The organism is Roseateles sp. (assembly GCF_965229315.1).
Lineage (GTDB): Bacteria > Pseudomonadota > Gammaproteobacteria > Burkholderiales > Burkholderiaceae_C > Pelomonas.
The window spans coordinates 3,223,579-3,681,252 of sequence record NZ_CBDDJA010000002.1; the positions used below are offsets into that span (position 1 = coordinate 3,223,579).

The 457,674-nt window shown below is 70.2% G+C and carries 392 protein-coding genes, 1 other RNA gene, 3 pseudogenes, 1 CRISPR repeat array and 1 riboswitch (1 of these 398 only partly in view); of the genes and pseudogenes, 185 read left to right on the forward strand and 211 right to left on the reverse strand.

Features of this window, described 5'->3' with window-relative positions:
- Positions 1-61: 61 nt before the first annotated feature.
- The 4 genes from ACO07H_RS19825 to ACO07H_RS19840 are packed head-to-tail and all read right to left on the reverse strand — an operon-like array spanning position 62 to position 2,488.
- Positions 62-1,024 (reverse strand): aspartate carbamoyltransferase catalytic subunit, encoded by a 963-nt coding sequence (locus ACO07H_RS19825; RefSeq protein ID WP_422017319.1) that lies wholly within the window; start codon positions 1,022-1,024, stop codon positions 62-64.
- On the reverse strand, positions 1,024-1,509 hold the full coding sequence (pyrR, locus tag ACO07H_RS19830; protein ID WP_422017321.1) for a bifunctional pyr operon transcriptional regulator/uracil phosphoribosyltransferase PyrR: 486 nt from the start codon (positions 1,507-1,509) through the stop codon (positions 1,024-1,026). Before pyrR ends, ACO07H_RS19825 begins: the two co-directional genes overlap by 1 nt.
- Positions 1,506-1,913, reverse strand: a complete 408-nt coding sequence (gene ruvX, locus ACO07H_RS19835) for a Holliday junction resolvase RuvX (RefSeq protein WP_422017323.1) — start codon at positions 1,911-1,913, stop codon at positions 1,506-1,508. Before ruvX ends, pyrR begins: the two co-directional genes overlap by 4 nt.
- Entirely contained in the window at positions 1,910-2,488 is a 579-nt protein-coding gene (locus ACO07H_RS19840) for a YqgE/AlgH family protein (protein ID WP_422017325.1), read from the reverse strand. Before ACO07H_RS19840 ends, ruvX begins: the two co-directional genes overlap by 4 nt.
- A 23-nt stretch (positions 2,489-2,511) precedes the next feature.
- Between ACO07H_RS19840 and ACO07H_RS19845 the strand changes: the two genes are divergently transcribed.
- Complete coding sequence (locus tag ACO07H_RS19845) at positions 2,512-3,996, forward strand: cryptochrome/photolyase family protein (protein ID WP_422017327.1); 1,485 nt, start codon at positions 2,512-2,514, stop codon at positions 3,994-3,996.
- Here ACO07H_RS19845 and ACO07H_RS19850 read toward each other — a convergent pair.
- The 15 genes from ACO07H_RS19850 to ACO07H_RS19920 all read right to left on the reverse strand — a co-directional run bounded on the left by ACO07H_RS19850 (position 3,977) and on the right by ACO07H_RS19920 (position 23,232).
- Positions 3,977-4,507: a spore coat U domain-containing protein gene (locus tag ACO07H_RS19850; RefSeq protein ID WP_422017329.1), complete on the reverse strand. Its 531-nt coding sequence runs from the start codon at positions 4,505-4,507 to the stop codon at positions 3,977-3,979. The two genes, ACO07H_RS19845 and ACO07H_RS19850, sit on opposite strands and share 20 nt — an antisense overlap.
- A gap of 4 nt (positions 4,508-4,511) precedes the next feature.
- The gene (locus ACO07H_RS19855; RefSeq protein WP_422017331.1) at positions 4,512-6,830 is read right to left on the reverse strand and encodes a fimbria/pilus outer membrane usher protein; all 2,319 of its coding nucleotides are present in this window, start codon (positions 6,828-6,830) and stop codon (positions 4,512-4,514) included.
- On the reverse strand, positions 6,814-7,551 hold the full coding sequence (locus ACO07H_RS19860) for a molecular chaperone (protein WP_422017333.1): 738 nt from the start codon (positions 7,549-7,551) through the stop codon (positions 6,814-6,816). Before ACO07H_RS19860 ends, ACO07H_RS19855 begins: the two co-directional genes overlap by 17 nt.
- A 26-nt stretch (positions 7,552-7,577) precedes the next feature.
- Complete coding sequence (locus ACO07H_RS19865) at positions 7,578-8,087, reverse strand: spore coat U domain-containing protein (protein ID WP_422017335.1); 510 nt, start codon at positions 8,085-8,087, stop codon at positions 7,578-7,580.
- Between the two features lie 336 nt (positions 8,088-8,423).
- Positions 8,424-8,921 (reverse strand): spore coat U domain-containing protein, encoded by a 498-nt coding sequence (locus ACO07H_RS19870; RefSeq protein WP_422017337.1) that lies wholly within the window; start codon positions 8,919-8,921, stop codon positions 8,424-8,426.
- A gap of 37 nt (positions 8,922-8,958) precedes the next feature.
- Positions 8,959-9,798 (reverse strand): response regulator, encoded by an 840-nt coding sequence (locus tag ACO07H_RS19875; protein WP_422017339.1) that lies wholly within the window; start codon positions 9,796-9,798, stop codon positions 8,959-8,961.
- 114 nt (positions 9,799-9,912) lie between these two features.
- Positions 9,913-10,548 carry a response regulator gene (locus tag ACO07H_RS19880; RefSeq protein WP_422017341.1) on the reverse strand — a complete coding sequence of 212 codons (636 nt, stop codon included), beginning with the start codon at positions 10,546-10,548 and terminating at the stop codon, positions 9,913-9,915.
- Positions 10,545-11,900, reverse strand: a complete 1,356-nt coding sequence (locus tag ACO07H_RS19885; RefSeq protein WP_422017343.1) for a CHASE3 domain-containing protein — start codon at positions 11,898-11,900, stop codon at positions 10,545-10,547. The genes ACO07H_RS19880 and ACO07H_RS19885 overlap by 4 nt, the downstream gene beginning before the upstream one ends.
- A 326-nt stretch (positions 11,901-12,226) precedes the next feature.
- Positions 12,227-13,267 (reverse strand): GGDEF domain-containing protein, encoded by a 1,041-nt coding sequence (locus ACO07H_RS19890; RefSeq protein WP_422017345.1) that lies wholly within the window; start codon positions 13,265-13,267, stop codon positions 12,227-12,229.
- A 9-nt stretch (positions 13,268-13,276) separates the two neighbouring features.
- Positions 13,277-19,183, reverse strand: a complete 5,907-nt coding sequence (locus ACO07H_RS19895; RefSeq protein WP_422017347.1) for an Hpt domain-containing protein — start codon at positions 19,181-19,183, stop codon at positions 13,277-13,279.
- Between the two features lie 32 nt (positions 19,184-19,215).
- Positions 19,216-21,561, reverse strand: a complete 2,346-nt coding sequence (locus ACO07H_RS19900) for a methyl-accepting chemotaxis protein (RefSeq protein ID WP_422017349.1) — start codon at positions 21,559-21,561, stop codon at positions 19,216-19,218.
- A 69-nt stretch (positions 21,562-21,630) separates the two neighbouring features.
- The gene (locus ACO07H_RS19905) at positions 21,631-22,161 is read right to left on the reverse strand and encodes a chemotaxis protein CheW (protein WP_422017351.1); all 531 of its coding nucleotides are present in this window, start codon (positions 22,159-22,161) and stop codon (positions 21,631-21,633) included.
- A gap of 85 nt (positions 22,162-22,246) precedes the next feature.
- Complete coding sequence (locus tag ACO07H_RS19910; RefSeq protein ID WP_422017353.1) at positions 22,247-22,612, reverse strand: response regulator; 366 nt, start codon at positions 22,610-22,612, stop codon at positions 22,247-22,249.
- Positions 22,613-22,623: 11 nt separating this feature from the next.
- On the reverse strand, positions 22,624-23,028 hold the full coding sequence (locus ACO07H_RS19915; RefSeq protein WP_422017355.1) for a response regulator: 405 nt from the start codon (positions 23,026-23,028) through the stop codon (positions 22,624-22,626).
- A 51-nt stretch (positions 23,029-23,079) separates the two neighbouring features.
- Entirely contained in the window at positions 23,080-23,232 is a 153-nt protein-coding gene (locus tag ACO07H_RS19920; protein ID WP_422018666.1) for a rubredoxin, read from the reverse strand.
- Positions 23,233-23,411: 179 nt separating this feature from the next.
- Here ACO07H_RS19920 and thiD point away from each other — a divergent pair, with 179 nt between their 5' ends.
- The 3 genes from thiD to mpl are packed head-to-tail and all read left to right on the forward strand — an operon-like array spanning position 23,412 to position 27,093.
- Complete coding sequence (gene thiD / locus ACO07H_RS19925) at positions 23,412-24,356, forward strand: bifunctional hydroxymethylpyrimidine kinase/phosphomethylpyrimidine kinase (protein ID WP_422017357.1); 945 nt, start codon at positions 23,412-23,414, stop codon at positions 24,354-24,356.
- A 41-nt stretch (positions 24,357-24,397) separates the two neighbouring features.
- Entirely contained in the window at positions 24,398-25,684 is a 1,287-nt protein-coding gene (gene hemL / locus ACO07H_RS19930) for a glutamate-1-semialdehyde 2,1-aminomutase (RefSeq protein ID WP_422017359.1), read from the forward strand.
- 29 nt (positions 25,685-25,713) lie between these two features.
- The gene (mpl, locus tag ACO07H_RS19935) at positions 25,714-27,093 is read left to right on the forward strand and encodes a UDP-N-acetylmuramate:L-alanyl-gamma-D-glutamyl-meso-diaminopimelate ligase (protein WP_422017361.1); all 1,380 of its coding nucleotides are present in this window, start codon (positions 25,714-25,716) and stop codon (positions 27,091-27,093) included.
- Positions 27,094-27,196: 103 nt separating this feature from the next.
- On the opposite strand, the gene ACO07H_RS19940 is transcribed toward mpl, so the two are convergent.
- Positions 27,197-28,378 (reverse strand): MFS transporter, encoded by a 1,182-nt coding sequence (locus tag ACO07H_RS19940; RefSeq protein ID WP_422017363.1) that lies wholly within the window; start codon positions 28,376-28,378, stop codon positions 27,197-27,199.
- Positions 28,379-28,450: 72 nt separating this feature from the next.
- On the opposite strand from ACO07H_RS19940, the gene ACO07H_RS19945 reads away from it, so the two are divergent.
- The 14 genes and pseudogenes from ACO07H_RS19945 to ACO07H_RS20010 form a co-directional block, all read left to right on the forward strand.
- Complete coding sequence (locus ACO07H_RS19945; protein ID WP_422017365.1) at positions 28,451-29,374, forward strand: LysR family transcriptional regulator; 924 nt, start codon at positions 28,451-28,453, stop codon at positions 29,372-29,374.
- On the forward strand, positions 29,371-30,117 hold the full coding sequence (locus ACO07H_RS19950; protein WP_422017367.1) for a HesA/MoeB/ThiF family protein: 747 nt from the start codon (positions 29,371-29,373) through the stop codon (positions 30,115-30,117). The genes ACO07H_RS19945 and ACO07H_RS19950 overlap by 4 nt, the downstream gene beginning before the upstream one ends.
- Positions 30,118-30,184: 67 nt before the next feature.
- Positions 30,185-31,057 carry an LOG family protein gene (locus ACO07H_RS19955; protein WP_422017369.1) on the forward strand — a complete coding sequence of 291 codons (873 nt, stop codon included), beginning with the start codon at positions 30,185-30,187 and terminating at the stop codon, positions 31,055-31,057.
- Positions 31,058-31,061: 4 nt separating this feature from the next.
- On the forward strand, positions 31,062-31,982 hold the full coding sequence (gene rocF / locus ACO07H_RS19960; protein ID WP_422017371.1) for an arginase: 921 nt from the start codon (positions 31,062-31,064) through the stop codon (positions 31,980-31,982).
- A 101-nt stretch (positions 31,983-32,083) separates the two neighbouring features.
- A complete protein-coding gene (locus ACO07H_RS19965) occupies positions 32,084-32,920 on the forward strand; it encodes a metallophosphoesterase (RefSeq protein WP_422017373.1) in 837 nt (278 codons plus the stop codon).
- A 93-nt stretch (positions 32,921-33,013) separates the two neighbouring features.
- Positions 33,014-33,388: a c-type cytochrome gene (locus tag ACO07H_RS19970; protein ID WP_422017375.1), complete on the forward strand. Its 375-nt coding sequence runs from the start codon at positions 33,014-33,016 to the stop codon at positions 33,386-33,388.
- A 55-nt stretch (positions 33,389-33,443) separates the two neighbouring features.
- On the forward strand, positions 33,444-34,316 hold the full coding sequence (locus tag ACO07H_RS19975) for a metallophosphoesterase family protein (protein ID WP_422017377.1): 873 nt from the start codon (positions 33,444-33,446) through the stop codon (positions 34,314-34,316).
- Positions 34,313-34,657, forward strand: a complete 345-nt coding sequence (locus tag ACO07H_RS19980) for a cupredoxin domain-containing protein (RefSeq protein ID WP_422017379.1) — start codon at positions 34,313-34,315, stop codon at positions 34,655-34,657. The genes ACO07H_RS19975 and ACO07H_RS19980 overlap by 4 nt, the downstream gene beginning before the upstream one ends.
- Positions 34,658-34,730: 73 nt before the next feature.
- Positions 34,731-35,261 carry a sigma-70 family RNA polymerase sigma factor gene (locus ACO07H_RS19985; protein ID WP_422017381.1) on the forward strand — a complete coding sequence of 177 codons (531 nt, stop codon included), beginning with the start codon at positions 34,731-34,733 and terminating at the stop codon, positions 35,259-35,261.
- 8 nt (positions 35,262-35,269) lie between these two features.
- The gene (locus ACO07H_RS19990) at positions 35,270-35,938 is read left to right on the forward strand and encodes an anti-sigma factor family protein (protein WP_422017383.1); all 669 of its coding nucleotides are present in this window, start codon (positions 35,270-35,272) and stop codon (positions 35,936-35,938) included.
- A gap of 102 nt (positions 35,939-36,040) precedes the next feature.
- Positions 36,041-37,240 carry a M23 family metallopeptidase gene (locus tag ACO07H_RS19995; protein WP_422017385.1) on the forward strand — a complete coding sequence of 400 codons (1,200 nt, stop codon included), beginning with the start codon at positions 36,041-36,043 and terminating at the stop codon, positions 37,238-37,240.
- Between the two features lie 254 nt (positions 37,241-37,494).
- Complete coding sequence (locus tag ACO07H_RS20000; protein WP_422017387.1) at positions 37,495-39,543, forward strand: helix-turn-helix domain-containing protein; 2,049 nt, start codon at positions 37,495-37,497, stop codon at positions 39,541-39,543.
- A gap of 359 nt (positions 39,544-39,902) precedes the next feature.
- Positions 39,903-41,576, forward strand: a complete 1,674-nt coding sequence (locus tag ACO07H_RS20005; RefSeq protein ID WP_422017389.1) for a hypothetical protein — start codon at positions 39,903-39,905, stop codon at positions 41,574-41,576.
- Positions 41,577-41,627: 51 nt separating this feature from the next.
- Positions 41,628-41,792 (forward strand): annotated as a pseudogene (locus ACO07H_RS20010) (LysR family transcriptional regulator); the annotation flags it as partial.
- A 31-nt stretch (positions 41,793-41,823) separates the two neighbouring features.
- On the opposite strand, the gene ACO07H_RS20015 reads toward ACO07H_RS20010, so the two are convergent.
- The 5 genes from ACO07H_RS20015 to ACO07H_RS20035 all read right to left on the reverse strand — a co-directional run bounded on the left by ACO07H_RS20015 (position 41,824) and on the right by ACO07H_RS20035 (position 46,447).
- Positions 41,824-42,549, reverse strand: a complete 726-nt coding sequence (locus tag ACO07H_RS20015) for a general secretion pathway protein GspB (RefSeq protein ID WP_422017391.1) — start codon at positions 42,547-42,549, stop codon at positions 41,824-41,826.
- A 1-nt stretch (position 42,550) separates the two neighbouring features.
- Positions 42,551-44,290, reverse strand: a complete 1,740-nt coding sequence (locus tag ACO07H_RS20020) for an ExeA family protein (protein ID WP_422017393.1) — start codon at positions 44,288-44,290, stop codon at positions 42,551-42,553.
- 127 nt (positions 44,291-44,417) lie between these two features.
- A complete protein-coding gene (locus ACO07H_RS20025) occupies positions 44,418-44,600 on the reverse strand; it encodes a CsbD family protein (protein WP_422017395.1) in 183 nt (60 codons plus the stop codon).
- 187 nt (positions 44,601-44,787) lie between these two features.
- Positions 44,788-45,447: a PEP-CTERM sorting domain-containing protein gene (locus ACO07H_RS20030; protein WP_422017397.1), complete on the reverse strand. Its 660-nt coding sequence runs from the start codon at positions 45,445-45,447 to the stop codon at positions 44,788-44,790.
- A 187-nt stretch (positions 45,448-45,634) separates the two neighbouring features.
- Positions 45,635-46,447 (reverse strand): DUF429 domain-containing protein, encoded by an 813-nt coding sequence (locus tag ACO07H_RS20035; RefSeq protein WP_422017399.1) that lies wholly within the window; start codon positions 46,445-46,447, stop codon positions 45,635-45,637.
- Between the two features lie 37 nt (positions 46,448-46,484).
- On the opposite strand from ACO07H_RS20035, the gene ACO07H_RS20040 reads away from it, so the two are divergent.
- From ACO07H_RS20040 to ACO07H_RS20055, 4 genes are all read left to right on the forward strand, one after another.
- Positions 46,485-48,188, forward strand: a complete 1,704-nt coding sequence (locus tag ACO07H_RS20040) for a diguanylate cyclase (protein ID WP_422017401.1) — start codon at positions 46,485-46,487, stop codon at positions 48,186-48,188.
- A gap of 85 nt (positions 48,189-48,273) precedes the next feature.
- Positions 48,274-49,476, forward strand: a complete 1,203-nt coding sequence (locus tag ACO07H_RS20045; protein WP_422017403.1) for an MFS transporter — start codon at positions 48,274-48,276, stop codon at positions 49,474-49,476.
- 157 nt (positions 49,477-49,633) lie between these two features.
- A complete protein-coding gene (locus ACO07H_RS20050; protein ID WP_422017405.1) occupies positions 49,634-49,804 on the forward strand; it encodes a hypothetical protein in 171 nt (56 codons plus the stop codon).
- 112 nt (positions 49,805-49,916) lie between these two features.
- Positions 49,917-50,954, forward strand: a complete 1,038-nt coding sequence (locus ACO07H_RS20055) for an asparaginase (RefSeq protein ID WP_422017407.1) — start codon at positions 49,917-49,919, stop codon at positions 50,952-50,954.
- Between the two features lie 95 nt (positions 50,955-51,049).
- Here ACO07H_RS20055 and hutF read toward each other — a convergent pair whose 3' ends face one another.
- The 5 genes from hutF to hutC form a co-directional block, all read right to left on the reverse strand.
- On the reverse strand, positions 51,050-52,408 hold the full coding sequence (hutF, locus tag ACO07H_RS20060; protein WP_422017409.1) for a formimidoylglutamate deiminase: 1,359 nt from the start codon (positions 52,406-52,408) through the stop codon (positions 51,050-51,052).
- 157 nt (positions 52,409-52,565) lie between these two features.
- Positions 52,566-53,366 (reverse strand): N-formylglutamate deformylase, encoded by an 801-nt coding sequence (gene hutG / locus ACO07H_RS20065; protein ID WP_422017411.1) that lies wholly within the window; start codon positions 53,364-53,366, stop codon positions 52,566-52,568.
- On the reverse strand, positions 53,363-54,550 hold the full coding sequence (gene hutI / locus ACO07H_RS20070; protein WP_422017413.1) for an imidazolonepropionase: 1,188 nt from the start codon (positions 54,548-54,550) through the stop codon (positions 53,363-53,365). The genes hutG and hutI overlap by 4 nt, the downstream gene beginning before the upstream one ends.
- 4 nt (positions 54,551-54,554) lie before the next feature.
- Positions 54,555-55,094 (reverse strand): HutD family protein, encoded by a 540-nt coding sequence (locus tag ACO07H_RS20075; protein ID WP_422017415.1) that lies wholly within the window; start codon positions 55,092-55,094, stop codon positions 54,555-54,557.
- Positions 55,095-55,164: 70 nt separating this feature from the next.
- Positions 55,165-55,884 carry a histidine utilization repressor gene (gene hutC / locus ACO07H_RS20080; protein WP_422017417.1) on the reverse strand — a complete coding sequence of 240 codons (720 nt, stop codon included), beginning with the start codon at positions 55,882-55,884 and terminating at the stop codon, positions 55,165-55,167.
- A 67-nt stretch (positions 55,885-55,951) separates the two neighbouring features.
- On the opposite strand from hutC, the gene hutU reads away from it, so the two are divergent.
- A complete protein-coding gene (gene hutU, locus ACO07H_RS20085) occupies positions 55,952-57,613 on the forward strand; it encodes a urocanate hydratase (RefSeq protein ID WP_422017419.1) in 1,662 nt (553 codons plus the stop codon).
- 8 nt (positions 57,614-57,621) lie between these two features.
- On the forward strand, positions 57,622-59,124 hold the full coding sequence (gene hutH, locus ACO07H_RS20090; protein ID WP_422017421.1) for a histidine ammonia-lyase: 1,503 nt from the start codon (positions 57,622-57,624) through the stop codon (positions 59,122-59,124).
- 43 nt (positions 59,125-59,167) lie between these two features.
- Here the strand turns inward: hutH and clsB are convergent, their stop codons facing one another.
- From clsB to nudB, 3 genes are read right to left on the reverse strand one after another with little or no spacing between them, the layout of a single operon-like run.
- Positions 59,168-60,436 carry a cardiolipin synthase ClsB gene (gene clsB, locus ACO07H_RS20095; RefSeq protein ID WP_422017423.1) on the reverse strand — a complete coding sequence of 423 codons (1,269 nt, stop codon included), beginning with the start codon at positions 60,434-60,436 and terminating at the stop codon, positions 59,168-59,170.
- Positions 60,433-61,233, reverse strand: a complete 801-nt coding sequence (locus ACO07H_RS20100; RefSeq protein WP_422017425.1) for an endonuclease/exonuclease/phosphatase family protein — start codon at positions 61,231-61,233, stop codon at positions 60,433-60,435. The genes clsB and ACO07H_RS20100 overlap by 4 nt, the downstream gene beginning before the upstream one ends.
- The gene (nudB, locus tag ACO07H_RS20105; protein WP_422017427.1) at positions 61,230-61,706 is read right to left on the reverse strand and encodes a dihydroneopterin triphosphate diphosphatase; all 477 of its coding nucleotides are present in this window, start codon (positions 61,704-61,706) and stop codon (positions 61,230-61,232) included. The genes ACO07H_RS20100 and nudB overlap by 4 nt, the downstream gene beginning before the upstream one ends.
- A 246-nt stretch (positions 61,707-61,952) precedes the next feature.
- On the opposite strand from nudB, the gene ACO07H_RS20110 reads away from it, so the two are divergent.
- A complete protein-coding gene (locus ACO07H_RS20110; protein WP_422017429.1) occupies positions 61,953-63,665 on the forward strand; it encodes a cyanophycinase in 1,713 nt (570 codons plus the stop codon).
- A 24-nt stretch (positions 63,666-63,689) separates the two neighbouring features.
- On the forward strand, positions 63,690-64,538 hold the full coding sequence (locus tag ACO07H_RS20115) for a PEP-CTERM sorting domain-containing protein (protein WP_422017431.1): 849 nt from the start codon (positions 63,690-63,692) through the stop codon (positions 64,536-64,538).
- A gap of 15 nt (positions 64,539-64,553) precedes the next feature.
- Here the strand turns inward: ACO07H_RS20115 and ACO07H_RS20120 are convergent, their stop codons facing one another.
- From ACO07H_RS20120 to ACO07H_RS20150, 7 genes are all read right to left on the reverse strand, one after another.
- Positions 64,554-65,360: a CsgG/HfaB family protein gene (locus ACO07H_RS20120; protein WP_422017433.1), complete on the reverse strand. Its 807-nt coding sequence runs from the start codon at positions 65,358-65,360 to the stop codon at positions 64,554-64,556.
- 140 nt (positions 65,361-65,500) lie between these two features.
- Positions 65,501-67,294 (reverse strand): aspartate--tRNA ligase, encoded by a 1,794-nt coding sequence (aspS, locus tag ACO07H_RS20125; RefSeq protein ID WP_422017435.1) that lies wholly within the window; start codon positions 67,292-67,294, stop codon positions 65,501-65,503.
- 90 nt (positions 67,295-67,384) lie between these two features.
- Positions 67,385-68,080: a DUF502 domain-containing protein gene (locus ACO07H_RS20130; RefSeq protein WP_422017437.1), complete on the reverse strand. Its 696-nt coding sequence runs from the start codon at positions 68,078-68,080 to the stop codon at positions 67,385-67,387.
- 11 nt (positions 68,081-68,091) lie between these two features.
- Positions 68,092-68,400, reverse strand: coding sequence for an FmdB family zinc ribbon protein (locus ACO07H_RS20135; RefSeq protein WP_422017439.1), 309 nt, complete (start codon positions 68,398-68,400; stop codon positions 68,092-68,094).
- Between the two features lie 60 nt (positions 68,401-68,460).
- The gene (locus ACO07H_RS20140; RefSeq protein ID WP_422017441.1) at positions 68,461-69,924 is read right to left on the reverse strand and encodes a sodium:solute symporter family protein; all 1,464 of its coding nucleotides are present in this window, start codon (positions 69,922-69,924) and stop codon (positions 68,461-68,463) included.
- A 66-nt stretch (positions 69,925-69,990) separates the two neighbouring features.
- Positions 69,991-71,553, reverse strand: coding sequence for a ubiquinone biosynthesis regulatory protein kinase UbiB (ubiB, locus tag ACO07H_RS20145; RefSeq protein WP_422017443.1), 1,563 nt, complete (start codon positions 71,551-71,553; stop codon positions 69,991-69,993).
- Positions 71,550-72,080 (reverse strand): hypothetical protein, encoded by a 531-nt coding sequence (locus ACO07H_RS20150; RefSeq protein WP_422017445.1) that lies wholly within the window; start codon positions 72,078-72,080, stop codon positions 71,550-71,552. The genes ubiB and ACO07H_RS20150 overlap by 4 nt, the downstream gene beginning before the upstream one ends.
- Before the next feature lie 132 nt (positions 72,081-72,212).
- Between ACO07H_RS20150 and ACO07H_RS20155 the strand changes: the two genes are divergently transcribed.
- The 8 genes from ACO07H_RS20155 to rfbC all read left to right on the forward strand — a co-directional run bounded on the left by ACO07H_RS20155 (position 72,213) and on the right by rfbC (position 80,809).
- On the forward strand, positions 72,213-73,601 hold the full coding sequence (locus tag ACO07H_RS20155; protein ID WP_422017447.1) for an undecaprenyl-phosphate glucose phosphotransferase: 1,389 nt from the start codon (positions 72,213-72,215) through the stop codon (positions 73,599-73,601).
- A 22-nt stretch (positions 73,602-73,623) separates the two neighbouring features.
- The gene (locus ACO07H_RS20160; protein ID WP_422017449.1) at positions 73,624-74,835 is read left to right on the forward strand and encodes a hypothetical protein; all 1,212 of its coding nucleotides are present in this window, start codon (positions 73,624-73,626) and stop codon (positions 74,833-74,835) included.
- Complete coding sequence (galE, locus tag ACO07H_RS20165) at positions 74,835-75,857, forward strand: UDP-glucose 4-epimerase GalE (RefSeq protein WP_422017451.1); 1,023 nt, start codon at positions 74,835-74,837, stop codon at positions 75,855-75,857. Before ACO07H_RS20160 ends, galE begins: the two co-directional genes overlap by 1 nt.
- Before the next feature lie 14 nt (positions 75,858-75,871).
- Positions 75,872-77,305, forward strand: a complete 1,434-nt coding sequence (locus tag ACO07H_RS20170; RefSeq protein ID WP_422017453.1) for a mannose-1-phosphate guanylyltransferase/mannose-6-phosphate isomerase — start codon at positions 75,872-75,874, stop codon at positions 77,303-77,305.
- A 3-nt stretch (positions 77,306-77,308) separates the two neighbouring features.
- Positions 77,309-78,367 carry a dTDP-glucose 4,6-dehydratase gene (rfbB, locus tag ACO07H_RS20175; RefSeq protein ID WP_422017455.1) on the forward strand — a complete coding sequence of 353 codons (1,059 nt, stop codon included), beginning with the start codon at positions 77,309-77,311 and terminating at the stop codon, positions 78,365-78,367.
- Between the two features lie 85 nt (positions 78,368-78,452).
- Positions 78,453-79,334, forward strand: coding sequence for a dTDP-4-dehydrorhamnose reductase (gene rfbD, locus ACO07H_RS20180; protein WP_422017457.1), 882 nt, complete (start codon positions 78,453-78,455; stop codon positions 79,332-79,334).
- Between the two features lie 25 nt (positions 79,335-79,359).
- Complete coding sequence (gene rfbA, locus ACO07H_RS20185) at positions 79,360-80,253, forward strand: glucose-1-phosphate thymidylyltransferase RfbA (protein ID WP_422017459.1); 894 nt, start codon at positions 79,360-79,362, stop codon at positions 80,251-80,253.
- Between the two features lie 4 nt (positions 80,254-80,257).
- A complete protein-coding gene (gene rfbC, locus ACO07H_RS20190) occupies positions 80,258-80,809 on the forward strand; it encodes a dTDP-4-dehydrorhamnose 3,5-epimerase (RefSeq protein WP_422017461.1) in 552 nt (183 codons plus the stop codon).
- A gap of 12 nt (positions 80,810-80,821) precedes the next feature.
- Here the strand turns inward: rfbC and ACO07H_RS20195 are convergent.
- Positions 80,822-81,441 (reverse strand): annotated as a pseudogene (locus ACO07H_RS20195) (IS5 family transposase).
- 160 nt (positions 81,442-81,601) lie between these two features.
- Between ACO07H_RS20195 and imuA the strand changes: the two are divergent.
- The 18 genes and pseudogenes from imuA to ACO07H_RS20285 all read left to right on the forward strand — a co-directional run bounded on the left by imuA (position 81,602) and on the right by ACO07H_RS20285 (position 107,280).
- Positions 81,602-82,429, forward strand: a complete 828-nt coding sequence (gene imuA, locus ACO07H_RS20200; RefSeq protein ID WP_422017463.1) for a translesion DNA synthesis-associated protein ImuA — start codon at positions 81,602-81,604, stop codon at positions 82,427-82,429.
- Positions 82,398-83,693 (forward strand): Y-family DNA polymerase, encoded by a 1,296-nt coding sequence (locus ACO07H_RS20205; RefSeq protein ID WP_422017465.1) that lies wholly within the window; start codon positions 82,398-82,400, stop codon positions 83,691-83,693. Before imuA ends, ACO07H_RS20205 begins: the two co-directional genes overlap by 32 nt.
- A gap of 8 nt (positions 83,694-83,701) precedes the next feature.
- Positions 83,702-87,025 (forward strand): error-prone DNA polymerase, encoded by a 3,324-nt coding sequence (locus ACO07H_RS20210; protein WP_422017467.1) that lies wholly within the window; start codon positions 83,702-83,704, stop codon positions 87,023-87,025.
- A 99-nt stretch (positions 87,026-87,124) separates the two neighbouring features.
- Complete coding sequence (locus ACO07H_RS20215; RefSeq protein WP_422017469.1) at positions 87,125-89,422, forward strand: CRISPR-associated endonuclease Cas3''; 2,298 nt, start codon at positions 87,125-87,127, stop codon at positions 89,420-89,422.
- Positions 89,423-89,466: 44 nt separating this feature from the next.
- Positions 89,467-90,117 carry a type I-C CRISPR-associated protein Cas5c gene (cas5c, locus tag ACO07H_RS20220; protein WP_422017471.1) on the forward strand — a complete coding sequence of 217 codons (651 nt, stop codon included), beginning with the start codon at positions 89,467-89,469 and terminating at the stop codon, positions 90,115-90,117.
- Positions 90,114-91,919 (forward strand): type I-C CRISPR-associated protein Cas8c/Csd1, encoded by a 1,806-nt coding sequence (cas8c, locus tag ACO07H_RS20225; protein ID WP_422017473.1) that lies wholly within the window; start codon positions 90,114-90,116, stop codon positions 91,917-91,919. The genes cas5c and cas8c overlap by 4 nt, the downstream gene beginning before the upstream one ends.
- The gene (gene cas7c / locus ACO07H_RS20230; RefSeq protein ID WP_422017475.1) at positions 91,916-92,824 is read left to right on the forward strand and encodes a type I-C CRISPR-associated protein Cas7/Csd2; all 909 of its coding nucleotides are present in this window, start codon (positions 91,916-91,918) and stop codon (positions 92,822-92,824) included. Before cas8c ends, cas7c begins: the two co-directional genes overlap by 4 nt.
- 12 nt (positions 92,825-92,836) lie before the next feature.
- Positions 92,837-93,484, forward strand: a complete 648-nt coding sequence (gene cas4 / locus ACO07H_RS20235) for a CRISPR-associated protein Cas4 (RefSeq protein WP_422017477.1) — start codon at positions 92,837-92,839, stop codon at positions 93,482-93,484.
- An 8-nt stretch (positions 93,485-93,492) separates the two neighbouring features.
- Positions 93,493-94,542, forward strand: a complete 1,050-nt coding sequence (cas1c, locus tag ACO07H_RS20240; protein ID WP_422017479.1) for a type I-C CRISPR-associated endonuclease Cas1c — start codon at positions 93,493-93,495, stop codon at positions 94,540-94,542.
- A gap of 7 nt (positions 94,543-94,549) precedes the next feature.
- Positions 94,550-94,840, forward strand: coding sequence for a CRISPR-associated endonuclease Cas2 (cas2, locus tag ACO07H_RS20245; protein WP_422017481.1), 291 nt, complete (start codon positions 94,550-94,552; stop codon positions 94,838-94,840).
- A gap of 195 nt (positions 94,841-95,035) precedes the next feature.
- Positions 95,036-100,562: a CRISPR direct-repeat array (repeat unit 37 nt; unit sequence GCACCGCCCGCCTTCAACGGCGGGCGCGGATTGAAAC).
- Positions 100,563-100,742: 180 nt separating this feature from the next.
- Positions 100,743-101,714, forward strand: a complete 972-nt coding sequence (gene msrP, locus ACO07H_RS20250) for a protein-methionine-sulfoxide reductase catalytic subunit MsrP (protein ID WP_422017483.1) — start codon at positions 100,743-100,745, stop codon at positions 101,712-101,714.
- Positions 101,715-101,717: 3 nt separating this feature from the next.
- A complete protein-coding gene (locus ACO07H_RS20255) occupies positions 101,718-102,344 on the forward strand; it encodes a sulfite oxidase heme-binding subunit YedZ (protein WP_422017485.1) in 627 nt (208 codons plus the stop codon).
- A 23-nt stretch (positions 102,345-102,367) separates the two neighbouring features.
- Positions 102,368-102,904: pseudogene (locus ACO07H_RS20260) on the forward strand (FAD-dependent oxidoreductase); the annotation flags it as partial.
- Positions 102,905-103,219: 315 nt separating this feature from the next.
- The gene (locus ACO07H_RS20265; protein WP_422018667.1) at positions 103,220-103,615 is read left to right on the forward strand and encodes a dihydroneopterin aldolase; all 396 of its coding nucleotides are present in this window, start codon (positions 103,220-103,222) and stop codon (positions 103,613-103,615) included.
- A 5-nt stretch (positions 103,616-103,620) separates the two neighbouring features.
- On the forward strand, positions 103,621-104,547 hold the full coding sequence (gene ttcA, locus ACO07H_RS20270; protein WP_422017487.1) for a tRNA 2-thiocytidine(32) synthetase TtcA: 927 nt from the start codon (positions 103,621-103,623) through the stop codon (positions 104,545-104,547).
- 60 nt (positions 104,548-104,607) lie between these two features.
- Positions 104,608-105,222, forward strand: a complete 615-nt coding sequence (locus ACO07H_RS20275; RefSeq protein ID WP_422017489.1) for a DUF4136 domain-containing protein — start codon at positions 104,608-104,610, stop codon at positions 105,220-105,222.
- Positions 105,223-105,330: 108 nt separating this feature from the next.
- The gene (gene glmU, locus ACO07H_RS20280; protein ID WP_422017491.1) at positions 105,331-106,737 is read left to right on the forward strand and encodes a bifunctional UDP-N-acetylglucosamine diphosphorylase/glucosamine-1-phosphate N-acetyltransferase GlmU; all 1,407 of its coding nucleotides are present in this window, start codon (positions 105,331-105,333) and stop codon (positions 106,735-106,737) included.
- 114 nt (positions 106,738-106,851) lie between these two features.
- On the forward strand, positions 106,852-107,280 hold the full coding sequence (locus tag ACO07H_RS20285) for a hypothetical protein (protein WP_422017493.1): 429 nt from the start codon (positions 106,852-106,854) through the stop codon (positions 107,278-107,280).
- Positions 107,281-107,343: 63 nt separating this feature from the next.
- On the opposite strand, the gene ACO07H_RS20290 is transcribed toward ACO07H_RS20285, so the two are convergent.
- The 7 genes from ACO07H_RS20290 to ACO07H_RS20320 all read right to left on the reverse strand — a co-directional run bounded on the left by ACO07H_RS20290 (position 107,344) and on the right by ACO07H_RS20320 (position 115,605).
- Positions 107,344-107,985 (reverse strand): PEP-CTERM sorting domain-containing protein, encoded by a 642-nt coding sequence (locus ACO07H_RS20290; RefSeq protein ID WP_422017495.1) that lies wholly within the window; start codon positions 107,983-107,985, stop codon positions 107,344-107,346.
- A gap of 172 nt (positions 107,986-108,157) precedes the next feature.
- Entirely contained in the window at positions 108,158-109,312 is a 1,155-nt protein-coding gene (locus tag ACO07H_RS20295; RefSeq protein ID WP_422017497.1) for a BON domain-containing protein, read from the reverse strand.
- A gap of 135 nt (positions 109,313-109,447) precedes the next feature.
- Complete coding sequence (locus ACO07H_RS20300) at positions 109,448-110,293, reverse strand: phytanoyl-CoA dioxygenase family protein (RefSeq protein WP_422017499.1); 846 nt, start codon at positions 110,291-110,293, stop codon at positions 109,448-109,450.
- 79 nt (positions 110,294-110,372) lie between these two features.
- Positions 110,373-111,734, reverse strand: coding sequence for an acyl-CoA thioester hydrolase/BAAT C-terminal domain-containing protein (locus ACO07H_RS20305; protein WP_422017501.1), 1,362 nt, complete (start codon positions 111,732-111,734; stop codon positions 110,373-110,375).
- Positions 111,735-111,873: 139 nt separating this feature from the next.
- Positions 111,874-112,590 (reverse strand): hypothetical protein, encoded by a 717-nt coding sequence (locus ACO07H_RS20310; protein ID WP_422017503.1) that lies wholly within the window; start codon positions 112,588-112,590, stop codon positions 111,874-111,876.
- Positions 112,591-112,689: 99 nt separating this feature from the next.
- A complete protein-coding gene (locus tag ACO07H_RS20315) occupies positions 112,690-113,355 on the reverse strand; it encodes a hypothetical protein (RefSeq protein WP_422017505.1) in 666 nt (221 codons plus the stop codon).
- Between the two features lie 30 nt (positions 113,356-113,385).
- Positions 113,386-115,605 (reverse strand): penicillin-binding protein 1A, encoded by a 2,220-nt coding sequence (locus ACO07H_RS20320; RefSeq protein WP_422017507.1) that lies wholly within the window; start codon positions 115,603-115,605, stop codon positions 113,386-113,388.
- Between the two features lie 261 nt (positions 115,606-115,866).
- On the opposite strand from ACO07H_RS20320, the gene ACO07H_RS20325 reads away from it, so the two are divergent.
- Genes ACO07H_RS20325 through ACO07H_RS20340 form a run of 4 tightly spaced genes read left to right on the forward strand, consistent with a single transcriptional unit; the run spans position 115,867 to position 119,147 of the window.
- Entirely contained in the window at positions 115,867-116,247 is a 381-nt protein-coding gene (locus ACO07H_RS20325; protein ID WP_422017509.1) for a hypothetical protein, read from the forward strand.
- A gap of 23 nt (positions 116,248-116,270) precedes the next feature.
- The gene (locus ACO07H_RS20330; protein ID WP_422017511.1) at positions 116,271-117,389 is read left to right on the forward strand and encodes a sensor histidine kinase; all 1,119 of its coding nucleotides are present in this window, start codon (positions 116,271-116,273) and stop codon (positions 117,387-117,389) included.
- A 1-nt stretch (position 117,390) separates the two neighbouring features.
- A complete protein-coding gene (locus ACO07H_RS20335; protein WP_422017513.1) occupies positions 117,391-118,410 on the forward strand; it encodes a hypothetical protein in 1,020 nt (339 codons plus the stop codon).
- A complete protein-coding gene (locus tag ACO07H_RS20340; RefSeq protein WP_422017515.1) occupies positions 118,407-119,147 on the forward strand; it encodes a LytR/AlgR family response regulator transcription factor in 741 nt (246 codons plus the stop codon). The genes ACO07H_RS20335 and ACO07H_RS20340 overlap by 4 nt, the downstream gene beginning before the upstream one ends.
- Positions 119,148-119,172: 25 nt before the next feature.
- Here the strand turns inward: ACO07H_RS20340 and ACO07H_RS20345 are convergent, their stop codons facing one another.
- The gene (locus ACO07H_RS20345) at positions 119,173-120,018 is read right to left on the reverse strand and encodes a transposase (protein ID WP_422017517.1); all 846 of its coding nucleotides are present in this window, start codon (positions 120,016-120,018) and stop codon (positions 119,173-119,175) included.
- Positions 120,019-120,083: 65 nt separating this feature from the next.
- On the opposite strand from ACO07H_RS20345, the gene ACO07H_RS20350 reads away from it, so the two are divergent.
- The 3 genes from ACO07H_RS20350 to ACO07H_RS20360 are packed head-to-tail and all read left to right on the forward strand — an operon-like array spanning position 120,084 to position 121,324.
- On the forward strand, positions 120,084-120,323 hold the full coding sequence (locus tag ACO07H_RS20350) for a hypothetical protein (RefSeq protein ID WP_422017519.1): 240 nt from the start codon (positions 120,084-120,086) through the stop codon (positions 120,321-120,323).
- 16 nt (positions 120,324-120,339) lie between these two features.
- Positions 120,340-120,951: a UPF0149 family protein gene (locus ACO07H_RS20355; protein WP_422017521.1), complete on the forward strand. Its 612-nt coding sequence runs from the start codon at positions 120,340-120,342 to the stop codon at positions 120,949-120,951.
- Positions 120,952-121,003: 52 nt separating this feature from the next.
- Positions 121,004-121,324: a hypothetical protein gene (locus ACO07H_RS20360; RefSeq protein WP_422017523.1), complete on the forward strand. Its 321-nt coding sequence runs from the start codon at positions 121,004-121,006 to the stop codon at positions 121,322-121,324.
- Between the two features lie 161 nt (positions 121,325-121,485).
- On the opposite strand, the gene ACO07H_RS20365 is transcribed toward ACO07H_RS20360, so the two are convergent.
- Positions 121,486-123,270: an ABCB family ABC transporter ATP-binding protein/permease gene (locus ACO07H_RS20365; RefSeq protein WP_422017525.1), complete on the reverse strand. Its 1,785-nt coding sequence runs from the start codon at positions 123,268-123,270 to the stop codon at positions 121,486-121,488.
- A gap of 41 nt (positions 123,271-123,311) precedes the next feature.
- On the opposite strand from ACO07H_RS20365, the gene ACO07H_RS20370 reads away from it, so the two are divergent.
- Positions 123,312-123,743, forward strand: coding sequence for an acyl-CoA thioesterase (locus ACO07H_RS20370; RefSeq protein ID WP_422017527.1), 432 nt, complete (start codon positions 123,312-123,314; stop codon positions 123,741-123,743).
- A 214-nt stretch (positions 123,744-123,957) separates the two neighbouring features.
- Positions 123,958-125,499, forward strand: a complete 1,542-nt coding sequence (locus tag ACO07H_RS20375; protein WP_422017529.1) for a methyl-accepting chemotaxis protein — start codon at positions 123,958-123,960, stop codon at positions 125,497-125,499.
- Here the strand turns inward: ACO07H_RS20375 and ACO07H_RS20380 are convergent.
- Entirely contained in the window at positions 125,492-126,220 is a 729-nt protein-coding gene (locus tag ACO07H_RS20380) for an SGNH/GDSL hydrolase family protein (RefSeq protein WP_422017531.1), read from the reverse strand. The genes ACO07H_RS20375 and ACO07H_RS20380 overlap by 8 nt on opposite strands.
- A 126-nt stretch (positions 126,221-126,346) precedes the next feature.
- Here ACO07H_RS20380 and ACO07H_RS20385 point away from each other — a divergent pair, with 126 nt between their 5' ends.
- A complete protein-coding gene (locus ACO07H_RS20385) occupies positions 126,347-126,508 on the forward strand; it encodes a DUF1328 domain-containing protein (protein ID WP_422017533.1) in 162 nt (53 codons plus the stop codon).
- A 38-nt stretch (positions 126,509-126,546) separates the two neighbouring features.
- Here ACO07H_RS20385 and ACO07H_RS20390 read toward each other — a convergent pair whose 3' ends face one another.
- From ACO07H_RS20390 to ACO07H_RS20420, 7 genes are all read right to left on the reverse strand, one after another.
- Complete coding sequence (locus ACO07H_RS20390; RefSeq protein WP_422017535.1) at positions 126,547-127,311, reverse strand: enoyl-CoA hydratase; 765 nt, start codon at positions 127,309-127,311, stop codon at positions 126,547-126,549.
- Between the two features lie 15 nt (positions 127,312-127,326).
- On the reverse strand, positions 127,327-127,872 hold the full coding sequence (locus tag ACO07H_RS20395) for a DUF1569 domain-containing protein (protein WP_422017537.1): 546 nt from the start codon (positions 127,870-127,872) through the stop codon (positions 127,327-127,329).
- Positions 127,873-127,875: 3 nt separating this feature from the next.
- Positions 127,876-129,090, reverse strand: coding sequence for an acetyl-CoA C-acyltransferase (locus ACO07H_RS20400; protein WP_422017539.1), 1,215 nt, complete (start codon positions 129,088-129,090; stop codon positions 127,876-127,878).
- A 21-nt stretch (positions 129,091-129,111) separates the two neighbouring features.
- Positions 129,112-131,508, reverse strand: coding sequence for a 3-hydroxyacyl-CoA dehydrogenase/enoyl-CoA hydratase family protein (locus ACO07H_RS20405; protein ID WP_422017541.1), 2,397 nt, complete (start codon positions 131,506-131,508; stop codon positions 129,112-129,114).
- Positions 131,509-131,588: 80 nt separating this feature from the next.
- Positions 131,589-132,032 carry a DUF2147 domain-containing protein gene (locus tag ACO07H_RS20410; protein ID WP_422017543.1) on the reverse strand — a complete coding sequence of 148 codons (444 nt, stop codon included), beginning with the start codon at positions 132,030-132,032 and terminating at the stop codon, positions 131,589-131,591.
- 29 nt (positions 132,033-132,061) lie between these two features.
- Positions 132,062-133,852 carry an acyl-CoA dehydrogenase C-terminal domain-containing protein gene (locus tag ACO07H_RS20415; protein ID WP_422017545.1) on the reverse strand — a complete coding sequence of 597 codons (1,791 nt, stop codon included), beginning with the start codon at positions 133,850-133,852 and terminating at the stop codon, positions 132,062-132,064.
- Between the two features lie 38 nt (positions 133,853-133,890).
- A complete protein-coding gene (locus tag ACO07H_RS20420; protein WP_422018668.1) occupies positions 133,891-134,604 on the reverse strand; it encodes a TetR/AcrR family transcriptional regulator in 714 nt (237 codons plus the stop codon).
- Positions 134,605-134,819: 215 nt separating this feature from the next.
- Between ACO07H_RS20420 and ACO07H_RS20425 the strand changes: the two genes are divergently transcribed.
- The 4 genes from ACO07H_RS20425 to ACO07H_RS20440 all read left to right on the forward strand — a co-directional run bounded on the left by ACO07H_RS20425 (position 134,820) and on the right by ACO07H_RS20440 (position 136,774).
- A complete protein-coding gene (locus ACO07H_RS20425) occupies positions 134,820-135,377 on the forward strand; it encodes an HNH endonuclease (RefSeq protein ID WP_422017547.1) in 558 nt (185 codons plus the stop codon).
- 110 nt (positions 135,378-135,487) lie between these two features.
- Positions 135,488-135,967 (forward strand): glycine zipper domain-containing protein, encoded by a 480-nt coding sequence (locus tag ACO07H_RS20430; protein WP_422017549.1) that lies wholly within the window; start codon positions 135,488-135,490, stop codon positions 135,965-135,967.
- 49 nt (positions 135,968-136,016) lie between these two features.
- Positions 136,017-136,292: a hypothetical protein gene (locus ACO07H_RS20435; protein ID WP_422017551.1), complete on the forward strand. Its 276-nt coding sequence runs from the start codon at positions 136,017-136,019 to the stop codon at positions 136,290-136,292.
- Complete coding sequence (locus ACO07H_RS20440; RefSeq protein ID WP_422017553.1) at positions 136,289-136,774, forward strand: hypothetical protein; 486 nt, start codon at positions 136,289-136,291, stop codon at positions 136,772-136,774. The genes ACO07H_RS20435 and ACO07H_RS20440 overlap by 4 nt, the downstream gene beginning before the upstream one ends.
- A gap of 5 nt (positions 136,775-136,779) precedes the next feature.
- On the opposite strand, the gene ACO07H_RS20445 is transcribed toward ACO07H_RS20440, so the two are convergent.
- The 3 genes from ACO07H_RS20445 to ACO07H_RS20455 are packed head-to-tail and all read right to left on the reverse strand — an operon-like array spanning position 136,780 to position 140,603.
- A complete protein-coding gene (locus ACO07H_RS20445; RefSeq protein ID WP_422017555.1) occupies positions 136,780-138,006 on the reverse strand; it encodes a saccharopine dehydrogenase family protein in 1,227 nt (408 codons plus the stop codon).
- A complete protein-coding gene (locus tag ACO07H_RS20450; RefSeq protein WP_422017557.1) occupies positions 138,003-138,548 on the reverse strand; it encodes a GNAT family N-acetyltransferase in 546 nt (181 codons plus the stop codon). The genes ACO07H_RS20445 and ACO07H_RS20450 overlap by 4 nt, the downstream gene beginning before the upstream one ends.
- A gap of 60 nt (positions 138,549-138,608) precedes the next feature.
- A complete protein-coding gene (locus ACO07H_RS20455) occupies positions 138,609-140,603 on the reverse strand; it encodes an SDR family oxidoreductase (RefSeq protein ID WP_422017559.1) in 1,995 nt (664 codons plus the stop codon).
- 198 nt (positions 140,604-140,801) lie between these two features.
- Between ACO07H_RS20455 and ACO07H_RS20460 the strand changes: the two genes are divergently transcribed.
- Entirely contained in the window at positions 140,802-141,545 is a 744-nt protein-coding gene (locus ACO07H_RS20460) for a phasin family protein (protein WP_422017561.1), read from the forward strand.
- A 309-nt stretch (positions 141,546-141,854) separates the two neighbouring features.
- Entirely contained in the window at positions 141,855-143,345 is a 1,491-nt protein-coding gene (locus ACO07H_RS20465; protein ID WP_422017563.1) for a serine hydrolase domain-containing protein, read from the forward strand.
- Positions 143,346-143,368: 23 nt separating this feature from the next.
- On the opposite strand, the gene ACO07H_RS20470 is transcribed toward ACO07H_RS20465, so the two are convergent.
- Positions 143,369-145,156, reverse strand: coding sequence for an ABC transporter ATP-binding protein (locus ACO07H_RS20470; RefSeq protein ID WP_422017565.1), 1,788 nt, complete (start codon positions 145,154-145,156; stop codon positions 143,369-143,371).
- A 188-nt stretch (positions 145,157-145,344) separates the two neighbouring features.
- Positions 145,345-147,207 carry an ABC transporter ATP-binding protein gene (locus tag ACO07H_RS20475; RefSeq protein ID WP_422017567.1) on the reverse strand — a complete coding sequence of 621 codons (1,863 nt, stop codon included), beginning with the start codon at positions 147,205-147,207 and terminating at the stop codon, positions 145,345-145,347.
- 394 nt (positions 147,208-147,601) lie between these two features.
- On the opposite strand from ACO07H_RS20475, the gene ACO07H_RS20480 reads away from it, so the two are divergent.
- From ACO07H_RS20480 to sugE, 3 genes are all read left to right on the forward strand, one after another.
- Positions 147,602-150,673, forward strand: a complete 3,072-nt coding sequence (locus ACO07H_RS20480) for an ExeM/NucH family extracellular endonuclease (RefSeq protein ID WP_422017569.1) — start codon at positions 147,602-147,604, stop codon at positions 150,671-150,673.
- 20 nt (positions 150,674-150,693) lie between these two features.
- Positions 150,694-151,176: an FxDxF family PEP-CTERM protein gene (locus ACO07H_RS20485; RefSeq protein WP_422017571.1), complete on the forward strand. Its 483-nt coding sequence runs from the start codon at positions 150,694-150,696 to the stop codon at positions 151,174-151,176.
- A 227-nt stretch (positions 151,177-151,403) separates the two neighbouring features.
- On the forward strand, positions 151,404-151,721 hold the full coding sequence (sugE, locus tag ACO07H_RS20490; RefSeq protein WP_422017573.1) for a quaternary ammonium compound efflux SMR transporter SugE: 318 nt from the start codon (positions 151,404-151,406) through the stop codon (positions 151,719-151,721).
- 6 nt (positions 151,722-151,727) lie between these two features.
- Here sugE and ruvC read toward each other — a convergent pair whose 3' ends face one another.
- The 10 genes from ruvC to dusB all read right to left on the reverse strand — a co-directional run bounded on the left by ruvC (position 151,728) and on the right by dusB (position 161,791).
- Positions 151,728-152,276, reverse strand: a complete 549-nt coding sequence (ruvC, locus tag ACO07H_RS20495; RefSeq protein WP_422017575.1) for a crossover junction endodeoxyribonuclease RuvC — start codon at positions 152,274-152,276, stop codon at positions 151,728-151,730.
- A 79-nt stretch (positions 152,277-152,355) separates the two neighbouring features.
- The gene (locus ACO07H_RS20500) at positions 152,356-153,348 is read right to left on the reverse strand and encodes a phosphatidate cytidylyltransferase (RefSeq protein WP_422017577.1); all 993 of its coding nucleotides are present in this window, start codon (positions 153,346-153,348) and stop codon (positions 152,356-152,358) included.
- Positions 153,348-153,998, reverse strand: coding sequence for a lysophospholipid acyltransferase family protein (locus ACO07H_RS20505; RefSeq protein WP_422017579.1), 651 nt, complete (start codon positions 153,996-153,998; stop codon positions 153,348-153,350). The genes ACO07H_RS20500 and ACO07H_RS20505 overlap by 1 nt, the downstream gene beginning before the upstream one ends.
- A 44-nt stretch (positions 153,999-154,042) precedes the next feature.
- Positions 154,043-154,948 carry a tetratricopeptide repeat protein gene (locus ACO07H_RS20510; RefSeq protein WP_422017581.1) on the reverse strand — a complete coding sequence of 302 codons (906 nt, stop codon included), beginning with the start codon at positions 154,946-154,948 and terminating at the stop codon, positions 154,043-154,045.
- Positions 154,949-155,113: 165 nt separating this feature from the next.
- Positions 155,114-155,425 carry an antibiotic biosynthesis monooxygenase family protein gene (locus ACO07H_RS20515; RefSeq protein WP_422017583.1) on the reverse strand — a complete coding sequence of 104 codons (312 nt, stop codon included), beginning with the start codon at positions 155,423-155,425 and terminating at the stop codon, positions 155,114-155,116.
- A 2-nt stretch (positions 155,426-155,427) separates the two neighbouring features.
- Positions 155,428-157,065 (reverse strand): GMC family oxidoreductase, encoded by a 1,638-nt coding sequence (locus ACO07H_RS20520; protein ID WP_422017585.1) that lies wholly within the window; start codon positions 157,063-157,065, stop codon positions 155,428-155,430.
- Between the two features lie 3 nt (positions 157,066-157,068).
- Positions 157,069-158,478 carry a coniferyl aldehyde dehydrogenase gene (locus tag ACO07H_RS20525; protein WP_422017587.1) on the reverse strand — a complete coding sequence of 470 codons (1,410 nt, stop codon included), beginning with the start codon at positions 158,476-158,478 and terminating at the stop codon, positions 157,069-157,071.
- 266 nt (positions 158,479-158,744) lie between these two features.
- Positions 158,745-160,352: a bifunctional phosphoribosylaminoimidazolecarboxamide formyltransferase/IMP cyclohydrolase gene (purH, locus tag ACO07H_RS20530; RefSeq protein WP_422017589.1), complete on the reverse strand. Its 1,608-nt coding sequence runs from the start codon at positions 160,350-160,352 to the stop codon at positions 158,745-158,747.
- A gap of 117 nt (positions 160,353-160,469) precedes the next feature.
- Complete coding sequence (locus tag ACO07H_RS20535) at positions 160,470-160,718, reverse strand: helix-turn-helix domain-containing protein (protein WP_422017591.1); 249 nt, start codon at positions 160,716-160,718, stop codon at positions 160,470-160,472.
- Positions 160,719-160,738: 20 nt separating this feature from the next.
- Complete coding sequence (gene dusB / locus ACO07H_RS20540; protein WP_422017593.1) at positions 160,739-161,791, reverse strand: tRNA dihydrouridine synthase DusB; 1,053 nt, start codon at positions 161,789-161,791, stop codon at positions 160,739-160,741.
- Positions 161,792-161,892: 101 nt separating this feature from the next.
- Here dusB and ACO07H_RS20545 point away from each other — a divergent pair, with 101 nt between their 5' ends.
- The 3 genes from ACO07H_RS20545 (at position 161,893) to ACO07H_RS20555 (ending at position 165,236) form a co-directional block, all read left to right on the forward strand.
- Entirely contained in the window at positions 161,893-162,390 is a 498-nt protein-coding gene (locus tag ACO07H_RS20545; protein ID WP_422017595.1) for a YqaA family protein, read from the forward strand.
- A gap of 174 nt (positions 162,391-162,564) precedes the next feature.
- Positions 162,565-164,049: a carboxypeptidase M32 gene (locus tag ACO07H_RS20550; protein ID WP_422017597.1), complete on the forward strand. Its 1,485-nt coding sequence runs from the start codon at positions 162,565-162,567 to the stop codon at positions 164,047-164,049.
- Between the two features lie 125 nt (positions 164,050-164,174).
- Positions 164,175-165,236 carry a DUF5694 domain-containing protein gene (locus ACO07H_RS20555; RefSeq protein WP_422017599.1) on the forward strand — a complete coding sequence of 354 codons (1,062 nt, stop codon included), beginning with the start codon at positions 164,175-164,177 and terminating at the stop codon, positions 165,234-165,236.
- Between the two features lie 69 nt (positions 165,237-165,305).
- Here ACO07H_RS20555 and ACO07H_RS20560 read toward each other — a convergent pair whose 3' ends face one another.
- The 5 genes from ACO07H_RS20560 to ACO07H_RS20580 all read right to left on the reverse strand — a co-directional run bounded on the left by ACO07H_RS20560 (position 165,306) and on the right by ACO07H_RS20580 (position 170,067).
- Positions 165,306-165,914 carry a hypothetical protein gene (locus tag ACO07H_RS20560; protein ID WP_422017601.1) on the reverse strand — a complete coding sequence of 203 codons (609 nt, stop codon included), beginning with the start codon at positions 165,912-165,914 and terminating at the stop codon, positions 165,306-165,308.
- A 379-nt stretch (positions 165,915-166,293) separates the two neighbouring features.
- Positions 166,294-166,479, reverse strand: coding sequence for a hypothetical protein (locus tag ACO07H_RS20565; RefSeq protein WP_422017603.1), 186 nt, complete (start codon positions 166,477-166,479; stop codon positions 166,294-166,296).
- A 6-nt stretch (positions 166,480-166,485) separates the two neighbouring features.
- A complete protein-coding gene (lpxC, locus tag ACO07H_RS20570) occupies positions 166,486-167,421 on the reverse strand; it encodes a UDP-3-O-acyl-N-acetylglucosamine deacetylase (RefSeq protein ID WP_422017605.1) in 936 nt (311 codons plus the stop codon).
- Positions 167,422-167,440: 19 nt separating this feature from the next.
- Complete coding sequence (locus tag ACO07H_RS20575; protein ID WP_422017607.1) at positions 167,441-169,405, reverse strand: ATP-binding protein; 1,965 nt, start codon at positions 169,403-169,405, stop codon at positions 167,441-167,443.
- 98 nt (positions 169,406-169,503) lie between these two features.
- Positions 169,504-170,067 (reverse strand): TetR family transcriptional regulator, encoded by a 564-nt coding sequence (locus ACO07H_RS20580; protein WP_422017609.1) that lies wholly within the window; start codon positions 170,065-170,067, stop codon positions 169,504-169,506.
- Positions 170,068-170,191: 124 nt separating this feature from the next.
- On the opposite strand from ACO07H_RS20580, the gene ACO07H_RS20585 reads away from it, so the two are divergent.
- Genes ACO07H_RS20585 through ACO07H_RS20595 form a run of 3 tightly spaced genes read left to right on the forward strand, consistent with a single transcriptional unit; the run spans position 170,192 to position 172,911 of the window.
- Entirely contained in the window at positions 170,192-170,887 is a 696-nt protein-coding gene (locus tag ACO07H_RS20585) for an SDR family oxidoreductase (RefSeq protein ID WP_422017611.1), read from the forward strand.
- Between the two features lie 15 nt (positions 170,888-170,902).
- Complete coding sequence (locus tag ACO07H_RS20590) at positions 170,903-171,709, forward strand: alpha/beta fold hydrolase (protein ID WP_422017613.1); 807 nt, start codon at positions 170,903-170,905, stop codon at positions 171,707-171,709.
- Positions 171,706-172,911 carry a Bcr/CflA family efflux MFS transporter gene (locus ACO07H_RS20595; RefSeq protein ID WP_422017615.1) on the forward strand — a complete coding sequence of 402 codons (1,206 nt, stop codon included), beginning with the start codon at positions 171,706-171,708 and terminating at the stop codon, positions 172,909-172,911. The genes ACO07H_RS20590 and ACO07H_RS20595 overlap by 4 nt, the downstream gene beginning before the upstream one ends.
- Before the next feature lie 94 nt (positions 172,912-173,005).
- On the opposite strand, the gene ftsZ is transcribed toward ACO07H_RS20595, so the two are convergent.
- The 20 genes from ftsZ to ACO07H_RS20695 all read right to left on the reverse strand — a co-directional run bounded on the left by ftsZ (position 173,006) and on the right by ACO07H_RS20695 (position 198,598).
- Positions 173,006-174,244 carry a cell division protein FtsZ gene (ftsZ, locus tag ACO07H_RS20600; protein ID WP_422017617.1) on the reverse strand — a complete coding sequence of 413 codons (1,239 nt, stop codon included), beginning with the start codon at positions 174,242-174,244 and terminating at the stop codon, positions 173,006-173,008.
- A gap of 93 nt (positions 174,245-174,337) precedes the next feature.
- Positions 174,338-175,567 (reverse strand): cell division protein FtsA, encoded by a 1,230-nt coding sequence (gene ftsA / locus ACO07H_RS20605; RefSeq protein WP_422017619.1) that lies wholly within the window; start codon positions 175,565-175,567, stop codon positions 174,338-174,340.
- Between the two features lie 8 nt (positions 175,568-175,575).
- The gene (locus tag ACO07H_RS20610; RefSeq protein WP_422017621.1) at positions 175,576-176,397 is read right to left on the reverse strand and encodes a cell division protein FtsQ/DivIB; all 822 of its coding nucleotides are present in this window, start codon (positions 176,395-176,397) and stop codon (positions 175,576-175,578) included.
- A gap of 150 nt (positions 176,398-176,547) precedes the next feature.
- The gene (locus ACO07H_RS20615) at positions 176,548-177,522 is read right to left on the reverse strand and encodes a D-alanine--D-alanine ligase (RefSeq protein ID WP_422017623.1); all 975 of its coding nucleotides are present in this window, start codon (positions 177,520-177,522) and stop codon (positions 176,548-176,550) included.
- Positions 177,519-178,910, reverse strand: coding sequence for a UDP-N-acetylmuramate--L-alanine ligase (gene murC / locus ACO07H_RS20620; protein WP_422017625.1), 1,392 nt, complete (start codon positions 178,908-178,910; stop codon positions 177,519-177,521). The genes ACO07H_RS20615 and murC overlap by 4 nt, the downstream gene beginning before the upstream one ends.
- 106 nt (positions 178,911-179,016) lie before the next feature.
- On the reverse strand, positions 179,017-180,090 hold the full coding sequence (gene murG / locus ACO07H_RS20625; RefSeq protein ID WP_422017627.1) for an undecaprenyldiphospho-muramoylpentapeptide beta-N-acetylglucosaminyltransferase: 1,074 nt from the start codon (positions 180,088-180,090) through the stop codon (positions 179,017-179,019).
- 324 nt (positions 180,091-180,414) lie between these two features.
- Positions 180,415-181,656 (reverse strand): putative lipid II flippase FtsW, encoded by a 1,242-nt coding sequence (ftsW, locus tag ACO07H_RS20630; protein ID WP_422017629.1) that lies wholly within the window; start codon positions 181,654-181,656, stop codon positions 180,415-180,417.
- Positions 181,657-181,664: 8 nt separating this feature from the next.
- On the reverse strand, positions 181,665-183,365 hold the full coding sequence (gene murD, locus ACO07H_RS20635) for a UDP-N-acetylmuramoyl-L-alanine--D-glutamate ligase (RefSeq protein WP_422017631.1): 1,701 nt from the start codon (positions 183,363-183,365) through the stop codon (positions 181,665-181,667).
- Between the two features lie 4 nt (positions 183,366-183,369).
- On the reverse strand, positions 183,370-184,548 hold the full coding sequence (mraY, locus tag ACO07H_RS20640) for a phospho-N-acetylmuramoyl-pentapeptide-transferase (protein WP_422017633.1): 1,179 nt from the start codon (positions 184,546-184,548) through the stop codon (positions 183,370-183,372).
- On the reverse strand, positions 184,538-185,914 hold the full coding sequence (locus ACO07H_RS20645) for a UDP-N-acetylmuramoyl-tripeptide--D-alanyl-D-alanine ligase (protein ID WP_422017635.1): 1,377 nt from the start codon (positions 185,912-185,914) through the stop codon (positions 184,538-184,540). Before ACO07H_RS20645 ends, mraY begins: the two co-directional genes overlap by 11 nt.
- Positions 185,915-185,922: 8 nt before the next feature.
- Positions 185,923-187,389, reverse strand: a complete 1,467-nt coding sequence (locus ACO07H_RS20650) for a UDP-N-acetylmuramoyl-L-alanyl-D-glutamate--2,6-diaminopimelate ligase (protein ID WP_422017637.1) — start codon at positions 187,387-187,389, stop codon at positions 185,923-185,925.
- Entirely contained in the window at positions 187,389-189,176 is a 1,788-nt protein-coding gene (locus tag ACO07H_RS20655) for a peptidoglycan D,D-transpeptidase FtsI family protein (RefSeq protein ID WP_422017639.1), read from the reverse strand. Before ACO07H_RS20655 ends, ACO07H_RS20650 begins: the two co-directional genes overlap by 1 nt.
- Complete coding sequence (gene ftsL, locus ACO07H_RS20660) at positions 189,173-189,436, reverse strand: cell division protein FtsL (protein ID WP_422017641.1); 264 nt, start codon at positions 189,434-189,436, stop codon at positions 189,173-189,175. Before ftsL ends, ACO07H_RS20655 begins: the two co-directional genes overlap by 4 nt.
- Positions 189,437-189,443: 7 nt before the next feature.
- Complete coding sequence (gene rsmH, locus ACO07H_RS20665; protein ID WP_422017643.1) at positions 189,444-190,403, reverse strand: 16S rRNA (cytosine(1402)-N(4))-methyltransferase RsmH; 960 nt, start codon at positions 190,401-190,403, stop codon at positions 189,444-189,446.
- Positions 190,404-190,414: 11 nt separating this feature from the next.
- Positions 190,415-190,855, reverse strand: coding sequence for a division/cell wall cluster transcriptional repressor MraZ (gene mraZ / locus ACO07H_RS20670; protein WP_422017645.1), 441 nt, complete (start codon positions 190,853-190,855; stop codon positions 190,415-190,417).
- 278 nt (positions 190,856-191,133) lie between these two features.
- The gene (locus ACO07H_RS20675; protein WP_422017647.1) at positions 191,134-192,672 is read right to left on the reverse strand and encodes a sodium:solute symporter; all 1,539 of its coding nucleotides are present in this window, start codon (positions 192,670-192,672) and stop codon (positions 191,134-191,136) included.
- Positions 192,669-193,556, reverse strand: coding sequence for an N-acetylmuramic acid 6-phosphate etherase (locus tag ACO07H_RS20680; protein WP_422017649.1), 888 nt, complete (start codon positions 193,554-193,556; stop codon positions 192,669-192,671). The genes ACO07H_RS20675 and ACO07H_RS20680 overlap by 4 nt, the downstream gene beginning before the upstream one ends.
- A gap of 17 nt (positions 193,557-193,573) precedes the next feature.
- The gene (locus ACO07H_RS20685; RefSeq protein WP_422017651.1) at positions 193,574-196,417 is read right to left on the reverse strand and encodes a TonB-dependent receptor; all 2,844 of its coding nucleotides are present in this window, start codon (positions 196,415-196,417) and stop codon (positions 193,574-193,576) included.
- A gap of 36 nt (positions 196,418-196,453) precedes the next feature.
- Complete coding sequence (locus tag ACO07H_RS20690) at positions 196,454-197,230, reverse strand: GntR family transcriptional regulator (RefSeq protein WP_422017653.1); 777 nt, start codon at positions 197,228-197,230, stop codon at positions 196,454-196,456.
- A 162-nt stretch (positions 197,231-197,392) separates the two neighbouring features.
- Positions 197,393-198,598, reverse strand: coding sequence for a serine hydrolase domain-containing protein (locus ACO07H_RS20695; RefSeq protein ID WP_422017655.1), 1,206 nt, complete (start codon positions 198,596-198,598; stop codon positions 197,393-197,395).
- 295 nt (positions 198,599-198,893) lie between these two features.
- Between ACO07H_RS20695 and ACO07H_RS20700 the strand changes: the two genes are divergently transcribed.
- The 3 genes from ACO07H_RS20700 (at position 198,894) to ACO07H_RS20710 (ending at position 203,487) form a co-directional block, all read left to right on the forward strand.
- Positions 198,894-200,450 (forward strand): methyl-accepting chemotaxis protein, encoded by a 1,557-nt coding sequence (locus ACO07H_RS20700; RefSeq protein ID WP_422017657.1) that lies wholly within the window; start codon positions 198,894-198,896, stop codon positions 200,448-200,450.
- 24 nt (positions 200,451-200,474) lie between these two features.
- Complete coding sequence (locus tag ACO07H_RS20705; RefSeq protein ID WP_422017659.1) at positions 200,475-201,059, forward strand: chalcone isomerase family protein; 585 nt, start codon at positions 200,475-200,477, stop codon at positions 201,057-201,059.
- 91 nt (positions 201,060-201,150) lie between these two features.
- Positions 201,151-203,487, forward strand: coding sequence for an ATP-binding protein (locus ACO07H_RS20710; RefSeq protein WP_422017661.1), 2,337 nt, complete (start codon positions 201,151-201,153; stop codon positions 203,485-203,487).
- On the opposite strand, the gene ACO07H_RS20715 is transcribed toward ACO07H_RS20710, so the two are convergent.
- From ACO07H_RS20715 to rnpB, 3 genes are all read right to left on the reverse strand, one after another.
- On the reverse strand, positions 203,459-204,361 hold the full coding sequence (locus ACO07H_RS20715; RefSeq protein ID WP_422017663.1) for a carbonic anhydrase: 903 nt from the start codon (positions 204,359-204,361) through the stop codon (positions 203,459-203,461). The two genes, ACO07H_RS20710 and ACO07H_RS20715, sit on opposite strands and share 29 nt — an antisense overlap.
- Before the next feature lie 24 nt (positions 204,362-204,385).
- Positions 204,386-205,600 carry a multidrug effflux MFS transporter gene (locus ACO07H_RS20720; RefSeq protein ID WP_422017665.1) on the reverse strand — a complete coding sequence of 405 codons (1,215 nt, stop codon included), beginning with the start codon at positions 205,598-205,600 and terminating at the stop codon, positions 204,386-204,388.
- Between the two features lie 67 nt (positions 205,601-205,667).
- Positions 205,668-206,116: RNase P RNA component class A (gene rnpB, locus ACO07H_RS20725), an RNA gene on the reverse strand.
- Positions 206,117-206,153: 37 nt separating this feature from the next.
- Between rnpB and cysK the strand changes: the two genes are divergently transcribed.
- Positions 206,154-207,071, forward strand: a complete 918-nt coding sequence (cysK, locus tag ACO07H_RS20730; RefSeq protein ID WP_422017667.1) for a cysteine synthase A — start codon at positions 206,154-206,156, stop codon at positions 207,069-207,071.
- A 17-nt stretch (positions 207,072-207,088) separates the two neighbouring features.
- On the opposite strand, the gene ACO07H_RS20735 is transcribed toward cysK, so the two are convergent.
- From ACO07H_RS20735 to pyrC, 4 genes are all read right to left on the reverse strand, one after another.
- The gene (locus ACO07H_RS20735) at positions 207,089-208,117 is read right to left on the reverse strand and encodes an FHA domain-containing protein (RefSeq protein ID WP_422017669.1); all 1,029 of its coding nucleotides are present in this window, start codon (positions 208,115-208,117) and stop codon (positions 207,089-207,091) included.
- Positions 208,090-209,460 carry a S1 family peptidase gene (locus ACO07H_RS20740; protein ID WP_422017671.1) on the reverse strand — a complete coding sequence of 457 codons (1,371 nt, stop codon included), beginning with the start codon at positions 209,458-209,460 and terminating at the stop codon, positions 208,090-208,092. The genes ACO07H_RS20735 and ACO07H_RS20740 overlap by 28 nt, the downstream gene beginning before the upstream one ends.
- A 214-nt stretch (positions 209,461-209,674) precedes the next feature.
- Positions 209,675-210,571, reverse strand: coding sequence for an NYN domain-containing protein (locus tag ACO07H_RS20745; RefSeq protein ID WP_422017673.1), 897 nt, complete (start codon positions 210,569-210,571; stop codon positions 209,675-209,677).
- The gene (gene pyrC / locus ACO07H_RS20750; RefSeq protein WP_422017675.1) at positions 210,568-211,602 is read right to left on the reverse strand and encodes a dihydroorotase; all 1,035 of its coding nucleotides are present in this window, start codon (positions 211,600-211,602) and stop codon (positions 210,568-210,570) included. Before pyrC ends, ACO07H_RS20745 begins: the two co-directional genes overlap by 4 nt.
- Positions 211,603-211,676: 74 nt before the next feature.
- On the opposite strand from pyrC, the gene ACO07H_RS20755 reads away from it, so the two are divergent.
- Genes ACO07H_RS20755 through ACO07H_RS20770 form a run of 4 tightly spaced genes read left to right on the forward strand, consistent with a single transcriptional unit; the run spans position 211,677 to position 216,308 of the window.
- A complete protein-coding gene (locus ACO07H_RS20755; protein WP_422017677.1) occupies positions 211,677-212,801 on the forward strand; it encodes a hypothetical protein in 1,125 nt (374 codons plus the stop codon).
- Entirely contained in the window at positions 212,801-214,459 is a 1,659-nt protein-coding gene (locus tag ACO07H_RS20760) for a substrate-binding domain-containing protein (protein WP_422017679.1), read from the forward strand. Before ACO07H_RS20755 ends, ACO07H_RS20760 begins: the two co-directional genes overlap by 1 nt.
- Complete coding sequence (locus ACO07H_RS20765; protein WP_422017681.1) at positions 214,456-215,109, forward strand: hypothetical protein; 654 nt, start codon at positions 214,456-214,458, stop codon at positions 215,107-215,109. Before ACO07H_RS20760 ends, ACO07H_RS20765 begins: the two co-directional genes overlap by 4 nt.
- The gene (locus ACO07H_RS20770) at positions 215,106-216,308 is read left to right on the forward strand and encodes a toxic anion resistance protein (RefSeq protein ID WP_422017683.1); all 1,203 of its coding nucleotides are present in this window, start codon (positions 215,106-215,108) and stop codon (positions 216,306-216,308) included. The genes ACO07H_RS20765 and ACO07H_RS20770 overlap by 4 nt, the downstream gene beginning before the upstream one ends.
- On the opposite strand, the gene ACO07H_RS20775 is transcribed toward ACO07H_RS20770, so the two are convergent.
- Positions 216,305-217,237, reverse strand: a complete 933-nt coding sequence (locus ACO07H_RS20775) for a LysR substrate-binding domain-containing protein (protein WP_422017685.1) — start codon at positions 217,235-217,237, stop codon at positions 216,305-216,307. The two genes, ACO07H_RS20770 and ACO07H_RS20775, sit on opposite strands and share 4 nt — an antisense overlap.
- A 78-nt stretch (positions 217,238-217,315) precedes the next feature.
- On the opposite strand from ACO07H_RS20775, the gene ACO07H_RS20780 reads away from it, so the two are divergent.
- Positions 217,316-218,080 carry an SDR family NAD(P)-dependent oxidoreductase gene (locus ACO07H_RS20780; protein WP_422017687.1) on the forward strand — a complete coding sequence of 255 codons (765 nt, stop codon included), beginning with the start codon at positions 217,316-217,318 and terminating at the stop codon, positions 218,078-218,080.
- Positions 218,081-218,145: 65 nt separating this feature from the next.
- A complete protein-coding gene (locus ACO07H_RS20785) occupies positions 218,146-219,018 on the forward strand; it encodes a DUF4394 domain-containing protein (protein WP_422017689.1) in 873 nt (290 codons plus the stop codon).
- A 120-nt stretch (positions 219,019-219,138) separates the two neighbouring features.
- On the opposite strand, the gene ACO07H_RS20790 is transcribed toward ACO07H_RS20785, so the two are convergent.
- From ACO07H_RS20790 to ACO07H_RS20810, 5 genes are all read right to left on the reverse strand, one after another.
- Positions 219,139-219,873: an amino acid ABC transporter ATP-binding protein gene (locus ACO07H_RS20790; RefSeq protein ID WP_422017691.1), complete on the reverse strand. Its 735-nt coding sequence runs from the start codon at positions 219,871-219,873 to the stop codon at positions 219,139-219,141.
- A gap of 88 nt (positions 219,874-219,961) precedes the next feature.
- The gene (locus ACO07H_RS20795) at positions 219,962-220,624 is read right to left on the reverse strand and encodes an amino acid ABC transporter permease (protein WP_422017693.1); all 663 of its coding nucleotides are present in this window, start codon (positions 220,622-220,624) and stop codon (positions 219,962-219,964) included.
- Positions 220,624-221,364, reverse strand: a complete 741-nt coding sequence (locus ACO07H_RS20800; protein ID WP_422017695.1) for an amino acid ABC transporter permease — start codon at positions 221,362-221,364, stop codon at positions 220,624-220,626. The genes ACO07H_RS20795 and ACO07H_RS20800 overlap by 1 nt, the downstream gene beginning before the upstream one ends.
- A 79-nt stretch (positions 221,365-221,443) precedes the next feature.
- Positions 221,444-222,331, reverse strand: coding sequence for an amino acid ABC transporter substrate-binding protein (locus ACO07H_RS20805; protein WP_422017697.1), 888 nt, complete (start codon positions 222,329-222,331; stop codon positions 221,444-221,446).
- Between the two features lie 112 nt (positions 222,332-222,443).
- Positions 222,444-223,361, reverse strand: coding sequence for a LysR substrate-binding domain-containing protein (locus ACO07H_RS20810; RefSeq protein WP_422017699.1), 918 nt, complete (start codon positions 223,359-223,361; stop codon positions 222,444-222,446).
- A gap of 136 nt (positions 223,362-223,497) precedes the next feature.
- On the opposite strand from ACO07H_RS20810, the gene ACO07H_RS20815 reads away from it, so the two are divergent.
- From ACO07H_RS20815 to ACO07H_RS20830, 4 genes are all read left to right on the forward strand, one after another.
- Positions 223,498-224,220 carry a PEP-CTERM sorting domain-containing protein gene (locus ACO07H_RS20815; protein WP_422017700.1) on the forward strand — a complete coding sequence of 241 codons (723 nt, stop codon included), beginning with the start codon at positions 223,498-223,500 and terminating at the stop codon, positions 224,218-224,220.
- Between the two features lie 211 nt (positions 224,221-224,431).
- Positions 224,432-224,722, forward strand: a complete 291-nt coding sequence (locus ACO07H_RS20820; protein WP_056202831.1) for a co-chaperone GroES — start codon at positions 224,432-224,434, stop codon at positions 224,720-224,722.
- A 99-nt stretch (positions 224,723-224,821) separates the two neighbouring features.
- Positions 224,822-226,471 carry a chaperonin GroEL gene (gene groL, locus ACO07H_RS20825; protein WP_422017703.1) on the forward strand — a complete coding sequence of 550 codons (1,650 nt, stop codon included), beginning with the start codon at positions 224,822-224,824 and terminating at the stop codon, positions 226,469-226,471.
- Positions 226,472-226,734: 263 nt separating this feature from the next.
- Positions 226,735-228,768 (forward strand): DUF1631 family protein, encoded by a 2,034-nt coding sequence (locus tag ACO07H_RS20830; RefSeq protein WP_422017705.1) that lies wholly within the window; start codon positions 226,735-226,737, stop codon positions 228,766-228,768.
- Between the two features lie 37 nt (positions 228,769-228,805).
- Here the strand turns inward: ACO07H_RS20830 and yihA are convergent, their stop codons facing one another.
- Positions 228,806-229,483, reverse strand: a complete 678-nt coding sequence (gene yihA / locus ACO07H_RS20835; protein WP_422017707.1) for a ribosome biogenesis GTP-binding protein YihA/YsxC — start codon at positions 229,481-229,483, stop codon at positions 228,806-228,808.
- Between the two features lie 71 nt (positions 229,484-229,554).
- On the opposite strand from yihA, the gene ACO07H_RS20840 reads away from it, so the two are divergent.
- From ACO07H_RS20840 to ACO07H_RS20855, 4 genes are all read left to right on the forward strand, one after another.
- A complete protein-coding gene (locus ACO07H_RS20840; RefSeq protein ID WP_422017709.1) occupies positions 229,555-230,175 on the forward strand; it encodes a c-type cytochrome in 621 nt (206 codons plus the stop codon).
- A 176-nt stretch (positions 230,176-230,351) separates the two neighbouring features.
- Positions 230,352-232,424, forward strand: a complete 2,073-nt coding sequence (locus ACO07H_RS20845) for a cytochrome c biogenesis protein ResB (protein ID WP_422017711.1) — start codon at positions 230,352-230,354, stop codon at positions 232,422-232,424.
- The gene (gene ccsB, locus ACO07H_RS20850) at positions 232,421-233,770 is read left to right on the forward strand and encodes a c-type cytochrome biogenesis protein CcsB (RefSeq protein ID WP_422017713.1); all 1,350 of its coding nucleotides are present in this window, start codon (positions 232,421-232,423) and stop codon (positions 233,768-233,770) included. The genes ACO07H_RS20845 and ccsB overlap by 4 nt, the downstream gene beginning before the upstream one ends.
- Positions 233,771-233,781: 11 nt before the next feature.
- Positions 233,782-234,429 carry a response regulator gene (locus tag ACO07H_RS20855; protein WP_422017715.1) on the forward strand — a complete coding sequence of 216 codons (648 nt, stop codon included), beginning with the start codon at positions 233,782-233,784 and terminating at the stop codon, positions 234,427-234,429.
- Between the two features lie 21 nt (positions 234,430-234,450).
- On the opposite strand, the gene ACO07H_RS20860 is transcribed toward ACO07H_RS20855, so the two are convergent.
- Positions 234,451-235,467 carry a GGDEF domain-containing protein gene (locus ACO07H_RS20860; RefSeq protein ID WP_422017717.1) on the reverse strand — a complete coding sequence of 339 codons (1,017 nt, stop codon included), beginning with the start codon at positions 235,465-235,467 and terminating at the stop codon, positions 234,451-234,453.
- An 83-nt stretch (positions 235,468-235,550) separates the two neighbouring features.
- Positions 235,551-236,021 (reverse strand): Lrp/AsnC family transcriptional regulator, encoded by a 471-nt coding sequence (locus ACO07H_RS20865; protein WP_422017719.1) that lies wholly within the window; start codon positions 236,019-236,021, stop codon positions 235,551-235,553.
- Positions 236,022-236,132: 111 nt separating this feature from the next.
- Between ACO07H_RS20865 and ACO07H_RS20870 the strand changes: the two genes are divergently transcribed.
- A complete protein-coding gene (locus ACO07H_RS20870; RefSeq protein ID WP_422017721.1) occupies positions 236,133-239,687 on the forward strand; it encodes an indolepyruvate ferredoxin oxidoreductase family protein in 3,555 nt (1,184 codons plus the stop codon).
- On the opposite strand, the gene ACO07H_RS20875 is transcribed toward ACO07H_RS20870, so the two are convergent.
- Positions 239,665-240,306, reverse strand: coding sequence for a DUF998 domain-containing protein (locus ACO07H_RS20875; protein WP_422017723.1), 642 nt, complete (start codon positions 240,304-240,306; stop codon positions 239,665-239,667). The two genes, ACO07H_RS20870 and ACO07H_RS20875, sit on opposite strands and share 23 nt — an antisense overlap.
- On the reverse strand, positions 240,303-240,848 hold the full coding sequence (locus ACO07H_RS20880) for a DinB family protein (protein ID WP_422017725.1): 546 nt from the start codon (positions 240,846-240,848) through the stop codon (positions 240,303-240,305). The genes ACO07H_RS20875 and ACO07H_RS20880 overlap by 4 nt, the downstream gene beginning before the upstream one ends.
- Before the next feature lie 82 nt (positions 240,849-240,930).
- Between ACO07H_RS20880 and ACO07H_RS20885 the strand changes: the two genes are divergently transcribed.
- From ACO07H_RS20885 to ACO07H_RS20905, 5 genes are all read left to right on the forward strand, one after another.
- Positions 240,931-241,104, forward strand: a complete 174-nt coding sequence (locus ACO07H_RS20885) for a DUF2256 domain-containing protein (protein ID WP_422017727.1) — start codon at positions 240,931-240,933, stop codon at positions 241,102-241,104.
- Positions 241,097-242,632, forward strand: a complete 1,536-nt coding sequence (locus ACO07H_RS20890) for a cryptochrome/photolyase family protein (protein ID WP_422017729.1) — start codon at positions 241,097-241,099, stop codon at positions 242,630-242,632. The genes ACO07H_RS20885 and ACO07H_RS20890 overlap by 8 nt, the downstream gene beginning before the upstream one ends.
- Before the next feature lie 90 nt (positions 242,633-242,722).
- On the forward strand, positions 242,723-243,280 hold the full coding sequence (locus ACO07H_RS20895) for a pyridoxamine 5'-phosphate oxidase family protein (RefSeq protein WP_422017731.1): 558 nt from the start codon (positions 242,723-242,725) through the stop codon (positions 243,278-243,280).
- A 104-nt stretch (positions 243,281-243,384) separates the two neighbouring features.
- Positions 243,385-244,512 carry an ABC transporter substrate-binding protein gene (locus ACO07H_RS20900; RefSeq protein WP_422017733.1) on the forward strand — a complete coding sequence of 376 codons (1,128 nt, stop codon included), beginning with the start codon at positions 243,385-243,387 and terminating at the stop codon, positions 244,510-244,512.
- A 175-nt stretch (positions 244,513-244,687) separates the two neighbouring features.
- Entirely contained in the window at positions 244,688-247,285 is a 2,598-nt protein-coding gene (locus tag ACO07H_RS20905; protein ID WP_422017735.1) for an ATP-binding protein, read from the forward strand.
- A gap of 3 nt (positions 247,286-247,288) precedes the next feature.
- Here the strand turns inward: ACO07H_RS20905 and ACO07H_RS20910 are convergent, their stop codons facing one another.
- The 8 genes from ACO07H_RS20910 to ACO07H_RS20945 form a co-directional block, all read right to left on the reverse strand.
- The gene (locus ACO07H_RS20910) at positions 247,289-248,215 is read right to left on the reverse strand and encodes a transglutaminase family protein (RefSeq protein WP_422017737.1); all 927 of its coding nucleotides are present in this window, start codon (positions 248,213-248,215) and stop codon (positions 247,289-247,291) included.
- Positions 248,212-250,869 carry a circularly permuted type 2 ATP-grasp protein gene (locus ACO07H_RS20915; protein WP_422017739.1) on the reverse strand — a complete coding sequence of 886 codons (2,658 nt, stop codon included), beginning with the start codon at positions 250,867-250,869 and terminating at the stop codon, positions 248,212-248,214. The genes ACO07H_RS20910 and ACO07H_RS20915 overlap by 4 nt, the downstream gene beginning before the upstream one ends.
- Before the next feature lie 99 nt (positions 250,870-250,968).
- Positions 250,969-251,817, reverse strand: a complete 849-nt coding sequence (locus tag ACO07H_RS20920; protein WP_422017741.1) for an alpha/beta fold hydrolase — start codon at positions 251,815-251,817, stop codon at positions 250,969-250,971.
- 4 nt (positions 251,818-251,821) lie between these two features.
- On the reverse strand, positions 251,822-255,250 hold the full coding sequence (locus ACO07H_RS20925; protein ID WP_422017743.1) for a DUF2126 domain-containing protein: 3,429 nt from the start codon (positions 255,248-255,250) through the stop codon (positions 251,822-251,824).
- A gap of 96 nt (positions 255,251-255,346) precedes the next feature.
- A complete protein-coding gene (locus tag ACO07H_RS20930; RefSeq protein ID WP_422017744.1) occupies positions 255,347-256,306 on the reverse strand; it encodes an alpha-E domain-containing protein in 960 nt (319 codons plus the stop codon).
- Positions 256,307-256,320: 14 nt separating this feature from the next.
- Entirely contained in the window at positions 256,321-257,802 is a 1,482-nt protein-coding gene (locus ACO07H_RS20935; protein WP_422017746.1) for a circularly permuted type 2 ATP-grasp protein, read from the reverse strand.
- Positions 257,803-257,925: 123 nt separating this feature from the next.
- Positions 257,926-259,935 carry a TonB-dependent receptor gene (locus ACO07H_RS20940; RefSeq protein WP_422017748.1) on the reverse strand — a complete coding sequence of 670 codons (2,010 nt, stop codon included), beginning with the start codon at positions 259,933-259,935 and terminating at the stop codon, positions 257,926-257,928.
- A gap of 66 nt (positions 259,936-260,001) precedes the next feature.
- The gene (locus ACO07H_RS20945) at positions 260,002-260,316 is read right to left on the reverse strand and encodes a hypothetical protein (RefSeq protein WP_422017750.1); all 315 of its coding nucleotides are present in this window, start codon (positions 260,314-260,316) and stop codon (positions 260,002-260,004) included.
- Positions 260,317-260,364: 48 nt separating this feature from the next.
- On the opposite strand from ACO07H_RS20945, the gene ACO07H_RS20950 reads away from it, so the two are divergent.
- Positions 260,365-261,570 (forward strand): M20 aminoacylase family protein, encoded by a 1,206-nt coding sequence (locus ACO07H_RS20950; protein WP_422017752.1) that lies wholly within the window; start codon positions 260,365-260,367, stop codon positions 261,568-261,570.
- A 196-nt stretch (positions 261,571-261,766) separates the two neighbouring features.
- Entirely contained in the window at positions 261,767-262,309 is a 543-nt protein-coding gene (locus tag ACO07H_RS20955; RefSeq protein ID WP_422017754.1) for a DUF1415 domain-containing protein, read from the forward strand.
- Between the two features lie 3 nt (positions 262,310-262,312).
- On the opposite strand, the gene ACO07H_RS20960 is transcribed toward ACO07H_RS20955, so the two are convergent.
- Positions 262,313-262,675 (reverse strand): hypothetical protein, encoded by a 363-nt coding sequence (locus ACO07H_RS20960; RefSeq protein ID WP_422017756.1) that lies wholly within the window; start codon positions 262,673-262,675, stop codon positions 262,313-262,315.
- A gap of 180 nt (positions 262,676-262,855) precedes the next feature.
- On the opposite strand from ACO07H_RS20960, the gene ACO07H_RS20965 reads away from it, so the two are divergent.
- On the forward strand, positions 262,856-263,545 hold the full coding sequence (locus ACO07H_RS20965) for a response regulator transcription factor (protein WP_422017758.1): 690 nt from the start codon (positions 262,856-262,858) through the stop codon (positions 263,543-263,545).
- On the opposite strand, the gene ACO07H_RS20970 is transcribed toward ACO07H_RS20965, so the two are convergent.
- The 3 genes from ACO07H_RS20970 to ACO07H_RS20980 all read right to left on the reverse strand — a co-directional run bounded on the left by ACO07H_RS20970 (position 263,542) and on the right by ACO07H_RS20980 (position 268,677).
- A complete protein-coding gene (locus ACO07H_RS20970; protein WP_422017760.1) occupies positions 263,542-264,360 on the reverse strand; it encodes a CheR family methyltransferase in 819 nt (272 codons plus the stop codon). The genes ACO07H_RS20965 and ACO07H_RS20970 overlap by 4 nt on opposite strands.
- A gap of 95 nt (positions 264,361-264,455) precedes the next feature.
- Positions 264,456-266,162 carry a diguanylate cyclase gene (locus ACO07H_RS20975; protein WP_422017762.1) on the reverse strand — a complete coding sequence of 569 codons (1,707 nt, stop codon included), beginning with the start codon at positions 266,160-266,162 and terminating at the stop codon, positions 264,456-264,458.
- Positions 266,163-266,301: 139 nt separating this feature from the next.
- The gene (locus ACO07H_RS20980; RefSeq protein WP_422017764.1) at positions 266,302-268,677 is read right to left on the reverse strand and encodes a PAS domain S-box protein; all 2,376 of its coding nucleotides are present in this window, start codon (positions 268,675-268,677) and stop codon (positions 266,302-266,304) included.
- 48 nt (positions 268,678-268,725) lie between these two features.
- Here ACO07H_RS20980 and ACO07H_RS20985 point away from each other — a divergent pair, with 48 nt between their 5' ends.
- Both ACO07H_RS20985 and ACO07H_RS20990 read left to right on the forward strand, forming a co-directional pair.
- Entirely contained in the window at positions 268,726-269,277 is a 552-nt protein-coding gene (locus ACO07H_RS20985; protein WP_422017766.1) for an ECF-type sigma factor, read from the forward strand.
- A 237-nt stretch (positions 269,278-269,514) separates the two neighbouring features.
- A complete protein-coding gene (locus ACO07H_RS20990; protein WP_422017768.1) occupies positions 269,515-272,349 on the forward strand; it encodes a protein kinase domain-containing protein in 2,835 nt (944 codons plus the stop codon).
- Positions 272,350-272,380: 31 nt separating this feature from the next.
- Here the strand turns inward: ACO07H_RS20990 and ACO07H_RS20995 are convergent, their stop codons facing one another.
- From ACO07H_RS20995 to uvrA, 3 genes are all read right to left on the reverse strand, one after another.
- Positions 272,381-275,062: a S9 family peptidase gene (locus tag ACO07H_RS20995; RefSeq protein ID WP_422017770.1), complete on the reverse strand. Its 2,682-nt coding sequence runs from the start codon at positions 275,060-275,062 to the stop codon at positions 272,381-272,383.
- A 749-nt stretch (positions 275,063-275,811) separates the two neighbouring features.
- The gene (locus ACO07H_RS21000; RefSeq protein WP_422017772.1) at positions 275,812-276,087 is read right to left on the reverse strand and encodes a hypothetical protein; all 276 of its coding nucleotides are present in this window, start codon (positions 276,085-276,087) and stop codon (positions 275,812-275,814) included.
- Positions 276,088-276,153: 66 nt separating this feature from the next.
- Positions 276,154-281,772, reverse strand: a complete 5,619-nt coding sequence (gene uvrA / locus ACO07H_RS21005) for an excinuclease ABC subunit UvrA (RefSeq protein WP_422017774.1) — start codon at positions 281,770-281,772, stop codon at positions 276,154-276,156.
- Between the two features lie 196 nt (positions 281,773-281,968).
- Here uvrA and ACO07H_RS21010 point away from each other — a divergent pair, with 196 nt between their 5' ends.
- The 3 genes from ACO07H_RS21010 to ACO07H_RS21020 all read left to right on the forward strand — a co-directional run bounded on the left by ACO07H_RS21010 (position 281,969) and on the right by ACO07H_RS21020 (position 287,045).
- Positions 281,969-282,481, forward strand: coding sequence for a response regulator (locus ACO07H_RS21010; protein WP_422017776.1), 513 nt, complete (start codon positions 281,969-281,971; stop codon positions 282,479-282,481).
- 277 nt (positions 282,482-282,758) lie between these two features.
- On the forward strand, positions 282,759-284,360 hold the full coding sequence (locus ACO07H_RS21015) for a malonate--CoA ligase (RefSeq protein ID WP_422017778.1): 1,602 nt from the start codon (positions 282,759-282,761) through the stop codon (positions 284,358-284,360).
- A gap of 51 nt (positions 284,361-284,411) precedes the next feature.
- The gene (locus ACO07H_RS21020) at positions 284,412-287,045 is read left to right on the forward strand and encodes a diguanylate cyclase domain-containing protein (protein WP_422017780.1); all 2,634 of its coding nucleotides are present in this window, start codon (positions 284,412-284,414) and stop codon (positions 287,043-287,045) included.
- A gap of 38 nt (positions 287,046-287,083) precedes the next feature.
- On the opposite strand, the gene ACO07H_RS21025 is transcribed toward ACO07H_RS21020, so the two are convergent.
- Together ACO07H_RS21025 and ACO07H_RS21030 are read right to left on the reverse strand one after the other, a co-directional pair.
- A complete protein-coding gene (locus ACO07H_RS21025) occupies positions 287,084-287,578 on the reverse strand; it encodes a hypothetical protein (RefSeq protein WP_422017782.1) in 495 nt (164 codons plus the stop codon).
- Positions 287,579-287,610: 32 nt separating this feature from the next.
- A complete protein-coding gene (locus ACO07H_RS21030) occupies positions 287,611-288,186 on the reverse strand; it encodes a hypothetical protein (protein ID WP_422017784.1) in 576 nt (191 codons plus the stop codon).
- 109 nt (positions 288,187-288,295) lie between these two features.
- Between ACO07H_RS21030 and ACO07H_RS21035 the strand changes: the two genes are divergently transcribed.
- The 4 genes from ACO07H_RS21035 (at position 288,296) to cfa (ending at position 293,137) form a co-directional block, all read left to right on the forward strand.
- Positions 288,296-289,978, forward strand: coding sequence for a methyl-accepting chemotaxis protein (locus tag ACO07H_RS21035; RefSeq protein ID WP_422017786.1), 1,683 nt, complete (start codon positions 288,296-288,298; stop codon positions 289,976-289,978).
- 47 nt (positions 289,979-290,025) lie between these two features.
- Complete coding sequence (locus ACO07H_RS21040) at positions 290,026-290,940, forward strand: dihydrodipicolinate synthase family protein (protein ID WP_422017788.1); 915 nt, start codon at positions 290,026-290,028, stop codon at positions 290,938-290,940.
- Positions 290,941-290,948: 8 nt separating this feature from the next.
- Positions 290,949-291,893 carry a 4-hydroxyproline epimerase gene (locus ACO07H_RS21045; RefSeq protein WP_422017790.1) on the forward strand — a complete coding sequence of 315 codons (945 nt, stop codon included), beginning with the start codon at positions 290,949-290,951 and terminating at the stop codon, positions 291,891-291,893.
- A gap of 95 nt (positions 291,894-291,988) precedes the next feature.
- A complete protein-coding gene (gene cfa / locus ACO07H_RS21050) occupies positions 291,989-293,137 on the forward strand; it encodes a cyclopropane fatty acyl phospholipid synthase (protein ID WP_422017792.1) in 1,149 nt (382 codons plus the stop codon).
- A 3-nt stretch (positions 293,138-293,140) separates the two neighbouring features.
- Here cfa and ACO07H_RS21055 read toward each other — a convergent pair whose 3' ends face one another.
- From ACO07H_RS21055 to ACO07H_RS21070, 4 genes are all read right to left on the reverse strand, one after another.
- The gene (locus tag ACO07H_RS21055; protein ID WP_422017794.1) at positions 293,141-293,860 is read right to left on the reverse strand and encodes an anti-sigma factor; all 720 of its coding nucleotides are present in this window, start codon (positions 293,858-293,860) and stop codon (positions 293,141-293,143) included.
- A complete protein-coding gene (locus tag ACO07H_RS21060; protein ID WP_422018669.1) occupies positions 293,857-294,417 on the reverse strand; it encodes a sigma-70 family RNA polymerase sigma factor in 561 nt (186 codons plus the stop codon). Before ACO07H_RS21060 ends, ACO07H_RS21055 begins: the two co-directional genes overlap by 4 nt.
- Positions 294,418-294,465: 48 nt before the next feature.
- Positions 294,466-295,017 carry a DUF3455 domain-containing protein gene (locus ACO07H_RS21065; protein ID WP_422017796.1) on the reverse strand — a complete coding sequence of 184 codons (552 nt, stop codon included), beginning with the start codon at positions 295,015-295,017 and terminating at the stop codon, positions 294,466-294,468.
- Between the two features lie 136 nt (positions 295,018-295,153).
- Positions 295,154-298,381: a carboxyl transferase domain-containing protein gene (locus ACO07H_RS21070; RefSeq protein WP_422017798.1), complete on the reverse strand. Its 3,228-nt coding sequence runs from the start codon at positions 298,379-298,381 to the stop codon at positions 295,154-295,156.
- A gap of 88 nt (positions 298,382-298,469) precedes the next feature.
- Here ACO07H_RS21070 and ACO07H_RS21075 point away from each other — a divergent pair, with 88 nt between their 5' ends.
- A complete protein-coding gene (locus tag ACO07H_RS21075) occupies positions 298,470-299,924 on the forward strand; it encodes a peptide MFS transporter (protein WP_422017800.1) in 1,455 nt (484 codons plus the stop codon).
- Positions 299,925-300,020: 96 nt separating this feature from the next.
- Here ACO07H_RS21075 and ACO07H_RS21080 read toward each other — a convergent pair whose 3' ends face one another.
- The 3 genes from ACO07H_RS21080 to ACO07H_RS21090 all read right to left on the reverse strand — a co-directional run bounded on the left by ACO07H_RS21080 (position 300,021) and on the right by ACO07H_RS21090 (position 304,563).
- The gene (locus ACO07H_RS21080; RefSeq protein WP_422017802.1) at positions 300,021-300,491 is read right to left on the reverse strand and encodes a hypothetical protein; all 471 of its coding nucleotides are present in this window, start codon (positions 300,489-300,491) and stop codon (positions 300,021-300,023) included.
- A gap of 482 nt (positions 300,492-300,973) precedes the next feature.
- Positions 300,974-303,907, reverse strand: a complete 2,934-nt coding sequence (locus ACO07H_RS21085) for an adenosylcobalamin-dependent ribonucleoside-diphosphate reductase (RefSeq protein WP_422017804.1) — start codon at positions 303,905-303,907, stop codon at positions 300,974-300,976.
- An 86-nt stretch (positions 303,908-303,993) separates the two neighbouring features.
- Positions 303,994-304,563, reverse strand: coding sequence for a DUF1134 domain-containing protein (locus ACO07H_RS21090; RefSeq protein ID WP_422017806.1), 570 nt, complete (start codon positions 304,561-304,563; stop codon positions 303,994-303,996).
- 92 nt (positions 304,564-304,655) lie between these two features.
- On the opposite strand from ACO07H_RS21090, the gene ACO07H_RS21095 reads away from it, so the two are divergent.
- The 11 genes from ACO07H_RS21095 (at position 304,656) to ACO07H_RS21145 (ending at position 318,718) form a co-directional block, all read left to right on the forward strand.
- Positions 304,656-305,087: a hypothetical protein gene (locus ACO07H_RS21095; RefSeq protein WP_422017808.1), complete on the forward strand. Its 432-nt coding sequence runs from the start codon at positions 304,656-304,658 to the stop codon at positions 305,085-305,087.
- 39 nt (positions 305,088-305,126) lie between these two features.
- Entirely contained in the window at positions 305,127-305,510 is a 384-nt protein-coding gene (locus ACO07H_RS21100; protein ID WP_422018670.1) for a PilZ domain-containing protein, read from the forward strand.
- A 54-nt stretch (positions 305,511-305,564) separates the two neighbouring features.
- Entirely contained in the window at positions 305,565-306,662 is a 1,098-nt protein-coding gene (locus ACO07H_RS21105; protein ID WP_422017810.1) for a sensor histidine kinase, read from the forward strand.
- Entirely contained in the window at positions 306,659-307,807 is a 1,149-nt protein-coding gene (locus tag ACO07H_RS21110) for a histidine kinase (protein WP_422017812.1), read from the forward strand. Before ACO07H_RS21105 ends, ACO07H_RS21110 begins: the two co-directional genes overlap by 4 nt.
- On the forward strand, positions 307,804-308,577 hold the full coding sequence (locus tag ACO07H_RS21115; protein WP_422017814.1) for a LytR/AlgR family response regulator transcription factor: 774 nt from the start codon (positions 307,804-307,806) through the stop codon (positions 308,575-308,577). The genes ACO07H_RS21110 and ACO07H_RS21115 overlap by 4 nt, the downstream gene beginning before the upstream one ends.
- A 662-nt stretch (positions 308,578-309,239) precedes the next feature.
- The gene (locus ACO07H_RS21120; RefSeq protein WP_422017816.1) at positions 309,240-310,337 is read left to right on the forward strand and encodes an esterase/lipase family protein; all 1,098 of its coding nucleotides are present in this window, start codon (positions 309,240-309,242) and stop codon (positions 310,335-310,337) included.
- Positions 310,319-311,218: an alpha/beta hydrolase gene (locus tag ACO07H_RS21125; protein WP_422017818.1), complete on the forward strand. Its 900-nt coding sequence runs from the start codon at positions 310,319-310,321 to the stop codon at positions 311,216-311,218. The genes ACO07H_RS21120 and ACO07H_RS21125 overlap by 19 nt, the downstream gene beginning before the upstream one ends.
- A 47-nt stretch (positions 311,219-311,265) precedes the next feature.
- Positions 311,266-312,327: a cupin-like domain-containing protein gene (locus tag ACO07H_RS21130; RefSeq protein ID WP_422017820.1), complete on the forward strand. Its 1,062-nt coding sequence runs from the start codon at positions 311,266-311,268 to the stop codon at positions 312,325-312,327.
- Between the two features lie 91 nt (positions 312,328-312,418).
- Positions 312,419-314,635 (forward strand): molybdopterin-dependent oxidoreductase, encoded by a 2,217-nt coding sequence (locus ACO07H_RS21135; protein ID WP_422017822.1) that lies wholly within the window; start codon positions 312,419-312,421, stop codon positions 314,633-314,635.
- A 142-nt stretch (positions 314,636-314,777) separates the two neighbouring features.
- A riboswitch (cyclic di-GMP riboswitch) is annotated at positions 314,778-314,882 on the forward strand.
- A 60-nt stretch (positions 314,883-314,942) separates the two neighbouring features.
- Positions 314,943-316,739, forward strand: a complete 1,797-nt coding sequence (locus tag ACO07H_RS21140; protein ID WP_422017824.1) for a S53 family peptidase — start codon at positions 314,943-314,945, stop codon at positions 316,737-316,739.
- 38 nt (positions 316,740-316,777) lie between these two features.
- Positions 316,778-318,718: a serine hydrolase domain-containing protein gene (locus tag ACO07H_RS21145; protein WP_422017826.1), complete on the forward strand. Its 1,941-nt coding sequence runs from the start codon at positions 316,778-316,780 to the stop codon at positions 318,716-318,718.
- A 42-nt stretch (positions 318,719-318,760) separates the two neighbouring features.
- On the opposite strand, the gene ACO07H_RS21150 is transcribed toward ACO07H_RS21145, so the two are convergent.
- Positions 318,761-319,105, reverse strand: coding sequence for a hypothetical protein (locus ACO07H_RS21150; protein ID WP_422017828.1), 345 nt, complete (start codon positions 319,103-319,105; stop codon positions 318,761-318,763).
- Positions 319,106-319,371: 266 nt separating this feature from the next.
- Here ACO07H_RS21150 and ACO07H_RS21155 point away from each other — a divergent pair, with 266 nt between their 5' ends.
- A complete protein-coding gene (locus ACO07H_RS21155) occupies positions 319,372-320,127 on the forward strand; it encodes a MerR family transcriptional regulator (protein WP_422017830.1) in 756 nt (251 codons plus the stop codon).
- Positions 320,124-321,404 (forward strand): MFS transporter, encoded by a 1,281-nt coding sequence (locus ACO07H_RS21160; protein WP_422017832.1) that lies wholly within the window; start codon positions 320,124-320,126, stop codon positions 321,402-321,404. Before ACO07H_RS21155 ends, ACO07H_RS21160 begins: the two co-directional genes overlap by 4 nt.
- Here the strand turns inward: ACO07H_RS21160 and ACO07H_RS21165 are convergent, their stop codons facing one another.
- The 5 genes from ACO07H_RS21165 to ACO07H_RS21185 form a co-directional block, all read right to left on the reverse strand.
- Complete coding sequence (locus tag ACO07H_RS21165) at positions 321,405-322,004, reverse strand: NUDIX hydrolase (protein ID WP_422017834.1); 600 nt, start codon at positions 322,002-322,004, stop codon at positions 321,405-321,407.
- Positions 322,005-322,103: 99 nt separating this feature from the next.
- Complete coding sequence (locus tag ACO07H_RS21170; RefSeq protein WP_422017836.1) at positions 322,104-322,655, reverse strand: chemotaxis protein CheW; 552 nt, start codon at positions 322,653-322,655, stop codon at positions 322,104-322,106.
- Positions 322,656-322,702: 47 nt separating this feature from the next.
- The gene (locus ACO07H_RS21175) at positions 322,703-324,409 is read right to left on the reverse strand and encodes a methyl-accepting chemotaxis protein (RefSeq protein WP_422017838.1); all 1,707 of its coding nucleotides are present in this window, start codon (positions 324,407-324,409) and stop codon (positions 322,703-322,705) included.
- A 367-nt stretch (positions 324,410-324,776) separates the two neighbouring features.
- A complete protein-coding gene (locus ACO07H_RS21180; RefSeq protein ID WP_422017840.1) occupies positions 324,777-325,412 on the reverse strand; it encodes a response regulator transcription factor in 636 nt (211 codons plus the stop codon).
- A complete protein-coding gene (locus ACO07H_RS21185) occupies positions 325,396-327,318 on the reverse strand; it encodes a sensor histidine kinase (RefSeq protein WP_422017841.1) in 1,923 nt (640 codons plus the stop codon). The genes ACO07H_RS21180 and ACO07H_RS21185 overlap by 17 nt, the downstream gene beginning before the upstream one ends.
- A gap of 111 nt (positions 327,319-327,429) precedes the next feature.
- On the opposite strand from ACO07H_RS21185, the gene ACO07H_RS21190 reads away from it, so the two are divergent.
- From ACO07H_RS21190 to ACO07H_RS21220, 7 genes are all read left to right on the forward strand, one after another.
- Entirely contained in the window at positions 327,430-328,449 is a 1,020-nt protein-coding gene (locus ACO07H_RS21190) for a TRAP transporter substrate-binding protein (protein WP_422017843.1), read from the forward strand.
- A gap of 138 nt (positions 328,450-328,587) precedes the next feature.
- Positions 328,588-329,142 (forward strand): TRAP transporter small permease, encoded by a 555-nt coding sequence (locus tag ACO07H_RS21195; protein WP_422017845.1) that lies wholly within the window; start codon positions 328,588-328,590, stop codon positions 329,140-329,142.
- Complete coding sequence (locus ACO07H_RS21200) at positions 329,139-330,419, forward strand: TRAP transporter large permease (protein WP_422017847.1); 1,281 nt, start codon at positions 329,139-329,141, stop codon at positions 330,417-330,419. Before ACO07H_RS21195 ends, ACO07H_RS21200 begins: the two co-directional genes overlap by 4 nt.
- Positions 330,420-330,552: 133 nt before the next feature.
- A complete protein-coding gene (locus tag ACO07H_RS21205) occupies positions 330,553-331,092 on the forward strand; it encodes a c-type cytochrome (protein WP_422017849.1) in 540 nt (179 codons plus the stop codon).
- A 31-nt stretch (positions 331,093-331,123) separates the two neighbouring features.
- Complete coding sequence (locus tag ACO07H_RS21210) at positions 331,124-331,735, forward strand: ANTAR domain-containing response regulator (protein ID WP_422017851.1); 612 nt, start codon at positions 331,124-331,126, stop codon at positions 331,733-331,735.
- A 408-nt stretch (positions 331,736-332,143) separates the two neighbouring features.
- Positions 332,144-332,986, forward strand: coding sequence for a nitrate ABC transporter permease (gene ntrB / locus ACO07H_RS21215; RefSeq protein WP_422017853.1), 843 nt, complete (start codon positions 332,144-332,146; stop codon positions 332,984-332,986).
- A 1-nt stretch (position 332,987) separates the two neighbouring features.
- Positions 332,988-333,785 (forward strand): ABC transporter ATP-binding protein, encoded by a 798-nt coding sequence (locus ACO07H_RS21220; protein ID WP_422017855.1) that lies wholly within the window; start codon positions 332,988-332,990, stop codon positions 333,783-333,785.
- Between the two features lie 99 nt (positions 333,786-333,884).
- Here ACO07H_RS21220 and ACO07H_RS21225 read toward each other — a convergent pair whose 3' ends face one another.
- From ACO07H_RS21225 to ACO07H_RS21235, 3 genes are all read right to left on the reverse strand, one after another.
- Complete coding sequence (locus ACO07H_RS21225) at positions 333,885-335,072, reverse strand: ATP-binding protein (RefSeq protein WP_422017857.1); 1,188 nt, start codon at positions 335,070-335,072, stop codon at positions 333,885-333,887.
- Entirely contained in the window at positions 335,066-335,773 is a 708-nt protein-coding gene (locus tag ACO07H_RS21230) for a response regulator (protein WP_422017859.1), read from the reverse strand. The genes ACO07H_RS21225 and ACO07H_RS21230 overlap by 7 nt, the downstream gene beginning before the upstream one ends.
- 84 nt (positions 335,774-335,857) lie before the next feature.
- Entirely contained in the window at positions 335,858-336,766 is a 909-nt protein-coding gene (locus tag ACO07H_RS21235; RefSeq protein WP_422017861.1) for an intradiol ring-cleavage dioxygenase, read from the reverse strand.
- A 250-nt stretch (positions 336,767-337,016) separates the two neighbouring features.
- Between ACO07H_RS21235 and ACO07H_RS21240 the strand changes: the two genes are divergently transcribed.
- On the forward strand, positions 337,017-337,730 hold the full coding sequence (locus ACO07H_RS21240) for a hypothetical protein (RefSeq protein ID WP_422017863.1): 714 nt from the start codon (positions 337,017-337,019) through the stop codon (positions 337,728-337,730).
- 140 nt (positions 337,731-337,870) lie between these two features.
- Positions 337,871-338,446, forward strand: coding sequence for a hypothetical protein (locus tag ACO07H_RS21245; protein ID WP_422017865.1), 576 nt, complete (start codon positions 337,871-337,873; stop codon positions 338,444-338,446).
- Positions 338,447-338,449: 3 nt separating this feature from the next.
- On the opposite strand, the gene ACO07H_RS21250 is transcribed toward ACO07H_RS21245, so the two are convergent.
- A complete protein-coding gene (locus tag ACO07H_RS21250; protein WP_422017867.1) occupies positions 338,450-340,000 on the reverse strand; it encodes a methyl-accepting chemotaxis protein in 1,551 nt (516 codons plus the stop codon).
- 102 nt (positions 340,001-340,102) lie between these two features.
- Here ACO07H_RS21250 and ACO07H_RS21255 point away from each other — a divergent pair, with 102 nt between their 5' ends.
- Positions 340,103-340,867: a type III pantothenate kinase gene (locus ACO07H_RS21255; RefSeq protein WP_422017869.1), complete on the forward strand. Its 765-nt coding sequence runs from the start codon at positions 340,103-340,105 to the stop codon at positions 340,865-340,867.
- A gap of 27 nt (positions 340,868-340,894) precedes the next feature.
- Here ACO07H_RS21255 and ACO07H_RS21260 read toward each other — a convergent pair whose 3' ends face one another.
- Entirely contained in the window at positions 340,895-341,308 is a 414-nt protein-coding gene (locus ACO07H_RS21260; RefSeq protein ID WP_422017871.1) for a hypothetical protein, read from the reverse strand.
- Positions 341,309-341,380: 72 nt separating this feature from the next.
- On the opposite strand from ACO07H_RS21260, the gene ACO07H_RS21265 reads away from it, so the two are divergent.
- Both ACO07H_RS21265 and ACO07H_RS21270 read left to right on the forward strand, forming a co-directional pair.
- The gene (locus tag ACO07H_RS21265) at positions 341,381-342,370 is read left to right on the forward strand and encodes an ABC transporter substrate binding protein (RefSeq protein ID WP_422017873.1); all 990 of its coding nucleotides are present in this window, start codon (positions 341,381-341,383) and stop codon (positions 342,368-342,370) included.
- Positions 342,367-344,640, forward strand: coding sequence for an ATP-binding protein (locus ACO07H_RS21270; protein ID WP_422017875.1), 2,274 nt, complete (start codon positions 342,367-342,369; stop codon positions 344,638-344,640). Before ACO07H_RS21265 ends, ACO07H_RS21270 begins: the two co-directional genes overlap by 4 nt.
- Here the strand turns inward: ACO07H_RS21270 and ACO07H_RS21275 are convergent.
- Positions 344,592-345,407, reverse strand: a complete 816-nt coding sequence (locus ACO07H_RS21275) for a response regulator (RefSeq protein WP_422017877.1) — start codon at positions 345,405-345,407, stop codon at positions 344,592-344,594. The two genes, ACO07H_RS21270 and ACO07H_RS21275, sit on opposite strands and share 49 nt — an antisense overlap.
- 101 nt (positions 345,408-345,508) lie before the next feature.
- On the opposite strand from ACO07H_RS21275, the gene ACO07H_RS21280 reads away from it, so the two are divergent.
- Positions 345,509-346,153 carry a helix-turn-helix transcriptional regulator gene (locus ACO07H_RS21280; RefSeq protein WP_422017879.1) on the forward strand — a complete coding sequence of 215 codons (645 nt, stop codon included), beginning with the start codon at positions 345,509-345,511 and terminating at the stop codon, positions 346,151-346,153.
- Positions 346,154-346,166: 13 nt separating this feature from the next.
- On the opposite strand, the gene hslU is transcribed toward ACO07H_RS21280, so the two are convergent.
- The 5 genes from hslU to ACO07H_RS21305 all read right to left on the reverse strand — a co-directional run bounded on the left by hslU (position 346,167) and on the right by ACO07H_RS21305 (position 352,088).
- Positions 346,167-347,492, reverse strand: coding sequence for an ATP-dependent protease ATPase subunit HslU (gene hslU / locus ACO07H_RS21285; RefSeq protein WP_422017881.1), 1,326 nt, complete (start codon positions 347,490-347,492; stop codon positions 346,167-346,169).
- Between the two features lie 196 nt (positions 347,493-347,688).
- Positions 347,689-348,267: an ATP-dependent protease subunit HslV gene (hslV, locus tag ACO07H_RS21290; protein ID WP_422017883.1), complete on the reverse strand. Its 579-nt coding sequence runs from the start codon at positions 348,265-348,267 to the stop codon at positions 347,689-347,691.
- Positions 348,268-348,311: 44 nt separating this feature from the next.
- Positions 348,312-350,072, reverse strand: a complete 1,761-nt coding sequence (locus ACO07H_RS21295) for a hypothetical protein (RefSeq protein ID WP_422017885.1) — start codon at positions 350,070-350,072, stop codon at positions 348,312-348,314.
- Positions 350,073-350,237: 165 nt separating this feature from the next.
- Entirely contained in the window at positions 350,238-350,903 is a 666-nt protein-coding gene (dksA, locus tag ACO07H_RS21300; RefSeq protein WP_422017887.1) for an RNA polymerase-binding protein DksA, read from the reverse strand.
- 132 nt (positions 350,904-351,035) lie between these two features.
- Positions 351,036-352,088, reverse strand: coding sequence for a CobW family GTP-binding protein (locus tag ACO07H_RS21305; RefSeq protein WP_422017889.1), 1,053 nt, complete (start codon positions 352,086-352,088; stop codon positions 351,036-351,038).
- A 114-nt stretch (positions 352,089-352,202) separates the two neighbouring features.
- Between ACO07H_RS21305 and ACO07H_RS21310 the strand changes: the two genes are divergently transcribed.
- The 7 genes from ACO07H_RS21310 to ACO07H_RS21340 all read left to right on the forward strand — a co-directional run bounded on the left by ACO07H_RS21310 (position 352,203) and on the right by ACO07H_RS21340 (position 360,063).
- On the forward strand, positions 352,203-353,084 hold the full coding sequence (locus ACO07H_RS21310) for an HlyC/CorC family transporter (protein ID WP_422017891.1): 882 nt from the start codon (positions 352,203-352,205) through the stop codon (positions 353,082-353,084).
- Entirely contained in the window at positions 353,081-354,532 is a 1,452-nt protein-coding gene (lnt, locus tag ACO07H_RS21315) for an apolipoprotein N-acyltransferase (RefSeq protein WP_422017893.1), read from the forward strand. Before ACO07H_RS21310 ends, lnt begins: the two co-directional genes overlap by 4 nt.
- A gap of 29 nt (positions 354,533-354,561) precedes the next feature.
- Positions 354,562-355,488: a glycine--tRNA ligase subunit alpha gene (gene glyQ, locus ACO07H_RS21320; RefSeq protein WP_422017895.1), complete on the forward strand. Its 927-nt coding sequence runs from the start codon at positions 354,562-354,564 to the stop codon at positions 355,486-355,488.
- Positions 355,488-357,644, forward strand: coding sequence for a glycine--tRNA ligase subunit beta (gene glyS / locus ACO07H_RS21325; protein ID WP_422017897.1), 2,157 nt, complete (start codon positions 355,488-355,490; stop codon positions 357,642-357,644). The genes glyQ and glyS overlap by 1 nt, the downstream gene beginning before the upstream one ends.
- Positions 357,645-357,809: 165 nt before the next feature.
- Positions 357,810-358,454: a D-glycero-beta-D-manno-heptose 1,7-bisphosphate 7-phosphatase gene (gmhB, locus tag ACO07H_RS21330; RefSeq protein WP_422017899.1), complete on the forward strand. Its 645-nt coding sequence runs from the start codon at positions 357,810-357,812 to the stop codon at positions 358,452-358,454.
- Positions 358,454-359,251 (forward strand): lysophospholipid acyltransferase family protein, encoded by a 798-nt coding sequence (locus ACO07H_RS21335; protein WP_422017901.1) that lies wholly within the window; start codon positions 358,454-358,456, stop codon positions 359,249-359,251. Before gmhB ends, ACO07H_RS21335 begins: the two co-directional genes overlap by 1 nt.
- A gap of 2 nt (positions 359,252-359,253) precedes the next feature.
- Positions 359,254-360,063 (forward strand): M48 family metallopeptidase, encoded by an 810-nt coding sequence (locus ACO07H_RS21340; protein ID WP_422017903.1) that lies wholly within the window; start codon positions 359,254-359,256, stop codon positions 360,061-360,063.
- A 215-nt stretch (positions 360,064-360,278) separates the two neighbouring features.
- On the opposite strand, the gene ACO07H_RS21345 is transcribed toward ACO07H_RS21340, so the two are convergent.
- Positions 360,279-361,346, reverse strand: coding sequence for an MBL fold metallo-hydrolase (locus ACO07H_RS21345; RefSeq protein ID WP_422017905.1), 1,068 nt, complete (start codon positions 361,344-361,346; stop codon positions 360,279-360,281).
- Between the two features lie 51 nt (positions 361,347-361,397).
- Here ACO07H_RS21345 and ACO07H_RS21350 point away from each other — a divergent pair, with 51 nt between their 5' ends.
- The 3 genes from ACO07H_RS21350 (at position 361,398) to ACO07H_RS21360 (ending at position 363,808) form a co-directional block, all read left to right on the forward strand.
- Complete coding sequence (locus ACO07H_RS21350; RefSeq protein ID WP_422017907.1) at positions 361,398-361,805, forward strand: MerR family transcriptional regulator; 408 nt, start codon at positions 361,398-361,400, stop codon at positions 361,803-361,805.
- A gap of 135 nt (positions 361,806-361,940) precedes the next feature.
- The gene (locus ACO07H_RS21355) at positions 361,941-362,693 is read left to right on the forward strand and encodes a TonB family protein (RefSeq protein ID WP_422017909.1); all 753 of its coding nucleotides are present in this window, start codon (positions 361,941-361,943) and stop codon (positions 362,691-362,693) included.
- A 95-nt stretch (positions 362,694-362,788) separates the two neighbouring features.
- Complete coding sequence (locus ACO07H_RS21360) at positions 362,789-363,808, forward strand: SGNH/GDSL hydrolase family protein (protein WP_422017911.1); 1,020 nt, start codon at positions 362,789-362,791, stop codon at positions 363,806-363,808.
- On the opposite strand, the gene ACO07H_RS21365 is transcribed toward ACO07H_RS21360, so the two are convergent.
- Positions 363,770-364,684 carry a LysR family transcriptional regulator gene (locus ACO07H_RS21365; RefSeq protein ID WP_422017913.1) on the reverse strand — a complete coding sequence of 305 codons (915 nt, stop codon included), beginning with the start codon at positions 364,682-364,684 and terminating at the stop codon, positions 363,770-363,772. The two genes, ACO07H_RS21360 and ACO07H_RS21365, sit on opposite strands and share 39 nt — an antisense overlap.
- 112 nt (positions 364,685-364,796) lie before the next feature.
- Between ACO07H_RS21365 and ACO07H_RS21370 the strand changes: the two genes are divergently transcribed.
- The 7 genes from ACO07H_RS21370 to ACO07H_RS21400 all read left to right on the forward strand — a co-directional run bounded on the left by ACO07H_RS21370 (position 364,797) and on the right by ACO07H_RS21400 (position 371,273).
- Complete coding sequence (locus tag ACO07H_RS21370; protein ID WP_422018671.1) at positions 364,797-365,405, forward strand: FMN-dependent NADH-azoreductase; 609 nt, start codon at positions 364,797-364,799, stop codon at positions 365,403-365,405.
- 9 nt (positions 365,406-365,414) lie between these two features.
- Positions 365,415-366,287: a pirin family protein gene (locus ACO07H_RS21375; protein WP_422017915.1), complete on the forward strand. Its 873-nt coding sequence runs from the start codon at positions 365,415-365,417 to the stop codon at positions 366,285-366,287.
- Between the two features lie 139 nt (positions 366,288-366,426).
- Positions 366,427-367,794, forward strand: coding sequence for a hypothetical protein (locus ACO07H_RS21380; RefSeq protein ID WP_422017917.1), 1,368 nt, complete (start codon positions 366,427-366,429; stop codon positions 367,792-367,794).
- A gap of 26 nt (positions 367,795-367,820) precedes the next feature.
- The gene (locus ACO07H_RS21385; protein WP_422017919.1) at positions 367,821-368,435 is read left to right on the forward strand and encodes a DUF938 domain-containing protein; all 615 of its coding nucleotides are present in this window, start codon (positions 367,821-367,823) and stop codon (positions 368,433-368,435) included.
- A gap of 86 nt (positions 368,436-368,521) precedes the next feature.
- Positions 368,522-369,730: a DUF3734 domain-containing protein gene (locus ACO07H_RS21390; RefSeq protein ID WP_422017921.1), complete on the forward strand. Its 1,209-nt coding sequence runs from the start codon at positions 368,522-368,524 to the stop codon at positions 369,728-369,730.
- Entirely contained in the window at positions 369,717-370,454 is a 738-nt protein-coding gene (locus ACO07H_RS21395; RefSeq protein ID WP_422017923.1) for an acetoacetate decarboxylase, read from the forward strand. Before ACO07H_RS21390 ends, ACO07H_RS21395 begins: the two co-directional genes overlap by 14 nt.
- 36 nt (positions 370,455-370,490) lie before the next feature.
- Positions 370,491-371,273 carry a 3-hydroxybutyrate dehydrogenase gene (locus ACO07H_RS21400; protein ID WP_422017925.1) on the forward strand — a complete coding sequence of 261 codons (783 nt, stop codon included), beginning with the start codon at positions 370,491-370,493 and terminating at the stop codon, positions 371,271-371,273.
- 84 nt (positions 371,274-371,357) lie between these two features.
- Here the strand turns inward: ACO07H_RS21400 and ACO07H_RS21405 are convergent, their stop codons facing one another.
- The 4 genes from ACO07H_RS21405 to ACO07H_RS21420 form a co-directional block, all read right to left on the reverse strand.
- Complete coding sequence (locus tag ACO07H_RS21405) at positions 371,358-372,089, reverse strand: ABC transporter ATP-binding protein (RefSeq protein ID WP_422017927.1); 732 nt, start codon at positions 372,087-372,089, stop codon at positions 371,358-371,360.
- Positions 372,086-373,873, reverse strand: coding sequence for an ABC transporter permease subunit (locus ACO07H_RS21410; protein WP_422017929.1), 1,788 nt, complete (start codon positions 373,871-373,873; stop codon positions 372,086-372,088). Before ACO07H_RS21410 ends, ACO07H_RS21405 begins: the two co-directional genes overlap by 4 nt.
- Position 373,874: 1 nt before the next feature.
- Positions 373,875-374,912 carry a branched-chain amino acid ABC transporter permease gene (locus ACO07H_RS21415; RefSeq protein WP_422017931.1) on the reverse strand — a complete coding sequence of 346 codons (1,038 nt, stop codon included), beginning with the start codon at positions 374,910-374,912 and terminating at the stop codon, positions 373,875-373,877.
- A 122-nt stretch (positions 374,913-375,034) separates the two neighbouring features.
- Positions 375,035-375,466, reverse strand: a complete 432-nt coding sequence (locus tag ACO07H_RS21420; RefSeq protein ID WP_422017933.1) for a BON domain-containing protein — start codon at positions 375,464-375,466, stop codon at positions 375,035-375,037.
- 205 nt (positions 375,467-375,671) lie between these two features.
- Between ACO07H_RS21420 and ACO07H_RS21425 the strand changes: the two genes are divergently transcribed.
- A complete protein-coding gene (locus ACO07H_RS21425; protein WP_422017935.1) occupies positions 375,672-377,606 on the forward strand; it encodes an AsmA family protein in 1,935 nt (644 codons plus the stop codon).
- Between the two features lie 74 nt (positions 377,607-377,680).
- Here the strand turns inward: ACO07H_RS21425 and ACO07H_RS21430 are convergent, their stop codons facing one another.
- The gene (locus ACO07H_RS21430) at positions 377,681-378,139 is read right to left on the reverse strand and encodes a hypothetical protein (RefSeq protein WP_422017937.1); all 459 of its coding nucleotides are present in this window, start codon (positions 378,137-378,139) and stop codon (positions 377,681-377,683) included.
- 176 nt (positions 378,140-378,315) lie between these two features.
- On the opposite strand from ACO07H_RS21430, the gene ACO07H_RS21435 reads away from it, so the two are divergent.
- The gene (locus tag ACO07H_RS21435; protein ID WP_422017939.1) at positions 378,316-379,563 is read left to right on the forward strand and encodes an MFS transporter; all 1,248 of its coding nucleotides are present in this window, start codon (positions 378,316-378,318) and stop codon (positions 379,561-379,563) included.
- 24 nt (positions 379,564-379,587) lie between these two features.
- Here the strand turns inward: ACO07H_RS21435 and ACO07H_RS21440 are convergent, their stop codons facing one another.
- Both ACO07H_RS21440 and ACO07H_RS21445 read right to left on the reverse strand, forming a co-directional pair.
- Positions 379,588-380,388, reverse strand: coding sequence for a class II glutamine amidotransferase (locus tag ACO07H_RS21440; RefSeq protein WP_422017941.1), 801 nt, complete (start codon positions 380,386-380,388; stop codon positions 379,588-379,590).
- Between the two features lie 110 nt (positions 380,389-380,498).
- Entirely contained in the window at positions 380,499-381,746 is a 1,248-nt protein-coding gene (locus ACO07H_RS21445; RefSeq protein WP_422017943.1) for an MFS transporter, read from the reverse strand.
- 113 nt (positions 381,747-381,859) lie between these two features.
- Here ACO07H_RS21445 and ACO07H_RS21450 point away from each other — a divergent pair, with 113 nt between their 5' ends.
- The 4 genes from ACO07H_RS21450 (at position 381,860) to ACO07H_RS21465 (ending at position 387,167) form a co-directional block, all read left to right on the forward strand.
- Positions 381,860-382,819 carry a LysR family transcriptional regulator gene (locus tag ACO07H_RS21450; protein ID WP_422017945.1) on the forward strand — a complete coding sequence of 320 codons (960 nt, stop codon included), beginning with the start codon at positions 381,860-381,862 and terminating at the stop codon, positions 382,817-382,819.
- A 153-nt stretch (positions 382,820-382,972) separates the two neighbouring features.
- Positions 382,973-385,270 carry an ATP-binding protein gene (locus ACO07H_RS21455; RefSeq protein ID WP_422017947.1) on the forward strand — a complete coding sequence of 766 codons (2,298 nt, stop codon included), beginning with the start codon at positions 382,973-382,975 and terminating at the stop codon, positions 385,268-385,270.
- Positions 385,271-385,287: 17 nt separating this feature from the next.
- Complete coding sequence (locus ACO07H_RS21460) at positions 385,288-386,538, forward strand: cation:proton antiporter (protein WP_422017949.1); 1,251 nt, start codon at positions 385,288-385,290, stop codon at positions 386,536-386,538.
- A gap of 71 nt (positions 386,539-386,609) precedes the next feature.
- Positions 386,610-387,167 (forward strand): hypothetical protein, encoded by a 558-nt coding sequence (locus ACO07H_RS21465; protein ID WP_422017951.1) that lies wholly within the window; start codon positions 386,610-386,612, stop codon positions 387,165-387,167.
- Between the two features lie 79 nt (positions 387,168-387,246).
- Here ACO07H_RS21465 and ACO07H_RS21470 read toward each other — a convergent pair whose 3' ends face one another.
- Complete coding sequence (locus ACO07H_RS21470) at positions 387,247-387,906, reverse strand: OmpA family protein (protein ID WP_422017953.1); 660 nt, start codon at positions 387,904-387,906, stop codon at positions 387,247-387,249.
- A gap of 170 nt (positions 387,907-388,076) precedes the next feature.
- Between ACO07H_RS21470 and ACO07H_RS21475 the strand changes: the two genes are divergently transcribed.
- Together ACO07H_RS21475 and ACO07H_RS21480 are read left to right on the forward strand one after the other, a co-directional pair.
- Positions 388,077-388,511 carry a hypothetical protein gene (locus ACO07H_RS21475; protein WP_422017955.1) on the forward strand — a complete coding sequence of 145 codons (435 nt, stop codon included), beginning with the start codon at positions 388,077-388,079 and terminating at the stop codon, positions 388,509-388,511.
- Between the two features lie 21 nt (positions 388,512-388,532).
- Complete coding sequence (locus ACO07H_RS21480) at positions 388,533-388,859, forward strand: plasmid stabilization protein (RefSeq protein WP_422017957.1); 327 nt, start codon at positions 388,533-388,535, stop codon at positions 388,857-388,859.
- A 26-nt stretch (positions 388,860-388,885) separates the two neighbouring features.
- Here ACO07H_RS21480 and ACO07H_RS21485 read toward each other — a convergent pair whose 3' ends face one another.
- Entirely contained in the window at positions 388,886-389,242 is a 357-nt protein-coding gene (locus ACO07H_RS21485; protein ID WP_422017959.1) for a response regulator, read from the reverse strand.
- Positions 389,243-389,323: 81 nt separating this feature from the next.
- Positions 389,324-390,394 carry a flavodoxin family protein gene (locus ACO07H_RS21490; RefSeq protein ID WP_422017961.1) on the reverse strand — a complete coding sequence of 357 codons (1,071 nt, stop codon included), beginning with the start codon at positions 390,392-390,394 and terminating at the stop codon, positions 389,324-389,326.
- Between the two features lie 262 nt (positions 390,395-390,656).
- Here ACO07H_RS21490 and ACO07H_RS21495 point away from each other — a divergent pair, with 262 nt between their 5' ends.
- The gene (locus ACO07H_RS21495; protein WP_422017963.1) at positions 390,657-392,063 is read left to right on the forward strand and encodes a sigma-54-dependent transcriptional regulator; all 1,407 of its coding nucleotides are present in this window, start codon (positions 390,657-390,659) and stop codon (positions 392,061-392,063) included.
- A gap of 38 nt (positions 392,064-392,101) precedes the next feature.
- On the opposite strand, the gene ACO07H_RS21500 is transcribed toward ACO07H_RS21495, so the two are convergent.
- Positions 392,102-393,472: a cation:proton antiporter gene (locus ACO07H_RS21500; RefSeq protein ID WP_422017965.1), complete on the reverse strand. Its 1,371-nt coding sequence runs from the start codon at positions 393,470-393,472 to the stop codon at positions 392,102-392,104.
- Between the two features lie 213 nt (positions 393,473-393,685).
- On the opposite strand from ACO07H_RS21500, the gene ACO07H_RS21505 reads away from it, so the two are divergent.
- From ACO07H_RS21505 to ACO07H_RS21525, 5 genes are all read left to right on the forward strand, one after another.
- Positions 393,686-393,931 carry a type II toxin-antitoxin system Phd/YefM family antitoxin gene (locus tag ACO07H_RS21505; RefSeq protein ID WP_422017967.1) on the forward strand — a complete coding sequence of 82 codons (246 nt, stop codon included), beginning with the start codon at positions 393,686-393,688 and terminating at the stop codon, positions 393,929-393,931.
- On the forward strand, positions 393,931-394,431 hold the full coding sequence (locus ACO07H_RS21510) for a PIN domain-containing protein (RefSeq protein WP_422017969.1): 501 nt from the start codon (positions 393,931-393,933) through the stop codon (positions 394,429-394,431). The genes ACO07H_RS21505 and ACO07H_RS21510 overlap by 1 nt, the downstream gene beginning before the upstream one ends.
- 7 nt (positions 394,432-394,438) lie before the next feature.
- A complete protein-coding gene (locus ACO07H_RS21515; RefSeq protein ID WP_422017971.1) occupies positions 394,439-395,974 on the forward strand; it encodes a tryptophan halogenase family protein in 1,536 nt (511 codons plus the stop codon).
- Positions 395,975-396,139: 165 nt separating this feature from the next.
- Positions 396,140-396,487 carry a hypothetical protein gene (locus ACO07H_RS21520; RefSeq protein WP_422017973.1) on the forward strand — a complete coding sequence of 116 codons (348 nt, stop codon included), beginning with the start codon at positions 396,140-396,142 and terminating at the stop codon, positions 396,485-396,487.
- Between the two features lie 80 nt (positions 396,488-396,567).
- On the forward strand, positions 396,568-396,939 hold the full coding sequence (locus tag ACO07H_RS21525) for a hypothetical protein (RefSeq protein WP_422017975.1): 372 nt from the start codon (positions 396,568-396,570) through the stop codon (positions 396,937-396,939).
- A gap of 57 nt (positions 396,940-396,996) precedes the next feature.
- On the opposite strand, the gene ACO07H_RS21530 is transcribed toward ACO07H_RS21525, so the two are convergent.
- Genes ACO07H_RS21530 through ACO07H_RS21540 form a run of 3 tightly spaced genes read right to left on the reverse strand, consistent with a single transcriptional unit; the run spans position 396,997 to position 399,735 of the window.
- Positions 396,997-397,254, reverse strand: coding sequence for a hypothetical protein (locus ACO07H_RS21530; protein ID WP_422017977.1), 258 nt, complete (start codon positions 397,252-397,254; stop codon positions 396,997-396,999).
- A 23-nt stretch (positions 397,255-397,277) separates the two neighbouring features.
- Positions 397,278-398,522, reverse strand: a complete 1,245-nt coding sequence (locus ACO07H_RS21535) for a phospholipase D-like domain-containing protein (RefSeq protein ID WP_422017979.1) — start codon at positions 398,520-398,522, stop codon at positions 397,278-397,280.
- Entirely contained in the window at positions 398,515-399,735 is a 1,221-nt protein-coding gene (locus tag ACO07H_RS21540; protein ID WP_422017981.1) for a glycosyltransferase, read from the reverse strand. Before ACO07H_RS21540 ends, ACO07H_RS21535 begins: the two co-directional genes overlap by 8 nt.
- Positions 399,736-400,096: 361 nt before the next feature.
- Between ACO07H_RS21540 and rpoN the strand changes: the two genes are divergently transcribed.
- Positions 400,097-401,548 (forward strand): RNA polymerase factor sigma-54, encoded by a 1,452-nt coding sequence (gene rpoN / locus ACO07H_RS21545; protein ID WP_422017983.1) that lies wholly within the window; start codon positions 400,097-400,099, stop codon positions 401,546-401,548.
- Here the strand turns inward: rpoN and ACO07H_RS21550 are convergent, their stop codons facing one another.
- The 4 genes from ACO07H_RS21550 to ACO07H_RS21565 form a co-directional block, all read right to left on the reverse strand.
- On the reverse strand, positions 401,549-402,163 hold the full coding sequence (locus ACO07H_RS21550; RefSeq protein ID WP_422017985.1) for a glutathione S-transferase family protein: 615 nt from the start codon (positions 402,161-402,163) through the stop codon (positions 401,549-401,551).
- The gene (locus ACO07H_RS21555) at positions 402,160-402,405 is read right to left on the reverse strand and encodes a hypothetical protein (protein ID WP_422017987.1); all 246 of its coding nucleotides are present in this window, start codon (positions 402,403-402,405) and stop codon (positions 402,160-402,162) included. The genes ACO07H_RS21550 and ACO07H_RS21555 overlap by 4 nt, the downstream gene beginning before the upstream one ends.
- Positions 402,374-404,719, reverse strand: a complete 2,346-nt coding sequence (locus ACO07H_RS21560) for an FdhF/YdeP family oxidoreductase (RefSeq protein WP_422017989.1) — start codon at positions 404,717-404,719, stop codon at positions 402,374-402,376. Before ACO07H_RS21560 ends, ACO07H_RS21555 begins: the two co-directional genes overlap by 32 nt.
- 73 nt (positions 404,720-404,792) lie before the next feature.
- The gene (locus ACO07H_RS21565; protein ID WP_422017991.1) at positions 404,793-406,466 is read right to left on the reverse strand and encodes an OFA family MFS transporter; all 1,674 of its coding nucleotides are present in this window, start codon (positions 406,464-406,466) and stop codon (positions 404,793-404,795) included.
- 186 nt (positions 406,467-406,652) lie between these two features.
- Here ACO07H_RS21565 and ACO07H_RS21570 point away from each other — a divergent pair, with 186 nt between their 5' ends.
- Positions 406,653-407,990 carry a sigma-54-dependent transcriptional regulator gene (locus ACO07H_RS21570; RefSeq protein WP_422017993.1) on the forward strand — a complete coding sequence of 446 codons (1,338 nt, stop codon included), beginning with the start codon at positions 406,653-406,655 and terminating at the stop codon, positions 407,988-407,990.
- A 157-nt stretch (positions 407,991-408,147) separates the two neighbouring features.
- The gene (locus ACO07H_RS21575) at positions 408,148-409,482 is read left to right on the forward strand and encodes a sensor histidine kinase (RefSeq protein WP_422017995.1); all 1,335 of its coding nucleotides are present in this window, start codon (positions 408,148-408,150) and stop codon (positions 409,480-409,482) included.
- On the opposite strand, the gene ACO07H_RS21580 is transcribed toward ACO07H_RS21575, so the two are convergent.
- Complete coding sequence (locus ACO07H_RS21580) at positions 409,460-410,434, reverse strand: AEC family transporter (protein ID WP_422017997.1); 975 nt, start codon at positions 410,432-410,434, stop codon at positions 409,460-409,462. The genes ACO07H_RS21575 and ACO07H_RS21580 overlap by 23 nt on opposite strands.
- 125 nt (positions 410,435-410,559) lie before the next feature.
- On the opposite strand from ACO07H_RS21580, the gene ACO07H_RS21585 reads away from it, so the two are divergent.
- The 4 genes from ACO07H_RS21585 (at position 410,560) to ACO07H_RS21600 (ending at position 416,953) form a co-directional block, all read left to right on the forward strand.
- Positions 410,560-411,609, forward strand: coding sequence for a hypothetical protein (locus tag ACO07H_RS21585; RefSeq protein WP_422017999.1), 1,050 nt, complete (start codon positions 410,560-410,562; stop codon positions 411,607-411,609).
- Between the two features lie 153 nt (positions 411,610-411,762).
- A complete protein-coding gene (locus ACO07H_RS21590) occupies positions 411,763-414,357 on the forward strand; it encodes a hypothetical protein (protein ID WP_422018001.1) in 2,595 nt (864 codons plus the stop codon).
- Between the two features lie 10 nt (positions 414,358-414,367).
- Entirely contained in the window at positions 414,368-416,437 is a 2,070-nt protein-coding gene (locus ACO07H_RS21595; protein WP_422018003.1) for a UvrD-helicase domain-containing protein, read from the forward strand.
- A 135-nt stretch (positions 416,438-416,572) separates the two neighbouring features.
- Complete coding sequence (locus ACO07H_RS21600) at positions 416,573-416,953, forward strand: hypothetical protein (protein WP_422018005.1); 381 nt, start codon at positions 416,573-416,575, stop codon at positions 416,951-416,953.
- A gap of 16 nt (positions 416,954-416,969) precedes the next feature.
- Here the strand turns inward: ACO07H_RS21600 and ACO07H_RS21605 are convergent, their stop codons facing one another.
- The 26 genes from ACO07H_RS21605 to ACO07H_RS21730 all read right to left on the reverse strand — a co-directional run bounded on the left by ACO07H_RS21605 (position 416,970) and on the right by ACO07H_RS21730 (position 443,098).
- The gene (locus tag ACO07H_RS21605; protein ID WP_422018007.1) at positions 416,970-419,057 is read right to left on the reverse strand and encodes a primosomal protein N'; all 2,088 of its coding nucleotides are present in this window, start codon (positions 419,055-419,057) and stop codon (positions 416,970-416,972) included.
- A 299-nt stretch (positions 419,058-419,356) separates the two neighbouring features.
- Positions 419,357-420,436 carry a uroporphyrinogen decarboxylase gene (gene hemE, locus ACO07H_RS21610; RefSeq protein ID WP_422018009.1) on the reverse strand — a complete coding sequence of 360 codons (1,080 nt, stop codon included), beginning with the start codon at positions 420,434-420,436 and terminating at the stop codon, positions 419,357-419,359.
- 32 nt (positions 420,437-420,468) lie between these two features.
- Positions 420,469-421,302, reverse strand: coding sequence for a D-hexose-6-phosphate mutarotase (locus ACO07H_RS21615; RefSeq protein ID WP_422018011.1), 834 nt, complete (start codon positions 421,300-421,302; stop codon positions 420,469-420,471).
- 173 nt (positions 421,303-421,475) lie between these two features.
- Positions 421,476-422,438, reverse strand: a complete 963-nt coding sequence (locus ACO07H_RS21620; RefSeq protein WP_422018013.1) for a CsgG/HfaB family protein — start codon at positions 422,436-422,438, stop codon at positions 421,476-421,478.
- Between the two features lie 79 nt (positions 422,439-422,517).
- Positions 422,518-422,904: a hypothetical protein gene (locus ACO07H_RS21625; protein ID WP_422018015.1), complete on the reverse strand. Its 387-nt coding sequence runs from the start codon at positions 422,902-422,904 to the stop codon at positions 422,518-422,520.
- A 247-nt stretch (positions 422,905-423,151) separates the two neighbouring features.
- Complete coding sequence (locus ACO07H_RS21630) at positions 423,152-423,565, reverse strand: F0F1 ATP synthase subunit epsilon (protein WP_422018017.1); 414 nt, start codon at positions 423,563-423,565, stop codon at positions 423,152-423,154.
- Positions 423,566-423,640: 75 nt separating this feature from the next.
- Positions 423,641-425,053: a F0F1 ATP synthase subunit beta gene (atpD, locus tag ACO07H_RS21635; RefSeq protein ID WP_422018019.1), complete on the reverse strand. Its 1,413-nt coding sequence runs from the start codon at positions 425,051-425,053 to the stop codon at positions 423,641-423,643.
- A gap of 42 nt (positions 425,054-425,095) precedes the next feature.
- Positions 425,096-425,980, reverse strand: coding sequence for a F0F1 ATP synthase subunit gamma (gene atpG, locus ACO07H_RS21640; RefSeq protein WP_422018021.1), 885 nt, complete (start codon positions 425,978-425,980; stop codon positions 425,096-425,098).
- 61 nt (positions 425,981-426,041) lie between these two features.
- Positions 426,042-427,595, reverse strand: coding sequence for a F0F1 ATP synthase subunit alpha (atpA, locus tag ACO07H_RS21645; protein WP_422018023.1), 1,554 nt, complete (start codon positions 427,593-427,595; stop codon positions 426,042-426,044).
- Positions 427,596-427,693: 98 nt separating this feature from the next.
- A complete protein-coding gene (locus ACO07H_RS21650; RefSeq protein WP_422018025.1) occupies positions 427,694-428,227 on the reverse strand; it encodes a F0F1 ATP synthase subunit delta in 534 nt (177 codons plus the stop codon).
- On the reverse strand, positions 428,228-428,698 hold the full coding sequence (locus ACO07H_RS21655) for a F0F1 ATP synthase subunit B (RefSeq protein WP_422018027.1): 471 nt from the start codon (positions 428,696-428,698) through the stop codon (positions 428,228-428,230).
- 74 nt (positions 428,699-428,772) lie between these two features.
- On the reverse strand, positions 428,773-429,048 hold the full coding sequence (gene atpE, locus ACO07H_RS21660; protein WP_422018029.1) for a F0F1 ATP synthase subunit C: 276 nt from the start codon (positions 429,046-429,048) through the stop codon (positions 428,773-428,775).
- 79 nt (positions 429,049-429,127) lie between these two features.
- The gene (gene atpB, locus ACO07H_RS21665) at positions 429,128-429,994 is read right to left on the reverse strand and encodes a F0F1 ATP synthase subunit A (protein ID WP_422018031.1); all 867 of its coding nucleotides are present in this window, start codon (positions 429,992-429,994) and stop codon (positions 429,128-429,130) included.
- Positions 429,995-430,016: 22 nt separating this feature from the next.
- Positions 430,017-430,508, reverse strand: a complete 492-nt coding sequence (locus tag ACO07H_RS21670) for an ATP synthase subunit I (protein WP_422018033.1) — start codon at positions 430,506-430,508, stop codon at positions 430,017-430,019.
- A 145-nt stretch (positions 430,509-430,653) separates the two neighbouring features.
- Entirely contained in the window at positions 430,654-431,544 is an 891-nt protein-coding gene (locus ACO07H_RS21675; RefSeq protein ID WP_422018035.1) for an SMP-30/gluconolactonase/LRE family protein, read from the reverse strand.
- A 17-nt stretch (positions 431,545-431,561) separates the two neighbouring features.
- Positions 431,562-432,077, reverse strand: a complete 516-nt coding sequence (locus ACO07H_RS21680) for a GNAT family N-acetyltransferase (protein ID WP_422018037.1) — start codon at positions 432,075-432,077, stop codon at positions 431,562-431,564.
- A 173-nt stretch (positions 432,078-432,250) separates the two neighbouring features.
- A complete protein-coding gene (locus tag ACO07H_RS21685; protein ID WP_422018039.1) occupies positions 432,251-432,967 on the reverse strand; it encodes an alanyl-tRNA editing protein in 717 nt (238 codons plus the stop codon).
- The gene (locus ACO07H_RS21690; protein WP_422018041.1) at positions 432,964-433,815 is read right to left on the reverse strand and encodes a PhzF family phenazine biosynthesis protein; all 852 of its coding nucleotides are present in this window, start codon (positions 433,813-433,815) and stop codon (positions 432,964-432,966) included. Before ACO07H_RS21690 ends, ACO07H_RS21685 begins: the two co-directional genes overlap by 4 nt.
- On the reverse strand, positions 433,808-434,284 hold the full coding sequence (locus ACO07H_RS21695; protein WP_422018043.1) for a GNAT family N-acetyltransferase: 477 nt from the start codon (positions 434,282-434,284) through the stop codon (positions 433,808-433,810). The genes ACO07H_RS21690 and ACO07H_RS21695 overlap by 8 nt, the downstream gene beginning before the upstream one ends.
- Complete coding sequence (locus tag ACO07H_RS21700) at positions 434,274-434,996, reverse strand: ABC transporter ATP-binding protein (protein ID WP_422018045.1); 723 nt, start codon at positions 434,994-434,996, stop codon at positions 434,274-434,276. Before ACO07H_RS21700 ends, ACO07H_RS21695 begins: the two co-directional genes overlap by 11 nt.
- A gap of 66 nt (positions 434,997-435,062) precedes the next feature.
- Positions 435,063-436,988 (reverse strand): ABC transporter permease subunit, encoded by a 1,926-nt coding sequence (locus ACO07H_RS21705; RefSeq protein WP_422018047.1) that lies wholly within the window; start codon positions 436,986-436,988, stop codon positions 435,063-435,065.
- A 61-nt stretch (positions 436,989-437,049) separates the two neighbouring features.
- Positions 437,050-437,925 carry a branched-chain amino acid ABC transporter permease gene (locus ACO07H_RS21710; protein ID WP_422018049.1) on the reverse strand — a complete coding sequence of 292 codons (876 nt, stop codon included), beginning with the start codon at positions 437,923-437,925 and terminating at the stop codon, positions 437,050-437,052.
- A 73-nt stretch (positions 437,926-437,998) separates the two neighbouring features.
- Positions 437,999-439,228, reverse strand: a complete 1,230-nt coding sequence (locus ACO07H_RS21715) for an ABC transporter substrate-binding protein (RefSeq protein ID WP_422018051.1) — start codon at positions 439,226-439,228, stop codon at positions 437,999-438,001.
- A gap of 149 nt (positions 439,229-439,377) precedes the next feature.
- Complete coding sequence (locus tag ACO07H_RS21720; RefSeq protein ID WP_422018053.1) at positions 439,378-440,586, reverse strand: PLP-dependent aminotransferase family protein; 1,209 nt, start codon at positions 440,584-440,586, stop codon at positions 439,378-439,380.
- A gap of 28 nt (positions 440,587-440,614) precedes the next feature.
- Positions 440,615-441,577, reverse strand: a complete 963-nt coding sequence (locus ACO07H_RS21725) for an aspartate/glutamate racemase family protein (RefSeq protein WP_422018055.1) — start codon at positions 441,575-441,577, stop codon at positions 440,615-440,617.
- Positions 441,578-441,670: 93 nt separating this feature from the next.
- Entirely contained in the window at positions 441,671-443,098 is a 1,428-nt protein-coding gene (locus ACO07H_RS21730; RefSeq protein ID WP_422018057.1) for a PLP-dependent aminotransferase family protein, read from the reverse strand.
- Positions 443,099-443,171: 73 nt separating this feature from the next.
- Between ACO07H_RS21730 and ACO07H_RS21735 the strand changes: the two genes are divergently transcribed.
- The 3 genes from ACO07H_RS21735 to ACO07H_RS21745 all read left to right on the forward strand — a co-directional run bounded on the left by ACO07H_RS21735 (position 443,172) and on the right by ACO07H_RS21745 (position 444,748).
- On the forward strand, positions 443,172-444,107 hold the full coding sequence (locus ACO07H_RS21735) for a DMT family transporter (protein ID WP_422018059.1): 936 nt from the start codon (positions 443,172-443,174) through the stop codon (positions 444,105-444,107).
- Complete coding sequence (locus ACO07H_RS21740; protein WP_422018061.1) at positions 444,104-444,400, forward strand: DUF2917 domain-containing protein; 297 nt, start codon at positions 444,104-444,106, stop codon at positions 444,398-444,400. The genes ACO07H_RS21735 and ACO07H_RS21740 overlap by 4 nt, the downstream gene beginning before the upstream one ends.
- 180 nt (positions 444,401-444,580) lie before the next feature.
- Entirely contained in the window at positions 444,581-444,748 is a 168-nt protein-coding gene (locus tag ACO07H_RS21745) for a hypothetical protein (protein WP_422018063.1), read from the forward strand.
- A 32-nt stretch (positions 444,749-444,780) separates the two neighbouring features.
- Here ACO07H_RS21745 and ACO07H_RS21750 read toward each other — a convergent pair whose 3' ends face one another.
- Together ACO07H_RS21750 and ACO07H_RS21755 are read right to left on the reverse strand one after the other, a co-directional pair.
- Complete coding sequence (locus tag ACO07H_RS21750; RefSeq protein ID WP_422018065.1) at positions 444,781-445,161, reverse strand: hypothetical protein; 381 nt, start codon at positions 445,159-445,161, stop codon at positions 444,781-444,783.
- Positions 445,158-447,041, reverse strand: a complete 1,884-nt coding sequence (locus ACO07H_RS21755; RefSeq protein WP_422018067.1) for an ATP-binding cassette domain-containing protein — start codon at positions 447,039-447,041, stop codon at positions 445,158-445,160. The genes ACO07H_RS21750 and ACO07H_RS21755 overlap by 4 nt, the downstream gene beginning before the upstream one ends.
- A 192-nt stretch (positions 447,042-447,233) precedes the next feature.
- Between ACO07H_RS21755 and ACO07H_RS21760 the strand changes: the two genes are divergently transcribed.
- From ACO07H_RS21760 to ACO07H_RS21770, 3 genes are all read left to right on the forward strand, one after another.
- On the forward strand, positions 447,234-447,983 hold the full coding sequence (locus ACO07H_RS21760) for an SDR family oxidoreductase (RefSeq protein WP_422018069.1): 750 nt from the start codon (positions 447,234-447,236) through the stop codon (positions 447,981-447,983).
- A gap of 54 nt (positions 447,984-448,037) precedes the next feature.
- Positions 448,038-449,042 carry a patatin-like phospholipase family protein gene (locus ACO07H_RS21765; RefSeq protein WP_422018071.1) on the forward strand — a complete coding sequence of 335 codons (1,005 nt, stop codon included), beginning with the start codon at positions 448,038-448,040 and terminating at the stop codon, positions 449,040-449,042.
- Positions 449,043-449,121: 79 nt separating this feature from the next.
- Positions 449,122-450,033 carry an AraC family transcriptional regulator gene (locus tag ACO07H_RS21770; RefSeq protein ID WP_422018672.1) on the forward strand — a complete coding sequence of 304 codons (912 nt, stop codon included), beginning with the start codon at positions 449,122-449,124 and terminating at the stop codon, positions 450,031-450,033.
- Here ACO07H_RS21770 and ACO07H_RS21775 read toward each other — a convergent pair.
- Positions 450,015-451,361, reverse strand: a complete 1,347-nt coding sequence (locus ACO07H_RS21775) for a dicarboxylate/amino acid:cation symporter (protein WP_422018073.1) — start codon at positions 451,359-451,361, stop codon at positions 450,015-450,017. The genes ACO07H_RS21770 and ACO07H_RS21775 overlap by 19 nt on opposite strands.
- A gap of 150 nt (positions 451,362-451,511) precedes the next feature.
- Between ACO07H_RS21775 and ACO07H_RS21780 the strand changes: the two genes are divergently transcribed.
- Entirely contained in the window at positions 451,512-452,633 is a 1,122-nt protein-coding gene (locus ACO07H_RS21780) for an HDOD domain-containing protein (RefSeq protein WP_422018075.1), read from the forward strand.
- Positions 452,634-452,635: 2 nt separating this feature from the next.
- On the opposite strand, the gene fghA is transcribed toward ACO07H_RS21780, so the two are convergent.
- The 4 genes from fghA to ACO07H_RS21800 all read right to left on the reverse strand — a co-directional run.
- Positions 452,636-453,463 (reverse strand): S-formylglutathione hydrolase, encoded by an 828-nt coding sequence (gene fghA / locus ACO07H_RS21785; protein WP_422018673.1) that lies wholly within the window; start codon positions 453,461-453,463, stop codon positions 452,636-452,638.
- Positions 453,464-453,563: 100 nt separating this feature from the next.
- Entirely contained in the window at positions 453,564-454,664 is a 1,101-nt protein-coding gene (locus ACO07H_RS21790) for an S-(hydroxymethyl)glutathione dehydrogenase/class III alcohol dehydrogenase (RefSeq protein ID WP_422018674.1), read from the reverse strand.
- Positions 454,665-454,666: 2 nt separating this feature from the next.
- Positions 454,667-456,799, reverse strand: a complete 2,133-nt coding sequence (locus ACO07H_RS21795; protein WP_422018077.1) for an FUSC family protein — start codon at positions 456,797-456,799, stop codon at positions 454,667-454,669.
- Positions 456,796-457,674: the 3' portion of a tetratricopeptide repeat protein gene (locus tag ACO07H_RS21800; protein ID WP_422018079.1), read on the reverse strand. 1,491 nt of this gene lie beyond the right edge of the window; only the last 879 of its 2,370 coding nucleotides appear in the window; its start codon lies beyond the right edge, outside the window; the stop codon is at positions 456,796-456,798. The genes ACO07H_RS21795 and ACO07H_RS21800 overlap by 4 nt, the downstream gene beginning before the upstream one ends.

The window sequence follows — 457,674 nt, forward strand, 5'->3', positions numbered from 1 at the left end:
CGGGCGGCCGGGAGTGCCCCCTTGAGGGGGTGGCGCGAAGCGCCGCGGGGGTGGGTCGTCCTCATGCTTCGTTCCCGGCGAGGATGGCCATGACCGCCATTCGGACAGCGATGCCGAATGTCACTTGAGGCAGGATCACGCTGCTCTTGCCGTCGGCCACTTCGGACGCGATCTCCACGCCGCGGTTGATGGGGCCGGGGTGCATGACGATGGCATCGGGCTTGGCGAGTGCCAGCTTGTCCGGCGTCAGGCCGAAGTGCTTGAAGAACTCGCCGCTGCTGGGCAGCATGCCGCCGTTCATGCGCTCGTTCTGCAGGCGCAGCATGATGACGACGTCGGCGTCGCGCACGCCCTCCGCCATGTCGTGGCAGACGCGCACGCCCATGTCGCGCAGGTCGCCGGGCACCAGCGTCTTGGGGCCCACCGCACGGATCTCGGGCACGCCCAGGATGCTGAGCGCGTGGATGTCCGAGCGGGCCACGCGCGAATGCACGATGTCGCCGACGATGGCGACCGTCAGGTTGCGGAAGTCCTTCTTGAAGTGCCGGATCGTGTACATGTCCAGCAGGCCCTGCGTCGGGTGCGCGTGGCGGCCGTCGCCGGCATTCACGACGTGCACGTGCGGCGCGCAGTGCTGGGCGATCAGGTGCGGCGCGCCGCTCTCGCTGTGGCGCACGACGAACATGTCGGCGTGCATGGCGCTGAGGTTGGCCACCGTGTCCAAGAGCGTTTCGCCCTTGGCGGTGGAGCTGCGCGCGATGTCCAGGTTGATGACGTCGGCCGACAGGCGCTTGGCGGCGATCTCGAAGGTGGTGCGGGTGCGCGTGCTGTTCTCGAAGAACAGGTTGAACACCGACTTGCCGCGCAGCAGCGGCACCTTCTTGACGTCCCGGTCGTTGACGGACAGGAAGCTGCCGGCCGTGTCCAGGATCTGCTCCATGACCGCGCGCGGCAGTCCTTCGGTAGACAGCAGGTGGATCAGCTCGCCGTGCTTGTTGAGTTGAGGGTTGCGTTTGCTGAGCATCACTTCACCTCGAAGCTGAAGCGGCCATCTTCGCCACGGACCAGGCGCAGGCTCTGGTCGGCTTTGAGCGTCACGCGCGCGGCCGAGAACGCCGGCTCGATGGGCAATTGCCGCCCGCCGCGGTCCACCAGCACCGCCAGCCGCACGCTGGCCGGACGGCCGAAGTCGAACAGCTCGTTGATGACGGCGCGCGTGGTGCGGCCGGTGAAGAGCACGTCGTCGATCAACAGGATGTCGCGGCCGTTGACGTCGAAGGGCAGCTTGGTGTGGTCCGCCTTGGCCATGCCGCGCGAACCGAAGTCGTCGCGGTGCATGGCGCTGGAGATGGTGCCGGCGGCCACGGCCAGATCGGCCGCCAGCCGCTCGGCCAGCCAGGCGCCGCCGCTCCAGATGCCCACCAGGGCGGTCTCGGGCGTCAGCAGCCGCTGCACACCGCGTTGGAGTTCGAGGTACAGGCCCTCGGCATCAAGCAGCAGTTCACTCATGGGTGTTCTCGAAAAAACTGTTCCAGGATCAGCGCAGCCGCCGCCGCGTCCACGTCGCGCGCGCCAGCGGCTTCAGCGTCGACGCTGGTGTAGCGCTCGTCCACCTCGAAGACCGGCAGGTGGTGGCGGCCGGCCAGCCGCCGGCCGAAGTTCTGCGCCTTGGCCGTCATCTCATGCGGCGCGCCGTCCGGGTACCGAGGCACGCCCACGACCAGGGCGTCGGGCTGCCAGGTCTTCACGAGTGCGGCGACCGCGTCGAAGTCGCCGCTCTTGATCGTGCCGCGCGGTTCGGCCGAGCCGAGCAGGCGCGTGCCGCTGGCCACGCCGATGCGGCGCAGGCCGAAGTCGAAGGCAAGAAAGGACTGGAGACGGGCAGGATCGGCGGAGGCCACGGTCGGCCTCATGCGTGGCCGGCATCCGCGCTCAACATGCGCGGGTCGATGCCCAGCAGGCCCAGCGCCTTCTCGTAGCGCTGCTCGACCGGCGTGTCGAAGATGATGGCCGGCGAGGCGTCCACCGTCAGCCAGCCGTTGCGGCCGATCTCTTCTTCGAGCTGGCCGGCGGCCCAGCCGCTGTAGCCCAGCGTGACGAGGATCTTGCGCGGGCCGGCGCCGTTGGACAGCGCCTCCAGCACGTCACGGCTGGTGGTCATCTCCAGGCCGCCCGGCACCGCCAGCGTGGCGCTGTAGTGCCCACCGGCCTCGTCCAGCGGCTCGTGCAGCACGAAACCGCGGTCGGTCTGCACCGGGCCACCGTAGTAGACGGGCGTCTCGGCCAGCAGGTCCGCGGGCGGGCTGAGCTCGACTTTCTCGAACAGGTTGCCCAGCGTCAGCGAGATGGGTTTGTTGATGACCAGGCCCAGCGCGCCGTTGTCGTTGTGCTCGCACAGGTAGACGACCGTGCCCGCGAAGGCCTCGTCGGCCATGCCGGGCATGGCGATGAGGAATTGGTTGGTCAGGACGATCCGGTCGGCGGGCATGGGCGGCATTTTATTCTGCGGGTATGAAGCCCCTCCTTGACCGAGCCCTGGTCTGGTTCCGCCGCGACCTGCGCGCCGACGACCAGGCCGCCCTTTACCAGGCGTTGAGAAGCGCGAAACAGGTGTACTGCGCCTTCGTGCTGGACCGCGACATCCTGGATGCGCTGCCCCGCGCGGACCGGCGCGTGGAGTTCATCCTGGGCGCGCTGAAGGTGCTGGACGAGGACCTGCGCGAGCGGGGCGGCGCGCTGATCGTGCGTCACGGCACGGCAGCGGACGAGATCCCGCGGCTGGCGGCCGAGCTGGGCGTGCAGGCCGTGTTCGCCAACCACGACGACGAACCGCAGGCGCTGGCGCGCGACACGCGGGTGGCCGAGCTGCTGAAAGCCTTCAGCGCCGAGCTGCGCACGTTCAAGGATCACGTCGTCTTCGAGCGCCGCGAGGTGATGACGGCCAGCGGCGGGCCTTACGGCGTGTTCACGCCCTACAAGAACGCCTGGCTGAAGAAGGTCGACGCGTTCTACCTGAGCAGCTATCCGGTCGAGCGCCATGCGGCGGCACTCGCCGACACCCCGCTGGCCCAAGGCGTGCCAACGCTGCAGGACATCGGCTTCGAGCCCGCCGGGCTGATCGCGCATGTCGGCCAGGGCAGCCGAGGCGCGCAGGCGCTGCTGGACGACTTCCTGGACCGCATCGACAGCTACGACAAAAAGCGCGACTTCCCGGCGCTCAAGGGGCCCAGCTACCTCAGCGTGCACCTGCGCTTCGGCACCGTGTCGATCCGGCGGCTGGCACGCCTCGCGCACGACCGCATGCAGGGCGGCGACCACGGCGCGGAGGTCTGGCTGTCGGAGCTGATCTGGCGCGACTTCTATCACCAGGTCATGCACCACCACCCCCATGCGATGACGGCATCGTTCCGGCCGGAATACGACCACATCCAGTGGGACACCGGCCCCGAGGCGGACGCCGCGTTCGCCGCCTGGTGCGAGGGCCGCACCGGCTTCCCGTTGGTGGACGCCGCGATGCGCCAGCTCAACCAGACCGGCTACATGCACAACCGGCTGCGCATGGTCGCCGCCAGCTTCCTGTGCAAGGACCTGGGGCTGCACTGGCAGCGCGGCGAAGCCTATTTCGCCGAGAAGCTGCTGGACTTCGACCTCGCCGCCAACAACGGCGGCTGGCAATGGGCCAGCAGCAGCGGCTGCGACGCGCAGCCCTACTTCCGCATCTTCAACCCGACCAGCCAGAGCGAGAAGTTCGACGCGCACGGCGCCTTCATCCGCCGCTACTGCCCGGAGCTGGCCGACCTGGACGACCGCGCCATCCATGCGCCGTGGCAGGCGGCGCCGCTGCAGATGCAGGGCCGTGGCTACCCGCGCCCCCTCGTCGATCACGCCGCCGCCCGCGAACGCACGCTGGCGCGCTATGCCGTCGTGAAGACCCGGGCGCTGCCCGAGCCGCAGGCCGGCCCCACGACCGGCCGCATCAGAAATAGGTCAGCGTGACGCTGATGGTGTCGTTGTAGACCCCGGGCACGGCCGTGATCTGCCGCCCCGGTATTCGACCGTACACATAGAAGGTCTGCGCCGGCGCCAGCCCCAGCAGGTCCAGCGTCACGCCGGAGCTGATGATCTGCGTCGAGCTGCTGCCGTCCCCCCAGACGGTGGCGTACGACGCGTCGGTGTAGAGGTTGTACGACAGCGTGTTGCTGCCGCTCTTCATCTGCCGGTTGGTGAAGCTGGCGCTGCCGCCGGCGCTGATGGCGAGATTGAACGGGATCAGCAGGCCCGCCACGCCGCCGCAGGTGACCTTGAGCGAGCCCGTCGTGTCGGTGTTGCCGAACGCCAGCGGCGCGTAGTTGCCGAATGCCACGTTGGTGGTTGCCAGCGTGCAGGTGCACACCGCCGGCAGGCACAGCGCCTGCGCCGGTTTCACGCACGCGAAGCACAGGCACAGCAGCACGGCGAGGGTGCGCAGCAGAGGGGCCAGGCGCAGGGACGGGGAAGGTCGGGTCATGGCATCACCTGCAGGTCAGCACGCCCAGGTCGGGCAAGTCGTCGCCACTGGCGGTGGACGGCATCTGGAATTCGAACTGGCATCGGCCATCGGGCCATGTTGCCACCACACGGTTCAAGCCCTCGGCCAGCCCGGCCAGGTAGGCCCGGCCTTCCAGGCCCACGGGGAAGTGGCGCGCCACGCCGTCGATCGCCAGCTGGGCGCCTGGCATCACCGGCCGGCCCAGCGCGTCCACCAGGCGCAGGCTGGCGGAGCGGCCGCGCTGCACGGGGAAGTCGATGCGCGCCGCGCTTCGGGCGGCGGGCATGAGCTGGATCTCCAGCGCCTGCAGTTCCACGTCCATCGGCAGGTCGGCCGCATCGATGCCCACGCGGTTGGGCTGGTAGCCGCGCAGCCCGGTGACGAAGGCGCGGCCGCGCGCGTCGGTGCGCGCGACGATCTGGTTGTCCTGCAGGACGCGCACGCCCTCGTGCCCACCCACGTCGACGACGGCGATGCCGCCCTCGATGCGCCGGCCGGCGAAGAAGCTGCCGTCCACCCAGGTGAAGCCGCCGGCGGCACCCGCGCGGGTTTCGACGTCGCTGCCGCGGCGCGCGACGCCGCCCGTCAGCACCGCGTACTCGCCCTGCAGCTGCGCCTGCGCCATCTGGCGGCCGCCGCTCTCGGTCGTCAGCTGGTAGCCCAGACCGGAACCGAAGGACGGGTTGCGCTGCACCTGCGCCTGGAACAGCGTGCTGTCGGCACCGCTGCCGGCCTGGCGCTGCACGCTCATGCCGGCGCTGTGGCGCGAATCCAGCGCGCGGCTCCAGCTCAGCGCCAGGGTGTTGGCGCCGCTGGCGATGTCCTTGAACGCCACCACGCCGACATAGCCCCAGTACCCCAGGTCGCGGCTGTAGTTGACCTGCGCGAGGTTGCTGTCGAAGGGGCCGCCGCGCTGGCGCGTGTAGCTCGCGCCGAGGGAGTTGCCGCCCCAGGAGGTGCCGAGTGCTGCCGTCAGCACCAGGCGCGGCGCGCCGCCCTCGGGCTGGCCGAGCTGGCTGAAGCGCGCGCTGGCGCGGCGCACCTGCACGCTGGCGCTCCAGTCGCGCGCCTGGCGGTCCAGGCTGGCGCCGATCAGCCAGCCGGCGCCCTGGTCGCGCGAATGGCTGCCGACCAGCGAAGCGCTGGCCGTGCCCAGCGCCGGCCACAGCACCCAGCCGGTGGCGCCCACGGCCTGCTGGCGGCCGGACAGCTCGGCGCGCAGCTCACGCGTGAAGCGGTCCGTCACGCCCAGGCGTTCGGTGACGCTGGCCATGGGCTGGCGGTAGCGGCTGCTGGCCAGGCCATAGTCTTCGCGCAGCGCGCCGATCTCGGCGCTGATGGCGCTCAGCCCCGGCTTGAGCAGCGCGGGGCTGACGTAGTAGGGCGTCACGACGATCTGCTCGCGGCCCAGCAGGTCGCGCACGACGGTGCGGATCTCGCCCTGGCCGGTGACGACCGGCAGCTCGGACAGGTCGAACGGCCCGGGTTGCAGCCGGCTCTGCAGCCGCTGGCTGTTGTTGACATAGACGTCCAGCGTGGACGGCAGCGCGGCCTCGCCGCGCAGTGCCGGCAGCGGGAAGCTCAGGAAGCCGGGCTGCAGCGAGAAATCGGTGCCCCACTGCACGCCACCGAAGCGCAGCGCGCGGCCCCAGGCACCGGCCTGGCTGATGGTGTCGCCCACGCGCAAGCGCGCCAGCCGTTCGGGGTCGTCGCGCTGCCAACGCGTCTCCAGCCGCACGTTGCCGCCGCCCGTGCGCGCCAGGCTGGTGGTGCTGAAGTCGCCCACCGGGCTGAAGAAGCCGGCCTCCCACAGCGTGTCGAACGAGCTGCTGGCGCGGGTGCGGCGGTCCCACTGCGCGTCGTAGTTGACGAACGGCGCCCAGACCGATGGCTGTGTCACGCGAGGCTGGCCCGAGCCCAGGTCCAGCCGCTGCCCGACGAAGGCCGATGCCGGGGCCTCGATCTCCAGCGTCTGCGTGGCCTCCTCGATGCGCCAGCGCAGCGGGCCGGCGCTGGCCAGCAGCACGTGCTGCTCGCCGTCGATGACCCGCGGCGGGCCGCCGGTGGGCAGGCGCAGGTTGAGCTCGTCCCAGTTGGACTGCGGGATGGCCAGGCCGTCCGCCAACCGCACGGCGCGCAACATGGCATCCTGCGGCACGTTGTTGATCTTCAGCGCAAGCAGCAACGTCTCACCCCACTGGGGGCGAGACGTTTGGGCGGTGGCCACGGCGGCGGCGAACAGCAACGACAGCAGCGCGATCAGCGCCGCCAGGCCACGGCAACGGTCAGGGGCGCGCCCCACGAATGTCATTCAATGCAACGACTTGCACGCCTTGGTCGGTCTGGACTTGCATGGTGGCGGCAGCCACCGCGGTGGTGGGCGCCGGCAGGCGGAACACCCGCTGCTCACCGGGGAAGATGACGGAGGCACTGCCCTTCTGGGCCACGCTGGCCAGGGCTTCGCCTCCCTCGCCCTGCAGGCGCAGCTCGCCCACCTTCAGGTGAACGTTGCCGGTGTTGGCCACTTCGGCCAGCAGGTCGCCGTTGGGCGCACGGGTGACTTGCCACTGCTCGCTGCGCTTGACCTGGGCAGGCGCCACGTAGACCGGCACGCGCATCGTGACCAGCACGCGCACGCTGCCGGCCACATTGAGCAGGTCGCTCGGGCGCGGCATCGGCACTTCGCGCAGCACGACGCGGTAGGTGCCTTCCTGCGCCAGTTCCTGCGTGCGGCGCAGGCCCACGCGCAGCACCTGCGTCTGGCCGGGCTGCACGGTGAACACCGGCGGGTTGACGATGAGGTCGGACGTCGGGCCGTCCTGGTCCTGGCCGTTCACGCGGGTCCAGGAGATCGCCTCGGCCTGCATCAGCACCGGCTCCTGGCCGTTGTTCATCACCTGCACCGTGGTGCGGTCATTGGTGCGGTCCAGGCGCACATTGACCGGCATCAGCGTGACGTCAGAGGCTTGCGCCGCGAACGGCAGCATCAGGCACAGGGCGAGCAGTCGGAACATGCGGTTCATGGCGAAGTCTCCTTGGAGCTGGGCGATCAGTAGCTGACGGTAACAGTGACGGTGTCGGTGTAGGCGCCCGGCACGACGTTGGCCAGCGACGGCAGGCGGCCGTAGATGGTCAGCGTCTGCGTGCTGCCCGTGCCGGTGCCGGCGGAGGTGCTGCTGCTGGCGGTGCCGTCGCCCCAGACGGTGGAGCGGCCGGTGTCCAGGTAGAGCTGGTAGCCCAGCGTGCGGGTGCCGCTCTTCATCGTGCGGGAGCCGAAGTTGGAGGCACCGCCGGCATTGGCGCCGGCGTTCAGCGCCACCGTGTAGGGCGTGGTGTTGGTGCACACGACGCTCAGCGTGGACGTCGCGTCCAGCGGCGTGGCGGTGGCCAGCGGGTCGATGCTGTTGCCGAAGTTCAGCGACGTGCCCGACACCTGGCAGGAGCTGATGACGGTGGCCTGCACCTGGAAGGTGTTGCTGGCCGTGCCGGCCTGCGCCAGCATGGGCACCAGCAGGGCGAGCAGCAGGGGCAGGGACTTGGCGGTCGTCAGGGTCTTCATGGTCGGGCTCCGTGTGGATTTGAAGTGCTATCGCGAGGACCGTTGGGGCGAACTGTGGGGTGCGCTGCAGGTTTCTCGATGGACGTATCTTCGAATCGCACCGGTTTTCCCGGCAGCGGGTGATGCCGCTATCGCGGCAGCGGGATAGCCGTCAGCTGGCGTAGGTGGATTGCCTACACGCCCCGGAATCCGTGGCGTAGTTGGCAACCCGTGCCGCGCCGCGTCGTTGCGGCGCGCATCCTTGCTCGCGCCGACGCCGCCAACGGCTCGCCGCGAGCATCCCGCGCGGCCGGCCGGTTAGTCAACCGGTGACGAACCCGACCCGGTCATGGATCATCAGTAGCTGACCGTCACCGTGACGGTATCGGTGTAGGCGCCCGGCACGACGTTGGCCAGCGACGGCAGGCGGCCGTAGAGGGTCAGCGTCTGCGTGCTGCCCGTGCCGGTGCCGGCGGAGGTGCTGCTGCTGGCGGTGCCGTCGCCCCAGACGGTGGAGCGGCCGCTGTCCAGGTAGAGCTGGTAGCCCAGCGTCTGCGTGCCGCTCTTCATGGTGCGGGCGCCGAAGTTGGAAGCGCCCCCGGCATTGGCGCCGGCGTTCAGCGCCACCGTGTAGGGGGTGGTGTTGGTGCACACCACGCTCAGCGTGGACGTCGCGTCCAGCGGCGTGGCGGTGGCCAGCGGGTCGATGCTGTTGCCGAAGTTCAGCGACGTGCCCGCCACCTGGCAGGAGCTGATGACGGTGGCCTGCACCTGCAAGGTGTTGCTGGCCGTACCGGCCTGGGCCAGCACGGGCATCAGCAGCGCCAGCAGCGCAGCGGTGTGGAGGGTTTTCATGGGCGTTCCGAGCAAATTCGAAAAAGGGTGATGGCGTTCAGAGCGCGCCGAAGGCCGTGGCCTCGGCCAGCGTCAGCAATGCGCGCGGCGAAACGGCATCGGCCGGAAAGAGCGCCATGCCGAGTTCGATGCCGAGGTGGTGGTCACGGCCGCCGGCGTGGAAAGGCTGGGCCAGCAGCGCCGTCAGGCGCTGGGCGTGTGCGGCGGCCTGCCGGGCATCGTCGACGCGCGTCAGCACGAACGCGAACCGGTCGGCGGCGCTGCGCGCGACGATGTCGCTCTCGGCACAGGCCTCGCGCAGCCGGCAGGCCATCTGCACGGCCAGCGCGTCTGCAACCTCGGCAGGCAGGTCGGCCAGGCCGGTCAGGCGCAGCACGTAGACGGCGAGGTGGACACCGTCACGGGTCGCGGCGCGGGCGGCCTGGTCCAGGCGTGCCCACAGCGCCAGCTCGCTGCACAGGCCGGTGAGCCCGTCGCGCAGCAGCGCGGCGGGTTGGTCGTCTGCATCGCTGCCCTGGGCGGGCAACATCTGCACGAGGTCGTCGAACAGCGACTCCAGGCCGCTGGCCTTGTCGTAGAAGGCATCGGCGCCGGCGTCCATGCAGGCGCGGCGGTAGGCGTCGAGATCCTGGGCCGTCAGCACGGCGATGCGGCCGGTGTAGCCACCGCGGCGCAGTTCGCCCAGCAGACCCAGGCCGGAGCCGTTGGCCAGGGACAGGTCCATCAGCACGACGTCGGGGCAGGTCCAGTGGATCAGCGCCAGCGCCTGGCTTTGACCGCTGGCCTCGCCGACGATGCGCATGCCGGGCAGCGCATCCAGGCGGCGAACCAGCAGCCGGCGGATGGAGACGGAGTCTTCGACGAGGAAAATGTTCATGGACGCATCGTCGACGCGGCGCCGTCCGGGCGGCAGCGGGCGATGCTGGCAGCGCGGCAGCGGGATTGCCGCGACCTCGCGTAGGGGGATTGCCTACACGGGTGCCACGGTGCGTCAGAGCTCGGTCAGGCCGTGCTGCACGCAGTACTTGGTCAGCTCGGTGTTGTTGGCCCAGCCGGCCTTTTCGAGGATGCGCGCGCGGTAGCTGCCGACGGTCTTGACCGACAGGTGCATGGTGTCGGCGATCTGTGCGGGCGTCTTGCCGGCGGCGATCAGCAGCATGACGCGATGCTCCTGGGATGACAGCTGCTCGTGCGGCAGCGTCGCGGGTGCCTTGCCGCTGAGCAGGCCCAGCAGCATGTCGGCCATCGCAGACGTGACATAGCGCCCGCCCTCGGACAGCCGCCGCAGCGCCGTGCGCAGCTCTTCAGGCGCCTTGTCCTTGGGCAGATAGCCCGACACGCCCATCTGCATCAGCCGCGCCGCATAGGCGGCCTCGGCGTTCAGGCTCAGCACCAGCAGCGGCACGCCCGGCAGCACGCGCAGCAACCGGCTCGCGCCCTCCGTGCCCTGGGCATCGGGCAGGGACAGATCCAGCGTGACGAGCTTGGGCTTGGCCGCGGCGATGCGGGTCAACGCATCGGCGATGGTCGGCGCCTCGTCGATCTGCGCATCAGGCCACTCCTGCAGCACGAGCTGGCTGATGCCCATGCGCATCAGCGGGTGGTCGTCGACGATGAGCACTCTCATAACCAGGTCTCCTCTTCGCCTGACTCGCGTTCCGGCGGCTGCAATGGCAGCCAGATCCGCACCTTCGTGCCGCGGCCAGGGGCCGGGCCGAATTCGAAGCCACCGCCCGCCAGCGCGGCACGCTCGCGCATGCCACGCAGGCCGGACGCATCGGCGCGTGTGTCGCCGGGGCCACGGCCATCGTCGACGATTTCCAGCTCGTAGCCGTCGTCGCCCTGGTTCATCACGCGCCCGGTGATGCGCAGCGACTTGGCCTGCGCATGCCTGAGCACGTTCGTGCAGGCCTCCTGCACGATGCGGAACAACGGGCTGGCCTGATCGGGACCCAGCAGGCCGGCATCGGCCAGCGCGAGCGAGGTTTCCAGGCCGGATTGCAGCTGCAGCGTCTGCAGGTAGTGGCCCAGGGCCGCCTCCAGGCCGAGCTCGTCGAGCAGCGGCGGACGCAGGGCGGCCGAGATCTGGCGCGCAGCACGCACGCACTCCTCGGCCATGGTCTGCAACTCGTCCAGCAGCGGCTCCGGCTTCGGCGCGAGCTTGCTGCGCAGCGAGATCGTCAGCATCTTGATCGCGGTGCCGACCTGGCCCACCTGGTCATGCACCTCGCGCGCGAGCCGGCGCCGCTCGGACTCCACGCCCCGGTCCAGTTCGACGGCGAAGTAGCGGATGCGCGCCAGCGCCCGCTGCAGCGCCTGGGTCCGCTGGCCCACCTGCCGCTCCAGGCTCGCGTTGGCTTCGAGCAGCGCCGCTTCGGCGCGGTCGCGCAGCCGGCGCTGGCGCAGCGTCAACGCGAGCGCGAGTGCCAGCGTCACCAGGCCCACGCCGGGCAGCAGCCGCATCAGGCGCGTCGTGCGTTGCTGGACTTCCCGGGTCGAATAGTCGGCCACGGCGACGACGCGCTGCTGTTCGGCCGACAGTTGCTCGATCTCGAAGCGCAGGTCGTCCATCACCCGCTTGCCGTCGACGTAGGCACTGAGGTCCCGCATGACGGCGTCGCCATCGCGCAGGCGCCGCTTGACGGTCTGCTGGCTCTGGTCCAGGCGCAGGGTGATCAGATCATCCAGCCGCTGCAACGTCTGCGCCCTCGTCCCTGCGGCCCGCAGGCGTTCGCGCAGCGCGGTCCTCAGGCCCTCGAGCTCGGCCAGCGCATCCTCGTAGGGACGCAGGAACGGCTGCTGGCCGGTGATGATGAAGCCGCGCTGGCCGGTCTCGACATCGACGAGCAGCGTCATCAGGCGCTGCAGATCGGTCTGCACGCGCAACGCCTGGCTGCGCTCGCCGTCACGCACCAGCAGCTCAGACAGGCTGAGCGATGCCCCCGCCGCCGTGCCGACAAAAGCCACGAAGGCCGCCATCAGAAGGCTTGGAGGAAGCCATGAATACCGCATTCTGATCCTGCAGCCACACCACATACCGTGGACTCGCCACGGGCGCCATCACCTGCGCCCGGTGGCAACGACGGACGCCGTCCACGCCTACCCCGCACCGGTACCCAACCAGCCTCTGCGGGCCTGGGCTGGGTGCCACGGGCGAAGGCTATACCCGACGTGACAAAAAGCAAACTGGTGGCGGCCGCACCCCGTCGTAACGTTAGGGTTCAAGCACTTGAAAACGCCAAACTGCGGCGGCAGCGCAACACTGCACCGCCCCCCACCGCATGACGCAGGCGCCGACGCGCCGTCTAGAACAGCTCGACGTCGTAGAGCTGCGCGGCTTCCTGGATCACGCCGCTGGCCACCAGAGCCGCATAGTTGTGCACCTGGTTCCGCCCATGCGCCTTGGCGTGATAGACCGCCTTGTCGGCGCGCTCGAAGGCGGTCGCCGGCGAATCACCGGCGCGCACCTCGGTGAAGCCGATGCTGACCGTGATGCGGCCGACCTGCGGGAAGGCATAACGCTCCGTGTTCACGCGCAGGCGCTCGAAGGCCTCGCCGGCATGGATTTCCTCGTCGCAGCGCATCAGCACGACGAACTCCTCGCCGCCGAAACGGTAGAGCAGGTCATGGAAGCGGAACGAGCCGCGCATCAGGCGGGACAGCAGCAGCAGCACCTCGTCGCCGATGAGGTGGCCGAAGCGGTCGTTGACCGTCTTGAAATGGTCGATGTCGATGACACCGATCACGTAGTGGGGCACAGCCGGGTCATGGCGCCGGTCCTCGCCGACGTTGTCCGCCGCAGGCCGCACGACGGGGATGTCGGAGAGCACCTTCAGGAAACTCTCGTCGAAGGTCTTGCGGTTGAGCAGACCGGTCAGCGTGTCGCGCTCGGAGTAGTCGAGCAGCCCCTGGAAGTTGTGATAGATCCGCAGCACGCTGCTGACCATGCGCTGCGCGGCCGTGCCCAGGCGGCGCGTGGAGAGGATCTCGATGACGCCGACGACGTCGCGGTCGGTCGCGATGGGGAACAGGTAGAGCCATTGCCCGCCCTGGGCCACCTGCGTGACCGCACGGCTGCGCATCGCTTCCAGCCGCAGTGGATGCTCGCTCGCCAGCGGCAGCGCCTCCGGCTTGGCCCACAACGGGTCGGCCTGCGCGACGGCGTCGCCGACGCGCAGCTTGGCACGCGTCAGCCAGCGCTCCTGGCCGGGCTCGCCGACGCAGCGGTAGATGGCCGCCGATTCAGGCTCGAACAGGTCACGCAAGGCCATGACCAGCGTGACGTCCATGACGTCGCGGTCACGAAAACCGGTCAATTCGGCGAGATGGTCGACAACCTGGGACATGGATGCGCCCTAGGCCGCGAGGGCCCGGTGTTGGGTGTATTGCTGGATCAGGCCCAGCAGATGCTCCTCGTCGTACGGCTTGCCGAGGTAATGGTCGACGCCCAGCTGGGCGGCGTAGTCGCGGTGCTTCTGGGCAATGCGCGAGGTGATCATGATGACGGGCAAGCGGGCCAGGCGCGGATCGGCGTGCATGTTGCGCACCAGATCGAACCCGTCCATGCGCGGCATCTCGATGTCCGACAACACCACGGCGGGCAGTTCGTCGCCCGACAGGCGCTCCATCGCATCCAGGCCATCCTTGGCCAGCATCACGCGCAAGCCCACGCGCTCCAGCAGGCGCTGGGTCACGCGGCGCACGGTCAGCGAGTCGTCGACGACCAGCACCAGCGGCGCCAGCGTGGACGGCTCGGCCACCGGCGCCGCCTGCTCGGGCGCCCGCGCGGCCGCCAGCCGCGCCTGGGCATCGACGCCGTACCAGTCGGCCAGCGCAACGACGTTGTAGATCAGCGCGACATCGCCCGACGCCAGCAGGCTGATGCCGGCAAGGCCCGGCACGCGGTTGAGCTGCGCTCCGAGGTTCTTGACGACGACTTCCTGGTTGCCGACGACCTCGTCCACATGCAGCGCCAGCGCCGACTGGGCGCTGCGCACCAGCACGACGGCCGCGTGGCGGCCCTGCGTGTGGCCCCGGCCGGCATGGCCCAGCAGGCCGCCGAGCCAGTAGAACGGCAGCTCCACGCCGGCATGCTGCAGCTTGCCGGTCGCATAGGCGGCCTCCACCGCCTCCACGGGCACGCGCTGCACCGATTCCATCAGCGCCGCCGGCACCGCGACGATCTGCTCGGCGCTCTTGAGCAGCACCACCTGCGTCAGCGCGGTCGTCAGCGGCAGGTGCAGCAGGAAGCTGGTGCCAGCGCCCCCCGTGGACGTGATCTCGATGCTGCCGCCCAGCGTTCCCACCTCGGCGCGCACGACGTCCATGCCGATGCCGCGACCGCTGAGCTCGGTGACCTGGCTGGCCGTCGAGAAACCCGGGGCGAAGATCAGGCGCTTGAGTTGCGCCTCGTCCAGCTCGGCGTCGGCCGCGATCAGGCCCAGTTGCAGGCCGCGCTCGCGGATGCGCGCGAGGTTGAGCCCGGCGCCGTCGTCGCTGAAGTTCAGCAGCACCTCGTTGCCCTGCTGGTGCACCTCGATGCGCAGCTGCCCCGTGGCGGCCTTGCCGGCCGCGACGCGCGCCTCGGGCGACTCGATGCCATGGCTGACGCTGTTGCGCAGCAGGTGCTCGAAGGCACCCGCCATGCGTTCCAGCACCGAGCGGTCCAGCTCGGTCTGGCCGCCGCCGATGTCCAGCTTGACCTGCTTGCCGGCATCGCGTGCCGCCTGGCGCACGACGCGGTGCATGCGCTCGCCGATGGAATCGAACTCGACGAGACGGGTGCGCAGCAGGTCGTCCTGCAGCTCGCGTGTCAGCCGCGACTGCGCGGCCAGTTCGTCTTCGCCCGTCTGCACGTTGCGCGACAGCGTGCGCTGCAGCGTCGCCACGTCGCCGACCGACTCGGCCAGCATGCGCGTCAGTTCCTGGAAGCGGGTGTAGCGGTCGAACTCCAGCGGATCGAACTCGCGGCCGCCCTGCTGCGCCAGCTCCTGCTGCGTGTGCATCTGGGCTTCGGCCTGCAGTTCCAGCTCGCGCAGCTGGGCGCGCAGGCGCTCCAGGTTGTCGTCCAGGTCCAGCAGCGCGCCCTTCATCTGCGCCAGCTCGGACTCCATGCGCGCGCGGCGAATGCTGACCTCACCGGCCTGCGTGGCCATGCGCTCCAGCAGGCTGCCGCGCACGCGCACCAGCGACAGGCCGATGGCCAGGTTGTCGCTGACAGCCTCGGCCTCGGGGGCATCGGCGAAACGGCTCCAGTCGATCTCGCGCGCGGGCTCGGCGGGCTTGTCGGCATCACCGGTCGGCGTCAACGCGTCGGCGACTTCGGGCGCCGGGCCGGCCGGCACGGGGTCAACCGGCACTTCTTCAAACGGCACGGCAACCGGCTCAGGCACCGGCTGCGGTGCGACCTCGGCGCTCATGGCAGCCGCCGTCAGGCTGCGGCCCAATGCTTCGAAGGCGTGCTCGAGCGCATCCGCGTCGTGCTGCAGGGCCTGGATCTGGCCGGCGTCGGCGCTGCCGGCGTGCAGCCGCGCCTCGATGGCCGATTCCAGCCGGTGCGCCTGCTCGCCCAGCCGCATGGCCCCGGCCAGCCGCGCGCCACCCTTGAAGGTGTGCAGCGCCCGCATGCTGGCGTCGGAGCGGCCCAGCTCGCCCGGGTGGGCCAGCCAGTCGCGCAATGCGGCATGCAGCTGCTGCAGCAGGTCGCGCCCCTCTTCCTCGAAGATCGGGTAGAGCTCGGGCTCGATGTCGTCGGGCAGGCCAGGTTCGGGTTCGGGCTCCGGCAAGGCCGCCTGCGCCGGTGCGGCAGCCACGGGCTGCTCAGCCGGTGCCGGGGGCGCCTCCGGCGCCAAGTCGGCGTCGTCCTCGACGGCGGCGGGCAGCTCCGCTGCGACCGATGTCTCCTCCTGCGGCTCGTAGGCATGCAGCCGCTCGATCACGTCGGGATCGTGCGCCTTCAGGAAACCGGCAGCGAACTGGTGCAGCAGCCGGCGGATGTCATCGGCGGCGCGCACGAAGAGCTCGGCATCGGCAGCCTCGAAGCGAGTGGCGCGCTGGGCGCGGCCCAGCGTGTGCTCCAGCTCGCGCGCCAGGCTGGACAGGTCGTCATAGCCGACGGTGGCCGCATTGCCGGCCAACTGGTGGGCCAGCGCCTCGCAGGCGGCGGGCACCGGCTGGCTCAGCTCGGCGGCCCATTCGGCCAGGCCCATGGACAGCTTGCGCGACAGCTCGTCGGCTTCGTTCAGGAAGATGTTGAACAGCGCGATGCTGATGCGCAGCGGGCCGATGAGCTTGAAGCCCTCGTCCGCGTCGACCGCGGCAGGCTCGGGCTCGGGCGGCGCCATGGGCTGGACGAGGCTGAGGAAGGGCACGGGTTCGGGAGCGACAGCCTCGGCAGGCTCGACGGGACTGTCGAACGCCAGCACCTCGTCGATGGCGCTGTCCTCGTGCAGCGCCGGGATGGCGAGCGTGCGCTCTTCAGGGCGGGATGGCGCCTCGCCCGCCGGCTCGGGCAGCGGCTGCAAGTCGAGGATCGGCTCGTCGTCCTGAGCCAGTTGCAGCCTGAAGTTGGCCAGCGTCGTCTCGTCGTGCCGCAACACCGGCGTGGCCGGCTCGGCGGCCAGTTCGCCGAGGTCCAGCGTGAGCTCCTCGATCTGCACACCGGCCAGGGAAGGCGCAGGGGTGTCGAGGTCCAGCAGCAGGTCGGGCAAGGCTGGCTGGTCCTCTGCCTGGACCGGTTCGGGCGTGGCGTTCTCAGCCGGGGCGTCGGGCGCCAGCGGCAGGTCGATGTCGCCGACCGCGTCGGCCGCAGGCGCGTCCAGCGGCAGCGACTCGCGATGCAGGCGCAGCGCATCCGCACTGCGGCGCAGCGGCTCCGCCGTGCTATCGCCGGGCTCGGTGCCGGCGATCTGCGCGCGCCAGCGGGCGAAGTAGTCCAGCGCCTCGGTCGTGAAGCCCAGCAGGGCCGCGTCGGCGTGCGGCGAGGGGTCACTCAACCGGGCGTTGTAGAGCTGCTCGCAGGCCCAGGCGCCCTCGCCGAAGTCGCTCAGGCCCACCATGCGGGCGCTGCCCTTGAGCGTGTGGAAGGCACGGCGCACGACGGTGAGCTGGCCCTGCTCGGCCGGGCGGGCACGCAGTTCGGACACGGCGGCGCGCGCGTTGGCGATGACCTCGTCGGCCTCCTCCAGGAAGATCTCGCGCATCTCCGGGTCGTCGGCGATGCTGGGCTCGGACACGGCGACAGGCTTCGGCGCCGGCGTGTGCGCGGGTTCAGGTGCTGCCACTGCCACAGGAGCCGGTGCCTCGGCGGGCAGGCTGAGGTCGATGTCGGGCAACGACAGGTCGAGATCGGGCAGCTCCAGGTCGGCGAAGTCGATGTGCAGCGGCTGCGTCGCCTCCATGGCGGGCGAGAGGTGCAGCGGCTGCGTGGCGTCCATCGCCCGGTCGACCTCGGGCGCCAGGTCCTGCTCGACGTGGAAGCCGCTGGCCTCGAAGTCCGGCAGCTCCACGGCGCCTTCGCGGCGGCCCATGACGGCGTCGAGCCGGCCGCTGGCCTCGTCGAACTGGAACATGCGCTTGGCCAGGGCCGGCTGCACGCTCAGCATGTCGATGAGGAAGCCCAAGGCGCCCAGGTTGTTGGCCAGGCGCTCGAAGACGCCGCGCGCCGCGGCGCGCTCGAAGTCGATCTCGGTGTTGGCCAGGCCATCCACCTCGTCGCGCATGCGCACGGTGGCCTGCGCCGCCTGATCCAGGCCCAGCACACTGAGCACGCCGCGCATCGCCTGCAACTGGCCGGGCACGGGGATCAGCAGTTCGCGCTGGGCGGGGTCGCGGAAATACTCGTCGCACTGCCGCTCGATCTCCGAGAGGCTGGCGCGCAGCTCATGCACGACGCTGCCCAGCGTCTGGCGGTCGGAGACCCGGCGGTACAGGTCCTCCATCCAGTCTTCCAGCGGCTCGGCGGCAGCACCGTGGCCGACGGCCTCGACGCGGCGCGCCAGGCGGCGCACGCGGTCGGCCTGCTCGGGGCGGTCGAAGGCGGCATCCTCCAGCGCCGCTTCGACGTACAGCAGGCTGGTGGCCACCTCCATCGCCAGCGCCGGTGGCGGGGTCTGGCCCGAGCGCAGCGTCGCGACGACGGCACGCTGCAGCGTCTGCGCCAGCACCTCACCGCTCGGGAACAGGCGCGTCAGGGACTCGGCGAATGCGGCGAACTGCTCGTCCAGCCCGGCCAGGCGATGCTGGTCGCCCTCGGCGGCGCTGGACCAGCTTTCCTTGGCCGCCATGACGCGACGCTTGGCCTGCGCGACCCAGGCCGGGTCGATGCGGCCGAGGCTCGCGTCCTCGTAGTCGCCGGCGTGGTCGTCGCTGAGGCGGTAGGCCTCATGCACCGCGGCGAGGCGCGGGCCGGCGCCCTGGGACACACGGCACTGGGCACAGAAGAAAAGCAGGTCCTGCGCCAACCGCTCGGACACCTCGCCACGACCGATCACGCGCAGCTCGTGCAGGAGCTTGGAACCCAGCCTCTTGGTGTATGCATCGCTGCCGATCAGCTTCAGCGCCTGGCCTTCGAAGACGGCCGCGGCGAGCTGCCAGAGCGTGCGCGAATTGCCGGACGGCAGCGCAGCGGCCAGGCCGGCGCACAGGCTGGACAGGTTGGCCGCATGCGTCGGGCTGGGCTCGCGCATCTGGCGCAGCAGCGCCGTCTCGAACGGCGCGCGCACGGCCGCCGGTGAGCGCGGCAACACGCCGGCCTCCAGCGGGATCTGCCGCCACGACCAGTCGAACTGCCACAGGTCCGCCGGATGGATGCGCTCCACGCCGTTGAGTTGCTGCAGCTCGCGAAAGCTCGGGTACAGCGCCAGCGTGGACGCCTTGTTGCCTGCCAGCAGCCGTGCCACGAAGGCGAGCAGCGCGAAGTCGGCGCGCTCGATGGTGTCGACGGTGCTGGGCTCCACCTCCAACGGATGCAGGGCCAGCCGGGTCACCGCGGCTTCGGCGGCGCGCAGCACGACCGCACCCGCCGGCAGGCCGACGAGGGACAGCACGCCGCTGACCTGATGCAACTGCGCCGCCGCCTGCTGCAGCGGCGCGCTGGGCTGGGCCTCGGTGCCGAAGGCCGACATGCGGTTGTCGGTGCCGTCGCGCACCTGCCGGCGCAGGGTCTTGTGCACCGACTCCAGGGAGCGGCGCAATTCCTCCTGGACCCAAGCCAGCGGGCTGAGGTCGGCCGGGAATTCGGAGTCTCGCAAGGCGCTGTCCATGCCTGGGCTTTCCTGCTCGGTGCGGGTCGGTGTCAGACGACCTTGAATCGGGACACGGACGCGCGCAGCGCCTCGGCGGAGCGCGACAGCTCATGCACCATCTGCGCCGTGGAGCGTGTGCCCTCCGACGTCTGCTCGGTCACCGCGAAGATGTGCTGGATGTTGGAGGCCACGTTGTTGGCGTGCTCGGCTTCCTGGCGCGCCTGCGTGGAGATGCGCCCGATCAGGCCGTCCAGCTGGCGGGACACGCTGTCGATGTCTTCCAGCGCCTTGCCGGCCGCGTCGGACAGCTGCGTGCCCTCCACCACGCCACGCGTGGAACGCTCCATGGCGGCCACGGCGTCGTGGGTGTCGGTCTGGATGGTCTTGACCAGCGCGGCAATCCGGCGCGTCGCGTCGCCGGAGCGTTCCGCCAGGCGCTGCACTTCTTCCGCCACGACGGAGAAGCCGCGGCCGGCCTCACCGGCGGACGCCGCCTGGATGGCCGCGTTCAGCGCCAGCACGTTGGTCTGCTCGGTGATGTCGGAGATCAGCTCGGTGATCTCGCCGATCTCCTGCGACGACTCGCCCAGCCGCTTGATGCGCTTGGAGGTCTCCTGGATGGAGTCGCGGATGGTGTTCATGCCGGCGATGTTGTTCTGCATCGCCGAGAGGCCTTGCTCGGCCGCCTGCCGGCTCTGGCGCGCCACCTCGGCGGTCGTCTGCGCCTGCGCGGACACGTCGTTGATGCGGCTCGCCATGCCCAGCACCGCCTCGCCGGTGGCGCGGATCTCGTGCAACTGCTCTTTCGATGCGGCCAGCAGGTCGGTGGAGGTCTGGTCCACCGCGCCGGTCGTGTCCGTCACGCGCGCGGCCGTGGTCTGCACCTGGCCCACGAGGTTGCGCAGCTCCTCCACCGTGTAGTTCACCGAGTCGGCGATGGCGCCGGTGATGTCCTCCGTCACGGTGGCCTGCTGCGTCAGGTCGCCTTCGGCGACCGTCGCCAGTTCGTTCATCAAGCGCAGGATGGCAGCCTGGTTGGCGTCGTTGACGCGCTTGGCCTCCTGCTCCTGCGCTTCGGCCTCGCGGCGCGACGCCTCGGCCAGCGCGGCGCGCTCGGACTGGTCGGCCACGAACAGCCGCAGGAAGCCCACCGCGCCACCCACCAGGGCGGCCAGCGAGGCCAGCATGAACAGGATCAGGCCCCAGCCCGCGCCGCCGGCCTGCTCCAGCTCGCCAGCCGCCTGCTCCAGCCCTTTGCGCAACGGCTCGGAGTCGTTGAGGATGGCCGTCTGCGCCTCGCGCGCCGACACCAGGCCCTGCAGGTTGCCCAGGATGGCGGACGCCTGCGTGCGCGTCTGCTCGTACTGCTTGAGCAGCGTCTGCAGGCGTTCCTTCAACTGGGGGTCGCGCGCGGCGCTCAGGCGCAGCTCGGGGCTGCCGCTGATGAGAGCCTCTGTGATGAGCTTGAAGGAGTTCAGGTCCTTGCCCAGCAGGAACACCGCCTCGGGGCTGACGCCTTCCTGCGTCAGGAACTCGTTGGCGCTCTTGCCGATGCGCTGCGTCAGCATGACGAGCTGGCCCACCGCGGAGACCTCGCCGGCCGAGGAGCCGATCTGCAAGGCCTGCGACGACACGGCCTCGGCGGACTCCAGCAGGTCGCTGGACTGGCGGTTGATGGCGCGCAGCGCGGAGCCGACCTGGGTCAGGATCTTTTCCTGCGATTGCACGATCTTGCCGTTCTTCTCGGCGCGTTCGACCAGCGGGTTGATGGCGTCCAGCGTCGGGCGCACGGCCGCAGGCGCGATGGCCAGCTCGCCCTCGCCGGTGCGCAGGTTGGTGACGACCGCGCTCAGCGTGCCGACCGATTCACGCAGTTCAGCGAAGGCCGCCGGGTTGCCGACCAGCGCGGCGGACACCGACTTGGCCATGCGCTGCGAGTGCATCAACGCCTGGCCGGCCGCGCGCACCTGCGCCGAGCTGCGGTTGGAGTTGACCAGCACCAGGCTGACCGAGACCGCGGTGCCGATCAGGCCGAAGAGGACGAGGCCGGTCAGCAGGCGCTGGCGGTTGCGGCCGAGGAAGCCCGCCGTTTCGGCGCCGGCGGCCGCAGGCACGCCCAGCGTGGTGGGGTCTGCGGCCTGCGTCGTCTGGGCAAAGGTGCTGGACGGGAACTCGCTGTTCGGGCCGGGCTCGGTGGGCACGGCCTGGGAGATGATGGACGTCGCCTCCGGGCGCGGGAAGGCTTGGGTGGGGGCCTCGCTGGCCAGGGTGGCGTCGGTCGAGCGGGTGGCATCGAAGCCGCCGCGCGAATCGATGGTCGTGTCGGCCCCTTGCTGCGGCGAAGGCGACGCCTCGTCGGCTTCGGACTTTCCCCTGATCTTGTCCAGCAGGCTCATCTCACCCTCGTCCTTCAATGTTTGTGATGCCCGCGCTCGCGCGGGTGGGGGATCTGAATCGGATGCGCATCACGCGACGATGTGCAGGAACTCGTCCTGCCTCGACAGCGCTTCGAGATTGATCTCTTGCCAGTGGCGGCCCGCTTCGTCGCGCCGCAACGCGCCGGCAAAGCGCGGCCGCTTGCCCTGGGGCTGCGGCGCCACCAGCGGCAGTTGTTCGTCGCTGCGCAGGCCGGCCAGCCGGTCCACCAGCAGCGCGCAGTTCAGGTTGAGGTCGGCGCCCAGCGACACCAGGCGGCTTTGTGCGGACACGGCGCGCCCGGGCGTGGGTTCTCGCAGGCCGAGGTAGACGGCCAGGTCCACGACCGTGAACAGCCCGCCGCGCAGGTTGGCGACGCCCGCCAGCCAGGGCTTGGCGTAGGGCACCGGCTTGATGGGCACGGGGGCGAAGATTTCGCTGGCCTGCTTCAGCGAGAACAGCAGGCCCACGCCGGCGCATTCAACCGCCAGCCAGCTCGCGATGAGCGTCTGCTCACGCGAGGCCTGCATGCGCTCGGCCAGACGCTGCTGGAGCTCGCGCAGAGCCGCCTTGTTGGACATGGCTCAGCGCCGCCCGGTCGCCCGAAGGCGCTGAGGCGCGCCCTCGGGGCGCGGCGAACGAAGTGGACGTGCGGGCTGCATGGCGTCAGCCCAGCGCCTTGATCTTGGCCAGCAGCTCTTCGGCCTTGACGGGCTTGACGACATAGTCGCTCGCCCCCTGACGCAGGCCCCAGACCTTGTCGGTCTCCTGCCCCTTGCTCGTGCACATGATGACGGGCAGGCCGGCGTAGCGCTCGTCGCGCGTGATCGCACGGGTGAGCTGGAAGCCGTTCTGGCCGGGCATCACGACGTCCATCAGGATCAGGTCGGGCCGGCCCTCGGCGAGGCGCTTCATGGCCTCTTCGCCGTTCTCCGCGGTGCGCACGTTGAAACCGCGCTTGACCAGCATCTCCGACAGCGCGTGCAGCTCGGTCTTGGAGTCGTCAACCAGCAGGATGTTGTGGATGCTCATGGCAGTTCTTTCTAGGTGCGGGCTTCCTGGCGCCGGTGCTGCAGCACCGCCTGGAGCAGCTGGTCCTTGGTGAAAGGCTTGGTCAGGTAGTCCTGCGAACCCACCATGCGCCCACGGGCCTTGTCGAACAGCCCGTCTTTTGACGACAGCATGATCACCGGCACGCCCGCGAACTGCGGGTTGCGCTTGATGATGGCGCAGGTCTGGTAGCCATCGAGCCTGGGCATCAGGATGTCGCAGAACACGACGTCGGGATGAAAGTCGCCCAGTTTGGCAAGCGCATCGAAGCCGTCCTCGGCCAGCGCGACCTCATGGCCGCCCTGCTTCAGGAAGATCTCCGCGCTGCGACGGATGGTGTTGCTGTCGTCGATGACCAGGATGCGGGTCGGACCCGCGCTGGAAGCTTGCTCGTTCAAACCTCGTCTCCTCTGGACTTCAGCTTGCGGCCGGACCGGCCGCCGGCGGACTCAGATGCTGACCATCTCGAAATCCTCCTTGCGCGCGCCGCAGTCCGGGCAGGTCCAATTCATGTCGACATCCGCCCAGGCCGTCCCGGGGGCAATGCCATGCTCGGGATCGCCCGCGGCCTCGTCGTAGATCCATCCACAGATCAGGCACATCCAGGTACTGGGTTCGCTCACGGTGCTCAGAGTTGCTCACTACAATCGAGTCATTCTAGCCAGGGCCCATGGCGCCATGCTGAGGGCAAACGCCTGTGCCCCGGGCCTCAGGCACGCCCTTTTAGCGGCAGACTCCACGCTTTGCGGGCCTCGTTGGCCGCATGCGGCATGATCCCCTCATGAGCCCAACATCCCAACCCGATCCCGAGGTCGAACAGACCGCAGACGAGCAGGAAAGCCCGCCGCCGGCCTGCGTGCTGAGTTTCAACGCCAGCGACGCCTCCGGTGCCGGCGGCCTGGCCGGTGACATCGCGACGATTGCCGCCATGGGCGCGCACTGCCTGCCCGTCGTCACCGCCATCGTGCTGCGCGACACGGCCGAGATCTTCGAGCACGAGAACCTCGACCCCGACACCGTCGCCGAGCAGGCCCGCCACATCCTGGAGGACGTGCCCATCACGGCCTGGAAGGTCGGCTTCCTGGGCAACGCCGAGTCGGTCAGCGCCGTGGCCGAGGTGCTGAGCGACTACCCCGACGTGCCGCTCGTGACCTACCTGCCGTCGGTCGCCTGGATCGACGAGGACGAGCAGCAGAGCTACCTGGACGCGCTGCGCGAGCTGGTGCTGCCGCAGACCGCCGTGCTGGTGGGCAATCACAAGACGCTGACCGATTTCCTGCTGCCCGACTGGGACAACGAGCGCACCCCGTCGGCCCGCGAGCTGGCCGTGGCTGCCGCTCAGGCCGGCGCCCAGCACGTGCTGGTGACCGGCATCCAGCTGCCCAACCAGTTCGTGGACAACGTGCTGGCGAATTCGCAAGGCCCCATCACCGGCGAGAAGTTCGAACGCTTCGAGACCTCCTTCGTCGGCGCGGGCGACACGCTGGCGGCGGCGCTGGCGGCGCTGCTGTCGGTCGGTGCGGAGCTGCACTCGGCCGTCAGCGAGGCGCTGTCCTTCCTCGACCAGTCGCTGGACGCGGGCTTCCGCCCCGGCATGGGCAACGTCATCCCCGATCGCTTCTTCTGGGCCTTGCCCGGCGCGGAAGAGGATGGCAGCGAGCCGGAAGGGTTCGAACCCGAGCCCGAACCGGAACAAGCGCCGAAGACCCCGCGGCGCATGCACTGACTGAAGCCCGGCCGGCCGAACAGGCCGCGGGCCACCTGAACATGGCTACCAACACTGAACTGTTCGACCGTGCCTCCCGGGTCATCCCTGGCGGCGTCAATTCTCCGGTGCGCGCGTTTCGCGCCGTCGGCGGCACGCCGCGCTTCATCGCGCGCGGCGAGGGCGCCTACATCTGGGACGCCGAAGGCCAGCGCTACATCGACTACATCGGCTCCTGGGGCCCGATGATCCTGGGCCACGGCCACCCGGCCGTGCTGGAGGCGGTGCGCAGCGCCGCCGCTGAAGGCTTCTCGTTCGGCGCCCCCACCGAGCGCGAGATCGAGCTGGCCGAAGAGATCCTCAAGCTGGTACCCAGCATGGACCAGGTGCGCCTGGTCAGCTCCGGCACCGAGGCGACGATGAGCGCCATCCGCCTGGCGCGCGGCGCCACCGGCCGGCCGAAGTTCATCAAGTTCGAAGGCTGCTACCACGGCCATACGGACGCGTTGCTCGTGAAGGCCGGCTCGGGCCTGGCCACCTTCGGCCACCCGACCAGCGCGGGCGTCACGCCCGGTGCGGCGGCCGACACCGTCGTCCTCGAATACAACAACGTCGAGCAGCTCGAAGCGGCCTTCGCCGAACACGGCGCCCAGCTGGCCTGCGCCATCGTCGAGCCCATCGCCGGCAACATGAACTTCGTGCGCGCCTCGGTGCCGTTCATGACGGCCCTGCGCCGCCTGTGCACGCAGCACGGCGCACTGCTGGTGCTGGACGAGGTGATGACGGGCTTTCGCGTCGGTCTCGGCTCCGCGCAGGCCCACTACGCGACATTGATCCCCGGCTTCGCACCCGACATCTCGGTGTTCGGCAAGGTCATCGGCGGCGGCATGCCGCTGGCCGCCTTTGGTGCCCGGCGCGCGGTCATGCAACACCTGGCACCCCTGGGTGGCGTCTACCAGGCCGGCACGCTGTCGGGCAACCCGGTGGCCACGGCCTGCGGCCTGGCGACGCTGCGCGAGATCCAGAAGCCCGGCTTCTTCGACGCGCTCGGCGCCAGGACGCGCCAGCTCGTGGACGGCCTCATCGCCATCGCCGCAGAGAACGGCGTGCCGTTCAGCGCCGACAGCGAAGGCGGCATGTTCGGCTTCTTCCTGCTGCCCGAACTGCCGCAGAACTACACGACCGTCATGACGACCGACAAGGAGCGCTTCAACCGCTTCTTCCACGCGATGCTGGATGCGGGCATCTATCTTGCTCCTGCGCTGTACGAAGCGGGCTTCGTGTCGGCGGCGCACAGCGCGGCTGACCTCGACGCCACGCTGTCGGCCGCGCGCACGGCCCTGCGCTGATCTCTCGCGCCCGTGCGGGCGCCACTGCCATGCATCTCCACATCCTCGGCATCTGCGGCACCTTCATGGGTGGCCTGGCGGCGCTCGCGCGCGAGGCCGGCCACAGGGTCACGGGTTGCGACGCCAACGTCTACCCGCCCATGAGCACGCAGCTCGAAGCCCTCGGCATCGAGCTCATCACCGGCTTCGGCGCCGAGCAGCTGGAACTCAAGCCCGACGTGTTCGTCATCGGCAACGTCGTCACGCGCGGCGAGCGCTTCCCGCTGATGGAAGCCATCCTCGACGCCGGCCTGCCTTATGTCTCCGGCCCGCAATGGCTGGCCGAGCATGTACTGCAAGGCCGCCACGTGCTGGCCGTGGCCGGCACGCATGGCAAGACGAGCACGACCTCCATGCTCGCGTGGATCCTGGAGCACGCGGGCCTCAAGCCAGGCTTTCTGGTGGGCGGCGTGCCGCAGAACTTCGGCGTGTCGGCACGCCTGGGAGAGGGCAAGGCGTTTGTGATCGAGGCCGACGAGTACGACACCGCCTTCTTCGACAAGCGCAGCAAATTCGTCCACTACCGCCCGCGCACGGCGATCCTGAACAACCTCGAGCACGACCACGCGGACATCTTCCCGGACCTGGCCGCCATCGAGACGCAGTTCCACCACCTGGTGCGCACCGTGCCGCCCAGCGGACGGCTCGTCGTCAATGCGCGCGAAGAGGCGCTGCAGCGCGTCATCGCCCGCGGCTGCTGGAGCGAACTGCAGCGCTTCGGCGCCAAGAAGGAAGAGCCCGGCATGCTGCGCGCCCGCGGCGAGCCGCAGTCCTTCGACGTGCTGCGCGGCGGGCTGAAGGTCGCCCGCGTCGAATGGGGGCTGATGGGCGAGCACAACCAGCTCAACGCGCTCGCCGCCATCGCGGCGGCCGAACATGTGGGCGTGGCAGCTGAACAAGCCGCTGTCGCGCTGGCCGGCTTCCAGAACGTGCGCCGCCGCATGGAGCTGCGCGGCGAAGTGCAACGTGAAGGCGGCGTCATCAAGGTCTACGACGACTTCGCCCACCACCCGACCGCCATCCGCACCACCATCAACGGCCTGCGCCGCCGCATCGCGCCGGCGGAGCGCATCCTGGCCATCTTCGAGCCGCGCTCCAACACGATGAAGCTGGGCACCATGAAAGCCCAGTTGCCGTGGGCGCTGGAGGAAGCCGACCTGGTGTTCTGCAATCAGCAGGGGCTCACCTGGGATGCCAAGGATGCGCTGGCGCCGATGGGTGCGAACGCGGTGGTCGGCGCGGACGTGGAGGCGCTGGTGGCTGCCGTCGTGAAGCTGGCCCGGCCTGGGGACCATCTGCTGTGCATGAGCAATGGTGGTTTTGGCGGCATTCACGACAAGCTGTTGCAAAGCTTGGCCGCCCGGGCCTGAGGCCCGAAGGCGGCATTCACGACAAGCTGCTGCAAAGCTTGGCCGCCCGGGCCTGAGGCCCGAGGGCGGCATTCACGACAAGCTGTTGCAAGGCTTGGCTGCCCTAAGCCCGGCGCCTGGCGACCAACATTGCCCCGAGCGCCGCCACGACACCCAGCACTGGCACCGCCCGCCAGCCGAACCCGGCCAGCAACGCCGACCCCAGCGCCGCGCCGCTGGCCATGCCCACGAACATGCAGCTCACCAGCACGGCGTTCAGCCGGCTGCGCGACGCCGGGTCCAGGCTGTAGATGACGCTCTGGTGCGACACCAGCGCCGCCTGCACGCCCAGGTCGAAGACCACCGCCACGCCCACCAGCAGCCACAGCGACGCCGGCGCCACCGCCTGCACGGCGAACGCGAGGAACACCAGCAGCGCACTGATGCGGATGACCGCCTGCGGCCCGCGCTTGTCGGCGATGCCGCCGGCCAGCGGCGCGGCCAGCGCACCCGCCGCGCCGGCCAGCCCGAAGGCCCCCGCCACGGCGCTGCCCTGCCCGAACTCCGGCCCCGCCAGCACCAGCGCCAGCGTCGACCAGAACGCGCTGAACGCGACGGACAGCAGGCCCTGCGCCAGCGCCGCACGGCGCAGCGGCGCATGCCGGGTCCACAGCCCCACCATGGACATCAGCAGCGAGCCGTAGCCCGCCGACGTGGCCGGCACGAAGCGCGGCAGGCTGCGCCACAGCAACGGGATCAGCAGCGCCACGGCCACGGCCGCGATGCCATACACGGCGCGCCAGCCGGCCACCGCCGCGACCGAGCCCGCCGCCACGCGCGACAGCAGGATGCCCAGCAGCAAGCCGGTCATGACCTGGCCCACGCGCTTGCCGCGCTGCGCCTCGGGGGCCAGCGTGGCGGCAGCGGGCACCAGGTCCTGCGCCAGCGTCGCCATCAGGCCGATGCCCACGCTCGCCACGCACAGCGCCGCGAAGCCGGGCGCAAGCGCGGCGAAGGCCAGCGCGGCCACCAGCGCCGCCGCCTTCACGACGATGATGCGGCGCCGGTCGAAGCGGTCGCCCAGCGGCGACAGCAGCAGGATGGCGGCCGCGTAGCCCAGCTGCGTCAGCGTGGGCAGCAGGCCGATGGTGGCGCTGCCCACGCCGAACTGCTCGGCCAGCAGGCCCAGCAGCGGTTGCACGTAATAGATGGACGCGACCGCCAGGCCGGTCGCGGTGGCGAGCAGCAGCGTCAGCGCGGTGCCCAGCACGGGCGGCACGGTTTGAGGAGCGGGTGTGGACTTCATGGACGGCAGTGTCGCGAGACGCCTTCAACCCCGCTAGACGCATGACATGATTGACTGTCATACGCTACACGCATGAGCACGACCTCCGACCGCCTGCAGCTGATGCAGACCTTCATCCGCATCGTCGAGGCCGGCAGCCTGTCCGCCGCGGCGCGCCAGCTGGGCACGACGCAACCCACCGTCAGCCGCCGGCTGCAGGCGCTGGAGCAGCAGTTCGGCCAGCCGCTGATCCAGCGCTCCACGCACGCGCTGCGACTGACCGAGACCGGCGAGCGGGCGCTGCAGCGCGCCAAGGCCCTGGCCGCCGACTGGGAGGACTTCGAGCACTCGCTGCGCGCCGAGCCCGCACGGCCCGAGGGGCTGCTGCGCGTGCAGGTGCCGCATGCGTTCGGCCAGGAGCACCTGGTCGCGCCGCTGGTGCGCGCACTGCAGGAGGCCCCCGGGCTGCGCGTGGAGTGGCTGCTCAACGATGCCGCACCCAATTTCATCGAGCAGGGGCTGGACTGCGCGATCCGCGTCGGCGGCCGCGCCGAGGGCGCGGTCGTGGCCATCCCGCTGGCGCAGGTGCCGCGCGTGCTGGTGGCCTCGCCCGCGTTGCTGGCCGGGCGCACGCCGAGCGAGCCCGACGAGATCGCCGGGCTGCCGTGGCTGGCCGTCTCCACGTTCTACCGCCAGGAGCTGCAGCTCGAACGCGACGACGGCGTGCGCCAGCGGCTGCCCATCCGCCCGGTGCTGTCCACCGACAGCCTCTACGCCACGCGCGCCGCCGCGCGGCTCGGCCTGGGCGCGGCGCTGGTGTCGGGCTGGACGGTGCAGGACGACATCGCCGAAGGTCGCCTCGTGCACCTGCTGCCGCGCTGGCGCGGCCCGGCGCTGCCGGTGCAGTTGCTCTACCCCAACCCGCCTGCGCCGACCGCCCGGCTGCGCTACTTCATCGAGGCCATGCGGCGCAGCATGAGCGAGCCCCTGTGGCCGGATTTATCCTCCCCGCCATGACCGACGACGACCTGCTGCGCTACTCCCGCCACCTGCTGCTGGACGAGATCGGCATCGAGGGCCAGCAGCGCCTGCTCGACGCCAGCGCCCTGGTCATCGGCGCGGGCGGCCTGGGCTCACCGGTGGCGCTGTACCTGGCCGCCAGCGGCGTGGGCCGCATCACGCTGGTGGACCACGACACCGTGTCGCTGACCAACCTGCAGCGCCAGATCGCCCACGACATGGCGGGCCTGCAGCGGCCCAAGGTGGCCTCCGCCGCCGAACGCATGCGGGCGCTGAACCCGGGCGTGGATGTGCGCGCGCTGCCCGAGAAGGCCGATGCGGCGCTGCTGGACGCCGAGGTGCCCCGGTCGGACGTCGTCATCGACTGCACCGACAACTTCGCGGCCCGCCACCTCGTCAACGCCGCCTGCGTGCGGCACGGCAGGCCCCTGGTCTCGGGCGCGGCCCTCACGCTGGACGGCCAGGTCAGCGTCTACGACAGCCGAGGCCGCGAACACCCCTGCTACGCCTGCCTGTTCCCACCCGACGCCCATGTCGAGGACGTGGCCTGCGCCACCATGGGCGTGTTCGCGCCGCTGGTGGGCATCATCGGCAGCATGCAGGCGGCCGAAGCCTTGAAGCTGCTGGCCGGCTTCGGCGAACCGCTGGCCGGGCGGCTGCTGATGCTGGATGGCCGGCGCATGCAGTGCAGCGAGATCGCCGTGCAGCGCGACCCGTCGTGCCCGGTCTGCGGCGGATGAAATCCCGTGCCCGCCCCGGATTGGGGCACAAAATCCGGCCCCGACCTCCCCACAATCCCGCTCGCCGATGAAGCCCCACGACGCCCCGACGCGCAACTTCCCGACCGCCAAGGAAGAGTGCCGCACGCTGCAACCCCATGCCTACGACGGCCCTGGCAGCGCCTATGAACTCGCCTTCAAGGACGAGAGCTTCCTGCTGCGCCAGGACATGCGCGCCGTGCGCATGCAGCTGGAGCTGATGAAGCCGGAGCTGATCCAGAACGAGCAGGGCGTGAAGTCCACCATCGTCATCTTCGGCAGCGCGCGCATCCTGCCGGCCGAGGCAGCCCAGGCGCTGCTGACCGTGGCCGAGGACCGCGGCGACGAGGCCGGCGCGGCCAAGGCCCGCCGGCAACTGGCGATGAGCCGCTATTACGAAGAAGCGCGCCGCTTCGCGCAGATCGCCACCGCCGCCTGCACCGAGCGTGGCAACCGTGTCGTCGTGGCCACCGGGGGCGGCCCCGGCATCATGGAAGCGGGCAACCGCGGCGCCTACGACGTGGGGGGCAAAAGCGTGGGCCTGAACATCGTGCTGCCGCACGAGCAGGTGCCCAACCCCTACATCACGCCGGAGCTGTGCTTTCGCTTCCACTACTTCGGCCTGCGCAAGATGCACTTCCTGATGCGCGCCATCGCGCTGGTGTGCTTCCCCGGCGGCTTCGGCACGCTGGACGAACTCTTCGAGACGCTGACGCTGATCCAGACCAAGAAGAGCCGGCCGCGCCCCATCCTGCTGTTCGGCCGCGATTTCTGGACGCGGCTGATCAACATCGACCTGCTGATCGAGACCGGCATGATCAACCCCGCCGACGCCGCCCTCTTCCACTACGTCGAGACCGCCGAAGAGGCCTGGGACGTGCTGGCCCAAGAACCCGAACTTGCCGCGCCCGCGAGCGCCTGATGCCATGACCCAACTCAGACACGTGTCCCTCATCGGCGCGCCCACCGACATCGGCGCCGGCGCCCGCGGCGCCAGCATGGGCCCCGAGGCCATGCGCGTGGCGGGCCTCGCCGAAGCGCTGCGCGCGCGCGGCGTGGACGTCGTCGACCGCGGCAACCTGCAAGGCCCGTCCAACCCCTGGCTGCCGCCCACCGGCGGCTACCGCCACCTGCAGGAAGTGGTGGCCTGGAACGAGGCCGTGCACGAGGCTGTCTACGCGGAGCTGAAGACCGGCCGCATGCCCATGCTGCTGGGCGGCGACCACTGCCTGGGCCTGGGCTCCATCAGCGCCGTGGCCCGCCACTGCCGGGACACCGGCAAGAAGCTGCGCGTGCTGTGGCTGGACGCGCACACGGACTTCAACACCAGCGAGCTGACGCCCAGCGGCAACATCCACGGCATGCCGGTGGCCTGCCTGTGCGGCTTCGGGCCGCAGGAGCTGGTGCGGATCGGCGGCCATGTGCCGGCCATCAGCCCGAAGTGGGTGCGCCAGATCGGCATCCGCAGCGTCGACGAGGGCGAACGCCGTTTCGTGCACGAGCACGGCCTGGAGGTGTTCGACATGCGCTTCATCGACGAGATGGGCATGCGCCACACGATGGAGCTGGCGCTGGCCACGCTGGACGACAACACCCACCTGCACGTCAGCTTCGACGTGGACTTCCTCGACCCCGTGATGGCCCCCGGCGTGGGCACCACCGTCGGTGGCGGCCCGACCTACCGCGAGGCGCACCTGTGCATGGAGATGATCTCCGACACCGGCCGCATGGCGTCCATGGACCTGATGGAGCTGAACCCCGCGCTCGACGAGAAGAACCGCACGGCGCTGGTAGCGGTGGACCTCATCGAGAGCTTGTTTGGCAAGAGCACCTTGATGAGGAAATGAGCTTGCCCAGCTTCGCTGACGTCAAGAGCACCTTGATGAGGAAATGAGCTTGCCATTCGCAGACTGCAAGAGCGCACCGATGCGCACATAAGGGCCGCCACGTGGACGCCACGCCCTACCTGCTCGTCCAGCTCAGCGACCCGCACGTCACGCACCCGGGCCGGCGGGTCTGCGGCCGCGTCGACACGGCCGCCGCGCTGCGCCACGCCGTCGAGCGCGTGCTGCAGATGCAGCGCCCGCGACCGGTGGCCGTGCTCATCAGCGGCGACCTGGTGGACGCGGGCCACCCGGCCGAGTACGCGCAGCTGCGCGAGTTGCTGCAGCCGCTGCTGGACGCCGGCCTGCCGCTGGCGCTGCTGCCCGGCAACCACGACGCGCGCGGCCCGCTGCAGGCCGCGTTCGCGGGCCGGCACGGCGTGTACTGCGGCGAAGCGGGCGCGGCGGCCATCCAGTACGCGCTGGACCTGCCCGGCCCGCTGCGGCTCGTGGTGCTGGACAGCCTCGTGCCCGGCCGCCCCGAAGGCGGTTTCGACGAGGCACGGCTGGCGCAGGCGCGCACGCTGCTGGCCGAGCGCCCGAGCGTGCCCACCCTCGTCGCGCTGCACCACCCGCCGCACGCCACGGGCCTGGCCGCGATGGACGCAATGGCCTTGCAGCACGGCCTGGCCGGCTTCGACGCGCTGATCGCCGACCACCCGCAGGTGCAGCGCGTCGTCTGCGGCCACCTGCACCGCATGACGCTGGGCCGCGTGGCTCACGCCGCCGCCATCAGCGCGCCGTCCACCGCCCACCAGGTCGCGCTGGATCTGGCACCCGACGCGCCACTGGCCATCGTGCTGGAGCCCGCCGGCTGGCTCATCCATGCCTGGGGGCCGGGCCTGCCGCTGGTGAGCCACTTGGCGCATGCCGGCGTGGCGGAAATCGTCCCGGACCTCTGAGTCCGTGATCGAAGGCCGCCCTGGCCTGGGCACCGCTGATGGAATAAGGCGCGACCCGCCCGGGTCGTTGAAGGCTCCACCTTTGGAGCTTTCATGCGGTGCCTCCCACTCATCTTCCTCGGCCTGGTCGCCAGCACGGCGGCCTGGGCTGCGCCCGCCGATGCCACCCGCGGCCAGGCTGTCTACCAGGCCCGCTGCGCCGCCTGCCACTCGCCCGATTTCAATGGCGTGGGCCCCGCGCACCGCGGCGTGTTCGGCCGGCTGGCCGGCACCGCCAAGGGGTTCACGAACTACTCTGCCGCGCTGAAGCGTTCCGGCATCACCTGGACCGAGGCCAGCCTGGACCGCTGGCTGGCCGACCCGCAAGTGCTCGTCCCCGGCCAGGCCATGGGCGTCAACCTGCCGGATGCCGGCGAGCGGGCCGACGTGATCGCCTTCTTGCGCACGCTGGCCAAGGCGGAGGAATAAAACGCCGCCCCGGCCGGTATCGCATCAAGTCATCACTTCATGCGAGCCAAACACCATGCAGCGAAGAGACTTCCTTCAGCTGGCCGGCCTCGGCGGCGGCGCGATCTTCTCGGCCTCCCTGGCCGGCTGCGCCAGCGCCGGCAAGCCCCAGGACGAGTTCTATTTCGTGCAACTCTCCGACACCCACTGGGGATTCCAGGGCGCACCCAACCCGGACGCCCGCGGCACGCTGCCCAAGGCCATCGCGGCCGTCAACGCCCTGCCCAAGCCGCCGGACTTCATCGTCTTCACCGGCGACCTGACGCACACCACCGACGACCCCGCCGAGCGCCGCCGCCGCATGGCGGAGTTCAAGCAGGTCGTGGGCGAGCTCAAGGTCAAGACCGTGCGCTTCATGCCCGGCGAGCACGACGCCTCGCTGGACCGCGGCGCGGCCTTCAGGGAGATGTTCGGCGACACCTATTTCCGCTTCGACCACAAAGGCGTGCACTTCATTGCGCTGGACAACGTCTCCGACCGCGGCACGACGCTCGGGCCCGAGCAACTGGCCTGGATGCAGGCCGAGCTGGCCAAGCTCAATCCCGAGGCGCCGCTGGTCGTGCTGGCCCACCGGCCCCTCTTCCCGCTGGTGCCCAAATGGGACTGGCACACCCGCGACGGCGACCAGGCCCTGGCCCTGCTGATGCCGCACAAGAACGTGACCGTGTTCTACGGCCACATCCACCAGGAGCACCACCAGATGACGGGCCACATCGCCCACCACTCGGCGCGCTCGCTGATGTTCCCGCTGCCGGCCCCTGGCACGGCAGACAAGCCGACGGCGCTGCCCTGGGACCCGGCCGCGCCCTACCGCGGCCTGGGCTGGCGCGAGGTGGCCGTCGAAGGTGCCAAGGCCGGGCGCATCGAGCATGGGGTATCCAACGCATGAAACGCCGCGATCTGCTGTTGATGGGCGCCGCGGCGGGTGCAGCCCTGACGGCCGCCCGCGCCCAGGTACCGCGCGAGATCGAAATCACCGCCCAGCGCTTCAAGTTCACACCGGCCGAGATCCCGCTGAAGGCGGGCGAGCCGGTCGTGCTGCTGATACGCTCCCTGGACTTCGCGCACGGCTTCTTCGTGCCCGAGCTGGATATGCGCACCGACCTCATGCCCGGCCGCGTCACCCGCCTCGCCCTCACGCCCAAGGCGCGCGGGCAACTCGCCTTCCTGTGCGACAACTTCTGTGGCGACGGGCACGAGGGCATGGACGGGCATTTCGACGTGTCATGAGCGCAGCGCCCAGCCGTCCCCGGCAAGCGTGCCCCCGCCTGGCGGCACAAGCCGAAGGCCGAAGGGTGCTCCGGTGACCGACGCGCGCCGTTTCGAGGCCACGGTGCTGCCGTTGCTCGATGCTGCGCACAACCTCGCGCGCTGGCTGTTGCGCGACGCCGCCGCCGCGGAAGACGCGGTGCAGGAGGCGGCGCTGCGCGCCTTTCGCCATTTCGACTCGCTGCGTGCACACGAGAGCGCCAAGCCCTGGTTCCTGGGCATCGTGCGCAACACCTGCTTCACGGCGCTGGCGCGCGAGCGCGGCCGGGCGGACGTGACACTGCTGGACGAGGATGCGTGGGACCGGCTCGAGGCCCAGTCGCCCAGCCCCGTGCCCGACCCGCTCGCGGCGCTGGGCACGCGGCGCGAGCAGGTGCTGGTCGACGCCGCGCTGCGGGCGCTGAGCCCGCCGATGCGCGAGGTCATCGTGCTGCGCGAACTCGAAGGCCTGGACTACCGCGACATCGCGCGTATCGCCGGCATCCCGATCGGCACGGTGATGTCGCGGCTGTCGCGCGCCCGCGCCCAACTCAAGCGCCAGCTCAGCCTGGCCGGCCTACCCTGAACGCCCCCATGGAAGACGACGACCTCTCCGCCCTGCTGCGCCAGCACGCCAGCCGCCACGCCGCCGGTGACGGGCTGCGCACCAGGGTACGCACGCAGTTCACGCTGCAGGCCGCCGCGCAAGCGCCGCATGCGCGACTGCGCTGGCGCGAACGGCTGGCGCGCATCCACCCCGCGCTCGCCGGCGTGGGCGGCCTCGCACTGGGCGTCGCGCTGACGCTGTCCGCGCTGCTCATCGTGCCGCGCCTGCACCCCGACGGCACGCTGCCCGACCAGCTCGTCGCCGCGCACGTGCGCGCGCTGCAGGTCGGCCCGCTGTACGAGGTGGCGTCCAGCGACCGCCACACCGTCAAGCCCTGGTTCCAGGGCCGACTGGACTACGCGCCCACCGTGCTCGACGCGCCGCTGCGCGAGCAGGGCTACCTGCTGCTGGGCGGCCGCGTGCAGGCCGTGCACGGCCGGCCCACCGCCGCTCTGGCCTACCAGCTGCGGCTGCACAAGATCGACCTGTACCAATGGCCTGCCACGCCAGGCGCCGCACCCGAAACACTGCAGCGTCGCGGCTTCAACCTCGCAGGCTGGAGCGACGGCGCCATGCAGTACTGGGCCGTATCGGACGTGGATGCCACCGAGCTGGCGCACTTTGCATCGGCATGGCGCGCAGCCAGCGCGCGCTAGGAGGCCGTCGGGCTTCACCGGCGCATGCTGAAATCCAGCCGCAATGACGTGAATCAGGAGACACGGGATGAGGTCGCGGCTTGAAAAAATGATGGGGGCGGCATGACGATGGCCCGAATGGTCAGCGCTGCGGCCCTGGCCCTCACCTGCCTGAACGGCGCCTGGGCGCAGGCGGGCGATGTGCCCACCCTGGCGACACCTCTTCAGGCGCAGGTCGAAGCGAGGATTGCGTTTGCACCGCAGGCCGTCGCCGGAAGCGATGGGCACAAGCATCTCGCCTACGAGATGCGGATCACCAGCTTTCAGGCCGACGACAACCCGCTGACGTTGACGCGGCTCGCCGTCTTCGCGGGTGCCGGCGCCACGCCGCTGGCCGTCATCGAAGGCGCCGGGCTCAACGGGCTGCTCAACCAGCCGGCACCGGACGGGGCGCCTGACCAGGGCATCAAGATCGCATCGGGTCGCGCCCGGACGCTCTTCATGTGGCTCACGCTGCCCCCTGGCACCCGGCCGGACAGCCTGCGGCATCAGCTCACGTTCTCGACCGCCAAGGGCGAAGTGCAGCGCGCCGACGACGTGCGCACGACCGTCGTGGCCCGCGCACCGATCAGCATCGGCGCTCCGCTGCGCGCAGGACGATGGCTGACCGTCGAAGGGCCTGGCAATGCCTTGTCGCATCACTGGGGCAGCCCGGTTGCCATCAACGGCACGCTCTCGATTCCGCAGCGGTTCGCCGTCGACTGGTTCGGGCTGGACGAAGGCAACCATTCGCTGCGCAGCCGGCATGAGGACCTGGCGTCCAGCGTCGATGAGGACTGGGTGGGCTACGGCAAGGACGTCCTGGCCGCGGCCGACGGTGTCGTCGTCGATGCGCGAGACGGGGTTGCCAATGGCAAGCCGATGACGCCGCTGGAGACGCCGCAGGACCTGACGGCCCGGTCCCTCTACGGCAACTTCGTTGTGCTGAGGATTGCGCCCGGGGTGTATGCCCACTACGCCCATCTCCAGGCAGGCAGCGTGCAGGTGCGGGTCGGCCAGCACGTTCGACGCGGCACCGTCATGGCGCGCCTGGGTCAGACAGGCAGCGCAGGGGCGCCGCATCTTCATTTCCACATCAGCAACCGGCCGACCTTTGAACACTCGGAGGGTCTGCCCTTCGTCATCGACACCTTTGCCCTCCATGGGCAAGGCCTCATTGAAGAGAGTTTCGACCCGACGAAGCCGGCAGGCCCATCCCCGACGACAGCGAGGCCGCGCAGGCATGAACTGCCGCTTGACGGCAGCGTCGTGTCATTTCCCTAGGCGTCTGCGCGGGAGGTTTGACGCGGGCTGGGTTCGGTCGCCGACGACTGCGGGCTGAGGGCTGCACGTCTTGAGGTTGTTCACGCGACCTCTGGCCCGGCTCTCAAACAATGAACCACCCGTCGCTCGCGAAGACCGCGGATTCCTCTGCCAACAGTGCCAAACGGATCTGAAACTCATTCAAAATAGGGATGCGCCGGGCCTGATCGTCGACAACTGAAGGGGATCGCAGACCAAAATCCGCGGCTTCGTCCGTGCTGTTCGACGCCATGCCCGCCACCTCGACCGACAAGCCCTCGCTGCAGCGCCGCCTGCTGCAACCGTGCGACTTCGACGAGGCACTGGGATTCATGCCGCGCTGGCTGGCCATGGACTCGACGATGCGCGCGCAGTTGCCCGAGCTGTGGCGCGAGTTGCTGCAGCATCCCGGCTTCAATGCCGACGTGATCGAGGACGTGGGCGCGCCGCAAGGCGAGCGCATCCAGGCGATCGGCATGGCGATCGCGCTCGACGAGCCGTGGCAGCGGCGCCTGCGCGCGGCACCGCCGCCATGGATCACGCACCAGCTCTACGCCGATCTGATCGCCGGGCGCACGCGGCCGCCGACGGAGCGCGAGATGGCAGTCGCGAACGCATCGACCGGCGACGACGAAGGCGTGACCTTCATGGTGCTGCACTACCAGCAGCGCAACGCCGACCTCGCCGACCCGCGCGCCGTGGCCGTGCTCTCGGCCGGCCTGACCGCGATGCGCGTGGCGCACGCCGGCCACCGGGTGCGCGAGATCTTCCAGGAGGCGTGGCAATCGGAGCAGGCCTACATGCGCAGCATCGGCCTGGTACAGCGCAGCGCCCACAACGCGCGCGAGTGCGCCGAGCACCAGCAGCGGCTGCCCGAACTGTTCAGCCTGACCCGCGCCGAGGCGCTGCAGAAACTGCCGGGCTTCCAGCTGCGGGAGACCTTCGAGCACTCAGCGCCGATCTTCCACTTTCGCGGTGCCGAGCAGCGCCTGTTGCGGCGTGCGCTGTTCGACGAGCCCGACGAGGCGATCGCCGCACTGCTCGCGATCTCGCCGCACACGCTCAAGAAGCTCTGGCGCTCGATCTACGAGCGCGTGGAGGACCGCTTTCCGCGGCTGCTGGCGGACGCGGCGGTCGCCAGCTCGGAAGGCGTCCGCGGCCCCGAAAAGCGTCGCACGCTGATGCGCTACCTGCGACAGCACCCGGAGGAGTTGCGCCCCCACGCGATGCCCGGCGTCGCAGCGCGTGCGCAGCAGGAGGTTCCACACGCCGATTCATTCGTGCCCTTGCCTTCGCAGGACGATGCGACGACGACCGACCTGAAACCCGCCATCAGCGACGCGGCCGCCGCAGACCTTGCGGCCGTGGTCGACACGTTGCGCTTCGACCCCGCCCTGCACTTCCAGGCGCGGCTCGACGCCTCGGGGGGCTTCTCGATCGACAGCCGCTCGCGAGCGGCGCTCTACATGGTGCTCGGCGAACCCGTGCTGGGTCGACATCCGGGCAGCGGCTGGCAGGGCGAGTTGCGCGACGGCGACCTGCTGTTCCTGCCGCGCGGCGGCCGGCACGAGGTGGCAGGCTCGGCCAATACCCGGCTGACGACGATCACCGAACTCGTCGGCCGCGCCAGCGGCAATGGCCGCCGTTGCTTCCAGATCGATCACTCCGCCGCGGTGACCCTGCTGGTGGGCAGTTTCTTCTGGACCCGCGATCTGCTCGCGCAGCCGCTGCTCGCGCGCCTGCCCGATGTCGTGCCGATCCGCGGCAACCGCTGCGCCAGCGCCCGCTGGCTCGGCCCGATGGGCGAGCTGATGCGCTGGATGACCGACCTGAAGGGCGGCGGTGGCGGTGTCGGCATGGACGAGTCGGCCAACGCGCTGCTGCGGCATGTGCTGCTGGCCTGGCTGCGCGACGAGGTCGAGCCGGTCACGAACGCCGAACCGACGCGGCTGGCCGAGCGCGACGACGCGCTCGGCCCGGCCTTGCGCGCGATCCACACCGCGCCGGAGCAAGACTGGTCGATCGAGCGGCTCGCGACCATCTGCCACATGAGCCGCACCGCCTTCGCGCTGCGCTTCAGCCGTGCGCTCGGCGAAGCGCCGCTGCGCTACCTCACGCGCTGGCGCATGACGATGGCCCGGCAGTTGCTCGCAAACCGGCAGCTGTCGCTCGATCAGGTGGCGCAGCGCGTCGGCTATTCGAGCGGCTTCGCGTTCTCCAAGGCCTACAAGCGCGAGACGAACGCGTCACCGCGCGGTGGCGCAGAGCAGCGCGAAGCGGCGTAGGCCAAGGGCTCCTCGGCATGGCGTCCGGCACGGGCAACGCTCCCGACGCAGCCACTTGAGGCGCATTTGCTGCATGGCTCCGGTCGCCTTCAGCTGGCTGCACGCCTGCTCGACATTCGCACCGTCACGTCGTTAGGCCTGCCGCGGACGGCGGACGGGTCCATGGCGTCGCAGGCCGCGTTCGCCATGTCCAGGGAGCCGCGACCCACGTCTCATCGTTCAGGCGCGCATCGCATGCCGGCGACGTGAACGCGCAGACATCGATTCGGGCGTCCGGGCCATTCACGCGCCGACCGGTGTTTCCCAGAATCGGCCCTCGCCTCTTCGTTCAACGTCTCTTCAAACGAGTGCCCACGCTCATGATTCGCAAACACCTCGGCAGACTCGCGCTGCTCACCTCCCTCGCCTTCCTGTGCGCCTGCGGCGGCTCGGACGGTGGCGTCCAAGGCGGCGACAACAATCCGCCGCCGCCCCCGCCACCACCACCGCCGGTCGCCGCGTTCTCGCTGGCGCTGTCGATCGACAAGGCCGTCATCACACAAGGCGGCAGCGTGCCGGTCACCGTCACCGTCACGCGCGAAGCCGGGTTCACCGGCGCCGTCACGCTGGCAGCCAGCGCACTGCCCAATGGCGTGACGACGCCGGCCGTGGTCGTCGCGGCCGACGCCACCTCGGTCGTCATGCCGCTCGCCGCCGCACCCGAGGCGCCGCACTCGCTGCCGACGGTGACCGAGATCAAGGGCACCGCCGGCGAACTCGCAAAGACGGCCAGCCTCACCGTCACGGTGCGCGGCAAGCCGGGCGCCGTCGACACCAGCTTCGCCGCCGGCAAGCTGATCGACGCGTTCAGCGATCGCGACGACTACGTCGAGGCGATGGCACTGCAGGCCGACGGCCGGCTGGTCGTGGCCGGCCACACCACGGTGACCGGCAGCGGCACCGATTTCGCGGTCGTGCGCTACCTGCGCGACGGCGGCCTCGACACGAGCTTCGGCACCGGGGGCAGGCTCACCACGGCGATTGCCGCCGGCACCCGGACCGACGACGCACGCGCGGTCGCCCTCGATGCGCAGGGCAAGATCCTCGTCGCCGGCACGAGCGACGGCGGCGCCACGGGCCAGGACTTCGCGCTGGTGCGCTACAACGCCGATGGCAGCCTCGATGCGGGCTTTGGCGATGACGGCAAGGTCGTCACCTCGTTCGGCAACGACGCCGACCGCGCGCTCGCGATCCTCGTGCAGCTCGACGGCAAGATCGTGCTCGGCGGCGAGAGCTACCAGGGCACGGCCACGGGCCAGGACTTCGCACTCGTGCGCTACAACAACGATGGCAGCCTCGACACCAGCTTCGGCAACGGCGGCAAGGTGTTGACCGCGATCAGCGGCTTCGGCGGCAAGGACTCGGTCCACGCGCTGGCGCGCCAGGTCGTCAACGGCCAGGAGCGCATCGTCGCGGTCGGCGGCGAGAGCGGCTTCGTGATGGCGCGCTACCACGCCGACGGCACGCTCGACGCGGGCTTCGGCAACGGCGGCACCATCGCCAACCTGCTCGGCAGCACCGTCGGCGCCGCCAACGCGGTGGTGGTCGACGACGCCGACAAGCTGGTCATCGCCGGCCACAGCCAGCAGAACTTCGCGCTGGTGCGGCTGAACGTCGATGGCTCGTTCGACACCACCTTCGGCACCGGCGGCAGGGTCGTGCACCAGGTCAGCGTGAACGACTGGGACCAGGCGACCAGCGTGGCGCTGCAGAACGACGGCAAGGTCGTCGTCGGCGGCTGGGCCTTCCTGCCCGAAACCGGCCCGCGATTCAGCAACTTCGTGCTGCAGCGCTACGACGCCAACGGCGCGCTCGACGACAGCTTCGGCCATGCCGGCACGGTCATCACGAACGCGTCGCCCAGGGGCCGCAACAACGCCGGCCGCGCGATGCTGCTGCAGGCCGACACGCGCGTGGCGACGGTGCGGGCGATCCAGGCTGGTGAAGCGGTGGACGCGGCCAACGACTTCGCGGTCGTGCGTTACTGGCTCTGAAAATGCCATCGCGCTGTGAGAGCCTGGCAGCAACGGTTGCGCCTCGCGCCACCGTCACCAGGGCAGTTGGTGCACCGGCACGTGTCGCCCACGCTGTCGACCAACGACACCGAACTTGAATTGCAGGCGGTGCTGGCCGGCCAGGTCGTCGGCCAGGTGGCCAACCTGGCCGCGGCAGCCCACATCCGGGAAGGGCGCCTCGTGCCCATCCTGCTGCCGCGGCGCGCAACCCGGGTTCCGCGTCGCACTACACCGGTTGCCGGTAGCGCTGGCCCTTGAAGCGCAGCACCAGCTCGTGCGAGCGGATCTCCTCCAGCACGAGGTCGGCGCCCAGAGTGGCGCCTTCGCGTGCCACCTCGCCGTTGATGATGACGAAGCGGCTGGCCGGCTGCTCCGAATAGACCGAGCCGCTGATCGCCAGCCTGGGCAACTCGCGGCGCGTGCTCTCGGGCAGCTCGGAGAGCCGCGGGATGCGGGCGTCGGCCGCTGACGCGGAGGCGGGCGGTGCTGCGGGGATGGTTGCCACCTGCTTGGCAGCGACTGCAGGCGCGGCCACCGGGGCAGTGGCCACCGCAACCGGCGGTGGCGCGGGCGGCAGAAAGGGGGAAGCTGGCGCCGCAGGCGGCGGCATGGGCCCGCTGACTGCCGTTTGCGTGCCGGGTGGCGCGATGGCCGCAGGCGAGGTCAGCGGCGCTGTCGCGACTGCGGCACGCGGGGCCGTGGCGGCCGGCGGCGTACCCGGCACGGCAACCGACGAGGCCGATTCTTGCGGCCCGCTCGCCCACCAGCTGCCGGCGCCCACGCCGGCCAGCAGCAGCAGGCCGCCGCCGGCCCAGGGCAGCCAGCCGCGTCGGCCGCCAGCCGGCGCGGCCTCGTTGCCGGACGGGGGCTGCGTGTGCAGGCCCGGCACCTGGCCGCGCTCGCGTTCGCGGTCGGCTTCGGCGCGGCGCAGGGCGTCGAGGATGTAGGACATGTCAGTGGGTCGACTCAGGGGTTCTGCGGGGCGCGTCCAGGCGCGGCTCCGCCAGGCCGACGGCCCGGTTGAGCTGCATCAGCGTGATCGGCCCGACGCGGCCGTCCGGCTGCAGGCCCTGGCTGGCCTGGAAGGCCTGGACCTGGCGGGTCAGTTCGGACCCGCTGGGCGGCGGCGCGGCAGCCGGCGCACTGGCGGGTGCGGAGGCGCCCGTGCCGGTCGGTGCGGAGGCGCCCGTGCCGGCCGGTGCGGCGATGCCTGGCACCAGCGCCAGCTGCGCGCCCAGCCAGTCGCGCAGCGGCGCGCCGTTGTCCGCGCGGATGACATAGCCGGGCGGCACGCGCCACAAGGTGGTGAACTCGCCGCGCCAGGCGCCGGCCAGCTCGGGCAGCGAGACGCGGCGCGGCGCGCCGTCCACCAGCAGCGTGGCCTGCTGCCCGTCCAGCCCCACCAGCGCGGCCAGGGCCGGCGGCTGGCCGGGGCGCTGCAGCGTCAGCAGCACCGGGCGGTCGATCAGCCGGATCAGCGACAGGCTGCCGGTGGTGCTGCGGTGGCACTGCAGGCCGCGCTGCGCCGCGGCGGTGCAGGGGTCGGTCTGCGCGGACAGCGGCAAGCCCCAGCGCTGCGCCAGCGCGGCCCAGGCGTCGCCGTCGCGCGGCGTCCAGTCGGCCAGGCTCAGCGGCTCGGGGGCCGGGCTGGCCGAGCGGGCCGGCGGCTCGGCGCTGCCGGCGACCGACGCGGGCGCTGACGCGGCGCTGGCGGCTTTGGCGACGGCGTCCCCGGTGGCCGCGGCGCTGCCAGCGGGCCGGAGCGACGGCTGCCACGCCCAGGTCAGCGCGGCGCCGGCCACGCCCGCGGCCACAAGCGCCAGGCCCAGGCCCAGGCCCAGGCCCGGCAGCGGCGCGCGCCTGGGCACCGGCGATGGCGCCGGGGCGCCGAACACCTCGGCCGCGGCCTGGCGCACGATGGTTCGCGTGACCTGTGCCTGGCCGCTCGCATAGCCGCCCAGCAGGGCGCGGTCGCAGAGCAGGTTGATGCGGCGCGGCACGCCGCGGGTGAGCTGGTGGATCAGCCGCAGCGCCTTGCCGTCGAAGGGCAGCGCACCGGCGAGGCCGGCCACGGTCATGCGGTGGCGGATGTATTGCGCCGTCTCGGCCTCGGACAGCGCACCGAGGTGAAAGCGCGCGATGACGCGCTGCGCCAGCTGCTCCAGCTCCGGCCGTGCCAGCATGCCGCGCAGTTCGGGCTGGCCGATCAGCACCACCTGCAACAGCTTGCGCTCGCTGGTTTCGAGGTTGGTGAGCAGGCGCAGTTGCTCCAGCACGTCGGCCGAGAGGTTCTGCGCCTCGTCGATGATGAGCACGTTGTTGCGCCCGGCCGCGTGCTGCGCCAGCAGGAAGGCGTTCAGCGGGTCGACGTAGTCCTTCACCGTCTGCGCGCCCGGCGGCACCGGGACGTGGAACTCGTCGCAGATCGACAGCAACAGCTCGGCGACGGTGAGCTTGGGGTTGAAGATGTAGGCGACGTTGCAGTTCGCCGGAATCTGCTCCAGGAAGCAGCGGCAGACGGTGGTCTTGCCGGCCCCGATCTCGCCGGTCAGCAGCACGAAGCCGCCACCGCCGTCCAGCCCGTACAGCAGGTGGGCCAGCGCCTCGCGGTGGCGCTCGCTCATGAACAGGTAGTGCGGGTCCGGCGCGATGGAGAACGGCGCTTGTTTCAGGCCGAAGAAGGACGCGTACATGGGTCGGCAGGATAACCACCCCACCGAAGCGGCAGCGCAGCCTGCCGCTGGGGCGCGCCGGCTGCCGGGCCGCTCGCCCCAAAGAAAACGCGGCCATCGGCCGCGTTGTTCATGGGCTTGAAGCCGCTCAGCGCTTGGTTGCGTCCTTGACGGCTTCCTTGGCGTCGCCGTAACCCTTCTGGGTCTTGCCTTCGACTTGCTTGGCAAGGCCCTTGGCCTGCTGCTCGGTGCTGCCGACGATCTCGCCAGCCTTTTGCTGCACCTTGCCTGCGGCGTCCTTGAGGGAGCCCTTCACTTGGTCCTTGTTCATGGCAATTCCTTTCAACGTGGATGGGTCGACTGGATGAAGACCGCTGAACGCAGCTTAGGAATTTCGCGCCATGCACGCAGGCAGACAAGCACGCAAGACCGGGTCGGCGAAGGACTACAGCCCGGCAACGCGCGACCGGCTTCAGCGGCATCCGAGCCCCCATCGGGCGGCCGGGATGCCGCGGCGATCAGGAGGTCCTGGCGCGGCGCACGGCAGCGCCGAGCACGGCCAGGCCGCCGATCAGCAGCGCATAGGTCGACGGCTCCGGCACGGCGGCGACACCCATCGTCAGGTCGTTGACGGTCGGCCAGACACCCACCGTGCCGACACCCTGGGTGCCGACGAACACGCTGAGGCTGGTGATGGGGCCGTTGGACACGAAGCCCAGGAAGGTCGTCACGCCCGGGTTGACCAGCGTCTGCGACACGGTGCCCGACGCGTCGGTCGCGGTGACGGTCAGCGTGGCCGCGGTGGTGGTGGACAGGCCGTTGGTGTCCGCACGGAAGAAGAAGCCGCCCACGCCGGTCACCGTTGACGTGAAGTTGCTGAAGGTGATGGTGTCGGTGCGGTTGTTGGTGGCCAGCCAGACGTCGGCCGCGTTGCCGGCCGGAAAGAAGTTGCTGATCGGCCCGGCCGACGCGGCGTAGCTGTAAGCGCCCGCCGTACGGTTCTGCGGCGAGGCCAGCGGCGCCGTGAAGTCCAGGTCGTTGAACGTGTCCACGCCGGGCGCGCTGATGGCAGCCAGGAAGCTGGCCTGCGTCGTGTAGACCGTGAACGTGGCATGCGCGGAAGAACTCATCGCCAGGGCGGCCAGGGCCACCGGAGCGAGCATCAGGCGAAAGGACATGGATAACTCTCTGATTGGTTTGGAACGACGCAATCGCCAGGGTACTTGCCGTCAAGATCTGTGGCGCCAGCAACCGCCGGCCCTCCCCCGCGAATGAGGGGCGCGGCCATCACCGATGGCACACCGCCCAAAAGCCCGCCCGCACGGCCTCAGCCGGGCGGCGCAGCGCCAACGTGCACGGCTGCGGTTACGCGCTGACGATCCAGCCCTCCAGCGGGTCCACGCCCTGCGGCCAGCCGTGGCGCGGGCGGTCCGATGCCCATGCGGCCTGCAGCAGGGCCAGCACGGCGTCCAGGCTGTCGCCGCTCGCATCGGCCACCAGGTCGTCGCGCTGGGCATGGCTGAGCTTGAGGCGCGAGCCGAGCCGCGTGCGGCCCTGCTCCAGCGCCTCGACGATGTCCTTGCGTGCGATCAGCCGCTCCGGCGTCTGCGCGGCCTTGGCGTCGCTCTTGTACGAGCGCCGGCCGATCAGCTCGCGCGCCAGCAGGCCCGGGTAGGCCTCCAGCGCGACGCGCGACTTGTCGCCGGCCAGCAGCCCCGGCAGATGCACACCGGCTGCGATCAGCCGCGGCACGCCGGCATGCAGCATCCAGGCCACCGGCGGGTTGACCCATTTCATGCTGGGGCTGGCGCCGGCCGGGCCGTCGCAGCCGCGGTGGGCGAACTTGGCGCCGGCCGGCCGCGCGTCGCAGAACGCGGCGAAGCGGTCACGAATCTCCTCGCGGCTCAGCGAGGCGTAGTGCGCCATCAACGCCGCATAGTCCGTCGGCCAGCCGAGCTGCTCGACCAGTTCGCGCGGCAGGCCGAAGGGCAGGTCCAGGCCCGCCACCCAGGGGCCGGGCTGCGCCAGCCAACCGGAAAACGCGTCCAGGCTTGAAAGCGCCGTCAGGCCGACCAGGCGCACCACGGCGCCCTGGCGATGCCCCTCGGCGACGCGGATCGGCTTCGCCCGGCGGGGTGCACTCGTGAAGTCGATCCCGAAAACGCGTGGCTCTGTCATGGCCGGCATTCTGGGGCTGGGCAAAATCGGCCCAGCCATGTCAGACCTGCTCGACCTGCCCGAGTTGCCTGCCGACCACCCCGGATTTGACGCCGAGGCGTTCGACCGGGCCTGCGCGGCGCAGCGCCGGCAGGCGGCGGCCGGCGCCTACGAGGCGTCGTGCATGGCGCTGGAAGCGCTGCTGGCCGCGTGCCCGCCCGCGGAGCAGCGCCGCCGGGCCGATCTGCTGGCGCTGCTGGCGCACCAGTACCCGCGCATCGGCAAGCTGACGGCAAGCACGCGCTACGCCACCGAGGCGCTGACGCTGGCGGAGCGCCTGGGCGACGACGTGCTGCTGGCCGACGCGCTGACCTCGCAGTCCTATGTCTACGGCCAGTTGCTGATGGGCCGCGAGGCGCTGGAGTACGGCATGAAGGCGCTGTCCGCCGCGCGCCGGGCCGACGACCCGGTGCGCGAGGCCTGGGCGCTGAACCGCGTGGGCGTGGCCTATTCCAGCCTGGAGAACCCGGTGCAGGCCTGCGCCTCCACCGAGCAGGCGCTGGAGATCGCCACACGCGCCGAGGCGGCCGAGGTGCGGTTCTCCTGCCAGAACAACCTCGCCTACTTCTGGCTGCGCCGCGTGGAGGACGCCAAGCACCTGGGCGACGCCGCGACGCTGGCGCAGGCCGTGGCCAGCGCGCGGGCGACGGCCGAGCAGGCCACGGCGCTGGCACGCCACTCCGGCAGCCCGTTCCAGGTGACGGTGGCGGTGTCCAACCTCGTCAACGCGCTGCTGGCCGGCGGGCTGCTGGACGAGGCGCTGCCGCTGCTCAACGAGTTCGGCCACCTGGCGCATGACCATGGCTACCGCACGCTGGCCGTCGAGGCCGACGTGCAGCGCGCGGTGTTCCTGCGCCTGAAGGGCGAGCCGCTGCAGGCGGCCCGCATCCTGCAGGCGTTGCTGCAGGCCGCCGTCGAGCCGCCGCCCAAGCTGCGCCGCCTGCTGGTGCGCTCGCTGTACGAAACCCAGAAAGCCTGCGGCCAGCACCGCGAGGCGCTGGGCTGGCTGGAGGAGCTGGTGGGCCTGGAGCGCCAGATCCGCCGCGACAACCTGGTGCTGCAGACCGAAGTCATCCTGATCCGCGACCAGGTCGCGCAGGCGCAGGCCCGCGCCGACAGCGCCACCGCCGACGCCCGCCGCGAGCGCGCCCGCGCCGCGCACCTGGAGAACGAGCAGCAACGCCTGCGCGAGCATGCCAACGCACTGGACCGCGCCGCGCACGAGGACGTGCTGACCGGCCTGCACAACCGCCGCCACGCCGAGTTCGCGCTGCCGCTGCTGGTGGAAGGCGCGCGCGTGGCCGGCCAGGTCATCAGCATCGCGGCGCTGGACGTGGACCACTTCAAGAAGATCAACGACACCCACGGCCACGCGGTGGGCGACGCCGTGCTGCAGCAACTCGCGCAACTGCTGCGCCACCGGCTGCGCAGCGCCGACCTGATGGCCCGCGTGGGCGGCGAGGAGTTCCTGGCCGTGCTGGTGGGCATCGCGCCGCAGCAGGCGGCCGAGATCTGCGAGCGGCTGCGGCTGGCCGTGGCGGAGCACGACTGGGCCGCGATCACGCCGGGGCTGGTCGTGCGCGTGAGCATCGGCATCGCCGGCGGCCCGCCGCCGCAGCCCGCCGACGTGCTGCTCGGCCGCGCCGACCGCGCGCTCTACGCCGCCAAGCGTGGCGGCCGCAACCGCGTGCACGTGGACTGATATCCGCATCCGTGAAGCCCGGCTTCACGCCGCATGCATGCCCGGCCGGCGGATCGGGCCATCGCCCAGCACGTATGGTGCGGGCATGTCTGCTTCCCCTGCTTCCCTCCATTCGACCCGCGCGCTGCTGGCGCTGGGCATCGGCGGCTTCGCCATCGGCACCGGCGAGTTCGTCATCATGGGCCTGCTGCCCGAAGTGGCCCACGACGTGGGCATCGGCGTGCCCACGGCCGGCGGCCTCATCAGCGCCTACGCGCTGGGCGTCGCGGTCGGCGCGCCGCTGCTGGCCGTGCTCACCGCCCACTGGGCGCGCCGCACGCTGCTGGTCGCGCTGATGGCGTTCTACGCCGTGGCCAACGTCGCCACGGCCCTGATGCCCGGCGCGCTGGCCGTGGGCCTGACGCGGCTGGCGGCCGGCCTGCCCCACGGCACCTACTTCGGCGTGGCGGCGCTGGTGGCCGCGGCGCTGTCGCCACCGGACCGGCGTGCGCGCGCCGTGGGCCTGGTCATGATGGGCCTGGCCACGGCGACGCTGATCGGCGTGCCCATCGCCGCGTGGATCGGCCAGCAGCTCGGCTGGCGCGCGGCGTTCGGCTTCGTCGGCGCCATCGCGCTGCTCGCGGCGCTGCTCATCCGCGGCGCGCTGCCGCCGCTGCCCGCCGAGGCCGGCGCCGGGCCGTGGCGCGAACTGGGCGCGCTGGCAAGGCCGCAGGTGTGGCTGACGCTGGGCATCGCGGGCATCGGCTTCGGCGGCATGTTCTGCGTGTTCAGCTACATCAAGCCCACGCTGGTGGACGTGACGGGGCTGACGCTGGCCCAGGTGCCACCCGCGCTGTCGCTGTTCGGCCTGGGCGCCATCGCCGGCAACCTGGTGGGCGCGCGCCTGGCGGACCGCGCGCTGCTGCCCACCATCGGCGGCACGCTGGTGTACGCGGCGCTGCTGCTGGCCGGCTTCGGCCTGCTGGCGCACCACGTGCCCACGGCGCTGCTGGCCTTGTTCGGCCTCGGCGGCATCGTCGCCCTCGGGCCGGCGCTGCAAATCCGGCTGATGGACGTGGCCGGCGACGCGCAGACGCTGGCGGCAGCACTCAACCATTCGGCCTTCAACATCGCCAACGCGCTGGGCGCCTGGCTGGGCGCGGCGGCCATCACGGCAGGATGGGGCTGGACGTCGCTGGGCCCGGTGGGCGCCGTGCTGGCCGTGGGCGGGCTGGCGGTGTTCGGGATGTCGATGCTGCTGCAGCGCTCGGTGGCGGCGCGCAGGTCGAGCGCGGGCGCACGCGCCTGAACACCGCCGAGCGGTGCATCTGATACGCAAGAGTTTGTGGTGATCTGATGCTGGGTTTTCACGGGCGAATTGGGCACAGTCCGGTTCGAAGCGAGGCAGATGCAGCGCTGCTCACGACAGCTGTCGTCAATCACCCGCGTGGAATTATTCAGAAAAAATGGAATGGGTCCCTATCGTCCTTGGCACGTTCAAGGCGCTCGTGTTCGGCACGGGCATGTTCTTCGCCATCAAGTGGCACCACGACCAAGCGAAGAAGAAAAAGCAGGCGGACGCAGCGAACCGTCCAGGCCCTGACACGGCTCACGAGACGGATGCGCAGACACGCTGAGCGTTCGGCGCTTCGCCCCTCGATCCCTGGAGTGCAGCGAAGCCCCGGTGGAAGGCCCGCCGCGTCGACAGGGCCGTCGCTCGACATCGCGGCCCGCTCTTAGACTCGCCGCATGAACCCCGTCCTCATCGAAGTCCTGCGCGGCACGACCGTCGAATCGCAACATGCCGGCGCGCTGGCCATCGTCGACGCGTCGGGCGCCGTGCACACGGCGCTGGGCGACGTCGACCGTCCCATCTTCCCGCGCTCGGCCGTCAAGCTGCTGCAGGCGCTGCCGCTGGTGGCCGGCGGCGCGGCCGAGGCCTATGAGCTGAGCGACGCCGAGCTGGCGATCGCCTGCGCGTCCCACAGCGGCGAGCCCGAGCATGTGGCGACGGCCGCCGGCGTGCTCGCCAGGCTGGGCCTGACGGCCGACGCGCTGGAATGCGGCACGCAATGGCCCAGCCGCGAGCCGGTGCTGCGGGCCATGGCGGCGCACGGCGAGACCGCCACGCCGCTGCACAACAACTGCTCGGGCAAGCACAGCGGCTTCGTCTGCGTGGCCTGCCTGATGGCGCGCAACGCCGGTGCCGAACCCGCCGAGTTCGCGCGCGGCTATGTGGCGGTGGAGCACCCCGTCATGCGCGAGGTGTCGGCCGCGCTGTCGGCCACGACGGGCGTGGACGTCGAGCGCGCACCGCGCGGCATCGACGGCTGCTCCATCCCGACCTTTGCGCTGCCGCTGCGCGCGCTGGCGCTGGCATTCGCGCGCTGCGGCACGGGCCAGGGCCTGACCGACGGCCACGCCCGCGCGGCGCGGCGGCTGCGCCAGGCCGTGGCCGCGGCGCCCTTCATGGTGGGCGGCACGGACCGCTTCGACACGCGCGTCATGCAGGCCTGGGGCGAACGCCTGTTCTGCAAGATCGGCGCGGAGGGCGTGTACTGCGCGGCGCTGCCGGAGCTGGGCCTGGGGCTGGCGCTGAAGATCGACGATGGCGCCGCACGTGCCGCCGAAGCCGCCATGGCTGCCGTGGCCGCGGCGCTGCTGCAGACCGACGACCCGCTGCTGCACGACTACAGCCACTTCACGCTGCGCAACTGGCGTGGCGTGGAGGTCGGCTCGCTGCGGCCGGCGGCCGGACTGGGCGCGAGCCTGGGCGCGCGCCGATGACGGCAGCCAGGCCGGCTGACGCAAAAGCCGGGACCGTCAGCCCAGCCTGAACGCCGCGACCGACCGCGCGCGATCCTGCGGCTGCGCCCGTGGGGTCAGCCTGTACCCCACAGCTCGCGCATGGCGGCGTCGAACGCCTCGCCCACCCGCTGCGGCGCCCGCCAGGGCCGCGCCCGGCCGGCCACCCACACGGATTGCCACGGCGAGCCGTTGCTGCCGAAGACGACGGCGTCCAGCAGCGCCTCGTCGGGCAGGCCGCGCAAGCCGTCGGCCTCGCGGTTCAGCACCAGCGCATCGGCCCGCGCGCCGGGCACCAGGCCCCAGAGCCCGAGGCCGGCCGCGCGGCCGCCGCCTGCCACCGCCGCGTCGAACAGCCGCGCGGCGCTGGACGGCTGCGTGCCGGGGTCAGCCGCCACATTGCGCTGACGAAGCACCAGGCGCTGGCCGTACTCCAGCCAGCGCAGCTCCTCCACCCAGCCGCGTGTGACCTGGCTGTCCGAGCCCACCGTCAGCGGCACGCCGTGATGCAGCCAGCGCGGCAGGTCCGCCAGGCCGTCGCCCAGGTTGGCCTCGGTGCCGGGGCAGATGACGATGCCGGCGCCGCTGGCCGCCACGGCCTCGATCTCGGCGGCCGTCGCATGCGTGGCATGCACGAGCTGCCAGCGCGCATCCAGCAGGCCTTCTTCCGCCAGCCACTGGATGGGGCGGCGACCCGTGGCGGCGAGGCAGTCGGCCACCTCGGCGGTCTGCTCGGCGACGTGGATGTGGATGGGCAGATCGTCGCTGCCCACCAGCTGGCGCAGCCGCGCGATGTCCGCGGGCGATGCGCCGCGCAGCGAATGCAGCGCGACACCCGCCGTCACGCGAGGCAGCCCCGCCGCCTGGATGCGCTGGCAGGCGCGCCAGGCCCAGTCGGCGTCGGCGGCGAAGCGGTGCTGGTCGGGCCTCAGTCCCTGCGCGCCAAAGCCGCTGCGCGTGTAGACGACCGGCATCAGCGTGAGGCCGATGCCCGCCTCCTCAGCGGCGGACGCCAGCGCCCAGGCCATGTCCAAGTCGTCGTCGAAAGCCTCGCCCTGGGCCGGGTGGTGCAGGTAGTGGAACTCGCAGACCTGCGTGTAGCCGCCGCGCAGCAGCTCGGCGTACAGCTGTGCCGCGACGGCGCGCAACTGCTGCGGCGAGATGCGCAGCGCCAGCGCATACATGCGGTCGCGCCAGCTCCAGAAATCGTCCTGGCCCGCCTCGCGCCGCTCGGCCAGCCCCACGAACGCACGCTGGAACGCGTGGCTGTGCGCATTGACGAGGCTGGGGATCAACGGGCCGGCCAGCAGCTCGGCGTCGGGCGGCGCGAGCTGGCCGGGCACGATGGCCGTCCAATGGCCGTTCTCCACCGTCAGCAGCACGTCGCGCTGCCAGCGGCCTTCGACCCAGGCCAGGGGGGCATGCAGCTGCTTCATGCCAGCACCGCCCGGCCGCCCGAAGGCCTTGGCGCGCGCCCTCGGGGGGCAGCGAGCGCAACGAACGTGGGGGTCGTCGCCAGCGCTGCCCGGCCGCCCGAAGGCGCTGGGACGCCCCCCCGGGGGGCAGTGAGCGAAGCGAGCGTGGGGGTCGTGTTCAGACCGGGCATGCCAGCAACCTCCCGAGCAGCGCCTCCAGCAGCGGTGAGACCTCGGCGGCGCGAGCGTCGTCCCAGGCCTGGCGCGGGTCGGCGTCTTCGTCCATGTAGCAGCGCTGGCACATCTCCAGTTGCACCGCGTGCCAGCCTTCGGCCGGGCGGCCGAAATGGCGCGTGATGTAGCCGCCCTTGAAGCGGCCGTTGACGACATGGTCATGCGCCGTGTGGCCGGCCAGCACTGCCGCCAGCGCGCTGGTGATGCCGGGCGCGCTGGAGGCGCCGTCGGCCGTGCCGAGGTTCAGCGCCGGCAGCCTGCCCTCGAACAGCCACGGCAGCTCCGAGCGGATGCTGTGGCCCTCGAAGATCAGCGCGCGGCCGTGCACGGCACGCAGGCGCGTCATCTCGGCGGCCAGGGCCTCGTGGTACGGCCGCCAGTAGGCCTCGCGGCGAGCGGCGATGGCGGCGGCATCGGGCTCGTGGCCGTCGCGGTACAGCGGCTCGTTGGTGAAGAAGCGCGTCGGCACCAGGCCCGTGCCGCCGGACGCGCCGGGGTACAGCGGCGCGTCGTCGGGCGGGCGGTTCAGGTCGATGACATAACGGCTGTAGCGCGGCACGATGAGGCTGGCGCCCAGCGTCTCGGCGAGGGGCCGGTACAGCCGCTCCAGGTGCCAGTCGGTGTCTTCGCTGGCCAGCGCGCGCGGCACGAAGTGGTCTTGCAGCTCGGGCGGGATCTCGGTGCCGACATGCGGCAGGCTGATCAGCAGCGGCACGCGGCCCTGCTGCAGGCTGAATACGCTCATGACTCTCCCTGGTGGATGCGCTGTTGCAACGGGTTGTGCCCGAAGCATGCTGCCAGCTCGCGTGGATGGCTGGTATCCCAGATGCAGAAGTCGGCGCGCTGGCCGGCCACGAGCTGGCCGCGGTCCGACAGGCCCAGCGCGCGGGCGCCGTTGACGGTCAGGCCGCGCAGCGCCTCCTCGGGCGTCAGGCGGAACAGCACGCAGGCCATGTTCAGCATCAGCAGCGGCGACAGCGTGGGCGAGCTGCCGGGGTTGTGGTCGGTCGCAATGGCGATGGGCACGCCGGCCTCGCGCAGCGCGGCAACAGGCGGCAGCTGCGTCTCGCGCAACGCGTAGTAGGCGCCGGGCAGCAGCACGGCCACGGTGCCGGCCTCGGCCATGGCCTGCACGCCGGCCGGGCTCAGGAATTCGAGATGGTCGCAAGACAGCGCGCGGTACGAAGCAGCCAGCCCGGCACCGCCCTGGTCACTGAGCTGCTCGGCGTGCAGCTTCACGGGCAGGCCCAGGCGCCGGGCGGTGTCGAACACGCGGGCGACCTGCGCCGGGCTGAAGGCGATGTGCTCGCAGAAGGCATCCACCGCGTCGACCAGACCCGCCTCGGCCAGCTCGGGCAGCCAGCGGCAGACGGCGGCGATGTAGTCGTCGGCATCGGGGCACTCGGGCGGCAGCGCGTGCGCCGCCAGGTACGTCGTGCGCACGGTCACGCCCAGGCCCGTGAGGCGGCGCGCGACGCGCAACATGCGCGCCTCGGTGGCGGCGTCCAGCCCGTAGCCGCTCTTGACCTCCAGCGTCGTCACGCCCTCGGCGATCAGGGCTCGGGCGCGCTTCGTCGCGGTGGCGAGCAGCTCGGCCTCGGTCGCGACGCGCGTGGCGGCGACGGTGGCGCGAATGCCGCCGCCGGCCTTGGCGATGTCGGCGTAGCTGGCACCGTGCAGGCGCTGCTCGAACTCAAGGGCCCGGCTGCCGCCGTAGACGAGGTGGGTGTGACAGTCCACCAGGCCCGGCGTGACGAGGGCGCCACCGAGGTCGATGACTTCGGCCTCCGCCGCTTCGGGCGGCAGTTCGGCGGCCGGGCCGACCCAGCGCAGCCGGTCGCCGTCCACCAGCAGCGCGCCGTCGTCGATGAGGCCCCAGCCCCGCTCGCCGGCCAACGTGGCGAGCCGCGCACCGCGCCAGAGCTTCATGCCGTCAGCCTTCCTCGCGCCAGGTCAGCCACCAGGCATGGCCCTCGCCGGTGAAGACGCAGCTCTGCGCCACCGGCTGCTCGCACCAGGCCAGCGTCATCGGCGCCATGGGCATGGCGCGGTGGCCGTGCTCCAGCAGGCCGCCCTTGACCGTGAACAGCCCCACCCACGGGGCCGTGGGCAACAGCACGCCGGTCGCGGCCTGCATCTCCAGGTTGCCGCGCCGCTCCATCACGTTGAGGACCTGGCACTCGCCCTTGACCAGCTCCGCGGCCGGCGCCAGCCCACCCTCGAAGCGCAGCGGCTCGTCACCCACCGTCTGCGGCCAGTCGAACAGGCGCAACCCGGCGCCCTCCAGGACGGCCAGCCAGCGGTGCACGCCGGGAAAGGCCGAAAACGGCCCGTCCTGCTGCACGCGCGCGACGCTGATGCGCAGCGCCCAGTCGTGCGCGTGGGGCCAGGCGAGCAACTCGCGCGTGGTGCCGCCGCCGTTCTTCCAGGCCTGCGGCTCGACGTCGACGGCACTGATCCTGCTCCAGCTCATGGGTCTACCCTCATGCTCGCCCGACTCCGCGGGGCGCGGCGCATTGTCGGCAGCTCGGGGCAGGCCGTGCTCATGCCGAGAAGCTCCCTTGCAATTGGTAACGAGTGCCCGGGTGCGTCAGCTTCACGCTGGTGACGGCCACGCCGCGGCTGTAGGTGATGCGCTTGACGATCAGGCAGGGGTCGCGCCGGTTGATGCCCAGCAGCTTGGCCTCGACCTCACCGGGCAGCGCCGCCTCGATCATGTAGCGCGCCTCGGACAGCGGTGCCACCTCCAGCAGGTAGTGCGTGGGGGTGATGTGGGTGAAGTCCTGCGCCAGGTAGTCCGGCGCGCAGACCGGGTTGACGGCGCGCTCCTCGCACTGGATGGCATGGCCGTTCTCCAGGTGCACGATGAGGCTCAGGAACACGGGCGCGCCGCGCTTCAGGCCCAGCTCGGCCGCCTGCTGCGGCGAGGCCTTGCCCTTGAGCAGCGCATGCACGCGCGCCTCGTGCTGGCCGCCACGCTCGATGATCTCCTCGTGCACGTCGCGCACGTTCAGCGTGGACGAGATGCGGTGCAGCTGCGCGACGAAGCTGCCCACGCCCTGCACGCGCTCGATCAGCCCTTCCTGCACCAGCTCGCGCAGCGCGCGGTTCACCGTCATGCGGCTGACGCCGAACAGGCCCACCAGTGCGCCCTCGCTGGGCAGCAGGTCGCCGGCCACCCAGTGGCTGCTGGCGATGCCTTCGCGCAGATGGTTCTTGACCTTGAGGTACTGCGGCTCGGGGCTGGTGGCTGATCGCGGCATGGCCGGCATCCTAGTTGACTTGACTTGTATAGACAACTAGAGTTCGCGGCGATTGCCAGGAGACCCCATGACCGCCCTTCCCCGCCCCGTCAAGTCGCCCACCGGCACCCAGCTGCACTGCAAGAGCTGGCAGACCGAGGCCGCGTACCGCATGCTGCAGAACAACCTGGACCCGGCCGTGGCCGAGAACCCGGACGCGCTGGTCGTCTACGGCGGCATCGGCAAGGCCGCGCGCAACTGGGACGCGTTCGACGCCATCTGCCGGTCGCTGCGCGAACTGAACGACGACGAGACGCTGCTCATCCAGTCGGGCAAGCCGGTGGGCGTGTTCAAGACCCACCCGGATGCGCCGCGCGTGCTGCTGGCCAACTCCAACCTCGTGCCGGCCTGGGCCACGTGGGAGCATTTCCACGAGCTGGACCGCAAGGGCCTGATGATGTACGGCCAGATGACGGCCGGCAGCTGGATCTACATCGGCAGCCAGGGCATCGTGCAGGGCACCTACGAGACGTTTGTGGAGGCGGGGCGGCAGCACTACGGCGGCTCGCTCAAGGGCCGCTGGATCCTGACGGCCGGCCTGGGCGGCATGGGCGGCGCGCAGCCGCTGGCGGCGACGTTCGCGGGCGCCTGCTCATTGAACATCGAATGCCAGCAGTCGCGCATCGACTTCCGGCTGAAGACGCGCTACGTGGACGAACAGGCCGCGGACCTGAACGACGCGCTGGCCCGCATCGCCAACTACACGGCAGCCGGCGAGGCCAGGTCCATCGCGCTGCTGGGCAATGCCGCCGACCTCCTGCCGGAACTCGTCAGGCGCGGCGTGACACCGGACCTCGTCACCGACCAGACGAGCGCCCACGACCTCATCAACGGCTACTGCCCGCCGGGCTGGACGGTCGAGCAATGGAAGGCCGCGTCCGCCGACCCGGCCCGCCATGCCGAACTGAAGGCCGCTGCCGCCGCAGGCTGCGCCACGCACGTGCGGGCGATGCTGGCCTTCAAGGCGCAAGGCATCCCGACGGTGGACTACGGGAACAACATCCGCCAGGTCGCGCTGGACCAGGGCGTGAAGAACGCCTTCGACTTCCCCGGCTTCGTGCCCGCCTACGTGCGCCCGCTGTTCTGCGAGGGCAAGGGCCCGTTCCGCTGGGTGGCGCTGTCGGGTGACCCGGAGGACATTCGCAAGACAGACGCCAAGCTGAAGCAACTCTTTCCGAAGCACGAGGCGCTGCACCGCTGGCTGGACATGGCCGCCGAGCGCATCGCCTTCCAGGGCCTGCCCGCGCGCATCTGCTGGCTGGGCCTGGGCGAGCGCCACCTCGCCGGCCTGGCCTTCAACGAGATGGTCAAGAGCGGCGAGCTGAAGGCGCCCATCGTCATCGGCCGCGACCACCTGGACAGCGGCTCGGTCGCCAGCCCCAACCGCGAGACCGAGGGCATGCAGGACGGCTCGGACGCCGTGTCCGACTGGCCGCTGCTGAACGCGCTGTTGAACACCGCCGGCGGCGCGACGTGGGTGAGCCTGCACCACGGCGGCGGCGTGGGCATGGGCTACTCGCAACACTCGGGTGTCGTCATCGTGTGCGACGGCACCGAGGCTGCCGCCAAGCGCCTCTCGCGCGTGCTGTGGAACGACCCGGCCACCGGCGTCATGCGCCACGCCGATGCCGGCTATGAATCGGCCATCGCCTGCGCCCAGAAGAACGAACTGAACCTGCCTTCCCTGTGAAGTCATCTATGAAACTCATCCCCGGACAACTCACCCTCGCCCAGCTCGCCGACATCGCTGCCGGCAGCGGCGATCTGCAACTCGACGACTGGGCGCCGGTCGACAAGAGCGCCGCGCTCGTGGCCGCAGCGGCTGCTGGCGACGCGCCGGTCTATGGCGTCAACACCGGCTTCGGCAAGCTCGCCAGCACCCGCATCGCCAAGGACCAGCTGGCCGCGCTGCAGCTCAACCTGATCCGCAGCCACGCGGTGGGCGTGGGCGCGCCGATGTCGCCCGAGGTCGTGCGGCTGATGCTGGCGACGAAGGCGGGCAGCCTGGCGCGCGGCTTCTCGGGTGTGCGCCGGGACGTGGTGCAGTCACTGCTGGACGCGTTCAATGCCGGCTTCGTGCCCTACGTGCCCTGCCAGGGCTCGGTGGGCGCCAGTGGCGACCTGGCACCGCTGGCCCACCTGACGCTGGCGCTGATGGGCGAAGGCGAGGCCTTGGTCGATGGCCAGCGCATGCCGGCCCGTGATGAACTGGCGCGGTTGAACCTGCAGCCGCTGACGCTGGCCGCCAAGGAAGGCCTGGCGCTCATCAACGGCACGCAGGCCAGCACGGCGCTGGCGCTGCACGCGCTGCTGCGCTTCGAGGGCCTGTTCGCGACGGCGCTGGCCAGCGGCGCGATGACGCTGGACGCCGCGCGCGGCAGCGACGGCCCGTTCGACGCCCGCATCCATGCCGTGCGCGGCCAGCTGGGGCAGATCGAGGTCGCCGACATCTACCGCGGGTTGCTCGCCGGCAGCGCCATCCGCGCGTCGCACCGCGAAGGCGACGAGCGCGTGCAGGACCCGTACTGCCTGCGCTGCCAGCCGCAGGTCATGGGCGCCTGCCTGGACCAGGCGCGGCACGCGGCCCAGGTGCTGGTGCGCGAGGCCAACGCGGTGACGGACAACCCGCTGGTCTTCGACGACACCATGGTTTCGGGCGGCAACTTCCACGCCGAGCCGGTGGCCTTCGCGGCCGACAACCTGGCGCTGGCGATTGCCGAGGTCGGCGCCATCGCCGAGCGCCGCATCGCCATGCTGATCGACCCGGGCATCTCGCGGCTGCCGCCGTTCCTGACGGCCGACGCCGGCCTGCACAGCGGCTTCATGATCGCCCACGTGACCGCCGCCGCCTTGGCCAGCGAGAACAAGAGCCTGGCCCACCCGGCCAGCGTGGACAGCCTGCCGACCAGCGCCAACCAGGAAGACCATGTGTCCATGGCCACCTTCGCCGCGCGCCGCCTGCACGCGATGCTGGACAACACGGCCCACATCGTCGCCATCGAGATGCTGGCGGCGGCGCAGGGCATCGACTTCCTGCGCCCGCTGACCAGCTCGGCGCCGGTCGAAGCGCTGTATGCGCGGCTGCGCCAGGACTGCGCGAGCAGCCCGGCGGACCACTATCTCGCGCCGGACATCGAACGCGCGGCCACGCTGGTGCAGGACGGCCTGCTGAAGGCACCGCACGCGCCGCTGTTCGCCTGACGGCCGGCGGGCCGGACGCAGGCCCGGCCCCCGCCCCGTGTCCTCAGTACCGACCCGCGGCGCCCGCGATGCGCAGGAAGACGTAGGCCACCCACGCCACGGCCGCGCGGTGGACCATGGCGCGCAGGCCGGTGCCGCCGCGTGCGCCGACACGCGTCGACACGGCCAGCGCCGTCTCGATCTGCGCGTCCAGCTGTCGCGTGAAGTCGCCGTCATGCACGACCACGTTGGCCTCCAGGTTGACCAGCAGCGACAGCGGGTCGATGTTGGAGCTGCCGACCGTGGCCCAGCGGCCATCGACGACGGCGACCTTGGCATGCAGGAAGGCCGGCGTGTACTCGTAGATCTCCACGCCGTGGGCGATCAGCTCGGCGTACAGCGCCTCCGCCGCCCAGCCGGCCAGCCGATAGTCCACCATGCCCTGCAGCAGCAGCCGCACGCGCACGCCACGGTCCGCCGCCTGGCGCAGCGCGAGGCGGATGCGCTGGCCGGGGTAGAAGTAGGGGCAGACGACGTCCACCCGCGAGGACGCGCCGCGGATGGCGTCCACGTAGGCGTGCTCGATGGTGCGGCGGCGGCGCAGGTTGTCGCGCATGACGAAGGCCGCGCTGACCGGCGGCAGCGGCGGCGTGGCCTTGGGCAGCCGCTGCGGGCCACGCCAGATCTGCGTCAGCCAGCGGCGCAGGCGCCGGCGCCAGGGGATGTAGTCGATCAGCGCGTCGTCGAAGTCCCGCCCCAGCCAGGCCCGCGACCAGATGGAGCGCAGGCCCTGCGCGACGGCATCGACCAGCGGCCCGCGCAGTTGCACGGCGAAGTCCAGCCGCGGCTGCTCGGTGACGCCGTGGTGAATGTCCAGCCGGTCGTCGATGATGTTGATGCCGCCCACGAAGGCCGTCTGGCCGTCGACGACGCACAGCTTCTGGTGCAGGCGGCGCAGCTGGCTGGGCTGCAGCCAGTGCCACCAGCGGTCGATGGGCCGGAACACGGCGAGCGCCACGCCGCTGCCCGCCAGGCGATGCCGAAGCACGTCCAGGCTGCCCTTGCTGCCGAAGCCGTCGACGACGACGCGAACGCGCACGCCGCGGCGGTCGGCAGCCACCAGCGCATCGGCCAGCCTCAACGAGGCGGTGTCGTGATGAAAGATGTAGGTGGCCAGCCAGACCTCGCTGCCGGCGCGGTGGATGGCGTCCAGCATGTGCGGGAAGAGCTCGTCGCCGCCGCGCAGCAGCGCCAGCTCGTTGCCGCCGACGAAGCCGGGGTCGGTGCCAAAGACACCCCGGCCTCGCCAGCGCCGCGAGCGCAGGCGCCTCATTCCAGCGCCAGCTCCACCAGCAGCGGCAGGTGGTCGGACATGCGCGCCCAGCTCGGGCCGCGCGGCACCTGCACGCCGGTGCATGTCAGGCCGCGCAGGTAGACGCGGTCCAGCGCGAACACCGGCAGCCGCGACGGGAAGGTGGCGGCGCGTGCACGGCCTTGCGGCGAGGCGGCGCGGCGCAGCCCGTGGGCACGCATGGCCGGGTCCAGCCGCTCGCCCCAGTCGTTGAAGTCGCCCGCCACCAGCACCGGCGCGCCTTCGGGCACGTGGTCGCGCACGAAGACGGCGAGGCGCTCGACCTGGCGCACGCGGCTGGCATGGATCAGGCCGAAGTGGGCCACGACGACATGCACCTCGGTGCCCTGCCACAGCACGGGCACGTGCAGCAGGCCGCGTTGTTCGAAGGAATGGTCGGACACGTCGTGATGGCCGATGTCGCCAATGGGCCAGCGCGACAGCAGCGCGTTGCCATGCTCGCCGAACTTGGTGACGGCGTTCGTGCGGTAGGCCACCTCATACCCCTCGGGCGCCAGGAACTCGGCCTGGCTTTTCTCGGGCCAGCCGAACGACGTCTGGTCGAAAAAGGTCGCCTCGCGGTGGTGGAACAGCCGCACCTCCTGCATGCAGACCACATCGGCGTCCAGCGCCTCCACGCCCATCTGCAGGTTGTGGATCTCCAGCCGGCGCGCGGGGCCGAGGCCGCGCACGCCCTTGTGGATGTTGTAGGTCGCGACGCGGAACACGTCGCCGGGCGGATGGGGCGTGGGGCGGGCGGAGGATCTCATCGCATTCATGGCGTCGTCGCGGCGCTGCCGAAGCGGCGCAGTTGCAGCACCGCCTCGGCATTGGACGGCGAGAAGCAGCGGTCAGCCGCTTCCCGCCAGGGCAACCAGAGCCACGATAGATGCTCCCGCGGCGACAGCCGGGGCGTCAACGCCTCGGGGAGCTGTAGGCCGAAGACGTGTTCCGTGTTGCGCGTCACGCCCGGCGCATAGCGATGCCGCCACTGCGGATAGATCTCGTAGACGTTCGCGAGCTGCCAGTCGCGCAGTTCGCCGCCCACGGCGTCGATGTCGAAACCCGTCTCCTCCAGCACCTCGCGCCGCGCGGTCTCGGCGGGCGCCTCCTGCGGCGTGTCCTTGGAGCCCGTGACGCTCTGCCAGAAGCCGGGGTGGTCGGCCCGCTCGATCAGCAGCACCTGCAGATCGGGCGTGTGGATGACGACCAGCACGGACTCGGGAATCTTGAAACGCGTCGACAACGGCATCAGCAAAGCATAGCGGCCCCGCCCTGCCCCTGGCCCCCGGAGGACGCGCCTGCCCGCGGCGACCGTGGCTTGCGCGAATGCGACCAAAACTTTCAGCGCTTGGCCGTGCCCCTGGTTTGCATGGGTGCGGCCGCGCAGGCCGCCGACCACCATGCGACCCGTCGTCATTGCCCGAACTCCAAGAAAGGTGGCTCCCACATGAAATTCCTCCGTGATTTCTGCAGGCCCCGTGACCCTGCCGCGCTCATGCTCGCGGGCTGTCTGTTCGCCGCCCAGGCAGGCGCACAGCCCATCCTGGCCCAGCAGTGGGACTTCAACGACCCCGCCGGTACCGCGCTCACGGCCGTCGCCAACGGCGTGCCCCTGGGCTCGCAATGGACGGCCGGCATCGCCAACACGGCCACCACCGGCAGCGGCGCGCTGCGTATCGGCTACAACAGCACCAGCGTGGCGTCCAGCTATGCGCCGCTGAACATCGCCGAGGGCGGCGTCTACGCGGCCACCATCGTCTTCCAGGGTTGGGACATCAGGAACGGCGCCGCGAGCGGCTCGACCCGGCCGATCCTGAATTTCGGCTTCCGCAGCGCGGCCTCCACGTCCAGCTCGCTGGTGGCCGATGTGCAGTTCACCGCCACCACCACCGGTGTGACGCTGCTCGCGCGTGACGCCCAGACCGACTTCACCGCCAATGCGGTCAGCCTGCCGCTGGCGCTGCCCGGGCCGCTGACCGTCACGCTCAAGCTGGACAAGACCGCCAGCCCCGCCACCTACACCGTGAGCTATGCCGTGGCGGGCGGCGTCAGCGGCACCGTCACCGGCCCGCTGGGCGCCACGGCCGTGTCGCGCACCGTCTCGCATGTCAACCTGGCGGCCAGCGGCAACTTCCCCGGCACCAACAACGTCGCGCCGCTGGTCGACAGCATCTCGGTGGCCTATGGCGAACTGCCCGTGACGATCCTGCCGCCGGCCAACGGCCGCCCCGGCAAACCGTCCAACCTCGTCACCTTCCTGAGCGGCAACCCGGTGCAGGCCAACAAGGCGCCCGTGGGCGGCCCGGCCCTGCTGCTGATGGGCGGCGGCGCCGAGGTCGACGCGGCCTTCACCGCGCGGGCCTACCCCATCGTCAACGGCGGCGACATCGTGGTGCTGCGCGCGGCCGGCGGCAATGGCTACCAGAGCTATCTGTACAGCGATCTGGTAGCCCAGTTGCCGCCCGAGCTGCAGGCCGGCCTGCAGCCCAACTCGGTCGAGACGCTGATCGTCGACAGCCGCGCCAAGGCCAACAGCGACTACGTGGCCGACGCGGTCGCCAAGGCCAACCTGGTCTGGATGGCCGGCGGCGACCAGTCCCAGTACCTCGACTTCTGGCGGGGTACCGCGCTGGCGCAGGCGGTGCGTTCGGCCTACAAGCGCGGCGCCGTCGTCGGCGGCACCTCCGCCGGCATGGTGGTGACCGGTGAATGGATGTACGACCCGGGCGCCAACCTGGCAGTCACCAGCGCCGAGGCCGTGGCCAACCCCTACCGCGCCAGCGTCGTCCTGAACAACACCGACCTGTTCGGCCTCGCCCAGGGCTTCAACCTCATCCCCGAGCCCCACTTCGCCAACCGCGACCGCATGGGCCGGCTGCTGACCTTCATGGCGCGCCTGCGCCAGGACGCGCGCAGCTCGCTGATCTTCGGCGTCGGGCTGGACGAAGGCACGTCGCTCTTCATCAACGCCAACAACGTCGGCAGCTTCCAGCGCCAGACCGGCACCACCGGCAGCGGCTACATCCTGGCCGAGGACCGGCGCGCCACGCAGCGCGTGCAGGTCAGCCCGGGCCTGCCGCTGGTCTACCGCAAGGTGCAGCGCGTGAAGCTGGCCCCGGGAGGCAGCTATGACTTCGCCCGTGGCCTGGCCACCCAGCCCGGCAGCGTCATCGACGTCGAAGGCGTCGTGCCCGCCAACCCCTACTGATCCGACCTGCCGAGGACGAACACCATGAGCAAGAACCTCAACCTGATTGCTGCGCGCGCCGCGGGCGCCGCGCTGCTGGCCCTGGCGCTCAGCGGCGCCGCCGCGGCCCAGACCACGATCGCCGACTGGACCTTCTCCGAGGCCGCCGCCACCGCGCTGAACACCACCGCCAACAGCGGCAGCGGCGTGGACGGCGCGGGCGGCCGCTGGGACGTGGCGATCAGCGGCCTGGCCACCGACGGTGCCGGCCTGCTGGACATCCGCAACGCCGGCCTGGGCGGCAGCGGTACGCGCAGCGCCTATGCCGATTTCGGACCCTACCCGGGCGGCACCGTGAGCACCGGCGTGCTCAGCCTGTACACGACGTTCGCGAGCTGGAACTTCACCGCACCGGGCAGCCACACGCCGACCTTCACGCTCGCCTTCATCGAGGGCAACGACTTCAGCACCGCCGAGTTCAGCTTCGGCGTGAGCGGCTCGGGTCTGAGCCTCGGCGCCGGCGTGGACCCCTATGGAGACGGCACCGCCCTGGCGGGCGGCGCCAGCTTCGGCCTGCTCAGCAGCGGCCCGCTGACGGTGCGCCTGGACGTCAACCTGCAAAGCCTGAGCTACGGCCTGTTCTACGACGCGGGCGCCGGCTTCCAGGGCCTGGGCTACGCCGCGGTGGATTCGCTGACCGCGGGCGTGAACTCGCTGCGCCTGTCGGTCAGCGGCGACTACACGCTGGGCGGCCGGACCGACACCGGCCTGCAGATCGACCGCATCTGGGTCACGGCGGCGCCGGTCGCTGCCGTGCCCGAGCCGGCCAGCGCTGCCCTGCTGCTGGGAGGCCTGGGCCTGGCCGCCTGGCTGCGCCGCCGCGCCGCCCGCTGAGCCCCGGCATCTGCCCTAGCCGCCCTGCCCGCGCCGGGTCGCCACCCGAGGCGGCAGGTCGCGGGCCTGCAGTTCGCGCACCTGGGCGACGAGCTGGTTGTGCGCGTCGAGAAACGCCGCCGCGATGACCTTGCCCTCGTTGGAGTTGCTCCATCCCGCGCCGGCCGCGCCGCCCAGCTTGCCGATCAGCGCACCGCTCACGCCCAGGTCGGCCACCTCGACGGAACCGGTGGCCGCGGCGACCTGCTCGGTCGTCTCGTTGTCGGTCAGCAGCAGCGCGGCCTGCGCCTGCTTGAGCTTGACCTGCTCGGCTGCGCCGACGAGCTTGTTCAGGTAGGGAATGGCCTGCAGGATGCCGCCGATCTGGCGGCCGGCGTCACGCTCGCTGAAGGTCAGGCTGGGCGTCAGGCTGAACTGGGCTTCGTAGCCGCGGCCCTTGTGCACCGTGTTGCCTTGCTGGCGCAGGATGCCGGCGTCCTTGAGCTCCTGCTCGCGGAGGGTGGCCTTGAGACCTGCCGCGCGGTCCACGACGCGAAAGCACCCGCTCTGCTGCGCCATCAGCCGCACCAGCGGCACCGGGCTGGACGGCAGCTGATAGCTGCTGGCATAGGCGTAGCCGTTGGGATTCTCGACCAGCGCCAGCGTCGCGACCGGGGCGTCGCATTTGACGAGCTCGCGGCTGGCGTTGTGTGCGCCGGAGGGGCCGGCCGAGCCGCTGACGACCGAACCGCCCTCGCCCAGCGAGGTGGAAGACTTGCCGCAGCCGGCGAGCAGTAGACAGGAGATGGCGGCAGACAGTGCAGCAACGGCGCGGAATTTCATTCGGGACACCTCAACGACAGGAGCCGCAGTCTCGCCCGGCTGCGCTGCGGCGATGCCCTAGGAATCGGGGACAGCCAACGCCGCAACGGACGTAAAAAAGCCCCGCCGAAACGGGGCCGGTTCGCCAAAGGCAATGCCGCTTACTGTGCTGCAACGGCGGCGTTGCGCAGCCGGATGTGCAGCTCGCGCAGTTGCTTCTCGTCGACCAGCGACGGCGCGCCGGTCAGCAGGCACTGGGCGCGCTGGGTCTTGGGGAAGGCGATCACGTCGCGGATGGAGTCGGCCTTGGTCATCATCGTGACGATGCGGTCCAGGCCGAAGGCCAGCCCGCCGTGCGGGGGCGCGCCGTATTGCAGCGCATCCAGCAGGAAGCCGAACTTGATGCGCTGGTCTTCCGCACTGATGTTCAGTGCCTCGAAGACCTTGGCCTGCACCTCGGCGCGGTGGATACGCACCGAGCCACCGCCCAGCTCCCAGCCGTTGAGCACCATGTCGTAGGCCTTGGCGATGCACTTGCCCGGGTCCGACGTCATCAGGTCCTCGTGGCCATCCTTCGGTGCCGTGAACGGGTGGTGCACGGCCGCCCAGCGGTTGTTCTCCTCGTCGTGCTCGAACATCGGGAAGTCCACCACCCACAGCGGTGCCCAGACGTCGTCGAACAGGCCGTTGGCCTTGCCGAACTCGCTGTGGCCCACCTTCAGGCGCAGTGCGCCGATGGCGTCGTTGACGACCTTGGCCTTGTCCGCGCCGAAGAACAGCAGGTCGCCGTCCTGCGCGCCGGTGCGCTTGAGGATCTCGGCCACCGCCTCGTCGTGCAGGTTCTTGACGATGGGCGACTGCAGGCCCTCGCGGCCCTTGGCCACTTCGTTGACCTTGACCCAGGCCAGACCCTTGGCGCCGTAGATCTTGACGAACTCGGTGTAGGCGTCGATCTCGCCACGGCTCATGGATGCGCCCTTGGGCACGCGCAGCGCGACGACGCGCCCGCCCGGCGTGGTGGCCGGGCCGGAGAAGACCTTGAAGTCCACCGTGGTCATCGCGTCAGTCAGCTCGGTGAATTCGAGCTTGACGCGCAGGTCCGGCTTGTCGGAGCCGAAGCGGTGCATGGCCTCGGCGTACTTCATCGTCGGGTAGTCGCCCAGCTCGACGTTCAGCGCCTTGCGGAACACGTGGCGGATCATGCCCTCGAACATCGAGCGGATCTCTTCCTCGGTCAGGAACGAGGTCTCGATATCGATCTGCGTGAATTCGGGCTGGCGGTCGGCGCGCAGGTCCTCGTCACGGAAGCACTTGGTGATCTGGTAGTAACGGTCGAAGCCCGACACCATCAGCAGCTGCTTGAACAGCTGCGGCGACTGCGGCAGCGCGAAGAAATGGCCGTCGTGCACGCGGCTGGGCACCAGGTAGTCGCGCGCGCCTTCGGGCGTGCTCTTGGTGAGCATGGGCGTCTCGATGTCCACGAAGCCGTGCTCGTCCAGGAACTTGCGCACTTCCATCGCCACGCGGTAGCGCAGCATCAGGTTGTTCTGCATGTAGGGGCGGCGCAGGTCCAGCACGCGGTGGGTCAGGCGCGTGGTTTCGCTGAGGTTCTCCTCATCGATCTGGAACGGGATGGGCACCGACGGGTTCAGCACCTCGATCTCGTGGCACAGCACCTCGATCTTGCCGCTGACGAGGTTGGCGTTCTCGGTGCCGGCCGGGCGCGCGCGCACCTTGCCGACGATCTTGAGGCAGTATTCGCTGCGCACGTCCTCGGCGATCTTGAAGCTGTCGGCGCGGTCGGGATCGCAGACGATCTGCACGAGGCCTTCACGGTCGCGCAGGTCGATGAAGATGACGCCACCGTGGTCGCGGCGGCGGTGGGCCCAGCCCATCAGGGTCACGGTCTGGTCGAGCAGCTTTTCGCTGACTTGGCCGGCATAGCAGGTACGCATGAGGTTTCTCCGGAATCTTTGCTTGAGTGTTGGGGGCGCTGATGAGCTCGCTCGGCTCTCAGGATTGAACGCCTGCCGGGGCGCCCAACCCTACAGATTTCGCGGTGCGTTCTGCGAATCCGGCGCCAGCTCGCCGGCTGCCGCGCAGGGGTCGGTGGCATGCGCCATCGGCGCGACCGTGCCCATGGAAATGATGTACTTCAGTGCCTCGTCCACGGTCATCTGCAGCGGCCGGACGTCGGCGCGCGGCACGATGAGGAAGAAGCCCGACGTGGGGTTGGGCGTCGTCGGCAAGTAGAGGCTGACGTGCTCCTGCGCCAGGTGGCAGGCCACCTCGCCGCTGGGCGTGCCGGTGACGAAGGCAATCGTCCAGCTGCCCTCGCGCGGGTACTGCACCAGCACCGCCTCGCGGAACGCATTGCCGCTGCTGGAGAACAGCGTGTCCGACACCTGCTTGACCGAGCTGTAGATGCTCTTGACGATGGGGATGTGGGACATCAGCCGGTCCCACTGGCGCAGCAGCCACTGGCCGAAGATGTTGGCGACGAACACGCCCGTGGCCAGCAGGCCGCTGGCCAGGATGATCAGGCCCAGCCCCGGCACGTGCTGCAGCTCCAGCAGCCCCTCGCGCAGCGACGCCGGCACGATCAGCGCCAACGCGGCCAGCAGCGAGCCGAACACGCCGTTGACGACGTCCAGCACCTGGGACAGCACCCAGATGGTGATGGCCAGCGGCAGCCAGACCAGCAGGCCGGCGACCAGGTATTTGCGGAGTGATGCGCCCACGGGGACCTTTTTCAATGGCAGGCGCAGGAGCCGCCGCAGGCCGTGGACGACGCCCCGCCCGAGGCCTCGGCCTTGGGTGCTTCGGCGGGAGCGGCCGCCGAATCGGCAGCGGCAGCGGCGGCGGGTGCGGCGGCGCTGCCGCCCTTGAAGTCCGTCGCGTACCAGCCCGAGCCCTTCAGCTGGAAGCCGGCCGCGGTCACCTGCTTGGAAAAACTCTCTGCCGAGCAGGCCGGGCAGGTGGTCAGTGGCGCGTCGGAAAGCTTTTGCAGCACATCCTTGGCGTGGCCACAGGCGCTGCAGCGGTAGGCATAAATCGGCATGGTGTCGGGCTCGCGATTGCGGTGAAGAGGCGCAAAGCCCGCGATTTTAAGCGGACCGGCTCAACCGTGAGGCGGCAGATGGTGGCTGACGTGCTCGCGACGGTCCGTCAGCACCTGGGGCGCGAGCGAGCCCGCGACCATGCCGACCAGCGCGGCCAGCAGGCCGGCGAGCTGCCCCGGGAAGAACTCGCCCCAGGTGGAGATCTGCGGGAAAAAGCTCACCCAGACCACCACGCCGGCAAAGATGGACGCCACCGCGCCCTGGGTCGTTGCGCGGTGCCAGTACAGGCCGAACACGAGCGGCACGAAGGCGGCCACGAGCGTCACCTGGTAGGCGGCGCTGACGAGTTCGTAGATGGGCGTGCCCTGCAGCGCGATGGAATAGGCGAGCACGGCCAGCGCGAAGATGACCAGGGTGACGCGCATCGCGACGAGTTGCTGCCTGTCGCTCATCCCGGGGCGGATCTGCTTGAGGATGTTCTCGACGAAGCTCGTCGTCGGCGCCAGCAGCGTGGCGGACGACGTGCTCTTGATGGCCGACAGCAGCGCCCCGAAGAACAGGATCTGCATCAGCAGCGGCATGTGGCCCATGATGAAGGTGGGCAGCACGCGCTGGTAGTCGTTCTGGGCCAGGTCCAGCGCCTTGTCGCCCATGACGGCCACCGCCGCCAGCACGATGAACATGGGCACGAAGGCAAACGCGATGTAGCTGAAGCCGCCGATCATGGCGCCGCGCTGGGCGGTCTGCGCGTCCTTGGCGGACATGACGCGCTGGAACACGTCCTGCTGGGGGATGGAGCCCAGCATCATGGTCAGCGCCGCACCCAGGAACATGGCGATCTGCGTGAACGTGGGCTCCGGGAAGAACTTGCCGAGGTCCTTCTGCACGGCCAGGTCCAGCACGACGCCGGCCCCGCCGGCCAGGTCGGCCGAGAACACGGCGATGACCGACAGGCCGACGACCAGCACGATCATCTGGATGAAGTCCGTCCAGGCCACGGCCAGGAAGCCGCCGATGACGACGTAGACCAGCACGGCCGCCAGGCCGACGATCATGCCCATCTCGGCGCTCATCGCGCCGTTGGTCAGGATGTTGAAGACCAGCCCCAGCGCCGTGACCTGCGCGGCCACCCAGCCGAGGTAGCTGAGGATGATGGCCAGCGAGCAGAAGATCTCGACGCCCTTGCCGTAGCGCTGGCGGTAGAAGTCGCCGATCGTCAGCAGGTTCTTCTTGTACAGCTTGGCCGCGAAGAACAGGCCCACGAACACCAGGCACAGGCCGGCGCCGAACGGGTCCTCGACGATGGCGCCCAGGCCGCCCTGCACGAACTTGGCCGGGATGCCCATGACGGTCTCGGCACCGAACCAGGTCGCGAAGGTGGTGGTGATGACCATGACCAGCGGCAGGCTGCGGCCGGCGACGGCGAAGTCGGCCGTGTTCTTGACCCGCGTGCCCGCCCAGACGCCGATGCCCAGCGTGCCGAGCAGGTAGAGCACGACGAAAACGATCAGCGTGGTGTTCATGGAGTTCCGGGGCCGGACGACGGGAAAAATTGGCGCGGATTATGAAGGCGCCGGGTCGGCGACGGACTAGGGACTGATGCCCAGAAAGCGCGCCGTCAACCAGGCGATCAGCACGCCCAAGGCAAAGCCGGCCGCACCCCACAGCAGGCCCGACAGCAGCCGGTTGGTGCTGCGCAACTCCTGCACCAGGGCCTTCAGCTGGGCATCGCCGCCCCGGGCGGCCTGCGCCTTCAGCGCGTCGTGCAGCAGCCGCGGCAGCGCCGGGATGAGCTGCGCGAAGCGTGGCGCTTCTTTCTGCAATTGCTTGTTCAGCGCCGGCCAGCCGACCTGCTCGTTCATCCAGCGCTCCAGGAAGGGCTTGGCCGTGGCCCACAGGTCCAGTTCGGGGTCGAGCTGGCGGCCCAGGCCCTCGACGTTGAGCAGGGTCTTCTGCAGCAGCACGAGCTGCGGCTGGATCTCGACGTTGAAGCGGCGCGAGGTCTGGAACAGGCGCATCAGCACCTGGCCCAGCGAGATGTCCTTCAGCGGCCGGTCGAAGTGGGGTTCGCAGACGGCGCGCACGGCGCTCTCCAGCGCGTCCACGCGGGTCTCGGCCGGCACCCAGCCCGAGGCGATGTGCAGCTCGGCGACGCGCTTGTAGTCGCGCTGGAAGAAGGCGATGAAGTTCTGCGCGAGGTAGTCCTTGTCCACCTCGGTCAGCGTGCCGATGATGCCGAAGTCCAGCGCCACATAGCGGCCGAAGGTCTCGGGCGCCAGGCTGACCTGGATGTTGCCCGGGTGCATGTCGGCGTGGAAGAAGCCGTCGCGAAAGACCTGCGTGAAGAAGATGGTCACGCCGTCGCGCGCCAGCTTCTTGATGTCGATGCCGGCGTCCAGCAGCGTCTGCAGCTGCGAGATGGGCACGCCCTTCATGCGCTCCATGACGATGACCTCGGGCGTGCACAGGTCCCAGTGCATCTCCGGCACCAGCACCAGGTCCAGGCCCTGCATGTTGCGGCGCAGCTGGGCGGCGTTGGCGGCCTCGCGGACCAGGTCCAGCTCGTCATGCAGGTACATGTCGAACTCGGCGACGACCTCGCGCGGCTTCAGGCGCCGGCCGTCGGCCGAGAAGCGCTCGATCCACACGGCCAACCGGCGCATCAGCGACAGGTCGTCGTCGATGATGTCCAGCATGCCGGGGCGCAACACCTTGACGGCGACCTCGCGGCCGTCCTTCAAGGTCGCGAAATGCACCTGCGCGATGCTGGCGCTCGCCACAGGCTCGGCGTCGAACGTGGCAAACAGCTCCTGCAACGGCCGGCCGAAGGCGCGTTCGACCATCTCGCGCGACAGCGCCGCGGGGAACGGCGGCACGCGGTCCTGCAGCCGGGCCAGTTCCTCGGCCACGTCGGCGGGGAGCAGGTCGCGCCGTGTCGACAGCACTTGGCCGAACTTCACGAAGATGGGCCCCAGCCGCTCCAGCGCCAGGCGCAGCCGCACGCCGCGCGGCTCCTGCCAGCGACGCCCCAGCCGCGTGGCGCGCCTCAGGACCTGAAAGCGCCGCCGGCGCAGCCCGGACAAGGCCAGGTCATCGAGACCGAAACGCCAGACCGTCCACAGAATGACCAGCAGCCGCGAGACAAACCTCATGCGCTGCCCGCGGGCGCCATGCGCGCGGCCATGCCCGACAGTGTGCGGCGCAGCGCGCGGCCGAACTGGCCGAACTGGCGCGCCGCCAGCGGGCCGACGATGCCGGCCAGGTCGTCCTCGATGTCCCAGCGCAGGTTGTCCATCAGCCAGTGCATCTCACCGGCAAAGGCGGCGTCACCCTGCACGCTGACCGTCGGCGCCTCGCCGCTGAGCGCGCCCAGCGCCAGCTTGGCAGGGTTGGACGCGTCGATCTCGATGCGCAGGCCACCAGCGCCGGGCGGCGGCGCGTCCAGGCGCTCAAACAGGCCGGCCGGCGTCACGCCCAGCACCAGATCGGGTGCCGCCGGCAGCAACGCCGGCCAGCGCGCCAGGTGCACGACCAGGCCGCGGCCCGCCAGCGGCTGCAGCCGCTGCGCGGCGACGGGCTCCCGCGACACGACGTGGTTGATCAGCAGCACGAGGCGGTCCTGCAGGGCCGGTATCAGCAGCGGCGACAGGGACGGGAAAGGGGGCCAGGAGGCGGACATGTGCAAGATTGTAGGCAGCGGACCCTGAACAGGGGACGGTCCGGGGGTGATCATCAAATTTGTTGGTGGAGAATCCCGGACCGACTTTCAGCCAACCGCCGGCCATGCCGGCGGGCCAGAGACCCCGCCACGATGTTCGAGGACCGAAGCTACAAGAGGACGTTCTACAGCGCGCCGCAGTCGGTCGAGTCCCTGATTGCCGCGTTTCTCGAGCCCGGCATCATCGTCGCAACGTTTCTCGCCGTCAGCGCGTATTTCGACGAGCCGGTGCTGCGCCCGACGCTGACGCTGTGCCTGCTGGTCTTCGCGCTGACCTTCCCGGGCCGCAACCGCTTCAACGACCACCCGGCCAGCGCGCTGGTGGACGTGCTGTCGTCCTGGCTGGTGCTGCTGGGCATCCTGATGCTGTGCGGCTACGCGACGAACAGCCTGCACTACTTCGAGAACAACGTGCTGATGTGGTGGGCGGGTATCACCCCCCTCGTGCAGATCGCCGCGGTCAATGCGGGTCGCCGCGTCCAGCAATGGCGCGGCCGGGACCCGAGCGCCCGCCGCACGGCCGTCGTCGTCGGCGCCGGGCCATTGGGCAACAAGCTCGGGCGGGCGCTGCGCGAGTCGCAGGGCGTCATCTGCCTGGGCTATTTCGACGACCGCAGCGCGAATCGCTTGCACCCCGACGCAGGCACCGAACTGCTCGGTCCGCTGTCCGGCCTCAGCGATTTCGTGCGCGAGAAGAGCGTCCGCGAGGTCTACATCACGCTGCCGCTGGGCTCGCAGCCGCGCATCGTGGAATTGCTGGAGCAGGTGCAGGGCACGACGGCGTCGCTGTTCTTCGTGCCGGACGTGTTCGGCATCAGCATCATCCAGGGCCGGTTGCAAGACATCTCCGGTGTGCCGGTCGTGGGCATCTGCGAAACGCCTTTCACCGGCACCAACCAGCTCATCAAGCGCGTCAGCGACGTCGTGCTGGCCTCGCTGATCCTGGTGGTGATCTCGCCAGTGCTGCTGGCCGTCGCGCTCGGCGTGAAGCTCAGCTCGCCGGGGCCCATCATCTTCAAGCAGCGCCGCAACGGGCTGGACGGCGAAGAGATCATCGTCTACAAGTTCCGCTCGATGCGCACGCAGGACGATGGCCACATCGTCAAGCAGGCCACCAAGGGTGACCCGCGCATCACGCCCTTCGGCGCCTTCATCCGCCGCACGTCGCTGGACGAACTGCCGCAGTTCGTGAACGTGCTGCAGGGCCGCATGAGCATCGTCGGCCCGCGCCCGCATGCGGTCGCGCACAACGAGGAGTACCGCAAGCTCATCAAGGCCTACATGGTGCGGCACAAGGTCAAGCCCGGCATCACCGGCTGGGCCCAGGTCAACGGCATGCGTGGCGAGACCGACACCATCGACAAGATGAAGGCGCGCGTCGAATACGATCTGGAATACCTGCGCAACTGGTCGCTGGGCCTCGACCTGCAGATCATCCTGCGCACCGTGAGGCTGGTGATCTTCGACCGCTATGCCTACTGACCCCTCGGAGACCTGCACCGACATGCGCCATCCCCTGCGTGCTGCCGCCCTGGCCGTGGCCGCCCTGCTGGCGCTGCCGGCTGCGGCCCAGACCAACGACACGGCACCCTTCTATGCGGGCGCCTCGCTGGGCGTGACACAGGTGTCCAACGTCTACCGCCTGTCGACCGGCTCCAACAGCGACCGCGTCACCAGCGCCGGCCTGCTGGCCGGCGTGGACACGCGGCTGGGCCGCCAGCATCTGACGTTCGACGGCTCGCTGCAGGACAACCGCTATGCCGACAACAGGGCGTTGAACAACCGCTCCTATTCACTGAAGGGGGCGCTGGAATGGCAGACCGTGGGGAATCTCTCCGGCACGCTCAGCGCGCTGTCAACCCAGTCGCTGGCACAGTTCAACCTCGGTAGCGGTACGCAGCCCTACTTCGAAAAGAACACCGAACGCAACGAAGACTACACCGCTGTCGTGCGGTTGGGCATGGGTACGAGGTACTCGCTCGAAGCCAGCGCAAGCCGGCGCGAACGCAACTTCAGCAACGCCGTCTACGACCAGTTCACCTACCGTCAGAACGCCGGCAGTTTCGGCATCTACGCCATGCCGGGCGGCAATGTGCGCCTCGGGCTGGTGGCACGACGCACCGATGGCACCTACCCGCGCTACCCGGTCTATCTGTTCGGCTTCCGCGTTGGCAGCCTGGCGCTTGATTACAAGCGCGACGATCTCGACTTCACGACAGCCTGGAACGCTGGCGGCAGCAGCACGCTCAACACGCGCATCAGCACCAGCCGTACGAATTACGACCCGGCATCGGCCGGTCAGCGCAATTTCCGTGGCACGACCGGGGCCATCGGCTGGAACTGGCAGGCGACGTCCAAGGTGCTGCTGAACCTTCAGTACACCCGCGACAGCGGCCAGGAAACCCTGGCTCAGACGGCAGACGTGAACCGGGTCTACACCACTTGGCAGTTGAACAGCCGATATGCGCTGACTGGAAAGGTCTCACTGAACGCGGGTGCCATTCGGAGCCGAAGTCATGGCACCAGCGACTCGGCAGCCAGTGCTGTCGAGAGCTTCGACAACAACAACACGTACAACGTCGGTGTGCAGTGGGCGTTCTCGCGCAGCGTGAGCCTGGGCTGCCAATACAACCGTGCCAACCGGGAAAGCAACATCACGCAGTACGCGTTCAGCGCCAGCAGCTACGGCTGCACCGGCCAGATGCTGGTGTATTGATGGCCACCACCATCCTGCTCACCGGCGCAGCCGGCTACATCGCGTCCCATACCTGGCTGGCGCTGCAGCAGGCGGGCTACCGCGTGGTCGGCGTCGACAACTTCGCCAACAGCTCACCGGTGGTGCTGGAGCGGCTGGCCGAGCTGGCCGGCGCGCCCATCGAATTCGAACGCGCCGACGTGTGCGACGCGGCGGCCATGGATGAAATCTTCAGCCGCCACAAGCCCGGGGCTGTCGTGCATTTCGCCGCCTACAAGGCGGTGGGCGAATCCGTCAGCCAACCGCTGGCCTACTACCGCAACAACCTGGGTGGTCTGGTCAACACCTGCGAGGTCATGAAGCGCCATGGCTGCACGCGCATCGTGTTCAGCTCCAGTGCCACCGTCTACGGTGCCCCCGAGGCGCTGCCGCTGCGAGAGGACGCCCCCACGTCGTCGACCAACCCCTACGGCGCCACCAAGCTGATGGGCGAGCAGATCCTGCGCGACGTGGGTGTCGCCGATCCGTCCTGGCAGACCGCCTGCCTGCGCTACTTCAACCCGGTCGGCGCCCATGAAAGCGGCCGCATCGGCGAAGACCCGCGCGGCCTGCCCAACAACCTGATGCCGTATGTGGCCCAGGTCGCCGTGGGCCGGCGCACCAAGCTCTCCGTCTTCGGCGGCGACTACCCCACGCCCGACGGCACCGGTGTGCGCGACTACATCCACGTGACCGACCTGGCCGAAGGCCACGTCGCCGCACTGCGCCGGCTGCTGTCCAACCCGGGCTCGCTGACCGTCAACCTCGGCACCGGCCGCGGCTACAGCGTGCTGGATCTCGTGCGCGCCTACGAGGCCGCCAGCGGCCGCAGCGTGCCCTACGAGATCGTCCCGCGCCGCTCCGGCGACGTGGCCGCCTGCTGGGCCGACCCGGCGCTCGCACGCGAGGTGCTCGGCTGGGAGGCCTCGCTCGACCTCGCCCGCATGTGCGAGGACAGCTGGCGCTGGCAGCACCTCAACCCCCACGGATTCCACCCGGCCTGAGCCGGAGACACGCAATGATCCAGGTCCAACCCGTCATCATGGCTGGCGGCTCCGGCACACGGCTGTGGCCGCTGTCCCGCGCCGGCTACCCCAAGCAGTTCCTCGTGCTGTCCGGCAACGAAAGCCTGTTCCAGCTCGCCGCCCGCCGTCTGGCCGCGCTGGCCTCGCCGGAGTTCGAGCTGGCAGGTCCCTGCATCGTCGGCAACGAGGAGCATCGCTTCCTCGTGCTGGACCAGTTGCGCGAATCCGGCATCGAGCCCAGCAGCGTGCTGCTGGAACCTCTGGGGCGCAATACGGCGCCAGCGCTGACTCTGGCAGCGCTGGCCGCATTGGAAGATGGCAACGACCCCGTGCTGGTCGTGACGCCGGCAGACCATACCGTCACACAGCCTGAGACCTTCACAGCCGCACTGCAACAAGCGGTGCGCATCGCCGCCGAGGGCGCGATCAGCATCCTCGGCATCACGCCGGACAGGCCCGAGACGGGCTACGGCTACATCCGGACCTCCGGCGACTCGGCAGGTCTGGCCGTGGCCCAGTTCGTCGAGAAGCCCGACCTTGAAACGGCCGAGCGCTACCTGGCCGCAGGCGACTACTACTGGAACAGCGGCATGTTCGTGCTGCGTGCCAGCGTCTGGATGAAGGCGCTGGAGCGTTTCCGCCCCGACATCGCCACCGCCACACGCGCCGCCTGGGCAGCCCGCAAGACCGACGCCAAGTTCGTGCGCCCCGGCAAGCCCGAGTTCGCGGCCGTGCCCAGCGAATCGGTGGACTACGCCGTCATGGAGCGCTGCCCCGGCACCGACCTGGCGCTGCGCATGGTGGCGCTGGACGCCGGCTGGAACGACCTCGGCGCCTGGGAAGCCGTCTGGCAGGTGGCCGACAAGGACGCCCACGGCAACGCCAGCGTCGGCGATGCGCTGTTCGCCGACAGCCGCAACACGCTGGTGCATGCCACCAGCCGCCTGGTGGGCGTGGTGGGCCTGGACGACATCGTGGTCGTCGAAACGGCCGATGCGGTGCTGGTCAGCGACCGCTCGCGCAGCCAGGAGGTCAAGCAGATCGTCAACCGCCTGGGCGCGGAGCAGCGTGGCGAGCATGCGCTGCACCGCAAGGTGCACCGCCCCTGGGGCTGGTACGACAGCATCGACTCGGGGGAGCGCTTCCAGGTCAAGCGCATCATGGTCAAGCCGGGCGCGTCCTTGAGCCTGCAGATGCACCACCACCGCGCCGAACACTGGATCGTCGTCAGCGGTACGGCTGAGATCGTCAACGGCGACAAGACCATCCTGCTGACCGAGAACCAGTCCACCTACATCCCGCTGGGCCAGACCCACCGTCTGGCCAACCCGGGCAAGGTGCCGCTGGAGATCATCGAGGTGCAGTCCGGCTCCTACCTGGGTGAGGACGACATCGTGAGGTTTGAAGACACGTACGGGCGGACCTGAGCCATGACGATCCTGGTCACCGGCGGCGCCGGCTTCATCGGCAGCAACTTCGTGCTGGACTGGCTGCGCCAATCCGACGAGCCCGTGGTCAACCTGGACGTGCTGACCTACGCAGGCAACCTCGAGAACCTGAAGGCGCTCGACGGTGACGCGCGCCACAGCTTCGTCCAGGGCGACATTTGCGACCGCGCGCTGGTCGACTCGCTGCTGGCCACGCACCAGCCGCGCGCCATCGTGCACTTCGCGGCCGAGAGCCATGTGGACCGCTCCATCAGCGGCCCCGGCGCCTTCATGCGCACCAATGTCGACGGCACCTTCACGCTGCTCGAAGCGGCGCGGGCCTACTGGACGGCGCTGGCGGATGGCGACCGGCAGGCCTTCCGCTTCCACCACGTGTCGACCGACGAGGTCTACGGCTCGCTCAAGCCCAGCGACCCGCCCTTCGCCGAAACCAATCCCTACGAGCCCAACAGCCCCTACTCGGCCAGCAAGGCCGCCAGCGACCACCTCGTGCGCGCCTGGCACCACACCTACGGCCTGCCGGTGGTCACGACCAACTGCTCGAACAACTACGGGCCTTATCACTTCCCCGAGAAGCTGATCCCGCTGATGATCGTCAACGCCCTCGCGGGCAAGCCGCTGCCCGTCTACGGCGACGGCCAGCAGATCCGCGACTGGCTGTACGTGACGGACCATTGCAGCGGCATCCGCGCCGTGCTGGCCGGCGGGCGGCTCGGCGAAACCTACAACATCGGCGGCTGGAACGAGATGGCCAACATCGACATCGTCAAGACGGTGTGCGGCCTGCTCGACGAACTGCGCCCCGACGCCGCCGGCAAGTACGAACGCCTCATCACCTACGTGAAGGACCGCCCCGGCCACGACCGCCGCTACGCGATCGACGCCCGCAAGATCGAGCGCGAGCTTGGCTGGCGCCCGGCCGAGACCTTCCAGAGCGGCATCCGCAAGACGGTGCAGTGGTATCTCGACCATCCCGACTGGGTTGCCCGCGTGCAGAGCGGCGCCTACAAGGACTGGGTCGCCAAGCAGTACACGGCATGAGCATGACCGGGCGCCGGGCCGCGCCGGGCCGGCCACGCATCACATCCGGGGATGACCCGATGCACGCATCGCGCGAGAGGTCGACATGAAAATCCTGTTGCTGGGCAAGGGCGGCCAGGTCGGCTGGGAGCTGCAGCGCTCGCTGGCCGTGGCCGGCGAGGTCGTGGCGATGGACCATGACGACGGCGGCGACTTCACGCAGCCCGATGCGCTGCTCGCCAAGGTGCAGGCCATCGCACCGCAGGTCATCGTCAATGCCGCGGCCCACACGGCCGTCGACAAGGCCGAGAGCGAGCCTGAACTCGCGCGCCAGATCAACGCCAGGACCCCGGCGCTGCTGGCCATCGAGGCCCGACGCACCGGCGCCCTCCTCGTCCACTATTCGACCGACTACGTCTTCGACGGCAGCGGCAGCCACGCCCGCGACGAGGAGGCCCCCATCGCGCCGCTGAGCGTCTATGGCCGCACCAAGGCCGAGGCCGAGGACGCCATCCGCAGCAGCGGCTGCCAGCACCTCATCCTGCGCACCAGCTGGGTCTACGCGGCACGCGGCGGCAACTTCGCCAAGACCATGCTGCGCCTGGCCGCCGAGCGCGAGCAGCTCAAGGTGATCGCCGACCAGATCGGCGCGCCCACCGGCGCCGAGTTGCTGGCCGACCTGACCGTGCCGATGCTGCGTGCCGCGCGCGTCAACCCGGCGCTCACCGGCACGTACCACGCCGTCGCCGGCGGTGCGACGAGCTGGCATGACTACGCCCGCTTCGTCATCGAATTCGCGCGTGCGCGCGGCGTCAACATCCGGGTCGCGCCGGAGCAGATCTTTGCCATCCCGACAAGCGACTACCCGACACCCGCACAGCGCCCGCTGAACTCGCGCCTGGCTTGCGCCAAGCTGGAGCACGCCTTCGGCCTGCACCTGCCCCCCTGGCAGCTGGGCGTGCAACGCATGCTGGCCGAGATCCTTTGAGCGACACCCTCCCGGAGACCCGCGCATGAGCAGCACCAAGACCCGCAAGGGCATCATCCTGGCCGGTGGCTCCGGCACGCGGCTGCACCCGGCCACGCTGGCCGTCAGCAAGCAACTGCTGCCGGTCTACGACAAGCCCATGGTCTATTACCCGCTGAGCACGCTGATGCTCGCGGGCATCCGCGACATCCTGCTGATCAGCACGCCGCAGGACACGCCGCGCTTCGAGGCCCTGCTGGGTGACGGCTCACGGTGGGGCCTGAACATCAGCTACTGCGTGCAGCCCAGCCCCGATGGCCTGGCGCAGGCCTTCATCCTCGGCCGCGATTTCGTCGGCGGCGCGCCCAGCGCGCTGGTGCTGGGCGACAACATCTTTTATGGCCACGACTTCGCCGGCCTGCTCGGCAGCGCCACGGCGCGCGACAGCGGCGCGAGCGTCTTCGCCTATCACGTGACCGACCCCGAGCGCTATGGCGTCGTCGAGTTCGACAAGGCACAGCAGGCGCTGTCCATCGAGGAGAAGCCCAAGGCGCCGAAGAGCAACTACGCCGTCACGGGCCTGTACTTCTACGACGAGCAGGTCTGCGACATTGCGGCCGCCATCAAGCCCAGCGCGCGCGGCGAGCTGGAGATCACCGACGTCAACGCCCAGTACCTGCGCCAGGGCCAGCTCAGCGTCGAGATCATGGGCCGCGGCTATGCGTGGCTGGACACCGGCACGCACGACAGCCTGCTGGAAGCCGGCCAGTTCATCGCCACGCTGGAAAAGCGCCAGGGCCTGAAGGTCGCCTGCCCCGAGGAGATCGCGTTTCGCGCCGGCTGGATCGACGCGGCGCAGCTCGAAGCCCTGGCCAAGCCGCTGGCCAAGAACGGCTATGGCCAATACCTGCTCAAGTTGCTGACCGAACGCGTCTTCTGATCCCATGCAAGCCACGCCCACCGCCCTGCCCGAAGTCCTGCTGATCGAACCCAAGGTGTTCGGAGACGCCCGAGGCTTCTTCCTGGAGAGCTGGAACGAGGCGCGCTTCAACGCTGCGGTCGGCCATGCCGTGCACTTCGTGCAGGACAACCATTCGCGCTCGACGCGCGGCGTGCTGCGCGGGCTGCACTATCAGCTCGATCCGCACGCGCAAGGCAAGCTGGTGCGCTGCGTGAGCGGCGCCGTGTTCGACGTGGCGGTGGACATGCGCAAGTCCAGCCCGAACTTCGGCCGCTGGGTTGGCTACGAGTTGTCGGCAGAGAACCAGCGCCAGCTGTGGATCCCGCCGGGCTTCGCGCATGGATTCCTGGTGCTCAGCGAGAGCGCCGACTTCCTCTACAAGACCAGCGGCGCCTACGCACCGGACTTCGAGGGCGCCGTGCGCTGGGACGACCCCACGGTCGCCATCGCCTGGCCGCTGCACGGCATCACACCGCAGCTTTCAGCCAAGGATGTCGCGGCGCCCTTGCTGGGCGCTGCCAGGGCCTTCGACTAGGGCCTGTCAACACTATCGAAGGCCATCTGCGATGAGTGCGAAGCAGATGAAGGCGATGAACATGACGTCGAGCGGCGGCACGACGGCAATGAAGCCCAAGTCCAACGCCAGTTGGCGGGTCGCGTCGCCTTCGTAGGCGCGGTCCATGAGCAAGTGCGAGGGCCGCTTGAGCAACTCGCGGCCTTCTGGCGCGTCCTGCGCTTGTCCGGGCGACAGCGAGAAGGTCATGGCCGTGCGCGCGTCCGCAGCGAGGAGGTGGCTCTTGGTGTTCCACCCACCACGGGATTTGCCGATAGCTTGAGGACCGTTTTTTTTGGCGCCCCAGTGCCGTCCAGATGCCCCTTCACACTGGTGCTGTCCAGCGACACGGCCTCGATCTTGATTTGCACCACCTGTGCTTGCTGGAGTTGCTTGAAGGCTCGATCCAGCACGCCCGATTTCGCCCATCGGCTCATGCGTGTGTAGATCGTGTGCCAGTTCCCGAAGCGCTTGGGCAGGCCACGCCATTTGCAGCCGTGCTCGGCGACGTACAGGATGGCATTGAGCACCTGCAGATTCGTCAGGCTGACGTTGCCGCGCTGCCTGGGCAGACAGTGTTCAATCAACTCGAATTGGGCTGCCGTGATCTCCATGCACTCGCTATCCCAGCGAACCGCTTCGGCGCAATTGGTGTTAACAGATCCTAGGACGTGTTTGCCCCGAGACGGCCTGCGGCAGCGCGTTGGAGAGTGCGGCAGCTTGCCATCAATACTGTATAAACATACAGTCATTGCCCCGCCTCATCTTCAGCCCATGCCCTCCATCGCCCCGGCCACTGCCGCTCGTCCACCCCTGGCGCTGCCGCTGCTGCATCGCCAGCTGTGGCGAGGCAGCGCCATGGGCACCCCTGCAACGCCCACGCTGCCCAGCGGCTTTGCCGCGCTGGACGCGGAACTGCCCGGTGGCGGATGGCCCACGGGCGCTGCTGTCGAGTTGCTGGTGGCCCAGCCCGGCGTGCTGGAGTGGCGGCTGCTGGCGCCCGGCCTGCGCGCGTGGTGGGCCGCGCAGGCGCTGCCCGCGCCCAGCGCGGGGCGGCGCGCCGCGCCAGCGCCAGCGGCGCGCACGCTGCTGCTGATCAACCCGCCCCACACCCCCCACCTGCCCGGCCTGCAGGCACTGGGCCTGCCGCCATCGGCCTTCATCTGGGTGGCGGCCCAGACGCCGGCCGAACAGCTGTGGGCCGCCGAACAGGCCATCAAGTCGCGCGTCGCCGTGCTGGCCTGGCTGCCCGAGGCCCGGCCCGAGCAGATCCGGCGGCTGCAGGTCGCTGCGCTGAGCTCGGACGCGCCCGTCTTCCTGATGCGGCCGGAGCGCGTGGGCCAGCAGTCCTCCGCGGCGCCGCTTCGGCTGGTCGCCAAGCCCGGCGAGGACTGGACGCTGGCCGTGCACGTGCTCAAGCGCCGCGGGCCCGCGCACGAGGGCTGGCTGGCGCTGCCGGCCGTGCCCGGCGCCATCGACCCCTTGCTGACGGCCGCGCGGCGGCAGCGCCCGCCGCCGCCGGCCCCTGCACCCCTGCCCCTGCCGGCTGGCTCACCGACGGAGCGCCCACATGCGCTGGCTCTGCCTGTGCTGCCCGCCTGAGGCGCCGGCGAGCGACCGCGACGCGCTGGCCTGGCTGGCGCTGGGCTTCACGCCGCGCGTGGCGCGGCTGGAGGACGCGGTCGTCGCCGAGGTGTCGGCCAGCCTGCGCCTGTTCGGCGGCGCGCGCGCCTTGCGCCAACGGCTGCAGGCCCAGGCCGCGCTGACCGGCCTGGCCCTGGGCGCGCTGGCCTGGGCGCCCACTGCGCTGGCCTCGCTCGCACTGGCACGCTGCCCGCCCGCGTCGGCGCAGGGCCGGCTCAGCGAGCGGCTGGACGCGCTGCCGCTGCGCGCGCTGAGCGCCGCCCACGCCCACCACGCCATGCTGGCGCGCCTGGGCTGCCAGCGCCTGGGCGAGCTGCGCCGGCTGCCGCGCCCGGCGCTGGCCCGGCGCTTCGGCCCCGCGCTGCTGACCGCGCTCGACCAGGCCTATGGCGACCTGCCCGAGGTGCACACCTGGCTGGTGCTGCCCGAGCGCTTCGACGCGCGGCTGGAGCTGCCCTACCGGGTCGAGCACGCGCCGGTGCTGCTGCACTTCGCCGAGACGCTGCTGCGCCAGCTCTGCACCTTCCTCGCTGCGCGCCATGCCGGCGTGCGCACGCTGCGCCTGGGCTGGCAGCACGACGCGATGCGCGCCCGCGACGTGGCCGGCAGCGGCGAGCTGACCCTGGCCACCGCCGACACCACGCGCGACATGCGGCGGCTCACACGGCTGCTGGCCGAGCACCTGTCGCGCACCACGCTGGCCGCGCCGGCCGGCGAGATCAGCCTCAGTGCCGACACCGTGCTGCCGCTGCAGGACAGCAGTGCCAGCCTGCTGCCCGGCCCCAGCGACCCGCTGGAACGCACGACGACCCACGCGCTGCTGGAGCGGCTGTCCGTGCGCCTGGGCGCCGGCCGCGTGTGCGAAGGCCGGCTGCACGAGGACCATCGGCTGGATCACATGCAAAGCTGGCAGCCCTGGCCTGCGCCGCCGGCCATCGCCCGGCGCCGCCCCTGCGGCCCTCAGCCCACCTGGCTCGTCCAGCCGCCCCAGCCGCTGCGCGCCGACACCCGCGAGCAGCCCACCTGCTGCGGCCCCTTGACGCTGATCAGCGGGCCACACCGCGTCGAGGCCGGCTGGTGGGAGGGGCAGGGCGGCATGCAGGCACGCGACTACTTCGTCTACCGCAGCGCCGCGCGCGGGCTGCTGTGGGTCTATCACGAGCGGCCTTCGTCGACCGCGCCGGCCTCCACGGGCTGGTTCCTGCACGGTGTGTTCGCATGACGCCGCCCATGTCAGACCGCGACGAGCGGCGGGCGCTGCTGCGCCAGCAAGGCATTGACTCGGAGGCCGAGCTGCGGCGCGTGGCGGATGGCTGGGCCCCCTCATCACCGCGCCCCGGCACGGGGGGCGAGCTGCCGCGCTACGCCGAGCTGCACTGCCTGTCGGCCTTCAGCTTCCTGCGCGGTGCGTCGGAGCCGGCCGAACTGGTGGCGCGCGCCTGCGAGCTGGGCTACGAGGCCCTGGCCCTCACCGACGAATGCTCGCTGGCCGGCGTCGTGCGCGCGCACAAGCAGCTGCGTGAGATGCGCGAGGCGGCGCACCACGCGCTCAGGGAAGAGGCCCGGCAAGCCGGCCTGCCGGCCGACGACATCGCCCAGCCCCCGCTGATGAAGCTGCTGATCGGCAGCGAGTTCCTGGTTCGCGACGACGCCGGCGCGCCGCGCTTCAAGCTCGTGCTGATCGCGCAGAACCTCAACGGCTACGGCAACCTCAGCCAGTTCATCACCCGGCTGCGCCGCGCCAGCCCGGTCAAGGGCGAGTACACGCTGACCTGGCGCCAGCTCGCGCCCGAGCACCTCAGCGATTGCCTGGCCCTGCTGGTGCTGCCGCGAGAAGCCTCCGATGCCGAACTGGCGCCGGCGGCGCATTGGGTGCTGCGTCATTTCGCCGGCCGCGCCTGGATCGCCGTGGAACTGCTGCGCGAGGCCAGCGACGCGCTGTGGCTGCAGCGGCTGCAGGCGCTGTCCGACGAAACCGCCCTGCCGCTGGTGGCGGCCGGCGACGTGCACTTCCATGTGCGTTCGCGCAAGGCCCTGCAGGACGTGATGACGGCCACCCGCCTGGGCCGCACCGTGGCCGACTGCGGCTTCGACCTGCAGCCCAATGCGGAGCGGCATCTGCGCAGCAGCTACCGCATCTCGCGCATCTACCCGCAGGCCCTGATGCGGGAGACGGTGCAGGTGGCGGCGCGCTGCACGTTCAGCCTCCACGAGATCAGTTACCGCTATCCCAGCGAAGTCATCCCGCCGGGCCTCACAGCCATGCAGCATCTGCGCACGCTGACCTACGAAGGCGCGGCCAAGCGCTGGCCCGATGGCCTGACGGACGAGTGGCGGGGCCGCATCGAGCACGAACTCGAACTCATCGAAGACCTGCGCTACGAGCACTACTTCCTGACCGTCGCCGATACCGTGCGGTTCGCGCGCAGCCAGGGCATCCTCTGCCAGGGGCGCGGCTCGGCGGCCAACAGCGTCGTCTGCTACTGCCTCGAAATCACCTCGGTCGACCCGGCGCAAAGCACGCTGCTGTTCGAACGCTTCATCAGCCGCGAGCGCAACGAGCCGCCCGACATCGACGTGGACTTCGAGCATGAGCGCCGAGAGCTGGTCATCCAGTACCTCTACGACAAGTACGGCCGCGACCGCGCCGCGCTGACCGCCGTCGTCATCTGCTACCGGCCCAAGAGCGCCATCCGCGACGTGGGCAAGGCGCTGGGCTTCAGCGAAGCGCAGCTGGACCTGATGAGCCAGCACCACAGCGGCTGGTCCACCCAGGTGCTGCCCGAGGACCACCGCGCCGAGTTGCTGCGCAAGCTGGGCCTGCCGGACGATGACCCGCGCCTGCAGCAGCTCATCACGCTGGGCCGCCAGCTCAACGGCCTGCCGCGCCACCTGTCCCAGCACGTCGGCGGCTTCGTGCTGACGCAAGGGTCGCTGGAGCGGCTCGTGCCCATCGAGAACGCGACGATGAAGGGCCGCAGCGTCATCGAGTGGGACAAGGACGACATCGACGAGCTGCGCATGATGAAGGTCGACGTGCTGGCGCTGGGCATGCTCACCGCCATCAAGCGCTGCTTCAACCTCCTCGCGCCCTGGCGCGGCCGGACCTACGAACTGGCCAGCATCCCGCAGGACGACACGGCCACCTACGACATGATCTGCGCGGCCGACACCATCGGTGTGTTCCAGATCGAGTCGCGCGCGCAGATGTCCATGCTGCCGCGGCTGCGGCCGCGCGACTACTACGACCTCGTCATCGAGGTCGCCATCGTGCGGCCCGGCCCCATCGAGGGCGGCATGGTGCACCCCTACCTCCAGAACCGCGCCAAGGCGGAAGGCGAGATCGAGTATCCAAAAGGCCTGGAGGCCGCCCTCAAGCGCACCCGCGGCGTGCCGATCTTCCAGGAGCAGGTCATGCAGGTGGCCATGATCGCGGCCGGCTTCTCCGCCGGCGAGGCCGACGAACTGCGACGCGCGATGGCCTCATGGAAGCGCCCCGGCGTGCTGGAGAAGTACTACGAGAAAGTCATCGCCGGCATGCGCAGGAACGGCTACGAAGACGATTTCGCCGAGCGCATCTTCAAGCAGATCAAAGGCTTCCAGTCCTACGGCTTCCCCGAGTCCCACGCCGCCAGCTTCGCGCTGCTCACCTACGTCAGCTCCTGGCTCAAGTGCCACGAGCCCGCGGCCTTCCTGTGCGCGCTGCTGAACTCCCAGCCGCTGGGCTTCTACACGCCCGGCCAGCTCATCCAGGATGCGCGCCGGCACGACGTGGAGGTGCGCGCCATCGACGTCAACCACAGCGACCGGGACTGCACGCTGCAGCCCCGCCCCGGCCAGCACCAGCCCGCCGTGCGCCTGGGCCTGCGCCTGGTCAGCGGGCTGGGCGACGAAGCGGCCAACCGCATCGAGCAGGCACGGCAGCAAGGCGAATTCACCCACCCGCAAGACCTGGCCCTGCGCGCCCGCCTCACCCAGCAGGACATGCAGCACCTGGCCGCCGCCGACGCCCTCACGTCGCTGGCCGGCCACCGCCGCCAGCAGGTCTGGCAGGCCTCGGCGCTGCACGCCATGCCCGCGCTGCTGCAAGGCAGCCTGCTGCCCGAAGACGAACTGGAACTGCCCGCCGCCGCCGAAGGCGAGGAGGTGCTGTGGGACTACGCCGCCACCGGCCTCACGCTGCGCCGCCACCCGCTCGCACTGCTGCGCCCGCGCCTGGCCAGGCAGGGTCTGCTAAGCGCCCGGCAGCTCGACGCCGTCAAGAACGGCCGCCGCGCCAAGGCCTGCGGCATCGTCACCGGCCGGCAAAAGCCGCAGACGGCCAAGGGCACCCTCTTCGTCACGCTGGAAGACGAGACCGGCAACGTGCAGGTCATCGTCTGGCCGAAGGTGTACGAGGAGCACCGCGGCACCATCCTCGGCGCACGGCTGCTGGCCGTGGAAGGCGTGTGGCAGCGCGGCGATGGCGATGTGCGGCACCTGCTGGCGCGGGGGTTCGAGAACCTCAATCCGCTGCTGGGGAGGCTGCCGACGGAGAGTCGGGATTTCAGGTAAGACAACGGGAAAACCCGTTCATCAAATCTCTCAGTCAGCTCATCTGGTGAGCCAGTTGCCCGCCTAAGCTGGCCACACAAGAGCCACAAAGGATGAGGGATGTTGATTGCGCACAGCCAGAACGACGGCGGTGACTGGCACGGACTGACGGCACACCTCGGCAAGGTGGACACCCTCGCCGCTGTGTTTTCTTCCGCCTGGGGTGACACCCTCTGGGCCGGGCTGGCGGGCGCCTGGCATGACCTTGGCAAGGCGCGACCCGGCTTCCAGCGCCACCTGCGCCACAACCCAGATGCCCATATCGAAGGCCGCGTACCTGGCGCTGAAAAGACACACTCCGCCGCCGGCGCCCTGCATGCCCGGGCCGAGTTCGGGCGCCTGCTCGACGCACGAAGCGCGGACGGCCTGGCGCGCGTCCTTCAATACCTGATTGCCGGCCACCATGCGGGACTCGCCGACTGGCAACCTCAAGACGGCCACAGCGGCCTGGCCCCTCGCCTGGCCAGTGCAGCGGCGGCAGCCGAGTACCAGGAGGCGCTGCACGGCTTGGCCGAAGCGGGCGAAACGCTACGCCCCACACCCGACGCTGCCACCCTCGCAGCAGCAGCCCGCGCACTGCTGAATCAGCCTGAGCCCCTGGCACGCGCTATGGCACTGCGCATGCTGTTCTCGGCCCTGGTGGATGCCGATTTTCTCGACACCGAAGCCCACTTCGACACCGACAAGGCCAAGCGCCGCGCCAGCTTCCCGCCCATCACCCGCTATGCCGAGCAGTTGCAAACCCACCTCGCCAGCCTGGCCGCCCGGGTACAGGCCAGCGGCCAGGCCGAGACTGCCGTCATGCGCGCACGAGCCCAGGTGCAGCAGGCCTGCCTCGCGCAAGCGGCCCAGCCGCCAGGCGTCTTCACCCTCACCGTGCCCACCGGGGGCGGCAAGACGCTGTCGTCCCTGGCCTTCGCGCTGGAACACGCCCGCCGGCATGGCCTGCGCCGCGTCGTCTATGCCATCCCTTACACCAGCATCATTGAACAGACGGCCGGTGTCTTCGCGAGCATCTTCGGGCCCGAGCAGGTGATCGAACACCACAGTCAGGCCGACAGCGCGCCCAGCGGCGACACCACCGCCTCGCGGTTGGCCTGCGAGAACTGGGACGCGCCGCTCATCGTCACCACCAATGTCCAGCTCTTCGAATCGCTCTTCGCCGCCAGCACCTCGCGCTGCCGCAAGCTGCACCGGCTGGCCGGCAGCGTCATCGTGCTCGACGAGGCGCAGATGCTGCCGCCCGAGTTCCTGCAGCCCATCCTCGACACGCTGAACGTCCTGTTGGCCCGCTACCGCATCAGCCTCGTGCTGTGCACCGCCACCCAGCCCGTGCTGACCAGCCGCAGTGCCTTCGACCCCCGCCAGGCCCGGCGCGGCCTGCCCGCGCCCCGGCCCATCGTCGAACCCGGCCCGCTGTTCAGTGCCCTGCGCCGCACCGAGATCCACTGGCCAGCCGACCTGCACACCGTCGCCGAACTGCCCGCCATGGCCGAGCGCCTGCTGCTGGAGCCCTGCGCGTTGGCCATCCTCAACACCCGTGCGGATGCCATGGAACTGGCCAAGCTGCTACCGCGCGACAGCACACGCCACCTCAGTGCCGCCATGTGCGGCGCGCATCGCGCGCAGGTGATTGCTGAAGTCCGCAACATGCTCAAGGCCCAGGTGCCGCTGCACGTCGTCAGCACCCAGTTGATCGAAGCCGGCGTCGACGTGGACTTTCCCGTGGTCTGGCGCGCGCTGGCCGGGCTGGACTCCATCGCCCAGGCCGCTGGCCGCTGCAACCGCGAGGGACGCCGCGCGCAGGGTGATGTGCATGTGATCGTGCGCCCGATACCCAAGCTGCTGGCGCAGTTGCGCACGGCGGCCGACACCACGCGCAGCCTGCATGCCGAAGGGCTGCCCGATGCCCTCGCACCAGCCGCCTTCGAGCGCTACTTTCAGGCCTTTTATGCCCGTCAAAACCTGGACCAGCACCAGATCGTCGAACTGCTCAGCGAGCGCAGCGGCCCCATGGAATTCAACTTCCGCAGCGCCGCCGACAAGTTCCGCCTCATCGACGACGAGGGCCAGTCCTCGCTGCTCATCCCCCTGCACCGGCTGATGGACGGCCACGACCAGCTCGCCCCGCTCGTCTCAAAACTCGAAGCCGGCGAGGCCGACCGCTGGCTGCTGCGCAGCGTGCAGCGCTATGTGCTCAACATCCGTCAACGCCAGTTGGACGAACTGCTGCGCAACGGCACCGTCAAGGCCCTGGCCTGCGGTCTTTACCTGCTTGAAGACGACACCCGCTACGACCGGCGTTTTGGGCTGCTGCCTCGCGATAACCCGCTGGATGCGGTGACCATGGTGCAGTAGCGTCCCACTCAAACGACCCAGAGCGTTTCACCGAGGGAGATTCAATGCCACAGAGCTTTTGCCTGCACGTCGCGGGCGACTACGCCTGCTTCACCCGCCCCGAGATGAAGGTCGAGCGCGTCAGCTACGACGTCATCACGCCATCAGCCGCCCGAGCCATCTTCGAGGCCATCCTGTGGAAGCCTGCCATCCGATGGCGAGTCACGCGCATCGAGGTGCTAAGCCCCATCCGCTGGATGAACCTGCGTCGCAACGAGGTGGGCGCTGTCATCTCAACCAGCAATGTCCAGCAGGCAATGAATGCCGGCCAGGTTGACCTGGCGCTGTACGTCGAGGACGAACGCCAGCAGCGGGCCGGCCTTTTCCTGCGCGACGTGGCCTACCGGCTGCATGCCGAACTGGACGTGCGCAACGGCGAGCCGCGCCAGAAGTACGAAGAGATGTTCCTGCGCCGAGCGGCCAAGGGCCAGTGGGTCAACCAGCCCTACCTCGGCTGCCGCGAGTTCGCCGCAGACGTGCGCCTGGTCGAAGCCGGCACCGAACAAGCTCCAGCCATCGCCGAGACCCGCGACCTCGGCTGGATGCTGCACGACCTGGACTTCACCGACCTCGCCTCGCCACAGCCGCGCTTCTTCCGCGCGCAGATGCAGGCCGGTGCCATCGCGGTGCCCGCCTTCGAGGAGGCCGCCGCATGATCCTGCAAGCCCTCGCCCAGCTCTACCAGCGCCGCGCCAGCGACCCCGACCCCTCGCGGCGCCTGCCATCGCCGGGGCTGGAAGACAAGGACATTCCCTTCATCGTCGAGCTGCGTGCCGACGGCAGCCCGGTGCTGTTGCGCGACACCCGCCGTCTGGAAGGCAAGAAGCTGCGCGCGCAGACCTTCCTCGTGCCCCAGGGCGTCAAGAAGACCTCGGGCGTGGCCGCCAACCTGCTGTGGGACACGGCGGAGTACACGCTGGGCGTCAGCGCCAAGGCGGAGGCCCCCCGCCTGCCCGAGCAAACCGCCGCCTTCCTGGCGCGCGTCCAGGCGCTGGCGCCCCACGCCGAGGGCGACGCCGGCCTGCAGGCATTGCTGGCCTTCTTGCAAGCCCCGCAGCCTGACATGCTGCGCGCCGCGCCGCACTGGGACGAGCTGATGCAGAGCAATGCGCTGGTGAGCTTCGAGCTGCAGGGCGATGCGGGCGTGCTGATCTGCCAACGCCCCGCCGTGCAGGCCGCCATTCGCGCGCTGGCCTCGACGCAGACGCCGGGCATGCTCAGCAACTGTTTGGTGGACGGTGCCCCACGGCCGGTGGCGCGACTGCATGGCGCCATCAAGGGTGTTTGGGGCGCACAGACGTCGGGCGCCAACATCGTGTCCTTCAACCTCGGGGCCTTCAATTCCTACGGCAAGGAGCAAGGCCTCAACGCGCCAGTGGGCGAGGCGGCCGTGTTCGCCTACACGACGGCGCTGAACGCGCTGCTCGACCGCGACTCGCGCAACCGCATTCAGGTGGGCGATGCGTCCACCGTGTTCTGGGCAGACGCGCCCCACCCTTTCGACGGCACACGTGACGGCGAGTTCACGCTGGCTGACCTGTTCGCGGAGGCCGACAACCCCGACAAGCACCGCGACGCGGTGCGCGCGCTGTTCAACACCGTGCGCTCGGGCCAGATGCCGCAAGCCCTGGGCGACACGCGCTTCTTCGTACTGGGCCTCTCACCGAATGCAGCGCGCATCAGCATCCGCTTCTGGCTGCCGGCCATGCCTTTTGCCGAACTGGCCCCGCGCCTGGTGCAGCACTTCGAGGACATCCACGTGGCCCGACGCTACGACAGCGACCCCGAGATGCCCTCGATGTTTCGCCTGCTCACCAGCCTGGCCCTGCAAGGCAAGGCCGACAACATTCCGCCGCGCCTGGCAGGTGAATGGATGCGCGCGATCCTGGAAGGGCGGCCGCTGCCGGCAGGCCTGCTCAATATCGCCGTGCAGCGTTGCAAGGCCGAACAGGACGTGACTTATCTGCGGGCCTGCGTGCTCAAAGCCTGGCTCAACCGACACGCACGCGCTGCGTCTGACACCCCCCGTCCACCACACACATTCAAGGAGGCCCTGGACATGGACAACTCCGCACCCGCCTACCGGCTGGGCCGGCTCTTCGCCACGCTTGAGCGAATCCAGGAGCAGGCTCAACCCGGCATCAACGCCACCATCCGCGACCGCTACTACGGCGCGGCATCCACCACACCGGTGGCCGTGTTCACCACGTTGCTGCGGCTCAAGAACGCCCACCTGAAGAAGCTGACCGAAGGCCTCACCGGCTACTTCGAGAAGCTGATTGGCGACATCCTGGCACCGCTCGATCCCGGCAGCGGCTTCCCGCGCCAGCTCAGTCTTCCCGAGCAGGGCCAGTTTGCGCTTGGCTACTACCACCAGCGCCAAGCCTTTTTCGCCAAGAAGGCAATCCCAGATTCCAACGACGCCAGCAACGACCAACCCCAGGGAGAACAACCATGAGCACCCCCATCACCGGCCGCCTCGACTTCGTCCTGCTTTTTGACGTGAAGGACGGCAACCCCAACGGCGACCCGGACGCCGGCAACATGCCCCGCATCGACGCCGAGACCGGCCACGGCCTGATGACTGACGTGGCCTTGAAGCGCAAGCTGCGCAACTTCGTGCAGCTCGTCAAAAGCGCCCTGCCGCCCTACGACATCTACATCAAAGAGAAGGCGGTGCTGGAGCAGACGCACCGCAAGGCCTACGAGGCCATCGGCGCGACGGAAGAACTCGGTGGCGACGATGACCCCAAGGCCAAGAAGAAACGCAAGGGCAGCGCCGACAGCGTTGAAAAGGCACGCGCCTGGATCTGTCAGAACTTCTTCGACGTGCGCACCTTTGGCGCCGTCATGTCCACCGGTGTCAACTGCGGCCAGGTGCGCGGCCCGGTGCAACTGACCTTCGCCCGCTCGGCTGACCCCATCGTCGCCAGCGAGCACAGCATCACCCGCATGGCCGTGGCCACGGAGGCGGAGGCCGAGAAGCAAGGCGGCGACAACCGCACCATGGGCCGAAAGCACACCGTGCCCTATGGCCTCTACCGCTCGCACGGCTTCGTCTCTGCCTTTCTCGCCAAGCAGACCGGCTTCACGGCGGAAGACCTGGAACTGCTGATGCAAGGCCTGGAGCACATGTTCGAGCACGACCGCTCGGCGGCCCGCGGCGAGATGTCCACCCGCGGGCTCTACGTGTTTCAGCACGACAGCGAGTTGGGCAACGCCCACGCCCACAGCCTGTTCGACCGCGTCAGCATCAAGCTCAAGGACGGTGTCACCGCGCCACGCAGCTTTGCGGACTACGAGGTGAGCGTGGACGAGACCGGCCTGCCTGGTGGTGTGAAGCTGCTGCGCCGTATCGGCTGACGAGTCACGGCGATGGACGCCGACGACCCCATCCCCCTCTCCGCCCTGCAGCACTGGGCCTACTGCCCGCGCCAGTGCGCGCTGATCCACGTCGAGCAGGCCTTTGACGACAACCTGCACACGCTGCGCGGCAACGCGCTGCATGCGCGGGTGGACCAGCCGGGCCTGCAGACGGAGCGCGGCCGCCGCGTCGAGCGGGCGCTGCCGCTGTGGCACGAGGGGCTGGGGCTGATCGGCAAGGCCGATGCGGTCGAGTTCCTGCCCGACGGCTCGCCTTACCCGGTGGAATACAAGCAGGGCTCGCGCCACAAGGCAGCCGACATCGCCGCGTGCGACGAACTCCAGCTCGCCGCCCAGGCTCTGTGCCTGGAGGCCATGACCGGCCAGGCGGTGAACGAGGGCGCCATCTTCTACGCCAGCAGCAAGCGCCGGCTCGTGGTGCCCATCGTGCCTGCGCTGCGCGAGCGCGTGGCCGAGGCCAGTGCGGCGGTTCGCACCCTGCTGGCAGCGCAGAAACTGCCGGCGCCGCTGCAGGGCGCCATCGCGCAGCAGCGCTGCAAAGGCTGCTCGCTGCACGAGCGTTGCCAGCCCGAGGCCGCCTCCTCCGCCGCGCTGGGCCAGGCCCGCGCCGCCCTCTTCGACCCTGACGCCGAGCTCTGAGACCCGCCATGCAGCTGCTCAACACCCTCTACGTCACCACACCCGACAGCTATCTGCGCCTGGAGAACCAGACGCTGGCTATCGAGCAGGACCGCGAGCTGAAGCTGCGCGTGCCGCTGCACCACCTGCACGCGGTGGTCTGCTTCGGGCACATCCAGCTGTCCACACCGCTGATGCACACCCTCGCGCAGCAGGGCATCGCGCTGGTGCTGCTGGACGACCATGGCCGCTTCCAGGCGCGGCTGGAAGGCCCCACGGCCGGCAACGTGCTGCTGCGCCGCGCCCAGCATGAGGCCAGCGCCAACGCCGAGCGCAGCCTCGCGCTTGCGCGCGCCTTCGTCGCCGGCAAGATCCGCAATGCGCGCAGCCTGCTGATGCGCGGCGCGCGCGAGGCCAAGTCGGAGGAAGACGCCTCCCAGCTCACCCGCCAGGCACAGAACCTCGCCGCCAGCCTGCGCGCCCTGCCCGGCAGCGCCACGCTGGACGCGCTGCGCGGCGTGGAGGGCGAGGCCGCACGCGAGCACTTCGTGGGCCTCAGCCTGCTCGTGCGCCCCGACGCCCGGCACCACTTCAGCATGCAGGACGGCCGCAGCCGCCGCCCGCCGCGCGACCGGCTCAACGCCTTGCTGTCCTTTTTCTACAGCCTGTGGATGAACGACTGCCGCAGCGCGCTGGAGGCCGTGGGGCTGGACCCGCAAGTCGGCTTCCTGCACGCGTTGCGCCCCGGGCGGGCAGCGCTGGCGCTGGACTTGATGGAAGAGTTCCGGCCGCTGGCCGACCGGCTCGCGCTCACGCTGATCAACCGACAGCAACTGCGCGCTGATGACTTCGTCGAGCGCGAGGGTGGCGCCGTCAGCTTGCGCCCCGACGCCCGCAAAAGCGTGCTCGTGGCGTTCCAGGAGCGCAAGCAGGAACTGCTGCAACACCCCCTGCTCGCCCAGCCCATCCCGCTGGGCCTGGCGCCACTGGTGCAGGCGCGGCTGCTGGCTCGCGCGGTGCGCGGCGAGCCCGATGTTGAGGGTCAGCCCAGCGCCTACCTGCCCTTCCTTATCAAGTGATTCCGCCGTGCTCGTCATCGTCTGCTACGACGTCAACACCGAAACCCGCGAGGGCCGCCGCCGCCTGCGCCGTGTCGCCAAGCTCTGCGAGTCCACGGGGCAGCGCGTCCAGAAGTCCGTCTTCGAGTGCCAGATCAACCTGGCGCAGATGGAAGAACTCGAGCGTAAGCTGCGCGCCGAGATCAACGAGCAGCAAGACTGCCTGCGCATCTACCGCCTGCCTGAGACGCGTGGCGCAGAGGTGCGGGAATACGGCCAGTTCAAGGCGGTGGACTTCGACGGGCCGCTGGTGCTCTGAGCCCCGTGCGGCGCTCGGCCGCGAACCCCAAGCGCCCGCAGCGCTCGTCGAGGGTTCGCGCGGGCAGAAAGTGCTGAGCTGGCAACGACTTGGGCCAGGGCTGCGACGTTTGAACGCACCCGGCAGGCCGTGCCTCGCGGGTTTCGCGAAAGGCAGCACAATTTCCATGTGTTTCTCGGCAGTTGCCCGCGAAGCGCACCGCCCGCCTTCAACGGCGGGCGCGGATTGAAACACGGCCGCTGCGATCAAGCTGGAGCGCTCCGGCGCACCGCCCGCCTTCAACGGCGGGCGCGGATTGAAACGCGCTGGACGTGACGTCCGCCGCCGCCGTGTCGGAGCACCGCCCGCCTTCAACGGCGGGCGCGGATTGAAACGAGCCGCTGCCGCTGCTGTTCGGCACGCTGCGCGTGCACCGCCCGCCTTCAACGGCGGGCGCGGATTGAAACTCGCGCATTGCGTTGAGCCACGACCTGACGAAGTGCACCGCCCGCCTTCAACGGCGGGCGCGGATTGAAACAACATCGGTCCGGCCGTTGCCTGCAGCCAGGCCAGCACCGCCCGCCTTCAACGGCGGGCGCGGATTGAAACACGATGGCGCCGAAGATCAGCCGGTGATGGCTGGGCACCGCCCGCCTTCAACGGCGGGCGCGGATTGAAACAGCGTGATGGAGTCGCCCAGCGCGGCCGTGGCGTGGCACCGCCCGCCTTCAACGGCGGGCGCGGATTGAAACTTGACCTTGTCGGCGTTGGCTGCGGCCTTGGCCTGCACCGCCCGCCTTCAACGGCGGGCGCGGATTGAAACAATGAGCGCCATCTGCTTCTCCCGGCCCGCCGCGGCACCGCCCGCCTTCAACGGCGGGCGCGGATTGAAACAGGCGGTGGGGCAACTGCCCAAGTTCGACCCGGCGGCACCGCCCGCCTTCAACGGCGGGCGCGGATTGAAACCCGGTGATCGTGTACTCATAGGCCCCCACATCCGGCACCGCCCGCCTTCAACGGCGGGCGCGGATTGAAACATGAGCAGCGGCGACGTCATCGCGCAGACCAACAAGCACCGCCCGCCTTCAACGGCGGGCGCGGATTGAAACTACGGCGAGTGGCTGCTGAGCCAGTACAAGGCTGGCACCGCCCGCCTTCAACGGCGGGCGCGGATTGAAACGTTCCAAGGCCACGCTCAACATGCGGGCCGCCAGGCACCGCCCGCCTTCAACGGCGGGCGCGGATTGAAACAACTGGGCCGCCTCTGGCATCACGGCGCGCGGTTGCACCGCCCGCCTTCAACGGCGGGCGCGGATTGAAACTACCTGGCCGTGATCGCGCTGCGGCGGGGGCGGGCGCACCGCCCGCCTTCAACGGCGGGCGCGGATTGAAACAAGCTGTCGCTGACCGAAGATGCCCTGCTGCCGAGCACCGCCCGCCTTCAACGGCGGGCGCGGATTGAAACGCTGAGCGTCACCGAGAACGTCGAGGCCGACCCGGCACCGCCCGCCTTCAACGGCGGGCGCGGATTGAAACACCCTGTCGGCCACCTCGGGCGGCTCGGTCATCAGCACCGCCCGCCTTCAACGGCGGGCGCGGATTGAAACAAGCCCCGCCAGACCCCGTGCACGGCCCGCGAAGGCACCGCCCGCCTTCAACGGCGGGCGCGGATTGAAACTATTGCGTCTGCCCTGCGTTCTCGCGCGCCGTCTTGCACCGCCCGCCTTCAACGGCGGGCGCGGATTGAAACTGGTGGTGGCCGGGATCGCACAGGCAGATCGTGTGCACCGCCCGCCTTCAACGGCGGGCGCGGATTGAAACAAGCCCCAGACCGACCTGACACGCGGCTACGCCGGCACCGCCCGCCTTCAACGGCGGGCGCGGATTGAAACATCGCCAGCCTGCGCGATCAAGTCGCACTGCAAGGCACCGCCCGCCTTCAACGGCGGGCGCGGATTGAAACATGATGTCCGGGTGCAGGGGATGGGGTTCAGGCGGCACCGCCCGCCTTCAACGGCGGGCGCGGATTGAAACGTGGCCCCAGACCATCGCAGTGTGCCGTTTGCGCTGCACCGCCCGCCTTCAACGGCGGGCGCGGATTGAAACATGGCGCGCGCCTGGTCGTACAGCGCGCGCTTCTCGCACCGCCCGCCTTCAACGGCGGGCGCGGATTGAAACGAGCAGTAGGCCGGCAGCTTGCCAATCTCGCCGCTGCACCGCCCGCCTTCAACGGCGGGCGCGGATTGAAACGAGAAGGCTCTCGCTCGCATTGAGCTGGGCGTCTGCACCGCCCGCCTTCAACGGCGGGCGCGGATTGAAACGAGCAGAGACAAGGCGCTCTCCAGCAAGCCCAGGCACCGCCCGCCTTCAACGGCGGGCGCGGATTGAAACAAGACGGGCGAAACACCCGCGCGCTGCGGCGTCTGCACCGCCCGCCTTCAACGGCGGGCGCGGATTGAAACATGGACGGCGCAACCACCGTGCGCAACTGGGCGACGCACCGCCCGCCTTCAACGGCGGGCGCGGATTGAAACAGGTTGCTGGTGGCCTGCTGCGTGATCGCGTTGGGCACCGCCCGCCTTCAACGGCGGGCGCGGATTGAAACTTCGACGAGGTGCAGGCCGCCCCGCTTGTCGAGGCACCGCCCGCCTTCAACGGCGGGCGCGGATTGAAACACGTCCACCTTTTGACTCAGCCGCGTGAGCGCTTGCACCGCCCGCCTTCAACGGCGGGCGCGGATTGAAACTCGCGGCATCCCCGTAACGTTCAGCCTGATTACTGCACCGCCCGCCTTCAACGGCGGGCGCGGATTGAAACCCTGCGAAGCCTGACGGCTACGCGTTCTGCGCGGCACCGCCCGCCTTCAACGGCGGGCGCGGATTGAAACCCCACCACGTACGAGCTGGTGTTCGGCCACCGCCGCACCGCCCGCCTTCAACGGCGGGCGCGGATTGAAACTTGCCGTCCGGCGCAGACGCCCGGCGAATGGCGGGCACCGCCCGCCTTCAACGGCGGGCGCGGATTGAAACGCCCGGCGGTGCCAGTACAGCCGCACAGCCCAGAGCACCGCCCGCCTTCAACGGCGGGCGCGGATTGAAACGGCCTACGCCGAGTCCATGGGGGCGCCGCGCTGGGCACCGCCCGCCTTCAACGGCGGGCGCGGATTGAAACGAAGACGACGCCAATCCCTTCTATGGCGCCGACCGCACCGCCCGCCTTCAACGGCGGGCGCGGATTGAAACAGCTGCCGGCGCACGGGCAAGACGGCGCTGAAGGGCACCGCCCGCCTTCAACGGCGGGCGCGGATTGAAACTCAACGACCGAGGCAGGAGATGGCCATGCAACTGAGCACCGCCCGCCTTCAACGGCGGGCGCGGATTGAAACGCCAAACGCGGCTGGCTGAAGCACCGCAGGCATGGGCACCGCCCGCCTTCAACGGCGGGCGCGGATTGAAACGCAGTCGGCAGCGGTTGGCCAGCTCTGCACGACCGCACCGCCCGCCTTCAACGGCGGGCGCGGATTGAAACGTGTCCATCACGCCCATCCCGATGCCGCACCGCTGCACCGCCCGCCTTCAACGGCGGGCGCGGATTGAAACAACCCGACCCTGCCCAGCGACGCGGCTGCGGCCAGCACCGCCCGCCTTCAACGGCGGGCGCGGATTGAAACAGTCGAGGCAGCATCCCCTGCATCAGCCGAGCGACGCACCGCCCGCCTTCAACGGCGGGCGCGGATTGAAACCACATCACTGTCAACGTGGGCCTGGGCACCGGCAAGCACCGCCCGCCTTCAACGGCGGGCGCGGATTGAAACGCGCCACCACCGCCACCGCCACCGCCGCCTGGGCGGCACCGCCCGCCTTCAACGGCGGGCGCGGATTGAAACTTCACCGACCCGGGCTCGAACCCGCCGCCGCCGCCGGCACCGCCCGCCTTCAACGGCGGGCGCGGATTGAAACGACGTGACGAAGGCGCGCCGGTATGCGTCGGAGTCGCACCGCCCGCCTTCAACGGCGGGCGCGGATTGAAACTGCCCGGAGATGCTGCTTGAGTACGGCCCGGTGCTCGCACCGCCCGCCTTCAACGGCGGGCGCGGATTGAAACAGCGCATGCTGCTGGGCTTCGACCTGCTGGCGGTTGCACCGCCCGCCTTCAACGGCGGGCGCGGATTGAAACATGGTCACGTCGTGCAGGCTCGGCGCCGGCGCGGGCACCGCCCGCCTTCAACGGCGGGCGCGGATTGAAACGACAGATAGCCGAACACCGCCTCGCCCGTGGCCATGCACCGCCCGCCTTCAGCGGCGGGCGCGGATTGAAACAACCTCAACGCGCTCGGCATCCCCGTGATGCGTTGCACCGCCCGCCTTCAACGGCGGGCGCGGATTGAAACTCGATGCTGGCGCCCGTCGCATCGGCCACGTCGTGCACCGCCCGCCTTCAACGGCGGGCGCGGATTGAAACTGCGGGATGGCAACGCCCATCGCCATGGCCTGCGCACCGCCCGCCTTCAACGGCGGGCGCGGATTGAAACGCGCAGCTCGGAGATGGTGCGCTGCACACGGTGAGCACCGCCCGCCTTCAACGGCGGGCGCGGATTGAAACGACATGACCAGGTGGGACAGCTGCGGCAAGAAGTGCACCGCCCGCCTTCAACGGCGGGCGCGGATTGAAACCAGCCCAAGGACGGCAGCCCGAGCGACGAGCTGGCGCACCGCCCGCCTTCAACGGCGGGCGCGGATTGAAACAGCGTGGACTCTGTGCCTTGCTCTAACCAACCCTGCACCGCCCGCCTTCAACGGCGGGCGCGGATTGAAACTTCGCCAACGGCACGGGCGACCGCGCCGCCGCGATGCACCGCCCGCCTTCAACGGCGGGCGCGGATTGAAACGCCTGGTAGTCGTACACATAGCGCACGTGGCCCGCGCACCGCCCGCCTTCAACGGCGGGCGCGGATTGAAACATCTTCTTTGGGCGGCATCGATGGCGGCCGGCTGGCACCGCCCGCCTTCAACGGCGGGCGCGGATTGAAACAGCCAGTCGGGCCGCGTGCGCAGGATGGCGCCGCCGGCACCGCCCGCCTTCAACGGCGGGCGCGGATTGAAACAGTTCTGCGGAAGTCCGCAAGGTCATCACGCCCTGGCACCGCCCGCCTTCAACGGCGGGCGCGGATTGAAACGCCTTGCCTTGCGGGGGGTGGCGGCTGCCTTGTTGCACCGCCCGCCTTCAACGGCGGGCGCGGATTGAAACAGGTCGAGAAACGTGGCGTCACGTTCTGCGGCCGCGCACCGCCCGCCTTCAACGGCGGGCGCGGATTGAAACTGGCGGCAGCTTGAGCGACCATGTGCGCGACGCGCACCGCCCGCCTTCAACGGCGGGCGCGGATTGAAACCTGCTTCGTGAAGGCCGTGACGCCCAGCACCAGGCACCGCCCGCCTTCAACGGCGGGCGCGGATTGAAACCTCCGCGCCCGGCAGTGCGCTCTACACCTACTCCGCACCGCCCGCCTTCAACGGCGGGCGCGGATTGAAACCTGTGGCCGCTGGACGAGTCCGAGGATGGCAGTGGCACCGCCCGCCTTCAACGGCGGGCGCGGATTGAAACAAGCTGTCCCAGGGCGGTGAGCTGATCTGGGCGCGCACCGCCCGCCTTCAACGGCGGGCGCGGATTGAAACACGATGGAGACATTGCGCGCGACCATCAGCAGGTGCATCGCCCGCCTTCAACGGCGGGCGCGGATTGAAATGCAGACTACGGCTTCCCTGAGTAGCACGCAGCCAGATTCCGACATCAGCACACCACCGCAGGGCGTTTACCGTGCGTCATGACATTTTTAGATTGCATCTGACACCTACCCCGAACCGCCTCGTGTAAGTTACGCCCAAGTTGCCGCGACGCACCTACACATCGCAAGCGAAAGTCCCCCATGCTGATCCGAACCCCCACTCCCCACGACCCGCTGCCCAGCGAGATCACGCCTCGCTCGGCCTACCTGAACCGGCGCCAGGCGCTGGCCGGGCTGGGCGTCGCGGCCGCATCGCCGCTGGCCCTCGCCCAAGGCGCGGCCCCCGGCGGCGGCAAGCTGCCGAAGTTGCCGGGCGCGCGCTCGGCGGTGGCAGGTGCGTTCGCGACGGACAAGCCCACCAGCTACGCCGATGCCACCTCGTACAACAACTTCTACGAGTTCGGCACCGACAAGTCCGACCCCGCGGCCAACGCCCACACGCTGAAGACGCGGCCGTGGACGGTCAGCGTCGAGGGCGAGTGCGCCAAGCCCGGGCGCTTTGACCTGGACGCGCTGCTCAAGCTCGCGCCCATGGAGGAGCGCCTGTACCGGCTGCGCTGCGTGGAGGGCTGGAGCATGGTGATCCCGTGGACGGGCTATTCGCTGGCGGAGCTGATCAAGCAGGCGCAGCCCACATCCAAGGCCAAGTACGTGGAGTTCACAAGCCTGGCCGACAAGGCGCAGATGCCCGGCGTGCGCTCGGGCGTGCTGGACTGGCCCTACATCGAGGGCCTGCGCATCGACGAGGCCATGCACCCGCTGGCGATGCTGGTGTTCGGCATGTACGGCGAGGTGCTGCCCAACCAGAACGGCGCGCCGCTGCGGCTGGCGGTGCCGTGGAAGTACGGCTTCAAGTCGGCCAAGAGCATCGTGAAGATCCGCTTCGTCGAGAAGGAGCCGCTGTCCAGCTGGACGAAGGCCGCGCAGCAGGAATACGGCTTCTATTCGAACGTGAACCCGAACGTCAGCCACCCGCGCTGGAGCCAGGCGAGCGAGCGCCGCATCGGCGAGGACGGCCTGTTCGCCAAGAAGCGCCCGACGCTGCTGTTCAACGGCTACGAGCCGCAGGTGGGGCAGCTGTACGCCGGCATGGACCTGAAGAAGAACTACTGACCGATGAAGCGCGCGCTGTCGGCGGCCCTGCTGCACCCGGCCGCCAAGCCGGTCCTGTTCGTGCTGTGCTCGCTGCCGCTGGCCTGGCTGGTCTACGGCGCCGTGGCCAACCAGCTGGGCGCAAACCCGGCCGAGGCGCTGATCCGCCGGCTGGGCGACTGGACGATGCGCGGCCTGTGGCTGACGCTGGCCATCACGCCGCTGCGCGAGCTGACCGGGCTGGCGGCGCTGGCGCGCATGCGGCGCATGCTGGGCGTGTTCAGCTTCGTCTACGCCAGCCTGCACCTGCTGGCCTACGGCTGGCTGGACATGGGGCTGGCGCTGGACGACATCGCCCGCGACATTGCCAAGCGGCCCTTCATCTTGATGGGTTTCACGGCCTGGGCGCTGATGGTGCCGCTGGCGCTGACGAGCTTCAACAAGGCCATCAAGGCGCTGGGCGGCAAGCGCTGGCAGGCGCTGCACAAGCTGGTCTATGCGGTCGGCGTCATCGGGCTGCTGCACTTCATCTGGATGCGCGCGGGCAAGCACAACTTCGCCGAGCCGGCGATCTACGGCGCCATCCTGGCGGTGTTGCTGGGGTGGCGGCTCTGGAAACGCCTGGGTGCCAGGCGGGCCTCGCTGGGATAATTCGCGGTTCTTCCCGGACCGCCATGCCCCACCCCACCTCCATCGACGTCGCCATCCTCGGCGGCGGCCCCGCCGGCTGCAGCGCCGCCTCCTGGCTGGGCCAGCTCGGCCTGACGACGCTGCTCGTCGAGCGCGAGCCCCGGCTGTGCGCCGCGCTGGCGGCGCTGGACTTCACGCAGGACTGGGTGCTGGGCGAGCCCGCCGCGCGCCTGGCCGACCTGGCCGAGCACTACGCCGCCCAGGCGCGCGCCACGCCGGGCCTGGCGCTGCGGTTGGGCGCGCAGGTCGAGTCTGCGCGGCTGGCGTCAGACGGCTGGGCGCTGCAGCTCGCCGGTGGCGAACGCATCCAGGCCCGCGCGCTGCTGGTGGCCACCGGCCTGCGGCTGCTGCGCCCGTCGCGCTATTTCGCGTCGCCCCACGCCCGCGTGATGGACGCGGCCGAGCTGACCGCGCAGCGCGCCACGCTGGCCCCGGGCCGCGTGCTGCTGCTGGGCGCGGGCGACAACGCGGCCGAGAACGCCCTCTTCCTGGCGGACCGCGGCTTGGACGTGACCGTCTGGGCACGCGGCGGCTGGCGCGCGCAGACGCACCTGGTCGAGCGCGTTGAACGCCACGCCCGCGTCACCGTGCGCCTGTCCACGCCGCTGCCCGAGGCGCTGCTGCCGGACGCCGATGGCGTGACGGTGGGCGCCGAGCGCTTCGGCCACGCCGCCGTGCTGCTGGGCTTCGAGCCCGAGCCGTCGGCCTTCGCGCTGCTGGACGCGCACGCCCGCCAGCACGCCTTCGTGGCCGGTGACGCCAGCGGCCGCTGGCACCCCTGCGTGCAGACCGCGCTGGCCGACGGCGTGCAGGCGGCCAAGCAGATCGAGCAGGCGCTGCGCCCGCAGGCCGCGGCTGCGCCGCAGCGGCACAACAACCGCCAGGTCATCCACCTGCAAGGCCTGCGCTTTCGCGCGAACCTGGGTGTGCTGGACTTCGAGCGCACCGGGCCGCAGCCCATCCAGGTCGATGCCGAAGTGAACCTGGGCGCGCTGCCGGTTGTCGCGCGCGATGCCGACATCGGCCACGTGCTGGACTACCGCCGCGTGCGCACGGCCATCATCGACGAGTGCACCGCCGAGCACACCGACCTCGTCGAGGCGCTGCTGGGCAAACTCTGCAACCGGCTGATGAGCCTGCCCGGCGTCGTCGGCGTGCGCCTGAAGCTGACCAAGCTCGAAATCTTTCCCGACTGCGAAGTCGCAATCAGCACCGAACTGGGTGCATGGTGAGTCCAATGCCCGAAGTCATCGATATCGACACCCAACTCGACGCAGGCGCCGCCGACAAGAAGGCCGCGCACGAGATCAACAAGCTGTCCAAGCGCCTGCACCGCCAGGTGGGCCAGGCCATCACCGACTTCAACATGATCGAAGACGGCGACAAGGTCATGGTGTGCCTGTCCGGCGGCAAGGACAGCTACGCGATGCTGGACATCCTGATCAACCTGCAGCAGCGCGCGCCCGTCAAGTTCAGCCTGGTGGCGGTCAACCTCGACCAGAAGCAGCCCGGCTTCCCCGAGGAGGTGCTGCCCAACTACCTGCGTTCGCGCGGTGTGGACTTCCACATCGAGAACCAGGACACCTATTCCATCGTCAAGCGCCTCATCCCCGAAGGCAAGACGACGTGCAGCCTGTGCTCGCGCCTGCGCCGCGGCATCCTGTACCGCGTGGCGGGCGAGCTGGGTGCCACCAAGATCGCGCTGGGCCACCACCGCGACGACATGGTCACGACGCTGTTCCTGAACATGTTCTTCGGCAGCCGCATGAAGGGCATGCCGGCCAAGCTGGTCAGCGACGACGGCAGGAACGTCGTCATCCGCCCGCTGGCCTATGTGAAGGAGCCCGACCTCGTGCGCTGGGCCGAGCACCGCGAGTTCCCGATCATTCCGTGCAACCTGTGCGGCAGCCAGGAGAACCTGCAGCGCGTGCAGGTCAAGGCCATGATCAACGACTGGGAGAAGCGCTACCCCGGCCGCATCGACAACATCTTCACGGCGATGGGCAACATCGTGCCGTCGCACATGATGGACAAGAAGCTGTTCCCGTTCGAGACCATGCGCGCCACCGGCCAGGCCGAGCCCAATGGCGACATCGCGTTCGACGACGATGAATCTTGCGCGGCGCCGTCCGACAAGGCGTCGGTTATCTCTCTGATAAGGTGATTCACACGCGGGCAAACTCGCGGGTCCAGAATTCCTTCATCGCATCCCCGGAGGTGTTCCATGAACCGCCGCCTGATCCTCACCGCCCTGGCCGCAGCGTCCTTCGTCGCCGTCACCGGCTGCGCCGGCCCTTACACCGTGTCGGCTGATGTCTCCAGCTACGGCAACTGGCCGGCCGGCCGCAACACCGGCACCTACGCCTTCGACCGCCTGCCTTCGCAGCAGCAAAGCGACGAAGCCTCCAAGCGCCAGGACGCGCTGGAGAAAGCCGCCGCCACCGGGTTGGAGAGGGCCGGCTTCAAGCCCGCCGCCGACCCCAAAACGGCCGACGTGCTCGTCACGCTGGGTGCACGCATCACCGCCTACGACCCCGTGCCCTGGGACGACCCGCTCTGGTGGCGCTGGCGCGGCCGGCTGATCTCCCCCCGCTACGGCTACGCCGCTGGCTGGGGCTGGCGCCAGGACCCCTTCTTCGACCGCCGCTACGACCGCGCCGTGGCCGTGCTGCTGCGGGACCGCGCCAGCGGCGAGGCGCTGTTCGAGACGCACGCCAGCAACGAGGGCATGACGGTGGGCGGCGAGACGATGATCGGCGCCCTCTTCGACGCCGCGATGGCCGACTTCCCCAAGATCGAGCCCAAGCCGCACCGCGTCAGCGTGCAGGTGGTGCGCTGACGGCGCACCGAGCGCGCGCCCAAGCGCGCTGACCGCCCCGCCAGGCCGGCGGTGCCCGCCAGCCTGCCCATAATCGCGGCTTCGTTCAAACGCAGTCGCAAGGCAGGCATGGCGCTCAACATCGTGATCATGGCGGCGGGCAAGGGCACCCGCATGAAGTCCGCAACGCCCAAGGTGTTGCACAAGCTCGCCGGCCGCTCACTGCTGGCCCATGTGCTGAAAAGCGGCGAGCCGCTGGCCGCCGCGACGCGCATCGTCATCACGGGCCATGGCGCGGACCAGGTCGAGGCAGCAGTCGCCGAAGACATCGGCACTGCAGCGCAAGCCGCAGGTGGCATCAGCTTCGTGCGCCAGATGCCGCAGCTCGGCACGGGCCACGCCATCCAGCAGGTCGTGCCGGTGCTGCAGGGCGAAGGCACGACGCTGATCCTCAACGGCGACGTGCCCCTGATCGAGACGGCCACGGCCAAGGCCCTCATCGACGCCTGCGCCGGCCACGCGCTGGTGCTGCTGACCGTGGACCTGGCCGACCCCACCGGCTACGGCCGCATCATCCGCAACGCCGACGATGGCGGCGTGCTGGCCATCGTCGAGCACAAGGACGCCACGCCCGCGCAGCGCCTCATCCGCGAGGGCTACAGCGGCATGATGGCCGCGCCCACGGCGGCGCTCAAGCGCTGGGTCGGCCAGCTCACCAACGACAACGCCCAGGGCGAGTACTACCTGACCGACATCGTCGCGATGGCTGTCGCCGAAGGGCTGCCGGTGCTGGGCATCCATGCGCACAGCGAGACCGAGGTGCTGGGCGTCAACGACCCCGTGCAGCTCGCCCAGCTCGAACGCGCCTTCCAGGCCCAGCAGGCCACTGCGCTGATGCGTGCCGGCGTGCGCCTGGCCGACCCTGCCCGCTTCGACCTGCGCGGCACGCTGACGCACGGGCAGGACGTGGAGATCGACGTGAACTGCGTCTTCGAAGGCCGGGTGCAGCTCGGCGATGGCGTGCGCGTCGGTGCCAACTGCGTGATCCGCAACGCGACCATCGCCGCGGGCGCGCGCATCCACGAGTTCACGCACATCGATGGCGAAGCCGCAGGCGCCAGTGTCGGCGAAGGCGCGCTGATCGGCCCCTTCGCCCGCCTGCGCCCCGGCGCGCAGCTGGGCGCCGAGGTGCACATCGGCAACTTCGTCGAGGTGAAGAACTCCACGCTCGCCAAGGGCGCCAAGGCCAACCACCTGGCCTACCTGGGCGACGCCACCGTGGGCGAGCGCGTCAACTACGGCGCCGGCGCCATCACGGCCAACTACGACGGCGCCAACAAGCACCGCACCACCATCGGCGACGACGTGCATGTGGGCTCCAACTGCGTGCTGGTGGCACCGGTCACGCTGGGCGCGGGCGCCACCATCGGCGGCGGCTCGACCATCACCAAGGACGTCAAGCCCGGCGAGCTGGCCGTGGCCCGCGGCAAGCAGGTGGCGCTGGCCGGCTGGAGCCGGCCCGCGAAGAAGCGCTGAATTGCGGGGTCGGCGTGACTTTGTTCCGGCGATTGCGCCACGAAGCCCAGTCTGCGGGGCCAGCCTGCCACCCGGCGCGCCGTTAGGATCACGCCACCACGAACCGCTGTCCCCATGGCCAAAGATCTCGACCTCGCCGCGTTCTCGCTAGACGATGCCGTCCCGGCCGACCTGGGCGCCTGTGTGGTCGTCGAGGCCCGGCAGCTGGAGGACGAGCAGCAGGCCCGCAACCGCGCGCTGGAGCTCAAGGCGCAGGCCTGCGACAACGCGGCCGAAGCCTGCTGGTACCTGGCCCGCAGCCTGGGCGCCGCGCGCGACCTGCCGCAGGACGGCGAAGCCAGCCTGGAGCTGCTGTTCCAGCTGATCGGCGCGCTGGCCGACCTGCCCACCGACATCGCCACCGCGCCGCTGCCCGACGTGGTGGGTGGCCGCGACGACGGCATCACCGAACTCTGCCTGCAGCTCGAAGCTGCCCGTGACGTCACCGAGGAGGTGCTCATCACTGCGGAACTGGCGCCGGCCCGCGCGCAGCTTTGCCACTGAGGCCGGTGCTGCTCCCAAAACAAATGGCGCCATCGGCGCCATTTGCGTTTGCGGGGTCGATGTTCAGCGGGCGCGACGGCGGCTCGCGGCGCCAACACCCAGCAGGGCCACGCCCACCAGTGCAAAGCTGGCCGGCTCGGGCAGTGGGGCGGCGTCGGCCAGATGCATGGTCGGGCCGAAGATGGGGATGGTGAATGAAGACGTCGGGTCGCGGAAGCCGGTGCCGTTGGCGGCCACTCCGCCCGTCACCGTCACGTCGGAGATCGTCGTGTACGGGCTGCTGGTCTGGGCGATCGGCGTGGTCTGGTTGAAAAGAGCGCCGATGCGGTAGCTGCCCGAGGCCAGCGTGAGGGTGGCGATGGACTCGAACAGCCAGTCGCCGGCCGAGTTGGCCGAAGCCACACGCGTGCTGGCGTCGGTCACCGTGGTCGAGGCCAGCAGCGTGCCGGCGCTGGACCAAACGCCGATCTGCACGGCGGGCTGGCCCAGCCCGTCGGCGCCGAAGTCCCACATGCCCAGGCCATCGATCGTGATCGCATTGCGGACCGTAAACGCCCAGCCGTAGGTCACACCCCCCGAGCAACTGCCACACGCGTTGGGCGTGCCGCCGGACGTGAGGTCCAGCACCAGATCGGCGTGTGCCGGCGCCACCAGGGCTGCCGCCATCACGGCGGCACCGAACGTTGATTTGAGCCAGGCTTGCATGTCGAGCACCCTCGTCAGTTTGAAATGGGCTCGTCTACGCAAGATCAATGCCAATCCCCGCCCTTCATGGGAGACGATTCCGGCTCCGCAGGAACGCCGTCGTGTGGATGTCAATGACGCCGACACCCGCAGCTGCGGGTGTCGGCGTCGGTGCTGCAGAGCGATGCGGGCGTCAGTTGCCCGGCGCGCGCGCGATCTGCTGGGGCTCCAACTGCTGTTGCAGCAGGGCCACCGGCGGCAGCGTCAGGCGGTTGTCCACCGCCTTCACGCCCTGGGTCGCGGCGGCCACCACGGTGGCACGTTCACGGGCCTGGGTGTCGGGCGCCTGGCCTTCCAGCTTCACGACGCCATGATCCGTGCTGACGGCGATGGGCACGGCGGCCAGCGTCGCATCGGTGGCCAGGGCAGTCCTGACCTTCACGGTGATGCCGGCGTCGTCGGCTGCAGCGGGCTGCGGCTGAGGTTGCGGCTGGGCCTGGGCGAGCGGCGGCGTGACCGGCACCGGCGTCACGTCGGGCATGGTGCTGGGCGGCGCCACCGGGTCGGGCGCCGTCGTGACCGGGGGCGCGGTCAGCGGCTGGGCCTGGGGCGGTGTGACTGCCATCGGCGCAGTCGGCACCGGCGTCACTGGGTCACGCAACGCCACCGGCGGCGCGGCCTGCGCCAGCACCTCGGGGGCCGGGCTCAGCGTCTTCGTGACCGGCTGCAGCGGCTGCAGCGCCGGGCTGGGTGCGGGGGCCTGCATCCTGGGTGCAGGCGGCGTCGTGGGCGCCGCGGCAACGACGCGGGGCGCCTCCGCGACCGGTGCGGGTGTGGGTGCCGGCTTGGCAGCCGCCACGACCGGCTCGGCCGGGGCCGGCGAGGTGTCAGGTGTTGCCGTCACCGGGCCGGCGGCGGTGGGCTCGGCGGCGAGCTGCGCATCCTCGGGCGACGGCTTGACCTCGCCCACCACCGTGGCGGGCGGTGTGGCCATCGGCTCGACGGACGGCGCGAAGCCGCGCGACATCATCACGGCTACCGCGATCAGCACCGCGCCAGCGCCTGCACCGATCACCCAAGGCGTGACCGCGTACTGGCGCGGCTCGATCACCGTGGGCGACGGTGGCACCGTGAACCCGCTGGCGGCCGCGACCGGCGTGGGCGTGGCGATTCGCTCGCGCTGGACGTCATCAACGCGGTACGCCGCGGCGGGCGACGCCAGCGGTGTCACCGGCCGCCTCAACGGCGCAGCCGCGTGGGCGGACAGCGCTTCGGGCATGTGTTCGGGTTTGGTCGTCTCGATGTGATCGAGCCAGCCTTCGGCATGTACGGACTTGGGAAACTTCATCACGGCCTCCTGTTTCGATGGGTGCGATGAAGTCATTGTTGGGACGCCGCCGCCCCGCCCGTGCAGTCCCAGGGTGCCTCCCCCCGTAGGACAACCCGCCCCGCCCGTGAGCAGATGTGTCCGCTGTGAGCAGGTTTAGAAGCCTGCCACGGGCAATGCCGCCGTGCGTTGCAACCAGTTGCGTGTCGAGTAGCGGCTGGCGGCGTCGGTCACGTGCAGCGTGTACGCATGCCGCGACTTGTCCGAGCGGTTGGCGGCCGAGTAGTGCGGCAGCAGGCCGTGGAAGACGACCAGCGAGCCGGCCTCGACCTCCAGCGGCACGGCCTCCGTCGAGTCGGCCGCGGGCCAGGGCGTCGCGTCGACCGGCTCCATCCAGGCCTTGCGGCCCTCGCGCACGAAGCGCTCGCGCAGCACGCCGCGCCGGCCCCGGTGGCCCCCCGGCTCGGTCCACAGGCAGCCGTTCTGCAGCGTCGCGTCTTCCAGCGCGAACCAGAAGGTCGTCACCGTGACGGGGTCGCTCTCGAAGAAGCTGGCGTCCTGGTGCCAGCGCACCTCGCCGCCGATGCCGGGCTGCTTGAAGATGAACATCGACTGCCAGACCTGCGGCCGGGCCAGCCCCAGCGCACCGGCCACGCCGCGCAGCGCCTCGCCCTTGGAGAAGGCCGAGAACACCGGGTCCAGGTCGTGCATCGCGTGGCCGATCTTGTTGATGGCCAGTTCCTTGGGCACGCGCAGCCGGCCGGCGGCGTCGAAGGCCTCTTCCTCGAAAAAGCAGCGCACCTGGTCGCCGCTGTCGAGGAAGTAGTCGTCCACGTGGCGCTGCTGCTCCTCGGTCGTGAAGACGGGCCGCTGCTCGCCGGGGTCGAAGGCCTCGACGATCTGCAGCGCGCGGGCGCGCAGCGCGGCGATGTCGGCCGCGGACTTGAAGCGCGGGATGACGAGGAAACCTTGGTCGGCGTAGCGGTCGGCGTCGATGTTCATGGGCTGCGGCAGGGATGTGTGCGGATTGTGGCCCGCACGCGGCGCCGGCCGTGCGCGCCCTGCTCGCTGACCGACAAGGCTAGCGGCCGAGCGATTCGCGCAGGAAGGCCAGCAGCCGCGGCCAGGCCTCGCCTTGCGCCCGGGCGTCGGCCTCGGGCTGGCCGCCGAACTTCATCAGGCCCTCGTTGTACGTGGTCGTGGGACTCCAGCCGTGGCCCGACAGCGCGTGGCCGGCCTGCGGGTAGACGAGCGCCACCGTCGCCAGCCCGGCGTCGGCGCGCCGGGCCGCGATGGCCCGGGCCATGCCGGCCGAGTCCCAGACCTGGTCGTCACCGCCGCCGACGAGGAAGACCGGCGCGGCGATCTTCTCCACCTCGATGCGCGCAGCCGCCACGCGCTGCGGGTGCGCGGCGCGGCCCTTGTCCAGCGGCCGCCGGATGCGGATGGGCTGGCCTTGCGCGGCACCGGCGAACTCCTCGGCAAAGCCTTCGTACGGCACCCAGGGCAAGGCCTGGCCCTGCCAGGCGAAGGAGGAGCGTTTGTCGGCCTCGGGCGCCTGGCTGCCCCAGCCTTCCCAGATCACGTCGCTGGGCACGATGGCGGCCACGGCCTTGATCCACGGCATGCGGCTGGCCGCCGCGAGCGCGAACTCGGCCCCCTTGGACACGCCGTAGACGCCGATGCGGCTCGCGTCCACGCCGGGCTGGCGGGCCAGCCAGTCCCGCGCCTGCGCCAGCCGCGCGAGTTCGATGTCGACGAACGAGCCCGGCAGGGCCGGCAGCTCCGGCGGCGTCGGGCCCTGCGGGCTCCAGCCGGGCGGCGAGTAGTACGGCAGGCCCAGCACCGCGTAGCCCTGCGAGGCCAGCAACGGCGCCGACGTGCGCGCGGCCAGGCTGCCCCCCTCGGAGCCGCCCAACACGATCAGCGCCGGCCGCCGGGCCGCGCCGCCGGGCGTCGCAAAGCGTGCGCCGGGGAACTCGGCCGGCTCGGTGACCACCACGTCGGCGGCCTGCGGCAGCAGCCGCACGCGCCGCTCGGCCAGCGGCCGGTCGCCGTCCAGCAGTTGCAGCACCACCTCGCCCGCGCGCGACGCGTCCGGCGCAGCGCCGCCGGCCACCGGCGCCATCGACCAGAACAGCCCGCGCGCATCGGCATGCCGGTAGCTGCCCTCGACGGGCGCCTGCGCGTCCACGTCGACGCGGCCCGCCGCATCGGCCACGAAGACCGCCTGCGACTGGAAGGCGCGGGCACCGCCCTCGGCGGCGATGCTGCGGCTCGCGCGCAGCGTCAGCCGCGCGCCGGGCCGGGCGCCTTCGACGGCGAGGTGCAGCGGCTCACCGGCCACCACCTCGGGGCCGGGACGGACAGTCAAGGTCTGCGCGGCGAGCGGCAGGCTCAGCGAAGCAACGGCGCAGGCGGCGATCAGGCGGCAAAACGGCATGGAGGCGCTCCGGGGTTGGGATGGGCTTCATGCTGCCCACGCCCACCCGCCGCCTCCAGCCGGCGGCGACGAATCGCCGAAGGGCGCGACGGGTGGCGAGACGGAGGGCGAGACGAATGTCGCGACGAAAGGCGCCCGGTCAGCCCGGCTCGGAGGCCAGCGCCAGCACCAGCGCCGCCTCGGTGACCGCACGGCCCAGCGGCGTGGCCGGGTCGGGCCGGCGCAGCCTGGGCACGCCGCGGCTCAGCTCCACGCTGCCGACCACCACGCCCTCGTGCAGCAGCTCGTAGCCCACGGCCGTCGTGTGCGGCGTGGCGTCGCCTTCCAGCACATGCGCCGAGCGCAGGCCGAGGGTCAGCTCGCCGCGCCGGTAGCTGCCCTCGCGGCTCAGCCGGCCCTCGCGCAACTGGCCCTCGCCGATCTGCAGCATGGCGCTGGACGCGCCGGTCCAGGTGCAGTGCAAGGCCCAGGGCCGGGGTGACACGAGGCGGCTGTTGGTGGTCGACGCCGCAGGCTGCCCGACGCAGTCCGCGCGCGTCGCGCCCGCCGGGCCGGCCCAGGTGTAACTCAGCCAGCCGGTGGGCGCCGCCAAGTCCTCGAACAGCGACAGCCGCGCGGCGCTGCGTTCATAGGTCACCGTCTGCCCGGTCAGCAGGAACTCGCCACGGCGCTCCCAGGCCGGCTTGCCGAAGGACTCCTCCGCCACCTCGGCCACCGACGCCGGCAACGCCATGCGCGCCATGGGCGCCATCTGCGCCTCTCGCGCGGTCGGCACCGTGCTGGCCGCGCAGCCGGCCAGCAGCAACGGCAGGCACAGGCACAGGGACAAGGCAGCGGGCGAGCGGCAACGGCGCATGGGCGGTCCTCCTGGGGCACTGAGACCGACTCTAGGGCGGCACAGGCCGCCCAACTGTTACCCAGCGTAGCGGGTCGTTAACGCGACGGCGCCGTGGTGTCAGCTCGGTTCCCAGACCAGCGCCAGTGCCAAGGCCGCCTCGGTGACGGCCTGGCCCAGCGGCGTGCGCGGGTCGGGCCGGCGCAGGTGCGGCACGCCGCGGCTGAGGTCCACGCTGCCGATGACCTGCCCCTCGCGCACGATCTCGTAGCCCACGGCCTCCTGCAGCGCCAGGCCGCTGCCTTCGAGCCTGTGCACGGAGCGCAGGCCCAGCGTCAGTTCGCCGCGCTGGTAGCTGCCTTCGCGGGACTGGCGCACCGCCTGGCCACGCGCCTGGCCGATGGTCAGCGTGGCGTTGGAGGCACCGCTCCAGCGGCAGGTCAGCGTCCACGGCTTGATGGCGCCGCTGAGCACGCCCAGGCTCAGTTCCGCCTGCTGGGCCTTGCAATCGGCGTTGCTGTCGCCAGCGGCCGTCACCCACGTGAAGCGCAGCGGCGCGCGGCGGTAGCTGAGGCTGTCGAACAGCGAGACGCGGTCCGCGCCGCGCTCATAGCGCACGGTCTGGCCGCCCAGCAGGAACTCGCCCTTGCGGCCCCAGCCGACCTGGCCGAAGGATTCCTCCGGCACGCCGGACAACGAAGGCGGCACGGCCATGCGCGCCTCGCGGATGCCGGCACAGCCGGCGAGCAGGCCGGCGAGGAGCAAAACGGACAGGGGGCGAAACATGGCAGGTCTTTCGTGGGACGGCCGAGGCGGCTACTGGTTGATCGGCGGCGCGGACACGGGCTCCGACGCGGCTGCGTCGGGCGCGGGCAGGCCGATGCGCGAGATGGCCAGGTCGCCGGCGAACTCCTGGTAGAACCAGTCGTCGCCGATCTTCACGAGGCCGTCGGCGGGCGGCGCGATCTGCGTGTTGGGCTGGCCCTTGAGCGCCACGGCCATCGTCGCCGCCCACACGGGCAGCGCCAGGCCGCCACCGCTCTCGCGGTCGCCCAGCGATTTGGGCTGCGGATAGCCGATCCACACCGCGCCCACGCGCGACGCCTGGAAGCCGCAGAACCACGCGTCCACCGCGTCGTTGGTGGTGCCGGTCTTGCCGTACAGGTCCCAGCGGCCCAGCAGCGAGCTGGCGCGCGCGGCAGTGCCCTCGCGGGCCACGGCGGCCAGCAGCTGCGAGGTCATGAAGGCATTGCGCGCGCTGATGACCTGGCGCGACTTGGGCGGGTCGGCCTTCCACAGCACGATGCCCTGCGAGTCCTGCACGCGGTCGATCATCCAGGCCGTGGGCAGCTGACCGGCGTTGGCGAAGGCGGCATAGCCCTGCGCCATCTGCAGCGGCGTGGCCGCCCCCGTGCCCAGCGCAATGGTGAGGTTCAGCGGCTGCTTGTCCTCGTCGACGCCGAAGCGCGACGCCCACGCGCGGGCGCGCTGCGGCCCCATGGCCTGCACGAGCCGGATGGTGACCATGTTCTTGGACTTGGCCAGCGCCTGGCGCAGCGTCAGCTCATCCTCGTACTGGCCGTCTGCATTGCGCGGCGCCCAGTCGCCCTGCACGAACGGCTGGTCGCTGACCAGCGTGCCGGCCCAGGCGCCTTGTTCGATCATCGCGGAGTAGATGAACGGCTTGAAGGCCGAGCCCGGCTGGCGGAAGGCCTGCGTGGCCGAGTTGAACTGGTTGCGCGTGAAGTCGAAGCCGCCCACCAGCGAGCGGATCGCGCCGCTCACCGGGTCCAGCGTGACGACGGCGCCCTCGGCCTGCGGCACCTGGCTGAGCTGCCAGTTGTTCTTGCCCGACTCCAGCACGTGCAGCACCGCGCCGCGCCTGGCGTTCTGCAGCGTGCGCACGGCACTGCCCTTGAGCGTGACCTTGTCGCCGTCCGCCAGCACCAGCTCGGCGGCGCCCTTGTCCAGCTTGAGCAGCACGGCGGTGCGCAGCTCGCCGAGGTCGGGGTAGGCATCGAACGCCGCGTCCAGCGCCTCGTCGAAGTTCTCGGCCTTGTCGTCGGGCAGCTCCACCGTCGTCTCGGGGCCGCGGAAGGGCTGGCGCCGCTCCAGCTCGAACAGTGCATGGCGCAGCGCTTCCTGCGCGGCCGATTGCTCGGCATACAGCAGCGTCGTCGTCACCGTCAGGCCGCGCGTGTAGGCGTCCTCGCCGAAGCGCGTGACCATCTCGGCGCGCACCTGCTCCGCGGCGTGGTCGGCGATGCCGGAGAGGCGGCGCGGGCGCTGGATGACCAGCGTCTCGGCGCGCGCGGCCTTGCCCTGCTCGGGCGTGATCAGGCCCACGGCCTCCAGCCGGCCCAGCACGACATGCTGGCGCCGCTTGGCGCGCTCCAGGTGCACGACCGGGTTCAGGCGCACGGGGTCCTTGGGCAGCCCGATCAGCAGCGCCGTCTCGCCCCAGCTCAACTGGTCCAGGCCCTTGCCGAAGTAGCGCTCGGCCGCCGCCGCGAAGCCGTAGGCGCGGTTGCCGAGGAAGATCTGGTTCATGTAGATCTCGAGGATCTGGTCCTTGGTCAGCGCCCCTTCGATCTTGATCGCCAGCAGCGCCTCGACGATCTTGCGCGACCAGCGCTGCTCCTTGGTCAGGTACATGTCGCGCGCGAGCTGCTGCGTGATGGTGGAGGCACCATGCAGCGGGCCGCGGTGCGTCAGGTTGCGGAAGAACGCGCGCACGATGCCGCCGTAGTCCAGCCCCGAGTGCTCGTAGAAGTCGGCGTCTTCCAGCGCCAGCAGCGCCTGCTTCATGGGCTTGGGGATGTCGGCCAGCGGCACGAAGCGGCGCCGCTCGGCACCGAACTCGCCCAGCAGCTGCCCGTCGGCGCTCATGACGCGCAGCGGCTGGTGGGGCTGGTAGTCGGTCAGCGCGTCCAGCGCGGGCAACTGCTGCCAGACGAACAGCGCGACGACCGCGCCGATGAGGGCGAGGGCCAGGGGGATGCCCAGCAGGGCCAGGACGAGGGGACGGCGCAGCACGGGAGGTGGGGGCGCCGGACGGCGCGGAACTCGCGGGCCGCCAGCTTAGCGCCCTCGCGCGCTGCCGAAAGTCATGGGCGCCAGGCCTGCGCGCGCGACGCCAGGCCGTGGCCCTGGCCCGCGGCGGCCCCGGGCCGCCGCGCGTCCGTCGGCTGCGCTGCGGCCTTCGTCGGCGGGTTTGCGGGCTTCGTCCGGCGGGCGCTGACCCGGCGCGCGGCGATCCCTAAGGTGCCGCCATCGCAACACCCCGAGACCCCCGCCATGACCCGCACCCTTGCGCTGCTGCTGTTCGCCACCGCGCCCGCCTTCACCCTTGCCTTCACTCCCGCCTTCGCCGCGCCGGCCGACTGCCCGCAGGCCGCCGACCAGCTGTCCGAGCTGCTGGCCAGCGCCAAGCAGCGCGTCGGCCGCGACGGCGAGGTGCGCGTCGAGTTCGATGTCGATGCCCGCGGCCGCACGCAAGTCGTCGCCCTGGCGGGCACGCGCAGCTACCACGTGCCCGTGCGGCTGGCGCTGGCCTCGCTGGACTGCCGCGCCGGCGAACCGCAGCGCTACGTCCTTAACATCCGCTTCGCCGACCCGGTGGCCGTGCTGGCCGCCGCGCCCGCCGCCTCCGTGGCCCAGGCCGCCACGCCTCGCTGACCGCCCCGCCCTCCCCGCCCCGCATGCCTTTTTCCCTGCCGAGCCACCCGCTGCTGCGCCGCCGGACCCTCGCCGTGGCGGCGCTCCTGTGCGTGGCGCTGGCGGGGGCGCTGCTGCTGCCCGAGGTGGTGAACTGCAGGTTCGCCAGCGAGGACAACATCTGCCGCGCCGGCCTGATGCCCAGCCGCCGCGCCTGGCTGGCCATCGCGGTCATGCTGTACGCGATCTGGCTGGGCGCGGCGCTCAGCCACCCCTGGCTGCCGACACCGCAGCGCTCGCCGCGCGGGCACCGCTGGGGGCTGGCGGTGCAGATAGTCGTGCTGACGGTGCTCAGCACCTTCGTCGGCATGGCGCTGCGCCGCGTCGGCGGGCCGGACATCTTCTTCTCGCCCTACAACCTGCAGGTGCAGGGCACGCTGTCCACCTGCATCTGCCTGGCGCTGGACTACCACCAGCGCGGCCGGCGCCAGCACGCCGACGCGCAGGCGCTGCACCAGGGTGAACAGGCGCAGGCCCGCCAGCTCGATGCGGCCCGCGCCGCGCTCCTGCAGGCCCAGGTGGAGCCGCATTTCCTGTTCAACACGCTGGCCCACCTGCGCCGCCTGGCGCACACCGACACCGACGCCGCGCGCGCGATGCTGGCCGACCTGCGGCTGTACCTGGCCGCCGCGCTGCCCGAGCTGCGCCAGTCGGAGGTGCCGCTGGCGCGCGAACTGGCGCTGGTGTCCGCCTTCCTGGCGCTGCACCAGCGCCGCATCGGCCCGGCGCGGCTGGCGCTGCGCTGCGAGATCGCGCCCGGCCTGGACGACGCCATCGTGCCGTCCACCTGCCTGCTGACGCTGGCCGAGAACGCGATCAAGCACGGCATCGGCCCGCAGGTGGCGGGCGGCGAGATCGTCGTGCGCGCCGGCCTGGAGGACGGGCCGCCGGGCGAACCCCGCCTGCTGCGGCTGGAGGTGGCCGACACCGGTGCGGGCATGGGCAGCGGCAGCGGCAGCGGCACCGGCCTGGCCACGCTGCGCGCGCGGCTGGCCGCCTGCGGCAGCGCCGCGCGGCTGAGCCTGCACCTGAACCAGCCGTGCGGCCTGATGGCCCGCATCCACCTGCCCCTCGTCCAGGGCACAGACGCATCACGGACGTGACATGACCTCGCTGCTCAAACCCGGCGACCCCGGCTGGATGCTGCTGGTGGGCGCGGCCACGCTGGTGGCCAACGGCACACCGCTGAACAACCCCATCTCGCTGCAGGACACGGTCGAGGCGCTGACGTACAACGTGCTGCAGTTCGGCGTGCCGGCCGTGCTGCTGCTGCGGCTGGCCGACACCCTCGTCGACGCGCGCCGGCTGCCGGCGTGGCTCGCCTACCCGGCGGTCGTGGCCGTAACCGTCATCGGCGGCGTCTGGCTGATCGCGCCGGCGCTGTACCCGCTGCTGGGCAAGGCGGACTGGTGGACACGGGCCAACGACTACGCGCTGGCCAGCACCACCGTGGTCTGGCACGCGCTGGGCGTGGGCGTGTACGCGCAGCTGCGCTTCTCGCGGCGCGCGCAGGCGCGGCTGCAGGCGCTGCAGGACGCCGCGGCGCTGCGCGAGCGCCAGCTCGCCGCGACGCAGCTGCTGGCCTTGCAGGCGCGCGTGGACCCGGCACTGCTGTCCGACCGGCTGGCCGTCATCGACACCGAGTTGGCGCAGGCGCCGCAGCGCGGCCAGGCGCGGCTGGCGGCGCTCATCGAGCTGCTGCGCGCGCTGCAGCCGCATGTGCAGGCGCAGCTGTCCACGCTGGGCCGCGAGGTCGCCGCGCTGCGAGCCTACGCGCGGCTCGTCAGCGCCGACGGGCAGCACACCGAGCGACTGCACCTCGCCAGCCTGGCCGATCCCCCCGACTGGCCGCTGGCACCGATGGTGCTGCTGCCGCTGGTGCGCCCGCTGCTGGATGACGGCGCGACGCTGTGGAGCCTGTCGCTGCACGCGGGCGACGGCGTGGCCGAGCTGCGGCTGCGCGCGCTGGGGCCGGACCTTGCGCAGACACGCCTGGCCGCCGGGCACGCGCCGCTGCACGAGCTGGCCCAGCGGCTGCACGCGGTGCACGGCCAGGGCGCTTCGCTGGTGCTGCTCATCGAAGATATGCCCGTGTTCAAGCTCACCTGGCCGCTTCCCACATGACCCGCGTGCTGATCGCCGAAGACGAAGCCCTGCTCGCCGCCGAGATCCGCGAGGAGCTGTTGCGGCAGTGGCCCGAGGCGCAGGTCGTCGGGCTGGCGCGCGACGGCCACGAGGCGCTGCGCCTGGTGGAGCAGCTGGCGCCCGAGGTGTGCTTCCTGGACGTGCAGATGCCGGGGCTGTCGGGCCTGCAGGTCGCGCAGCTGGTCGGCCGCCGCGCGCACATCGTCTTCATCACGGCGCATGAGCGCTACGCCGTGCAGGCCTTCGACGAGGGCGCCGTGGGCTACCTGCTCAAGCCGCTGGACCCGGTGCGCATGGCCAAGACGTTGCTGCGGCTGAAGGAGCGCCTGAGCCAGCCGCCGGCCGACCTCGCCGGCCTCGCGGCCCGCACCACGGGCGGGGCCGCCGTGGAGCCGCTGCGCTGGATCACCGTGCAGCGCGGGCGCGAGCTGCAGCTCATCACGGTGGACGACGTGGCCTATTTCCGCGCCGACCACAAGTACGTCGCGGTCGTCACGGCCGACACCGAGGCGCTGATCTCGGTGCCGCTCAAGGAGCTGGTGCAGCGCCTGGACGGCGAGCACTTCTGGCAGGTGCACCGCTCCACCATCGTCAATGCGCATGCGATCCGCTCGGTCAGCCGCAGCCTGAGCGGCAAGCTCGGCATCACGCTGAAGAACCGGCCGGAAACGCTGGAGGTCTCGCCGGCCTACGCCTACCGCTTCAAGCAGCTGTAGCCACGGCGATGGGGCGCCCGTCCCATCAAACGGCCCGCTCCGCCGCCGCGATCAGGCGGCTGATGCGCGACACCGACAGGCCGAGCTGCGCCGCCAGCGCCGTCATGGCGACGCCGCCCTCGGCATGCGCCAGCCACAGCGCCTGCTCTCGGATGCCGCCGGCACGCTTGAGCCACTCGTTGAAGCTGGTGCGCGCGACCCGCTTGGGCGCGATGGCGGCGGCGCGCATGCGGGCGGCGAACGCCGCGTCACCCAGGAAGATCTGCTCGCGCAGCCGGCCGGGCCACAGCTCCATCGCCGGCTCGGCAGCCACCAGCCGGGCGTAGCGCTCGCCCGCGCGCGCATGCTGGGCGGCGGTGGTCGCCGGGCGGCCCAGCAGGTGGCTGTGCAGCCCGCTCACCTCCAGCCATGCCGGCGCAGGCTCCAGGCCGCTGAGCGCACGAAAGCTCGACCCCGGCCAGTCGGCCGCGCCGCGCACCAGGCCCTGGCGCACCGGGGTCAGGTCCACATAGCGGCAGGCATCGAGCAGGTAGCGGTCGCGGTCCACCAGCACGGCGCGAAAGCGCCCCTGGAACAACGGACCGGTGAAGCCGTGGCGGCGCTGCTGGTGCTGGGTGTAGATGCCGTTCACCTGCCGCATCAGCTGCGACAGGTTGGCCCGGCGGGTGAACAGCAGCAGCTGGTAATGGTCGGGCAGCAGCGCGTAGGCCAGCGCCTGGGCGTCGAAACGGTGCAGCGCCTGGGCCAGCAGCGCGCGCATCTTGGCGCGGTCGCCATCGTCGGCAAAAGCGGGCTGGCTGCTCTCGAACGGGCAGTGGGCGCCGATCAGGTAGACCGCGCCGGCAACCTCGAGGCGAATGGGCCGAGCCATGCGCCACCTTAAGGCGCGCCGCCTGGAATGGCAAGATGTCGGCCTGCCGGCCATTCCAACGCCCCATGAAGACGCACCAGATCGAAGTCCAGAAATTCAAGGCCGCCTCTGCCAACCAGCACGGCCAGATCGTGTTCAAGGTGGACGCCATCGTGGCACCCAGGACACCCATCGAGGGCATCGAGCCCAGCAGCATCGTCCTGATGACCGAGCAGAACGCCCGCGTGCTGATGGCCTTGCTGAAGTCGCAGTTCGCCGAACTCGACGGCAAGAAACCCAAGAGCCGCCACGGCCGCCACGGCTGAACCCAGGACGACACCCATGCAGTATCCGCACTACAACCCCGCCTCCGACAACCGCCCGCTCACCGACGAGGAGCTGAACGACCTGGACGAGCTGCTGGCCGACCTGCCGGCCGACAGCTCGATGAACATCGAGGCGCTGGACGGCTACCTGGCCGGCCTGCTGCTGACGCCCGGCCGCAAGCTCGCCGACCTGCCGGGCGAGTCTTGGCTGCCGGTCATCTGGGGCGGCGACCGTGAGCCCGATCCAGCGCCCTTCACCAGTGGCAAGCAGCGCAAGAAGGCCACGCTGCTGGTGCTGCGCCACCTGCACTCCATCGCCGTGGCCTGGGCGGAGCGCCCGCAGGCGTGGGAGCCCATCTTCAGCTTCGCGGACGGCGAGGACGAGGACACCGAATATGCCGACGCCGAAGACTGGGCCGCGGGCTTCCTGATCGCCGTGAACCTGGCGCCCGAGGCGTGGGAGCCGTGGTTCGACGCTGGCGAGACGGCCGCGCTGCTGGCGCCCATCGCAGCGCTGGGCAGCGCGGACGGCGAGTTGGCCGAAGGCTCGGCCGAGCAGCGCGACGAAGCCAGCCGCCGGATTCCGGACGCCATGCTGGCGCTGTGGGCGATCCGCCAGAAATCGTAAAGCCCGCTTCACGGGGCTGACATCCACCTCAGGTTTGGTTCACACTCGGCCCATGCTGCACACCGTGCTCGCCGTCCTCGGCCTGGTCACCTGCATCGCCCTCGCGGTGCACATGGCCCTGCCCTGGCGGGCGCGCAACCGGGTCGATGCCGGCCTGGCCCGCCTGTCGGCCTGGGCGCAACGGCAGATGGACCGCGCCACCGGCTGGCGCCGCCGCCAGCGCCAGACACGCGCGGCGGCACTGGAGGCTGAGCGCGTCATCCGCCGCGCCCGCGAGGCGACGCTGCACGAGCAGGGCCGGCGGGCGGGTGGCGAGTGGGACGGCAACGTCTACCGGCCCAAGCGCTTCGAGAAGCCCAAGAAACCGCACTGACCTCCCGCGTTGCAGCAACGGCGGGCCGAGCGCCGGGCCGCTCCCAAGCCGGCCCGGTTGGCGATGTGCTTGCAGCTCAATGCCGCAAGCACATCGCCGTCCCCTCGGGGGACCGATCAGCTTCGCCCGCGTTCAGCAGGGCGAACTGAGCGAGGGGCTCATCAGTCCCCGCCCGACTGCTGCAGCCGCCACATCTGCGCGTAGCGCCCGCCACGGGCCAGCAGCTCGTCGTGCCGGCCGCGCTCGATGATGTGGCCGTGTTCGAGCACGAGGATTTCGTGCGCATCCACCACCGTGGACAGCCGGTGCGCGATGACCAGCACGGTCTTGTTCTGGGCGGCGGACTCCAGTTCGGCCTGGATGGCGCGCTCGTTGGTCGAGTCCAGTGCCGACGTCGCCTCGTCGAAGATCAGGATGGGCGGGTTCTTCAGCAGCGTGCGGGCGATGGCCACGCGCTGCTTCTCGCCGCCTGACAGCTTCAGGCCGCGCTCGCCTACCATGGTGTCGTAGCCCAGCGGCGTGGCGGCGATGAAGGCGTGGATGTGTGCCGCACGCGCCGCGGCCTCGACCGCCGCAGCGCCGGCGCCGGGCTGGCCGTAGGCGATGTTGTAGGCCACGGTGTCGTTGAACAGCACCGTGTCCTGCGGCACGATGCCGATGGCACGGCGCACGCTGGCCTGCGTGACGGTGCGGATGTCCTGCCCGTCGATGCGGATGGCGCCGCTGTCGATGTCGTAGAAGCGGTACAGCAGCCGCGCCAGCGTGCTCTTGCCCGAGCCGCTGGGGCCGACGACGGCGACCTTCTTTCCCGCCGGGATCTCGAAGCTGACGCCGTGCAGGATGGGTCGCGCCGGGTCGTACGCGAAACGCACGTCGTCGAACACCACGCGGCCGCCCTGCACCACCAGTTCGGTCGCCTCGGGCGAGTCCGCCACTTCACGATCGCGGTCCAGCAGGCGGAACAGCTTCTCGATGTCGGTCAGCGCCTGCTTGATCTCGCGGTAGATGACGCCCAGGAAATTCAGCGGGATGTAGAGCTGGATCATGAAGGCGTTGACCATCACCAGGTCGCCCAGGCTCAGCTTGCCGTCCACGACGCCCTGCGTGGCCCGCCACAGCATCAGCACCAGTGCGGTGGCGATGATGAGCTGCTGGCCGGTATTGAGCAGCGACAGCGTCGTCTGGCTCTTCAATTGCGCGCGGCGCAGCTTCTCCAGGCTTTCGTCGTAGCGGCGGGCCTCGAAGTCCTCGTTGTTGAAGTACTTGACCGTCTCGTAGTTCAGCAGCGAGTCGATGGCCTTGGTGTGGGCGATGGAGTCCAGCTCGTTGAGCAGCTTGCGGAACTGCGTGCGCCACTCCGTCACGACGACGGTGAAGCCGATGTAGACCGCCAGCGCCGCCAGCGTGATGCCGGCGAACCAGACGTCGAACTTGACGCCCAGCAGCGTCAGTACCAGCACCACCTCGATCAGCGTCGGCACGATGCTGTAGAGCGAGTAGCTGATCAGCGAATGCACGGCCCGCGTGCCGCGCTCGATGTCGCGCGTCATGCCGCCGGTCTGGCGCTCCAGGTGAAAGCGCAGCGACAGGTCGTGCAGGTGACGGAACACCTGCAGCGAGATGCTGCGCGCCGTGCCTTCGGTGGCCTTGGCGAAGATCAGCTCGCGCAGTTCCGTGAACAGCGACGTCAGCAGCCGCAGCGCGCCATAGGCCACCAGCAGGCCCAGCGGCACCACCAGCAGCGCCTGCGGCTGGCCCGGCTTGAGGTCCAGCGCGTCGATCATGTGCTTGAGCAGCAGCGGCACGCCCACGTTGCTGACCTTGGCACCCACCATGAAGGCCAGTGCCAGCCCGACACGCCAGCGGTAGCGCCACAGATAGGGCAGCAGCCGGCCGATGGTGCGCCAGTCGCCGGGGGTGGCGGGCGCGGTGCCTGCAGGTGGCACGGATGATGCTGAGGTAGAGGATCGCAAGCGCAGGACCGAAAATGAATGCCGAATTGTCACCACTGAATGCCATGCCCCAGGAAGCCAGCCTCACCCCCGTCCCCGGCCAACGCGAACTCGTGCTGCGCGTCATGCCGATGCCGGCGGATTCCAACGCCAACGGCGACATCTTCGGCGGCTGGATCATGGCGCAAGTGGACATCGCCGGCTCCATCCTGCCGGCGCGCATCTCGCGCGGCCGCGTCACGACGGTGGCCGTCAACGAGTTCGTCTTCAAGCAGCCGGTGTCCATCGGCGACCTGCTGAGCTTCTACGTGACCGTCACGCGCGTCGGACGCACGTCGGTCACCGTGCATGTCGAGGTACTCGCCGAGCGCGACCCGGAGAACCCGCACGTCGTCAAGGTGACGGAAGCTAACCTGACCTACGTCGCCATCGATCGCGACGGCAAGCCCAGGACGGTGGTGAGCTGATCTCATTCAGTCGGCCACCATTTGATAAAACGTGAACTTTTACTGGGAAACCAAGCTCACTCCCAGCGCCGCTTGCTTGTCATTTTGATAAATTTGATCAAAATAATTAGCAAGCGCCTCCCGCACACCGGCCCTCCCACCTTCCCCTGTGGACGCCCCTCTGCGGCTATCCTGATGGCGCCCCTGCAGTTCGGTCATCCATCCAGGAGGTTTCATGAGAGTCAACCACCCCGTCACGCAGCGCGAGTACCCGCTTCAGGACGGTGTCGTGCTGATGTCCACGACGGACGCCAACAGCCACGTCACCTATGCCAACGAAGCGTTCGTCGAGGCCAGTGGTTTTCCGCGTGACCAGATCATGGGGCAGCCGCACAACTTCGTGCGCCACCCCGACATGCCCAAGGAGGCGTTCGCCGACATGTGGGCCACGCTGAAGCAGGGCGAGCCCTGGTCGGCGCTTGTGAAGAACCGCCGCAGCGACGGCGACCACTACTGGGTGCGTGCCAATGCCGTGCCGGTGGTGCGCGGCGGCCGCCAGGTGGGCTACATGTCGGTGCGCACCAAGCCCAGCCGGGCTGAGGTGGACGCCGCCGAAACCCTGTACCGCGATTTCCGTGAAGGCACCGCCAAAGGCAAGCGCTTCCACAAGGGCCTCATCCTGCGCACCGGGCTGGCCTCGTGGCGCAACCTGGGCCAGACGCTGTCGGTGCGCGGGCGCATCCGGCTCGTGCTGGGCAGCCTGTGGGTCGGTGGCGCGGCCGTGGCGCTGGCCGCGTTGGGCGCGAGCGCGGGCCTGCAGGTGGCCGGCCTGCTGGCGGTGATGATGGGGCTTGGAACGCTGCTGCTGGAGCAGCAGATCGCCACGCCCATCGAGCAGCTGCGCGACACCGCGCTCGCCGTGGCCACCAGGGCGTCGCGCGACGCCGCGGTACTGGCGCGGGTGGACGAGATCGGCGTCACGATGCGCACCATCGGCCAGCTCGGCCTGATGTTCCGCTGGCTGGTGGACGACGTGCGTGAGCAGGTGGTGCAGGTGCAGGCCTCGGTCAGCGAGATCGCGCAGGGCAACAACGACCTGAGCTCGCGCACCGAGCAGGCGGCCGCCAGCGTCGAGGAGACCGCCTCGTCGATGGAGCAGATGACGGCTGCGGTGCAGAGCAATGCGGAGGCGGCGCACCAGGCCAACGAACTGTCGCGCAGCGCCAGCACGGCGGCCGAACGCGGCGGCGAGGCCGTGGCCCACGCGGTGACGACGATGAGCGACATCTCGACCAGTTCGCGCCGCATCGCCGACATCATCGGCACCATCGACGGCATCGCCTTCCAGACCAACATCCTCGCGCTGAACGCGGCCGTGGAAGCGGCGCGCGCCGGCGAGCAGGGGCGCGGGTTCGCAGTCGTCGCGGGCGAAGTGCGGTTGCTGGCCCAGCGCAGCGCCGAGGCGGCGCGCGAGATCAAGAGCCTGATCGGCGCCAGCGTGGAGCGGGTGGAGGCCGGCAGCAAGATCGTCGACGAGGCCGGCCGCACGATGGGCGAGATCGTCACCCAGGTGCGCCGCGTGTCCACGCTGGTGGGCGACATCAGCGCAGCGTCGGTGGAGCAGACCTCGGGCATCCGCCAGGCCAGCGAGGCCGTCAGCCACATCGACCAGATCACGCAACAGAACGCCGCCCTCGTCGAGCAGAGCACGGCGGCGTCGCTGGGGCTGAAGCAGCGCGCCGAGTCGCTGGTGGACGCGGTCAGCGTGTTCAGCTGACCGCCCCCTCGCGTTCGAGCCCCCTCTCGATCAGGTCGGCCAGCACCTCGGCCCACAGCGCGTAGCCCGGCGGGCCGGGGTGGAAGCCGTCGGCGGCCATCAGCGCCGCGGCGTCGTGCTGCATGGCCTGCGGCAGGTGCACCACGCAGCGCTGCGGCTGGCCGGCCACGCTGGCCGCCAGCACTGCATTGAAACGCGCAGCCTGCCGCCCGAAGAACCAGCGCAGCGGCTGCGGCAGCAGTGGGAAGGCCTGCATGGGCGGCGCGGCGCAGTGCAGGCTCAGCCGCACGCCGGCCCGGCGGCGCGCCAGCGCGTCGAGGGCCGCCAGCGCCGCCATGGCCCGCTGCGGCGGCACCTGGTCCACCACATCGTTGACGCCCAGCGCCGTGACGAGCACGTCGGCCGGCGCCAGCTCCGCGCTTTCGAGCTGCGTCAGCGCCTGCGCCGTGCCATGGCCGCTGGTGGCGACGAGCTGCCAACCCACCGGTTCGGCCCGGCGCTTCTCCAATGCCTGCGCCAGCCGGCCGGCGAGCGCTTCGTCCTGGTGTGCCGCGCCCACACCGGCCGCCGACGAGTCGCCGACGATGAGCAGCCGCAGGCGGCCGCCCGGGCGTGAACGCTCACCGGCCGCCTCGGGCAGACGCAGTGCCGTCGCGCGCACATGGCGCCCCTGCCAGATCAGCAAGGGCCCGAGCGCGAGCTTGGCGAGCATCAGGCGCATGGTTTGCGCGACGCAGCGTCAGCCGTGTCCGACTCCAGACGCCTGCACCGTCCGGCATGCAGGACACCCCTGCCGCCCCTACTCTGCGTCATCCGCCATCGGGGCGGCCACTGCAAGGAGTCCGACATGCTTCGCTACGCCATTACCTTTTTCGTCATCGCCCTGATTGCTGCCGTGTTCGGCTTCACGGGCATCGCCGCGAGCGCAGCGGGCATCGCCCAGTTGCTGTTCTACGGCTTCCTGATCCTGGCCGTCCTGGGCCTGATCGTCAGCCTGGTTCGTCGATAGGCAGGGCGCCGTCAGGCGCCCTCGTCAACGCCACGCGCTCACTCGAACTTGGAGAAGTCCGGGGCGCGCTTCTGGAAGAAGGCCTGGAAGGCCTCCATGGCTTCCGGGCTGCGCAGGCGCGCGCCAAAGATCGCCGCCTCTCGCGTGATCGCCGCCTTGACGGCCTCGCGCTGAGGATCGCGGATCAGCCGCTTGCTGTCGCGCACGGCACCCGGGGCGAGGTTGTTGAACCGTTCGGCAATGCGCCGCGCGTGGTTGACGACCTCGCTGCCCGGCAGCACCCGGTTGGCAATGCCGCATTCCACGGCCTGCTCACCGGTGAACGGGTCGCCCAGCAGCAGCTTTTCGGCAGCGCGCCGGTTGCCGATCAATTGCGGCAGCACGACGCTGGACGCGAACTCGGGCACCAAGCCCAGCGCCACGAAGGGCATGGCCAGGCGCGCATCGTCGGCCACGAACACCAGGTCGCAATGCAACAGCATGGTCGTGCCGATGCCGATGGCCGCTCCGGTCACGGCGGCCACCACGGGCTTGCCGCAGTCGACCAACGCATGCATGAACTGGAAGGTCGGCGCGTCTTCGCCACGCGTCGGGCCGGCCATGAAGTCTTCGAGGTCGTTGCCCGACGTGAAGATGCCCGGTTGGCCGGTGATCAGCACAGCGCGCACGGTCTTGTCCGCATCGGCCGCACGGAGTGCGTCGGCCATGCTTTGGTACATGGCTTGCGTGATCGCGTTTTTCTTCTCGGGGCGTGCGATCTCGAGGGTCGCGACGCCATTCAGTGTGTAGCTCTTGATGGTCATGACAAAGGCTCCTGCTCAGGCCGTGGCCGTTTTCGCCTGGAACTGCGTCCAGTGATTGGCCAGGTGCATCAAATGGGCTCGCTCGTACTGTGGCTTGGTCAGCTCACCGTAGGCGAAATGAGGCCGCAGCGTACCGTTGAATGGCGCGAATGCGTCCATCGCGTCGAGCAGCCGCTGCACCGAGGTCTTCAGCGCCTGTGCCGCGTCCAGCGCGGGCGCGCCGGGGATGGGTTCGTCCAGCGTGTGGCTCATCGCGCCACGCGCGTTGAACGCGGCGAATGCGGCCGAACCAAGGGTGGCGCGGAACCAGGCGCCCTTGAGTGCCGGAAAGCCCTGCATCGAGAACTCGACGCTTTGCGCCAGGTGTTGCAGCACCTGGCTGAGATTCCACGGGTTGCCTTCGACGGTCTTCGCGTCGAGCAGCAGCCCGCGCACCGCCTCCCGGGCCTGGGGCCAGGAGGTGAACGCCTTCAGTTCGCCGGTGCAGCCCGCGAGTGGCGTGGCCACGACCGGCGCCGCGAGCAACACCGTCGAGGTCTTGAGCGCGCGGCGGCGGTCCATGGCTTACAGGCGTTCGAAGATGCCGGCGGCACCCTGGCCGGCACCCACGCACATCGTCACCATGCCGTACTTGCCGCCGGTGCGGCGCAGGCCGTGGATGACCGAGGCCGCACGGATGGCGCCGGTGGCGCCCAGCGGGTGGCCCAGCGCGATGGCGCCGCCGTTCGGGTTGACCTTGGCGCGGTCCAGCTCGATGCCCTTGCTGTCGAGGTCGTTCAGCACGGCCAGCGACTGCGCGGCGAAGGCTTCGTTCAGCTCGATCCAGTCCAGGTCGGCGGCGGTGATGCCGGCGGCCTTCAGCGCGACCGGGATGGCGGCGATGGGGCCGATGCCCATGATCTCCGGCGGCACGCCGCGCACGGCGAAGGACACGAAGCGGGCCAGCGGCGTCAGGTTGTAGCGCTTGAGCGCGGCTTCGCTGACGATCAGCAGGCCGCCCGAGCCGTCGGAGGTCTGCGAGCTGTTGCCGGCCGTCACGCTGCCCTTGGCGGCGAACACGGGCTTGAGCCGGGCCAGGCCTTCCATCGACGTGTCGGGACGCGCACCTTCGTCGAGCTTGACGGTGCGGGTCCTCACGTTGACCGAACCGTCCGCCAGGTTGGGCGTGCGCTCGACGACATCGAACGGCGTCATCTCGGCATCGAAGTGGCCGGCGGCCATCGCGGCCACGGCACGGCGGTGGGATTCCACCGAGAACGCGTCCTGCGCTTCGCGGCTGATCTTCCACTGCGCGGCGACCTTCTCGGCCGTCAGGCCCATGCCGTAGGCGATGCCGATGTTCTCGTCCTTCTCGAAGATCAGCGGCGACAGGCTGGGCTTGTTGCCACCCATCGGGATCATCGACATCGACTCGACGCCGCCGGCGAACATCACGTCAGCCTCGCCGACACGGATGCGGTCCGCGGCCATCTGCACGGCAGTGATGCCGGAGGCGCAGTAGCGGTTGATCGTCACGCCGCCGATGGTCGGGCCCAGGCCCGCCAGCACCGAGGCCACGCGGGCGATGTTCATGCCCTGCTCGGCTTCGGGGAAGGAGCAGCCGACGATGGCGTCCTCGATCGCCTTGGCTTCCAGACCGGGGGCTTGCGCCAGCGCGGCCTGCATGACCTTGACGAGCATCTCGTCGGGGCGGGTGTTCCTGAAATAGCCACGGCCGCTCTTGCCGATGGGCAGACGGGTGGCGGCGACGATGTAGGCGTCCTGGACTTGCTTGCTCATGATGATCTCCTTGGCGCCTTCTCAGTTGCGAACGGGCTTGCCGGTCTGCAGCATGCCCATGATGCGTTCCTGGGTCTTGGGGTTGTCCAGCAGCGCGCAGAAGTGCTTGCGCTCCAGCGCCATCAGGTACTCCTCGGTGACGAGGGAACCGGCCTCGACCTCGCCGCCGCAGACCACGTCGGCAATCGCCGCGGCCAGGTGGTAGTCGTGGGCGCTGACGAAGCCGCCGTCGCGCATGTTGGCCACCTGGCCCTTGATGGTGGCGATGCCGCTGCGGCCGGCGACCGGGAACATGGCCTTGTGCGGCGGGCGGTAGCCGGCCTCGGCCATGCCAAGAGCAGTGGCCGTGGCCACGTGCAGCAGCTCGTCCTTGTGCGGCACGATGATGTCGCTGTCCAGCAGGAAGCCGTTCTTCCTGGCCTCATGCGCCGACGTCGCGACCTTGGCGGTGGCCGCGGTCAGGAAGCCGTCCTTCAGGAAGGCCAGGATGTCCGCGCCGGCATTGCCAGCGGCGGCCATCTCGGCGGCACGGCGGGCGATGTAGGTCAGGCCGCCGCCGCCGGGCACCAAGCCCACGCCGACTTCGACCAGGCCCACGTAGCTCTCGACGTGCGCGACACGGCGCGAGCAGTACACCGCCAGCTCGGCGCCACCACCCAGCGCCAGGCCGCGCATCGCGGCGACGACCGGCACGCTGGCATAGCGCAGGCGCAGCATCATGTCCTGCAGCTTCTTCTCTTCCGGCGCGATGCCCTTGCTGCCCATCTTCATGAAGACGGGCATCAGGCTCTCGAGGTTGGCGCCGGCGGAGAACACGTCGTCCGGGCTCCAGATGACCAGGCCCTGGTAGTCGGCCTCGGCGATTTCCACGGCCTTCAGCAGGCCCTCGGTCACGGCCGGGCTGATGAGATGCAGCTTGGCGGTGATGGAGGCGATGACGACCTTGCCGTCCAGCGTCCAGACGCGCACTTCGTCGTTCTTGAACAGCTCGGTGCCCGACTTCAGCGGATCGGCGGCGCCGGTGCCCAGCAGGCTTTCGCGGAAGGCCTGGCGGGCATAGACCGGCAGCTCGCTGCGCGGCTTGAACTTGCCCTCCGCGGCGCTCCACGAGCCTGCCGGCGTGTGCACGCCACCGGCTTCGGCGACCGGGCCTTCAGTGACCCAGGCCGGCAACGGCGCGCTGGACAGCGTCTTGCCTTCGGCGATGTCGGCCGAGATCCACTCCGCCACCTGCTTCCAGCCGGCGGCCTGCCACAGCTCGAACGGACCTTGCGTGGTGCCGAAGCCCCAGCGCATCGCGAAGTCGATTTCGCGCGCGGTGTCGGCGACGGTGTCCAGGTGCACGGCGGCGTAGTGGAAGCTGTCGCGCAGGATGGCCCACAGGAACTGGGCTTGCGGGTTGGTCGATTCGCGCAGCAGCTTGAGGCGGTCGGCCGGGGCCTTCTTGAGCATGCGGGCGACGATCTCGTCGGCCTTCTTGCCGCCGGCCACGTAGTCACCGGTCGCAAAGTCCAGGCGCTGGATGTCCTTGCCCACCTTCTTGTAGAAACCGGCGCCTGTCTTCTGGCCCAGCGCGCCCTTCTCGATCAGGCCGGCCAGCACCTTCGGGGTCGCGTAGGTCGAGTAGAACGGGTCGTCCTTGAGGTTGTCCTGCATCGTCTTGACGACGTGGGCCATGGTGTCCAGGCCCACCACGTCGGCGGTGCGGAAGGTGCCGCTCGATGCACGGCCCAGCTTCTTGCCGGTCAGGTCGTCGACGACGTCCACGGTCAGGCCGAACTTCTCGGCCTCGATCATCGTGGCCATCATGCCGGCGATGCCGACGCGGTTGGCGACGAAGTTGGGCGTGTCGTGGGCGCGCACGACGCTCTTGCCCAGCGACGTGGTGACGAAGGCTTCGAGCTGGTCGAGGATCTGGGCTTGAGTGGTCGGCGTGTTGATCAGCTCGACCAGCGCCATGTAGCGCGGCGGGTTGAAGAAGTGGATGCCGCAGAAGCGCGGCTTGATTTCTTCGGGCAGCACTTCGCTGAGCTTGGTGATGCTCAGGCCCGAGGTGTTGCTGGCCACGATCGCATGCGGCGCCACGAAGGGCGCGATCTTGGTGTACAGGTCGAGCTTCCAGTCCATGCGCTCGGCGATGGCCTCGATGATGAGGTCGCAGCCGCGGAGGACGTCGAGATGCTCTTCATAGTTGGCCTGCTGGATCAGCGCGGCCTCGGCACTGTCACCCAGCGGCGCGGGCTTGAGCTTCTTCAGCCCGTCGATGGCCTTGGTGACGATGCCGTTCTTAGGGCCTTCTTTGGCCGGCAGGTCGAACAGCACGACCGGCACCTTGCAGTTGACGAGGTGGGCGGCGATCTGCGCGCCCATCACGCCGGCGCCGAGCACGGCGACCTTGCGGACTTGGAATCGACTCATCTTTACTCCTTGCGGGACAGACCGGACGGGTACTCCCGGCAGCTCTGTCCTCAACTGGTTGAAAACTGACTTAAGAATGGTTACTCGACGCGCACCCAGCTCTGGGTGCGGCCGAACAGCGGGGCGCCGATGTAGCCGCGCACTTCCAGCCGCTTGCCACCGTCGACCGGCGTCAGCCGGGTCTTGTAGGTCTTGCCGTTGTTGGGGTCGAGGATCTCGCCGCCACCCCACACGCCGTCGCCCTCGGCCTTCACGCCGCGGATGATCTGCAGGCCCACCACCGGCTTGTCCTTGCGGTCATCGGTGCACTTGTCGCACTTGCCGTCGCCCGGGTCCTTGGGGTCCAGCAGCTTGTCGATGCTGCCGACGAGCACACCGCCCTGCTCGGTGCCCAGTTGCGTGATCCGCACCAGCGACTTCGCGGTCTTGCCGTCGTCGTCGATGGTCTTCCAAAGACCGACAGGGGTGGCTTGCGCGAAGGCCAGCACCGGGCACAGCAGGGCAGCAGCGAACAGGGGTTTCATCGTGTCTCCGTGGGTGTTGTGGCGGCGCTTCAGAACAGCGCTTCTTCCATTTCCATCAGCGGCGCCAGGCCGGCGCGCGCGGTGCGGATCAGGCTCGCCGTCTCGGGCAACAGCTTGGCGAAGTAGAAGCGCGCCGTAGCCAGCTTGGCCGTGTAGAAGGGGTCGCCGGAATCCTTCTTGGCCAGCGCGATCTTGGCGGCTTGGGCGAAGAAGTAGGCGAAGGTCATGTGGCCCACCACGCGCAGGTAATCGACGGCTGCTGCGCCCACTTCATCGGGGTTGCCGAAGGCCTTCATGCCCAGTTCCTGCGTCAGCTTGTTGACCTTGTCGCCCAGGTCGGCCAGCGGGTTGACGAACTCCTGCATGGCCTCGTTCGTGCCCTCTTCCTCGATGAAGGCGGCGATCTTCTTGCCGAACTTCTTCAGCGTGGCGCCGTTGTTGCCCAGCACCTTGCGGCCCAGCAGGTCCAGCGACTGGATGGTGTTGGTGCCCTCGTAGATCATGTTGATGCGCGCGTCGCGCACGTACTGCTCCATGCCCCACTCGTGGATGAAGCCGTGGCCGCCGAACACCTGCATGCAGTGCGACGTGGCCAGCCAGCCGTTGTCGGTGATGAAGGCCTTGATGATGGGCGTCAGCAGCGCCACTTCGGCGTCGCATTCCTTGCGCTCGTCCTCGTCGTCGCTCTTCAGCGCCTTGTCCAGCTGCAGCACGGTGTAGGCCTGCAGCATGCGGCCGCCCTCGGCGAAGGCGCGGGCGGTCAGCAGCATCTTGCGCACGTCGGGGTGCACGATGATGGGGTCGGCCGGCTTGTCCGGCGCCTTCGGGCCGCTGAGCGAACGCATCTGCAGGCGGTCCTTCGCATACGCCACGGCGTTCTGGTAGGCCACCTCGGTCAGGCCCAGCGACTGGTTGCCCACGCCCAGGCGGGCGGCGTTCATCATGACGAACATCGCGGCCAGGCCCTTGTTGGGCTGGCCCACCAGCGTGCCGACGGCGCCTTCCAGCACGATCTGCGCGGTGGCGTTGCCGTGGATGCCCATCTTGTGCTCCAGGCCGGCGCAGAAGATGCTGTTGCGGCTGCCCAGCGAGCCGTCAGCGTTGACGTTGAACTTGGGCACGATGAACAGCGAGATGCCCTTGGAGCCGGCGGGCGCATCCGGCAGGCGGGCCAGCACCAGGTGGACGATGTTGTCCGCCATGTCGTGCTCGCCGGCCGAGATGAAGATCTTGGCGCCGGTGATGCGGTAGGTGCCGTCGGGCTGCGGTTCGGCCTTGGTGCGCAGCAGCCCGAGGTCCGTGCCGCAGTGCGGCTCGGTCAGGCACATCGTGCCGGTCCACTCGCCGCTGGTCAGCTTGGGCAGGTAGGTTGCCTGCTGCTCGGGCGTGCCGTGGGCGTGCAGCGCTTCGTACGCACCGTGGCTCAGGCCCGGGTACATCGTCCAGGCCTGGTTGGCCGAATTCAGCATCTCGTAGAAGAACTGGTTCACCAGGTGCGGCAGGCCCTGGCCGCCGAACTGGGTGTCACAGCTCAACGCCGGCCAGCCGCCTTCGACGTATTGCTTGTAGGCTTCCTTGAAGCCCTTGGGCGGCGTCACCTCGTGCGTGGTCTTGTCGAGCGTGCAGCCTTCGGCATCGCCGCTGAGGTTGATCGGGAAGATCACTTCGGCAGCGAACTTGCCACCTTCTTCCAGCACCGCGTTGATCGTGTCGGCGTCGATGTCCTCGTGGCCGGGCAGCATCTTCAGCTCGTCGACGACGTTCAACAGCTCGTGCATGACGAACTGCATGTCACGCATGGGCGGGGTGTACTGGGGCATCGGGGTACTCCTGGGGCGATGGTGGGGTGGTGAATCGGTCAGCGCCGCGTGGCGCCGTTCTTGGATAGGGCGCGGCTGCGGTCCACCTCCAGTCCCAGCGGGGTCGCGTAGAACTGGATGGTCCGCTCGAAGCCGTTGCCGGCGCGTGACAGCGCGCCGGAGATGCGCATGAAGCGCGCGTCGTGGTGCAGCGACAGGATGAGGCCGTGCAGCTCGAAGACGATCTGGTCGACGTCGGCGTCGGCGCGCAGGTGGCCCTCATCCACCGACAGCACGATGGCCTTGTGCAGCGCGGCATGCCAGGCCTTGACCATCGCGACGAGCGCGTCGCGCACGGGGCCGGGCCGGTCGTCGAACTCGACGGCACCGCTGATGTAGATGCAGCCGGAGTCGACCTCGACCGACACGCGTCGCACCCAGCGCTCGAACATCGCGCGCAGGCGCGGCAGGCCGCGCGGCTCGCGGATCGCGGTGAAGAAGACTTCTTCCTCGAAGCGCGCGTGATACTCCGTCACGACCGCGATCTGCAGTTCCTCGCGCGAGCCGAAGTGGGCAAACACGCCGGACTTGCTCATCTGCGTCACGTCCGCCAGCGCGCCGATGGACAAGCCTTCCAGGCCCATGTGCGACGCCAGCCCCAGCGCAGCTTCCAGGATGGCAGCGCGCGTCTGCTGGCCTTTTTGCAGCGAGCGCACCACCCGCGCCGGCTTGGGCGAGCGCGGCGACGCGGCTTTCTTGGCGGTGACAGGCAACGAGGACACGGGGCGAGAGGCAAGAATAAAACGAACGATCGTTCTATTTTGCAGGTCACTCCCGCGACAGCGCCAGCTTGCCCCGCCGATTTCTAGGGTGATGTGCCTAATACTGCCGTGGACTTAGGGATGACCCGGACGTGATGGCTGTCATGGCGGCGCGCTTGAGCGGCGGGGCGCTTCTGAAGTAGTCTCACGGCAGGAGGTTGACTTCCGTGGATGTGCTGCAACTCGATGTCTCCGGCCGCCCCCAGTCCTGGATCACGACCCGCGAGGCGGCCGTGATCTACGCCTGCGACGGCGTCGCCTGGACGCTGGGCGACCCCTGCCAGGTGCTGCGCGGCGGCTGGCAGCGCATCAGCGGGCGGCAGTCGCGCATCGAAGTCCATCCCATCATCGCCGTGCGCGGCGCCGTGCCCAGCCGGGCTTGGCGCCAGGCGCCGGCGCTGTCCAACGGCAAGCTGTTCGCGCGGGATCGTTTCATCTGCGCCTACTGCGGCCATTGCGGCGAGCCCGACGACCTGACGCGCGAGCACATCCAGCCCACGTCGCGCGGCGGCCAGGACACCTGGATGAACTGCATCACGGCCTGCCGGTCCTGCAACGGCCGCAAGGGCAACCGGCTGCCGGAGGAGGCGAACATGAGCCTGCTCTACATGCCCTACGTGCCCAGCCTGCACGAGGACATGATCCTGCGCGGCCGGCGCATCCTGGCCGATCAGATGGAGTTCCTGCTCGCCAGCGTGCCGCGCAGTTCGCGTTTGCACGGTTGACAGCGAAACCGTAAAGAGTTGTAGCCCTTGGCCTCAGACGGTCAACGGGCGGACAATTGCACACGTTGGGCTGCTGTTTTGCCCTCTCGGAGAAATCAATGTCCAAGCTCATGACGTCCCTCACCCTGGCCGCCGCGCTCGTGCTGTCGGCCTGCTCCACCACCAGCCCCGACGTGGTGCAACGCGGTGACGCGCAGCGCATGTCGCAGATCCAGGACGCCACCGTGCTGTCCTCGCGCCCCGTCACGGTGGACGGTTCGCAGAGCGGTGTCGGCGGCGTGGCCGGCGGCGTGACCGGCGCCATCGCCGGCAGCTCGGTCGGTGGCCGCCGTGAAGGCGCCGTCGTCGGCGTCATCGGCGCGGTGGCCGGTGCCGTCATCGGCAACGCCATCGAGCGCTCGGCCACGCGCGAGGACGCGCTGGAAATCATCGTGCAGCTGCGCAACGGCGAACGCCGCTCGGTCATCCAGGCCAAGGGCAACGAAAGCTTCAACAGCGGCGACGCGGTCATCCTCGTGACCACGGGCGGCAAGACCCGCGTGCAGCGCGCCCCGGGCGTCATGCCCGCCGCACCGGCCAGCAACGGCTGATGACCGGCGGCTCAAGGGCCGGGCGTCCCGAACAGGGACAATCCAGCCCATGAGCATGAAGAAAACCGACCTGGACCGCCTCGCCGGCCTGAAGCTGGACACGGCGTTGCGCGGCCAGGCCGCCCCCGGCCGCTTCGGCCAGGCCGCCACCGCGCTGCCCGACCGCAAGGCCCGGCGCAAGCTGGACGCTGCCGCCGGACTCGTCCCCTTCGCCTGCAAGCTGCCGGCCGCGCTGACCGAGCAGTTGCGCGAGCGCGCCGCCAGCCATGAGGGCGGCATCAATGCGCTGGTCGCCGAGTTGCTCGCCCAGGGGCTGAAGGCATGAGCAGCGACCTCGACGAACCCGTCTTCGAAGCCCGCCTGTGGCGCGACAACGGCTGGACTGCCCAGGTCATCAAGAACGAGGACGACGAGGGCTGGGCCGTCGCCATGTTCAAGGCCGGCGAAAGCGAGCCGGCACTCGTCGGCCCGTGGACCATGGGCCGCGACAAGAAGAACCCCAAGCCGCTGGACGTGAACGCGTTCAACACGCTGGTCAAGACGGCGTCCGAGGTGCTGCGCCGCCACGAGCAGCAACTGCACGCGCAGCTCAACAAGGCGCTCTACGTGGCGCGTGACGGTGCGTGGACGAAGGTCACGCTGGAGATCGTGCCCGCCGAGGACGACCCCTACGCCTGGCTCAGCGCGTTCGACGCTGCGGGCGAATCACTCGCCAGGGTCAAGGTGAGCGCCGGCTTCAAGCTCAGCCAGTCGGCCGCCGAGTCCTGGGTGGACAACGGCTTCGAACGACCCGCTGGCCGGGACTGAGGGGCTCAGGCCGCCATCTCGAAGCTCAGCCCCGCACGTGCCTGCAGCCGCCTCACCAGCGCCAGGCCCATCGCGCTGCCTGGTGTCCAGACGCCGCCCGGCGTGCCCTCGCGGCTGACGTCCTGCACCAGGCACAGCGCGGCCTCGCTGATGAGCTTGCAGGTCGAGCCGTAGCCCGGGTCGCGGTCGCCCTTGACGATGGCGCGCAGCGTCTCGCCGCCGGCCGACTTGCCGGTGAACCACAACGTGTAGTGGCCAGCCTCTCGGGCGGCCTTGTCCGGGCCGTCGCCGGGCTGCGTCAGCACGAAACGCCGCAGCAGGAAGCGGGTCGGCCCGAAGGCGAGCGCCAGGTTCTGCACCTTCTTGAAGCGCGCCAGCGCGAACGCCTTCCTGCGGCCCTGGTCGCCCTGGCCGGGCTTGCCGGTCAGCAGCTTCTCGCTGTAGACGAAGCCGGTGCCCCAGGGGTGGCCGCGCAGCGCGTTGCTGCGGTGCACGTTCTTCGTGTTGATGGTGGCCATCAGGAAGGGTCCGGTCCAGGCGCCGGCCCAGTCGTCGAAGTCCGCGCCGTGGTCCGCCGGCTGGCGCGGGCCCTTGAAGCCGGGCGTCAGCGCGAACGGGTTGGCCATCAGCTTGGACAGCGCCGGCTCGCGCTTCACCGCCGCTATCGTCTCCATCATGCTGGCCAGCGTGCCGCCCGACGCCTTGCCCTTCATGCGGGCGACGCGGCCGCGCACCTCGGGCAGCGGCGCGCCGAAGCGACGCTCGGCCTCGGCCTGCAGGTAGACCACGCCGAGGTCGAACGGGATGGAGTCGAAGCCGCAGGAGAACACGAGGCGCGCGCCGCTGTGCTCGGCCAGCGGCGTGAGCTTGGGGATCATGCGCGCCATCCACAGCGGCTCGCCGCACAGGTCCACGTAGTCGGTGCCGCCTTCGGCGCAGGCGGTGGCCAGCGCCTCGCCATGGAGCTGGTACGGCCCGACCGTCGTGATGACGCACCGCGTGCGCGCCACCAGGCGTTGCAGCGACGCGGCATCGGTCGCATCCGCCTTCAGCAGCGCGACGGACGGCGGCAGGTGCAGTTCGTCGCGCACCTGGCCCAGCTTGTCCAGGCTGCGCCCGGCAATCGCCCAGCGTGCGCCGGCCGCGCCACTGAGGTGCAGGTACTCGGCGACGAGCCGGCCGGTGAAACCGGTCGCGCCGAACACGATGAGGTCGAATTCCCGGTCTCTCACGCGCCCTTGCCTTTCATCGCCAGCCAGTCACTGCGCAACAGCGACAACGAATGGCAGTCCACATACTCGCCCGCCACGAAGACGATGCCGCGCTGGATGCCTTCGTGCGTGAAGCCGCATTTCTCGGCCACGCGCCGCGACGCGTGGTTGTGCACGGACATGCCGCACGACAGCCGGTTCACGGGCCAGTTCTCGAACAGGTAGTCCACCAGCAGCGACGCCGCCTCGGTCGTCAGCCCCTGGCCGCGCATGGACAGGTCGGCCATCGTCCAGCCGATCTCGCGCGCCGTCGTGTAGCGGGCCGCGGCGAAGTGCACCACGTCGCCGATGACGCTGCCGTCGATCAGGTGGCAGATCAGCAGCCGCTCGGCGTCTTCGCTGGAGAAGCCGTTGTCCTTCCAGCGCTGCTCGACGGTGTGCGGCGTCATCATGCGCGTGCCCATGAACTGGCCGCGGATCTGTGGGTCGCCGGTGGTGCGCTTGAGCCATGGCAGGTCTTCCTCGGTCACGTGGCGCAGGCCGACGCGTTGTCCTCTCAGCATGGTCTGAATCCTTGAACGAAAAAGCCCGGCCGGAGCCGGGCCTGAGTCGAGTGTCGCGCTTTAAAAGTGAATCCCGCGCATCATCTGCTGCATCGCGATGGCCTCCGGGGACAGCCCCGACTTGCCCGACTTGTCGCCCTTGGCGGCCGAGCTGTCGGGGAACATGCGGAAGGTCGTGTTCATGACGATCTGCGCGATGCGCGGCGCCGCGGCGTGCAGCAGCTCGCCCGAGATGCCCAGCCGCGTGGCGATGCGCACCGGCTTGCTGATGCAGGCCTGCGCGATCATGTCGCCGGCCTCCTCGGGCGACAGCGTCGGCACGTTCTTGTAGATCGCCGTCGGCGCGATCATCGGCGTGCGCACCAGCGGCATGTTGATGGTCGTGAACGTGATGCCGGTGTCGGCGAACTCGCTGGACGCGCAGCGCGTCCAGGCGTCCAGCGCGGCCTTGGAGGCGACGTAGGCGCTGAACCGCGGCGCGTTCGTCAGCACGCCGATGGAGCTGATGTTGACGACGTGGCCGCGCTTCTTCGCGACCATGCCCGGCAGCAGGCCCATCGTCACGCGCAGGCAGCCGAAGTAGTTCAGGTCCATCGTGCGCTGGAAATCGTGGAAGCGGTCGTAGCTGCTCTCGATGGCGCGGCGGATGGAGCGGCCGGCGTTGTTGATGAGGAAGTCCACGCCGCCGAACTGCTCGCTGCACCACTGGATCAGGTCGGCACAGCCGCTCTCGTCGGCGATGTCGCAGGCGAAGGCGTGGATGTGGGCGCCCTTGCCTGCCTTGGCCTTGATCTCGGCCACGGCGTCGTCCAGCTTGGCTTGGTCGCGCGCGCAGATCAGCGTGATGGCGCCGGCTTCGGCGAACTTGATGGCTGCCGCCAGGCCGATGCCCGACGAGCCGCCGGTCACCAGCACCACCTTGCCGGCGGTCGCGCCCTTCAGCGAGCGGTCGATGAAGAGGTCGGGGTCCAGGTGGCGTTCCCAGTAGTCCCACAGCCGCCAGGCGTAGTCGTTCAGGTCGGGGCAGGCGATGCCCGAGCCCTTCAGCGCGGCCTCGGTGTCGCGGCAGTCGAAACGGGTCGGGTAGTTGATGAAGGTGAACATGTCCTCGGGCAGGCCGAGGTCCTTCATCACCGCGTTGCGGATGCGGCGCACCGGCGCCAGCGCCATCAGGCCCTTCTTGACGCTCTTGGGGATGAAACCCATCAGCGCCGCGTTGATGAACAGGTTCATCTTGGGCGCGTGCGCGGCCTTGCTGAAGATGTCCAGCACGTCGCCGACGCGGTAGCCCTTGGGGTCCACGAGGTGGTAGCAGCCCTGCCCCTTGCTGACCTTGTGCGAGATGTGGTCCAGCGCGTCGACGACGAAGTCCACCGGCACGATGTTGATGCGCCCGCCCTCCAGGCCCACGCTCGGCATCCACGGCGGCAGGATCTGACGCAGGCGCTGGATCAGCTTGAAGAAGTAGTACGGCCCGTCGACCTTGTCCATCTCGCCGGAGGTGGAGTCGCCGACGACCATCGCCGGTCGGTAGACCGTCCACGGCCGCTTGCACTCCTTGCGCACGATCTTCTCGCTCTCGTGCTTGGTCATGAAGTACGGGTGGTCGAGACCTTCGGCCTCCTCGAACATGTCCTCGCGGAACACGCCTTCGTACAGGCCTGCCGCCGCAATCGATGACACATGGTGCACATGGCCCGCGTCGATCGCCTGCGCGAACTCCACCATGCTGCGCGTGCCCTCGATGTTGACGGCGACCTGCGCCTCCTCATCGGCGCTCAGGTCGTAGACCGCGGCGAGGTGGTACAGGTGGTCGATCCGGCCCTTCAGGCTCTTGATGACGTCGGCCGCCACGCCGAGCTTCTTGCCCGTCAGGTCGCCGTAGACGGGGATCGCGCGCGTCTTGCTGACGCCCCAGTAGGCCAGCAGGTCGGGCAGCTTGGCGGCGCTTTCCTCGCGCATCAGGAAGTGGACCGTGCTGCCGCGGCGCGCCAGCAGCTTCTTGACGAGACGCTTGCCGATGAAGCCGGTGGCCCCGGTGACGAAATACTGCATGCGTGTCTCCTGCTTGTCGATTTGATGGTGGTCTGCGCCTGATTCTTCACCACGGGCCCGGCTGCCCCGCTGGGCACTTTCCCCAGGCACGCGGCCGGGCGCCGTCGTAGAGCGCACACACTAGGAATCGCCGTGCCGGCGCGGCATGCCGCCGCTAAAGTCCCCTCGGCAATTCGCTAACTCGCAAGGACAAGCACCATGGTCAAGAAGCTCCAGAAGATGGCTGACAAGAAGAAGGCTGCCGCATCCGCCGGCTTCCCCGCGGGCCTGCTCGACAACGCGATGGCGCAGAACGTCAAGGACAGCGCCCAGCAGATCTGGGCCGCCGGCCTCGCCTCCTTCTCCAAGGCCCAGGGCGAAGGCTCCAAGGTCTTCGAGGCCCTCGTCTCGGAAGGACTGAAATTGCAGAAGAAGACCCAATCCGCCGCTGAAGAAAAGCTCAGCGCCGTGGCCCACAAGGTCAGCGGCATGGCCGGTGACGTCGGCGCCAAGGCCGGCCAGCACTGGGACAAGCTCGAAACCATCTTCGAGCAGCGCGTCGCCAAGGCGCTGAAGAGCCTGGGCGTGCCGTCGGCCGTGGACGTGGACAGCCTCGTCAAGCGCATCGACGCGCTGGCCGTGTCCGCCGGCATCAAGAAGGCGCCTGCCAAGGCGGCCAGGAAGGCCGTCGTCAAGAAAGCGGCGGCGGTGAAAAAGGTGGTCGCGAAGAAGGCCCCCGCGGCCAAGAAGGCCGTGGCCAAGGCCGCTGCCCCGGTGAAGGCTGCGGTGAAGACCGCCGCCAAGACCGTCGCCAAGAAGGCCGCCCCGGCGAAGAAGGCTGCTGCGACGCCGGCCAAGAAGGCCGCTCCGGCCAAGAAGGCGCCCGCCGCCAGGAAAGCCCCGGCCGCCAAGAAGGCTGCTGCTGCGCCGGCACCTGCTGCCGCACCGGCCGCTCAAGGCTGAGCCCCAACGCGCATCCGTCACGCTCACTGGCCACGCGCCGGCCCGGTATCGGGTTGGCCCTGGCAGTGGCAGGCCCCCTGGGCGCCAGCTGTGAAGCCGGCGCCCTTTGTGTTTTGGCGGGCACCGTCCCTGCGCGCGGCCACATGGGCTCCCGCCGTCGGCTGGCCGGGCACGCCCACCCAGGCACGCGCGAGCGGCGCCTGTCGCCCGCACCGGGGGCGCCTGCTTTCGGCGTTAGCATGCGCCGCCCCCACGATGAACGATCAAGGCTGTGCCCCTGCTTTCCCCATTCGCCGTGACGGTTCCTCGATGAACCTCGCGCAACGACTCTCATGGGGCCTGCTGGCCTTGTCGGCCCTTGGCCTGCCGGCTCGGGCCGCGGCAGCCGCACTGCCGGACACGCCCGGTTCGAATGCCCTCCAGGCCCGCATCGCGCGCGTGGAACAAGGCCTGTCCACGCCGGTCGCGGTCAAGGATTCGCCCCACCGCAGGATGGCGCTTGCCGAACGCATGGCGTTTCACCAGGTGCCGGCCGTCAGCATTGCCGTCATCGACCACGGCCGGATCGCATGGGCCCGCGCCTATGGCGTGCTGGATGCTTCGGGTGGCCGGCCCGCCACGACGACCACGCTGTTCCAGTCCGGTTCGATCAGCAAGCCGGTCAGCGCCATCGGTGCCTTGCGCCTGGTGGACAAGGGCAGGCTGGCGCTGGACCAGCCCGCGAATCGACAGTTGGGCGCCTGGCAGATCCCGGACAACGCCTTCACCCGGGGCCAGGCCGTCACGCTGCGCATGCTGCTCAACCACAGCGCCGGACTGACGGTGCACGGCTTCAGCGGCTACGCCGCCGGGCAGAAGACGCCCACCTTGCTGCAGGTGCTGGACGGGACCGCGCCGGCCAACTCGGAACCGGTGCGGGTCGACACCGTCCCTGGCACCGCCTGGCGATACTCCGGCGGCTGCTACAGCGTCGTGCAGTTGCTGGTGACCGAGGCGAGCCGACTGCCCTTCGAGGACTACATGCACGACGCGGTATTGGCGCCGCTGGGCATGACGCGCAGCACGTTCGCGCAAACGCTGCCGCCCGCCTGGCGCGATGCCGCCGCGACGGCCCACCGGGGCGATGGCAGTGCCGTCCCAGGGCGCTGGCATGTCCATCCGGAGGCCGCCGCCGGCTTGTGGACCACGCCGACCGACCTGGCCCGGCTCGTCGTCGAGGTCCAGCAGGCGCAGGCCGGCCGGTCCGACAAGCTGCTGTCGCGCGCCACGGCCTCGGTGATGCTGACACGCGTCCTCGGCGAGTATGGGCTGGGCTTCTTCGTCGAACAGCTGGGCGCGGACAGCAGCTTCAGCCATAGCGGCGGCACCGAGGGCTTTCGGTCCAGGCTGTATGGCTACACGCGGTCCGGCAAGGGCGCCGTGGTGATGACCAACAGCGCGAACGGCGCCGCGCTGATCGAAGAAGTTCTCACCAGCATCGCCACCGAGTACGGCTGGCCCGAGTTCGCCGTGGTCGAGAAGGCCGCGGTCGCCGTGGATGCGGCTGCGTACGGCAAGCTGGCCGGCAACTACCGGCTGCTGGACCAGCCCGCCCATGTCGTTGCCGAAGGCGGGCGCCTCTATGTCCAGAGCCCGCTCTTCGGCGCCCGGCGCCTGGAACTGTTCCCGGAGTCCGAGACCGCCTATTTCATGACGGCAGAGGACATGTCGATACACTTCGATGTCAAGGACGGCGGTGTCGCATCCGGGTTCTCGCTGATCAGAGGCGCGGCGACGTACCCGGGCACAAGGCAGCAGTAATGCTGCGGCGAGGCCTGGCCAGGTCAGGCTGAGCCCGCATCCGCGTCGGCCTCTTCCAGCGTCTGCAGCTCCACGAGCCGGCGATACAGGCCGCCCTCCAGCGCCATCAGTTCATCATGGCGGCCACGCTCCTGCAGCCGGCCGTGGTTGAGCACCAGGATCTGGTCGGCCGCACGGATGGTCGACAGCCGGTGCGCGATGGCGACGACCGTCACGCGCCCATGCAACGCCGTCAGCGCCTCGCCGACGCGTTGCTCGGTGGCGCTGTCGATGTTGCTGGTGGCCTCGTCCAGGAACAGGATGCGCGGCGCGCCGGCCAGCGCCCGCGCCATCGCCAGCAACTGCTTCTGGCCGGTGGACACGCGCGCGCCGCCTTCGCCCAGCCGCGTGTCGTAGCCCTGCGGCAGCGCGGTGATGAAGTCGTGCGCGCGGGCGGCCTGGGCAGCAGCCAGGATGGCGTCGTCCGTGATGCCGGGCCGGCCCATGGCGATGTTGTCGCGCACGCTGGCCGCCATCAGGTAGGGCTCCTGCGGCACCAGGCCCACCGCGTCGCGGAAGGCGGCGTCCGGCACGCTGGCCAGCGGCTGCCCATCGACGGTGATGCGGCCCTGCTGCGCCGTGTAGAAGCGCAGCAGCAGCGACAGCAGCGTGCTCTTGCCGCTGCCGGTGTGGCCGACGATGCCGACGAAGCTGCCGGCCGGGATGTCCACGTCCAGGTCGTGCAGCACCGGCCGTGCGGCGTCGTAGCCGAAGGTCAGCCCGTCGATGCGCACGCTGCCCTGCCCGATGGCATGCCCGTCCTGCGCCGGCCCGCGGTGCTCGGCCTCCTGCAGCAGCGTGCGCACGCGCGACGCAGCCACCATGGACTGCTGCAGCTGGCCGAACTGCATCGTGATCTGGATCAGCGGCTCGACGACGCGCGCGATGTAGCTGAGGAAGGCGTACAGCAGGCCCACTTCGATCGCCCCCAGCGGCCCCGCCATCTCGCGCCGGCCGAAGCTGTAGATGACCGTGACGAGCAGCAGCACGTTCATCAGGTCCAGCGCCGGGCGCAGCAGCCAGGCGTTGGCGCGCAGCTCGGCGATGCGCGACAGCCGGTGCTCGGCGTTGGTCGCCTCGAAGCGCGCGCCGAAGCGGCCGGCTGCGCCGCTGGCCTGCAGCACCGCCATGCCGGCCATGCTCTCGGCCATCTGCGCGTTGATGTCGCTGCGCAGCTGCCGCGTGCGCTGCACCGCCGGCGCCGACAGCCGCTGATAGCCCAGGATGATGAGCACCATGGCCGGCACCAGCGTCGCGACGATGAGCATCAGCCGCCAGTCCAGGAAGGCCATCGCGATCAGCGAGCCGGCGACGACGATGGTGGAATCCAGCATCACGTACAGCACCTGGCGGTAGAGCTGGTTGACGGACTCGGTGTCGTTGGTGACGCGGCTGACGAGCTGGCCGGTGATGGCGGTGTCGAAGAACGCCATCGGCAACGCCAGCACATGCGCGTAGACCCGCTCGCGCAGCCGCAGCACCGAGCGGCGCGCCACGCCCGCCATGCGCGACAGCTGCGCGTAGCGTATCCACGTCGCGGCCCAGCCGGTCAGCAGCACCAGCACCAGCAGCGTCGCCATCTCGGCGATGTCGAACTGGCGCGGCAGCAGGTGGTGGTCGATGTAGCGCTTGCCGAGGATGGGCGCCAGCACCTCCAGGCCCGCGGCGATGACCAGCCACAGCGCGCCCCACAGCAGGTGCGGCTTCTCGGGCCGCGCTGAATCCAGCAGCAGGCCGACGCTCTGCCAGGGCTTCTCTTGGGTCTTTGTCATGTCAGCGGTCCATTGCGCACGCACGACGCAGGACGCCGCGGCATCGCGGGCCGAGCGCCGGGCCGCTCCCAAGCCGGCCCGTTGGGCGATGTGCTTGCCGGTCAATCCGGCAAGCATCGCCGTCCCCTCGGGGGATCGACCAGGCTCGCCCGAGTTCAGCGGGGCGCGACTGGGCGAGGGGCTCCATGTCAAGCGGCTTCAAGGCTGGCCTCGATCTGTTGATACCGCCACTGGGCTGCATACCAGCCGCCCAGGTCCAGCAGCTGTGGGTGCGTGCCGCGTTCGATGACGTGACCTTGCTTGAGCACGATGACTTCGTCCGCGTCCATGACCGCCGAGAGTCGGTGCGCGATGACGATGACGCTGCGGTCCGGGCGGGCGGCGCGCAGCTCGCGCAGATGGTCCAGGATGTCGGTCTCGGTGCCGGTGTCGACAGCCGACAACGCGTCGTCCAGCACCAGCAGCGGCGAGGCGGTCTGCCCCCAGTCGGGCGCTTCGCGCCCTCCGCCCCCCGCGGGGGTCAGGGAAGCTTGGGGCGGCCCGGCGCTTGCCTGGCTGAGCAACGCCCGTGCGATGGCCACACGCTGGCGCTGGCCGCCGGACAGCGTCACGCCGCGCTCGCCGACTTCGGTCGCATAGCCGTGGGGCAGCCGCGCGATGTCGGCGTGCACCGAGGCCAGCCGCGCCGCGGCTTCGATCTCGGCCGGTGTCGCGCCGGGCCGGGCCAGCGCGATGTTGTCGGCGACCGAGGCCGAGAACAGGAACGGCTCCTGCGGCACCCAGGCCACGTGCGCGCGCAGCGCGGCCAGCGGCAGTTCGGGCAGCGGCACGCCGCCCAGCGTCAGCCGCCCGGCGTCGGGCTCGGACTGGCGCAGCAGCAGGCGCACCAGCGTGGACTTGCCCGCGCCGGTGGCGCCGACGATGCCCAGCGTGCGGCCGGGGGCCAGCGTGAAATCGACCTGCGCCAGCGCCGGCCGCTTGGCGCCGGGGAAGGTGAACGTCAGGCCCTCGGCGCGCAGCGTCGTGTCGGCCGGCAGCACTGCCCTGCCCGTGTCGGCCAGCGTCAGCGGCGCGTCCAGCACCGGCGCCAGGCGCGTCCAGGCGGCACGGCCGCGCTCCAGCAGCGCCAGCACCCAACCGGCCGCGAACATCGGCCAGATCAGCTGGCCGAGGTACATCGTGAAGGCCGTCAACTGGCCGATGGTGATCTCGCCACGCGCCACCAGCCAGCCGCCCACGCCCAGCGCGATGGCCGTGGCCGCGCTCAGGCACATGCCGACGGCGGGCTCGTACGCCGCCTCCCAGCGCTGCGAGCGAAAGCTCGCCTCGGCCGCGCGGTCGGCCAGGCCGCTGAACTGCGCCTCGCTGCGCCCCACCAGCCCCAGCGCGCGCACCGTGCGCACGCCGGCCAGGCTCTCCTGCACCTGCTGGTTCAGGTCGCCGAAGCGCGTCAGCGAGTCCTGCGCGGCCTGGTGCAGGTGCTTGGAGATCCACCAGAACGCGCCCGCCATCAGCGGGAACGGCAGCAGCGCCGCCAGGCCCAGCCGCCAGTCGATGGCGAGGGTCATCATGGCCAGCACCAGGATCAGCGTCTGCGAACCGTCGAAGCCCGCCAGCATCGCCTCGCCTGCGGCCTGCTCCACCGTGTCGATGTCGTTGGTCGCCAGCGCCATCAGGTCGCCAGTGCGCTGCGTCTGGAAATAGGCCGGCCCCTGCAGCGCCAGCCGCCCGTACAGCCGCGTGCGCAGCCGCGCGCCGAGCTTGAACGACGCCTTGAACAGCGTCAGCCGCCAGCCCGCGCGCAGCAGGTAGATGACCGCGCCGGCCAGCACCAGCAGGCCGAGCTGCGTCACCAACGCCGGGCCCTGCAGGCCGCCGGCCACGAGGTCGTCGACGACATGGCCGACCTGGCGCGGAATCCAGACGGTCAGCATCGCGATGCAGCTCAGCATCGCGCCGGCGGCCGCGTAATTGCGCCAGTGCTCGCGGATGAAGGCGGCGAGCATGCGGGAGAGGCTGGACGGGGCGGAGAGCTCGGGAGTGGCGAACATCCAGGGAGTGTCGCCGCGTCAGCAGCCCATTGAGCATCGGCGACGCCAGCCCGATCTGCCCCAAGTCCAGCACCGCGCACGGCAACGGCGCTGCCACGCAGACCGCCGCCAGCGCACGACCTGACACCCGCTGCGGCGCAACCAGCGCGAACGCGACCACCGGCCAGGGACTTTCCCTCCCCCTCACGTACAAACCCTGAGCCCCGGAACCGTGCGAAACGCACCTCGCCAGCACCAGGAGCGGGCCGAAATAGGTGAGAACCCCGAACAAAAGCAGTGCAGGCGACATGGGCCGGGACGATGCCCCGAACCACCCCCACGAATGCGGTGGATCAAATCGTCACCAAGCATCCCTACCATGCGCCCCGTCCTGAGCAAATCTTACTAATCCGTCATGCAAATCAAACCCCTGGTGTCTCTGCTCGCGGCGCTGTTCGCCGCACCCGCCGTGCTGGCCTCGACCAGCGGCATCGTCATCAGCCAGGTGTACGGCGGCGGTGGCAACTCCGGCGCCACGTACAAGCAGGATTTCATCGAGCTCTTCAACGCCGGCAGCGCGGCGGTGAACATCGGCGGCTGGTCGGTGCAATACGCGGCGGCCGCGGGCACGAGCTGGCAGACGACGGCCATCCCGGCCGGCACGACGCTGCAGCCCGGCCAGTACTACCTGGTCCGTGAAGCGGCAGGCACCGGCGGCACGGTCGACGTGCCCGGCGACCTGCTGACGGGTTCGATCAACATGTCGGGCACGACCGGCAAGGTCGCGCTGGTGAAGAGCACGACGGCGCTGAGCGGTGCCGCGCCGGCAGCCGAGGACGTGATCTCCTGGGGCCCCTCGGCCACCCCCACCGAGGGCGCGGTCGCCGCCGTGCTGACCAACACGACGGCCCACCTGCGCGCCGCCAACGGCTGCACCGACACCGACAACAACGCGGCCGACTTCGCCGCCGGCACGCCCGCGCCGCGCAACGCCACCAGCCCGCTGAACGTCTGCGGTGGCGGCACGCCGGTCAACCAGCCCATCGTGCCGAGCTGCCCGGACAGCTCGGCCGCGTCGGGCGTGCCATCGAGCTTCACCGTGACGGCCGTCGACGCCGACAGCAAGGTCACGTCCGCCACCAAGATCGAGTCGCCGACCGCCTGGCCCACCGGCATCACGCTGGGCACGTTCACGCCGTCGTCCGACAAGGGCGTGGCGGCGTCGCAGGCCATCCAGGTGTCGGGCTCGCTGCCAGCCGGCAGCTACACGCTGAACCTGAAATGGGACAACGACGACGCGCAGACCGCCAGCTGCACCTTCAAGGTGTCCGTGGCCGGCACCGTGACCATCCCCGCCATCCAGGGCTCGGGCGCACGCAGCCCGATGGAAGGCCAGACCGTGACCACCAGCGGTGTCGTCACCAAGGTCACGAACGCCGGCTTCTTCATGCAGGACCCGGTCGGTGACGGCGACCCGGCGACCTCCGACGGCATCTACGTCTTCACGAGCACGGCGCCCACGGTCGTCGAAGGCCAGCTCGTGCGCCTGAGCGCCACGGTCACCGAGTACAACACCGGTGCCGCCAACAACGCCGCCAGCCTCGCCGCACCGCTGACGGAGCTGACCAACGTCACCGGCATCACCGTGCTGGGCAGCGGCTACCAGATCCAGCCCGCCGACGTGAACCTCGCCACGCTGCCCGCCGGCGGCCTGGAAGCCTACGAAGGCATGCTGGTGCGCATCCGCGGCCCGCTGACCGTGCAGCAGAACTACTTCCTGGGCCGCTACGGCCAGCTGACCGTGTCCGCCGGTGGCCGCGCCTACACGCCCACCCACGTCTACCGCCCCGGTGCCGACGCGCTCGCGCTGCAGGCCGAGAACGCCCGCCGCTCCTTCCTGCTGGACGACGGCAGCACGCTGCAGAACGTGAACCCGACGCCCTACATCGGCGCGGACAACACCGTGCGCGCCGGGGACACGCTGGACGAGGTGACCGGCGTCATCGACTTCGGCCTGGCCACGGCCACCACCACCGGCGCCGTCATGTACCGCCTGCAGCCCACCGTGGCGCCGGTCATCGCGCGCAGCAACCCGCGCGACGCGGCGCCGCCGGTCAGCGGCGGCAACGTGCGCATCGCCAGCGCCAACGTGCTGAACTTCTTCACGACGTTCACCGACGGCAGCAACTACCTGGGCCAAAGCGGCCAGGGCTGCACGCTCGGCAGCGCCACCAGTGCCAGCAACTGCCGCGGTGCGGACAGCCTGCTGGAGTTCCAGCGCCAGCGCGCCAAGATCGTCGCCAACCTCAGCGGCCTGAACGCCGACGTGGTGGGCCTGATGGAGATCCAGAACAACGGCAACGTGGCCGTGCAGCACCTGGTGGACAGCCTGAACGCGGTGATGGGCGCCAACACCTACGCCGTCGTGCCCGCACCGGCCCAGGGCACCGGCACCGACGCCATCCGCGTCGCGATGATCTACAAGCCCGGCAAGCTGACGCTGAACGGCGTGTCCATCGCCGACCCGGCCGCGATCAACAACCGCCCGCCGTTCGCGCAGAGCTTCGCCACCCCCAACGGCTCGAAGTTCGCCGTCATCGTCAACCACCTGAAGAGCAAGGGCTCCTGCCCGACCAGCGGTGCCGACACCGACGACGGCCTGCAGGGCTGCTGGAACGCCACCCGCACGCAGCAGATCGCGCAGCTGAAGACCTTCCTGGCGCAGGTGCAGGCCAGCACGTCCACGCCTGACGTCATCCTGCTGGGCGACTTCAACGCGCACCAGAAGGAAGACCCCATCGACGCGCTGCTCAGCGGCGGTGCCATCGTCGACGCGGTGTCGAGCTTCGATCCGCTGGACTGGTCCTACATCTTCGACGGCGGCTCCGGTCGCCTGGACCACGGCTTCGTCACCGCCAGCCTGGCCCCGAAGCTGGCCTTCGCGACTTCCTGGCACATCAACGCCGACGAGCCGACCATCATCGACTACAACCTGGAATTCAAGCAGCCCGCCTGCGCGACCTGCGGCCCGGACTACTACACGCCGACCGCGTTCCGTTCGTCCGACCATGACCCGATGCTGATGGGCCTGAACCTGTTCAAGTCCCTCAAGGGCACCGACGGCGCGGACACCATCGTCGGCACGCCGGGCGACGACATCATCGAAGGCGGCCTGGGCCGCGACACGCTGACCGGCAACGGCGGCCGCGACCAGTTCGTCTACCGCACCGGCGCGGACGGCCTGGACACGATCACCGACTTCAAGCCGGGCATCGACCTGCTGGTCTTCACCGACCTGCTGCGCAACGTGGGCATCACCAGCGGCGCGCCGCTGACCACCGGCCATGTCACGTGCACGCAGCAGGCCGACGGCGGCCTGATCGGCTACGACCCCGATGGCGCCGCCGGCCCGGCCGCCTCGCGCCCGGTCGTCAAGCTCAAGAACGTGAGCTGCACCGCCGTCAACGCCTCCTCCTTCAAGTTCTGACTTCCCGCAAGGACACCCTCATGAAATTCCGTCCCCACCTGATCGCTGCCGCTGCGCTGATCGCCGCCTCGGCCGCCCACGCCGACAGCTTCAACTTCAGCGGCACCGTCGATGCCGGCCCGCTGTCGGGCCAGACCTTCGCCGGCAGCTACACGTTCAACGCCGCCCAGGTGAGCGGCTCGGCGTTCGAACAACTCGCGCTGAGCGCGTTCACGCTGAACTTCAACTCGGTGACCTACACGCTGAACGGCTCGGCCACCGCCGACTACGCCGACGGCGTGTTCCTCGGCCTGAGCTACACCAGCACCAACGCCGCCGGCACGCTGTCCCTGCTGTCCGGCAGCATGGATGTCACCGACGCCTTCCTTCACTTCCAGCCGACCACCGGCCTGGAAAGCAGCGGTGGCTACACCGTCACCGCCGTGCCCGAGCCCGAGACCTGGGCGCTGATGCTGGGCGGCCTGGGCGCCATCGGCATGCTGGCCCGCCGCCGCAAGATCTGAGCGGCCCGTCGCCCATGACCAGCCCCGCCTTGGCGGGGCTTTTTGTTGCTCGTGCAACTGTGGCGGCCCAACCACCCAGGCGATGCCGGGCCATGCGCCACAGGCCACGCCGCGCTGCCTAGACTTCGCCCCACACCTCTTCAACCCCCTGGCGCGGACGACCTCGCCAGCGCTTGCACCTCCCGGGACGGCCCGGGACCTGGGCGCACCGCGCCGGGAGATACCCCATGGCTTGGCTCCTTCTCGTCATCGCCGGCTTGTTCGAAGTCGGCTGGGCCATCGGCCTGAAGTACACCGAAGGCTTCTCGCGCCCCTGGCCCACGGCCGCCACCGTGGCGGCGATGGTCGTCAGCGTCGCGCTGCTGGGCGTGGCGATGCGCACGCTGCCGGTGGGCACGGCCTACGCCGTCTGGACGGGCATCGGCGCCGTCGGCACGGTGGTGCTGGGCATGGTGCTGTTCAGCGAGCCGGCGACCGTCGCCCGGCTGGCCTGCGTGGGCCTCATCCTGGCCGGCATCGTCGGGCTCAAGCTCACGACCGCCTGACGTGCGTCAGTAGGTTCTGCCACCCTTGAACAGCGCGTGCTGGCGGCGCACCAGCGTCGTGCTGCGGCTCATGGCCTCGAAGCTGGTGTGGGCATGCGCATGCATGATGGCCAGGCCCAACGCATCGGCCGCGTCCTTGCCGGGCACGCCGGGCAGGTTCAGCAGGCGCTGCACCATCGCCTGGATCTGCTCCTTCTTGGCATGGCCGTGGCCGACGATGGCCTTCTTCATCTGCAGCGCCGTGTACTCGCTGACGGCCAGGTCGGCGGACACCAGCGCCGTCAGCGCCGCGCCGCGCGCCTGGCCCAGCAGCAGCGTGGACTGCGGGTTCACGTTGACGAAGACGATCTCCACCGCCGCGCACTGCGGCTGGTAGCGCGCCGTGACCTCGCGGATGCCGTCGAACAGAATCTTCAGCCGCGCGGGCAGGTCGCCGGTGGCGACGCTGCTGGTCTTGATGGTGCCGCTGGCGATGTAGGCCAGGCGCGGGCCGTCGGCGTCGATGACGCCAAAGCCCGTGGTCTGCAGACCGGGGTCGATGCCGAGAATCCTCATCGCTTCTCCGGAACCGCGGCATTGGGGCCGGGCGCTCGCCCGCGTTCAACCCGGCGAGATGGGGCGAGGGGCGGCATCATCATCTTGCCGCGCCGGCAAAGTACCAGCGCGCCGAGTGGAAGAACACGGGCGCGGCGAAGCACAGCACCGCGATGCGGTCCAGCAGCCCCACGGCGCCCGTGATGGAACTGCGGTTACCCCAGTAGCGCACGCCGGCATCCTTCTTCAGCGCCTTCATGACGAGGCCGCCGAAGCCTGCCGCAGCCGCGGTGAGGAAGGCCATCGCCAGCGACTGGCCGATCTTGAAGGGCGTGATCCAGAACAGCAGGCCGCCCGCGGCCGAGCCGGTCAGCGTGCCTATCCACCACGCCCGCATCGAGAAGCTGCGGCTGATGCGCCGCGCGACCGGCCGGCGGCGCAGCGTGCGGGTGGCGATCTCCTGCGCGATCTGCGAGGCCGCCACCACCATGACGAGGAAGAACAGCAGGAACGCGCCCCGGCCGGTGTAGCCGGGGAAGTCCAGCAGCAGCAGCGCCGGCGCGTGCGACAGGCCGTAGACGCAGACCATGACGCCCCACTGGATCTTGGCGTTGCGCTCCAGGAAACTGCGCGGGTCGTCGGCCAGCGCGCTGACGATGGGCAGCGCGAGGAAGCCGTAGACCGGCAGGAACACCGTGAACAGGTCGAAGAAACGCGTGCCGCAGACCATGTACTGCACCGGCAGCAGCACGAAGAAGGCGACGATGAGCGTGCGGTGGTCGCTGCGCTGGGTGTGCACCAGCGTGATGAACTCGCGCAGCGCGAGGAACGAGAACAGCGCGAACAGCAGCGTCGCGCCCAGCGGCCCCGAGATCCACGCGACCCAGAACATGCTGCCGCCTATCCAGGCCGCGCGCAGGTCGCGGCGCACGCGCTCCCAGGTCAGCTCGGACGCACGGCGAGCCTCCTCGTCCTCACGCTCGCGCAGCGAGTTCAGGAACAGGCCGACCGTCAGCAGCGTCAGCAAGCCGAACAGCACGACGAAGAGCAGGGCCACCTGCTCGCTGGCGGTCAAGGCTTGCAGCCAGCGCATCAGTCCGCCTCCGCCAGGCGGCCGACGGCTGCCGGGTCGGGGCGCTGCTCCATGACGGCCTCGCGGGCGCGGCACAGGAAATCGGCCTTGCTCTCACCGGGGCGCAGCTGGAGCGGCGCGCCGAACGTGACCGTGCACAGGATGGGCACCGGCACGACCTCGCCCTTGGGCATGACGCGCTGCACGTTGTCGATCCACGTCGGGATCAGCGGCACGTGCGGGAACTGCTCGGCGAGGTGGAAGATGCCGGACTTGAACGGCATCGGGTGCCCCTGGGCGGAGCGCGTGCCCTCCGGGAAGATCACCAGCGAGTCGCCCGCGGCCAGCGCTTCGGCCAGCGGCTCCAGCGGGTCTTCGTCGGGGCTGCTGCGCGTGCGGCTGACGTAGATGGCGTTGAAGACGGCCGTCGTCAGCCAGCGCCTGAACGCACTCTTGGTCCAGTAGTCCTTGGCCGCGATGGCGCGCGTCTGCGCGCGCAGCTCGTGCGGGAACGCCGCCCAGATCAGCACGAGATCGAAATGGCTCTGGTGGTTGGCGATGTAGATGCGCTGCTCCGCCAGGGGTGGGCAGCCCTTCCAGTGGCCTTGCGCGCCGGTGATGAGCCGGGCGATGAAGGAAAGCACCTGGCCGGTGAAGGCAGCGAGCGTCATAGGGGCCGGATTATCGCGGCCCGCCCTCGCGCGGCGCGGCCGGCCTACCAGTCGTCGCTGCCGCCGCCACCCGCGTCGCCGGCGTCGCCACCGCCCCAGCCGTCGCCGCTGCCGAAGTCGATGTCGCGGCGGCTCAGCTCATCGGCCGCGGCGTTGCTGCCGCCGCCGTCGAAGCTGCCGGGAATGAGGCCACTGCCGGTACCGGCGCCGGCCCCCTGGTCACGCGGCAGGCTGCGCTCGTCGCTGCCGCCATGCATGAGCTTCTCGGCCAGCATGCCGGCCGCCACGCCGCCCGCGGCCGCCAGGCCCACGCCCATCAGGCCGGAGCCCCCCGCGGCCGGCGGCACGCCGGGGCCCTGGGGACCATAGCCCTGAGGGCCATAGCTTTGCGGCGCATAGCCGGCGCCGCTCATGCCGTAGCCACCCGCCACCGCAGGCTGGCTCTGCGCGGCGGTGCGGCGGCGCATCCAGCTGGCGGCCAGCCAGATGAAGAGGCCGGCGCCCACGATCAACATCCACAGCGGCACGCCGCCGCCGCTGCTGCGTTCGGCGGGCGCCGCGCGTGCGGGCGGCGCCGTGCCGAGGGCCGGCGCCGGCACGGCGGACCGGGCGGCCGCAGCCTGCTCGCGCTGCAGCAACTGCTCGAAGGCGCTGAACTTGGCGGCATCGGCGAACTTGATGGCCGGGTCCAGCGCTCGCGCGCGGCGCGACTGCGCGGCGGCCTCGTCGAACTTGCGCTGGTGCGCCTGGATCTCGGCCAGCACGTAGTGCGCGCGGGCGCTGTCGGGCCGGGCCGCGACGACCTCCTGCATCATCTTCTCGGCGCCGGCATAGTCGCCGCGCTGCGTGGCGGCCTGCACTTCGTCGACCGTCGGCAGCGCCTGCGCCGCGCCCATCCACAGCGCGGACAGCAGCGCCATGCACAGCATCAGGAATCGGGGGAACTTCATCGCAACACTCCTCGAACCACTGCCCGCGCGCCGCGCGCCCAGGCTGATGGCAGTTTGCGCTGCCGATCTGACGACGGGCCGTCCGGTTTCAAGGCTTTACGTGTAGGACGCAAGCCTGCGCTCAGGAAGGCAGCCCCGCCCGGCGCAGGCCATGGTCGCGCCGCGTCAGCCGCTTGACAGGCCGGGGCCGGCGACGCCTTGGTAGTGCAGCACCGTCGGGAACGGGTCGTAGAAGTGGTGCAGCAACCGACGCCATTCCTGGTACTGCGCAGACTGGCGGAAGCCCACCTCGTGGTGCTCGACGCTGTCCCAGCGCACCAGCAGCATGTAGTGGCCGGCGCACTCCAGGCAGCGCTGCAACTCGTGGCCCTGGTAGCCGGGCATGGACGCGATGATGGCCTGCGCCTCGGCGAACGCCGCTTCGAACTCGGCACCCTGGCCGGGGCGCACCTGCAGTTGGGCGATCTCCAGGATCATGGTCAGGCCACTGCGACGGCTTCGGGTTGGCGGGCGGCGGCCTGCATCATCTGCGCGGCCTTCTCCGCGATCATCATGGCCGGCGCGTTGGTGTTGCCGCTGACCAGCGTGGGCATGATGGACGCGTCCACCACGCGCAGACCCTGCAGGCCGTGCACGCGCAGGTCGGCGTCGACGACGGCCATCGCGTCCGCGCCCATCCTGCAGGTGCCCACCGGGTGGTAGATGGTGTCGGCGCGCTGGCGAAGCAGCGCCTCGATGTCGGCGTCGCTGCGCGTCTCGGTGCTCCACATCTCGCGGCTCCACCAGGCACGCAGCGACGGCTGCTGCAGCAGCGTGCGCGTCAGCTTGAAGCCCGCCACCATCTGCGCCAGGTCGTCCGGATGCTGGAAGAACGCCGGGTCTATCAGCGGTGCGGTATTCGCGTCGCGGCCGGCCAGCCTCACGCTGCCGCGGCTGCGCGGGCGCAACAGGCAGACGTGGCAGGACAGGCCATGGCCCCAGCGCAGCTTGCGCGCATGGTCCTCGACGGCGGCGACGACGAAGTGCAGCTGGATGTCCGGCCGGTCCGGCGCGAAGGCCGTGCGCAGGAAGGCGCCGCCCTCGGCGAAGTTGCTGGTCAGCATGCCGCGCTTCTCGGCGCGGTAGCGCTGCACGGCCTGCCAGAACGCCAGCCCCCCGCGCAGCGACAGGCCGAAGCTGTGCAGCGTGCTGCTGCGCAGGCCGAACACGAAGTCCGGGTGGTCCTGCAGGTTGGCGCCGACGCCGGGCAGGTGATGCAGCACGGCGATGCCCTGGGCCTGCAGTTGAGCGGCGTCGCCGATGCCGGACAGCATCAGCAGCTGCGGCGACTGGATGGCCCCGGCCGACAGCACGACCTCGCGGCGGGCCTGCAGCCGGCGCAGCACGCCGGCCACCCTGACCTCCACGCCCACCGCGCGGCGCCCGTCGAACAGGATGCGTTGCACCTGGGCCTGCGCCGTGATGCGCAGGTTGGGCCGGGCGCGGTGCGGCCACAGGTAGGCGCGCGCGGCGCTGCAGCGTTCGCCGCGGTCCTGCGTGACCTGGTAGATGCCGACGCCTTCCTGCGTGTCGCCGTTGAAGTCGGCGTTGATCGTGTGCCCGGCCTCACGTCCGGCCGCCAGCCAGGCGTCCTGCAGCGGGTTGTCGCTGCGCAGCCGGCTCACCTTCAGCGGGCCGTCGCGGCCGTGCAGCGGCGCGCCGAGGCTGTCGTTGCCCTCGCTTTTGATGAAGAACGGCAGCACATCGCTCCAGCCCCAGCCCGGGTTGCCGAGCGCGGCCCAGTGGTCGTAGTCCTCGCGCTGGCCGCGGATGTAGACCATCGCGTTGATGCCCGACGAGCCTCCCAGCATCTTGCCGCGCGGCACATAGCCGCGTCGGCCGTTCAGGCCCGCTTGCGGCACGGTCTGGAACGCGTAGTTGTGCAGCTTGCTGGGCACCATCAGCACGGCACTGGTGGGCACCGTGGCGAGAAAGTTGGTCACGTCGGCGCCGGCCTCCAGCAGCAGCACGCTCGTGCCGGGGTCTTCGCTCAATCGCCCGGCCAGCGCCGCACCGGATGAGCCGCCACCGATGACGATGACGTCATGGGTTTCGTCGAAGCGTTGCATGTCGGTCATGTCTCAGCCCAGGCGCCGCAGCAGCGACAGCAGCTTTTCGAAGGTGCCACCGTAAGGCGGCTGGAACAGCTGGGTGCCGGCGAAGCGAGACTGGATGAACAGCGGCTTCTCCTTGCTGAAGGTGCGAAAGCCCCACTCGCCGTGGTACGAACCCATGCCGCTGGCGCCCACGCCGCCGAAAGGCTGCTCTTCCTGGCCCAGGTGCCACAGGCAGTCGTTGATGGTCACGCCGCCGGCGTGCGTCTCGCGCATGACGCGGTCACGCGCATCGGTGTCGCTGCCGAACCAATACAACGCCAGCGGTCGCTCGCCGCGGTTGACGTGGGCCAGCGCGTCGTCCACCTGGTCGTAGCCGACGATGGGCAGCAGCGGGCCGAAGATTTCCTCCTGCATGACGGTGGCCTCGGGCGGCACGTCCAGCAGCAGCGCGGGCACGAGGCGGCGGTCGTCCGGGTGCTCGTCATGGCTGCGCAGCACGCGCGCACCGCGTTGCGCGGCATCGGCGATGAGGCCTTGCAGCCGCGCCAGATGCCGCGGCGTGGCGATGCTGGTGTAGTCGGCATTGCCGGCGATGTGCGGGTACATGCGGCGCATGTCGGCCAGGATCTGCTGGCTCAGCGGCTCCACCATCTCGCGCGGCACCAGCAGGTAGTCCGGCGCGACGCAGGTCTGCCCGGCGTTGAACAGCTTGCCAAAGGCCAGCCGCGAGGCGGTCAGCTTCAGGTCGGCGCTGCGGTCCACGACGGCGGGCGACTTGCCGCCCAGTTCCAGCGTCACCGGCGTCAGGTTCTTCGCGGCGGCCTGGGCCACGTGGCGGCCTACCGCCGTGGAGCCGGTGAAGAACAAATGGTCGAACGGCAGTTGCGTGAAGGCCTTGCCAACCTCCGCGTCGCCGGTGATGACCTGCAGCTCGTCCGGCGCGAAGCGTTCGGCCACGATGCGCGCCATCAGCTCGGAGGTCGCCGGCGTCAGCTCGGACGGCTTGATGAGCACACGGTTGCCGGCGGCCAGCGCCGCGACGGCCGGCTCCATCGCCAGGTAGTAGGGGTAGTTCCAGGGCGACACGACACCGACGACGCCCAGCGGCTGGCGCATCAGCACGTTGCGGCCGGGCAGGAAGTGCAGCGGCGTGGCGACGCGCCGCGCCTTCATCCAGCGGCGCAGGTGCTTGAGCGCATGGCGCGTGCCGGACTCGACCGTGAAGATGTCGGCCAGCAGCGACTCCTGCCGCGCACGGTGGCCGAAGTCCTGCGCCATCGCCGCGGCCAGTGCCTCGCCGTGCTGGCGCGTCATCGCCAGCAGCCGCTCCAGGCGGTCGCGGCGCACCGTCTCGCTGGGCATGCGCTCGGCCTCGAAGGCGCGACGCTGCGCGAGCAGCGCCAGGTGCAGCCGCTCCTGCAATGCGGTGTCCATCGGCTTGTCTCCGGTTCTGGATCGAATCCGCAGAGGCTAACCGCAACTGACGGGCCGCCCAACGGGGGCGGCCCTGGACTAGAGGACTGCGTCTAGTCCCGCAGGTGACACGTGGGCGTGGGGTTTGCGGGCCGAGCGCCGGGCCGCCCCAAGCCGGCCCGTCAGGCGATGTGCGAGCGGCTCGATGCCGCGAGCATCGCCGTCCCCTCGAGTGACCGACCAGCATCGCCCGCGTCCAGCGAGGCGACGCTGGGCGAGGGGCATGCTCAATGCCTGAAGTGCCGCACGCCCGTCAGCACCATCGCGATGCCGCGCTCGTTGGCGGCGGCGATGACCTCGTCGTCGCGCATGGAGCCACCCGGCTGGATGACGCAGCTCGCGCCCGCATCCGCCAGCACGTCCAGCCCGTCGCGGAACGGGAAGAACGCGTCGCTGGCCACGGCCGAGCCGGTCAGGCTGAGGCCGGCGTGCTGCGCCTTGATGGACGCGATGCGGGCCGAGTCCAGCCGGCTCATCTGGCCGGCACCCACGCCCAGCGTCATGCCGCCGCCGCAGAAGACGATGGCATTGCTCTTCACGTACTGCGCCACGGTCCAGGCGAACATCAGGTCGTCGAGCTGCTGGGCCGTGGGCTGCAGCGCGGTCACGACCTTGAGGTCCTCGCGCTTCAGGAAATGGTTGTCGGCCGTCTGCAGCAGCAGGCCCGAACCGACGCGCTTGCTGTCGCCCGCGTTGCGGCCCTGGTCCCACGGGCGCGCGCCACCCGGCGGGAGCGCGATCTGCAGCAGGCGCACGTTGGCCTTGCCCTTGAAGATCTCCAGCGCCTCGGCGCTGAAGCCCGGCGCCATCAGCACCTCGACGAACTGCTTGGCGACGAGTTGGGCCGCGGCGCCGTCCACCTCGCGGTTGAAGGCAATGATGCCGCCGAACGCGCTGGTGGGGTCGGTCTTGAAGGCCTTGCCGTAGGCCTCGGCGGGCGTCGCCGCCACGGCCACGCCGCAGGGGTTGGCGTGCTTGACGATGACGCACGCGGCAGCGGAGCTGCCGCTTGACATCCCTGGCGTGTCGAACGCCTTCACGCACTCCCACGCGGCATCGGCGTCGGCGATGTTGTTGTAGCTCAGCTCCTTGCCTTGCAGTTGCTTGCCGGTGACCAACGAGCCAGGCGCGGGGAACAGGTCGCGATAGAGGGCCGCGCTCTGGTGCGAGTTCTCGCCGTAGCGCAGGTCCTGCACCTTCACGAACGTCGAGTTCATCTGCGCGGGGTACTCGGCCTTGCTGCCGTCCTCCTGCAGCGCCGACAGGTAGTTGCTGATGGCCGCGTCGTACTGCGCGATGCGGTTGAAGGCGGCGACGGATGCGGCGAAGCGCGTCTTGTCGCTGGTCTTGCCGTGGGCCTTCAGCTCGTCCAGCACCGCGGCGTACTGGGCCGCGTCGGTGAGCACCGTCACGTCACGCCAGTTCTTGGCCGCGCTGCGCACCATGGCCGGGCCGCCGATGTCGATGTTCTCGATGGCGTCCTCCAGCGTGCAGCCGGGCTTGGCCACGGTCGCCTCGAACGGGTAGAGGTTGACGGCCAGGATGTCGATGCGCGTGATGCCGTGCTGGGCCATCGCCGCGACATGCTCGGGCAGGTCGGAGCGCGCCAGCAGGCCGCCGTGGATCTTGGGGTGCAGCGTCTTCACGCGGCCGTCCATCATCTCGGGGAAGCCGGTGTGCTCGGCCACCTCGGTCACCGGCAGGCCGGCGTCGGCCAGCAGCTTGGCGGTGCCGCCGGTGGACAGCAGCCTGGCGCCCAGCGCGTGCAGCTCGCGCGCGAATTCGAGGATGCCGGTCTTGTCGGAGACCGAGAGGAGTGCGGTGAGTTGAGTCATGTTTTCAGTCAGTTGAGGCCGGAGTTTCTCGCTGCGCTCGAAGGTCCAACCCGCAAGAGTTGCAGAGTCGGTTGAGGTCGGAGCTCTCGCTGCGCTCGAAGGTCCAACCCGCAAGAGTTACAGATCGTGATCGGTCAGCTTGCGCCGCAGCGTGTTGCGGTTGATGCCCAGCCACTGCGCCGCCTTGCTCTGGTTGCCGCCGGCTTCGCGCATGACGATCTCGAACAGCGGTTTCTCGACGAGCTTGACCAGCATCTCGTGCATCGAGTGCGGCTCCTGGCCGTCGAGGTCGCGGAAGAAGGCTTCGAGGTTGTCGCGCACGCAGGCGTCGATGGGGTTGGGCGGGGTGTTCTTCTGGGCACTCATGACAGGGAGCGGAATGGGTCTCAGGCGGCGCAGGCGTCGTGGCCTTGCGCTTCTTCGTCGTCGTTGGCGGCCAGCGCAGGCGGCAGCCTCTCAAAGGTCTGACCGAGCGCGTCGAACCAGTCGCGCAGCGCCTGCACCTGCAGCTCGCTGCGCTCCAGCGTGTTCATGTGCTGGCGGAAGTCCTCGCCGCCAGGGAGGCCACGCACGGCCCAGCCGATGTGCTTGCGCGCGCTGCGCGTGCCGCTGAGTTCGCCGTACAGGCCGTAATGGTCGTGCAGGTGTTCCGTGAGCACGTCGCGCGCCTCGGTCACGGTGGGCGACGGCAGGTGCTCGCCGGTGGCGAGGAAATGCGCCACCTCGCGGAAGATCCATGGCCGGCCTTGCGCGGCGCGGCCGATCATCAGCGCGTCGGCGCCGGTGTAGGCCAGCACGTCGCGCGCCTTCTCGGGGGTGTCGATGTCGCCGTTGGCGACGACCGGAATGTCCAGCGCGGCCTTCACGGCGGCGATGGTGTCGTACTCGGCCAGGCCCTTGTAGCCCTGCTCTCGCGTGCGCCCGTGGATGGTCAGCATGGCGATGCCGGCGGCCTCGAACAGCCGCGCCAGGCGCAGCGCGTTGCGCTCCTCAAGACTCCAGCCGGTGCGCATCTTCAGCGTGACCGGCACGCCGCGCGGCGCGCAGACGGCGACGACCGCCTCGACGATCTCCAGCGCCAGCGCTTCGTTGCGCATCAGCGCCGAGCCGGCCCACTTGTTGCAGACCTTCTTGGCCGGGCAGCCCATGTTGATGTCGATGATCTGCGCGCCGCGGTCAATGTTGTGCACGGCTGCTTCGGCCAGCATGGCGGCGTCGGTGCCGGCGATCTGCACGGCGATGGGACCGGGCTCGCCGCTGTGGTCGGCGCGGCGCGAGGTCTTCAGGCTGTTCCACAGTTCCTTGCGCGACGTGACCATCTCGCTGACCGCGTAGCCCGCGCCCAGGCGGCGGCAGAGCTGGCGGAACGGCCTGTCCGTGACACCCGCCATCGGCGCGACGAAGAGCGCGTTGGAGAGTTGATGGGGGCCGATCTGCACGTGGGAGTCTGCTTAAAAAAGAGGCGAGATTGTAGCCAGGGCGGGTCGTCGAAGGTCCCGGCCTACAGCCGCACCACCGGCGGCCGGACACAATGCCGCCCATGGAAGCCTGGCTCGGCCATCTCATCCAAGACCTGCTCGCCGCGCTGGCCCTGCCCCAGGTGGGCCTGGTCGCGGTGTTCGTCATCGCCTTCATCTCGGCCACGCTGCTGCCGCTGGGCTCGGAGCCGGCGGTCTTTCTCGTCGTCAAGGCCGACCCGGGCATGTTCTGGCCCGTCATCCTCGTCGCCACGGTGGGCAACACGCTGGGCGGCATGACGAGCTGGTGGATAGGCTATGGCGCCGAGCGGGCCGTCGAGGCGGTGCAGCACCACGAGCCCAGGCATTCGCGCGCCGCGCGCTGGCTGCAGCACTTCGGCCCCAAGGCCTGCCTGCTGAGCTGGCTGCCCGTCGTGGGCGACCCGCTGTGCGCGGTGGCCGGCTGGCTGAAACTGCCGTTCTGGCCCTGCGTGGGCTACATGGCGCTGGGCAAGTTCCTGCGCTTCATCTTCTACACCGCCGCGCTGTTGTGGCTTGTTCCCGAGAGTTGGCTGTCGTGACGCTGCTCCTCGCCCAAACTGGCGGCGCTGAACGCGCGCCAGTCTGGTCGGTCCCCCGGGGGGACGGCGATTCCCGCCGGATCGACCGGCAGGCACATCGCCAGGCGGGCCGGCTTGGGAGCGGCCCGGCGCTCGGCCCCAGAATCCTGGCGCACCCATTCGCGTATGACTGACATGACCTCTGCTTATCAAGACCTCGCCTCGCGCCAGTTGCGCCAGCACCGCCTCGCCCATCTGCAATCCATCGCGCAGTGGGACCAGGCCGCCAACATGCCGGCCAACGGCAACGAGGCGCGCAGCCTGGCGCTGGCCGAGATGGACGGCCTGCTGCACCAGCTCGCCACCGACCCGGCCCTGGCCGGCCTGCTCGACGCAGCCGCCGCCGAGCCGCTGGACGACACGCAGCGCGCCAACCTGCGCGAAATCCGCCGCGCCTGGCGCGCCGCCAACGCGCTGCCGCAGGCGCTGGTGGAGGCCAAGAGCCTGGCCAACAACCGCTGCGAGCACGCCTGGCGCAGCCAGCGCCCGGCCAACGACTGGGCGGGCTTCGCGCCCAACCTGCGCGAGGTGCTGGCCATCGCCCGCCAGGAGGCCGAGTGCCTGTCGCAGAGCGCGGGGCTGTCCAGGTACGACGCGCTGCTGGACAACTACGAACCCGGCATGCGCAGTTCGGACGTGGAGCGCGCCTTCGCGCCGCTGCGCCAGTGGCTGCCGGGGCTGATCCGCGACGTCATCGCCAAGCAGGCCACCGAAACGGTCATCGAGCCCGTCGGCCCCTTCCCCATCGCGGCGCAGAAGGCCTTGGGCCTGGACGCGATGCAGCTGATGGGCTTCGACTTCGCGGCCGGGCGGCTGGACGAGAGCACGCACCCCTTCTGCGGCGGCGTGCCGGAGGACGTGCGCATGACCACGCGCTACCGCGAGGACGACTTCCTGCCCGCGCTGATGGGCGTCATCCACGAGACCGGCCACGGCCGCTACGAGCAGAACCTGCCCCGCGCGCTGCTGGGCCAGCCGATCGCCCGCGCGCGCTCCATGGGCATCCACGAAAGCCAGAGCCTGAGCTTCGAGATGCAGCTCGGCAGCCACCCGGCGTTCGCCGGCCTGCTGGCGCCGCTGCTGGTGAAGCACTTCGGCGACCAGCCCGCGTTCGAGGCCGGCAACCTGAACAAGCTGCTGACGCGCGTGCAGCCCGGCCTCATCCGCGTGGATGCCGACGAGGTGACCTACCCCGCCCACATCCTGCTGCGCTTCGACATCGAGCGCGCGCTGATCGAGGGCCAGGCGGACGTGGACGACATCCCGGCGCTGTGGGACGCCAAGATGGCCGAGTTGCTGGGCATCGACACCCGCGGCAACTTCAAGGACGGCCCGATGCAGGACGTGCACTGGCCCGCCGGGCTGTTCGGCTACTTCCCCTGCTACACGCTGGGCGCGATGTACGCCGCGCAGTGGTTCGCGACGATGCGTGCGCAGCAGCCGGCGCTGGATGCGCAGATCGCCGCGGGCGAGCTGGGTGGCGTGTTCGCCTGGCTGTCCAAGAACGTCTGGCAGGCGGCCAGCCGCTACGAGACACCGGAGCTGGTGCAACGCGCCAGCGGCGAGGCGCTGAACCCGGCGCACTTCGAGGCGCACCTGCGCAGCCGCTACCTGGGCTGACGCTACCTGGGCTGATCCGCGCGATCCGGCGGCCTGTGCCGCCGGGGCTGCAGCCCGTCGCAGCCGGCGGGACACGGCGTTCGCGGCGCTGAAGAATCCCTCGCGCATCAACGCCGAGGAGTTCCATGCACCGCCGCCATCTGGCCTTCGCCATTGCCTTCACCATCACCAGCCTGTCCGCCGCCCGGGCCGCGCCCGATCTCAGCGCGCTGGACAAGGACACGCAATTCCCCAAGGCGCAGGTGCTGGTGCTGGGCACCGTGCACCTGAAGGGGCTGTCCGGCAAGCCGCTGGACCCGGACAGCCTGGCGCCGCTGCTGCAGAAGCTGGCGGCCTTCCGGCCCGACGTGATCACGGTGGAGCAGCAGTCTGGCGAGGAATGCGACGCCGCGCGGCGCTTCAAGAGCCGCTACGACGGGGGCTACAACTGCGCGTCCACCGATGCGGCGCAGGCCGCCACCGGCCTGGACATTCCGGCCGCCAGCGAGGCCATCGACACCACCCTCAAGACCTGGCCCCGGCAACCCAGCGCGGCGCAGCGGCGCCGTCTCGCGGCGCTCTTCCTCGCCGCGGCGGAGGAGCCCTCCGCGCTCGCGCAGTGGCTGCAGCTGCCCGCCGCCGAACGCCGCGAAGGCGACGGGCTGGATGCCGCGCTGGCGCAGCGCCTGGGGCAGCTGATGCAGTCGCAGAGCGAGAGCCTGCTGATCGGTGCGCGGCTGGCGGCCCGCCTGGGCCTGCCGCGCGTCCACGCCATCGACAACCACACGGGCGACAACCTGCAGGTGCCGGACGAGAAGCGCTTCTGGGCGGCCGTGCAGGCCAGTTGGGCGGCGGGCTATCCGGACCGGAAGGCGCGTGAAGCGACCACGGCGGCACTGGCGCGCGCCGACGATCTGCTGCCGCTCTACCGCTTCCTCAACGATCCCGCGAACATGGGCATCGATGGCTGGGGTGGCGTGCAACCGTCCATGCAGCACCGCACGCCCGAGCGCTTCCCGGAGATGTGGGTGGCCGGCTGGGACATCCGCAACCTGCGCATGGTGGCCAACATCCGCGAGACCTTCCGCGAACGCCCAGGCGCCCGCGTGCTCACCATCGTCGGCGCCGCCCACAAGCCGTGGTTCGACCATTGGCTCGCGCAGCTGCAGGGCGTGTCGGTCGTGAATGCGGTCGACGCGCTGAAGTGACGCTGCAACGCGGCTGAAACGAAAAGCGCCGAGGGGGACCCCCTCGGCGCCGTTCAGCTCACTGGACGATCAACCCGCGGTCGCGGCGTTGGTCTTGGCGCGGTGGATGCGCGCGCTCTGGCGGTTCTCCGCACGCTGCACGCGCTGCTGCTCGGCGGTGCCCACGTGGCCATCGGCCGCGGCATGCGCTTCCGCATGGTCCACCTTCGCCTGGCCCTGCTCCAGGCGGCCGGCCTCGTGCTTCGTCAGCGCACCGGTCTGCAGGCCGTTCTCGACGCGCTTTTCCTGGTTCACGTTGCGCTGCACGTCGGCCTGCATGCGCTGGCTGGAGGCCGACAGCGGGTTGCCATTGACGCCGTTGTTCTCGGCCGTCTTGATGTCGCGGCTGGCCTTGTTCTGCGCGACGCGCAGCTGGCGGCGCTCGGCGGGGGTGAGCTTGCCGTCCTTCAAGTCCTTGGCCTGCAGCTTGTCGACCTTGGCCTCGTCGCGTTCGAGCAGGCCGGCTTCACGCGTGGTGATCTTGCCGCTCTGCAGGCCGTTCTCGATGCGTTGCTGCTGGTTGACGTCGCGCTGCACGGTGGCCTGTGCGGGCGTCTGCGGGGCGGCAGCGGGGGTCTGTGCGAAGGCAGCGCTGGTCAGCAGGGCCAGGGCGGCGGAGGCAATCAGGGAGGTCTTCATGTTCGGGTTCCTTTCTGGCGGTCAGCGACGGCTGGCCTGCGTGTTCAACGCCGGTCGACAAGCCCGGCCGACGTGCCGGACGGCGTGTCGGTGAGCGGACGTAACGGCTTCGCAAGCCCGCCGACAGCTTGCCGCGCAGACGAAAAAAGGGCCGCTCCACCGGGAGCGGCCCAAGGACTTCGATCAATCTCTCTTCTTTCCAACCGACTGCGCTTCCCCGGCCCCCCGGCCTTCTCCGCGCATGGCGCCCGGGCGTGTGGCGCGCCTCGGGACTGGATCGCTGCTACTCATTCAGCGACCGTGAATGCATTCTGCGCAAGGCCCGCCGCGCTGCCATCCCCGCAAGCCGAGGGGGCCCCTCAGCTGCGTGTGACGGGTGTCACAGCAGGACGGCCAACCGCTCCAGGATGAGCACGCCGAAGAAGGCCAGGCCCGCGATCAGCGTCCATTTCATGATGGCGATGCCCATGCGCCGCCAGCGCACCTGGCCGGTAGCGATGGAGAACGCAAAGCAGACGATGGCCGAGAACAGCAGCAGGCCGATGAGCAGGCGGGCGATGACCATGGGCGCTTACCAGGCCGGTGCCAGTTCGGCAAAGCCCTTGGGCGCTTCGCGTTCGTCGTCGAAGGTGACGACCTCGTAGGCCTCGGGGTCGTCCAGCAGCACGCGCAGCAGCTTGTTGTTCAGCGCGTGCCCGCCCTTGAACGACGTGTACGCCGCCAGCAGCGGCATGCCGGCGACCTGCATGTCGCCGATGGCGTCCAGGATCTTGTGCTTCACGAACTCGTCGTCGTAGCGCAGGCCCTCGGCATTGAGCACCTTGTAGTCGTCCACGACGATGGCGTTGTCCATGGAGCCGCCCAGCGTCAGGCCGCGCGAGCGCATCAGGTCGATGTCGGCCGTCATGCCGAAGGTGCGCGCGCGGGCGATCTCCTTCTTGTACTTGCCCGAGCCCATGTCGAACACGAAGCGGCTGCCGGTGGCGGCCACGGCCGGGTTGTCGAACTCGATCTCGAAGCTCAACGTGTAGCCATGGTGCGGCTCCAGCCGCGCCCACATCAGCCGCTTGCCTTCACCCTGGCGGATCTCGACGGGCTTCTTCACCTTCAGGAAACGCTTGGGCGCGTCCTGCATGACGATGCCGGCGGACTGCAGCAGGAAGACGAAGCTCGCCGCCGAGCCGTCCAGCACGGGCACCTCGTCGGCATTGATGTCGATGACCAGGTTGTCCAGCCCCAGGCCCGCGCAGGCAGACAGCAGGTGCTCGATGGTCTGCACCTTGGGCGCACCCGGGTCGCCTGCCGGGCTGATCGTCGTGGCCATGCGCGTGTCGCTGACGGACAGCACGCCGACCGGGATGTCCACCGGCGGGCACAGGTCCACGCGGCGGAACACGATGCCGGTGTCCGGCGGCGCGGGGCGCAGCGTCAACTCGACCCGCTGGCCGCTGTGGATGCCGACGCCCACGGCGCGCGTGATCGACTTCAGGGTGCGTTGCTTGACCATGCCCGGGATTGTCCCAGGATCAAGCCGGATTCTTGCGCTCCACGGGCAATCGCAGCGATAGCCGCGTGCCATGGCCGGGCGACGAGTCGATGCGCAGCTTGCCGCCCAGCCGCTGGGCGCGCTTGATCTGGCTCTTCAGGCCCCGGCCGTGCTGGATGCCCTGCAGGTCGAACCCCGCGCCGTCGTCTTCCACACGGATCTCGACGTAGCTGCCGTGGTGGCGCGTCACCAGGCGCACGCGGCCGGCGCGGGCATGCTTGAGCACGTTGTTGAGCGCCTCCTGCATCAGCCGCAGCACGTGCAGCGCATCGGGCGGCTCCAGCCAGGCCAGCGGCGGCAGGTCCTGCACGTCCCAATCGAGCTTGAGGCCGCCCATCTGCAGCCGCTTGCCCAGGCGGTAGCGCATCGTCGCCAGCAGCGACACGAGGTCGTGGCCCACCGGCTCCAGCGAGTCGATGACCAGCCGCAGGTCGTCCACGCATTCGCGCAGCACCTCCACGCACTGCTCGTGCGACATGCTGCCTTGCTCCATCGCCACCAGCGCCGACAGCAGCGAGGAGCCCAGGCCGTCATGCATGTCGGCCATGATGCGCTGGCGCTCCAGCAGCAGCGCCTGCTGCCGCTCGGCCTCGCGCAACTGCGCGTTCTGCATCTGCAGCACCGAGACCTGCTCGTCCAGGTTCTCCTGCAACTGGCTGTTCTCGGCCTGCACCTGCTCGACGGTGCCGACGTAGCGGCGCTGCACGGCGTGCAGGAAGCTGAGCATGACGATCAGCGTGCCGAACGGCATCAGGAAGATGTGCTCGACCCAGGCCCAGCCGGCCAGCACGGCGAGGTCGTGCCCGCCCAGCATGATGGCGACAGCCAGCGCCAGCGCCATCAGGCGCAGCTCGCTGCGGCGCTCGCGCCAGGCCAGCCAGGCCACCCAGGCGGCACCCACGCCGGCGACCGCCGCCGTCACCGCGTACTGCAGCACGACCATGTCCACCTGGCGCAGCCACAGCGGCACGCTGACGAGGCTGACCGCCAGCACGCTGACGATCAGCACCCGCTCCAGCCGCGGCGAGCGCCGGTGCGCGAAGCGCAGCGCGAACAGCAGCGCCGTCAGCATGACCCAGGCCATGGATGCATGCGTGGCCCACCAGAACCAGTCCTGCCCGGCCGGCGACGCCGGCATGCTGACGTAGTAATGCAGGTTGCGCACCATCCAGGCCGCGGCCGCCAGCGCGAACAGCGCGTAGATGGCCTCGCCGGGGCGGCGCAGCCACAGCGTCAGCGCGAACAGGCCCAGCACGGCCAGCGTCAGGCTGACGGCCTGCGGCAGGCCGTTCTGCAGGCGCACGCGCCACTGCCAGCGCTTCTCCAGCACGTCGCGCGGGCCGACCCAGATGCGCGACACCGCGTGGTAGCTGCCCCTGGGCACCGGCAACGCGACGACGAGCTCCATGCCGTCGGCCTGCACGCCGGGCAGCGGCAGCCAGATGGGCTGCACCCACTGCTCGCGCTCCGAACGCTGGTTGTCCAGCAGCAGCTGCCAGCCCTGCGGCGTGCGCGCCAGCACGGCAGCGGACAGCGTGACCAGGCGCGGCAGGTACAGCGCCATCGGCTCGTCGCCGCCCGACGGCACGTGCACGCGGTACCAGCGCATCTCGTAGCCGCGCGCATCGCTGACCACCGCGGCGCCGGGCCGCGAGCGCACGTCCGGCATCGCGACAGGCGCCCAGGCCGCGGCATCCGCAGGCGGCAGCAGCGCCGCTGGCAGCGCCAGGTGGTCGCCCCCCCTCACGGCATGGCGGCGCAGTTCGGCCCACCAGGCGTCCAGCTGGGCGCGTGTCAAGCCGGTGGTGGCCATCTCGGTGGGCGCGGCGGTCGGCACCTCGGCACGCGCGTTCGGCTGCGGCAGGCGCTGGGCCAGCACGGGCAGGCACAGCGCCACGGCCCACAGCAGCAGCCAGCCGCGCAGCAAGGCCCTGACTTCAGGCATTGCAGCGGCGGCGGGGCTTTGACATGGGGCGCGAGCATGCCACAGGGGGGCGGGCGCCACACCCGCGCGACGACCGCTGGTGCGCGAGCGGCGGCCGGTCACCCGGTGCCGGCCAGCACAGCGTCGATGGCCGCCTCGCGCAGCTCGCGCGACTGGCCTTCATCGGCCACCGCGCGCGCCAGCAGCAGCGCGCCCACCAGCGTCGCCACGCGCGCCAGCGCCTGCGTGCGGCGCTCGGCGTCTGTGGTGCCAGGCATCAGCGCCTGCAGCGCCGTCACGAAGTTCTCGACGCCCTCGCCGAAGACGGCCTGCATCGCCTCGCCGCCGCGCGCGGCGTCCGCGGCCAGCGCCGTCAGGCCGCAGCCGTCGCCCACGCGCAGGCAGTGCGCGTCCGACAGGTAGGTCCTGACCCAGGACGCCAGCCCCTTGTCGGCCATCCTGCGGCGCTGCGCCACGTTGCCCGCCAGCGCGCGCCGGGCGGCTTGCGCGACCAGGTCCTCCTTGGACTCGAAGTGCCCGTAGAAGCCGCCACGCGTCAGCCCGGCGGCCTGCATCAGCTCGTTCAGGCCCACGCCGTCCACGCCGCGCTCACGGAACAGCTGCGCCGCGCTGTCGAGGATGCGTTCGCGGTTCTGTTCGGCCTGGGCGCGGGTGACCTTCATGGCGGTCTCCTGAGTTCTGAGAGGGTTTTGCCGGTAAAGGCTTGACGCATTTTAGATGTTGATCGACATTTATATCAATCATGTCAACCGACATGAATAAATCCAGCCTCGACAAGGACCCGCCATGCAGCTCAAGAACGCCGTCGTCTTCATCACCGGCGCCAACCGCGGCCTCGGCCGCGCCTTCGCGCAGGCCGCGCTGGCGGCCGGCGCCGCCAAGGTCTATGCCGCGGCACGCGACGCGGCCAGCGTGGACCTGCCCGGCGTCGTGCCCGTCACGCTGGACGTGACCGACGCCGCCCAGATCGCCGCGGCCACCGCGCAGTGCGGCGACGTGACGCTGCTGATCAACAACGCCGGCATCTCCCAGTCCGCCGGCTCGCTGGCCACAGGCGCCATCGACGTGGCCCGCCGCCACCTGGAGACCAACGTGTTCGGCCTGTGGTCGCTGACCCAGGCGTTCGCGCCGGTGCTCCAGGCCAACGGCGGCGGCGCGGTGCTGAACGTGCTGTCCGTGCTCAGTTGGGTGACGCTGCCCGGCTCGGCGCCCTACAGCGTCAGCAAGGCCGCCGCCTGGGCGCTGAGCAACGGCCTGCGCGCGGAGCTGCGCAGCCAAGGCACGCAGGTGACCAGCCTGCACGTGGGCTACATGGACACCGACATGACGCGCGGCCTGGACGCGCCCAAGTCCGCCCCGGCCGACGTCGCCCGCCTGGCGCTGGCGCAGCTGGAAACCGGCGCCTTCGAGGTGCTGGCCGATGACATCAGCCGCCAGGTCAAGCAGAGCCTGTCGGGCGCCACGCCGGCCTACGCCGGCTGACACCGGGAGACCGCCATGATCGACGCCCCTGCCCTCGCTGCCCATGCCGACGGCCACATGGCCGCCGCCCGGCATGCGTTCTCCGCGCCCGAGCGCGTGCCGCTGAGCGCCGCCGAGCGCACCGCGCTGGCCGGCGCGGCCGAGCCGCCGCTGCGCCATGAAGGCCTGAAGCTCGCGCGCTGGACGCTGGGCCGCGGGCCGCGCGTGGTGCTGGTGCATGGCTGGAACAGCCGCGGCGCCCACCTGCTGGGCTTCGCGCCGGCCCTGCTCGCGGCCGGCTTCTCGGTGACGCTGTTCGACCTGCCCGGCCATGGCGATTCCACCGGCCATGCGGCCAGCGTCGTGCATGCCGGCCGCGCGCTGCGCTCCTTGGCGGCGGACATCGGCCCCGTGCACGCCGTCATCGGCCACTCGATGGGCTCGGCGGCCGCGTTGTGGGCGTTCGCGCACGGGCTGCAGGTCCAGCGCAGCGTGCACCTCGCGGGGCCGTCGTCGCTGACGCCCATGGTGCGGGGCCTGGCGCGCGCGCACGGCCTGGCGCCGGCCGAGGCCGCCGCATTCGCCGGCTGGGTGGAGGGCTTCATCGGCTCGCCCATCGGCTGCGTGGACCTGGAGCGACTGCGGCACGGCCTGCGTCACACCGGCCTCATCGTCCACGACCCCGAGGACCGCACGGTGCCGGTCGCGGCCTCCGAGGCCTTGCACGCGGCCTGGCCAGACTCGCGCTTCGAGCGCGTGGCGGGCCTGGGGCACCGCCGTGTGCTGGGCGATGCCGACGTCATCGCGCGCAGCGTCGCCTTCGTCGCCGAAGGCCGCGCGTGAGCGCCGGCGTGCCGCGCCGCTGGCTGCTGACGCTGGCCGCGCTGTCGGCGCTGGCGACGCTGTCCAGCAACATCCTGCTGCCCTCGCTGCCGGCGATGGCGAGCGAGCTGAAGGCCGGTGACGCCGGCGTGACGGCCGTGCTCAGCCTGTTCCTCGCCGTGTTCGCGGGTTCCCAGTTGATCGTCGGGCCGCTGTCGGACCGCATCGGCCGGCGGCCCGTCGTGCTGGGCGGGCTGGCCGCCTTCATCGCCGGCACGCTGCTGTGCGCCACCGCGCCCGACCTGGGCCTGCTGCTGGGCGGCCGCGCCGTGCAGGCCGCCGGCGTGGCGGCCGCCTCCGTGCTGGCCCGCGCCGCAGCGCGCGACCGGTTCGAGGGCCCGCAGCTCGCCGGGCTGCTCGGCAGCATCATGGTCGTCATGGCGGCGGCGCCCGGGTTCTCGCCGCTGCTGGGCGGCCTCGTGCAGCAGGCCTTCGGCTGGCGCGCCGTCTTCGGCGTGCTGCTCGTCGCCAGCGTGGCGGTGGGCCTGGCCTATGTGCGCATCGTCGGCGAGACGCTGCCGCCGTCGCTGCGGCGGCGGCAGCCGGTCGGCGCGGTGGCCCTGGGCTATGTGGCGCTGGCGCGGGACGGCCGCTTCGTGCGCCCGGCGCTGGCCGTGGCGGCCATCATGGGCGCGCTGTTCGCGTTCTTCGCCGCGACGCCCGTCGTGCTGAGCCGGGACTTCGGGCTCGGCGCCTTGCAGGTGGGCAGCTTCTTCGCGGCGACGGTGTTCGTCGTGTTCGCCGCAGGGCGGCTCGCGCCGCGCTGGGCCCAGCGGCTGGGTTCGGCGGCCGTGCTGCGCCGGGCCGTGTGGCTGGCCGCGCTGGGCGGGGTGCTGATGCTGGCAGCGGGCACGTTGGGCCTGCGCCTGGGCCTGGCAGGCTTCGCGGTGCCCGCCTGCGTCTTCCTGCTCGGCATGGGCCTGGCGATGCCGGTGGGCACCGCCGCCGCGCTGACGCCGTTTGCGGCCCAGGCCGGCCAGGCCTCGGCGCTGCTGGGCTTCCTGCAGATGGCCGCAGCGGCCGTGGGCACCGGCGTCGTGGCGGCGCTGCCGATGCCGCGCGCGACGGCGCTGGCGGCCGTCATGCTGGCCGCCGCGGTGGTCGCAGCGTTCAGCCTGGGGCGCGCGGCGCGGGCATCGGCCATCGCATCAGCGGCACGCTGAGCGCAAAAGGACAAGGGCTCGCCCGCCTTCGCGGTGCGAGCCCTTGCGGCTTGCATCCCTGCCGTCACGCGCCCGTCGACGCGTGCTGCGGAACTCAGTCGGCCTGCTTGCGCAGGAAGGCCGGGATCTCGATCTCGTCCATGCCGTTGGACGACAGCGCTTCCACCTTGGCGGCGGCGCTGCCCGAACGGCCGTGGCGCCACACGCTGGGCACGTTGGCATTGGCGAAATCACCCAGGCCCAGGCCCACACCGCCGGTCTGCGGCGCATTCGGCGTGGCCATGGCGACGGCATTGGTCAGCACGGGCATGCCGTCCGTGCCGTTGCGCACCACCGTCTGGGTCTGCACGACCTGCAGCGGCGCCTGCTGGCGGGCACGGCCCGCCGTCAGGCCAGTGGCGATGACGGTCACGCGCAGCGCGTCGCCCAGGCTCTCGTCGTAGGCGGTGCCGAAGATGACATGCGCCTCGTCCGACGCATAACGCTTGATGGCGTTCATCGCGTTGCGCGACTCGCTCAGCTTGAAATTGCCGCGGCCGGCGGCGATCAGCACCAGCACGCCGCGCGCGCCGGACAGGTCGATGCCCTCCAGCAGCGGGCAGGCGACGGCGGCTTCGGCGGCCTTGGCGGCGCGGTCCGGGCCGGTGGCCTGGGCCGTGCCCATCATGGCCTTGCCGGGCTCGCTCATCACGGTCTTGACGTCTTCGAAGTCGACGTTGACCAGGCCCGGGATGTGAATGATGTCCGAAATGCCGCCAACGGCGTTCTTCAGCACGTCATTGGCGTGCGCGAAGGCCTGATCCTGTGTCACGTCGTCGCCCAGCACATCGAGCAGCTTGTCGTTCAGCACGACGATCAGCGAGTCGACGTTGGCTTCCAGTTCGGCCAGGCCGGTATCGGCGGCCTTGGCGCGGCGGCCGCCTTCGAATTCGAAGGGTTTGGTGACGACGCCGACCGTCAGGATGCCCATTTCCTTGGCGACGCGGGCAATCACCGGCGCGGCACCCGTGCCGGTACCGCCGCCCATGCCGGCCGTGATGAACAACATATTGGCGCCCGCGATGGACTCGCGAATGCGGGCTTCCGCCTCTTCTGCGGCGGCCCGGCCCATTTCGGGTTTGGCGCCGGCGCCGAGGCCGGTCGAGCCGAGTTGCAGCAATTGATCGGCCTTGGAGCGATTCAGTGCCTGCGCGTCGGTATTCGCGCAGATGAATTCAACCCCTTGAACGCCCTGGGCGATCATGTGGTCCACGGCATTGCCGCCGCCACCACCGACCCCGATCACCTTGATTTGGGTGCCTTGGTCAAACTCTTCGATCATCTCGATGGGCATATCAAACCTCCTACTGCAATTGTGCCTCGGGCACATAAAGAATGACTAGTACTGAAACAACTTTTTTGCGATTTGTCGCAATCGATCTAGGGGTCAGAAACTTCCCATGAACCAATCCTTGACCCGGCCGAGCAGGGTTTGCACCGAGCCCGCCTGCTGCGCCGCCTTGAAACCCCGGGTGCGCGACAGCCGGGCTTCTTCGAGCAGGCCCATGACGGTGGCGGATCGCGGGTTGGCCACCATGTCGAAAAGGGCGCCGGAATAGGTGGGCAGGCCGCGCCGGACAGGTTTCAGAAAAATATCCTCGGCGAGTTCCACCATCCCCGGCATGACGGCCGATCCACCGGTCAACACGATGCCGGAGGACAGCAATTCCTCATACCCGCTCTCGCGGATGACCTGGTGCACGAGGGAAAAGATTTCCTCGACGCGCGGCTCGATGACGCCCGCGAGCGCCTGCTTGGACAGCATCCTGGGACTGCGGTCGCCCAGGCCCGGCACCTCCACCTGGTCGGACGGGTCGGCCAGCAGCTGCTTGGCGACGCCATATTCGACCTTGATTTCCTCGGCGTCCTTGGTCGGCGTGCGCAGCGCCATCGCGATGTCGCTGGTGATCAGGTCGCCGGCAATCGGGATGACGGCGGTATGGCGGATGGAGCCGCCGGTGAATATCGCCACGTCGGTGGTACCCGCGCCGATATCCACCAGCGCAACCCCCAGGTCACGTTCATCGGCGGTCAACGCGGCATGGCTGGACGCGCTGGGGTTCAAAACCAGCTGATCGACCTCCAAACCACAGCGGCGCACGCATTTGACGATGTTTTCCGCGGCACTCTGCGCGCCGGTGACGATATGGACCTTGACCTCCAGGCGGCCGCCGCTCATGCCGATGGGCTCTTTCACCTCGTGGCCGTCGATGACGAACTCCTGCGGCTCGACCAGCAGCAGGCGCTGATCGTTGGGAATATTGATGGCCTTGGCGGTTTCCACCACCCGGGTCACGTCCACCGGCGTGACCTCCTTGTCGCGCACGATGACCATGCCGGTGGAGTTCTGGCCGCGGATATGGCTGCCGGTGATCCCCGTGTAAACCCTGGATATTTTGCAGTCGGCCATCATTTCGGCCTCTTTCAAGGCCTGCTGGATGGACTGCACCGTCGCATCGATATTGACGACGACACCGCGCTTCAAGCCATGCGACGGCGCCACGCCCAATCCGGCGATGCGCAAATCCCCGCCCGGCAAAACCTCGGCCACGACGGCCATGATCTTGGCGGTGCCGATATCCAAACCGACGACCAAATCCTTGTATTCCTTGGCCATGTCCGTCCTCAACGTTTTCTATTTACGGGTTTACCCGGAGTTTGTATCGTCACGCCGCGCAGCCTGACGGCGTAACCATCGGCGTGGCGCAGGTCGGCCGACAGCAGCGGGCTGTGGTATTGCGCGGTGACCTGCGTGATGGAGCGCGCGAACTCCCCGAAGCGGGCACCGACCTCGGCCTCGCTGCCGCGGCCCAGCTCGATGACGGCGCCGCTGGCCAAGGTCGCGCGCCAGGAGCCGCGGCCCGACAGGTCCAGCCGTTCGATGCTTTCACCCAGGCGTTCGGCGGCCGGGGCGAGCGCGCGCCACATCTGCAGCATGACGCCGGCCGTGTGCGCCGGGCCGGCCAGCGTCGGCAGGTCTTCGTCTTCCACGTCACCCAGATTGGCCTGGAAGACTTCGCCGAAGGTGTTGACCAGCCCGCGCTCCATGGCGGATTCGGTGGCGGCATCCGCGCCATCAGCCCGCGCTTCCCAGTAGGCCGCCGCGCGGTGCTCTTCCAGGTTCACCCTGAGCGTCATCGGCCAGACGCGCTGCAGTTGCGCGTGCCGCACCCAGGGCACGGCCTCGAACGCCGCGCGGCCTTCCTTCAGGTTCAGGCTGAGGAAGGAGCCCTGCAGCCGCGGCAGCGCATTCGCCCGCAGCGACGCCGTGCCGTTGCGGGTGACATCGCCCTCGACCTGGATGGCGCGCAGGTTGAATGCCGGCAGGCGCACCACCCAGCGCATCACGCCCCACACCGCCATGGCCAGCAACGCAGCGACGAGCAGCGCCGACACCGCATTCATCAGGCGGATGTCGGCAGGCAGCGCGGCGGTGGCGGCATTCATGCGTGCCCCTCGTCCGGCGAGTACGCCGGCCGGTCCCCCGCGGGGACGGCGATGCAAGCGGCGTCGAGCCGCATGCACATCGCCTGACGGGCCGGCTTGGGAGCGGCCCGACGCTCGGCCCGCTTGAATGCGTTGGAATGACTCATCGGTTCAGCGGCGGTCCAGCCTCGCCTGACTGAGCAACCACAGGCACAGCTGCGGGTAGTCGATGCCCACCGCCTTGGCTGCCTTGGGCACCAGCGAATGCGAGGTCATGCCCGGGCTGGTGTTCATCTCCAGCAGGAAGGGCTTCATGTCGCTCTTGCGCAGCATCAGGTCGGCGCGGCCCCAGCCGCGGCAGCCCAGCAGGCGATAGGCCTTCAGCACGATCTGCGCGATCTCGGCTTCCAGTGCGGCGGGCAGCGAGCCGAAGACGTACTGCGTCGTGTCGGTCTCGTACTTGTTGGCGAAGTCGTAGTTGCCGGCCTCGGCGCGGATCTCGATCAGCGGCAGCGCGATGGCGCCCTCGCCTTCGCCCAGCACGGCGCAGGTCAGCTCGGGGCCTTCGATGCACTGCTCGAACAGCAGTTCGTCGTCGAAGCCCAGCGCCAGCTCGACCGCGCCCTGCATGTCCGAGTAGCCCATCGCCTTGGTGATGCCGATGCTGGAGCCTTCGTGCGGCGGCTTCACGACGACCGGCAGGCCCAGCTCATCGGGGATGGTGCGCACGCGTTCGCGCGTCAGCTCGGCGCGCGCCAGCGCCAGGTACTGCGGCGTCGGCAGGGCATCAACGGCCCACAGCCGCTTGGTCATGGTCTTGTCCATCGCGACGCCGGAGGCCGTCACGCCGGAGCCGGTGTAGGGCACACCCAGCCATTCCAGCGCGCCCTGCAGCGTGCCGTCCTCCCCGCCGCGGCCGTGCAGCGCGATGAAGGCGCGGTCGAAGCCGTCGTCCTTGAGCGCCTGCAGCGGCCGGTCGGCGGGGTCGAAGGCATGGGCGTCCACGCCGACGGCCCGCAGCGCATCCAGCACACCGTGGCCGCTCATCAGCGACACGGGCCGCTCGGCGCTGGTGCCGCCGAACAGCACGGCGACCTTGCCGAGGGACTGGGCGTCGATGTTCAGATCGATCGGCGACGAGCTCATGCCGATGCTCCTTGAGAGAAATGTTGAGCCACGCGGCCCGGCAGGCTGCTCATGGAGCCGGCGCCCATGCCGATGACGACGTCGCCGTCGCGCGTCAGCGCCGCCAGCGCCGCTGGCATGTCGGCCACGCTGGCGACGAAGTGGGGCGTGCCGACGGCCTCGGCCAGCACCGCGCCGGTCGCGCCGGCGATGGGCGCTTCGCCGGCCGCATACACCTCGGTCAGCAGCACGACGTCGGCGCGCTGCATGACCTGCACGAAGTCGGCGAAGCAGTCGCGCGTACGGGTGTAGCGGTGCGGCTGGAAGGCCAGCACCAGGCGGCGGCCCGGGTAGGCGCCGCGCGCCGCGGCGAGCACCGCGGCCATCTCCACCGGGTGGTGGCCGTAGTCATCGACCAGCTCGAAGCGGCCACCGTCGGCGGCCGGCCATTCGCCATGCTTCTCGAAGCGGCGGCCCACGCCGGAAAAGTTCGCGAGCGCCTTCAGGATGTCCGCGTCCGCGCAGTCCAGTTCGGTCGCGATGGCGATGGCGGCCAGCGCGTTGCGCACGTTGTGCTCGCCGGCCAGGTTGAGCAGCACGTCCAGGTCCGCCGCGCCTTCTCGCTGGCAGGTGAAGCGCATCTGCGCGCCGGCCAGTGGCTGCACGTCGACGGCACGCACGCTGACGCCGGCCGACAGGCCGTAGGTCACCACCGGGCGCTCGATGCGTCCGAGGACCGACTGCACGCCGGCATCGTCCGCGCACAGCACGGCCGCACCGTAGAACGGCATGCGATGCAGGAACTCGACGAAGGCCGCGTGCAGCTTCTCCACCGAATGGCCGTAGGTGTCCATGTGGTCTTCGTCGATGTTGGTGACGACGGCCAGCACGGGGCTGAGCTTCAGGAAGGACGCATCGCTCTCGTCGGCCTCGACGACGATGAACTCACCCTGACCCAGCCGCGAATTGGCGCCGGCCGCGTTCAGCTTGCCGCCGATGACGAAAGTCGGGTCCAGGCCTGCCTCGACCAGGATGGCCGTGACCAGCGACGTGGTCGTCGTCTTGCCGTGCGTGCCGGCGATGGCGATGCCCCGGCGCAGCCGCATCAGCTCGGCCAGCATGACGGCGCGCGGCACGATGGGGACCTGGCGCGCACGCGCGGCGACGACCTCGGGGTTGTCGGCCGCGACCGCCGTGCTGGTGACCAGCGCCTGCGCATCGCCGATGTGCGGCGCCGAATGGCCGATCTCCACGCGCAGGCCCAGCCCGCGCAGCCGCTCGGTCGTCGCACTCTCGACCGCGTCCGACCCGCTGACCGTGAAGCCCAGGTTGTGCAGGATCTCGGCGATGCCGCTCATGCCGGCGCCGCCGATGCCGACGAAGTGCAGTCGCTGTACGGCGTGCTTCATGTCAGCCCCTCGCCCGGCGAGTACGCCGGGCGATCCCCCGAGGGGATGCGAGCCGGCTCGGGAGCGGCCCAGCGCTCGGCCCGCCATGCACTACGGCCTTCGCGGTTCATTTCAGCATCCCCTCGATCTCGTCGGCCACGCGGGCTGCAGCGCGCGGCCGTGCCAGGCCGCGGGCCTTCTCGCCCATGGCCAGCAGCGCCGCGCGGTCCAGGCCGCTCAGCAGCTCGTGCAGCTTCGCGGGCGTCAGCTCGCCCTGCGGCAGGTGGATGGCCGCGCCGTGCTGGGTCATGAAGATGGCGTTGTCGCGCTGATGCGAGGTGGTGCTGACGACCAGCGGCACCAGCACCGCAGCGCAGCCGGCCGCGCACAGCTCACTCACGGTGATGGCGCCAGCACGGCAGACGACCACGTCGGCCCACGCGAACGCGGCGGCCATGTCGTCGATGAAGGGGCGCACCTCGGCGGGCAGGCCGGCATCCGTGTAGGCCTGCCAGACGGCGCCCAGGTGATCCTGGCCGGACTGGTGCAACACCTGCGGGCGCTGGTCTCCGGGCCACAGCGCCAGCGCTTCGGGCAGCGCCTGGTTCAGCGCACGCGCACCCAGCGAGCCGCCCAGCACCAGCACGCGCAGCGGACCCGTGCGGTCGGCGAAGCGCTCGGCCGGCGCCGGCAGCGCCTCGATCTCCGCGCGCACCGGGTTGCCGCTGACGACCGCGCCGCGCGTGGAGGCGGCGGCGGCGCCATCGAAGCCGAACGCGATGCGGCGCGCAAAAGGCTTGAGCGCGAGGTTGCTCTTCAGCATCGCGGCATCGGCATTGACCAGCATCAGCGGGCGGCCGCTGGCCGCCGCCGCCAGCCCGGCCGGCACGCAGACGTAGCCGCCCATGCCCAGCACCGCCGTGGCGCGGCGCGCGGCATACACGCGGCGCGCCTGGCCGAACGCCTTGAAGAAGCCGGCAATGCCGCGCAGCGTGTGCTTGAGCCCCTTGCCGCGCAGGCCGGCGAACGGCAGCGCGTCCAGCTCGATGCCACGCGCCGGCACCAGGCGGTTCTCCATGCCGTGCGGCGTGCCGATCCAGGACACCGTCCAGCCGCGACGCTGCATCTCTTCAGCGACCGCGAGGCCGGGAATGACGTGGCCGCCGGTGCCGGCGGCCATGACGACCAAGTGCCGGGTCATGTCAGCCCCTCGTCCAACGAGTACGTTGACCGATCCCCCGAGGGGATGCGGGCCGGCTTGGCGAACTGGAGTCGGACACAAGCAGTCCCTGCGGACTGCTTGTGCCTACGACAGGCCAGGGGCCTCTGGTCCCTGGCAGCCCGGCGCTCGGCCCGCCATGCACTACGGCCTTCACGAGTCATGACCTGCCTCCGCGCATCATCTGGCGGTTCTGGTGCCTGCCGGTCGCTTGCGCTCCCTTCACATGGCGATGCCATGTGAGCAGGCCCCAAACAGGCAAACCGCCCGCTGCGCGGGCTACAGCCATCGTCATGACGACGGCCTTCATGCGCGGCCTCCGCGCATGAGTTGCCTGTTTTCCAGGTCGATGCGCAGGACGACGGCCAGCGCCACGCAGTTCATCAGGATGGCCGAGCCGCCGAAGCTCATCAGCGGCAGCGTCAGCCCCTTGGTCGGCAGCGCGCCCAGGTTCACGCCCATGTTGATGAAGGCCTGACCGCCCATCCAGATGCCGATGCCCTGCGCATACAGGCCCGCGAACACGCGGTCCAGCGCGATGGCCTGGCGGCCGATCAGGAAGCAGCGGCGCGTCAGCCAGAAGAACGCGATGATGACCAAGGCGACCCCCACGAAGCCCAGCTCCTCGCCGATGACGGCGAGCAGGAAGTCGGTGTGCGCCTCGGGCAGGTAGTGCAGCTTCTCGACGCTGCTGCCCAGGCCCTGGCCGAACCACTCGCCGCGGCCGAAGGCGATCAGGCTGTGCGTGAGCTGGTAGGCCTTGCCCTGCGCGTACTTCTCGTCCCAGGGGTTGAGGTAGGCAAAGATGCGCTCGCGGCGGAAGTCGCTGAGCGTGATCATCAGCGAGAACGCGCCCACCAGCACCAGCGTGATCAGCAGGAACATGCGGCCGTTGACGCCGCCCAGGAACAGCACGCCCATCGCGATGGCGGCGATGACCATGAAGGCGCCCATGTCCGGCTCGGCCAGCAGCAGCAGGCCCACGAAGGCCAGCGAGATCGCCATCGGCGTGACGGCCTGGAAGAAGTTCTCCCGGGCATCCATCTTGCGCATCATGTAGTTGGCCGCGTACAGCGCGATGCCGAACTTGGCCAGCTCCGAGGGCTGGAAGTTCATGACGCCCAGCGGAATCCAGCGCCGCGCGCCGTAGACCACCTTGCCGATGCCGGGCACCAGCACGGCCACCAGCAGCACCAGCGACGCGACGAACAGCCACGGCGCCCAGCGCTCCCAGATGGCGACCGGGATCTGCACCGTGATGAGCCCGGCGATCAGGCCGAAGGCGATGGCCACCATGTGCCGCGTCAGGAAATGCGTGGGCAGGTACTTGGAGAAGCGCGGGTTGTCGGGCAGCGCGATGGAGGCCGAATAGACCATCAGCAGGCCCACGGCCATCAGCGACAGCACGACCCACACCATCGTGATGTCGAAGCCCTGCAGCTGCGTGGGCCGGCCGGCGGACGTGGACACCCAGTCGCGCACCGGCACGCTGGCATCTTCGGCGTCGCGCTTCCACAGCGACTGCAGCCTGGCGCGGACATCAGTCAACACGGCGGTCACAGCGCCACCCCGCGCTCATCGGCCAGCTGCTGCACCTGCGCGACGAAGACCTCGGCGCGGTGGGCGTAGTTCTTGAACATGTCCAGGCTGGCGCAGGCCGGGCTCAGCAGCACGCTGTCGCCGGATTGCGCCTGCTGCAGGCACCAGGCGGTGGCGGCCTCCAACGTGTCGTGGTGCTGCAGCGGCACGCCGGTGTTCGCCAGCGCCGCCTCGATCTGCGGTGCGTCGCGGCCGATCAGCGCGACGGCGCGGGCGTGGCGGGCGACGCCGTCCGCCAGCGACGCGAAGTCCTGGCCCTTGCCGTCGCCGCCAAGGATGAGCACCAGCTTGGCCGGCGCGCGGTCCTCCCCCAGTCCGGAGATGGCCGCGACCGTGGCGCCGACGTTGGTGCCCTTGCTGTCGTCGAAGAACTCGACGCCGGCTATGGTGCCGATGGGCTCCACGCGGTGTGGCTCGCCGCGGTAGTCTCGCAGCGCGTGCAGCATGGGCGCCAGCTCGCAGCCGGCAGCGCAGGCCAGGGCCAGCGCGGCCAGGCCGTTGGCGGCGTTGTGGCGGCCGCGCACGCGCAGCGCGTCGGCGGGCATCAGGCGCTGAATGACCAGCGGCTCGTCGTCATCGCCCTTGCGCTTTTTGATCGTCGGGTCCAGCTCACGGGCGCGCACCAGCCAGGCCAGGCCGCCTTCTTCGACCAGGCCGAAATCGCCCGGCGCTTGGGGTGCGTTCAGGCCGAAGCGCACGACGTGGCGCGACACCGTGCGACCCGGCTTGCCGCGGCTGCCTTTCACGAACACGGAGGCCGGCACGAGGCTTTCGACCTCTGGGTCATCGCGGTTCACGACGATGACCGACTCGCGGCCGAAGATGCGCGCCTTGGCGCGGCCGTAGGCGGCCATGTCGCCGTGCCAGTCGAGGTGGTCCTGCGTCAGGTTCAGCACGGCGCCGGCGGTGGGCTCGAATCCAACGACGCCATCGAGCTGGAAGCTGGACAGCTCCAGCACCCAGACCTCGGGCAGCGTCTCGAACACCTGGCCGCGCGGCAGCGGCGGGGCAATCGGCAGCGATTGCAGCGGCGCTTCTTCGTCGGGCAGCTCCGCTGCCTGGCCGTCCGCAGCAGTTGGGTCGGCCTCGACGCGCGCATCCTCTCTCTCTTCAGGCACGACCTCGGCCGGCGTTGCCACCGGCGCCGGATCGGGCTCCTTCGCGAGCGCGTCGGTCAGCGTGCCCAGCAGCGTCGGGCCGATGTTGCCGGCGATGGCCACGCGCTTGCCCGCGCGCTCGACCAGCAGGCCGGTCATGCAGGTGGTCGTCGTCTTGCCGTTGGTGCCGGTGATGGCCAGCACCGCGGGCGCATAGCCATGCTGGGCCTTCAGCGCCGCGAGCGCGTCGGCGAACAGGTCCAGCTCGCCGCGCACGGCGGGGCCCTGCGCGTAGACGACCGCGAGGCGCGCATCCAGCGGTGACAGGCCCGGGCTTTTCAGCACCGCGTTGAAGCCGGCCACCGTCTCGGCCGTCAGTTCGCCCGTGATGAAGGTGGCCGCATCGCCCAGCGCCGTCAGTTGCGGCGGCTGCGTACGCGAATCCCACACCGTGACCCGCGCACCGAAGCGCGCGCACCAGCGGGCCATCGCGAGACCGGAGTCCCCGAGGCCCAGCACGAGCACGCGCTGTTGGGCAAGTTGCGGCAGGTCCAGATTCATGCGGTCACCGGAGCTTCAAGCTCGCCAGGCCGACCAGGCACAGCAGCATCGTGATGATCCAGAAGCGGATGACGACCTGCGTCTCGTTCCAGCCGCTCTTCTCGAAGTGGTGGTGCAGCGGCGCCATCTTGAAGATGCGCCGGCCCTCGCCGAAACGCTTCTTCGTGAACTTGAACCAGCTCACCTGCAGCATCACGCTGAGCACTTCGGCCACGAAGATGCCGCCCATGATGCCCAGCACGATCTCCTGGCGCGTGATGACGGCCAGCGTCCCCAGGCCACCGCCCAGCGCCAGCGCGCCGACGTCGCCCATGAACACCTGCGCCGGGTGCGCGTTGAACCACAGGAAGGCCAGGCCCGCGCCGGCCATCGCCGCGCAGAAGATCAGCAGCTCGCCGGCACCCGGGATGTAGGGCAGCAGCAGGTAGCGCGAGAACACCGACGAGCCGGTCAGGTAGGCGAACAGGCCCAGCGCCGAGCCGACCAGCACGACGGGCATGATGGCCAGGCCGTCCAGGCCGTCGGTGAAGTTGACCGCGTTGCTGGTGCCGACGATGACGAAGTAGCTCAGGCCCACGAAACCCCACACGCCCAGCGGCATGCTGATGGTCTTGAAGAACGGGATCAGCAGGTCGGCCTTGGGCGGCAGCTCGGTCGAGAAGCCGCTGGACACCCAGCGGAAGAACAGCTGCACGACGCCCAGGAAGGACGTCTCCGACACGCTGAACGCGAGGTACAGCGCGGCCACCAGGCCGATCAGCGACTGCCAGAAGAACTTCTCACGGCTCCTCATGCCCTCGGGGTTCTTGTCGACGACCTTGCGCCAGTCGTCCACCCAGCCGACGGCGCCGAAGCCCATCGTGACCAGCATGACGACCCAGACGAAGCGGTTGCTCCAGTCGAACCACAGCAGCGTGGACACGCCGATGCCGATCAGGATCAGCACGCCGCCCATCGTCGGCGTGCCGCTCTTGGCCAGGTGCTGCTGCACGCCGTAGGCGCGGATGGGCTGGCCGATCTTCATGGCGGTCAGGCTGCGGATGACCCAGGGGCCGAAGGCCAGGCCGATCAGCAGCGCCGTCATCGCGGCCATCACGGCGCGGAAGGTGATGTACTGGAACAGGCGCAGGAAGCCCAGGTCGGGGTACAGGCCCTGCAGCCATTGGGCGAGGCTAAGCAGCATGCGCGCCTCCGGTGTTGTTCTGGAGTGCAGCGACCACTTGTTCCATCTTCATGAAGCGCGAGCCCTTGACCAGGGTCTGGGCCGCGTCGGGTTGTTCTTGCAAGGCCGCGATGAGCGCGGCCGTGTCGTCGAAGGCGCGGGCACCGGCGCCATAGGCCAGCGCCGCGTCGCGGGCGGCGTGGCCGGCCGTCCAGAGATGCGCGATGCCGCGCTCGGCGGCATAGGCCCCCACTTCGCGGTGGAAGGCCGGGCCGTCGTGGCCCACCTCGCCCATGTCGCCCAGCAGCAGCCAGCTGTCGCCGGGCATGCCGGCCAGCACGTCGATGGCGGCGCGCACGCTGTCGGGGTTGGCGTTGTAGCTGTCGTCGATGAGCAGCCGGCCGCGTGCGTCGCGCTTCAGCTCGGAGCGGCCCTTGACGGCGCGGAAGGCTTCCAGGCCCTGGCCGATGGCTGTCAGCGGCGCGCCTGCGGCCAGTGCGCAGGCCGCGGCGGCCAGCGCATTGCGCACGTTGTGCTCGCCGGCCATGTGCAGCGCCACCGGCACGCCGCCGGCCGGGGTGTGAATCTCCAGCGCCCAGTGCGAACCCATCCAGCTCGCGTCACCCGTCACGTCGGCCTCACCACGCAGCGCGAAGCTCAGGTGCGGGCGCGATCCCGCCAGCTCCAGCCAGATCGGCGCGCAAGCGTCCTCGGCGGGGAACACGGCGCAGCCGCTTGCACCCAAGGCCTCGATGACCGCGCCGTTCTCCCGGGCCACGGCCTCGACCGTCGCCATGAATTCCTGGTGCTCCCGCTGCGCGTTGTTGACCAGTGCCGCCGTGGGTTGCGTCATCGCGGCGAGCGGCGCGATCTCGCCGGGGTGGTTCATGCCCAGCTCGACGACGGCCACGCGGTGGCTGAGCTCGTCGTCGTGGCGCAGGCGCAGCAGCGTCAGCGGCACGCCGATGTCGTTGTTGTAGTTGCCTTCGGTCGCCAAGGCGCCGTCGCCGACCCAGGCGCGCAGGATGCTGGCGATCATCTGCGTCGTCGTCGTCTTGCCGTTGGAACCGGTGACGGCGATGACGGGCAGGTGCTGCTGGCGGCGCCAGGCGGCGGCGAGCTGGCCGAGCGCGGCCTTGGCGTCGGGCACGAGCAAGCCCGGCAGGCCGGCCTCCAGCAGGCCGCGCTCGGCCAGTGCGGCGACGGCACCCGAGGCCTTGGCTTCGCTGAGGAAATCGTTGGCATCGAAGCGCTCGCCGCGGATCGCCACGAACAGATCGCCGGCCTGCAGCGTGCGCGTGTCGCTGTGCACGCGGGCGAAGCGCGTCGCGGCGTCGCCGACCAGCGTCGAGCCCGGCAGCAGCGCCTGCGCTTCGGCGAGCGACATGAACAGGCTCACAGGCCGGACCTTTCCAGCAGCGCCGCGCGCGCTTCGGCCACATCGGAGAAGGGGCGGCGCACGCCCATCACCTCCTGGTAGTCCTCGTGGCCCTTGCCGGCGATCAGCACGATGTCGCGGCTGCCGGCTTCGGCGATGGCGGCGCGGATGGCTTCCTCGCGGGCCTCGATGATCCGTGCCGCGGGCGCGGCCACGGCGATGTCGGACAGGATCTGCGCGGGCGCTTCGGTGCGCGGGTTGTCGGTGGTGACGACGACGCGGCCCGCCAGCCGTGCGGCAATGGCGCCCATCTGCGGGCGCTTGCCGCGGTCGCGGTCACCGCCGCAGCCGAACACGCAGACCAGTTCGCCACCGCGCGCCGTCGCCAGTGCTTGCAGCGCGGACAAGGCCTTGTCCAGCGCGTCGGGCGTGTGCGCGTAGTCGACGACGACCTGGGGCAGCTCGCGGCCGTTGCCCACCCGCTGCATGCGGCCCGGGACGGGCGTCACGCGGCCGAGCGCGCGGGCCACATCGGCCAGCGCATGCCCCTGGGCGCGCAAGGCGCCCGCCACGCCCAGCAGGTTGGCGGCGTTGTAGTCACCGATCAGGCCGGTCTGCACCGCCACCGCCTCGCTGCTCTCGTGCAGCGTGAACGCCAGGCCCTCGCCGGTGTAGTGCAGGCCGCGGACCGTCAGGCGGGCGTCGGCATGCTCAATGCCGGTCGTCCAGACGTCCAGGCCGGTCAGTTCGGCGGCAAGCGCCGCCCCCTTGGGATCGTCCAGGTTCACGACCGCGGCGCGCAGCCCGGGGAAGCTGAACAGTGCGCGCTTGGCCGCCCAGTAGGCGTCCATCGTGCCGTGGTAGTCCAGGTGGTCCTGCGTGAAGTTGGTGAACACGGCGACGCGGACCGCGCTGCCGGCCAGGCGGCCTTCGTTGAGGCCGATGCTGGACGCCTCGATGGCGCAGGCCGAGAAGGCCTGGTCACGCATGCGGGCGAAGGCGGCCTGCAGCAGCACGGGGTCGGGCGTGGTCAGGCCGTTGTAGTCCAGCTTGGGCGGCTCGCCGATGCCCAGCGTGCCGACGACGCCACAGCGCTTGCCCAGCTGGGCCGAAGCCTGCGCGATCCACCAGGCCGACGAGGTCTTGCCGTTGGTGCCGGTGACGGCGATGACGTCCAGCGTGTCGGTGGGCCGGTCGAAGAAGGCCGCGGCGATCTCGCCGGTGCGGGCCTTCAGCCCCGGCAGCGACGCGACGCGCGCATCCTTGAGCCCGAAGCGCTCGACATCGGCCTCTTCCACCAGGCAGGTGGCAGCGCCGGCCGCCAGCGCGGCGGTGACGAACTCGCGGCCATCGCGCGCATAGCCCGGCCAAGCGATGAACGCGTCGCCGCGCTGCACCTGGCGGCTGTCGGTGCGCAGCGTGCCGGTGCACCATTCGGTGAGCCAGCGGGCGGCCGCTTCGGGGGACTTGAGGCGGGTCAACATCAGAAGCTTTCCTCGGTGGCGACGGCCTTCTGGTTGGCGACGATCTGGCTCTTCACGTCCAGGTCGGGCGGCACGCCCAGCAGGCGCAGCGTCTGCGCGGTGACCTGGCTGAACACCGGGCCGGCGACCTTGCCGCCGTAATAGACGCCCGCGGTGGGCTCGTCGACCATGACGGCCACAACGATGCGCGGCTTGCTGATGGGCGCGATGCCGACGAACCATGAGCGGTACTTGTGGCTGGCATAGCCGCGGCCTTCCTGCTTGTGCGCGGTGCCGCTCTTGCCGCCGACGCTGTAGCCGGGCACCTGCGCGTCGGGCGCGGTGCCGCCGGGGCCGGCGGCGGCCTGCAGCATCAGCCGCAGGTCTTCGGTGACCTTGGGGCTGAACACGCGGATGCCGGGCACGGGATGGTCGTGCGGCTGGCGCAGCATGCTGACGGGAATGATCTCGCCGTCGCGCGCGAACACCGTGTAGGCGCGGGCCAGCTGGAACAGCGACGCCGACAGGCCGTAGCCGTAGCTCATCGTCGCCTGCTCGATGGGCCGCCAGGTCTTGTAGGGGCGCAGCTTGCCGCTGATTGCGCCGGGGAAGCTGATCTGCGGCCGCTGGCCCAGGCCGATGGCCGTGAACATCTCGTGCATCTCGCGCGGCTGCATCTGCATTGCGAGCTTGGTGGCGCCGATGTTGCTGGAGAACTTGATGACCTCGCGCACCGGGATCACGCCGTGCGCCTTGGTGTCGCTGATGACGGCGCCCTGGAAGGCGTACTTGCCGTTGCCGGTGTCCACCAGGGATTCGGGCGTCGTGCGGCCGGTTTCCATCGACAGGCCGGCAATGAAGGGCTTCATCGTCGAGCCGGGTTCGAACACGTCGGTCAGCGCGCGGTTGCGCAGTTGCTCGCCCGAGAGGTTCTGGCGGTTGCTGGGGTCGTAGCTCGGGAAGTTGGCCAGCGCCAGCACCTCGCCGCTCTGCGCGTCCAGCACGACGACCGAGCCGGCCTTGGCCTTGTTCTCGGCCACCGCATCGCGGATGCGCTGGTAGGCGAAGAACTGCACCTTGGAGTCGACGGCCAGGTCGATGTCGTGGCCGTTGGCGGCGGGCACGATGTCGCCGATGTCCTCCACCACGCGGCCCAGCCGGTCGCGCACGACGGAGCGCGAACCGTCGCGGCCCTGCAGCTCCTTCTGGAAGGCCAGCTCGATGCCCTCCTGGCCCTTGTCCTCGACATTGGTGAAGCCGACGACATGCGCGGCGGCCTCGCCCTCCGGGTACTTGCGGCGGTACTCGCGGTCCTGGAACACGCCCTTCAGACCGATGGCCTTGACCTTGGCGGCCACGTCGTCGTCGGCCAAACGCTTGAGCCAGACGAAGCGCGCCTCGGGGTTGAGCTTGCCGTCCAGGTCCTTGCTCGACAGGCCTAGCGCCTTGGCCAGCTCGCGGCGCTTGGCCGGGTCAGCGTCCACTTCCTTCGGGATGGCCCAGATCGACGGCACGGCGACGCTGGCCGCCAGCGTCTGCCCGCTGCGGTCGTTGATGCGGCCGCGGCTGGCCGGCAACTCCAGCGTGTGCGCGTAGCGTGCCTCGCCCTGCTTCTGGAAGAAGTCGGTGTTCAGCACCTGCACGTAGACGGCCCGCCCGAGCAGGCCCGCGAAGGCCAGCCCCACCAGCGCCACTAGGAAGCGCGAACGCCATGGCGGCGTCTTGGACGCGAGCAGCGGGCTGGTGGAGTAGCTGACGCCGCGGCCGGACCCCAGCGGGCGCGCGCCGGATTTGTTGGACTTCGTCATGGGTTCACTCCCGAGGCGACGACGGCCGGCGAGATGACGCGCATGCCCAGCCGCTCGCGCGCCACCTGCTCCACACGCAGGTTGGTGGCCTGCGCATGGCGCTCGGCCTTCAGCCGCTCGGCGTCGGCTGCCAGGCGCTGGCCTTCGGCGCGGGCACGGTCCAGCTCGGTGAACAGCCGGCGCGACTCGTAGGCGCTGTGCACCAGCACCACGCCGCTGGCGAGCACGGCGAGGATGAGCAGCAGGTTGAGCTTGGCCACGGCGGTGTCAGCCCCGGCGCGAATGCAGCGGCGCCAGCGGTGCGTCGGTGCGCTCGGCCACGCGCAGCACGGCAGAGCGGGAGCGCGGGTTGGCCGCCACCTCGGCATCGCTGGGCTTCACGCGGCCCAGCGCGTGCAGCGCCAGCGCCGGCGGCGGTGCGAACGGCGCGCGTCGGTCCACCTCGGCCTTGCTGTGCGCGGCGATGAACTGCTTCACGCGCCGGTCTTCCAGCGAGTGGAAGCTGATGACGCTGAGCCGCCCGCCCGGCGCCAGCAGCCGCAGCGCCGCGCTCAGCCCTTGCTCAAGCTCCTCAAGCTCTCGATTGACATGAATCCGAAGGGCTTGAAAGGTACGCGTGGCCGGGTCCTGCCCGGGTTCGCGGGTCTTGACCGTGCGAGCCAGGAGTTCGCGCAGCTCGTCGGTGCGCGTGAGCGGCGTACCGGTTTCGCGGCGAGCAACAACCGCCTTTGCAATCTGTGAAGCAAACCGTTCTTCGCCATAGTCTTTGATGACCCGTGCAATCTCGCGCTCGTCAGCCTGCGCGAGGAAATCGGCGGCACTCTCGCCGCGCGTCGTGTCCATGCGCATGTCCAGCGGCCCCTCGAAGCGAAAGCTGAAGCCGCGCGCCGGGTTGTCGATCTGCGGGCTGGACACGCCCAGGTCCAGCAGCACACCATCCACCTGATGGACACCGAGCGCCGCCAGTTGATCCGCCATGTCGGCAAAGCCGCTGTGGACGATGGAAAAGCGCGGGTCGGCGATGGTGGCCGCCGCAGCAATGGCCTCCGGATCCCGGTCGATGGCGATGAGGCGGCCCTGCGGCCCCAGCCGCGCCAGCAGCGCGCGCGAGTGGCCGCCGCGGCCGAAGGTGCCGTCCACGTAGATGCCGTCCGGGCGCGCCAGCACGCCGTCCACCGCCTCGTCCAGCAGCACGGTGGTGTGGCGGAACGTGGCGTTGTCGTCCATCCCGGCGCCCATCAGAAGCTGAAGTCCTGCAGCGCGTCGGGCAGCGGGCCGGCCATCACCTGGGCCTCGTGGGCGGCGTGGGCCTTCTTGTCCCACAGCTCGAAGTGGCTGCCCATGCCCAGCAGCACCACCTCCTTGTCCAGCCCGGCGCTTTCGCGCAACTCGGGCGAGATCAGCACGCGCGCGGCCGAATCGATCTCCAGGTCCATCGCGTTGCCAAGGAACACGCGCTTCCAGCCGGCGGCCGACATCGGCAGCTGCGCCACCTTGTCGCGAAAGCCCACCCAGGTCGGCCGCGGAAACAGCATCAGGCAGCCTTCGGGATGCTTGGTGATGGTCAGCCGCCCTTCACAGAGCGCCTGCAGCACCTCCCGGTGGCGCGCGGGAACGGTCAGGCGGCCCTTGGCGTCAAGCGCCAAGTTGGAGGCTCCCTGAAAAACGATTTCCGACACTTTGACCCACCGAATGACACTTTGACCCACTGTAATTGCCAGACCCCCACCGGTCAAGGTTCGGTGCAGTTTCTTTCAATGAAATCAAGCACTTAGCTCACACTGCTGAAAAATACAGTGCAGCCGAAAAATGTCCTTCATAAATAAGGACTTGCTTGATATTTGCGAAGTGACGCTTGAGGTGAGCCGGTATCGCGGGCCGGCATTTGCCCCCTAAAAAGCGAGCGGGCTCACCGGCCGGAACCGGTGAGCCCGCAGCTCGATGCAGGATTGGGAGATCAGCCGGGGGCCGTCTCGCGACCTGCGGCGCGGGGCCGCGACATGAGCCACAGGCCCAGGAACGTGAATGCCGCGTTCAGCAGCAACAGCTCCAGCCCGAAGCGGTAGCTGCCGAACAGGCGGGCCTGCGACAGCTCGATGGCCCAGCACAGCGCCGGTGCGGCCAGCGCGACCCAGGGCAGCGCGCCGCCGCGCAATTCGCGCTTCGCGAAGATGGCGAACGCGAACAGCCCCAGCAGCGGGCCATAGGTGTAGCCGGCCAGCTTCAGGATCAGGTTGACCATGCTGGGATCGTCCAGCCAGCGGAACGCCAGCGTCAGCAGCAGGAACACGCCCGCGTAGCCCAGGTGCACGCAGCGGCGGATGCGCGCCTTGGCGGCTTCGTCGAGGTCGTCGCGCTTCATCAGGCCCAGCAGGTCCAGGCAGGTGGAAGACGTGAGCGCGGTGATGGCGCCGTCGGCGCTGGGGAACAGCGCCGAGATCAGCGCCAGCAGGAAGATCAGTTGCACCCAGGCCGGCAGGTACTGCAGCACGACGGTGGGGAACAACCGGTCGCCCTGCGCAGCCACGCCATGCTGCTGCGCGAACAGGCTCAGCAGCCCGCCGAGGAACAGGAACAGCGCGACGACCACCGCCGTGATGGCCGCCATCAGCATCATGTTCTTCTGCGCGTCGCCCAGGCGGCGCACCGAGATGTTCTTCTGCATCATCTCCTGGTCCAGCCCCGTCATCGCGACGGCGATGGCCGCGCCGGCCAGCAACTGCTTGCCCCAGAAGCTGGCGCTCGCCGGGTCGTGCACGACGACGCGCGTCATGCCCGCCGCGTCCAGCGCCTGCCAGCCCTGCCACAGGTCCTGGCCCAGCGCATGCAGCAGCAGGCCCACGCAGATCAGCAGTCCGCCCAGCATGCCGGCGGTCTGCAGCGTGTCGGTCCAGACGATGGTCTTGACGCCGCCCTCCATCGTGTAGAGCAGGATCATCATCAGCACCACGGCGGCGCTCAGCCAGAAGGGCATGCCCATGCGCTCCAGCACCATGTCCTGCAGCACGCGCACGACCAGATACAGCCGCGCCGTCGCGCCCAGCGTGCGCGACAGGATGAAGAAGCTGGCACCGGTGCGGTGCGCCGAGGTGCCCAGGCGCAGCGCCAGCAGCGTGTAGATGGAGCTGACGTTGAAGCGGTAGTACAGCGGCAGCAGCACGAACGCCACCAGCGCATAGCCGATCAGCTGCCCCGCGATGATCTGCAGGTAGGCGAACTGGCTGCCCGCCACCATGCCGGGCACGCTGATGAAGGTGACGCCGGACAGCGACGTGCCGATCATGCCGAACGCGACCAGCAGCCAGTGACTGCTCTTGTTGCCGACGAAGAAGCTGGCGTTGTCGGAGCGCCGCGCCGTCCACCAGGCCACGCCCAGCAGCACCGCGAAATAGGCCAGCACCACCCCCAGCAGCAGCGGCGCGGACAGCGCGCCTGCGCTGGGCATGGCCGCAGCGGTCGTGGCACCGGCGTCCTGGGCAGACAGCGGGAGGCTCACAGCGGGTCCTGTATGGCGCGGCGCAGGCTGCCGGACCGTGCGGCCAGGCGGGCGCGGGCATCGTCCGGGGCCAGGTCGCACTGCAGCGCGACGACGGCCGTCTTCACCTCCAGCGCGCAGGCCTGCAGCGTGCGCGCCGCGGTGCACTGCTCGGCGCCGGTCAGGCGCACGACCAGATCGACGGCGCGGGCCACCAGCTTCGCATTCGTGGCCTTCAGGTCCACCATCAGGTTGCCGTGCACCTTCTCCAGCAGCACCATCAGGCAACTGGACAGCGTGTTCAGCGCGATCTTCTGCGCCGTGCCGGCCTTCAGCCGCGTGCTGCCGGCGATGACCTCGGCGCCGGTGGCCAGCACGATGGCGTGCTCGGCCAGCCCGATCATGGGCGCGCCCGGGTTGTTGACGACGGCGATCGTCAGCGCGCCCAGCGGCCGCGCCGCGCGCAGCACCGCCATCGCATACGGCGTGCGGCCCGACGCGGCGATGCTGATGACGACGTCCCGCGGTGTCGGCGCCAGCGCCAGCAGATCTCGCTCGGCCAGCGCGGCGTCGTCCTCCGCGCCCTCGACGGCCTGGTGCACGGCGCCCGGCCCGCCGGCCAGCGAGGCCACGGCGCGCTCGGCCGGCCAGGAGAAGGTCGGCACCAGCTCGACGGCGTCCAGCAGCGCCAGCCGCCCCGACGTGCCGGCGCCGAAGTACAGCAGCCGGCCGCCTTCGCGCAGTCGCGGCGCGGCGGCGGCCGCGGCGGCGGCGATCTGGTCGCTGGCGCGCAGCGCAGCCGCGACGGCGCCCTGCTGCTCGGTGATGAAGCGCCGCGCCATGTCGGCCGGGCTCAGCGTGTCCAGGTCGGCGTGCGCCGTGGAGACGGTTTCGGTGGTCTGCATGGGCATCGCGGCGGGTGTCAGAACTTCATGCGCACGTTGACGTAGTACTGGCGGCCGCTCTCGTACCAGTTGGACGGCGCGTTCTCGGTCAGCATGTAGGTGTGGCGCACCGGGTTGTTGAGGTTGTTGGCGTCGAAGGTCACGCTGACCTGCTCGGTGAACTTGTAGCCCAGCGACAGCGCCAGCGAACCATAGCCCTTGAAGTAGTGCAGGCCGTTGATGAGGTAGTTGCCCTTCAGGTCCTGCTTGGTGACGCCGGAGCCGTCGCCGATGACGGTGTAGGCGTAGTCGTCGCGCCAGTTCCAGGCCAGGCGGGCGTTGAACTTGTCGTTCTCGTAGAAGCCGACGAGGTTGTACGTCCACTTGGAGCTGCCCAGCATGGGCTGGCCGTCGGCGTCACGCGAGCTGACGTAGGTCGCGTTGGTCGAGAAGCCAAAGCCCTGGCCGACCGGCATCTCCAGCGCCACCTCGGCACCGTTCAGCCGTGCGTTCAGGCCGATGCGCTTGGTCAGCGTGTACTGGCGCATCGTGCCGGGGGCCGACGGGTCTTCCAGCGTCGCGACCTCGGTGACGGGCTTGACGTAGTTGCTCAGGCGCTGCGTGAACAGGCTGCCGCTCAGCGATGCGCGCGGCGCGAAGTACCAGGCCAGCGACAGGTCGCCGTTGTTGGCCGTGATGGGCTTGAGCAGCGGGTTGCCCATGCTGGCGATCAGCGTGTTGCTGTTGATGGTCAGCGCGCCGGCCAGTTCGTTGTAGTTCGGGCGGCCCAGCGAGCGGCTCACGGAGGCGCGCGCGACCAGCTTGCTGTCGACATCCCAGCGCAGGTTCAGGCTGGGCAGCCAGGCCGTGTGCTTGGTGCTGGTGGTGGCCGGCACGAAGGTGCCGAAGCGCGAGCCGACGATGGCGCCGTTGACCGTGCAGGGCGCCAGCGCCGCGCAGATGTTGCCGGGCAGCTGCGTGTACGAGGTGGTGTCCACCTGGGTCTGCACCGCGCGCAGGCCGACGTTGCCGGACAGCTTGTCGGCGTCGAACTCGGTCATGGCGTACAGCGCGTTGCTGGTCTCCTTCAGGCCGTAGCCGCTGTTCCACTGCTTGCCGCCGACGGGGTCCCAGTACTGGTACTTGTCGGCGAACGCGGCGAGCTGGCTCTGGTCGAAGCGCAACAGGTTGCGTGGGAAGGTGCCGTCCAGGCCGCTGGCGTAGTCCGACGGCAGCGCGGTGGCCGGGTTGGGCAGCGACATCGGGTAGGCCGCCTGGTTGATCAGCGCGCCGCCGGTGATGGCGGTCGTGAACGGCGCCGTCGCGCCGGGGGCGTCCTGCAGCGTCCAGCGGCTGGTGATGACGTCCACGTCGCGCTTGTGCACGGCGCTGCGCAGGCCGAACTTCAGGCTGCTGAACAGGCCGTCGCCGAGCTTGAGTTCGCCGTCGGCATGGACGTAGTTCTCCTTGTCCAGCGACGTGATCGCCGGCAGGTTGGCGTTCATCAACTGGTAGTTGGCGATGTTGGACAGGTCGATGGCCTTGCCGCTGGCGTCGCTGATGCTCCAGTCGGTGGGGCGCGTCGTGTTCATCTGCCACGCCACGTTCGGGTTCACGACGGCCAGCACGATGTTGGGCTGGCGCGAGGTGTAGCCGCCGCCTTCGGTGGTGCCGATGCGGCCCGTCAGCGTCAGGTTCTGCGTGGGCGTGTACTTCACGTCCACGTCGTAGAACCTGGACGTGGAGCGCGCGCCGTCGCGCAGGAAGTGGTCGTACTCCAGGCCCAGCGCGTTGGTCGTCGAGCCGGTGGGGCGCGTCAGCTTGCCGCCGGTGATGACGTCGCCGTCGATGACGGCGTTGCTGAGCTGCCAGCCGCCGGCCATCAGGTTGTTCAGCGTCAGGAAGCCGGAGCTGTTGTAGTTGATGGCCTTCAGCTCGGAGCTGAAGCCGCTCAGCGACAGGTCCAGCTGGTCGGTCGGGCGCCACTGCAACGCCAGGAAGCCGCCGGTGCGCTTGCGCTCACCCTCGAACATCGTCGTGTTGAACTGGTTGGGCAGGCGCTTGCCGACCAGGCCGGCGGCCGTGGTGGCATTGCCACCGGCCAGCGACAGCGCCTGCGCGCTGGTGAGGGCCGTGTAGCTGAAGGTCTCCTGGCCGTCGCGGCGCAGCGAGCGGTCTTCCTTGAACGCCTGGGCGATGACGCCGAAGCGCTTGTCCGGCGACTTCCACGACAGCAGCACGCTGGCCTGCGGGTCGGTCTTGCCGGGCAGGTCGCTGTAGACGGCGCCCAGCGCCGCCTCGCCGCTCAGGCCCACCTTCATGTCCAGCGGCTTGCGCATCAGCACGTCCACGCTGCCGGCCAGGCCGCCTTCGGTCAGGTCGGCGCGCTGGTTCTTGTAGACCAGCGTCTGGCCGATCAGTTGCGACGGCAGCAGGCCGAAGCCCACGCTGCGGCTGGACACGGCGTTGCCGGCCGACTGGTCGCCCACGTGCCAGTCGCCCGCGGACACGGCGTGGCCGTTGATCGTCACGAGGTTGAGGCTGGGGGCCGTGCCGCGGATGGCGACGCGCTCGGCCTCGTCCATCGCGTTGGCGCCGCCGTACTGCACGTTGACGCCGGACACGCGCGAGATCGCGTCGGCGATGTTCTTGTCCGGCATCTTGCCCACGTCCTCGGCCGAGATCACCTCGACGTTGGTGTTGGCATTGCGCTTGGCCGTCATCGACTTTTCGAGTGACGCGCGGATTCCGGTCACGACGACGGCTTCGAGCTGCTGCTTGCCGTCCTTGTTCTCGTCGGCGGCCTGTTGCGCCGAGACGGCGGCATGCAGCGACAGCAGGGCCACGGCCGTGGCGACGGCGTGCAGGGTGGGGGCTTTCATCGATCTCTCCTCGTGGGGCTCGGCGGGGCCGAGGGGTCAGGTGTCAGGGGCGCCGATGCGCATCTCGACGACGTAGTCGTAGCGGTCGCCGCGGTAGGTGGAACGCGTCCATTCGACGGGGCGGCCGTCGGCGCTGTAGGAATGGCGCTCGGTCTCCAGCACCGGCGCGCCGACGGCGATGTGCAGCAGCTCGGCGATGCGCGCATCGGCGATGGCGGCGCGCACGCGCTGCAGCGCGCGCTCAGGCGGGCGGCCGTGGCGGCGGATGGCGTCGTACAGCGAGGTGCCGAAGTCGGCCGTGCCGCCCACCAGGTCGGCGCCGACGACGGCCAGCTCCACGGCGATGCGCTCGTCGTCGGCCGTGCGCACGCGCAGCGCCCGCACGACGCGGTCGGTCAGCGACAGGCCCAGCGTGAACGCCTCCTGCGGCGACGGCGCGACGACCTTGCGCTCCAGCCACAGCGAGCCGGGTGCCATGCCGCGGCGGCGCATGTCGTCGGAGAAGCTGGCCAGCTCGGTCAGCGGCTCGACCATGCGGCCGGCGATGAAGGTGCCGCTGCCCTGGCGCACGGTCAGCACGCCCTCGCCGGCCAGTTCGTCGACGACGCGCCGGATGGTCTGGCGCGACACGCCCAGGCGCTGCGCCAGCTCGCGCTCGGGCGGCAGGCTGCGGCTGGTGGCGAGCTGGCCCTGCTGGATCAGCTCGCGCAGCCGGGCGGCGAGCCGGAAATACAACGGCCCCGCGCTGGACGCATCGGGCGTCAGCTCGCGGCTCAGGGCAGCCATCAGTTCGTCGTCGTTAAGGGTTTTCATGGGGCGTCGGTTGGCGCAATGTGGCGCTTTTGGAACGCAATTGGAGCGTACCAATTGAGAACCATTTGGCACATGCGGGGTTACACGTAGATCGATATTCGGAAAAGGAGCAAGGCCGGCGGGCAGGTCTCGCGGCGCCGGCCCGGCGCCGAACCGGGATGCTCAGCGCGCGGCGCCTGCGTCCAGCGCCTGCAGCACTGCCGTGTGGATGGCGATGCGCGCCGGGACGATCTGGCGGTTCTCGCGCGACGGATTCACGCGGTTGGTCAGCAGCACGACGAAGGCCCGGCGCGAGCGGTCGATGTAGAGCGACGTGCCGGTGAAGCCGGTGTGCATGACGGCGTCCGGCGACGCCAGCGGGCCGGCAAACGGGCTGGCGTTGCCCTGCGGCGTGTCCCAGCCCAGCGCGCGCGAGCTGCCGGGCGGCAGGTCCTGGCGGGCCATGAACGTGTCCACCGTCTGCGCCGTCAGCAGCCGGCCGCCCGGCATGCGGCCGCCGTCGAGATAAAGCTGCGCCAGCCGCGACAGGTCGGCCGCGGTGGAGAACAGCCCGGCATGGCCGGCCACGCCGCCCATCAGGTCGGCGCTCTCGTCGTGGACGGTGCCGCGCACGAGGCGGTGGCGGTACTGCGTGTCCTGCTCCGTCGCCGGGATGCGCGGCAGCAGCGCCGCGGCCGGGTTGAAGCCGGTGTCGCGCATGCCCAGCGGCCCGAAGGCGCGCTCGGCGAGGAAGCGGTCCAGCGGCTGGCCGGACACGCGCTCGACGATCTCGCCCAGCAGGATGAAGTTCTCGTCGCGGTAGACGTCGTGCGTGCCCGCAGGCCGCTCGACGGGCAGCGCATGCACCAGCGTCAGCAGCTCGGCGCGGCTGCGCGCATGTTTCCACAGCAGCATCGGCGACGGCAGGCCCGAGCTGTGAGACAGCAGGTGGCGCACGGTGATGTCGGCATGCCCGGCCGGCCCGGCGAACTCGGGCAGGTAGCGCACGACGGGCTCGTCCAGCTTCAGCAGGCCCTGGTCGACCAGCAGCGCGACGGCCGTCGTCGTCGCAGCCACCTTGGTCAGCGAGGCCACGTCGAAGACGGCATCGACGGGCATGGCCGGCGCGTCGGGCGACGCGTCCAGCCGGCCGAAGCTTTTCAGTGCCACCAGCCGGCCACCGACGCCCACCGCCAGCACGGCGCCGGGGAAGGCCTGCCGGGCGACCCAGGCATCGACCTCCTGGAAGGCCGCGGCGAACCGCGCCTCCTGGGCGGGCGCGGCAGCCACGAAAGGCGCAGCCGCGGGCGGCGTCGGCGGGTTGACCTGGCAACCGCTGATGGCGATGGCCGCCAGCAGCCCGGGCAGGCATCTGAGGGAGGAATGCATCGTTCTGGCGACGAAAAGTGAAGGCGCCGCAGCGTACGGCCAGCCTCCGGCCAATGCCATCGACAAACAGCCCTGGCCCATAGATTGAAGTCATACCGCCCGGCGCGCACGCACGACGCCATCGGGCAAGCAGCGCACGATTTGCCGCACAAGTCACGCCACCGCCGGTTCCGTGGCCGCCAAGAATCGCTCGTGCGCATGAATTCTGCTGAAATTTCAGGCCGTTCCATCGACACCCGCCGGCATTCAAGAACCCGAAGGGGGGTGCTTCGCACCACCACAACAAGGCTGCCACATGACGTTCTTGTCCCATATGCGCATCGGCCAGCGCCTGCTCGCCGGCTTCGCCGTCGTGATTGCCTGCCTGATGGCCATGGCAGCCCTGGGCTACTTCGGCGTGCAGACGCTCAACGGCGAGATCGGCCGGCTCATCAGCACCGACTACAAGGCCGTGGCGCTCGCCAACCGGGCCAAGGCCGAACTGGGCGACGCGACGCGCAGCATGATGACCACGCTCATCATGACGGGCGAGGAGCAGATCAAGAAGGAACTGGACACCGTCGCCAGCCTGATGGCCTCGCACGAGAGGACCATGGCCGAGCTGAAGCCGCTGCTGACCGACGAGGCCAGCCAGGAGCAGCTCAAGGCCGTCGAAGAGGCTCGCGCCCGGTTCCTGCCTGCGCAGGCCTCGTTCGTGAAGACCGTGGCCTCCGGCGACACGGAAGGCGCGCCGCTGAAGTTCCAGTTCTCGGTGCGCGCCGCGCAGGTCAAGTACCTGTCCGCGTTGGACAAGCTCGTCGAAGCCCGCAACACCGCCATGGAGGCGGCGGGCCAGAACTCCAACCGCGTGGCCGGCAAGACCGCCCTGCTGCTGCTGGGACTGGCCGTCGCGGCCATCGCGGCCAGCGTGCTGACCGGGCTGCTGATCACGCGCGGCATCGTCGTGCCGCTGCGCGGTGCCGTCGCCGTCGCGCGCAAGGTGGCCTCCGGCAACCTGACCAGCGAGATCGCCGTTCGCAGCCATGACGAGACCGGCGAGCTGCTGCAGGCGCTGCACGACATGAACGAGAGCCTGAAGGGCATCGTGGGCCGCGTGCGCGAGGGTACCGAATCCATCTCCTCGGCCTCCAGCGAGATCGCCAGCGGCAACCTGGACCTGTCGGTGCGCACCGAGGCGCAGGCCGCGTCGCTGGAGCAGACGCTGTCGGCCATGAAGGTGCTGACCGATGCGGTGCAGCAGAACGCGCAGAACGCCCAGCAGGCCAACCAGCTCGCCCAGGCGGCATCGGCCGTCGCCGGCGAAGGCGGCGCGGTGGTCGCCAAGGTGGTGACGACCATGGGCGGCATCGACGCGTCGTCCAAGAAGATCGTCGACATCATCAGCGTCATCGACGGCATCGCCTTCCAGACCAACATCCTGGCGCTGAACGCCGCGGTCGAGGCGGCGCGTGCGGGCGAGCAGGGCCGCGGCTTCGCGGTCGTGGCCGGCGAGGTCCGCAGCCTGGCCGGCCGCAGCGCCGACGCGGCCAAGGAGATCAAGCGCCTCATCGCCGATTCGGTCGAGAAGGTGGCGCAGGGCAGCCAGCTCGTGGCCCAGGCCGGCGAGACCATGCAGGGCGTGGTGGCGAGCGTGCAACGGATGACGGACATCATGGGCGAGATCACGCACGCCAGCGCCGAGCAGAGCGCCGGCATCGAGCGTGTCACGCATACCATCCATGACATGGACAAGAGCACGCAGCAGAACGCCGCCCTGGTCGAGGAGGCTGCGGCCGCGGCCGACTCGCTGCGCGCCCAGGCCCATGGCCTCGAAGAAGTCGTCAGCCTCTTCAAGCTCGAAACGGCGCGCTGACACGCCCCCAAAACAGGAGACTCCATGAAGACGCACATCGCCATCCGCTGCATCGCCGGCTTCGCCCTCGCCCTCGGCCTGGGTACGGCGCAGGCCATCGACGTCGGCGGCCTGAAGTTCGACGACACCGCCAAGGTGGCCGGCAAGGAACTCAAGGTCAACGGTGCGGGCATCCGCACGCGCGTCATCATCAAGGTCTACGCGCTGGTGCTGTACCTGCCGGAGAAGAAGGACACGCCGGCCGGCGTGTTCGAGAGCGCCGGCCCGCGCCGCTTCAGCCTGGGCCTGCTGCGCGAGGTGACCGGTGACGAGCTGGGCCAGGCCTTCATGGCGGGCATCACGGCCAACACCGACAAGGCCGAGCGCTCCAAGTTCGTCAACCAGCTCGCCCAGTTCGGCGAGGCCTTCGTCAACATCCCGTCGGCCAAGAAGGGCGACGTCATCAACGTGGACTGGGTGCCCGATACCGGCACGGTGATGACGCTCAACGGCAAGCCCATCGGCGAGCCGCTGAAGGACCTCGGCTTCTACAACGCCGTGCTGAAGATCTGGCTCGGCGACAAGCCCGTCGATTCGTCGCTGAAGCCCCAACTCCTGGGCAAGGTCTGACTCCCGATGCCCGCAGTAGCGCGCCACGCCGCCCCCGCGCCGTGGCGCTCTTGTTTTTCGCTGCCACTCGCTGTGGCAGCATGACGCCATCTTGAGCCGCAAGCCCTCCTCCTCGCTGTTTGCCGCGCTCGCGCTGGGTGCCAGCATCGGCCTGCTGCTGCCGGCCCTCATCGTCGGCGGCCTGTTCATCGGGCTGCGCGAATCCAAGGTGGCCGAGCAGGCACTGCAGCGCGACCTCGATGCCAAGCTCGACGTGCTGGCCAGCAGCCTGCCCGAGCTGCTGTGGAACCTGGACGCCGTGGCCGCGCGTGAAGTCGTGTCGGCCATCGTCAAGTCGCCCGAGGTGGTGCGCGTCAGCGTCAGCGATGCATCGCAGGGCCTGCCCTTCATCGAGAACCACCTGCCCGAGCGGCGCCTGGGCCAGACGCTGACCGGCGAGCGTGACATCCTGCGCGGCACCACGCGCATCGGCCACATCCAGATCGAGATCGACGACCACATCAGCACGACGGCCGTGATGCGCCAGCGCTGGCTTTACGGCGCCACGGTGGGCGGCCAGTTGCTGGCGTCGCTGGCGCTGGTGCTGTGGCTGCTGAACTCGCGCCTGTTCCGCCCGCTGCGCGAGCTGGGCGGCTTTGCCAACGACCTCGCCGAGGGCCGCTTCAACGCCCAGCTCGAACACACGCGCCAGGACGAGATCGGCCTGCTGGGCGGCCACCTGGAGCACATGCGCGACGCGCTGCAGCAGCAGTTCGACGCGCAGCGCGCGCTGATCGAACGGCTGCGCGGCATGGCCGAGACGGTGCCCGGCGTCGTCTACCAGCTGCGGCTGGCGGTGAACGGCGAGTTCAGCTTCGCCTACGTCAGCGAGGCCGTGCGCGAGTACTTCCTGCTCGGCAGCGCCGAGCTGACGCGCAGCGCCGCACCATGGTTCGAGCGCATCCATCCCGACGACCGCATCGCCGTGCGCGAGAGCCTGCTGGCCTCCGCGCGTTCCTTGAGCCCCTGGCAGCAGGAGTTCCGCACGCCGCAGGCCGATGGCAGCGAGCGCTGGCTGTACGGCAATGCCATCGCGCAGCGCGAGGCGGATGGCAGCGTGCTGTGGCACGGCTTCCTGACCGACATCTCGCGCCAGCGCCGCGACGCGCTGGAGCTGGAGCGCTACCGCCACCACCTGGAAGAGCTGGTGGCGGCCCGCACGGCCGCGCTGGCCGAGGCCACCGAGGCCGCGCAGGCGGCGAGCCTGGCCAAGAGCGCCTTCCTGGCCAACATGAGCCATGAGATCCGCACGCCGATGAATGCCATCATCGGCCTGACCTACCTGGCCCAGAGCGACACCATCGAGCCCGATCAGCAGCAGCGGCTGCAGAAGGTGGCGAACGCCGCAGAGCATCTGCTCAGCGTCATCAACAACGTGCTGGACTTCTCCAAGATCGAGGCCGGCAAGGTGCAACTGGAGCTGCGCGAGTTCACCGTCGACCAGGTGCTGGACAACATCGCCAACATGACGACGCAGTCCGCCGCCGCCAAGCGGCTGCGCGTGGAAACCGACATCGTGCCGGCGCTGCGCGGCCGCCCGCTCATCGGCGACCCGCAGCGCATTGCCGAGGTGCTGCTGAACTTCGCAGGCAACGCGGTCAAGTTCACCGAGAACGGCTTCGTGCGGCTGGCCGCGCGCCTGGCTGGCGCCGATGCCGGCCCGCGGCTGACGCTGCGCTTCGAGGTGCAGGACAGCGGCATCGGCATCGCCCCGCAGGCCCAGGCGCGCCTGTTCCGCGACTTCGAGCAGGCCGACAGCTCCACGACGCGCCGCTACGGCGGCACCGGCCTGGGCCTGGCGATCTGCCGGCGGCTGGCCGAGCTGATGGGCGGCCAGGTCGGCGTCGACAGCGACCTGGGGCGCGGCAGCACGTTCTGGTTCACGCTCGAGGTCGGTACCACCGCCGCGGCCCCCGCCCTGCCCGCGATGCCGTCCCGCCCGCACTCGGCCCGCGAGCGCCTGGCCGCCCTGGTGCAGGCCCATCCGCGCCGGCTGCTGCTGGCCGAGGACAACCCGGTGAACCAGGAGGTCGCCGTGGCGCTGATCGGCAGCGCAGGGCTGGCGGTGGACGTGGCGGCCGACGGCCTGCAGGCCATCGAGATGGCCAGGACCGGCGACTACGCGCTGGTGCTGATGGACGTGCAGATGCCGGTCATGGACGGGCTGGACGCCACCCGCGCCATCCGGCTTCTGCCCGAGGGCGCCACACTGCCCATCCTGGCGATGACGGCCAACGCCTTCGACGAGGAGCGCCAACGCTGCCTGGACGCCGGCATGGACGACCACGTCGCCAAGCCGGTCGTCGCCGAGCAGCTGTTCTCGACGCTCTACGAGTGGCTGTCGGGCGAGCGCACCACCGTCAAGGGGCGGCGCCCAGCGACTCCTTGATGAGCCGGCCCGAGCCCGCCTGCAGCGGCCGCGCGTTCATCGGGTAGAGCCGCGCAAAGACGCCGATCTGCTGACCCGACAGCGCCACAGGCTGGCGCATGACCAGCCACAGCACGCCCTCGGTGCAGGGCGGCTCGGTCAGCGAACCCATGTAGGTGTAGTAGCCGCGCTCGGCGGGCAGCAACTGGTTCAGGTCCAGCTGTGCCTGCGCCTGCAGCGCCTCGCCTTTTTCCAGCGGCAGGTTGGCCCAGACGGTCTGGATGAAGGGATGCGGCTTGTCGTCGCGCCCACGCTCCAGCAGCACGGCGACCGTGGCCAGGCGGCCCTGGGCATCCTTGTGCGTCAGGTGCACCGCCATCTCGAACTGATGGCCGTTGATGCGCTCTTCACCGGGCCGGTGGAAATGGAACTCCACGAGCTCGTAGCGCCGGCCCATGACCGTCAGGCCATTGCCGGGTGCGACGTTGACCTGGATGGTGTGGCCGTTGTCCAGCACCGAGAAGGCGCTGGCGCGGTAGTCGAAGGCGATCGGCTCCTGGTCGACGGCGAGCGTGTCGCGGATGTCGATGGGGCTCTGGCGCGTGCCGACGGCGCAGAGCTTGTTCTGCGGCGCCAGTTCGGCCCAGCGGTCGGGGCCGATGTCGCCCGTGTAGCCCCAAGGCACGGCCACGGCCTTGGCCCCATCCGCCTTGGCCGCGTTGGCCGGTTTGGGCGCCGCCTTGGCCGCTGGCTTGCCCTTGGTCGCCGCGCCGCCTTCACCCGGCGTGGACAGGCGCTCCGCCAGCCGCTGGCGCAGCACGTCCACGGGTTCCTGCGCCTGCGCAGCCGCGAGCGCAGCCAGCAGCGCAGTGATCAGCCAGCGCTTCGTCTTCATCCCGGTGATTTCGGCGCCGCCGCGTCAGGCTTGAGCCGCGATGGAGCGGCGCACGCCGTACCAGGCCACCAGGCCCACCATCATCAGCGCGCCGGACGTGAGCGCCAGCGCGACGGTGGAATGCATGACCAGCGGCACCAACACGCCGGCCACCAGGCCGTTGGCCGCCGAGCCGATGCAGGCCTGCAGCGACGACGCCATGCCGCGCCGCTCGGGCACCTGGTCCAGCACCAGCAACGTCACGACCGGCACCATCATGGCCCAACCGAAGGAGAACAGGCCGATCAGCGGCAGCGCCCAGAACGCGCTCAGTGGCAGGAACAGGTTGAGCGCGATGTTGACGACGGACACCGCCACCATGATGCGAAAGCCCCGCATGATCTGGCGCTGCGGCGACATCCTGCCGGCCAGCCGGCCGCTGACGGCGGCGCCGGCCATGATGCCGCCGATGGTGCACAGGAAGAACCAGAAGAACTGCGTCGGCGCGAACTGCAGGTGCTCGCCCAGGAACACCGGCGTGGCCAGCACGTACAGGAACATGCCGTTGAACGGGATGCCGCTGGCCAGCACCAGCATCATGAAGCGCTTGCTGGTGCACAGCCGCCAGTACTCGCGCATCAGTGCACGGACGTGGAAGGGCTGGACCAGCCCCGGGTGCAGCGTCTCCGGCAGCAGCCGCCAGTTCGACACGAACAGCGCCGCGCCGACGAAGGTCAGGAACCAGAAGATGGAGTGCCAGTCGGCATGCACGAACAGGAAGCCGCCCACGATCGGCGCGATGGCCGGCGCGACGCCGAAGAACAGCGTCACCTGCGACATGACGCGCTGCGCGTCCGCCGGCGGGAACATGTCGCGGATGATGGCCCGCGACACGACGATGCCCGCGCCCGCCGACATGCCCTGCACCGTGCGCCAGAACACCAGCTGGCCGATGGACCCCGCCACGGCGCAGCCCAGGCTGGCGAGCGTGAAGACCGAGAGGCCGATCAGCACGACCGGCCGGCGTCCGAAGCAGTCCGACAGCGCGCCGTGGAACAGGTTCATGAACGCGAAACCCAGCAGGTAGGCCGAGAGCGTCTGCTGCATCTCCACCGGCGTCGCGTTCAGGGCCGCGGCGATGCCGGAGAACGCCGGCAGGTAGGTGTCGATGGAGAACGGCCCCACCATGGCCAGGCAGGCCAGCAGCACGGACAAGGCCCATCGGGGCGCGCGCCACAGGCGGCTGGCATCAGGATTCATCGGTCAGCGTCGAAGGCAAAGGCTGCAGTCTATCGACGCACCCGCCGGACTGACGAAAGAAAGAAAAGTGTGAAGCAAGCCGATAGGCCGGATTCTGTGCACCGCCCTCCCCTTGCGGTTCGGACGGCGTGACCGCCATTCCTCTGGGCCGGACATCGCTGCCCGGCTCGGTGCCACCTACCCGCCAGCTCTGCGAGCCGCATCAACGCTGGCCTACTTGGTGTTGCTGCGCGTAGAGATTGCCCGTTTCACCCAAGGCGGGCCCTTGGCCCGCCTTGGGTGCTACGCGGTTCGCGCTTGCGCGCGATGGTGCGAGGCTTTCGCCTCACCCCACACCAGCTTGCGCTGGCGCCGCATAGACCACCTCATGACGGGGGCCTGCCTTGACTCGTCTCTGTTGCTCTGATCCTCGGCTTTCGCCGGGCAGCCGTTAGCTGCTACGCCGCTCTGTGCAGTCCGGACCTTCCTCCAGGGCCATGTTTCCATGCTTGCCCCAGCGGCGGTCTGGCTTGCTTCACACTAGCGATTATCCCCGCATCCCCAGGAGCGCCCCATGAAGGCCCAAAGCGTCCTCGACACCATCGGCAACACGCCCCACATCCGCCTGCAACGCCTGTTCGGCGGCGCCGAGGTGTGGGTCAAGTCGGAGCGCAGCAACCCCGGCGGCTCGATCAAGGACCGCATCGCGCTGTCCATGGTCGAGGACGCCGAGGCGCGCGGGCTGCTGCAGCCCGGCGGCACCATCATCGAGCCCACCTCGGGCAACACCGGCGTGGGCCTGGCGATGGTGGCCGCCGTCAAGGGCTACAAGCTCATCCTCGTCATGCCCGACAGCATGAGCATCGAGCGCCGCCGGCTGATGCTGGCCTATGGCGCGAGCTTCGACCTGACGCCGCGCGAGAAGGGCATGAAGGGCGCCATCGCCCGTGCCCGCGAGCTGCTGGAGACGCACCCCGGCTCGTGGATGCCGCAGCAGTTCGAGAACGCCGCCAACCCGGCCGTGCACGTGAAGACGACGGCGCAGGAGATCCTCGCCGACTTCCCCGAAGGCCTGGACGCGCTCATCACGGGCGTCGGCACCGGCGGCCACATCACCGGCTGCGCGCAGGTGCTCAAACGCGCGTGGCCGCAGCTGAAGGTCTACGCGGTGGAGCCGACGGCGTCGCCCGTCATCAGCGGCGGCCAGCCCAGCCCGCACCCCATCCAGGGCATCGGCGCGGGCTTCATCCCGGCGGTGCTGGACACGGCGCTGCTGGACGGCGTCATCCAGGTCGAGGCCGAGGCGGCGCGTGAGTACGCGCGCCGCTGCGCCCGCGAGGAAGGGCTGCTGGTGGGCATCTCCAGCGGCGCGACGCTGGCGGCCATCGCGCAGAAGCTGCCCGAGCTGCCCGCGAACGCACGCGTGCTGGGCTTCAACTACGACACCGGCGAGCGCTACCTGTCGGTGGACGGCTTCCTGCCCCAGGGCTGAGGCCGCGCGGCACCGCCTCACTCGGCGGTGTCGTCGCTCTCGAAGCCCTCGTTGTCCTTGCGCGCCTGGCGCTGCAGTTCCGCCTTCAGCGGCTTCAGCGACTCGATCAGATCTTGCGGCGGCTTCGGCGAGGCCAGGCGCAATGCGGGCGGCGGCAGGCTGGCGAGGTAGGACGGGCCGAACACGTATTGCTGGTCCTGGCGGCTGCCGATCTGCAGGCCCAGGCCCAGCACCAGCAGCGCGGCGATGCCGCCGCCGATGATGCGCGTGGCGCCCGGCCACACCAGGCGTGCATGCCAGGCCACCAGGCCGGCGATCGCGATCGGCGTCGCCAGCGCCAGCAGCGCGAGCAGGCGCGGCCAGGACAGCGAATAGGCGACGGCCGGCAGCGCCCAGTCCAGCAATTCCATCGCACAAACGACGATCAGCACGCGGCGCAGGTGCGTGGCGAACGGGAAGCGGTGCTGGAACAGTTGGGTGGCCAGCGACCACAGCCCCGCCCAGCCCAGCACGAAGGCCAGCGGCGCAAGCAGCGGCATCGCGTAATCCACCCAGCGTGAATCGGGGTCCACGGCACTCCAGCGGTCCACCCACTGCAGGCACAGCATCAGCAGCAGCAGGCCCGGCAGCGCGGCCCAGTGGTAGCTCTCGTGGGCGATCAGCACCTGCTCGGGTGCGAGCGCGTCCGCGCTGGTGCGCAGCCGCAGCGAACTGCCGGCGAGTTGGAAGCCACCGCCCGGCGGCAGCAGCGCTTCATCGCCGGCGGCCAGGCGCTGGCCGCCCACGGTGCCGCCGTTGCGGCTGTCCAGCAGCTTGAGCTGCACACGGCCTTCGGGCGTGAGCTGCAGCTCGGCATGCTCGGCGGCGAGGTGGCCGTCGTCCAGCACGATGTCGCAGGCCGGTGAGCGGCCGATGCGCACCGGCCAGTGCGTCACGCGCTGCACGAGCACGGCGCGGCCGTCGCGGCCCAGCAGCTCGACAACGGCGGCAGGGGAGGAAGCGGGCGAGTCGGTGGGCATCACTTGGCCTTGCTGGTGTTCGTCCATGCGAAGCCTCCCAGGTAATGCGCCGCGAGCTTGAGCGCGTTGTCGAAGCTGACGCCACGGGCGTCGAAGCGGCCCAGCGCGCCTTCGGTGGACGAATCCACCGTCGTCACCAGCACGCTGAGGTCGTGCAGGCCCTCCAGCTTGCGGTAGGCACGCAGGCAGACGACGGCACGCAGCGGCAGGCCGTCGCGGTCGACGAACTGCTCCTTGCAATACGGCGCGGTGCGCGCCTTGTCGGCGTTGCCCAGCCGCTCGTTGCGAAAGCTCCCCGAATACTGGCGCGAGAAACGCAGCGCGCCGAGCTTGGTGCCGTCGTAGGCCTCGTGCGACATGTCCAGCCAGCCGGTCTGCAGGTTGCCGCTGACGAACAGCGCGTGGTCCATGCGGCATTGCGAGCGCTCGAAGTCCAGGCCCTTGGTGTCGGCGGCCGTGCTGTTGCCCCAGCAGCGCATGAAGTCCTGCCGCGGCACGGGCAGCCGGTAATGGCTGTTGTTGGCGCTCTCCCAGGGCGCGGCCAGGAAGCGCGTGACGAGCTCGTCCTGGTAGCGCGTCAGCTGGTCGCGCAGGCGCGCCCAGGCGGCTGTGCGGATGGGCTTGGCGGTCATGCTGCGCTTGACGAGGCTCTCGGCGAACTCGCCCGGCACCAGGAAACTGACCTGCTGCGCGAACAGCAGCGTGGACACGTTGACGCCGACGACGCGGCCGTCCTCGTCCAGCACCGGCCCGCCGCTCATGCCGGGGTTGATGCCGCCGGCGTAGTAGATCAGCGGGTCGAAGCTGCGCTCGACCAGGCCGTTGTAGTTGCCCTCGACGACGGCGAAGGCCACGTCGTGCGGGTTGCCCATCGAGTAGATGCGTTCGCCCTTGGCCAGCGGCTGGCTCTGCGGGCGGAACTGCAGCGCGCCGCGCCCCTTCAGGCCACCGCCCTTGCCGTCGTCCACCGCGCGCAGCAGTGCCAGGTCGCGGCGGGCGTCGAAGTCCAGCAGCTCCAGCGCACCGCCCTCGCCCTCGGTCGTTGCGTAGCGCAGCCGGTAGCTGTCGGGCTCCAGCGCGAACTGGCTGATGACGTGGTAGTTGGTCACCACATGGCCGTCGTCGCTGACGACAAAGCCCGAGCCCACCGAGGCCTGGCTGTCCTGCGTCTTCAGCAGCGTGCGGATCTGCAGCAGCTGGCCCTTGCTGCGCTCGTACAGGCGCCGCGCGCTGGCGGACACGTTCTGCTGCGGGGTGGCTGGGACGGACGCCGCGGGCGCCGCAGCCAGCGGAATGAGCGGCGCCGGCGGTGACTGCGCGCTGGCGGCAAGGGCGAGGCCGGCGAACGCCAGGCCCAGCAGGGGCTTCAAACAGGACTTCAAACAAGACCTCCCATGGAGGGCGCCGATGCTAGCTGCTTTGGCGAAAAGGCCCAGGCGCCCGCGCAGAAGGCACGCGATGAACACGCTGCCCACCGGACAGGGCTGGCCTGCACCGGCAGCGGTGGCAAAGCGGCGCGGGCGACCCAAACGGGCAAGCCAGGTGCCCGCACGTCGCCAACGGGCCGTGCCCGACCGGGCGAAATCATCCGTGGCCGAAGCGCACCTGGTTGGGCTGCTTTTCCGGCTGGAGCTGGAAGGCCTGCGGATGCTTGCGGAACAGCTTGGTGGACGGCGCCGTCTTGGGCAGCAGGCCGGCGTCCTTCAGCACCTTGGCAGCGGCGCCGAGGTCATGCCACTGGCCGTCAGCCAGCTTGGGCAGCATGGCGAGGATGGCGTTGATCTCCTTCGCCGCAGCCACGTGGGCATCGACCGGCGGCGCAGGCACGGGCGTGGCCTTGGGTGCGGGCGCCGGGGCCGGCCTGGCTGCCGGCTTGGCCGCAGGTGCGGGTGCGGGTGCGGGTGCGGCCACGGGCGCTGCTGGTGCTGCTTGGGGCGCAGGCTTGGGCGCGGGCGCTGCGGCCTTGGGCGGCGGGGCTGCCTTCGCGGCACGCTTGGGCGCGGCGGCCTTGCGGGTCGACGCGCTGCGCGAGGCCGGCTTGGCCGCCGACCTGCCGCTGTCGTGGGCCAGTTCGTTGAACTGGTCGTAGATCTGGATGACGCCGTCGCCCGTCTTGCCCTGCTGGCCGAAGCCGCGCAGCCAGGCGCCCTTTTCGCGCAGGCGCAGCACCAGCGGCGCGAAGTCGCTGTCCGATGACACCAGCACGATGACGTCGGGCTTCTCGCTGATGGCCAGCTCCATCGCGTCCACGGCCAGCGCGATGTCGGTGGAGTTCTTGCCGATGGCGAGGTTGACGATGGCGCGCAGGCCCAGGCGCTTCAGGAAGGCCTGCTGGTGCAGCGCCTGCTCGGCGTTGCAGTAGGCGCGGCGGATGTGCGCGGCGCCGTAGTCCTTGAAGCACATCTGCAGGGCTTGTTCGATGACGTCGGTGGCGACGTTGTCGAAGTCCACGAGGAAGGCAACTTTCTGTTGGGCGTTCATGAGATCAATTTCCAGTTCAGCGTTTCGCCGCCACGCAGCGGCTTGAGTTGCGCCTCGCCGAACGGCACGGCGCCGGGCAGCGTCCACGGCTCGCGCCTGAGCGTGACGGTACCGCTGTTGCGCGGCAGGCCGTAGAAGTCCGGGCCGTGGTGGCCGGCGAAGGCGTCGAGCTTGTCCAGCGCGCCGATGCCCTCGAAGGCCTCGGCATACAGCTCCAGCGCCGAGACCGCCGTGAAGCAGCCGGCGCCGCAGACCGAGTTCTCCTTGAGCTGCGCCGCGTGCGGCGCGCTGTCGGTGCCCAGGAAGAACTTCGGCGAGCCGGACGCCACCGCCTTCAGCAGCGCCTGGCGGTGTTCCTCGCGCTTGAGCACGGGCAGGCAGTAGTAGTGCGGGCGCAGGCCGCCGGTGAACAGGGCGTTGCGGTTGTAGAGCAGGTGCTGCGGCGTGATGGTGGCGGCCGTGAAGCGGTCGCTGCCGGTCACGTACTCGGCCGCCTCCTGGGTCGTGATGTGCTCGAACACGACCTTCAGCTCCGGCATGGCCGCGCGCAGCGGCTGCATGACCCGCTCGACGAACACGGCCTCGCGGTCGAACACGTCGATGTCGGCGTCGGTCACCTCGCCGTGCACCAGCAGCAGCAGGCCTTCGCGCTGCATGGCCTCCAGCGTCGCGTAGGTCTTGCGGATGTCGGTCACGCCGGCATCACTGTTGGTGGTGGCGCCGGCGGGGTAGAGCTTCAGCGCGACGACGCCGGCGTCCCTGGCGCGCCTGATCTCGTCCGGCGGCGTGTTGTCCGTCAGGTACATCGTCATCAGCGGCTGGAAGTCGCTGCCTTGCGGACGTGCTGCCAGGATGCGTTCACGGTACGCCGCGGCCTGCGCGGCGGTCGTGACCGGCGGGCGCAGGTTGGGCATGACGATGGCCCGGGCGAACTGCCGGGCCGTGTAGGGCAGAACGCTGGCGAGCGCCGCTTCGTCGCGCAGGTGCAGGTGCCAGTCGTCAGGCCGGGTGAGGGTCAGGGTGTCACTCATGGCGGGATTGTCGTCGCCGGGCGGCCCGGGTTCGGTGACACTGCGCACACATCGAAAGGAGCCTGCATCCCCTCATGAACAACGCGAAGCGTCTCATCGGTACCGTGGTCCTGCTGGCGCTGTTCGGCGGCGCCCTGTTCTTTGCGTTGCGCGCCAATGACGAAACCCGGCAAATCGCGCAGGAGCAGGCGGCCATCGCCAGCGCCGAGCCGCTGAAGGGGCTGATCGCCGTCGATGTGGAGCCGTTCTTCAAGGACGAGCGGGTGACCAAGGCGCTGGCGGGCGCCAGGCTGCCGGTGCAGGTGGTGCGCGTGGGCAGCCGAGACATGGCGACGCGCATCGGCGCGGCGGACCAGCCCGACTTCTTCATCGCCAGCGGCGTCGTCGCCGCCAACATGATTGCCGACGCCGCCCGCAAGGCCGGCAAGACGGCCACGCAGACCTCGCCCTTCCACACGCCACTGGTCGTCGCCTCGTGGGAGCCGGTGGCCAGGATCCTGGCTGCCAACGGCATGGCCAAGGCGATGGCACCCAAGGTCTACAGCCTGGACATGGAGAAGCTGACGCAGGCCATGCTGGCCAAGCAGCGCTGGCGCGACCTGAAGGCCAGCGGCGACTACGCGGTGTCGCGCAGCGTGCTGGTGAGCACGACCGACATCCGCCGCAGCAACTCGGCGGCGATGTACCTGGCGCTGACGTCCGCGGCGCTGAACGGCGACGTGGTGGCCGACCGCACCGCCGCCCAGAAGTACGCGACGCAACTGGCCGAGCTGTTCAAGCGCCAGGGCTTCCAGGAGAACTACGTCAACGGCGCCTTCGACGACTACCTGGCCATCGGCATGGGCAAGACGCCGCTGACCTTCATCTACGAGGCGCAGATGGTCGCCCAGGCGCAGCGCGGTGGCGTGCGGCCGGAGATGGTGCTGATGTACCCGCAGCCCACCATCGTCAACAAATGGGTGCTGGTGGCGCTGAACGAGCGCGGCAAGCAACTGGCCGAACTGCTGGCGACGAACAAGACGCTGCAGGCGGTGGCGCTGGAACAGGGCTTTCGCACCGGCGACACCGCCGCGTTCGCCGAGGCCGCGAAGACCGCCGGCCTCGCCGTGGATGTGAAGCTGAACCAGGTCATCGACCCGCCAGGGTTCGACCTGATGTTTGAAATGATCGACATCGTCAGCCGGGAGATGAACCAGTGATGCGCCGTGCCGTCTTCCTGTTGGCCTTCAGCCTGCTCGCTGCCTGCGGCAAGAAGGCTGAAGAACCCGCCCCGCCCACGGCCACCGTGCCGGCCAGCGCTCGCGCCACGCTCCAGGTGCTGGCCACCAGCGACCTGAAGGACATCGAGCCGCTGGCGGCGCAGATCCGCGCTGCCACCGGCGTGGACGTGCAGTTCCGCTTCGGCGGCACGATGGAGAGCACGCAGGAGGTGCTGAGCGGCGACAGCGGCGACAAGCCCAGGCCCGACGCGGCCTGGTTCGCCAATGCGAAATACCTGCTCAGCGACGCGGCCGGCCAGGGCAAGGTCAAGCTGCAGGAAAAGATCATGTTGTCGCCCATGGCTGTCGGCGTCAGCAAGAGCGACGCGGCGAAGAACGGCTGGGACAGGCCCGATGCGAAGCTGACCTGGGCCGACATCACCCGCGCGGCCAAGGCCGGCAAGCTGCAGTACGCGCTGTCCAACCCGGCCACCAGCAACCAGGGCTTCATGGCGCTGCTGGGCGTCGTGGCGGCGGCCGGCGGCAAGGGCGAGGCACTGACCGCCGCCGACGTGGACCGCGGCGCCATCGCCGACTTCCTGAAGGGCTACAAGATCGTGGGCGATAACTCCACGTATCTGGCCGAGCAGTTCATCAAGGGCCAGGGCACCCGCGCCAACGCCTTCATCAACTATGAAAGCTGGCTGCTGAGCCTGAACGCGAGCGGCAAGCTGCGCGAGCCGCTGCACCTCATCTACCCCTACGAGGGCGTGGCCACGGCCGACTACCCGTTCATGCTGCTCAATGAGGCGCGGCGCGCCGACTACCTGAAGGTCGTCGACTACCTGAAGGGCGACGCCGCGCAACTCTGGCTGGCACGCCAGACGCTGCGCCGGCCGATGCGCGCCGAGTTGGCGGCGCAGGTGGCCGACCTCCTGCCGGCGCGCGGCGTGCAGGTCGAGCTGCCGTTCTCGCCCGACCGGCAGCTCGCCGACGGTCTCATCGACGCCTACCTGAACGAGTTCCGCCGCCCCATCGCCAGCACCTTCGTGCTGGACACCAGCGGCAGCATGCAGGGCAAGCGGCGCGAGCAGCTCGTCGAGGCCATCCACTACCTGGCCGGCGCCGACGCGTCGCTGACCGGGCGCGTCGCCCAGCTGACCAACCGCGAGCGGCTGTGGTTCCTGCCCTTCAGCGACCGCGTGCGCGAGCCGGTGGCTTTCGAGATACCGGCCGGCAGCAGCACGCTCAAGGGCGTGCAGCCGCAGGTGGACACCGAGGCCAAGCTGGCCGAGCTCAAGCGCGTGCGCGACGCCGCCGACGGCCTGCAGATGACCGGCGGCACCGCCCTGTACGACGCCGTGCTGGCCGGCCTGCAGCAGATGCTGGACGAGCGCAAGCGCCATCCCGACTACCAGTACTCGGTCGTGGCCTTCACCGATGGCAAGAGCAACACGGGCCGCAAGCTGGACGACTTCCGGCGCGCCTACGAGCAACTGCCCGAGGACGTGCGCGGCATCCCGGTGTTCATGGTGCTGTTCGGCGAGGCGGCCGAGGGCGACCTGAAGGCACTGGTGGAGATCACCGGCGGCAAGGTCTTCGACGCGCGCAAGACGCCGCTGTATGCGGTGTTCAAGGACATCCGGGCGTATCAATGAGCGGACTGTTCCGATGGTTGAACGCGCCGGCCAACTGGGCTGGGCTGCTGGCAGCGACCGGTGTGCTGGTGCTGAAGGCGCTGGGGTTTCTCGGCGGCTGGGGCCTGGGGCTGGCGGCGCTGGGCTATGTCGCCGGCCTGCTCGGCGGCGCGCTGTGGTGGGGCTGGCCCAGCACGAAGCAGGACGACTGGGAGGCGCTGAAGTTCGAGGACGAAGGCGACGCCCGCGAGGCCATGGGCCGGGCGCTGAGTGGCGTGCGGCGGCTGACCGAGCACAACCCCGGGCAGCGCATCCCGTTCCAGCTGGCACAGCGCATCCAGCGCCTGTGCGAGCGGCTGGAAGGCCTGCTGGACCAGTGGGAGCGCAGCAAGGGCCAGCTCAGCCTGCAGGAAACCTTCCATGCGCGCCACATCGCCATCAGCTACCTGCCCGAGGCGCTCAACACCTACCTCGGCATCCCGCAGCAGTTCGCCACCACCAAGCTGCTCGCCAATGGCAAGACGGCGCAGACCACCTTCGAAGGCGTGCTGGCCGAGCTGGAGCTGAAGGTGGAGCAGCTCGGCGACGACCTGGCCTCGCAGGACGCGCAGGCCTTCCTGCGCCACAGTGAATTCCTGAACCAGAAGTTCGGCCCCAAGGACATCGCATGACCACGACGACCACGACCACGCCCCCCACGTTCACGCTGACCCCGCCCGAGGTCATCACCCCCGTGCAGCCCGTGGCCGCCGTGGAGGCGGTGCCGCTGAAGACCGAGGTGGCCGACCAGGTGGACGAGCAGGTGCGCCGCTTCATCGACGCACTGGAGAAGGAGGACCTGCACAGCGAGCCCTTCAAGGCCAAGCTCGACAGCGCCTTCCAGCTCGGCCGCCAGGAGATCAGCGTGGCCGCCGGGCTGATGCAGGGCAGCCTGATGCAGCGCAACTTCGTCGGCGCGACGGACACGCCGGCCTACAAGGCCATTGCCGCCATCCGAGGCCAGTTGGACGAGCTGAACCCGGGCAAGGAAGGCGACCTGCTGCAGCCGCGCAAGCTGCTCGGGCTCATCCCGTTCGGCAACAAGCTGGAGGCCTATTTCCGCAAGTTCGAGTCGGCCAGCTCGCAGCTGCAGACGGCCATGACCCAGCTCTACGCGGCCAAGGACGACATCCAGAAGGACGTCATCGACATCGAGGCCACGCGCGGCAAGCTGTGGGACGCGATGCAGGCGCTGGCTGCTGCGGCCCGCTTCGCGCGCACGCTGGACACGCGGCTGGCCGAGCGTGTGCAGCAGCTCAAGGCCGGCGACCCCATGAAGGCCAAGGCGCTGGAGCAGGAGGTGCTGTTCTACGCGCGTCAGAACCTCGCCGACATCCAGACCCAGCAGGCCGTCTGCGTGAACGGCTACCTGGCGCTGGACGTGCTGAAGAAGACCGGCCGCGAAATGATGATCGGCTGCGACCGCGTCGCCACCACCGGCATGAGCGCGCTGGCCGTGGCCCAGACCGTGGCGCGTGCCACCGGCAACCAGATCGAGGTCATGCAGATGCTGCAGGGCGTCAACAAGACCATAGCCGACCTCATCCACCAGACCGGCACGGCGCTGAACCAGCACGTCGACGCGACGGCCGAGTTCTCGGCCAACCCGATGCTGGGCATCCAGCAGATCCAGTCCATGTTCGACCAGACCTTCCAGGCCATGGACGCGATGGACAACTTCCGCAGCCAGGCCATCGCGACGATGGGCACGAACAACCAGCTGATCCGGGAACAGCTCGCCCGCTCCGAGACCTACCTGGACCGCGTGCGGCAGCAGCAGGCCAGGGCGGCGGTGTCCGCCGGGGCCATCGAGGGCCCCGTGAAGCTCTAGGCAGCCAGATGAGCGGCCAGCAGGCCGCTCAGCCAGTCCATGAACACGCGCACGCGCCGCGGCGTGTGGCGGCGCTGGCTCATGACGAGCTGCACCGGCATGGGTGCCGGCTCGTAGCCTGGCAGCACGCGCACCAGGCGCCCGTCCGCCACGGCCGCCCGCATGCCCACGCACGGCGCCTGCACGATGCCCATGCCGGCCAGCGCGGCGACCTCATAGGCGTCTGTGTGGTTGACGGCGACGCGCGCCGGCAGCGCCAGGCTGTGCGAGCGGCCGTCGGCGTCCACCCAGTCGAAGCGCGCACGGCGGTCCGTCCAGGCCTGGCTGTAGTGCACCAGCTCGTGGCCTTGCGCGAGCAGATCGTCGGGCGTGGCCGGCGTGCCGCGCGCGGCGAGGTAGCCGGGGCTCGCCACGTTCATCATCGTCATCTGCCCCACCGGCTTGGCGACCAGCATGGGGTCGTGCACGGCGCCCACGCGCAGCACGCAGTCGAAGCCCTCCTCCACCAGGTCCACACGCCGGTCCGTGCAGCTCAGCTCGACCTGCAACGCCGGATGCGCGGCCAGGAAGTCCGGCAGCGCCGGCAGCACGAGGTCCAGGGCCAGGCGCACCGGCAGGTCCACGCGCAGCCGGCCGCTGAGCTGTTGGTCCTGCTGGAACAGCGCCTCGATCTCGCCGGCTTCGGCGAGCAGGCTGCGCGCGCGCTCGGCCAGCAGTTCACCGTCCGACGTGAGGCTGACGCGCCGCGTCGTGCGCTGGAGCAGCCGCGTGCCTAGCCGCGCCTCCAGTTCGCGCACGACCTGGCTGACGCGGCCCTTGGGCAGGCCCAGCTCGTCCGCCGCGCGGCTGAAGTGCGCCAGTTGCGCCACCTGAAGGAACACACGCAGCGCGGCGAGGTCGATATTGGGTGACGTTTTGAGCATAGTCATTTCTTGTTGGTCGACTTTATCCAATCCGATCAAAACAATAAATTTCACTCCATCGATTCCTTCACCGACGAGATTGCGATGACCATCCCCTCCCACCCCATCACCCTGATCACCGGCGGCAGCCGCGGCCTGGGCGCGCAGATGGCGCTGTCCCTGGCCCGCGACGGCCACGACATCGTGCTGACCTACCGCGAGGCGGCCGGCGCAGCACAGGCCGTCCTCGCGCAGATCCAGGCCCTGGGCCGCCGCGCGCTGGCCCTGCCGCTGGACGTGGCCGATGCCAGCGGCTTTCCGGCCTTCGTCGAGCAACTGCGCGGCGCGCTGGCCCGACTGAGCGCCACACACTTGAACGGCCTCATCAACAACGCTGGCGCGGGCACGCATGCCAGCTTTGCCGAGACGACGCCGACACAGTTCGATGCGATGGTCGCCATCCACCTGAAGGGCCCGTTCTTCCTGACGCAGGCATTGCTGCCCTTGCTGGCCGACGAGGCCCGCGTGCTCAACATCTCCAGCGGCCTGGCGCGCTTCTCCATCCCGGGCTATGCCGCCTATGCGTCGATGAAGGGCGCCGTGGAGGTGCTGAGCCGCTACCAGGCCAAGGAACTGGCGGCGCGCGGCATCCGCGTCAACACCTTGGCGCCGGGCGCGATCGCCACCGATTTCGGCGGCGGCGCGGTGCGCGACAACGCGGAGCTGAACCGCTTCGTCGCGTCGGTCACCGCGCTGGGCCGCGCAGGGGAGGCCGAGGACATCGGCGGCGCCGCGGCCGCGCTGATGCGCCCGGGCGCGGGCTGGATCACCGGCCAGCGCGTGGAGGCCTCAGGCGGCATGTTCCTGTGAGGGATTCCCGTCTCTGAGCCGGGGCGGGCACGTATAAACCGTCCGCCCCCAACTCCGGAGATGCCATGACCCGCCTCGCCCTTGCGCTTGCCGCCACCGCGATGCTCGCCGCCTGCGCCAGCGAACCGATGGAGCCCGTCGGCCCGCCGGCCAAGGAAATGATCTATGCCGTGACGGCGGACGCGCAGTTGCTGGTGCAGTTCAACGCCGGCCAGCCGCAGACCACCTTGTCCAGCAAGCCGCTGACCGGCTTCGCCGCGGGTGACAGGCTGGTGGGCATCGACTACCGCGTCGCCAAGGGCCAGCTGTTCGGCCTGGGCGCCAGCGGCCAGCTCTACCGCATCGACACCAGGACGGGCGCGCTCAGCGCCATCGGCACGCCCAGCAACCTGCCCAAGGACGGCGCGACCGAATGGGGCTTCGACTTCAACCCGACGGTGGACCGCATCCGCGTCGTCAATGACGCCGGCTACAACCTGCGCCTGCACCCCGACACCGGGGCCATCGTCGACGGCAACCCCAACGAGCCCGGCGTGCAGCTCGATGGCCGCCTGGCCTACGACGCAGCGGACGTGAACGCCGGCAAGACGCCCGCCATCGTCGCGGCCGGCTACACCTACAACAAGGACAACGACAAGATCACGACCAACTACGCGCTCGACGGCCGCCAGGGCGTGCTGGTGCACCAGGGCAGCAAGGAGGGCGTGCAGCCCGTGGTGTCACCCAACACGGGCAAGCTGTACACGGTGGGTTCGCTGGGCGTCGGTCCGTTCGACAAGGCGACGCTGGACATCTCGGACGTCTCCAACACGGCCTACTCGGCCATCACGGCGCAGGGCCGGTCGGCCTGGTACCGCATCGACCTGGCGACGGGCAAGGCGACGCGCATCGGCAGCATCGCCGCCGGCGCGGTGGTCGGTGCGGCCATCGAGCCGTGAATAAAACAGGCCCGCTTCACGCGGGCCTGTTGACTCCTCCAGCGACTGCCGTGGAACCGGCTCCGCCGGGCCACTGGCAGTGCCCCCTTGAGGGGGCGCGCGCAGCGCGCAGGGGGTGGGTCAATGCTGCAGGATCTTCGCCAGGAAATCCTTGGCACGCGGCGAGCGCTCCTCGGGCTTGTTGAAGAAGTCCGAGCTGCTGCAGTCCTCGATGATCTTGCCGGCGTCCATGAAGATGACGCGGTGGCTGACGCGCTTGGCGAAGCCCATCTCGTGCGTGACGCACATCATGGTCATGCCTTCGTGGGCCAACTGCACCATCACGTCCAGCACCTCGCCGACCATCTCGGGGTCGAGCGCCGAGGTGGGCTCGTCGAACAGCATGACGATGGGGTCCATGGACAGCGCGCGCGCGATGGCCACGCGCTGCTGCTGGCCGCCGGAGAGCTGGCCCGGAAACTTGTCCTTGTGCGCCGACAGGCCCACGCGGTCCAGCATCTTCAGGCCGCGCACCTTGGCGTCGGCCGCCGAGCGGCCCAGCACCTTGATCTGCGCGATGGTCAGGTTCTCGGTCACCGACAGGTGCGGGAACAGCTCGAAGTGCTGGAACACCATGCCGACGCGCGAACGCAGCTTGGGCAGGTTGGTCTTGGGGTCGGCGATGGAGATGCCGTCGACGACGATGTCGCCCTTCTGGAAGGGCTCCAGCGCGTTGACGGTCTTGATCAGCGTCGACTTGCCCGAGCCCGAGGGCCCGCAGACGACCACGACCTCGCCCTTCTTGATGGACGTCGTGCAGTCGGTCAGCACCTGGAAGCTGCCGTACCACTTGGAGATGTTCTTGATGTCGATCATGGTGTGAGACTCCGACGAGCCGCCTCTGGGAGGCTCAGCGCGCCCTCGGGGGGCAGCGAACGAATGTGAGCGTGGGGGTACACGTCAGTCAACGGATGATGGCGATCTTCTTCTGCAGGCGACGCACCAGCTGCGACAGGCCGAAGCAGATGACGAAATAGACGACGGCGGCGACGAGGTAGGTCTCGACCGGGCGGTTGAAGTTCTTGCCCGCGACCTCGAAGCCCTTGAGCAGGTCGTACATGCCCACCGCGTAGACCAGCGACGTGTCCTGGAACAGGATGATGGTCTGCGTCAGCAGCACCGGCAGCATGTTGCGGAAGGCCTGCGGCAGCACGACGTAGCGCATGCTCTGGCCGTAGGTCATGCCCACGGCATAGCCGGCATTCACCTGGCCCTTGGACACGCTCTGGATGCCCGCCCGCATGATCTCGGAGTAATAGGTGGCCTCGAACAGCGTGAAGGTGATGAAGGCCGACGCCTCGGCGCTCACCGGCGCGATCTTCGGGATCAGCAGGAAGAACCACAGGATCACCATCACCAGCGGGATGGAGCGCAGCGTGTCAACGTAGACCGCCGCCGGCGTCGACAGCCAGCGCTTGCTGGACAGCCGCATCATCGCCAGCACGGTGCCCAGGATGATGCCGCCGATCATGGCGACCAGCGTCAGCTGGATCGAGAACCAGAAGCCCTTGGCGATGAAGCTCTGGATGACGCCCCAGTTCAGGAAGGAATAGTCGAGATTCAGCATCACTTGGCTCCCGACTGGCCAGGGATGCGCACCCGCGCTTCGATGAGCTTGGCGGCACGGTTGACGACGAAGGCGGAGACGAAATAGAGCAACGTCACCGGGATGAAGATCTCCTCGAAATGCGACGTCTCTTCACCGGCCTGCTGCGCGAACTGGGCCAGCTCGGGAATGCTGACCGCGAAGGCCACCGCCGAGTTCTTGACGATGTTCATGCTCTCGCTGGTGAGCGGCGGGATGACGATGCGAAACGCCATCGGCAGCAGCACGAAGCGGTAGGTCTGCGGCAGGGTCATGCCCATCGCCAGGCCTGCATAACGCTGACCGGTCGGCAAAGTCTTGATGCCGGCCTTGACCTGCTCACCGATGCGGGCACTGGTGAAGAAACCCAGCGCCAGCACCACCAGGACCGACGAAGGCACCGACTTCAGCACGGGAATGAAGGCGGGCAGCACGTGGTACCAGAGGAAGACCTGCACCAGCAGCGGGATGTTGCGGAACAGCTCGGTCCAGGCCTCGCCGAAACGCGCCACCCATCGGTTGGGCGCGGTGCGCGCGATGCCGATGAAGGAGCCGATCACCAGGGCCACCAGCAGCGCCAGCACCGAGATGGTCAAGGTCCAGCCCCAGGCGTTCAGCATCCATTGCAGGTAGGTCTGCTCCTTGCCGCCCGGGCCGAAGCAGCCGGCGACCGCTTCGCCGGTGGCGGTGTCATTGCAGTAGAACTGCCAGTCCCAACTCATGGCCCTCTCCTCAAGCCTTCTTCATAAAGCAAAGCGGGTGCCAGGCACCCGCTTTGCGGTCGTTCAGGTCACGCGCGAATCACTTCTTCGCGGCGTAATCTTCCATCGGCTTGTCGTTGGGGTTGGCCCAGGCGTCCTTGGTCGCGGTGGACACCGGCAGGCCGATCTTGGTGTTGGTCGGCGGAATGGGCTGCAGGAACCACTTGTCGTAGATCTTGGCGATTTCGCCGGACTTCATCATGCCCTTGATGCTGTCGTCCACGGCCTTCTTGAAGGCGGGGTCGTCCTTGCGCATCATGATGGCGATGGGCTCGACGGACAGCACTTCACCCACGATCTTGAAGTCGGCCGGGTTCTTGGACGTGGCGATGTTCTTGGCCAGGATGGAGCCGTCCATGACGAAGGCGTCGGCGCGGCCAGAGTCGAGCAGCAGGAAGCTGTCGGCGTGGTCCTTGCCGAAGACTTCCTTGAAGTCCACGCCGTTGGCCCGCTCATGCTTGCGCAGCGTCTGCACGGACGTGGTGCCCGTCGTCGTCGCCACGGTCTTGCCGTTGAGCTGGTTGATGGACGTGATGCCCGAACTGGCCTTCACGGCGATGCGGACTTCCTCGACATAGGTCGTCACCGCGAAGGCCACGTCTTTCTGGCGGGCCGTGTTGTTGGTCGTGGAGCCGCACTCCAGGTCCACGGTGCCGTTGACGATCAACGGGATGCGGTTGGCGGACGTGACGGGCTGGTACTTGACATCGATCTTGCCGAGCTGCTTGCGCAGGTCGGCGACCACGCGTTCGCAGATGTCGATGTGATAGCCGACGTATTTGCCGTCGCCGATCGTGTACGACAGCCCGGAGGATTCGCGCACACCCATCGTGATCGCGCCGCTGTCCTTGATCTTCTTCAGCGTGTCTTCGGCGTGCACCGCAGCGGTGCCGGCCACCAGGGCCACGGCGAGCAGGATTTTTTTCATGGAGACTCCAACAACAGGAAGTGGATATCGATATCAGACAAGCGCGAGCAGACCACGCGACGCACCAGGCCCGAATACGGGTTTTCACGATACATGCACATGCGCGATGACTTCATGCCGCTGACGCAAGGTAGTCCCACAGCGCCTGGGCCGCGGGCTTGTGGCGGCGCGTCAGCTCAGGCCGCTCGCGATACATGCGCAGCTCCATGCTGACGCTGAGGGTTCCCGGCGCTGCGGCGGCCACGAGGCGGCCGCTGGCCAGCTCCTTCTGCACCGAACTGGCCGGCAGAAATGCAAAGCCGTGGCCTTCCAGCGCCATCGCCTTCAGGCCCTCGGCCATGTCGGTTTCGTAGATGGCGTCCAGGTTCAGCGCGCAGTCGGCCTCCTTGACGATGAGCTCGACCAGCCGGCCGAGGTAGGCGCCGGCCGCATAGCTCAGGAAGGGGATCTTGTGGCCGGGCCTGCCCGGCAGGCGGAACAGCGGCTCACCCTGCGCGTCGGCCTTGGCGTAGGGCGACAGCGTCTCATGGCCCAGCGACACCATCTGGTAGCGCCCGGGGTCGAGCTGCAGCGGCTGGCTGGCGTGGTGGTAGACCAGCAGCAGGTCGCAGTTGCCTTCGCTGAGCTGCAGCATCGCGTCATGCACGTTGGCCGCATTGAGCCGGCATTTGATCGCGCCAAAACCACGGCGCAAGCCCATCAGCCAGTGCGGGAAGAATGAGAACGCCAGCGAGTGCGGCACGGCGAACTCGATCATGTCCTGGTCCGCCGCCTGGTGGCTGCGCAGCATGTTGCGCGTCGATTGCAGGTTGCCCAGCAGTTCGACGGACTGCGCCAGCAGCGTCGCGCCAGCAGCGGTCAGCCGCGTCGGATACGACGAGCGATCCACCAGGTCGACGCCCGCCCACGCCTCCAGCGCCTGGATGCGTCGCGAGAACGCCGGCTGCGTCACGTGCCGCAGCTGAGCGGAGCGGGAAAAGCTGCGCGTCTCGGCCAGGCTGACGAAATCTTCAAGCCACTTGGTTTCCACCCAAGACAGTGTAGCCAGGGCTCTCGTCGCCAAGCTTGCTGACTGAATGGTCCGTGGTTTCCGCCGAGCACCGCGCCCGCCCCCTCAAGCAGGGGCGAAAGGGCCAGGCGCCCCCCCAACTGGAGGGGCAGGACCCATGGCGCTGCGGGACCGCTTGTTTACAGTCCGCTCCACAACGCCAACTCGAATACCCAGCACGGAGAACGACATGCGCACCCAACTTATCGCCCTTGCCTTGACGGCAGCAGCACTGCAACCCGCAGCCGCCGACACGGTGTCGTTGAACTTCGAGAACCTGTCGGCGGCCGCCGTACAACTGACCACCCAGTTCTCGGGCAATGGCGTGGTGTTTTCCGGCGACGCCTGGGGCGTCAAGTCCCGCTACAACGGCTGCGGCGGCAACGCGTCCTTCCTTCATACCGGCAGTTGCGGCGCAGTGCTGCTGGCCGACAATGTGAGCGGCGGGCCGATCTCCAATCCGTACAGCGATTTCACGGTGAGCCTGGCGGGCGGCTTCGTCAACGAAGTGTCGTTTGCCTATTCCGCCCTGTCTGGCGCCGACGTGCTCATCCAGCTGTTCGATGCCACGGGCTCCCTGCTGGCGCAAGTCGGCAACCTGACCACCGCCAACTGCGCGTCCACGGGTGTGAGCTTCTGCAACTGGTTTGACGGCAGCATTGCCTTCGCTGGTGTGGCCACGTCGATCGTGTTCAGCGCCATCGATCAGACCCTGATGATTGACGACCTGAAGTTCACGACGCCAGCGGCCTCGGGCACCGTGCCCGAGCCCGGCAGCATCGCGCTGGCGCTGGGCGCACTGGGTGCGTTGGCCTGGACCCGCAAACGCCACAGCCGCTGAGCGACAGCGCTCCGGCCAACGGAACGACCGCCCAGGCGGTCGTTTTTCATTTGGGCGCCCCTCTTGAAGAGTCACGGGCCAACCCTATAATCCTCCTGCTAGCACTCGACTCTTTCGAGTGCTAACGAATGCGGATGCCCTGTCATCCTCGATTTCCTCAGGCGTACCGCGCTCTCGCGGCCGCCAAGTCAAAGACCCTCAAGGAGATTCCATGAAGCTGCGCCCCCTGCACGATCGCGTGATCGTTCGCCGTCTGGAGCAAGAAACCAAGACCGCCTCGGGCATCGTCATCCCCGACAACGCCGCCGAGAAGCCTGATCAAGGTGAAGTCCTGGCCGTCGGCCCGGGCAAGCGCAACGACAAGGGTGAGTTCGTGGCACTGAATGTCGTCGTCGGCGACCGCGTGCTGTTCGGCAAGTACTCCGGCCAGACCGTCAAGGTGGACGGCGACGAACTGCTGGTGATGCGCGAGGAAGACCTCTTCGCCGTTGTGCAAAAGTAATGACACGGGGATGGACCATCACGCAGTGATGCTCCGTCCTCGCTGATCAAGAGTTCGATAATTCGACTCTGACCCCAATTTAAGAATCCGGAGAATCAAATGGCAGCAAAAGACGTGATCTTTGGCGGCGAGGCGCGTGCCCGCATGGTCGAAGGCGTGAACATCCTGGCCAATGCGGTCAAGGTGACCCTGGGCCCCAAGGGCCGCAATGTCGTGCTCGAGCGCTCGTTCGGCGCACCGACCGTGACCAAGGACGGCGTGTCCGTGGCCAAGGAAATCGAGCTGAAGGACAAGCTGCAGAACATGGGCGCGCAGATGGTCAAGGAAGTCGCTTCCAAGACGTCCGACAACGCCGGTGACGGCACGACGACCGCCACGGTCCTGGCCCAGGCCATCGTCCGCGAAGGCATGAAGTACGTGGCCGCCGGCATGAACCCGATGGACCTGAAGCGCGGCATCGACAAGGCGGTCACCGCCCTCGTCGCCGAGCTGAAGAAGGCCTCCAAGGCCACCACCACCTCCAAGGAAATCGCGCAAGTCGGCACGATCTCGGCCAACAGCGACTCCGAAGTCGGCCGCATCATCGCCGAGGCCATGGACAAGGTCGGCAAGGAAGGCGTCATCACCGTCGAAGACGGCAAGAGCCTGGACAGCGAGCTGGACGTCGTCGAAGGCATGCAGTTCGACCGCGGCTACCTGTCGCCCTACTTCATCAACAACCCCGAGAAGCAATCGGCGTTGCTCGATAACCCGTTCGTGCTGCTGTACGACAAGAAGATCAGCAACATCCGTGACCTGCTGCCCACGCTGGAGCAAGTCGCCAAGTCGGGCCGCCCGCTGCTGATCATTGCCGAAGAAGTCGACGGCGAAGCGCTGGCGACGCTGGTGGTCAACACCATCCGCGGCATCCTGAAGGTCGTGGCCGTCAAGGCGCCTGGCTTCGGCGACCGCCGCAAGGCCATGCTGGAAGACATCGCCATCCTGACCGGCGGCAAGGTCATCGCCGAAGAAGTCGGCCTGACGCTCGAGAAGGTCACGCTGGCCGACCTGGGCCAGGCCAAGCGCGTCGAAGTGGGCAAGGAAAACACCACCATCATCGACGGCGCCGGCGCTGCGGGCGACATCGAAGCCCGCGTCAAGCAAGTGCGCATCCAGATCGAGGAAGCCACCAGCGACTACGACCGCGAGAAGCTGCAAGAGCGCGTTGCCAAGCTGGCCGGCGGTGTGGCCGTCATCAAGGTCGGTGCGGCCACCGAAGTCGAGATGAAGGAAAAGAAGGCTCGCGTCGAAGACGCGCTGCACGCCACGCGTGCCGCCGTTGAAGAAGGCATCGTGGCCGGTGGCGGCGTCGCGTTGCTGCGCGCCAAGCAGGCTGCTGGCGCCATCAAGGGCGACAACGCCGACCAGGACGCCGGCATCAAGCTGGTCCTGCGTGCCATCGAAGCCCCGCTGCGCGAGATCGTCTACAACGCCGGTGGCGAAGCCTCCGTCGTCGTCAACGCGGTGCTGGCCGGTTCGGGCAACTACGGCTTCAACGCCGCCAACGACACCTATGGCGACATGATCGAAATGGGCATCCTGGACCCGACCAAGGTGACCCGCACCGCGCTGCAGAACGCCGCGTCCGTCGCGTCGCTGATGCTGACGACCGAAGCCATGGTTGCCGAGTCCCCCAAGGACGAAGCTGCCGGCGGCGGCATGCCGGGTGGCATGGGCGGCATGGGTGGCATGGGCGGTATGGACATGTAAGTCCACGCCCGGCGAGCTTTTCGCCGAAGCACATGGAAGGGGGCTGCGCGAGCAGCCCCTTTTTTCATGTCCGGACCCACACCGCCCGCACAGCAGCGCGCGCGCCTGGACGCTGAGGTCGTGCGCACTCCCGACTGGAAAAGCGTGAAAAAGGTGCTGAAGTGCGGCATCTGCCCTACGTATCGGGGGGCGCCAGAGGCCGCTGCGTCGCGAGCCGCCACGGCGGCGCGCCAATAATCCCTGCACCTCGTCACCGACCCTCCATGTCCGCCCGACTGCACCCTCACGACCTGCTCGACCATGCGCTGACCGACGCCGGTCCGCTGGCCCAAGAACTGCTGAACGTGGTGCAGGACGAGCTCGACGCCCAACCCCAGCACTTCCCGCTGCGCGAAGCCTGGCGCAAGGTGCGTGCGGGGTTCGCCGTCGACTTCGAACGGCGGCTCGTCGACCTGCTGCAGGGCGCGCGCCGCGGCGAGGACCCGCTGCACCGTTCACCCTCCCAGCTCGGCAGCCTGGACAGCCTCAGCCTCGTCGACGAACACCAGGCGCTGCAGGACGTGGCCATTGCGCACGTTGCACGCACCAGCGAGGAGATGAGCCGCGCCGAGCTGCATCAGATCGGCAACTTCTTCGCCGCGCTGCGCGGCATCGGCCGGGCACGCGAACGGGACAACCCGCTGCGCCCCGCCCTCTACGCCCATGCGCTGCACCAGGCGCTCGCTGCGAGTCCCCTCGGGGCGCAGGCGCAGTACGAGCTGATGCGCGTCGCGGCAACGCCACTGGCCCGCGCGCTGCACCGGCTTTACACGCGGGCCTGCGCCGCGCTGCGCGACGCCGACTTGAGCGACATGGTGGCCTTGCACGGCCACACCCAGGCCGATGCGTTCGACCACCAGCGCCTGGCTGCCGCGCGCGGCATCGGCGCCCGCCCGACCGGCCACGGCACGCTGGACGGCCTGTCGCGCCGCGTCGATGCCGTCAACACCCGGCCGCACAGCCTCGGCCCTGCCACGCAACGCAGGCCGGATCCGGCAGCGCCATTCGTGCGCGCGGCAGGCCCGGACATGCTCAGCCGGCTCTACGACCAGATCCTGGCCGACCCGCGCCTGCTGCCGCCGTTGAAGGCCTTGCTCGCACGGCTGCAGATCGCCGTCGTGCGCCTGTCGCGCAGCGACTCGACGCTGCTGCGCCGCCAGGACCATCCCACCTGGGCGCTGCTGAACCGCGTGGCGGCCCATGGCATGGCGTTCGAACGCATCGAGGACCCACGGCTGCAGGACTTCTTGCAGTTCATGGACGCCGAGGCGCAAAAGCTCGTCGATGCGCCCACGCCCACCGCGGCACTGTTCCAGCAGGCGCTGGCCCGCGTGGACAGCCGCATCGACACCCAGGCCCGCGCCAGCGGCGAACGCAATGCCGGCGAACTGGCCGCGCTGGAGCGCGAGCACCTGCGCAGCGAATGGCGCGAACTGCTGCGCGAGCAGGTCGACCACCAGATCGTCGACGCGCCACTCGGCCCGCGCATGCAGCGCTTCCTGCAGACGGCGTGGGTGGACGTCATCGTCACGGCCATGGTGCGCCACGGCCGCGATTCGCGCGAGGCGCAGGCCGCGATGGAACTCGTCGACGCCGTGCTCGACAGCCTCATCACGCCACGCGACCTGGCCGCCCGAGAGGCGCTGCGCATGCGGCTGCCCGTGCTCATCGAACGGCTGCAGGCGGGGTGTGACAGCATCCAGCTGCCCGAGGCCAGGCGTGAACCGGCGCTGACCGAACTGATGGCCCAGCACAACCGCCTGCTGCGCGGCCTGCCCGCCCAGGACCCGGCCGAGCGCCGCACCGCCGCGCCGCGGCCGGCCACGCCGGGTGCGGCCGCGCCCGCGTCGGCCGACGAGATCGTGCAACGCATCATGGAAGAGCGCGACTCCCAGGTGCCGTCGCACTGGCTGAGTGCCGACGTCGACCGCGCCGAGCTGCCGACCGTGCCGGTGCAGCTCTACAACGAGAACGACTCGCCGGCCGCGCGCGCCGCGCTGCAGCAGTGGATCGACGGCCTGCAGATCGGCCGGTGGTTCCACCTGTTCATCCAGGGCGACTGGCACACCGCGCAGATCGCCTGGATCAGCGAAGGCCGGCAGTTCGTGCTCTTCGTCGGCCGCGACGCCGAGGAACGCCTGTCGCTGACCCGCCGCGCCCTGGAGGCGCTGCTGGCCAATGGCCTCATCACCGCGCTGGAGGACGACAGCGTCGTGCAGCGCGCCGTGGACACATTGATGAGCGACCTGGGCGGCTGATCAGGCCCGCGGGCGGCCTGGCGCGGCAGCCCAGCCGTCAGCGCGCGTGCGTCCAGCCGTGCAGCGCCTGTGCCACGTCGCCCACGCCTTGTTTCTTCAGCGCGGAAAACAGCGTCACGGCCACGTCGGAACTCTCCGTTGTCATGCCCGCCAGGAACTCCGTCGTGCCGCGCAGCGCCGCGTCGGCCTCCTTGCGGTTGAGCTTGTCGGACTTGGTCAGCAGCACCAGCAGCTTGATCTCGCCGGTCGCCACGCGCGCAGCGACGAACTCCAGCAGCTGCTTGTCCAGGTCGGTCAGCCCGAGCCGCGAATCCACCATCAGCACGACGCCCGACAGGCTGCGCCGCACGGCCAGGTAATCGGCCATGACCTTCTGCCAGCGCAGCTTGGCAGCCTTGGCGACGGCGGCATAACCGTAGCCCGGCAGGTCGGCGAACAGCGCATCCGCCGCGTCCTTGGGACCGAGCTCGAACAGGTTGATGTGCTGCGTGCGGCCAGGCGTCTTGGACGCGAAGGCCAGGCGCTTCTGCTGCGCCAGCGTGTTGATGGCCGTGGACTTGCCGGCGTTGGATCTGCCCACGAAGGCGATCTCCGGCAGCTCGGTCGCGGGCAGGTGGATGAGCTGGCTCGCGGTCGTCAGAAAACGGGCCGTGTGGGTCCAGGCAAGCGCTAGCTTATCGGTGATGGCTTCCGCCTCAGGGATTTCGTCGGTCATGGGAGTGTCGGAGGCGTTGGTAGGTCATTGTAAAATTTGAAGGTTGCGCCCAACGAAACTCAACAAAAATCATGAAGACTGTCGCCTTTATCCTGTCGAGCCTGATGCTGGCCGCTGCGGCTCATGCCAATGAGCCGGCCGCCGCTGCGGCCAAGCCTGATCTCGCCAAGGGCGGCGCCATCTCCGCGCAGACCTGCGCCGCCTGCCACACGGCAGACGGCTCGCGGGGCAGCCCGGCCAATCCCATCCTGCAGGGTCAGCACCCGGAATACCTGGTCAAGCAGTTGACCGAGTTCAAGTCCGGCAAGCGCAAGAACGCGATCATGAGCGGCATGGCCGCCGCGCTGACGGAAGAAGACATGCGCAACGTCGCGGCCTTCTACGCCGCCAAGACCGCCAAGCCGGGGTTCGCGAAGAACAAGGACACGGTGGCCCTGGGCGAAAAGATCTACCGCGGCGGCATTGCCGACCGCAACGTGCCGGCCTGCGCGGCCTGCCACGGCCCTGCCGGCTCCGGCATCCCGGCCCAGTACCCGCGCATCGCAGGCCAGCACGGCGACTACATCGAGGCGCAGATGACGGCCTTCCGCGCCGGCCTGCGCGGCAATGCGCCGCAGATGGTCGCCATCGCGGCCAAGATGAACGACAAGGAAATCAAGGCCGTCTCCGACTACATCGCCGGCCTGCGCTGAGTTCCGCGCACGCCTCGATGCAGGAAGGCCGGTGATCCCCACCGGCCTTTTTTTCTGGCCACGTTGCGCATGAGCGGATGATGCGCAAGGATGTGCCCGGCCACTCACCGCCCGCCGCCCGCCGCCCTGCCCCGCACCACCCATCCGGTCTTCCAGCTCCAAGTCCTCAGCGCCTGATGTCATCCGCCGCCCCTCGCTCATCGGTCCCCCGCGAACTGCTGGACCTGCTCGCGTCCATGCGCTTCGCGATCACGCTGCTCAGCGTCATCTGCATCGCCTCCGTCATCGGCACCGTGCTGCGCCAGGGCGAGCCCATGGGCAACTACATCAACCAGTTCGGGCCGTTCTGGGCCGAGGTGTTCGGCCTGCTCGGCCTGTACACGGTCTACAGCACGCCGTGGTTCCTTGTCATCCTGACCTTCCTGGTGCTCTCGACGAGCCTGTGCATCGCGCGCAACGCGCCCAAGATCGTCACCGACCTGCGCAGCTACAAGGAGGGCGTGCGCGAGCAGTCCCTGCAGGCACACCATCACAAGGCCATCGGCGAGTTGCCCAGCAACCCGCAGATGGCGCTGGCCGAGATCGGCGCGACGCTGACCGCCCTGGGCTGGAAGGCCCGTGTGCAGCAGCGCGAGCACGGCAACATGATCGCGGCGCGCCGCGGCGCGGCCAACAAGCTCGGCTACCTGTCGGCGCACTCCGCCATCGTGCTCATCCTCATCGGCGGCGTGCTGGACGGCAACGCGATGGTCAAGCTCGCCATGTGGCTGCAGGGCAAGGAGATCTACACCGGCTCAGGCTTCGTGGCCAACATCCGGCCCGAGCACCGACTGAGCACGGCCAACCCGAGCTTTCGCGGCAACGTCACGGTGTCTGAACACCAGAGCCAGGGCATCGCCGTGCTGAGCCTGCCCAACGGGGTCGTGCTGCAGGACCTGCCCTTCGAGATCGAGCTGAAGAAGTTCAGCGTCGACTACTACGCCACGGGCATGCCCAAGAGCTTCGCCAGCGACATCGTCATCCACGACGGCGCGGACACCCGCGAGGCCACCGTCAAGGTCAACGAGCCCGTCATCCACAAGGGCGTGGCGATCTACCAGAGCAACTTCGAGGACGGCGGCTCCAAGCTGTACCTCAAGGGCTTCCCGCTCATCGGCGGCGCGCCGGTCAATATCGAAGGCCGCGTCGGCACCAAGCTGGCCTTCGGCGACCAGACGCTGGAGCTGGATGGCCTGCGCGTCATCAACGTCGAGAACCTCGCCAACGACGGCAGCAACGCCAGCGGTGCCGACGTGCGCAAGGTGGACCTGGGCGAGCGCCTGGGCCAGCACCTGGGCAGCGGCGCCAAGACCAGCACCACCAAGACGCTGCACAACGTCGGCCCGAGCTTCAGCTACAAGCTGCGCGACGCCGCGGGCCAAGCGCGCGAGTACAACAACTACATGCTGCCGGTGGAGCTGGACGGCCAGCGCGTCTTCATCGCCGGCGTGCGCGACACGCCCGCCGAGAGCTTCCGCTACCTGCGCATGCCGGCCGACGAGAACGGCTCGCTCGTCGGCTGGCTGCACCTGCGCCAGGCACTGGCCGACGCCAGCCTGCGCGACGCGGCCGCGCGCGCCTACGCGGTCTCCGCCACGCCGGCCAACCAGCCGCAGCTGCTGCCGCAACTGCAGGTCACGGCGCAGCGCGCGCTCACCCTGTTCTCCGGCGCCGCGGCCAAGCCCGGCGACGAGGTGCGCGGCGGCTTGCCGGCGCTGTCGCAGTTCATCGAGCGCGACGTGCCCGAGAGCGACCGCCAGCGCGTCTCCGAGGTGCTGCTGCGCATCCTCAACGGCAGCCTGTTCGAGCTGCACCAGATGGCCCGCGAACGCGCCGGCCTGCAGCCCGCCGCCATCGATGCCGCCAGCCAGAGCTTCATGACCCAGGCCGTGCTGTCGCTGTCCGACAGCCTGTACTACCCGAGCACGCTGCTGCTGCAGCTCGACAACTTCGAGCAGGTGCAGGCCAGCGGCTTCCAGGTCGCCCGCGCGCCGGGCCAGAAGCTGGTCTACCTCGGCGCGCTGTTGCTCATCGTCGGCGTCTTCGCCATGCTCTACATCAAGGAGCGCCGGCTGTGGGTGTGGATCGCTCCCGGGGCCGAACCGGGCAGCTCGCAGGTGCGCATGGCCATGTCCAGCACCCGCGAATCGCCCGACAACGCCACGCTCTTCGCCCAGCTCAGGGCTGCAGTGCTCAAGGATCACGCATGAACACGACCACCTTCGACCTGCCCCGCCGCCATGCGCTGCAGCGCCGCGACGTCTTCGACTGGCTGTTCGCGGCCCTCGTCGTGCTCGGCGGCGGCTACGCCTTCAGCCGCTACCACGCCAGCATGGACGTCTACGAGCAGGGCATCCTGCTGTGCGCCATGCCGGCGCTGGTGGCGCTGGGCTGGTTCTGGAAGCCGCTGCGGCTGCTGAGCCTCGCGGCGGGCGCCGCCACGCTGCTGGCCATCGCGCTGTACGCCCGGCACACCGACGGCTTCGGCGCCGACCTGGCCGCCGGCGAGCAGACCTTCTGGCTCAAGTACATGCTGTCCAGCCAGAGCGCCATCCTGTGGATGAGCCTGCTGTTCTACATGAGCATGCTCTTCTACTGGGGCGGGTTCCTGACCGGCGCGGGGCGCGACAGCGTCGCCGAGGTCATCGGCTCCAAGCTGGCCTGGGGCGGCGTCTTCATGGCGCTCGTGGGCACGCTGGTGCGCTGGTACGAGAGCCACCAGATCGGCCCCGACATCGGCCACATCCCGGTCAGCAACCTGTATGAAGTCTTCGTGCTGTTCTGCTGGATGACGACGCTGTTCTACCTGTACTACGAGCAGCGCTTCGCGACACGCTCGCTGGGCGGGTTCGTCATGCTGGTGGTCAGCGGCGCGGTCAGCTTCCTGCTCTGGTACACGGTGGCGCGCGAGGCGCAGGAGATCCAGCCGCTGGTGCCGGCGCTGCAGAGCTGGTGGATGAAGATCCATGTGCCAGCCAACTTCGTCGGCTACGGCAGCTTCGCGCTGGCGGCCATGGTGGCCCTGGCCTACCTGCTGAAGACGGCGCCCGCCCGCTCGCTGTGGATCGGCCTTGTCGCGATGCCCGTCGGCATCGTGGCGCTCATCCTGGCCGTGCGCTTCGGTGGCTCGCTGGACGCTGCGACCGTCACCGGCATGGACGGCTGGGCGCGCAAGATCGGCGGCATCGCCGTGTTCCTGGCACTGGCCATCGTGCTGCGGCCGCGGCTGACCGCCCGCCTGCCCGACCTGCCCCAGCTCGACGACCTCATGTACAAGGCCATCGCGCTGGGCTTTGCGTTCTTCACCATCGCGACCATCCTCGGCGCCTTCTGGGCCGCCGAAGCCTGGGGCGGCTACTGGAGCTGGGACCCGAAGGAGACCTGGGCACTGATCGTCTGGCTGAACTACGCGGCCTGGCTGCACATGCGGCTGATGAAGGGCCTGCGCGGCGTGGTGTCGGCCTGGTGGGCGCTCGTGGGCCTGCTGGTGACGACCTTCGCCTTCCTGGGCGTCAACATGTTCCTGTCCGGCCTGCACAGCTACGGCACGCTGTAACGCCACCTGCGATGACGGCGCCCGCCCGCGTCTACCTCGTCGATGACCATGCGATGGTGCGGCAAGGCCTGCGCGCGCTGCTGGGCGAGGCCGGCCACGACGTCGTCGGCGACTGCGGCGACATCACGCAGGCGCTGGCCGACCTGCTGCTGCTGACGCCGGACGTCGTGCTCGTGGACCTGTCGCTGGGCACGCGCTCCGGCATGGAGCTGCTGGCCGAGCTGCAGCGCCGCCAGCTGCCGACGCGCGCGCTGGTGCTGACGATGTCGGCGCAGCCGCGCCATGTGGCCATGGCGCTGAAGCTGGGCGCGTCGGGCTATGTGCTGAAGGGCTCGCCCTCCGGCGAACTGCTGCAGGCCATCACCGCGCTGCGCAACGGCCGCCGCCATCTGGGCGAGGGCGTGGCGGAGCTGGCCGCCCGCGCGCTGGCCCAGGGCGACGGCGAGGACCCGTTCGCCAACCTGTCGGTGCGCGAGCGCCAGGTGGTCACCATGGTCGTGGACGGCCACTCCAGCAGCTCGATCGCGACGTCCCTGCACCTGTCGCCCAAGACGGTGGACAGCTACCGCAGCCGGCTGATGGCCAAGCTGGGCGTGCCCGACGTGACGGCGCTCGTGAAGCTGGCCCTGCGCCACGGCCTCATCAACAACGACGCCTGACACGGCGCGGCGGGCGTCCGCTCAATGCGACGCCGCGCGCCGCCGCGCCAGCTTGACGCGGTACATCGCCGCATCCGATTCGCGCAGCGCGTCCTCCACGCCGGCCCGCTGGGGGTCCAGGCAGGCCACGCCCACGCTGGCACCGGCGTAGTCGACGGTGACCTGGCCGGCCTGATGGCGGCCCACCGTCGCCGTCATCAGTCGCTGCTGCAGCAACTCGGCCACCGCGCTGCAGTCCTCGCTGAGCGACGGGCCCAGGCCGATCACGACGAACTCGTCGCCACCGCTGCGCGCCAGCACGTCGCCGCCGCGCAGCGAGGCCAGCAGCTGCGCCGCGATGCCGCATAGGAACTGGTCGCCGGCATCGTGGCCATGCGTGTCGTTGACCTGCTTGAAGCCGTCCAGATCGATGGCGCCGGCCAGCAGCCAGCTGCCCGTGCGTTGCGCCAGCGCGATCAGCCGCGCCAGTTCCTGCAGCAGCGCGCGGCGGTTCGGCAGGCCGGTCAGTGCATCGGTCAGGGCCTGCGTCCTCAGCTCGGCATTGGCCTGCCGCAGCTTGTCGACCAGCCGCTCGCGCGCCACCTGCCGCTCGATGAGGCTGGCGAACAGCTTCAGCGCCTGCCCGGCTTCGGCGGTCATGGGGCGGCGCTCGCTGCTGGCCGCGCACAGCGTGCCGTACAGGCCGCCGTCCTCGGTGTGCACCGGCGTGCTGACGTAGGTCTGCAGGCCGAGCTGGCGCGCGGGTTCGGAGTCGGCCCACACATGGGGCACGTCGTCCGTGTACGGGCGGCCCTCTTCCATCGCGCGCTTGCACAAGGTGTCGCCCCAGGGCACAACCAGGCCTTCGGGGATCTGCAGCTCGCGCGAGTTGCGGGCGAACAGCACGTGCTGCTGCCCCCCCTCGAGGTCCACGGTCGTCAGGTAGGTCGACTCCAGCCCGGTCACCGCCTCCAGCATCTGCAGCAGCGGCCGCGTCAGTTCCTCCAGCGTCTGCGCGGAGGTGACGGCGTCGGAAAGCTTGGCGAGCAGGGCATCCATGCACGGACTCTAGACAGGCTGGCGCAATGCAGCCAAGCCTATCAGCCAACTGCCACCGGGGTCGGCCCTTGAGTGACGCCGCATCACGCCACCGGCAGCGCCGTTTCGTACTTCACCTCGCGCAACACCACGTTGCTGCGCACGCTGGACACGCCGGGCAGCTTGAAGATGCGCTGCTGCAGGAACAGGTCATAGGCCTTCATGTCGGCAGCGACGACCTTCATCACGTAGTCGGCCTCGCCGGTGATGGCATGGCATTCGATGATCTCGCGCCGCGTGGACACCAGTTGCTCGAACTGCTCCACCGCGCCCTCGCTGTGCCGCACCAGGCTCACGTTGGCCAGCACCAGGATGGTCAGGCCGATCTTCTCGCGGTCCACCAGCACCACCTGGCCGCGGATGACGCCGCTGTCCTCCAGCTCCTTCACGCGCCGCCACACCGGCGTGGCGGACAAGCCCACCTTGTCCGCCAGCGCCTGGGTGGACAGCGTGGCGTCGGCCTGCAGGGCCTGCAGGATCTCCAGGCTGGCTCGGTCAAATACGTTTTTTTCCATGATTCGCTTCTTTCGAGAAGAATCATCTCATCGGCCATGCCATCCGCAGGCAATGAGGCAATTTCTTCCGGCTTTGCGGCGCAAGAATTTCGCGCCACCAGGAGTCCCACCATGACCGAAGCCGCCGCCGTCGACGTGCAACCCGCGCTGCGTCCCTACCAGCTCAGCGACAACCTCGCCGCCGACAGCGGCGCCGTCTTCCTGACCGGCACGCAGGCCCTCGTGCGGCTGCTGCTGGCGCAGAAGAAGCTCGACGAGCGCGCCGGCCTGAACACCGCCGGCTTCGTCTCCGGTTACCGCGGCTCGCCGCTGGGCATGGTGGACCAGCAGCTGTGGAAGGCGAAGAAGTTCCTCGAAGCGGCCCACATCGAATTCCTGCCCGCCATCAACGAAGACCTGGCCGCCACCGCCTGCCTGGGCGTGCAGCGCGTGGCGCTGGACCCGCAGCGCACGGTCGATGGCGTGTTCGCCCTGTGGTACGGCAAGGGGCCCGGCGTGGACCGCTCGGGCGACGCGCTGAAGCATGGCAACGTCTATGGCACGTCGACCCAGGGCGGGGTTCTCGTCGTCTGCGGGGACGACCACGGCTGCGTGTCCAGCAGCACGCCGCACCAGAGCGACCAGGCCCTGCAGGCCTGGAGCATGCCGCTGGTGCACCCGGCCAACGTGGCCGAGTACCTGGAGTTCGGCCTGTACGGCTGGGCGCTGTCGCGCTTCTCGGGCGCCTGGGTGGGCTTCAAGGCGATCTCGGAAGTCGTCGAGAGCGGCATGACGGTGGACCTGGACGCGGTGGCGTTGAACTTCGACCACCCCGTGGACCACACCGCGCCGACCGACCTGCACATCCGCGCGGTGGACCTGCCGTCGCTGGACCTGGAGTCGCGCCTGGCGCACAAGCTCGACGCGGTGAAGGCCTTCGCCCGCTTCAACAGCATCGACAAGCACATCGTCACCAGCCCCGCCGCCACGCTGGGCATCGTGACGGTGGGCAAGGCGCACTACGACTTCATGGAAGTGCTGCGCCGCCTGGACCTGGACCCGAACGCCTTGGCCGCGGCCGGCGTGCGGGTCTACAAGGTGGGGCTGGTGTTCCCGCTGGAGCCGACGCGCATCACCGAGTTCTGCAGCAACCTGACCGACGTGCTGGTCATCGAGGAGAAGGGCCCGGTCGTCGAGCGACAGATCAAGGAGCTGCTCTACCACCTGCCGGACTTCCAGCGCCCGCGCGTGGTCGGCAAGACCGACGAGCACGGCGCGCCGGTGCTGTCAGCGCTCGGCGAGCTGCGCCCCAGCCGCATCATGGGCACGGTGGCCGACTGGCTGGCGCGGCTCAACCCCGCGCTGGACCGCCGCCACCTCGTCGTCGACTTCCTGACGCCCTGCCTGCTGAGCAACGCGGCGGATGGCGTGCGCCGCCAGCCCTACTTCTGCTCGGGCTGCCCGCACAACACCTCCACCAAGCTGCCCGAGGGCTCGCGGGCTCTGGCCGGCATCGGCTGCCACTTCATGGCGAGCTGGATGGAGCGCGGCACGTCCGGCCTGATCCAGATGGGCGCCGAGGGCGTGGACTGGGCGGCGCACTCGCGCTTCACGACCGAGAAGCACGTCTTCCAGAACCTGGGCGACGGCACCTACTACCACTCGGGCTACCTGGCCATCCGCCAGGCCATCGCCGCCAAGACCAACATCACCTACAAGATCCTCTACAACGACGCGGTGGCCATGACCGGCGGCCAGCCGGTGGACGGCCAGACCAGCGTGCCGCAGATCGCGCGGCAGGTGGAGGCCGAGGGCGTGAAGCGCCTCGTCGTGGTGTCAGACGAGATCGACAAGTACGAAGGCCACCACGGCCTGTTCCCCGCCGGCACGACCTTCCACGACCGCAGCGAGCTGGATGCCGTGCAGCGCGAATTGAGGGAGATCGAAGGCGTGACGGTGCTGATCTATGACCAGACCTGCGCTGCCGAAAAGCGCCGCCGCCGCAAGAAGAAGGAGTTCGCCGATCCGCCCAAGCGCATCTTCATCAACGAGGCGGTCTGCGAAGGCTGCGGCGACTGCGGCGTGGCGTCGAACTGCCTGAGCGTCGTGCCCGTCGAGACCGACTGGGGCCGCAAGCGTGCCATCGAACAGAGCAGCTGCAACAAGGACTTCTCCTGCGTGAACGGCTTCTGCCCCAGCTTCGTGTCGGTGCACGACCCGGTGCTGAAGAAGAAGGCCGGCGCCACCTACACGCCACAGGACCTGGCCCGCGAAGTGGCCGCCATCACCGCGCCCGCTCCCTGGCAGTGGACGGGTCCGTTCGACCTGCTCGTCACCGGCGTGGGCGGCACGGGCGTCGTGACCGTCGGCGCGCTCGTCTCCATGGCCGCCCACCTGGAAGGCAAGCAGGCCTCGGTGCTGGACTTCATGGGCTTTGCGCAAAAGGGCGGCGCGGTGCTGAGCTTCGTGCGCGTGGCGCCGACGCTGGACCTGCTCAACCAGGTGCGCATCGACACCCAGCAGGCCGACGTGCTGCTGGCCTGCGACATGGTCGTCGGCGCGTCGCCCGATGCGCTCGGCACCATCAAGGCCGGCCGCACTGTCATCCTCGCCAACACGCACGAAATCCCGACCGCCGGCTTCGTGCGCAACCCGGATGCCTCGCTGCAGGGCGACTCGCTGCTGGCCAAGATGAAGTTCGCCGTCGGCGAGCAGGGCGAGCTGGCCACCCTCGACGCGCAGGACATCGCCCAGCGCCTGATGGGCGACACGCTGCCCAGCAACATCATCATGCTGGGCGCCTGCTGGCAGCGTGGGCTCATCCCCGTCAGCGAGGCTGCGCTGATGCGCGCCATCGAGCTGAACGGCGTGGCCGTCGAAGGCAACAAGACCGCCTTCGCACTGGGCCGCCTGGCCATCGCGGCGCCCGACGCCATTGCCAGGCTGGCCGGCGACGTCAACGTGGTGAAGCTCTTCAACTTCGACCAGCTCGACGGGCCGGACGGCCTGATCGAGCGTCGCGCGAAGTTCCTGACCGACTACCAGGACGCCGCCTACGCGCAGCGCTACCGCGCGCTGGTGGACCGCGTGCGAGCGGCCGAGGCGCCGCTCGGCAAGGGCCAGCGGCTCACGCAGGCCGTGGCGCGCTACTACGCGAAGCTGCTGGCCATCAAGGACGAGTACGAGGTCGCGCGCCTGTACACCGACGGCCGCTTCCTGGCGGCGATGAAGGACCAGTTCGAGAACTGGGCCTCCCTGAGCTTCCACCTCGCGCCGCCGCTGATCGCCAAGCCCGGCGCCGATGGCCGCGCGAAGAAGATCGAGATGGGCAGCTGGACCTTCACCGCCTTCAAGTGGCTGGCCAAGTTCAAGGGCGTGCGCGGCACGGCGCTGGACATCTTCGGCAAGACCGACGAGCGCCGCATGGAGCGCCAGTTGATCGCCGACTACGAGCAGCTGGTCGACGAGATCCTGGCGTCACTGACGGCCGACAACCTGGCCACCGCCGTCGAGCTGGCCCGCCTGCCCGAGAAGATCCGCGGCTACGGCCATGTGAAGCACGCCAACGTCGTGGCGGTGAAGCAGCAGTGGCAGGCGTTGCTGGACCGCTTCCATGGCCGCGCGGTGGAGGTGGCGGCGCAGCCGGTGGCGATGCCGGTGCGCGTCAAGGGCGTGGCGGAGCTGTGAGGCGCGACTGCCGAGCAACGGCCATGCCCAGCAGGGCCACCCAGCCCAGCACGGCCAACTCCAGCAGGCGCTGGCTCAGCCCCACCCAGGGGGACGACGGCGACAGCGTCAGCAGGCCCAGCAGCGCCAGCCCTGCTGCGGCGCGGCCGCTGTGGACCAGCCATGCGGGGCCGGGCCAACGCCGCACGGACTCGCAGAGCGTCAGCAGGAAGGCCGGCGCCAACAGGTAGCCCAGGCCGCCCACCGCGTTGTGGATGGCCTGGGACGTGCTCGGCGCGGCTGGCCGGCAGCCGGGATCGCAGGGGAACTGCGATGCCGCGAGATAGCCCACCGCATAGAGGGCCAGGCCCAGCAGCCCCAGCACGACGCCCGTCGTGCGCGGCAAGGCCGCGACCGCCAGGCCGCAGAAGACCAGCAGCAGCAACCCGACCGGCAGGAAGCCCAGGCGCCTGGCCTGCCATTCGTAGCGCGTGCCGGACGCCCCCAGTTCACTGATGAACTGCGACACATGGCTGTAACCGGGCGTCAGCGCACCCAGCACGAGGACGAACACCACCATGACCGCCAGGGCCGCAACCGCCGTCACGGCCATCATGCGCGGCAGCACCGGCACGGTCACACCGGCTCCTGCCACCCCAGCGCCGCCATGTCGTCGCCACGGTGCACGCGGTCGCCCAGCAGGATGAAATCATCCAGCTGCGGCGGCTTCACGGCGGTACCGGCCAGCATCGCGTGTGCCTGGCCGCGGTGGTGCGTCTGGTGCATGAACAGGTGGGCCAGCACCCGCGCCAGCGGCTCGCGCGGGCCGGCCTCGATGCCGGCGCCGCGGTCGAAGGCGACGATGCGCTCGTCGTCGGCCGGCGTCAGCGGCTCGCACAGCGTGATCAGCCGCCGGTCGCTGGCGTCCTGGCGCGCCGCCAGCTCGCCGGCCGTGCGGGCCGGCACGTAGCGGGCCCAGACCTCGCGCATCGTGGTATCGCCCGCCAGGGCGGCCAGGTAGTAGTGGTCCACGTTGAGCAGGTGGTTCAGCGTGCGGGCCAGGCTGGGGAAGAAGCTGGTGCGCTCCGCGTGGAATTCGGCCTCGCTCAGTTGCGACACGGCGGCCAGCAGGCGGCGGTTGGCCAGCCGGTTGGCGCGGGCCTGGATCAGGTGCAGGTTCATCGTGAGTTCATCCTGCCTCAAGTGCTGCACCCCGCGCCAGCCGGGTGAACACCCGGGCGGGCCCGGCCTATCCTGCCGGGCGATGACCCGCGCACCCGACTTCAAGGGCAACAAGGCCCACCTGCCCAGCAAGCCCTGCATGGCCTGCGGGCGTGCGATGACGTGGCGCAAGGCTTGGGCCAGGAACTGGGCCGACGTGAAGTTCTGCAGCGAACGCTGCCGGCGCGACGCGAAAGCAGGGTCGCGCGATGCGTGACCTCGTGCTGGTGCTGGGCGACCAGCTCGACCTCGGTGCCTCGGCCTTCGATGGCTTCGACGCCGCGCAGGATGCGGTGTGGATGGCCGAAGTGGCCGGGGAGTCCACGCACACCTGGAGCAGCCAGCCGCGCATCGCGATGTTTCTGTCGGGCATGCGGCACTTCGCCGCCGCGCTGCGCGAGACCGGGCGGCCGTTGCACTACCGGGCGCTGGACGATCCCGCCACGCGGGGCGGCCTGGCCGAACAGCTCCGCGAAGACATCGCCCGGCTGCGGCCCCGCCGCCTGGTGCTGACCCAGCCCGGCGACTGGCGCGTGCTGCAGGCGTTGCGGGGCGTGGCGAGCGAGGCCGGCCTCGCGCTGGACCTGCGCGAGGACCGCCACTTCTTCACCACCCCGGCCGAGTTCGCTGCGCACGCCGCGGCGCGCGACGGCCGGGGCCTGCGCATGGAGTTCTTCTACCGCGAGCAGCGCGAGCGCCTCGGCATCCTGATGGAGGGCAGCCGCCCCCTGGGCGGACGCTGGAACTTCGACACCGACAACCGCCACGCCTTCACCCCGGACGGCCCGGGCTTCGACCTGCCGCAGCCACCGCGCTTCGCGCCCGATGCCGTCACACGCGGCGTCATCGCGCTGGTGCGCGAGCGCTTTGGCAGCCACCCCGGCCGGCTGGACAGCTTCGCCTGGCCGCTGACGCGCGCACAGGCCCTGAAAGCCCTCGACGCCTTCGTCACCGAGCGGCTGCCGCTGTTCGGCCCTTACCAGGACGCCATGTGGCCCGGCGAGCCGTGGCTCTACCACGCGCAGCTCTCGGCCGCATTGAACCTCAAGCTGCTGACGCCGCACGAAGTGGTCGCCGCCGCGCAGGCCGCGGTGCGCACCGGCAGCGTGCCATTGGCCAGCGGCGAGGGCTTCATCCGCCAGATCCTGGGATGGCGCGAATACGTGCGCGGCATCTACTGGACGCAGATGCCCGGCTATGCCGCCCTCAATGCGCTGGACGCGCACGAGCCGCTGCCGCCCTGGTACTGGACGGGCGACACCGACATGGCCTGCCTGCGCGACGCCATCACGCAGACGCTGGCGCATGGCTACGCGCATCACATCCAGCGGCTGATGGTGACCGGCCTGTACGCGCTGCTGCTGGGCGTGGAGCCGGCGCAGGTGCACGGCTGGTACCTGAGCGTCTACGTGGACGCGGTGGAATGGGTGGAGCTGCCCAACACCCTGGGCATGAGCCAGTACGCCGATGGCGGCCTGATGGCCAGCAAGCCCTATGCCGCCAGCGGACAGTACATCGCCCGCCAGAGCCCGCTGTGCCGCAGCTGCCGCTACCGGCCGGCCGAGCGCACCGGGCCCGATGCCTGCCCGGTCACGACGCTGTACTGGGACTTCCTGCTGCGCCATGCCGCCCGCCTGGCGGCGAACCCGCGCATGGCCGGGCCGCTGCAGCAACTGGCGCGGCTGCCGCAGGCCGAACGGCAGCTCGTCCGCGCCCAGGCCGATGCGCACCGCAGGCCAAGCTGAGTCCGACGCGCAACCGGCCTGCAGGCCGACATGGCCGCTCCCCCGTCGCGCCTATCGTGGCGCCATCGACCTCGCGACCTGGAGACCCCCATGACCGACCCGCTGCTGAGCACGCCTGCGCAAGACCTCACACCCACGCATCCTGACGCCCACAACGCCGACGTGCGCCACGACCTCGCCGGGTCCGACGCGGTGGAGAAGATCCGCCATGTCGTCGGCAAGGCCGACACCTGCTTCCTCGTCACGCATGGCGGCGTGCGCCCGATGGGCGTGCGCGAGTGCGACGCGCAGGGCACGATCTGGTTCCTGAGCGACAAGCACAGCCAGAAGAACGCCCAGATCGCGGCCAACGGCGAGGTCGAGCTGTACTTCCAGGCGTCGGAACACTCGGGATTCCTGCACCTGGTCGGCCAGGCCACCGTGCTGCACGACCAGGCGCTCATCGACAAGCTCTGGACGCCACTGGCGCGCGTGTGGTTCCACGACGGCAAGGACGACCCCTGCATCAGCGTCATCCGCGTGCAGCCCAGGCAGGGCCAGTACTGGGACAACAAGCACGGCGACGCAGTGGCCGGCGTGAAGATGCTGATCGGCGCGGCCCTGGGCAAGCAGTTCGACGACGGCGAGATCGGCACGCTGCGGCCCTGAGCCCCGGCCGCTGCGGCGCGCTGGCTCGCACAACGTCACGGGCACGGGCTGGTTCAGGATTTGTTCACGCGCGGGGCGCGCCGGTTCAAGCATGATCGGCGCCCATGCAAAACCGCCGCCACTTCCAACTCGCGCTCGCCGGCCTCGCACTGACCGGCACCGCCGCCCGGGCCCAGGAGCGCCGCAGCATCGTGCTGGGCCAGTCCGTGCCGCTGACCGGCCCGGCCGCGCAGCTCGGCCTGCAGATGCAGCTGGGCGCCAAGGCCTACTTCGATGCGGTCAACGCAGCGGGTGGCGTGGGCGGCCTGCCCATCGTGCTGAGGACGCTGGACGATGGCTACGACCCGGCGCACTGCAAGGCCAACACCGAGAAGTTCATCCAGGAGGATGTCTTTGCGCTGTTCGGCTACGTCGGCACGCCCACCTCGCTGGCCGCGCTGCCGCTGGCGACCGCCGCCAAGCTGCCCTTCATCGCCCCGCTCACGGGCGCCGAGGCGCTGCGCGACCCGTTCAACCGGCTGGTCTTCCACGTTCGTGCGTCTTACTACGACGAGACCGAACTGATCGTCAAGCAGCTCACCCAGCTCGACCTGAAGAAGATCGCCGTCTTCCACCAGAACGACGCCTACGGCCAGGCCGGCCTAAAGGGGGTGCAGCGCGCGCTGGAAAAACGCGGCCTGCAGCCCACGGCGGTGGCGACGGTGGAGCGCAACACCGTGGACGTGGCCGCAGCCGTCAAGGCGCTGGTGCATGCCCAGCCCGAGGTGGTCGTGCAGATCAGCGCGTACAAGAGCTGCGCGGCGTTCATCCGCGAGGCGCGCAAGGCCGGCTACGGCGGCCAGTTCTACAACGTGTCCTTCGTCGGCACGCAGGCGCTGGCCGACGAACTCGGCAAGGACGCCGCCGGCGTGGTCGTCTCCCAGGTCATGCCCTCGCCCTTCGGCACCGCGGCCGGCCTCGTCAACGACTACCAGCAGGCGCTGCACCGCTTCGACGCCAAGGCCGAGCCCAACTACACCAGCATCGAAGGCTACGTGGCCGCCCGCGTCATCGTCGACGGCCTGCGCCGGCTGGCCGGCAAACCCAGCCGCGAAGGCCTGGTCTCGGCGCTGGAGACGCTGTCCGGCTACGACTCGCGCGGCTACCGCCTGGCGTTCTCGCCCACCCGGCACGTCGGCTCCAGCTTCGTGGAGCTGACCATGCTGACGGCAGACGGCAAGGTCAGGCGCTAGCGGGGGTGCGCACACGGCAGCGCCGCGTCAGGGCGCTTTTGCAAGCCCGAAGCCCACCGGACAGCTGCCAGGACGTGCCAGGTCGCGCCTGGGGCCTATCATGGCCCCACCCTACGACCACTCAGGGCGTTAGACCTGGCAAGGCCAGGACTGAGTCGGGGCCCTTGTACCGTCCATGCCAGACGACACCATCGCTGCCAGCACCGAGCCGTTCGTGCGCCGGGCATTGCCCGGCCTGCTGTTTGCCGCCACGCTGGCGTTGACGCTGGTGCTGGTGGCCTGGTCCATGGCGGTGAACGCCGAGGACCGGCGTGCGCTGTTCGAGCGCCGCACCGAGGCCTTCCGGCTGTCGTTGACGGCGGCCGTGCGCAGCCAGCTCGACATCCTGCCCGGGCTGCGGCTGGCGGCCAGCGGCCCGGTGCCCCTGGATGATGCCCATTTCGCCCGCCATGCCGGCGACCTGCTCGGCACGAGCCGCTTCCCGGGGCTGACGCTGAGCTTCGTCGCCGAACGCGTGGACGGTGCCGGCCGCGCCGCCTACCTGCAGCGCGTGCGCAATGATCGCAGCGCCGACCCCGCCGGCCACCCGAACTTCGACATCCATCCCCCCGGCGAACGGCCGGAGTACATGCTGCTGCGCCACCAGTTGCCGGCCGACCCGACCACCGATGGCTACGACCTCTACGACCCCGGCCAGGGCTACCGCCAGGCCATCGACCGCGCCATCGCCGACGGCGGCCTCATCGCCACGCCGCCGCTGCTGCTCGCGCGCGACCGACACCGGCCCCGCCATGCCGAGCTGACCAGCGTCGTCGTGCGCGCCGCCACCTACCGCGGCGACCGCCTGCCCACCAATGCCGCGGAGCGCCGCGCGGCGGCCAGCGGCGTGGTGGGCATCGCCTTCCGGACCGGTGAGCTGGTGCGCAGCGCGCTGCCCGCCGAACTGGCCCTGCCGGCCCAAGTCCGCATCACCGACGGCGGCGCCCCCGGGCCGGCGCTGATCTACGACAGCGACCCCGCGGCCGCGATGGGCGACGACGCGCTGCGCTTCGAGCTGCAGGTGGCGGACCGGCGCTGGCTCGTCGAGGCCGCGCCACCGCCGCAGGCCTGGTGGGAAGACGCCACCGAGGGCACGCTGGCGCTGCTGGCGGCCGGTCTCGTCTGCGCCGCATCGCTGGCCGCGCTGACCGGTGGCCTGGCCCGCGCACGCCGCCAGGCAGAGATACGCGTGCGCGAGGGCCTGGCGAAGCTGGGGCAGGAGAAGGCCCTGCTCCAGCTCAGCGAAGCGCGCCTGCGCCAGCTCTTCGAGCACAGCCTGGACGCGCTGGTCACTTCGCGGCCCGGCGGTGGCGTGCTGGCCGCCAACCCGGCCGCCTGCGAGATGCTGGGGCGCAGCGAGGCCCTGCTCGTCGCCGCGCCGCGTGCCGACATCCTCGACCTGGGCGACCCACGCGTCGCGGCGCTCATCGCGCAGCGCACCGCCACCGGCCGCGCGCGCGGCCAGGTGCGCATGAAACGCGCCAACGGCAGCCTGTTCGAGGCCGAGGTCAGCACCATGGTCTACAAGGACGTGGACGGCAGCCCGCTGGCCAGCGTCATCATCCGCGACCTCACCTCCCGCATCGAGGCCGCCGCCGAGCGCCAGCGTCTGGAGACGCAGCTGCGCCACGCCCAGAAGATGGAGGCCGTGGGCACGCTGGCCGGCGGCATCGCCCACGACTTCAACAACGTGCTGGCCGTCGTGCTGGGCGGCTCGACGCTGCTGGAGGCCGAGCTGGCCGAAGGCCACCCCGGCCGGGAACACCTGGCGCGCATGCGCCAGGCCGCGCTGCGCGCCCGCACGCTGGTGCAGCAACTGCTGACCTTCAGCCGCCCACCCACCGAAGGCATGCAGGCGCTGCCGCTGCAACCGCTGGTGCAGGAGGCACTGGCGCTGCTGCGTGTGACGCTGCCGGCCGGCGTCGCGCTGGAACCCCGGCTGACCGAGGAGCCCCTGCACGTCGTCACCGAGCCGACACAGCTGCAGCAGGTGCTGCTCAACCTGGGCAACAACGCGGTCCAGGCCATGCCGTCCGGGCGCGGGCATCTCGAGGTGACGCTGGACGTGCAGACCGACGCGGTGGGCAAGCGTTGGGCGCGCCTGGCGGTGCGCGACGACGGCGCGGGCATGGACGCGGCCGTGCGCGAACGCATCTTCGAGCCCTTCTTTTCGACCAAGGCCGCCGGACAGGGCACGGGGCTGGGCCTGGCCATGGTGCATGGCATCGTCGCGGCGCATGGCGGGCGCATCGAGGTCAGCTCGGCGCCCGGCCGCGGCAGCCTGTTCGAGATCTGGCTGCCGGCGGTCGCCTGCAGCGAGGTGCAGCCCGCGCTGCAGGCCCCGCCCGCCGCCGCGCGCGGCCGCGGCGAGCGCATCCTCTACCTGGACGACGACGAGGTGCTGCGCCTGACGGTGGCGGCCCTGCTGGAACAACTCGGCTACGTCGTCCAGACCCACGCCGAACCGGCCGCGGCGCTGGCCGCCGTGGCGGCGGCGCCGCGCGACTGGGCCCTTGTCATCACCGACCAGGACATGCCGCTGATGTCGGGCCTGGAGGTGGTGCGCGCGATGCAGCAGCTGCGCGCCGACCTGCCGGTGCTGATCGTCTCAGGCCATCTCACCGACGAGCTGTACGAAGCCGTGGAGCCGCTGGCCCACGTCGACCTGCTGCGCAAGGAATTCATCGCCGAGCAGATCGGCGAATGCATCAACGCGCTGCTGGGCCGCGACTGAGCCTCAGCCCACGGGCTCGACGGCCACACCCACCCGCAGCGTCGCCACGCCGCCGCCGCGCAGCACGCCGCGCAGCGGCGCCACATCCGCATAGTCGCGGCCCCAGGCCAGCGTGACATGGTCCAGCCCCGCGGGGACGGCGTTGGTCGGGTCCAGCGCCAGCCAGCCCTGCTCGGGGCACCACAGCTCGGCCCAGGCATGCGAGGCGTCGGCACCGACGAGCTTGGTGGCCCCGGGTGCCGGCCGCGTCAGCAGGTAGCCCGACACGTAGCGCGCCGCCAGGCCCAGCGAGCGGCAGGCGGCGATGAAGACGTGGGCGAAATCCTGGCACACGCCGCTGCGCTGCGCGAGCGCGTCGGCGGCGCGCGTGGCCACCGTCGTGCTGTGCGGCAGGTAGCGCAGGTCGGCGCGGATCTGGTGCATCAGCGACAGCCCGCCCGCCGCCAGCGTGCGACCGGGCGAGAAGGCGCGGCGGGCATAGGCGGCCAGCGTGGCATCGGGCGCGGCATAGGTGGACGCCAGCGCGAACTCGTCGGCGGGCTGCAGCTCGCGGCCGGCGCGGTAGCGCAGGCTGGCGGCCACGCCCTCCCAGGCCGGACCGCTCGTCGGGTCGGGCAGCGGGCGCCGCGACAGCTCGGCGACGAAGCGGCTGTCCACCACCAGCTTCTCGTGCACGCGTGCATGGCCGAAGCTCAGGTGGCGGTTGCCCCAGGGGTCGCGGCGCAGGTGGCGCGCGAGTTCCGCCGCATCCAGTTCCAGCCCTTCGACACCCCAGCCATCGGGCAGCGGGTCGATGGTCAGCCGCCAGCCGCTGACGGCCTGCCACGGCGTGTCGCGCGGCGCCAGGCAGGCGGCGTGGTAGGCCCATTCCACCGAGGCGTCGTAGGTGTACTCGGTGACGTGATGGACGGCGAGCCGTACCGCGCTCATTGCCACACCCTCTGCTCGGCGCCGATGACATGGGCGAAATAGCGCTGGCTGATGAGGCTGGACAGCTCGGTCACCTCATCGACGCTGCGGTGCAGGTGTTCCACCAGCGCGGCGGGGTTGGCGGCGATGTCGGCCAGCGGCCAGGCCAGCGGCTGCGGCAGCATCGCCGTGACGTCGGCCGCCCAGTCCTGCGTGAGCGGATCGTGCCGCGCCAGCTTGGCAAAGCGGTCGCGCAGCGTGCGCGCCACCCAGGCCAGCGAGCGCGGGTTGTCGGTGTCGTGCAGCAGCAGGTGCAGCAGCGGCGGGGCCTCGCGGCGCGCCTGGAACTGCGCGCGGTAGGTGATGGTCGAGTCGAACACCCCCAGCAGCAGCGCGAAGCCATCCTCGGTGAGGGCCAGGTCCTGAGCGAATGATTCGGCCAGCACGTCGGCCAGGAAGGACAGGCGCTCGATCTGCCGGCCGATGGACAGCAGCCGCCAGCCGTCGTCGCGCGTCATGCGGTCGGTCTGACCGCCGGTGATGGCGGCCAGGTGGGTGTCGGCACGGGCCAGCACGTTGAGCACGTCGGTCACCGGTGCCGCCGGGCCGGGGCGGTCCAGCACGGCGCGCAGGTGCTGCTCGAACTGCGCCGCCGTTTCGTGGATGAGCCGCCAGGATTCCGGCGACAGCCGCTCGCGCAGGGCCTGCGCGCAGGTCTGCAGCGCGCGCAGGTTCCAGCCCACGCTGGTGGCGCCCGAACCGGGCAGCAGCGCGGCCAGCAAGGCGCGCTCGAAGCCGCGCGGGTCGTCGGCGGCCTCGGGCGCCGCCGCGCCGACGAGGCCGTGCTTGCGCGCCAGCGTGTCCAGCAGCGGCAGCATGGGCGGCGGCATGGCGCCGCGCTGCACCATCACGCTGGCCTCGATGACATGGCGCGCCAGGCGCGCGCTGTTCTCGGCCCGCTCGGTGTAGCGGCCCAGCCAGAACAGGTTCTCGGCGGCGCGGCTGGTGACGGTCCAGTGCACGTCGCGCAGGTCGGTGGCCTGCAGCGGCTGCGGCAGCAGCGTGGTCGCGTCGACCTCGCCATCGGTCATCACCCAGGTGTCGGCGCTCAAGGAGCCGCGCTGGATGGACAGCCAGGCATCGGCCAGCGGGTCGCGCTTGGGGGCGACGCGGGTGAGGCCGCCGGGCAGCACGGTCCAGCCGCCGTGGCCGTCCGTCATCGCGAACACGCGCAGCACGGCCACGCGCGGCTCCAGCGCGCCGCGCGTCCACACGGGCTGCTTGGTGGGCTTCACGCGCGCCTGCAGCGTGTAGGCCGTGGGGTCGGCGTCGATGCGCTCGGCCAGCTCGCGCAACTGCCCGTCGTTCAGCTCCGCCGCGACGATGGGGCCGAAGCTGCGCGTGGTGCTGCTGGCCGAGAAGGTCGGCACGACGATGAACTGCGCCAGGCGCGGCCGCAACGTGCGCCAGGCGCTTTCCTCGCCGCACCACCAGCTCTGGATGGCGGGCAGCGTCAACTCCTCGCCCAGCAGGCTCTCGGCCACGCCGGGCCAGAAGGCCGTCAGGCCGGGGCTTTCCAGCCAGCCCGCGCCGGGCGAGTTGGCGATGACGACCTCGCCGGACCGCGCGGCCTGCAACAGCCCCGGCACGCCCAGGATGGAGTCCGGGCGCAGCTCCAGCGGGTCCAGCCAGGTGTCGTCCACGCGGCGCAGCAGCACGTGCACGCGCTCCAGGCCGGTCAGCGTCTTCAGGTAGACCTTGTCGGCGCGCACGGTCAGGTCCGCGCCTTCGACCAGCGTGATGCCCAGGTAGCGCGCCAGGAAGGCCTGTTCGAAATAGGTCTCGTTGCGTGGCCCCGGTGTCAGCAGCGCGACGCGGCTGCGCTCGCCGGCCGGCGACAGCCGCATCAGCGACTGCATCAGGTCGCGGTAGCTCGCGGCCAGCCGCTGCACGGCCATCTGCCGGAAGGCCTCCGGGAACTGCTGGGCGATGATGAGGCGGTTCTCCAGCACATAGCCCAGGCCGGACGCGGCCTGCGTGCGCTGGCCCACCACCCACCAGTGGCCATCGGCGCAGCGCGTCAGGTCGAACGCCAGCACGTGCAGGTGCACGCCACCCGGCGGCCGACTGCCGTGCATGGCGCGCAGGTACTGCGGGTGGGCCAGCACCAGCGAAGCCGGCAGCAGGCCTTGCTGCAGCAGCCGGCGCTCGCCGTAGGTGTCGGCCATGACCGCGTTCAGCAGGCGGGCGCGCTGCACGATGCCCGACTCGATGTCGCGCCACTCGTCGGGCGCGATGAGCATGGGCAGCAGTTCCAGCGGCCAGTGGCGGGCCAGCGGCGCGCTCTCCTGGTCGCCCTGGCCGGGCAACGGCGGGCCGTCGCTGTGCACGTTGTAGCTGGCGCCGTCTTCCAGCACGCGGCGCTGCACGCGCAGCGCCTTGGCGCTGAGTTCCTGCCAGCCGGCCGCGCCGCCCGCCGCGAAGAAGCGCTGCCAGCGTTCTGCCAGGCCGGCCTGCGGTTCGCCCGGGTGGTTGACCTGGCCGGTCAGCTCGTAGAAGTGCCCGTCGCGGCTGCGCAGCGCGGCCGAAGCGGCAAGCGACAGCGGGTCCGGCGTGGCGGGCTCCCCGGGCTCGTCGGGGAGCAGGCTCCACTGGCTGGGCGTCAGCTCAGTCATGGGCGGGAAGGGTCGAGTCGGTCATGCGGCGCCGTCAGGGGGAGAAGCATTGTCAAGCAAGGTCTGCGCCGCCCGTGCCGGCGGACCAGGCCGCAACGCCTAGGATGCCAGGAAGGCGCGCAGCACGCGTTCCGCCGCCTCGGGGTCGTCCCGCCAGGCACCGTGGCCAGCGCCGGGAAAGCGCTCGAAGCCGGCACGCCACGGCGCCGGCAGCGCCGCGACGATCTCCCCGGCATCCTCGGGCGGCGTGACGGGGTCTTCCTCGCCCGCCATGACGAGCACCGGGCACTGCACGTTCGCCAGGCCCGGGCGCAGGTCCATGCCGGGCAGTTCGGTGCGCGTGTGCTCGAACAGGATCTCGGGGTTGAACATCATCCAGCCGCCCGCGCCGGGGGGCTTGGGCCGGGTGTTGTAGAGATGGCGGCAATGGGTTTCGTACGCTGCCCAGGTGTCGGCGCCCGGGCGCTCCCAGAAGTCGCGCGTGGCCTGCGCGGCCGCGGGCCCGCCCAGGCGGCCGAAGTGATGGACCTTGCGTTCCAGGCCGAAGTGGTGCGACGTGCTGGACAGCACGACCTTGCGCGGATGCGCCGGGTGCCGCGCCAGGTAGCGCTGCGCGACGAAGCCGCCGAAGCTCTGGCCCAGCACGATGGGTTTCACGACGCCCAGCGCGTCGCACAGGCGCACGACATCGTCGGCGAGCGTGTCCAGCCGGCACTCGCCCAGCGGTCGCGCGTCGCTGCGGCCATGGCCGCGCTGGTCGAAGTAGACGATCTGGCAGAGGTCGGCGAAGCGGCTGAAGAACGGCCGGAACGCCGTGTGGTCGAAGCCCGGGCCGCCATGGATGAGCACGAGCGTGGGTTTCTCGCGCAGCGCCAGGCCGTCGGGCACGTGGCCGAGGCCTTCGATGTCGACGAAGAGGCGGATGCCGGGTTCGATTTCGATGCGCATCCGCTCAACCCACCTTGCGCAGATCCAGCGTGAACGGGAACTCCAGGCTGCGCTGCGGCTCGCCGACCACGACCCTGCCGGGCGTGTGGCCCAGCGCGACGAAACGCGACAGGCGGCGGCTTTCGGCCTCGTAGGCGTTGATGGGCAGCGTCTCGTAGTTGCGCCCGCCCGGGTGGGCGACGAAGTAGCGGCAGCCGCCCAGGCTCTTGTTCTGCCAGGTGTCGACGAGGTCCACGGTCAGCGGCGCGTGGATGCCGATGGTCGGGTGCAGTGCCGAGGGCGGCAGCCAGGCGCGGTAGCGCACGCCGGCCACGTACTCGCCGACGCGGCCGGTGGGCTGCAGCGGCAGCGCCACGCCGTTGACCGTCACGCGGTGGCGGGTGTCCACCAGGCCGCTGACGTGCACCTCCAGCCGCTCCAGCGACGAGTCGACGTAGCGCGCGGTGCCGCCGGACGAGCCTTCCTCGCCCATCACATGCCAGGGCTCCAGCGCGCTGCGCAGCGTGACCTGCACGCCGCGCGCGGCGAACTCGCCGAACTTGGGAAACCGGAACTCGTAGTGCGGCGCGAACCAGGCGGCATCGAACGCGTAGCCGGCCTCGTTCATGTCCTGCATGACGTCGGCGAAGTCCTCCTGCACGAAGTGCGGCAGCAGCCAGCGGTCGTGCAGCTCGGTGCCCCAGCGGACCAGCGGCGCGCGGTACGGCGTCTTCCAGAAACGCGCCACCAGCGCACGCAGCAGCAGCTGCTGCGCGATGCTCATGCGCGCATGCGGCGGCATCTCGAAGGCGCGCAGCTCCAGCAGGCCGAGCCGCCCGGTCGCCGAGTCGGGCGAGTAGAGCTTGTCGATGCAGAACTCGCTGCGGTGGGTATTGCCGGTCACGTCCACCAGCACGTTGCGCAGCGTGCGGTCGACGACCCAGGGCGGCATGGTCTCGCCGTAGCTGGCGCTGGCCTTGTGGATCTCGCCGAGGGCGATCTCCAGCTCGCGCAGCTGGTCGTTGCGCGCCTCGTCCACGCGCGGCGCCTGGCTGGTGGGGCCGATGAAGAGGCCGCTGAACAGGTAGCTCAAGGCGGGGTGGTTGTGCCAGTAGGCCAGCAGCGATGCGAGCAGCGTGGGCCGGCGCAGGAAGGGCGAGTCCGCCGGCGTGGCGCCGCCGAGCACGAAGTGGTTGCCGCCGCCGGTGCCGCTGTGGCGGCCGTCGATCATGAACTTCTCGCTCGACAGCCGCGTGAGGCGCGCGGCTTCGTAGAGGAATTCGGTGTGCTCGACCAGCTCGCGCCAGTTGTGTGCCGGGTGGATGTTGACCTCGATGACGCCGGGGTCGGGCGTGACCTGCAGCAGCTTCAGGCGCGGGTCGCGCGGCGGCGGATAGCCCTCCAGCACGATCTTGTAGCCGGTGTCCTCGCAGGTGGTCTCGATGGCCGCCAGCAGCTCCAGGTAGTGCTCCAGCTTTTCGAACGGCGGCATGAAGACGTACAGCACGCCACTGGCCTTGCCCTGGCGCTCCGCCTTGGGGCCGTTGGCGCGGCGCGGGTCGCGGGCCTCGACGCACAGGGCCGTGCGCGTGAGGCCGCGGGCACTCTCGAAGCGGGCCGGGGCGGCGCCGGCCGCACCGGGGCCTGAACCGACGCCAACGCTGGCGCCGACGGTGGGTGCGCCACGCAGCAGCCCGGCCGTCGGGCCGGCTGTGGTGACGCCCATCGTCTGCCCGCGCAGCGTGGCCGCCGCAGGCAGCATGCCGCGCGGGGCGAACGGGTCCTGCTCGATCAGGTGCGGGAAGTCGCCCTTGCCCACCCAGGGCAGCGAATCCAGCGGCAGTCGCCAGCCCATCGGCGAGTCGCCGGGGAAGAGGTACAAGCGCTCATCGCGGAAGTACCACGGCCCCGTCTGCCAGCGGTGGCCGCCGAGCGCGGGCCCGTCCTCGCTGTGCTTGAGCGGCAGCGCGTAGCCGACGACGTGCGCCAGCCCCTGCTCGTAGATGCGGCGCAGCCGCGCGCGCTCCATCTCATCGTCCAGCCGCGAATCGAACGGGTCGACGTTGACCGGCAGGCGACGCTCGCGCCACAGGTAGTAGAAGGTGTCCTCGTAGCCGGGCTGCACGTGCGCGTCGGTCACGCCCAGCCGCCTGGTGAGCGCGGCCATGAAGATCTGGGCGTCGTCGCTGGTGTAGTTGAGGCCCTCGCTCTCGTCGGCGAACCAGTCGGGGTTGCGCCAGCAGGGCTGGCCGTCCGCCCGCCAGCAGATCGACAGCGCCCAGCGAGGCAGCTGCTCGCCCGGGTACCACTTGCCCTGGCCGAAATGCAGGAAGCCGCCCTGCCCGTATTCGTCGCGCAGCCGGTGCGTGAGCTGCTGCGCGTACAGGCGCTTGGTCGGGCCCAGCGCCTCGGTGTTCCACTCGCCCGCGTCGCGGTCGTCGATGGCCACGAAGGTGGGCTCGCCACCCATCGTCAGCCGCACGTCGCCGGCCACGAGCTCGCGGTCGACCTGTTCGCCCAGCTTGAGCACTTCGGCCCACTGCTCGTCGCTGTACGGCTTGGTGACGCGCGGCGATTCGTAGATGCGCGTGACGCCCATCTCGTGCTCGAACTCGACCTCGCTCTCGTCCACGGCGCCACTGATGGGCGCGGCGCTGCCGGGCGTGGGCGTGGCGGCCAGCGGGATGTGGCCTTCGCCGGCCAGCAGGCCCGAGGTCGGGTCCAGGCCGATCCAGCCGGCGCCGGGCAGGAAGACCTCGCACCAGGCATGCAGGTCGGTGAAGTCGACCTCGGTGCCACTGGGGCCATCGAGCGCCTTCTCGTCGGGCGTCAGCTGGATCAGGTAGCCCGACACGAAGCGTGCCGCCAGACCGAGGTGGCGCATCAGCTGCACCAGCAGCCAGCCGGAGTCGCGGCAGGAGCCGGAGGCCTTCTCCAGCGTCTCCTCGGGCGTCTGCACGCCGGGCTCCATGCGGATCAGGTACGAGACGCGGTGCTGCACCTTCTGGTTCAGCGCCACGAGGAAGTCGATGGTGACCTGGGGCTTGAGGTCGATGGTCTTCAGGTACTCGGCCACCAGCGGCGTGGCCGGCTCGGTGACGAGGTAGGGTGCCAGTTCGGCACGCTGGGACTCGTCGTACGCGAACGGGAAGGTCTGCGCGTGCGGCTCCAGGAAGAAGTCGAACGGGTTGTAGACCGCCATCTCGGCGACCAGGTCCACCGTGACGGTGAACTCGGTCGTCTTCTCGGGGAAGACCAGCCGCGCGAGGTAGTTGGCGAACGGGTCCTGCTGCCAGTTGAGGAAGTGATGGGCCGGCTCGACGGTCAGCGAGTACGACAGCACCGGCGTGCGGCAATGCGGCGCCGGGCGCAGGCGAACGACCTGCGGGCCGAGGTGGACCGGCCGGTCGTACTTGTAGCGCGTGACGTGTTTGAGGGCGACGTGGATGGACATGTCAGCCCCTCGTCCAACGGGTACGTCGGCCGATCCCCCGAGGGGATGCAGGCCGGCTTGGGGCGGCCCGGCGCTCGGCCTGCTGTGGGTACGTAGTCATGGCGTGTCTGAAGTCGAAGGAACGAGGAAATCGCGGCTGATGCCCGCGCCGAGGTCACCGACCTCGGCCAGGAAGCCATCGAGGAACGGGTGCAGCCCCGTGGCGAGGATCTCGTCGATGCGGCCGAAGGCCAGCTCGGCCTCCAGCCGCCCGACGCGACGCAGCGTCTCGCCCGACTGGGGATTGGCCACGCGCCTGAGGTTGGCCAGCATGCGCGTGACGCAGTGCGACAGCGAGCGCGGCATGTCGGGGCGCAGGATCAGCAGCTCGGCCACCTTGTCCGGCTGGATGACATTGCTGTAGACCTTGCGGTAGATCTCGAAACCCGAGACCGAGCGCAGCACGGCGGACCAGTAGTAGAAGTCGCGCGCAGCATCGGGATCGGTGGAGGTGTCGCCTTCGTGGCGATAGAACTTCACGTCCAGCAGCCGGGCGGTGTTGTCGGCCCGCTCCAGGAACGAGCCGATGCGCAGGAAGTGAAAGGCCTCGTCCTGCAGCATGGTGCCCACGGTCACGCCGCGCGACAGGTGGCTGCGGTACTTCACCCACTCGAACAGCGCGGAGGGGTCGCGGGTCAGCGCGCCCTCGCGCAACAGCTTGCAGAACTCCAGCCACGTCTGGTTCATCGTCTCCCAGACCTCGGTGGTCAGCGAGCCGCGCACCGCCCGGGCGTTCTCGCGCGCGGCGCGCAGGCAGTTGTAGATGGACGACGCGTTGGCCTCGTCGGCCACCATGAACGCCATGACGCTGCGGCCGTTGATCGCCGGGTACTTGGTGCCGTACAGGCTGTTGAGCTCGGAGATGGACACCAGGCTGCGCCACGACTGCTCGGAGGCCTCGGCCGACTGCGGCTGCAGGGAGGTCTGGTACGCGATATCCAGCATGCGTGCCGTGTTTTCGGCCCGCTCGATGTAGCGGCTGAACCAGAACAGGTGATCGGCGGTTCTAGAAAGCATCTTGGTCTTCTCCCTCAGTCTTCCAGCACCCAGGTGTCCTTGGTCCCGCCGCCCTGGCTGCTGTTGACCACGAGAGACCCGGCCTTCAGCGCCACCCGCGTCAGCCCGCCCGGCACCATGCGCACGGTGTCTCCCGACAGCACGAAGGGTCGCAGATCAATGTGACGGGGCGCGATGCCCGACTCGACGAACGTGGGGCAGGTCGACAGCGACAGCGTCGGCTGGGCGATGTAGTTGCTCGGGTTGGCGATCAGCTGCGCGCGGAACGCCTCCACCTCGGCTTTCGTCGCCGCGGGGCCGACGAGCATGCCGTAGCCGCCGGCGCCGTGCACTTCCTTCACCACCAGTTCGGACAGGTGCGCCAGCGTGTAGGCCAGGTCGTCCTTGTCGCGGCACACGTAGGTCGGCACGTTCTGCAGGATGGGCTTCTCGCCGAGGTAGAACTCGATCATCTTCGGCACATAGGGGTAGATGGACTTGTCGTCCGCGATGCCGGTGCCGATGGCGTTGGACAGCGTCACCTTGCCGGCCTTGTACGCGTCCACCAGGCCCGCGCAGCCAAGCTGCGAATCGGCACGGAAGACCTTGGGGTCGAGGAAATCGTCGTCCAGCCGGCGGTAGATGACGTCCACGCGCCTGGGGCCGCGCGTGGTGCGCATGTAGACGAAGCCGCCGTCGACGAACAGGTCCTGCCCTTCCACCAGCTCCACGCCCATCTGCTGCGCCAGGAAGGCGTGCTCGAAGTAGGCCGAGTTGTACATGCCCGGCGTCAGCACGACGACGGTCGGGTCCGACACCCCGGGCGGCGCGACGCTGCGCAACGTGTCCAGCAGCAGGTCAGGGTAGTGCGCCACCGGCGCGATGCGGTGCTGCACGAACAGCTCGGGGAACAGCCGCATCATCATCTTGCGGTTCTCCAGCATGTAGCTCACGCCGCTGGGCACGCGCAGGTTGTCTTCCAGCACGTAGTACTGGCCGCTGCCGTCGGCGTGGCCGGCCCGCACGATGTCGACGCCGGCGATGTGGCTGTAGACGCCCCCGGGCACGTCCACACCCATCATCTCGGGGCGGAACTGCGCGTTGTTCAGGATCTCGTCGGCGGGCACGATGCCGGCCTTCAGGATCTCCTGGCCGTGGTACACGTCGTGGATGAAGCGGTTCAGCGCCGTGACGCGCTGGGCCAGGCCCGCCTGCATCGAGGTCCATTCGGCCGCCGGGATGACGCGCGGGATCAGGTCGAACGGGATCAGCCGCTCGGTGCCCTCGCCGGAATCCTTGTCGCCGTAGACGGCGAAGGTGATGCCCACGCGGCGGAAGATCAGTTCGGCCTGCTCGCGCCGCTCGCGCATCAGGCTCTCGGGCTGCTCGGCCAGCCAGCGGGCGTAGGCCTCGTAGTGGGCGCGCACGCCAGGGCCGCTGGCCTGCCGGCTCCCACCCTGCACCTGCGACTGGCTCTGTGCGGCCAGCGCGTTCATTTCGTCGAAAGGCGTCTGCATCTTGGCTCCATATGCGCCTCGTCGATGCAGCAAGTTTCGGGCCTACGCACCAACGGGCGCCCCATGGTGCCCGCTGGCCAGCCCGCCCAGGCCCCGGATTTACACGGGGCTGGGTGGCTCAACTCAGAAGCGCACCTGCAGGCCGGTGCTGGCGGAGCGGCCCGGCTGCGGGGCCAGGTCGCGGATCGTCGGCACGGCGGTGGCGTTGTAGGCCAGTTTGTTGCCCAGGTTGTCGAGCTTGAGGTACCAGATCGCGTCCGTGCCGTCCCAGTGCAGCTGGCGCGCCAGGCTCAGGCGCACGGTGCCGTAGCCGGCGGTCGGCGTGTCGAACGCAGCCACGCGGTCCTGGCGCGCGGCGCCGCGCCACTGCAGCGTGCCCGACCAGTCGCCCTGCTTGGCCTCCAGTCCCAGCATCGCGCGCAGCGGCGACAGGCGCGGCAGCGGCTCCCCGGTGGCGCGGTTGTCCCCGCGCACCGCGTCCATCTGACCCAGCAGCGCCAACATCGGCAGCACCTGCCAGCGCGCCTCCAGCTCCACGCCGCGCAGCCGGGCCGGCACGCCGTGGAAGGCGTAGAACGGCACCGTGCCACCGTCGCCGTCCGGCACCATGGTGCCATTGGCCTGCAGCGCGATGTAGTTGTCGAAGCGCGTCTCGTAGACGTTCAGGTGCACGTGTGCCTGCGACGACTCCCACTTCAGGCCCAGGTCCAGCCCCTTGGCACGCTCCACGCCCAGCGTCGCGTCACCCTGCTCGAAGGCCGCGCTGGCCAGGTGCAGGCCGCTGGCGAACAGCTCGTAATACGCCGGCGCACGCTCGGTGCGGTTCAGGTTGGCGCTGGCGCTCCAGCCCTCGGCCAGCGGCAGCACACCGCTGAACGCCAGGCTCTTGGGCGTGAAACGGCGCCCTTGCGCGGCGCCGAAGCGGTCGCCACCGTCGGAGTCCACCCGCACCTGCTCCACGCGCCCGCCGGCCGACCAGTCCACGCCACCCAGACGCGTCTGTTCCAGCACGAAGACGCCGGTGTTGCGCGTGCGCGTGCTCGGCACGAAGGCTTCCTCGCCCAACGCCGAGAAGTTCAGCAGCTCGGTCTGCAGGCCGACCAGGCCCTTGACGGGGCCCCAGCCGGCGTCGATGGGCGCGTGCTCCACCTCCAGCCGGCCATCGGTGCCGGTGCTCTTGAAGGTCGTGCCGATCTCGCCGCCACCGCCCACCTCCTGGTGCTCGTAGCGGTTGCGGCTGAGCTGCCAGCTGACGCGGTGGATGGGGCCGTCCGCCGTGGCCCATTCGCCGGCCGTGGCCAGGCGCTGGCGCTGCATGCGGATGGTCACGTCGGCCTCGGCCGTGGTGCCGTAGTTGGTGCGGTAGTCGTCCAACGACACGCCGGCGAAGCCGCCCTGGAAGAACACCGAGCCGCCCACCGCGCCGCCGTGGCTCTTCGCGGCGGAGTTGCGCACCGTGGTGCGGCTCTCGACCCCGTCGTCGGTCGGGCTGCTGAAGCGCGGCGCGCGCTGGTCGTCGGCGTCGCGGCCGGCCAGGTCGACGTGCCAGCCGAAACCCGCATTCGCCCGGCCCGTGCCGCCGTCCAGCACCACGGCGCCGCTCTTGTCGTTGCTGGCGCCGCCCAGCCGCACCTCGGCCGCGCCGCTCAGGCCAGGCGTGAACACGCGCGGGATGCGGTTGTCCAGCGTGTTGACGACGCCGCCCACCGCGTTGCCGCCGTACAGCAGCGCCGCCGCGCCGCGCAGCACCTCGACCTTGTCGATGACCAGCGGGTCGATGGCCACGCCGTGGTCGAAGCTGAGGTTGGAGGCGTCCACCGACGCGCCCGAGTTGTTCAGGATGCGCACCCGGTCGCCGTCCAGCCCGCGGATGCTGGGCCGGCTGGCATTGGGGCCGAAGTTGGTGGCGGCGACGCCGGGCAGGCCTTGCAGCGTGTCGCCGAGGTTGGCGGCGCGGGTCAGCACGAGCTGGTCACCGGACAGCGAGTCGCTGGGCTGGGCCAGCACCTGGCTCTTCAGCGGGTTGCCGGTGACGACGACCTTGTCGAGCGATTCGGTGGGCGCGGGATCGGCGTGGGCCGCCAACGAGAGAAAACAGGCGGCCGCGATGGGCGCCAGGGCAAAGGAACGCATGGGAAGACTTCCGCAGGAAAACGCAAGGGCCCGCACGCCGTCGGCGCGCGGGAAACAGCTTGGAGTTCAGGCGGAAGCGGGCGGCGCGCGGGCCTGGCGGCGCCAGACGGCGGCGCGCTCGACATCGGCCGCCAGCGGCGCGACGGCCCGCACCTCGCCGGCGACGCTGTCAGGCAGCGGGCCGGGCTCGGCAGCCGGCGCACCACCGGCCAGGTCGGCAGCGGTCAGGCACAGGTCGCAGTGAACCAGGTGCGCGATGCGGTCATCGGAGCGTTCGCCGGTGACGTGCGACAACGCGTGCACCCCGGCCATCGCTTGCGCGAGGGGGAGCAGCAGGGCCAGCCAGAAGAGCCAGCCGCGGAGGTTGCGACGCAGGTTCACGGCCGCAATCCTAAACTGCGCCTCTCACCGCGGCCTGAAGTCACCCTCATGAAGCTCATCGACACCATCCTCGCCGACGCCCCCGAGATCACGGCGCTGCGTCGCGACCTGCACAAGCACCCGGAGCTCTGCTTCCACGAGCAGCGCACCGCCGACGTCATCGCCAAGGCCTTGACGGACTGGGGCATCCCCGTCCACCGCGGCCTGGGCACGACGGGCGTGGTGGGCATCGTCAAGAACGGCACATCGGACCGCGCCGTGGGCCTGCGCGCGGACATCGACGCGCTGCCGATGACGGAGCGCAACCAGTTCCCGCACGCCAGCTCGTACCTCGGCCGCATGCACGCCTGCGGCCACGACGGCCACACCGCCATGCTGCTGGCCGCGGCCAAGCACCTGGCCCAGCACCGCAATTTCGACGGCACGGTCTACCTGGTGTTCCAGCCGGCCGAGGAAGGCGGCGGCGGCGCGCGCGAGATGATCAAGGACGGCCTGTTCGAGAAGTTCCCGATGGAGGCCATGTTCGGCGCGCACAACTGGCCCGGCATGAAGGCCGGCCAGTTCGCGCTGAAGAGCGGCCCGGTGTTCGCGAGCAGCAATGAATTCAAGATCACGCTCAAGGGCAAGGGCTCGCACGCCGCGATGCCGCACCTGGGCTTCGACCCCGTGCCCGCGGCCTGCCAGCTCGTCACGGCCTTCCAGACCATCATCAGCCGCAACAAGCGCCCCATCGACCCGGGCGTCATCTCGGTGACGATGATCCATGCGGGCGAGGCCACCAACGTCGTGCCCGACACCGTCGTCATGGAAGGCACGGTTCGCACCTTCACGCTGGAGCTGCTGGACCTGCTGGAGCGCCGCATGAAGGACATGACGGAACAACTGGCCGGCGCCTTCGAGCTGACCGCCGAGTTCGAGTTCCGCCGCAACTACCCGCCGACGATCAACCACCCGGCGGAGACCGAGTTCGTGCGCCGCGTGCTGACCGACATGGTGGGCAGTGACAACGTGCAGGAGTTCGAGCCCACCATGGGCGCCGAGGACTTCAGCTACTACCTGCTGGACAAGCCCGGCTGCTACTTCCTGATCGGCAACGGCGACGGCGAGCACCGCACCGGCGGCCACGGCCTGGGCCCGTGCACGCTGCACAACCCCAGCTACGACTTCAACGACGACTTGATTCCGCTGGGCGGCTCCATGTGGGTGCGCATGGCAGAGGCTTGGTTGGCCCCTCGTGCGGCCACGCCGCGCTGAACGCGGGCGTGCCCAGCCGGGACCGCGCAACGGCCAGTGGCCGCAGCGCTTCGGCAGGCACATCGAGCCCACTGGGCTCAATGTGTCCGGCCGAAGCCCCCGAGGGGACGGCGATGCTTGCGGCATCGAGCCGCCAGCACATCGCCCAACGGGCCGGCTCGGGAGCGGCCCAGCGCTCGGCCCAAAGAGAACTGACATGAATCACGACCAAATCATCCAGGACACCCGCGACTGGGTCGTCAAGGCCGTCATCGGCCTGAACCTGTGCCCGTTCGCGAAGGCGGTGCACGTCAACGAGCGCATCCGCTACGTCGTCAGCGACGCGACCGACCCCGAGGCGCTGCTGAAGGACCTGGCCCGCGAGCTGCTGGCGCTGAACCGCGCCGACCCCGAGGACGTCGACACCACGCTGGTCATCCACCCGGGCGTGCTGACGGACTTCCTGGACTTCAACGACTTCCTCGACGCCGCCGACGCGCTGGTGGAGGAGTTGAAGCTCGACGGCATCCTGCAGATCGCGGACTTCCACCCCGGCTACCAGTTCGGCGACAGCGAGCCCGACGACGTGGCCAACTACACCAACCGCTCGCCCTACCCCACGCTGCACCTGCTGCGCGAGGAGAGCATCTCGCGGGCCGTCGAGTCCATGCCGGACACGGCGTCCATCTACGAGAACAACCTCGCGACGCTGGACAAGCTCGGCCACGAGGGCTGGCAGGCGCTGGGCCTGAAGGCCTGAGCCTCACTCCCTGACCCAGGACAGCCCGGCCGCGCCCTTCTTGGGGGCGCCGGCACGCGTGCGCAGCACCGCGTCGAAGCCGCTGCGGCCGCCGTTCCAGATCGCCGTCAGCAGGCTCGACACGTCATCACGCGTGTAGGCATCGAGGTCGGTGCGGAACTGCTTGATCGCCGCGGCGAGCATGTCCTTCGGCAGGTCCTGGTGCGTGGCCAGCACCAGGAACATCGCGGCGAAGAGATCGGGTCGCGCGCTGCACAGGGCCTGGATGCGGCGCAGCGCTTCGGCCGGCGCAACGCGCTGGCCCGGCAGCAACCAGCCCAGTTCGTCCGGTTTTTCCGGACCCGCGTCTTGCGCATCCTCGGCCATCGTGGTCTCCTCCTGCCACTCAGGGCAGCTTGATTTCTCACGGCGCACAGCTAGTGTCAATCATTTATGACCTGCAACCTGCGGCAAACGAACGGAAGCGTGCGGTAGGCCGCGCCTGGCAGCGACTGACGGCCCAGTCATGCGGCAAACTTCGTGGTTGACCCCTGCGCCCCCTAGAACATGCAGCCCAAATCCCTCGCCCTGATCGACGACGACGCGGAGTACTCCGAATTCCTGGCGCAGTTCCTCCAGGAGCAAGGCATCACGGTCAGCCGTTTCGACGACAGCAATGCACTGCTGGCGGCGCCGGAGGCGTTCGCCTTCGACTTCTACCTGGTCGACCTGATGCTGCCCGGCGTCAACGGCGTGGAGCTCATCAAGATCCTGCGCCGCCGCACCGACGCCGGCATCGTCGTCGTCTCGGGCCGCCTGGGCGCCGAAGTCTTCCGCGAGGTCATCACGGCCGGTGCCGACATGTACCTCGTCAAGCCCGTGCAGTTCGAGCAGGTGGCGCTCGCGATCGCCGCGGTGCAGCGACGCGTCGCCAAGCCTTCGGCAGCAGACGCGGTGTGGAAACTCGATCGCGCCAGCGGCGAGCTGGTCGTGCCGGACGGCACACGCATCCAGCTCAGCGAGGCCGACCGCCAGCTGCTGGAGTGCTTTGCCCAGGCCGGGGGGGAACCCGTCACACGCGAGGCGCTGCTGAACCGTCTCGGCCGCGAAGTGGCCGAAGGCGAAACCGACGACGGCCTGTCGGCCACGATCTACCGCCTGCGCCGCCGCATCGAGCGCGCCACGCCCACGCTGGTGCCGCTGCAGAGCAAGTCCCGCGTGGGCTACGTGTTCCGCGCGCCGCTGCAATTGATCTAGGTCTTCCTGAACACGCCGCCGCCCAGCGCCTGAAGGCCGGTCGCCGTGACGAGGTGCTGCTCGGCCGCGCCCACGAAGAACAGCCCGCCCGGATGCAGGCGCGCCAGCACCTGGGCCAGCACGCCCCGGCGCGTGGCCGCATCGAAGTAGGCCAGCACCTGGCGCAGCCAGATCGCGTCAAAACACTGGCGGCCATGCAGCGGCACGCGCAGGTCGTGGCGCTCGAAGTGCACGCGCTCGCGCAGTGCCGCCTGCACCTGCACGAGGCCCGACGTCCCGTTGCCCACGACATGGCTGCGCAACCGCGCGGCGCCGACCTGGCGCATCCGCGCGACGGGATAGAGGCCCTCGGCCGCGGTGCGCACGCGGCGCTCGCTGGCGTCCGTGCCCAGCACCCGCCAGTCGGCGCCGATGCGGCCGGCGCTCTGCAGGTCGGCCAGCAGCATCGCCAGGCTGTAGGCCTCGTCGCCCGACGCCGCGGCCGCGCTCCACAGCCGCGGCCGCGCGGGCCGCAAATGACTGAATGCCGACTCCAGCAGCTCGAACTGCACCGGCTCGCGGAAGAACCCGGCCTGCGGCTCGGTCAGCAGGTCCAGCGCCGCCTGCAGCTCGGTCTCGGCCCGCAGCAGCGGCAGGTAGTCGTCGAAGGCGTCCAGGCCCAGCCGGCGCAGCCGCGGCGTCAGGCGCGCGGCGACCTGCACGGCGCTGGCCGCCGGCACGGCCAGCCCGCAGGCGGCCTGCAAGGCGTCGGCAAGCCGCCGCCAGCCGTCTTCGCTGAACGGCGTGGGAGGGGGAATCTGGGCGGCATCGGACATGCCCGGCAGACTAAAAGCCGCGCCGGCATGCCGCTGCGGGGAATTCTGGAGTGACGCTGTCGGGGCGTTGTGACCGCCGACGCACGCCACCGCGCTCAGGCGTCCGCGGCCTTCAGCACCACCGCGTTGCGCCCCCCGTTCCTGGCCTCGTGCAGCGCCGCTTCGGCGCGGGCGACCAGCGTGTGCGCGTCGGCGTCCTCGGGCGTAGCCAGGCTGGCACCGATGCTGACCGTCATGTGCCCCACCGCGCCGAAATCGGCCTGCTCGACCTGGGTGCGTATCTTCTCCGCGGCCATGACGGCCTCCAGCGGTCCGGCCAGCCCGGGCAGCAGCACGGCGAACTGCTGGTCGCCGAAGCGGGCCGCCACGTCGGTGACGCGCACGGTGCTGTGAAGCAGTGCGGCGAGCTGGCGCAGCACGGCGTCGCCGGCCAGGTGGCCGAAGCGGTCGCTGACCTGCTTGAAGTCGTCCACGTCGATCAGCAGCAGGCCGTGCACGCGGCCGTTCTGACGGCCATAGCGCAGGTACAGCGCCTGCGCCTCGACCAGGCGTGCGTCCAGGCTGCGGCGGTTGTGCAGGCTCGTCAGCGCATCGCGCATGGCCAGGTTCTCCAGCGCCGCATGGGCCGCCTGCAGCTCGGCCGTGCGCTGCTCGACCTGACTCTGCAGCGCGGCATTCGTGCGCTGCAGGCGCTGCTCGGTGTCCAGCAGCGAGCTGGCCATGGACTGCATCGCGTCGCTGAGCGTGGCCAGCTCCCTCACGGCGGGCTCGGCCGGGAAGTCCGGCATGACGCGCTCGCTCTCCACGCGCCTGGCGATGTGCGCCAGTTCCTGCACCGGCCGGCTGACGCGCCGCGCCAGCAGCAGCGCCGCGAGCGCCAGCAGCGCGGCCGCGAGCACACCCAGCACCAGCAGGTCGCGCTGCAGGTCGCGCACGGGCCGCATGGCCTGCTCCATCGGCTGACGCGCCAGGATCCGCCAGCCCAGCTCGGCGTTGGAGCGGGCATACAACGGGGCCTCGCTGGTCAGGTAGTCCTTGCCGTCGCCAAAGCGCAGGGGCCCTTCGAAGCGCCCGTTGACCAGCGTCGTCGGCAGCACGACCTCACCGGCAGCCTGGGCGACCTTCATGGCCTCGGGGTAGAGCACGCGGCCCTGGCGGTCCAGGATGAGGGCTTCGATGCCGCTGTCGGGGTGCAGGCGGCGTGCGGCACCGTCGACGATGCCGGTGACCCAGCGCCAGTGCGCATGGGCGCCGACGACGCCGCGCAGGCGCCCCTCGGCATCGCGGATGGGGGCGGCGAAATCGATGAAGCGCGTGGGCTCGCCGTTGGGCGCCGCCGGCAGCATGGTCGCGAGCAGCTTGGCCTCGTGCACGTCGCCCACGTAGACGCGCTCGCGCGCGGCGACGAACCAGTCGCGCTGAGCGACCGAGCGCCCCATCAGCAGGCCGCCCGTGGCCTGCAGCACGAGGCCGTCGGCGTCCACGACGCCCATCCAGGCGTACTCGTCATGCAGGGCCTGGCGGCGGTCCAGCGCGGCGCGCGTGTGACTGGCGCTCAGCGAACCCTCGGCGAGATGCGGCGCGACGCTGAGCAGCTCGATCTCGCGCTCGCGGTCACGCAACTGGTTGGCCAGCATCTCGGCCGCGGACTGCGCGGTGGCGCGCACGGCGGCCTGCTGCGCGGTGTAGAGCTCGGTGGTGGCGACGTTGCCGAGGTAGCCCCCGACCAGCGCCAGGACGGCCAGCCCCAGTCCACCCAGCACCAGGCCGAGCTGGCTGCGCAGGCTCAACGGCGCCTTCACGCAGCCGCTCCGGGTCGGCACGCGCCATCGGCGCGGGAAGGAACGCTGTGGGGCTGGCAATGCATCGTGTCGGGTCGCTGGAGCCGCGGGCAGCAAAAGTCTAGCGGTGCCCGGCGCTGGTGCGGAAGCCGGTGGCGCCTCAGCCCGCCTGCGGGAGTGTCAAGCGCATCACGGTTCCGAGTGATCCGGTGCGGACCATCTCCGCGCTGCCGCCGTGCAGGTCCATCACGCGGCGCACGATGTACAGGCCCAGGCCGTGCGCCGCCTCGGTGCCGGTGCCGCCGCGGGCGCCGCGCGTGAACAGCCGCGGCAACAGCTCGCGCGAGATGCCGGGGCCGGCGTCGACCACCTCGAACTGCAGCGCCGCGGGCTCGTCGAAGTCCATCACGTGCAGCGTCACCGGCGTCGCGCCGGGCGAGTACTTCAGCGCGTTGGACAGCAGGTTGCGCAGCGCCAGGCGCAGCAGGCTCATGTCCATCAGCGCCGTGCGCGTGGCCGTGTGGCGGCGCAGCACGATGCGGTCGCGCTGCTCGCGCGGCAGGTCGGCGATGGTCACGGCGATCAACGTGTCGATGTCGGTGTCCAGCCGCGCCACGCTGCCACCGCCGGCCAGCAGGCTGGCCGCGGCCAGCGTGTTGTCCACGCCGGCCAGCACCGTGCCCAGCACGGCCTGCGCGCGCGTGAGCCGCTCCTGCGCCTGGCGCTCACCGCGCCCGGCCAGGCTGGCCGCGGCGCTCTGCAAGGCGGCGCTGGCATTGTTCAGCGGCTGGCGCACCTCGTGCGCCAGCACGTCCAGCATCTCGGAGCGCTCGCTGAGCAACTGGTCCAGCTCCTGAACGTGGCGCTCGGTCTGGCGGCGCATCTGCTGCTCCTGGGCCAGCTCGGCGCGGTAGCGCAGGTCGTCGGTGATGTCGTCCACCAGCGCCAGCGCGCGCAGCGGCCGGCCCTGGGCGTCGTACTCGGCGACGGCCGAGACCAGCACGTCGCGCAGGCTGCCGTCGGCACAGATGAGCTGCACCGGGCGGTCGCTGAGCTGGCCGTCGCGCCACAGGGCCGGGCGGTCGATCTCGCGCACCTGCTGCGCGCACTCGGGTGTCATGAAGTCTTCCAGCGCCCGGCCGATGACCTGCGGGCGCTGGTAGCCCAGGCGCTCCAGCCAGCGGTCCGACACGCTGAGCAGCCGGCCGCCCGCGTCCACCGAGTGCATCAGCGCCGGCGTGGACTCGTACAGCACGCGCAACCGCTGGCGGCTTTGCTCCAGCTCGATGGCGGCGCGGTGCTGCTCCGTGACGTCCTGGAACGCCCCCACCAGCCGCACGGGCACGCCGTCCTGCCAGTCGACCTGGCCCTGCGCCAGCACCCAGATCTCGCGGCCCTTGGCGGTGATGAGCGGCAGCTCCAGGCTCCAGCCCTCGCCATGCTGGATGCCGCGTTGCACGGCCGACTCGATGGCCGGGCGCGCCTCGTCCTTGTAGTAGCCGAACGCCTCCTGCAGCGTGGGCCGGTGGCCGGGCGGGAGGTCAAGGATGCGGCAGACCTGGTCGCTCCAGACCAGCTCCTCGGTCTGCAGGTCCAGGCTCCAGCCGCCGATGCCCGCCAGGCGGCCCGTGCGGTCCAGCAGGGCCCGGCTGTCGCGCAGCTCGCGCTCGACGCTGATGCGCTCCGTCACGTCCTCGACGATGCCGACGAAGCAGCGCAGCACGCCCTCGCCGCACAGCACCGGACGCGCCCGCGCCCAGACCTGGCGCGGCCCGCCGCCGCGGCGCAGGCGGTAGCGCATCTCGAAGGGCAGCCGCTGCTCGACGCAGCGCTGCCACTGCTGGCGCACCGCGGCCGCATCCTCGGGCTCGACCATCGACATCCAGCCAGCGCCGAGGCCGGCCTCGCCCGCCACACCGTAGATGCGCTGCCAGCTCGCATTCGTGTAGGTGACCTGGCCCGCCGCGTCGGCACGGAAGATGCCGAGCGGCGCCACCTCGGCCAGCGCATGGAACGACGGCTCGTCGGGCGCGGCGCGCGCCAGGGCGCGCTCACGCATCATCAGCGCCTCGGCGGCGGCGCCGGCCAGCCGCGTCAGCGCCTCGCGCTGCGCGTCGCTGAGCTGGCGTGCCTGGAAGTCCACGACGCACAGCGTGCCCGGGTGGCTGCCGTCATCCAGCCGGATCGGCACGCCCGCGTAGAAGCGCAGCGAAGGGTTCGCCAGCACGTCGGGGTGATTCCTGAAGCGCTCGTCCAGCCGCGCGTCGTTGACCTCGAACAGCCCGTCCGACAACAGCGCATGCGCGCAGAACGTCTGCGTTCGCGGGGTCTCGCTGCGGCCGATGCCCACGGCGGCCTTGAACCATTGACGGCGCTCGTCCAGCAGGCCCAGCAGCGCCACCGGCGTGCCGCAGATCTGCGCGGCCAGCGCGGTGATGTGGTCGAACAGCGGCTCGGGCTCGCTGTCCATGACCGCCAGCGCGGCCAGGCGGGCCAGGCGGCGGTCTTCGTCGGCAGGCAGTTCGGGCGTCACCATGGGTGACAGCTTAGGGCCTGTTCACGCGGAGTGCGGCAAGATGCAGGCATGGACGAGCACGAAGTCGATGCGCTGATCGCCCGCGTCAACGCCGGTGAAGCCGGTGCACAGGACGCGCTGTTCGCGACCGCCTACCCGGCGCTGCGCGAACTCGCGCGCACCCGGCTGCGCGACGGCGGCGGCCATGCCGGCGGCCTGCACACCACGCAGCTGGTACACGAAAGCTACCTGCGCCTGGCGCGCAGCCAGCGCCTGAAGCCGGAGAACCGGCGCGAGTTCTTCGCCTACGCGGCACGCGTCATGCGCGAGTTCATCGTCGACACGCTGCGCCGCCGCGAGGGCAGCGGGGCCGGCGAGGCGTTGACGCTGGACACGCGCATCGAAGGCGAGCAGCCGCAAGGCCAGGACGAGGTGCTGAAGGTGCACGAGGCGCTGGCCTCGCTGCAGGCCGTGGAGCCGCGCCTGGCGCAGGTGGTCGAGATGCGCTACTTCGGCGGCTACACCGAGGTCGAGATCGGCGAGGTGCTGGGCCTGACGGAGCGCACCGTGCGCCGGGATTGGGACAAGGCCCGCCTCATGTTGCTGGCCCTGCTGCGCTGAGATGATGCCGCCCCTCGCCCCCTCGCGCCACGCTGAACGCGGACGTGCCCGGTCGGTCTTGCAGACCGCGCAGCCGACACAGCGGCTGCTCTTCGGCAGGCATGGCAAGTCCACTGGACTTGTCGTGTCCGGCCTCAGCCCCCGAGGGGACGGCGCTGCTCGCGGCATTGAGCCGCGAGCGCATCGCCAGACGGGCCGGCTCGGGAGCGGCCCAGCGCTCGTCCCGAGATCACCCACATGGCTTCGTTGACGCCCGCCGACCTCGCCGCGCTCAGCCCGCTGCTGGACGAGGCGCTGGCATTGCCGCCGGGCGAGCGCGCAGCCTGGCTGGCGCAACTCGACAACCCGCGCTGGCGCGACGAGCTGGCCCGCATGCTGGCCGACCATGCGCGGCTGGACGACAGTGGCGCTTTCGCCACCCTGCCGCGCCGGCCTGCGTCGAACGAGGCACCGGCCGCGCCGGGCGACCACGTCGGCCCTTGGCGGCTGATCGAGGAGATCGGACGCGGCGGCATGGGCAGCGTCTGGCGCGCCCAGCGGGACGACGGCGTGTACGACCGCGAGGTGGCGCTGAAGCTGCCGCGCCGCTCGCGCAGCGGCGACACCGCGCTGGCCGAGCGGCTGGCCGCCGAGCTGCGCATCGCCGCACGGCTGGAGCACCCGCACATCGCGCGCCTGTACGACGCCGGCATCGATGTGCTGGGCCGGCCCTACCTGGCGATGGAGCATGTCACCGGCCTGCCCATCCACCTGCACGTCAAGCAGCAGCGGCTGGACGTGGCCGCCACGCTGGCGCTGCTGGCGCAGGTCGCGCGTGCCGTGGCGCATGCGCATGCACACGGCGTCATCCACCGTGACCTGAAGCCGGGCAATGTGCTGGTGGCCGAAGACGGCACGCCACGCCTCGTGGACTTCGGCATCGCGACGCTGCGCGCCGGCGCTGCCACGACGCCGGCCTCCGGCGGCCTGACGCCCGCCCATGCGGCACCCGAGCAGCTCGCCGGAAAACCGGCCACCGAGGCCAGCGACGTGTACTCGCTGGGCGTGCTTGCCTACGAACTGCTCTGCGGCGAACTGCCGCATGGCATGACCGGCGCTCGCGCTGGCGCGGTTGCCGTGCAGCCGCCCAGCGCGCACTGCGGCGACCCGGCGCGCCGCCGGGCATTGCGCGGCAGGCTGGACGCACTGCTGCTGCAGGCCTTGTCGACGGACGCCAGGCATCGGCCCGCCAGTGCCGCCGCCTTCGCCACCGCACTGGAGCGCGAGCAGCAGCGACTGGGGCCGGCCGGGCAGCGGCACCGGCGCGCGGTGGCGGCGGCCAGCGGCGTCTTCGTCGTGCTGTGCCTGGGGGCCGGCGTTGCCGTCGTGCAGGCCCAGCGCGCCGCCGCGGCCAACGACCGCGAGCAGGCGGCGCGCGCCTTCGTGACCGAAGTCTTCAAGCTGCAGGCCCCGGCCTCGGCCACAGGCCAGACGCCCGACGAGCTGCTGGCGCGCAGCACGGCGCTCATCGAGCCGCGCTTCGAGCCCGCCGTGCGCGCCGAGCTGTACGGCGGCCTGAGCCACCTGCTGGTGGACATGGGCGCACCGCGGCTGGCCGTGGCAGTCGGCATCCGCCGCCTGGCTGCGCTGGACAGTGCCAACGCCGCGCCTGCCGAGCGCGGCCAGGCACTGCGCCAGCAGGCCGCGGCCCAGCTCGACGCACGCGAGCCCGGGGCGGCCGAAGCCAGCGCGCGGCAAGCGCTGGCCTTGCAGCCTGCCGACATCCAGGCCCAGCTGCTGCTGGTGCGCAGCCTGGTCGCCCGCCACCGCTTTGCCGATGCCGCGCCGCTGCTCGCCGCCATCGAGGCGCACCTGCCCCAGGGCACGCCCACGCTGCCGGCCGCCTGGGCGCAATCCTTGCGCGGCCGCCTGCTGATGGCAGAGAACCGCCGCGACGAGGCATTGCCGCTGCTGCGCCGCGCCGTGTCGACCGGCCTCGCCGCCGCCGGCCCCAACGCGCTGGACGTCGTCGCGCTGCGCCTGGCCGCGGTCGAGGCGCTGCTGACCGCCGACCAGTCACGCGCGCTGCAGGCGCAGCTCGATGCCGCGCTCGCGACGCTGGAGCGGCTGGGTGGCGCGCATGCCGTGCGCGCATCGCTCGTGGCGGCGCGCATTGCCGTGGCCCGCTACACGGGCTTCTTCCAGATCGATGGCGATGACGCGCTGGCGACGATACGCGCCAGCCGCGCGCGCCTGGCGGCCCGCGGCGAGACGCTGCCCGACGAGGTCACCGCGCCGCTGGACCTCTACGAAGCCACGGTACTCGCGCAGATGGGCGACATCGCCGCAGCGCTGCCCCTCATCGAGCGCAGCCGCCAGGCGCTGGAGGCGGACGCACGCACACCGGCCGAACGGCTGCGGCTGGGCCACACGGTGGGCGAGATCTACCAGGCGGTGGGCCGGCATGCCGACGCCGACCGCTACTACCGCATGGCGCTGCAGGCCCGCATCGACGGCGGCTACGCGCGGCACCCGATGACGGCCTTCCAGTACGCCAGCGCGGCCACCAACCTGTCGGCCGGCGGCCGCGCCGCCGACGCCCTGGCGCTGCTGGCGCAGGCGCCGGACTTCCCGGCCGCGCGCGATGGCGGCACGGCCAACCCGCTGCACTATGCGCACATGGTGATGCTGGCCAAGGCCCGGGTGCTGCTGGATGCCGGCCGGGCCACCGAGGCCGCCGCCGCGATACCCGCGGCGTTGCTGACGCCGGCCGGCGACGACCGCATCAGCCGCATCGACACGCAGATGGCGCTGGCGCTGCGCGGCGAGGCCCGCTGCGCAGGGCGCCAGCACGCGGGCGGCCTGGCCGACCTGCAGGCCAGCCTGGCGATGGCGGCACGCGACCCCGACGATGCGCTGGACACCGAGCAGGCCCGGCTGCATGCGCTGGCCGGCCTCTGTGCACTGGCGCAGGGCGAGACCGCCACAGCCCGCCACCAGGAGAGTCTGGCGCGCCAGGCCTTTGCCGCCCGCGCCTGGGCGAGCGACTACCGGCAGGCGCCGTGGCGGCGGCTGCAGGCGGCGCTGAGGTGAGGCCTGATCGTGCGGGCCGCATCGAACACGCTCAGCGCCCTTCGCCCAGCGTGCGCACCCAGAACGCCTCGTACTTGCGGTGCAGCGACGCGGGCTTCACCACGCCGCCCAGCCCGTGCTCGCCGTCCGGGTCGAGGAAGAGCTCGACGAGCGATTCCTTGCCGGTGTCCAGCAGCTCCCGGTAGACGTTGACGGTGTCCTGGTAGAGCACGTTCGGGTCCTGCATGCCGTGCACCAGCAGCAGCGGCTTCTTCAGGCCGCGCGCCAGCGGCAGCAGCGAGTACTTGCGCAGGTTGGGCTTGCTGCGGTCCACCTTGCCGATGGTGCGGCCGCTGTACCAGCTGTTGTAGTTCTCCCATTCCGTCGGGCCCGCGCCGGCGATGCCGGCCGCGAACACGTCAGGCCGTGTGTACATCGTGTACTGCGTCTGGAAGCCGCCGAAGCTCCAGCCAGTCAGGCCGACGCGCGCACCGTCCACGCCGAACTGCATGGGCAGCAGCTTCGCCAGGTCTTCCAGGTCCTCGGCCTGCGGCTCACCGGGGCGCTCCCAGTTCGCGTCCGAGAACTTGCGGCCGTAGTTGCTGTGGCCACGCGGGTCCACCGCCACCACCACGTAGCCGTGCTTCGCGGCCATGTACATGCTGAACAGGTAGGCGGTGTTGTGGAAGCTGTCGACCTCGACGATGTGGCGGTCGTTCAGCGGGCCGCCATAGACGTAGACGATGGCCGGGCGCTTGTCGGCCGCGGTCCAGCCGGCGGGCTTGAAGGCGTAGGCCTCGATGCGGTCGCCATGGCGGTTGGTGAAGTTGAAGCGCTGGGGCTGCATCACGTTCACGGCCGCCCAGGCCTTGTCGCTGCTGTCGGTCAGCACCTGCGGCTGGCCCTTGCCTTCGCCGGAGATCAGCTTCAGCTCGGGGCGCTGCGCCCAGTTGCCGGCGTTGGCGCTGACCCAGCGGCCGTCCTCCGACGCCGCCGCACCGCGGTGGAACTCGCCGGCCCGGCCCAGCGCCTGCATGGCGCCGCTGGCCATGTCGACGCGGAAGACGTTCATCGCCGCGGTGTCGCCCTGGTTGGCCAGCACGAACATCGCCTTGCTGTCGGCCGTGAAGCCGATGACCTGGTGGGCCTCGAACTCGCCCTTGACCAGCGGGCGCAGCGCCTGCGTGGCCACGTCGATGGCATAGGGCTGGCGCCAGCCGGCCTCGTCCAGCGCCAGCACCAGCGTCCTGCCGTCGGGCGTGAAGCGCGGCTGCAGCACGTTGACCACCTCGTGGCCCACATCGCCGCGACGCTCCAGCACGACCTGGGGCTTGGCGTTCTCATCCGCCTGGCCCATGTAGACGCGCAGCAGCTCCTTCTCGCGCTCCCAGGTCGTGAACGCGTAGCGGCTGCCGTCGCGCGCCCAGGCGATGGGGCTGATCTCGAACCAGACGTCGCCACCCTTGTTCGTGAAGACCGGCTCGGGCTGCCTGCGCGGCGCCTCGCCCGCGGCGGGCACCTGGCGGATGTACAGCGCCAGCGGCTTCTCGGTGCGCTTGTCGTCCGACACCTCGCGGTTGACCTTCTTGGCCGTGGCCCAGCGGTCGTTGTAATTCATGATCTCGACCTGCTTGGCCGCGGGCGGCGGCGGCACTTTGCCGTCGGCGCCCGGCGGGTTCACCGGCGCGCGGGCCAGCAGCGACATCCAGCGGCCGTCCTCGCTGACAGCGGTCTGGTCGATGCGGTACTTCTTCTGCTCCTCGTCCGGAATGATCAGCTCGCGGTTCAGCACCTGCACGCCGGCCTGCCGGAAGTGGCTGCGCAGCACGCGGCTGTCGTCCATGTAGACGATGCCGGCGTCGTCCGGCGTGTAGGCCACCACGCGCAGATCGCGCTGCGTCGCCAGCAGCGCAGTGGGCGCCTTGTCGTCCGCCTTCCAGCGGTACAGGCCGCCGCGGTACTGGAACACCAGCTCGTCGGCCTTGCGTGCCCAGACGAACTGCGCCACGCCCGGATACAGGTCGGCGTTCTTGAGCTTCTCGCGCACCAGCTTTTTCTTCAGCTCGTCGCGCAGCTCCCAGAGCTCCTTGTCCTTGTCGTCCTTCTTGGTGTCGTCCTTCTTGTCGGTGGCAGACGCGGCCGACGCCGGTGCGGCAGCGGGCACCGGCTTGCCGCCGCGCTTCGCGGCCAGCGCCGCCATCGCCAGCTTCTCGGCGTCGGCCTCGGCCTTGTCGGCGGCCTTCTGCGCGTCGTCCTTGGCCTTCTTCTCGGCCAGTTCCTTTTTCAGCACCTCGATCTGCGCGGTTTCCCACTGCGACAGGTCGACCTTGTCGCCCCTCAGGTAGGCCTGCTGCGCGACCTCCCTGGCCTGGCGCTCGGTGTATTCGGTGTTGCGCTGCTTGAGCTTCCTGTCGAAGCGCGCCAGGTCCTCCGGCGCGTCGAACGCAGCCATCGCCTGCGGCGACGTGATGCGCTGCGTCTTGCCGGTGCGGGTGTCATGCACCCACAGGTCCGTGCCGGGCTCGCCGAACGGGTTCCACAGGTAGGCCAGGTAACGGCCGCTGCGGCTGAAGGCGGCGTCCTTGGCGTCCGTGCCCTTGTAGGGTTCGGCGCGGAAGATCTGTTCCAGCGTCGGGGTCGTGGCTGTAGCGGTTTGCGCTTGCAGTGGCGCTGCGGTCGACAAGGCGAGCGCAAAGGCCAGGCTGCCGAGGGCAGCGAAGGTGGCGGGCTTCAAGGGGGTCTCCTGAACTACCCCCTAGGGTTAGGGGCGACAAATTCTATGGAGCCGTTTTGCGAGTTCCATTCGTAACGCTTGGCCGGTTCCGCTTTCTGCCACGGCCCATGCCGGGAGTCCCGCCCGGCGGCGGGGTAACTTTCTTCTGCGGGGCCAGAAGAAAGTCACCAAAGAAGAGGCCCTGAACCGCACACCAGCGCCACTTGCACGAGCTGCGCCGTGCAACAGCCGAAGGGCTGCTGCGGAGACGCGACCCGCTTCGCTCTCGCTGCTGTCTCTATCACCAACAGCGTCCATCGCACCACCTGCCCGCTGAACGCGCGGCTGCACGCCGGGCTCACCAGCAATACCGAAGGCAGCGTCGCTCGGGCGACGCGACGGCTCGTTCTCCTGGTAGGTTGGGGTGAGCGCAGCGAACCCCAACACCCGGTCACTCACCCCCGTGACATCACCGAGCGACGCGGTATTGACTGGTAAGCCCGGCGTGCAGCCGGCGTTAATGGGCGTAAAGCGGCGAACCATGGCGCTCGTCATAGGGACAGCAGCGAGAGCACAGCGGGTCGCGTCTGGGCGCAACACCAAAGCAGCTTTGACCCCTGCCCACGGCACTTGGTGCTCGTGTGCGGTTCAGCGCCTCTTCTTTGGTGACTTTCTTCTGGCGCCGCAGAAGAAAGTTACCCGCCCGCCGGGGCGGAATCCCGGCAACTCAGCGCCGGATCATGAGGACCTTCGCAAAGGCAATCCTCAGCTCACCCCCCGGAGGTACCACGGTGTATGAGCAAAGCCTCACGGAGAAAGTCCCACGTCCAAGAGTGCGCCTCAGGCCCATCGTCGGTGAGCACGGCAATCTCAAATGATGTCCCGTCATCACTTCGACGTCCTTTTGCTCGGACACCGGGGGAATCCGCAGGCAATTCCAACCGCACAAGAATGTCGACCTCATCGCCCGGCTGAGCGCGTTCAATTCGACCAAAGCTATCCGATTTCCGAAAATCGACGACGTAGACGGGGTCCGAATGGTTCATGGAGGCTCCTGATAGTGAGGAGTCTCAATTTTTGAGAAACGTAGCGCTACTCAACCAGCAGAATTTTTAACCACGTCGCAGAACCGGTTTCAACGCCACACCCGTATGGCTTCCTGATGACACCACTTCCTCAGGAGTTCCCTCTATCACCACACGCCCGCCGGCATCGCCACCTTCCGGCCCCAGATCCAACACCCAGTCGGCTTCAGCAATCACATCCAGGTCATGCTCGATGACCACCACCGAGTGCCCGCCCGCCACCAGGCGGTGCAGCACCCGGATCAGCTTCTCCACGTCCGCCATGTGCAGCCCCACCGTCGGCTCGTCCAGCACGTACAGCGTGTGCGGCGCCTTCTGCCCGCGCCGGGCCACGTCGTCGCGCACCTTGACCAGCTCCGACACCAGCTTGATGCGCTGTGCCTCCCCGCCCGACAGCGTCGGTGACGGCTGGCCCAGCGTCAGGTAGCCCAGCCCGACGTCCTTCAGCAACTGCAGCGGGTGCGCGATGGACGGCATCGCCGCGAAGAACTCGACCGCCTCGTCCACCTCCATCGCCAGCACATCGCCGATGCTCTTGCCGCGCCAGGTCACGCCCAGTGTCTCGGGGTTGAAACGCTGGCCATGGCACTGGTCGCACGGCACCTTCACGTCCGGCAGGAAGCTCATCTCGATGGTCTTCATGCCCTGGCCCTCGCAGCCCGGGCAGCGGCCCGCGCCGGTGTTGAAGCTGAAGCGGGCCGGCGCATAGCCGCGCGCCTTGGCCTCCAGCGTCTCGGCAAAGAGCTTGCGGATGGCGTCCCAGAAGCCGATGTAGGTGGCCGGGCAGGAGCGCGGCGTCTTGCCGATGGGGGTCTGGTCGACCTCCAGCACGCGGTCCACCTGCTCGTGCCCTTCGATGCCGTCGCACCCGGTCCACTTCGCCGGTGCCTTGCGCAGCGGCACGGCCACGGCGATGTTGGCCAGCAGCACGTCGCGCGCCAGCGTCGATTTGCCCGAGCCGGACACGCCGGTCACGGCCACCAGCCGGTGCAGCGGCACGTCCACCGTCACGCCCTTGAGGTTGTGCAGCGACGCGTTCAGCACGGTCAGCCGGGGGGCATCCGCCTCGATGGCGCGCCGGGCCTGCAGCGGGTGGATCAACGGATGGGCCAGCATGCGGCCGGTGACTGAATCCGGCGCCAGCGCCAGCTCCGCCGCCGTGCCCTGGGCCACCACACGCCCGCCGCGTTTGCCGGCGCCCGGGCCGATGTCGATGATGTGGTCGGCGCGGCGGATGGTGTCCTCGTCGTGCTCAACGACGACCAGCGTGTTGCCCTTGTCGCCCAGCGTCGCCAGCGCCTTCAGCAGGATCTGGTTGTCGCGCGGGTGCAGGCCGATGGTGGGCTCGTCCAGCACGTAGCAGACACCCTGCAGGTTGCTGCCGAGCTGCGCGGCCAGGCGGATGCGCTGCGCCTCGCCACCGGACAGCGTGGGCGCCGCGCGGTCCAGCGTCAGGTAGCCCAGCCCCACCTCCTGCAGGAACTCCAGCCGGCCGAGGATCTCGCTGACCACGTCCCGCGCGATGTCGGCGTCGCGGCCTTCGAGGTGCAGCCCCTTCACCCAGGTGTGCGCGTCGCCCACGCTCCAGGCGGCTACGTCGCCGATGGCCTTGTGCTCGAACTCCACCGAGCGCGCCGTGGCATTGAGCCGCGTGCCGTGGCAATCCGGGCAGGCGGCGTCGGTCAGGCCTTCGACCTCGGCTTCCTCGGACGGAAAGCTCTGCTCGCGGCCGCGGTTGTCGTCGTCCTGCACGCTGTCGTCCAGCGCCTTGCGCTGCTCGCGCGTCAGCGCCAGGCCGGTGCCGACGCAGCTGGTGCACCAGCCGTGCTTGGAGTTGTACGAGAACAGCCGCGGGTCCAGCTCGGGGTAGCTGGTGCCGCAGACCGGGCAGGCGCGCTTGGTGGAGAACACCTTGACCGTGCCGACGCCGGCGCCGGTCGCGCCGCCCTCCAGTGTCAGGCCATCCAGGGGGCTGAGCAGGTGCAGCACGCCCTTGCCCACGTCCAGCGCGCGGGCCAGCAACTCACGCAGCTCGGCCTCGCGTTCGGGGGCGATGACGAGGTCGCCGACCGGCAGCTCCAGCGTGTGCTCCTTGAAGCGGTCGATGCGCGGCCACGGCGACGTGGGCAGGAACTCGCCGTCCACGCGCAGGTGCGTGTGGCCACGGCCCTTCGCCCATTTGGCGAGGTCGGTGTAGACGCCCTTGCGATTCACCACCAGCGGCGCGAGCAGGCCCACGTGCTGGCCACGGTAGTCGCGCATCAGCTGCGCGGCGATGGACTCGACGCTCTGCGGCTTCACCGGCGCGCCGTCGTTGACGCAATGCTGCACGCCCAGCTTCACGTAGAGCAGCCGCAGGAAGTGCCAGACCTCGGTGGTCGTCGCGACCGTGCTCTTGCGGCCGCCGCGGCTCAGGCGCTGCTCGATGGCCACGGTCGCCGGGATGCCCCACACCGCGTCCACCTCGGGCCGGCCGGCCGGCTGCACGATGCTGCGTGCGTAGGCGTTCAGCGACTCGAGGTAGCGGCGCTGGCCCTCGTTGAAGAGGATGTCGAAGGCCAGCGTGGACTTGCCCGAGCCGCTGACGCCGGTGACGACGTTGAACTTGCCGCGCGGGATGTCCACGCTCAGGCCCTTGAGGTTGTGCTCGCGGGCGTTGACGATCCTGATGGCTTCGTCCGCCTGGCGGCGTGCGCGCACGATGGCCTGCAGCGGCCGGCCTTCCTCCACAGCTATGGCCGGGCGGTCCATGTGCAGCGCGTAGTCGCGCAGCGCGGCGGCGGTGTGCGAGGTCGCGTGCGCGGTCACGTCTTCCGGCGTGCCGACGCAGACGATCTCGCCGCCGGTCTCGCCGCCCTCTGGCCCCAGGTCGATCAGCCAGTCGGCCGCGCGGATGACGTCCAGGTTGTGCTCGATGACGATCAGCGAATGGCCGGCGGACAGCAGCTTGCGCAGCGCGCGCATCAGCTTGGCGATGTCGTCGAAATGCAGGCCCGTCGTCGGCTCGTCGAACAGGAACAGCGTGCCCTTCTTGGCCACGCCAAAGCGCGGTGACGCGGCCGCCTCGGCGAGGAAGCCCGCGAGCTTCAGGCGCTGCGCCTCGCCGCCCGACAGCGTCGGCACCGGCTGGCCCAGGCGCACGTACTCCAGGCCCACGTCGACGATGGGCTGCAGCTTGGCGAGCACGGCGCGGTACGGGCTGAACAGGTCCACGGCCTCGGCGACCGTCAGCTCCAGCACGTCGGCCACGCTCAGGTCGCGGTCCTTCAACGCCAGCTTCACGTCCAGCATCTCGGCGCGGAAGCGCTTGCCGTCGCAGTCCGGGCAACGCAGGTAGACGTCGCTGAGGAACTGCATCTCGACATGCTCGAAGCCCGAGCCGCCGCAGGTCGGGCAGCGGCCGTCGCCGGCGTTGAAGCTGAACATGCCGGCCGTGTAGCTGCGCTCGCGCGCCACAGGTGCGTCGGCGAACAGCTTGCGGATCTCGTCGAAGGCGCCGACGTAGCTGGCCGGGTTGGAGCGCGCCGTCTTGCCGATGGGCGACTGGTCGACGAACACCGCATCGGCCAGGAAGTCGCCGCCCAGCAGCCGGTCGTGCGCACCGGGCGTCTCGGTGGCCTTGCCGAACTGGCGCGCCAGCGCGGGGTAGAGCACGTCCTGCATCAGCGTGCTCTTGCCCGAACCCGACACCCCGGTCACGACGACCAGCCGCTGCAGCGGGAAGGCGACGGACACGTCCTTCAGGTTGTGCTCGCGCACGCCTTCGAGGATGAGCTTGGGGCTTGACTCGTCCACCAGCCGCTTCAGGCCCATGCCGACATGCTTGCGCCCGCCCAGGTAGGCGCCGGTCAGCGTGTCCGCGCTGCGGATGTCTTCGGGTGTGCCGTCGTAGACGATCTGCCCGCCGCGCTCGCCGGGGCCGGGGCCCATGTCGATGAGGCGGTCAGCCGCCAGCATGACCGCCGGGTCATGCTCGACGACGACCAGCGTATTACCTGCATCGCGCAGCCGCTTCATCGCCTGCACGATGCGGCCCATGTCGCGCGGGTGCAGGCCGATGCTGGGCTCGTCCAGCACGAACAGCGTGTTGACCAGCGATGTGCCCAGGGCGGTGGTCAGGTTGATGCGCTGCACCTCGCCGCCGGACAGCGTGCGGCTCTGCCGGTCCAGCGTCAGGTAGCCCAGGCCCACGTCGCACAGGTAGCGGCTGCGGTGGCGGATCTCGTCCAGCAGCAGCTTCAGCGCCTCGTCCAGCATGGAGCTGGGCAGTTGCAGGCCATCGACGAAGTCGCGCAGGCGCTGGATGGGCAGCTGCATCAGGTCGTGCAGGCTGAGGCCCGGCAGCGCTTCGAGCTGTTCACGACGCCAGTCCACGCCCACCGGCAGGAAGCGCTGCGTGGCCGGCAGGGCCGCATCGGCCAGCGCCTTGCTGCCCACGCGCCACAGCAGCGCCTCGGTCTTCAGCCGCGCGCCGTGGCAGCTCGGGCATTCGGTGTAGCTGCGGTACTTGGACAGGAGCACACGGATGTGCATCTTGTAGGCCTTGCTCTCCAGGTACTCGAAGAAGCGCTTGACCCCGTACCACTGCTTGTTCCAGTTGCCGTTCCAGTTCGGCGTGCCGCCGATGACCCATTCGCGCTGCGCCGGGCTCAGCTCCTTCCACGGCGTGTCGCGCGGGATGCCGGCCTCGCCGGCGTACTTCAGCAAGTCGTCCTGGCTGTCCTTCCAGGCCGGCGTCTGCATGGGCTTGATCGCGCCGTTGCGCAGCGTCTTGCGGTCGTCCGGGATGACCAGGCCCAGGTCCACGCCGATGACGCGACCGAAGCCGCGGCAGGCCTCGCAGGCGCCGAAGGCGGAGTTGAACGAGAACAGCGCCGGCTGCGGATCGGCATAACGGATGTCGCTTTCGGGACAGTGCAGGCCGGTGGAGAAGCGCCACAGCGTCTCGCCCTGGTCGCCCACGTAGACGGCGAGCCGGCCCGAACCGCGCTTCAGCGACAGTTCGATGGCCTCCATCGCGCGCTGCTTGTCCGCGCCCTGGATGCGGAAGCGGTCGGCGACCACGTCCAGCACTTTCTTGCCGTCCACCTCGCGCTCGGCCTGCACGCGCGTGAAACCGCTGGCCGACAGCCATTGCTCGACCTGCTCGGCCGTCGTGTTGGCCGGCAGCTCGACGGGGAAGGTGAGCACCAATCTGGGGTCCTCAGCCACCGTGCGGTCCATCAGCGCCGCGTAGATGCTCTGCGCGGTGTCGTGCCGCACCGGCAGCGCCGTCTTGCGGTCGAACAGCTCCGCGGCCCGGGCGAAGAGCAGCTTCAGGTGGTCGTTCAGCTCCGTCATCGTGCCTACCGTGGAGCGGCTGGTGCGCACCGGGTTGGTCTGGTCGATGGCGATGGCCGGCGGCACGCCGTCCACCTTGTCCACGGCCGGGCGGTCCATGCGGTCCAGGAACTGGCGCGCGTAGGCCGAGAACGTCTCCACGTAACGGCGCTGGCCTTCGGCATACAGCGTGTCGAACACCAGGCTGGACTTGCCGGAGCCGCTCGGGCCGGTGACGACGGTCAGCTCCGCGGTGTGCAGGTCGAGGTCGAGATTCTTGAGGTTGTGCTGGCGGGCGCCTCGGATGCGGATCAGACCGTCGGACATGGTGGGTTCAAAACGACAAAGGCGAGCAGTGTAGGGAGCGGCGTTGACGAAAACTGTCAGCACGCAGGCCGACCTGCCAGGCGGCGACCCACCGCATATTTGAGGGTCGTCGGTTGCGCGCGGCCCCGGCAACGGCAACAATGGCCGCGCCCGTCAAAGGGCTGATAACAACGAGTCGTGAATCGAGGACATGGGGATGGACAAGTTGAGGCTGCCTGGGGCCGTGCTGTTGCAAGCGCCCGTCTGGCTGAGCGCTGGCGCTGACGGCACCGACGCCGATGCGCCTGACACCGCCCCGCGGGCCGTGCCCCTGGGCCGGCACCAACCCCAGGTGCTGCTGGTGGAAGACAACCACATCAACCAGGTCGTCGCGCTCGAATTCCTTTCGCTGATGGGCCTGCAGGCCCGCCTGGCCAAGAATGGCCTGGAAGCGTTGGCGGCCTGCGCCGACGCGGCCCCCGACCTCGTGCTGATGGACATCCAGATGCCGGGCATGGACGGCCTGGAATGCGCCCGTCGCCTGCGCGCGCTGCAGCGCGAGGGCACGCTGGCCCCCTTCCCCATCCTGGCGCTGACCGCGCATGCACTGGATGCCGACGTGGCCGCCAGCATCGACGCGGGCATGGACGAGCACCTGACCAAGCCGCTGGACTTCGTCGCGCTGCGCACCCGGCTGCAGCGCTGGCTGAAACTGCCCGAGCCGAATTGAGGCCCCTCGTCCGGCCGCGCCGCTGAACGCGTGCGCGGCCGGCCGGTCTTGCAGACCGCGCTGCGGCAACGCCGCAGCTCTTCGGCAGGCACAGTGCGCCCACTGGGCGCACTGTGTCCGGCCTCAGCCCCCGAGGGGACGGCGATGCCGGCGGCATCGAGCCGCCAGCACATCGCCAGCGCGGGCCGGCTTGGGGCGGCCCGACGCTCGGCCCGCAAGTGATGCACGACGGCCGCGGCCCCGGGGTCTCGTGGCGGGCTTCGATAATCGCGCGGCCATGAACCTCTACACCGCCCTGCGCGCCGGCTTTCCGGCCGACCTCGCCGCGACCGCCATCGACGCCGAGGGCGCCCTCTACAGCTGGCGCGACCTCGAACGCGGCAGCGCGATGATGGCCAACTGGCTGGCGAAGCTGGAGCTGCCCGCCGACAGCCGCGTCGCCGTGCACACGGACAAGAGCGTCGAGGGTTTGATCCTGTACCTCGCCGTGCTGCGCGCCGGCCACGTCTACCTGCCGCTGAACCCGGCTTACCACGCGGCCGAGCTGGCGCACTTCATCGCCGACGCCGCGCCGGCCGTCGTCGTCTGCGCCGGCAGGAATTTCGGCTGGATCAGCAAGCTGGCGTTCCAGCGCGGCGTGCGCTGGGTGTTCACGCTGAACGACGACCGCAGCGGCACGCTGCTGGACCGTTCGTCGCAGATGAGCGACGTGCACGCGCCCGCCGAACGCGGCACCGACGACCTGGCCGCCATCCTCTACACCAGCGGCACCACCGGGCGCAGCAAAGGCGCGATGCTCAGCCACGGCAATTTGCTGTCCAACGCACAGACGCTGCAAAGCTACTGGGACTGGAAAAGACCCCAGCCCCCCAACCTGGCGCAAAGCGCCTGGCCCTCCGAGGGGGGCGAACCGGCCCGGGCGCGGCCCCGCGCCGGTTCCGGCGACGTGCTGCTGCACGCGCTGCCCATCTTCCATGTCCACGGCCTCTTCGTCGCGTCGCACGGCGCATTGCTGAACGGCAGCAAGATGATCTGGTTCAACCGCTTCGACCCGGGCATCGTGGCGCGCCGGCTACCCGAGGCGACCGTCTTCATGGGCGTGCCGACGCTCTACACGCGGCTGCTGCACGAGCCCACGCTGACGCGCGACAACTGCGCCGGCATGCGCCTGTTCATCAGCGGCTCGGCCCCGCTGCTGGCCGAGACGTGGATGGCCTGGTTCGAGCGCACCGGCCACCAGATCCTGGAGCGCTACGGCATGAGCGAGACGCTGATGCTGACCTCCAACCCCTGCAGGCCCGCGGACGGCGAGCGCCGCCCCGGCACCGTGGGCCGCGCGCTGCCCGGCGTGGGCCTGCGCATCGTGCGCGACGACGGCCAGGCCTGCGCGGCCGGCGAGATCGGCCATGTGCAGGTGCGCGGCCCGAACGTGTTCAGCGGCTACTGGCAGATGCCCGAGAAGACGGCCGAGGAATTCACGGTCGACGGCTGGTTCAAGACGGGCGACGTCGGCCAGATGGACGATGCCGGCGTGCTGACACTGATCGGCCGCAGCAAGGACCTCATCATCAGCGGCGGCTTCAACGTCTACCCGGCCGAGGTGGAGGGTTTCCTCAACGAGTTGCCGGGCGTGGGCGAATCCGCCGTCGTCGGCGTGCCGCACCCGGACTTCGGCGAGGCCGTCGTCGCCGTCGTCACCGCGCGCGCCGGGCAACTGCCGGCGCCTGACGCGCTCATCCTCGCGCTGAAGGACCGCATCGCCGGGTTCAAGGTGCCCAAGCGCGTCATCGTGCAGGCCGAGCTGCCGCGCAACGCGATGGGCAAGGTGCAGAAGAAGCTGCTGCGCGAGCAATACGCCGGTCTTTTCGCCGCGCCGTAGGCGCTCGCCGGGATGGGCGGGGCGCACAATCTTCGCAGCCCCCACCCGTTGATGAGCGCCACGACTTCGCCCAGCGACCCGCCACACAGCACCGCGCAACACCGCCTCGCACGCCGCTGGCGCTGGCGTGACCGCGCGCTGGTGCTGGCCCCGGCGCTGGCCTTCGGCCTGGTCATCCTGACGCTGTGGGCCGCCGTCGCCTGGTACGTCATCCAGCAACCCGGCGAGCTGCGCGCCCAGCAGCGCCGCGAGCTGGCGACGGCCGTGCGCACCGTGGCGATGCAGACCGAGCCCGTGCTGCGCCAGGCCGAGAGCGCGATGCGCCTGGTCGACCTGTGGCTCAACAGCCGCCGCGGTGAAGAGCCGCTGGCCGACCCGTCGCTGGCGCAGCTCGCAGAGGGTGTGCGCAACAGCTCGAGCCGGCTGGTCGACGTGATGCTCGTCGCGCGCACCGGCAAGGTCCGCCGCCTGCAGGCCGGTGCCGAAGACGACGGCGCCAGCATCCAGGGCACCACCGCGTTCACGCAGGCGGCAGGCGCGGTCGCCGACGGCTTCGTGCTGGGCCTGCCGCTGCAGCTGGGCGGCCGCGCCGACGACGACCACCCCCGCCTGCCGCTGCTGATGCGCCTGTCGCGCCCGCTGGAGGACTACGACATGGTCATGGCCGTGGTGGACCTGCAGCGGCTGCGCGACGTGCACAGCCTGTTCACGCCGCAGCCCACCGCGTCCCTGGTCCTGCTGCGCAGCGACGGCCTGGCCTTGTCGCGCCAGCCCGACGCGCCGGGCTTCGTCGGCCGCAACCTGTTCGACCAGTTCCCCGCGTCGCGCCGCGAGCTGAGCGACAACGACGGTGTCTTCTCCAGCACCGGCGCCTCCACGGACGGCCGGGCACGCATCGGCGCCTACGTGACGCTGGGCGACTTCGGCCTCAAGCTGCTGATGTCCGACACCGAGGACGCCACGCTCGCCGACCACCGCCGCCAGCGCGCTGCCGTGCTGGCCGCAGCGCTCCTGGCCACGGTGGGCCTGGTGCTGCTGGCGCGCTGGCTGGCCCTGATGCAACGCTCCGCGCGACTGCGCGAAGCGGCGCTGCAGGCCACCAGCAACGCCATGCCGCTGGGCCTGTTCCGCAGCGACGAGGCGGGCCGCATCGTCTACGTGAACGACAGCTACCTGCGCGTGCATGGCATGAAGCGCGAGGACATCGCCTGGGGCTGGACGCAGCTGGTGCAGCCCGAGCAGCGCGACATGCTGATCCAGCGCTGGAAGCACCACATGGCCACCGGCGAACCCATCGACATGGTGCGCAAGATGAAGCGCGGCGACGACGGCCGCATCCGCTGGATCTCGATGCGCAGCGCGCCCATCGTCATCAACGGCCAGGTGGCCGGCCAGGCGGGCACGGTGGAAGACGTGACCGAGCACGGCGAGCAGGAGAAGGCCCGCCAGACGCTGGCCGCCATCTTCGACATGACGCCCGACATCATCTGCCAGGCGCGCGAGGACGGTCGCGTGGTCTACCTGAACCCGGCCGCGCGGCAGCGCCTGGGGTTGGCGGCGGACGCGCCGCTGGACCACGAGCACGTCTCCCGCTATTTCTCGCCCGAGCAGCTGGACCTGTACCGGCGCGACGTGCTGCCGGTGGCGCTGCGCGAGGGCCACTGGCGTGGCCGTGCCCGCGTGCAGCTCGGCGGCGATGCGCTGCCATTCGACTGCACCGTGCTGATGCACCGCGACGTGCGCGGCCGCGTGGAAACCATCTCCGTCATCCTGCGCGACGTGTCCGCGCAGGTCCGCGCGCAGCGTGAACGCGAGCGCAGCGAGGCCATGCTGCTGGCCGTCGCGCACACGGCGCGTGCGCAGTTCCTCGTCGGCGACACGCGCGGCCACGTGATCTTCTTCAACGCCGCCTTCGAGCAGCAGCGCGGCATCCGGCTGCAGGACTGGGTGGGCCAACCGCTGGCCGAGCTGTTCGGCCCGGCCGACTACGCGCCGCGCGCGCCGCTGATCGCCTCGGCACTGGCCGGTGAGACACGCCGCGCGGACGTGGCCAGCAGCAGCCCCGACCGCGATGGCCGCAGCTTCGACCTGCAGTACGCGCCGCTGCGCGTGCAGAGCGGGCAGATCGAAGGCGTCATCGGCATCGAGGTCGACGTGACCGAAGCCCGCCGCGAGGAAACCCGGCTGCGCCTGGCGTCGCAGACCGACGCGCTGACCCAGTTGCTGAACCGCGCCGGCTTCGACGATGGCGCGCGCCGCCTGCTGGCCGACCGCTCGGGCCGCCGCGTGGCGCTGCTCTACCTGGATCTCGACCGGTTCAAGCCCGTCAACGACCAGCACGGCCACCCGACCGGCGACGCGCTGCTGAAGGCCGTCGCGCTGCGCCTGCGCCACGCGCTGCGGCCCAGCGACCTGGTCGCGCGGCTGGGGGGCGACGAGTTCGCCGTGCTGCTGCCGGCGCTGCACCAGGACGCGGATGCCGCCACGGTGGCCGACAAGCTGCTGCACGCCATCAGCCTGCCGTATCACATCGGCGAACTGGAGCTGAAGATCGGCGTGAGCCTGGGCTGCTGCCTCGCGACGATGGGCGCCGTCACGCTGGAGGCGCTGGTCGCGCAGGCGGATGCGCGGCTGTACGAGGCCAAGCGCGCGGGGCGCGGCTGCTGGCGCGGCGGCAGCCTGTGATCCGCATGTGATCGGCCGGTGCGCCGGTCGCTATCAGCTCATGCGGCCATGCCGTTCCAGAGTTCCTTCAGCGCCAGCTGCAGCACGCGCGCATCGCTGCTGGCGCGGTGGCGGGACAAGCGCATGCGTCGGCGTACCGTGTCGGTCACGCCGCGCCAGCGCTGTGCCTCGTCCTCGTTGAGCAGGCGGCGCAGGTCATCCAGCCGAAAGCTGGGCTGCAGGCCGGCGGCATCGAACAGCCGCCCCAGCCAGGGGTAGTCCTGGCCCCAGCCGTCGCAATAGACGACCTGGCCGGCCAGCCGCGCGTTGATCTGCTCGGCCATCCACTGCACCGGGCGGCCATGGCGTTGCAACAGCTCGCGGCTGATGCCATGCAACGTCTCGGCGGCAGCGTCCCAGTGCTGCCACTCGGGTTCGGGGCGGATCAGGCTGCAGAACAAAGCGCCGTCGGTGCCGATGAAGCCGATCTCGATCGGATAGCTGCCCCGGCCGAAACCGGAGGCCTCGATGTCGAGGATGGCGGGGAGTTCCATGGGGCCGCAGTGTGTCAGGCCCGTCACCGAAGTTACACAGGGTTGTCGATGACGCCTTCGTGTTCGAACAGCGCCAGCGCTGCGCGACCGACCTGGCGCGTGTCCCAGTAGGCATAGGCGCCCACGCCCGCCGCACCCACCAGCGGCACCCAGCGCGACAGCACGCGGCCGGCGGCCTGCTGGCTGAGCTGCATGCCCACCGCCGTGGCCACGCTGCGCAGCACCGCCTGGGCGGCCGGCCGCACCAGCACGCGCTCGCCGACGCGCACCGACAGGTCGCGCAGCGCCTGCGCCGCCGTGTGGCGGAACAGGCACCACAGCATCTGCGAGGGCCCCAGCTCGGCGCTGCGGCCATACAGCGCCGCCACGTCCGCCACGAGCTGGCGCTGGATGCGCCACACGGCCAGCATCTCCGGCGCGATGGTGGCCCAGCCCAGCGGCCCGACGGGCAGGGCCAGCGTGCCGGCCGCCAGCGCGGCCTTGCTGGCGGCACCGTCGATGACGCGGGTCGCCGCGTCGCGCGGCCGCGGGCTGCGGGCGACGTCGGGCTCCGGTGGCGTGGCCACCAGCGCCAGCACGCGGTCGCCGAGATTCACATTGCTGCTCATGCCTAACTCCAAGCGTCGATGGCGGCATTAGTGCACGCACGCCGCTCGCATCGAGCCCAAAGAATGACACAGACTCGTGCCCCCCATGCCAGACACAAGAAACACCGTCATGAATTACCTCACCGACCTGCGCATCGGCCTGCGGCTGGGCCTGGCCTTTGCCGTCTGCATCGCCTTCAGCGTGTTGCTGGCCGCCTATGCGCGCAACGCGCTGATGCACATCAACGACGAGCTGGCGCTGATGGTCGTGGACCGCATGGTCAAGGTCGAGCGGCTGGAGCAGGTCAAGCACAACCTGTCCACCATCGGCCAGGCCGCCCGCAACCTGGTGCTGCTGCCCGATCCGGCCGCGAAGCGGCAGGAGCTGGCCATCATCGACACCGCGCGCGCCGGCAATGGCGAACTGATGAAGACGCTGGGCGACTCGATCACGTCCGAGAAGGGCCGGCAACTGCTGCGTGCCGCCACCGACGCGCGCACGCCCTACAACGCCGCCGTGCAGCGCGTCATCGACCTCGGGCTGAAGGACGAGGCCGAGACGGCGCGCGACCTGCTCGTGGGCGAGACGCACCAGCTGCAACAGCAGTACGCCTCGGCGCTGGACGGGCTGATCGCCTTCCAGAAGACGCTGATGAAGGATGCCGCCCAGACGACCGACGACCTCGTGGACTTTGCCGCCATCGCGGTGCTCGTGGCCGCCGCCGCTGCGGTCGCGGCCGGCGCGGCGCTGGCCTGGCTGATCACGCGCTCGGTCGTCGCGCCGATCCGGCAGGCCGTCACCGCCGCCGAAACGGTGGCAGCGGGCGACCTGCGCCTGCGCCTGGCCACGACGCGCAAGGACGAGGCCGGCCAGCTGCTGGCGGCGCTGCAGCGCATGAACGACGCACTGGTGGGCATCGTCGGCAAGGTGCGCGGCAACGCGGACAGCGTGGCGACGGCCAGCGGCCAGATCGCGCAGGGCAATGCCGACCTGAGCCAGCGCACCGAGGAACAGGCGAGCAACCTGCAGCAGACGGCGGCGTCGATGGAGCAGCTCAGCGCCACCGTCACCCACAACACCGACACGGCCCGCCAGGCGGCCCAGCTCGCCGGCAGCGCCGCACGCGTGGCCGAGAACGGCGGCCAGGTCATGGGCCAGGTGGTCGGCACGATGGCGCAGATCACCGAGAGCGCCAGGCAGATCGCCGACATCATCGTCACCATCGACGGCATCGCGTTCCAGACCAACATCCTGGCGCTGAACGCCGCCGTGGAGGCCGCGCGCGCCGGCGAGCAGGGCCGCGGCTTCGCGGTCGTGGCCGGCGAGGTGCGGCTGCTCGCGCAGCGCAGCGCCGAGGCGGCGCGCGAGATCAAGACGCTGATCCATGCCAGCGTCGAGCGCGTGGAGGCCGGCAACCACCTGGTGGGCGAAGCCGGCCGCACGATGGGCGAGGTGGTGGGCCAGGTGCAGCGCGTGGCGGACCTGATCAGCGAGATCAGCGACGCCAGCACCGAGCAGGGCCAAGGCATCGCGCAGATCGGCGATGCGGTCAGCCAGCTCGACCAGGTCACGCAGCAGAACGCCGCGCTGGTGGAGGAAAGCGCCGCGGCGGCCGAGAGCCTGCGCGTCCAGGCCGGCCAGCTCGCCGCGGCGGTGTCGACCTTCAGGCTCGACGCGGCTGCGGCGCCCACGGCCGCTGCCAGGCGCGCCCCGACGCGGCCGGACGCGGCCGCCAGCGCTGCCTACGCCAAGCCGCGCCTGGCGCCGGCGGCCGCCAGCGCTGTGGCCGACGACGACTGGGCATCGTTCTGACGCCGTAGTTGCGCCATCATGGGGGTCCCTGAGCCGGAGCCCCACCGATGCACCACGTTCCCTGGCGCGGCATCTTCCCCGCCGTCACGACCAAGTTCCACGCCGACGAGAGCCTGGACTTCGCCGGCACCGCACGGCACATCGACTTCCAGATCCGCAACGGCATCCACGGCGTGGTCTGCTGCGGCTCGCTGGGCGAGGCCAGCACGCTGACGCTGGACGAGAAGCTCGCGGTGGCCCGCTGCGCGCTGGATGCGGCCAACGGCCGCGTGCCGGTGCTGGCCACCGTGTCCGAGACCAGCACGCGCGAGGCGCTGCGCTTCATCGAGGGCGCCAACGCACTGGGCGTGGCCGGCTACATGGTCATGCCCTCGGTCATCTACGTGGCCGACGCGCGCGAGGCCATGGCCAACGTGCGCGCCTTCGCCAGCGCGGCGCAGCGGCCGCTGATGGTCTACAACAACCCGGTGGCCTACCGCGTGGACCTGAAGCCCGAGCACTTCGCCGAACTGGCGGACTGCGAACACGTCGCCGCCATCAAGGAGAGCAGCGGCGACGTGACCCGCATCACCGACCTGCGCAACCTGCTGGGCGACCGCTACCAGCTCTTCATGGGCGTGGACGACCTGGCCTTCGAAGGCCTGGCGCTGGGCTGCGACGGCCTGCTGGCGGGCGTGGGCTGCGCCTTCCCGCGCGAGACGGTGGCCTTGTTCGACCTCATGCAGCAGGGCCGCTGGCACGAGGCCCGCGCCATCTACCGCTGGATGACGCCGCTGCTGCACCTGGACGTGTCCACCAAGCTGGTGCAGAACCTCAAGCTCATCGACGCGCTGGTGGGCGTGGGCAGCGAGCACATGCGCCGCCCGCGGCTGCCGCTGGTCGGCGCCGAGCGCGCTCAGGTCGAGGCGCTGGTGGCGAAGGCGCTGGCGACGCGGCCGGCGCAGTGGCAGTCGCAACCGTGAGCCCCGCCATGGAACGCCTCGTCATCATCGACTCGCACACCGGCGGCGAGCCGACGCGCGTGGTCATCGGCGGCTTCCCGGACCTGGGCACCGGCACCATGGCAGAGCGCCGCGAGCGGCTGGCCCGCGAGCACGACCGCTACCGCCGCGCCACGCTGCTGGAGCCGCGCGGCAGCGACGTGCTGGTGGGCGCGCTGCTGTGCACGCCCAAGGACCCGGCGCACACGGCCGGCGTGATCTTCTTCAACAACGCCGGGTATCTGGGCATGTGCGGCCACGGCACCATCGGCCTGATCGCGACGCTGGCCCACATCGGCCAGCTCGCCACCGGCGAGCATGTCATCGAGACGCCGGTGGGCGACGTCACCGCCACGCTGCACGCGGATGGCCGCGTCAGCGTGCGCAACGTGCCGGCGTACCGCCTGGCCGCCGGCGTGCGCGTGACGCTGCCGACCGGCCAGACGGTGACCGGCGACATCGCCTGGGGCGGCAACTGGTTCTTCCTGTGCGCCGACCACGGCCAGGAGGTCGCGCCCGCGCACGTCGCCGCGCTCACCGACTACGCCGCGATGCTGGGCGAGGCGCTGCACGCGCAAGGCCACCGGGGCCGGGACGGCGCGGTCATCGACCACATCGAGCTGTTCGCCGACGCCGACCCGGCACTGGCCGACTCGCGCAGCTTCGTGCTGTGCCCGGGCCGCCAGTACGACCGGTCGCCCTGCGGCACCGGCACCAGCGCCAAGCTGGCCTGCCTGGCGGCCGACGGCAAGCTGGCGCCTGGCCACGTGTGGCGCCAGGCCAGCGTCATCGGCAGCGTGTTCGAAGGCTGGTACGAGGCCGCCGGGGGACAGGTCGTGCCGACCATCCGCGGCCAGGCCTTCATCAGCGCCGAGGCCACGCTGATCGTCGACCCGGCCGACCCGTTCGCCTGGGGCCTGCCCGGCAGCCCATGATTTACCTTCAGTCGCGAAGGCCTTGACAAGCTGAAACGCGTCAGCGGCCGCGGCGGCGGCAAACTTGCGGCCACGTCCTCGAGACCTTGCCGCACATGCAGTCCGTGTCCGCCGCCCTCGACGCCACCGCGCCGTCCGTCCTCAGTGACCTGCTCGCGCGCGCCGATGTGCGCTTCAACGGCGGCCGCCCCTGGGACCTGCGCGTCCACCACCCCCGGCTGTACCGCCGCCTGCTGACCGAGTGGTCGCTGGGTGCCGGCGAGTCCTACGTCGACGGCGACTGGGACTGCGACCGCCTGGACCTGCTGTTCGATCGGCTGCTGCGCGCCGACCTGGACCGCACCGCGCCGGGCCTGGCCAAACTGAAGCTGGTTGCGGAGAGCCTGCGCCAGCGCCTGTTCAACCTGCAGACGGTGGCGCGCGCGCACCAGGTGGGCGAGCGCCACTACGACGTCGGCAACGACGTGTTCGAGGCCATGCTGGACTCGCGCATGATCTATTCCTGCGGCTACTGGCAGCATGCGCAAGACCTGGAACAGGCGCAGGAGCACAAGCTGGCGATGATCTGCCGCAAGCTGGAGCTCCAGCGCGGCGAGACGCTGCTGGACATCGGCTGCGGCTGGGGCGGCCTGGCCCGCTACGCGGCCGAGCACCACGGCGTGCGCGTGACGGGCGTGACCATCAGCAAGGAGCAGCTCGCGCTCGCCCAGGCGCGCTGCGCGGGCCTGCCCGTGACGCTGCTGCTGCAGGACTACCGCTCGCTGCAGGGCCGTTTCGACAAGATCGTCTCGGTGGGCATGTTCGAGCATGTGGGGCTGAAGAACTACCCCGCCTACTTCGACACCGCGCACCGCCTGCTCGCGCCCGACGGCCTGTTCCTGCTGCACAGCATCGGCGTGGACCGCCGTGCGCCGCACACCGACCCGTGGATCGAGCGCTACATCTTCCCCAACGGCAAGCTGCCCTCGCCAGCCGAGCTCGCCGCCGCCGTCGAGGGGCGCTTCATCGTCGAGGACTGGCACAACTTCGGGCCGGACTACGACCTCACGCTGATGGCCTGGGCCGACCGCCTCGAGGCCGCGTGGCCCAGGCTCGGCGCCCGCTACGACGAGGCCTTGCGCCGCATGTTCCGCTACTACCTGCTGAGCTGCGCCGGCTTCTTCCGCTCGCGCCAGGGCCAGCTCTGGCAGCTGGTGCTGAGCCGGCCGCAGCGGCGCGGCGTGTACCGCTCGTTCAGGCCCTGACGCTCACAGTGCGACCGTGCGGCCGACGAACAGGATGGGACCGGTCGGGCGGCCGATGGGCGAGCCGGCCTCGGGCTCCAGCGTGATCTCGAACAGCTGCTGCGCCCCCACGGCCGGCAGCCGCGCGACGGGCATCTCCACCGTCTGGCCGGCGCGCACCAGGCCCAGCGACGTGGGCCCTGCCGCGCCCTGGGCCTTGGTCCAGAACTGCAGCGCGCGCCCTGGCGGCACGGGCGGCGTGTCGCCCACGGGCACGAGGCGCAGCGTGTGGCCGGCCTGCAGCTCCACGACCCAGCCGGCAGCGCGGCGATCGTCGGGGCTTTCGAGCAGGGCGACATAGCGCTGGCCATCGGGCACCGGCGCCACGAGGCGCAGCGCCAGCACCAGCGACGCCGCCAGCGCCAGGCCGCTGAGGCCTTGCCAGAAGCGCAAGCCCTGCCACCACGGCGCGCGGCCGGCGGGCGCCTGGCGGGACGGGGCGTTGGCATCCAGCGCCAGCGACAGCCGAGTCCACAGCGCGGGCAGGGGTTGGACAGCGGGCGCCTGCGCGCTGAGCGGCAGCAGGCGGTCCTGCCAGGCGTAGACCGCCGCACGCAGCGCCGCGTCCTGGGGCAGCGCGGCGGCCACGGCCGCGTGGTCGGCCGGGTCGAGCGTGCCCAGCACGTACTCGCCCGCGGCGGCGTCACGTTCGGCGGGGTCGCGCAGGTCGCGGAGGTCGATCAAGCCAAGCACTCCTTCAGGCTCGCCAGGCTGCGTTTGATCCACGACTTGACCGTGCCCAGCGGCGTGTTCAGCCGTGCGGCGATCTGCTCGTGCGTGTAGCCGTCCACGAACGCGTGCACGACGCAGGCGCGGCGCGATTCATCCAGCCGCTGCAGGCAGCGTTCGAGGCTGTCGGTGTCCAGCGCACGGTCGTCTTCGGCGCCAGCGTCACGCTGTTGCGCGTCGGACAAGGCGGTCAGTTCCGTCACGTCCATCACCTGCATCCGGCCCGGGTCGCGCACCGCCTTCAGCGCCGCATGGCGCACGACGGTGTAGATCCAGCCGCGTGCCGAGCCCAGCGCGGGCTGGTAGGTGGCCGCGTGTTCCCAGACCTGCATGAAGGCGTCGTGCAGCACGTCCTCGGCGCGTTCACGGTCACGCACGACGCGCAGCGCCACGCCCAGCAGCCAGCGCGACTCCCGCTCGTACAGCGCGCGCAACGCAAAGCGCTCGCCCCGCGCGCAGGCGAGCAAGGCAGCTTCGTAGTCGAACGGGGGGAGCGTGGCGGGCAAGGGCAGCGGGTGGGCGTCGGGTCCGCGTGGACTCTAGCCCACCCGAAGCCTGGATCAGGCCGCCTTCCAGAAGATGTAGTCGGCCTGGTACTTGACCACTTCCTTGCGGCCGGTGCTGCCCGCATCGCAAGGCAGGCTTGGCGCCACGCCGCCCTGGGTGGCCACGCGCTGCACGTAGCTCACGCCCTGCATCGCGCCCGCGCCGGTGGCCGGGTTGGCCTTGACGAGCTGCAGCGGGATGTTGCCCGGCGTGGACGGCGACACGGCCACCTGCGTGCCGGTGATGGCGGAGCCGTCGCTGGACGCCCAGGTCGCCGGCGGACCGAAGTAGGTGCCGACCTTGGCGCCGGCACGGCTGTTCAGGTCGGCCTTGGGGCCGACGAACACCCACTCGAACACGCCCGCGGCGCCGGCCTTGGCGCGGCATTCGTAGGTGATCTCGCCGACCCCGACGGTCTCCATGACGACGCGGTGGCCGTCCGGCACCTTGACGGCGTCGGGCAGCGCCGCCTGGCTGAACATCGGGGACGACGGCGCCATGCCGGCGCAGGCGGACAGGCCGATGGCGGCAACGAGGGCGAGTGCGGTGGGGGCAATCTTTTGCATGAAGGATCTCCTTGTGGGGGGTTGGGACATCGGTGTGGCCGAAGCTCACCCTCGTCACTAGCCCCCGGCGCCGCGTTTGGATGCAGCGGATGCAAAAAAAGTTTTCAGCGGTACCTTCGGCCGCAGCCGGCCGCCCTCACCAGGTGTCCACAAAACGGGTGTCGAGGGGCTGCAAGCGCGCGGATGCCAGGCCGCGCGCCAGCCAGGCGCGCGTCTCGGCGGGGTCGATGACGGCATCGATCTCCAGCGTGGCGGCCAGGTTGATGGCCTCGCCGTTGGCGTACTGCTGGGCGACCAGACGCTGGAACAGCGCGTCGCGCTCCGCGCCCGCCGGCAGCGCATTCAGCTCCTTGCGAAAGCCCAGCCGCACGGCGCCCTCCAGGCCCATCGCGCCGAACTCGGCCGTGGGCCAGGCGATGGTGAACACCGGCCGGTGCAGGCCGCCGGCGGCCATCGCCATCGCGCCCAGCCCGTAGCTCTTGCGCAGCACGACGGCGAAGAACGGCACGCGCAGCGCGGCGGCCGTGACGAACAGGCGGCTGACGTGGCGCACCTGCGCCTGCGCCTCCACGGCCGGCCCCACCATGAAGCCCGGCGTGTCGATGAGGCTCACCAGCGGCAGGCCGTGCGCGTTGCACAGCTGCATGAAGCGCGCGGCCTTGTCGGCCGCGTCGGCATCGATGGCGCCGCCCAGGTGCAGCGGGTTGCTGGCCAGCACGCCCACCGGCCGGCCCTCGAGGCGGGCGAGCGCCGTGTGGATGCCAGCGCCGAAGCCAGCGCGCAGCAGGAGCACGCTGCCCGCGTCGAACAGCGCCGGCAGCACGGCGCGGCTGTCGTAGACGCGCAGGCGGTTCTCGGGCACGACGTGGCGCAGCTCGCGCGCGTCGGGTGCGGCCCACTCGGCGACGCGCCCCTGGAAGAACGACAGGTAATGGCGTGCCGCGGCCACCGCGGCGGCCTCGTCGTCCACCAGCACGTCGATGACGCCATTGGCGTGCTGCACGGCGGCCGGGCCGATCTGCTCGGGCCTGAAGACACCCAGCCCGCCGCCCTCCACCATCGCCGGGCCGCCCATGCCGATGTTGCTGTGCCGGGTGGCGATGACGACATCGCTGCAGCCCAGCAGCGCGGCATTGCCGGCGAAGCAGCGGCCCGCGGCGATGCCCACCACCGGCACACGGCCGGACAGCGCCGCGTAGCTCGCGAACGTGGGCACATTGAGGCCGGCGACCACCGGCATGTCGGTGTCGCCCGGCCGCCCGCCGCCGCCCTCGGCGAACAGCACGACGGGCAGGCGCTGCGCGGCCGCGATGTGCAGCATGCGGTCGGTCTTGGCATGGTTGCGCGCGCCCTGCGTGCCGGCCAGCACGGTGGCGTCGTAGGCCATGACGACGGTGCGGGCGGTCTCCTCGCCGAACGCGTGGCCGTTGACCGCGCCGATGCCGGTGACCAGGCCGTCGGCCGGCGTGTGGGCGATCAAGTCCTCGGCCGTGCGCCGGCGCGACTGCGCGGCCACGGCCAGCGCGCCGTACTCGATGAAGGAACCGTCGTCGCACAGGTCGGCGATGTTCTCGCGCGCGCTGCGCAGGCCTTGCGCATGGCGCTTCGCGATGGCCTCGGGGCGGGCCGCGTCGTGCGTGAAGGCCGTGCGGTCGAGCACGCGCTGCAGGTCGGGACGGATGCGGTCGGGGTCGGCCGCCTCAGCGGCGTCGGGCTGCACGTCGGCACCATCGGTCGGTGCCAGCACCAGCAGCACCTGGCCGGTTTCGACGAACGCGCCCGCGGCCACGTTCAACGCCACGACGCGGCCCGCGCCGGGCGCGGCCAGCACATGCTCCATCTTCATCGCCTCGACGATGGCCAGCTCGGCGCCGGCAGCCACCACGTCGCCCACCGCCACGCTGAACTGCAGCAGCCGGCCGGCCATGGTGGCGGCGACGGCGTGCGGGTCTGCGGCCATGGGGGCGGCTTGGGCCGGCAACAGTTCGGGCAGGTGCGCCTCCAGCCAGCCGGTGTGCAGCGCGCTGCCCGCCAGTTCCGGGCGCGCGGCCAGCGTGCGCAGCAGGCCGAGGTTGGTGGCGAGGCCGTCGATGCGGCATTCGGCCAAGGCGCGTTGCGAGCGTCGCAGCGCGTCGCCGAGGCTCGGCGCGCGCACCACCAGTTTGGCGAGCAGGCTGTCGTAGTGCGGCGATGGCGTGCTGCCGGCCACTGCATGCGTGTCCACGCGCACGCCGGGGCCGGCGGGCAGGTCGAAGCGCGCCAGCCGGCCGCTGCCGGGCAAGGCCCGGCCCTGCGCGTCCAGCGTCTCGGCGTTGAGGCGCCATTGGATGGCGAAGCCCTGCGGCTTGGGTGGCGTGTCCAGGCCCAGCTCGGCCAGGCACCGGCCTGCGGCGACCTGGATCTGCAGCTGCACGAGGTCCAGCCCCGTGACCTCCTCGGTGACGGTGTGCTCCACCTGCAGCCGCGGGTTGGTCTCGATGAAGACGAACGCGCCGCGCCCCGCATCGACGAGGAACTCGAAGGTGCCCAGGCCCAGGTAGCCCACCGCGCGGGCCAGGCGCAGCGCCGCATCGTTCAGCCGCTGCCGCATCCCGGGGTCCAGCCCCGGGCTGGGCGCCATCTCGACGAGCTTCTGGAAGCGCCGCTGCAGCGTGCAGTCGCGCTCGCCGATCACGGCGACCTCGCGCCCGTCGCCCAGCACCTGAACCTCGATGTGCCGAGCACCACGCATCAGGCTCTCGACGTAGACACCCTCGACGCCGAACGCCGCGCGTGCCTCGGAGCGGCAGCGCTCGAACGCAGCCGGCAGGTCGTGCGCCTCGGTCACCACGCGCATGCCGCGCCCGCCGCCACCGGCGACGGCCTTGAGCATGACGCCGTCGCCGCCCTGTGCCGCGAAGAAGGCCTGCGCTTGCGCCAGCGTCACCTCGCCATCGCTGCCGGCGAGCACCGGCACGCCCTGCTCAACCGCCAGCGCGCGGGCGCGGGCCTTGTCGCCGAACAGCGCGAGCTGCTCGGGCGTGGCGCCGATGAACACGAGGCGGGCCGCCGCGCAGGCCTGCGCGAAATCCGCCCGCTCGCTGAGGAAGCCGTAGCCGGGGTGCACCGCGTCGCAGCCCAGGCGCGTCGCGTGCGCCACGAGGCCCGCGACATCGAGGTAGGCGGCCGGGCCGCTGGCGGGCAGCGCCACGACCTCGTCCGCCGCGGCGATGTGGGCCGAGGCGGTGTCGTCCGCCGCATGGACGGCCACGCTCGCGACGCCCAGGTCGCGCAGGGCCCGCAGCACGCGCAGCGCCACCTCCCCGCGGTTGGCGACGAAAACTTTTGCAAAGGCGGGGACCGGGGAGAAGGTGGAAACAGCCATGAACCATCCTATGCGGCGCCCTCGGAGGCCCATGTCCGCGGGATGACACGCACCGTGGCGGTCCCCGAGCGCCGGGACAATCGCACCCATGAGCCGACTCCGACAACGCCTGGCGCGCATTCCCGAAGGGTCTGCCGTGCTGTTCATGATCCAGGTCTTCGCGACGCTGGGCTTCGCGGTGCTGCAGTCCACGCTCGTGCTGTACGGCACGCGGCGCCTGGGCTTCAGCAACGACCAGGCCGCGCTGATGATGGGCCTGTTCGGCGCCTTCAACTACGGGCTGCACCTGTTCGGTGGCTACCTGGGCGGGCGGTTCCTGAGCAACCGCAACCTGTTCGTCGGCGGCATGGCGCTGCAGGTGCTGGGCTGCGGCGCCATCGCCGGCGGCACGCTGGCCGGCCTGTACTGGGGCCTGGCGCTGTTCCTGACCGGCAGCGGGCTGAACGTGACCTGCCTGAACATGATGCTCACGCAGCGCTTCGCGCCCGAGGACGACCGCCGCGAGGCCGCCTTCCTGTGGAACTACGCCGGCATGAACGTGGGCTTCTTCGTCGGCTTCGCGGTGGCCGGGCACTACCAGCTGGGCGAGCTCTACAGCACCATCTTCTGGTTCGCCACCTTGGGCAACGCCGGCGCCATCGTGCTGGCGCTGATCTTCTGGCGCACGCTGGCGGACCGCGACACCCCGCTGTCGCAGCACCGGGGCGCCGGCTTCTGGGGCCGCTTTGCCGTCGGCATCGCGGTGCTGGTGGGCCTGGTGCCGCTGCTGGCCTGGCTGCTGCAGCACCCCAGCGACACGGCCATCGGCATGAAGGCGCTGTGCGCCGCCGTGGGCGTGGCGCTGGTGGTGATGACGATGCGCCATCCGGTGCCGGCAGAGAAGCGCCGCATGCAGGCCTACCTCGTGCTGATGCTGGGCTCGCTGGTGTTCTGGTCGCTGTACCAGATGGCGCCCAACGGGCTGCAGATGTACGCGGTGGGCAACGTCTGGCTGAACGTCTGGGGCGTGCCCGTGGCACCGCAGTGGGTGCAGAACATCAACACCGTCGTCATCGTCATCGGCGGCCCGTGGCTGGCCGCGGTGTTCGCCCGCTGGCGCGCCAGGGGCTGGCCGGTGGACATCCCGCTGCAATTCTCCGCGTCCCTCGTGCTGATGGGCCTGGGCTTCCTGGCCCTGCCGTTGGGCATCCGGCTCGCCGATGCGAGCGGCCACGCGGACTTCTTCTGGCTGTTCCTCAGCTACGTGCTGCAGAGCGTGGGCGAGCTGCTGATCTCGCCCGTGGGCTACGCCATGATCGGGCGCCTGGCGCCCCGGCAGCACCAGGGCGTCATGATGGGCAGCTGGATGCTGGTGACGGGCCTGGCGTCGTTGTTCGCAGGCGACTTCTCGGGCGTCGTCGCGCAGCCGGTGGATGGGTCACCGCTGACCACGAATGCGGCCTATGCGACGCTGTTCATGCAGCTGGCGGTGGGGAGTCTCGTCACAGGCGCCGTGCTGTTGGCGATGAGACCCAGGCTGCGGCGGCTGATCGACGGCGGTTGACGTCAAGGGCTGCCAAGGGCGGCAGGCCAATGCAGGTGCGCCGTGTTGGTTGAATAGCCATGCCATCCGATGGCCGCGACCCGCCGGGTTCAGGCCTCACTTCAAACCCATGGCCTTTTTCAACTCATCCTTTGCGTCTTTGAACTCCTGCGCCGCCAACACAAACTGCTTGTCGAAGGAATTTGGATTGGCCCTGACTGCTTTTTGGATGGCGTTGATCGGCAGCTCGAAGCTGTCACTTTTAAGATGCTGAAGAAGAGATTTGGCGTATGCCTCGTTGTGGTCGGCAAGCGAAAGAAGCATCTTCTGGATGCCGACGGCGGATGCAATCTTCTTGACGACCTTGATGCAGTTTTTCAGCTCGGCAGTCTGCTTTTTAAGCTCTTGCATTATTTTTTTCTCGTCAGCCTCCTTCAACGCCTTTTCGTTCTGGATGAATTTGGAATTTTTGATTTTGTTATTGAGGTCCGTGCAGGTTTTCGCGAGATTTCCAATCTCCGTGGAAGTCAGCGACTTTGAGATAAGGCCGATCACGTCTTTCGGCAAAGCCTTGAATGGATCACTCATACACTCTCCCTTCAGTCATCGATGCAAAATCTCGGCTCCACGCTGAGATGCCGAGCACCAGAAATCCGTTCAGACTCGTTGACAGGATTGCCGTCAAGATCAGACAGGCCAAACTGGTTTGGAAAATTGACCCGCCAGATATGCGCAACCGAAAAATTAGCAAGGTGCGCCATGTTTGCTCAAGGCTGCCGGGGCACGCATCCTCAATCGACATGAATTGGGTCTCGCCGGCATCCCAACGGCAAGGAATTGGCGTGACTGTCAACCTTTAGAGCACTGCGCAAAACCTGCGCTCCACAGACATCCCGACCCGCACGATGGCCGCCCCGATGCGTCCCGCATCCAGCCGTCACGACCTGCTGACGTCGGCATCCTTCGCCTGACCTGTCCATACGGGAGCAGCGCTCCTGCGCCAGATCAGCTGTCTCATCGCCGACATCGCGGCGATGTGCACACTCAGCAGCGGAATGTGTCGCCCGCCGTCACCCGCACTGCCCGACATACCCGCAAGCCGTGCAGAAATCGCACCCGTCCTTGTGGATCATGGTGGCGTTGCCGCACTCCGGGCAGGGCCGGCCGGCCTGCACCAGCAGCGTGCCGGCCGCCGCGGCCAGCTTGGGCGCCGGCGTCTGCAGCAGGCCCATGTCGGTCAGCGGCTGGCCGGCCTCGTCGAGGATGCCCAGCATCGCGTAGCGGTGGATGACCAGCCGCGCGACGTAGGCCACCGTCGACGGCCAGACCTGCTGGCGGCGGGCCCTCGCATCCGCGCCGTGCAGTGACGGCACCGGCGCCATGAAGTGGCCCAGCGGCTCGCCCACGTTGAGCAGCTTGCGCAGCTTCATCGCGATCCAGCCCGGGTCCATCACGCGCATGTCCAGGCTCAGCAGCCGCGCCAGGCCGTCCAGCGCCTTGGGGTAGTTGCCCGAGAAGCCCATGGCGCAGGGCCGCGTGACGCTGCCGCCCGAACCTTCCGATCCAGGCGTGGGCAGCAGCACTTCCTTCAGCGTCAGCGTGAACTGCTCGTTGGTCGCCGGGTTGTCCACGTCCACCGCCCAGGCCAGCGTGCCGGAGGTGCCGGTGCGCGGCTCGTTGCGGCTGAACATGGCGTCCACGACCGGCGTGGGGCCACCCTCGGCCAGTGCACCGAGCTGCTCGCAGCGCCAGCGGATGACCGCCGCCGTGGCGGCGACGACGCCGGGGAACAGGCGCTGCTCGCCGCTCGGCGGCATCGGCATCTCGAAGGCGCGCTCCTCCTGCACGGTGGCGAGCGCGTCCAGCTTCAGGCGCAGCCAGGCGGCGTCGTTGGTGCGCAGGTCCATGGACAGCGTCTTGGCCAGGGCCGACAGGCCGCGCGGCTGCTCGGCACCGTTGACCCAGACCTCGAACGGCAGGTTGCGGCCGAACAGGCCGGCGTCCGGCCCCTCCAGCGGCAGCTCGCCGATGAAGAGCGCGAAGTCGCCGTGCGGATGCTGGATCAGGTAGCTCCAGGCCGGGTTGCCGCCGGGCATGTCGGGGCGGCTGGGCCAGCGCAGCGAGGCGACGACGGCATGGGGCAGGCGCTCCACGCGCAGGCGCTGGTTGGCTCCATCGACATCGGCGCCCGAATCGGGACGCAGCGGCTCCGGCTGCTTGACCTCGGGCGTCACGCTCAGCACCGACCCCAGCACGCTGTTGGGCCGGTAGGTGGCCAGGCCCTTGAGCTTGGCTTCCCAGGCCTGGACGTAGAGGTCCTGGAAATCCTCGTAGGGGTAGTCCGCCGGCACGTTGACGGTCTTGCTGATCGACGTGTCGATGTAGGGCGCCACGGCGGCGACCATGGCGGCGTGGTCGGACGCGCTCAGTTCCAGCGCCGTGACGAAGGCGTCGGACAAGGGCGCGTCGTTGCCGAACAGGTGGCGGTACAGGCGCCAGGCATGGTCCTCGACCTGGTACTCCTTGAAGCCGCCGCCCTCGCTCTGCGAGAGGCGCTTCTTGCGCGTGTAGGTCCACGAGAACGCCGGCTCGATGCCGTTGCTCGCGTTGTCGGCGAAGGCCAGGCTGATGGTGCCGGTGGGCGCGATGGACAGCAGGTGCGAGTTGCGCAGGCCCTGGGCGCGGATCTTGTCCTTCAGCGCTTGCGGCAGGCGCGACGCGAAGCTGCCGCCGGACAGGTACAGGTCGGCGTTGAACAGCGGGAAGCTGCCGCGCTCGGCCGCGATGTCGCTGGACGCCGCGTAGGCCGCATCGCGCATCACTTCACTGATGCGGCTGGCCATGTCGCGCGCTTCGCTGCTGTCATAGCGCAGGTTCAGCATCACCAGCGCATCGCCCAGGCCCGTGAAGCCCAGGCCCACACGGCGCTTGTTGGCCGCCTCCTGCTGCTGCGCCGGCAGCGGCCAGGGCGTCACGTCCAGCACGTTGTCCAGCATGCGCGTGGCGACTGCCACGACCTCGGCGAAGCCGGCCTCGTCGAACGCCGGCCTGGCGCTGAACGGGTCGCGCACGAAGCGCGTCAGGTCGATGGAGCCAAGGCAGCAGCAGCCGTAGGGCGGCAGTGGCTGTTCGGCACACGGGTTCGTCGCCGCAATCGTCTCGCAGTAATGCAGGTTGTTGTCGGCATTGATGCGGTCCAGGAACAGCACGCCCGGCTCGGCGTGGTCGTAGGTGGAGCGCATGACCTGGTCCCACAGCGCGCGGGCGCGCACCTTGCGGTAGACCCACTGGCCGTCGCCGCGCTGGTAGGCGCCGGCCTCGATCTGCTCGGCGCTGGGCTGGGCCTTGTGCGCCAGCTCGACCGTCTCATCGGCCTGCACGGCGGCCATGAACGCATCGGTCACGCCGACGGAGATGTTGAAGTTGCGCAGGTCGCCCTGGTCCTTGGCGTGGATGAAGGCCTCGATGTCCGGGTGGTCGCAGCGCAGCACGCCCATCTGCGCGCCGCGGCGGCTGCCGGCGCTCTCCACCGTCTCGCAGCTGCGGTCGAAGACGCGCATGTAGCTGATCGGGCCGGACGCATGGCTGCGCGTGGAGCCCACCCAGGCGCCGGCCGGGCGGATGCGGCTGAAGTCGTAGCCCACGCCGCCGCCGCGGCGCATGGTCTCGGCGGCTTCGGTCAGCGCGGTGTAGATGCCCGGCACGCCGTCTTCGGCCGTGGCGATGGAGTCGCCCACCGGCTGCACGAAGCAGTTGATCAGCGTGGCCGACAGCTCGGTGCCGGCGGCAGACATGATGCGGCCGGCCGGCACGAAGCCGCGCTGCTGCGCGTCGAGGAAGGCTGCCGCCCAGCGCACGCGGTCGGCCGGTGGCTCGGCCTGGGCCAGCGCGCGCGCCACGCGTTCGCGCAACTCGTCGGGCGTCTGCTCACCGCCCTTGGCGTATTTCTCGATCAGGACTTCGCTGGAGATGTCCTGCACGGGCAAGTTGGCGGTGGTGCTCACGATGGGCCTCGATGCTGTATGAAATCACAGTCTACGCCGTTGCCGCGGCCGGCTCGCCAGACAAATCGGCCGCGGCTTGACCGGCGTCAGAAAGGATTGATGCTCTTCTCGCGCCGGTAGTGCATGTAGCCCACGCTGGCCCCCGCACGCAGGCCGACGCCCAGGCGGATGGGTGCCAGCACGATGCCGTTCAGCCGCTGGTAATTGATGCCGGCGCCGCCGATGTAGTACAGGCTGCCGTCCACGCCGGGGAAGCGCTGGTAGATGGCGCTGAGCTTGGGCAGCTTGTAGACCAGCGTGAAGACCTTGGATGCATTCGCGCCCAGGTCGAAGCCGATGGACGGGCCGGCCCAGAAGACCTTGGACGCGCCGCCGCCCTTCATCGTCAGCTCGCCTTCGCCATAGCGCAGGCCGACGGTGATGGCGGCCGAGGCTTCCTCGCCCTTGATGTAGGCATTGGGGCGCCCCTGCTCCTTGAAAGCCTTCTCGACGACCTTGGCGAGGCCCTCGGTGGTCTGGCCGAAGAAGTCGGTGGCCGCCTTGAGGATGGAGTCCTCGTCGTAGGTGCCGTCCGCGTCGTCAGCGGCGATGGCGGGCAATGCCGAGGCGGTAGCCAGGGCGGCCAGGTGTTGCAGGTGCTGTCGACGGTCGAACATGGTGGTGAATCCTCCTGGAGCGGCCAGCATATCCAAGGCAATGTGAAGTTTGTCCGCCATTTGCGCTTGTACACAACCTAGACTTGGCCGCCATGTCCAATCCCGACCTCCAGCGGCTGTCGGCCGCCCTCGAATACGTCGACCTCGCGGCCGGGCTGTATCTCGCCGGTGGTGCCGACCACGCCGCGCGGCTGCTGGCGGCCGCAGCCGAGCAGCAGTTGGGCGACCTGGTGCGCCTCATCGATGCGCCCAGCGCGACGGTGGACACGCGTGAGCTGCTGGCCCGCGTCGCGCGCGCACACCGGCCGGCCGTCGTCGCGCCCCGCCAGACGCCCGAGCGCGACCTCGACAGCCCGCCCACGAGCCCCGACGGCGTGCGCGAGGAAACCATCGCCTTCCTGCGGGCTGCCTGGTTCATGCTGGAGGCCATGGGCCTGGCCTCGCTGTCGCCCGAACGGCTGCAGCAGGCCGTCGAGCACAGCACCGTGTTCAGCAGCGGCAGCGAGCTGGAGCCTTTCGTCTAGGATCGGCCGACCCCACTCGGTCAGCACCGGGAGACCATCATCAGCACCGAACGCCGCCAATTCGCCCGCGTCGCCTTCGCCGCGGGCGCCGAGCTGATCACGACGCAGGCACACCTGCGCTGCCAGGTGATCGACATCTCGCTCAAAGGCGTGCTGCTGCAACTGCCGGCTGGGCAGGCGCCGCAGGCCGGCATGCCCTGCCTCGTCAAGCTGCCGCTCGGCGACGGTGCAGCGGACGACATCGTCATCTCGATGGCCGGCGAACTCGCGCATGTCGAAGGCGACCATGCCGGCGTGCTGTGCCGCAGCATCGACATCGAGTCCATCACCCACCTGCGCCGCCTGATCGAGATCAACCTCGGTGACGCGGCCGCCTCAGAGCGCGAACTCAAGGCGCTGATTGCCGCGGCCGGGACGCCCTGAGCCCGGTTCGTCGCATCCCGACCCGGGCCGCGCCCGGCGCCCGACAATGACTGCATGGAGGACTCGACCCCGCTGCAGGCCTTCCGCCGCGTATGCAATCTGCGCCTGGTGGCGGCCGTCTACTACTTCTGCCTGCTGCACGCGGTGTCGCGCTCGCTGACGTGGTTCGGCGGGGACATGCCGGTCCGGGAGGCGATCTTCGACACCATCCGCTTCTCGCGGCAGTCGCTGCTGACAGGGCTGTCGCTGCTGGCCTTCGTCGCGCTCGCCGAGGGCCTGCTCGCCAACCGGCGCTGGTCTGCGCGGGCCACGATGGCCATCCAGGCCGGCGCCGTGGCGGTGGGTGCGGCAGCGGGCACCTGGTCGCGCTACTACATCGCCAAGCTCGAAAAGGGCTACAGCGACGTCAGCCTCGCCTGGTTCGTCTCGACGATCGCCATCTGGACGCTGCTGGGCGGCATGGCCTACATGCTGCTGCGCTTCAGCCGCGCGGAGCGTGCGAGCCGTGAGCAGCTGGGCCGGCTGGCGCGCGAGCGCGAGCTGCTGCTGGGCCAGCAGACCGAGGCCCAGCTCTCGGCGCTGAACGCGCAGATCGAGCCGCATTTCCTCTTCAATACGCTGGCCAACGTCAAGCGCCTGTACGAGACCACGCCGGAGCGCGGCCGCGACATGCTGGTGGCGCTGATCGCCTACCTGCGCGCGGCGCTGCCCGGCATGCGCCGGCACGAGTCCACGCTGGCCGACGAGCTGGAGCTGGTGCGCCATTACCTGGCCATCCTGCAGATGCGCATGGGCGAACGGCTGTCGTTCGGCATCACGGCCGACCCGGCGCTGCTGGCCATGCAACTGCCCACGCTGGTGCTGCCCACGCTGGTGGAGAACGCCATCAAGCACGGCCTGTCGCCACTGCCCGAAGGCGGGCGCATCGAGATCCGCGCCGCGGCACAACCCGGCGGGGGCATGACGGTGGAGGTGGCCGACAACGGCCAGGGCTTCGGTTCGGCCAGCGGCGGCGCGGGCGTGGGCCTGGCCAACACGCGCGCCCGGCTGGCCGCCCGCTTCGGCGACGCAGCGGCGCTGGAGCTGGAGGCCGCCCAGCCACGCGGCGTGGTGGCACGCGTGCGGCTGCCGGCGCAGGTGCTGGCCGCATGAGCGCTGTGCCGGCCCGCCCCCACGCAGGCCCGCTCGTGGCTGGCGTGACGGCGCACCGCGCGACCGGTGCGCCAGTGATGACGATCTGGGCCGCCTGGCGCTCTCTGCGCCCGCGTGAAGCGGCGGTCTTCATCGTCGCCAGCCTCATGTTCGGCGCCATCGACCTGACCTCCCTGCTGGAGTACCACGTCGGCACGCAGCTGCCACAGGTGGTGACCCGCTCCGTGCTGATGCCGCTGCTCTCGGGTCTGGTGCTGCTGCTGTGCTGGCTGCCTGCCGCGCGCAGCGCTGCGACCGGAGCGGCCCGGATGCGCCAGCTCGTGCTGGCCACGCTGCTGGGCTCGGGCCTGGGCATGGTGCTGGCGCAGGTCGTCACGCTGGCGCTGCCCTGGCCGTCGATGTGCGACCTCATCCGCGCCAGCTACGGCAAGCCGCCATGCATCCCGCTGCGCCCGCTGGCACTGATGGGCGACACGCTGTGGGTGTTCATGCCGGCATTGATGATCGTCGGCCTGCTGGAAATCCAGGCCCGCCGGCGCCGCCAGCAGGACGCCGCCGAGACGCTGCTGCGCGAACACGGCGAACTGCGCCGCCACGCACTGGCATCGCAGCTCGCGGCCCTGCAGGCGCAGGTGGACCCGCCGCTGCTGTTCGATGCGCTCGTGTCGGTGGAGCAGGCCTACGGCCGCCGCGACCCCAGCGCCAGCGCGCGGCTGGAGCGGCTGATCCAGCACCTGCGCGTGGCGCTGCCGCGGCTGCCACGGCACCACCCGACGCCGTCCGGCAGCGGCGGCGCCACGCTGGCCAGCGAGGCTGAGCTGATCGCCAGCTACCTGGCCCTGCTGCGCGACCTGCACGGCCAGGCGCCGGCCTTCGACGGCGAAATCGGTGCACACGCGGCGACCCCGCTGCCACCCATGCTGCTGCTGCCGCTGGTGCAGCGCGCGCTGCGCCTGGGCCGCCCCGGCCAGTGCTGGCTGCAGGCCGCCGACGGGCGCATCACGCTGGGCTTTGACCAGGAAGGCCTGTGCAGCGAAGACGCCGACCTGGCGTCACTGCGCGAACGCCTGGCCGTGCTGGGCGGCCGGCTGACCTGCGCCAGCGGTGCAGGCCGGACGCTGTTCACGCTGGAGTTGCACGCATGAGCCTCTTGTCGCCCACCGCCGTCGTCGCCGAGGACGAAGCCCCGCTGCGCGGCGAACTCGTCGAGCAGCTCGGCAAGCTCTGGCCCGAGCTGAGCATCGTCGGCGAAGCCGCCGACGGGCTGGAGGCGCTGCGCCTGCTGGACCAGCACCGCCCCGATGTCCTCTTCCTCGACATCCAGATGCCCGGCGCCACCGGCATCGACGTGGCGCGCCAGGTCAACGGCCGGGCACACGTCGTCTTCGTCACGGCCTACGACCAGTACGCCATCGCCGCTTTCGACCAGGGCGCCGTCGACTACCTGCTCAAGCCGCTGGCCGGCGCGCGGCTGTTCACCGCCATCTCGCGGTTGAAGGCACGGCTGGGCCAGGCACCCGCCCAACTGGGTGGCGTGCTGGAAGAGCTCGGCACCCGCGCCAGCGTGCCGGTGCCCTCGGCCACGCGGGCGCCGCTGCGCTGGATCAACGCGTCGGTGGGCCAGACGCTGCGCCTGATCACCGTGGACGAGGTGATGTTCTTCCAGAGCGACAACAAGTACACGCGGCTCGGGCTGAAGGACGGCGAGGCGCTGATCCGCAAGCCGCTGAAGGAACTCATCGACGAGCTGGACCCCGAGCAGTTCTGGCAGATCCACCGCTCCACGCTGGTCAACGTGAATTCGATTGCCAGCGTGAGCCGGGACTTCCGCGGGCGCATGCAGATCAAGCTCAAGCATGGGAGCGAGATGCTGCTGGTGGCGGAGAGTTGTGCGCATCTGTTCAGGCAGATGTAGGTTCTGTTCTTGGATGCTTTTGCGGCTGTCCTGATGACTCGATGCCGAGTTGCCGGGAGTCCGCCCCGGCGGGCGGGTAACTTTTCTCTGCTGCGCCAGAGAAAAGTCACCAAAAGAGAGGCGCTGAACCGCACACCAGCACCACTTGCGCTCGCTGCGCACGCCACCAACCCCTCGTTGTGTGGGACGAAGCGACCCGCTTCGCTCTCGCTGCTGTCCTTGTCACCCGCACCATTCATCGCAGCGGCGGGCCGCCTAACGCGCGGCTGCACGCCGGGCTCACGAAAAAATCCAATGCAGCGTCGCTCGGCGACGCGACCGCTGCGTAACGTCCTTGGCGTCGCCCCAGCGACGCGGCATTCCCTGGTGAGCCCGGCGTGCAGCCGGCGTTAGGCGGCGCAAAGGGACGCGTCGTGACACTCGTCAAAAGGACAGCAGCGAGAGCGCAGCGGCTCGCGTCTGGGCGCAATACCGCTTTCGGCTTTGAACCCCGCACGCGGCACTTGGTGCTCGTGTGCGGTTCAGCGCCTCTTCTTTGGTGACTTTCTTCTGGCGCCGCAGAAGAAAGTTACCCGCCTGCCGGGGCGGACTCCCGGCAATGCATCGAGCTGACACGCTCTCCCCGAGAACAACCAACCCAACAACGGCGGCATGATGCACTCATGCCCAGCCCTCACCTGCTTCGCGGCGCCAGCCGCCTTGCCGTCGACGCCACCACCGGCGTCACCGACCTCGTCGAGGCCATGCACGCCGAGATCACGCGCTGGCCGCTGACGGCGCAGCGGGACCGCACGTCCGGCCTCACCGGCCTGGTCTACCGCAGCGTGCGCGGCGTGACGACGCTGGTCGGCGGCGGGCTGGACGTGGCGCTCGGCGCACTGGCACCGCTGCTGCCCCAGGCAGCAGGCGCCAGCGCCGTGCAGGCCGCGCTGAACGGCGTGCTGGGCGACTACCTGGAAGCCACCGCCAACCCGCTGGCCACCCCCATGGGCCTGCATCCGCTGGCCGACGGCACCGGCAACGAGGGCCCGCCGCTGGTGCTGCTGCACGGCCTGTGCATGAACGAGGCGCAATGGCAGCGCAACGGTGCCGACTTCCCCGCCGCTCTCGCCGCCCTGGGCTACCGGCCGCTGGGCCTGCGCTACAACAGCGGCCGGCCGATCTGGCGCAACGGCGCCGAGCTCGCCGCGCTGCTGGACGACGTGCCCGGCCCGCTGACGCTGCTCGGCCACAGCATGGGCGGCCTGGTCGCCCGCAGCGCCATCGCGCAGGCCCAGGCGCAGGGCCGGCGCTGGCCCGGGCGGCTGCGCTGCCTCGTCACGCTGGGCACGCCGCACCAGGGCGCGCCGCTGGAGCGCGGCGGGCAGCAACTGCAGCAACTGCTGTCGCTCAGTGCCTACGCCCGGCCGCTCGCCGGCCTGGCGGCGCGTCGCAGCGCCGGCATCCGCGACCTGCGCCATGCCAGCCTGCTGGCAGCCGATGCCGGCAAGGCCAGCCGCGTGCCGCTGCCCGACGGCGTGGCCTGCTATGCGGTGGCCGCCACCACGGCCAAGAAGCCCGGCGGCCCGCCGGCTCGCTGGCTGGGCGACGGCCTCGTGCCGGTGGCCAGCGCGCTGGGCCAGCACCGCTCGCCGGCGCGGCGCCTGGCCTTCGACGACACCGCCCTCTTCACCGGCCTGGGCCACCTCGCGCTGCAGACCGACGCCGCCGTGCTGACCCGACTGACCCACTGGTTGACGCCATGCTCCACCCGTTCCTGACCCGCCTGCTGCTGAGCATCACGCTGCTGGCGGCGTCGCCGGCCTTCGCCCAGTTGCTGAGCTTCCAGCAGCTCCTCGACCGCCCGGACCGGCCCAAGGCCGACCAGCGCATCGCCTATGGCGACGATGCCAGCCAGTTCGGCGAGCTGTGGCTGCCCAGGGGCGCGGGGCCGCACCCGGTCGTGCTGATGATCCACGGCGGCTGCTGGCAGGCCAGCCTGCCCGGGCCCGAGCTGCTGGCCTTCCAGGCCGATGCGCTGCGTTCGGCCGGCGTCGCCGTCTGGAGCATCAGCTACCGCCGCGTGGGCCATGCCGGCGGCGGCTACCCGGGCACGTTCCAGGACGTGGCGCGGGGCACCGACCGCCTGCGCCAACTCGCCACGCAATACCCGCTGGACCTGACGCGCCTCGTCGCCACCGGCCACTCCGCAGGCGGGCATCTCGCGCTGTGGGCCGCCGCCCGGCCGCGCATCGCCGTCGGCAGCCCGCTGCACGCCGCATCGCCGCTGCCCATTGCCGCCGTGGTCGCCGTGGCCGGCGTGCCCGACCTGGCGTTCGCGTCGCGCCAGGGGCTGTGCGGCAAGTCCGTCAGCCAGTTGCTGGACCTGGACACCCGCGGCCAGGACGCCGCCGTGTGGGCCGACGTGTCGCCCGCGGCGCTGCTGCCGCTGCACGTGAGGCAGACGCTGGTGCACGGCATCTACGACGGCATCGTGCCGCCCGTGCAGGGCCACGGCTACCGCGCGAAAGCCACGCAGCTGGGCGACGCGGTGGAGATCGTCAACCTTGACGAGGCCGGCCATTTCGAACTGATCGCGCCGTGGACGCCGGCCGGGCGGCAGGTGGTCGACCGCCTCGTGCGCGCCACGCGCGCGCCCTGAGCCGCACGCCACAAAATCCCCGTCGTTCCACTGTCGCCCCCGCAGCCATGACGCTCTCCCCGATCAAGCCCCCACCGCGGCCCCGGCCCGCGGCCCTGCTGGACCTCACGCCCGACTGGCTGCAGTGGGTGGCCGACAACCGGCTGTGGGACTGCGCGCCGGCCTCCATGCTCGCCACCATGGTGGCGGCCGGCCAGGACCCGGCCACCAGCGAGGCCGCCATCGCGCAGATCGAGCAGGACCCGGTGTACCTGTCGGCGCGGCGCCACCAGCAGATGCTGCGCAAGCTGGAATCGGTGTGCGCCAACCTGCAGCAGGTCTGGCAGAGCGACCCGGCTTACGGCGTCATCGAGAAGCGCCGCGGCGTGTCGCGCGACGAGTTCGTCGGGCGCTACGTGCGCGGCTGCCGGCCCGTCGTGCTGCAGGGCGTGGCGGACGACTGGCCGGCGATGCGCCGATGGTCGCCCGCCGACCTGCGCGAGCGCTTCGGCCACCTCGCCGTGGACGTGCAGGTGGGCCGCAACGCCGACGCGCTGTTCGAGCAGAACAAGGAGAAGCTGCGCCAGCGCATGACGGTGGCCGAGTTCGTCGACCTCGTCGTGAACGGCGGCGCGACGAACGACCATTACCTGACGGCCAACGACGAGATGCTGCGCCGGCCCGAGTTCATGCCGCTGCTGGCCGACATCGGCAGCATGCCGCCCACCTGCGACCGCAGCCTGCTGCACACGGCCGCGTCGTTCTGGTTCGGCCCGGCCGGCACGCGCACGCCGCTGCACCACGACACGCTCATGCTGTTCCACACGCAGATCGTGGGCCGCAAGCGCTGGCGCCTGGTGTCGCCGCTGCAGACGCCGCTGCTCTACAACCGCATGGGCGTCTACAGCCCCGTCGACCTGGACGCGCCCGACCACGCCCGCTACCCGCTGCTGCGCCAGGCCCGGGTGCTGGAGACGGTGCTGGAGCCGGGCGACACGCTGTTCCTGCCGCTGGGCTGGTGGCACCAGGTCAGCTCGCTGGCGCTGAGCATGTCGTTCTCGTACACCAACTTCGATGCGGACGTGCCCAACGAATTCAGCTACGTGAACCCGAGCATCGGCAACTGGTGAGGCCGTCAATGACCCGGCGGCTCCTGTCGCCGGCTTGACGCGGGGAGCGCGCGGGCGTCGGGAGAATCCGCCGAAACACCAGGAGACACCCATGCCCGAGAGCCACTACCGCATCTGCCCGCTGTGCGAGGCCTGCTGCGGCCTGGAGGTGAAGACCGAAGGCGCCCAGGTCGTGAGCATCCGCGGCGCGACGAACGACGTCTTCAGCCACGGCTACCTGTGCCCCAAGGGCGTGAGCCTGAAGGACTTGCACGAAGACCCCGACCGCCTGCGCACGCCGCTGATCAAGCGCGACGGCGCCTTTGTCGAGGCGACCTGGGACGAGGCCTTCGCCGAGATCGAGCGGCGCCTGCTGCCCATCCGGCGCGAGCACGGGCCCGACGCGGTGGCGATGACGGTCGGCAACCCGGCCGCGCACAAGGTCAGCCTGCTGGCCTACACGCCCCGCCTGTCGCGGGCGCTGGGCTCGCGCAACGCCTTCAGCGCCTCCACGCTGGACCAGATGCCCAAGCAGCTCAGCGCCGGACTGATGTTCGGCCACTGGCTGTCCATCCCGCTGCCCGACATCGAGCGCTGCGACTACCTGCTCATCCTGGGCGCCAACCCCATGGTCAGCAACGGCAGCCTGTGGACGGTGCCCGACTACCGCGGCAAGGCCAAGGCCCTGCGCGCGCGCGGCGGGCGCATCGTCGTGGTGGACCCGCGCCGCAGCGAGACGGCCGCGGCCGCCGACGAGCACCTGCCCATCCGCCCCGGCGGCGACGCGCTGCTGCTGGCCGGCATCGCGCACACGCTGTTCGACGAAGGACTGGTGACGCTGGGCCGTCTCGAAGGCCACGTCAACGGGCTGGACGACGCGCGCGCCGCCGTGCTGCCGTTCGCGCCTGAAGTGACCGCCGCCGGCTGCGGCATCCCGGCCGACACGCAGCGCCGCCTGGCCCGCGAGCTGGCCGCCGCGCCGCATGCCGCCGTCTACGGCCGCATCGGCACCTGCACGACGCGCTTCGGCACCGTGAACTCCTGGCTGGTGGACCTCATCAACGCGCTGACCGGCAACCTGGACCGCGAGGGCGGCGCGATGTTCGCCAAGGCCGCCGCGTTCGCGCCCAACACCCAGGGCAAGCCCGGTGACCCGGTCGGCGTGGGCAAAGGCGTCACCACCGGCCGGCGCAAGAGCCGCGTGTCCGGTGCGCCCGAGGTGTTCGGCGAGTTGCCCATCACCGTCATGGCCGAGGAGATCGAGACGCCGGGCGAAGGCCAGATCAAGGCGCTCATCACCATCGCCAGCAACCCGGTGCTGTCCGCGCCGGGCGGGCCACGCCTGTCCCGGGCGCTGGCGCAGCTGGACTTCATGCTCAGCCTGGACATCTACCTGAACGAGACGACGCGCCATGCCGACGTCATCCTGCCGGGTCTGTCGCCGCTGGAGGACCTGCATTTCGACGTCGCGTTCCCGCAGCTCAGCCATCGAAACCATGCGCGGTTCTCGGGCCCGGTGTTCGACGCCGTGCCCGGCACGCCGCAGGAGTGGCAGACCCTGCTGCGCCTGTGCGCGTTGCTCGAAGGCCGCGGCCTGGACGTGGACGTGCAGCAGCTCGACGACGAGGCCATCGCGGCCGACGTGCGCCGCTTTGCCGGCGACGCCACGCCGGCCGTGCTCGCCGCGCTCCAACCCTGGCGCGGCCCGGAGCGGCTCATCGACCTGCAGCTGCGCGTGGGCCCCTACGGCGACCAGTTCGGCCGCAGGCCCGGCGGGCTGACGCTGGCCCAGGTCAAGGCCGCCAGCACCGTCGAGGGCGGCGGCGTGGACCTGGGCTCCCTCACCCCGCGCATCCCCGAAGTGCTGCGCACGCCCAGCGGCAAGGTCGAGCTGGCGCCACCGTCCATCCTGGCCGACCTGGCGCAGGTGACGGCCGAGCCGGCGCCCGCGTTCACCCTCATCGGCCGGCGCGACACGCGTTCCGGCAACAGCTGGATGCACAACCTGCCCGTCCTCGCCAAAGGGCCCGAACGCTGCACGCTGCTCGTGCATCCCGGCGACGCGGACCGGCTGGGGCTGGCCGACTACGCCCACGTGAAAAGCGCCGTCGGCGCGCTGGTCGCCCGCGTGGAGCGCAGTGCGGACATGAGCCCGGGCGTCGTCAGCCTGCCGCACGGTTGGGGCCACGACCTGGACGGCGTGCGCATGGGCGTCGCGCGTGAGCGGCCGGGCGTGAACATGAACGCGCTGCTGGACGACGCCGCGCGCGACCCGCTCAGCGGCAACGCGGTGCTGTCCGGCGTCGCCGTCGAGATCGCGCCGGCTTGAGCGTCGGTCCGTCTGCGTCGTGACAACCAGCCCATGCAGACTCACGACCAACAAAGCTCGGCACGCAATGAGGCATAAATCACACTCAGTCCTGACGGCAAAACGCAGAAATGATCGACAACACCTAGACTGACCCTGTTTGACAACCTGAGGGCAAACCCGTCGAAAGGCGGGGACGCAAAGCCACCGGCCTAAATCGTCTGCACGTGCATCCCACGGCAGCCGACACGGCAGCGGGGCCGCCAAGACCCAAGGTCTTGATCCGCGTGGCCCTCCCGTTTCTTTTTCTTTGCACGGGACCCTGGCCATGCGCAGCACCACTCTCTCCTGGACCCTCAGCCTTCTGGCCGCCGCGGCGCTGACCGCCTGCGGAGGCGGCGACGGCGGCAACCCCACCGTCCAGGCCAGTGCGGCACCCGCGGCCGTCTCGCTGAGCGTCGCGCTCGATGGCGCGGCGGCCGATGGCGTCATCGCCCAGCCCAGCTTCCACACCGCCGCCGTCGCGCTCGACGAGCCCGAAGACGGCGCCGCGCCGCACCGGGCATTCGCGCTGTCGGGCCTGTCCACCCGCCATCTGACGCCCGCGGGCCTGGACGACGCGACGCGCGCCCGCGCTTTAGGCGCCGGTGCCGGTGAAGCCGCACCGATGGCGGCAACCACGGCCGTCACCACCTACACGCCGGCACAGGTCCGCGCCGCCTACGGCCTGCCGGCGCTGCCCGCCAGCACCACCGGCCTGACGGCGGCCCAGGCCGCGCAGCTCGGCGCCGGCCAGACGATCTACATCGTCAACGCCAAGCACGACCCCAACATCGTCGCCGAGCTGGCCGCCTTCAACGCCAAGTTCGGCCTGCCGGCCTGCACATCGCGCATGCTGACCGGCACCAGCGCGCTGCCGCTGCCGGCTGCCACCGCCGGCTGCGAACTGGTCGTCGCCTACAGCACCAGCGCCGGCGCGCTCACCGGCACCGCCCCCGCCTACGACAGCGGCTGGGCCACCGAGATCGCGCTGGACGTGCAGTGGGCCCATGCCACCGCGCCGCTGGCGCGGCTGGTCCTCATCGAGGCGCCGGACGCCGGCGTGACCAGCCTGTCCAGCGCCGTCGCGCTCGCCAACAAGATGGGCGCGGGCGTGGTGTCCATGAGCTTCGGCGCGGCCGAAGGCAGCTGGACGAACAGCTACGACAGCATCTTCTCCGCCGCCGGCATGAGCTACGTGGCCGCCACCGGCGACAACGGCGCGGCCGTGTCGTGGCCGTCCGTGTCGACCAAGGTGCTGGCCGTGGGCGGCACGTCGCTGACCTACAGCGGCAGCGGCGCACGCAGCGAGACCACCTGGACCGGCACCGGCGGCGGCATCAGCGCCTACGTGGCCCTGCCCAGCTACCAGAGCGGCACCATCGGCGGCTATGCCAAGCGCGCCGTCGCCGACGTGGCCTTCAACGCCGACCCCAACACCGGCCAGTACGTGGCCACGATCCCGCAGAGCAGTACCACCACGCGCTGGGTCAGCGCCGGCGGCACCAGCCTGGCCACGCCGCAATGGGCCGGCCTCGTGGCCGTGGCCAACGCACTGCGCGTCGCCTCGGGCAAGACCGTGCTGGGCCAGCCGCACGCGGCCGTCTACCAGCAGATCGGCGCCGTGCCGACGCAGTACGCCTCGGCCTTCAAGGACATCGCCAGCGGCAGCAACGGCAGCTGCACGACCTGCACCGCCAAGGCCGGCTACGACACGCCCACCGGCTGGGGCACGCCCAACGCCGCCGCGCTGCTGACCAGCCTCAGCGGCGCCAGCGTGACGGGCAGCAGCCCGACGCCGGCCACACCTGTGGCCAGCGGCCCGACGCTGACGACCACCAGCCTCAGCGGCACGGCCGGCAAGGCCTTCACCGGCACCATCGGCTACAGCGCGCCGGGCGCCAGCAGCCTGTCCATCAGCATCGCCGGCGCGGCCAGCGGCATGGGCTTCGCGGCCAGCAGCACCGGCCTCACCGTCACCTGGCCCAAGCCCGTGGCCGGCAGCACCACGCTCGTCATCACGCTGAAGGACAACCTGGGCCAGAGCAGCACCGGGAACGTGGTGGTGACCATCAACGCGTCCTGATCGGGCCTAGCATCGCGGCTCCTCACCAAGGAGCCCCCATGCGCCGCCTGCTGATCGCTTCCCTGCTCGCACTGGCCTTCGCGGCCAGTGCCGACACCACCTCGACCGGCCACAGCTATTCGCCTCCCGAGGCGTTCACGCCAAGCAGCACCAACAACGTCCTGAAGTTCACGGCGCCCGAGGGCGACGCGACGGTCACCGTCGTGGACCTCGCGTCCGCCAAGGACGCCGCCGACGCCGTGGCGCAGGCCTGGCAGCTGGTGCAGCCCGACTTCAAGCGCACGCTGCGCCTGGCCACGCCGCGACCCAGCCGCAACGGCTGGGTGGACCAGCAGGCCTTCGACTACGAGACCTCGCCCAACGAGAAGCTGGTGCTGCAGGCCATCGCGCGCCGCGCCAGCACCGGCGACGGCAAGGCCTGGGTCGTGCTGCTGCTGCAGGCCGCCGAGGGCACGCTGGAGAAGCGCAGCGCGCCGATCGGCAAGTTCTTCAGCAGCCTGCGGCCCATGGGCTACGAACGCGAGAGCTTCGCCGGCAGGACGGCCAAGCCGCTGACGCCGGAACGCGTCGAGCAGCTCAAGGCCTTCATCTCCGAAGGCATGCGCCAGCTCGACGTGCCCGGCGTGGGCCTGAGCTTCATCGACGGCAACCGGCTCGTCTGGGCCGGCGGCCTGGGCGTGCGCGAGCTGGGCAAGCCCACGCCCGTGGATGCCGACACGCTGTTCATGGCCGCCTCCAACACCAAGGCCATGACGACGGCGCTGCTGGCCCGCGCCGTGGACGCCGGCAAGCTGCGCTGGGACCAGCCCGCCGCCGACGCCTACCCCGGCTTCAAGCTGGCCGACCCCGACGTGACGAAGAGCGTGCTCATCAAGCACCTGGTGTGCGCCTGCACCGGCATGCCCAGGCAAGACCTGGACTGGCTGTTCGCCGACGGCCGCGCGCCGGCCCGCACCACCTTCGACCAGCTCGCCGTCATGAAGCCGACCAGCAAGTTCGGCGAGGTGTTCCAGTACAGCAACCTGATGGTGGGCGCCGGCGGCTTCATCGCCGCGGCGTCGCTCAAGCCCGGCAAGGAAGTCGGCGCGGCCTACGACGAGGCCATGCAGGAGCTGCTGTTCGGGCCGCTGGGCATGAAGAACACGACGTTCGACTACGCCCGCGTCATGCGCGGCAACCATGCGATGCCGCATGGCGATGCCTTCGACGGCAGCACGCGCCGCGCCAGCATGGACCTGAACTACACCATCATCCCGGCCCGACCCGCCGGCGCGGTGTGGACCAGCGCGCGCGACTTCAGCCAATGGGTGCTGATGGAACTGGCCAAGGGCCGCGGCCCCGACGGCCAGCCCGTCATCAGCGAGGCCAACTGGGCCGAGCGCTACCGGCCGCAGATCATGGTCGGCGAAGACGCCAGCTACGGCATGGGGCTGTTCATCGACCGGCAGTACGGCATCACCATCGCCTCGCATGGCGGCGACATGCTGGGCTTTCACTCCAACATGATCTGGCTGCCCGAGTACGGCGTGGGCGTGACCATCCTGACCAACGCCGACGCCGGCGTGCTGCTGCGCGGCCCGCTGCAGCGCAAGCTGCTGGAGGTGATCTTCGACGGCCGGCCCGAAGCCGACGAGCGCCTGAAGGTGGCCATCGCCAACCGCAAGGCCGAGGCCGACAAGCAGCGCCAGTTGCTGACGCTGCCCATTCCCGCCGACGCGCTGAAGGCGCTGGCCGCCAGCTACCGCAGCCCCGAGCTGGGCGCGCTGCGCGTGCAGCGCCAGGGCGGCAAGATGCGCTTCGTCTTCCCGCACTGGAACAGCGAGGTCGCGTTGCGCAAGAACGAGGACGGCACGCAGAGCTACATGACCATCGACCCCGGCATCAGCGGCATCGAGTTCGTGCGCGACGACAAGGCCGCCAAGCCGACGTTGATCCTGCGCGACGCACAGCACGAGTACCGCTTCGTCGCGGCGCGCTGACGCGCGCAAGGCAGCACGCAGGGCGCCTGCCCTCGCTGCCGCTCAGCGGGCCTGCGTCGTGTGCAGCTCCACGCGGTCGACGCTGCCGTTGGTGCTGCGCAGCAGGCGCAACTGGCGGCGGCCATCGGGGCTGACCAGCAGGTCGGCGTTCTGCGCGCGCCACAGCTCCATCGGCGCGTCGTCGAAGCGCACGCCCAGGATGTGCTCGCCCACGCGCACGCGCAGCACGCGGCCGTCTTCCAGCACGAACTCGCCGCGCGCCTGGCGCAGCTGGGCGCGCTCGGCGTCCGAGTTGAAGGGCTCCAGCGCCAGCGCGCTCGTGGCGAGTGTGGCGAAGGACAGCAGCGTGGCCAGCCGGGTCAGCGGGCGCAGTAGGGGGGTGGTCATTCGGTACTCCTTGTGTTTGACCCCGAGGCATGCGCCCCGGCTCTGTGGCTAGCGCAAACCCCGTGCCAGCGCTCGCGCCGCGAAATCCGCCCGAACGCCACCCCAATGGCCCCAGCAAGGGGAATCCCGTAGGCCCGCATGCGCCGTACCCGGGAGTAACGCCCCATGAACGCGCTTTCAATGTGAGGCACACGACAGCGCTTGACCCTCATGCTGCGTGAGGCTTCATCATCCGCGCCGATTCGACCAACCGCCGAGGGGCCCGCATGGACTACACCGTGGGAGAACTGGCGCGCCGCGCCGGGCTGACAGTGCGCACGCTGCACCACTACGAGGAACTGGGCCTGTTGCGCCCATCGGGCCGCAGCGAGGCCGGCTACCGCCGCTACGGCGAGGCGGACGTGCTGCGCCTGCACCGCGTGCTGGCGTTGCGCGATGCCGGCGTGCCGCTGAAGGCCATCGCACCGCTGCTGGACGGCGAGGCCCCGCAGCCACTGGCCGCGGTGCTGCAGGCGCAGATCGAGCAGATCGAGGCGCAACTGCTGGCGCAGGAGACGCTGCTGCAGACACTGCGCAATGCGGCCAGGCGGCTCGAACTGCACGGCGACGGCGGCGACGCGATGCAGGTGCTGCTGGATGCGATGCAGATCCGCCGCGTGCACGAGCGCTGGTTCAGCCCGACACAGATGCGTGCGCTGCGCCAGCGGTGGCAGGCGCTGCCGGAAGCCGACCGCGATGCCGTCGAGGCCGAGTGGCCCGGGCTGATCCGCGACGCCCGCGCCGCGATGGACAGCGGTTGCGATCCTGGCGCGCCCGAGGTGCAGGCGCTGGTGCGCCGCTGGCTGGTGCTGCAGCAGCAGTTCATGGCCATCGCGCCCGGCATGAAGGACACGATGCGGCGCATGTATGCCGCCGAGCCGGAGCTGGCGCGCCAGTCCGGCGTCACGCCCGAGTTGATCGCCTACCTGCGCCGCTCGAAAGACACGCTGCCCGCCGAAGAACAAGCGCAGGAGAAGCCATGACCCCCACGCCCGACCCGCGCCGCGCGCTGTTCCAGAACGCCAACTTTCGCTGGCTCATGGGCGGCGGCCTGCTGTCCATGCTGGGCGACCAGTTCACGCTGCTGGCACTGCCCTGGCTGGTGATGACGCTGACCCGCGACCCGCTGGTGCTGGGCACCGTGCTGGCGCTGGGCAGCCTGCCGCGCGCCGTCTTCATCCTCGTCGGCGGCGCGCTGGCGGACCGCCATTCGCCGAAGGCCGTGCTGTGGCTGACCAAGTGGCTCAACGCCGCGCTGCTGGGCCTGCTCACCGCGCTGACGGCCACCGGCGCGATCACGCTGCCCTGGGTCTACGGCCTGACGCTGGCCATCGGCCTGGCCTCGGCCTTCAGCTACCCCGCCGCCAGCGCCATCCTGCCGCAGGCCGTGCCGGCGGCGCTGATCCAGCCGGCCAACGGCGTGCTGATGGGCGCGCGCCAGCTGGTGCTGCTGCTGGGGCCGGTGCTGGCGGGGCTGCTGGTCACGTCCGGCAGCGACCCGGCGCTGGGCCGCCACGGCCTGGCCTGGGCCTTCGGGCTGGACGCGGCCAGCTTCGTCGTGTCGGCATGGACGCTGGCGCGCGTGCGGACCACGGCGGGCGAGGCCAGGGCAGCGCAACCGGTGTTCGCCGCCATCGCCGAGGCGATGCGCGCCTGCTGGCGGGACCAGGAGCTGCGCGCCCTCTTCCTGTATTTCGCGGCCATCGCCTTCTTCGTCGGCGGGCCCATCCAGGTCGCGCTGCCGGTGCTGGCCGCCGAGCGGCTGCCCGGCGGCGCCGCGGCGCTGGGCGTCATGCTGGCCGTGCACGGGCTGGGCGCGCTGGCCGGCATGGCGGTCTCGGGCCTGAAGCCGCACTGGCGGCTGGCCACGCTGGGCGGCACGGTGCTGCTGATCGACACGCTGGCCGGCCTCGTGTTCCTCGCCTTCGGCCATGTGCACGCGGCCTGGCAGGGCGCGGTGCTGCTGCTGCCGCTGGGTGCGCTGGGCGGCTTCGTGCAGGTGGCCGTCTACAGCTGGCTGCAGCGCCGCATCGCGCCGGCGATGCTGGGCCGCTCGATGGCGCTGTTCATGTTCATCGTCATGGGCCTGGCACCGCTGGCCGCCGCCGCCGCAGGTGCGGCGCTGCGGGTGCTGGACGTGACGCAGCTGTTCACCGCGGCGGCGCTGTGCCTGCTCGCCGTGGTGGCCGCGGGCGCGCTGTTCACGCCGATACGCCGCATCGAGTACCCGCGGCCGGCAGACGGCGTGCAGCCCGGTTGATCAGCGCGGCGGCGCCAGACCCGCCGCCGCGAGCTTCCTCGCCATCCGCGCAAACCGCGCGGATGGCAGTGCCGCGAACTGGGCCAGGTCCATCCAGCGCACGCCCTGGACCTCGGCCCACTGCGGCTGCAGCGGCTGGCTGGCATCGGCGGCGAAGAGGTAGATGAAGTCGTGGTGCACGTGCGCGCCCTCCGCCTTGGCCGGATGGGCGGGGATGGCGTGCGTCTCGATGTCGAACGGCGCGGGGTGCTCGCCACCCCAGGGCAGCCGCGCCAGCGCGGCGATGCCGGTCTCCTCCGTCACCTCGCGTGCGGCGGACACGTCCAGGCGATCCTGCCCCTCGTGGTGGCCACCGGGCTGCAGCCAGCAGTCCAGCGCCTGGTGATGGATCATCAGCACGGTGCGGCGGCGGGAGTCGTAGACGATGGCGCTGGTGGTGATGTGGCCGCGCAGGTTGGCGCGCGAGAACACCGGGTCCGACACATCCGCCAGTTGCTCGGCCAGCGCGGCCAGCGACGCCGCCTCGCCGGGGCAGACCTGCAGGTAGCGATGGACTTCCTCCAGCGCATGCGCGCGCAGTGCGGGGGGCGGCAACCTCATGGCGGCTGCCGCGCGACATCGATCGCCATCTCGACGCTCCTGCTGTGACCGGGGGGCGCGAAGTGTCGGCGAAGAACGGGCCGGGCCCAGGCGGCGTTTTCAGTGCACCGCGGTATCCACCAGCCCCATGTCGGCGCTGCTCATCAGCGCGGCGATGTCGGTCAGGATGAGCATGCGCTCGACCTCGCCGTGCCTGACGCAGCCGATGCCCAGGATGTGCTGGACGTCCACCGCGGCGCTCATGGCCGGCGCAGCCTTGATGCTGTCGGCCTCCAGCGCGATGACGTCCGACACGGCGTCCACCACGATGCCGACCACGCGGTCCCGCAGGTTCAGCACGATGACGACGGTGAAATCCGTGTACTCGGCCGCCTGGCAGGACAGCTTCAGGCGCAGGTCGATGATGGGCACGATCACGCCGCGCAGGTTGATGACGCCCTTGATGAAATGCGGCGCATTGGCGATGCGTGTCGGCTCGGCGTAGCTGCGGATCTCCTGGACACGCAGGATGTCGATGCCGTATTCCTCGGCCCCGAGGCGGAAGCTGAGGTACTCGCTCGGCAGGGCCGCGACGGCCTGGCGCAGCGGCGCCGGGGTGAATGACACCCCGGACGGTGCCGGGGCTTGCGGGTGTTCGATGAGCGCGGTCATGGCAGATCCTTGGACATTGAAGGGGATGCGCGAGCGGCAGGTGGCGCTCAGAAGGTTTCCCAGTTGTCGGCGGCGCTGGCGGCGGCAGCCGGGGCCGGCGACTTGGGCGCGCTGGCGAGCCTGGGCTTGAACGCCGCGGGCGCAGGCGGGCTGGTCCTTGCGGCCGGGCGCGTGGCCGGTCGAGCCGTCGGCGTGGCGCTGCCACCAGACAGCTTGAACACGCGCACCACATCGGCCAGCGCGGCCGCCTGGTGCTGCAGGCTGTCCGCGGCGGCGGCGCTCTCCTCCACCAGGGCTGCGTTCTGCTGGGTCACCTGGTCGAGCTGGTTCACGGCCTCGCCGACCTGGCTGATGCCCTTGGACTGCTCGGACGTGGCATTGGCGATCTCGGCGATCAACTGCGTCACCCGTTGAACCTGGGCCACGATCTCGCCCATCGACGTGCCGGCCTCGCCCACCTGGCGACTGCCGACTTCCACCTTCTCGACACTGGCGCTGATCAGCGACTTGATCTCCTTGGCCGCGTCGGCGGAGCGCCCGGCCAGGCTGCGCACTTCGCTGGCCACGACCGCGAAGCCGCGGCCCTGTTCGCCGGCCCGGGCCGCCTCGACGGCGGCGTTCAGCGCCAGGATGTTGGTCTGGAAGGCGATGCCGTCGATCACGCCGATGATGTCGACGATCTTCTTGGAGGCGGCGGAGATGTCCTGCATCGTGGTCACGACGGCGCCGACCACCTCGCCCCCCTTGACGGCTGCCGCCGACGCCTGATGGGCGAGGCTGCTGGCCTGATTGGTCGTCTCGGCGTTGTTGCGCACGGTGCCCGCGATCTCTTCCATCGACGCCGCGGTCTGCTGCAGGTTGCTGGCCTGCTCCTCGGTGCGCTGGCTCAGGTCCTGGTTGCCGGTGGCGATCTGCGCGGAGCCGGTGGCGATGTTCTCGCTGCTGCTGCGCACCTGGCCGACGATGCCGGCCAGGCTGTCGTTCATCTCGCCCAGCGCCTTCAGCAGTTGCGCGGTTTCGTCCTTGCCTTGCACATCGACCCTGGAGGTGAGGTCGCCGGCCGCGACCGCCGTGGCGACCTGGACGGCCTGTTGCAGCGGCCGCGTGATGGTGCGCGTGATGGCCATGGCCAGTGCGATGCCCGTGATCAGCGACACGATGATCGCCGCGCCGTTGGCAAGCATCACGGCGCGGTAGCTGGCGGCGGCGGCCTCGCTGCTGGCCGTGGCGCCATTCGCATTGAGCTCGATGTCCTGAGTGATGACGCCGAGCAACTTGGCGAAGGACTCGGCCGTCCGGCCTGCCGCCAGCGCGCGGGCTTCGTCAAAGGTCGCGGCACCACCGTCTGACAGCGTCTGCAGCTTCCGGTCGTCCTCCTGGTACGCCGCCCACAAGGTCTTGATCTGCTGGAACAGCGCGGCCTCCTCCGGCGACGAGACCAGCTTTTCGTAGACGGCCAAGGTGGCAGGGAATTGTTTGTCGACGAGCTGGCTGTGGACCACGGCCTGGGCGTCCTTGCCCGCCTTGTCCACCTCGAGCAAATGGCGCAGGGACGTGCGGCGCACGGCATTGGCCTGGCCCTGCAAATCACCCAGCACTCTGACGCTGGGCAGCCAGTTGCCGCCCAGGTCGATGACGTTGGCATTGATCAACGACGTCTGGTAGCTGCCGATGCCGGCCACTGCGCACAGCAGCAGCAGCAACACGCCGAAGCCCAGTGCGAGTCGGGAGCCGATTTTGAGGTTGGTGAACATGTTTCGATCCGAGAGGTGCGCGCCATCCGATTGCTGAAGTCGGCCATGGCGCTTTGCCGACATCGCGTTTTTATCACTTTTGCATTTCGAAAGTATCAAATGCGCAGGGCAGGATCAGAAATGCCGTCGAGCGGCGGCATATTTCACACGCGGAACTACTGCAGCCCGGGCACCGCAACGGATGTGTTCAGCCCAGGCGCGGCGATGCGCCTGCCCGCGCACGAAGCAGGCGCAGGCCAGTGCCACCGGCGACGATCCGGCACACACCCGTTGATCGGTCATGCGCGGCTGCCGCGTTGACGCCCGACCCGCCCGCTTCGGCGGTGCTGCCCGCCAGGGCGCCGCTGTGCGCCGTCGTCCGCGGCGCCTACCGGCCCGCCAGCAAGGTCGCCACTTCCGCCGCCGAGCGCACGCCCAGCTTGGCGAAGACGCGCGCGCGGTGCACCTCCACGGTCCGCACCGACACGTTCAGCTCGTCGGCGATGACCTTGTTGAGCTTGCCCGCGGCCACCCGCGTCATGACCTCGCGTTCGCGGTCCGTCAGGCTGGCCAGGCGCGCGCTGCGCTCGGCGGACTGGGCGCCCTGGGCCTGCATCGCAGCGTCCACCGCCAGCGCCTGCTCGATGCGGTCGGCCAGCGCGTTGTCGCTGTAGGGCTTCTCCAGGAAGTCGAACGCGCCCTTCTTCAGCGCCTCGACGACCATGGGAATGTCGCCATGGCCGGTCAGGAACAGCACCGGGTTGCGCAGGCCGCGGGCCAGCAGCTCGTCGTGCAGCCGCGTGCCGGTCATGGGCTCCATGCGCACGTCGAGCAGGAAGATGCCCTTGGGCGGCCGGTTCTGCGGCGGCTCGGCGTCCAGCGCGGCGAGCAGCTCGGGGCCGCTGGCGAAGGGGCGCACGGCCAGGCCGCGCGAGCCGAGCAGGAAGGTCAGCGCGTCGCGCACGCCCGGGTCGTCGTCGACGAGATGGACGCGCCCCGCCGGGGCGTCAGTGCTGGGCGTCATGGGCAGGCTCCACCGCGTGGTCCTGGCGCGCGGCCAGGCTGAAGGAGAACAGCGCGCCGCCGCCGGAGGCTTCCTCGGCGTCCAGCACGCCGTGGTGCGCCTCTACGATGGAGCGGCAGATGGCCAGCCCCAGGCCCATGCCGTCGGGCTTGGTGGAATAGAACGGCGCGCACAGCTGCTCGACGCGCTGGCCGGCCAGGCCCGGGCCGTTGTCCTGCACGTCGATGCGCACGAACTCGCCGGCCAGCCGCGTGCTGACGCGGATGCGGCGGCGCTCCGGGCGGCCCAGCAGCGCGTCGGACGCGTTGCGCACGAGGTTGATGACGACCTGCTCCACCAGCACCGCATCGGCGCGCACCTCGGGCAGGGCCTGCGCCAGCAGCAGCTCCACCTGCACGCCGCGCTGCTGCAGGTCGCGCTTGAGCAGCTCCACCGCGGCACCGACGATGGCGTTCACGTCGCAGGGCTCCTGGCGCGGCTCGCGGCGCGTCAGGAACTCGCGGATGCGCGCGACGATGCGGCCTGCGTGCGCGGCCTGCTGGCCCAGGCGCTGCAGCGCGCCGCAGACGAGTTCGTCCTTCACGCCCAGCTTGGCCAGCGAGTTGGTCAGACCCGCGCCGTAGCTGGCGATGGCCGTCAGCGGCTGGTTCAGCTCGTGCGCCAGCGTGGACGCGATCTCGCCCAGCATCGTCAGCCGCGCGTTGTTGGCCAGCGTCTCGACCTGGCGGCGTTCGCGCTCCTCCAGCCGCTTGCGCTCGGTGACGTCGATGATGGAGCCCATCCAGCCGATCTGGCGGCCGCTGGCGTCCACCAGCGGCGACTCGAACACCATCACGTCCACCGTACGGCCCGACGCGTGCCGCCAGTGGGCCTCGTAGCCCTCGCGCGGCGCGTGGCCGGCGAGGTTGCGGCGGTTGCGCTCGGCCACCTCGGCCAGCGCGTCCGGCGGCCAGTAGGGCATGGGCGGCAGCAGGCCCACCAGCTGTTCGGCGGGCAGGCCGACCATGTCGCAGAAGGTGCGGTTGACGTACAGCAGCCGGCCGTCGAAGTCGCGCGCACGCAGCGCCACGAGCGCCGAGTCCTCCATCGCGCGGCGCCAGGCGGCCTCGGTGCGCCAGGCGCTTTCGGCGCGCTGCACCTGGCGCATCTGGCGGCGCGTGAGCCAGCTCGCCACGGCCACCAGCGGCAGGAAGCCGGCCACCAGCACCCAGGCCAGCGTGCGCGTGCCGTTGAACACGGGGTCGCGCAGCGTCAGCTCCAGCGCGGCGTCGGTCAGCGCGGCCTGCGTGAGCGGGCTGGCGCGCAGCGGACCGGTGAGCGCCACGCGGTAGCTCGGCCGCGGCGCCTGCGCGGCACGCAGCGGCGACTCCGTGGCGGAGGCGATGACCTGGTCGGCGCTGTCGACGAGCTGCACGTCGTACTTGCGCGCCAGCCACCACGGCACGCCGCGCTTGAGCAGCAGCGCCGGCGCGTAGCGCACGACGAGCACGCCGCCGGGCGCCACGGGCGCGGTCAGGTGCAGCGAAAGGCCGTCCTCGGAATGGCCGGCCTCCGCGTCCTCGGGCACCTCGGCCAGCACGCGGTTGAGATCATCCAGCCAGGTGACGGACTGCCACAGGCGGCGCAGGCCGGCATTCACCTCGGGGTGGGCCGCCAGCGTGGCACTCGTGCGCGGCTGGCCGGCCAGGCTGGCGGCGAGCTGGCGCAACTGGACCTGTTCGTCGCCGATGCGGTCGCGCAGCTGCGCCTCGGTGCTGAGCGCGTCGGAGATCAGCGTCTGGCGCTGCTGGTCCTGCTCCTCGGCCTCGTTGGCGCGCACCCAGGCCAGCACACCCAGCACGAAAATCAGGGATAACACCAGGGGCGCCAGCCAGAGGCTTCGGTACAGCAGCTCGCGCAGTTTCATGGTTCGCAGTCTAAGAAGCCGCAAGCGGTTGCGAAATGTGGAACTCCACAACTACCGCAGCCCGGGCCGGATCGGAAGAATCGCGCCCATACCAACCATTCGGAGACAAACATGGCTTTGCGTCGTCTCGTTCTTGCTTCTGCCATCGCCGCCGCGACCGCGCTGTCGGCCCTGCCCTTCGCCGCCCAGGCGCAGGCACCCATCATCATCAAGTTCAGCCACGTCGTGGCGCCCGACACGCCCAAGGGCAAGGGCGCGCAGCGCTTCAAGGAACTGGCCGAGCAGCGCACGGGCGGCAAGGTGAAGGTGGAGCTGTACCCGAACAGCCAGCTCTACAAGGACAAGGAAGAGATGGAGGCGCTGCAACTGGGCTCGGTCCAGATGCTGGCGCCGTCGCTGGCCAAGTTCGGTCCGCTGGGCGTGAAGGAATTCGAGGTCTTCGACCTGCCCTACCTGTTCAAGGACACCGACGCCTTCCGCGCCGTCACCGACGGGCAGCTCGGCGCAGACCTGTTCAAGAAGCTGGAACCCAAGGGCATCAAGGGCCTGGCCTACTGGGACAACGGCTTCCACATCATGAGCGCCAACAAGCCGCTGCACAACGTGGCGGACTTCAAGGGCATGAAGATGCGCATCCAGTCCAGCAAGGTGCTGGACGCGCAGATGCGTGCGCTCGGCGCGATCCCGCAGGTCATGGCCTTCAGCGAGCTCTACCAGGCGCTGCAGTCGGGCGTGGTGGACGGCACCGAAGGCGTGCCAAGCAACTTCTTCACGCAGAAGATCTTCGAAGTGCAGAAGCACATGACGCTGTCCAACCACGGCCACCTGGCCTACGCGGTCATCGTCAACAAGAAGTTCTGGGACGGCCTGCCGGCGGACATCCGCACCCAGCTGGAGGGCGCGATCAAGGACAGCACGGTCTACGCCAACGCGATCGCCGCGACCGAGAACGCCACGTCGCTGGACAAGATCAAGGCCAGCGGCAAGACCACCATCCACACGCCCACGCCCGCCGAGACCACCGAGTGGAAGAAGGCCCTGATGCCGGTCCACAAGGAAATGGAATCCCGCGTCGGCAAGGCCACCGTGGAGGCCGCCTACAAGGCAGCCGGCTTCGTCGCGCCGAAGTAATCGCTGCGCCAGGCCCTCGCCCCCTTGAGGGGCATGCCCCGCCGGACCGGCATCGCCGGCCGCGCGGGGATCGCCGCGGGCGCGGCGGCGCTGCAGCCACCCGACGTCCCGGCTCAACCGTCCCGTGAGGGAGCTTCCATGATCAATCGAGTGCTGAATCATCTCGAGGAGTGGCTGATCGCCTTCCTCATCGGTGCCGCGACGCTGGTGATCTTCATCGCCGTCGTGCACCGCTTCCTGTCCGGCGTGCCCTACATCCAGGACTACACGGTGCAGCTCAACCTGGGCTGGGCCCAGGAGCTGTGCATCTTCATGTTCGTCTGGATGGCCAAGTTCGGCGCCGCCTACGGCGTGCGCACCGGCATCCACGTCGGCGTGGACGTGATCCTGCGCAAGCTGCATGGCAACGCCTACCGCAGCCTGGTGGTGTTCGGCCTGCTGGCCGGCGCCCTGTTCACCGGCACGGTGGCGGCGCTGGGCGCCAACTTCGTCTGGCACATGTCGCAGACCGACCAGACCTCGGTCGACATGGAAGTGCCGATGTGGTGGGTCTACCTGTGCGTGCCGCTGGGCTCCAGCCTGATGTGCTACCGCTTCCTGCAGGTGGCCTGGAGCTTCCTCAAGACCGGTGAGCTGCCCCACCACGACCACGGCCACGTCGAAGGCGTCGAGACCGAAGGAAAGCCCGCATGAACAGCCTCATCATCTTCGTGCTGCTGGTCGCGCTGATGCTGACCGGCATGCCGATCAGCATCTCGCTCGGCCTGACCGTGCTGACCTTCCTGTTCACGATGACCGACGTGCCGGTGCAGAGCGTCGCGCTCAAGCTGTTCACGGGCATCGAGAAGTTCGAGATCATGGCGATCCCGTTCTTCATCCTGGCCGGCAACTTCCTCACCCATGGCGGCGTGGCGCGGCGCATGATCCGCTTCGCGTCCAGCATGGTGGGCCACTGGCACGGCGGCCTGGGCCTGGCGGGCGTGATGGCCTGCGCGCTGTTCGCCGCCGTGTCGGGCTCGTCGCCGGCCACCGTGGTGGCCATCGGCTCGGTGATCCTGCCGGCGATGGTCAAGCAGGGCTTCCCGAACAAGTTCGGCGCCGGCATCCTGACGACCTCCGGCTCGCTGGGCATCCTGATCCCCCCGTCCATCGCGATGGTGATGTATTCGGTCTCCACCAACGTGTCGGTGGGCGCCATGTTCATCGCCGGCATCGTGCCCGGCCTGTGCCTGGCCTTCCTGCTGGGCCTGACGACCTGGAACATCGCCCGCAAGAACAACTACCCGCGCCTGCCCAAGGCCAGCTTCAAGGAGCGCCTGCTGGCGTTCAAGGAGAGCATCTGGGGCCTGCTGCTGATCGTCGTCGTCATGGGCGGCATCTACAGCGGCATCTTCACGCCCACCGAGGCGGCGGCCATGGCAGCGGTCTACGCCTTCATCATCGCGGTGTTCGTCTACAAGGACCTGCCGCTCAAGCGCCTGCCCAAGGTGCTGCTGGATTCGGCCAGCATGAGCGCCATGCTGCTGTACATCATCACCAACGCGGTGCTGTTCAGCTTCCTGATGACGAGCGAGAACATCCCGCAGGCCATGGCCGACTGGATGATCAACCAGGGCTTCGGTCCCATCGCCTTCCTGCTGGTGGTCAACATCTTGCTGCTGCTGGCCGGCAACGTCATGGAGCCCAGCTCCATCATCCTGATCCTGGCGCCCATCCTGTTCCCGGTCGCGATGAAGCTGGGCATCGACCCCATCCACTTCGGCATCCTGATCGTCGTCAACATGGAAGTCGGCATGTGCCACCCGCCGGTGGGCCTGAACCTGTACGTGGCGTCCGGCATCACCAAGATGGGCATCAGCGAGCTGACCGTGGCCGTCATGCCGTGGCTGCTGACCATGCTGGGCTTCCTGATGGTGGTGACCTACTGGCCCGCGCTGACGCTGTGGCTGCCCAACCTGCTGATGAAGTGACCCGGCGCGCGGCCGCCTCGCCCCACGGCGCGGCCGCGCGAAACCGGCCACCGGTCCGCCGGTGAATATCTGCATGGCGGCGACGCCGGGGTCTGGATAGGCTGTGCGCCCTGTCGATCCACGGATGCCCGCCATGCCCTCTTTGCGTTGCCTGTCCCGGCTGAGCCTGCCCCTGATCGCCCTGGCGGCCGCGTTGCCGGCCCTGGGCCAGCCCGGCGAGATCAGCCGCGGCCGCTACCTCGTCGCCATCGGCGGCTGCGCCGACTGCCACACGCCGATGAAGATGGGCCCCAAGGGCCCCGAGCCCGATGTCGGCCGCGGCCTGTCGGGCCACCCGCAGGGCCTCGCCCTGCCCCCGGCGCCCGCGGCGCAGGGGCCCTGGATCTGGGGCGGCGCCGGCACCAACACCGCGTTCTGGGGCCCGTGGGGCGTCAGCTACGCGGCCAACCTCACGCCCGACCGCGACACCGGCCTGGGCAGCTGGACGGTGGAGCAGTTCATCGGCGCCATGAAGACCGGCCAGCACCGCGGTGCCGGCCGCCCCATCGCCCCACCCATGCCGTGGCAGGCCTACAGCCGGATGACGGACGAGGACCTGCGCGCGATGTTCGAGCACCTGATGTCGCTGCCCGCCATCAAGAACGCCGTGCCCGCCTACCAGCCGCCGCGCTGAGCAAGGCACGCTAATTGCAAAAGCGGTGGGCATGACGACGCCGCCGTTTTCCCTGCCGGGCCTGCGCGTGATGCTGGCCGACGCCGGCCAACGCCGCAGCCCCGTCATCCGCCTCGAACTGATCCGCCTGCGCTGCCAGCTGGTCGACGTGATCGACCTGGTGGCCGAGCCCGACGGCCTCACGGCGGCGCTGGAGCGGCTTGCGCCCGATCTGCTGCTGATCGACTGCGACCAGCCCAGCCCCCGGCTCCTCGCCCAGTTGACCCAGGCCGGCCCGCCGCGCGCCGTGCTGCTGGTGGCCGAGCGTGCAGAACCCGCACAGATGCGCGCCGCGCTGCAGGCCGGCGTGAGCGACCTGCACGTCGCCGGCCTGCCGCCTCAGCGCCTGGGCGCCGTGCTGCAACTGGCGCTGGCCCGCTTCGAACACGACCAGACGCTGCGGCACGACCTGCGCCTGGCGCAGACCCAGCTGGCCGAGCGCAAGCTCGTCGAGCGCGCCCGCGGCATCCTGATGCGCGAGCAGGGGCTGGACGAGGAGGCCGCCTTCCAGCGCCTGCGCCAGCTGGCCATGGACGGGGGGCAGACGCTGGCCGCGGTGGCCACGCGGCTGATCGATGCCGATCAGTTGCTGCGCCCACGCTGAGCGCGATTTCAGGGCGCTTTGCACCAAACCGCTCGCCTGCCTGTGCCGCGCGCATGCACCAGGGCGGCGCACATCGGCCTGGAAACCCGCGCCCGCAGGCGCTCGGCGGCACGCATGCCGGCTTGAACAGCAGCGCAGGGCCTGGCACGCAACCTGCATGGAATCCTGCGAGGCCGGCAACGGCGCCGGCCTCTTGTGGCGGCTGACACCCTTCGAGGCCGGCACGACAGGACAACGGCGTCCGTCCTTTATCGCGGCGTCGGCAGGCGCTGCAGCGGAGCGGCGGCTGGGCCGCGGCACCGTCTTGCATTCGTATCGTTCCAGGAGTCCGTGATGCCCGTCAGCGACCGCGCAAGCACCCCGCACAGCGCCAGGCCGCCGGCGGCCTCAAGGTAGATCGCCGACGCCATGGACTCCGCCATCTTCCACATCCCCGGGGACAGCGCCGCGCCGCCGGCTGCGGCACGACATGACGGCATCGACCGGCGCGGCCTGGCGCTGCGCGTGCTGCCGCCCGCCATCGGCCTGGCGCTGCTGATGGGCGTGTGGGCGCTGGCCACGCAAAAGGGCGGCAGCTTCCCGACGCCGGGGCAGACCTGGGACGTCGCCGCGCAGCTCTTCGCCGACCCGTTCCATCGCAACGGGCCGAACGACCAGGGCATGGGCTGGCACGTGCTGAACTCGCTGTCACGCGTGGCGCTGGGCTTCGGCCTGGCCGCGTTGGCGGGCATCCCGCTGGGCCTGCTCATCGGCCGCTCGTCGTTCGCGAACCGCATGGCCGCGCCGCTGATCGCGCTGCTCAAGCCCGTGTCACCGCTGGCCTGGCTGCCGCTGGGCCTGCTGGCGTTCGGTAGCGCCAACTCCGCCACGGTCTGGGCCATCGTCATGGGCGCCCTCTGGCCGCTGCTGGTGCACACCGCGGCGGGCGTGCAGCGCGTGCCGCAGGACTACCTGAACGTTGCCCGCGTGCTGCGGCTGAGCGAATGGACGGTCATCACCCGCGTGCTGCTACCCGCCGTGCTGCCCGACGTGCTGACGGGCATCCGCCTGTCGGTGGGCACGGCCTGGCTCGTCGTCGTCGCGGCCGAGATGCTGACCGGCGGCGCAGGCGTCGGCGCCTGGGCCTGGGACGCATGGCGGCGCCTGAACGTCGCCCACGTCATCGTCGCCATCGTCGTCATCGGCACCGTGGGGCTGCTGCTCGAAGGGATGCTGAAGCGCCTGGCACGCCACTTCACCTTCGAGGACTGACATGAAACCCTTCATCCAGGTGCAGGACGCCGAGATGGTGTTCACCACGCGCAAGGGCCGCCTGCAGGCGCTGCGCGACATCCGGCTCGACGTGCAGCGCGGCGAGTTCGTCACGCTGATCGGCCATCCGGGCTGTGGCAAGTCCACGCTGCTGAACCTCGTCGCCGGCCTGCTGATGCCCACGTCGGGCGCGCTGATCTGCGACGGCCGCGAGATCGCCACGCCGGGCCCGGAACGCGCGGTGGTGTTCCAGAACCCGTCGCTGCTGCCCTGGCTGTCCTGCCTGGACAACGTGCTGCTGGCCGTGGAGTCCGTCTTCGGCGGCCGCGAGCCGCGCGCCAGGATCAAGGTGCGCGCCCGCGCCGCGCTGGAGCTGGTGGGCCTGAGCCACGCGCTGCACAAGCGGCCGCACGAGATCACGGCCGGCATGAAGCACCGCGTCGGCCTCGCGCGGGCGCTGGCGATGGAGCCCAAGGTGCTGCTGATGGACGAGCCCTTCGGCGCGCTGGATGCGCTGACGCGGGCACACCTGCAGGACGAGCTGCTGAAGATCGTCGCGCGCACGCAGGGCACCGTCATCATGGTCACGCACGACGTGGACGAGGCCGTGCTGCTGTCCGACCGCATCGTCATGATGACCAACGGCCCCGCGGCGACCATCGGCGAAATCCTGGACGTCGGCATTCCGCGCCCCCGCGTGCGCGTGGAACTGGCCGAAGACCCGCGCTACGGGGCGGCGCGCAAGGCGGTCATCGACTTCCTGTACACGCGGCATGCGCCGGTGGAGCAGGCGGCATGACGCAGTCCCCTCAGGGACGACGATGCCTGCGCGCCGGCTTGGGGCGGGCCAGCCCTCGGCCTGCGGAGCTGGGGCCTGTGAACCTGACGGGAACAGGCCCTAGAACACCACCTCGGCCCGCAGCCCCCCTTCGGGCCGGTTGCTGAGCACCAGCACCGCCCCCTGGCGCCGCACCAGCTGCTGCGCGATGTACAGGCCCAGCCCCGTGCCGCCGGTCTCGCGGTTGCGTGAGCCTTCGACGCGGCGGAACGGCTGGTGCACGCGCGCCAGCTCGGCCTCGGGGATGCCGGGGCCGTCGTCTTCCACCACCAGCCGCGTCACACCCGCGGCGAGGTCCACGCTGACCCGCGCGTTGCCGGCATAGCGCAACGCGTTGCCGACGAGGTTGTCGACGACGCGGCGCAGCGCCATCGGGTCGGCCGTGACGACGGCGGCCGGGCCCGAGAAGCTGGCGTTGGCACCCGTCTCGGCGAGGTCGTCCACGGCGGACTGCGCCAGCGCGGACAGGTCCACCCGCTGCAGGTCGGCGGACTCGCCCGGGCGGAACACCTGGATGACGCTTTCCACGAGATGGTTCATCTCGCGCAGGTCGTCGATGCAGCGCTCGCGCACACGCGTCTCGACGTCGCCGGTCTCCAGCCGCAGCCGCATGCGCGTCAGCGGCGTGCGCAGGTCGTGCGAGATGGCCGCGATCATCAGGCCGCGCTCCTCGAACTGGCTGCTCAGCTCCGCTGCCATGCGATTGAACACGGCTGCCGCCTCGCGCACCTCCACCGTGCCTTCGTCCACTGGCAGCGCTGGCGCGGGACGGCCCTGCGCCAGCGCGGGCGTCAGGGCCTGTGCCGCGCTCACCAGCCGGCGCACCGGCCGCGCCAGCCAGCGCGAACCCCACCAGGCGGCCAGCGCGATGACGATCATCCGGACGCCGTAGTCGATGAGGCTGCCGCGCAGCGTCAGCGTGGGCGGCAGCGACGGGAAGGTGGGCAGGCGCCCGCCGCTGGCCAGCGGCCCCGGGCCCGCGGGGCCGGCCCCCGGGCCGGGGCCGGGGCCGAAACCGTTACGCGGTTGCGGAGGCGGCGCGTCGAGGTCGTCCACAACGTGCCCGTGCAGCGGCGGCGGCATGCCCGCGCCCGGCATGGGCATCGCGGGCCGGCTCATCATTGGCAGCGCGCCGCTGACGCGCGTGACGGTGAGCCAGGCCACGCCGTGGCTGAGCACCAGCGCGGCCCACATCAGCAGGAACAGGCGCAGGCCCAGGCTGTCCCACGACCTGATGCGGTTCAACATGGGCTCACCTCCGCGTCGAACAGATAGCCCTCGCCGCGCACCGTGCGGATCATGGACGGCTCGCGGGCCGTGTCGCCCAGCTTGGCGCGCAGCCGCGACACCGCCAGGTCGATGCTGCGGTCGTTGACTTCCACGCCCGGCGCGCGCGTCAGCTCGATGAGCTGGTCGCGACTGAGCACACGGCCCGGGCGCTGCACGAAGGCCGCCAGCAGCCGGAACTCGGCGCTGGACAGCGCGATGCCCACGTCCTCGGCATTGACGAGCTGGCGCGCGATGCGGTCGAAGCGCCAGCGGCCGAAGCGCAGCATGCGCATGTCCTCGGCCACGATAGCCTGGCCCTTGTTCGAGCGCCGCACCAGGGCCTGCAGCCGCGCCACCAGCTCGCGCGGCTCGAAGGGCTTGGCCAGGTAGTCGTCCGCGCCCAGCTCCAGGCCGATGACGCGGCTCATCGTGTCGCCGCGCGCGGTCAGCATCAGCACTGGCGGCGCGTCGGGCTGTGTCGCCAGCCAGCGCAGCAGCGCCAGGCCGTCTTCGCCGGGCAGCATCAGGTCCAGCACGATGGCGTCGACCCTGGCCGCCGCCAGCATCCGCCGCATCGCCCCGCCGTCGGCCGCCGCGCCGACCTGCCACCCGAAGCCTTCGAGATAGGTCGTCAGGCTGGTGCGGATCTCGGCATCGTCGTCGACGACGAGGCAGCGCATGTCAGCCCCTCGCCCGGTGGGTACGCCGGACGGTCCCACTCGGGGATGTCGATCGGCCTGGGGTCGCCGTGCGCTCCACGTGGTTCATGCCGAAATGCCTACTTTCAATCGGGCCACGTAGCCGGCACTGACCGAGCCGGTGATCGTGACCATCTGCGTGGCATAGCCGTCGCTGAAGATGCCGTCACTGCTCAGGCTGATGGCCGCATTGTTGGCCGCGCTGTTGCCATAGCCGCTGGTGGCGTAGACGGCGCTGTTGGCGTCCGCCGGGAAGCACAGCTGCGAGGTGCGCAGCTTGTTGTTCCAGTTCGTCGCCGTCGTCGTGCTGCGGTAGACCTCGAAATGGATGTGCGGCACGCGGCCGGCATAGCAGCCGGGGTAGATGGTGGTGAACGCCGCCGTGCCGTCGCTGGCTGTCGGCTGCACGCCGCGCAGGTAGTTCTCGGCCGTCACGCCGCTGGAATACATGGAGTAGCGACCCAGCGCGTCGCAATGCCACAGGTAGATGGCATAGCCCGACAGGTCGGCACAGGAGGCATTGGTGTTCACGAGCTCGATGATGACCTGAAGCGGCACGCCCGTGGCAGTGCCGCTGGCGCCGGCGATGCTGGCGCGGATGTCGCTGCGCACGATGCCGGACAGCGCCAGCGCATTGGCGACGCTGCCGTTGGCCGTGTTGGAGCCGTCGCCCGGGTAGGGGCCCTCGGTCTCGGACGGGATGACGGTGCAGCCTGACGTCGTGGTGGTGGTGCCCCCCGTGCTGCCGGTGCCCGTGGAACCGGTCGAGCCCGTCGAACCGGACGAGGTCGACGTGCTGGCGGTGTCGCCGCTGCCGCCACCGCCGCAGCCGGCCAGCACCAGCGCGCCACCACCGCCAAGCGTTGCCGCGCCGGCGCCGAGCAGCCAGCGCAGCGCGTGGCGGCGGGCCAGGGCCTGCTGCTGCAGGCGGTTCAGGTCATGGGCCAGGCCCTGGTCGTGGTCGTCGTGGTGCATCGCAGCTCCTTGGCTGTTGGCGGTTGGCTGCGGGCATTGCAGCGCGGCGATGTATCGGCGGCATCGGCAGTTTGTGTCGGGGCGGAAACACGGCGGCAGGCACCTGGAACGAACCGTGCATAAGGTCTTGGGGGCGGGTCTCGATCCCGTCCACGCAGGGTGCCGAAGGGTTCGACGCCAACCAGGCCGGCGTCGACCTGCACCCCGTGCCAGAACGCCCCGGCCTGAACTGCCGACCTCGAAAGCCCGCATGCTGTACTCGCGCCGTTTCTTCGTCACCGCCCTGGGCGCCGCCCCATTTGCCAGCAAGGGACAACCCTTGGTGGTGTGCAATTCGCCCAGTCTTGGTGCATTGAGCCAGCGCATGGGCAAGGCCTGGCTGTGCATGGCCGACGCGGAGGTGGCCGTGCCGGCGCGCCAGGTGCTGGCCGCCAGCCAGGCCGCGTTCGAGCAGCAGCTCGTGCAACTGCATCAGCGCCCGTCCAGCCCCGAGCAGGCCGGCGGCCAGCGTGCCCTGGCCCGCCGCTACGAGGACTACCAGGCGCTGCTTGCCGGCACGCCCGGCACCGAGGCGCACCGCGCGCTGCTGAGCACGGCCAACGAGATGATGACGCTGGCCCAGCTCGCCAATGCCAGCCGTGCCACGCAGCCCTGGCAGGCCCGCCTCGCGTCGCGCCAGCGCCTGCTGTCACAGCGCGTCGCGCTGCTGGCCCTGGCCAGCCCGGGCGCCGAGTCCATCAGACGCGAGCGGCAGTCCGCCATCTACGAGTTCGAGGCCGGCATGCAGGCGCTGCGCAACAACGGCGACGCCGCGCTGCGCGACGGGCTGGCGCAGGCCGATGCCGCCTGGGTGCCGCTGCGCGATGGCGCCAGCACCGGCCGGGCCATGCCGGTGTTCGTCGCCAGCGAGCGCCTGCTGGCCGTCATGGATGCCGTGACCGAGCACTGCGCCCGCCTGGGCTGAGGCCGCGCCTGCGGCCTCGACATGACCTGTGCCGACGGCAGCGGCACGCAAAACCGGACATCGCATCCTCCCCCGCCTGAGGATGGCCGCGATGCCGACAGCGGTCCACACTGGCGGCCACGCTGTCCCCGGAGTTCCGCATGAAGCTCTCCCTGCTCGCCCTCGCCTCCTTCACCGCCATGACTGGAGCTGCCCACGCACAGGTCGTGAACATCGACGCCACGCGCTACGGGTTCGCCTTCCCGACAGACCCGGCGCCCGTCGTCGGCCAGGTCATCACGCCCATCACCAACCCCGGCGGCGACGCGCTGCTGCAACTGACGCTCGGCCCGGGCACCTACGGCATCAGCAATGCCACCGGCCTGGCCGGCGCCAACCCAGCCTTCACAGGCTGGAACTTCAGCGGCGGCTGGGTGTGGAGCGTCGTCATCGCGGACGACACGACGCACCAGGTCGTCTACTACGCGGACCGCGGTGGCGTGCAAGGCAGCCAGGCCGCAATCGCGGCACAGGCCGACGTGCAGAGCTTCCACGACACCTTCACGCTGGCGCAGGCCACCACGCTGGACTTCATGATCCGCGACTACTACCTGCCGGACAACGCCGGTGGCGTGGCCGTCAACATCTCCGCGGTACCCGAAGCACCCTCGACGGCCCTGCTCGCGCTCGGCCTGCTGGTGCTGGCCCTCAGGCGGCGTTCGCGGCGTGGTGACTGAGCGTCAACTCAGCTTGAAGCTGCTGACGATGCCGGCCAGCCGCACGGCCTGTTCCTTCAGTGACTGAGCGGCTGCGGCGGATTCCTCCACCAGCGCGGCATTCTGCTGGGTCATCTGGTCCAGTTCGGTGACGGTGCCGTTGACCTGGCCGATGCCGTGGCTCTGCTCGATGGCCGCGGCGCTGATCTCGCCGATGATGTCGGTCACCCGCTGCACGGAGCCGACGATGTCGGTCATCGTCGCGCCGGCGTCGTTGACGAGGCGGGTGCCGGCCTCCACGCGTTCGACGCTGGCGCCGATCAGCGCCTTGATCTCGCGCGCGGCCTCGGCCGAGCGCTGCGCCAGCGATCGCACCTCGCCGGCCACGACGGCGAAGCCGCGACCTTGTTCGCCCGCGCGAGCCGCCTCGACGGCGGCGTTCAGCGCCAGGATGTTGGTCTGGAACGCGATGCCGTCGATGGTGCCGATGATGTCGGCGATCTTGCGGCTGGCCGTGTTGATCTCGCCCATGGTGCTGACCACGCGCGACACCACATCGCCGCCGCGGCCGGCCGTCTCGGCGGCGGCCCCGGCGAGCTGCTTGGCAGTCACGGCCGAATCGGCGCTCTGGCTGACGGTGCCGGTGAGCTGCGTCATGGCGCTGGCGGCCTGCTGCAGGTTGGACGCCGTCTGCTCGGTGCGCTGCGACAGGTCCATGTTGCCGGTGGCGACCTCGGTGGAGGCGACCTGGATGCTTTCGGCCGACTCGCGCACCTGCCCGACGATCCGCGACAGCGACTGCTGCATCGCCGCCAGCGCCTGCGTCATCTCGGCGGACTCGTCCGTGCCGCTGACCTCGGGCGCCCGCGACAGGTCGCCGTCGGCCATGCGCTCGGCAAAGCGCTGGGCCGAGGTCAGCGGGCCGATGATGGAGCGCGAGATCCGCGCCGCCAGCACGGCGCCCACGACGATGCAGACGACGAAGGTGACGATGAAGCCGAAGAACACGCTGCCGACCAGGCCGTCCACCTTGGCAAAGACCTCGTCGCCACGCTTCTTCAGGTCGCCCTCGATGTTGTTGAGCATGGTCAGCGCCGGGTCGTAGGCGGCGTCGGCGGCCTTCATGTCCTCGAAGGCCGCCTGCGCGTCGGGGTAGCTGTCGGCCACGAGCTTGTCGGCCACCGGGCGCACGGCCTGGCGGTACGCGGTGATGAGGCCGCGGAACTTCGCCAGCGCCGCACGGCTCGCGTCCTCGGTCGTCACCGCGCCGAAGTCGTCCATGGACTTGTCCAGCGCCGCCTGGGCCGCGTCCCACTCCTGGCGGGCGCGGGCCGTGCCCTCCTTGTTGAAGATGGACGCCACCAGCGTGGACGTGGCCGTCTTGCTCTGCAGCAGATGGCTGCGCGCGGCCATCGTGATGTTGGACGTGGGGATGAGCTTTTGCGTGATGCCCTGCAAGGCCTTCTGCGACACGTTCAGCCCGAAGCCGCCCACGACCACCAGCAGTGCCGTCATCGCGAGGATGATGCCGAAAGCCAGCCACAGCCGGGCCTGGATGCGCATGCGACGCAGCATGGGAGTTCTCCTGGGGGTGGCCGGCGATTGAAGCAGAAACCCGCCCCCGGGCGCGCAAAACCAACTGTTAGGCTCGCGGCATCGTTCACGCCACAGCCCCCCATGAGCTTTCTGGCCATCGACATCGGCAACACCCGGCTCAAGTGGGCCGTCTACGCGGACGGCGCCGCACCCGGCACCGCGCCGCTGCAGCAGGGTGCCGTGTTCCTGGAAAACATCGACCGCCTGGCCGACGAGGACTGGCACGGCCTGGCCCCGCCGACCCGCATCCTGGGCGCCAACGTGGCCGGCGACGCGGTGCGCCGCCGTGTCGAGGAGCAGATGGAGCACTGGGACCTGACGCCGCGCTGGGTGGTGCCCGACGTCGAGGCGGCCGGCGTCAAGAACGGCTACGACCACCCGACGCGCCTGGGCGCGGATCGCTGGGTGGCCGTCGTCGGCGCCCATGCGCATGCAAGGGCGCGCGGCTTCACGGGGCCGGTGCTGGTGGTGATGGTCGGCACGGCGGTCACGGTGGAGGCGCTGTCCAGCGACGCGCAGTTCCTCGGCGGCCTCATCCTGCCCGGCCACGGCATCATGCTGCGCGCGCTGGAAGGTGGCACGGCCGGCCTGCGCGTGCCCACCGGCGAGGTGCGCGACTTCCCGACCAACACGAGCGACGCGCTCACCACGGGCGGCACGTTCGCGATCACCGGCGCCATCGAGCGCATGGTCCGCCTGCTGACGCAGCGCGAGGGGCGTGCGCCTCTGCTGCTGATGACGGGCGGCGCGGGCTGGAAGGTCGCCCCGGCGCTGGACGCGCCGCACGAGCTGGTCGAGGGGCTGATCTTCGACGGCCTGCTGGCCATCGCGGCCAGCCGGCGCTGATCGGCACCGGCCGCGCCGGCTGCGGCGTCAGTGCTTCTTCGTGAAGAGCGCCTGCAGCGTGGCTGCGTCGATGGGTGGCAGCGATGCGTTGGAGAGCTGGCGCTCCTGCTGCGTCGACTGGATGGTCACGGTGCCGGGGGCGATGCGCTCGTCCACGTCGGCATAGAACGGCGTCTCGGGCTCGTCGCCCTCGACGGCGGTGAAGATGACCAGGTCGATGGGCACCGAGCTCAGCGCGGCGATGACCTCGCTGCTCAGCGCGTCCAGCTGCACCGTGGAGCCGGCGCCGCCAGCATTGCCCGATGGGGTCAACGTGGCCACCAGCGGCTCGCTCAGCGACGCGATGCCCTGCTCGCCGCCCAGGCGAAATTGCAGCGCAACGGTCGCGCCGACGTCCTCCGATTGCGGCGATGCCGCACCCTTGCCCTCTTCATGCGCCATGATGGCCTCCTGTTTTGATGACACGGCCGTGGAGCGGCCGCCTCTGCGCCAGGATAGGGATCGATGTCTGGGATGCGTATTGCCCGAATGGCCCATGCGTGGGTGCCGATGCTGCTGGGTCTGCTGATCGCCGTGCTCGCGCGGTCGGATGCCGCCGTTGGGCCGGCGCCCATCCACGTCGCCTATCTGGGCCGCATCTCCGCCGCCGAAGACCCGGTGTTCCAGCACTACGAGGCCCAGCTGGAGCGGCTGCCCGCCGAGCTGCGCCGGCGCGTGCACATGCACCACCTGCCTGCGCTGCTGGAGAACGAGGCGCGCATCGAAGAGGCCGTGACGGCGGCGCTGGCCCTGCGCCCCAGCCTCATCGTCGCGCCGTCGACGGCCACCGCGGCCGCGGTGCGCCAGCGCCGGTCGGACATCCCGGTCGTCTTCACCAGCTTCAGCGACCCCGTGCGCAGCGGGATCGTCACGTCCACCGGCAGTCGCAGCGAGGCCTTCGCCGGCGTCTGGATGGCGGACGACCTGGACCGCAAGCGGCTGGAAGTGCTGCGCGACGCCTACCCCGGCATCCGCACGGTGGCCGTGCTGATGGACCGTCCCTGGGCGGACAACACCGACGCCGGGACCTTGCTGCCGGGCTTCGGCCACGGCCTCGGGCTGGCCGTCACCATCCTGCTGGCCGACAAGGTGGACGAGGCGATGCGCTTGCTCGACGAGCCCGGCGCCCGCGCCTTCGACGCCTGGAGCCTGCCGCCCAGCGGCCTGGCCAACCTGCGGGGGGACGCCATCCTGCAGCGCCTGCAGCAGTGGCGCAAACCCGTCATCGTGGGCTACACGCGGGACGTGCAGCGCGGTGCACCGCTGGCGTACGTGGCGGACAACAGCTTCCGCTGGCCGGCCATGATGGACCTGACAGAGCGCGTGCTGCAGGGCGAGCGGGCCGGCGCCATCCCGGTCCAGCGGCCCTACAAGACCATCCTGGCCGTGCGACCCCTGTCCAGCGGCGGCTTTCCCGCGCCGTCGCCGCAGATCGTCCAGCGCGCGGATCTCGTCTACCGATGACGCGCCGACGCTGGCATCGAGGGGGCAGGCCGCCCTACCTGCCGCTGTCCCGGCGCTTCGCGCTGTGGATGAGCAGCCTCATCGTGGGCCTGCTGCTCGTGCTCGGTTCGACGGAAAGCTATTTCGGCTACCGGGAATCGCTGGAGCGCATCGAGCAGTTGCAGGAGGTGCTGGCCGCCAGTGCGGCACGCGAGATCGGCACCTACATGGGCGACATCCAGTCCACCGTGCGCGACGTGGCCAAGCTGCCCTGGGGCCACCCCGGCTTCGGCCCAGCCGAACGCCGCCAGGAGTTCTACCGCAAGATGCAGCTGGTGCCGGCCATCACGGACCTGCAGGCGGTCGATGCGCAAGGCCATGAGGAGCTGTTCGTGTCGCGGCTGCAGCCCGACCGCATCGACAGCGGCCTGCCGGCCGAAGAGCCGGCGCTGCTCGCCGCGCCGCGGGATGACGCCATCCGGCTGGGCCAGACCTTCTTCCGCCAGCACGGCCTGCCGGGCATCCGCATGGCCGCCTCCGACGGCCAGGGCGCGGTGATCGCGACTGTCGACCTGCGGCTGCTCGGCGACATCGTCAAACGCGCGCAGGCCAGCGACGGCATGCTGGCCTACATCGTCGATGCGCAGGGCACGCTGATCGCGCACCCGCGCGCGACGCATGTGCTGGCCCGGCTGGACCTGTCCGGCTCCGACGCCTTCCAGCAGGCGCTGCGCGGGCGGGGCCTGCAGCCGACGCTGCTGCGCGGCTTCGCCACGAGCGACCTCGCGGGCCAGCCCGTCATCGTCACGGCGGCGCAGATTCCGGGCACCGACTGGATGGTCTTCATGGAGCAGCAGCGCAGCGCAGCGCTGCAGCACGCCTGGGCCACGCTGACCCGCACGCTGGTCGTCATGGCGCTGGGCGCCGTGGCGGCGGTGATCGCCGGCATCGCGTTCGCGCGGCGCATGGCCGCCCCCATCGTGGCGCTGCGGACGGCCACGTCACGCATCGCCGCCGGCGACCTCAGCACGACGGTCAGCGCCAGCCGCAACGACGAGACCGCCGACCTGGCCAACGACTTCAACGCAATGGTGCAGCGCCTGAGCGCGCTGTACGCAAGCCTGGAGGCCAAGGTCGCCGAGCGCACGGCCGAGCTGTCGCAGCGCCAGCAGGAAGCCGAGCGCGCCAACGCCGCCAAGACGCGCTTCCTGGCCGCCGCCAGCCACGACCTGCGCCAACCCATGCACTCCATCAGCCTGCTCGTCGGCGTGCTGCGCGGCCGGCTCAACGAGTCGGCGCAGACGGAGCTGGCCGACAAGGTGCAGTCGTCCGTGACGACGATGGAGAACCTGTTCGGCAACCTGCTCGACATCTCCAAGCTCGACGCCGGTGCCGTGCACGCGCACATCGAGGACGTCGACCTCGGCTGGCTGCTGGCGCGTGCGGCGCACACCTGGGCGCCGCAGGCCCAGGAGAAGGGGCTGGCGCTGCGCGTGCGGCCCGGGCGCTGGATGGTGCGCGGCGACCCGACGCTGCTGGAGCGCATCGTCGGCAACCTGCTCGCCAACGCGATCCGCTACACGCGCCGCGGCGGTGTGCTGGTTGGCTGCCGGCGCCGCGGCAACAGCTGCGAACTGCAGGTCTGGGACACGGGGCCGGGCATCGCCGAAGAGCACCGCGAGGCGGTCTTCGAGGAGTTCTTCCGCATCGGCACGCCGGGCAGCGGCCAGGAGAAGGGCCTGGGCCTGGGCCTGTCCATCGTGCGGCGCTGCGTGCACCTGCTGGGCTGTTCGATCACCGTGCACAGCCGCGAAGGACAGGGCTCGGTGTTCAAGGTCACGATGCCGCTGGCGGCCAGCGCACTGGCCCCCTCGGCGGCCGGCGGTGCATCGGGCGAGCCGCTGCCGATGCTGGACGGCAACTTCATCGTCGTCGTGGACGACGAGGCGACCAACCGCGACGCCGTGCGCGACGCCTTGCTCGCGGCCGGCTGCCATGTGGTGACGGCCGCGAACGGCGACGAGGCCCTGGCGCAGCTGCAGGCCCACCTGCGCTCGCCCGACCTCATCCTGACCGACTTCCGGCTCGGCGACAGCGGCGACGGGCTGGACGTGATCCGCCGGCTGCGCGCCCATTACGACGAACCCATCCCAGCGCTGATCGTGACGGCCGACACCGATGCGAGCCTGCTCTCGGCGGCGGCGGCGCTGGGCGCCGGCCTGCTGCACAAGCCGGTAGGCCTTCAGCGCCTGATGGCGGCGCTCAAGGCCTCGCTCGGCAGCCTGGCCTGAGGCGGCGCACCGGCGTCGAAGCGCAAGCCCATGCGCCCGGCGGCGACGACGGCCTGGGTGCGCGTCGTGACGTTGAGCGCCCGCAGCACGGCCGACGTGTGGGCCTTCACGGTGCTCAGCGACAGGTCGAGTGCCCGGCCGATCAGCTTGGTCGACTGCCCTTGCAGCAACAGGTGCAGCACCTCGATCTGCCGCGACGTGAGGCCCAGCTCGGCAGGGTTGCGGGCCGCCGGGGCGCTGGGCGCGTCGACGCGCGCGGCAGGCACGGCGGCGGCCAGCGCGGGCACAGGCTGGCGCGCCGCCAGGAAGACGCTGGGCGGCAGATAGATGCCCTTCGCGAGGATGAGCTGCAGCGCGCCGATCATCACGGCCGACGTCGAGCTCTTCGGGATGAAGCCCATCGCGCCGGCATCCAGCGCAGCCAGCACGGTGTCCTTGTCGTCGGCCGACGACATCACGACGACGGGCATCTGCGGATGCAGCTCGCGCAGCCGCTGCACGCCCACCAGGCCGGATGCGCCCGGCAGGCCCAGGTCGATGAGCACGAGGTCGGCCGCGCCGCGCTGCTCGATCAGCGCGAAGGCCTCCTCGCAGCTGCCGGCCTCCCAGGTCTCCAACGGCTCGACGAGCGGGCGCAGCAGCAGGGCAATGCCCTCTCTGAACAAGGTGTGGTCGTCGACGAGCAGGACGTTCGTGGGTGTGCAGGCAATCCTCGGCGATGGTATCGAGTGCCGTGCGCCAGCGGCGGGCTCGTTGGCATCGGCCATTTGGTCAGGCCATGTGGCCAATGCCGAAACGGCGCCGAACCCACAAACTTGAGGACACAAGAAATCGCTGTCATCGCGACTGACTGCTCAGGGAGATTTTCATGCTGACCGCCGTCCGGACCGCAACAGCGAGCGTGCGCCCACAGCCGGGCACCTCCGCACCTGGCAACACCTGCCAGGTGCTCGGTGCCCTGCCCCAGCCCATGCTCGTGGTTCGGCCGGACCGGCGGCTGCTTTTTTTCAACCGCAGTGCCGAAGCACTGTTGCAGGATCAGCGCGCCACGGTGACCGCCGACCGGCTCATGCAGGTCGGCCAGCTCGACGCCGCCCGGCTGGAGCCACCGCTGCGCCTGGCGCGCGCCGGCTCGCCCTCCCACACCGGCCTGTGGTTCGAGCCACAGATCAGCACCGGCTGGCTGCACTGCCTGCCACTGCCTGAAGACCTCGCCGCCAGCACCGGCTGGCCCGAGGAAGCCCTACTCGTGGTGATCCACTTCGACCAGCCGGCGCTGACACAGGCGGCCCGCATCGACGCGCTGGCACGCCAGTGCCGGCTGAGTGCCACGGAACGCCATGTGCTGATGCTGCTGGGCGACGGCATGACGGTCGACGGCGCCGCCAGCCATCTCGGTTTGTGCGTCAGCACCGTGCGCAGCCACGTGCGCAACCTGCTCAGCAAGACGCAGGCACCGACGCTGATGCAACTGCTGCGCTGGACCGGCAGCGCCCGGCCGCTGCCGCACTGACGCCGCTCGCCCGTCAGAGGATGAAGCGGCTCAGGTCCTCGTTGGCAGCCAGCGCCCCCAGCTTGGTGTCGACGGCCTGCGCGTCGATGACCACCGTCTCGCCGCTGCGGCGCGGCGCGTCGAAACTGATCTCGTCGAGCAGCCGCTCCATCACCGTGGCCAGGCGGCGCGCCCCGATGTTCTCGGTGCGCTCGTTGACCTCGTAGGCGATCTCCGCGATGCGGCGGACGGCCTCGGGCTGCAGGTCCAGCGTGACGCCCTCGGTCGCAAGCAAGGCCTGGTACTGCTTGACCAGGCTGGCATGCGTGCTCGTCAGGATGGCCTCGAAGTCGGCCACCGACAGCGAGTCCAGTTCCACGCGGATGGGCAGGCGCCCCTGCAGCTCGGGGATGAGGTCGCTGGGCTTGGCGAGGTGGAAGGCGCCGCTGGCGATGAAGAGCACGTGATCGGTCTTCACGAGGCCGTACTTCGTCGACACCGTCGTGCCCTCAACCAGCGGCAGCAGGTCGCGCTGCACGCCCTGGCGCGACACCTCCGCGCCCCCGTGCTCCTGGCGGGACGCGACCTTGTCGATCTCGTCGATGAACACGATGCCCATCTCCTGCGCGCTGGCGAGCGCCGCCTCGCGGATCTCGTCCTCGTTGACGAGCTTGGCGGCCTCTTCGTCGATGAGCAGCTTCATCGCTTCGCCGACCCTGAGCTTGCGCGTCTTCTTCTGCCCCGCACCGAACTGGCTGAACATGCCCTTGAGCTGCTCGGCCATGTCCTCCATGCCCGGCTGATTGCCGAAGGGGCCGAGCACCTCCAGGCTGGGCTTGGGCGCGAGCAGGTCGAGTTCGATGTCCTTGTCGTCGAGCTGCCCCTCGCGCAAACGCTTGCGCAGCGTCTGGCGGGTCGCGTTGTCGCTGTCCGCACCGGCGTGCGTGCCCGGCAGCAGCACGTCGAGGATGCGGTCCTCGGCGGCGTCCTCGGCGCGCGTCTGGCAGCGGCGCATCGCGCCCTCGCGCTCCTGCTTGACGGCCACCTCGACGAGGTCGCGCACGATGGAGTCCACGTCCTTGCCGACGTAGCCCACCTCGGTGAACTTGGTGGCCTCCACCTTGATGAACGGCGCGCCCGCCAGCTTGGCCAGCCGGCGCGCGATCTCGGTCTTGCCCACGCCGGTGGGGCCGATCATCAGGATGTTCTTGGGCGTGATCTCGCCGCGCAGCTTCTCGTCGACCTGCTGACGCCGCCAGCGGTTGCGCATCGCGATGGCGACGGCGCGCTTGGCGGCCTGCTGGCCGACGATGTGCCGGTCCAGTTCGGAGACGATTTCCTGGGGGGTCATGCTGCTCATGGCGTTGCGTGGAGTGGCGCCGCCGTCATGCGGCGACTGGGACCAATGACAGGGAGAGTTCGCTGTTGACGATGCGCGCTTGCGGTGTGGCGGGCCTCGCGGCGCCGCGCGGTGGCGAGACCGGCTCGGCGCAATCCGTGCGCACGACGCTCAAGCCGCTGCCCACACCCTGATCTCCGGCCGCCGCGCCCGGCCCTCAGGCGGCCGGGATCGGCTCCAGGATCTCGAGCGTGTGGCTCTGGTTGGTGTAGATGCAGATCTCGCCAGCGATGACCAGCGACTGCTTGACGATGTCGGCCGCGCTCATCTCGGTGTGCGCGAGCAGCGCCTTGGCCGCCGCCTGCGCATAGGCGCCGCCGGAGCCGATGGCCACGATGCCCTGCTCCGGCTCCAGCACGTCGCCATTGCCGGTGATGATCAGCGACGCCGTGCGGTCGGCCACCGCCAGCATGGCCTCCAGGCGCCGCAACACGCGGTCGGTGCGCCAGTCGCGCGTCAGCTCGACGGCCGCGCGCACGAGGTGGCCCTGGTGCTTCTCCAGCTTGGCTTCGAAGCGTTCGAACAGCGTGAACGCGTCGGCCGTGGCGCCGGCAAAACCGGCCAGCACCTGGTCGCGGTAGAGCTTGCGGACCTTGCGCGCGCTGGACTTGACGACGGTGTTGCCCAGGGTGACCTGGCCGTCGCCACCGATGGCGACCTGCCAGCCGGCGGGCGTCTGGCGGCGCACGGAGACGATGGTGGTGCCGTGATAGACGGCGGAAGAATCGGAAGACATAGCCGTCCTAGTTGAGGTGCGGCCGCGGTTTCGCAAGGCCGGCGTCAGTTGATCCTGACCTTCACTTTCGCATGCTCGTTGATGCCCATCGCGCCGAAGAACAGCGCGACGAGGCGGTGCGTGTCGACGAACACCACCGTGCGGTTCTCGCTGCGGCGTTGCAGCACCCAGTTCAACAGGTCGCCGGCGGCCATGAAGTCCAGGCGGATCAGCTTGGTGCAGGAGATGTTGATGAGGCTGGCGTCGCCCACCTCGGCAGACATCGCGCGCAGGTGTTCGGCCATGTCGCCGCTGAGCTGGCCCATCAGCTCGACATGCGCCGCCAGGTTCACGGCATCCGGAACGCTGGTGTCGAGGAAGGTCGACTGGGCCTCGCTGGGCATCGTGCTCGACGCCGGGCCGTTGGTCGACAGGCCGGCACCGCCGATGCGCACGCGGCATTTCGCGGGCTCCCACGACGGCGGCGAGACTTCATAGGTCACGCAGTAGTCGATGGCGGTCTCGTCGAACTGGTCGGGGCGGTTGGCCAGGCGCAGCGCCTCCAGGCGCAGCATCCACAGGGCCGGATCGGTGTCCCGCTCGCCGAGCGGGGCCAGTTCCTTGAGCTGGCTCAGGAAGCGTTCGCCCCCGATCCAGCGCTGATCCACTTGTTGCTGCGCCCAGACGCGCATCAGCTGGCGCAGCCGTATCGCCGCATCGATCTCGACATGATCCAGCGCGCTCCAGTCCAGCACCCACGGCATGGGCAGCGTCTCGCTGCGCTTTTGCAGCACCGCCACGTCGTCGGCCGTCAGTGTGGCGGGCGCCGTCCAACTGACCTGCGTGGCCCGGGCCATGGGCGAGCGGCTGGCCTGGCGGGTCGACTCGGCCACCAGCTTGGGCATGGAAAACCATTGCGGCGCGGACAGCCCGAACTGCTGGGCGTACTCGACCGCCAGCACCTCGAACTTGCCATGGGCGCCCGTGGCGCGGTAGTGATCGAACAGCACCAGCCAGGTTTCGCCGTGCAGGTTGCGGCTGCCGCCGGGGCGCACGAGCTCGGTCAGCGCGCGCTCGCTGGTGTCGTAATCCGCGTTGGCGAAGGCGATGACGGCTTCGTCCAGATCGGGGTCGTGCACCGCCTCCTGCACCTCCAGCTGCGGCGAGGACTCCGCCAGCGTGAAGGACAGCGGCATGTCCAGCGGTGGCAGGTCGGGCAAACGGCTCGGCGCCGCGTCGGACAGCGGCGGAATGGCCGCACCCATCGTCACGGCGGCCGGCGGCGTCGGCGCCTGAAGGCGCTGCACTTCCTGAGGGCTGGAGAACTCGCTGACGCGGCCGCTCGCAGGCTCCATGGGCGACGCAGCCAGCGTGGATGCGAACGCCACCGGCCGTGTGCTGGTCTCGAAGAAGCCGGGTTGCTGCTTCGGCGAGGCCTGCGTCGTTGCAAAGCTCTCGCCCACCATCTGCTGCTCGATTTCGTCGATCTTGGCTTTCACGCCCAGGTCGATCTTGGAGTTGGGCTCGCTGGCGCGCTCGTCCTCACCCAGCCGGGACGGCGACGAGGCGAGCGCGGCCAGTTGCTCGGGCGTCAGGCCTTCGCGGCGGATGCGGCGCAGCATGTCGAGCTCGCGCTTGCGCACGAAGTCGTTGCGGCGCTTGCGCTCCACCATCGCCCGCAACTCCGCCTTGGCGAGGTCGCCTTCGGGGTCGTCCTGGCGGGAGTTGATCTCCGCCCAGTCGGTCGTCGGGTTGGCGACGAAGCGCGCGACCTTGCGGAAGAAGCTGTCGCCTTCCTTGGGGTCCGCGGGCTTGGACTCGGACACGGCTGTTCTCAGGCTTGCAGAGGGCCAAGCGCCGGGCCGCTCCCAAGCCGGCCCGTCCGGCGATGTGCTTGCGGGGCACGCCCCGCAAGCATCGCCGTCCCCTTGGGGGACCGACTGGGCGCGCCCGCGTTCAGCGGGGCGGGGCCGGGCGAGGGGCGAACCATTTCAGTCGCCGAACATTTTTTGCTTCAGCTCGCGGCGCTGCTGCGCTTCCAGCGACAGCGTGGCCGTCGGACGGGCGATCAGGCGGCCCAGGCCGATGGGTTCGCCGGTCTCGTCGCAATAACCGTAGTCACCGGTGTCCAGCCGCGCGATGGACTGCACGATCTTCTTCAGCAGCTTGCGCTCGCGGTCGCGCGTGCGCAGTTCCAGCGCATGCTCTTCCTCGATGGTGGCGCGGTCCGCCGGGTCGGGCACGATGGTCGTGTCCTCGCGCAGATGCTCGGTCGTCTCGCCGGCGTTGGACAGCACCTCGCTCTTCAGGCCTTCGAGCTTGGCGCGGAAGAACTCGATCTGCTTGGCGTTCATGTACTCCGAGTCCGGCATGGCCAGGACTTCGGCGTCGCTGAGATCGGCGCCCGCCTTGCTCTTCCAGGCATTGGCGAGCTTGGGGTCGCCCTTGGCGGCCACCCGCGTGATCTCGTCGGGCTGGGGCGCGCCGCGCACAGGCGGCTTGGGCGGCGCGAAGCGATCCGAGAAGCGGTTGCCGGGCGCGGGCGCCTCGAGCATCGCGACGTCGGCGCCAGCGTCGGTCTTCTTGGCGCCCTTGGTGGACGCGGATTTGGGGGCCGGGGTCTTGCTCACTGTCTTCTCCTCGCTCTTGGCGCGCATCGGCGCGGTGTCAGACCTTGCAATCTCACTGCTAATCAGCCGGCGGCCCGATTTTGAGCGCGGCGGATTGTAGCCATGGGATTTCCGAGGCCTGTACCCCCCCTGAAACCGGTGTCCCAGGGGCATCAAACATCACGCCAGGCAACCTTCCAGGCCTTGCATCAACACCTCCTTGGGGAGATCGATGCCGATGAACACCATCTTGCTCTGTTTCTTCTCGCCAGGCATCCAGCGAGGACCCAGATCGGAGCCCATCATCTGATGCACGCCCTGGAAGATGACCTTCTTGTCGGTGCCTTTCATGTGTAGGACACCCTTGTATCTCAGCATCTTGGGGCCGTACACCTGCACGATGGCACCCAGGAAGTCTTCCAGCTTGGCCGGGTTGAAGGCCTTGTCGGAGCGGAAGACGAAGCTCTTCACGTCGTCGTCGTGGGCGTGGTGGTGCGGGTGGTCGCAGTGCTCACCATGCTCGTGGTCATGACCATGGTGGTGGTCGTGATCGTGGGCGTCCGCCTTCAGGAAGTCGGGGTCGATCTCCAGCTTGGCGTTCAGGTTGAAGCCGCGCAGGTCGAAGACCTTGGACAGCGCCACTTCGCCGAAATGCGCCGTCTGGATGGGCGCACGCGGGTTCATGTGCTTGATGCGGTGGATCAACGCCTCGACGGCCGCAGGCTCGACCAGGTCGCTCTTGCTGATGAAGATCTGGTCGGCAAAGCCCACCTGCATGCGCGCTTCCTGGCGGGTGTTGAGCTGCTCGTCGGCGTGCTTGGCATCCACCAGCGTCAGCACCGAGTCCAGCAGGTAGCTCTCGGCGATCTCGTCGTCCATGAAGAAGGTCTGGGCCACGGGGCCGGGATCGGCCAGGCCGGTGGTCTCGATCACCACCCGGTCGAAGCTCAGCTCGCCCTTGCGGCGCTTGGCGGCGAGGTCGGACAGCGTCGTGCGCAGGTCTTCGCGGATCGTGCAGCAGACGCAGCCGTTGCTCATCTGGATGATCTGCTCGTTGGTGTCCGACACGAGGATGTCGGTGTCGATGTTCTCCTCGCCGAACTCGTTCTCGATGACGGCGATCTTCTGGCCGTGGGCTTCGGTCAGGATGCGCTTGAGCAGCGTCGTCTTGCCCGCACCGAGGAAGCCGGTCAGGATGGTGGCGGGGATGAGGCCTTGGGCAGCAGTGGACATGGTGGGGCCGTTTTTCAGGGAAGGCAGCGGATATGGGGGCTGTGCGCCCGGCAACAAGGTCTTTTCAAACCAATCGGCTATTCTGTCCCTTCCGCAAACCCTTGACAGCGCCCCTTGAGCGAACCTCATTCAGGCCGGCCCCCAAGTCGCGGGGCCGCCAAACACCCGCCCGAGGCCCGTGGCCTGCTGGAGCGCATGCTGGAGTTCCTGCACCCCGGCCCCGACTCCAAGACCGAGCTGATCGAAACCCTGGCCGACGCCGAGCAGCGGGAGCTGATCGAGCCCGAGTCGCGCCAGATGCTGGAGGGCGTGCTGCGCATGGCCGAGCTGTCGGCGGGCGACGCGATGGTGGCCGCACCCCGCATGGACCTGCTGGACATCGACGCGCCCTACGACGAGCTGCTGGGCCTGGTCATCGACACCGGCCACTCGCGCTTCCCGGTCTATGACGGCGGCAAGGACAACATCATCGGCATCCTGCTCGCCAAGGACTTGCTGAAGATGCAGCGCGCGCCCGAGCTGAACCTGCGCGCGTTGCTGCGCCCCACCGTCTTCGTGCCCGAGAGCAAAGGGCTGAACGAGTTGCTGCGCGACTTCCGCTCCAACCGCAACCACCTGGCCATCGTCATCGACGAGTTCGGCAACACGGCCGGCCTCATCACCATCGAGGACGTGCTGGAGGAGATCGTCGGCGAGATCGAGGACGAGTTCGACGACAAGGACGGCGAGTCCGGTATCTACACGCTGGCCGACGGCACGCAGCGCATCGCCGGCGACGCCACCATCGCGGCCGTCAACGGGGCCTTCGGCCTGGCGCTGCCGGACCAGGACTTCGACACCATCGGCGGCCTCGTCGCCCATGAGCATGGCCGCGTGCCGCGGCGCGGCGAGTCCGTACAGGTGGCGGGGCTGAACTTCGCCGTCATGCTGACGCGGGGCGGCGCTGTGCGCTGGTTCAAGGTCACGCGCGCGCCCGACGACGAGTCCGCGGCGTGAGCCGGTTGATGGGGTGGCGGGCCGCGGCGATCGCGCTGGCCGCTGGCGTGCTGCACACGGGGTCGTTCGCCCCTGCCAACGCCTGGTACCTGCAGATCATTGCGCTGGCGCTGCTGTTCGCCACCATCGAACGCGCCACACCGCGGGCAGCGGCCGTGGGCGGCGCCCTGTTCGGCTTCGCCTGGCTGGCTTCGGGCCTGTGGTGGCTGCACATCAGCATGCACCAGTTCGGCGGCATCCCCTGGCTGCTGGCGGCGCTGGCCGTGGCGCTGCTGGCGGCCTTCCTCAGCGGCTACTACGCGCTGGCCCTGGGCCTCGTCGCCCGCTGGATCGCCCCGGGGCGCTGGCGGCTGCTGGCGCTGGCGCCGGCTTGGCTGCTGGCCGAGCTGGCGCGGGCGACCTGGTTCAGCGGTTTCCCGTGGATCGCATCCGGCTATGCGCATACGGTCGGGCCGCTGGCCGGCTGGGCGCCGTGGGTGGGCGTGTACGGCATCTCGGCGCTGGGCGCGCTGGCGGCGTGCGGCCTCGTGCTGCTCAAGCGCGGCGCCACGGCCTGGGCCGCGCCCGCGTTGCTGCTGCCGCTGGCCGCCGCGCTGCTGCCGCAGGACTTCACCACATCGACCGGCCACCTCGCCGTGTCGCTGGTGCAGCCCAGCATCCCGCAGGACCAGAAGTTCGATCCGGCCCGCTTCGCCGCCAACCTCGAAACGCTGGCGCGGCTCGTGGAATCGGCGCGCGGCCAGGTCGTCATCACGCCGGAGTCCGTCGTGCCGTTGCCGCTCGCCGAGCTGGACCGGGCGACGCTGGAGCGCCTGTCCCGGCCGGACCGGCCAGCCCTGCTCGGCACCTTCCTGGGCAACGCGGACGAGGGCTTCGTGAACTCGGTCCTCGCGCTGGGTGGCGACTACAGCTACGGCAAGCGCCACCTGCTGCCCTTCGGCGAGTTCATCCCGCCAGGCCTGGGCTGGTTCGTGCGGGCGATGAAGATCCCGCTGGACGACCAGGCCCGCGGCGACCACCAGCGCGCCTGGGCCGTGGCCGGCCAGCGGCTGCGCCCGCTGATCTGCTACGAGGATCTGTTCGGCGAAGACATCGTGCAGAGCGCCGTCGGTCCCGATGCCGCCACCGTCTTCGTCAACGTCAGCAACCTGGCCTGGTTCGGCACCGTCATGGTCCAGGACCAGCACCTGCAGTTCTCGCAGATGCGCGCGCTGGAGTTCCAGCGCCCCGTCGTGCGCTCGACCAACACCGGCGCCACCGCCGTCGTGGACCACCACGGCGCCGTCACGACGCGGCTGCCGGCCCTGGTTCGCGGCGTGCTGGAGGCCGAGGTCGACGGCCGCACCGGCACCACGCCGTATGCCCGCTGGCTGGCCCTGCTGGGCCTGTGGCCGCTCTGGGCGATTGCGCTGCTGACCCTGATCGGACTGAGGAAGGCGGCCCCATAGAATCGGCCACCCCCTTTCCGACGCATCTCATGCTGACCTTCCAGCAAATCATCCTGACGCTGCAGGACTATTGGTCAAAACAGGGCTGCGCCCTGCTCCAGCCCTACGACATGGAAGTCGGCGCAGGCACCAGCCACACCGCCACCTTCCTGCGCGCCCTCGGCCCCGAGCCCTGGAAGGCCGCCTACGTGCAGCCCAGCCGCCGCCCCAAGGACGGCCGCTACGGCGAGAACCCCAACCGGCTGCAGCACTACTACCAGTACCAGGTCGTCTTGAAGCCCGCGCCGGCCAACATCCTGGAGCTGTACCTCGGCTCACTGGAGGCGCTGGGGTTCGATCTGAAGAAGAACGACGTGCGCTTCGTCGAGGACGACTGGGAGAACCCCACGCTCGGCTGCTGGGGCCTGGGTTGGGAGGTCTGGCTGAACGGCATGGAGGTCACGCAGTTCACCTACTTCCAGCAGGTCGGCGGCATCGACTGCAAGCCCATCACCGGCGAGATCACCTATGGCCTGGAGCGCCTGGCCATGTACCTGCAGGGCAAGGAGTCGGTGTACGACCTGGTCTACACGGACGGCCTGACCTATGGGGACGTGTTCCACCAGAACGAGGTGGAGCAGTCGACGTACAACTTCGAGCACAGCGACGTGGACTTCCTGCTGGGCGCCTTTGCCGCGCACGAAAAGCAGAGCAAGCACCTGATGGCGCAGCACCTCGCCCTGCCCGCCTACGAGCAACTGCTGAAGGCCGGCCACAGCTTCAACCTGCTGGACGCGCGCGGCGCCATCAGCGTGACCGAACGCGCCGCCTACATCGGCCGCATCCGCAACCTGGCCCGTGCCGTGGCGCAGAGCTACCTGGACAGCCGCGCGCGGCTGGGCTTCCCGATGGCACTGAAGGAGCGCGCGGATGAAGTCATTGCGCAGATCGAACTGAAGAACAAGAAGGCGGCCTGATGAATCTGCTCGTTGAACTGTTTGTCGAAGAGCTGCCGCCCAAGGCGCTGAAGAAGCTGGGCGAGTCCTTCGCCACCGTGCTGGCCGACAGCCTGAAGGCGCAAGGCCTGGCCCCGGCCGATGCGGCCGTCACGTCGTTCGCGTCGCCACGCCGGCTGGGCGTGCATATCGAGGGTGTGTATGCCCAAGCAGCCCAACAGCCAAGGCGTATCAAGCTAATGCCCACCGCTGTTGGTTTAGATAAGGACGGCAAACCGACTCCGGCTCTAGAGAAAAAACTTGTCGCCCTGGGTCTAGATCACATAGCTACTCTCCCCTCGGTATGGGAAGAGCGTGTGTCCATCGCAAAAGACGGCAACAACGACACTCTGTTCTACACAGATGTCGCCTCCGGCGTCATGCTGGTCTTTGGCCTGCAGAAGGCGCTGGACGAGACGCTGGCCAAGCTGCCCATCCCTAAGGTCATGACCTACCAGCTCGCCGACGGCTGGAGCGACGTGAAGTTCGTGCGCCCGGCCCACGGCCTGGTCGCGCTGCATGGCCGCGAGGTGGTCGCCCTCCAGGCCCTGGGCCTGACCTCGGGTCGCACCACCACCGGCCACCGCTTCGAAGCGGAACAGGCTGTCGTCAGCATCGACAGCGCCGACACCTACGCCACCCAGTTGCGCGAACAAGGCGCGGTGATTGCCAGCTTCGCCGAGCGCCGCGCCGAGATCGCACGCCAGCTCAAGGGCGCCGCCGATGCGCTGAGCTTGACGCCCATCGAAGACGACGCGCTGCTCGACGAAGTGACGGCCCTCGTCGAGCGCCCCAACGTGCTGACCTGCGCCTTCGAGGCCGAGTTCCTGGCCGTGCCGCAGGAATGCCTCATCCTGACGATGAAGGCCAACCAGAAGTACTTCCCGCTGCTGGACGCGCAAGGCAAGCTGACCCGCCATTTCCTGGTCGTCAGCAACATCGCACCGAGCGACGCGAGCGCCGTGGTGCAGGGCAACGAGCGCGTCGTGCGCCCGCGCCTGGCCGACGCCAAGTTCTTCTTCGACCAGGACCGCAAGAAAACCCTCGCCGACCGACTCCCCGGCCTGGCCAAGGTCGTGTACCACGGCAAGCTGGGCAGCCAGGGTGAGCGCGCCGAGCGCGTGCGGGCCATTGCCCACGCCATCGTCAACCAGCTCAGCATGGCGACGCTGCCCTACACGGTGGAGGCCGACGACGAGTTCAAGGTGCTGGACAGCAAGGTGCAGCAGGCCGCGCAGCTCGCCAAGTGCGACCTGCTGACCGACATGGTCGGCGAGTTCCCGGAGCTGCAAGGCATCATGGGCGGCTACTACGCCCGCCACGAAGGCCTGCGCGACGGCGTGGCCATCGCCATCGAGGACCACTACAAGCCCCGCTTCGCCGGCGATGCGCTGCCGCGCAACCACACCGGCACGGTCGTGGCGCTGGCCGACAAGCTGGAGACGCTGGTGGGCCTGTTCGGCATCGGCCAGTTGCCCACCGGCGACAAGGACCCGTTCGCACTGCGCCGCCACGCGCTGGGCGTCATCCGCATCCTGGTCGAGAAGAACCTGCCGCTGGAGCTGCCCGCGCTCGTCGACGCGGCCGTGCCGGCCTTCGGCGAACTGGTCGAGGCCCCGCAAGCCACGCGCCAGGCGCTGCTGACGTTCTTCGCCGACCGACTGGCGGTGGGCCTGCGCGACCAGGGCTACAGCGCGCAGGAAGTCGACGCCGTGCTGGCACTGAGCCCCACGCGCCTGGGCGATGTGCCACGCCGGCTCGAAGCCGTGCGCGCGTTCGCCGCGCTGCCCGAAGCCGCCTCGCTGGCCGCCGCCAACAAGCGCGTGGGCAACATCCTGAAGAAGGTCGAAGGCGAGCTGCCCACGGCCATCGCCCCGGCACTGCTGACGGAAGCCGCCGAGCAGGCGCTGGCGAAAGCCATCGACGACGTGCAGCCCGCCGCCGACCTGCTGTTCGAACAGCGCGACTACACCGGCTCGCTGAAATCCCTGGCCGCGCTGAAGACGCCGGTGGACGCCTTCTTCGACGACGTGATGGTCAACGCCGAGGACCCGGCGCTGCGCGCCAACCGCCTGGCCCTGCTGGGCCGCCTGCACGCGGCGATGAACCGCGTGGCCGACCTGTCGCGCCTTGCCTGACATGACGCCCCCACGCTCGCTTCCGCTCGCTGCCTTGCAGGCCGCATCGGGCCAGTGGCCCGCTTCTTCGCCAGCCACGCGACGTCCACTGGACGCCGCCTGCGCGGGCTCAGCCCCCCGAGGGGGCGCTCAGCGTCTTCGGGCGGCCGTGCGCCGCTGACAGCCATGCGCACCGACCACGCCCACGGCATGAAGCTCGTCATCCTCGGCCGTGACGGCACGATCAACCGCTACCGCGATGATCACGTCAAGGCGCCCGAGGAACTGGACCCCCTGCCCGGCGCGCTGGAGGCGGTGGCGCGGCTGAACCACAGCGGCTGGCACACCGTGCTGGCCACCAACCAGGCCGGTATCGGCCGCGGCCTGCTGGACATGGCGTCGCTGAACGCGGTGCACCTGCGCTTGAACCAGTTGCTGGCCGAAAAGGGCGGGCGGCTGGACGCGGCCTTCTTCTGCCCGCACACGCCCGAGGAAGGCTGCGACTGCCGCAAGCCGCTGCCAGGGCTGATCCAGCAGATCGGCCAGCGCTTCGACGTGGAGCTGGCCGCGGTGCACATGGTGGGTGCGTCGCTGACCGACCTGCTGACCGCGCGCGCCGCCGGCTGCGTGCCGCACGTGGTGCTCAGCGGCCCGCTGGGCGGGCTGGAAGCGCACCAGCTGCAGGAAGTGCTAGCGGCCGTGCCCGGCGCGCGCGTGCACGCGGACCTCACCGCCTGCGCCGAAGTCATCATCCAGGAAGGCCGCCGCCGCATCGCCCAGCAGCGCGGCGAAACCCTCGCCCCCGATACCCAGGCCGGAGACCTGAACTGATGTCCACGTTGCTGAGCGCCATCCGCTCGCTGATCTTCGTCCTCGTCCTCATCGTCACCGTCATCCCCTGGGCCACGGCGGTGGTCATCCTGTCCATCTTCCGCCGCGGCGACCCCATCTACTGGGCCTGCGCGAACTGGCTGAAGCTCGCCATCTGGAGCGCACGCTTCATCTGCGGCATCCGCTGGCGCATCCAGGGCATGGAACACCTGCCGCCCGCCGAGGACCGCCGCGCCGGCGTGGTGCTGCTGTCCAAGCACCAGAGCACCTGGGAGACCTTCGCCTACCCGGCGCTGTTCAGCCACCCACTGGCCTACGTGTTCAAGCGCGAGCTGCTGTACGTGCCGTTCTTCGGCTGGGCGATGGCGCGCATGGACATGATCCACATCGACCGCGGCCGCCGCACCGAGGCCTGGAACAAGGTGCTGAAGCAGGGCAAGCGCCTGGGCGGCCAGGGCAACTGGGTCATCATGTTCCCCGAGGGCACGCGCATCCCGCGCGGCCAGGCGGGGGACTACAAGACCGGCGGCACGCGGCTGGCCATCGAGGCCGGCCTGCCCGTGGTGCCCATCGCGGCGACCGCGGCGCGCTGCTGGCCGCGCAAGAGCTTCCTGCTGCGCCCGGGCGTGGTGGACATCTCCATCGGCCGGCAGATCCGCCCCGAAGGCCGCGAGCCCGCCGAGATGATGCGCGAGGTCAAGGACTGGATCGAGTCGGAAATGCGCCGCCTCGACCCCGAGGCCTACACCAGCCCGCCGGCGGCCGGCGCCGCCTCCCCTGCCGCGACCAAGCCCTGAGCATGCCCGCCAAGCGCCCGGCCCCACTGCTGCAGGACAGCCAGTTGTCGCTGTTCGGGGCCGAGGCCGACCTCGCGCCGGCCGAACCCGGCAGCGCCAAGGCGCGGCACGAACTGTGGCTGGGCCAGCACCGCGTGGGCTACGAGCTGCGGCGTGCACGGCGGCGCTCCATCGGCTTCGTCGTCGGGCCGCAGGGCCTGCGCGTCAGCGCGCCGCGCTGGGTGCCGGTCACCGACATCGAGCAGGCGCTGCATCACAAGGGCGAATGGATTCTGCGCAAGCTGGTCGAGCAGCGCGAGCGCCAGCAGCGCATGCAGGCCGCGCGCATCGACTGGACGGACGGCGGCCGCCTGCCCTACCTGGGCGAGGCGCTGACGATGGTCGTGTCGCCCGGCGAGCGTGGCGTGACCTGGGACGCCGCCACGCGTGAGCTGCACCTGCCGCTGCCCCATGGGGCCGCCGCGGAGCAGATCCGCGACCTGACGCAATCCTGGCTGCAGGCGCGCGCGAAGGAAGATTTCCTGCCGCGCTGCCGGCAGTTCGCCGACAGGCTGGGCGTCGCGATGACCTCGCTGCGCCTGTCCTCGGCCCAGACCCGCTGGGGCAGTGCCAGCGCCGACGGTTCCATCCGGCTGAACTGGCGCCTCATCCACTTCGCGCCGGCCATCATCGACTACGTCGTGGCCCACGAGCTGGCGCACCTGCGCGAGATGAACCACAGCCCGGCGTTCTGGGACACCGTGCGTTCCGTGCTGCCCGACTTCGAGCGCTCCCGCGAGGCGCTGCGCGAGGAATCCATCGTCGTGCAGTGACGCCGCCCGGCGGGGGTGGTGAATATTCCCGTGCCGCCGTCATCCCTGGGCATCGGGCTTCGGCAACACTCCTTCGTGATGCTGTCATCAGCGGTACCCAAAGGCAGGCACCCAGCCCGCCCAAAAACGGGAGCAGGTACCGCCGCAAGGCCGATGCGCCGCCGCCGGGCTCTCCCGCGGCGGCGTTTCACTTTGTGCGCGTCAGGCTCGCTGCATCAGGACGGCACGAAACGGTAGACGCCGTCGGCGCCCAGATCGCGCCTGAGCTCGCCCCGCAGCCACAGCGCGTTCAGGTGGGCAATCGACTCGCCCATCGCGAAGGTGGTCTGGTGCAGGTCCAGCTTGCGCTTGAACAGCACCGGCAGCAGGCCGGCCGCATGCGTCGGCTCGGCCGTGCAGGCCGCGATGACCTCGGCCAGCCGCTCGTCGTGATGCTCGCGGAGCTGGTCGATGCGCTCGTGCAGGCCGCGGAACGGCTTGCCATGCGACGGCAGCACCAGCGTGTCGGCCGGCAGGTCCAGGTAGCGGGACAGCGAGTCCAGGTACAGCGTCAGCGGGTCGGCCTCGGGCTCGACGTCGACGACCGACACGTTGGTCGAGATGCGCGGCAGCACCATGTCGCCCGAGATCAGCAGCGGGCTCCCTTGGGCATCGCCGCAGAACAGGCTGATGTGCTCGGGCGCATGGCCATAGCCCGAGATGCAGCGCCAGCCGCGGCCACCGATGTCGATGACCATGCCGTCCATCAGCCGCCGGTAGCTGGCCGGCACGACCGGCACCATCTTCGGGTAGTAGTCGGCCCGGTCGCGGATCTTCACCAGGGCCTCTTCGTCGGTCAGCCCGTGGCTGCCGAAGAAGGCCGCGGCCGACATGCCGCCCATGCCCACGGTGGATGAGCTGGCCAGCCGCGCGAGGTTGAAATCCGTGGCGCTCATCCACAGGCGGCACTGCCATTTTTCCGTCAGCCAGTGGGCCAGGCCCAGGTGGTCGGGGTGGAAGTGCGTCGCCATCACGCGCAGCACGGGCAACCCGTCCAGGTGATGGGCGAACACCTGCTCCCAGTTCGCGCGGGTGTCGTCGCTGGCGATGCCGCAGTCGACGATGGTCCAGCCCTCGCGGCCGTCGATACGGTCACGCAGCAGCCACAGGTTGATGTGGTCCAGCGCGAACGGCAGGCCCATGCGGACCCAGCGCAGGCCGGGCGCCAGGTCCAGGGCCTCGCCGGGGCCGGGCAGCGTGTCGCCCAGCGGGTAATGGAGTTCCGATTCGCGCGCGTTGGCCATGGCAGGGTCCGGGTGGTCTTAGACTGACGTTTACGTCAATCGAGTGTAGCCATGCCCCCTCGCCGCCCTGTCTCCACTGCGACCGAAACCACCTTCACCATCACGGAGCTGGCCGCCGAGTTCGACATCACGCCGCGCGCGATCCGCTTCTACGAGGACATGGGCCTGCTGGAGCCCGGCCGCAAGGGCCGCAACCGGGTCTACACGCCGCGCGACCGCACGCGGCTGAAGCTGACGCTGCGCGGCAAACGCCTGGGGCTGGCGCTGCAGGAGATCAAGCAGCTCGTGGACATGTACGACAGCCAGGCCAGCGCCGCACCGCAGCTGCAGGCCTTCCTGGTCATCCTGGCCCAGCATCGGGAGCAGCTCGAACAGCAGCGCCGCGACATCGAGGTCACGCTCGCCGAGATCCAGCAGCACGAGAAGCGCTGCCGCGCGCTGCTGGCCGGCCAAGTGTGACGCTTTCCCGCCTGCCCGACCTGACGGCGTCATCTACGGGACAAACCCACTGGTGCCTTCCACAAGGCTGACTAGAGTCCGCCGACCCCATCCAGGCCGCGCTGTGGCCGGCAGACCTGTTTTTGTGGAGCTGTCATGACCCCTGGCCCGCGCCCCCCGCTGGCACTCACGCTGACTGCCGTTGCCGGCGCCCTGCTGGGCCTGGCCGGGCCGGCCGGCGCGCAGCAAGAGCCCGCCAAGTCCGACAACGGGCTGGAGCGCGCGCAGAAGGCTGCCGATGCGGTCTTCCACTGGATCAAGCTGAACGCCGACAAGGGCGCCAGCCGCCAGGCGCCTGCGCCGGCACCGGCCGTGCGCAAGCCCGCAACCGCCCCCACGGCCGCCGCGCCCAAACCGCCGCCTGCGCCGAACAACGCCGCTCAACCGACAGCCCAGGTCCAGCCACAGGCTCAAGCGCCGACCACCGCGCCGTCGTCCGCCATCGCCACGGCGCCGCCCCCCGAACCCCAGCCCGATCCCGTCGTGCTCGCGTCTGCCGCGCCGACGCCTGCCCCCGCCGCGCCGATGGCCACCGCGGCGCAGGCCGCCGAACCTGCGCCGCAGCCCGCCGAAGCGGCCGAAGCCGTTGAAGAGCCGCTCAAGCTGCTCGCCAAGGTCGACCCGACCTTCCCGCGGCAGTTGCTGCAGCAGAACCTGAAGAAGGGCTTCGCGCAAATCCAGTTCACCGTCGCACCGGACGGCACGGTCAGCCAGGCGCAGGCCGTCAAGGCCAGCCATGCGCGCCTGGGCACCGCAGCCGTCGATGCCGTCAAGCAATGGCGTTTCGCCCCGGTTTCACGGGCGCGCGAGGTGGCCGTGGAGATCGCTTTCAACAACAGCGATGACTGAGCCCCGCTCAGGCGCGGGGGCTTGACGCTTCCGGGCCGCCCCCTGATGCTGCCGCCGCCGCAGCGATGTGCCGTGGCACCAAACAGGGAGTCGTCATGTCCATCCGTCTGCTCACCCGCGCATTCGCGGGCCTGAGTCTTTGCGCCGCTGCGCTGTCGGCGTCGGCCGCGGGGCCGTTCTCCGGTCTCGTGGTCTTCGGTGACAGCCTGTCCGACAGCGGCAACAACGCGATCCTGCTCACCGCTGCCTTCGGCGGCGCGCTGCCACCCGTCGTCGTGACGGGCGACGGCTTCTACAGCCAGATCCCGTCCGCCGCCGGCACTTACTCCAACGGCATGGTCTGGACGCAATACCTGGCGCAGTCCCTCGGCGTGCCGCTGGCGCCCTCGGTGGCGGGCGGCAGCAACTACGCCTTCGGCGGCGCTCAGACCGGCCTGAACGGCAGCGACGTGCCAGGCCTGCCGGGCTTCCCGTACAGCCTGCAGACGCAGGTCGGCACCTACCTGGGAGCGACCGGCAACATCGCCGACCCGAACGCGCTGTACGTGGTGGCCGGCGGCGGCAACGACGTGCGCGCGGCGCTGGAAGCCATCGCGGCCGGCGCCAACGCCGAAGCCACCGCAGCTGCCACGATCACCGCCTACGCCGGCAACATGGCCGGCATGGTCGCCAGCCTCAAGCTGGCGGGCGCGCAGCACGTGCTGGTGCTGAACACGCCCAATTTCGGCCTCACGCCGCTGGCCAACGCGATGGGCATCGCCCCGCTGGCCACGTCGCTGAGCTTCGCCATGGACCACGCACTCGACGTCGCGCTCAGCGGCAGCGGCGTGATGAGCTTCGACATGTTCAGCTTCATGACCGGCGTCGTGAACGCCGGCGCGGCCTCGGGCTTCAGCAACTGGACGAACGCCTGCGCCGCAGCCGTCAACCACTGCGACGTGAACACCTCGCTGTTCTGGGACGGCATCCACCCGACGACGCTGGCCCACCAGCAGCTCGCCGCCGCCGTGTTCGCCACGGCCGTGCCAGAGCCGGGCATGGCCGCGCTGTTCGCTGTCGGCCTGGTCGTCGTTGCCCTAGGCCGCCGGCGTCGGGCAGCCCTGCAGCAGGGCTGACATCGCCTCCAGGAACACGCGCGTGCGCAGCGGCATCAGCCGCCGCTCCGGGAACACGGCCCAGGCCGTCGAGCCGGGCAGGCGCCAGTCCGGCAGCACGCGCTGCAGCCGGCCCGCCACCAGGGCGTCGGTGACGAGCAGCCGGTCGATGCCCGCGATGCCCACGCCCGCCTCCGCCATCTGCGCCAGCAGGCTGGGCGCATTGGCCAGCGTGCGCTGCACAGGCTTCACGACGACCGGCTCGGCGCCGTCGCGCATCAGTTGCCACGGCACGGGCTCGCCGGTGCGGCTCAGCAGCATCAGCCCGTGCATCTGGTCCAGCGCCTGCGGCAGCAGCGGCTCGCCCATGCGGGCCAGGTAGTCGGGCGACGCATACAGGCCCCAGTGCGTCGTCGCCAGGCGGCGCGCGGCGAGCTGGCTGTCCTCGGCCAGCTCGCCCATGCGGATGGCCAGGTCGAACCCCTCGCCGATGAGGTCCACGCGCCGCGGCGTCAGGTCCAGCTCCAGCTGCACCTCGGGGTACTGGATGGCGAACTCGGTGAGCACCCGCACGGCGATGTTCTGCGCGAAATCCGCCGGCATGCTCACGCGCAGCCGGCCGCTGGGCTTGCGCTGGCGGTGCAGGGCCAGCGCGAGCGCACCGTCCACCTCCGCGGCCACGGCCCGCGCATGCTCCAGCACGCCGGCACCAAAGTCCGTCAGCGCCAGCTTGCGCGTGCTGCGCAGCAGCAGCTTCTCGCCCAGCCGCGTCTCCAGCGCCGCGATGCGCCGTGACACCGTGCTCTTGGGCCAGTGCACCCGCTCGGCCGCGCGGCTGAAGCTGCCGGCCTCCATCACGCGGGCGAACAGCAGCAGATCGTCGGCGTCCGATTCCATTCCCAGCCCTCATTGATCCATCAACGGAACAATCTTATGCAGATTGGCGGCTTCCGGTGCCGATTCAGCAATCCTAGAGTTCATCCATCGCCACCCCTCCCCCACGGAGCCCCTGATGAACATCCTGCAAATCAACGCCAGCGCCCGCCGCCTGCAAGACGACCAAGGCTCGGTCTCCACCCGCCTGGCCAACGAACTGACCGCCGGCCTGCGCGCCGCCTCGGCTGACGCCACCGTCACGGTGCGCGACCTGGCCGTGACGCCCCAGCCTGTGCTGGACGAAGCCGCGCTGGGCGCCCTCTTCACGCCGGCCGACCAGCGCAGCCCCGAGCAGGCCGCCCGCGTCGCGCTGGACGACGCGCTGATCGCCGAGCTGCAGGCCGCCGACACGGTCGTCATCGGCGTGCCCATGTACAACTTCAACGTCACCGCCCAGTTCAAGAACTGGATCGACGCGGTGGCCCGCGCAGGCGTCACCTTCAAGTACGGCGAGACCGGCCCGGTCGGCCTGGTGACCGGCAAGAAGGTGTTCGTCGTCACCAGCCGCGGCGGCATCCACCGCGGCCAGCCCAGCGACCAGATGACACCCTACCTGCGCACCGTGCTGGCCTTCCTGGGCATGACCGATGTCGAGTTCGTCTACGCCGAGGGCATGGCCTTCGCGGCCGAACAAGGCCTGGCCAACGCCCGCGCGCAAATCTCTGAACTTCTGACCGCCTGAGGACACCCCATGAACGCCGTCGCCACATCCCTGTTGAACCACCCGCGCGAGGTCGAACGCCTCGTCGCCGGCCAGCCGACCAGCGACGGTGCGGGCGTCAAGTTGAACCGCGTGCTGACGAACAACCTGCAGCGCCGGCTCGACCCCTTCCTGATGCTCGACGCCTTCGGCACGGACAACCCCGACGACTACGTCGCCGGCTTCCCCGACCACCCGCACCGCGGCTTCGAGACCATCACCTACATGCTCAACGGCCGCATGCGCCACCGCGACTCCGCCGGCAACGAGGGCTTGATCAGCGACGGCGGCGTGCAATGGATGACCGCCGGCCGCGGCGTCATCCACAGCGAGACGCCGGAGCAGAGCGAGGGCCGCATGGCGGGCTTCCAGCTGTGGCTGAACCTGCCAGCCAAGGACAAGCTGTGCGACCCGTGGTACCGCGACATCACGGACGCCGAGGTGCCGACGTTCGAACTGGACGGCGCGAGCGTGCGCGTCATCGCCGGCGAGAGCCACGGCGTGGCCGGCGCAGTGCAGCGCGACTACACCGAGCCTCTGTACCTCGACCTGCAGCTCGCGCCGGGCGCCCGCTTCGAGCAGTTGCTGCCGGCCGGGCACAACGTGTTCGCCTATGTGTACGACGGCGCGCTGAAGTTCGATAGCGGCTGCACCGTGCCGGCCGGCCGCATGGCGATCTTCGCCAACACGCCGGGCAGCGACGGCGTGCGCCTGCAGGCCGGCGAGCAGCCGACGCGCGCGCTGCTGATCGCGGGCCGGCCGCTGAACGAGCCTATCGTGCAGTACGGTCCCTTCGTGATGAACCACGAGTCCGAACTGATCCAGGCGGTGCGCGACTACCAGGCCGGCCGGCTGGCCGCCTGACCGCCCGCCCCTGCCAGCGGCCCACGTCCTTCCCCCTAGGTCGTGGGCCGCTGACTTTCGGCATGCACCATCGCCCGTCCTAGCCTGCCGGGCCGCCAGTCAACGGGCGGTCGGAGAGCGGAAAAAGATGAGGACAAACATGACAGGACGGCACGGCGTGGCCGCCGTGCTGATGTGGCTGTTGACCGCCTGCGGTGGCGGGGGCGGCGGGACCGGCGGCGGCGACGCCGCACCGCTGCAACTGGCCACGCCCGGCCAGGCGGTGGTCAAGGTGCGCAGCCAGGGCACGGCCTGGGCGGCGCTGGCCGAGACCTCGCGCTCGCCCGAGATTCCCACGCGGCCCGACCGGCGCTTGCTGCTTTCGCCACCCGACGGCGGCAGCGGCGGCGCGGACTTCGTGCCGCCGGCGGGCTGGTCGCTGCTGGACTTCGCATTGCATCCGTCGGGCCAGCTCAGCCTGCTGCTGGGCAGCGACCGCGAGCTGCGCCTGCTGCGCGTGTCCGCCGCGGGCCAGGTGTTGCGCGAGCAGGACTTCCTCGACCCGCTGGCCGCCAGCGACCCCTTCGTCGGCAACCCGCGCGACGCCCGCGATCCGCAGTCGCTGCTGCCCCACATCACCCGCGACGCCGCGCGCCTCACGCCGCTGGGCGAGGACGTCGCGCTGGCCTTCCGCTCGGGCCGCCATGCGGTGGTGCTGCACCGCCTGGGCTACGCGGCCGGCACCGGCTTCACCGGCCAATGGCGCCGCATCGTGGAGCCGGGTGTCTACATCGGCGCGCGCTTCATGACCAGCGGCAGCTTCGATCCGTTCAAGAGCCTGGACCATCAGTGGCGCGTCGTGCTGGACGCCGACCCGCAGGGCCGCATCGCGCTGGCGGTGAGCCTGGATTTCACCGACGGCGCCGAGGGCCACACGCAGTACTTCGGCGAGACCCTCGACCCGCAGCTGTTCAACGGCGTGCTGCTGAGCCAGTTCAGCGCCACCGGCCAACGCGTCGGCACGACCGCCATCGACACCCGGTACCGCGGCGAGCTGCACGCACTGCGCTGGGTGGGCGGCCAGGTCGCCGTGGCCGGCCGCGTGCGCAGCGCCGGGACGGCCGACGGCTGGGACGCCTTCCTGGCGCTGGTGCCCGCAGGCGCCACGACGCTGGCGGCGTACCGCGTACTGGACTTCGACGCCGGCGACGTGATCCTCGACATCGCGCAGCGCGCCGACGCCGGCCTGCTGGTGGCCGGCAGCACCGGCTACACGCAGAACCCCAGCGGCGCCAGCGTCTCTGAAGGCGCCAGGCCGCTGCTGGCGCAACTGGCCGCCGACGGCCAGCTGCAGCAGCGCCTCACGCCCACGGCGGGCCTGCGCCACAACCAGTTGCGTGCGCTGGCGCTGCGCGGCAACGGCGCGTGGCTGCTGGGCGGCATGGAGAACGGCCCCGGCACGCACTCGGCCGACGCCGATCCAGCGCTGCTGAAGGCGGATGGCTATCTGCGCGAACAGCGCCTGTGAACGCAGCGGCGCGGAGAATCCGCCGCATGACCTTCGCGCCCGACCGCCGCCACAGCCCCGCCGCCGAACGCAACGGCCCACCCATCCTCGCGGCGCTGCAGCGCCTGCTGCCGCCCACCGGCGTGATGCTCGAGATCGCCAGCGGCACCGGCCAGCATGCGGCGTTCTTCGGCGCCGGCCTGCCGGGCTGGGCCTGGCAGCCCAGCGACGCCGAGGCCGCCGCACTGCCCTCCATCGCCGCCTGGTGCAACGGTCTCCCGAACCTGCGGCCGCCGCTGCTGCTGGATGTGCTGGACGCCGCCTGGTCCAGCGCCCCGGACCAGGTCGACGCGATCTACTGCGCCAACATGATCCACATCGCGCCCTGGGCGTGCACGGCGGGGCTGATGCAGGGAGCGGCGCGACATCTGGCGCCGCGCGGGCTGTTGCTGACCTACGGGCCCTACCTCGAAGACGACGTTGCGACAGCGCCCAGCAACCTCGCCTTCGACGCCGATCTGCGCAGGCGCGACGCCGCCTGGGGCTTGCGCCGCCTGGCCGATGTCGCGGCGCAAGCTGCGGCGGCAGGCTTGCAGCTTCGGGAGCGGCTGAGCCTGCCGGCCAACAACCTGCTGCTGGCCTGGGGGTCGGCCCCTCGGTGAACCCGGCCGACACGACGTCGCCGACCCGACGCCGGCAATGATTGTTTACTCGGGTCCTACACACGGGCCGCGTATGCTGGTTTTCCATGACGAGCCCACGCGATCCCAAGTCCCAGCCACCGCACCACACGGGTGAAGAGTGCATCCTGGTGCTGCAAGGCGGAGGCGCCCTGGGCGCCTACCAGGCCGGCGTTTTCCAGGCCCTGTCCACCGTGTACCGGGAACCGACCTGGCTGGCCGGCATCTCCATCGGCGCCATCAACGCCGCGCTGATCGTGGGCAACCCGGCGAACCGGCGCGTGGAGCGGCTGCGTGAATTCTGGGAGTTGGTCAGCTCGTCGCCGCAGGCATCGGTGCCCGGCAGCTGGGCGTCGCTGCTGAACAAGCTGCCGGCGCGCGAGTCGCTCAACGAGGCCAGCGCCGCCCGCGCCATGCTGTTCGGCGTGCCGGGCTTCTTCGCACCGCGCTTCCCGCCGGCCCCGCTGCAGCCGCGCGGCACGCCCGAGGCCATCAGCTACTACGACACCGCACCGTTGCGCGCCACGCTCGAGCGGCTGGTGGACTTCGATCTCATCAACTCGGGCAAGGTGCGGCTGTCGGTCGGTGCGGTGAATGTGCGCACCGGCAACTTCGAGTATTTCGACTCCGCCAAACAGCCCCTGGACGTGCGCCATGTGATGGCCAGTGGCGCTCTGCCGCCAGGCTTTGCGCCGGTGGAGATCGACGGGGAGCATTACTGGGACGGCGGGCTGGTATCGAACACGCCGCTGCAGTACGTGCTCGACCAGCCGGGCAAGCACTACCGCACCGTGTTCCAGGTCGACCTCTTCCCGGCCACCGGCAGCTTGCCCGCCACGCTGGCCGAGGTGACGGAGCGCGAGAAGGACATCCGCTTCTCCAGCCGCACGCGCCTGAACACCACCAACGAGCTGGATCGCCAGGTGATCGCGCAGGCCGCCCAGCGCCTGCTCGCCAAGCTGCCGCCCGCGCTGCGCGACGACCCGGACGCCCTGGCCCTGTCGCGCCTGCGCAGCGAGGCCGGCGTCGATGTGGTGCACCTCATCTACCGCAGCAAGCACTACGAGACGCAGGCGAAGGACTACGAGTTCTCGCGGCTTTCGATGCAGGAACACTGGGACAGCGGCAAGGCCGACATGGCCCACACCCTGCACGACCCGCGCTGGACGGGCCATGCGCGCTCGGCCTACGGGGTGCGCGTTTTCGATCTCTCCGCCGACAGCCCTTCAGTGGCCGACGTTCACCCAACAATGGCAAGCCCGCATGAACATCGCTGACGTCAAACGCAAGGCCTTCGCCATGCCGCTCACCAGCCCGGCATTCCCGCCCGGGCCGTACCGGTTCGTGAACCGCGAGTTCCTGATCGTGACCTACCGCACCGACCTGGACGCGCTGCGTGCCGTGGTGCCGGAGCCGCTGCAGATCACCGAGCCCATCGTCAAGTACGAATTCATCCGCATGCCCGACTCGACGGGTTTCGGCGACTACACGGAATCCGGCCAGGTCATCCCGGTGACGTTCGAAGGCGTCGCCGGCGGCTACGTGCATTCGATGTACCTCAACGACGAAGCGCCGATTGCCGGCGGGCGCGAGCTGTGGGGCTTCCCGAAGAAGCTGGCCGCACCGACGCTGACCGCCGAGACCGACACGCTGATCGGCACCCTGAACTACGGTTCGGTGCGCGTGGCCACGGCCACGATGGGCTACAAGCACCGCACGCTCGATGCCGCCGCCGTCCGCGCCGGCATGCTGACCCCGAACTACCTGTTGAAGATCATTCCCCACGTGGACGGCAGCGCGCGCATCTGCGAGCTGGTGCGCTACTACCTCGAAGACGTGACGATCAAAGGCGCATGGACCGGCCCGGCCGCGCTGGAGCTGGCGCACCACGCCCTGGCGCCCGTTGCGCAATTGCCCGTGCTGGAGGTGATCTCCGGCACCCACATCCTGAGCGACATGACGCTCGGCATGGGCACGGTCATCCACGACTATCTCGCTTGAGACTTCCCCCAACCCCCTTTTGAAAGCACGGACCCCATGAAACTCGACAACAAGGTTTGCATCGTCACCGGCGCGGCGAGCGGCATCGGCAAGGAAATCGCCAACACCTTTGCCCGCGAAGGCGGCAAGGTGGTGATCGCGGACCTGAACAAGGATGCCGCGCAAGCCGCCGCCGACGAGATCAAGGCCGCCGGCGGCAGCGCGATGGCCGTGGCGATGGACGTGACCAATGAAGAGCAGGTCAACGCGGCGGTCGCCGAGGTCGTCGCTGCCTGGGGCGGCGTGGACGTGCTGGTCAGCAATGCCGGCATCCAGATCGTGCATCCGATCGAAGAGTTCCCGTTCGCCGACTGGAAGAAGATGCTGGCGATCCACCTCGACGGCGCGTTCCTGACCACCAAGGCCTGCATGCCGCTGATGCAGAAGTCGGGCCGGGGCGGCAGCATCATCTACATGGGTTCGGTGCACTCGAAGGAGGCTTCTGTGTTGAAGTCCGCCTACGTGACGGCCAAGCACGGGCTCATCGGGCTGTGCAAGACCGTGTCGAAGGAAGGTGGCAAGCACGGCATCCGCGCCAACGTGATCTGCCCCGGTTTCGTCCGCACGCCGCTGGTGGAAAAGCAGATTCCCGAGCAGGCCCAGGCCCTGGGCATCAGTGAGGACGACGTGATCAAGAAGGTCATGCTCAAGGACACTGTGGACGGCGAATTCACGACCGTGCAGGACGTGGCGGAAGTGGCGCTGCTGTTTGCCGGCTTCAACTCCAACGCGCTCACCGGCCAGTCGCTGGTCGTGAGCCATGGCTGGTTCATGCAGTAGGCGCCGCAGCCGGTCGGGGCAGATGGCCGCGCGACCGGATGGCGGCCCCGCGCGGCGTCCAGGTGCGGGCTTGGGCGGCCACCGTCACTGCTGGTGGCTCGCACCCAGGTAAGTCTCGATGACGCGGGGGTCGGAGCCCAGTGCCGTGGCGGGGCCGCTGAGCCCGAACTCCCCCGTCTCCAGCACATACCCGTGGTCGGCCACACGCAGTGCCGCACGCGCGTTCTGCTCCACGAGCAGGATGCCCACGCCACTGGCGCGCAGGTCGTCGACGATGGCGAAGATCTCGCGCACGATCAGCGGCGCCAGGCCCAGGCTGGGTTCGTCCAGCATCAAGAGCTTGGGTTGGCCCATCAGCGCGCGGCCCAGCGCCAGCATCTGGCGCTCGCCGCCGGACAGCGTGCCCGCCGCCTGCGCGCGGCGCTCCTTCAACCGCGGGAAGCGCGCATAGACGCTCTCCAGCCCGTCGCGCCAGCGCCGGTCGCCCAGCTTGCGCGGCCGCCAGCCGCCCAGCAGCAGGTTGTCCTCCACCGTCATCGTGCCGAACAGCTCGCGCTTCTCGGGCACCAGGGCCAGGCCGGCCAGCACGCGCTCTTCCAGCGTGAGCCGGGCGATGTCTTCACCCGCGAAGCGCAGCGTGCCGCTGCGTGACGGGATCAGCCCCATCAGCGCGCCCAGCAGCGTGGACTTGCCGGCGCCATTGGGGCCGATGACCGTGACGACGCTCTTCTCGGCGGCCGAGAAGCTCAGGCCGTGCAGCACCTCGGCACGGCCATAGCCGGCATGCAGGTCGGCAACTTCGAGAAGCGCGCTCATTCATCCGCTCCCAGGTAGGCCGCGCGCACGGCCGGGCTGGCCTGCACTTCGGCGGGCGTGCCGTCCATCAGGTAGCGGCCGAATTCCATGACGACGATGCGGTCGGTCAGCTTCATGACGAAGTCCATGTCGTGCTCGACGAGCAGCAGCGACAGGCCCTCGCCCTTCAACTGCTTCAGCACCTCGGCGAGCGCTTCCTTTTCCTTGTGGCGCAGGCCGGCGGCGGGCTCGTCCAGCAGCAGCAGCGACGGATCGCTGGCCAGCGCGCGGGCGATCTCCACCAGGCGCTGCGGCCCCAGGGCCAGGTTGCCGGCCAGTTCGTGCGCCTGCTCGCCCAGGCCGATGCGGCGCAGCTGGCGCATGGCCTCGGCGCGCGCCTGGCGCTCCTCGGCGCGGTCCAGGCCCAGCATGGCCGCGACGGTGCCGCTCTTCGTGCGCACGTAGCAGCCCAGCGCGACGTTCTCCAGCACCGTCATGTCGGGCACCAGCTTCACGTGCTGGAAGGTGCGCGACAGGCCGGCGCGCGCGATCTCGCGGCTGCCACGGCCGTCCACGCGCTGGCCGAGCAACTCGACCTCGCCGCGGGTCAGCGGCAGCACGCCGGAGACGAGGTTGAAGGTCGTGCTCTTGCCCGCGCCGTTGGGGCCGATGAGGCCCACGATGTCGCCGGCGCGGATGGAGAAGCTGATGTCGTTGACGGCGACCAGGCCGCCGAACTGCTTCCTGATCTTGCGCACGTCCAGCAACGGCGCGCCCCGCGCGGGGTGGGCGCGCGCGCCCAGGGACGGCGCGCGCTCGTCGACCTGGCGCACGCCGCGCGCCGGCAGCCAGCGCGACACGGCACGTGAGACCAGCGGCCAAAGCCCGTCCGGCGCAAAGCGCAGCACCAGCACCAGCACGATGCCGAAGACGATGATTTCGTAGTTGCCCGAGCCGCCGAAGATCATCGGCAGCCAGACCTTGAGCTGGTCCTCCGCCAGCTTCACCAGCGCCGCGCCGGTGAAGGCGCCGCCCACGGTGGCTATGCCGCCCAGCACGGCCATGAACAGGTACTCGATGCCGAACTTGATGCCGAACGGCGAGGGGTTCACGCTGCGCTGCATGTGGGCGTACAGCCAGCCCGACACGGACGCCAGCAGCGCGGCGACGACGAACATCACCAGCTTGTAGCGGAAGGTCGATGCGCCCATTGCCTCCGGCATGGTCGTGCCGCCGCCGCGGTTGGTGTTGAGCGCGCGCATGATGCGGCCGGGCCGCGAATCCAGCAGCCGCGTGATGCCCACAGCGGCCAGCAGCGCGCCCCCCCAGATCAGCAGGTAGATGCGGCGCTCGCTCTGGAAACTGAAATCGCCCAGCGTGATCGGCGGCAGGCCCAGCAGGCCGTCGTACTTGCCCAAGGCGTCCAGGTTGCCGACGAGGTAGTACAGCGCCAGGCACCAGCAGATCGTGGCCAGCGGCAGGTAGTGGCCGGACATGCGCAGCGTCAGCAGGCCGATGAGCAGCGCCAGCACCAGCGTGATGGCCAGGCCCACGACCAGGCCCAGCCACGGGGACAGGCCCATGGCCACCGACACATAGCCGGTGGCATACGCGCCCACGCCGGCGAACGCCGCCTGCCCGAAGGACGTGAGCCCGCCAACGCCGGTCAGCAGCACCAGGCCCAGCACCACGAGCGAGAACAGGCCGATGTAGTTGAGCTGCGTGATCCAGAAATCCGGCACCGGCGCGAAGGGCAGGACGAACAGGACGACCGCAGCGGCGATCGACAGATGCTGGCGGTTCATGTCAATGCTCCTCGTGGTGCGGGTCCACGAAGGACCGCCAGAGGAGGATGGGCAGGATCACCGTGAACACGATGACTTCCTTGAACGCGCTGGCCCAGAACGAGCCGAAGCTCTCGATGAGGCCGATGCCGATGGCGCCGCCCAGCGCCATCGGGAAGCTGGCCAGGCCGCCGAACACCGCGGCGACGAAGCCCTTCAGGCCGATCAGGAAGCCGGTGTCGTAATAGATGGTCGTGGACGGCGAGATCAGCAGCCCCGACAGCGCGCCGATGAAGGCCGCCAGCGTGAAGCTCAAGGACCCGGCCGCGTCGCCCGAGATGCCCATCAGCCGTGCGCCGGTGCGGTTGACCGACGTGGCACGCAGCGCCTTGCCCGCCAGCGTGCGCTCGAAGAACACGAACATGCCGATGAGCAGCGCGATGGATGCGCCGAAGATGATCAGCGTCTGCCCCGTCAGGCTCAGCGGGCCGACATCGAAGCGCGCGTCCCAGAACGCCGGCGTGCGGTAGCCCTCCGCGCCGAAGAACACCAGGCCGATGCCCGTCAGCGCGAAGTGCACGCCGACCGAGACGATGAGCAGCGTCAGCACGCTCGCGCTGGACAGTGCGCGGTAGGCCAGCCGGTACAGCAGCGGGCCCATCGCCGTGACGACCGCCAGCGTCAGCGCGACCTGCACCAGCAGCGGCGGGTGGTGCGGCGCCAGCGCGTACGTGGCGCCCGCAGCGACCAGCGGGAAGCCCAGCGTGGCCAGCAGACGTTTCGCCAGCCGCGCCACCGGCCAGCGCTCGCGCAGGCCCTGCACCAGTTCGAGCACCGCTGCCGCCACGGCCAGCAGCAGCAGCAGCCACACGGTGCCCGGCACCTTGGCCAGTTGCAGCGCCGCGAGGGTCAGCGCGCCGAAGGCGACGAACTCGCCCTGCGGGATGAAGATGACGCGGGTGACGGAGAAGACCAGCACCAGCGCGAGCGCGACCAGGGCGTAGATGGCCCCGTTGGTCAGCCCGTCGAGGCCCAGGATGGCGGCAATCGTGAGATCCATGGCAGCACGGTAGGAGGTGGCTTGCGATGGTATCGACGATTTGCCGACCGCACGGTCGGGATATCCACCCAGAAACAAAAGGCGCCCGCGAAGGGCGCCTCTTTTGCTGGCGAAGCCTGGCGTCAGCCGTTGCGGTCGACCACCAGCTGGTTGTTGACCTGCTTCACGCCATCGACGGCGGAGGCCAGCGTCGTCGCGCGCTCACGCGAGGTGGCGTCGGGCGCCTGGCCGGTCAGCGTGACCTGCCCGTCGCGGGTGTCGACGTTGATTTGCGTGGCCTTCAGCTTGTCGTCCACCGCCAGCGCGGCATTGACCTTGGCCGTGATGGCCATGTCGCTGGAGGCGCGGGCGGCGGAGGTCTCGGCCTCGGAGACGGCCTGCTTGGCGTCGGCGGTGGTCTCGCGGGCGGTCTGCTTCGCGTCGGCGATGGCACCGTCCAGGCGCTGGCCGGCCGTCAGTTCGTCATCCTGATGGCGGCTGCAGGCGCCCAGCGCGGCGGTCAGCACCAGTGCGGTCAGCACGGGCCAGCGGAGGGTGGAGTGCGGCTGTTTCATGGGGCTTCCTTTCCGATCATTCGGGATCCTTGCTGGCCTCGCGGCCGGTGAGCCCACTGTCGGCGTCCGGCGTGCCGGTGGCGTTCAGCCTGGGCGCCGATGCGGCGTCGGACCGGGCCGACACCTGCGCCGGGCGAACCTGTCCTACACGCGTGGGCGCAGGCGTCCCACGCCGGCGGCACGCGTGGGCGGACAGCATCGCGCCATGAAGAAGAAGACAGCCGTCATTGGCGGCACCACCGTGCTGGTGCTTGTCGGCGCGCTCATCGCCGCCGACATCGCCGGCTGGCCAGGCCTGGCGCCGCGGCTCGCCGAGCGCGCGGGCCTGGGCCTGGAGATGGACCCGGGTGCGCGCGTGCACTTGCTGTTCAACCCGCGGCTGGCGTCGCCACGGTTGCGCGTGCTGTCCGCTGCAGGCGAGCCACTCGCCGACGCCGGCATGCTGGACCTGCGATGGGCCTGGCGCGACCTCTGGGCCTGGCGCCAGGGCGCACCGCTGCGGCTGCGGCTGGTGCAGGCCGACACGCTGACCCTGACCTGGGAGCGCGACGCCGCCGGCCTCACGCCCTGGCCCATCCAGCCCAAGCAGAGCGGCGCCGACGCGAAGGCCGAGCCCACACCCTTGCCCCAGATCGACCACCTGGTCATCCGCGCGGGCTCGGCGCGGGTCGACGACGTGCCCCTGCAACTGCGCGCCGACGCCCGCTTCGCCACCGAAGCGGATGGCCGCTGGACGGCCGGCATGAAGGGCCGCCTGCGCGGCCAGGAACTGTCGCTGGACGCCGAGGCCAGCGCGGGCCTGGCGCTGCTGTCTTCGCCCGAAGCCGGCAACGCGCCGGTGAAGCTGCGCCTGACGCTCGTGCAGGGGCCGCAGCGACTGTCGTTCGACGGCACCGCGGCGTCGCTGCTCGATGCCCGCGCGCTGGACGGCATGCTGGCGGTCAAGGGCAGCTCGCTGGCCGCGGTGGGCTCGCCTTTCGGCGTGACCCTGCCCAGCACGCCCGACTTCGACCTGGCAGGCCGGCTGCAGCATGCCGCCGGGGTGTGGCAGTTGGGCGACGTGAAGGCGCGCATCGGCCAGAGCAAGCTGGGCGGCGACTTCGCGTTCGACAGGCGTGGCCCGCGCTCGATGCTGAGCGGCATGCTGCGCGGCGGGCCGCTGCGCCTGGCCGACCTGGGCCCGGCCGTGGGGACCGACACACCGCCGAGCCGCGCGGGCCGGCTGCTGCCCGACCGCAAGTTCGACCTGCCCGCGCTGAACGCGATGGACGCGCGCGTGGCCGTCGCCCTCAGCCAGCTCGACCTCGGCACCACCAAGCTGGAGCCGCTGTCACCCGTCAACGTCAGCGTGGTGCTGGAGTCGGGCGTGCTGACGCTGGACCACCTGAACGCCGGCGTCGCGGGTGGCGTGATCGCCGGCTCCGCGCAGCTGGACACGCGCACCGACCCGCCGCTGTTCCAGACCAGCCTGGACGCCCGCGGCCTGGCCGTGGAGCGCTGGCTGAAGTTCGATGTCAAGGCGCTGACCAAGAGCCCGCTGACCGGCAAGCTGCAGGCCGAGGTGGACCTCAAGGGCCAGGGCAGCAGCACCGCTGCCCTGCTGGGCAGCGCCACCGGGCCGCTGCGCGTGCGCGTGCAGGACGGCAGCGTGTCCCACTTGCTGACGGAGGCCGTGGGGCTGGACATCGCGCAGGGCCTGGGCATGCTGATCAAGGGGGACGACAACCTGCCACTGAACTGCGCGACCCTGGACGGACGCTTCACCTCGGGCGTGCTGCGCCCGCGCTCGGCGATCATCGACAACCGCGACAGCCGCATCGACCTGGACGGCACGGTCAGCCTGAAGGACGAGACGCTGGACCTGCGCGCGGTGGCCAGGCCCAAGGATTTCTCGCCGCTGACGCTGCGGGCGCCGGTGCGCGTGCAGGGCACGCTGGCGGACCCGCGCGTGGCCCTGGAGGGCAAGCGCCTGGGCGGCCGCGCGATCGCGGCGCTGGCGCTGGGCGCGCTGGCCACCCCGGCGGCCGCGCTGCTGGCGTTCGTCGACCCCGGCGAAAACCTGCCGCCAGTGGACTGCAGCCTGGCCCCGACCGGCCAACCGCGCGAGGCGGCGTTGAACGCGACCCGCTCACGCCCCTGATCGCCCATGCACAAATGGCAAACGAGGCCGAGGGGCAGCGCCCGTCAGCCTCGGTTGATGCGCCGTCGGCAGGTTCAGCGGCTGCGGTGCGGCTGGTCGCGCACGGCGTCGAGGAACTCGCTCAGCGTCTCGCGGCACGGGCCTTCAGGACACAGGAACAGGCCCTGGGCCGGGACCGGTACGCCGGACGCCAAGCCCAGCGCGCGCAGCGAGTGCACCGCATCGCCGCACAGCGCCACGGTGCGGCCGCAGCGCCAGGCCATCTTCAGCAGCGCCTGCAGGCGCGCACAGCCGGTGGGCGCGGCCCACACGTCGGCATTCAGCACGATGAGGCCGTCCGCCCAGTCCACTGCGGGCGGCGGCTCGCCGAATTCGTCGTCCAGCCGCCAGTCCAGGCGATGGACATGGCCGAGCACGGCCAGGTCGTCTTCGGAACGGTCCAGCACCTCCGCCGTGCCAACCACGCAGATCAGCACGTCGGAAGGCGGCCGCTGGACCGTTGCCGGCCTGCGCAGGGTGTCAATCACGGTCATGGCGCCTCTCCACCAACGAGATGGGCTCACTGTGCGGCCGGCCGACCCAAGCCCCTGTGAGGCCGCGGCGCGATGCCGCGTAGGACACCGCCTGGCGCGCCGGGACGTCTACCGGCGTCGCAACGATGCGATGCTGCCAAGCCCGGACACCAAGCTGGCCGACACTGCCGCACACCATGCCTGACAGCCAACCCGCCGCCGCGCCCACCCCCTTCACGCCCTACCAGCGCTTCGCCACCGGGCTGCTGACGATGCTGCAGTTCGCCGTCATCCTGGACTTCATGATCATGTCGCCGCTGGGCGCGCTGATCATGCCGGCGCTGTCCATGTCCGCGCAGCAGTTCGGTCTCGTCGTGTCGGCCTACGCGTTCAGCGCCGGCATCGCCGGGCTGCTGACGGCCGGCTTCGCGGACCGCTTCGACCGCAAGCGACTGCTGCTGTTCTTCTACACCGGCTTCCTGCTCGGCACGCTGTGGTGCGGCCTGGCGACCAGCTTCGAGTCGCTGCTGATGGCGCGCATCGTCACGGGGCTGTTCGGCGGCGTCATCGGCTCCATCGTCATGGCCATCGTCGGCGACTTGTTCGAGCCCGCGCTGCGCGGCCGCGTGATGGGCCTGCTGCAGGGCGGCTTCGCGGCCAGCCAGGTGCTGGGCCTGCCGTTCGGCCTGTACGTCGCGGCGCACTGGGACTGGCACGGACCGTTCATCGCGCTGGCGGCCTTCGGCGCGGCAGGCGGCGTGCTGATCGCGTGGCGCATGCAGCCGGTGGACGCGCACCTGGCGCTGCCCAACGACCGCAGCGCGTTCAAGCACCTGCTGCACACCGTCTCGAACGGCCGCCACCTGCAGGCCTTCCTCATCACCGCGCTGCTGACGACCGGCGGCTTCATGCTGATGCCGTTCGCCAGCGCCTTCTCGGTGGGCAACGTGGGCATCGACCTGGCCCACCTGCCCGTCGTCTACCTCGTCACCGGCATCAGCACGCTGGTCGTCGCACCGCTGGTGGGCCGGCTGACCGACCGGCTCGGCACGCTGCCGGTCTTCTACACGGGCAGCGCCATCACCATCGCGACGGTGGCCTTCTACACGCGGCTGGGGCCGTCGCCGCTGATCGAGCTCATCGTCATCAACGTCGTGCTGTTCGCCGGCATCTTCTCGCGCATGGTGCCGTGGCAGGCCATGGTGGCCGGCATCCCGTCGCCCGAGCAGCGCGGCGCATTCAGCGCGATCAACGCGGCGCTGCAGCAGCTGGCCGGCGGGCTGGCGGCGCTGATCGCCGGCCACATCGTGCGGATCGGCCCCGACGGCCACGTGGCGCATTTCCCCTGGGTGGGCAATGTGCTGATCGCCACGACGCTGATCGTCGGCGTGCTGATCTGGCGCCTGCGGCGCGACATGACCCGTTCGGCCGCCGCGCCCGGCTGACTTCGCAGTGAAGCCGCCGCGACGCTACGCCGCCTCGCGCACCGGCACACCATCGCCGTGGAACACGCACTCGCCACCGGCGAACACGCGCACCTCGCCCGCGCCGAACGCCTGCCAGGCCTCGTCATGCGTCAGCGGCTCGGTGGCCACCAGGGCCATGCAGTCCTCGGGGCCGTTCAGCGTGGAGAGGTCGACGCTGAGGTCGCCGTCGCGCAGCCGCACATGGCCGAACGGCGGCTGGCGGCGCAACCAGTGCAGCTTGGTGGAGGCATGCGCGAGCATCGCGCGGCCATCGGTCAGCAGCAGGTTGAAGCGGCCGTGCTCGGCGATCTCGTGGATCCAGGGCGTCAGCGTGGCGGCCAGCTCGGGCCAGGCCGGCAACTGTTCCCTGAAGTGCTGCTGCATGCGCTGCATCAACCAGCAGAAGGCGCGCTCGCTGTCGGTCTGGCCGGCGGGTTGGAACGCGCCGGTGAGCGCGGGGTGGAAGTCCTTCAGGTCGCCGTTGTGCGCGAAGACCCAGGTGCGGCCGGCCCAGTCGCGGCGGAACGGGTGGCAGTTCTCCATCGCCCGCACGCCTTGCGTGGCCTTGCGGATGTGGGCCAGGATGTTGCGCGAGCGCACCGGGTGGTGGCCGAAGTGCGAGGCCAGGTCGGAATGCGCGGCGGGCTGGTCTTCGACGACCACCTCGCAACGCTCGCCGTCGTGGAAAGCCAGTCCCCAGCCGTCGATGTGGTCCGCCGTGCGGCCGCCCCGGGCCGCGAAGCCCCGCAACGAGAAGTTGGCGGCGGCAGGCAGGCGGCTGTTGAGGGCGAAGAGCTCACACATCGGCGGGCGTTCGGAGTCTTTGACAAATTTGTGAACGCCTGAAGTCTGACGGGGGATGACAGAAAGCCCAACAATTCTTCCGTCATGAGCTCATGCCAAGCGTGAACGTGTCACGGGCACGCGACAGTCGCGCCCCCTGATGCGAGGGTTGCGGCCGGCACAGGGCGGTCCAGCCGCACGCTCAGCCACGCGACGGCCAGCCCGCCCACCGTCAGCACCGCGGCGGCCCACGGCAGCCGCGCAAGACCCGGCCCGTGGTCGATGACGGCGCCGCCCAGCCAGGCGCCGAGCGCGTTGCCGAGGTTGAACGCGGCGATGTTGAGGCTGGACGCCATGCTCTGGCCCGCGCCTTCGGCCTTGCTCAGCACACGCAGCTGCAGCGGCGCGACGGTGGCGAAGCCGGCCGCCCCCAGCAGGCCGATGAAGAACACGGCGGCGACGGGGCTTTGCATCGCGAAGCCCATCCCCACCAGCACGACGGCCAGCGCCGCCAGCGAGCCCAGCAGCGTGGGCACGGGCGCCTTGTCAGCCAGGCGGCCGCCGACGATGTTGCCGACGATCATGCCCACGCCGAAGACCAGCAGGATGGCCGACACGCCGGCCTCGTCGAAGCCGCTGACGCGGGTCAGCAGCGGCTGCACATACGTGAAGACGAGGAACACGCCGGCAAAGCCCAGCACCGTGGCCGCCAGGCCCAGCAGCACGTGCAGGCGCTTGAGCACCTTGAACTCCTCGCGCAGCGACACCGCGCTGCCGGCACCGGCCTCCTTGGCCGACACGAACACCGCGATGACAGCCATCGCGACCAGGCCGATGGCACTCACCGCCCAGAACGTCGAGCGCCAGCCGTGGTGAAGGCCCAGCCACGCGCCGGCCGGCACGCCCAGCAGCGTGGCGACCGTCAGGCCGGTGAACATCGTCGAGATGGCCGAGGCCTTGCGGTCGGCCGGCACGACGCTGGTGGCGACGACCGCGCCCACGCCGAAGAAGGTGCCGTGGGCCAGCGACGTGATGACGCGCGCCACCATCAGCACCGCGTAGCTCGGCGCCAGCGCGCAGGCCAGGTTGCCGAGCGTGAAGATGGCCATCAGCGCCAGCAGCGCCGTCTTGCGCGGCACGCGGCTGGTGGCGGCCGTCAGCAGGGGCGCGCCGACGAACACGCCCAGCGCATAGCCCGAGATCAGCAACCCGGCCGTGGCCAGGCTGACCTGCAGGTCGCCCGCGAGCTGCAGCAGCAGGCCCATGATGACGAATTCGGTGGTGCCGATGCCGAACGCGCCGACGGTCAGCGCGTACAGCGCCAGTGGCGAGCGGCCGCCCGAGGTTGCGGCGGGCGCCGCGGTGGGAGAAGCGTGCATGTCGATGCCCAGGGTGAAAGTGAAGCTGGGGCACAGTCTGGGCACGCGGATTCAATTGGAAAACCACCAGATCAATCAATCAGATTATTTAAATCGTTGAAAATCAGGCCGTCATGAGCCGTGTCGACGACCTGAGCCTGTTCCTGCGCGTGTTCGACGCGGGCTCCATCAGCGCCGCCGCGCGCAGCCTGGACCTGTCGGTGGCCGTGGCCAGCCAGCGGCTGCGTGCGCTGGAGACGTCGCTGGGCGTGCGGCTGTTCCACCGCACCACGCGCAGCCTGACGCCGACGACCGAGGGCCAGGCGCTGGCCGAGCAGGGCCGGCCGCTGGTGCACGACCTGCAGACGCTGATGGCCGGCCTGCGCCAGGCGTCCAGCGGCATCAGCGGCACGCTGCGCGTGACGACCTCGGCCACGTTCGCGCGCCAGTACGTGTCGCCGCTGCTGCCCGAGTTCATGCGCCGGCATCCGCAGCTGCGGCTCAGCATCGACCTGTCGGACCAGCTGCACGACCTGGTGACGGCCGGCTTCGACCTCGCGCTGCGCATCGGCGCGCTGGACGACTCCACGCTGGTCGCGCGCCGCCTGGCCGCCAACCGCCGCGTGCTGTGCGCCGCGCCCGATTACCTGCGCCGGCGCGGCCCGCCCGCCACGCCGCAGGACCTGGCGCGGCACGACTGCCTCGTGCTGGTCGGCAGCCAGGGCCGCGCGGACGTGTGGCGCATGCAGGATGCCGACGGGCAGGACGTCGCCGTGCGCGTGGACGGCCCGCTGGAGAGCAGCCAGGGCGAGGTGCTGCGCGACGCCGCGCTGGCCGGCATGGGCATCGCCATGCACTCGACCTGGCATGTGGTCGACGACTTGCGCACCGGCCGGCTGGCGGTGGTGCTGCCGGACTGCCGGCTGCCGGAAACCGGCATCCACGCCGTCATGCCGCAGCGCCGGCTGGTGCCGCCGCGCGTCACCGCCTTCATCGACTTCATGGCCGAGCAGATCGGCGGCGTGCCGCCCTGGGAACGCGACCTGCCGCACGCCTTACCGGCACGGCTGGCGTTCTTACCGACGGGGCTCTGAGCCGGCCACGCAGATGGCGCGTGGGAAGCCCATGTCGCCGCGGAACGGGATATGTTGACGCGCATTGAAGGCTGATGTGGCCGCATCGGCGGCCATCGCGCGGTGCGCGCAGCCGGGTCCGTTTCATGCTTGCCGGTGTCATCCATTGTTGCCATGCTGGTCTCCATCCGTTCCCACCTGCTGTTGTTGGTGCTTGCCATCCTGGTGCCGGCATTGCTGGGCGTGAGCTGGCTGGTCAGCGACACCATCCGCTCCGAGCAGCAGGCCAACGAGCGCACGCTGCGCGACTCCGCCCGGGCGCTGTCGATGATGGTGGACCACGAGCTGAGCCAGCGTGCCGCGGTCGCGCGCATGCTGGCCCAGTCGCGCTGGCTGGACGGCACGGGCGATCTGGCGCCGGATGCGCTGGACGGCTTCCGGCGCATGGCCCGGCAAGGGCTGCGCGGCTTGGCCGGCTGGGTGGAACTGCAGGCGGCCGACGGCGTGGTGCTCGACACCCGCGAGCCGGACGGCTCGCCCCGGCCCGCTGCCGCAGCCAGCCTGCCGCCTCTCGCCGAGCAGTCCGTCGTGGGCGCGTTGCGCGGAGCCGACGCGCAGGCCGCCTACGTCGTCGTCGTCGAGCCCGTCACGCGCGATGGCCGGCTGATCTTCAACGTCATCGTCAGCCTGCCCGCGTCGCAGCTGCAGCACCTGATCGACACGCAGGCGTTGCGCGGCGACGCCGTCGGCACGGTGCTCGACAGCCAGGGCACCGTCGTGGCGCGGCACCCCGGCGGTCTGGCCGCCGCCGGCGGCAAGGCTTCTGCCGACCTGATGACGCTGCTGGCGTCACGGCGCGAAGGCCTGTTCGAGACAACGTCGGACGCAGGCCGGCGCAGCGTGGCCTACTTCAGCACCTCGCCCCAGGGCTGGACCTATGTGAGCGGCATCGAGCGGAGCCGCTACGACGGGCTGTTCTCCCAGACGGTGCAACGCGTGGTGATCGGCGCGGGCGTGCTGCTGGCGTTCGCGGGCGTCGGCGCCATCTTCGTCTCCCGGCGCGTGCTGCGGCCCGTCGTGGCGCTCAAGGATGCCGCCCGGCGCATGCAGGCCGGCGAGCCGGTGCGCCACAGCACCACCGGCATCGCGGAGTGCGACGAGGTCGGCCACGCGCTGGCCGACGCGTCGGAGGCCATCCAGGACAGCCGCGCCGACCTCGAACGCCAGGTGGCCGAAGCCGTCGCCCACACACGGCTGGCGGAGCAGCGCGTGTCGCAGAGCCAGCGGGTGGGCGCGCTGGGCCGGCTGACGGGCGGCGTGGCCCACGACTTCAACAACCTGCTGGGCATCATCAGCAACAGCGTGCATCTGATCCAGCGCCACCCGGCCGCAGCAGACCTGCAGGGGCCGATCGCCTCGACGTTGCGCGCGGTCGAATCCGGCAGCCAGCTGACCCAGCACCTGCTGCGCTTCGCGGGCCGGCGACCGGTGCGGCCGCAGACCGTGGCGCTTGCCCGCTACCTGCCCGAGGCGCAGGAACTGATGCGCAGCATGCTGGGCCGGCGCATCGAGATCGGCGTGCGCGTGGCGCCCGACACGGCGCCCATCCGCGTCGACCCCGGCGAGCTGGAGCTGGCGCTCATCAACCTCGGCCTGAACGCCCGCGACGCCATGCCCAACGGCGGCGAGCTGCGCCTGCAGGCGCGCAACGCCGACGCGGCCGACATCGAGGGCCTGCCGACGCTGGCCGCGCCGCAGCGCTGGGTGATGCTGACGGTCTCGGACGACGGCATCGGCATCGAGCCCGACGTGCTCGAACGGGTGTTCGAGCCCTTCTTCACGACCAAGGGCCCCGGCAAGGGACCCGGCCTGGGGCTGAGCCAGGTGCACGGCTTCTGCACGCAGGCGGGCGGCGCCGCGCGGATGGACAGCACGCCCGGCCTGGGCACGGCGGTCACGCTGCTGCTGCCCTCTGCCGCCGGGCCGAAAGAGCCGCAACCCGAGGACGGGCAGCCCGCGAACGCCGCCCCCACGGTGGCGGGCCTGCGCGCGCTCGTCGTGGAAGACAACGAGGAGCTGGGCGCCGCCACGGCCGCGCTGCTGCGCTCGCACGGCGCCCAGGTGGTGCTCGTCACGCACGCGGCCGCCGCGCTGCAGCAGTTGCAGCCGCAGGCGAAGTTCGACGTGGTGCTGTCCGACATGGTCATGCCCGGCGACATGGACGGCTACGCGCTGGCACAGTGGATCGCGCTGCACCACCCGGCCCTGCCCGTGGTGCTGATCAGCGGCTACCACACGGTCCCGGCCACGCCAGGCTTTCGCGTGCTCACCAAGCCGTGCCCGCAGGACGAGCTGCTCGCGGCGCTGCGGGATGCGGCGAGCGGGGCAGCACAGGGAACAGCAAGTGCGGCGGCCAGCGAGGCGGCACGCGAAGCGAGGGACGGCGCGGCCACCGGTGCCTGGCACCCCTGAGTGGTGTCACGCTGCCCATGCTGACCGTCGCGCTGCTGCTGTTCGGCGCCGTGCTGCTCATGCTGGTGCTGGTCGACAAGCCGCTGCGCAACCTGCCGCTGACGCCGGCGCTGATCTACCTCGTCGTCGGCTGGGTGGCCGGTGCGCTGCTCGGGGCACCGTCGGCGGCGGTGTGGTCGCGCGAGGCGCCGACGCTGGCCATCGGCACGGAGCTGGCCGTGCTGATGTCGCTGTTCGCCGTGGGCCTGCGGCTGCGCATGCCGCCCACGCTGCGCACCTGGAAGATCGCGCTGCTGATGGCCGGGCCCGGCGTCATCGTCGCCATCGCGCTCGGCACGGTGGCGGCCGTGGCCGTGCTGGGCCTGACCTGGGCGCAGGCGCTGCTGCTGGCCAGCATCATGGCGCCGACCGACCCGGTGCTCGCCTCCGAGGTGCAGATCCGCTCCGACGTGGACCGCGACGCGGTGCGGCTGTCGCTCACGGCCGAGGGCGCGCTCAACGACGGCAGCGTGCTTCCTGCCGTCATGCTGGCGCTGGGCCTGCTGGGCAAGCACGAGCTGGGCCCGGGCGGCGTGTCCGGCAGCTGGCGCTGGTGGGTCATGGACCTGGCCTGGCCCATCGGCGGCGGCGCGCTGCTGGGCATCGCGCTGGGCTGGCTGCTGGGCCATGCGCTGAAGCGGCGCCATCTGGTGGGCGACTCGCTGGCGCGCGACGAACTGCTCTACGTCGGCGCCGTGGCGCTGGCCTGCGGGCTGGCACGGGCGACGCTCACGTCCACCTTCGTGCTGGTGTTCGCGGCCGGCGCGATGCTGCTGCAACCGCTGCACCGCGCGGAGCTGCGGGACGGCGAGCGGTCGCTGTCCGGGCGGCTGCAGGCCTTCGGCGCCGGCATCGAGGGCCTGGTGGAGGCCGCCACCGTGCTGGCCGTGGGCGTGGCGCTGCACAGCGTGCGCATCAGCCTGCAGTCGCTGGCCTTCGCCGTCGTGCTGGTGCTGCTGGTGCGGCCGCTGTCGGTGTTCGCCGTCGTGCGCGGCAGCGACATGGCGCCAACGCAGCGGCGCATGCTGGCCTGGTTCGGCATCCGCGGCGTGGGCAGCCTGTTCTACCTGGTGCTGGCGCTGGAGCTCGGTGTCGGCGGCGAACTGGCCGGCCAGCTGATCGGCTCGGTGCTGGCCGCCGTGGCGCTGTCCATCGTGCTGCACGGCGTGTCGGCCACGCCGATGATGAACGCCTACCGGCTGCGGCGCGGCGGCGCGCGCGAACCCTGAGGCACTGCTCAAAGAACAGGCAGGCACCGAATTTGCCCTCTCAGGCTTCCACAACCTGCCCTGGAGCACCCATGACGAAAACCTCCTTCTCCCCCCTGATGCTGGCCTGCGCCGCACTGATCGGCGTTGCCGGCCCCGCCGCGGCGGAGAACTTTTCCAAGGCGAGCTACAACAGCGCCAAGGATGAGCTCAAGGCCATCTACAAGACCGAGCGCGACACCTGCAACAAGCTGTCCGGCAACGCCAAGGACATCTGCGTCGAGGAGGCCAAGGGCCACGAGAAGGTCGCGATGGCCCAGCTCGAGTACAACTACACCGGCAAGCCCGGTGACGAGATGAAGCTGCGCGAGGCCCGCTACGAGGCGCGCTACGAGGTCGCCAAGGAAAAGTGCGACGACTTCGCCGGCGACCAGAAGGACATCTGCAAGCGCGAGGCCACCACCGCGCGCGACAAGGCCAAGGCCGACGTGAAGCAGGCCAAGCGCGTCAACGACGCGGCCGAGGATGCCGAGGAAGCGCGCATGAAGGCCGACTACAAGCTGGCCGCCGTCAAGTGCGACACGCTCGCGGGCGACACCAAGGACACCTGCATGGCGTCGGCCAAGGCACGCTACAACCAGCGCTGGTAAGCCGCAGGCGGCGGCGGGCGCGCCCGCTGCCGCAAACGACAAGGCCTGCCGGCATCCCGCCGGCAGGCCTTCGTCAGGCTCAGGCGCTGCGCTCGGCCAGGAAGATCTCGACCCGGCGGTTGGCTGCGCGGCCGGCGTCGGTGTCGTTGCTGCTGACGGGCTCGCGCGAACCGCGGCCCTGCACGTTGACGCGGCTGGGGTCCACGCCGCGGGCGCTGAGGTAGTCGCGCACGGCAGCGGCGCGGGCGCGCGACAACGGGTCGTTGATGGCGTCGCTGCCGGTGCTGTCGGTGTGGCCGACGATGGTCACCTGGGTGTTGGCGTCGACATTGCGGCTGAGGGCATCCAGCACCGAGCGCATCTCCGGCTTGATGTCCGAGCGGCCGGTGTCGAACGAGATGTCGCTGGGCACGTTGACCTTGAGCTGGTTGTCGGCCGTGCGGTCCACGGCGATGGCGGTGCCCTGCGTCGCGGCGGCCATCGCCTCGCGCTTGTCTTCCATGCGCTTGGACCAGAGGTTGCCCGCCACCGCGCCGAGTGCGCCGCCGATGACCGCGCCGCGACCCGCATTGCCGCCGGTGATGCCGCCGAGCACGGCGCCGGCCACGGCACCGGCACCGGCACCCTGGGCCGTGCCACGCTCGCGCTCGCTCATGTTCGCGCAGCCGGCGATCAGCAGCGAAGCGGCGGCGAGGGCCAGCACGCCGACGCGCGCCTTGGTGGACGAAGAAGTGTTCATGAGGGACCTTCCGGACAAAGTGGAGACGGCCGTAATTTCGGCGCCCTCGCCGCACCTGTCTGTCGGCCAATGCCGCAAAACGTCGCCATTGGCACGGGTCTCGCCGGTGCTGCAGGCCAGGCGGGCACACCGCTTGCTGCACCGCTGCATCACGTCCAAAAGGCACGCGCATGACCACCACCACCCCCTCCAACGCAACCGACACCGGCGCGCCGGTGATGGCCGACAACGCCCCCGTGGCGTTCGGCGTCTTCAACCCGCAAGGCCAGGTCGTGCTGGGCCTGCCCACACAGCAGCAGGCCGACGACCTGGTCGCCGCGCTGCTGGCGGCGGGCTGGACGCCGGACACGGTGGTCGCCTTCGTGCCCTACGGCAGCGTGGCGCAGCTGGAGCGCATGTCCGAGAGCGCCAGCTCGCTGGCCGACTTCGGCTATGAGCGCACGCTGCTCAACCGCTACGTGGAGATGAGCCGCCGCGGCGTTCGCTGGCTGCTGGTGACGGTGGACGACCTCGACCACGCCAACCGCATGGCCGACATCGCCCGCCGGCACGGCGCCGAGACGGCCGTCTACTACCGCCGCTTCACGACCGAAGACCTGATCTGAATCGCCACCGGAGAACCCGCCATGCCTCAGACAACCTGGAGCGCGAAGCGCGAACGCCAGTACCAGCACGTCAAGGACAGCCTGGCGCAGCAGGGCAAGCCGGCGAAGCTGGCCGAGGCGATCGCGGCGCGCGTCGTCAACAAGGAGCGCGCCCGCAGCGGCGAGGCCAAGGAGGCCAGCCCGAGCTCGCTGCACGACATGTCCTCCGGCCGCCGCGGCGGCCTGCGCTCGCACCAGGGCGCGGGCGGGCGCACGGTGGCGCAGCTGCGCAACGAGGCCCGCCAGCGGGGCGTGAAGGGCCGCTCGACGATGAACAAGGCACAGCTGGAGCACGCGCTGAGCCGCTGACCGCGACGGCCGCGGCACGCGGCGCCTCAGGCGAGCAGGCGTTCCAGCACGGCCGGGTCGACCGGCTTGACGAGGTGGTGGTCGAAGCCCACGGTGTGCGAGTTGCGCCGGCCCGTTTCCGGGTCCCAGCCGGTCAACGCAATCAACAGCACATCGGCGCCCCAGGGCTCGGCACGGATGCGCTCGGCGACCTGGTAGCCGTCCATCTCGGGCATGCCGATGTCCAGCACGACGACGCCGGGCCGCTCGCGCTGCGCGGTCTCCAGCGCCTGGCGGCCGCCATAGGCCACGAGCACGGTGTGCCCCGACATTTCCAGGACCATGCCCAGCGTGTCGGCCGCATCGGGGTTGTCGTCCGCAATCAACACCACCCTACCCGTCATCCAGCGAACTCCGATCCAGTGCAAGGCCCCGCTGCGCGAGGCTGCAGGGATTATGCGGGGTGGCCGTTCGCGGCGCCCATGTCACTTGGGCCGCACGGGCTTGAGCCCCCGGCCGGGCACGCTCAGGCGGCCCGCGCGCAACTCGGCCACCGCAGCGGCCACGGCGCGCGCCACGTTGCGCACCTCGTCCTGCACGGCGCCGTCGCGGTCCAGCGTGTCGTGGCTGTCGAAGTAGGGCTCGAAGTAGCCGATGTAGCGGTCCAGCCGCGCCTGCTCGCCGGCGTCCACCAGGCCCATCCAGGCCAGCCAGTCGCCCAGGTTGCGCCGCTGCGACTCGACGCCCGCCACGTCGCCGTGCACGACCAGGCCGTAGACACGGCCGGCCAGGTGTTTGGGATAGCTCCAGCCTTTTTCCTCGATGGCCTTGGCCTCGGCCGCCTTCTTGCCGTGGGTGCTGGTGACGTCGGGGTTGCCACCGTCGGCGCAGACGAGGCGGTCGATCATCAGCTTGAGCGCACTGGGCGACTGGTACCAGTAAGTCGGGGTGAGCAGGATGACGCCGTGCGCGGCCACCCAGCGCTCGTAGATCTCGGCCATCCAGTCGCCGACCTGGCCCATCGCGTGGTTGGGGTAGCAGCTGCAGGGCCAGTGGCACAGCGGCATCGCGGTGGACACGCAGCCCTTGCACGGGTGGATGGCGCGGCCGTAGTCCGACGTGAGCCGGCTCAGGTCCAGCAGATCGGTCTGGAGGCCGGCCGCCTTCAGCACATCCTCGGCGATGCGCGTGAGCCGCCAGGTCTTGGAGATTTCGCCGGGGCAGGTGCCGTCGTTGCGGTCACTGCCGCAGACGAGCAGCACGCGCGACGGCGTGGCCGCGTCGCCCCACTGGCGCTGCGCGGCGTCGAGCCGCTCACGCGTGCCCAGCCACTCCACGGAGGCCTCGTAGGACGGGTCGGCAAAGCCTGGCCCCGCCGGGCGGGTGACCGGCGCCTTGCGGCCCTCGTGGTACGCCTGCCAGGCGATCGCCTCGACCCGCGCGAGCGCCTCCTGCTCGGCGGCGAAGGCCGGGTCCTGGTAGCGCTGCATGAAGCGCTCATGGAACTGCTCCCGCGTCAGCGGGTCGGCGGCCTGGCCGGTACGGATGTGGGTCATGACGGGCGGTGGGGCGGTGGGGCAACCCCGCGCATCCGGCAACCATCGTGCCCATCGCGGCCCGACCGCGCGTGGCCGCCCACCGCGCGAAACGCAGATGGGCGCTTGTAACCGTGGCGCCAGCGGCTCTGGCGAGCCTGGTTTGTCCCTAACATCTGCGACCTTCGCCGGACCCGGCCGCCGTGCCGGGCAACGTTTCCCCTAACAATGCAGGCTTGGCGGCGCCCCGCCGCCGCCCCTTTGACCGATCGGAAGCCGGCCCATGCCGCATGCACTGGTTGTCGACGACGACATTGATTCCGCCGCCTCGCTGCGCGACTTGATCGCGGGCGAGCGCCTGACGGTGGCGGTGGCGCACACGCTGCGCGACGCCCGCCGCCAGATCTCGCTGCAGCAGCCCGACATCCTGCTGCTGGACCTGCGCCTGCCCGACGGCAATGGCATGGACCTGCTGGCCGACCCGGATTTGGTCGCCAACTCCGAGGTCGTGCTGTGCACCGGCCACGCCAGCATCGAAACCAGCGTGCAGGCACTGCGCCTGGGCGCGGCGGACTACCTCATCAAGCCCATCAACCTCAAGCAGTTGCAGGGCGTGCTGTCGCGCATCATGAAACCCGCCGCGCTGCGGGCCGAGGTGGAGGTGCTGACCGCCCGGCTGGACAGCAGCGGCCATTTCGGCCACCTGTGGGGCAAGAGCGCGCCGATGCAGCGCATCTACGAGCAGATCTCGCGCGTGGCCGGCACCAGCGTGACGGTGTTCATCACCGGCGAGAGCGGCACGGGCAAGGAGGTCGTCGCGCAGACGGTGCACGACCTGTCGCGCCGGCGCAAGCAGCCGTTCCTGGCGGTGAACTGCGGCGCCATCTCGCCCAACCTCATCGAGAGCGAGATCTTCGGCCACGAGAAGGGCAGCTTCACCGGCGCCGAGCGCCAGCACCAGGGCTTCTTCGAGCGCGCCAGCGGCGGCACGCTGTTCCTGGACGAGATCACCGAGATGCCGCTGGACCTGCAGGTCAAGCTGCTGCGCGTGCTGGAGACGGGCCGCTTCATGCGCGTGGGCAGCACGGTCAGCCAGGAGGCCGACGTGCGCGTCATCGCCGCCACCAACCGCGACCCGCGCCAGCTCGTGGCCACCGGCAAGATGCGCGAGGACCTGCTGTACCGCCTCAACGTCTTCCCGCTGGACCTGCCGCCGCTGCGCGACCGGCTGGCCGACGTGCCGCTGCTGGCCAACCATTTCCTGCAAGGCATCTGCGAGCAGGAAGGCGCCGTGCGGCGCTTCTCGCAGGCGGCACTGGACAAGCTGGCCACCTACAGCTGGCCCGGCAACGTGCGCGAGCTGCGCAACGCGGTGCAGCGTGCCTATGTGATGGCGCAGGGCGACGTCATCGACGACCGCTGGCTGCCAGAGGCCAGCAACGGCCCGTCGTTCGCGCCCGCCGTCGCGCCTGCGTCCGTGACGGCCGCTGCCGTGGCGGCACCGGCCGGCGACAGCATCACGCTGCCCATCGGCACGTCCATGGCCCAGGCCGAGCGGCTGCTGACGCTGGCGACGCTGCGCCACTACAACCACCACAAGGAGCGCACGGCCGCCGTGCTGGGCATCAGCCTGAAGACGCTCTACAACCGGCTGAAGGAATACGCGGCAGCCGAGGGCGGTAACGCATAGGCCGGCTCACCCGCAGGCCGCGAGCCCCGCAGCCGCGCTCACGCGGCGTTGCCCGCCACGCTGCCCGGCACGGCTTCGAGCTCCCCGCTCGCGCGCGCCTGGCGGCCGTAGACCAGCTCGAACAGCGGGCTGGCCATCATGGTCGTCACCACCGCCATCAGCACCAGCATCGAGAACAGCGCCGGGCCGATGATGCCCTTCTGCAGGCCGATGTTGATGATGATCAGCTCCATCAGCCCGCGGGAGTTCATCAGCGCGCCGATGCCTAGAGCGGTGCGGTTGTCTTCACCGGCCACGCGCGCGGCCAGGTAGCAGGCGCCGAACTTGGCGGCCACCGACACCGCCAGGATGCCCAGCGCGATCATCAGCAGCTCCAGCGAATTGAGCATGTCCAGCCGCGTGTTCAGCCCGGAATAGGTGAAGAACATCGGCAGCAGCAGCACCACCGCCAGCGGCTCGACCTTCTTCTTCAGCTCGGCCGCGAACAGGCCGCGCGGCATGACGGCGCCGAGGATGAAGCCGCCGAAGATGGCATGGATGCCGACTGCGTCCATGATGAAGGCCGACAGGCAGAACAGCGCCATCGTGATACCCAGCACCGTGGTGCTCATGCCGCCCTCGCGCTCGACGATGCGGCCCAGCGGCGCCAGCAGCCGGCGGCCGAACAGCATGATGAAGGCGGCATACAGCACGCCGCCGCCGATGGCCAGCACGGCCACGCCGGGCCCGGCGCCGAAGGCGGCCAGCACCAGCGCCAGCACGCACCACGACACCGCGTCGTCGAAGGCGCCGGCCGTCAATGACAGCGTGCCCAGCGACGTGTGGGCCAGGCCGCGCTCGTTGATGATGCGGGCCAGCATCGGGAACGCCGTCAGCGCGATGCAGGCGCCCATGAACAGCGTCGCATTGGCCTGCGAGATGCCGGCGGCGAACAGCCCCGGCACGGTGAGCAGGAAGGGCGTGATCAGCACCGCGAACAGGAACGGCGCCGCGATGCCCGCCACCGACACGCCCACCGCGCTCCTGGCCTTGCTGGCGAAATGGTCCAGCCGCAGCGTCGTGCCGACGAGGAACATGTACAGGCCCACGCCCAGCTGCGCGCCGGTGTACAGCACGTTCTTCATCTCCTTCGGGAAGATCGCGGCCTGCAGCTCGGGCGCCACCATGCCCAAGAGCGACGGGCCGAGGCAGACACCCGCGATCATCTCGCCCACCACCTGCGGCTGGCCCAGGCACTTGCGGCCGAGCCAGCCGAAGACGCGGCAGGCCAGCAGGATCACCGCCAGTTGCAGGAAGAAATGCACGCTGAAATCACCGGGCGAATACGTCTGCGCGGCGGCGGGCGCGGCCGGGCCGTGCTTGGCGAAGACGTCGCCGAGGATGGCCCACAAGCTGCCGATGCTGTCCATGAAGGGTCCTGAGCTGTTGATCTTGTCCACGGCGACACTTGCCTGAAGGTGCGCCGCTCCTGTCTCCACAGGGGGCCTGAAAGCGCTCCCAAACCTGTGCGGGAAACTTTGCCAGCGGCCTGCCCGATGTCCATCGGGACCGACATGTTCGAGCCTACGTACCTACATCCAGATTGAGCATCCCAAGGTAGGTAGGTACATTTCAGCGCCACGATGAAGCTCATCACCAGCCGCGAATTCAACCGGGACGTCAGCTTCGCCAAGCGCGAGGCCCGGGGCCAGCCCGTGCTGATCACCGACCGCGGCCAGCCCACGCACGTGCTGATGAGCATCGCCGACTACCGCCGCCTCACCGGCGAGGGCGAGAACATCCTCGACCTGCTCGCCATGCCCGAGGCCGTCGAGCTGGAGGCGCAGGACGGTGCCGACGGCGCCTGGGACCACCGGGAGAGCCTCTGATGTTCCTGCTCGACACCGGCATCGTGCTCGAACTGCGCAAGGCCAGGGCCGGCCAGGCCGACGCCGGCCTGGCCGCCTGGGCCGCGGGCATCGCGCGCCACAAGCTCTTCATCTCGGCGCTGAGCCTGCTGGAGATCGAGAACGCCGCCGCCCGCCTGGGCCGCAAGGACCGCGCCGCGGGCCTGGTGGTGCGCGAGTGGATCGACGACCGCGTGATGCCGGCCTTCGAGGGCCGCGTGCTGCCGGTGGACGCCCGCGTCGTGCGCCGCCGCGCGCAGATCCCCTACGCGAACACACGCGACGGCCTGCTCGCCGCCACGGCGCTGGAGCAGGGGCTGACGCTGGTGACGCACCGCGTGCAGGCCTTCCGCGCCGGCCGCGTGAAGGTGCTCAACCCGTCGGGCCAGGTGGCGCCGCCACCCGGCGACGATGACGAGGACTGGAGCCTGGGCACGCAGACGGGCAACCAGTGGCTGAAGAACCTCTACACGCGAGCTTGAAGGCGGCATGAACAAGCGACGCATCCTCATCGTCGGCGGCGGCACGGCCGGATGGCTGACGGCGGCCTACCTGGCCAAGGCGCTGCGGCTGGCCGAGCGCAGCCACCTGGACGTGACCGTGCTGGAGTCGCCCGACATCGGCGTCGTGGGCGTGGGCGAAGGCACCTTCCCCACCATCCGCAGCACGCTGCAGTTCCTGGGCATCGACGAAGGCCGCTTCATCCGCGAAACCTCGGCCACGCTGAAGCAGGGCATCCGCTTCGCGGACTGGGGCCACGCACCGGCCGGCGGCGAGCGCCACCAGTTCTTCCACCCCTTCGAGGCGCCGTTCTACGCCGAGGGCATCAACCTCGTGCCCTATTGGCTGCTGCAGAACGCGGCCGCGCGGCTGCCCTTCGCCCAGGCCCTGACCATCCAGCAGCGCGTGGCCGATGCCCAGCGTGCCCCCAAGCGCGCCCACGAGGCGCCCTACGCGGCGCCGCTGAACTACGCCTACCACTTCGATGCGACCAAGCTCGCGGGGCTGCTGGCCGACCATGCGCGCCAGCTCGGCGTGCGGCACCTCGAAGGCACCGTCACCGAGGTCGCGCTGGACGCCAGCGGCGCCATCGCCCACCTCGGCACGCCGCAGCACGGCCGCTTCGAGGCCGACCTGTTCATCGACTGCACGGGCTTTCGCGCCGAGCTGATCGGCCGCGCGCTGGGCAGCCGCTTCACCTCGGTGCGCGGCCAGCTGTTCGCCGACCGCGCGCTGGCCTGCAAGCTGCCCACGGACCCGCAGGACACGGCGATGCAGAGCTGCACCATCGCCACGGCCCACGAGGCCGGCTGGACATGGGAGATCGGCCTGAACGGCGCGCGCGGCGTCGGCTGCGTCTACTCCAGCGACCACATCGGCGACGACCGCGCCGCCGACATCCTGCGCCGCTACGTGGGTGCCGGCAGCGGCGAAGACCTGGCGATCCGCAGCGTGCCGTTCGCGCCCGGCTACCGCGAGCAGCAGTGGGTGAAGAACTGCGTGGCGGTGGGCCTGTCCGCCGGCTTCCTGGAGCCGCTGGAGTCCACCGGCCTCGTGCTCATCGAGGCCGCCGTGGGCATGATTGCCGAGATGCTGCCGCACAGCGGGCCGATGGCCGCACCGGCGCGGCGCTTCAACGAGCTGATGACGGCGCGCTTCGAGAACATCATCAACTTCCTGAAGCTGCACTACTGCCTGAGCGGGCGCCAGGAGCCGTTCTGGCGCGACAACGCCGCGCGCACCTCCATCCCGGACCGGCTGGCGGAACTGCTGGAGGAATGGCGCCTGCGCCCGCCCGGCCGCTTCGACTTCGTGCTGGACACCGAGACCTTCGCGTTCTTCAACTACCAGTACATCCTGTACGGCATGGGCTTCAGCACCGAGCTCGGCGCGGCTCGCGACGACTTCCCGCAGGTCGATGAGGCCACGCGGCTGTTCGCCAAGATCCAGCGCTTTGCCGACCGCGCGCTGGCCGACCTGCCCAGCCACCGGGCCCTGGTGCAGCACTTCAACGCGCAGCGGTAACGGCAGCGGTGGCGCTGTCGGCTGGCTCCGACAGCGGACGTCCGCACCGGACTACGCCGGCCCGGTGCGGCGCGGGGCACATTGGTGGCTACCGCGCGGCTGCCATGGCACGCCGCACCCCAAGCCCCCGGTGGTCGCCAGACCGCCCAACCCAGGAGTCGCACCATGCCCACCACCCAGGACCGTATCGACCGCGCCTCGCGCAATGCCCACGACACCCTCGAGGCCGGCCGCAAGGTGGCCAAGCGCGCCGCGCACGAACTGGACGAGGCCAGCGACGAGGTCACCTCCACGGTCAGCCGCACGCTGTCGCGCGCCGAGAAGATCGCCCGCAACGGCATGGACTGGATGCGCGACGGCCGTGACCGCGTGCGCACCGAGGTGACCCGCGCCGGCGACCGCACCGTCGAGTACATCCGCCACGAGCCCGTGCGCTCGGTGCTGGCCGCCGCCGCAACGGGCGCCCTCGTCTACGCACTGGTGCAAGCCGTGCGTGGCCGCCGCGGCCGCTGACTTCCGAGCCGAGACCGCCTCGCGCTTTCCATCGCGGACAGCACGAGGCGACGGTTCTGCCGGCGCATCAGGGTGGCGGCATGACGATTGCCGCCGGCTTCTCGCAGGCTGCCGACACTTTTGACCCGAGGACCTCCATGGCCAACACCCCCGCACCACAGACCGCCCCCGGCACCGACGGGCTGGACGCCGAGACCGACCTGCTGGAGCCGCTGGTGCAAGGCGCCCACGCCGGTATCGACCGGCTGGCAGAAACCGCCGCGCCGCATGTGCGCCGCCTGCAGGACGGCGTGAGCGCCGCCACCGACACGCTGCGCCAGACCACGGACGAGATCCGCCAGACCGGCGAGGTCTGGACGGAAGAACTGCGCATCACCGTGCGCGAGCACCCGCTGGCTTCGATCGCCGTGGCGACCGCGGTGGGCTGGCTCATCGGCCGGCTGGCGCGCTGACCCCAGCACAACGACGGTCGGGTGCGGTAGGCGCGCCCGGCGCAGCGGCCTGCCGCGTCAGGCCCTGACGCGGCGGGCTTCGTCGCGCAGCAGCCGGATCTGCGCATGGTTGCGCTTGAGCCCCTCGGCTTGGCGCTCGATGGCGCCGCGTGGGTCCGAAGGCAGATCGGCCGTGGCCAGCGCGCTGCCGTCATGCGCCATCGCCACGTGCTCGACGCATGCGGCGTCTTCCAGCAGCGAGGCCGCCGTGCGCCCCACCAGCGCCCCTTGGCCAACGCCCAGCCCCGCCGGGCTGTGCCGGCGAAAGTGCCACAACTGGCAGCGGTGTGCCCGCGACGCTACAGGAAGAACTCGAAGCGCCGCGCGAACTGCTCCTTCCAGCGCTGCCAGCGCGGGCGCCGCCGCCATTCGTCCAGCAGCACCTGACGGGAACACGCCACGTCGTCGTGGAAGACCTGCTCCAGCCGCTGGCCGAAGCCCTCGTCCAGCACGATGAGGTTGGCCTCGGCGTTGTGGATGGCGCTGCGCCAGTCGGCGTTGCTGGACCCCACGCTGCACCAGACGCCGTCGATGACGCAGGCCTTGCTGTGCAGCATGCTGCCCTGGCGCTCGTGGATGACGACGCCGGCGCGCAGCAGCCGCGTGTAGTGCGAGTGGCCGGCGTGCCAGGCCATGCCGAAATCGCTGGTGCCGGGCAGCAGCAGTTCCACCCGCACGCCGCGCTGCGCCGCCTGCGTCAGCGCGCGCAGCAGGCGGCGCGGCGGCGCCAGGTAGGCCGTCGTCAGCAACACACGCTCGCGCGCGGTGGCGATGGCGCCCAGCAGCGCGCTGAAGTGCGGGTTGCGGCGCCGGCCGGCCTCGTTGGCTGCGAGCGCCGCGCTCTGAAGCCCGGCGGCAGCCAGCGGCGGCAGGTAATGGGCCATCGGCAAAGGCAGCTCGGCATGCTGGCGCCAGTGGCGCATGAACAGGCGCTGCAGGCTGTGCACGACGGGGCCCTCCACGCGCAGGTGCAGGTCGCGCCAGCCGGGGGCGGCCTCCGCTGCGGCGTTGCCGCGCAGGTGCAGCGGCGACGAGCCCGACGCGTAGACGGAGCTGATGTTGACGCCGCCCAGGAAGCCGATGCGGCCGTCCACGACCAGCAGCTTGCGGTGGTCGCGCAGGTGCAGCGCCTGGCCCAGCCACAGCCGCCAGCGCGGGATGGGGTTGTATTCGCACAGCGCCACGCCGGCCTCGCGCAGCCGGGCGAAGTAGCCGCTGTCGGTGCCGAACGAGCCGACGCCATCGAACAGCAGGTTCACGCGCACGCCGGCGCGGCTGCGCGCGATGAGCCGCTCGGCCAGCGCCTGGCCCGGGCCATCGGCCTCGACGATGTAGCTCTCGATGTTGATGTGGTCGCGAGCGCCATCGATGGCACGGAACATCGCCTCGAAGGTGTCCGGCCCGTCTTCCAGCAGGTCCACGCGGTTGCCGCCGAGCAGTGGCTCGTCCAGCCGGCGGGCCAGCTCCTGCCGGTGCGTGCGCGACGTGGCCGGCAGCGCGGTGCCGCCCAGTGGCGTGGTGAGCGTGGCCTGGTGCTCAGCCATGGGCGGCTGCCCTCGTGTCGCGCGGCAGCGGGTCGGCATCGGCACCCACCTGGAGCGCCGACAGCTCATCGTCCAGGCGCGCCTCGCGCACGCCGACCAGCGCCTCGTTCAGCAGATCGTGCACGGCGTCGGCGGCGTCGGCCCAGCTGTGGCGGGCCACGAACCGGGCCATCTCGATGAGGCGCTCACTGCGGGCGCGGGCGTTCTCCGTCAGCACGCCTTCGCAGGCGCGGGCGAAGGCCTCGGGCTGCGGCGGCGCGATGGCCACGGCCGGCGTGTACAGCGCCTGCACGTCGCGGATGGGCGTGCTGACGATGGGCTGGTAGCCGGCCATGTATTCCAGCGCCTTCGCGGGGCTCAGGAAACGTGTGGACTCGTTGACGGCGTAGGGCATCAGCGCCAGCTCCCAGCCCGCCAGCAGGTAAGGCAACAGCTCGTCGGGCTGCGCCCCCAGCCAGCGGATGTTGGGGCGCTGGGGCAGCTGCTCCGCGGCGATGCCGACGACCGGGCCGACCAGGACGATGGCCCAGCCCGGCTGTCGGTCGGCCAGCGCGGCGACGAGGTCCAGGTCGAGACGTTCGTCGATGACGCCGAAGAAGCCCACGCGCGGGTGCGGCAGGTCGCCCTGCAGCGCGTGGCCCCGGCGCGCCTGCGGGCCGTGCAGCGACAGGCTGGCCGGCGAGAAGCGGGCAGCGTCCACCGCGCTGCGCACGCAGTGGATGTTGGTGTGCAGGTGGCGGTGCGCGTCGAACAGCGACGGGCCGGCCGTCAGCACCAGCGCGGCCATCTGCAGCAGTGCGGCTTCACGCTGCTGCAGCAGCGCCGGGTCGCCGCGCAGTGCCGCCAGGCCATCGGCGCAGTCGTAGACCAGGCATGGTGCATGCAGCGCCTGCGCCAGCGGCACGGCCAGCGGTGTGCACAGCCAGGCCACGTCGGCCACCAGCCCGCGCGCGGCGAGGTGGGCGCGCAGCAGCGGCTGGACGGCGTCGAGCTGGTCGTCATGGAAGCCCTCGGCCCGCACCGGCGTGTGCGGCGTGAGCACCGTCAGTGCCGGGTCGAGCGAGCGCACTTCGAGCAGCGCCGGGCCATCGGCGAAGCGCGGCTCCTCGATGAACACCACCTGCCAGCGGCCGGCGAGGCGGGTCATCAACTGCTGGGGCCGCTCGGGGACATCGCCCCAGCGCTGGTGGGAGAAGACGAGCAGGACAGGCAAGTCGGGCGATTCAGGCGAATCAGGCAAAGCGGGCATGGTGGACGCTGCGGTTGGGTCGGCCAAGGCTCCCTGGCGGAAGTCGAGAGACGTTGGCAAACCGCGTGCCCGGCGTGCCGCACGCGCGCCCCTCCCCACCGCGCCCTGCCGGCGGTTTGCAGGCTTTGCGGCAATTCGGGCGCCCGGGTCGGCAATTGGGGCGGCACCGGTCCGCCGCATGCGGCGCCTGTGACTGCGGCACGCTGCGCCAACGTCGTGATTCAGCGGCAGGAAGCGGGCATCTGCGTCAAGTTGTATCCGCTCGCCGCTTCCGGCACGGGCATTGCATGGAACGGGGTCAAGCGTTTTCCAGACCGAGGCCGATTTGACGTCCATCGACATCCGAGCCCACCAGCGGCAGACCCAGAGCCAGACCCTGTCACCCCGGCTGCAGCACGCGGTGCGCCTGCTGCAGATGTCGTCGCTGGACTTCGCGGCCCTGGTGCGCGACACGCTGTCGCAGAACCCCTTCCTCGAAGCCGAGGACGGCGACGATGGCGAGGCCCTGCCGGGCGAGGCGCCGGTCGAGCCCTCGATGCTGGGCGACCTGGACGACGCCGGCCCGGCGCCGGTCGACGATGCCGGCGACCGCGAGGGCGACCGCGACCTGTGGCAGGCGGACGTGGGTGCCGGCCTGCGCCGCGCGGACGATGGCGAGATGTCGGCGATGGCGATGATGGCCGTCGAAACCTCGCTGAACACGCACCTGCACGGCCAGATCAACGTGCTGCCGCTGTCCGAGCGCGACCTGATGCTGGCGCGCGTCATCGTCGAATCTCTGGACGACGACGGCTATCTGCGCACGCCGCTGGAGGAGCTGACGGCCGTGGCCGGGCTGGACCCGGAGGCGTCGCTGCAGGAGATGCAGATCGCGCTGAAGCGCGTGCAGGCGCTGGAGCCGGCGGGCGTGGGCGCGCGCAACGTCGGCGAGTGCCTGCTGCTGCAGATGCCGTCCATCGCCTGCGCCGACATGCGCGCGCTGGCCACCACCATCGTCCAGCATCACCTGCCCGCGCTGGCCGCGCGCGACGTGAACGGGCTGGCGCGCCAGCTCGACCAGTCGCCGGCCCGCGTGGAGGAGGTCTGCGACCGCATCCGCCGGCTGGACCCGCGGCCGGGCTGGCGGCTGGGCGCCGAGCAGGTCAACTACGTGGTGCCCGACGTCATCGTCAAGAAGGTGCGCGGCCAGTGGACGGTGCAGCTCAACCCGGCCGTCGTGCCCAAGGTGCGGCTCAACCAGGTCTACGCGCAGCTGTTCCAGCGCCACCGCACGGCGCAGAACAGCGAGATGGGTGCCCACCTGCAGGAGGCGCGCTGGACGCTGCGCAACGTGGAGCAGCGCTTCTGCACCATCCTCGACGTGGCCGAGTCCATCGTGCGCCGGCAGAAGAACTTCTTCGAGTACGGCGCCATGGCGATGAAGCCGCTGGGCCTGAAGGAGATCGCCGACGAGGTCGGTGTCCATGAGAGCACGGTCTCGCGCGTGACCAACAACAAGTACATCGCCACGCCGGTGGGCGTGTTCGAGCTGAAGTACTTCTTCTCCCGCGCGATGGTCAGCGCCAACGGCAGCGAGTGCTCGGGCACGGCCATCCGCGGCCTCATCAAGGACATCATCGAGGCGGAAGACCCGGACCACCCGCTGTCGGACGCCGAGATCACCCGCCAGCTCGCGCAGCAGGGCCTGATGATGGCGCGGCGCACCGTCACCAAGTACCGCCAGATGCTGAAGATCGACGCGGTGGAGCGCCGCCGCCGCCACGGCGCCGAGGCCTGATCAGGGCATGCCGTTGCCGACGTAGTCCGCAAAGCCGGGCTTGGCGGCCAGCCGCTGCAGCCAGGCGTCCACGGCGGGCAGCGCCACGCGCGTGATGGGCGCGTTCTTCCAGCGCTGCGCCGCCAGGCCCAGCACGATGTCCGCCAGCGTGAACGTGTCGCCGCACACGCAGGCGCCGGTGCGCGCGAGCTGCGCATCCAGCAGGCCCATGTGGCGGTTCCAGTTCGCCACGCTGAGCTCGATGGCCTCGGGCGTGGCCGGCTGGCCGCGCACCAGCGCCATGAAGGCCACGCGCCACGCGTTGTTCAGCTCGCCGGCCTGCCAGTCCATCCACTGCTCCACCTTTGCTCGCGCCTGCGGCTCGGCGGGCAACAGGTCGGTCGCGCCGGCCTTGCCGGCGAGGTAGCGGCAGATGGCGTTGCTCTCCCACAGCGTGAAGTCGCCGTCGATGAGCACCGGGATCAGGCCGTTGGGATTGAGCGCCAGGTAGCCGGCCTCCTGCGGCGACCGGAAGCCCGCGCCCCAGTCCTCGCGGTCCAGGGGCAGGTCGAGCTGCGCGGCGGTCCACAGGACCTTGCGCACGTTGATGGAGGTGAGGCGGCCGAGGAGTTTCATGACCCCGAGTTTGTCAGGTTGCGGGCCTGCAGCAGCCGGACCGTCCAGCGCCCGTCGTCGTCACAGGCCAGTTGCACCAGGCCCGGCCCGGCCACGCCGCCCAGGCTGGCATCGCTGAGCGCCGTCAGCTCGCGCAGCAGCACGCTGACGCGCTCGTCCAGCCGCTTGGCCAGCCGCGTCAGCGCCACCGGCTCGCCGCCGGGCGCCAGCTCATGCAGCGTCTGCAGCAGCCGGGCCTGCATGGGGCGTCAACACGACCGGGATGGATTTGGACGTGGGCGTGCGGGCGAGCAGCGAAAAGCTCTGCAGCGGCACCAGCGGGTTGGTCTCGGGGTAGTAGCTGGCGAGGCAGCCGCGCGGGATGTCGTACGCGACGAGCAGGAAGCGCTCGGCATGGCGGCGCTCCACGTCGCCGCCCGCCTCGCTCACGTACAGGCTGGTGATGTCCACCCAGTCACCCGCCTTCAGGCCCAGGTCCCGGATGTCGTCGGCATGGATGAAGACGACGCGACGGTGGCCGTAGACGCCGCGGTAGCGGTCGTCCTGGCCGTAGATGGTGGTGTTGTACTGGTCGTGCGAGCGCAGCGTGGTCAGCGTGAAGACGCGCACATCCTTGCCATCTCTGCGGTGGCGCTCGGCCACGCGCTGGGTCGCGAGGTCGGTGGGCAGCGCATGCGTGCTGAACTCCGCCTTGCCGCTGGCGGTGGCCCAGACACGCTCGCTGGCCGTGTTGCGCAGGCGGAATCCGCCGGGCGTCCTGATCTTGGCGTTGAAGCCGGCGAAATCGGGCAGCACGGCCTCGATCTTGTCGCGGATGGCGGCGTAGTCGCCGGCCAGCGCCAGCCACGGCGTGCGGCTCTTCGGCAGCGTGGCGGCGGCCATGCGGGCGATCAGCATGGGCTCGGACAGCAGGTGCTCCGACGCCGGCGCGTTCATGCCGGCCGACAGGTGCACCATGCTCATGGAGTCTTCCACCGTGACGCCCTGCGGCCCCCCGGCCTGCACGTCGATCTCGGTGCGGCCCAGCACCGGCAGCACCAGCGCCTGGCGGCCGTGCACGACGTGGCTGCGGTTGAACTTGGTCGTCACGTGCACGGTCAGCCCGCACTGGCGCAGCGCGCGCCAGGTGGCCGCCGTGTCGGGCGTGGCGGCGGCGAAGTTGCCGCCCATCGCGATGAAGACCTTGCCGCGGCCGTCCAGCATCGCCTGGATGGCGCCCACGGTGTCGTAGCCGTGCTCGCGCGGCGGCTCGAAGCCGAACACCTGGCCCAGCTTGTCGAGGAAGGCGGCCGCCGGCTTCTCGTAGATGCCCATCGTGCGGTCGCCCTGCACGTTGCTGTGGCCGCGCACCGGGCAGGCGCCCGCGCCCTCGCGGCCGAGGTTGCCGCGCAGCAGCAGCAGGTTGACGATCATCTGGATGGTCGCCACCGAGTGCCGGTGCTGCGTGATGCCCATGCCCCAGCAGGCGATGACGCGCTCGCTGCCGGCGTACAGGTCCGCGGCCTGCACGATCTGCTCGCGCGTCAGGCCGGACTGCGCCACCAGCGGCTCCCACGGTTGCTCGCGCAGTTCGGCGATGAAGCGGTCGAAGCCGGTGGTGTGGGTGGCGATGAAGTCCACGTCCAGCACGCGCGGCTGGCCGGCGGCCACGGCCGCGTCGTCCAGTTCGACAACGCGCTTGCACATGCCCTTGAGCAGCGCGAAGTCGCCGCCCACCTGCAGCTGGAAGTAGTGGCTGCTGATCGGCGCGGAGCCGAAGGTGACCATCTCCAGCTTGTCCTGCGGGTCGGCGAAGCGCTCCAGGCCGCGTTCACGCAGCGGGTTGAAGCTGACGATGCGCGCGCCGCGTTTGCGGGCCGCACGCAGCTCGCCCAGCATGCGCGGGTGGTTGGTGCCCGGGTTCTGGCCGAACACGAGGATGCAGTCGGCCTGCTCGAAGTCGTGCAGCGTGACCGTGCCCTTGCCCACGCCGATGGTGGGCCGCAGCCCCGAGCCGCTGGGCTCGTGGCACATGTTGGAGCAGTCGGGGAAGTTGTTGGTGCCGTACTCGCGCACGAACAGCTGGTACAGGAACGCGGCCTCGTTGCTGGTGCGGCCCGACGTGTAGAAGATGGCCTCGTTCGGGTCCGGCAATGCCTGCAGCTCCTTGGCGATGAGCTGGAAGGCCGCGTCCCACGTCGTGCGCTGATAACGGTCCGTCCCGGCGTCGTACAGCATGGGCTCGGTCAGCCGGCCGAGTGCCTCAAGCTCGTAGTCCGACGTCCCGGCCCATTCCGCCAGCGTCTTCGCACCGATGACCTCGGGCGTCGCGCGCCGCGCGGTGGCTTCCGCCGCCACGGCCTTGGCGCCGTTCTCGCAGAACTCGAACGTGGAGCGGTGGTCGCGGTCGGGCCAGGCGCAGCCGGGGCAGTCGAAGCCGTCGGGCTGGTTGGCATGCAGCAGCGTCTTGGCGCCCTTCACGGCCACGCCCTGCTCGTTCAAATGCCTGGCCACGCTCTTCAGCGCGCCCCAGCCGCCGGCCGGGCCGTCGTACAGCTCGATCTTTTGTTCGCTCATCGCTCATGCACCCAAGGGAAAAAGCCCCGCGCTCGTCACGGAGCAGCGGGGCCGGCAGCCTAGCAGGCCGGGCTCAGTGGAAGAACTTGCCTACGGCAATGAGGGTCTTGTAGACCCCCCACGCGAGCGGGATGCCCACGGCCGCCCAGGCCATCAGCACCACCAGCGACGAGGTAGGGCCGCCGGCGCCCGAACCGGCACCGACTTCCGACGCCGCGGCGCGCTCGTGCGCGAGCTTCTTCTCGTGCGCGAGTTCGGTGTCGCTCATGAAGTGCTTGTCGGCCACGGGCCGGATCAGCAGGTTGGCGATCAGGCCGATGACCAGCATGCCCACCAGGATGTACATGGTCTGGTTGTAGACCTGCTCGCGCGGCAGCCCCAGGCCCAGCTGGTAGTCGCGCATGTAGTTGACGACGACCGGGCCCAGGATGCCGGCCGTGGCCCAGGCAGTCAGCAGGCGGCCGTGGATGGCGCCCACCATCTGCGTGCCGAACAGGTCGGCCAGGTACGCCGGCACGGTGGCGAAGCCGCCGCCGTACATGCTCAGGATCACGCAGATCGCGCCGACGAACAGCAGCTGGGAACCGGCCGCCGCGCTGCTCGGGATGCTGGCGTACATCAGGCCGCCGAGCACGAAGAACACCACGTAGGTCGCCTTGCGGCCGAGCTTGTCGGACAGGCTGGCCCAGAAGAAACGCCCGCCGATGTTGAACAGGCTCAGCAGCGCCGTGAAGCCTGCGGCCACGCCGGCGATCGCGGCGAGCTGGGTCTTGTCCAGTTCACCGAACTTGGCCGGAATGCCGATCAGCGAGCCGCCGAACACCTCCTGCAGCATGGGGCTGGCCATGCCGATGACGCCGATGCCGGCCGACACGTTCATGCACAGCACGATCCACACCAGCCAGAACTGCGGAATGCCCCAGACCTTCTTCACGTGCACGTGGCGCTGCGTGATCATGGCGTTGGACGCCTGCGCGGCGGGTGCGGTCCAGCCGGCGGGCTTCCAGCCGGTGGGCGGCACGCGGTAGCCCATGGCGCCGCCGATCATGAAGACGAAGTAGACGAGCGCCATGACGACGAAGGTCTGCGCCACGCCCAGGTTGTCGGGCGTCGCGAACAGCTTCATCAGCTCGGCGGCCAGCGGCGAGCCGATCATCGCGCCGCCGCCGAAGCCCATGATGGCCATGCCGGTGGCCATGCCACGCTTGTCCGGGAACCACTTGATCAGCGTGGACACCGGGCTGATGTAGCCCAGCCCGAGGCCGATGCCGCCGATGACGCCGCTGCCCAGGATCATCAGCCAGAACTGGTGCAGGTGGATGCCCAGCGCCGAGATCAGCATGCCGCCGCACCAGCACAGCGCGGACACGACGCCGGCCTTGCGCGGGCCGGCCCGTTCCAGCCAGCCGCCCCAGATGGCCGCCGCGCAGCCGAGGAAGACGAAGAACAGCGTGTACATCCAGCCCAGCGTGGAGATCTTCCAATCGCAGTGGGAGACGAACAGCTCCTGGAAGAAGCCGATCTCGGGGCCGCACTTGATGGCCTCCTTGATGCCCAGCGCCTTGGACAGCGGCAGCCAGAACACCGAGAAGCCGTAGGCCATGCCGATGCACAGATGGATGGCCAGCGCCGCCGGCGGCACCAGCCAGCGGTTGAAGCCCGCGCCGGCAATCGTGCGCTCCTTGTCCAGCCAACCGGCGGCACTGCGGCCCGGACCGGGCACAGCATCAATTCCCACAGACGACATCAATCGACTCCTTGGATGAGTTGAACGCCTCGCGTCCTTGCGAGGGCGGCGCAGAATACGTTTGAAGGCGCACGTCCATCCCTAGCAATCTCCCCGGGGAAACTCCTAGGCCGGCCGTCACACGCACAAAAGCCCCAGGCGGCGTGGGGCCGTTGGCCGGCGCAAAGCCCCCTATCCTTGCCGCCCATGCGACGTGTCCTGATCATTGACGACCACCCCGGCGTGGGCCAGGCGCTGGAACTGCTGCTGTCCCTGCACGACATCGAGGCCAGCGTGGCCACCAGCCCCGAGGCGGGGCTGGCCCTGCTGGACAGACACCCCTTCGGCCTCGTCATCCAGGACATGAACTTCACGGCCGACACGACGTCGGGCGAGGAAGGCGAGCAGCTGTTCCGCGCCATCCGCGCCCGGCGCGCCGACCTGCCGGTCATCCTGCTGACGGCCTGGACGCGGCTGGACGCGGCCGTCGCGCTCGTGAAGGCGGGCGCGGCCGACTACCTCGCCAAGCCCTGGGACGACGCCAAGCTGCTGGCGACGGTGGAAAACCTGCTGGAACTGGGTGAAGCGAACGGCGAGATTGCGCGCCTGCGCGAAGCGCGGCGCGAGCGGCGCGCGGCGCTGGCGCGGCGCCACGACCTGTCGGGCCTGGTGTTCGGCTCGGACGCCATGCTGTCGCTGCTGGAGCTGGCCGGCCAGATCGCCGCCGCGCCGGTGCCGGTGTTGATCACCGGTCCCAACGGTGCCGGCAAGGAGCGCGTGGCGGCCTTCGTGCATGCGAACTCGGCCGTGCACAGCGGCCCGTTCGTCGCGCTGAACTGCGGCGCGCTGCCGGCCGACCTGATCGAGGCCGAGCTGTTCGGCAGCGACAGCGGCGCCTACACCGGCGCCGCCAAGGCGCGCGTGGGCCGCTTCGAGGCGGCGGACGGCGGCACGCTGTTCCTGGACGAGATCGGCAACCTGCCGCTCGCGGGCCAGGTGAAGCTGCTGCGCGTGCTGGAGACGGGCCAGTTCGAGCGCCTGGGCTCCAGCAAGACGCGCCAGGTGCGCGTGCGCGTGCTGAGCGCGACGAATGCGGACCTGCGCGCGATGGTCAGGACCGGCGCGTTCCGCGAGGACCTGTTCTACCGCCTGAACCTCATCGAACTGAAGCTGCCCGCGCTGGCCGAGCGCCGCGACGACGTGCTGCCGCTGGCCGAGCACTTCCTGGCGCAGCGCGCGCGCCTGGGCGACGCGGCCCGCGACGCGCTGCTGGCGCACCGCTGGCCCGGCAACGTGCGCGAGCTGAAGAACGTGATCGAGCGCGCCGCGCTGCTGTGCCAGGGGGGCGAGATCACGCCGGCCCTGCTGGGGCTGGAAGAAGCCTGCGGCCCTGGCGCCTGGCGCAACCTGGACGAGCCCAGCCGCGACACCGTCGTGGCCGCGCTGAACGCGGCCGGTGGCGTCGTCAGCCGCGCGGCGACGCAGCTCGGGCTGTCGCGCCAGGCGCTGTACCGGCGGCTGGAGCGTTACGGGATCGCGCCTTGAACGTGAAGCTCCTCGTCCACGGCGTGCCGTGGCCGGTCCCCCGCGGGGGCGGCGCTGCTTGCGGCAGCGCGCCGCAAGCCCATCGCCAGCACGGGCCGGCTGGGGAGCGGCCCGGCGCCCGGTCCGCAACACGCACGCGCCGCGGCGCGGGGCACCGATGAGACCCCATCTGTCGCTGCGCGCCCGGGCGATGCTGGCGCTGGCGCTGGCCGCCGTCGTGCCGCCACTGGTCATCCTGGGCGTGCGGCGCATCGGCCTGACGGACACCACGGCGCTGGTCGCGGCGGTGGCCGTGATGCTGCCGCTGCTGATCTGGCTCTCGGCGCGCTGGCTGGCACCGCTGCTGCGGCTGACACGTGCGCTGGAGGGCGCCGTGCTCAGCTATCGCGACGGTGACTTCAGCCTGAACCTGACGCCCGAAGGCCCGCGTGAACTGGCCGAGCTGACGCGCCTGCATGCCGAGCTGGGCCTGGCATTCCGCGAGCAGCGCCAACACCTGGCGCAGCGCGAGCTGCTGCTGGACACCGTCGTGCAGAACACGCCCGTGGCGCTGGTGCTGACGGGGCCGGGCGGCCGCATCGCCATCGCCAACCTGGCCGCGCGCCAGTTGCTGAGCGATGGCCGCAGCCTGGTCGGGCTGGACTTCACGGCCGTCATCGCACCGCTGCCCGAGGCGCTGCGCGAAGCGCTGGCGGACGAGGCCGACCGGCTGTTCGCCGTGACGCTGCCCGACGGCAGCGAGGAGACCTTCCACCACAGCAGCCGCTCGTTCCGGCTGCAGGGCCAGCCGCACCGGCTGCGGCTGCTGCGGCGCATGACGCGGGAGCTGTCGCGCGCCGAGGTGGCGACGTGGAAGCGCGTGATCCGCGTGTTGAGCCACGAGCTGAACAACTCGCTGGCGCCGATCTCGTCGCTGGCGCACAGCGGTGCCGAGCTGGCGCGGCGCGGCCACATCGAGCGGCTGCCCGAGGTGCTGGGCAGCATCGGCGAGCGGGCCGCCCACCTGCACGGCTTCCTGAGCGGCTATGCGCGCTTCGCCAAGCTGCCGGCGCCGCGCCACGAGGCGGTGGCCTGGCCGTCCTTCCTGGCCCGGCTGGCGACGCTGGGCGAGTTCCAGCTGGACGGTGCGCCGCCCGACAGGCCAGGCTGGTTCGACGCCGCGCAGATCGAGCAGGCGCTGCTCAACCTCATCAAGAACGCGCACGAGTCGGGCAGCGAGCCCGACGACGTGGTGCTGCGCCTTGCGAGCCTGGGCGGCGAGCTGCGCATCGAGGTGCTGGACCGCGGCCCCGGCATGAGCGAGACGGTGCTGGCCCAGGCGCTGCTGCCGTTCTATTCGACCAAGCGCTCCGAGCCCGGTTCGCAGGGCGGCACGGGCCTGGGGCTGGCGCTGGCACGCGAGATCGCCGAGGCGCACGACGGCCGCATCGCGCTGAGCAACCGCAGCGGCGGCGGCCTGCGGGTGGTCATCAGCCTGCCGCAGGCTCGATGAGCAGCGCCGCCAGGCCGCTGAAGGTCAGGAAAGCCAGCGCCGTCGACGCGAGGATGATGTGCGCGATGCGGCCGGTGTCCGCGCCATGGCGCTCGGCCAGCAGCGACACATTGCTGGCGCTGGGCAGCGCCGCCACCAGCGGCAGCGCGACGAGTTGCCCGGCGGACAGCGGCGCGCCCAGCCCGCGTGCGGCCGCTCCCAGCGCGAACGCCAGCGCCGGATGCAGCAGCAGCTTGATCGCCGCCACCGGCAGGTACAGCCGGTAGGGCGTCACGCGGCCGGCCGCTCGATTGGCACGGCCCGAGCGGCTGAGCACGGCGCCGATGGTGAACAGCGCCACCGGCGACGCCGCATCGCCCAGCATCGCGACGGTCTTGGCCAGCGGCGCCGGCAGCACCAGGCCGCTGGCGCCCACGCAGGCGCCCGCAGCGATGGCCCAGGGCAGCGGGTTGGCGCCGGCCGCCTTCAACGCCTGCACGAAGGCGGCACGGCCGGCCGCACCGCCGGCACCGGCCTGCGCCAGCGCGATGCACAGCGAGCTGGTGACGAACAGGTCGGCCAGCAGCGTGCTGACGACCGCGCCGCCCGCGGTCGGCCCCAGCAGCGCGACGATCAGCGGCACGCCCATGAAACCGCTGTTCGGGAACGCCGCCACCAGCGCGCCGAAGGCCGCGTCCTTCATGCCCAGGGGCGGCGACCGCGTGCACGCCAACGTGAAGGCGACGATGAGCAGCGCCGCGGCCAGGTACACGCCCAGCAGCGACGGGTTCAGCAACTGCCACACCGGGGTGTCGCGCCCGTAGCGCAACAGCAGGCAGGGCAGCGCAAAGAACAGCACGAAGCCATTCAGCCCGGGAATGGCGCTGTCCGGCAGCAGGCCGCGCTGCGCAGCCAGCCAGCCGCACAGCACCAGCGCGAAGAAGGGGAACGTGGTGGCGAGGACGGCGAGCATGGCGGTGCGGCAGCAGTATCGCCAGGGTCGGCGGCGGTCGTGAGCGATTGCGCGCCGGGGCTCGCTTTGTGGCCGCAAGGGATGGCGCCACCCTGGGGTCACCCCTAACATGCCGCGCCATGCGCATGCCCAATCTCACCCTGCCACCGCCTGCTGCCGCCGCCGCGCTGGACGAAGGCCAGGTGCTGGGCGTGTGGCGGCTGCTGAAGCCGCTGCCCGACGGCGAGCAGGCCCATGCGGGCCAGTGGTACAGCGCCCACCATGCCCTGGCCACCGAGCAGAAGGCCGCGGTGCTGGTGCTGGACCGCAGCGACCTGGGCGCCGGCGTCATGCTGCGCTATGCCGATCAGGTGGGTGACCTTGCCAAGCTGCTGAACCCGCACATCGCCGTGCCCAGCGACAGCGGTGTGACACCCGACGCGCACCCCTACCTGATCATCGAGGGCGAGCACGGCGAGCCGCTGCTGCCGCAACTGCACACCCTGGACCTGCGCGAGCGCATCGAGCTGCTGGTGCAGTTGTGCGAGGCGCTGCGCTTCGCGCACCAGCAGAGCTGGCTGCTGGCCGAGCTGGACCCCGCCATGATCTGGCTGGGCCCCGAAGGCGGCGTGCGGCTGATGGGCCTGGGCCTGGCCCGCATCCCTGACCCCACCGACCCTTTCGACCGCGGCATCAGCCTGGGCGCCTCGCCGGCCTTCGTCGCCCCCGAGCGCCGCGCGGGCGCGCCGCCCAGCCTGGCCAGCGAGGTCTACGGCCTCGGTGCCTTCGCCCGCGGGCTCGTCTGCGGCTGGGAGGTCACGCCCAAAGGCCTGGCGCCGCTGCGCGGCAGTGCCGCCGACCAGTGGCCCACGTTGAAAGAGGCCCAGCGGCTCAAGCTCGACGCGCTGCTGCGCTCCGCGATGGCCGATTCCCCGGAGCTGCGCATGCGCGGCGCCGAAGGCATGGCCGACGAGTTGCGCGAGTGGCTGGCCCTGAGCCCCGAGCGCAAGGTGGCCCGACCCGCCCCCGAGGCAGTCACTGCCGAGCCGGCCCGCAGGCCGCTGTCCGGATGGCGCCGCTGGCTATGGCTGGGTGCCGCCGCAGGCCTCGTGCTGCTGGCCATGGCCGCCCGGCTGTCGAACCAGGCCCCGGCTGCCGCGACCGCGGCACCGACCGCCAGCCCGGCGCAGAGTTGAGCGCGCTGCTGGGGTTGCCCGCGATGCGGCGCGGGCAGCGCTCGGCAACAATGCGCGCCTTCCCGGAGGTTTCATGGCACGCCCGCTGTTCGCGCCCTCGCACGTCGCCCGTCTTCCCCTGACCTGCCCCGGCCTGATCCGGCGTCAGCGCTGATGGCCGCCGTCGGTACGGCGCCGGCCGGTCTGCTGGGTTTTGGCGACCTGCAGCTGCGGCTGCCGGCCACGCGGGCCCAGTGGGCAGCACTCGCCGCCGGGCTGGCCCTGGGGCTGGTCGGCGCCGAACTGGCCTGGCATCACCCGCTGTCCGGCCCGCTGGCGCTCGCCGCCTGGGGCGTCGCCGTGCTGCTGGCCGCGCTGTTCTGGGTCAAGACGCCCGTGCTGGTGCTCGCGCCGCTGCCGCTGATCGGGCTGGCGCCATGGACGGGCTGGATCACTTTCGAAGAGCTGGACCTGCTCGTCACGGCCTGCGGCTGTGGCGGCTACCTCGCCTATGCACTGCAGTTGAACGCACGCGACCGTGCGCCGGCCTGGCGGCACGCGCTGTCCTATTCGCCCGCCGTCCTGCTGCTGGTCGTGGCGCTCGCGCTGTCCGCCGCCTGGAGCGTGAAGCGCGGATTCGCCGATGCGGGCGGCTTCCAGTTCGGCTGGTTCCACGGCTACCACGAGGCGATGAACTCGGTGCGCAACGCCAAGGCCATCTTCCTCGTGCTGGCGCTGCTGCCGCTGTGGACGGCCGCCGCTGCTGCGCGGCCGCGCAGCTTCTCGCGCGGTGTGCTGCTGGGGCTCGTGGTGGCGCTGGCCGGCGGCAGTGCCGCCGCGCTGTGGGAGCGCGTCGCCTACACGGGGCTGCTGGACTTCTCCACCGACTACCGCACGACCGCGCTCTTCTGGGAGATGCACGTGGGCGGCGCCGCGCTGGACGGCTTCCTCGTGATGACACTGCCGTTCGCGCTGCTGGCCCTGCTGCGCACGCGCTCGCCGTGGCGTTTCGCCATCGGCCTGGTCATCATGCTGCTGGCCGCCTACGCCTGCCTCACGACCTTCTCGCGCGGCGTCTACCTCGCGCTGCCGCTGGCGCTGGTGCCCATGGTCATGCTGGCCGATGCGCAGCGCCGCCGCGCCGCCGCCGCAGAGCCCGACAGCAGCCACCTCGACAGCACCTTCGGCGCCGTGGATGCACCGCTGCCGCGGCTGGCCAAGTTCGGCGCGCTGGCGATGGCCGGCGCGTTCGCGCTGGCGGCCGCGCTGGTCTTCGGCGGCGGCGGCTACCGCGGCCTGCTGGCACTGTTCTTCGTCATGCTCATCCTGCTGACGATGCCGGCGAGCCTGTGGCGGCCCACGGTAGGCCAACGGCTGACGGCGCTGCTGATGGGCGGCGTGCTGGCGCTGCTGCTGGGCGCGGCGAGCTGGGCGCTGTCGCTGGCCGTGCCCAAGGCAGCCTATGTGCTCAATGTCGTCGCGCTGCTGTGCTGCGCCGCGCTGCGCTGGCGCGACGCGCCGGGACAGGCGCGGCCCCTGTATGTGTTGCTGGTGACGACGGCCTGGTTCTGGCTGCTGGCCACCATGGTCATCGTGGCCGACTACTGGGGCGGTACCGCCGGGCGCTGGACCGCACTGGCGGCCGGCGTGGCGCTCGCCGGGCTGTGGGCTGCCATGCTGCTGGAACCGCGGCTGTGGCCCTTGCAGGGGGCCGGCAGCAGCGGCAAGGCCGGCTGGCGCAAGCGCGCGCTGCTCGTGGCCGGGTTGATGCTGGTCATGGCCATCGTCGCGGCGCTGGGTGGTGGCGCCTACCTGCGCGACCGCGTCGCGACGTGGAAGGAGGACGGCCAGACCCGCCTCACGCACTGGCACGACAGCCTGCAGCTGCTGCACGGCGGCCGCCAGTGGGTGCTGGGCAAGGGCAGTGGCCGTTTCGTGCCGAGCAACTTCTACGACGGCCCGCTCAGCAGCCAGATCGGCGACTACCGGCTGCGCCGCGACGACGGCGAGTCCTACCTCGCGCTGGCCGCCGGCAAGCACATGCTGGGCCGCGGCGAGATGCTGCGCATCAGCCAGCGCATGACGGCGCCGGCACCCGGCCCCGTCACCGTGACGCTGGTCAGCCGCACGGCCGCCGACGCGAACCTGGTGCTGCAGGTGTGCGAGAAGAACCTGATCTATCCGGACAACTGCAGCGAAGCCGGCGTGCTGCTCAAACCCCAGCGCGCCAGCGGTGTGCAGGACGGCGTGGGCGCATGGCAGACCACCCAGTTCAAGCTCGGCCCCGTGCCGGCACTGGGCGGCGACTGGTGGGCGCCGCGCTTCGTGACGTTCTCGATGGCGCTGGACACGCGCGGCGCGCGCGTCGACGTCTCGCGCATCGCGATGCAGGACGCGCAAGGCCGCCAGTTGCTGGCCAACGGCGACTTCAACCGCGAGATGGCGCGCTGGTTCTTCTCCAGTGATCGCCATCACCTGCCCTGGCACGTCAAGAACGCCGCGCTGCATGTGCTGTTCGAGCAGGGCCTCGTGGGCGTGACGCTGCTGGGCTGCGCCTACCTGCTGGCGCTCACGCGCCTGTCCTTCGGCCGCGGCCGCGACCATCCGCTGGCACCGGCCATCGTCGCGGCGCTGATCGGCTTCGGCGCCGTCGGTGCCTTCGACAGCCTGCTGGACGCACCCCGCATCGGCTTCATCTTCTTCACGCTGCTGCTGCTGGGGCTGGGCTTGCGCGCCTTGCCGGGAGAGGGTGTGGCGCGGGTGGCATGATCCGCCCCCCATGTCCGCAGCCCCCACGCCAGCCGGCCTCAACCCCGCCCAGCTCGAAGCCGTCCACTACCTGAAGGGGCCGTGCCTGGTGATCGCGGGCGCCGGCTCGGGCAAGACGCGCGTCATCACGACCAAGATCGCGCAACTGCTGCAGTCCGGCTACCGCGCCAGCCAGATCGCGGCCATCACGTTCACGAACAAGGCCTCGCAGGAGATGCGCGAGCGGGCCAAGACGCTGGTGGGCAAGAAGGCGGCGCGGGACCTGGCGATCTCGACCTTCCACAGCCTGGGCGTGCGCCTGCTGCGCGAGGAGGGCGCGCGCGTCGGGCTGAAGGAGCAGTTCTCCATCCTCGACAGCGACGATGTGCTCAACGTGCTCAAGGATGCCGGCGGCACGGTGGACATCAACCAGGCGCGCCGCTGGCAATGGACCATCTCGCTGTGGAAGAACCAGGGGCTGGACGCGGCGCAGGCTGCCCACGCCGCCAAGGACGAGGACGAGCGCGCCGCCGCCGCCGTCATGGTGCGCTACCAGGAGCGTCTGTCGGCCTACCAGGCGGTGGACTTCGACGACCTCATCACGCTGCCGCTGCGGCTGCTGACGACCAACGCCGAGGCCCGCGCGAAGTGGCAGGACAAGCTGCGCTACGTGCTGGTGGACGAGTACCAGGACACCAATGCCGTGCAGTACGAACTGCTGAAGGCGCTCGTCGGCGAGCGCGGCATGTTCACTGCGGTGGGCGACGACGATCAATCCATCTACGGCTGGCGCGGCGCCACCATCGAGAACCTGAAGCGGCTGCCGACCGACTACCCCAGCCTCAAGGTCATCCCGCTGGAGCAGAACTACCGCTCCACCGGCAGCATCCTGCGCGCGGCCAACAACGTCATCGCCGGCAACCCCAAGCTGTTCGAAAAGAAGCTGTGGAGCGAATACGGCGACGGCGAGCCCATCGCGGTGCTGGTGGCCGACGGCGAGGAGCACGAGGCCGAGCGCGCCGTCGCGCGCATCCAGCAGTTGCGCGCCGACGGCCAGGGTCCGCAGTTCAGGGATTTCGCGATCCTGTACCGCGCCAACCACCAGGCGCGCATCTTCGAGCAGGCGCTGCGCCGCGCGCAGATCCCGTACAAGGTCTCCGGCGGCCAGAGCTTCTTCGACAAGGCCGAGATCAAGGACTTGTGCGCCTGGCTGCGCCTGCTCGTCAACCCCGACGACGACCCCGCCTTCCTGCGCGCGGTGACGACGCCCAAGCGTGGCATCGGCCACACCACGCTCGGGGCGCTGAGCAGCTTCTCGGCGCAGTGGAAGTGCAGCATGTTCGAGGCCTTGTTTTCCGAAAGCCTGGCCACGGCCATCACGGCCCGTGCGCTGGCGGGGCTGCACGAGTTCGGCCGCGCCGTGAACGAGCTGCAGTACCAGGCCCGCCACACCGAGGGCGAGACGGCCGCGCGGCCCGTGTTGCTGCAGTGGCTCAAGGACATCGGCTACGAGCAACACCTGCTCGAGAACGAGGAGAACGAGAAGGTCGCCCAGGCGCGCTGGGGCAACGTGCTGGACTTCGTCGACTGGGTGGCCAAGCGCTGCGGCGGCCAGCACAGCGAGGAAGACGGCGTCAGCTTCACCGAGCCCAAGCAGAGCGTGCTGGACGTGGCGCAGACCATCAGCGTGATCCTGTCGCTGGCCGAGCGCGGCGAGGATCAGGACCAGGTGACCCTGACCACGCTGCACGCCTCCAAGGGGCTGGAATGGCCGCACGTCGTGCTGGCCGGTGTCAACGAGGGGCTGCTGCCGTTCAAGCGCGAAGAGGCCGAGCTGACGGTCGAGGCATTGCAGGAGGAGCGCCGGCTCATGTACGTCGGCATCACGCGTGCGCGCACGACGCTGGCCGTGTCCACGCTGCGTCGGCGCAAGAAGGGCCGCGACACCGTGGTCGGCATCCCCAGCCGATTCCTGGCGGAGATGAAGCTGGACGAAACCAGCGGCCGCGAGGACCCGCGCGAGAAGCTCAAGCGCATGCGCGAGGAACTCGCCGCCAAGGCGGCAGCGCGGGCAGCGGCCTCGGGGCAGGGGCAGGGATAGGGCGTATTGCAACGGATCGGCCATCCTGATCCGCTCATTCGCGGGGGTCCCCCCCAAGCGCGTGAAGTCTTCACATCACAGCCACGCTAGGCTGCGAACAATGCGCACCAGCCCATCACTCCGTAGCGAGCCTGCATGAAAGCCCTGGTCCTTGCCGCCGCCGTCGCCGCCACCGTCGTCCTGAGTTCCGACGCACTGGCCGGTGCTGCGCGTGACACGCGCCAAGCGGCCGATGTCGATTCGGCGACGACGACCGTGATCGCCGACGCCAGCCACCTGGGCACGGCCAGCCTGGCTTCGCTGAACGGTGCGACCCACTGGAAGCCTGCCAGCAGGCCGGCCTCCAACGATTTCGGCTCACTGGCCGAGCAGATCGATCTCGGCACGCTGGTCATCGTGCTGGCCGTGGCCGCCCTGGCGGCGGTGCGGCCCATCGGCCAGGCGCTGCGCCGCCGGGAACAACAGCGCCGCGCCGCCGCGTTGGCCAGCAGCCTGGGCCAGGCCAGGCACGGCTGAGGCGGCCCTCCGCCCGTCAGATCGCCAGCGGGTCGACGTCCACGGCCCATCGCACGATCGCCCTGTGTTCGCGCTTGAGCGCGATCAGCTGCGGCACCCACTCCCGCAGCATCGCCTGCAGCCGCGCGCGCTGGCCGGCCTCCACCAGCATCTGCATGCGCTCCACGTCCGCCACGCGCGCCACCGCATGCGGCACGGGCGGGTAGACCAGCACGTGCTCGTGCCGCACCAGCGCCGCGGCCGCATCCAGGAATGCCTTGGCAGCGTCGGCCGTGCGGGCTTCGGCGCGCAGCAGCGCGAGGTGCGAGAACGGCGGCAGGCTGGCTGAGCGGCGCTCGGCGAGCTGGTCGCTGGCGAAGCGCACGTAGTCATGCCGCGCCAGCGCCTGGTACAGCGCATGGTCGCGATGCCAGGTCTGCACCCACATTTCGCTGGCGCCCTCGCCCGACGCCTCCCGGCCCGCGCGGCCGCCGGCCTGCATCAGCAGCGCGAAGAGCCGCTCCGGCGCTCGGAAATCGCTGCTGAACAGCGCCCCGTCCGGGTTGACCGCCGCCACGAAGCGGATGCGGCGAAAGTCGTGCCCCTTGGTGATCATCTGCGTGCCGACGAGGATGTCCACGTCGCCGTCGTGCACGGCCTTCAACTGCGTCTCCAACTCACCCTTGCGCCGCGTGGAGTCGGCATCGATGCGCAGCACGCGCGCGCCCGGCAGCGCCTCGCCGAGCTGCTCCTCCAGCCGCTCGGTGCCGCGGCCGATGGGTGCGATGTCCACGTTGCCGCAGTTGGGACAGGCGCGCGGCACGCGTTCGGTGAAGCCGCAGTGGTGGCAGCGCAGCGTGCGGTCGCGCTTGTGGAAGACACGCCACGCGCTGCAATGCGGGCAGTCGCTCTTCCACTGGCATTCGCCGCAGTGCAGCACGGGCGCATAGCCACGGCGGTTCAGGAACACGAGGCTTTGCTCGCCACGCGCCAGCCGCTCCTTCAGCGCAGCCAGCAGCGGCGCCGTCAGCGCGGTGGTCACGCCCGCTGAGGAGGGGAGCGACTTCATGTCGAAGAGCTTCACCCTGGGCAGCGCGCCGCCACCGATGCGTGAGGCCAGCGTGAGCCGCTCGTAGCGGCCCGATTCGGCGTGCTGCCAGCTCTCCAGCGACGGCGTGGCCGACCCGAGGACGACCGGTATCTTCAGGTCGTGCCCACGCCAGACTGCCAGGTCGCGCGCCGAATAGCGGGCGCCGTCCTGCTGCTTGTAGGAGGGGTCGTGCTCCTCGTCGACGACGATGAGGCCCAGTTCGGGCAAGGACGCGAACACCGCCAGCCGCGTGCCCAGCACCAGCCGGGCGGTGCCCAGGTGCGCGGCCAGCCAGTTCTGCACGCGCTGCGCGGGCGTCAAGGCGCTGTGCAGCGACACGATGGCCAGCGGCTGCGGCAACAGCGCGGCGAAGCGCTCGGTGAACCGCGCTTCGAGCTGCGGCGTCAGGTTGATTTCGGGCACCAAGACCAGCACCTGACCCCCAGCCGCGAGCGCGGCCTCGGCGGCGCGCAGGTAGACCTCGGTCTTGCCGCTGCCCGTCACACCGAACAGCAGCAGCGGCTTCACGTCGTCGCCGCCAAGTCGCGCGCGGATGCGATCCACCGCCTCGGCCTGCTCGGCCGCCAGCGCCGGCCTGACCGGATCGACTGGCCGCTCGGCCGGGGCAGGCTTGCGTGCCAGCTTGCGCAGCTTGGCCGCGAGTTGTGCCGGCGACAGCTCGCGCAGCTGCGGCGGCAGCACGGCGCTGGCGAGCTCGCCCACGCTGCGCTGGTAATAGCCCGCGGCGAAATCCAGCAGCCGGCACCAGTGCGCGCCGAGCGGCGGCAGCGTGTCGAAGACGGCAGCCACGGACCGCAATGCCCGCCCGTCGGTGGGCTCGGCGGTGCCGGGCCAGACGATGCCCAGCAACTCGCGCTTGCCCAGCGGCACGCGCACGAGCGAGCCCGGTGCAAGTGCCTGCTCACTGGCGTAGTCAAGCAGGCCCTCCAGGCCGCTGTGCTGGGGGGTGTCCACGGCCACGCGGACCACCTCGCGATACGGCAGGTCAGTCAAGCCAAGCTCCGCGCGTTTCATGAAGCTGAAGCTCAGGAAGCAACCGCAAGTTCATGATTTGCAAGGACTCTCGGGTTGCCCACAATTTCTGTGGATAAGTTTGTGAGCAAATCGCCCGGTCCGCGGAAGAGCACCCATCCTGGTGCGCCGCCGCTGCGTTCGCCAGTCTCGATGGGCTTTCGCGGCAGTCCTTGCAAATCAACGACTTAGCAGAAAGTCGGGAAAACTCTTAGCTGCGCCGCACCAACAGAAGTCTTCCGCACCTGCATCCCTTTTTTTGGGGATAAGTCGCATGACAAGCCGCCGATTCGGCGATGTTGTCAAGCCTCGCCGCGCAACCGACGCGAATGCCGATGCACCTCGTCCACCAGCGCCTGGACACTCTCCGGGGGCGTGAACTGGCTGATGCCATGGCCGAGGTTGAAGACATGGCCGTGGCCCGCAGCAGGCTTGCCGAAGCTGTCCAGCACCGCACGCGCCTGCGCGCGCACGGCGTCGGGCGGCGCGAACAGCACGTTGGGGTCCAGGTTGCCCTGCAGGGCGACGCGGTCACCCACGCGGGCGCGTGCGGTGCCGAGGTTCATCGTCCAGTCCAGGCCCACGACGTCCGCGCCAGCGTCGGCGATCTCGTCCAGCCACACGCCGCCGCCCTTGGTGAACAGGATGCGAGGGATGCGCACCCCGTCGTGCTCGGTCTTGACCGCCGCCAGCACCTGGCGCGAATAGGCCAGGCTGAACTGCTGGAAGGCGCCATCCGCCAGCACGCCACCCCAGGAGTCGAACACCATGACCGCCTGCGCACCCGCTTCGATCTGCAGGTTCAGGTAAGCCGAGACGGCACGCGCATTGATGTCCAGGATGCGGTGCATCAGGTCCGGGCGTGAGTACATCAGGCTTTTCACGCGCTGGTAGTCGTCCGAGCCGCCGCCTTCGACCATGTAGCAGGCCAGCGTCCACGGGCTGCCCGAGAAGCCGATCAGCGGCACGCGGCCGTTCAGTGCGCGGCGGATGGACGTGACCGCGTCGAAGACGTAGCGCAGCTTGTCCATGTCGGGCACGTCCAGCGCCGCGACAGCCGCTTCGTCGCGCACGACCTTCGCGAACTTCGGCCCTTCGCCCTGCTGGAACGACAAGCCCAGGCCCATCGCGTCGGGCACGGTCAGGATGTCGCTGAACAGGATGGCCGCGTCCAGCGGGAAGCGCTCCAGCGGCTGCAGCGTCACCTCGGTGGCGTAGTCGGTGCTGGTGGCCAGGCCCATGAAACTGCCCGCCTTCTCGCGCGTGGCGCGGTACTCGGGCAGGTAGCGGCCCGCCTGGCGCATCAGCCAGATCGGCGTGTGCTCGGTGGGCTGGCGCAGACAGGCGCGCAGGAAGCTGTCGTTTTGCAGGGGGGCGAACATGGGGCTCATTATCCGTGGCAGATGTCGCCGGTTCAGACCAGGCTCAGGCTCTGCCTGCCGACCCAGCTTTCGCCCGCCTGCAACTCGACGGGCCGGCCAATGCTGGCCGCCTCCACGCACAGCATTTCCGACCAGCCTTCCGGCGGCATGTCCGGCAGTTGGGCACAACGCTCGGGACCCGGGTTCCAGACCACCGCATCCTCGAAACCCTGCTGGCGGATGACCACCTGGCGGCGCTCCTCGGCCACCAGCAGCGGGCGCTCCTTCACGCCGAAGTAGATGCGGTCCAGGTCCAGCACGCCCTTCTCGCCCGTCAGCAGCAGGTCCATGCGCTGCAGTGCTTCCGCCTTCTTGACGTTGTCCCAGTAGCGCAGGCCGGCCAGACCTTCGACGCTGACCGCGTCCAGGTCCGCCACGCGCAGGTAGGTGTGCAAGGCTGCCGTGAACTGCAGGCTCGCGTCGCCGGTGTTGTCGCAGGCCAGCTCGATGTCGAGCTCGCGTCCGCCGATGCGCACGCTCAGCTCCAGCTCGAAGGCATGCGGCCAGAGCTGTCGCGTGTCCTCGCTGTCCTGCAGGCGCAACACGACGAGCACGTCGTCCTTGCCCTGCTGCTGGCTCACCAGTTCCCACAGCGCGGTGCGCGCGAAGCCGTGGCGCGGCCCCGGACCGCGCTCGGAGAACTGCGGAAAGATCACCGGCACGCCGCCACGGATGGCCTTGCCGGCAGTGAACTCGCTGCGCGGGGACAGGTACAGCTGTTCAACGCCGCCTGCCGGGCGCCAGGACAGCAGATGGCCGCCCAGCAAGCTGAGTTCGGCCTGCGCGCCGTCGGGCGCGGTGATGAGCAAGTTGTTGGGACTTTTCATGGCAGTTCGCAAACACGGACGGCAGGCGCGAGGCCTGCCGTCAAACTTTGCGCCGCAGGGCGCGGCCGATCAATTACTTCGGAGCTTGAGTGTCGACACGGTCGCTCTGCAATGCCCAGGCATCCGCTCCCGGCGAGCCGCGTCAACAACTCGCCTGTGCAGGATACGGGCGCTCAACTGCCCTTCGCCCCGGACGCTGCGGCCGCGGGCTTCGCCGCCGGCTTGGCGGCCGGCTTCGGAGCCGGCTTGGGCGCGGCAGCGGGTGCCGCCTTGGGTGCGGCGGCGGCGGCGTCGACTTCCTTGGACGCTGCCGTCGAGCCTCCCTGCACGCCCAGGCGACCGCCAGCGCCCAGACCACCCTTGACGGTTTGCGCCTTGTAGTTGCGCAGCGCCTTGACCATCTGGTTGAACGAGTCCGCGAAGGCGGCGACGATGACCTTGCCCTGCGGCGTCTTGGCGTAGGCGCTGCCGCCCACCGCGCTGCCACCCAGGAAGCTGAAGCCGCCGACGCCGAAGTCGAAATTCTTGGCCGTGCCTTCGGCCGCGGAGATCTGCACGCCCGAGCGGTTGTCCACCAGCAGCAGCGTGGTCGAGGCTTCGTTCTTGCTGACGTTGGCGGCCACGGCCGTCAGCAGGCCGATGGCACCGGTGCCGATGCCACCGCCACCACCGCCGGTCTTGCCGGAAAACTGGATTTCGGGGCTCAACGTGTAATCGGCCGCGACGATCTGGCCCTGGCCAAAGTTGCTGCCGGCCCGGGTTTCGCCCGACTGCATCAGCGCACGCTCGCGTTCCATGTTGGCGAAGGCACGGCCGCGCTCGACGACGACGAAGCAATTGCTTTGCTGGATCATCAGGCGCAGCACCGGGACGGTCGAGCCGAGTTGGCGCTCACGCAATTGGAACCACCACGGCGCCTGGGTGTCTTCCTGCAGCGTGATGGTGCCCAGCGTTTCGTCGCAGCGCTCCAGCTTGCTGTTCTGGTTTTCGGCCTGCCCGCCACCCGCGGCACCGGACACGGTGCCTTTGTCTTCACCCATCGTCGGGGCGGTGGCCAGGCATCCGGCCAGCAGCAGCGGGCTGAGGACGAGACCGGTGTTGCGCGCGGCACGGGCCACGTCTTTGAGTGCTGTCATGCAAGTGCTCCTAGTGTGCAAGCGTTATGAAGGGTAACGCCAAGTTAAGTCGAGGCGCATCGCGCGCGCCCTCTTTTCTTCAGTCGCCGGGCGTGGCAGGCGCAATGCCGTAGTGCCCGCCCACGGTCTGCAGATGCGGGTTGCCGATCCAGATGCTGGTGCCGAAGACGTCGGAGCAGCCACCCCAGGCGATCTCGGACGAACGCACCGGCTCGTTGCGCGTCTGGGTGTAGACGGTGACGGTGCTGTCCGACGGCCCGATGCTGTAGCAGACCCGCGCCCACACCGCGCGCGGCGCAGCCATCAGCACCGAGACGGACGACTCGACCTGCCCGTCGGAGGGCTTGGCCATCCACTTCGTGCCGTGGCTGGGCCCGGGGTTGTAGCTGAAGACATAAGGAACCTGGGCCAGCGCGGCCACCGACAGCACGCTCGTCAGGCCGAAGATCAAGGGCTTGAACTTCATGGTCTCAGGTGTCTCCGTTGAAACGCCCCGGCGCTCGGCTCGGGGCGGATTGGCAAGCCCGCAATCCTACGTGCGCCTCGCCGCGCCGGCTCTACCCATACGAGCAATATTCCCCACCCGAAATACGGGGGAGCGCACTGTCCTGTGGGGCGTTGACGGCGGCGACGACAGCCCACTCCGCCACAAATGCAAATGGGCGTCGGAGTGACCCGACGCCCATTCTGGAAGCGGTCGACGCGGCGGCGTCTTACTTCTTGCGGAACTTCTGCAGCGCTGCGATCTGGGCAGCGAGGCCCATCAGTTCGTTCTGGATGGCCGCCTGGTCGAGCTTGTCCTTGGCGTTGCGCAGCGCTTCCTCGGCGATCTTCTTCGCTTCAAGCGCCTTGGCCTCGTCCAGGTCCTTGCCGCGAATGGCGGTGTCGGCCAGCACGGTGACGCGGTTCGGCTGAACCTCGAGGATGCCGCCGGCGACGAAAACGAATTCTTCGGTGCCGTCAGGGCGCTCGATGCGCACGGCGCCCGGCTTGATGCGGGTGATCAGCGGCGTGTGCTTGGGCAGGATGCCCAGCTCGCCGGCTTCGCCCGGCAGGGCAACGAACTTGGCCTCGCCGGAGAAGATCTGCTCTTCGGCGGAGACCACGTCGACGTGGAGGGTTGCCATGTCAATCTTCCTTAGCGATTCAAAGTTGAAGAAGGTTCTGCGGGAGACCGGGCGCGCGGAGCGCCCCTGTCAACATCACTGAATCTTCTTGGCCTTTTCAAACGCCTCATCAATCGTGCCGACCATGTAGAACGCCTGCTCCGGCAGGTGGTCGCACTCGCCGGCCACGATCATCTTGAAGCCGCGGATGGTTTCCTTCAGCGGCACGTACTTGCCGGGCGAGCCGGTGAAGACTTCGGCGACGTGGAAGGGCTGCGACAGGAAGCGCTGAATCTTGCGGGCGCGGGCCACCGACAGCTTGTCTTCCGGCGACAGTTCGTCCATGCCCAGGATGGCGATGATGTCGCGCAGTTCCTTGTAGCGCTGCAGCACCTGCTGCACGGCACGGGTCGTCGTGTAGTGCTCTTCGCCGACGACGTTGGGGTCGATCTGGCGGCTGGTCGAGTCCAGCGGGTCCACGGCGGGGTAGATGCCCAGCGAGGCGATGTCACGCGACAGCACGACGGTGGCGTCCAGGTGGGCGAAGGTCGTGGCAGGCGACGGGTCGGTCAGGTCGTCCGCGGGGACGTAGACGGCCTGGATGGACGTGATCGAGCCGACCTTGGTCGACGTGATGCGCTCCTGCAGGCGGCCCATTTCCTCGGCCAGCGTCGGCTGGTAGCCCACGGCGGAAGGCATGCGACCCAGCAGTGCGGACACTTCGGTACCGGCCAGCGTGTAGCGGTAGATGTTGTCCACGAAGAACAGCACGTCCTTGCCTTCGTCGCGGAACGACTCGGCGATGGTCAGGCCGGTCAGCGCGACGCGCAGACGGTTGCCCGGGGGCTCGTTCATCTGGCCGTAGACCATGGCGACCTTGGAGTCTTCGAGCTTGTCCTGCACGACGACGCCGGAGTCCGACATCTCGTGATAGAAGTCGTTGCCCTCACGGGTGCGCTCACCCACGCCGGCGAACACGGACAGACCGCTGTGCGCCTTGGCGATGTTGTTGATGAGCTCCATCATGTTCACGGTCTTGCCGACGCCGGCGCCGCCGAACAGGCCCACCTTGCCGCCCTTGGCGAACGGGCAGATCAGGTCGATCACCTTGATGCCGGTTTCCAGCAGGTCCTGCGACGGGCTCAGCTCGTCGTAGGCGGGTGCCGCGCGGTGGATGGAGGCGGTCAGGCTGGACGAGACCGGGCCACGTTCGTCGATGGGGTTGCCCAGCACGTCCATGATGCGGCCGAGGGTGGCCTTGCCGACCGGCACCTGGATGGTGTCGCCGGTGTTGAAGACTTCGGTGCCGCGGCGCAGGCCGTCCGAACTGCCCAGGGCAATCGTCCGCACCACGCCGTCACCCAACTGCTGCTGGACTTCCAGCGTCAGGGCGGAGCCTTCCATCTTCAGCGCGTCGTACACCTTGGGCATGCGGTCGCGCGGGAATTCCACGTCCACGACGGCGCCAATGCACTGAACGATCTTGCCGACTGCTTGAGTGTTAGCCATTTTTGCGTTCCTTCAATTCAATTCTTTGCGTGCCGAATCGACTCAACCGACCGCGGCCGCGCCGCTGACGATCTCGGACAACTCTTTGGTGATCGCGGCCTGGCGGGTCTTGTTGTAGACCAGCTTCAGCTCACCGATCAGCGTGCCGGCGTTGTCGGTCGCGGCCTTCATGGCCACCATGCGGGCGGACTGCTCGCTGGCCATGTTCTCGGCGACGGCCTGGAAGACCAGCGCTTCCGTGTAGCGCATCAGCAGCTCGTTGATGACGGTGGCGGCGTCCGGCTCGTAGATGTAGTCCCACGAGTGGCCGGCCTGGCCTTGCGCATCGGGCGTCGCCATGTCTGCGGCCTTCAGCGGCAGCAACTGGTGCACCTTCACCTCTTGCTTCATCGTGTTGATGAACTGCGTGTAGCAGAGGTAGACGGCGGACAGCTTACCTTCGGCGTACGCGTCCAGCAGCACCTTGACGGGGCCGATCAGGGCCTCGATGTGGGGCTGGTCGCCGAGCTGCGTGGCATGGGCAACGACCTTGGCGCCGACGCGGTTCATGAAGCCCAGGCCCTTGCCGCCGATGGCGACGACCTCGGCCGACTGGCCAACTGCCTCCAGCTCCTTGAGCTTGGACGCTGCCGCGCGCAGCAGGTTGGTGTTGAGACCACCGCACAGGCCCTTGTCCGTCGTGACGACGACCATGCCCACCTTCTTCGCTTCCTCGTTCTTGACGAGGAAGGGATGACGGTACTCGGGATTGGCCTTGGCCAGTTCAGCCGCGATGTTGCCGATCTTCTCGGCATAAGGACGGGCCGACCGCATCCGCTCCTGCGCCTTGCGCATCTTGGATGCGGCGACCATCTCCATCGCCTTGGTGATCTTCTTGGTGTTCTCGACCGACTTGATCTTGCCGCGGATTTCTTTGCTTGAAGCCATTCGAACTCCTAGTCAGTGCAGGGCTGAGTGTTGAGGCTCGGCCCCGCGTTACCGTGGCTTCTTAAGCGAAGGACTTCTTGAAGGCGGTGATGGCCGCATTCAGTTCAGCTTCCGCATCCTTGTCCATCGCCTTGTCGGCTTCCAGCTTGGCAAGCAGCGCGGCGTGGCTGGTCTTCAGGTACTGGTGCAGGCCGTGCTCGAAGGCCAGGACCTTCTTCACTTCGATGCTGTCCATGAAGCCCTTGTTGGCGGCGTACAGCGACGCGCCCATCAGCGAGATGGACAGCGGCGAGTACTGCGCCTGCTTCAGCAGCTCCGTCACGCGGGCGCCGCGGTCCAGCTGCTTGCGGGTGGCTTCGTCCAGGTCGGAGGCGAACTGCGCGAACGCGGCCAGCTCACGGTACTGCGCCAGGTCGGTACGGATACCGCCGGACAGCGACTTGATCAGCTTGGTTTGCGCGGCACCACCGACGCGCGACACCGAGATGCCGGCGTTGATGGCGGGGCGGATACCGGCGTTGAACAGGCTGGTTTCCAGGAAGATCTGGCCGTCGGTGATCGAGATCACATTGGTCGGCACGAAGGCGGACACGTCGCCGGCCTGCGTCTCGATGATCGGCAGGGCCGTCAGCGAGCCGGTCTTGCCCTTGACTTCACCCTTGGTGAAGGCTTCGACGTAGTCGGCGTTCACGCGGGCGGCGCGCTCCAGCAGGCGGCTGTGCAGATAGAACACGTCGCCGGGGTAGGCTTCGCGGCCCGGCGGGCGGCGCAGCAGCAGCGAGACCTGGCGGTAGGCGACGGCCTGCTTGGACAGGTCGTCGTAAATGATCAGCGCGTCCTGACCGCGGTCGCGGAAGTACTCGCCCATCGTGCAGCCCGAGTAGGCCGACACGTATTGCATCGCGGCCGATTCGGACGCCGAGGCGGCCACGACGATGGTGTATTCCATCGCACCGGCTTGCTCCAGAGCACGCACCACGTTCTTGATCGACGACGCCTTCTGGCCGATGGCGACGTAGACGCAGGTCATGTTCTGACCCTTCTGGTTGATGATCGCGTCGATGGCGACGGCGGTCTTGCCCGTCTGACGGTCACCAATGATCAGTTCGCGCTGGCCGCGGCCGACGGGCACCATGGAGTCGATGGACTTCAGGCCGGTCTGCACGGGCTGGTCGACCGACTTGCGGGCGATCACGCCCGGGGCGACCTTCTCGATGACGTCGGTCATCTTGGCGTTGATCGGGCCCTTGCCGTCGATGGGCTCGCCCAGTGCGTTGACGACGCGGCCGATCAGCTCGGGGCCGACCGGCACTTCCAGGATGCGGCCCGTGCACTTGACGGTGTCGCCTTCCGAGATGTGCTCGTAGGCACCCAGGATCACGGCGCCGACGGAGTCGCGCTCAAGGTTCAGCGCCAGGCCGAAAGTCTGGCTGCCGTCCTTGGCAACCGGGAATTCGAGCATTTCGCCCTGCATCACGTCCGACAGGCCGTGGACGCGGACGATGCCGTCGGAAACGGACACGACGGTGCCCTGGTTGCGGATGTCCGAACCGACACCAAGACCTTCGATGCGGCTCTTGATCAGTTCGGAAATTTCAGCGGGATTGAGTTGCATGCTGGGTCTCCAGTACCCGGAGCGGCCAGACCGTTGCCATGGGGCGGGTCAGTCGCAGGGTGAATCGATGGGATGTCTTGCGGTGGCTCGGGCAGCCGTCAGGCAGTCAGGGCGACCTTCATGCGCTCAAGGCGGGCCTTGACGGAGGTGTCCAGCACCTCGTCGCCGACCACCACGCGCACGCCGCCAATCAGCGCCGGCTCGATCTGCACATGCGCGTCAAGCTTGCGGCCGAAGCGCTGCTCCAGCGTCGTCTTCAGCTCGGCCAACTGGGCGTCGCTGATGTCGTAGGCGCTGTAGATGTGCGCGTCGGACACGCCGGAAGCGGCATTGGCCAGCACGTGGTACTGGGCAACGACTTCGGGCAGCGCCGCGAGACGGCCGTTCTCGATCACGGCGCGCAGGAAGTTCTGCACGCCCGGCGCCAGGTCCTGCTTGGCAGCCGCGGCAATGACCGCGAGCACCTGTTCGGGCTGAGCCTTCGGGTGATCGGCAAACTGGCGCAGATCGGCGTCCTGCGCCACCTGGGCCAGCGCGTCGAGTTGACTACCCCAGGCCGCCAGGTCCTGAGACTTGGCAAACTGGAAAAGCGCTTCCGCGTAGGGGCGGGCGATGGTGGCGATTTCGGCCATTTACAGCTCCGTCTTCAGGCGAGCCAGCAACTCGGCGTGAACGCCGGCGTTGACTTCCTTCTGCAGGATCTGCTCGGCGCCCTTGACGGCCAGCGCGGCGACCTGCTCGCGCAGGACTTCGCGAGCACGGGACACCTGCTGCTCGGCATCGGCCTTGGCGGCGGCCAGGATCTTGGCGCCTTCTTCCTCGGCGCGGCCCTTGGCGGCGTCGACGATGGCCGCCGCGCGCTTCTCGGCATCCGAGATCAGCTTGCCGGACTCGGCCTTGGTCTGAGCCAGTTCCTTGGCGATCTGCGCTTCGGCGCCGGCCAGTTCGGCCTTGGCCTTGTCGGCAGCGGACAGGCCAGCGGCGATCTTCGCGGCACGCTCGTCGAGCGCCTTGATGATCGGCGGCCACACATACTTCATCGTGAACCCGACCAGGATCAGGAACACGATCATCTGAACGATGAGCGACGCGTTAATAAACACGGTGGTGCCTCACAAAGTTTCGAGTGCGGAAACCGCCGGGGCAACCGCGGCCACGGCGGGTCGACAACATCGAATTACTTGGCGCCAGCAGCCAGCGCGGCGGCGATCTGACCCAGGAACGGGTTGGCGGTGGCGAACCACAGGGCGATACCGGTGCCGATGATGAAGGCCGCGTCGATCAGGCCGGCCAGCAGGAACATCTTGGTCTGCAGTTCGTTCATCAGCTCGGGCTGACGAGCGGCGGACTCAAGGTACTTGCTGCCCATGATGCCGATACCGATACAAGCACCGAAGGCGCCCAGACCAATGATCAGACCAGCGGCGAGAGCAACAAAGCTAATGACTTCCACGATGACTCCTTAGAGGATTTAGAGAGAGAAAGGGTTGAGGGAAAACTGCTTGGAAAAAAGCGGCTCGATCGACGTGCAATCAGTGCGCGTCGTGCGCCTGGCCGATGTAGACCAGCGTCAGCATCATGAACACGAACGCCTGCAGCGTGATGATCAGGATGTGGAAGATCGCCCACACGGAGCCCGCGACGATGTGACCGATGGCCAGGCCGATGCCGGTGGCGGACAGCGTCCAGGCACCACCCATCAGCGCGATCAGCATGAAGATCAGTTCGCCGGCGTACATGTTGCCGAACAGCCGCATGCCGTGCGAGACGGTCTTGGCCACGAACTCGATCATCTGCATCAGGAAGTTGACCGGGTACAGGTAGACCTTGTCACCGAACGGCGCCGCAACGAGCTCATGAGCCCAGCCGCCGGCGCCCTTCATCTTCACGTTGTAGATCAGGCACGTGATCAGCACGCCCAGCGACAGGCCCATGGTCATGGACAGGTCGGCGGTCGGCACGACGCGCAGCTTGGCGTGGTGGTCACCGGTGATCTGCTGCCAGATCCACGGGAACAGGTCCACCGGGAACAAGTCCATCGCATTCATCAGGAAGATCCAGACGAACACGGTCAGGGCCAGCGGCGCGACCAGCTTGCGGCTGTTGGCGTTGTGGACGATGCCCTTGGCCTGGTCGGCGACGATCTCCACCAGGATCTCGACCGCGGCCTGGAAACGACCCGGCACGCCCGACGTGGCCGCCTTCGCGGCGCGCCACAGCAGGAAGCATCCCACCAGGCCCAGCAGCACGCTGAAGAAGATGGAGTCGAGGTTGACGACGGAGAAGTCGACAATGCCCTTCTGGGTGCCGCTCTGCGCGTGCTGCAAATGGTGAATGATGTATTCACCGGCGCTGGGGGCGGCGCCGTTTGCCGATTCAGCGTGGCCTTCTGCTGCCATGTTTCGTCCTGCCTCGTCAGTTCTATTTGCGGCCGCGCCACGCGAGCGCCAGCCAGTTCACTTTGATGCACACCGCGAGGGTGGCCAGCAGGGCCGGCCAACTCAGGCCCGGCACCACTTTCGGCGCCAGCACCAGCATCGCGATCGATGCACCGATTTTCAAAAATTCCCAACCCATGAACCCCGCAGCCGCAGAGACCGCCGAGTTCACATGCTTTGTCATGCCCCGCGCGAGCAGCATGCCAGGCAGCACCACCGCCGCGACGCCATACAGCGACGAGACCATGGCCACGCCAGACGCCGTGAACAGCCGGATCACAGCTGCGCACAACAGGCCCACCACGAGCTGCATCCCCAGCACACGCCAGGGCGACAGCATCGGCAATGCAGACTTCAGTGCCGCCGCCTGCTCCGGGCTCAAGGCCTTGACGGGGGGCTCCTCACTCTCGTCGTCCCAGCCACCGGCCGCGGCAAGCGCGGGGGGCCAGGTCTTTCGGGGGCCGTTGTCGGTCATGGCACGAAATCCTGGAATGACGACTCAACCCCAAGACTGCCAGGGCTGGCTGCACCGCGGCGGCGCGTGAGCACCATCCACAAAGCCCTTCATTATATGTGACGAGTTACACCGGGGTAAACCTGTCCCTGCGACCGGACGGGATTCAGCTCTGCGTCAGCGTCGCAGGCAAGCCCGGTACGTCGACACGCAACCGCAGCACCGCGCCCGCCCATGGCTCGCGCGCGAGTTCGTCGGCGGGGCGCTTCTCGCGCGACGTCGTCACGAAAAGGGTGCGCAGATTGGCGCCGCCAAACGTCGGCATCGTGGGGCAGGTCGCCGGCAGCTCGACGCGCCGCACGACCTCACCGGTCGGCGCGATGCGCAGCAGGCAACCGCCCTCGAACATCGCCACCCAGTAATGCCCGTCGGCATCCATCGCGGCGCCATCGGGGCGGCCGCCATACGGCTCGCCGGCGGTGCGGGGCTTGAATTCGGCAAACACCCGCGGCGCGCGCAGCACGCCCGCCGCCGCGTCGAAGTCAGCCACGTAGATGCGGTGCGCCTTGGTGTCGGACCAATGCAGGCGCTGACCCGAAGGACTCCACGCCAGGCCGTTGGACGTGGTCAGCGCCGGCACCTGCACGGCGAACGCCCCGCCCTCGAAGCGGTAGAGCGCTGCCTCGGGTTCGCGGGCGTCCGAGATGCTGCCGACCCACAGCCGGCCTTCGGGATCGACCTTGCCGTCGTTGAAGCGCAGGCGGGCCGGGTCGTAGGGCGGCAGCGCGATCAGCGCCTGGACGCCGGTGTCCGTGTCCAGCGCCCACAAGCCATCGCGACGCGCGACGAGCAGGCCGCCGCCCGCGCGGGCCGCGATGCAGCCGGGCTCGGCCGCCTGCGGCCACGCATCGGGCTCGACCGCGCCGTCACGCCAGCGCAGGACCTGCCGGCCGGGAATGTCCACGGCGTACAGGCATTGTTCAGTGGGATGCCACAACGGCGATTCGCCGAGCAGGCAGCGGTGGGGGCCCAGGGCTTGGATGTCATCGAGTGCCATGCCGGCACTCTAGGCGGTTATCCGAAGTAACTCGGCCGGAAGACGCCGAGTTCGGCCTTCAGGTAGTGCGCGCCGGGCACGGGGTTGAAATAGAACGGCGGCACCTCCACGAAGCCCAGGCTCTCATACAGGCCACGCGCGGCCTCCATGTCGTCCAGCGTGTCCAGCAGCATGGACGAGTAGCCGGCCTCGGTGGCGCGGTCCATCAGCGCCTGCGCCAGGATACGGCCGAGGCCGAAGCGGCGGAACGCCGGGCGCACGAACAGGCGCTTCATCTCGCAGGCGTTGGGGTAGTCGGCATCGGGCAGCGGCCGGAAGGCACCGCTGCCGGCCACGGCGCCGTCGACGAGCGCCAATAGCATCAGCCCGCCAGGCGGCGCGTAGACACTGGGCAGGCTGTCGAGTTCGGCGTCGAAGCCCTGGAAGCCGAGGTCAACGTTCAGGCTGGCGGCATAGTCGCGCAGCACGAGCCGGGCGTCCTGCCAGTCGGCAGCGGACTCGGGGGTGATGAGCTGGATGTCGGGGCCAACCATAGGCAGCGCAGTTTAGCCAGCGGCGTCAGGCGACCCATCCCAAGGCCATGCACTGGATCAAGCTGGCAGCGGCTGTGCAAAGCCCAGCACGACCCTGCGGGTCTTGGCGCTCTTCTTTTGGTGATCACCCACGTTCGCTGCACTCACATGAGTGCTCCCCGAAGAAGCGCGCTTCAAGCTTCGCTCGACTGGGCAAAGCCCAGCACGACCCTGCGGGTCTTGGCGCTCTTCTTTTCAATCTTGGTCACGACCACAGCTCCGATCTCCGACGTGTTCGACACGTGCGTACCGCCGCAAGGCTGCAGATCGACGCCCTCCACTTCCAGCACGCGGATGCGTCCCAGCCCGCGCGGCGGCTGCACACTCATCGAGCGGACGAGGCCGGGGTTGGCGTCGAGTTCGTCCTCGCTGATCCAGCGGTGCCTGACCGGATGCGCCTCCGACACCAATCGATTCAGGCCGACCTGGATGGCCTCCTTGTCGAACGGCTCGTCCGTGTGGAAGTCCAGCCGCGCGTAGGTCTCGGTGATGGAGCAGCCGTCGACCGGATACGGCAGCAACGCGCACAGCAGGTGCGTGGCCGTGTGGAAGCGCCGATGGGCGTGACGGCGTGCCGCATCGACCTCGATCCGCACGGTGGCGCCGACCGCCGGCAGCTCGCCTTCGACGAGGTGGACGATGGCGCCGGGCTGCAACTTGCTCTTGCGCGTGTCGGTGATGCGCCAGCGCTGTTCGCCGCAGGCCAGCCAGCCGGTGTCGCCCGCCTGGCCGCCGCCCAGCGGGTAGCAGACGGTGCGGTCGAGCGTGACGCCGCCCTCCCCTTGCGCGGTCACCGTCGCCGTGCATTGCAGCAGCGTCGCGTCTTCACGGAAGAGTTCCTCCGTCATCACAACCTCACCTGACCGTGGATCAGCGGCGTCACGTCGCCGCCTATCCACGTGGCCTCGGCGTCGCGCTGCACGTGAACGCGGCCGGCTCGGCCCAGCGCCGCGCCTTGCGCGGCGACGTAGCGGTCGCCCGCCAGGCCCGTCTCCTGCAGCCACAGCGCCAGACCGGCGTTGAGGCTGCCGGTGACGGGATCTTCCGGCACGCCCAGGTCGGGCACGAAGGCGCGCACCTCGAACTGGCATTCGCTGCCCGCCGGGTGAGCGCCGACGACGCCGAGCTTGAGGCCCCGCATCGCGACGAAATCAGGCTGCAGCGCGAGCACGGCGGCCGCGTCGGGCAGGCGGGCGGCCATCCAGCCCGGGCCGTTGTCGACCCACACCAGATCCAGCAAGTCCTCGGGCGCGATGCGCAGCGCCGCGAGGGCCTGCGCACGGCCGGCCGCATCGACCGGGCCGCTGCGCTTGAGCGGCGGCGCGGCAAAAGCCAGGCGGGCGCCGTCGCGCTTCACGCGCACCAGGCCGATGGCGCATTGCTGCACGACCTCGCCGGGCTTCTTCACGTCGCCGCCACTGGCCAGGAAGGCGTGCGCGCTGCCCAGCGTCGGATGGCCCGCGAAGGGCAGCTCACCGCCGGGCGTGAAGATGCGCACGCGGTAGTCGGCACCTCCTGCCGAGCCCTCTTCGGTGGGCGGCAGCAGGAATGTCGTCTCGGACAGGTTCGTCCAGCGCGCGAACGCGGCCATCTCGTCGTCGGACAGGCCACCGGCATCGACGACGACCGCGAGTGCGTTGCCCTTCAGCGGGACGGCGGTGAAGACGTCGACCTGGACGAAACGGCGCAGTTCAGGCATCGGTAGGAGGTGGTGCGGTGAGGTAGATCCCCGGCCGCACGACCTCCATGCCGCGGTCCGGCGTCGCCAGCGGCTTGAAGCCGTAGCGGGCGTACAGCGGATGGGCGTCTCGCGTGAACAGCATGAAGCGTCGCAGGCCTTGCAGGTCCGGGTGGGCGAGCAGGGATTGAACCATCCAATCGGCCAGGCCCTGCCCCCTGTGGTCTTCCAGCACGTAGACGTCGCAGAGGTAGGCGAAGGTGGTGCGGTCGGTGACGACGCGGGCGAACCCGACCTGGCCTGCGTGTTCACCATCGGCGTCGGCATGCAGCGCGATGCACAGCGAGTTGGCGATGGCCCGCTCGATCAATGCCAGCGGGATGCCTTCGCACCAGTAGGCGCGGGTCAGGAAGGCGTGCGCGGCGACGGCGTCAATGTCCTCGGCGGCGAAGCTGAGACGGTAGCCGGGCTTGTCCAACTCAGTGCCCACCGCCGAGGTAGGCGGCCTGCACGGCGGGGTCGTTGCGCAGCTTCTCGGCCGGGCCGTGCACGGCGATGCGGCCGTTCTCCAACACGTAGCCGTAGTCGGCCACCTTCAGCGCAGCCGCAGCGAACTGCTCGACGAGCAACATGGTCACGCCCTCTGCCTTCAGCCGTTCGATGATGCGGAACACCTCGTCGACGAGGATGGGCGCCAGGCCCATGGACGGCTCGTCCAGCAGCACCACCTCGGGATTGAGCATGGTGGCGCGTGCCATCGCCAGCATCTGCTGCTCGCCGCCGGACAGCGTGCCGGCCAGTTGCATGCGGCGCTCCTTCAAACGCGGAAACAGTTCCATCGCCTTTTCGAGGTCGGCCTCCACGTTGCCCTTGGGCCGCGCACCGGTGTAGCGCGGGAAGGCGCCCAGGCGCAGGTTGTCGGTGACCGTCATCGTCGCAAACACGCGGCGGCCTTCGGGCGAGTGGGCCAGGCCCTGGCGGGCGATGTGGTAACTCTCCAGGCCGTCGATGCGCTTGCCGTTCAGCGTGATCTCGCCGCCGGTGGGCGCGATCATGCCGCTCACGGCGCGCATCGTCGTGGTCTTGCCGGCGCCGTTGGAGCCGATCAGCGTCACGACCTGGCCCTTGGGCACTTCCAGCGAAATGCCGTGCAGGACTTGCACCTTGCCGTAGCCGGCGCTGAGGTTCTTGATGGTCAGCATGTCGCTTTTTCAGTCAGTTGAGGACGGCGCTTTTCGCTTCGCTCAAAGGTCCATCCCGCAAAGTCATCAGACTGCCTGACCACCGAGGTAAGCCTCGATGACCTTCTCGTTGGCCTGCACCTCGGCCGGCAGGCCCTCGGCGATCTTCTGGCCGAAGTCCAGCACCGAGACGCGGTCGCACAGGCTCATGACGACGTCCATGTGGTGTTCGATGAGGATGACGGTGACGCCCGCGCCGCGGATCTTGCGGATGATCTCCAGCAGCTCCTTGATGTCCGGCGCGGTCAGGCCGGCGGCCGGCTCGTCCAGCAGCAGCAGCTGCGGGTCCAGCGCCAGCGCGCGGGCGATCTCCAGCAGGCGCTGCTTGCCGTACGGCAGGTTGCGCGCCTCCTCGCTCGCGAGCGACTCCAGGCCGACGAACTCCAGCAAAGCGTGGGCGCGGGCGCGCTGCTCGCGGTCCTCGCGCAGGTAGCGCGGCAAGTGCAGCGCGATGTCGATGAGGTTGCTCTTGAAGCTGTGGTGCAGGCCCACGAGCACGTTCTGCAGCGCCGTCATCTCGCCGAAGAGCTGCACGTTCTGGAAGGTGCGCGCGATGCCGGACAGCGCGATGTCCGACGACGTGCGGCCGGTGACCGACGTGCCCGCGAACAGCACCGAGCCGGCGGTCGGCTGGTAGATGCCGGTCAGCACGTTCATCATCGTGCTCTTGCCGGAGCCGTTGGGGCCGATGAGGCCGTGGATGCTGCCGCGCTGCACGACGAGGTCGACGTTGTTCAGCGCCTTCAGGCCGCCGAACTGCATCAGCACGCCGTTGGCCTTCAGCAGTTCGCCGTCATTTCCGCCCTGGCCCTGACCGCTGGCGCGTGTCAGCGCCGTGGCCTTGGTCGCCGTGGTGTCGCGCTCGTGCTTGGTCTTCAGGTTCAGCGCGTTGCGCACGAAGCCGACGATGCCGTCCTGCAGGTAGTAGACGACGAACAGCGTGATGAGGCCGAAGATGGACAGCCGCCAGTCGGTCATGGTCTCCAGCTTGAAGGAGATGGCCGCCAGCGCGATGCTGCCGACGACGGGAATCAGGGCCGCCTGCTTGGTCAGCTTGCCGCGCTTGAGGCCCACGGCCACCGAGGCCACGACGATCACGGCCAGCACGACGGCACCGGTGCGGAACATCTGCAGGTCGTCCAGCAGCTTGGGCAGCAGCACGATGATGGTGGCGCCCAGCAACGCACCGGTGCGGGTCTTGCGGCCACCCATGATGACGGCCAGCAGGAACATCACCGTCAGCTCGAAGTTGTAGGTGTTGGGGCTGATGTACTGCTCGGAGTACGCGTACAGCGACCCCGCCAGGCCGGCCAGCGCCGCCGAGATGACGAAGGCGTAGACCTTGTAGCGATAGACCGACACGCCCATGCAGTCGGACGCGACCGGGCTGCCGCGCAGCGCCTCGAACGCGCGACCAAGCTGCGAGCGCAGCACGCGGTCCACGAACACCAGCGACGCGATCAGCAGCGCGAGAACCAGCCAGTAGAACTCGGTCTCGTCCAGCGCGTGGCCGAACAGCGAGGGCTTGGTCAGCGTGATGCCCATCGGACCTTCGGTCAGGAAGGTCATCTCGTTGATGAGGATCTGGACGATGGTGCCGAAAGCCAGCGTCACCATCGCGAGGTAGGGGCCGGTCACGCGCAGCGCCGGCAGCGCCAGCACGGCACCGAAGGCCGCCGTCACGGCCAGCGCGGCGGGCAGCGTCACGTACACCGGCGCGTCCAGCTTCAGGATCAGCACGCCGGCCGTGTAGGCCCCGATGCCGAACAGGCCGGCATGGCCGAGAGACACCTGCCCCGTGTAGCCGACCACGATGTCCAGGCCGAACAGCACGATCGCATAGATCATGATGGTCTCGACCAGGTGGATGTAGTACGGGTTGCCGGAGGCGAGCGGGAAGGCGGCGAGGGCTGCGATGGCCGCCGCGCCGAGGACGAGTTTTTTTACATTCATGTTCTCAGCCAGTTGAGGACGGAGCGTTTCGCTTCGCTCAAAGGTCCATCCCGCAACATCATCAGACTTTCTTGATCGCCGTCTTGCCGAACAGGCCCGCAGGCTTGACGGCCAGCACGATCAGCAGCAGCACGAGGCCGGGAACATCCTTGTAGCCGGTGGAGAGGTAGAAGCCCGTCGTCGTCTCGGCCACGCCCAGGATGATGCCGCCCAGGATGATGCCCATGCCGCTGGTCAGCCCGCCGATGATGGCGACGGCGAAGGCCTTCAGGCCCAGCACAGCGCCCATGGTGGCGCCGGTCAGCGTCAGCGGCGCGATCAGCACGCCGGCGAAGGCCGCGCTCAGCGAGGACAGCGCGTACGAGAACGTGATGACCAGGCCCGTGTTGATGCCCATCAGCTTGGCGGCGTCGCGGTCGTTGAAGGTCGCGACGACGGCCTTGCCGTAGATGGACTTGCGGTTGAACACCTCCACCGCCAGCATCATGCCGACGGCGCCGACGATGACGAGGATTTCCATCGGCAGCACGTTGGCGCCCAGGAACTTCATCGGCGACTCGGGCAGCGGCGACGGGAACTTCAGGTCGTCGCGGCCCCAGACGTTCTCGGCCACGTTCTTGAAGATGATGCCCAGCGCGATGGTGGACATGATCCAGCCGAACTCGCTCTTGATCTTCAGCGCGGGCCGCACGCCGATGCGCTCGACCACCGCGCCCTGCACGGCGCCGAACAGGCACACCAGCGGGATCATCAGCCAGTAGTTCACGCCCAGGCCGACCAGCGTCAGGCCCACCAGCGCGCCGAGCATGAGCGCGTCGCCCTGGCCGAAGTTGAGGGTGTCGCTGGTGGCGAAGGTGAGCTGGTAGCCGAAGGCGATGACGGCGTAGATCATGCCCAGCGCAATACCGCTGAACACGAGCTGGGTCAGGATCTGCATGTCAGTCCATCAGAAGAGTTGCGGGAGCGTGGCACGCCCGCCTGCCGACCGCGGCCGGCAGGCGGGCGCCTGATCACTGGCGTTTCTTCTGTTCCATCGCGCCCTTGGCGTTCACGTCCTTGACGCGCACCTCGGAGGCCTTCTTGAAGTCCTCGGGGTAGGCGTAGACGACGCGCTGGCCCTTGACCTCGCCGAACACCGGGATGTTGGCCGTGATGGCCTCGTGGTCGGTCTTGGAGAAGGGCTTGTTGTACGTCGTCACGACGCCTTCCACCGGCGTCTTCAGGTCTTCCAGCGCGGCCTTGATCTTGGGGCCCTCGGTGGAGCCGGCCTGCTTGATGGCGGCGGCCAGCAGGTAGATGGAGTCGTAGCCCTGGGCCGCCGACACCGGCGAGTCCATGCGCGAGTTCTTCGGGTTGAAGGTCTTCAGGTAATTGATGATGAAGCTCTGGCGCTTCGGGGTCGTGGGCTCCTGGATGAAGGTCTGCGGCATGCGCGCGCCTTCGCCGCCGGGGCCGGCGTTGTCGATGTAGTTGGCCATGGACAGCGTCCAGGAGCCGATCATCGGCACCTTCCAGCCCAGCTTGGTCATGCCGTTGGCGATCTGGGCCAGCTCGGGGCCGATGCCGTAGGTCAGGATGGCCTCGGCGCCGGCCTCCTTGGCCTTGAGCAGCTGGGCCGTCATGTCAACGTCCTTGATGTTGAACTTCTCGACGGCGACCGGCGTGATGCCCTTGAGCTTGAGCGCGGCCTCCAGGTCGGCGCGGCCGAGCTGGCCGTAGTTGGTGCTGTCCGCCAGGATGGCGACCTTCTTGAAGCCACGACGGGTGACGGCTTCCTCAACGATCATCGGCGCCTGGATGGAGTCGTGCGCGGCGTTGCGGAAGACGTAGTTCTCGGGCTGGTCCTTGAACTGCAGCGTGATGGCCGAGCCGGTCGCCACGTTGTTCATGACCGGGATCTTGGCGTCCTGGTAGAAGCGCTGCGAGGCCAGGGCCACGCCGGTGTTGATGTAGCCGACCGTGGCGGCGACCTTTTCCTTGTTGATGAGCTCCTGGGCGATCTGCACGCCGCGCTCGTTCTTGGCCTCGTCGTCGCGCTCGATGAGCTGGATCTGCCGGCCCAGCACGCCGCCGGACTTGTTGATCTCGTCGGCCGCCAGGCGCACGCCGTCACGCATGCTGACACCCATGGAGGAAGACCCGCCGGTGAAGGGGCCGGCCACGCCGATCTTGATCGGGTCGGCCGCCTGGGCGCCCAGTGCAAAGGCCGCTGCGGCCACCGCTGTCAAAAACTGCTTCATCGTTTGCCTCGTCTGTCGTTATGCGATCTACCCCGGCAGCTTTGCCGGGGGCCGATTGCATACGATGCCAGAGCGGGAACGACTTGGGGATATGGAAACCCGGGAGACAGGTAAAAGCCCGGGCTTCAGCTCGCTGTCAGGGTTCGCGATTAAGGCGCGTGCTCCGCAGCCACCGCCAACGCCCCGTGCAGCACGCGCCCGAGGGTGGCGACGCCCTCGGCGATCAGGTCCGGCGTCAGCGTGACGAACGACAGCCGCATCGTGCGTGCATCAGCTTGGTGCGCGTAGAAGGCCGCGCCGGGGACGAAGGCGATGCCGGCGTCCACCGCCTGCGGCAGCAGTGCCATCGCGTCCAGCCCCTGGGGCAGGCGAATCCAGAAGAACATGCCGCCCTCGGGCGACTGGTACTCGCAACCCGCCGGCAGATGCTCGCGCAGCGCGGCGGCCATCGCGTCGCGGTTGGCTTTGTAGCGTGCGCGGATGGACGGGATGTGCGCGTCCAGGAAACCGCTCTTCACCACCTCGTAGACGACGCGCTGGTTGAAGCCCGGCGTGTGCAGGTCGGCGGCCTGCTTGGCCTGCAGCAGCTTGGGGTACAGCTCGGTCGGTGCCACGATGTAGCCCAGGCGGAAGCCCGGCGTCAGCACCTTGGAGAACGAGCCCAGGTACATCGAACCCTCGGGCCACAGGCTGGACAGCGAGGCCGGCGGCGGCTGGTCGAACCACAGGTCGCCGTAGGGGTTGTCTTCGACGATGGGCACGCCGGCCCGGCGGGCCGCCTCCACCACGTCGACTCGGCGTTGCGCGCTCATCACGCGGCCGGTGGGGTTCTGGTAGTTGGGCAGCAGGTAGGCGAAGCGGGTGCCGGGTGCGTCATGCGGCAGCGCAGCCAGCGCCTCGGGGCGCGGTCCCTCGTGGTCGCTGGCCAGGCTCGCGAAGATGGGCTCGTAGGGCGTGAACGCCTGCAGCGCGCCCAGATAGGTGGGCGTCTCCACGGCCACCGGGGCGCCAGCATCGCAGAGGATCTTGCCGACCAGGTCCAGCCCCTGCTGCGAGCCGCTGGTGATGAGCACCTGGTCCGGCGACACGTTCATGCCCAGCGCCGCCACGCGCGCCGCCACCCATTCGCGCAGCGGCGCAAAGCCCTCGCTGGCCGCGTACTGCAGCGCCTCGCGCGGGTTGTGCGTCAGCACATGGTCGCAGGCTGCCTTCAGCGCCTCGACCGGGAAGGTGTCCGCGCTCGGCAGGCCGCCGGCCATGGACAGGATGCCCGGCTTTTCGGTGACCTTGAGGATCTCGCGAATGATGGACGGGTTCATCCGCGCCGCGCGGCGGGCTTGGGTCCAGACGGTGGTCATGTCAGGGGTTTCTTGTGATGGCAGAACGTCAGCCTAGCATCCAGTCGACCGCGGCCCGGGCCTGCAAATCGGTGGAATCGAACAGCGGCAGGGCCGCATCGCTGCCGGCGGGCAGCGACAGGCCCAGCTCCGTGCAGCCCAGAATGACCGCCTGCGCATCGCGGCCGGCCAGCGCGGCGACCTGCGCGCGCAGCAGCTCGCGGCCCGCCGGCTCGAAGCGGCCGCGGCACAGCTCGTCGTAGATGAGCCGGTGCACGTCGGCCCGGCCGGCCTCGTCCGGCGTGATGATGTCGATGCCGAAGCGCGCCTTCATGCGCTCGCGGTAGAAGCCCTGCTCCATCGTGAAGCGCGTGGCCAGCAGCCCGGCACGTTTCACGCCGGCCGCGCGCAGCACCTCGGCCGTGGCATCGACGATGTGCAGCACCGGCAGGCCGGCGGCGCGCTCCACGTCGGTGGCGACCAGATGCATGGTGTTGGTCGCGATCACGAGCGCCTCGGCACCTGCCCGGCGCAGGCCGGCGCCCGCCTCGCCCAGCACGCGCGCGGCCGTCGCCCAGTCCCCGGCCGCGAGGAAGGCGGGTGCTTGGCGAGTGCTTCCAGCGCGCGTTTCATCTCGGCCTGGAACTGCTCGGGCGTGAATGGCTTCTTCAGCAGGAAGTGCGCGCCCAGCGCCTGGGCCTCGCGCTCGTGCGCGGGTGTCACGTCGAAGCTGAGCAGCGACAGGTGCATGCCCGGCTGCACCTCGCGCAGGCGCTGGTGCAGCTGCAGGCCGGTCAGCGGCGCCTTGGGGAACCAGTCGGTGAGCAGGAAGTGCGGCTTGAAGGCCAGGCCTTGGGCGAGCGCCGCGTCGGGGCCGGCACAGCAGACGATGCGCTCGGCCGCGAAGCCGTGGCTTTGCAGCAGTTGCCGCGCGAAGGTCTGCACGCCGACCAGCGCGTCGACGACGAGGAATTTCAGGGGATCGGTCATGGCCAGTCGGGGTCGTGGTCACGCAAGCGATGTCACAGCGGCGGCATTCTGCCGTCAGCCGCCGCCCGGACCGTGTGACAAACCCGGCGCCTGCGCTGACTTTTCGACGCGCGTTTCAGTGCCCGCGCATCGCGTCGACGCAGGCGCGCAGCTCGCGCCAGAACGCGGGGTCCTGCGACGTGGCCATGTTCAGCCGCATCAGCGAGCCCGGCCGGCGCGTGGCGCTGAACAGCGCGCCGGGTGCGACCAGCCAGCCGGCGTCCAGCAGTGGCTGCGCCAGGCGTTCGGTGTCCACGCCCACGTCCAGCCAGCCGAACAGGCCTTCCAGCGGCGCCGCCCAGCCGAAACCCTGGGCCGCCGCCAGCGCCGCCACGCGCTGGCGCGCCGCCGCCAGCCGCTCGCGCAGGCGCTGCGCATGGCGGCGCAGCCGCCCCTGCTCCAGGCACAGCGCGACGGCGCGCTCCAGCACGGGCGAGCTGGTCAGGCCGTCCAGCAGCTTGGTGTCGGTCACGGCGGCCAGCCGCTCGGGCGCGGCGGCCAGGAAACCCACGCGCCAGGCCGGCGTCAGCACCTTGGAGAAGCCGCCCACATAGGTCACGCGGCGCAGCCCGTCCAGTGCGGCCAGCCGCGGCGAATGCTCCGGTGCGAGGAAGCCGTAGCTGTCGTCCTCGACGATGGTGAAGTCGTGTTCATCGGCCAGGCGCAGCAACCGGTGCGCATCGGCCAGATTCAGGCTGTGCCCGGTCGGGTTGTGCAGCACCGACACGGTCAGGTAGGCGCGCGGCGCATGTGCGGCGGCCAGCGTGGCCAGCACGTCCAGGTCCGGCCCGTTCGCACCGCGGGGCACCGGCAGCAGCCGGATGCCGGCCTGCGTCAGCCGCGCGAACAGGATGGCCCAGCCGGGGTCGTCCACCAGCACCGCGTCACCGGGCTGCAGGTGCGTGCGGATCAGCAAGTCCAGCGCATGCGTGGCGCCGTGGGTGGTCAGGATCTGCGCCGGGCCGGCGTGGATGCCCAGGTCCGCCAGGCGGTGCGACAGCGCCGCGCGCAGCCGCGCGTCGCCGCTGGGGTCGCCGTAGCCGAGCTGCAGCCCGTCGCCGTCGTCTTCGCGCAGCCGGCGCAGCGCCGACTGCAGCAGCGCCGGGTCCAGCCAGTCGGCCGGCAGCGTGCCCAGGCCCGGCGAGCGCGCCGCGTCGGCCTCGAACATGCCGCGGATCAGCGCGGTGGCGTCCATGGGCACCTGGCGCGGCGCGGTCGCGGCCGGTGTGCGCGCGGCCCGTTGCGGCGCGGGCCGTGTGTCGCGCACGAAGAAGCCGCGCTGGCGGCGTGCCTCCAGCAGGCCCGCGGCCTGGAGCTGGTCGTAGGCGGCGACGACGGTGTGCGGGCTGACGCCGTGCTGGCGCGCGCAGTCGCGCACCGAGGGCAGGCGGGCGCCGGGCAGCAGCAGGCGCTCGCGGATGCGCTGGGCGTAGCGGTCGGCGAGCTGGCCGGCGAGCGGCTGGCTGGCGTCGCGCTGCAGCGGCGGGTGTGTACCGGTGGGCATGGCAATACAGATTCAATGCGTGATCGGTTGACTGTACTGGTTCTGTATTGGTTTCGTTGCCTAGACTGGCGACATGCCCGGAATGACCGCCTCGCCCACCCTGCCCACGGCGTCCGACACGACGCGCGGCCTGCTGCTGGGCGTGGCCGGCGTCGTCATGTTTGCGCTCAGCATCCCGATGACACGGCTGGCCGGCGGCAGCGTGCAGGCGCCGCAGCTGGACCCGGCCTTTGTCGCCTTCGGCCGTGCCGCGGTCGCGGGGCTGCTGTCCATCGCCTACCTGGCCGTCACCCGCGCGCGCCGGCCCCGGGGCGACGAATGGCGGCTGCTCGCGCTGACGGCTGGGGGTGTCGTCTTCGGCTGGCCGCTGCTGCTGGGCTGGGCCGTGCGGCACGTGGACGCCGTGCACGCGTCGGTCATCTCGGGCGTGCTGCCGCTGGCCACGGCCGTCATCGCGGCGCTGGTGCTGCGCCAGCGGCCCAGCCGCGGTTTCTGGGCCTGTGCGCTGGCCGGGCTGGGGCTGGTCATCGGCTTCGCGGCCTGGCGTGGCGCGGGCGGGCTGGAGATGGCGGACGGTCTGCTGCTGGGCGCCGTGGTGTGCGCGTCGGCGGGCTATGTCAGCGGCGCGCGGCTGTCGGGCGGTTTCAGCGCGGAGCAGGTGATCTGCTGGGTGCTCGTCGTCAGCCTGCCCGTCACGCTGCCGCTGGCGCTGCGGACGCGGCCGGTCGCGCCGGTGGCAGCCTCGGCCTGGGTGGGCTTCGCTTATGTCTCGCTGTTCTCGATGTGGATCGGCTTCTTCGCCTGGTACCGCGGCCTGGCGCTGGGCGGCACGATGAGGGTCAGCCAGGTGCAGGTGCTGCAACCCTTTCTGTCCATGCTGTTCGCCGTGCCGCTGCTGGGCGAGACGCTGGACTCGATGACCCTCGCCTTCGCGCTGGCCGTGCTCGCGGTGGTGTGGCTGGGCAAGCGACAGCCGGTGGACACCCCATCCCGAGGAGACATGCGATGAACGACGCCTTCACGACCCGGCTCGCGCCCGGCCAGGCGCTGACGCTGGCCGCGGCCCGCGCGCCGCGCCGGCTGGTCGTCACGGGCGGCCAGTTGTGGCTGACCGTCAGCGGCGGCACCCACGACCACTGGCTGCGGTCCGGCGAGGGCTTCACGCTGCAGGCGCGGCAGGCCGCCGTCGTCGAGGGCTGGCCCGAGGCGGCGTTCCAGCTGCTGCAGCCGGCCGCGGCCGTGCAGCGCCGCGAGACGCCGGCGGTCAGCCAGCGGCTGCCGCTGGGCCAGGCGGCCGCATGAAGACCCTGGGCATCCTGGGCGGCATGAGCTGGGAGTCCACCCAGCACCTGTACGCCCTCGTCAACCGCGGTGTCGCCGTGCGGCTGGGTGGGCTGCACAGCGCGCAGCTGGTGCTGCACAGCGTGGACTTCGCGCCCATCGCGGCCCTGCAGTCGCGCCAGCCGCACCCCGCCCCGCCCGGTGCTGCCGCTCATCCCGCCGCAGCCGGTGCTCAAGCCGGGCGACAGGGTGCGCTACCAGGGCGCCACGCATGTGACGCAGCACGTGGTGCACCGCCACGGCCTGACGGTCGTGCAGCTGAAGGGCCAGAGCGGTTTCATCCCGCTCGACAAGCTGCAACCTGCCTGACGCGAGGCCCGTCGCCTCGGGGTTGTCAGGCCCTACGCGAACACGAGCGCCATCAGCAGCGGATACGGCAACGCCACCGTCGGCCGCAGCGCGCTCTTCAGGTACTGGGCCAGCAGCCCGGCACCACGCGGCCGGCTCGCGAGCCAGTCGGTGTGCAACTGCATGGCCACCGTGCCGTCACCCGCCTTCACGCCGGCCTCGATGACCAGCAGGCGCTCACCCAGCCGGGACTGGAAGGTCTTGAGCACGGCCTCCTGCAGCCACAGCAGCGCCAGCAGCGCGCAAGCCAGGCCGTCGTCCGGCACCAGCACCGCAGCCGCGAAGGCCGCCAGCTTCACGACCAGCGCGAGGCCCTCGTAGCGCTCGTGCTGGGCCTGCAGCGCCAGCCATTCCTGCTGCAACGCGGTCGTCACTTGGCTTCCAGCACTTCCCAGCGCTCCATCAGCGTCAGCAGCTCGGCGTCGATGTCGGCAGCGCGGTCGGTCACCTCGGCGATGCGCGCCGCGCCCTGCGCGTACAGCTCGCTGCCGGCGATCAGCGCATTGAGCTGCTTCTGCTCGGCCTCCAGCTCGGCGATCAGCTTGGGGAGCTCTTCCAGCTCGCGCTGTTCCTTGTAGCTGAGCTTGCGCTTGGTGGCGACGACCAGGGCCGCCGGATCGGGTACAGGCGCGGGCGGCGGCGTGGGGGCGGCCGCCTTGGGCGCCGCCTGCGCCTGCAAGGCCGCGGCGCGCCGGGACTGCGTCAGCCAGTCCTGCACGCTGCCCTCGTACTCGCGCCATTGCGCGTCACCTTCATAGACGATGGTGGACGTGACGACGTTGTCCAGGAAGCGCCGGTCGTGGCTGACGAGGAAGACCGTGCCGTCGTACTCGGCCAGCAGTTCCTCCAGCAGTTCCAGCGTCTCGATGTCGAGGTCGTTGGTGGGCTCGTCCAGCACCAGCACGTTGGCCGGCCGCGCGAACAGGCGCGCCAGCAGCAGCCGGTTGCGCTCGCCGCCGGAGAGGGTGCGCACCGGCGAGTTGGCCCGTGCCGGCGAGAACAGGAAGTCGCCGAGGTAGCTCTTGACGTGCTTCTTCTGGTTGCCGATCTCGATCCACTCCGAGCCCGGGCTGATGGTGTCGGCGAGCGTCGCATCGAGGTTGAGCGTGTCGCGCATCTGGTCGAAGTAGGCGACCGACAGCCGCGAGCCCAGGCGCACGCTGCCCGTGTCGGGCGCCAGCTCGCCGAGGATCATCTTCAGCAGCGTGGTCTTGCCGGCGCCGTTCGGGCCGATCAGGCCGACCTTGTCACCGCGCAGGATGGTGGCGGTGAAGTCGCGCACGATGGCTCTCTCGCCGTAGCGCTTGGACACGTCCTCCAGCTCGGCCACGATCTTGCCGCTGGCGCCGCCGGTGTCGATGTCCAGCCTGACCTTGCCCTGCACGTCGCGCCGCGCGGCATGGGCCTGGCGCATCGCCTCCAGGCGCTGGATGCGCGCCACGGAGCGCGTGCGGCGTGCTTCCACGCCCTTCCTGATCCACACCTCTTCCTGCGCCAGCAGCTTGTCGAAGCGGGCGTTGAACAGCGCCTCGTTCTCCAGCTCGTAGGCTTTGGCGGCCTGGAAGGCGGCGTAGTTGCCCGGGTAGCCACGCAATTGCCCGCGGTCCAGTTCGACGATGCGGTTGGCCACGTTGTCCAGGAACGCGCGGTCGTGGGTGATGAGCAGCAGCGAGCCCTTGAAGTCGTTCAGCAGGCCTTCCAGCCAGGTGATGGCGTCCAGGTCCAGGTGGTTGGTGGGCTCGTCCAGCAGCAGCACGTCGGGCTGGGCGACCAGCGCGCGGCCCAGTGCCACGCGCTTCTTCAAGCCGCCGGACAGGCTGCCCACCAGCCGCTCGCCGTCCAGGCCCAGGCGGTGCAGCGTCTCTTCGACGCGCTGCTCCCAGTTCCACGCGCCGATGTGCTCGATGCGCTCCTGCACCCAGGCCAGGTCGTCGTTCTCGTCGTGGATCTCGTAGCGTTCGCGCAGCGCCTTGGCCTCGGCCACGCCCTCGCTGATGACGTCGAAGATGGTGGCGTCGCCGCGCAGCACGGGCTCCTGCGGCACGTAGACGTTGGTCAGGCCTTGCTGCTGCTGCAGCAGGCCGTCGTCAAGCTTTTCAAGGCCCGCGAGGATCTTCAGCAGCGAGGACTTGCCCGTGCCGTTGCGGCCGATGAGGCCGACGCGCTCGCCGACTTCGAGAGAAAAGCCGGCGCCATCGAGCAGGGCCACGTGGCCAAAGGCGAGGTGGGCGTTGGAAAGGGAAAGAACTGCCATCGGGGGATTGTCCTTGACGCCCGAGATCGCGCGCCGCCGGTGCCACGAGGCGGCCTCACAGGCGTGGCGTCCAGGCTTCAGAGTTGCCTTAGAAACTGGACTATTGCAAAACAAGCAAAGACTGGAAAGCATTGATGGTCTTGTTTCTGCTGGATATCGTTCTTCCATCGCAATCCACCGACCGACCACACCATGAAGACCGTCCTCATCACCGGCTGCTCCTCCGGCTATGGCCTGGAAACCGCCCGCCACTTCCACGCCAAGGGCTGGAACGTCATCGCGACGATGCGCAAGCCGCGTGGCGACCTGCTTCCCGAGTCAGACCGCATGCGAGTCATCGCGCTGGACGTGACTGACCCCGAGAGCGTCGCCGCCGCGGTCTGGGCGGCAGGCCCCATCGACGTGCTGGTCAACAACGCCGGCATTGGCGTCGTCGGCGCCTTCGAGGCGACGCCGCTGGCGGTCGCCCGCGAGGTCTTCGACACCAACACCTTCGGCGTCATGGCCATGATGCAGGCGGTCATCCCGCAGTTCCGCGAGCGCAAGTCCGGCGTGATCGTCAACGTGACCTCGAGTGCCACGCTGGCGCCCTTCCCTCTCGCCGGCATCTACACGGCCAGCAAGACCGCCATCGAAGGCCTCTCCGGGTCCGTCGCTCACGAGCTCGGCGCGTTCGACATCCGCATCAAACTCGTCGAGCCAGGCTATGGGCCGACGACACGCTTCACCGAGAACGGTGGCAAGCGCATGGCCGGGCTGATTCCCGACGCCTACAAGCCGTTCGCCGAGCCCATCTTTGCGGCTTTCGCCACGCCCGGCGCGGTCACCGCCGAGGGCGATGTGGCCGAGGTCGTGTGGCAGGCCGCGAATGACACATCTGATCGCCTGCACTTTGCGGCCGGCGCGGACGCTGTCGCGCTTGCGCAAGCAAAAGCGAAGTAGCCGTCCGGCCACTCGACGCCCGACTCCTTCACCTCATGCCCTGGGTAGATTGCCATGAAGTTCGCCAGCCTCATGTATTTCGGCACCGTCGCGGTGTCCGTGCTTTCGGTGCTCTGGATGGCCGGTTGCGCCAACCTCCGCGAACGCCAGCCTGCCTATCTGTCGCCCAGATCGCTTGAGGACGTGCAGAAGTCGGCGCCGGTTTCCGCCACCCCTGCCAACAAGCCCAGAGTGGCGCTGGTGCTGGGCGGTGGCGGGCTCCGCGGTTTTGCCCATCTCGGCGTTCTGCGCGCCCTGGAGGATGCCGGCATACAGCCCGACATCGTGGTGGGGACTTCGGCGGGCGCGGTGGTCGGCGCGGCCTATGCCAGCGGCTTGTCGCCGGAGCAGATCGAATCGACTGCGCGTGGCATCAAGCTGTCGTCACTGATCGACTTCACGTTCAGCAAGAGCGGCCTCATGCGCGGCGACAACATCGCCCGCTGGATCGACGCCATTACCGCCGGTGTGCCCATCGAGAACTTCCCGCGCCGGTTCGCGGCCGTTGCGACGGAGCTTCGCAGCGGCAAGGCGGTCCTGCTTGACGCGGGCTCGCCGGGAACGGCCGTGCAGGCCTCGGCCGCAGTGCCGGGCGTGAACGTGCCGCTGGCCTACAAGGACGGCCACCTGGTCGACGGTGGCATCGCCAGCCTCGTGCCCGTCCGGTTCGCACGCGCGATGGGGGCCGACGTGATCGTGGCCGTGGACATCTATTGCACGGGGCCTGGCGGCGATGGGCTGGCAGCACCGTCCGTCCTGCTGCGTGTGATGCGGGTTCAGAGCTGCCTCGTCGCCGCGGCGGAGATGGCCGAAGCCGATGTGTTGATATCGCCCTCGGTCAGCGTGTCGGGCATGTCGGCGAAAGGCGAGCAAGAGCGGGCCATCGCTGCCGGCTACGACGCAACGCGGGCCTCACTGGGCCAGATCCAATCCCACATCAGCCATTTCACCCAAGGCTTCGAGTTGAAGAAGCAGGCTGCGGCGGCGCATGCCAAGGCCACACTGCAAAGCGCCTGGTGACATGCGCCAGACGACCTGGGGCAGCGGGGCAGGCCATGCCTTAGGATTTTTGACTGTTCTGCGGTCGTCCAAGCCTGCGATGAGTGATCCCCTGTCCGACGTCGTGAAGCTGCTGCAGCCACGCGCTGTCTTTGCCAACCTCATCAGCGGCAAGGGCCACTATGCCGTGCGCTATTCGGAATACGGGCGCCCGAGCTTTTGCATCATGCTGGCGGGTCGCTGCCTGCTGGCCGTTGACGGTCACGAGGAGGTGACGCTCAACGTCGGCGACTTCGTGCTGCTGCCGGCGACACCCGCCTTCACCATCTCCAGCTTGGGCCCGGCACCGTCCATCCACATCGATCCCCACGCGATGGCCAGCGGCGATGGCGAGCTTCGCTACGGCGAGCAGGGCGGCGAGCCGGAGATGCGTTCCCTGGGCGGCGCGTTCCTGTTCGACTGCGCCGATCCCAAGCTCATCGTGTCATTGCTGCCCGGCGTGGTGCACGTCAGGGATTCGGTACGCCTGGCCCAGTTGGTGCGGATGGTCGGCGAGGAATGCATGGGCCAGCAACCCGGCAGCGAGTTCATGCTTTCGCACCTGGTGGGGATGATGCTCATCGAGGGGATGCGTGCCACGACGGCGGGCAGCGCGCCTCCCGGATTGCTGCGCGGACTGGGCGACGAGCGCTTGTCCACCGCACTCCGGCAAATGCATGCGCATGTGGATCGCCCATGGACGGTGGAGCAACTCGCCAACGTCGCTGCGCTGTCACGCTCGGCGTTCTTCGCTCGCTTCTCCCGCATCGTCGGTGTCGCGCCCATGGAGTACCTGGTGTCGTGGCGCATGGCCATCGCCAAGGATCTGCTGCGGCGCGAAAAGCTGCCCATCGCCGAGGTTGCCGAACGCGTCGGGTATGCATCCACCAGCACCTTCAGCACCGCGTTCAGCCGGCACGTCGGGCAGCCACCGAGGCAGTACGCGCGTTCGGATCAGGGCCGCGTCGGCTGAGTCGGCATGTGCTGAGTCACCGCGTCCAGCACGGCCTCCGGCGCATCGGCCTCGGCGGGCGTCTCGTTGTTCAGCACGGCCTGCATGCGCGCCACGTCCACATCGTTCGTCCAGCGGCCCACGACGACGGTGGCGACGCCGTTGCCGATCAGGTTGGTCAGCGAGCGGGCCTCGGACATGAAGCGGTCGACGCCCAGGATCAGCGCCAGCCCGGCCACCGGCACGTGGCCCACGCTGGACAGCGTGGCCGCCAGCACGATGAAGCCGCTGCCCGTCACGCCGGCCGCGCCCTTGCTGGTGAGCAGCAGCACGCCCAGCAGCGTGAGTTCCTGCGTCAGCGACATCGGCGTGTCCGTGGCCTGCGCGATGAAGACGGCGGCCATCGTCAGGTAGATGGACGTGCCGTCGAGGTTGAACGAGTAGCCGGTCGGGATGACCAGGCCCACCGTGGACTTGCGCACGCCCAGGTTCTCCAGCTTGGCCATCATGCGCGGCAGCACCGACTCGCTGGACGACGTGCCCAGGACGATGAACAGCTCCTCCTTGATGTAGCGGATGAACTTCAGCACCGAGAAGCCGTGCAGCCGGGCGATGGTGCCCAGCACCAGGAAGATGAAGATCAGGCAGGTCGCGTAGAACGAGCCCATCAGCTTGGCCAGCGACACCAGCGAGCCCACGCCGTACTTGCCGATGGTGAAGGCCATCGCGCCGAAGGCGCCGATGGGCGCGGCCTTCATGATCATGCCGACGATGGCGAACAGCACGTGCGAGGTCTTCTCGACGATGTCGAACACCAGCGTGCCGCGCCCGCCGAAGCGGTGCAGCGCAAAGCCGAACAGCAGCGCGAACAGCAGCACCTGCAGCATCTCGCCCTTGGCGAAGGCGTCCACCACCGTCGTCGGGATGATGGCCAGCAGGAAGTCCACCGTGCCCTGCAGCTTGCCGGGGCCGGTGTAGGCCGACAGCGCCTTGGTGTCCAGCGTGGCCGGGTCCACGTGCATGCCCTCGCCGGGCTTGAGCACGTTGACGACGACGAGGCCCACGATCAGCGCCAGCGTGGAGACGACCTCGAAGTACAGCAGCGCGTAGCCGCCGGTCTTGCCGACGCGCTTCATGTCCTCCATGCCTGCGATGCCCACCACCACGGTGCAGAAGATGATGGGCGCGATCATCATCTTGATGAGTTTGATGAAGCCGTCGCCCAGCGGCTTGAGCGCCTCGCCCGTCTGCGGCCAGAAGTGGCCCACGATGACGCCGATGACGATGGCCGTGATGACCTGCAGGTACAGCGAGCGGTAGAAGGGCTGGCGCCCGGTGGCAGCTTGCATGCGTGTCTCCTGGCGCGCGCGCGCCTTGCGTTGTGAGCGCAGCTTATGCGTGTTGCAGGTCACACGGACCCGGGCTTGCACGATGCCCGTCCCCTGTTTCTGTCACGGGCTGCTTATGCTTCCGGTCTGTAACAGCAAATGGGGGATGGCATGGTGCTGACGCTGCTCGGGCTCGCGGGCTTGGTGGTCGTGGCCGCCTGGTGGTTCCTGCGCGCGCGGCCTGCGCCGCCGGCGCAGGCGCGCCCGGCAGCACGCAGGGCCACACAGCCGCCGGCGCCACCGCCCCATGCCGACGGTGCCGCAGCGGCCACACGGCCTGCCAACATCGCCGAGCCCGTGGAGGCCGCACTGCCGCCGCCCGTGGGCCTGCCGCTGCGGGCGGCCGAGTTGCTGGACGCGCAGCAGACCGGGCAGCTGGTGGAGGCCTTGCGCCACTTGCCGCGGCCGCCGCGTGCCGTGCATGCGCTGATGTCGCCGCAGTTCCTGCAGACGGCCACGTCGGCCGAGCTGGCCACGCTTGTCATGGGCGAGCCGGCCGTGGCCGCACGCGTCGTCGCCACCGCCAATGCGCCGCTGTACGGGCTGCAGCAGCCCGTGACGAGCGTGGGCCAGGCCATCACCTTCCTGGGCCTGGCCAGCGTGCGGCAGATGTGCCTGCAGCACATGCTGGCCGAGTGCTTCCAGCCGCGCGACGAAGCGCAGCGGCGCGAGTTCGACGTGCTGTGGCGCGCCAGCACCATCGCCGGCGAGCTGTGCCAGCAGCTCGCGGCGCGGCTGCGCGTGCCGGAGCCCGCCCAGCTCGTCACGCTGCTGGTGCTGTCCTTCCTGGGCCGCCAGGCCGGCGCCGCGCTGCTGGACGCCGCGCCGCTGGCGGGCATGGACGCCTTCCAGCGCGCGCTGCATGAGCAGGAGTCGCTGGGCCTGGCCTCGCACGAGCTGGGGCACCTGCTGATGCGCGCGTGGGAGGTGCCGCTGGACTTGGCGGACGACGCCCGCACCTTGTCGACGCTGCGCTTCGACCCCGCCCGCACGCTGCCGCCGGGTCGCGAGGCCGCGCTGACGCTGGGCGCGTTGTGCGCGCTGCTGGGCGAACGCATCGCCCGTGGGCAGGTGGGCACGACGCTGTACGACCCGGCCCGCGACACCAGCCCCGACATGGCCGCACTGCGCCCCCGCCTGGCGCTGCCGCCGCTGAATACGCTGGCGCAGGAGCTGCAGTCGCCGCCGCTGCTGCGGCTGGTCGGCCGCATGATGGGCCGGCCCGCCGCCTGAGCTCAGCCGGCCAGTTGCGCCGCGTGGTGGCGCAGGTGGTCGTCCACGAAGCTGGCGATGAAGTAGTAGCCGTGGTCGTAGCCCGCGTGGCGGCGGATGCTCAGCGGCTGGCCGACGGCGGCGCAGGCGGCCTCGAAGGCCTCGGGGTGGAGCTGCTCGGCGAGGAACTTGTCGGCCAGGCCTTGGTCGATGAGGATGCCGCCCGGGTAGGGCGCCGCCGCCTGGGCCCGCATCAGCGCACTCGCGTCATGGGCGGCCCAGGCGCTGCGGTCGTCGCCCAGGTAGCCGGTGAACGCCTTGTGGCCCCAGGGGCACTGCGTCGGCGCGGCAATGGGCGCGAAGGCCGACAGCGACTGGAAGCGGCCCGGGTGGCGCAGCGCCAGCGTCAGCGCGCCGTGGCCGCCCATGGAATGGCCGAACAGGCCGGTCCGGGCGAGGCCGGTCTCGCGCTGAACGAGCGGGATCAGCTCGTTCATCAGATAGCTCTCCATGCGCCAGTGCCCGGCCCATGGCGCTTGCGTGGCGTCGAGGTAGAAGCCCGCGCCGACGCCGAAGTCCCACGCCTCGCCCTCACCCGGCACGTTGGCGCCGCGCGGGCTGGTGTCGGGCATCAGCAGCGCCAGGCCCAGTTCGCTGGCCAGGCGCTGGGCGCCGGCCTTGGTGGTGAAGGTTTCTTCGTTGCAGGTGAGGCCGGCGAGGTAGACGAGCAGCGCCCTGGGTTGCGGCGGCACGTACAGGGCGAAGCGCATCGGCAGGCCGATCTCCGACGAGTCGTGCTGCAGGAAGCGCTGGGTGCCGTTGAAGGCGCGGTGTTCGTTGAGGATTTGCATCGGCATGCCGTGTTGGGTTGCTGGAGCCAGCGTGTGGCCTTGCTCGGGAACGTGGGCGCGGGACATCCGCCCCGGCAAGGCCTCCCGCGCCGCCGCAATCTCAGAACTCGACCACCGACCGAATCGACTCCCCGCGCCGCATCAACTCGAACCCTTCGTTGATCTGCTCCAGCTTCAGCTTGTGCGTGATCAGCTCATCGATGTTGAGCTTGCCGTCCATGTACCAGTCCACGATCTTGGGCACGTCCGTGCGCCCGCGCGCGCCGCCGAATGCCGAGCCCTCCCAGTGCCGCCCCGTCACCAGCTGGAACGGCCGCGTCGAGATCTCCGCACCTGCGGGCGCCACGCCGATGATGATGCTGCGGCCCCAGCCCTTGTGGGTGCACTCCAGCGCCTGGCGCATCAGCTGCACGTTACCGACGCACTCGAACGAGTAGTCCGCGCCGCCGTCCGTCAACTGCACGATGTGGTCCACCAGGTTGGGCACGTCCTTCGGGTTCACGAAGTCCGTCATGCCGAACTGCCGCGCCATCGCCTCGCGGCCCGGGTTGATGTCCACGCCGATGATCTTGTTGGCGCCCACCATCTTGGCGCCCTGGATGACGTTCAGGCCGATGCCGCCCAGGCCGAAGACGACGACGTTCGCGCCGGCTTCCACCTTGGCGGTGAACAGCACCGCGCCCACGCCGGTGGTCACGCCGCAGCCGATGTAGCAGACCTTGTCGAACGGCGCGTCGGGGCGGATCTTGGCCAGCGCGATGCCCGGCACGACGATGTGATTGGCGAAGGTGCTGGTGCCCATGTAGTGGAAGATGGGCTCGCCGTTCAGCGAGAAGCGCGACGTGCCGTTGGGCATCAGGCCCCTGCCCTGCGTGGAGCGGATGGCCTGGCAGAGGTTGGTCTTGCGGCTCAGGCAGAACTTGCACTCGCGGCATTCGGGCGTGTACAGCGGGATGACGTGGTCGCCGGCCTTGAGCCACGGCACCTTGCTCTCCAGCACGACGCCCGCGCCCTCGTGACCCAGCACGGCGGGGAAGAGGCCCTCGGGGTCGGCGCCCGACAGCGTGAAGTCGTCGGTGTGGCAGATGCCGGTGGCCTTGACTTCGACCAGCACCTCGCCGTCGCTCGGGCCTTCCAGGTCCAGGGTTTCGATGGTCAGCGGCTGGCCGGCCTTCCAGGCGACGGCGGCACGGGTCTGGATGCTCATGATCTTTCTCCTACAGGTTGAAGTTGGTTCAGCGCGGCGACGAGTTCGCGTGCCTCGAAACGGCACAGGCGCAGCCGGCGCAGCAGCCATGGCGTCAGGTCTTGCTGGTTCAGGTGCTCGGGCCAGGCGCCGGCATCGCCGTCGGGGATGTCGGCCGGGTCGGTGCCCTTGTCGCTGGCGCCGGGCTCGCCCTTGAGGATGTCCACGCAGGCCTTCTGGGCCAGCGGCAGGGCGGTCTCGGCACGCGCGGCGTCCAGCCGCGTGCTGCGCCGCTGCACCTGGTGCTGCACGGCACCCAGCAAGGCCATCAGCCGGTAGCCGTGGCTCAGCGCGGCTTCGATCTCGGCTTCGGGCAGGCGCACGCTCAGCGGCTCCACGCGCGTGCGCTGCGCCGCGCCGGCCAGCGCAGCCAACGCGGTGTACGCCTGCTGGCGGCTCAGGCGCTGGGCGAGCTGCTCCTCCGCGCTGGGCATCCAGCGCAGCATGTTGGCCGCGTGCCGGGCCAGCGCGCCGCGCAGTTGCATCGCCAGCCGCGGCACGGTGGCACGCTCCCAGGACGGCAGCACGAAGCTGAACAGCCACGCCAGGCCCGCGCCGATGACCGTGTCGGCCAGCCGCTCGACGATGGCCGGGTCGCTGCCCGGCGCCAGCATCAGCGGCTGCAGCAGCGCCATCAGCGTGGCGGCCGTCGCGGCGACGCGGTAGCGGCGGTTCACGTAGGCGTGCGCCGTGCCCACCGCGGCGATGAAGCACAGGCTCAGGAAGGGCACGGAGTCGAAGTGCGCCAGCAGCAGCACCAGCAGGCAGCCCTGCACCGTGCCGATGATGCGTTCGTTGCGGCGCGACAGCGTCTGCTCCAGGTTGCCGCGCAGCACCACGGCGACGCTGAGCATCAGCCAGAACGGGTGGGCCGACCAGGGCAGCGCCGCACCCAGCGCGTAAGCCACCGACAGCGCCAGCGCCGAGCGCAGCGCATGGCGCATGACGCCGGACTGCAGGTTCAGGTGCGGCCTGAGCGCCGCCAGCGGCAGGCCCTCGGGCGACACAAAGGGCGCCAGCCGCTCCGGCGTCCACGGCGACCCGGGATCGTCGCTGCGCAGCTGCCGGGCGACCATGGCGGCCACGTCGTCCTGCATGTGGCCCAGGCGCGACTGCATGGCCGACACCAGGTGCAGCCGGGAGTCGCCCGCCGGCGCGCTGACGTCGCCCAGCCGCCGGGCCAGCTCCGCGCGCCAGGCCTCGACGGACACTTCGGGCAGCGGCGTGCCGAGCTCGATGTCGTCGGCCAGCGCGCGCAACACGTCGGCGAGCTGGCGCACCGCGTCGGCCAGCGCCGAGCGCCATTGCCGGCCGGGGAAGTCCTGGCCCAGCAGCTCGGTGTCCAGGCGGCTGGCCAGCATCAGGTCGCGCAGCTCGATGAGACCCAGCACGAGGTCGGTCTGCTTGCGGCTGCGCGCCGAGCGGCGCGCGGCGAAGACCTGGTCGCGCGCCGACTGCAGCGCCTCGGCCAGCACCACGTCGTCGGCGATGGAGGCGCGGATGCTGGCCTCGGCGCCGCTCACCGCGCCGGCAATGCGTTGCGCGCGCGAGCGCAGCCGCCGCTCGGTCGCCCGCAGCGCGCCGGCCAGCGCCAGCTGGCGCAGCCGGTGCCGCAGCACGACGGCGCTCAGCCGCGCCCAGCCGGCGTAGACGCAGCCGCCCAGCCCCACCCACAGCGCGTGCTCCCAGGGCGAGGCGGCGCCGGCCGTGCGGTCCCAGGCCATCGCGAACACCAGGGCCAGCACCGGCGAGAACGACAGCGGCCCCGCGCGCAGGCCCCAGGCCAGCGCCATCAGCGACAGGAAGGTCACCACCGCCACCACCGCCACGGTCAGCACCAGCGAGTGGTCGGTCACGCCCACCAGCAGCGTGACGACGGCCGCCGCGGCCGCGGCGGGCAGCACGCGCGGCAGCACGCGCTGCGGCGGGTTGGGCAGGTCCGGCAGGCTGGCACAGACGGCACCGCCCACGGCCGCCAGGCCCGCCGTGTCGCCGCACAGCGCGCTGACCACCAGGTGCGTGGCCGACACGCCCAGCGCGACGCTGAGCCCGTTCAGGTGGGCGGCTTCGAGGCGCTTGAAGAACCTCACTTGACGATCGACTCCAGGACGCGGCGCTCGTTCGCCGGCAGCTCGTGCACGGAGAACCAAGCTGATTTCTCGGGCCGGTACACGTACTGCGGCGCCGCAGCGGTGGCGATGCGCTGGCGCAGCGGCGCGAGCGCCCCCTTCGCTGCGTCCGCCTTGCCCTGGGCCTGCAGCGCGGCGGCCTGCACGATGAGGGCCAGGTCGGACCAACTGCCCAGCGCCAGCGCCTCGTCGGTGACGGCCTTGGCCGCCACGGCGTCACCGTCGACCAGCGCCAGCCAGGCCTTCAGCGCCAGCGTGTCGGGGTCGCGCGGGTCGAGGATCAGCGCCTCCTTGACCTGGGCGCGCGCAGGTTCGGTGCGGCCGGCCCGCAGCAGGTCCAGCGCATAGTCGCGGCGCAGCGGCACGAGACCGGTGCGCAGGCGCAGCACGGCGTCGTACTGGGCAAAGGACTCGTCCCAGCGGCCGGCCAGCGCCAGCGTGGCCGCACGGCCCCACAGCGCCTCGGGCTGGTCGCCCTGGTAGGCCAGCACCGATTGGTAGGCGGCCAGCGCCTGCGTCACGTCGCCCAGGCGGCGATGGTGGTCGGCCAGCGCCAGGTCGACGCGGAAACGATCCTCGCCCTTCAGGGCCTCGGCGCCGCGCGCCAGGCCCGGCACGACCTCGGCGGCCAGCGGCGCGCCGCCGTGCCACAGCGCATCGGCCGTCGTCACGCGCAGCAGGCCGCTGTGCGGATGCCGGGCCAGCGCGCGCGCCGCAAGCTCGCGCGCCGCCGTGCCGTGGCCTTGCAGCGCCAGCGCATACAGCCGCGCGTTCAGTGCGCTCTCGTCGTCGGGCGCCAGCTTCAGCGCACGCTCGAACAGCGGCACGGCCTCGCC

Coding starts and splice junctions, on each gene's coding strand:
- ACO07H_RS19825 (WP_422017319.1), bottom strand. CDS start 1,024: ATGCTCAGCAAACGCAACCCTCAACTCAACAAGCACGGCGAGCTGATC.
- pyrR (WP_422017321.1), bottom strand. CDS start 1,509: ATGAGTGAACTGCTGCTTGATGCCGAGGGCCTGTACCTCGAACTCCAA.
- ruvX (WP_422017323.1), bottom strand. CDS start 1,913: ATGAGGCCGACCGTGGCCTCCGCCGATCCTGCCCGTCTCCAGTCCTTT.
- ACO07H_RS19840 (WP_422017325.1), bottom strand. CDS start 2,488: ATGCCCGCCGACCGGATCGTCCTGACCAACCAATTCCTCATCGCCATG.
- ACO07H_RS19845 (WP_422017327.1), top strand. CDS start 2,512: ATGAAGCCCCTCCTTGACCGAGCCCTGGTCTGGTTCCGCCGCGACCTG.
- ACO07H_RS19850 (WP_422017329.1), bottom strand. CDS start 4,507: ATGACCCGACCTTCCCCGTCCCTGCGCCTGGCCCCTCTGCTGCGCACC.
- ACO07H_RS19860 (WP_422017333.1), bottom strand. CDS start 7,551: ATGAACCGCATGTTCCGACTGCTCGCCCTGTGCCTGATGCTGCCGTTC.
- ACO07H_RS19865 (WP_422017335.1), bottom strand. CDS start 8,087: ATGAAGACCCTGACGACCGCCAAGTCCCTGCCCCTGCTGCTCGCCCTG.
- ACO07H_RS19870 (WP_422017337.1), bottom strand. CDS start 8,921: ATGAAAACCCTCCACACCGCTGCGCTGCTGGCGCTGCTGATGCCCGTG.
- ACO07H_RS19875 (WP_422017339.1), bottom strand. CDS start 9,798: ATGAACATTTTCCTCGTCGAAGACTCCGTCTCCATCCGCCGGCTGCTG.
- ACO07H_RS19880 (WP_422017341.1), bottom strand. CDS start 10,548: ATGAGAGTGCTCATCGTCGACGACCACCCGCTGATGCGCATGGGCATC.
- ACO07H_RS19885 (WP_422017343.1), bottom strand. CDS start 11,900: ATGGCGGCCTTCGTGGCTTTTGTCGGCACGGCGGCGGGGGCATCGCTC.
- ACO07H_RS19890 (WP_422017345.1), bottom strand. CDS start 13,267: ATGTCCCAGGTTGTCGACCATCTCGCCGAATTGACCGGTTTTCGTGAC.
- ACO07H_RS19895 (WP_422017347.1), bottom strand. CDS start 19,183: ATGGACAGCGCCTTGCGAGACTCCGAATTCCCGGCCGACCTCAGCCCG.
- ACO07H_RS19900 (WP_422017349.1), bottom strand. CDS start 21,561: ATGAGCCTGCTGGACAAGATCAGGGGAAAGTCCGAAGCCGACGAGGCG.
- ACO07H_RS19905 (WP_422017351.1), bottom strand. CDS start 22,161: ATGTCCAACAAGGCGGCTCTGCGCGAGCTCCAGCAGCGTCTGGCCGAG.
- ACO07H_RS19910 (WP_422017353.1), bottom strand. CDS start 22,612: ATGAGCATCCACAACATCCTGCTGGTTGACGACTCCAAGACCGAGCTG.
- ACO07H_RS19920 (WP_422018666.1), bottom strand. CDS start 23,232: ATGTGCCTGATCTGTGGATGGATCTACGACGAGGCCGCGGGCGATCCC.
- thiD (WP_422017357.1), top strand. CDS start 23,412: ATGAGCCCAACATCCCAACCCGATCCCGAGGTCGAACAGACCGCAGAC.
- hemL (WP_422017359.1), top strand. CDS start 24,398: ATGGCTACCAACACTGAACTGTTCGACCGTGCCTCCCGGGTCATCCCT.
- mpl (WP_422017361.1), top strand. CDS start 25,714: ATGCATCTCCACATCCTCGGCATCTGCGGCACCTTCATGGGTGGCCTG.
- ACO07H_RS19940 (WP_422017363.1), bottom strand. CDS start 28,378: ATGAAGTCCACACCCGCTCCTCAAACCGTGCCGCCCGTGCTGGGCACC.
- ACO07H_RS19945 (WP_422017365.1), top strand. CDS start 28,451: ATGAGCACGACCTCCGACCGCCTGCAGCTGATGCAGACCTTCATCCGC.
- ACO07H_RS19950 (WP_422017367.1), top strand. CDS start 29,371: ATGACCGACGACGACCTGCTGCGCTACTCCCGCCACCTGCTGCTGGAC.
- ACO07H_RS19955 (WP_422017369.1), top strand. CDS start 30,185: ATGAAGCCCCACGACGCCCCGACGCGCAACTTCCCGACCGCCAAGGAA.
- rocF (WP_422017371.1), top strand. CDS start 31,062: ATGACCCAACTCAGACACGTGTCCCTCATCGGCGCGCCCACCGACATC.
- ACO07H_RS19970 (WP_422017375.1), top strand. CDS start 33,014: ATGCGGTGCCTCCCACTCATCTTCCTCGGCCTGGTCGCCAGCACGGCG.
- ACO07H_RS19975 (WP_422017377.1), top strand. CDS start 33,444: ATGCAGCGAAGAGACTTCCTTCAGCTGGCCGGCCTCGGCGGCGGCGCG.
- ACO07H_RS19980 (WP_422017379.1), top strand. CDS start 34,313: ATGAAACGCCGCGATCTGCTGTTGATGGGCGCCGCGGCGGGTGCAGCC.
- ACO07H_RS19990 (WP_422017383.1), top strand. CDS start 35,270: ATGGAAGACGACGACCTCTCCGCCCTGCTGCGCCAGCACGCCAGCCGC.
- ACO07H_RS19995 (WP_422017385.1), top strand. CDS start 36,041: ATGACGATGGCCCGAATGGTCAGCGCTGCGGCCCTGGCCCTCACCTGC.
- ACO07H_RS20005 (WP_422017389.1), top strand. CDS start 39,903: ATGATTCGCAAACACCTCGGCAGACTCGCGCTGCTCACCTCCCTCGCC.
- ACO07H_RS20015 (WP_422017391.1), bottom strand. CDS start 42,549: ATGTCCTACATCCTCGACGCCCTGCGCCGCGCCGAAGCCGACCGCGAA.
- ACO07H_RS20020 (WP_422017393.1), bottom strand. CDS start 44,290: ATGTACGCGTCCTTCTTCGGCCTGAAACAAGCGCCGTTCTCCATCGCG.
- ACO07H_RS20025 (WP_422017395.1), bottom strand. CDS start 44,600: ATGAACAAGGACCAAGTGAAGGGCTCCCTCAAGGACGCCGCAGGCAAG.
- ACO07H_RS20030 (WP_422017397.1), bottom strand. CDS start 45,447: ATGTCCTTTCGCCTGATGCTCGCTCCGGTGGCCCTGGCCGCCCTGGCG.
- ACO07H_RS20035 (WP_422017399.1), bottom strand. CDS start 46,447: ATGACAGAGCCACGCGTTTTCGGGATCGACTTCACGAGTGCACCCCGC.
- ACO07H_RS20040 (WP_422017401.1), top strand. CDS start 46,485: ATGTCAGACCTGCTCGACCTGCCCGAGTTGCCTGCCGACCACCCCGGA.
- ACO07H_RS20045 (WP_422017403.1), top strand. CDS start 48,274: ATGTCTGCTTCCCCTGCTTCCCTCCATTCGACCCGCGCGCTGCTGGCG.
- ACO07H_RS20050 (WP_422017405.1), top strand. CDS start 49,634: ATGGAATGGGTCCCTATCGTCCTTGGCACGTTCAAGGCGCTCGTGTTC.
- ACO07H_RS20055 (WP_422017407.1), top strand. CDS start 49,917: ATGAACCCCGTCCTCATCGAAGTCCTGCGCGGCACGACCGTCGAATCG.
- hutF (WP_422017409.1), bottom strand. CDS start 52,408: ATGAAGCAGCTGCATGCCCCCCTGGCCTGGGTCGAAGGCCGCTGGCAG.
- hutG (WP_422017411.1), bottom strand. CDS start 53,366: ATGAGCGTATTCAGCCTGCAGCAGGGCCGCGTGCCGCTGCTGATCAGC.
- hutI (WP_422017413.1), bottom strand. CDS start 54,550: ATGAAGCTCTGGCGCGGTGCGCGGCTCGCCACGTTGGCCGGCGAGCGG.
- ACO07H_RS20075 (WP_422017415.1), bottom strand. CDS start 55,094: ATGAGCTGGAGCAGGATCAGTGCCGTCGACGTCGAGCCGCAGGCCTGG.
- hutC (WP_422017417.1), bottom strand. CDS start 55,884: ATGCCGCGATCAGCCACCAGCCCCGAGCCGCAGTACCTCAAGGTCAAG.
- hutU (WP_422017419.1), top strand. CDS start 55,952: ATGACCGCCCTTCCCCGCCCCGTCAAGTCGCCCACCGGCACCCAGCTG.
- hutH (WP_422017421.1), top strand. CDS start 57,622: ATGAAACTCATCCCCGGACAACTCACCCTCGCCCAGCTCGCCGACATC.
- clsB (WP_422017423.1), bottom strand. CDS start 60,436: ATGAGGCGCCTGCGCTCGCGGCGCTGGCGAGGCCGGGGTGTCTTTGGC.
- ACO07H_RS20100 (WP_422017425.1), bottom strand. CDS start 61,233: ATGAATGCGATGAGATCCTCCGCCCGCCCCACGCCCCATCCGCCCGGC.
- nudB (WP_422017427.1), bottom strand. CDS start 61,706: ATGCCGTTGTCGACGCGTTTCAAGATTCCCGAGTCCGTGCTGGTCGTC.
- ACO07H_RS20110 (WP_422017429.1), top strand. CDS start 61,953: ATGCTCGCGGGCTGTCTGTTCGCCGCCCAGGCAGGCGCACAGCCCATC.
- ACO07H_RS20115 (WP_422017431.1), top strand. CDS start 63,690: ATGAGCAAGAACCTCAACCTGATTGCTGCGCGCGCCGCGGGCGCCGCG.
- ACO07H_RS20120 (WP_422017433.1), bottom strand. CDS start 65,360: ATGAAATTCCGCGCCGTTGCTGCACTGTCTGCCGCCATCTCCTGTCTA.
- aspS (WP_422017435.1), bottom strand. CDS start 67,294: ATGCGTACCTGCTATGCCGGCCAAGTCAGCGAAAAGCTGCTCGACCAG.
- ACO07H_RS20135 (WP_422017439.1), bottom strand. CDS start 68,400: ATGCCGATTTATGCCTACCGCTGCAGCGCCTGTGGCCACGCCAAGGAT.
- ACO07H_RS20140 (WP_422017441.1), bottom strand. CDS start 69,924: ATGAACACCACGCTGATCGTTTTCGTCGTGCTCTACCTGCTCGGCACG.
- ubiB (WP_422017443.1), bottom strand. CDS start 71,553: ATGAGGTTTGTCTCGCGGCTGCTGGTCATTCTGTGGACGGTCTGGCGT.
- ACO07H_RS20150 (WP_422017445.1), bottom strand. CDS start 72,080: ATGTCCGCCTCCTGGCCCCCTTTCCCGTCCCTGTCGCCGCTGCTGATA.
- ACO07H_RS20155 (WP_422017447.1), top strand. CDS start 72,213: ATGTTCGAGGACCGAAGCTACAAGAGGACGTTCTACAGCGCGCCGCAG.
- ACO07H_RS20160 (WP_422017449.1), top strand. CDS start 73,624: ATGCGCCATCCCCTGCGTGCTGCCGCCCTGGCCGTGGCCGCCCTGCTG.
- galE (WP_422017451.1), top strand. CDS start 74,835: ATGGCCACCACCATCCTGCTCACCGGCGCAGCCGGCTACATCGCGTCC.
- ACO07H_RS20170 (WP_422017453.1), top strand. CDS start 75,872: ATGATCCAGGTCCAACCCGTCATCATGGCTGGCGGCTCCGGCACACGG.
- rfbB (WP_422017455.1), top strand. CDS start 77,309: ATGACGATCCTGGTCACCGGCGGCGCCGGCTTCATCGGCAGCAACTTC.
- rfbD (WP_422017457.1), top strand. CDS start 78,453: ATGAAAATCCTGTTGCTGGGCAAGGGCGGCCAGGTCGGCTGGGAGCTG.
- rfbA (WP_422017459.1), top strand. CDS start 79,360: ATGAGCAGCACCAAGACCCGCAAGGGCATCATCCTGGCCGGTGGCTCC.
- rfbC (WP_422017461.1), top strand. CDS start 80,258: ATGCAAGCCACGCCCACCGCCCTGCCCGAAGTCCTGCTGATCGAACCC.
- imuA (WP_422017463.1), top strand. CDS start 81,602: ATGCCCTCCATCGCCCCGGCCACTGCCGCTCGTCCACCCCTGGCGCTG.
- ACO07H_RS20205 (WP_422017465.1), top strand. CDS start 82,398: ATGCGCTGGCTCTGCCTGTGCTGCCCGCCTGAGGCGCCGGCGAGCGAC.
- ACO07H_RS20210 (WP_422017467.1), top strand. CDS start 83,702: ATGTCAGACCGCGACGAGCGGCGGGCGCTGCTGCGCCAGCAAGGCATT.
- ACO07H_RS20215 (WP_422017469.1), top strand. CDS start 87,125: ATGTTGATTGCGCACAGCCAGAACGACGGCGGTGACTGGCACGGACTG.
- cas5c (WP_422017471.1), top strand. CDS start 89,467: ATGCCACAGAGCTTTTGCCTGCACGTCGCGGGCGACTACGCCTGCTTC.
- cas8c (WP_422017473.1), top strand. CDS start 90,114: ATGATCCTGCAAGCCCTCGCCCAGCTCTACCAGCGCCGCGCCAGCGAC.
- cas7c (WP_422017475.1), top strand. CDS start 91,916: ATGAGCACCCCCATCACCGGCCGCCTCGACTTCGTCCTGCTTTTTGAC.
- cas4 (WP_422017477.1), top strand. CDS start 92,837: ATGGACGCCGACGACCCCATCCCCCTCTCCGCCCTGCAGCACTGGGCC.
- cas1c (WP_422017479.1), top strand. CDS start 93,493: ATGCAGCTGCTCAACACCCTCTACGTCACCACACCCGACAGCTATCTG.
- msrP (WP_422017483.1), top strand. CDS start 100,743: ATGCTGATCCGAACCCCCACTCCCCACGACCCGCTGCCCAGCGAGATC.
- ACO07H_RS20255 (WP_422017485.1), top strand. CDS start 101,718: ATGAAGCGCGCGCTGTCGGCGGCCCTGCTGCACCCGGCCGCCAAGCCG.
- ttcA (WP_422017487.1), top strand. CDS start 103,621: ATGCCCGAAGTCATCGATATCGACACCCAACTCGACGCAGGCGCCGCC.
- ACO07H_RS20275 (WP_422017489.1), top strand. CDS start 104,608: ATGAACCGCCGCCTGATCCTCACCGCCCTGGCCGCAGCGTCCTTCGTC.
- glmU (WP_422017491.1), top strand. CDS start 105,331: ATGGCGCTCAACATCGTGATCATGGCGGCGGGCAAGGGCACCCGCATG.
- ACO07H_RS20285 (WP_422017493.1), top strand. CDS start 106,852: ATGGCCAAAGATCTCGACCTCGCCGCGTTCTCGCTAGACGATGCCGTC.
- ACO07H_RS20290 (WP_422017495.1), bottom strand. CDS start 107,985: ATGCAAGCCTGGCTCAAATCAACGTTCGGTGCCGCCGTGATGGCGGCA.
- ACO07H_RS20295 (WP_422017497.1), bottom strand. CDS start 109,312: ATGAAGTTTCCCAAGTCCGTACATGCCGAAGGCTGGCTCGATCACATC.
- ACO07H_RS20300 (WP_422017499.1), bottom strand. CDS start 110,293: ATGAACATCGACGCCGACCGCTACGCCGACCAAGGTTTCCTCGTCATC.
- ACO07H_RS20305 (WP_422017501.1), bottom strand. CDS start 111,734: ATGCCGTTTTGCCGCCTGATCGCCGCCTGCGCCGTTGCTTCGCTGAGC.
- ACO07H_RS20310 (WP_422017503.1), bottom strand. CDS start 112,590: ATGCGCCGTTGCCGCTCGCCCGCTGCCTTGTCCCTGTGCCTGTGCCTG.
- ACO07H_RS20315 (WP_422017505.1), bottom strand. CDS start 113,355: ATGTTTCGCCCCCTGTCCGTTTTGCTCCTCGCCGGCCTGCTCGCCGGC.
- ACO07H_RS20325 (WP_422017509.1), top strand. CDS start 115,867: ATGACCCGCACCCTTGCGCTGCTGCTGTTCGCCACCGCGCCCGCCTTC.
- ACO07H_RS20330 (WP_422017511.1), top strand. CDS start 116,271: ATGCCTTTTTCCCTGCCGAGCCACCCGCTGCTGCGCCGCCGGACCCTC.
- ACO07H_RS20335 (WP_422017513.1), top strand. CDS start 117,391: ATGACCTCGCTGCTCAAACCCGGCGACCCCGGCTGGATGCTGCTGGTG.
- ACO07H_RS20340 (WP_422017515.1), top strand. CDS start 118,407: ATGACCCGCGTGCTGATCGCCGAAGACGAAGCCCTGCTCGCCGCCGAG.
- ACO07H_RS20345 (WP_422017517.1), bottom strand. CDS start 120,018: ATGGCTCGGCCCATTCGCCTCGAGGTTGCCGGCGCGGTCTACCTGATC.
- ACO07H_RS20350 (WP_422017519.1), top strand. CDS start 120,084: ATGAAGACGCACCAGATCGAAGTCCAGAAATTCAAGGCCGCCTCTGCC.
- ACO07H_RS20355 (WP_422017521.1), top strand. CDS start 120,340: ATGCAGTATCCGCACTACAACCCCGCCTCCGACAACCGCCCGCTCACC.
- ACO07H_RS20360 (WP_422017523.1), top strand. CDS start 121,004: ATGCTGCACACCGTGCTCGCCGTCCTCGGCCTGGTCACCTGCATCGCC.
- ACO07H_RS20370 (WP_422017527.1), top strand. CDS start 123,312: ATGAATGCCGAATTGTCACCACTGAATGCCATGCCCCAGGAAGCCAGC.
- ACO07H_RS20375 (WP_422017529.1), top strand. CDS start 123,958: ATGAGAGTCAACCACCCCGTCACGCAGCGCGAGTACCCGCTTCAGGAC.
- ACO07H_RS20380 (WP_422017531.1), bottom strand. CDS start 126,220: ATGCGCCTGATGCTCGCCAAGCTCGCGCTCGGGCCCTTGCTGATCTGG.
- ACO07H_RS20385 (WP_422017533.1), top strand. CDS start 126,347: ATGCTTCGCTACGCCATTACCTTTTTCGTCATCGCCCTGATTGCTGCC.
- ACO07H_RS20390 (WP_422017535.1), bottom strand. CDS start 127,311: ATGACCATCAAGAGCTACACACTGAATGGCGTCGCGACCCTCGAGATC.
- ACO07H_RS20395 (WP_422017537.1), bottom strand. CDS start 127,872: ATGGACCGCCGCCGCGCGCTCAAGACCTCGACGGTGTTGCTCGCGGCG.
- ACO07H_RS20400 (WP_422017539.1), bottom strand. CDS start 129,090: ATGAGCAAGCAAGTCCAGGACGCCTACATCGTCGCCGCCACCCGTCTG.
- ACO07H_RS20405 (WP_422017541.1), bottom strand. CDS start 131,508: ATGAGTCGATTCCAAGTCCGCAAGGTCGCCGTGCTCGGCGCCGGCGTG.
- ACO07H_RS20410 (WP_422017543.1), bottom strand. CDS start 132,032: ATGAAACCCCTGTTCGCTGCTGCCCTGCTGTGCCCGGTGCTGGCCTTC.
- ACO07H_RS20415 (WP_422017545.1), bottom strand. CDS start 133,852: ATGCCCCAGTACACCCCGCCCATGCGTGACATGCAGTTCGTCATGCAC.
- ACO07H_RS20430 (WP_422017549.1), top strand. CDS start 135,488: ATGACGTCCCTCACCCTGGCCGCCGCGCTCGTGCTGTCGGCCTGCTCC.
- ACO07H_RS20435 (WP_422017551.1), top strand. CDS start 136,017: ATGAGCATGAAGAAAACCGACCTGGACCGCCTCGCCGGCCTGAAGCTG.
- ACO07H_RS20440 (WP_422017553.1), top strand. CDS start 136,289: ATGAGCAGCGACCTCGACGAACCCGTCTTCGAAGCCCGCCTGTGGCGC.
- ACO07H_RS20450 (WP_422017557.1), bottom strand. CDS start 138,548: ATGCTGAGAGGACAACGCGTCGGCCTGCGCCACGTGACCGAGGAAGAC.
- ACO07H_RS20455 (WP_422017559.1), bottom strand. CDS start 140,603: ATGCAGTATTTCGTCACCGGGGCCACCGGCTTCATCGGCAAGCGTCTC.
- ACO07H_RS20460 (WP_422017561.1), top strand. CDS start 140,802: ATGGTCAAGAAGCTCCAGAAGATGGCTGACAAGAAGAAGGCTGCCGCA.
- ACO07H_RS20465 (WP_422017563.1), top strand. CDS start 141,855: ATGAACCTCGCGCAACGACTCTCATGGGGCCTGCTGGCCTTGTCGGCC.
- ACO07H_RS20470 (WP_422017565.1), bottom strand. CDS start 145,156: ATGACAAAGACCCAAGAGAAGCCCTGGCAGAGCGTCGGCCTGCTGCTG.
- ACO07H_RS20475 (WP_422017567.1), bottom strand. CDS start 147,207: ATGTTCGCCACTCCCGAGCTCTCCGCCCCGTCCAGCCTCTCCCGCATG.
- ACO07H_RS20480 (WP_422017569.1), top strand. CDS start 147,602: ATGCAAATCAAACCCCTGGTGTCTCTGCTCGCGGCGCTGTTCGCCGCA.
- ACO07H_RS20485 (WP_422017571.1), top strand. CDS start 150,694: ATGAAATTCCGTCCCCACCTGATCGCTGCCGCTGCGCTGATCGCCGCC.
- sugE (WP_422017573.1), top strand. CDS start 151,404: ATGGCTTGGCTCCTTCTCGTCATCGCCGGCTTGTTCGAAGTCGGCTGG.
- ruvC (WP_422017575.1), bottom strand. CDS start 152,276: ATGAGGATTCTCGGCATCGACCCCGGTCTGCAGACCACGGGCTTTGGC.
- ACO07H_RS20500 (WP_422017577.1), bottom strand. CDS start 153,348: ATGCGCTGGCTGCAAGCCTTGACCGCCAGCGAGCAGGTGGCCCTGCTC.
- ACO07H_RS20505 (WP_422017579.1), bottom strand. CDS start 153,998: ATGACGCTCGCTGCCTTCACCGGCCAGGTGCTTTCCTTCATCGCCCGG.
- ACO07H_RS20510 (WP_422017581.1), bottom strand. CDS start 154,948: ATGAAGTTCCCCCGATTCCTGATGCTGTGCATGGCGCTGCTGTCCGCG.
- ACO07H_RS20515 (WP_422017583.1), bottom strand. CDS start 155,425: ATGATCCTGGAGATCGCCCAACTGCAGGTGCGCCCCGGCCAGGGTGCC.
- ACO07H_RS20520 (WP_422017585.1), bottom strand. CDS start 157,065: ATGACCGACATGCAACGCTTCGACGAAACCCATGACGTCATCGTCATC.
- ACO07H_RS20525 (WP_422017587.1), bottom strand. CDS start 158,478: ATGGACACCGCATTGCAGGAGCGGCTGCACCTGGCGCTGCTCGCGCAG.
- purH (WP_422017589.1), bottom strand. CDS start 160,352: ATGACTCAACTCACCGCACTCCTCTCGGTCTCCGACAAGACCGGCATC.
- ACO07H_RS20535 (WP_422017591.1), bottom strand. CDS start 160,718: ATGAGTGCCCAGAAGAACACCCCGCCCAACCCCATCGACGCCTGCGTG.
- ACO07H_RS20545 (WP_422017595.1), top strand. CDS start 161,893: ATGGAAGCCTGGCTCGGCCATCTCATCCAAGACCTGCTCGCCGCGCTG.
- ACO07H_RS20550 (WP_422017597.1), top strand. CDS start 162,565: ATGACCTCTGCTTATCAAGACCTCGCCTCGCGCCAGTTGCGCCAGCAC.
- ACO07H_RS20555 (WP_422017599.1), top strand. CDS start 164,175: ATGCACCGCCGCCATCTGGCCTTCGCCATTGCCTTCACCATCACCAGC.
- ACO07H_RS20560 (WP_422017601.1), bottom strand. CDS start 165,914: ATGAAGACCTCCCTGATTGCCTCCGCCGCCCTGGCCCTGCTGACCAGC.
- ACO07H_RS20565 (WP_422017603.1), bottom strand. CDS start 166,479: ATGGTCATCGCCCGCCTGCTCATCGGCCTGCTGCTGTTCTCGGCCATC.
- lpxC (WP_422017605.1), bottom strand. CDS start 167,421: ATGGTCAAGCAACGCACCCTGAAGTCGATCACGCGCGCCGTGGGCGTC.
- ACO07H_RS20575 (WP_422017607.1), bottom strand. CDS start 169,405: ATGCCTGAAGTCAGGGCCTTGCTGCGCGGCTGGCTGCTGCTGTGGGCC.
- ACO07H_RS20580 (WP_422017609.1), bottom strand. CDS start 170,067: ATGAAGGTCACCCGCGCCCAGGCCGAACAGAACCGCGAACGCATCCTC.
- ACO07H_RS20585 (WP_422017611.1), top strand. CDS start 170,192: ATGCAGCTCAAGAACGCCGTCGTCTTCATCACCGGCGCCAACCGCGGC.
- ACO07H_RS20590 (WP_422017613.1), top strand. CDS start 170,903: ATGATCGACGCCCCTGCCCTCGCTGCCCATGCCGACGGCCACATGGCC.
- ftsZ (WP_422017617.1), bottom strand. CDS start 174,244: ATGCCCATCGAGATGATCGAAGAGTTTGACCAAGGCACCCAAATCAAG.
- ftsA (WP_422017619.1), bottom strand. CDS start 175,567: ATGGCCAAGGAATACAAGGATTTGGTCGTCGGTTTGGATATCGGCACC.
- ACO07H_RS20610 (WP_422017621.1), bottom strand. CDS start 176,397: ATGAATGCCGCCACCGCCGCGCTGCCTGCCGACATCCGCCTGATGAAT.
- ACO07H_RS20615 (WP_422017623.1), bottom strand. CDS start 177,522: ATGAGCTCGTCGCCGATCGATCTGAACATCGACGCCCAGTCCCTCGGC.
- murC (WP_422017625.1), bottom strand. CDS start 178,910: ATGAAGCACGCCGTACAGCGACTGCACTTCGTCGGCATCGGCGGCGCC.
- murG (WP_422017627.1), bottom strand. CDS start 180,090: ATGACCCGGCACTTGGTCGTCATGGCCGCCGGCACCGGCGGCCACGTC.
- murD (WP_422017631.1), bottom strand. CDS start 183,365: ATGAATCTGGACCTGCCGCAACTTGCCCAACAGCGCGTGCTCGTGCTG.
- mraY (WP_422017633.1), bottom strand. CDS start 184,548: ATGCTGCTTAGCCTCGCCCAATGGCTGCAGGGCCTGTACCCCGACCTG.
- ACO07H_RS20645 (WP_422017635.1), bottom strand. CDS start 185,914: ATGTCGCTCGCCGAAGCGCAGGCGCTGCTGCCGGGCTCGACGCTGGTC.
- ACO07H_RS20650 (WP_422017637.1), bottom strand. CDS start 187,389: ATGTTGACCCGCCTCAAGTCCCCCGAAGCGGCCGCCCGCTGGCTCACC.
- ACO07H_RS20655 (WP_422017639.1), bottom strand. CDS start 189,176: ATGACGAAGTCCAACAAATCCGGCGCGCGCCCGCTGGGGTCCGGCCGC.
- rsmH (WP_422017643.1), bottom strand. CDS start 190,403: ATGGACGACAACGCCACGTTCCGCCACACCACCGTGCTGCTGGACGAG.
- ACO07H_RS20680 (WP_422017649.1), bottom strand. CDS start 193,556: ATGCAGACCACCGAAACCGTCTCCACGGCGCACGCCGACCTGGACACG.
- ACO07H_RS20685 (WP_422017651.1), bottom strand. CDS start 196,417: ATGAAAGCCCCCACCCTGCACGCCGTCGCCACGGCCGTGGCCCTGCTG.
- ACO07H_RS20690 (WP_422017653.1), bottom strand. CDS start 197,230: ATGAAAACCCTTAACGACGACGAACTGATGGCTGCCCTGAGCCGCGAG.
- ACO07H_RS20695 (WP_422017655.1), bottom strand. CDS start 198,598: ATGCATTCCTCCCTCAGATGCCTGCCCGGGCTGCTGGCGGCCATCGCC.
- ACO07H_RS20700 (WP_422017657.1), top strand. CDS start 198,894: ATGACGTTCTTGTCCCATATGCGCATCGGCCAGCGCCTGCTCGCCGGC.
- ACO07H_RS20705 (WP_422017659.1), top strand. CDS start 200,475: ATGAAGACGCACATCGCCATCCGCTGCATCGCCGGCTTCGCCCTCGCC.
- ACO07H_RS20715 (WP_422017663.1), bottom strand. CDS start 204,361: ATGAAGACGAAGCGCTGGCTGATCACTGCGCTGCTGGCTGCGCTCGCG.
- ACO07H_RS20720 (WP_422017665.1), bottom strand. CDS start 205,600: ATGAATCCTGATGCCAGCCGCCTGTGGCGCGCGCCCCGATGGGCCTTG.
- cysK (WP_422017667.1), top strand. CDS start 206,154: ATGAAGGCCCAAAGCGTCCTCGACACCATCGGCAACACGCCCCACATC.
- ACO07H_RS20735 (WP_422017669.1), bottom strand. CDS start 208,117: ATGGACGAACACCAGCAAGGCCAAGTGATGCCCACCGACTCGCCCGCT.
- ACO07H_RS20745 (WP_422017673.1), bottom strand. CDS start 210,571: ATGAACGCCCAACAGAAAGTTGCCTTCCTCGTGGACTTCGACAACGTC.
- pyrC (WP_422017675.1), bottom strand. CDS start 211,602: ATGAGTGACACCCTGACCCTCACCCGGCCTGACGACTGGCACCTGCAC.
- ACO07H_RS20755 (WP_422017677.1), top strand. CDS start 211,677: ATGAACAACGCGAAGCGTCTCATCGGTACCGTGGTCCTGCTGGCGCTG.
- ACO07H_RS20760 (WP_422017679.1), top strand. CDS start 212,801: ATGCGCCGTGCCGTCTTCCTGTTGGCCTTCAGCCTGCTCGCTGCCTGC.
- ACO07H_RS20765 (WP_422017681.1), top strand. CDS start 214,456: ATGAGCGGACTGTTCCGATGGTTGAACGCGCCGGCCAACTGGGCTGGG.
- ACO07H_RS20770 (WP_422017683.1), top strand. CDS start 215,106: ATGACCACGACGACCACGACCACGCCCCCCACGTTCACGCTGACCCCG.
- ACO07H_RS20775 (WP_422017685.1), bottom strand. CDS start 217,237: ATGACTATGCTCAAAACGTCACCCAATATCGACCTCGCCGCGCTGCGT.
- ACO07H_RS20780 (WP_422017687.1), top strand. CDS start 217,316: ATGACCATCCCCTCCCACCCCATCACCCTGATCACCGGCGGCAGCCGC.
- ACO07H_RS20785 (WP_422017689.1), top strand. CDS start 218,146: ATGACCCGCCTCGCCCTTGCGCTTGCCGCCACCGCGATGCTCGCCGCC.
- ACO07H_RS20790 (WP_422017691.1), bottom strand. CDS start 219,873: ATGATCGACATCAAGAACATCTCCAAGTGGTACGGCAGCTTCCAGGTG.
- ACO07H_RS20795 (WP_422017693.1), bottom strand. CDS start 220,624: ATGCTGAATCTCGACTATTCCTTCCTGAACTGGGGCGTCATCCAGAGC.
- ACO07H_RS20800 (WP_422017695.1), bottom strand. CDS start 221,364: ATGAGTTGGGACTGGCAGTTCTACTGCAATGACACCGCCACCGGCGAA.
- ACO07H_RS20805 (WP_422017697.1), bottom strand. CDS start 222,331: ATGAAAAAAATCCTGCTCGCCGTGGCCCTGGTGGCCGGCACCGCTGCG.
- ACO07H_RS20815 (WP_422017700.1), top strand. CDS start 223,498: ATGGCGCTGCGGGACCGCTTGTTTACAGTCCGCTCCACAACGCCAACT.
- ACO07H_RS20820 (WP_056202831.1), top strand. CDS start 224,432: ATGAAGCTGCGCCCCCTGCACGATCGCGTGATCGTTCGCCGTCTGGAG.
- groL (WP_422017703.1), top strand. CDS start 224,822: ATGGCAGCAAAAGACGTGATCTTTGGCGGCGAGGCGCGTGCCCGCATG.
- ACO07H_RS20830 (WP_422017705.1), top strand. CDS start 226,735: ATGTCCGCCCGACTGCACCCTCACGACCTGCTCGACCATGCGCTGACC.
- yihA (WP_422017707.1), bottom strand. CDS start 229,483: ATGACCGACGAAATCCCTGAGGCGGAAGCCATCACCGATAAGCTAGCG.
- ACO07H_RS20840 (WP_422017709.1), top strand. CDS start 229,555: ATGAAGACTGTCGCCTTTATCCTGTCGAGCCTGATGCTGGCCGCTGCG.
- ACO07H_RS20845 (WP_422017711.1), top strand. CDS start 230,352: ATGTCATCCGCCGCCCCTCGCTCATCGGTCCCCCGCGAACTGCTGGAC.
- ccsB (WP_422017713.1), top strand. CDS start 232,421: ATGAACACGACCACCTTCGACCTGCCCCGCCGCCATGCGCTGCAGCGC.
- ACO07H_RS20855 (WP_422017715.1), top strand. CDS start 233,782: ATGACGGCGCCCGCCCGCGTCTACCTCGTCGATGACCATGCGATGGTG.
- ACO07H_RS20860 (WP_422017717.1), bottom strand. CDS start 235,467: ATGGATGCCCTGCTCGCCAAGCTTTCCGACGCCGTCACCTCCGCGCAG.
- ACO07H_RS20865 (WP_422017719.1), bottom strand. CDS start 236,021: ATGGAAAAAAACGTATTTGACCGAGCCAGCCTGGAGATCCTGCAGGCC.
- ACO07H_RS20870 (WP_422017721.1), top strand. CDS start 236,133: ATGACCGAAGCCGCCGCCGTCGACGTGCAACCCGCGCTGCGTCCCTAC.
- ACO07H_RS20880 (WP_422017725.1), bottom strand. CDS start 240,848: ATGAACCTGCACCTGATCCAGGCCCGCGCCAACCGGCTGGCCAACCGC.
- ACO07H_RS20885 (WP_422017727.1), top strand. CDS start 240,931: ATGACCCGCGCACCCGACTTCAAGGGCAACAAGGCCCACCTGCCCAGC.
- ACO07H_RS20890 (WP_422017729.1), top strand. CDS start 241,097: ATGCGTGACCTCGTGCTGGTGCTGGGCGACCAGCTCGACCTCGGTGCC.
- ACO07H_RS20895 (WP_422017731.1), top strand. CDS start 242,723: ATGACCGACCCGCTGCTGAGCACGCCTGCGCAAGACCTCACACCCACG.
- ACO07H_RS20900 (WP_422017733.1), top strand. CDS start 243,385: ATGCAAAACCGCCGCCACTTCCAACTCGCGCTCGCCGGCCTCGCACTG.
- ACO07H_RS20905 (WP_422017735.1), top strand. CDS start 244,688: ATGCCAGACGACACCATCGCTGCCAGCACCGAGCCGTTCGTGCGCCGG.
- ACO07H_RS20910 (WP_422017737.1), bottom strand. CDS start 248,215: ATGAGCGCGGTACGGCTCGCCGTCCATCACGTCACCGAGTACACCTAC.
- ACO07H_RS20915 (WP_422017739.1), bottom strand. CDS start 250,869: ATGACTGAGCTGACGCCCAGCCAGTGGAGCCTGCTCCCCGACGAGCCC.
- ACO07H_RS20920 (WP_422017741.1), bottom strand. CDS start 251,817: ATGCGCATCGAAATCGAACCCGGCATCCGCCTCTTCGTCGACATCGAA.
- ACO07H_RS20925 (WP_422017743.1), bottom strand. CDS start 255,250: ATGTCCATCCACGTCGCCCTCAAACACGTCACGCGCTACAAGTACGAC.
- ACO07H_RS20930 (WP_422017744.1), bottom strand. CDS start 256,306: ATGCTTTCTAGAACCGCCGATCACCTGTTCTGGTTCAGCCGCTACATC.
- ACO07H_RS20935 (WP_422017746.1), bottom strand. CDS start 257,802: ATGCAGACGCCTTTCGACGAAATGAACGCGCTGGCCGCACAGAGCCAG.
- ACO07H_RS20940 (WP_422017748.1), bottom strand. CDS start 259,935: ATGCGTTCCTTTGCCCTGGCGCCCATCGCGGCCGCCTGTTTTCTCTCG.
- ACO07H_RS20950 (WP_422017752.1), top strand. CDS start 260,365: ATGAAGCTCATCGACACCATCCTCGCCGACGCCCCCGAGATCACGGCG.
- ACO07H_RS20955 (WP_422017754.1), top strand. CDS start 261,767: ATGAATCACGACCAAATCATCCAGGACACCCGCGACTGGGTCGTCAAG.
- ACO07H_RS20960 (WP_422017756.1), bottom strand. CDS start 262,675: ATGGCCGAGGATGCGCAAGACGCGGGTCCGGAAAAACCGGACGAACTG.
- ACO07H_RS20965 (WP_422017758.1), top strand. CDS start 262,856: ATGCAGCCCAAATCCCTCGCCCTGATCGACGACGACGCGGAGTACTCC.
- ACO07H_RS20970 (WP_422017760.1), bottom strand. CDS start 264,360: ATGTCCGATGCCGCCCAGATTCCCCCTCCCACGCCGTTCAGCGAAGAC.
- ACO07H_RS20980 (WP_422017764.1), bottom strand. CDS start 268,677: ATGGTGACGCCCGAACTGCCTGCCGACGAAGACCGCCGCCTGGCCCGC.
- ACO07H_RS20985 (WP_422017766.1), top strand. CDS start 268,726: ATGGACGAGCACGAAGTCGATGCGCTGATCGCCCGCGTCAACGCCGGT.
- ACO07H_RS20990 (WP_422017768.1), top strand. CDS start 269,515: ATGGCTTCGTTGACGCCCGCCGACCTCGCCGCGCTCAGCCCGCTGCTG.
- ACO07H_RS21000 (WP_422017772.1), bottom strand. CDS start 276,087: ATGAACCATTCGGACCCCGTCTACGTCGTCGATTTTCGGAAATCGGAT.
- uvrA (WP_422017774.1), bottom strand. CDS start 281,772: ATGTCCGACGGTCTGATCCGCATCCGAGGCGCCCGCCAGCACAACCTC.
- ACO07H_RS21010 (WP_422017776.1), top strand. CDS start 281,969: ATGGACAAGTTGAGGCTGCCTGGGGCCGTGCTGTTGCAAGCGCCCGTC.
- ACO07H_RS21015 (WP_422017778.1), top strand. CDS start 282,759: ATGAACCTCTACACCGCCCTGCGCGCCGGCTTTCCGGCCGACCTCGCC.
- ACO07H_RS21020 (WP_422017780.1), top strand. CDS start 284,412: ATGAGCGCCACGACTTCGCCCAGCGACCCGCCACACAGCACCGCGCAA.
- ACO07H_RS21025 (WP_422017782.1), bottom strand. CDS start 287,578: ATGGAACTCCCCGCCATCCTCGACATCGAGGCCTCCGGTTTCGGCCGG.
- ACO07H_RS21030 (WP_422017784.1), bottom strand. CDS start 288,186: ATGAGCAGCAATGTGAATCTCGGCGACCGCGTGCTGGCGCTGGTGGCC.
- ACO07H_RS21035 (WP_422017786.1), top strand. CDS start 288,296: ATGAATTACCTCACCGACCTGCGCATCGGCCTGCGGCTGGGCCTGGCC.
- ACO07H_RS21040 (WP_422017788.1), top strand. CDS start 290,026: ATGCACCACGTTCCCTGGCGCGGCATCTTCCCCGCCGTCACGACCAAG.
- ACO07H_RS21045 (WP_422017790.1), top strand. CDS start 290,949: ATGGAACGCCTCGTCATCATCGACTCGCACACCGGCGGCGAGCCGACG.
- cfa (WP_422017792.1), top strand. CDS start 291,989: ATGCAGTCCGTGTCCGCCGCCCTCGACGCCACCGCGCCGTCCGTCCTC.
- ACO07H_RS21065 (WP_422017796.1), bottom strand. CDS start 295,017: ATGCAAAAGATTGCCCCCACCGCACTCGCCCTCGTTGCCGCCATCGGC.
- ACO07H_RS21070 (WP_422017798.1), bottom strand. CDS start 298,381: ATGGCTGTTTCCACCTTCTCCCCGGTCCCCGCCTTTGCAAAAGTTTTC.
- ACO07H_RS21075 (WP_422017800.1), top strand. CDS start 298,470: ATGAGCCGACTCCGACAACGCCTGGCGCGCATTCCCGAAGGGTCTGCC.
- ACO07H_RS21080 (WP_422017802.1), bottom strand. CDS start 300,491: ATGAGTGATCCATTCAAGGCTTTGCCGAAAGACGTGATCGGCCTTATC.
- ACO07H_RS21090 (WP_422017806.1), bottom strand. CDS start 304,563: ATGTTCGACCGTCGACAGCACCTGCAACACCTGGCCGCCCTGGCTACC.
- ACO07H_RS21095 (WP_422017808.1), top strand. CDS start 304,656: ATGTCCAATCCCGACCTCCAGCGGCTGTCGGCCGCCCTCGAATACGTC.
- ACO07H_RS21105 (WP_422017810.1), top strand. CDS start 305,565: ATGGAGGACTCGACCCCGCTGCAGGCCTTCCGCCGCGTATGCAATCTG.
- ACO07H_RS21110 (WP_422017812.1), top strand. CDS start 306,659: ATGAGCGCTGTGCCGGCCCGCCCCCACGCAGGCCCGCTCGTGGCTGGC.
- ACO07H_RS21115 (WP_422017814.1), top strand. CDS start 307,804: ATGAGCCTCTTGTCGCCCACCGCCGTCGTCGCCGAGGACGAAGCCCCG.
- ACO07H_RS21120 (WP_422017816.1), top strand. CDS start 309,240: ATGCCCAGCCCTCACCTGCTTCGCGGCGCCAGCCGCCTTGCCGTCGAC.
- ACO07H_RS21125 (WP_422017818.1), top strand. CDS start 310,319: ATGCTCCACCCGTTCCTGACCCGCCTGCTGCTGAGCATCACGCTGCTG.
- ACO07H_RS21130 (WP_422017820.1), top strand. CDS start 311,266: ATGACGCTCTCCCCGATCAAGCCCCCACCGCGGCCCCGGCCCGCGGCC.
- ACO07H_RS21135 (WP_422017822.1), top strand. CDS start 312,419: ATGCCCGAGAGCCACTACCGCATCTGCCCGCTGTGCGAGGCCTGCTGC.
- ACO07H_RS21140 (WP_422017824.1), top strand. CDS start 314,943: ATGCGCAGCACCACTCTCTCCTGGACCCTCAGCCTTCTGGCCGCCGCG.
- ACO07H_RS21145 (WP_422017826.1), top strand. CDS start 316,778: ATGCGCCGCCTGCTGATCGCTTCCCTGCTCGCACTGGCCTTCGCGGCC.
- ACO07H_RS21150 (WP_422017828.1), bottom strand. CDS start 319,105: ATGACCACCCCCCTACTGCGCCCGCTGACCCGGCTGGCCACGCTGCTG.
- ACO07H_RS21155 (WP_422017830.1), top strand. CDS start 319,372: ATGGACTACACCGTGGGAGAACTGGCGCGCCGCGCCGGGCTGACAGTG.
- ACO07H_RS21160 (WP_422017832.1), top strand. CDS start 320,124: ATGACCCCCACGCCCGACCCGCGCCGCGCGCTGTTCCAGAACGCCAAC.
- ACO07H_RS21165 (WP_422017834.1), bottom strand. CDS start 322,004: ATGAGGTTGCCGCCCCCCGCACTGCGCGCGCATGCGCTGGAGGAAGTC.
- ACO07H_RS21170 (WP_422017836.1), bottom strand. CDS start 322,655: ATGACCGCGCTCATCGAACACCCGCAAGCCCCGGCACCGTCCGGGGTG.
- ACO07H_RS21175 (WP_422017838.1), bottom strand. CDS start 324,409: ATGTTCACCAACCTCAAAATCGGCTCCCGACTCGCACTGGGCTTCGGC.
- ACO07H_RS21180 (WP_422017840.1), bottom strand. CDS start 325,412: ATGACGCCCAGCACTGACGCCCCGGCGGGGCGCGTCCATCTCGTCGAC.
- ACO07H_RS21185 (WP_422017841.1), bottom strand. CDS start 327,318: ATGAAACTGCGCGAGCTGCTGTACCGAAGCCTCTGGCTGGCGCCCCTG.
- ACO07H_RS21190 (WP_422017843.1), top strand. CDS start 327,430: ATGGCTTTGCGTCGTCTCGTTCTTGCTTCTGCCATCGCCGCCGCGACC.
- ACO07H_RS21195 (WP_422017845.1), top strand. CDS start 328,588: ATGATCAATCGAGTGCTGAATCATCTCGAGGAGTGGCTGATCGCCTTC.
- ACO07H_RS21200 (WP_422017847.1), top strand. CDS start 329,139: ATGAACAGCCTCATCATCTTCGTGCTGCTGGTCGCGCTGATGCTGACC.
- ACO07H_RS21205 (WP_422017849.1), top strand. CDS start 330,553: ATGCCCTCTTTGCGTTGCCTGTCCCGGCTGAGCCTGCCCCTGATCGCC.
- ACO07H_RS21210 (WP_422017851.1), top strand. CDS start 331,124: ATGACGACGCCGCCGTTTTCCCTGCCGGGCCTGCGCGTGATGCTGGCC.
- ntrB (WP_422017853.1), top strand. CDS start 332,144: ATGGACTCCGCCATCTTCCACATCCCCGGGGACAGCGCCGCGCCGCCG.
- ACO07H_RS21220 (WP_422017855.1), top strand. CDS start 332,988: ATGAAACCCTTCATCCAGGTGCAGGACGCCGAGATGGTGTTCACCACG.
- ACO07H_RS21225 (WP_422017857.1), bottom strand. CDS start 335,072: ATGTTGAACCGCATCAGGTCGTGGGACAGCCTGGGCCTGCGCCTGTTC.
- ACO07H_RS21230 (WP_422017859.1), bottom strand. CDS start 335,773: ATGCGCTGCCTCGTCGTCGACGACGATGCCGAGATCCGCACCAGCCTG.
- ACO07H_RS21235 (WP_422017861.1), bottom strand. CDS start 336,766: ATGCACCACGACGACCACGACCAGGGCCTGGCCCATGACCTGAACCGC.
- ACO07H_RS21240 (WP_422017863.1), top strand. CDS start 337,017: ATGCTGTACTCGCGCCGTTTCTTCGTCACCGCCCTGGGCGCCGCCCCA.
- ACO07H_RS21245 (WP_422017865.1), top strand. CDS start 337,871: ATGAAGCTCTCCCTGCTCGCCCTCGCCTCCTTCACCGCCATGACTGGA.
- ACO07H_RS21250 (WP_422017867.1), bottom strand. CDS start 340,000: ATGCTGCGTCGCATGCGCATCCAGGCCCGGCTGTGGCTGGCTTTCGGC.
- ACO07H_RS21255 (WP_422017869.1), top strand. CDS start 340,103: ATGAGCTTTCTGGCCATCGACATCGGCAACACCCGGCTCAAGTGGGCC.
- ACO07H_RS21260 (WP_422017871.1), bottom strand. CDS start 341,308: ATGGCGCATGAAGAGGGCAAGGGTGCGGCATCGCCGCAATCGGAGGAC.
- ACO07H_RS21265 (WP_422017873.1), top strand. CDS start 341,381: ATGCGTATTGCCCGAATGGCCCATGCGTGGGTGCCGATGCTGCTGGGT.
- ACO07H_RS21270 (WP_422017875.1), top strand. CDS start 342,367: ATGACGCGCCGACGCTGGCATCGAGGGGGCAGGCCGCCCTACCTGCCG.
- ACO07H_RS21275 (WP_422017877.1), bottom strand. CDS start 345,407: ATGGCCGATGCCAACGAGCCCGCCGCTGGCGCACGGCACTCGATACCA.
- ACO07H_RS21280 (WP_422017879.1), top strand. CDS start 345,509: ATGCTGACCGCCGTCCGGACCGCAACAGCGAGCGTGCGCCCACAGCCG.
- hslU (WP_422017881.1), bottom strand. CDS start 347,492: ATGAGCAGCATGACCCCCCAGGAAATCGTCTCCGAACTGGACCGGCAC.
- hslV (WP_422017883.1), bottom strand. CDS start 348,267: ATGTCTTCCGATTCTTCCGCCGTCTATCACGGCACCACCATCGTCTCC.
- dksA (WP_422017887.1), bottom strand. CDS start 350,903: ATGCGCGCCAAGAGCGAGGAGAAGACAGTGAGCAAGACCCCGGCCCCC.
- ACO07H_RS21305 (WP_422017889.1), bottom strand. CDS start 352,088: ATGTCCACTGCTGCCCAAGGCCTCATCCCCGCCACCATCCTGACCGGC.
- glyQ (WP_422017895.1), top strand. CDS start 354,562: ATGCTGACCTTCCAGCAAATCATCCTGACGCTGCAGGACTATTGGTCA.
- glyS (WP_422017897.1), top strand. CDS start 355,488: ATGAATCTGCTCGTTGAACTGTTTGTCGAAGAGCTGCCGCCCAAGGCG.
- gmhB (WP_422017899.1), top strand. CDS start 357,810: ATGCGCACCGACCACGCCCACGGCATGAAGCTCGTCATCCTCGGCCGT.
- ACO07H_RS21335 (WP_422017901.1), top strand. CDS start 358,454: ATGTCCACGTTGCTGAGCGCCATCCGCTCGCTGATCTTCGTCCTCGTC.
- ACO07H_RS21340 (WP_422017903.1), top strand. CDS start 359,254: ATGCCCGCCAAGCGCCCGGCCCCACTGCTGCAGGACAGCCAGTTGTCG.
- ACO07H_RS21345 (WP_422017905.1), bottom strand. CDS start 361,346: ATGGCCAACGCGCGCGAATCGGAACTCCATTACCCGCTGGGCGACACG.
- ACO07H_RS21350 (WP_422017907.1), top strand. CDS start 361,398: ATGCCCCCTCGCCGCCCTGTCTCCACTGCGACCGAAACCACCTTCACC.
- ACO07H_RS21355 (WP_422017909.1), top strand. CDS start 361,941: ATGACCCCTGGCCCGCGCCCCCCGCTGGCACTCACGCTGACTGCCGTT.
- ACO07H_RS21360 (WP_422017911.1), top strand. CDS start 362,789: ATGTCCATCCGTCTGCTCACCCGCGCATTCGCGGGCCTGAGTCTTTGC.
- ACO07H_RS21365 (WP_422017913.1), bottom strand. CDS start 364,684: ATGGAATCGGACGCCGACGATCTGCTGCTGTTCGCCCGCGTGATGGAG.
- ACO07H_RS21375 (WP_422017915.1), top strand. CDS start 365,415: ATGAACGCCGTCGCCACATCCCTGTTGAACCACCCGCGCGAGGTCGAA.
- ACO07H_RS21380 (WP_422017917.1), top strand. CDS start 366,427: ATGACAGGACGGCACGGCGTGGCCGCCGTGCTGATGTGGCTGTTGACC.
- ACO07H_RS21385 (WP_422017919.1), top strand. CDS start 367,821: ATGACCTTCGCGCCCGACCGCCGCCACAGCCCCGCCGCCGAACGCAAC.
- ACO07H_RS21390 (WP_422017921.1), top strand. CDS start 368,522: ATGACGAGCCCACGCGATCCCAAGTCCCAGCCACCGCACCACACGGGT.
- ACO07H_RS21395 (WP_422017923.1), top strand. CDS start 369,717: ATGAACATCGCTGACGTCAAACGCAAGGCCTTCGCCATGCCGCTCACC.
- ACO07H_RS21400 (WP_422017925.1), top strand. CDS start 370,491: ATGAAACTCGACAACAAGGTTTGCATCGTCACCGGCGCGGCGAGCGGC.
- ACO07H_RS21405 (WP_422017927.1), bottom strand. CDS start 372,089: ATGAGCGCGCTTCTCGAAGTTGCCGACCTGCATGCCGGCTATGGCCGT.
- ACO07H_RS21410 (WP_422017929.1), bottom strand. CDS start 373,873: ATGAACCGCCAGCATCTGTCGATCGCCGCTGCGGTCGTCCTGTTCGTC.
- ACO07H_RS21415 (WP_422017931.1), bottom strand. CDS start 374,912: ATGGATCTCACGATTGCCGCCATCCTGGGCCTCGACGGGCTGACCAAC.
- ACO07H_RS21420 (WP_422017933.1), bottom strand. CDS start 375,466: ATGAAACAGCCGCACTCCACCCTCCGCTGGCCCGTGCTGACCGCACTG.
- ACO07H_RS21425 (WP_422017935.1), top strand. CDS start 375,672: ATGAAGAAGAAGACAGCCGTCATTGGCGGCACCACCGTGCTGGTGCTT.
- ACO07H_RS21430 (WP_422017937.1), bottom strand. CDS start 378,139: ATGACCGTGATTGACACCCTGCGCAGGCCGGCAACGGTCCAGCGGCCG.
- ACO07H_RS21435 (WP_422017939.1), top strand. CDS start 378,316: ATGCCTGACAGCCAACCCGCCGCCGCGCCCACCCCCTTCACGCCCTAC.
- ACO07H_RS21440 (WP_422017941.1), bottom strand. CDS start 380,388: ATGTGTGAGCTCTTCGCCCTCAACAGCCGCCTGCCTGCCGCCGCCAAC.
- ACO07H_RS21445 (WP_422017943.1), bottom strand. CDS start 381,746: ATGCACGCTTCTCCCACCGCGGCGCCCGCCGCAACCTCGGGCGGCCGC.
- ACO07H_RS21450 (WP_422017945.1), top strand. CDS start 381,860: ATGAGCCGTGTCGACGACCTGAGCCTGTTCCTGCGCGTGTTCGACGCG.
- ACO07H_RS21455 (WP_422017947.1), top strand. CDS start 382,973: ATGCTGGTCTCCATCCGTTCCCACCTGCTGTTGTTGGTGCTTGCCATC.
- ACO07H_RS21460 (WP_422017949.1), top strand. CDS start 385,288: ATGCTGACCGTCGCGCTGCTGCTGTTCGGCGCCGTGCTGCTCATGCTG.
- ACO07H_RS21465 (WP_422017951.1), top strand. CDS start 386,610: ATGACGAAAACCTCCTTCTCCCCCCTGATGCTGGCCTGCGCCGCACTG.
- ACO07H_RS21470 (WP_422017953.1), bottom strand. CDS start 387,906: ATGAACACTTCTTCGTCCACCAAGGCGCGCGTCGGCGTGCTGGCCCTC.
- ACO07H_RS21475 (WP_422017955.1), top strand. CDS start 388,077: ATGACCACCACCACCCCCTCCAACGCAACCGACACCGGCGCGCCGGTG.
- ACO07H_RS21480 (WP_422017957.1), top strand. CDS start 388,533: ATGCCTCAGACAACCTGGAGCGCGAAGCGCGAACGCCAGTACCAGCAC.
- ACO07H_RS21485 (WP_422017959.1), bottom strand. CDS start 389,242: ATGACGGGTAGGGTGGTGTTGATTGCGGACGACAACCCCGATGCGGCC.
- ACO07H_RS21490 (WP_422017961.1), bottom strand. CDS start 390,394: ATGACCCACATCCGTACCGGCCAGGCCGCCGACCCGCTGACGCGGGAG.
- ACO07H_RS21495 (WP_422017963.1), top strand. CDS start 390,657: ATGCCGCATGCACTGGTTGTCGACGACGACATTGATTCCGCCGCCTCG.
- ACO07H_RS21500 (WP_422017965.1), bottom strand. CDS start 393,472: ATGGACAGCATCGGCAGCTTGTGGGCCATCCTCGGCGACGTCTTCGCC.
- ACO07H_RS21505 (WP_422017967.1), top strand. CDS start 393,686: ATGAAGCTCATCACCAGCCGCGAATTCAACCGGGACGTCAGCTTCGCC.
- ACO07H_RS21510 (WP_422017969.1), top strand. CDS start 393,931: ATGTTCCTGCTCGACACCGGCATCGTGCTCGAACTGCGCAAGGCCAGG.
- ACO07H_RS21515 (WP_422017971.1), top strand. CDS start 394,439: ATGAACAAGCGACGCATCCTCATCGTCGGCGGCGGCACGGCCGGATGG.
- ACO07H_RS21520 (WP_422017973.1), top strand. CDS start 396,140: ATGCCCACCACCCAGGACCGTATCGACCGCGCCTCGCGCAATGCCCAC.
- ACO07H_RS21525 (WP_422017975.1), top strand. CDS start 396,568: ATGACGATTGCCGCCGGCTTCTCGCAGGCTGCCGACACTTTTGACCCG.
- ACO07H_RS21535 (WP_422017979.1), bottom strand. CDS start 398,522: ATGGCTGAGCACCAGGCCACGCTCACCACGCCACTGGGCGGCACCGCG.
- ACO07H_RS21550 (WP_422017985.1), bottom strand. CDS start 402,163: ATGAAACTCCTCGGCCGCCTCACCTCCATCAACGTGCGCAAGGTCCTG.
- ACO07H_RS21555 (WP_422017987.1), bottom strand. CDS start 402,405: ATGCAGGCCCGGCTGCTGCAGACGCTGCATGAGCTGGCGCCCGGCGGC.
- ACO07H_RS21560 (WP_422017989.1), bottom strand. CDS start 404,719: ATGAGCGAACAAAAGATCGAGCTGTACGACGGCCCGGCCGGCGGCTGG.
- ACO07H_RS21565 (WP_422017991.1), bottom strand. CDS start 406,466: ATGTCGTCTGTGGGAATTGATGCTGTGCCCGGTCCGGGCCGCAGTGCC.
- ACO07H_RS21570 (WP_422017993.1), top strand. CDS start 406,653: ATGCGACGTGTCCTGATCATTGACGACCACCCCGGCGTGGGCCAGGCG.
- ACO07H_RS21575 (WP_422017995.1), top strand. CDS start 408,148: ATGAGACCCCATCTGTCGCTGCGCGCCCGGGCGATGCTGGCGCTGGCG.
- ACO07H_RS21580 (WP_422017997.1), bottom strand. CDS start 410,434: ATGCTCGCCGTCCTCGCCACCACGTTCCCCTTCTTCGCGCTGGTGCTG.
- ACO07H_RS21585 (WP_422017999.1), top strand. CDS start 410,560: ATGCCCAATCTCACCCTGCCACCGCCTGCTGCCGCCGCCGCGCTGGAC.
- ACO07H_RS21590 (WP_422018001.1), top strand. CDS start 411,763: ATGGCCGCCGTCGGTACGGCGCCGGCCGGTCTGCTGGGTTTTGGCGAC.
- ACO07H_RS21595 (WP_422018003.1), top strand. CDS start 414,368: ATGTCCGCAGCCCCCACGCCAGCCGGCCTCAACCCCGCCCAGCTCGAA.
- ACO07H_RS21600 (WP_422018005.1), top strand. CDS start 416,573: ATGAAAGCCCTGGTCCTTGCCGCCGCCGTCGCCGCCACCGTCGTCCTG.
- ACO07H_RS21605 (WP_422018007.1), bottom strand. CDS start 419,057: ATGAAACGCGCGGAGCTTGGCTTGACTGACCTGCCGTATCGCGAGGTG.
- hemE (WP_422018009.1), bottom strand. CDS start 420,436: ATGTTCGCCCCCCTGCAAAACGACAGCTTCCTGCGCGCCTGTCTGCGC.
- ACO07H_RS21615 (WP_422018011.1), bottom strand. CDS start 421,302: ATGAAAAGTCCCAACAACTTGCTCATCACCGCGCCCGACGGCGCGCAG.
- ACO07H_RS21620 (WP_422018013.1), bottom strand. CDS start 422,438: ATGACAGCACTCAAAGACGTGGCCCGTGCCGCGCGCAACACCGGTCTC.
- ACO07H_RS21625 (WP_422018015.1), bottom strand. CDS start 422,904: ATGAAGTTCAAGCCCTTGATCTTCGGCCTGACGAGCGTGCTGTCGGTG.
- ACO07H_RS21630 (WP_422018017.1), bottom strand. CDS start 423,565: ATGGCAACCCTCCACGTCGACGTGGTCTCCGCCGAAGAGCAGATCTTC.
- atpD (WP_422018019.1), bottom strand. CDS start 425,053: ATGGCTAACACTCAAGCAGTCGGCAAGATCGTTCAGTGCATTGGCGCC.
- atpG (WP_422018021.1), bottom strand. CDS start 425,980: ATGGCTTCAAGCAAAGAAATCCGCGGCAAGATCAAGTCGGTCGAGAAC.
- atpA (WP_422018023.1), bottom strand. CDS start 427,595: ATGCAACTCAATCCCGCTGAAATTTCCGAACTGATCAAGAGCCGCATC.
- ACO07H_RS21650 (WP_422018025.1), bottom strand. CDS start 428,227: ATGGCCGAAATCGCCACCATCGCCCGCCCCTACGCGGAAGCGCTTTTC.
- atpB (WP_422018031.1), bottom strand. CDS start 429,994: ATGGCAGCAGAAGGCCACGCTGAATCGGCAAACGGCGCCGCCCCCAGC.
- ACO07H_RS21670 (WP_422018033.1), bottom strand. CDS start 430,508: ATGACCGACAACGGCCCCCGAAAGACCTGGCCCCCCGCGCTTGCCGCG.
- ACO07H_RS21675 (WP_422018035.1), bottom strand. CDS start 431,544: ATGGCACTCGATGACATCCAAGCCCTGGGCCCCCACCGCTGCCTGCTC.
- ACO07H_RS21680 (WP_422018037.1), bottom strand. CDS start 432,077: ATGGTTGGCCCCGACATCCAGCTCATCACCCCCGAGTCCGCTGCCGAC.
- ACO07H_RS21690 (WP_422018041.1), bottom strand. CDS start 433,815: ATGCCTGAACTGCGCCGTTTCGTCCAGGTCGACGTCTTCACCGCCGTC.
- ACO07H_RS21700 (WP_422018045.1), bottom strand. CDS start 434,996: ATGCTGACCATCAAGAACCTCAGCGCCGGCTACGGCAAGGTGCAAGTC.
- ACO07H_RS21705 (WP_422018047.1), bottom strand. CDS start 436,988: ATGAATGTAAAAAAACTCGTCCTCGGCGCGGCGGCCATCGCAGCCCTC.
- ACO07H_RS21710 (WP_422018049.1), bottom strand. CDS start 437,925: ATGCAGATCCTGACCCAGCTCGTGTTCAGCGGTATTGCGCTGGGCATG.
- ACO07H_RS21715 (WP_422018051.1), bottom strand. CDS start 439,228: ATGAAGCAGTTTTTGACAGCGGTGGCCGCAGCGGCCTTTGCACTGGGC.
- ACO07H_RS21720 (WP_422018053.1), bottom strand. CDS start 440,586: ATGACCACCGTCTGGACCCAAGCCCGCCGCGCGGCGCGGATGAACCCG.
- ACO07H_RS21730 (WP_422018057.1), bottom strand. CDS start 443,098: ATGCCCACCGGTACACACCCGCCGCTGCAGCGCGACGCCAGCCAGCCG.
- ACO07H_RS21735 (WP_422018059.1), top strand. CDS start 443,172: ATGCCCGGAATGACCGCCTCGCCCACCCTGCCCACGGCGTCCGACACG.
- ACO07H_RS21740 (WP_422018061.1), top strand. CDS start 444,104: ATGAACGACGCCTTCACGACCCGGCTCGCGCCCGGCCAGGCGCTGACG.
- ACO07H_RS21755 (WP_422018067.1), bottom strand. CDS start 447,041: ATGGCAGTTCTTTCCCTTTCCAACGCCCACCTCGCCTTTGGCCACGTG.
- ACO07H_RS21760 (WP_422018069.1), top strand. CDS start 447,234: ATGAAGACCGTCCTCATCACCGGCTGCTCCTCCGGCTATGGCCTGGAA.
- ACO07H_RS21765 (WP_422018071.1), top strand. CDS start 448,038: ATGAAGTTCGCCAGCCTCATGTATTTCGGCACCGTCGCGGTGTCCGTG.
- ACO07H_RS21770 (WP_422018672.1), top strand. CDS start 449,122: ATGAGTGATCCCCTGTCCGACGTCGTGAAGCTGCTGCAGCCACGCGCT.
- ACO07H_RS21775 (WP_422018073.1), bottom strand. CDS start 451,361: ATGCAAGCTGCCACCGGGCGCCAGCCCTTCTACCGCTCGCTGTACCTG.
- ACO07H_RS21780 (WP_422018075.1), top strand. CDS start 451,512: ATGGTGCTGACGCTGCTCGGGCTCGCGGGCTTGGTGGTCGTGGCCGCC.
- fghA (WP_422018673.1), bottom strand. CDS start 453,463: ATGCAAATCCTCAACGAACACCGCGCCTTCAACGGCACCCAGCGCTTC.